Source organism: Pseudomonas sp. PAMC25584 (genome assembly GCF_058135675.1).
On sequence record NZ_CM176870.1, the window covers coordinates 1,139,954 to 1,594,816 of the forward strand.

The window sequence follows — 454,863 nt, forward strand, 5'->3', positions numbered from 1 at the left end:
AGGCGATCAATGTCGAGCTGGCCCCGCACAAGATCGATGACACCATGGCGTTCATGTTCGAGACCAGCCAAGTGCTGCGCCCGACCCGCTTCGCCCTGGACTGCCCGCAACTACAATCTGCTTATGACGCGTGCTGGGCCGCGCTGCCCGTCACCTTCAACCCGAACCGGAGATAACCCATGACTCAACCAACGCTTGCCCGCAGCTGGGTATCCTCCGCTAACGGTCACGGCGATTTCCCTCTGCAAAACCTGCCGCTGGGCGTGTTCAGTATCAACGGCTCGGCACCGCGCAGTGGCGTGGCAATTGGCGACTGCATTCTCGACTTGTTGGCCGCTCGCGATGCGTTTGACGGGGAAGCGCTGCGTGCCGTCGACGCCACCGCCGGCGGGCAGTTGAATGCGTTCTTCGAATTGGGCCGGGGCCCGCGCGTGGCCCTGCGCGAGCGCCTGCTGGAACTGCTCGGGGAGGGCAGCCCGCTGCAGGCGCGTGAGGCCGACGTGCTGCACCGCGCCGCCGATTGCCAGATGCACCTGCCCGCCAAGATCAATGACTACACCGACTTCTACGTCGGCATCGAACATGCGCAGAACGTCGGCAAACTGTTCCGCCCCGACAACCCGCTGCTGCCCAACTACAAGTACGTGCCGATCGGTTATCACGGCCGTGCGTCGACCATCCGCCCGTCCGGCACCGAGGTGCGCCGCCCCAAAGGCCAGACCCTGCCGGCCGGCCAGACCGAGCCGACATTCGGCCCCTGCGCACGCCTGGACTATGAGCTGGAGCTGGGCATCTGGATCGGCCAGGGCAACGCCATGGGCGACTCGATTGCGATTGGCGATGCGGCCGAGCACATCGCCGGTTTCTGCCTGCTCAACGATTGGTCGGCGCGCGATATCCAGGCCTGGGAATACCAACCGCTGGGGCCGTTCCTGTCGAAGAGTTTCATCACCAGCATCTCGCCGTGGGTGGTGACGGCCGAAGCACTCGCGCCGTTCCGCCAGGCCCAACCGGCGCGCCCCGAGGGCGACCCGCAACCGCTGCCGTACCTGCTGGATCAACGCGATCAGGCAGCGGGCGGTTTCGATATCGAACTGGAAGTGCTGTTGACCACGGCGTCGATGCGTGAACAGAACCTGCCGGCCCAGCGCCTGACCCTGAGCAACACCCGGCACATGTACTGGACCGTGGCGCAAATGGTTGCGCACCACAGCGTCAACGGTTGCCAGTTGCAGGCCGGTGATCTGTTCGGTTCGGGCACCTTGTCCGGGCCGCTGTCGGGGCAGTTCGGCAGCCTGCTGGAGATCACCGAAGGCGGCAAGAAGCCGATTGAACTGGCGTCGGGCGAGGTGCGTAAATTCCTCGAAGACGGTGATGAAATCATCCTGCGCGCCCGTTGCAGTCGCGACGGTTTTGCCGCCATCGGCTTCGGCGAATGCCGCGGCACCGTGGTCGCGGCGCGCTGAGAGGGGCGGGCGATGGAACTCTACACTTACTATCGGTCCACTTCGTCGTACCGGGTGCGGATTGCGCTGGCGCTCAAGGGCCTGGATTTCACTGCCGTGCCGGTCAACCTGCTGGTGCCGGCGGGCGGTGCCAATCGCCAGCCGGACTACCTGGCGATCAACCCGCAAGGTCGCGTCCCGACTTTACGCACCGATGATGGCGAACGGTTGATCCAGTCGTCGGCGATCATCGAATACCTGGAGGAACGTTATCCACAGCCGCCGCTGCTGTCCCCCGACCTGGCGACCCGCGCTCACGAGCGCGCGGTGGCGTCGATCATCGCCTGCGACATTCACCCGCTGCACAATTCCAGCACCCAGAACCTGCTGCGGCAGTGGGGCCATGATGAAACGCAAGTGCTGGCCTGGATTGGTCATTGGATCAGCCAGGGCTTGGGCGCGGTCGAGCAGTTGATTGGCGATCGCGGGTTTTGTTTTGGCGAGCGGCCGGGGCTCGCGGATGCGTTTCTGATCCCGCAGTTGTATGCGGCCGAGCGCTTCCATGTGTCGTTGGCGGCGTATCCGCGCATCGGGCGGGTGGCGGCGTTGGCGGCGCAGCAGCCGGCGTTTATCCACGCGCACCCCGCGAACCAGCCCGACACGCCTAAGGGGGCTTAGTGCACCACTGAATTGGGCGGCAGATGCCCCAGCCGTTCGGCCAGGCGCAGGCGCTGGATCGGGTCGTCGCTGAGCAGCAGCGCGTGCTCCAGGTCGAAACGCTCGGCGCTTGGGCAATCCAGGCGTTGATACAGGCTGGCCCGCGCCAGGTAATCGGCGGCGCTGGCATGGCCCAGATCCAGCACGCGCTCGGCGTCGATCAGGGCCGCCAGCGGGTCGTCATTGGAAAGGTACAACTGGCGCAGGTTGCGTGACAGCCGTTGCAGGATAGAGCGTGGGGTGGCGGTGTGCAGGTGGTCGGCCTGCAACTTGAGGTTGGGGCCGTATTGGCGTTGCAACAGGTCGCGGCAATCGTTGGGGTACAGGCGGCGACCGCCACAGGGGTCGAGCAGGTGATCGGCGCCGGGCACCCGCAGCAGGAAGTGGCCGGGGAAGTTGACGCCGACCATGGGGATATTCAGGCGTCGCGCCAATTCCATCGCGATCAGGCCCATGGCCAGGGGTTGTCCGCGCTTGCGCTGCAACACCTTGTCCAGCAGGGCTGCGGCGGGGCGCAGCGGGGTGAAGTCATCCTGGGCGAACCCCAGGTCATTCAGGCGCCGCAACAGCGGTTGGCCGAGTTCATCCGCCGGCAACAGGGGCATGCCCAGGCTGACTTGCTGTTCGAGCGCGTTGAGGTCCTGCAAGATCAGCAGCGGGTGCACCGCCGCATCATGCTCGGCGGCAATCCACAGCGCGGCTTCAAACAGCGCAGGGGGTGAACGTTCCAGGCAGGCGAAAAAGGCGTGGCGGGGGTTCATTGCATTCTCCGGCGGATGCTCCCGTTTTAGCCTTGCTGTGAATTTTCGTCTAGTAGCTTGATAGAAATCCTACTTGCTTATGTCGCATGGCCCACAAAACCGGGCGGCTTATTCCAGCGCACTTCGGCAGTTTTCTGCCGCCCGCCTATACTTGGCGACACCAGAAGTGATTCGGGAGCTTGACGATGTTTGCTCTCATGCACAGCACCCGCCTTGAATCGCTGCACCTGAGCATCGACCCGATGACCGGGTTGAAGGCGGTCATAGCCATCCACAACAGCCGCCTTGGGCCCGCTTTGGGCGGTTGTCGTTACCTCGCGTATCCCGATGACGAAAGCGCGGTGGCCGATGCTGCGCGCCTGGCCCAAGGCATGAGCTACAAGGCCGCCCTGGCCGGTTTGCCGGTGGGCGGCGGGTGCGCCGTGATCCTGCGCCCGGCCCATGTGGAAAGTCGCGCGGCCCTGTTTGAAGCCTTTGGGCGGTGTGTCGAGCAACTTGACGGCCGCTATATCACCGCCATCGACAGCGGCACCTCGGTGGCCGACATGGATTGCATTGCCCAGCACACCCGCTTCGTCACCAGCACCACCGCTGCCGGCGACCCCGCCCCCCATGCCGCCATGGGCGTATTCGCCGGCATCCGCACCACCGCCATGGCGCGCCTGGGCAGCGACAATCTCGAAGGTCTGCGCGTGGCGATCCAGGGCCTGGGCAACGTCGGTTACGCCCTCGCCGAACAACTGCACGCCGCCGGCGCCGAACTGCTGGTCAGCGACATCGACCATGGCAAGGTGCAACTGGCCATGGAACAACTTGGCGCGCACCCGATCGCCAACGAGGCCTTGCTCAGCACCCCCTGCGACATCCTCGCGCCCTGCGGCCTCGGCGCGGTGTTCAATCGCAACAGCGTCGGCCAACTGCGCTGCGCCGCCGTGGCCGGTTCCGCGAGTGCGCAACTGACCAACCTGCAAGTGGCCGACCAACTGGAAGGGCGTGGCATCCTCTACGCCCCGGACTACGTGATCAACTCCGGCGGCCTGATCTACGGCGCCCTCAAATACAGCGGCGCCGAACTGCCGACCATCACCGCGCACCTGTCGAACATCGGCACGCGCCTGACCGAAATCTTCGCCCACGCCCAGGCCGAAAAGCGTTCACCTGCACGGGTGGCCGATGAACTGGCTGAGCGTCTGCTTTACCGATAGGCCACGCATTAAAAACGATGGGCACTGGTAAATCGGGAGCGGAAGCCCCTCCGCTCCGCCTGCTTTGGGAAAATTCTTACGCCTCTCTCGGAAAGTCTCACCTGAGCAACACGTTAGTCGCGTGATTTGATTCCGGCCTTTTCAGGCAGGGATTGCAGACATGACTGACGCGTTTTGGGCCGCCCGCGAAGGCGACGCGCTGCTGCACACCTCAATGATGGCCGATGTTCTCGGCGGTGTGCTGGAAGTCGCGGCCTATGCCGCCATCACGTCCGTGGGCTGCCTGGCCGCCGGCGCGTTGATCGCTGCAGCGACCGGCGTGACCATCGCCACTGGCGGCGTTGGCTGCGTCGCCCTGGGGCTGGCGGTCGGCGCTGTGATGGGGATCACCGCCGGGCTCTCGGGGGCTGACGTGAAGATCTCCAGTTGGTGCGAAACCGCCGCCAACTGGGTTTTTCCGCCGGTGATCGAGGCCTTTATCAGCAGCGGCTCAGACGACGTTTTCATCAATGGCAAACCGGCGGCCAGGGCGGCCGGAAAGATGATGGCTGTGCCGGTCGCGGCCAGTGAGCCACCGGCCCCCAGTTTTCTGGACATGGCACAGGGATTTTTCTCACAACTGTGGCGCCCGACGGTCGCCACACCCGCTGCCGGTACCGTGCCGTGTCCGCTGGACACGGTCGCCTGCACCAAGCACCCGCCCATGCCCGAGCAATTCATTGCCGAGGGTTCCAGTTCGGTCTTCATCAACGGGCAACCGGCCGCACGCAGCGGTGACCGCAGCACGTGTGACGCCAAGATCGGCAGCGTCGAGGGGCTGATTTCTGCCGATGTGCGTATCGGTGGCGACCCCGTCGTGGTGCGCGAAATTCGCAGTGGAAAGACACCGGGCGTCGGCTTGGCGATTGCCGCGCTGCTTGCGCTACGCGGCAATGTGAAAGGCTTTAGGAGCACATTGCCGTGCCTGGTCGGCGGCGCGGCGGTGGGCGGAGCCGTGGCCTATGGAACCAGCAAAATCACCTCGGCACTCAACAGCGCGGTCAACGGCACGCCCAACCCGGTGCATAGCCCGACCGGGGCCAAAATCCTCGGCGCCGAAGAAGAACTGGACTTCGTCCTGCCAGGCCTGCTCCCCATCGACTGGCAGCGCTTCTACAGCAGCCTTGACCAACGCCACGACGGCCTTTTCGGCGCCGGCTGGAGCGTTGCCTATGAGGTCGCCGTCGAGATCGATAACGATGAACACCTCACCTACATCGATGAGCAGGCGCGCCGTATAGACATCGGCTACATCCCGTTGTCAGGCGGCGCCTTCAGCACCGGCGAAGGCCTTGCGGTCCGGCGCAGCGCCGACGGCGCCATCCTGATCGAAAGTATCGACGGCCTGTATCGGCTCTTCGAACCCGACCCTCTGAACCCCTCGCGGATGCGCCTGCATCTGCTGGGTGATCGTAATGAAGGGCGCATCTTTCTGGATTACGACGCGCAAGGGCGCCTGTGTCGCCTGCGCGACAGCCACGAGCTGATGCACGTCGACGTGAGCTACACCGTCGAGCATCCGCGGCGCGTGAGCCATATCGAGCGCCGTTACCTGCACCGGCAACATTTTGCTGGGCGCAGCGACGTGCTGGTCAGCTATCGCTACGACACCCACGGCGACCTGGCCGAAGTCCTCGACGCACAAGGCACGAGCCAACGACGTTTTGCTTACGACCGCGCGCGGCGCATGGTCGAACACCAACTGCCGAGTGGCTTGCGTTGCTTCTACCAATGGCGCGCAGTGCCCGGCCCGCACGGTGAAGAATGGCGCGTCAGCCGGCATTGGACCGATGCCGGCGATGCATTCACCTTCGACTACGACCTCGATGCCGGTATCACGCGCGTCACCGATGGCCTGAAACGGGTCAGCACCCGCTATTGGAACCCGCAGTACCAGATCACCCGCTACGTCGATAACCTGGGCCATACGTGGCAGTTCGAATGGAGCGAAGATCGCCAATTGCTCGGCGCGATTGATCCGCAAAACGGCGAGTGGCGCTTCAGTTACGACGAATCCGGCAACCTGAGCGCAGTGACCGATCCACTGGCCAGGATCAGCAACACCCAGTGGCTGGCGCATTGGGCATTGCCCGAAGTGGAAACCGACCCGGCGGGTAACCGTTGGCATTACCGCTACGACCGGCATGGCAACTGCATCGAAGAGATCGATCCGCTGGGCAACCGCACCCGCTATGTCTATGACGATTTCGGCCAGCCGGTGCAGATCATCGATGCCACCGACAAAACCCGGAAGCTGCACTGGGACGAGTGGAGCCAACTGATCGAGGAAGTGGATTGCTCGGGCTACGCCACCGGCTACCAGTACGATGCGTTCGGCAATGTGCTGGTGCACACCAATGCTGAAGGTGAGTCGGTGCGCTATCAGTACAGCCCGCAAGGGTTGTTGCTGGAATGCCGACTTCCGGACGGGCGCCTTGAGCATTTCCAGCGCAACGCCAGTGGTTATCTGACGGGCTATGTCGACCCCGCCGGCAACACGTCCCGCTATGCCTACGACCGGCGCGGCCAGGTCAAACAACGCTGGGACGCGCATAACCGCTGCGTCACCTTCGATCACGACGCCTACGGGCGACTGCTGAAACTGACCAATGAAAACGGCGAAAGCTATCGCTTTGAGTGGGACGCGGCCGATCGCCTGGTGCAGCAACAAGACCTCGACCACAGTCGGCGCTGCTATGCCTATGACCCGCTGGATAACGTCGTCGCCGTAGGTTACCTGCCGGGAAGCGAAGGCGAGGCGGTAGACGCGCTGACACACCAGCTCCAACGCGACCCGCTCGGGCGCCTGGTCAGCAAAGTCACCGCCGACGGCACCACCGTTTATAAGCACGACCTGAACGACCAACTGGTCGCGGTCACCTTCACCGCTCTCGACGGTCGCGAGCAAGCACTTGGCTTTAGCTATGACGCGCTGGGGCAACTGCTCGAAGAACACAGCTCGGCGGGGTGTCTGCAACGCCATTACGACGAATTGGGCAACCTGACTCAAACCCACTTGCCTGACGGACGCTGGCTCAATCGCCTGTACTACGGCAGCGGCCATCTGCATCAGCTGAATCTCGACGGCCACGTCATCAGCGACTTCGAACGCGACCGCCTGCACCGCGAACTGCAACGCACTCAGGGTCAACTCAGAACAAATACCGACTATGACCGCAGTGGCCGGGTCCGCTCACGCCGGCGTCGCAGCATCGACCAACCGTGGCAGTTGCCGCCATTGGTCGAAACCCACTACAGCTACGACCCCAGCGACAACCTGATCGGACGCCGCCGTACCGACCGCCAAGAGCACCTGGCCTACGACAGTAGCGGACGTATCCTCGTCAGCCAACAAATAGGCCGGATCGAAACCTATGCCTACGATGCGGCAGCCAACCTGCTCGACGGGCCACAACAAGGCGGCCTGGTACGGCATAACCGGCTGCTGACGTATCAAGACAAGCGCTATACCTACGACGCTTTGGGGCGAATGGTTGAAAAGCGCAGCGCTGTGCGTGGTTTGCAGCGCTTTGCCTACGACGCCGAAAGCCGGTTGATTGAAGTGCGCAATGAAAACGGCAGCGTGGTCAGGATGGCCTACGACCCGCTGGGTCGGCGCATTGAAAAAACTGAACATGACAGCGATGGCTATCCGCTGGGCGAAACCCGGTTCACCTGGGATGGCCTGCGGTTGTTGCAGGAGCATAAACACAGTCAGACCAGCCTTTATCTCTACGATGGCGACAGCTACGAGCCACTCGCCAGGGTCGACGGCGAAGGTGAACACCAACGCGTGCGGTATTACCACAACGACCTGAACGGCTTGCCGGAGCAACTCACCGAGGCCGACGGCCATGACGTCTGGCGAGCGACTTATCGGGTGTGGGGCAATACGCGGGAGGAGGTGCGGGAACCTTACTTCATTGAAGAGCAGAATTTGCGGTTTCAGGGGCAGTATCTGGATCGGGAGACTGGGCTGCATTTTAATACGTTTAGGTTTTATGATCCCGATATAGGTCGCTTCACGACCCCAGATCCCATTAGCCTGGTCGGAGGATTCAACCTTTATCAGTACGCGGTGAATCCAACAGGGTGGTTTGACCCGTGGGGGCTCTCAGCCTGCGCGCCGACGCACCACATCGCCACCAATAAACATGCGAAATGGACCCCTAAATACCGCGTGCTGTTTGAGAAAAATGGGTTGGGTAAATTCAAAAACGGCAAGTCTCGCAAAGACGTCCTCAATGACCCACTCAACAAAGTAGACGTGCCTGGGCACAAAGGCCCACACCCTAAGAACATGCATGCAGAAATTCATAAACGGTTGAAAAGCGCCAGCAGAAAAGGGCAGGATCAGTTTAAAGCGGAGCTCGCAGAGCTTAGAAAGGAAGCATTGGACCGGTAATCCCCCCATTCCTAAAACTCACCAGAAGTAGACCTCAGGCCACCAGGGCCAACTTCTGTTTTGGGGTAATGCCGCCGAGGGCCATATTCGGGCGCTCGTGATTGTATGTCCAGATCCAGTTCGTACCATAGTCCTGAACTTCGGCTATCGACTCAAACAAGTAATGTCCCAGCCAGTCATAGCGCACAGTCCGGTTATAACGTTCAACGTAGGCATTCTGCTGTGGATTACCCGGTTGAATAAAGTCCAAGCGGATGCCTCGTTTCTTCGCCCACTCAGCGAGCTTGGCACTGATGAATTCTGGGCCGTTATCGCTGCGGATCGCCTGCGGTTTACCACGCCATTCAATGACCTGATCCAGCGCACGCACCACGCGCTCAGCCGGTAGCGATAAATCAATCTCCATGCCCAGGGCTTCGCGGTTGAAGTCGTCAATCAGATTAAAAACCCGAAAGCTGCGTCCATCAGCTAACTGATCGTGCATGAAATCCATCGACCAACACTGGTTGGCTGCCTGCGGAACGGCCAGCGGTTCAGGCTTCTCGCGCACGATGCGCTTACGCGGTTTGATCCGCAGATTCAGTTCCAGCTCGCGGTAGATCCGATACACCCGTTTATGGTTCCAGCCATAGCCCTTCACGTTGCGCAGGTACAGAAAACACAAGCCAAACCCCCAATTGCGCTGGTTATGCGTGAGTCGGATCAGGTGATCGGCGATCTCGGCGTTTTCAGGCGATAGGCGCGATTGATAGCGATAGCACGTGATGCTGACCCCGAAGGCCAGGCACGCGAGCTTGATACTGCATCGACCTGAACGAACCGCTTCCTGCGCCATCTCTCGTCGCCGCGATGGCTTCACCACTTTTTTGCCATGGCCTCCTGGATGATTTCGGCTTTGAGCCGCTCTTCGGCGTACATTTTTTTTAGACGCCGGTTCTCATCCTCCAACTCGCGTAACCGAGCCATCAGCGATGCGTCCATGCCGCCGAACTTGGTGCGCCACTTATAGAAGGTGGCCGAGCTGATACCGTGCTCGCGACATAGCTCTGGCACCGGGCTTCCAGCCTCGGCTTGCTTGAGAATGGCCATGATTTGGCTGTCTGAAAAACGTGATCTCTTCACGCAAAATTTCCTTGATCCGATTAGGAGAAAATTCTACTTCTGGTGAGTATTTTTTTCAGGGGGGATTACCATTCTACTTCTGGTGAGTATTTTTTTCAGGGGGGATTACCATTCTACTTCTGGTGAGTATTTTTTTCAGGGGGGATTACCACCCCACCTCAACCCTTAACAAGATTTTGAGGAAAGTCGACTTATGAATTACTTCAAACTCAATCCGAATGTCGCCAGTAAAAAGTGGGAAGGTTATGTAAACCTCGGAGAGCTTATTTACAAGGGAGAGGAAGTAGATGATGTTGAACTGTCCAATAGCCGAAAGCCTTGCACGATGAGGCCTCTGCACTATGACATTCTTGCCGCCGGAAAAACCGCTCCGGTCAATACCATCGGAGCGGACTTTTTTGTATTCGATGAATCTCTTGAGGGGCTGGATAACCTCGCCGCAGAGAACGTGCAATATCTGCCTATCACTCACGAAAGCCAAAAAGTACGTTACCGACTCTTGCATGCCTACCATCATGTTGACTGCGTCGATTGGGCGTTATCCAAGTACGAAGCCTGGCCCGAAGAACATGTGGTCAAAGAATGGCAGAATCCAAGAGGTCGTTTCTTTTTTGAGCCAGTACTGATCGCAGAAGAAATCCCTGAAACTGCTGAGGTCTTTCGTTTGGAAGGCTGGGGGGGGGCGTTCAACATCATCATTGGCGAAGCGTACAAAGAGAAATTACTCGCCCTTGATTTCGATCACTCTTTTTTGGAGTTTCACCTCATCACGCTCGTGTGATGGAAACGTCTTCACACCTTCGCATCAACAGGTGTGTTCCCACATCGATAAGGTCAATTAGCGATGAAAGACATAATTTCAAGCATTGAGAAACTCTCAACAGATCCTAAAAAGGTCAATGAATCACACAGAGCCAAACGGGACAGATTTATTTAGTATTTTCGAACCGATGAAAATCCGTTTTAAAAAGGCCCTGAATCAACGATTCAGGGCCTGTTCAATTCGGGCTTTATTCCGCCGGCGGGTTCAGCAACTCGGACAGCGCGTCCGGTTGGCTCTTGAATGCCTTGGCAAAGACATCGCGGTTTTTCGCCATGTAGATCCCGGCCTCTTCAACCTGCTGCTCGCTCAACGACGGCACGGCTTTTTGCAACACTTCTGCGAGCAACTCAGCGAGTTCAAGCATCTTGTCATGACGGTCAGCTTCGGCTTTATCCATGAACAAACGCTCCAGATCTCGGCTGCTGCGGTATACCACTTCGACGGCCATTCACCACCTCACATGCCTTCACGATAGTTGTCTTTTGCGACTACTGTATTTATATACAGCTAAAAGGGTAAGCCAAACCGTGGGGTTTGGGTAGCAGTTTTTTAATGTAGCCCGGAAATACAGGTTTGGAGTGCCTCATGTCACCCCGCCATCATCTTATACCTGCCGCTGGCCTTTTTTCTGCATGCAGAACAACCGTCACGTCCAACCCGCATTATCCGGTCGAGCCGACCTAAGGAAGCATCATCGTGAAAATCAATTGGGCCGAAAAGCTGCGTCAGAATGTCCACGGGCTGGCCGAGTCTCTGGGCAATCTGTTTGTCGAGACGTTCCACTACCTGGCGTTGTTCGCTATCGGTGCGGTGACCGCCTGGGCGGCGGTGATGGAATTTCTGGGGATGCTGGAGAACGGGCACATCAAGATCGATGACATCTTGCTGTTGTTCATCTACCTGGAATTGGGCGCCATGGTCGGGATTTACTTCAAGACCAACCACATGCCGGTGCGCTTCCTGATCTACGTGGCGATCACCGCGCTGACGCGTCTGCTGATTTCCAACGTGTCCCACCACAACCCGCCCGACATCGGCATCATCTACCTGTGCGGCGGAATTCTGTTGTTGGCGTTCTCGATTCTGGTGGTGCGCTATGCGTCGTCGGCGTTTCCGTCGGTGAAGGTGCAAGGCCCGCACCGCAAGGGCGAGAGCCTTGAAACAGAGAAAGGTGAGCTTTAAAGCCTGACGCTGAAGGGTTGGGGACGGGTGGGCGGTCGCTGCAACAGTTTGTGACTGTCCCCGTCCGTCATCACCGTCAGGATTTCCATGGCGCTGTGGCCCTGTTCGATGGCAATCCCGAACTGGATGCTTTGCACCAGGCGCTTGAGCCGTTGCGGGTCGTTGCGTTGTTCGGCGCTGATCATGCGCTTGGCCACCACGCCCTGCTCATTCGAGAGGGTCAGCATGATGCTGCCATCCAGCCGCTGGATGCTCAGGTTGACTCGGTACTGTGGGGTGAAGGTGTCGGTGATGATCTGAAAAGGATTGTCCATGGTGCGTTACCGCCTGATAAGAACATGCAGTCATTGACGACCGGGGTCTGGATTAGTTCGCGTTGCCTGACCACCGGCCACTCCGTCGCTGAGGGTTCACAACGTCCGTTTGCCTCATGAGCTGTACAGCAAGGGGCGTGCCGTACAGCGACCTGTCTGACGCTGGAATGCACCTGTGGGAGGTGGCTTGCCCGCGATTGCGGTGGATCAGTTGATGAATTCGTGGCTGGGCGAGCGCAATCGCGGGCAAGCCCACTCCCACATGGGGTGGCGTCGTGCTTTGTTTCAGGGCAGTCACGAGAAAGCGGTGCACGATGGGCTGGCGGGGGAAGCAGGGATTTTTCGCGGGTTGCACCCGTGGGCACAGCGGTAATGACGAAGATGGGGGGCATCAGAAGATGTAACTAACTCCCCACCCTACCAGCGTTTTTGCTTGTAGTCAGGGTTAATTTGTAATGTAGGATTTATCTTTGCAAAGGGGTTGAATTGTTTCTCTGACTGCTCAATTGTGTCATCAAGAGGTCATGGTTTCACCACCCCGGTGTTGCAGTTTGTGACCTCTCGCGAGCTAGCTGAAATAAGGGAAGAACTATGCAAATCCAAGTCAATAGCGATAACCATATTGAAAGCAGCATCCGACTGGAGGAGTGGGTACGTAACACCATTGAAAGCACGCTCGAACGTTATGACGAAGACCTGACCCGCGTTGAGGTCTACCTGCGGGATGAGAACGGCGACAAGCCCGGTCCCCACGATTTAAGCTGCCGCCTGGAAGCACGGCCAAAGGGCCATCAACCGCTTTCGGTGCTGCATAAAGCCGATACCCTGGAACAGGCGATCGACGGTGCAGCGATCAAGCTGGACCATGCGTTGGAACATCTGTTCGGCAAACTGCAAGGCAAGCCACGCGCTGCTGCGAAAAATGTGCCGGCCAACAAAGTGAATGATGACGCGCTTGAAGAGGAATTCCTGGAAAACGAAAACGCTGCAATTAATAGCTGACAGTTTTTTCATTCCCAACTGAGAACGGGCCTGCTGATGCAGGCCCGTTTTTGTTTACCTGTCGCGTTGGAAGAAATACCTGCTTAACAGCGCCAGCCCGCCAGCCCCCGCGCCCGCAAACAGCATCGCCCAACCGGCGCCATGGCGTAGCGCCGCCTGGCCATCCGGACGCGCCAGGCCCATTGATGTCAGCCCCTCCAGCTTGCCCGCTGCAATGTTCTGACTGATGGCGGGCCAATCCAGTGCGGTGGTGGCCGGCAACACTTCGGCCAGTTGATGGCTGATCCCCAGCAAGAGCACCAGGCCCATCAGCGCGATATTGACCGCCAGGGTGATCAGTCGCGCACTGAGGTCGATTCCCGAGGCCATGCCCGCACGATCCGCCGACACCGAACCGGTGGTGGTGTTGGTGGTCGGGGAGTTGGTCAGCGCCAAGCCCACGCCGGCCATCGCGCAACTGAACAGCACCAGCCCGATGCTTGGATGCGCGGCGCCATTGGCGGCGGCCATGGCCATAAAACCCGTGCCCATCACCCCCAGACCCAACGGGATGATCCGTTCGGCGCCGTAGCGCAGGGCCAGGCGTTCGGCCAGCGGCGGCACCAGCAAGGTGGGCAGGGTATAGGCGAGCAGGGCGCCGCCGGTGGTCAGGGTGTCGTAGCCCAGGCCCGCCTGGAAGTACAACGGCAGGTAGATCATGAACGGCCAGAAGCTGAAGTTCATGCCGATCGAACCCATCAACGCGCCGTTGAAACGTTGGAGGCGAAACACCGAGAAGTCGAACATCGGATGGGCGCTGCGCCGCTCAATGAAGATGAACAGCAGCAGCGCGGCCAGCGACAAGCCTGCCCAGCCGAGCATGGCCGGTGCGCCAAAGCCGTTCTCGGTGCCTTGGGTGATGAAGTAAACCAGCGCAAACACCGACAGCGTCAAGGTGACCATGCCGGCGATATCGAGGCGATTGCCGGCCGGATCGCGCGACTCCTGCACGCTGACATGCAGCAGCACCAATGTCAGCAGCGTGAGCGGCACATGCACGAGAAACACCCAGCGCCAGTCCGCAACTGCCAGGATCAACGCCCCCACCATCGGCCCGAAGCCCAGGCCCAGGCCCGCAATCACACCCCACACCGCGAATGCCCGCGCCCGCGCCGCCGGCTCACGGAACTGGTGCGACAAAATCGCGAACTGGCAGATCATCATCGCCCCGGCACCCACGCCCTGGACGAAACGCGCCCCGATCAGCAGGGACGCGTCTTCGGCCAGCCCACAGGCCAGCGAGGCCAGGCCGAACAGCCACAGGCACAGCACCAGCATGCGTCGCCGGCCAAAGCGGTCGGCCAGCGTACCGGCAGCCATCAGCACGCTGGTGCAGGCCAGGGTGTAGGCGTTCATGATCCATTGGGCATCCTGGAAACCGGTGCCCAGTTGCTGTTCCAGCGTGCGCAGGATCATCGGCACGCTGGAGATTTCCAGGCCGAACATCAGCGCCACGAGGCACACGGCAGTGAGGGCGAGCGCGTTTCTGGCGGTGCTTGATGCGCTGACAGCCGATACAACGACGGCGGGAGGCATGGGGTCTTCCTTTCGAGAGGGGGAGCGTGCCATTCTCGCGGGAAGCAGATTCTTTATTCGTGACAAGTTTTCCTTCAATAAGGGAATCAAAGGCGACAATTACCGCATGGCTACCCCACGTTTTGATGGCGTTGAACTCTTTCTGCAGATCGTCGAGAGCGGCAACCTGACCGAAGCCGCCGAACGGCTGAACCTCACCCGTTCGGCCGTGGGCAAAGGCTTGGCACGACTCGAGGCACGCCTGGGCACGTGCCTGTTGCAGCGTTCCACCCGCCGCCAGCGGTTGACCGAGGACGGGCAGGCCTATTACGAGCATTGCCTGCGCGCACTGGCCGAGCTGGAAGCGGCCGAATCGGTGCTGGAAAGCGGTCGGCAGCAGCCTCGCGGGCGCTTGAGGGCGAGCTTGCCGCTGGCTTTCGGGCATCACTACGCGGCCCCGGCGCTGTGGGGCCTGCTGGATCGTTTTGCGCAGTTGGAGATTGATATTTCGTTTTCTGACCGGCTGATCGACGTGGCCCAGGAAGGTTTCGACCTGGCGGTGCGCATCGGCGCGTTACCCGACACCGACCGCCTGAGCGCGCGGCGCCTGGGCGAACAGGCCATCGGCCTGGCGGCTGCCCCGGCGTATTTGCAGCGTGTCGGGCGAATCGAGCGCCTTGAGGATTTGGCCGGACACCGCGGCATTGCCTACCGCTGCACTGCGCCGCGCCTGGAGTGGCAGCTCAACGACGCCCAAGGCCGCCCACACCGTGTGCAGGTCGCGTCGCCGCTGATGATGGACGACCTCCAGGCCGTGGCCGATGCCGCCATCGCCGGCGTGGGCCTGGCCTGGTTGCCGAGTTGGCTGATTGCGCACTATGTGCTGCGCGGGCAACTGGAAGCGGTACTGCCGAGCTACCGCGAGCAGCCCGCGCCGATCCATGTGATCTGGCCCACGGCGGCGCACATGCCGGCCAAGACCCGCTGCGCCATCGACGCCTTGGTCGCGGGCACCCCGAGTTGCCTGGCGGGCAGTTAGGTTTTGCCTTCAGGCAGGTGATTCATCCGTTCTCTTTTGCTTATGAGAATATTTATCATTAATATTGCGCTCTGATGAACCTGGCGCTTCCTGCATGAAAAGCAAAACCTCGCTTCCCGCCGCTTACCGCCTCGCTGTCACATCACGCGCATTGGCCGCTGTGCTCGGCGGCTATCTGATGGCGTCCCTGGCCGCCATCTGCCTGGCGCTGTGGCTGCCCACGTCCCGCGCCGATGCGGTGATCACCGGGATGATGAGTTCGTTTGTGTTCTACCTGTTGGCGGTGCTGTGGTGCTTTGCCTGCCGCACGGCTTGGCGTGCGTGGTGTGGCGTGATGTTGCCGAGCGCGTTGTTCGCGACCCTGGCGGGTGTGGGTGTATGGATGGCACGCACATGAAAGAAGGTTTTCGCCAGGCGATGGCCTGGTTGCACACCTGGGCCGGACTGATCTTTGGCTGGCTGCTGTTTGCGATTTTTCTGACGGGCACCTTGTCGTATTTCAAAGATGAAATCAGCCATTGGACCCAGCCCGAAGTGCAGGCCCACCCGCTGGACGATGGGCGCAGCCTCGCGGTGGCCCAAGCCTACTTGCAACAGCATGCGCCCAACGCCGCGCGCTGGTTTATCACCTTGCCGGACAGCCGCGACCCTGGCTTGTCGGTGATGTGGCAAGACAAGGTCGACCCCGGCAAGCGCGGCGACTTCATCCAGAAAGTCCTCGACCCGGTCAGCGGCCAAGCCGTGCAGGTCCGTGAAAGCAAGGGCGGCGAGTTCTTCTATCGCTTCCACTTCCAGTTGCAAATGCCGCATCCCTGGGGCCGCTGGTTATCCACCCTTGCCGCGATGGTGATGTTTGTCGCATTGATCACCGGCATCATCACCCACAAAAAAATCTTCAAGGACTTCTTCACCTTCCGCCCTCGCAAGGGTCAGCGCTCCTGGCTTGACGGGCATAACGCAGTGGGCGTACTGGTGCTGCCGTTTCATTTGATGATCACCTACAGCAGCCTGGTGATCTTCATGAGCTTGGTCATGCCGGCCCCCATCGTGGCCTCTTACGGCAACGACAGCCGGGCCTTCTTCAACGATGTGTTCCCCTCCACCGACAACGCACCGGCGCTCGGCCAGCCCGGCACCTTGTTGCCGTTGCTGCCGATGTACGAGCAGGCGCGGGCGCAGTGGGCGGGTGGGCATGTGGGGCGGCTGGCGGTGAATAACCCAAGTGACGTGAACGCCTCGGTCAATGTGTTCCGCGCCGGCGCCGACCGCGTGGTGCATGATTTCGGCAGCACCGTGTCGTTCAACGGCAGCACCGGCGAGCTGCTGCGGGTCAGCGCTGAGCAATCGCTGCCGGCGGCGATCGGCGGCAGTTTTTATGGCCTGCACATGGGCCATTTCGCCGGTCCGGTGTTGCGCTGGCTGTACTTTATCTGCGGGCTGGCGGGCACGGCGATGATCGGCACCGGGCTGGTGATCTGGCTCGGCAAGCGCCAGCTCAAGCACGCCAAAACCGGGGGCATGCCGTTTGAGCTGCGCCTGGTGCAAGTGCTGAATATCGCCAGCATGTCCGGGTTGTTGCTCGCCATCGCGGCGTTCTTCTGGGCCAACCGTTTGCTGCCGGTGAGCGTTGCCGAGCGTTCCGACTGGGAAGTACAGGTCTTCTTTATCGTCTGGGGCCTGAGCCTGTTGCACGCCGTGCTGCGTCGAGGGCGCCTGGCCTGGGTCGAGCAACTGAGCGTTGGTGCACTGTTGTTTAGCGCGATCCCTCTGCTCAACGCGCTGACCACCTCGAACCACCTGGGCGTGTCGCTGGCGACGGGCGACTGGGCCATGGCCGGCTTCGACCTGACGTGCCTGGGCAGCGGTGTGTTTCTCGCCTGGGCCGCCTGGAAAATGCACCGTCGCACGGCGCCCCAACCCAAGGTCGAAAGGGCACGCCCGCTCAATCTCAAATCGGAGGCGCACTGAATGTTGCTTGCATGGCTGATGTGCTACGTCGGGTTTACCGCACTGTGCCTGTCTACCGACCGTCACCATGGCGAACTGCTGCACAGCAAGCCGTCGCCGCGTCGCCGCTTGGGGTTGCGCGTGGCTGGCGGGTGGCTGCTGACGCTATCGATCTGGCCGGCGGTGGCCGCCACGGGCTGGGCCCAGGGCCTGGTGGAGTGGTGCGCGGTGTTGATGCTCAGCGCGCTGTTGCTGGTGCTGCTGTTGCCGTATCGGCCAAGGTTGGCCTTGTGCCTGGCGGGCGTTGGCCTGCTGGCCAGCCCCGTCGCGGCCTTCGCCACCCTGTGAGCCGCGCATGATGATCAGTACGCCACCGGAACCCCAGGACAGCCAGCCCGCTGACGCAGCGGGTGGGCGTGCGCATTTCCTGCAGGTATTTTTGTCCCAGCGCTCGCAAATGGAAGCGCTGGTCAGCCGGCGCGTGGGCTGTCGCGCCACGGCGGCCGACCTGGTGCAGGACTTGTTCCTGCGCTTCTGGCGCCGGCCGCTGGTGCAGGTCGAAGAACTCAGCACGTACCTGCTGCGCTGCGCCGGCAATATCGCCATCGACCACTTGCGCAGCGAAAGCGCGCGGGTGCGCAGCAACGAAGGCTGGTTGCCCGAGCAGCAGGACAATCAGGGCTCCGAACCCCAGGCTGCGTTGGAGGCCGGCAACGACCTGCGTCACGTCGAAGCCGCCTTGCGCAGTTTGCCCGAGCGCACCCGCCAGATCTTCCTGCTCAACCGCATCCACGGCCGCAAGTACGCGCAAATCGCCAAGGCCATGGGGCTGTCCCAAAGTGCCGTGGAAAAACATATGATGCGTGCCCTCGAAGCCTGCAAAGCCAGCCTTCGTGAGCCATCGCCTCCACGCTCGCCAGGGAAAGCACCGTGAACGTCACCCCGACGCCCGACCAGCAACAGGCCGCATTGGCTTGGCTGAGCCTGTTGCACGACCAGCCCAGCAGCGGCGACCAGGCCACCTTCAGCCGTTGGCTGCAGGCCGACCCGGCACACGTCGAGGCCTATTCACAGGCCCAAATGCTCTGGGAATTGAGCGAAGTACCGGCGCGCAAACTGGCGGATGAAGACGCGTTGGCCTTACAGGGCTACCTGAATGCGATGCACACCTCGAAACGCTCGCGGGTCGTGCGCGGGGCCGGCGCGCTGGCGATGGCCGCGTGCCTGCTGGTGATGCTGTCGATGGGCGCCGGCTGGCAACCGTCGCGTTGGGTCGAGGACTTCGGCGCGGATTACGTCACGGCGCCGGGCGAGGTGAAAACCGTGACCCTGGCCGATCAATCCCACGTCACCCTGGATGCCGACAGCGCCATCGCTGTGGATTTCAGCCAGGGTGAGCGGCATGTCCAACTGCGTCGCGGTGCGGGCTTTTTCAGCGTGACTCACACCGGCGCGGCATTTGTGGTGGAAGCGGGCAGTGGTGAAACGCGGGTGCTGGGCACGCAGTTCGAAGTGCGCCTGCAACCGGCGGGCGCGCAGGTGACGGTGTTGTCGGGGCGGGTCGGCGTCACACCGGCCAAGCAGGGGCAGCAGCAAATTCTTACGGCGGGTCAGCAAGTGGCCTATGCCGATGGCGTCGCCGAGCCCTGGCACGCGGTCAACAGCGAAGCACGCCTGGCCTGGCGCGACGGCTGGCTCAACTACTACAAGGCGCCGCTGGCCGAGGTGGTCGAGGATTTGCGCCGTTACTACCCTGGCCGCATCCTGCTGCTCAACGACGAACTGGGCGCCCGGCGTGTCAGTGGCAGCTTCCCGAGTAACGATCCGCACGCCGTACTGAATGCGTTGCAGGCGGTGCTGGGGTTCGAACAGCACACGGTGTTGGGACGGATGATTGTGGTGCGCTGATTACTTCAGCGCCGCCATGATCGCTTCGGGGCTGTAATCGCGAATCAACGTGCCATTCACGTCCACAAACGGAATCCCACCACCACCCAATGCCTCATAGGCCTTGCGCGCCGCGGCGTCTTTGTCGATATCGAACGCCTGGTACGGAATACCTTTCTGGTCGAGGAAGCGGCGGATCTGTTTGCAGTAGCCACACCACTCGGTCGAATAGAGCACCACGCGCGCCGAGGCCCGCGTCTGCTCGGAGACCACCTGGGACGGGTTGAACAGCCGTTCGACCTTGCCCCAGTTCTGGATCACCACCACCACCAGCAACACCAGCAGGACTTTTTTAAAGACCCCGCCGAGCATCAGTTACGGCGCTTGAGCTGGTCGGTCAGTTGGGTCGGCAGGCCCTTGATGATCAGGGTGCCGGCGGCTTCGTCGTACTCGATCTTGTCGCCCAGAAGGTGCGCTTCAAAACTGATCGACAGCCCCTCGGCGCGCCCGGTGAAGCGGCGGAACTGGTTGAGGGTGCGTTTGTCGGCCGGGATCTCCGGCGACAGGCCGTAGTCTTTGTTACGGATATGGTCGTAGAACGCCTTAGGCCGATCTTCATCGATCAAACCCGACAATTCTTCCAGGCCCATCGGCTCGCCGAGCTTGGCCTGGCTGCTGGCATAGTCCACCAGGGTCTTGGTTTTTTCGCGGGCAGTTTCGTCGGGCAGGTCCTCGCTTTCAACGAAGTCGCTGAACGCCTTGAGCAGGGTGCGTGTTTCGCCTGGGCCGTCGACGCCTTCCTGGCAGCCGATAAAGTCGCGGAAGTATTCCGAGACTTTCTTGCCGTTCTTGCCTTTGATAAACGAGATGTACTGCTTGGACTGCTTGTTGTTCTGCCACTCTGACACGTTGATCCGCGCCGCCAGGTGCAACTGGCCCAGGTCGAGGTGACGCGATGGGGTCACGTCCAGTTCGTCGGTGACCGCCACGCCTTCGCTGTGGTGCAGCAGGGCGATGGCCAGGTAGTCGGTCATGCCTTGCTGGTAGTGGGCAAACAGCACGTGGCCACCGGTGGACAGGTTGGACTCTTCCATCAGCTTCTGCAGGTGTTCGACGGCGGTGCGGCTGAACGTGGTGAAATCCTGGCCACCCTCGAAATATTCCTTCAACCAGCCGCTGAACGGGTGCGCGCCCGACTCGGCATGGAAGAAACCCCAGGCCTTGCCTTGTTTGGCGTTGTAGCTCTCGTTGAGGTCGGCAAGCATGTTCTCGATCGCGGCCGACTCGGCAAGCTCGGAGTCGCGGGCGTGGAGAACTGCGGGTGTGCCGTCGGGTTTTTTGTCGATCAGGTGGACGATGCAATGACGGATCGGCATAGGCTTCTCGGCTGGTTGATAGGGGAGCGGTTGGCCTCCCCGAAAAGTCGCCCAGTGTACCGCACCCATTGGCCAAGACGTGCTTGGAAGGTGTTTTGGAAGCCCTCCGACGGGCCATATGCCTTTTTTTCACGGTTTAGAGCGATAAAGCTGACCAAATGGGTAGGTAGAGGCGGATATTTCCCCGTCTCTGTGCTAGTTTTGCCCGGTCTTACGCCCAAGACTCGGCGTTAAGCGTGCATTCAGCACTTGTCAGGTCGAACCAATCCCCGATTCAAGCATCTATAACCCCGATCTCCGTGGTTATAGCCGGGGATGCCAGGCCTTGACGGTCGGGCTCGACGGCTGACACCGCACTCTGCAATCCATATGAATTTGATAGGGAAGGAACACCACAATGGCTATTACTAAAGACCAACTGATCGCCGACCTGGCTGAAGCAGTAGACGCACCGAAAACCACCGTGCGCGCTCTGCTGGATCAACTGAGCCAAATTGTTGCTGATCAGCTGGAAAACGGCGGCGAAATCACTCTGCCAGGCGTTGGCAAACTGAAAGTGACCGAGCGTCCTGCCCGTACTGGCCGTAACCCTTCGACTGGCGCTGCCATCGAAATCGCTGCCAAGAAAGTTATCAAGCTGGTTGTGGCCAAAGGCCTGACCGACGCTGTTAACAAGTAAGACGCAGCAAAAAAAACCGTGCGCCGGAGCGATCCGGGCACGTTTTTTTGTTGCCCGGGATTTGGGCTCAGTCTTTGCGTGCCCAGCGCTGACGCCACACCTGCTGCTCGGATGGGGTCTGGAAGGTCCAGGCGACAAACCGGCTCTGCTTCTGCCCTTGGGACATTTCCACCACCTGGCTCGCCAGTACACCGGCCTTTTTCAGCGCCGTCTGGATCGCGGGCAGGTTCGAGGCTTTCGACACCAGGGTGCTGAACCACAGCACCTTGTGGGCAAAGTGCGCGCTCTCGGCGATCAATTGCGTTACGAAGCGCGCTTCACCGCCTTCACACCACAGCTCGGCCGACTGGCCGCCGAAGTTCAGCACTGGCAACTTGCGTTTCGGATCGGCCTTGCCCAAGGCGCGCCATTTGCGTTCGCTGCCCTTGGTGGCTTCGTCCATGGACGCGTGGAACGGCGGGTTGCACATGGTCAGGTCAAAGCGCTCGCCGGGTTCCAGCAGGCCCAGCAGAATATGCTTGGGATTGCTCTGCTGACGCAGTTGGATCGCCTTGTTCAGGCCGTTGGACTGCACGATGGCCTTGGCGGCAGCGACGGCGGTGGGGTCGACTTCCGAACCGAGGAAGTGCCAGCGGTATTCGCTGTAGCCGATCAGCGGGTAGACGCAGTTGGCGCCCATGCCGATGTCCAGCACCTTGACCGGCGCGCCACGGGGGATTTCGCCGTCATTGACGCTGGCCAGCAGGTCGGCGAGGAAGTGTACATAGTCGGCACGCCCCGGCACTGGCGGGCACAGGTAATCCGCCGGGATGTCCCAATGCTGCACGCCATAGAAGGACTTCAACAGCGCCCGGTTGAACACGCGCACGGCGTCCGGGCTGGCGAAGTCGATGCTTTCCTTGCCGTAAGGGTTAATGATCACGAACTCCGCCAGTTCCGGCGTGGTCTTGATCAGCGCCGGGAAGTCGTAACGGCCCTGGTGGCGGTTGCGTGGGTGCAGGGTGGCCTCTTTGCGCGGCACGACGGGTTTGGCCGTGGTGGCGGTTTTAGGCTTCTTGCGCGAAGGTTTCGGTGTGCTGGGGGAAGTCATGGCTGCATCGATTCTGGGGTTGTTTCAAAAGTGACGGGTATTGTCACACATTCTTGAGGCGACCCCGTTCAAATGTGGGAGGGGGCTTGCTCCCGATAGTAAAGTATCAGTCACCAACTGTTTGGCTGAGCCACCGCTATCGGGAGCAAGCCCCCTCCCACATTGATCGGGTTTGCAAAGGAAAAAAAAGAGACCCGAAGGTCTCTTTTCTCGCACGGCTAGCCCTTACAGGCTGGAAATCCGCGCATGTTGCTCCGCCAGCTTGCCCAGGGCCTGTTCAGCCTCGGCCAGTTTGGCGCGTTCCTTGTCGATCACTTCAGCCGGTGCCTTGTCGACGAATGCCGCGTTGGACAGCTTGCCGCCGACCCGCTGCACTTCGCCTTGCAGGCGCAGGATTTCCTTGTCGAGACGGGCCAGTTCCGCGCCCTTGTCGATCAGGCCGGCCATCGGCACCAGCACTTCCATGTCGCCGACCAGTGCGGTCGCCGACAGTGGCGCTTCGGCGCCAGCCGCCAACACGGTGATCGACTCCAGCTTGGCCAGCTTCTTGAGCAGCGCATCGTTCTCGGTGAGGCGACGCTGGTCTTCGGCGCTGGCGTTCTTCACGAACACCGCCAGTGGCTTGCCCGGGCCGATGTTCATCTCGGCGCGGATGTTGCGCGTGCCGAGCATCAGGCTCTTGAGCCATTCGATATCGCTTTCGGCAGCCTCATCGATGCGGGCTTCGTTGGCCACCGGCCAAGGTTGCAGCATGATGGTCTTACCTTGGATACCGGCCAGCGGCGCGAGGCGCTGCCAGATTTCTTCGGTGATGAACGGCATGAACGGGTGCGCCAGGCGCAGCGCCACTTCGAGTACGCGCACCAGGGTGCGACGGGTGCCGCGCTGGCGTTCGACCGGCGCGTTTTCGTCCCACAGCACTGGCTTGGACAGTTCCAGGTACCAGTCGCAATACTGGTTCCAGATGAACTCGTACAAGGCTTGTGCGGCCAGGTCGAAACGGAACTGGTCGAGTTGGCGGGTCACTTCGGCTTCGGTGCGCTGCAACTGCGAGATGATCCAGCGGTCGGCCAGGGACAGTTCGACGGCTTCACCGTTCTGCCCGCAGTCTTCGCCTTTATCCAGCACGTAGCGCGCCGCGTTCCAGATCTTGTTGCAGAAGTTGCGATAGCCTTCGACGCGGCCCATGTCGAACTTGATGTCGCGACCGGTGGACGCCAGCGAGCAGAAGGTAAAGCGCAGGGCGTCGGTGCCGTAGCTGGCGATGCCGTCGGCGAACTCGTCGCGGGTCTGCTTCTCGATCTTTTTCGCGAGTTTCGGCTGCATCAAGCCCGAGGTGCGTTTCTGCACCAGGGATTCCAGGTCGATGCCGTCGATGATGTCCAGCGGATCAAGGACGTTGCCCTTGGACTTGGACATCTTCTGGCCCTGGCCATCGCGCACCAGGCCGTGGACGTACACGGTCTTGAACGGCACCTGCGGGGTACCGTCCTCGTTCTTCATCAGGTGCATGGTCATCATGATCATCCGGGCGACCCAGAAGAAAATGATGTCGAAGCCGGTGACCAGTACGTCGGTGGAGTGGAATTTCTTCAGGAATTCGGTCTGCTGCGGCCAGCCCAGGGTCGAGAAGGTCCACAGGCCCGAGCTGAACCAGGTGTCCAGTACGTCGTTGTCCTGTTGCAAGGCTACGTCCGGGCCGAGGTTGTGCTTGGCGCGCACTTCGGCTTCGTCGCGGCCGACGTAGACCTTGCCCGACTCGTCGTACCAGGCCGGAATGCGGTGGCCCCACCACAACTGACGGCTGATGCACCAGTCCTGGATGTCGCGCATCCACGAGAAGTACATGTTTTCGTATTGCTTGGGCACGAACTGGATACGGCCATCTTCCACGGCAGCAATCGCCGGCTCGGCCAGCGGTTTGGTGGACACGTACCACTGGTCGGTCAGCCAAGGCTCGATGATAGTGCCGGAGCGGTCGCCCTTCGGCACTTTCAGGTTGTGGTCGTCGACGCTGACCAGCAGGCCGGCGGCGTCGAAGGCGGCAACGATCTGCTTGCGCGCTTCGAAACGGTCGAGGCCGGCGTATTCAGCCGGGATCTTGCCGTCGATGCTCTCGTTCAGCGTGCCGTCGAGGTTGAACACCTGGCAGGCCGGCAGCACGGCGGCATTCTTGTCGAAGATGTTCATCAGCGGCAGGTTGTGGCGCTTGCCGACTTCGTAGTCGTTGAAGTCGTGGGCCGGGGTGATTTTCACGCAGCCGGTGCCGAATTCAGGGTCGCAATAGTCGTCGGCGATGATCGGGATACGCCGGCCAACCAGCGGCAGCTCGACGAACTTGCCGATCAGGGCCTGGTAGCGCTCATCGTTCGGGTTAACGGCCACGGCGGCATCGCCGAGCATGGTTTCCGGACGGGTAGTGGCGACGATCAGGTAGTCGTTGCCTTCAGCGGTCTTGGCGCCATCGGCCAGCGGGTACTTGAGGTTCCACAGGAAGCCTTTCTCGTCGTGGTTTTCCACTTCGAGGTCGGAAATTGCCGTGTGCAACTTGGTGTCCCAGTTGACCAGGCGCTTGCCGCGGTAGATCAGGCCGTCTTCATGCAGGCGCACGAAGGCTTCTTTCACGGCTTCCGACAGACCGTCGTCCATGGTGAAGCGCTCGCGGCTCCAATCGACGGACGAGCCCAGGCGACGGATCTGACGGCTGATGTTGCCGCCGGACTGATCCTTCCATTCCCAGACTTTTTCCAGGAATTTTTCGCGGCCCAGGTCGTGACGGCTCTGGCCGGTGGCTTCGAGTTGGCGTTCCACCAGCATCTGCGTGGCGATACCGGCGTGGTCGGTGCCCGGTTGCCACAGGGTGTTGCGGCCCTGCATGCGACGGAAACGGATCAACGCATCCATGATCGCATTGTTGAAGCCATGGCCCATGTGCAGGCTGCCAGTGACGTTCGGTGGCGGAATCATGATGGTGTAGGAATCGCCCGCGCCTTGCGGAGCGAAATAGTTCTCGGACTCCCAGGTCTGGTACCAGGAAGTTTCAATAGCGTGCGGCTGGTAGGTCTTATCCATGCGCGGCGGGACCCTAGTTGGCATTAATTCAGGAAAGCCGACAAGTATAACGGGGGAGAGGGGAGAGGGCGAGTTGAAGACGGCCTTAAGGCGCATGCGATCAAATGTGGGAGGGAGCAAGCTCCCTCCCACAGGGGGTATGTGTCTGGTTTAAGACTGGTATTGACTGAGCAACCGCTCCATCCGCGCATCCATCCGGCGCTTGATCTCGGTTTCGATATGCGGGGCGAAGTCGTCGATCACGTCCTGCATGATCAATTGCGCGGCGGCGCGCAGTTCGTTGTCCAGGTGCAGTAGCAAGGCATCCGGGGTCTTTTCGGCAGGCGCTGCAGCGGGCGCCGCTTCGACAACCGGGGTGGCTGGGGCAGGTTGCGGTTCGAGCGGCTCAACCGGCTTGGCGCCGACCATGTCGAACAGCAGGGGAATCTGCACGTCGCCATTGACGGTCTCCGTCAGCAGCGGCGGTTGGAGGTTGCCGTCACCCAGCAACTGACGGATCGACTCCAGGTCGTCCAACAGGTGGTCGTCTTTTTTTATCGTATTCGGGGTGTCCATCATGCACTCAAAGTCGTTGTAGCCGGTGATCCTGCAAAGGATAGCCCTGTTCTCGATAGAAACGGAAACTCTCCCGCGCGGCCTGACGAATAGCCGGATCTTCCACCACTACTTCCGCCACGCGGGCGAACGCCTTGGCAAAGGCCGGGACTTTCAGGTCGAGGTTGACCAGCAGGTCATGGTGATCGCCGCAGCTGTCGCCCACACCCAGGACCACCTGGCCTTCGGGTTCAGCTTCTGCGGGGCCGTGGGGCACGAAACTTTCGCCCTTGAAGCGCCACAGGCGGGCGTCGAGCTCGTCGCGCTGGGCGGCATCGCTGCAATGCAGGTAGATGCGGTGGCCCATGCGCCAGGCTTTTTCGGTGAGTTTGCAGGCAAAGTCCAGGCGCGCGAGCGGGTCGGCGCTGGGCAATATATAGAAGTCGACTTGGGTCATTGCGGTTCCTGGAGCCCGAGGCGGCTGTAGCGCCGCCCCGGGGTCACGGTTTTCAGGCCTTGGCGCGATCCAGCAGGTACTGGGTCAGCAGTGGCACCGGACGGCCGGTGGCACCCTTGTCCTTGCCGCCGCTGGTCCAGGCGGTGCCGGCGATGTCCAGGTGTGCCCAGTTGAAGTTCTTGGCGAAGCGCGACAGGAAGCAGGCCGCAGTGATGGTGCCGGCTTTCGGGCCGCCGATGTTGGCGATGTCGGCGAACGGGCTGTCCAGTTGTTCCTGGTACTCGTCGAACAGCGGCAGTTGCCAGGCGCGGTCGTCGGCGGCCTTGCCGGCGCTGAGCAGTTGCTCGATCAGTTCGTCGTTGTTGCCCAGCAGGCCCGAAGTGTGGGAACCGAGGGCGACGATGCAGGCGCCGGTCAGGGTGGCGATGTCGATCACTGCCTGTGGCTTGAAGCGTTCGGCGTAGGTCAGGGCATCGCACAGCACCAGGCGGCCTTCGGCGTCGGTGTTGAGGATCTCGACGGTCTGGCCACTGAGGGTGGTGACGATATCGCCCGGACGGGCCGCGCCGCCGCTCGGCATGTTCTCGGCGCAGGCCAGGATGCACACCAGGTTGATCGGCAGCTTGAGCTCCAGTACCGCACGCAGGGTGCCGAACACGCTGGCGGCGCCGCCCATGTCGTACTTCATTTCATCCATGCCGGCACCCGGCTTGAGGCTGATACCGCCGGTGTCGAAGGTGATGCCTTTGCCGACCAGGGCGTAAGGCTTCTCGGCCTTCTTGCCGCCGTTGTATTGCATCACGATCAGGCGTGGCGGCTGGTCGCTGCCCTGGCCGACCGCGTAGAACGAGCCCATGCCCAGTTCCTTGATCTTCTTCTCATCCAGGACTTCGACTTTCAGGCTCTTGAATTCCTTGCCCAGCGCCTTGGCCTGCTCGCCCAGGTAGGTCGGGTGGCAGATGTTCGGCGGCATGTTGCCGAGGTCACGGGTGAACGACATGCCGGCGGCGATGGCCTGGGCGTGGGTCACGGCGCGTTCGACTTCAGCCTGGGCGGCCTTGATGGTCAGCAGGGTGACTTTGTTCAGGGCGCGCGGTTCGGCTTTCTGGCTCTTGAACTCGTCGAAGACGTAGCCGCCGTCGAGCAGGCTTTCGGCCAGCAGGCGGGTCTTGCCATAGCTGTCGCGGCCTTTGACGACGATTTCATCGAGTGCCAGCGCTGCATCGCTGCCGCCCAGGCCCTTGAGGGTCGTGAGAATGCCGCTGACGATCTTGCGGAACGGGCGGTCGCCGAGTTCGGCGTCCTTGCCCACGCCTACCAGCAACACACGCTCGGCCTTGAGGTTGGGCAGGCTTTGCAGCAGCAGGCTCTGGCCGACTTTGCCGGCCAGGTCGCCGCGCTTGAGGATCGCGCTGATGGCGCCGCCGCTCAGTTCGTCGAGTTGTTTGGCGGCAACGCCGAGCTTGCGGCCTTCGCCGACAGCGACCACGAGGGTGGCGGTTTTCAACGTTTCGGGGCTAACGCTTTTTACAACCAATTCCATGTTCGGGTCCCTTATAAAGGTCTGTGAGCCTGGAGTCTGTGTGCTCCGGCTTTAAAGCCTGGCAGCCGTGTAAACCGCCAGCGACAAAGCCCGCAGTTTGAACCTCGCTGGCGGAGCCTGACAACCCTTGCCGCACGCTTTGTGTACGCGCATGAGTAAGCCCCGTGACAGGCGCGGTCAATCACAGGATAATGCGCCATCTTTTTAGCCGGCCTGTTTAAACGGGCCGACTCGTTATGCTTGCTTGTTTGGCCGCCTTAGCCTGACAACCCTGGAGTGTCTGGTTTGATCGTCTTCCGTTATCTGTCCCGCGAAGTCCTGTTGACCCTGAGTGCCGTGAGCGCAGTGTTGCTGGTCATCATCATGAGTGGTCGTTTCGTCAAGTTTCTTGCCCAGGCGGCTTCTGGCGCCCTGGATCCGGGCTCGTTGTTCTTGATCATGGGCTTTCGCCTGCCAGGTTTCCTGCAGCTGATCCTGCCGCTCGGCCTGTTTCTCGGCATTCTTCTGGCCTACGGCCGGTTGTACCTTGAAAGTGAAATGACCGTGCTTTCGGCCACCGGCATGAGTCAGCAGCGTCTGCTGGCCATGACCATGGTGCCGGCCGCCGGTGTTGCCCTGATGGTGGCCTGGTTGAGCATGAGCCTGGCGCCTCAAGGCGCCATGCAGTTCCAGTTGCTGTTGAACAAACAGGACGCGATGACCGAGTTCGACACCCTGGAGCCCGGGCGCTTTCAGGCACTCAACGACGGCACGCGGGTCACCTACACCGAAACCATGACCGATGACCGCGCCAACCTCGGCGGTGTGTTCATTTCCCAGAAAAACTTTGGGCAGAACCAGAAAGATCGTGGTATTTCGATTCTGGTGGCCGACAGCGGCCGCCAGGAAGTTCGCCCCGACGGCAGCCGTTACCTGATCCTGGAAAATGGCTATCGTTATGATGGCAGCCCGGGCCTGGCGGATTATCGGGCAATCAAATACGACACTTATGGCGTAATGCTGGCTCGTCCTGAGATCAGCGAAGAAGTCACCGACCGCGATGCGCTCCCGACGTCGTCGCTTTTCGGCAGCCCCGAACTGCGCTCCATCGCCGAGCTGCAATGGCGTATTTCCCTGCCGCTTCTGGTGTTTATCGTGACCCTGATGGCCGTGCCGCTGTCTCGTGTAAACCCGCGACAGGGCCGTTTCCTCAAACTGTTGCCGGCGATCTTGCTGTACATGGCCTACCTGACCATCCTGATTTCCGCCCGTGGCGCCCTGGAAAAAGGCAAGTTGTCGCCAGTCATCGGCCTTTGGTGGGTGCATGGCATCTTCCTGGTGATCGGCCTGGGGCTGCTCTATTGGGAACCTATACGTTTGAAAATGAAGAGCCGTCGTGGCCTGAAGGAGTTGGCGCGTGACTAAGCTCGATCGCTACATTGGTAGCAGCGTACTGATCGCCATCCTGGCGGTACTGGGCATCATCCTCGGGCTGGCGTCGTTGTTCGCCTTCATTGATGAAGTGGGCAACGTCACCGACACCTATACCGTGATGGATGTATTGAGCTTCGTGGCGCTGACCGCTCCGCGTCGTCTCTACGAGATGATGCCGATGGCCGGGTTGATCGGCTGCCTGATCGGCCTGGGCGGCCTGGCCAGCAACAGCGAGCTGACGATCATGCGTGCGGCGGGGGTTTCCATCGGCCGTATCGTCTGGGCAGTCATGAAACCGATGCTGTTGCTGATGGCGTGCAGCGTGCTGATAGGCGAGTACGTGGCGCCACCGTCCGAAGCCACTGCCCAGGCCAATCGTGCCCTGGCCCAGGGTTCGGGCGATGCGCAAAGCGCCAGGCACGGCCTGTGGCACCGTCAGGGTGATGAATTTATCCACATCAACGCCGTGCAGCCCGACGGGCTGCTGATTGGTGTGACGCGTTACACGTTCGACAAAGAGCGGCACATGCTGACCTCCAGTTTCGCCAAGCGCGCGCAGTACAGTGCTGAGAAATGGACGCTGAGTGATGTCACCACCACTTACTTCCGCAATGTGGGCCAGGGCATCAAGGCCAGCACCGAAGTGATCAATGTGCCCACCGAACAATGGGACATCGCCCTGAAGCCGGAACTGCTCAACACTGTGGTCATGGTCCCGGAAGCCCTGCCGATCTCCGGTTTGTGGAGTTATATCCACTACCTCAAGGATCAGGGCCTGAATAACGGCCGTTACTGGCTGGCGTTCTGGGTCAAGGTGCTGCAACCGGTCGTCACCGCCGCGCTGGTGCTGATGGCGATCTCGTTTATCTTCGGCCCGTTGCGCTCCGTAACCCTCGGTCAGCGGGTCTTTACTGGCGTGCTGGTGGGCTTTGCCTTCCGTATTGCCCAGGATTTGCTGGGCCCGTCGAGCCTCGTGTTCGGTTTCTCACCGTTGTTTGCGGTGCTGGTGCCGACCGCTATATGCGCCCTGGCCGGGTTCTGGCTGCTGCGCCGCGCCGGGTGATCGTGCGCTTATGAACAAAAAATGCCCCGTTCGAGAGATCGGGGCATTTTTGTTCTGGTCAGCAAAGATGACGCCTGGCCCGAGCATCAGGTACAATTCCCGGCTATTTTTCAGCGGGCAGTCTGCCTGCAGCCTTTTTGAGTGTTGATCCGTGAGTGATTTGAGTCATATCCGCAATTTCTCCATCATCGCCCACATTGACCATGGCAAGTCGACGCTGGCCGATCGATTCATTCAGATGTGCGGCGGCCTTGCCGAGCGTGAAATGGAAGCCCAGGTGCTGGACTCCATGGACCTCGAGCGCGAGCGCGGGATCACCATCAAGGCCCACAGCGTTACCCTGTACTACACCGCCAAAGACGGTATCAAGTACCAGCTGAACTTCATTGACACCCCCGGCCACGTCGACTTCACCTATGAGGTCAGTCGTTCCCTGGCGGCCTGTGAAGGCGCGCTGCTGGTGGTGGACGCGGGGCAGGGGGTTGAAGCCCAGTCCGTGGCCAACTGCTACACCGCCATCGAGCAAGGCCTGGAAGTCATGCCGGTGCTGAACAAGATCGACCTGCCGCAGGCCGATCCGGACCGCGTGAAGGAAGAAATCGAAAAAATCATCGGCATTGACGCCACCGACGCCGTCGAGTGCAGCGCCAAGACCGGCCAGGGCGTCGACGAAGTGCTCGAACGCCTGGTGAAAACCATTCCCGCCCCAACCGGCAACTACGAAGATCCGCTGCAAGCGTTGATCATCGACTCCTGGTTCGACAACTACCTGGGGGTTGTCTCCCTGGTACGCGTGCGCCATGGCCGTGTGAAGAAAGGCGACAAGATCCTGGTCAAATCCACCGGCAAGATCCACCTGGTGGACAGCGTCGGTGTGTTCAACCCCAAACACACCGCCACCGTTGATCTGAAAGCCGGTGAAGTCGGCTTCATCATCGCCGGCATCAAGGACATTCACGGTGCGCCGGTGGGTGACACCCTGACCTTGAGCTCCACCCCTGACGTCGACGTGCTGCCGGGCTTCAAACGCATCCAGCCGCAGGTGTACGCCGGCCTGTTCCCGGTCAGCTCCGACGACTTCGAAGACTTTCGCGAAGCCCTGCAAAAGCTGACCCTCAACGACTCGTCGTTGCAGTACACCCCGGAAAGCTCCGACGCCCTGGGCTTTGGTTTCCGTTGCGGGTTCCTCGGCATGCTGCACATGGAGATCATCCAGGAGCGCCTTGAGCGCGAATACGACCTGGACCTGATCACCACCGCGCCAACCGTTATTTTTGAGTTGTTGCTCAAAACCGGTGAAACGATTTACGTCGACAACCCCTCCAAGCTCCCAGACCTGTCTTCCATCGAAGACATGCGCGAACCGATCGTGCGCGCCAATATTCTTGTGCCGCAGGAGCACCTGGGCAACGTCATTACCCTGTGTATCGAGAAACGTGGCATACAGCACGACATGCTGTTCCTCGGGACCCAGGTGCAAGTGACCTACGATTTGCCGATGAACGAAGTGGTCCTGGACTTCTTCGACCGTCTCAAATCGACCAGTCGCGGCTATGCTTCGCTGGATTACCACTTCGATCGTTACCAGTCGGCTAATCTGGTGAAGCTGGACGTGCTGATCAACGGCGACAAGGTCGATGCCCTGGCACTGATCGTGCACAAGGACAACGCGCACTACAAAGGTCGACAGTTGACCGAGAAGATGAAAGAACTGATTCCGCGCCAGATGTTCGACGTCGCGATCCAGGCCGCCATTGGTGGGCAGATCATTGCGCGGACTTCCGTCAAGGCACTCAGAAAGAACGTACTGGCCAAATGCTACGGTGGCGACGTCAGCCGTAAGCGCAAGCTGCTTGAGAAGCAAAAGGCCGGTAAAAAACGCATGAAGCAAGTGGGCAACGTGGAAATTCCACAAGAAGCCTTCCTTGCGGTGCTCAGGTTGGATAGTTAGGTCCTATGTCGCTAAATTTCCCGCTGTTGCTGGTCATCGCCGTTGCCGTTTGCGGACTCCTGGCGTTGCTCGATCTTGTGTTCTTCGCCCCGCGTCGGCGGGCGGCTATCGCGTCCTATCAGGGCAGCGTCAGCCAGCCCGACGTCGTGGTGATCGAGAAGCTGAACAAAGAACCTTTGTTGGTTGAATACGGCAAATCGTTCTTCCCGGTGCTATTTATCGTGCTGGTGCTGCGTTCGTTCCTGGTGGAGCCGTTCCAGATTCCGTCGGGGTCGATGAAGCCGACCCTGGACGTGGGCGACTTCATCCTGGTGAACAAGTTTTCCTACGGGATTCGCTTGCCGGTGATCGACAAAAAAGTCATCGAGATCGGCGACCCGCAGCGCGGCGATGTGATGGTGTTCCGCTACCCGAGCGATCCGAACGTTAACTACATCAAGCGTGTGGTCGGTCTGCCGGGTGACGTGATTCGCTACACCAGCGACAAGCGCCTGTTCATCAACGGTGAGTCGGTGGCCGAGCAGCTACTGGGTGCCGAACCGAACACCCTGGGCAGCGCCGAGCTGTATCAGGAAAAACTCGGTGCGGTGGAGCACCAAATCCGCAAGGAAATGAGTCGCTACCGCGCAATGCCTGATGGCGAATGGAAAGTGCCGGCCGGGCACTATTTCATGATGGGCGACAACCGCGACAACTCCAACGACAGCCGCTATTGGGATGATCCCACCATTCCCAAGGATCTGTTGGGCATGGTTCCCGACCAGAATATCGTCGGCAAGGCCTTCGCGGTCTGGATGAGCTGGCCGGAACCCAAACTCAGCCACCTGCCGAACTTCTCGCGGGTCGGGCTGATCAAGTAATACAGACGGCGCTGTGATCACAGCGCCGAATGCTTTTTTGGGGCTTGGACAATCTCCAGCCTCATGCAGCGCCAACCAGGATTTGAATTTGAACACTGCGTCAATCGTCGATGGCCGCCGGTGCCACCAAACAGATATGGGTAAACCGTGAGCGTTTCTCTAAGTCGTCTCGAGCACCTGCTCGGCTACACCTTCAAAGACCAGGAACTGATGGTCCTTGCCCTCACACACCGCAGTTTTGCAGGGCGTAACAACGAACGCCTGGAATTCCTCGGTGATGCCATCCTCAATTTCGTCGCCGGTGAAGCCCTGTTCGAACGCTTCCCTCAAGCCCGTGAAGGCCAGCTGTCGCGCTTGCGTGCGCGGTTGGTGAAGGGCGAGACCCTGGCCGTTCTGGCCCGTGGCTTTGGCCTGGGCGAGTACCTGCGCCTGGGCTCCGGTGAGTTGAAGAGCGGCGGTTTCCGTCGCGAGTCAATCCTGGCCGACGCGCTTGAAGCGCTGATCGGCGCCATCTATCTGGATGCAGGCATGGAAGCGGCCAAGACGCGCGTCACCGCTTGGCTGACGTCCGAGATCGAAAGCCTGACCCTGGTCGACACCAACAAAGATCCCAAGACCCGCCTGCAGGAATTCCTGCAGTCCCGCGGGTGCGAACTGCCACGCTACGAAGTGGTGGATATCCAGGGTGAGCCGCATTGCCGCGTATTTTTCGTGGAATGTGAAATCACCTTATTGAATGAAAAAAGCCGAGGTCAGGGTGTGAGCCGTCGTATTGCCGAACAGGTAGCGGCCGCTGCAGCACTGATTGCCCTGGGCGTGGAGAATGGCCATGACTGATTCAACCGCAACACGCTGTGGCTATGTTGCCATCGTCGGCCGTCCCAACGTGGGCAAGTCCACGCTGCTGAACCACATCCTCGGCCAGAAGCTCGCGATCACCTCGCGCAAGCCGCAGACTACCCGTCACAACATGCTGGGCATCAAGACCGAAGGCACCGTGCAAGCGGTCTACGTCGACACCCCGGGCATGCACAAAGGCGGCGAGAAAGCCCTGAACCGCTACATGAACAAGACCGCCTCGGCTGCGTTGAAAGACGTCGACGTGGTGATCTTCGTGGTCGACCGCACCAAGTGGACCGACGAAGACCAGATGGTTCTCGAGCGCGTGCAGTACGTCACCGGCCCGTTGATCGTCGCGCTGAACAAGACCGACCGCATCGAAGACAAAGCCGAGCTGATGCCGCACCTGAGCTGGCTGCAGGAACAACTGCCGAATGCCCAGATCATGCCGATCTCGGCCCAGCACGGGCACAACCTCGAAGCCCTGGAGCGCGTGATTGCCGGCTACCTGCCGGAGAACGAGCACTTCTTCCCGGAAGACCAGATCACCGACCGCAGCAGCCGTTTCCTCGCCGCCGAATTGGTGCGTGAGAAAATCATGCGCCAGATGGGCGCCGAGCTGCCGTACCAGATCACCGTCGAAATCGAAGAGTTCAAGCAACAGGGCAAGACCCTGCATATCCATGCGCTGATTCTCGTCGAACGTGACGGCCAGAAAAAAATCATCATTGGCGACAAGGGCGAACGCATCAAGCGCATCGGCACTGAAGCGCGCAAGGACATGGAATTGCTGTTCGATTCCAAGATCATGCTGAACCTGTGGGTGAAGGTGAAGGGTGGCTGGTCCGATGATGAGCGCGCATTGCGCTCCCTGGGTTACGGCGACCTGTAAGGACTCGAATCCACCGCAGGGCTATAAATGTGGGAGGGGGCTTGCCCCCGATAGCAGAGTGTCAGTCACTAAATATTTTGACTGAGCCACCGCCATCGGGGGCAAGCCCCCTCCCACATTAGGTTGGTGTTGTTTTCACTAGTGCATTCCAGCAACGAGAACCCATGTCCTCAACCCCGCCTCCCAGCCAACCCGCCTATGTGCTGCACAGCCGCGCCTACCGCGAGACCAGCGCGTTGGTGGACTTCCTCACGCCCCAGGGGCGCCTGCGCGCGGTGTTGCGCAGTGCGCGGGGCAAGACAGGTACCTTGGCGCGGCCGTTCGTGGCGCTGGACGTGGAGTTTCGTGGCAAGGGCGAGCTGAAAAACGTCGGCCGCCTGGAAAGCGTCGGCAACTCCGCCTGGCTCAATGGCGAGGCACTGTTCAGTGGCCTCTATCTCAATGAATTGCTGATCCGCCTGCTGCCCGCCGAAGACCCGCACCCGGCGGTCTTCGATCACTACGCCGCCACGCTGCTGGCCCTGGCCGAAGGCCGCCCCTTGGAGCCGCTGCTGCGCGCGTTCGAATGGCGCCTGCTCGACGACCTGGGCTACGGCTTTGAACTGAGCAACGACCTGCACGGCGAGCCCATCGCCGCCGACGGCATGTATCGCCTGCAAGTCGACGCCGGCCTGGAGCGTGTGTACCTGCTGCAACCCGGCCTGTTTCAGGGCACCGAACTGCTGGCCATGAGCGAAGCTGACTGGACCGCGCCTGGCGCGTTGTCCGCCGCCAAGCGCCTGATGCGCCAGGCCCTGGCCGTGCATCTGGGCGGGCGGCCGCTGGTCAGTCGCGAGTTGTTTCGAAAGCCCTGACAACCCCGTGTATGCTGTGCAGCGTTTCTTTCCCTTTTCAGGAGCGCTTCCGTGACCACCAGCAATCGCATTCTTCTCGGCGTCAACATCGACCACGTCGCCACGCTGCGCCAGGCCCGGGGCACCCGTTACCCGGACCCGGTCAAAGCCGCGCTGGACGCCGAAGAAGCGGGCGCCGACGGCATCACCGTACACCTGCGCGAAGACCGCCGGCACATCCAGGAGCGCGACGTGCTGTTGCTCAAGGATGTGCTGCAAACCCGTATGAACTTCGAAATGGGCGTCACCGAAGAAATGATGGCGTTCGCCGAGCGCATCCGCCCGGCGCATATCTGCCTGGTGCCGGAGACCCGTCAGGAACTGACCACCGAAGGCGGCCTCGACGTGGCCGGCCAGGAGGCGCGGATCAAGGCCGCAGTGGAGCGCCTGTCGCGGATCGGCTGCGAAGTCTCGCTGTTCATCGACGCCGATGAGCGCCAGATCGAAGCCTCGCACCGCGTTGGCGCGCCGGCCATCGAGCTGCACACCGGGCGTTATGCCGATGCGACCACGCCGACCGAAGTGGCCGATGAGCTGCAACGCATCATTGAAGGCGTGAACTGCGGTCTCAACCTAGGCCTGATCGTCAACGCCGGCCACGGCCTGCACTACCACAACGTCGAAGCCGTGGCGGCGATCAAGGGCATCAACGAACTGAACATCGGCCATGCGCTGGTGGCGCACGCGCTGTTCGTTGGTTTCAAAGGCGCGGTCGCCGAGATGAAAGCCTTGATCCTGGCCGCTGCCAAAGCCTGAGCAAACACCCTCTAGAAAACACTGAAGCTCAAAATGTGGGAGGGGGCTTGCTCCCGATGGCGGTGGTGAAGTGCGCCCCAGAAGTTGGACACCCATCCAACTCCTGGGGCTTTTTCATGAGCAAGTACACAACGCAGTTCAAGCTTTCCGCCATTACCGCCTTCCTGGAACGAGGCCGAGGCTTTCGCCATATTGCTGCTCGATTTCAAATGGACCCCACTTTACTTCGCCGTTGGGTGGAAGCTTACCGGCTGCACGGTGAGGCCAGTCTGAGTAGTACCGGTGGACGTTACAGTGCTTTGTTCAAGTTCTCCGTTCTGCAACGCATGTGGCGTGACTCCCTTTCTTTTCGCCGCGCAGCGGCACTCTTCAATCTGGGTGACTCTACCCAAGTGGGCAGATGGCAGCAGCAGTATTACAGTGGCGGTATTGAAGCCCTGGCCTCAGGGGAAAAAGGATCGAATACCGCTATGTCCAAGCTACCTGCTAAACCTCGAAAAACGGCCATTCCACTCACCGACCAAGAACGTGCTCACAAGGCTTTACTTGATGAACTCCAGTATTTGCGCATGGAGAACGCCTACCTAAAAAAGCTTGGGGAGTTAGGCGAGGCAGTGATGAGGCGCGAGAAAGAAGCGAAGAAAAAGCCCAATTAGTCTCTGAGTTGAGGCACAGCTTCCCCTTGGACCATTTGCTCAAGCTGGCTGGGCTCGCCCGCAGCACGTACTACTACCAACTCAAGGCGATGGACGGAGCAGACCGGTTCGTTTCGCTAAAAGCCTCTATCCAGAGCCTTCAAGACGAGCATAAGGGGCGATTCGGCTATCGCCGTATGACTTTAGCTCTGCGGAGCGACGGACAGTTGATCAACAGTAAAACTGTGCGGCGACTGATGGGGGAGTTGAGTCTGAAATGTACGGTGCGACCGAAGAAATACAGATCGTATCGAGGACCAATGGGAGAAGTATCGCCTAACATCCTGGCTCGTCAGTTCGAGGCTGAGCAACCGAATCAGAAATGGGTAACGGATGTCACCGAGTTCAAAGTGGCAGGCGAAAAGCTATATCTGTCTCCAGTTTTAGACTTGTACAACGGAGAAATTGTGGCCTATCAAACCGCCACGCGCCCCCAATATGCCCTGGTGGGCGACATGCTGGAACAAGCTCTTGAGCGCTTGCCTGAGGGCGTCAAGCCCATGTTGCACTCGGATCAAGGTTGGCACTATCGATACCCGAAGTACCGGGATCGACTAGAAAAAGCAGGGTTGGAACAGAGCATGTCACGCAGAGGAAACTGCTATGACAACGCCACAATGGAGAGCTTCTTCGGCACGTTGAAGTCAGAGTTTTACTACCGGGAAAGCTTCGAGAGTGTGGCTCAGTTGCAGGCTGGACTGGCTGAATACATCCATTACTACAACCATAAGCGAATCAAAACGAAACTTGGCGGACTGAGCCCTGTAGCGTACAGAGCCAGGTCCGCTGTAGCCTAACAATCACTGTCCAACTTTTGGGGCGCACTTCAGTGGATCAGCTACACATAAGCTGACTGACCCACCGCCATCGGGAGCAAGCCCCCTCCCACATTGTCCTCGGTGTTTTCGGTATGCGGCAATGCGAAGCCTTACTGTTTAGCCGTCGCAGGTGTATCGTATCTGCCCTTTGCAGGCCCTGCGCCTGCGGCAGATACGTGAGGTTGTTGTGTCCCGATCCTTTTCCCGTCGACAAATCCTGGGTGGTCTTACCGGCCTGGCCGTAGTGGGCGTCGGTGCCGGTGGCGGCTACCGCTATTGGCTGGGCAAGGTCGCCGAGGCCGAGGCGGGACACGACTACGAACTGATCGCCGCGCCCCTCGATGTGGAGCTGGTGCCGGGGCACACAACCCAAGCCTGGGCGTTCGGCCCGTCGGCGCCCGGCACCGAGCTGCGCGTGCGCCAGGGCGAATGGCTGCGGGTGCGTTTCATCAATCACCTGCCGGTCGCCACCACCATCCACTGGCATGGCATCCGCCTGCCGCTGGAAATGGACGGCGTGCCCTATGTCTCGCAATTGCCGGTATTGCCCGGCGAATACTTCGACTACAAGTTCCGCGTGCCCGACGCCGGCAGCTATTGGTATCACCCTCACGTGAACAGCAGCGAAGAACTCGGCCGTGGCCTGGTCGGCCCGCTGATCGTCGAAGAGCGCGAGCCCACCGGTTTCAAGCACGAACGCACCCTCAGCCTGAAAAGCTGGCACGTCGACGAAGAGGGCGCCTTTGTCGCGTTCAGCGTGCCCCGTGAAGCGGCGCGTGGCGGCACAGCCGGGCGCTTATCGACGATCAATGGCGTGTCCCAGGCGGTGATCGATTTACCCGCTGGGCAGATCACCCGCGTGCGCTTGCTCAACCTCGACAACACGCTGACCTATCGCCTCAATATTCCCGACGTCGACGCGCAGATTTATGCGCTGGACGGCAACCCCATCGAGCCGCGCCCCCTCGGCAAGGAATACTGGCTCGGCCCGGGCATGCGTATCTGCCTGGCGATCAAGGCGCCGCCGGCGGGCGAAGAACTGTCGATCCGCAACGGCCCGGTGCGCCTGGGCACGTTCCGGTCGGTGGCCAACGCCGACGCGCCGACTGAATGGCCGCCTGCGCTGCCCGCCAACCCGATCAGCGAGCCGGACCTGGCCAACGCCGAGAAACTCAACTTCAATTTCGAATGGGTCGGCTCGGTGTCGGTCAACGTCGACAACGGCAAGCCGCCCAGCCTGTGGCAGATCAACGGCCAGGCCTGGGACATCACCGACAAGACCTGCGCCGACCGCCCGATTGCCAAGCTGGAGAAGGGCAAAAGCTACATTTTTGAACTGAAAAACATGACCCAGTACCAACACCCGATCCACCTGCACGGCATGAGCTTCAAGGTGATCGCCTCGAACCGCCACACGGTGATTCCGTACTTCACCGACACCTACCTGCTGGGCAAGAACGAACGCGCCCGCGTGGCGCTGGTGGCGGATAACCCGGGGGTGTGGATGTTCCACTGCCATGTGATCGACCATATGGAAACCGGCCTGATGGCCGCTATCGAGGTGGCATGATGCGCCAGTTTCGCCCCACGGCGATTATCGACCGCAGCCGCGACCAGGACTTCATGCGCGAAGCCCTGGCACTGGCGGCGCAGGGTGCGGCGTTGGGCGAAGTGCCGGTGGGCGCGGTGCTGGTGCAGGACGGTGTCATCATCGGCCGTGGCTTCAATTGCCCGATCAGCGGCAACGACCCCAGCGCCCATGCCGAAATGGTCGCCATCCGCGCCGCCGCCCAGGCGCTGAGCAACTATCGCCTGCCCGGCAGCACGCTGTATGTGACGCTGGAACCGTGCAGCATGTGCGCGGGCCTGATCGTGCATTCGCGCATCGCGCGGGTGGTGTACGGCGCGCTGGAGCCGAAGGCGGGGATTGTGCAAAGCCAGGGGCAGTTTTTTACCCAGGGGTTTCTCAACCATCGGGTGTTGTATGAAGGCGGGGTGCTGGCCGAGGAATGCGGGACGGTGTTGAGTGAGTTCTTCAAGGCCCGCCGGGCTAAGCCCCCACTCTAAAGAACACTGATGAGCAAATGTGGGAGGGGCGGTGCGACGATTCGACTTGCCCCCGATAGCAGTGTGTCAGTCAGCTTATCTATTGCTGACCCACCGCCATCGGGGGCAAGCCCCCTCCCACATTCTGATCTCCATTTTTTCATGGGGATCGCGGGTTACTTCTTAGCGATGATCACCGCCCGCATCGGCGCCGGTAGCCCTTCAATCGTCTTGCTGTGGTCTTCCGGGTCGAGGAAGTCACTCAGCGACTGAAACTTCATCCACTCCGTCCCCCGCTGTTCCTCCACCGTGGTCACACTCACATCCACGCACCTCACGTCGCTGAAGCCGGCCCGGCGCAGCCAGAGCATCAATGCCGGCACCGACGGCAGGAACCACACGTTGCGCATCTGCGCGTAACGGTCTTCCGGTACCAGCACCTGTTGCTGATCGCCTTCGACCACCAGCGTTTCCAGCACCAGTTCACCGCCTTTGACCAGGCAGTCCTTCAGCGCCAGCAAATGCTCGATCGGCGAGCGACGGTGGTAGAACACACCCATGGAAAACACGGTGTCGAAGCCTTCCAGGTTCGCCGGCAAGTCCTCGAACGGGAACGGCAGGTGCCAGGCGTTCGGTGCCGACAGGTAACGCTGTACCGCCTGGAACTGGCAGAAGAACAGCCAGTTCGGGTCCACGCCGATCACGCTGTCGGCACCGGCGCCGAGCATGCGCCACATGTAATAGCCGTTGCCGCAGCCGACATCGAGGATGCGTTTACCGTTCAGGTCCAGATGCGGCGCGACTCGCGACCACTTCCAGTCCGAACGCCATTCGGTATCCACATGCACGCCGAACAGGTGGAACGGGCCTTTGCGCCACGGGCTCAGGCCCATCAGCGCGGTATGCATTTGCGCGCGGGTGGCGTCGTCGCACGCGGTGTCGAGGGTCAGGCCATTGAGCAAATCGACTTCGCTGGGCTGGATCTTCGGCAGTGCATCCAGCGCACTCTGCCAGCGCTCCAGGTCGCCATGCCCCTTTTCCATCTTGCTATCGAGTTGCGCTTGCAGGCCCTGGGCCCATACGGCCAGGGGAGTGCCGACCAAGTGGCGGGCGAGGGGGGACAGATCAATCATGGCAAGGCAATCAACGAGGCAAAGTTAAGACACTGGAACCACGGCACGACGGTCGAGAACCCGGCCGCCAGCAGGCGTTCGCGGTGTTCTTCGAGGCTGTCGGGCTTCATGACGTTTTCGATGGCGCTGCGCTTCTGGGCGATTTCCAGCTCGCTGTAGCCGTTGGCGCGTTTGAACGCGACATGCAGATCGGTGAGCAGCGCGTGTTCTTGCGCATCATTGAAACGCAGCTTTTCCGAGAGGATCAACGCACCGCCCGGCAACAGCGCTTGGCGGATGCGCCCGAGCAACGCCAGGCGCTGATCGGGAGCGATGAATTGCAGGGTGAAGTTCAGCGCCACCACCGAGGCCGGCTGGAACTGCAGCGCGAGGATATCGCCCTCGATCACCTGAACCGGCAGCAACTCCTGGAACATCGAGTCCTGGCCATTGAGGTATTCGCGGCAGCGCTCGACCATCGCCGCCGAGTTATCCACCGCGATGACGTGGCAGCCGTCGGTGCGCACGTGGCGGCGCAACGCCTGGGTGACCGCGCCGAGGGACGAACCCAGGTCGTACAGCGCACTGTTGGGTTGGGCAAACTGCGCGGCGAGCACGCCGAGGTTTTCGACGATGGTCGGGTAACCGGGCACTGAGCGCTTGATCATGTCCGGGAACACCCGCACCACGTCCTCGTTAAAGGCGAAGTCCGGCACCTGGGGCAGGGGCTGGGCGAATAGGCGATCGGGTTCTTTGCTCACGGTTGTTCCAGCGACGAGGGGGAAAGGCCGGCATTTTAGCCAAGTTGCTCCGCAGATGCGCGGGTTGTCTGATGGAACGCCGAGGCGGTGATACCCCACTGGCCGAGCCAGTAAGTGCTGATCAGCAGGTACGGCGCGGCATCGAAGCTCAGCACAAACCGGTTGATGCCGATCAGCGTGTCGGAAACCACAAACGATATGGCACCCGCCGCTGCCAGTAACGCCGAGCGCTTGGGCACCGCGCTGCCCAGTCGCGCCAGCGCCCGCCAGAGCATCGCGCTGATCACCAGCGCGTAAACCACCACTGGAATCAGCAACTCGCCCAGCCCATGGGAAATCAGGATGCTCAGCAGCATCGCCCCGACGCCCAGCGCCAGCACCAACGGCAGCCACGCCAAGCGTCGGCAGTCGCTGAAATAGGCTTTGAGGTACGCCAGGTGCGCGCACAGAAACGCGCCCAGGCCAAAGATAAACAAGTCGCCCGGCCATGCCAGCAGCACATCGCCGACCAGGGAAAAAATCAGCCCCAGGCTGATCCAGCGTCGATAGTCGCTCGGCGGCGCATCATGCAGCCAGCCCAGCAGCGCCAGGACCGGCAACGGTTTGACCAGCAGGCACAGTAACGCCGCATGGACGGTCAGGCCGTAGATAAAGGTGCCGGCGCCCATCAACGCAAGAATCAGCCATGGCATATCAGTTCACCGTGATGGCGCAGTCGAACGTCTCGGTCGGTTCGGCTTCCGGTTCCCAGGGCTGCTGGGAGGTCAGGCGCAAACGGCCCTGGCCGGACGAGAAGGCCTGGAAGCGCCAGGTGGATTGGCCACCGCCGCCGATCACGCCGGATTCTGTGCTGCTGTAGACCTCGGGGCTCAGTGCGCGCAGCACGCCGCCGGCGGAATCCTGGATGGCCCAGCGGTAGCCAGTGGTGGGGTTGCTTGGCAGGGTCAGGATCAGGTTTTGTCCGGTTTTGAGTTGGAGCGGGCAGGTGCTCTGTTTTTCCACGCTGACGTTTTGCTGTGGGGCACTGGCGCACGCGGCCAGCAGGGCAAGGCTCAAGGGGAGAAGCAGGCGGGCAGCGGTCATGGGGGCTCCGTTGATGTGCGACGAAGAGCGAGCATAACCGAAGATGAGGCAGGGGGGCGGGCGGGCAGTGTATGAGGTGGCTGGGCTGGCGCCATCGCGGGCAAGCCCGCTCCCACATTCGAGCGCATTCCAAAGGATGTACTCGGTCAACTGTGGGAGTGGGCTTGCCCGCGATGACGCCCGCTCAGGCGCTAAAAAACTGTCAGAACAACACCTTCGCCACATCCGCAAAACGCTTGGCGAAGTGCACGGTCATCCCTTCCTTCAGATACTCCGGCAGCTCTTCAAAACTGCCGCGATTGGGCTCGGGCAAGATCAGCTCGTGAATCTTCTGGCGCCGCGCCGCGATCACCTTCTCACGCACCCCGCCAATTGGCAGTACATGCCCGGTCAGCGTCAGCTCGCCGGTCATGGCCACGCCTTTCTTCGGTGGCTGGTTGCGCGCCAGCGACAACAGCGCACTGGCCATGGTCACGCCAGCGCTCGGGCCGTCTTTCGGCGTGGCGCCTTCGGGTACGTGCAGGTGGACGAAGGCTTCATCGAAGAACTTCGGATCACCGCCAAACGACTTCAGATTGGCGCTGACGTAGCTGTAGGCGATTTCAGCGGATTCTTTCATCACATCACCCAGTTGCCCGGTGAGCTTGAAGCCGCGGTTGAGCGTGTGGATGCGGGTCGCCTCGATCGGCAAGGTCGCGCCGCCCATGCTGGTCCAGGCCAACCCGGTGATAACGCCGGTGCCGGACAGCACTTGTTCGTTGCGGAACACCGGTATACCGAGGGAGCTTTCCAGGTCCTTGGTGCCGATCTTGATCACCGCGTCCGGCTCATCCAGCAGCTTGACCACCGCCTTGCGCACCAGCTTGCCCAGTTGTTTCTCCAACTGGCGCACCCCGGCTTCGCGGGCATAGCCGTCGATCAAGGCGCGCAGGGCGCCGTCGCTGATGGTCAGGCTGTTTTTCGACACGCCGGCTTTTTCCAACTGCTTTGGCCACAGGTGGCGTTTGGCGATGGCGACTTTTTCTTCGGTGATATAGCCCGACAGGCGAATCACTTCCATGCGGTCCAGCAAGGGGCCGGGGATCGAGTCCAGGGTGTTGGCGGTGCACACGAACAGCACTTTCGACAGGTCCAGGCGCAGGTCCAGGTAGTGGTCGAGGAATTCGACGTTCTGTTCCGGGTCGAGGGTTTCCAGCAGCGCCGAAGCCGGGTCGCCCTGGAAGCTCTGACCCATCTTGTCGATCTCGTCGAGCATGATCACCGGGTTCATCACTTCCACATCTTTGAGCGCCTGCACCAGCTTGCCGGGCATGGCGCCGATGTAGGTGCGGCGATGGCCCTTGATCTCGGCCTCGTCGCGCATGCCGCCGACGCTGAAGCGATAGAACGGCCGCCCGAGGGATTCGGCAATCGATTTACCCACGCTGGTCTTGCCCACACCCGGCGGCCCGACCAGCAGCACGATGGAGCCGGCGACTTCGCCTTTATAAGCGCCCACCGCGAGGAATTCGAGGATGCGACTCTTGATGTCGTCCAGGCCGGCGTGGTGTTTGTCCAGGACCTTGCGCGCATGTTTCAGGTCGAGCTTGTCCTTGCCGTACACGCCCCACGGCACTGAAGTCGCCCAGTCCAGGTAGTTGCGCGTCACTGCGTATTCCGGCGAGCCGGTTTCGAGGATCGACAGTTTGTTCAGTTCTTCATCGATGCGTTTCTGCGCCTGCGCCGGCAGCACTTTGCCTTCCAGGCGCTGTTCGAACTGCTCGACGTCGGCGCTGCGGTCGTCCTTGGTCAAGCCCAGTTCCTGCTGGATGACCTTGAGCTGTTCCTTGAGGAAGAATTCGCGCTGGTGCTCGCCGATCTTGCGGTTCACCTCGGCGGAGAGTTCTTTTTGCAAACGCGCGACTTCGACTTCCTTGCGTAGCATCGGCAGCACTTTTTCCATGCGCTTGAGCATGGGCACGCAGTCCAGCACTTCCTGCAGCTCCGTACCGGTCGCCGACGTGAGGGCGGCGGCGAAGTCGGTCAGCGGCGACGGGTCGTTAGGGCTGAAGCGGTTGAGGTAGTTCTTCAGCTCTTCGCTGTACAGCGGGTTGAGCGGCAGCAGTTCCTTGATCGCATTGATCAGCGCCATGCCGTAGGCCTTGACCTCGTCGGTCGGCTCGGTCGGCTGGTGCGGGTATTCGACTTCCACCAGGTACGGTGGGCGGTGGTGCTTGAGCCAGGTGCGAATCCGCACGCGGGTCAGGCCCTGGGCGACGAATTGCAGTTTGCCGTTTTCGCGGCTGGCGTGGTGGACCTTCACCAGGGTGCCGTACAGCGGCAGCGCGGAGGTGTCGAAATGCCGTGGATCATCTGGCGGCGTGTCCATGAAGAACAGGGCCAGGGAGTGATGGTCGGATTTGCTCACCAGCTCCAGGGTTTCGGCCCACGGTTCTTCATTGACGATCACCGGCAACACTTGCGCCGGGAAGAACGGGCGATTGTGAATCGGGATGATGTAGACCTTGTCCGGCAGGTTTTGCCCAGGCAGGGCCAGGCCGGTATTGGACGAGTGACCCTCGGCGTTTTCAGGGTCGGCGTATTCGTTGGCGTCGAAATCAGGGATATCTTGCTGGTCGCTCATGGGGCACCTGCATAGGGAAGTATGCCAGTTAGATGGGGCGGTCCAGCGGTGGTTTCAATGGCGGGGGCTAGATAGCAACATATTGCATGAAATTACTGCAGAGCCCCGGTCAAGGTGGGAGGGGGCTTGCTCCCGATTGCGGCGTGACAGTCACCCCATACGTTGACTGATACACGGTTATCGGGAGCAAGCCCCCTCCCACAGGGTTAGCCGCATGCAGTCAGCTGATTTTGTGGAGGTAGGCGGGCAGGGGTTGTTCCGGCAATACCGACAACACCTTCAAGCGCTGCAACATCCGCTGCCGCGCCCGTTGCAGGTGCTCGCGCAGGTTCAACGCCGCCGCATCGAACGCGCCGTGCAGCAACAACTCCAGGATCAAGCGGTGTTCGGCGAGCATCGCCGGGTCGGCACCGATCCCCAGCAAGCGATAGAAAATCCGGCTGATGATCATCGGGCTCTGGCCCTGGCGGATCAGCGCGGCGATCTTGCGGTTTTGCAGGCCGGCCAGGCAGCGTTGGTGCAAATCCTCTTCGATCTGCTCGATGGCTTCCAGGCTGCACTGTGGGCTGTCCTGGGCGTCGAGCACGCGTTGCAACATGGCTTCGAGCAGCGCGCGGTCAAGGTTCGGCGCGCTCTGGCGCAGCGCTTCGGGCTCCAGGCAGGCGCGCAGTTCGTAGTCTTCGGTGACTTCCCGCGCCGTCAGCGGCCCTGCCAGCCATTGGGAGTAGGGCTCTTTTTCGACCAGGCCACGGTCGCGCAGGCGCATCAGTGCTTCACGCACCACCGCGCGGCTGACGCCGTAGTGGTCGGCGGCGGCTTGCTCATCCAGGCGGTAATGGCCGAAAGCGATGCAGGTGGACAGCGCCGCGCCGATCTCCTCGACGATCCGCTCGCCCAACGGCCGTGTATCCACCAGTTCGTCCTCGTCGTTCAGGCCCAGGTGCGCCGGGCTCAGGGGCAGGCGCAGCGGTTCCATGGCCACGCCCTCGGGGTTGATCAGGTAACCCCGCCCGTTGAAACGGCAGATCAACCCTTCGGCATGCAGCAGGTCCAGCGCCTTGCGTACCGGCACGCGGCTGGTGCCAAACAATTCGGCCAGCGGCGCTTCGAGCAGGACCAGCCCGTGGCGGGCGGTGCCGTTGACGATCGCGTCACGCAAAAGCTGGTGAATCATCGCGTAACGAGAGGCCGAGGCGGACACTGCTTTCATCGTGTTCTCTGGGGTAAAGAGGTCGGGTGTATGTAGGACGCAGCCAGGGATTCTCTCATAGATGTACCTGTCACTCCGCGCCACGTCGGCGGCACTTTTTTGGGGCCTTGAAGGTAGGGCTGTTACTTTTCTGCACCAAAATGTACTTATTAATAAAAGATACATTATTAGCTTGAAGGCCCGCTGCAGGGTCCGCGCCAGGTTTTTTTGCTTCCTACAAAAGCATCTATCCCGCCGCTCTGGTCGATAAAGCGCAATCACAGAAAAAGCCGTCGACACAGACTGGCACGAAAGCTGCCTTTATAAAATGTACATTTTATTAATATGTACGTTTTGTGAGGATCAGCCTGATGTCAGACGCCACTTCAATGGCCGAGGCTTTCGCCAGCGGTCGCAGCGACCCGGTGCACGCCCTCGACCACGCGAGTCGGTCGGCACCCCCGGCCGTCATCCACATCGCCCCAACGGGGGAAGACGCACGCCTGTTGCGGGCTGCGCTGTCCGTCGAATCCCAACTGACTCTCTAAGGAGACACCCCATGGCTAAAGACATCCTCTGTGCATTCGGCGTCGACGTTGACGCCGTCGCCGGCTGGCTCGGTTCCTACGGCGGCGAAGACTCGCCAGACGATATCTCCCGCGGCCTGTTCGCCGGTGAAATCGGCGCGCCGCGCCTGCTCAAACTGTTCGAGCGCTACGGCCTGCGCACCACTTGGTTTATCCCCGGCCACTCGATGGAAACCTTTCCCGCGCAGATGAAGGCGGTGGCCGACGCCGGTCACGAAATCGGCGTACACGGCTACAGCCACGAAAACCCGATTGCGATGACCGCCGAGCAGGAAGAAATCGTGCTCGACAAGTCCATCGAACTGATCACCCACGTGACCGGTAAACGTCCGACCGGCTACGTCGCACCGTGGTGGGAATTCAGCAAGGTCACCAACGAACTGCTGTTGAAAAAAGGCATCAAGTACGACCACAGCCTGATGCACAACGACTTCCACCCCTACTACGTGCGCAAGGGCGACAGCTGGACCAAAATCGACTACAGCCAGCACCCCGACACCTGGATGAAACCGCTGGTGCGCGGCGAAGAAACCGACCTGGTGGAGATCCCGGCCAACTGGTACCTCGACGACCTGCCGCCGATGATGTTCATCAAGAAAGCCCCCAACAGCCACGGCTTCGTCAACCCGCGTCACCTCGAAGAAATGTGGCGCGATCAGTTCGACTGGGTCTACCGCGAACACGAACACGCGGTGTTCACCATGACCATCCACCCCGACGTATCCGGCCGCCCGCAAGTGCTGCTGATGCTCGAACGCTTGATCGAACACATCCAGAGCCATGCCGGCGTGCGCTTCGTCACCTTCGACGAAATCGCCGATGACTTTATCCGCCGCCAACCGCGTACCTGACCCCATCCCACCCTCGAGGCGCGATCCATGTCCATCTACAACAAGCTTGACCTGACTGGCTGGAAACCCCGGCAACTGACGTCCCAGGAAGTGCGCTTCGCCACCTGGATCGCGTTTTTCGCCTGGGTGTTTGCGGTGTACGACTTCATCCTGTTCGGCACGTTGCTGCCGGAGATCGGCCGGCACTTCGGCTGGGGCGAGGTGGAACAAGCTGAAATCGCGACCTGGGTGGCGGTGGGTACGGCGGTGGTGGCATTTGCCATTGGCCCCGTCGTCGATAAGTTGGGGCGGCGCAAAGGCATTATCTTCACCGTGGCCGGCTCCGCGGTGTGCTCGGCGCTGACCGCGATCGGTGGTGCGTGGGGCAAGTCGCCGCTGATCCTGATCCGTTCGTTGGGCGGCCTGGGTTATGCCGAGGAAACCGTCAACGCCACGTATTTGAGCGAGCTGTATGGCGCCTCGCAAGATCCCCGACTGACCAAGCGCCGGGGGTTTATCTACAGCCTGGTGCAGGGCGGCTGGCCGGTCGGTGCGCTGATCGCGGCGGGGTTGACCGCGCTGTTGCTGCCGATCATCGGCTGGCAGGGCTGCTTCATTTTTGCCGCGATCCCGGCCGTGGTCATCGCGATTATGGCGCGCAAGCTCAAGGAGAGCCCGCAGTTCCAGATCCATCAGCGCATCAGCGCGCTGCGTAAAAGCGGCGCGGTGAGCGAAGCGCAAAACGTCGCCGCGACCTACGGCGTGGACTACGACGAGCACAGCAAAGCCGGCCTCAAAGCCGCCTTCCGTGGCCCGGCCCGCCGCGCCACCCTGGTGATCGGCGCCGCGCTGTTGCTCAACTGGGCAGCGATCCAGGTGTTCAGCGTGCTCGGCACGTCGGTGATCGTCAGCGTTCACCACATCTCGTTCGAGAACTCGCTGATCATCCTCGTGCTGTCGAACCTGGTGGGTTACTGCGGCTACCTCAGTCACGGCTGGATGGGCGACAAGATCGGCCGCCGCAACGTCATCGGCCTGGGCTGGATGCTCGGCGGGCTGTCGTTCGCCGGGATGCTGTTCGGCCCGAGCAACATGGCGATGGTGGTCGGGTTGTACAGCCTGGGCCTGTTCTTCCTGATCGGGCCGTACTCGGCGGCGTTGTTCTTTATCAGCGAAAGTTTCCCCACCAGCATCCGTGCCACCGGCGGCGCGATCATTCATGCCATGGGCCCGATTGGCGCGGTGGTCGCAGGTTTCGGCGCGACGCAAGTGTTGTCCGCCGGCAGCGACTGGCAGACCGCCGCGCTGTGGTTCGGCGCCTTGCCGTGCTTTTTGTCCGGTGTGCTGATGTTTGCCGCACGCCATGTGCGTCCGGAAACCGTGCAGTAAGGAGGGTTTGATGAAGCGTAAAGTTGCCTTGATTACCGGTGCCGCCAGCGGCATCGGCCAAGCCCTCGCGGTGGCCTATGCGCGCCACGGCGTGGCGGTGGTGGGCGGGTATTACCCGGCCGATCCTCATGACCCGCGCACCACCGTGTCCCTGGTGGAACAGGCGGCTGGCGAATGCCTGATGCTGCCGCTGGACGTGGGCGATACCGCCTCGGTGGACGCCTTGGCTGCCCAGGCCGTGCAGCATTTTGGCCGCCTCGATTATGCGGTGGCCAACGCCGGTCTGCTGCGCCGTGCGCCGCTGCTGGAAATGACCGATCAACGGTGGGACGAAATGCTCAACGTCGACCTGACGGGGGTAATGCGCACCTTCCGCGCGGCGACTCGGCATATGCCCGCGGGCGGCGCGCTGGTGGCGATTTCGTCGATTGCCGGCGGCGTATATGGCTGGCAGGAGCACAGCCATTACGCGGCGGCCAAGGCCGGTGTGCCGGGATTGTGCCGCTCACTGGCGGTGGAATTGGCGCCGTTGGGGATTCGCTGCAATGCGGTGATCCCGGGGTTGATCGAGACGCCGCAATCGCTGGACGCGCAGAACTCCCTCGGGCCGGAAGGTTTGGCCAAGGCCGCACGGGCGATTCCGTTGGGCCGGGTGGGGAGGGCGGATGAAGTGGCGTCGCTGGTGCAGTTTTTGACCAGTGATGCATCGAGCTACCTGACCGGGCAAAGCATCGTCATCGACGGTGGTTTAACCGTGCGCTGGCCCGACTGACGGATGTACTCGATCCTCAAATGTGGGAGGGGCTTGCTCCCGATAGCGGTGTGTCAGTCACCATTGTTTTATCTGAACCACCGCTATCGGGAGCAAGCCCCCTCCCACATGGGTACTGTGTTTTTTCAGGAGTTTTTGTATGCCCCAACTGACTAACCGCCGCGCCGTCATCACCGGCGCCGGCAGCGGCATCGGTGCCGCCATCGCCCGTGCCTACGCCGCTGAAGGCACGCGCCTGCTGCTGGCCGACCGTAATGCCGTCAGCCTCGCCGAAACCGCCATCACCTGCCGCAACCTTGGCGCCGAAGTGTTCGAGTGCCTGGCCGATGTCGGCACCGTTGAAGGCGCCCGGGCCAGTGTCGATCGTTGCGTCGAGCATTTCGGCGGCATCGATATTCTGGTCAACAACGCCGGCATGCTCACCCAGGCGCGCTGCGTCGACCTCTCCATCGAAATGTGGAACGACATGCTGCGCGTCGACCTCACCAGCGTCTTCGTCGCCAGCCAGCGTGCCTTGCCGCACATGCTGGCGCAGGGCTGGGGGCGGATCATCAACGTCGCCTCGCAACTGGGGATCAAGGGCGGCGCCGAGCTGACCCATTACGCAGCGGCCAAGGCCGGTGTGATCGGCTTCACCAAATCCCTGGCGCTGGAAGTCGCCAAGGACAACGTGCTGGTCAACGCCATCGCGCCGGGTCCCATCGAGACGCCGCTGGTGGGCGGCATCAGCGACAGCTGGAAGCGTGCCAAGGCCGCCGAGCTGCCCCTGGGGCGCTTCGGCCTGGCCGACGAAGTGGCGCCCACCGCCGTGCTGCTGGCCAGCGAGCCGGGCGGTAACCTGTTCGTCGGCCAGACCCTGGGCCCGAACTCCGGCGATGTCATGCCATGAGCGGGGTGTAGCGATGTGCGGACTCTGCGGGCTGCTCGGCGAAGACCTGCACTGGAGCGACCCGCTGGGCGATGAGTTGCCCAGGCGCCGCGAACGCCTGCGCCGGATCGCCGCGATCAACCAGGTGTTGGCGGTGTTCCGGCTCAAGGTCGAAGACTTCCAGGGCGCCTCGTACCTGCTGCTGGGCGCCACCGGCAAACAGGCGTTGGCCAGCGGCCTGGATCAACTCTGGCAAGCGGCCGAAACCCTGCTCGGGCGGCCACTGGACCCGCTTGATCCGCAACTGCTGAACCACTTGGAAAACACACCATGCTTTCCGTAGGCACGCCCCATTGTGGCGAGGGAGCTTGCTCCCGCTGGAGTGCAAAGCGCTCCCAGCGCGGTGTCCGAAGAGGATCTGGCACACCTCGGTCGCTTGGTTTTGGGCCCGCTTCGCAGCCCAGCGAGAGCAAGCGCTCTCGCCACAGTCAACGCGTTCCGGCCGACGGCGGTGGGTATGAGGTGGAACGATGAGCATCGCTCTGAATGTGATCACCGGCTTTCTCGGCGCTGGCAAAACCAGCTTGCTCACGCGCCTGCTGCAAGGCGAAAGCCTTGGCGATACGGCGCTGCTGATCAATGAATTCGGCGACATCGGCATCGACCATCTGCTGGTGGAAGAAGTGGCGCCGGACACCGTGCTGCTGCCCAGCGGCTGCGTCTGCTGCTCGATTCGCGGTGAACTCAAAGACGCACTGCTCGGCCTCTTGCAACGCCGCGAGCGCGGTGAAATCCCGGCCTTCAAGCGGGTGATCCTGGAAACCACCGGCCTGGCCGACCCGGCGCCGATCCTTGCGACCCTCAACAACGACGTGCAACTGCGCGGGCGTTTTCATATCGGCCTGGTCATCACCCTGGTCGACGCCAGCCACGCCGCCCTGCAGGAACGCCTGCACCCGGAATGGCTGGCCCAGGTGGCGGCGGCGGATCGCTTGCTGCTGAGCAAGACCGACCGGGTGGACGACTGCGAGCCGCTGCGTTTGCACCTACAGGCGCTGAACCCGGGCACGCCGATCCTGGATACCCACGACATCCACAGCGGCGATCAACTGTTGCTTGGCGAAGGCTTGCGCAGCGCCGAACCGGCGGTCGAAGTCAGCCGCTGGCAACTGCACCGGACCACCACGGCCAGCCATGGCGCCGCGCAAGTCTGCTGCCTGACCTTCGACCAGCCGCTCGATTGGGTCGGTTTCGGAGTGTGGTTATCGATGCTGTTAAGATGCCATGGCGAACGAATCCTTCGCGTCAAAGGACTGCTCAACGTGAACGCAAGCTCGGCCCCCATCGTCATTCATGGCGTGCAGCACTGCCTGCATGCGCCAGTCCACCTGCCGGCGTGGCCGGGCACCGACCGGCAATCGCGCCTGGTGTTTATCCTGCGCGGCCTCGATCCCACGCAGTTGCGCCGCTCGTTTGAAGCATTTTCACGGCGGTTCGCGGCATGATCACCTTAAGAGTCCTTGGCACTTCGGTGACCTTGCTCGAATGCTTGCGCGTGCGGGCCGAGCAGGAACTGGGCATTCGCCTGGTGTACCAGGTGCATGACGTCGAACAGGCCCAGCGCATCGCGGTGATGCAGCCCGACAGCTACGATCTGTACGACCAGTGGTTCCACAACGTCGACTTCGTGTGGCCCGCCCGCGCGATCCAGCCCATCGACACGCGGCGCATCGCCTTGTGGCACGAGATCAACGACCTGCCCAAACGTGGTCGCCTGTCGCCCAGCGACTGCCTGGGCAGTGGCAGCGTGCCCAGTGAACGGCTGTTTGTGCAGCACGATGGCAGCCTCGGCAGCACCGTCACCGAACGCATCAGCATGTTGCCGCTGACCCACAACGCCGACAGCTTCGCCTACCGCCCCGAGCGCTTGCCCGAGGCCTTCAGCCGCAGCAATGAAAGCTGGGGCTGGTTGCTCGACCCGCAGTTGCGTGCGCGCACCGCCCTGCAAAGTGACGCCGCCATCGGCGCCCTGGATGCCGCGCTGGCGGTGCAGGGCGCTGGGCTGGCGACGTTCAAGGACATCGGCAATATGAGCATTGAAGAGATCGATGTGCTCGCCGATATCCTGGTGCGCAAGCAGAAAGAAGGGCACTTCGCGGCCTTCTGGTCCGACGATGAAGAAGCCGCGCAATTGATGCTCAGCCCGAGCATCGATATCCAGAGCCTGTGGTCGCCGACCCTGATGCGCCTGCACCGTGCGGGGGGGAAGTACCGCCTGGCAGTGCCGCGCGAAGGTTATCGCGCCTGGTTCGGTGGCCTGTCATTGTCGCGCCATGCCCAGGGCCCGGTGCTCGACGCGGCCTATGCGTACCTCAATTGGTGGCTGTCCGGCTGGCCGGGGGCAGTGATGGCCCGCCAGGGTTACTACATCGGCAACCCGGCACGCAGCCGCGATCACTTGACCAGCGCCGAATGGGACTACTGGTACGCCGGTAAACCCGCGCGGGAAGAATTACCGGGCAGCGATGGCCTGCCGCTGATCGATATCGGCGAAGTGCGCGACGGCGGGTCCTATGAACAGCGCATGGGGCATATCGCGGTGTGGAATTCGGTGATGGATGAACACAACTACCTGGTGCGGCGCTGGGGGGATTTCATGCGCGCGCGAGGGTGATGCCGGCCAACCGCCTGTCGCCAATAATATGACGCGAAATATCCCGGTTTTATTGTGTGCGCTTGCCTGAACTCCCAGCTAATCTGCTCAAACCCAACATCTTCTAAAAATAGATGTTTTTTTGACGCAGAGCCGGTCGTCGCAAGGAAGGCACATGACAAAGGGACGCAATGGCATCGAGAGGCGCACGCTTGCGCGGGGCGCGGCCATGCCGTGGCGTCACACGTTTCAGACCCGTATTGCCGGGGTGCTGGCCCTGTTGTTGTTGCTGGTGGTTGCCGGCACCTACTTCGCGGTCAAGGCTACCACCAGCCGCGCCGTGGAGAACCAGGCGCGGGTCCAGTTGAAAACCGGCACCCAAGTGTTCGAGCGCCTGCTGGACTTGCGCGGGCGCCGCTTGCAATACGGGCTCGACTGGCTCACCGCTGACGGCCCGTTCAAACACGCTGTGCTCGCAGGCAAGGCCGCGCCGATCCTGGCCGCTCTGCGGCAACACGGGACCGGCATTCGTGCCAGCGAAGTGTTTGTTCTTGGGCTCGATGGCAAGGTGATGGTCAGTACCTTGCCTATGCTCTCCAGCGGTCAACCGTTTCCTTACGACGCAGCACTGCGCCAGGCACGCCGCAGTGGCCTGCAAATGCTGATCGTGGCGATGGACGGGCGCCCCTATTTGCTGGTGCAAGACGAAGTGCTCGACCCGCTGCCCGTCGCCCGCGTCGTCATGGGCTTTCCCATGGACACGCTGTTCGCCAATGAACTGCGCTCCATGAGCAACCTCGACGTGTCGTTCCTCAGTGTGCAAGGCACACGCCCCGGCGCACTGCTCAGCACTCAGCCCGATGGCTACCAGGCCACCCTGCTCAGCCTGCTGCGTGACCCACACCCCAACCCCGAGGCGCAGATCGATCTGTTCTACGGCGAACGCGTGCTCAGCCATGTGCTGTCACTGGCCAACACCGGCGATGGCGATGAAGTGCGGGTGCTGCTGCAAAGCCCGCTGGACCATGCCCTGGAAGCCTTTGCGCCGCTGGGCCGGCAATTTCTCGGGATTGCCTTGGCGGTGCTGCTGATGTCGCTGGCCGGCGCGTTGTTTCTGGCGCGGCGGGTGTCGCGCCCGCTCAATGCGTTGGTGGAGGCCGCCGAACGCATCGGCGCCGGTGACTACCGCACGCCGGTGCGGGTGCGCGGCAACGATGAATTCGGCCTGCTGGCCCGCGCCTTCAACGCCATGCAAAGCGGGATTGCCGTGCGCGAACGGCAACTGGCCCATAACGCCCTGCATGACCCGCTCACCGGTCTGCCCAATCGGGCCCTGGCCATGGAGCGCCTGGGCAGTGCGATCAGTGCGCAGCGCCCGGTGGTGTTGCTGTACCTGGGGATTGAAAACTACCGGTTGATCAATGAAGGCTTCGGCCCGCAAGGCGTCGAGCAAATGCTCCGCGAAGCCAGCCGCTGTTTGTCCATGAGCCTGCTGGCCAGCGACACGGCGGCGCGCATCACCGGCAGCGAGTTTCTGGTGCTGCTGGAAAACACCCAGATCGACCGCGCCGTGGCCCGTGCCGACCGTCTCTATGCGCTGATCACCGAACCCCAGCGCATCGGCAACGACGAACTGCGCCATGAAGTGAGCATCGGCATCGCCGCGTACCCCACCGACGGCCAGCAGGTCGACGAACTGATCACCCGCGCCGCCATTGCCCGCCATGATGCGGCGGCCTTGCCTGGCTATCTGCAGATCTACCGCCAGGACCGGGACCTGGCGCACCAGCGCCAGATCACCCTGATCCGCGACCTGCGCCGCGCCGCCCTCGAAGGTGAGTTGTTCCTGTGCTATCAGCCCAAGCTCGACCTCAAGCACGGCCATGTGTGCCAGGCCGAAGCCTTGCTGCGCTGGCAGCACCCGAGCCTGGGGCTGGTGTCGCCTGTCGAATTCATCCCCCTGGCCGAACGCACCGGCAGCATAGGCAGCCTGACGTTGTGGGTGATCGAAGAAGCCATCCGCCAGATCGCCGAGTGGGCGCGCAGTGGTCTGCATATCCAACTGTCGGTGAATATTTCGGTGGACGACTTGGCCGATGACGACCTGGCGATTCGCGTCACTGCCTTGCTGCTGCAATACGGCGTACTGGCCCAGCAATTGATTTTTGAGATCACCGAAAGCGCGATCATGCACAACCCGCAACAGGCGCTCCGCGTGCTGGAACAACTGCGCGGCTGCGGCATCAGCCTGTCGGTGGATGACTTCGGCACCGGCTATTCGTCGCTGGCGCAATTGCAGCGCCTGCCGGTGCAGGAACTGAAGATCGACCAGTCCTTTGTGCGCAACCTCGACAGCACCAGCGGCGACGGCGTGATCGTGCGCTCCACCATCGAAATGAGCCACAACCTGGGGCTCAAGGTGGTGGCCGAGGGGGTTGAGTTCGAGCCCAGCCTGGCGCTGCTCAAACAGTGGAATTGCGACACCGCCCAGGGTTACTTGATCAGCCGGCCGTTGACCGCGATGGCGTTCGAGCGGTGGATGCGGCGCGAACACGTTCTGCTGTGAAAAAAACGCAGTAAAAAAGGCGGCTACCCGCGAGGGAAGCCGCCTTTGTTGTGCTGCCGGTAACGCTTAATCCGGCAGTTTGAACGCCATCACATAGTCACCCTGCTTGGTGCCCAGGGAACCGTGACCGCCGGCCATGACCAGCACGTACTGCTTGCCGTCCTTGCCGGTGTAGGTCATCGGTGTGGTTTGCGCACCGGCTGGCAGGCGACCTTCCCACAGTTGCTTGCCGTTTTTCACGTCATAGGCACGCAGGTACTGGTCGAGGGTGCCGCTCAGGAAGGACACGCCACCGGCGGTGGTGAAGGTGCCGCCCAGGCTAGGCACGCCCATGGTCAGCGGGACCGGAACCGGCGAGCTGTCGCGCACGGTGCCGTTCTTGTGCATCCAGATGGTTTTGTGGGTGGTCAGGTCGACCGCCGCCACATAACCCCACGCTGGCGCCTGGCACGGCAGGCCCATCGGCGACAGCATCGCTTCGAGGATCACGCCGTAGGGCGCGCCTTTGTTTGGCTGCACGCCTTCGGTTTCGCTGACGCGTGGGCCCTGCTTGGCGATGTCGGCGGCCGGGATCAGTTTCGATTTGAACGCCATGTAGCTCGGGTTCACGAAGGCGATCTGGCGCACGGGGTCGACGGAAATGCCACCCCAGTCGAACACGCCGAAGTTACCCGGGTAGACGATCGAACCTTGCAGCGATGGTGGAGTGAAAGCCCCGTCGTAGCGCATGGATTTGAAATCGATGCGGCACAGCATCTGGTCGAACGGGGTCACGCCCCACATGTCACGCTCTTTGAGCGGCGGTGGCATGAAGTTCAGGTCAGACTTCGGTTGCGTCGGCGAGGTGTGATCGCCCGCGACGGCGCCTTGCGGTACGGCCACTTCGTGGATCGGCACCACTGGCTGGCCCGTGGCGCGGTCCAGCACGTAGATGCTGCCTTGTTTGGTCGACGCCATCACCGCTTGCTTCACGCCGGCGTCGGTCTTGATGTCGATCAGCGACGGCTGGCCGCCCACGTCCATGTCCCACAGGTCATGGTGGGTGAACTGGAAGGTCCACTTCACGTGGCCGCTGTCGATGTCCAGGGCGGTCAGGCCGGCGCTGTATTTTTCCGAGTCTTCGGTACGGTCGCCGCCGTATTGGTCGGGCATCTGGTTGCCCATCGGCAGGTAAAGCATGCCGAGTTTTTCATCCACGGCGAACATGGACCACATGTTCGGCGAGTTGCGGGTGTAGATCTTGCCCTCGGCCAACGGGGTGGTGTCGTCCGGGTTGCCGCTGTCCCAGTTCCACACCAGCTTGCCGGTGTGTACGTCGAACGCACGGATCACGCCGCTGGGCTCGTCGGTGGAGACGTTATCGGTGACGTGACCGCCGATCACTACCAGGTTTTTGGTCACGGCCGGTGGCGAGGTGGAGTAGTAACCGCCTGGGGCGAAGCTGCCGATATTGGCACGCAGGTCGACCTGGCCTTTGTCGCCGAAGTCTTCGCACATCTTGCCGGTGTCGGCGTTCAGGGCGATCAGGCGGGTGTCGGCGGTCGGTACGAAGATGCGTTTCGGGCAGGCGTTCGGCGCGGCAGCCGGGCTGGCGCTGCCGGTTGGGCTCTGCTCGGAGGCATAGGCGGCGTCATCGTGATAGGACACGCCACGGCAGGTCATGTGCGCCCAACCCTTGAAGCTCTCGGCGCCTTGGGTGGTGATCTTCGGATCGAAACGCCAGATTTCCTTGCCGGTATCCGGGTCGAGGGCAATCACCTGGCTGTGCGGCGTACACACGTAGAGCATGCCGTTGACTTTCAGCGGGGTGTTTTCCGCGGTGGTTTCACCGGGGTCGCCTGCGCCAGGAATGTCGCCGGTACGGAAGGTCCAGGCTGGCACCAGCTTGTGGGCGTTTTCCGGGGTGATCTGTGCCAGGGGCGAGTAGCGATCGCCGTAGGCCGAACGGCCGTAGGCGTTCCAGTCGCCATCGGCTTGGGTTGGCGCAGCGCTGGCCATGCCTGGCACCGCGTCGCGGTCCAGTTGGCCTTTGATTTCACCAGGGTGGGTGAATTGGCTGGCCACGGCAGCAGCGCCGGCCAGGACCACGGCCACGCTTAGCGCGCCGGTGCCCAGCGGTGCTGGTTGGCCACGCAGCAACGGGCGGCGAAACCATGGGAGCAGCATGATGATGCCCAGGGCGAACAGCAGCGCCAGGCGCGGCACCAACTGCCACCAGTCCAGGCCGACTTCCCACAGTGCCCACACGGTGCTGGCGAACAGCACCAGTGCGTACAGGCCCAGCGCGGCGCGGCGGGTGGCCAGCAGCAGAAGGCCGGTCAGGGTGATGCCGATACCGGCTAGCAGGTAGTACAGCGACCCGCCGAGTAGGCTCAGTTTGATACCACCGGCCAGCAGGGCGAGGCCCATGATCAGCAGCAAGACGCCTAGCAGCCTGGGCAGCAGGCGGCTTGGGCTTGAGGCACCATCAGTGCTCATAGTGTGTTTCTCCGTGACGTTGGAATTATGTATCCCCGTGTTGCTTCACTGTAGATGACGATTTGGCACGGGCTTGGTTCAGCGTTAATTGGTTTTTCTGGGGATAGCGGGGGTTATCCACAGGCGGGCGATTTATCCCCAGGCGCGCAAGGGTGTGAGACAGCGCTGTCTTTATGGCGAGGGTTAATCGGCAAGATGGGGTCGACCGAGGGTGAATCGTTTCAGGTTATTGCCGCCAAGGATAATGCGCTGGGGCGTTGAGAGAAAGCGAAAATCGTAAGATGCATTATTTCGGATTTGGTAACAGTGACGGATTGTCGCTGTTAAACGGGGGGAGTTTGCTGGTGTGGCGGCCTTGTAGTCAGCCCGGGGAGTGGGGTGTATATCCGTTTCTTTGGTAACGGCGGCTTATGGTTCCGCCCTTACGGCGGGTCACTTTTGAAAAGCGCAAAAGTAACCCAAACGCTCTTGCCCCACCACTCGGCACCTCGCTTAGGCTCGGTGTGGCCGAACGCAGGCTTGAATCCGTGGGCCGCCGTCATGGGCCATCCTTGGCCCAGGACGGCTAACCCGGCGTCCTGCCGGGTTACCCACGGATTCAAGCCTGCGTTCGGCCAGCGTGGTTTAACGGGGCGCCTAAGATCAAAAGCCAAAGCCAAAGCCAAAGGCAAAGCGAGGCGGCCTTATAGCCGACCTGATCCTGGAAGCCGAATCCGGTCAAAAATGTGGGAGGGGCGGTGCGACGATTCGACTTGCCCCCGATAGCGGTGGATCAGTCATGCATGTATTGGCTGACACACTGCTATCGGGGGCAAGCCCCCTCCCACATTTGGATCTCCATAGCGGCGTTTTTTTGGGTGGTTAGAAGGTGGTGCGTAGGCCAAATTGCACGCTTCTGCCTTCTGCCGGGGCGATGTCGCGCAGGATCGAGCTGGCGTAACGCACGGTCTGGTTGGTCAGGTTTTCGCCGTTGACGAAGGCCAGCCACTGGCTGCCGCCGACGTTGAAGCGATAGCCGGCGCTGGCGCCTAACGTGGTGTAGCCGTCGGTGCCGCTTTCGTTGGTCGGCACGCGGCCTTGTCCAGCGGCGTGTTCGATGTCGATGCGTGCTTGCCAGCGGTCCAGTTCCCACAGCAAGCCGCTGTTCAGGCGCAGGGGCGCAATGCGTGGCAGGGCTTCGCCGGTGTCGAGGTTGGTGGCGCGGGTGTAGTCGCCCGACAGTTCCAGCGCGAATTTGCCGTAGGCGCTTTCGCCGAGTTTCCAGTGATCCTGGGCTTCAAAGCCGGCGAAACGGGCGCGTACTCCCGAGTATTTGTATTCAGGGATGCCGGCTGCGTCTTCTTCACCTTCGTCGTTCAATGTGCGACCTGTGCCCAGTAGGCCGATGTAGTTGGAGAAGCGGCTGTAGAACACGCCGAAGCTGCCTTTGTGCGTGCCGTTGTCAAAGCGCAGGGCCAGGTCGCTGGACACGGCTTTTTCTTTTTTCAGGTTGGCGTCGCCCAATTCGTAGGTGCCGGTGGCGACGTGGGCGCCGTTGGCGTACAGCTCGTAGAAGGTCGGCGCGCGTTCGGTGTAGCCCAGGGTTGCGGCCAGGGACCAGATTGGCGTGAGGGTGTAGACCGCGCCGGACGATAGGCTGCCGGCGGTGAAGTCGTTGGTTTTGTTGGCATTGGCGAAACGTGCGTTGCCTTTGCCGTCCGGGTCGACGCTGGTGTGCTCCAGGCGCCCGCCGAGGCTGAGTTTCAGGCGCTCGGTGGCCTGCATTTCTTCGAGGATAAACAGCGCGCCGGCGTTGGTGTCGGTCTGGGGCACGAAGGCTTCTGCGCCGAGGGCCGAGAACTCGTTGCGGGTCACTTGTGCGCCGATCACGCCGTCGAACGGGCCGAGCGGCTGGTGGCGCGCTTCAACCCGTGCTTCGTAGCCCTTGTTTTTGAAGATCGTGCCGGTTTCGCCGCCTTCGATTTCGCGGTGTTCGTAGTCGGTGTAGCCAGCGTCGAGTTTCACCGAGGTGAACGGGCCTTGCAGGTTGCGGATCTCGGAGGCAAACGCGTAGTGGTCCTGCTTCATGCGGATGCGCACCGCCTGCTCGGCGGGTGAGCCGTAGTTGCTGTCGTAGGTGCTGTAGGACAGCCCGGCATAACCGTCGTCCCAGGTGTAGGAACCGCCCAGCGCTCCGCCGTCCTGGCGCCCGTCGCTGTTGCCCAGGCGGCCGTTTTTGCCGGGGCCGTCTTCGGCCTCCGGGGCGTGGCGGCTGCGGGCCTGGCCCGGGATTTTCAGGTCATTGAATTGCCGCGCATTGGCGTCCAGGTGCAGGGCGAAGGTGCCGTTGCCGGCTTCGAGCTTGCCGGCGCTGCTGCGCGTGGTGTCGGCGCCGCCGTAGCGTAATTCAGCAGCGCCGTGGATGCCTTCGATGGCTTCAGTGGGGATGCGGTTGTCGAAGGTGTTGACCACGCCGCCGATGGCGCTGCCGCCGTACAACAGGGCTGCCGGGCCACGCACGATTTCGATGCGGTCGACGTTGACCGGGTCCAGCGGCACGGCGTGGTCGTAGGACAGCGACGAGGCATCCAGCGCGCCCACGCCGTTGCGCAGGACGCGAATGCGGTCGCCATCCTGGCCGCGAATGATCGGTCGGCTGGCGCCCGGGCCGAAGTAGGACGACGACACGCCCGGCTGCTTGTTCAGGGTTTCGCCGAGGCTGCCTTTTTGTTGCAGGGTCAGGTCGTCGCCTTCCAGCACGGTGGTCGGTGAAGCCAGTTGCTCGCTGCCCAACGGGTTGGCGGTGATGACTTGGGGTGGCAGTTCCAGCGCGTGGGCTTCGGAGCAGATCAGCAGGGCGGCGGCGAGGGGGGACAAGCGCCAGGCAGAGGAGAGGGACATCGGACATTCCTTGGCAAAACGACAAAAAAGAGAAGGCGGCAGACGTGATCGAACGGGTTGTTTTTGCTTGTTGTCGTTATAATATAACATCTCTTTTTGCCCTGAAAAGAGCAACTTTTCCCCAGGGGCTATATTCAATGCGGTGCTTCCACCTGTTCGCCCCGTCGGCTAAGGTGCGCGGCTGTATTTCCTCTTTTTGCGATAGGCCTGGCATGACCGCGACAAGCAACGACCCGCTTCACGGCGTGACTCTGCAACACGTCCTCACCACCCTGGTGGAACACTACGAATGGAGCGGTCTGGCCGAGCGCATCGATGTGCGCTGCTTCAAGAGCGACCCGAGCATCAAGTCGAGCCTGACGTTCCTGCGCAAAACCCCGTGGGCGCGGGAGAAAGTCGAAGGGCTGTACGTGAAACTGATGCGCACCAAACGCCCGCTGGACTGAACCCATGAAGCGCTGTGTAGCGGCGGCCGCCCTGGCCGGTTGGGTGGGGTTGGCGGTTCAGCAATACCTGATTTTCTATTCGCGCTGGTCGACGGGCGCCAGTCTGTTGGGCGGGCTGATCAACTTCTTCAGCTTCTTCACGGTGCTGACCAACACCCTGGTGGTGGTGGTGCTGAGCTACGCCGTGGTTCATCGTGATTCAGCGGCGAAGCGGTTTTTCCTGGCGCCCAGGGTCAGCAGCGCGATTGCCGTCAGCATTGTGCTGGTGAGCCTGGCCTATAACCTGTTGCTGCGGCATTTGTGGCAGCCCGAGGGGTTCCAGTTCATCGCCGACGAATTGCTGCACGACGTGATGCCGCTGCTGTTTGTCGTCTACTGGTGGCGCTGCGTGCCCAAGGGCGCCTTGCGGTTCAAACATATTGGCCTGTGGGTGCTGTACCCGCTGGTGTACTTCGCCTATGTGCTGCTGCGCGGGGATATGCTCGGGCAGTACCAGTACCCGTTCATCGACGTCGGCACCCTCGGTTATCCACAGGTGTTTATGAATGCCGGGGGGATTTTGACCGGGTTTGTGCTGATTGCGCTGGCGGTGGTGGGTTTGGACAAATTGCTCAAGCGGGTACCGTAAAAAAGCGCGGGCTTGCCGGCGATGACCATGCGTATCTACACAATTTTATTGGTCGTTCGACGGACCTGTGGCGAGGGAGCTTGCTCCCGTGGCGGCCTGTGAGCCGACCCTTTGCTCGGGTTGGAATGAGTACATATCCATTATTCAGCTAACGGCCGCTATGGGTTCCGCCCTTACGGCGGCTCACTTTTGAAAAGCGCAAAAGTAAGCACGAAATCGATATCTAACTCGCCGAGGGACAGACGGCTTCCTCTCCGCGCTCATTACTTAATTAGTTAGTGGGTCTGACCCAGTAGATGCTGTTATTTTTTTGTGTCTGTAATCCAGTTCTTACATACCCGTTCGTAGTTAATAGATTCTCATTAACTTGCATGTAGTCTGTTTCTTACGGCTGTTTTTAAAGTTTTGGCAAATTGCCATAATTTTCCTATGTGTCTGGGTGTAACAAAGCTACGCAAATTTGCGAAGCGGACGGCTTACTTCTTCATGGCGGCAGGGGAAACTTGCCCGGCTTCGAACGTGATCCTGATTTGCAATACAAATAGTTGGAAAAGCCGTTTTGCGCACAACCGCGTGATCCAAACTTTTGCCGAGATGGAATCAGGAACTACACCCTGTTCGTTGCTTGCTTAATAAGTCCTGCTGCACTGCTGCGGCAGGCTTTCTTAATGAAGTTTATTAATGTGTGAGTATTGGCAAATGAAAAGCAAAATGAAAACTGCACTGTTGGCTGTCGGGCTGTTGATGGGTTCGGCGTCCGTTGTAAATGCGGCGGATGGAACGGTTACGTTTATCGGGTCGGTCCACTCGGGTGCTTGCTCTATTAAGCCTGACTCCGTCGATCAGACCGTTAACTTGGGGGCGATTGCAAAGCATCAGTTGCAAAGCGGAGGCAAGTCTGAAGCCCGGCGTGTACTTATCGAACTTGAAGGCTGCGATTTGACGGGCCTCACAGATAAAACCGTGACGACCACCTTCACCGCGGCGCCCTCAAGCGCTGTGCCTGGCGCGATCGGCACTGTCGGCGGCGCGGGTGGCGTTGGCATCATGATGACGCATGGCAGCAAACTCGTTGAGTTGGGTGTCCCTACGACCCCGCAGGCCATTGTCGTCGGTGATAACACCCTGGAGTTCGGTGCCTATGTACAAGGCGCCGCTACGGACCCGATCGTCCCGGGTAGTTTCAGCGCGGTAACCAATTTCACCTTGGCTTATCAGTAAGTTCTTCCCCCGCCACTTAGGGTGGCGGGGACGCTGGTGGGAGAAATCGGTGAAAACATTCATACGCGTTGCTATCACCTCGTCATTGGCGATGTTCATCAACCCTTGCGTTTTCGCGCAAACGCCGGCGCAAGGCGATGGGGTCGTCACGTTGGGAGGAGAGGTCATTGACTCCGCTTGCGGGCTGGAATTGGCCAGTGCCGATCAATCCATCGAGATGGCTCCCGAACCAATAGGTCGACTCTTGCGCAATACGAGGGGAGAACCACACCCCTTCCAGTTGCGTCTGGTCAATTGCTCATTGAGTCGCCCTGACCCGTTGCGCCCAGGCGTAAGTCTGCCTGATTGGCAGCATCTGCAAGTGACGTTTGACGGTCCTCGCGATAGAGAAGGTCGCTCCTTTGCTGCCTTCGGCAATTCAGAGGGGGTCGCTCTTCATATTTGGGATGCGGCCGGTCAAGAGAGTGTTCCGGGTGAGCCGATGGCGCTGCTTCCGTTGGCTGAAGGTGACATGACACTTCACTACACGCTTCGCCTGGTTGGCAACGGACTGCCGCTGGTACCTGGCGCTCACCTTGCCGCAGTGCGGTTCAAGTTGGAATACTTTTGAACAGTGATGGGTTGCTTTCATGTTGAATGCGTCGAAGATCAAAAATGCGCTCCGCCCAAGCCTGTTTGGCGGGTTGATGGCAGTGGTGGGAACTGCATTGAGTGCAGGGGATATCGAGTTTAATACGGATGTTCTTGATCTCGTTGACCGCACCAATATTGACTTGTCTCAGTTTGCACGCAGCGGGTTTATTCTGCCGGGCACCTACTCGATGGTTGTACAGATAAATAGCCAGCCCATTTCTGAGCAATCGGTGGCGTTCTATCCCCCGGATAATGATCCCAAAGGTAGTCAGGCCTGTATATCGCACGGTCTTGTGGAACAGTTGGGCCTGAAGGCGTCCGGCGCTGCCAAGCTCACCTGGTGGAAAGGCGGGGAGTGCCTGGATATACAAGGTTTACCGGGTATGGAAGTCAGTGGAGATTTGGCCACCTCCACGCTGAATATCAACCTCCCCCAAGCCTATCTTGAATACAGTGCCATCAACTGGGACCCGCCCTCCCGCTGGGACGAGGGCGTGTCGGGGTTGCTGATTGACTACAACGTGACGGCGCTCTCCAGCCACCAAAAGAATGACAGTGTCCGCAATAACTTCAGTGGTAACGGAACCGTCGGGGCCAATGCCGGGGCGTGGCGCTTGCGGGCAGACTGGCAGGGGCGTGTCGACAGAGATCGTGAAGAGGCGTCCCGGCATCCGAAGCTGGAATGGAGTCGCTACTATGCCTATCGCGCAATTCCTGCGCTGAAAGCGCGCCTGGTACTGGGTGAGGACTACCTGTATTCGGACCTGTTTGACAGCTTCCGCTTTACCGGCGCCGCACTCAATTCGGATGAAAGCCAACTGCCACCCAACTTGCGTGGTTACGCACCTGAAATTGTCGGGGTCGCCAAAACCAATGCAAGGGTCATCATCAGCCAGCAGGGGCGTGTGCTGTATGAAACGCTGGTGGCGGCAGGGCCTTTTCGTATTCAGGACCTTCATGACGCCGTGAGCGGCAGGCTCGATGTGCGGGTGGAAGAGCAGGATGGTTCGGTCCACACGTTTCAGATCGATACGGCAGGCGTTCCCTACCTGACGCGGCCGGGACAAGTTCGTTACAAACTGGCGACTGGGCGACCGTCCAATCTTCAGTACGGCGGTGATGGCAACTTTTTTGGTAGTGGCGAGTTCTCGTGGGGCATCAGTAACGGCTGGTCGCTGTATGGCGGCGGTATAACGGATAACAACTACCGAGCGATGTCTGTTGGGGCAGGTCGTGACCTGTTGGCGTTCGGCGCCGTGTCGCTGGATGCTACTCAGTCGCGCGCCAGTGTGTGGAATGAGACGCTCTCGGGGAAATCATACCGTCTTCAATATTCCAAGAAGTTTGAACAGTACGACAGCCAAGTCACCTTTGCCGGTTATCGCTTTTCCGAGAAGAACTATTTGAGCATGAGTGAATACCTCGATGCTCGACATTACGGAAGGAACGGCGAACTCGCCGGGCTCGACAAGGACAGTGAGTTCCACACAAGTTGGAGGCCCATTGGTGGCAGCAAGGCACTTTATACGGCCACGGTGAATAAGCAGTTTCGGGATCTGGGCGCGACCGTTTACCTAAGTTACAACAAACAGACTTATTGGGAACGCTCGGCCACTCAGCGTTGGAATGTGTCGGTGTCACGCTACTTTAATGTTGGAAGCGTCAAGAACATGAGCTTATCGCTGAATATGTACCGCACTCAGGAATATAACTATAAGGATAACGGCATGGCGCTGACGGTCAGCCTGCCGTTGGGGCGCAGCGGTACATTGTCGCTGGACGCCAATCGAGCGGCAGGCAATAACAGTCTTTCGACGCGCTACAGTGATCGCCTCGATGAGCGTAATAGCTACCAGCTCAGTGCCAGCGATAACGCTGCCAGTGGTTATCTGAGTCATGTGGGTGACCAGGTAGACATTGATCTCGCCGCCAGTAAACGCGAAGGCAGCTACACCAGCCTCAGTGTGTCCGCTCGCGGCGGCGGCACGCTCACGCCTTACGGTGCAGCACTCCATCGTACCAACAGTACGGGCGGAACCCGCCTGATGGTCGATACCGCCGGTGTCCCCGATGTGCCTGTGCGGGGTTATGGCACACCGACCCGCAGCAACGCCTTCGGCAAAGCGGTCATTTCCGATATCGGCAGCTATCAGCGCACGGCGGCCAGTGTCGATCTGGAGAGTTTGCCGAGCAATGTCGAAGCCACTCAATCCGTCACGCAACTGACGCTCACCGAGGGGGCGATCGGTTATCGGTTCCTGGACGTGATTTCCGGCGAAAAAGCCATGGCGGTTCTTCGCCTGCCGGATGGCAGTTCGCCGCCCTTCGGCGCGACGGTGAAGAACGTCAAACAGCAGGACACCGGGATTGTGAATGACGGCGGCAATGTCTACCTGAGTGGTATTCAGGCCGGCGAAGAGATGATCGTCAGTTGGGGAGGGGCCGAGCGATGCATCCTCACGCTCCCAGGCGTTTTGCCCGCGAATGGCTTGACCGATGCCCTGCAACTGGGCTGCCGGAGGGTAGCCACTGATCAATCCTTGTCCGAGCCAGCGACGCTGACCGGCAAGCCTATCGATACGGAGAACACATCCTCATGATGCTCAATACACGCCTCACACTCCAGGCCTTCACGCTGCTGGCCCTGGGCTTGAGTCAGAGTGCCAACGCGGCGGTTGGCCTGGATCGTACCCGAGTGATTTTTGATGGCGGCAAAGATGCCACCAGCGTGAACATCACCAATAACAATACCCAGTTACCGTATTTGGCCCAGGGCTGGATCGAGGATGAAGAGGGCAAAAAAATCACCTCGCCCTTGATCGTGCTACCGCCGGTTCAACGCTTGGAGCCAGGGAAGCAAAGCCAGGTGAAAGTCCAGGCGTTGCCGGCGGCCAAATCGTTACCGCAGGATCGAGAGACGGTCTACTACTTCAACTTGAGGGAAATTCCGCCGCGCAGCGATAAGGCCAACACCCTGCAAATTGCACTGCAGACCCGGATTAAATTGTTCTACCGACCGCAAGCCATTACGCCAAGCCAGCAGGATCTATCCAACCCTTGGCAGGAAAAGCTCACCCTAACTCGCGAAGGCGAGCGGTATCGGGTGAATAACCCTACGCCTTACTACGTAACCCTGGTGGATGCGCGCAGCACCAAGGACGGTAAAACCGTGCCCGGTTTCGAACCCCTGATGGTCCCGCCCAAAGGTACGCTGACCTTGGGGCCAACGGCCACGGCACTCGGCACCACGCCGTATTTGGCCTACGTGAATGATTACGGCGGACGTCCGCTACTGGCCTTCACCTGCGGTGGCAACACTTGCAACGTCAACTTGCAAGTATCAACGGCTAATGAGTAGCGCCTGCTGCTGGAGAACATCATGAAGTCGCACCATGTGAAGGTCTTGGGCGGCCTGTTACTGGCCTTTGCGGGGGGCGCGCATGCCGAGGATGTCGAGGGCATGAATGGGCTGCTGAACATTTCCGGAACCATGCATGAAACCCCCTGCAGCCTGGAGATGGCATCACTCCATCAAACGATTGAGCTGGGCGCCGTGTCGACCAGCCAGTTGCAACGTCCCGGCGATCAGGCAAAACCCGTGGCATTTCAGCTGCGGTTTACCGATTGCCACCGCACGGCAGGCAGCATCCGCAGTGAACGTACCGGGAACCTGACATGGAGTGCCTTTCAACCCGTACTGTCGGTAGCGTTTTCCGCGCCTGCCGATGCCGATGATCCGCGGCTGGTCAAAGTGCAAGGCGTCACCGGGATGGGCCTGCATTTGACCGATGCACTGGGGCGGGATGTGCAGTTGGGTTCAAGGGGCGAACCTTTGTTTTTGCCCCTGGGCGGCAATATCCAGACCTGGAATGTTCAACCCACGCGCACCTCTGCGGCGTTGACCAGTGGCGCATTTCGGGCCGTGGTGGATTTCAGGCTCAATTATGAGTAGGGGCAGAACGATGGCAACCTCAACCGGTCTGCGGGCCATTCTTATCGGTGGCGGCCTGCTGTGGGCTGTCGGCCAAGGCGTGCACGCTGAAACCAGCCTGACCATTCGCGCAGTCATCATTGCGCCGCCGCCGTGTGTGATTAACAGCGGCAGCACGCTCGATGTGCCTTTTGGCAATGACCTGCTGACGTCACGGGTTGACGGGGTCAATTATCGTCGAGACGTGCCTTACACCGTCACGTGTGATTCCCCGTTCAGCAACGCGTTGACCCTGGAACTCAAGGGCTCGGGGGCTGCGTTTGATAATGGCGTACTCGTGACCCGCAAACCGGATCTTGGGGTAAAGCTGTTCGTGAATGGGGCTGATTGGCCGCTGAATACGGCAGTGAATTTTACTTATCCGAACTTTCCGGTGGTGCAGGCGGTGCCGGTCAAACGGGCAGGTAGCAAGCTGACGGGAGGCGCATTTGATGCGACCGCCACCCTTGTGGTCGATTACCAATGAAGAGGAACGATCAATGACATTTTGGCAGCCGCGAGCGTTGCTCGTCTGCTGGTCCATCGGCCTTTGCAGTGGTGCTTCGGCCAACGTGACCTTTAGCGGAACACTGAATGAGCCTCCCCCTTGCACGATTGATGGCGGCAACACGATTGAAGTCGATTTTGGGGATGTCGGCGTAAAGCGCGTCGACGGTGTGAAATACCGCAAGGGGCTCGGTTACACCATCAGCTGTAGCCCCGCCACGCTCCCATGGGAACTGAAACTGAGCGTCAACGGCACCCCCACGACTTTTGACGGCTCAGCGGTGCAGACCAATGTGCCTGACCTGGGCATTCGGATTTTTCAGAATAACGTGCCGTTTCCACTCAATACGCCACTGGACATAAGCCTGTCGTCACCGCCGACATTGGAAGTGGTTCCGGTCAAACCGCTGGGTGCAGTGCTGACCCCGGCAAGGTTTACGGCGGTGGCCACGCTATTGGCCGAATACGAGTAGGAGTTGAGCCCATGCAACATGAAATGCTTCATAAAGGTTGGCCATGTGCCGGGCTGGCAGTGCTGTTCATCTTCGGCCTGATGCCCGAGGGGCATGCGGCGGACAACCTGAGTTTCAAGGGCAACCTGGTTGAAGAGGCCTGCACGATCCGCCCTGGCGACGAGGCAATCACGCTGGAACTCTGGGACGTTACCAGCAAGCACCTCTATATCAACACGCGCTCACAGGGGAAGGGTTTCAAACTGCACCTGGAGGACTGCGACACCACGATTGGCAACACGGTCACCGTCACGTTCGGCGGTAGGGAAAACATGGCACTCCCCGGATTGCTCGCGCTCGATGGTGGAAGCGGTGCCTCAGGTATCGCGGTCGGTTTGGAGACGCCGAGCAATAAGCCATTGCCGCTGAATACCGTCAGCGATGAACAGGTGTTGAGTAACGGCAGCAATGTCATTGAACTCAAGGCCTATGTGCAGGGTGAGCCGGACGCGATCAGGGATCAAACCATCGGGCACGGTCTGTTCACGGTGACCTCGACGTTCACGCTGGACTATCCGTAACCGCCTCAGACAAACCTCAACGCTCCCTAGGGCTGCTTTAAAGCGCGGGCTGAATGTTCGCTGGGCAATGCTTGGGTAGAGCAGCAAGAGAGATCAACATGAAACAACTATATGGTGCGATGGCGCTGTTCGTCCTGATTGGTTTCAGTACGACCGTGAGCGCAGCGACATGCCGTGTGAATGGCGGACCGTGGGAACCGATATTCGGGGACCTACCCCTACAGGTTCCCGTTACCGTTACCTTGGCCGCAGATCGTACACGGATCATGTTGGAAGGCGCGCGGCTTGAATGTGGGTTTTCCAGAGGGGCGCAGAGCCCGTCTTCCCGGCAGGACTACTGGTCAACGGGTAGCGCGGCGGGGACCCCCTGGGTGCCGGGTATCAAATTCAGCCAAGAAGGCGCTGGTTTACGAATGAATGGAGCGTACCGAAATATTCCTATCCCGAATGGAATACGGGTCGCCACGCTGCCTGACGACGAGAGAGGTTACCCGATCGATGTCACGCCCTATATTCTGGTGCGCAACAACCCGTCTAATCCGATCGATATTCGAATAGGCGATACGCTCGGGATCCTGCGTCTCGCCGCCACGAACAACTACAACGCAAGTACGGCGCGGATCTCAGTTACCTACACCGCCGCCAACAACTTCACCATCACCCCGTCAACCTGCACGATCAACAATAACAACCCGATCGAGATCAACTTCGGCAACGTCCACCAACGTGCAATCGGCGCCGATCCGCTGACAACGTCCATCCGCAGCGACCGCCGGCTCACCTACTCCTGTCCGGACGGCGGGATTACCACACCGATCACGATCTCTTACAAAGGCAATCCGTCGTCGTTTGATACACGCCTGCTCACGATGACCAACCCGGACGTAGGCACGGCCCTCATCCGTGCCGGGGCTGCGGTTCCGGTCAACGGTTCATTCCTGACCCGCATTACCAACAGCGTGGGGGGCGACGATGTGACGTTTTCTCTCGTTCGGCGAGCGGGGTCCCTACCTGCTGCTGGCGCCACCAGCGGCAGCGGGGTACTCGTGATGGGGGTGCCGTGACACTCGCGCCAGGCTCACGCTTCCTCACTTCCCTCGGCGCGCCAGTAACCGACGGCCTTGAGGAACGCTTCATCGACCTTGTGCGTGTCCAGCAGCACTCGGCGCACTTGGCGCGACAGCTTGGTTTCCATCGCCACGAAGGTGTACAGCGCACCGCTCGGCAACGTCAGTGTGCGCACGGTGTCGAGCAGGTCAGCCTGGCCGCGTAGCACCCAGATCACGTCAACCTCGGCCGCGCTTTGCAGCGCCTGTTGCTCGGCGGCATCGGCGATTTCAATCACCGCCAGCACCCTGCGCCCGGCCGGCAGTTCTTCGAGGCGGCGGGCGATGGCGGGCAGGGCGGTTTCGTCGCCGATCAGCAGGTAACTGTCGAAGATATCCGGCACGATCATCGAGCCCCGTGGGCCGCCGATGTACAGGTGCTGGCCGACTTGAGCCTGCTCGGCCCAGGTGGAGGCGGGGCCATCGCCGTGCAGCACGAAGTCGATATCCAACTCGCCAAGGCTCAGGTCGAAACGCCGTGGCGTGTAGTCGCGCATCGCCGGCTGCGGGCCATCGCCCTTGATGTTGAACGTCGGGCTTTGCAGGGCGGCCTGCTCGGCGGCGTTCTGCGCGAACATCAGCTTGATGTGATCGTCACTGCCCAGGCTGACAAACCCCGCCAGCTCAGGCCCGCCGAGGGTGATGCGGCGCATGCGCGGGGTGAGATCGACCACCCGCAGCACGTCGAGGCGACGGCGTTTGATCTCGTGGGTGACGCGATGGATGACGGGCGTATTCATTGGGTTTTCCCCTGGATAGGTTGAACGGCCGGGCCGTCGACGATGGCGTGGGCGGTGCTGTTGAGCAACGCGGCGACGCGCGCGATTTCTTCGGCGCTCCAGCGCCCGTGGTGCAGTTGCAGGGCATGGCGCAGGTTATGCACCGCCTCGTGGATTTCCGGCGGGCGATCATGGCCGCGCAGCGAGCGTTTGCTGACGTCGATGCGCGTGCGCACGCCTTCCAGTGCAATCGCCTGCTCACCTAAAGAAAGACGACCGGCGTCGGTGACGGTGTAGCGCTTTTTTCCACCTTCGGCGTCGCCGCTGATCAATTCGCTTTCTTCAAGAAAGGTCAGGGTGGGGTAGATCACGCCGGGGCTGGGGCTGTAGGCACCGTCGAACAGGCCTTCGATCTGGCGGATCAGGTCGTAGCCGTGGCACGGCTGTTCGGCGATCAGCGCCAGCAACAGCAACTTCAGGTCGCCGGGGGCAAATACACGTGGGCCGCGACCGCCGCGTTCGCGGCCGGGGCGTTTTTCGAAGCCGTCGCGGCCCTCGCCGTGGGGATGATGCTCGCTCATTTTGGGTCTCTCCGTTTTGGTTAAGATATAACTTAAGATATATCTTAAGACTGTTCAAGATCAGTCGACCAACGGTCGCAGCCCGCGCCTACTTAACTACCACCGGCCTGCGTCAGGCGCCCACCATGCTGATGGCTCTTCCCATGCGCATGGAGCCAGTGCGATGAGCACATTGATTTCTTCCCCGTATTCGCCGACATCTCTGGAAATACGGGGCTATCTGCATCAGATCGGTCACCAGTTACTTGAAGCCGATACACCGTTACTGTCCAAACGGCCGCTCCCCGTCGAGTTGCAGCAGCTTGAAAAACTCAACCAGACGCTCAAGGCGCACACGCACGCTCATTTCGATAGCAGTCGTGCGCTGTATGCCGGTGTGGCACAGGCCGACCTGCAGAGTGAAGAGGGCAAACAACTGCTGGCGACGCTCCAACGCGACCTCACGCCGCAGCTGCAGAAACTCGATGAAGTCAGTGTGCTGGGCAGCAAAAGCCTGCGCACCTTCATGGCCAATGACGCTGGCCTGGCCGCGTTGGAACTGGAAGCCAAGCTCAACGTTCAGGGCTATCTGCTGCAGCGTGAGGAGGCGCGACTGGTGCAGAACCTGGGTTTGGGGCCGACCTTTCGACCGGGTATCTATGCGTTGACCTTCAGCTATCAAGCGCAGACGATCGAATTCGCCGGGGCCTTTGTGCTGACCGAAAAGAACACGCCCGTGGTCACCCAACTGACCCCGGCTGACGATGTCGGCTACGTCGTGTTGTTTACCCCGGCCCGTGGCTTCGAGTCGTTCAGCTCGCTGGCCGACATGAACACCCGGCTGCGCGACGCCATGGCGGTCGGCACTTGGCGCAAGGAGTTCATCAGCCTGCTGCCCCAGCAATACCAGGCGCTTTCAGCCATGGGCATTTGGCCCCTGGCGCTGGCGCCGATCGATGGCGAACCGCTGTGCGAACACACTTACGACGCCAGGCTGGCCAAGCGCGCGCGGGATATCGACTGGGCCTTGAGCCTGGAAAACAACCCCGGCCACAGCACCCAACAATTGCTCACGGACCTGGACGACGCCATCCGCGCGGCCTTGCCCGATCTCGGCCTGCGCCTGGAATTGCGCGCCCAACGCCTGCTGGACCGCTGCCTTGAATACAGCGCCCCGGCCTGGTATCGCAACGCGCCCAGCCCCCAACGCGAAGCCCTGGCACGCCACCTCAGCGAGTACGACGAGGCTCGGCAAACCCTGCTGAACCTGTTCGGCCATGCCGCCTCGCCGCCGACCCTGGCGCGTTACCAGGTGCTCGAACAACTGGCCAGCGACCTGGAAATCACCGACTTGGACCCCGACCGCTTGCAAGTGCGCACGCGCCGCAGTGTGGCCAGGGTCGGGACCTACGAGCAAACACACAGCCTGACCGAGCTGGCGCTACGGGGCCTGCACAGCGGTGACGAACTGGCCGGGTCGGCGTTTTTGCTCAATACCACCTTCACCTATGCCGACGCGCCGCTGGCCGAGGACTATCAGGAGCTGACCCCCGTCTACCTGGTCGGCCTGCTCAACACCCTCAAACCACGCGTGGAGTTTGAGACCGTGCGGCGCGAGTACTACGCCAAATCCGAGATCCACGCCGCCCTCGAACAGATGCTCGACCGTCGCATCCATGCCCTGGCCTACACGGCCAAGCTGCAAAACCACATCACCGAGGCAGACTATCAACGGTTTACCCGTCTGCGTCAGGGCGCCAGTGCGCCACTCGGCGCGAGCACCGTTGCGCTCAATGGCTGCGTGCTCAAGGACCTCTGGCTGCTGCGCGAGACCGACGCACAGGGTCGCCTCCAACGCTTGCTGCTGTGTACCCCCGAAGCGCCCCAGGCCCAGCAGTTTCATGGGTTCGACACGGAAATCCTCTGCCAGGCGCATATCCTCGCCTGGTGCGCAGACGCCGCCATGCGCGCTTATCTGCTGGAGCAAGTCGCCCTCACATCCCGTGCGGGCCTGCAAACTTTCATGGCCAGCCTGGGCTTCATCCCGGCGCAACAGGAATATCGCCACGTCACCTTCAGCGAGGCGAGCAGCCACGCCGATTGCCTCAAAGCCTTGCGTGCCCGCTTGCTGGATATTCAGACCGACGATTACCACCGGGGCACCCCGACCTGGTACCGCGCGGCCACCGAGGCGCAACGTCGCCAATTGACCCAACTGGCGGAAAATGCCGAAGGCGCCGCGCACACCTATGCGCAGCACCCGTTATCCGACGCGCGCTTTGTCACCTTCGAACGCTTCGTGCATGCCCAGGCCAAAGCACAGCTCAACGCTCTGCTCGGCCGCCAGCGGCAAAACGACGTCGACCCCGATACCGTGTGGGTGCATTACCCCAAAGACTTCCCCGCCTTAACGCGCCCCGCGTCCGTCACCTATACCCGGCTGTATCGCGAGGGTTTTGAAGACGCCGTGGGCTTCCTCGACGCCAAGTTCGAAACCGTCGCCACCTTCATGGGCCCGGCCGGGGTCAATCTGAGCAAGCTCACGCCGAGCAACGTCGCGCTCTCGGTACGCGGCGTGTGGATCGGCCAGCGCTACGCCGATGAAGTCAAAGCCAAGCTGCAAAACCCCGGCAGCCAAGGCTACCCGCTGCGCCGCGATGCAACGCTGACCATCAGCCAGCTACAACTGCACAGCGCTGCGCTGGAGTCGCGCCTCAAAGGCCATATCGCCCAGGCCGATCTTGATTGGCTTGAGCGCGCCATCCACAGCCTGGATGACACGTCGGCCGAAACGCGCAACACCTACCGCGTGCATCGCCTGATGATCGACGGCGACTGGGTGATCGACACTCTGCTGTTCAGCCACGGCGTGAACCCGGTGCTGCTCTACACGCCGCAGGCGCCGGATGGCGTGTTCTTCCGTGAAGCCCGGGTGTTCAACTACCTGCTGAAAAAAGTCGACGGCATGCTCGATTACTTCAGCGTGCGCGTCGGTGTGCAGTCCCAGGTTCGGGTGCGAGGTTTTCTGCAAACCGCCAAGGCTGGCCTGCCCGCAGACCTCAACAGCACCGACCTGAGCCCGGCGCGCTACGACTCGACCGAACGCGTTGCGCCCGTGCTCGACCTGCGCCACCTGCTGCACGACATGAAGCTGCAACGCAAGATCGACGACGTGGCTGCCACCACGGTCAATCGCAGCGACATGATCATGGGCCTGATCTGGAGTTGCCTCGAACCGCTGATCGCGATTGCAACCGCGCCGTTTCCGGTGTTGAGCCTGAGCCTGGGCCTGTTGCTGGCGCTCAAGGACGGCATGCTTGCCCTGCACGCCTATAACCAGGGCGACACGCATGCCGCGCTGCAACACTTTATCGGCTACCTGAGCAACAGCCTCGGCGCCGTGTTCAGCGATTTGCGCCCGGCACTCAAGTCCATCGGCCCGTTGGCGCGGCCCATGCGCCACCTCATGCGCCCGGCGGTGCAGCACCAGTCCATGGCGCTGATCAAACAACTGGAGCCACCGACCCCCGCACCTGCCGGCATGCAGGCTGTGATGTTCGAAGGTCGGTCGTTGTGGGCTGCGAAAACCCCCGATGCGCTAGGCCGCTATCTGCTGTTTCACCAGGACCCGGTGAACGGAAAACTGCTCTCCACCGCACGCCTGGTCAACCAGAGTGCCGACGGGCACTGGGTGCGCTCGGGCCTCACCGGCGGTGCGCCGACACCACCCGCGCCGACACCGCACGCGTTGCAGCGCTATGAAGTGCCGACGGATCGGGCCAAGGACTATGAAACCGTGCTGACCCTGGAGTTTGGAACCCTCTCCAGCGTGGATGAGTTTTTCGGTGATGGAACCCGCAATGCCCTGCTGATCTATGAAATGGGCCCGCTAGAAGCCCCGTACTTGAAGGCATACCGGCAGTTGCGCAGCGATGCCGAGGCCTTCTTCACACAGCTGCAACCCATCGTCCCCAGGGCCGATGTACTGGCTTTTGAAACGAACGCGACCCATCGGCATATCCTTGAAAGCGCCTTCAAGGAAAACCAAGGCCTGGTCGTGGGCGCCGTGCCTGGCTCGCTCGCCGCCAAACAGCTGCTGATCGACAACATGCACACCCTCTACGCGCTTGGCGTGCGGCGCCTGTACATCGAATACCTGCCGGCGGACCTGTTCAGAGTCAAACTCAACAAGTTCAACGCCGGGGGCAGCTACAGGCACATCAGCGCCTATCTGAAAAAAGTCGAGAAAGCCCTGGGGATCGCCAAAGACTCGCCGCACGCCTATCGCGCCTTGATGCTTGCGGCGCGTCGCGAAAAAATCGCCGTCTGTGCGCTGGATGCGTCCACCGGCTACGAGCTGGACAGAGCCTTCTACCTGAGAAACGGCGCGCTGGTCAGTCCCCGGCCCAATGCCCAGCGAAACTTCTACTCCCATAAACTCATCGACGCCGACATCGCCGAAAACCCCACAGACGGCTGGGTCGCCCTGGTTGACAGTCGCCGCACCAACACGCACACACAAACCCCGGGCCTGGCCGACCTGCAAAAGACCTTGAGTGTGCGGGTCGAAGACGTCGCCGCCGGCCAGCCGGTGGGTGTCTGGAACGACACCGCCGGCGCGATCGCCGACGACCCGCTGGCCAAAGCCGATTTCAAGTTGACCCTGCAAACCCCGTACACCGCACCCCCGGCGTTCATCATCGCAACCCGCGACGCAAGCGCCTACAGCGACTTCGACATAGATGCACGGTTCACCCACGAGCTGCATGAAATGGGCAAAGGCGCCCATCCGTTCGACACCCGTTACGGATCGCTCGACCACAAAATAGCCGCCGCCGAAAGCGCCTTCAGGAAAACCCGCGAACGCCTGGATAAGCGCGCCGAGGAGTTTTTCAAAACCGCTGAACTCCCCGCCCGGCCGACCTTGCCGGACTTGCCGGCGCACGCCACGCAAGCCGACTTTATCCAGGAGAGCTACAAACACGCCCCAGGGCTGATTATCTGTGAGAGCCACGCCGAGCAATCGAGCAAGGCGTTGCTGATCGATCAGATGAGCACGCTCAAGGCACACGGGGTCAAAACCCTCTACATGGAGCACCTGTTCACCGACCTGCACCAGGCAGACCTGGATACGTTCCATCGCACAGGGGTCGTGTCAAAATCGCTCAAAGACCGACTGTGGACCCTGGACCGTGGGCAAATGCCCGAGTACCGCGGGCCGCACACTTACACCAGCGTGGTGGACGTGGCGGGCAAACACGGGATGCGCATACGCGCATTGGATTGCGTATCCAGCTACCACACCAAGGGCATGGCCGCAGCCGATACGTCGCGCCTTTCGATGTTCAATTTTTTTGCCGGCGAGGTCATCCGCAAGGACCAGGCGGCCCAAGGCGCGCATAAGTGGGTGGCGCATATGGGGAGTGCTCATGCGCACCCTGTCGCGGGCATTGCGGGCGTCGCTCAAACTCAAGGAGCCATCAGCCTGCGGACCTTCGACGTCCCAGCGGGCACCGCCACCGAGTTGCGTTCAGGACTGCAATGGACCGTCGCCTATGGATCGTCTTTGTACCCCAACCGGCTCACGGCGATCCGCAGCGACTTCACCTTGAGTGTCGTCGCCCCAGGCGCACGCCCCCTTCGCGCCTATGTTCCGGTCGATCGTTCACGGCTGACACACCCCGGACAGTTCATGGTCGAGCAGCGTTCACCCCACGCAGTGAACCTGGTGCATCACTCGCGCACGGGCGAGATTCTCACCACGCCGGTGCAGATTGACGATCAAGGCCGCTTCTTCATCGAGCGCTGGGCCGAACTGAAGGACGAGCGGTTTAGTGCGTTTGAACGGCTGCTCTCGGCGCTTGAACAGGTGATCAAGCTTAAGCATGTTGAGTAAGCCTGGTCATTGCCCCTGCCGTGGCGGGCAGGGGGTTGGAAAGGGGAGCCCACTGAATTCGGAAAATCGTAAGCTAAGGCTCTCCGATCTGGCTAGGGCTGCCAGGTTGGGTTTTGGGGAGCAATGAAACCAATAAGCTATGAATTGTTTAGGAAGCGCCTGAACAGAAAGTGCACTTAACCCCAGTGGCTGTCCGCCCTTCGTATTCGATAGGGCGCAGGCCGCTTAGCTCAACCTGATTCTGTAGCTCCCTACTTTGACAAGCGCTTAACTAAGACGCCTATTTATTGTGATCCCAGTCCAACTATTCAGTCGCAATGTGGTTAATTATTTGGTTTTTATGAAAAACCCAATAATGCCCGCCCTCAGCCTCTAGGTATCTGGCATCGCGTACACAAAACTGAAGTTCTATCATAGAAGATAAAACCTCTAGCCTAACGAAGTCCTCAAACTTCGCTTTACTCATATAACTATTTCGAGTGGATACGATAATAAACCCACCGCCAGCACAGTAATCGATCAAAGACAATAATGCCTTGGGCTCTACGTGTCCGTGTGTGAACATACCACAGCTGACAACAATCCCATACTGCCTGCCTCGGTGGTTTTTTGAACGAATATTAAGATCAATCCCCCCGCGAAGACTGCGGTACACTTGAGTTTTTAAGGCCTCCTCCACCATCTGCTCGGACAGATCAATTCCGTCGATTATATTAAAACCTCTTTCATTGAGGCCTACCCCCACAAGCCCAGTACCGCACCCCGCATCCAAAATACTTGTATTGTTGAGCCCGTAGCTTGTTGCAACCAACCGAACTAGATCACAGGTCACTTGAGGGGCGACCCAACTCTCGTTTTCAAGGTCCTTGTTGTAATGGGTGGCCCAAGCTTCATAGTACTGCTTGAGGCCCTCCACATTATCCTTAAATACATGAGAACGCTTGACCGCTTCATATGATTTACGCATATTTCGCCCATCCCATCTTGGTTTAATTAAAAGTCTCATAGCGTTGCAAGCTAAGCTTGGCGTTTGGTTAAAAGTTGGGGTTAAGCCGTCACACCTCTCGCAAACGCCCCTTCCTAAGTTCATAATACAGACACAACACTACCCCTAATATGATTAGAAAACTTCCAAAAGCCTCAAAACTTGTCGGAAGCCGCTGCTCCCAAATCAGACTAAGGATAGCCCCGAAAATCGCCTCAGTAGCTAATAGCGGCCCCGCGAGCGCTGCCGGTAGCCTTTGAGCTGCCCGCACCCAAATATAAGTTCCATACCAAGAGCCAATAAACCCAAGACCAAGAATCCATAATAATAAGTTTCCAAAAATAATTGGCGAGAACGTCGCCGCAGGAGTCGAAATTAATGCCATTGGCAGAAGTAGAAGAGATCCGGCTCCGGCTCCGACCGCAACTAATGCAGTCCAATATCTGGTCGTTGGCAAACCAACCCAGGTGCGCTGGGCATGAGCATTCAACACTACAAAATAAGTCCACGTCGCACTGGCGAGAAGCGCCAAGCTAATACCAAATATTGATAGGGCCGTGTAATGAGGCGACTCCCCAGCAGACTGCGTAAGACTAATACTATATATCCCAATAAAAATTAAAGTGACAGAGGACAATAGCACGCCCCAAGGGGTACGACGTTCCAAGATGTTTCCCACAGCGGCAATACCGATTGGCGCAGAACCCGCAATAATAGCGGTGACAAATCCGCCACTGAAGGTGACCGCATATGAAACAGCAATATAGAAGACTAAGTATCCAATTACACCCAGATGCAAAGCGAATAATATTCGCCGCAACGAAACTTTTTTCATCTCTTCACGATCGACATACAGCACAAAAATACCACAAAGCCCAAATACAATGTACCGTCCAGCAACCAATAGTAATTCCCCTGCTGGCTGTACAGCCGTTGGACCTATATATGCAAAGCTCCACAAAAACGAAGCTACCAGCGCAGCTATTATATCGCCCCGCGAGAAATCAAGCATTTTACCCCCTGGCCAGAATAACCGTAATCCGTCTTACAGATCCAAATGCAACAGGCTATATCCCCTGAATCACCTTGATGCCAGAAAAATGATACGCAACCAAAATTTATAAACGCTACTTATACTAAGATCAAATCTCGCTAACATCCTGAGTTGCGAAACCGTGATAAGCTAGCCATTCATCGTCGTATATTTTGGAGAGATACTTAGTGCCGCTATCAGGCAAGACAGTCACTATTACTGCTGGTTTCGGTATTGTTTTAGCGAGTTCAAGACAGCCCCAGACATTGGCCCCAGAACTTCCCCCACAAAACAATCCTTCTTTACGCGCCAGTTTTTGGCAGGTTTGAAATGCTGATTGGTCGTCAAATTGAATCACGTCGGTCAACACATTAAAGTTCATACATTTGGCTAGATGATCCTCGCCGACGCCCTCTACATAATAGGGTCGTATCAGGTCAGTATCTACCAACCCATGATGAAAATAATGATGATATATAGAACCGATCGGATCTAGCAAAACCACACTAATATCAGGAATTTTTTCTTTTAGAAAACGGCCTACCCCACAAATCGTCCCACCAGTACTTCCAGAAGCGACGAATGCTGAAATAGTTTTTCCAAAGACCTTAAATATCTCTGGGCCTGTCGTGAGATAGTGGGCTTCCGCATTTAAAGGGTTATCATATTGATTTAGCATGAACGAATCCGGAGTCTCAGCGTGGATTCGCCGAGCAACAGAAACGTAATGATTTTCCGATTCTGGAGGAACACTGGTTGGACAAACTATGATCTCGGCCCCCATCGCTTTTAGGGCATTCTGTTTTTCCTTGCTGACTTTATCGGGCATAGTCAGAATGGCGTGATAACCGAAAGTCGCAGCAAACATTGCAATAGCAGCACCGGTATTGCCGGATGTATTCTCAACTATAACTGAGCCTGGCTTAAGCTTGCCCCTTGACTCCGCATCACGGAGAATATGAAAGACCATGCGATCCTTAATACTTCCACCTGGATTCAAAAACTCTAGTTTCGCGAAAATCCGCACACCTTCTGGAATGCCCAATTTTGTGAGTTCAACGACAGGTGTGGAACCAATTAGCTGTAGTATGTGCTTTGGCATGAGATCGATCTGCAGATTGTTAACAGTTTACCAATCAGTTGATTCCAGCACCGCAACCGTATGGCCTATTTGAATTCCGTCCTGAAACCCTTGTAGCGCTTGAACAGCACTCAACTCATAACCCGCCAGAGCTTGCTCAAACTCAAGTGCATCGCTACTTTCGACTACGAACGTTGGCTTGTTAAAGATAACTTTCAGAATATCTACTGGATAAAATTTAAAGGGGCCAAAGCCAGCTTGTTCCCAATGAGCATACCCACCAATAACGTCCTCAGGCTCAGATTGCACCTTCCAAGTATAAGCGAGAATTCTGCCGCTGTAGTTAGTTGCCGATGCAAGTTTAAGTATGACTTCAAGAGGCACTCGTCCACCAATCGAGGATAGAATCCTACCGCCTGGTCGGAGTATAGAACGTGCATTTTTCAGCATAAGAAAGTGTAGAGAAAGTAGGTGTTGCGAAACAAATTTCGGGAGATTCTCCTTGCGCCTAGCGACAAAAGTCGAACTATTCTGTCCACTATGAAGATCGCTCTCAACCTCAATCGGAATGTTCGGCAAATTCTCGTAGAGAAGGTCCGCTCTAAAGTTAGCGTCTACCACTGGACTTATCATGTCGCCAGTGCCCGTGGCGACCAATATGTCACTCTCCCTTATATTTCCTACAATGTTTTTAGCTGCGAGTGATACGACATCCTCATGTAAATCCGTTATAAAAATATTTTTGGATTCAAGAATTTCTATCGCCGCCAGGGCATCAAGACCCGCACCGGTACCGATCGTGCAAAAGTCGCGAGCACGAAAACCTTCCTTAGCCAAAATGTGGAACGCCGGCGCAGTGACGCTAGCAACCCAATCACTCAGTAAATCGTCGTCCTTCGGACGGTAAGAGCGGTCGCTGAGGTGGATCTCAAGCACCTCCTTGAGGCGTTCGGCGTGGTGGAGCCCGAAGAAATTAGCTGTTTTTACGTCGATATGAAACGATTCAATTTTCCCGTTAGTTAGCGTATTCATATTGGGTGCTCCCTACTGTTTCATAAAAGTTATAACTTCTATATAGCCTCAGGTGACTGGGTTGAGCGCAAACTGATATCTCTCGAGAGAGAGCATTTTTCTGTCGATCGAGGGGTGATCCTAGCTCTCAAGCCGGTCGACAAGAGTCCAATACCTAAGCATCTGATACTTGTCCGTTAGGTAGAACGATGGCAGGCCGAGCGGTGTTTGGAAAATTAATAATCCTCTATTCATAATAAGAAATTTTGCTACCTCGTTACGCATCGGTCGGCGGCTGACCAGGCGTGGGCTATCGCTCTGCGGGATTGCGGCTTCAAAATTTTCATATTTGCGAAGGCATACTCGTCGAACTGAAACAAAATGCGACGGATTGGATCCAACACTCAATGACTCATCCTATAATTACTGATAGATTCAAAGAAGATGGCAAGATTGGTTCGAAGGGGATTTGGGGAAGGCTTGCAGGTCGCAGTGATTGCTGCCAAAGATCTTACAAGCGCCGTTGAATAATGCTGGAGCATGGGGCAATGGAGAAGGAAATTTGGTCACATCTGGGCGACCGCCGTGCAACGTTAGAGCACCTGAGGACGTTCGCTACAATCGCTTTGGATGGCGGCTTCATAAGTGCCAGCAAAAAACTGCACAGATCGCAGTCCGCCATTACGCAAAATCTTAAAAAGCTTGAACAGATAGTAGGCTGTAAGCTGCTCGAACGGCGTCAAGGGCGAGTTATTGGTCTAACTGACGAAGGAAAGCACTTTCTACCTCAGGTAAATGAGATACTTAATACAGTCTCAGTTGCAATTGGAACGCTCCAAAAATCGCCTGTGCGCGGCCTTGTTCGGCTAGGGGTACCTGACGACTTCAGTATCGCTTATATATACAGCGCTTTATCGAGTTATTTTGCTGTAAATCCTCAATTGAAAGTCGAGGTGCACGCTACGCTCTCGGATAAAATCTTGACTTTGGTTAGAGCTAACGAGCTTGATGTCGCTCTCTTTAAAAGAACGACAGACTTCGAAGAAAATGGATTTTCCCACTACCGTCCACTTAAAACAGAATCACTCCATTGGGTTGGAAGGGAAAATACTAACTTTAACAAAAGCCACGAATTACCTCTCATTCTATTTCCAGAAGGTTGTTCGTACCGTAGGGCTGCGCTCGAAGTACTTAGGAAGGAGAATAAACAGGTAAAAATCGCATATACTGGATCGTCATACGAAAACATAAAAAAAGCGGTTTCTGCCGGATTGGGTATAGCAATACTCCCTTACAATGCCATTAGCAAGGATGAAGTAATTTTAGGTGAGGAACATGACTTCCCTACTTTGCCAAACTCCAAACTTATTATAGCAGTCAACTCGAGCGGAGATATTTATAGGCAGTTTGCCGACCATCTTGTTCGGTCATATCAAGGCAACTTTCCGACAATCTTGCCAGAGACACCGGAGACACCACCGAAGATAAAATTCTCCATGTAGCTCCGAAGATAACCCCAAAATAAAATCACCATCATATATTCTTCGCCATTACTCAAAATACGATTTCGATATCTTATTGCTCACAGCCTTACGCTAAAACTTAAAAGCAACAGTCATTTCATTTCGTCGCATTACCGACCAAGACGCTGAGAATGCATAATTAGAATATTGTTTTTTATAACGGGCCTGTCTTACTTATGAAACAACCCTTCAACTCCCGGTAGGCCTTCGCAGCAGTCCGTGACAAAAAATGCTACCAGGGCCCTTGCACGTCCGGCGTCGATTCGGCAACGCTGCACCCTGCCTTGTCGCTCTTGAGTCATCAAGCCCGCAGCAACAAGCTGAGCAAGATGGTGGGCAAGAGTCGATTTGGGAATGCCAAGTTGTTGTTGAATCTCCCCCACGGCGAGCCCGGCATCCCCGACCCGGATTAAAAGTTGAAATATCTGTAGACGATGAGGGTGGCCGAGTTCAGCCATGCACCGCGCCGCGTCATCGAAGGCTATGTCATTCAAAGTATTTAGCATTCTATGATTTCAACCATGGGGAAGACATTTTCCAGCGCGATTCTCCTCAGACTGCTCCCGGCATCCAGGCTGCGGTGAGACAAAGCTCGCCACAAGCTCAATTCGCTCCACGCCAGTATCACGTAGGACCTCGTCGCTGAGGCTGTTGGTGAACCGTAAATTGGCACGACGCCGACGCGTTGTGGACAGAGTATCAAAAAATTGCACAATTCCGTTGAACATGATCGTTACTCAAAAGAACTATAGTTCCAGAATTGTAGTCCTAAAATCCATAATTACAAGGGGAGCGCGTAATGTCAGAGGTGGAGGTAAAACAGATCCGAGCGACCGGCGGATGTCTATGCGGTTCGGTGCGCTATATCGTTCGGGGCGAATTGCGCAATGTCGTTGCCTGTCACTGCGTATTCTGCCGCCGCTTGCATAGCCACTTTGCCGCCTACGCCGCCTGTGATAAGGCAGACCTTGAACTAATAAGCGTCGGCAAGCTGCGTTGGTACCGCTCATCGCCAACCACGCACCGTGGTTTTTGTTCTCGGTGTGGAGCACAGATATTTTCGGAAAATCGAGATGAGGGGTATATCTCGATTGCAGCTGGCACGTTCAACGAGCCAGCAGGGCTGACACTGATAGAGCACATCTGTGTGGCACAAAAGGGCAGCTACTATGAGATAACAGATGGCCTTCCGCAGAAAAGAGGTGGGACAGATTGCAACTGATGGAGCGTAGTTATACGAAGTGTGTTCTGAGGGGAATAGGGGGCTGACCCTGAGGGCTCCAAGCTGTCCCTGCAAACCCCGTACACCGCCGCCCCCGGCGTTCATTCGTTCGACATCCGATACGGATCGCTCGACTACAAAATAGCCGCCGCCGTGAATCCTGCCGGTCTATATCTCGCTCAATGTGCGTGGGTCGCCGGGCGTGGTCACAGATGTTGGTCAAGACGTGACGGGGATTTGGCTGGCTGGGGCAGGTGTTGGGCTGGGTTCCCCGGTCCCAACGCGGATTACCGACCAGCTCAGGGGGGCGCGATTTTTTTAGCGTTGATGCGTTCAGGAGGGCGTTTTGGAAGGCCGTCGCTGTGTCAATGCCACGGGCCATCGCTACCTGCAAATGACAGCGGCCGGTCCGGGCCCCAGTCCAGCCTGGCTATCGGTCTTCACGGGTGTGCCACAGGCGCAGCAGGTAGATAGTCGAATCCACTATCTCGTAACGCATCTCGTAATGGCCGATCTGAATTCGACGCACATCCCTTGGCTCGAACTCTTCCAGGCGTTCACCAATGCGTGGGTTGGTCAGCAGTGTGATAGGGGCCGCCGTGAGTTGCTGCACTGTTCGTGCGGCGGCAGGCTGATTCACCGACGCCAGAAACTCGTACAGCCGGGTAATGTCGGAAAACGCCTTGCTTGTCCACTTCAACTCCATCAGCGCGGCACCGTCAACGGAGTGTCGGTGCTGAGGCTATCAGCCCAGGCCTGGACAGCTTGGTGGTCAATAACGCGGCCAGCGTCAACATCGGCCAAGGCCTCACGGGTCAGGCGACTACGCTCTTCTTCCTGCTCTATCCAAGCGGACAGAGCCTGCTTGACGATCCAGTTTTTGGAACGCTCCAGACGCTCTGCCATCAAATCGATCTTTTGGGCCAGTTGCTCAGGGACGTGAGCCGTGACAGATCGGGTTTTCGCGGTGATTGCCATGCTGAGGGGGACTCCTGATTGAATTTGATATCGCCGCAGCCTGCCACTGACAGTTTGGCGGATGTAGCCACCCACTCACGGGTGTCCACATCGGTCGATCCTTGGTGATTGATTCTACACTAATATTCGTCGGTTCGATTTAAAGTCAATCATAGTGAATAGCTATGCGTCGTCAAGCGTGCCGCCAGGTTGGGCTTAACAAGGGAGAGGCGCGAAACGTCCATCTCCTACGTCAATAACACCGTGGTCAACCGGTGCCGCACAGTTTGAACGTATAGAATAATGCTCGCACGTAGTTTCAATACTACAGTCGCGGTCTTATCGGCTAAGTTGGTTTTTATATCTGTACTGCTTTTGTCGATATATCTGTGCGTCATTCAATTCTTACAGTCATTTTTTTAAAAGTCGTATTTATTGTATTTCTTCCTCCTGCGTAATGGCCTAGTGGCTTGCATGTTTCTCGGAGCGTGCCTGCATATCTTAAAGTTGATTTGATCGAATATGCCCTGGCGTTGAACGTTCACCAAAACACTGAACCTCAATGCCAGTGTGTTAGTTGGAAGTGAGTCCTGGCTTGCTTTTGAGTTAACCGCCTTCCTTTAAATGACTACAGGTATTCAAGCATGATCAAGAAGTTTACTGTTCTGCTCCCTCTGGCTGTTGCCGTACTGGGCTCTTCGGTTGCGATGGCCGCCAACGATGCAAGCACCACGATCAACATCAAGGCCGATATCCCTACCAAGCAGTTCCACGCTCAACCCCTGGACCCCAACTTCGGTCGTGACGAAATCATGTCCTACAACACCGTGACCGGTGAGTTGAGCACGCTGTCTTCCATGTTCACCCTGAAAAACACCGGTGGCTCGATCGACGCTTACCTGCAGGACGGCCCGGCATCGCTCACCAACGGTACAGACGCTATCGCGCTGACCATCAGCCTGGGCGACGTCGTCCTGACCGGCGCCCCTTTGGAAGTGGCTGCCGACGCAGAGTCCAACCCGGGTCTGCAAAAGCTGATGACCATCAAGGCCGCCAAGCCAGCGGACACTCAGAACGGTCAATACACCACCACGGCCACCGTGATCTTCGACAACGTGCCGCGCACCACGTTTTAAGCGCCCGGCAATCGATAAGGGTTTGCCTTATTGATCACACCCACCGACCGCAGGCGGTGTTCGCCTGGGGTCGGTGCTCCGATGGTTTGCTGTTCGCCCTAGAGTATTAAGTTCATGTTCCCGATGAAACCCATCGCGGCGGCGCTGGCCCTGCTTGCCTGTTCGGCTGCCTTGGCCGCGGCTGACAACAGTTACACGCCGCGCAGTTTGCTGGCTCAGGCGAAAGGTTTGCCGAGCGAATTCGAAGAGCATTTTTTTGATGTGCCGCTGGCCGTGCGCATAGAACGCGACGAAGTGTTCATGGGCGAGGCAATGGTGGTGCTTTCGCGCGATGATCGCCTCACGCTGCTGGACTTTACCGATACCAGCGACAGCCCGATCAAACCCGCTGAGCGCGATACCTGGAGCAGTTACTTGCAACAAGGCGTCGCGCTAGGCAGTTGCACGCAACACTGCCCGGAGAAGATGTTGGCGGTGCATTACAACCTGGAAAACTCGCTGGTCTCGATCCTCACGCAGAACGCCGAGCACGACACCGATCATCAGCGTTATTACCACCAACCCAAAGACGGCAGCACGGGCTTGATTGTCAGCAACCAGTTGAACCTCAACGGCGGGCAAGACCAGGCACTCGGCGGACGTTTCGGGGTTGAAGCCAGCAGCAGCCTGGGGAACTGGAGCCACGCGCTCAACCTGCAACTGGCACGCCTCGGCGGGCCGGACACGCAGCTGTATCACGCGTTGTATTCGCTGTATGCCCAGCGCGAATTCGAAGGCCAGTTCCTGCGCCTGGGCTATTTCACGCCCACTTCCGAAGGGCTTAATCGCCAGCCGCGCTCCTTTGGGGCGGCGCCGGATGTGGCCGTGGGTGTGATGCTCGGCAGTTCCGACAGCCTCGCGATCAGCAACCCCAAGCCCAGCGTGTACCCGATCTACGTCACCTCCAACCGCCAAGGCTCGGTAGAGATTTATCGCAACGGCCTGCTGATCAACACCCAGCCAGTGGCGGCCGGTTTGCAAAGCATCGACACGCGCGCGCTGCCCGGTGGCATTTATGAAGTGGAAGTGCGCCTGGTCGAAGACGGCCAGGTCACGGCCACCACCCAGGAGCTGGTGTACAAGCCCAATAACTGGCGCAACCACGACGAGCGCTGGCGCTACAACCTGTTCGCCGGCCGCGAAAGCACCCTGCTCAACAACTGGGATCAGCGCGACAAAGGCGACATGACCGCCGGCGCCTCGGTCAATTACCTGCTGCACCCGCGCGTGATCCTCGGCCTGTCCGCTCGCCAGGTGCAGGACCGCATGCAATACGGCAGCTCCATCGACTGGACGCTGGCGACCCAGGCGAGCGTCTACGCCAACGTCTACCAGACCCAGGACCACGGCACCGGCATGGACGTGCAAGGCCTCTACAGTTATGGCGCCGGCAGCGTGATTGCCAGCCACAACCGCAGTTGGCTGGACACGCGCAACACCTACGACACCCTGCCCGACGGTACACGGCTGCGCTCCCGACAAACCTTTGTCGGCCAGACCAGCACCTCGTCGCTGTCGATCAATCATCGTCTGCTCAACCAACATTCGCTCAATGCCCGCCTGTCCCACAGCCAAGGCAATGTCGAGGGGGTTGGCCTGGACCTGGGCTGGAGCAAACACGATGTGTTGTTTGGCAGCGATGCCAACTGGCGCCTGTCGCTGTTTGACCGCCCCGCCAGCCGCAGCACCGGCGACCAGCGCAACCGTGGCGTCGACCTGACCCTCAACCTGGCCCTCGGCGGGCCGGGCGAACAGTGGTCGGGCAGCATCGGCTCGCGCACTTCCCGCGACGGCAAGCGCGACAACAATGGCTCGTTGACGTACCGCAAAAGCATGCCCGATCACGTCTTACAGAACGTCTCGGCCACCGTGCTGACCGACACCTACGGCGTCGGCCTGTCCGGCATGACTAGCTTCCACGGTGACACCGTCGGCGGCGATGTTTTCGCCCAGCGTTCCTCCTACAACGGCAACCTCACCGGTGGCCTGAACCTGCACAGCACCTTCGCCGTCGGCGGCCAGAAGATGGCGCTGACCAGCCAGTACCACGGCAACGGCGCCGGCATGATCGTCGATGTGGAGACCGACCTGGACGACATCACCTTGCGCGCCGACGACCTCAGCGGTGGCAGCACCGCGCTGCGGCCGGGGCGTAACTTTGTACCGCTCACCGCTTACAGAACCGGCTCGGTGGCGTTCGACTTCGAAGGCAACCACCCGCCGTCGGCGAACATCCAGCCGCCGCGCAGCGCCTACCACATCAACAAGGGCGGGGTGGACTACCGCAAGATCAGCGTGATGAAAACCGTCACCGTGCTCGGTCGCCTGGTCGACCCACAAGGCCGGCCGCTCAAGGGCCATCACGTGATCAACCACGCCAGCCGTGGGGTCAGCGAGGTGGACGGGTTCTTCTCGATGGAAATGAACGCCGGCTCGCCGACCCTGCAAGTGCGCCAGGGCAACCAGTTGCTCTGCCAGTTCCGTCTCGACCCGAGCCTGGCCCGCACTGAAAACGATGTGCTGATGATCGGTGACCTGCGCTGCACGCCGGACACCTTGGCGGATGCCGCACTCACCCAGCAGAAGTCGGGCTGATTCTTACAGGACTGACGTCATGCACATCACGACGTATAGGGCAGGGGCACTTGCGCGGGCGCGGTCACGGCTATTTGGGATTCGCAAGTCTAGTGCGTTGGCGTCGGGCCAATCGTTAATGAGGGTGTAAAACAATGAAAGTATTAGCCGCAATCCTGGGCGTGTGGATGGTGTCCTTTGGGGTCCAGGCGGGCCCGAATATCAACGTCGGCGTGGTCTACGACTACCTGGACGGCAGCAAAAGCAGTTACCTGAAACGCATCTTCAACGGCGGCACCAGTACCGCCTTCGTCAAGGTCGAGATCCTCGAAATCGTCTACGACGCCAGCGGCGTGCCCCAGGAAGTGCCGCTGCACACCCAGGCTGACGCCACCGCACGGGATGGCCTGATGGCCAGCCCCGCACGGCTGATCGTGCCGGCCAACGGCATGCAGGGCACGCGCTTGTTGTACATGGGCGAGCGGGCCAGCGAGCGTTACTTCCGGGTGCGCTACATCCCGGTGGTGCCGGAAAAAGAGGACGCCTTCGCCGTGTCCGACGAAGAGCGCGAGGCCTATCAAAAAACCTTGCAGGCCGGCGTCAGCGTATTGGCCGGCTACGGCACGGTGTTTTTCGTGCGGCCCAAGGACACCCGCTACGACACGCGCATCGACGACGGTGCCGGCCGCTATGAGCTGCGCAACAACGGCAACAGCGTGATCGTGGTCGACGAGTTCAAGAACTGCGTGGCCGGTAAACCGACCGACTGCCATCCGACCACCAAAAACCACGTGCTGCCGGGGCGCGCCTTTACCTTCACTAAGGACGCCGGGCGCCAATACACCTTCAAGCTGCAGGAAGGCGACAACCAGAAAAATCTAGAGGTGAAAGGATGAGCCGTTGGCCAGTGTGCAGGGTTCTGACGGTACTGGGCCTATTGAGCCTGCTCAGCTTCAGCGCCCTGGCGGCTCGCGAAGAGGCGGTGTTCCAGGTGTCGGTCAAGGTGCCCACCAGTGACTTTTATGTGTTGCCGCTCAACCCCGGTTTTTTGGAGCGTGAGCAAACGCTGAACTGGAACCCGGTGACTGAAACCCTGACCGCGCTGCGGGAGTATTTCGACGTGAAAAACGTGCTGGGCGCGGTGGATGCCTACCTCGCCTATGAGCCGGTGTTGTTCAACGGCAGCGACAACATTGCCTTGAACGTCACCTTCAACCAGCAGGTGCTGGGGCTTGCCGCCGTGCGCGTGGTGCCGGAAGACGAGGCCCGCGTCGGCAAACGCGTGCTGCTGGAAATCGCCGCGCAGAAGCCTGACGACGGTTATCTCCCCGGCCAGTACTTCGGCAATGTGCAGATCATCTTTGACGCGTTGCGCCCATGAGCGGCGCAGCGTATTTGAATCGTTCGAGGACGAGTGAACCCATGCAAATCAAACACACGCTGTTGGGGCTTTGGCTGGTCGGCCTGCTCCTGGGGCTGCCCGCTGACGCAACGGCGGCCACCGTGGATATCCTGGCCTCGTTCCGGCCGGACCCCAGCCAGCCTTCGCGTAACGTGTTCAAAAACCACACGCCACCGGGTAACAGCTATTGCACCTGGGCGCCGCAGTATTGCAACGAGACGCGCTACAGCATCGGCTTTCCGATTGATTTTCGGATGAACTCGGCGATTACGCCGGGCGGGGACGATCGCAACCATATCCTGTTTCATGCGCCGACCGAGCGCCGCAATATAACGGTCTTGCACGAAAGCACCGGAGAGGCGGAAACCCTTCAATTCCGTATCAGTGGCATCGGCATGATGCTTAAGTGGATCGAGCCGAACCCCGGTCCCGGCGTGGGTTGGGAATCATCATGGGTTTACCCCCCGGCACCGTGCCAATACATCGGTACTGGGGTCGGCAGCCCCTCGTTCTATGCATTTACCTGGGGGTTGCCGGAAGGCAGCAGGGGATGTGCGCAAAGAGCGGCCACTGCCGTGCCTATGGGGACGTTTTGGATGGAGGGTTTGGGGTTCACCTACGAGTTGATCACGCCCAACCCATTGGGCATGAGGGCCGGTACGTATCGCGGGCAGATCACGTTCAGCGTGGGGCCTTACAAAGACTTCGACATGGGCGACGTGCTGTTGCCCGACGATGACCAGATCACCCTGAATTTCATTCTCACGGTCGACCACGTCCTCAAGGTCGAGATCCCACCCGGCGGTGATCGTGTCGAGCTGCTGCCCCAGGGTGGCTGGCAGGGTTGGGTGAGCCATGGGCGTAAACCGACGCGGCTGTTCAGGGATCAGACCTTCAACTTCTATTCCACCTCGCGCTTCAAGATGGGCCTGCAGTGCCAGTACGTCGAGGCGGGGGACAATACCTGCCGGATACGTGAGGCCGCGTCGGGGCGCTCGGTGCCGTTGCAGGTCGGCGTGACCATGCCCTACGGCATCGTCGACCCCGAGGGCCAGCCGATCCAGCGTCGCCCGCTGCGGCTGGATGGCACGGGCACGCAGTTGCTGCTCTCGACCATGTTCGTGAACCGCAAACCTGGCACCCTGCATTTCGAAGTGGCGCGTGATGACGTCGCGACGATGTTGCAGCCTGGTGAGGCCGCCGCCTATGAAGGGAGCGTCACGGTGATCTGGGATTCGGAGGTGTAACGGCGGCCGGCGCGAGCACCCTCGCGCCGGCCATTGCCTCATTGTTCGGGCAAGGGCTCGCGGTTATGGCGTTGGCGGGCCTTTTTCAGGGCCTCGCGGGTCAGGCCGCGCATCCATTCCTTCTCCTTGTACCCCAGGTCGTTGAGCAGGCGGTTGTTCAGCGCTTCACTGATCGGTGTGTCGGTCAGTACGACGCTTTCGGTGGTTTCCAGTTCGTCCGCGAGTGCCTTGAGCTTGTTTTTGAGCCGGTCTTTCTGCTGCGGTTCCTGTTCCTCGCGCCATTGCGCCTGCAGGGTTTGCAGGTCGTCCAGGCGGTAGAACTTCTCGGTGTACGCGCTGGCATTCTGTTGAGAGAGGGTGTCGTAGGTTTGCTGCAGGAAGGTCTCCCAGTACGGCTCCAGTAAGATCTGGTTGACCAGGCCGTCGCCCTGGCCCAGTGCCTGAACGGTGGTGTAAGCCTGTTGGATCTGGGGTGGGCTGACATTGGCGGTGTCGCGGTACAGCATGTGGTCCGACAGCCAGGGCAAGTCCAGCAGGTTGGCCAGCGCGGTCTGGTAGGCCAGGTGGATATCCACTTCGTCCACCTCGCCCGCTTCGCCATCCACCCGTTCTGAGCGCAGGTGCAGGCCTTCGCCACCGGCCGCTTTGGGCCGCAGGCGGCGGGCGACTTCTGCCTGGGCCACCTGGTTCAGGTGTTTGAGGCGCGCCGCGCCTTTGGCCAGGGTCACCAGTCGGCCTTCGAGTTCAGGCAGTGTCACCGAAAAGCGCCGTGCTTCGCTGGCCATCACCTCAATGCCCATCTCATTGAAAATCTGCGCGCCGCCATCGCCACACAAACCGGGGAAGCTCGACAGCTTGAACAACCGCTCGCGCAGTGCGCTGTCGGCGTGGGTGGCGTTGATCAAGCGCCACACCCGTTGCGTCAGCTGCGCTTGGTTGAGGGCATAGCGCTGCTGGTCCTGGGGGTTCTCAAAAAACTCGGGAGGCTCAAGCAGTTTGATCACTTCGAAAAAGCCCTGGGAGCCGTGTTCGTCTTCGACCGCGTCCCACAATTGCTCGCGGATACGCCGGGTGTTGGCGTCGACGCCAGCCAGCCAGGGGTCGCTGCTGCCTTGGGGTTCGTAGGTGCGATACGGGTCCAGCCCGGCCTCGCTGCGGTAGCGCTCGTACAGGGTGCGCTGATCGTCGTCCAGCGCGTTGCGGTCCAGGCGGGTACGCGCCACGGTGCGTGCGGCGGTGGGCTGCGGCGTGAGCGCGGGCAGGGCGGTGATCGGGTTGCCGCTCAGGTCGAGGTCGAACATGTCGTTCCTGGGGTGGGCAAACAGGCCGCGGGGCCATTGGCTGATTTGCGTATGGTTCAGGTCGAGGCGGCGCAGGTTGGGCATGCGCGTGATGTCCGGCGGGGCCGCGAGGGGGTTGTGGTCCAGAATCACGGTTTGCAGGCGCCGTAGATTGCGCAGGCGCGTCACGTCTTCAGGGAACAGCACCATGCGGTTGTTCGACAGGTTCAGGTTGCGCAGAACCCGCATCGCCGCCAGTTCGACCGGCAAGCTCGTCAGGTTGTTGTGGCTCAGGTCCAGGGAGCGCAGCGCCGGGAAGTGTTTGAGCAAGCCGCAATGGGTTTGCCCGACGCTGCTCTGGCTCAGGTTCAGGAACGTCACGTGCTCAAAGTTGACGGTCAGCGCAGGCAGCGACTCGGGTAACGGCATGCCGTCCAGATCGATCCGCGCGCCGGGCTGAGTTCTGCCCCAATCGTCGGTGTATTCGGCGTAGCGCTCGCCCCAGCACTGTTCAAGCAGGTGGGCCAGGCGTCGGCGGGCGGCCAGTTGTTGGCGTTCCTGCGCGCTGCCTTTGGGGTGATGGGTGGGCGATTGTTTCCAGGCCTGCAATTGGGTGCGCAGGGTGTGTTTTTGCAGGGTCAGCTCGTTCAGGGTGGTGCTCAGTTGGTCGGGGGGGATTTCGTCGATAAAACGGTTCAAGCGTTGCTCGCTCAGGCTCGGAAACAAGCGCTGCAGCACCTCGCGCGCAAACGTCGCGTGGGTATCGGCTGGGGCTGCGCGGCAGCGACTGAGCAGCGGGCCGCCGAGCAATTGCTGGGTGTGTCGCTCCATGACGCGGTGGGTTGCCGGCGCTGCCAGCAGCTTGCGGCGCTCGGCCAAGGGTTCCAGGGTGGTCATCAACCAGTTTTGGAAGCCGTCGCCGTCGCCGGGGTTGTAACCCAGCGTGCTACGTGACGCGTCGGGCAGCACCCGCAACACAGCCTCGTACAGACTGCTCGGGCTGTGCAACTGCCGGCCTGCAGCGTCGTAGACCGCGTAACCCAGGCTGTTGCGCACCAGTACTCGACGCGTGCTGGCGGTGTCCGGCCCGGCCTGGCTGCGTAGGGTGCCGGTGATGGAGGTTTGGCGGATTTGAATGTGCAGATCGGTGAGCGCATCGGTATGAAACAGCAGGGTCTTGAGCACCAGGCTTTCCGTCGCCGGGCTGGGCGACGCCGGTGGATAGAAGCCTTCGTAGGCGCGCACCGAATCGGCGGCCACGTGCAGCTCATGGGCCAGGTTGCGCAGGCGCAGCGGCCAGCGATGCTGGTCGGCCAAGGCCTGGCGTTCGCTCGGGCGGGCGGTCTCCAGCAGGCGGCGGGCCAGGCTCAGGTCGAGGTCGGGGTGGTCCTGGCGCAGGCCGATGATGCCGGGGTCGTCGCTCGCTTCACGGGCGCGGTAGACCGCCGGCGCGGTATCGCGGCTCTGGCTCAGTACGTAGCGGGCCAGTTGCTCGCGCAACGCTTGTACGCGCTGCGATTCGGGCACCTCGACGCCCAGCAGGGCGGTGATCGCCGCTTCATCCAGAAACCCCAGCACCCGTTCCGGCAAATGACCGGACAGCACCTCGCCGAGGCTGATGTGCAAGGTGTCGGCTGGGCTGGCGTGCGCGGCGCCATAGCGGTGCGACGTGCCGCTCAGGTCGGGCTTGAGGAACACCTGCAGGGCTTTGTCCTGGGGCCAGCCGTCGAGTTCGGTGACCATTTGCTCGAACCAGTCCGAGCTCGGGTCGGCGCTCAAGGCTTGCCCTGCGCGGATTTTTTCACTGGCGACCCTGATGGACTCGTCCGCTTCGAGCCGTTTGAGGCTGGCATCGAGCAGCGGCGGCAGGGGTTCGTTGTGCTCGTACATGCGGCGTAACGCGCCGTCTTCGGTGGCGCTGGCAACCCTTAGCTGCTCCAGTTGCGTGTCGCTGAACGGTTGCACCCGATGCCCAAGACGGCGCAGCAATTGCGCGCGCTCCCACGTGCGCGGGCGTTCGCCCTCATGGGTCACGGCGCCGTCGCCGTTCAATTGCAGGCGTGGCCGGTAGGCGTCCGGGCGTTCGGGGTGGACCACGCGGTGCGCTTCGCTGAGCGGGTCGTATTGCACCTCCAGGTGCTGGCCGCCGAGGGCCAGCAGGGTTTTGCCAGCATGCTGATGCAGGCCCGAGGGCGAGGGCACCGAGCCGTCGGGGATCGGGTTTTTCTGGGCGAACGCGCGGATGTCCGGGTTCCACAACCGCCGTGTGCCGTCGGCCCGCTCTACCGGGACCAGGCCTTCGATAAAGGGCGAGCGTTTGAGCCGCGCCAATTGACCAAGACTGCCGCCCGCCGCAAACAGGGCAAACTGCATCACGCTGTCGGCCACCCCCGTCACGTGTTCCCAGGCTTCGGTGCGCCGGCCCTCGGTCCAATCGACGAGGCCTTCGAACACCTCGTCCATGATCTGGTACGCGCTGTAGACCAGCATCAGTTCGCCGAGCACCGGCACGAACGGGGTCAGCACCAGCAACGCGGCATTGAGGATGTCGCCGAGCATCTGCTCCAGGTTGTCCCACCAGGCCCAGCGGGCGTGGCGCTCGACGTCGGCGGTGGACACGGCGAGGGTTCGCGCATCGTTGACGATTTTGTTCAGTTGCACGCGAAACAGGTAACTCCACAGGGTGTCCGCGTGAGGTGTCGGCGGGCGCTGGCGATAGTCGTCCTGCCAGCGTTGCACGCTGAAGTGCAGGTTGGGATCGCTGATCGGCGTGTCTTTCCAGCTCGGCCCGCTGTCGGTGCGGGCCTTCTGATGCCACTGGATGTGGCTGAGGCGCGCATTGAGCCCGGCAAAAAAAGCGCCGCGCTCGGCATGGGGCACGAACTGGCTGAAGAACACCTGATAGCGCGCCCGGTCGCGCAACTGACGGGTCAGTTCGGCCATGAACGCCTGCGGCGACGGGTATTCCTTGAGCGGGTGCTCGGGGTCTTCGGCGACGTAGGCGATCACTCGGGGGCTTGGCGCGGCGATAAACAGCACGATGCCCACCAGGGCGACATTCATCACGCTGAGGGTATAGGCCTGGAGCGCCGTCGGCTGCTCGTTCACCCGCTCAAGCAGCATGCCGTGGGCGTCGGGCTTGAGGTCACCCTGGAGCAGGGCCAGGTGCGCGGCGCTTTTCAGCGCGGCCTTGTGGCGTGCGACCACTTCGTCGTGAACCGTGCGGGCCAGCGGCGGGTGGTTGAAGCCAAGCGCCTGGCTGAGCCTGAGTTAATACTGCGCGCCGATGTCGAGCTGGCGGCAAATGGCTTTGAAGCGCTGCGCCGTGAGCCGGGCGCCGCTGGTGCGGTGGGTGATCGACACGACATCGCGCTGGCCGCGTGCGTCGCTCGGCCCGAGGAAGGCGAAATCGAGAAAGCGGTCGTCGGCGGCGAAGTTGCCCAGCGCCGCGTCGAGCAACGAGACGGTCTTGCTGGTCTGGGCGCCGGTCACGTTGAGCGTCCACCAGGCCTGGCTGGCGTCGACGTAGAGGCGCAGGTAAGTGTTGCGTACCTCCACGGCGCCGTAGTCGCGCAGGGCGTTTTTCAGCAAGGGTTCTGCGAAGGCGTACACATCGTTCAAGCCGGCGAGCCGTTGGTCCAGCAGGTTTTGCCGGTGCCAGTGCTCGGCAATCGCGGCCTTGAGCGGGGCTGGCGTGCTCACGACGTTGAGGCGGGTGGCTGTCAATGCGCCGAGGCGTTCAGGCGTGGCCTGGGTGAGCCAGCGCGGTAGGGCGTCGCGGATGTGCGCGTAGTGGGCGCCGTTGAAGGCGCTGTCGAGTGGCGGTAGAGCGGGCATGGATCAGGTCCTGATAAAAGGGTGATCCATCAGTGTGTTCAGCGCTGTTGCGCGGTGGTGGCAGATAGATAGTGCAGCCGCGCGTCAGTGTTTGCCCGCCAGGCACAGCGCCGGGTCGCCCGGTTGCAGGAGTGGGTTGAGCATCGGCGCCATGCCCTTGAGCACCTGCACCGGCAAGGCTGACGTGAAGGTAAAGTGCTGCGCCGACACCCCCGGCACAAACGCGGTGAGAGTGCCGAAGTGATGCGCGCCGATGTAGAACACGAACGTCGCCGTGCGGTTGATCGACTTCGAACTGAGCATGCGCCCGCCGGCCCCCATGGCTTCGATGCGGTTATCGCCGGTGCCGGTTTTGCCGCCCATCGCCAGCGGTGTGCCGTCGGCCAGTTTGAAGCTGCCGGCCACGCGCTTGGCGGTGCCGGCGTCGACCACTTGCGACAGCGCGCCGCGCAACGCCGTGGCGACTTCGCTGGGTAGTACCCGTTTGCCGCGATTCGGGTCGTTGGCGACGTGGGTTTCGTAGGGCGTGCCGCTGGCAAATTGCAGGCTGTCGATACGCAGCACGGGCAGGCGCACGCCGTCGTTGAGGATGATCCCCATCAGTTCCGCGAGGGCGGCGGGGCGGTCGCCGGAGCTGCCGATGGCGGTGGCCAGCGACGGCACCAGGTGGTCGAACGGATAGCCGACGGCCTGCCAGCGCTGGTGGATATCGAGGAACGCTTCGATCTCCAGCATGGTGCGAATCCGGCTGTCACGCGCACTCTGGTGGCGGCTCTTGAACAACCAGCTATAGACCTCCTGGCGCTCGAACTCACTGGCTTTGACGATCTCGTCGAAGGTCGCTTCGGGGTGGTTGAGCAGGTAGCCCAGTAACCACAGGTCCAGCGGATGCACCTTGGCGATATAGCCCTGGTCCGGCAGGTTGTAAGCGCCGGGGCCGTAGCTCTGGTAGAGCCGTTCGAGGCGCTCGTCGGTGAGCTTATCGGTGGTTTTGAGGTGCTTCAGGTGCGAGCGCACGAAGCCGTTGAAACTCTCCTGGCTGGCCTGGGGCAGCAGGTAGCGGTGGACGGCGGCCAGGCGGATCGCGGTGGGGTGCAGGCTGTCCATGAAGGTGTCGAGCCGGGCCTGGGTGTCTTTGTGGCGGTATTTTTTCCAGAACTTGAGCAGGAATGCGGTGCCTTCGTGGTCGGCGAATTTGGCCAGGTATTCCTGGCGGCGCGGGTCGTTGTCGTCCTTGAGCAGCCGTGCGCTGTTGTCTTCGCCCGAATAGGTGGTGTAGCGCACCAGATCACGCATCAAGCGAATGAACGGCAGGTTGATCGACTCGCGCAGGGCATCGCGCAAGGTCGGGTCGCGGCCGTTGTCTTCGTTGCGAAAGTTATGGAAACGGTGCAGGCCGCCACCGGTGAAAAACGCCTCGCCGGGGTTGGCCGAATAGGTGCGGTCGAGGGCGGCGTCGAGCATCTTCGACAGGTCGCGGTCGCTGTGCTGGGTCAGGTAATTCAGCGCCCAACGCGAGAGCACGTCCTGTTCGGGCAGTTCGACGTTTTTCAGCTCGGCGGGCGTGCGCGCCTGGTAGCGCTCATGCAGCTCGGTGATGATTTGCAGGTAGGTGGTCAGCACCCGCAGCTTGGCGGTGGAGCCCAGTTCCAGCTTGCTGCCTTCGTTGATGTCGAACGGCTGGTCGGTGTTGTCGGTCTGCACCCGCACGCGTGCGCCGTCGGGTGTCAGTTCGTAGAGGGTGAAGCTGTAGCGCACCTGCGGCGTGCTTTGCGGGGTTAGCAGGCGCGGGCCGAGCAGGCCCATTTGCGCGGCGAACGTCGGGTCGGCCAAGTGCTTGAGGTAGTCGGTGGCCTGGGTTTGCAGCGCGTAGTGCAAGGTGCTGGTGGCCGACAGATCGAGGCGGTCGAGGTCATACAGCGAGCGGTTGAGCAGGCTGGCGAGACGGCTGCGCGCAACGTTGATGGCCTTGTTGGTTTCCACCGGCTGCAGGGTCGGTTGCTGCTGCCAGTCGCGGTAGGTCACAGGGCTGGCGAGGGCGGCGGCGGACAAGGTGGCGGGGATCACCTGGTTCTGCGCGAGCAGGCGGATATGGCTGTCGGTCAATTGCGCCAGCTCTTCGCGGCCTTTTGTCAGGTAGTGCGAGGGGCGGCGCTGGGCAATCATCAGCGACAACACCTGGCGCAGGGCCAGGCCGCGTCTGGCCAGGCTAGGCGGGTCTTGCGCGCTGTCGCTCAAGGCCTGGTTGACCTGATTGAAGTCGGCGCCGTACCACACCCGCAGCCCTTCGGCCAGGCCATGCACTTCGCCGTGGCCAGGCACCGCAGACAGCGGCACGCTGTTGAGATAATCGCGCACGATATTTTGCCGACTGCCCAGGGTGTCGGGCCCGGCCTGGTAGGCCCGGACGCTGGCGGACAGCATCTGGCGGATTTTCTCGCCGCCGGACACGGTCAAGCCGTCGGGCGAATGGCGATATTTTTCGAGCTGCGTGGCCAGGGTGCTACCGCCGGCGGTCTGCCCTGGCAAATGCAGGAGTTTGGCCACTTGCGACCAGGCCGCCTTGGCAAAGCGCGGCCAGTCGACCGCCGGGTTGGCCAGCGGTTGCCTGGGGTCGAGCAGGTCGCGGTCTTCAATGAACAGCAGGCTCTGCACCACCAGCGGCGGGATCGCGGCAAAGCTCGTATAGAGCTGTTGCGGGTAGGTGAAGGTGTACAGCGGCGCGGCGCGGCAATCGGTGATGCTCAGGCCGGCCTGGACTTTTTCCGCGTAGGGCACGAACAGCCCGCGCTCGGCATAGCCCAGCAAGGCCGGGGAGAAACGCGCCTGGGCCTGGATCAGGTAATTGCGTTTGAGCAGGCGCGGTAGGAATTCATTCAGCGCGCTGTAGCCCAGGCGCCGGTCGAACGGGCCGTCGCCGGGATACACGATGGCATCGCTGGCGCCGGGCTCCAGGCGATAACTGAGCGATGCGGCCAACGGGCTCAGGTAGCGGGCCTGCAGGCGCGAGGTGCGCATCTCCACGCTGGCGGCCCAGCCCAGGGCGAATAGAGCGAGCAACAGCACCAGCCACACCAGGCGCCACCACCCTGTTCGCATGCGGGCGTTGTGTGGCAATGGCGGTTGATGCGGGCTGTCAGTTGGCAGCGCAGCCTGCTTCGAATCGGTTTGCCATAAAGCGCCCATAGTCGATTGATCCATTGACGTAGATTGATCGGACTTGGTTGAAGCGTAGTCGTTGGTGACGAAATGTGTCAGCTCACGGTTGCGGACGTTTCAGCGCGGTGCGCAGCAGGGTCAGCCAGTCGCGGTCATTGGCCTGGCCCCAGCGGTAGGTGCCACGGTCGTTGAAAAATACCGAAATGTCCTCCAGGTACCAGGTGTGCATTCTGACGTTGAGCTGGCGCATGTAGTCGCTTGCCGGGCAGACGATGGCCGCCCAGGGGTCGCATATCCACAGGCCCCTCCAGCCCGCCTCGCCGAAATCCAGGGTCGAACCCAGCGTCGCGGGCGCTATACCCACCACCACAAACGCGTGGGCGGGCGGGCTGGTGCCCCAGATGCGCGCGGCGCCGCCGTTGAATGTGATCAGCTCGCACGCCACGTGGGCCATCTGGTCGCAATTGCCCGCACCGGTCTTGAGGATCACTTCGGTGTAGTTGGGCTGGCCCGCCCGGCTGTACTGCCACATCACCAAGGGCTCGGCGATGGACAGCCGCTCCAGCTCGGCGATACCCGTACCCACGACGTTGGCCGGGCCGATGCCGGTGCTTTTGACCAGTGCCACGGTGCTGGCATGGGCCTTGGTGGCCAGGTACTGATTGACGGTTTGGCCTGGCTGGGCAGCGTAGGGCGGCCAGCTCTCGAGCTTCAAGGGGGCCACGGCCACACTCATGCCCAGGCGTTGCCCCTGATCGCTGGCGTTGAGCAACAACTCGCGCTGCTTGATGACCCGCAGGCCTCTGGACTGCTCGATCAGGCGCTGGAGTTTTGCGGCACCGAAGCCGCGCGCGGCCAATTGCTGGCTCAGCACCTCCAGGGTGGGCAGGGTGACCAACGGGCGGTTATGCACAAACCCAGCGGCGTTCAAATAGTCGAGCTTGCATTTGCTGAAGGCGCGGATCAGTTGTTCGGGCTCTGCGCCCTGGCTGAAGTCCAGGCGGTTGAACAGCAGCGCCGGCGCGGGGGCGGTGGGGATCGCTTCGTAAAAGGCCCCGGCGTCGGCCTCCACAACAATGCGCGTGCCCCCGCCGGGGCTCAGATCGATCACCATGGCGCGCAGGGTCCGGCGGTCATCCGTGCCCTCCGTCAGCCCCGTCAGTTCGACCACACGTGTGTCGCGGCTGAGTTGGTTGTCCAATTGATTATTGGGCAGGCCAAACTGCGGCTCGCTGTCAATGAGCCGCCCGGTGACCTGGGGCTTGTACGACAACGGTGTGGTGCTGGCCACCGGGGTCAATTCGAAGGTGCTGCCCTGGGGCGTTGCGGCGTACGGCCGGCGGTTGTGGACCAGCTTGCGGGTGTCTGCACCGACGGCGGGCGCGGGGATCAAACGAATGTGTTCGATAGCCTGGGCCCGGCGTTGCAGGATCGAGGCGTTGAACGCTGCGAGTTTTTTGGTGAAGCAAATCAGCGGGATCGGGCTGCGTTTGTTTCGCGCAGGGCCGCACAGGCTGTCGAAGCCTTCGGCGACCTTGAAGTAGGCGGCAGAGGTCAGGTCGTCCAGGTGGGTGGGCGCACGATGCTCCAGGCGCAACAGGTTGGCGTGGTCGAGCAGGTCGGTGGCGTCGGAACGTGGAATGAGCAGCGGTTGGGTGGCGAACAGCCGTTCGGCGACCAGCACCGGATGCCCGTGGGCGCTCTGCATCGGCGCCACGCCAAGGGCGCTGTCCAGGCGAAAGGTGTGGCTCGGCGGCCCGTAGGGTTTGCGCGTGAAGGGGTGGCAGGGGTACCAGTGGTTTTTGCGCAGCATCGCGTTGATGCGCAGCAGGTCGCTGTCGCGCAAGACCGTGCCGCTGCCGATATCGGCACCGGCCAGCAACCTGGGGTAGTCCAACAGGAGCAGGTCGGCCGCGTGGTGTTGGACCTGCGCGATGGCCGTGTCGAGGATCTTCCGCGCCCCGCTGCTCAGCCGGAGCATCCCGCTGCGAGCCAGCCTGAACAGGCCCGGAAGGCCATCCAGCGGGTTCAGCACGGTATTGAGGAAGCTGCTGCTCAACTGCCCCAATTGCAGGAGCTTGATGGGCAGCGGCACGGTTTTTTTCAGCACCGCCAGCGAGGCTTTGAGAAAGCGTTGGGTGGGAAACAGCAGCGTCAACAGGTCGATAAAGCAGGCATAACCGCCTTCGATGACCCGACGGGTGTTACCAGAGCCGATGTCTTCGGCGCAGGACCAGAACGGCACGAGGGCTTTGAGGCGTGCCCATAACCGATCCCAGCGTTGTTGAATCTGCTCGCGCTGCGTGGTCCCCCGGGCTTGCGCGTGCAAGGCATCCACTTCGAGGAAGAAGTGCTGCTGCACGATGGCTTGGGCAATGGCGCGATTGAGCGCCGAACCATAGGTCAGCGCCGCCGTCGGCGAGCTGGCGGGCGTCGGGCTGAATGAGCACAGCGTCTGCACAATCACCTTGGAACGCAGCCCCGGCCGTGGCGGGCGCCCGCTGGCGTAGGCGTCCCAGTCCAGCGGCAACTCATCGCCCATCAGCAGTTGGGTGACCGGGCGGGTGGAGTGGGGAGCGCCGGTGATCACCGACATCAAGGTGCCGCCCTCACGGAACGCCAACGGCGCGCCACTGCGCTTGTGTACGCGGTTCAACAGCGGGAACAACTCGTATTCATGCACCGCCGTGGCGGATGTGCCGCGCAGGATCACGCCCATTCGGGCGCTGCGCGCCAGCTCTTCCTCCGGGCTCAGCAGGGCAAGGTCTTTGCCGGGTTCTTGTTTGAGCACCAACAACTGCAGGTCGGCCTGTTGCAGGTAGATTCGATCGGCCAGCGGCAGTTGCGCCAGCAGGTCTTCAATCGTGGTGCTGTAGGCCTGCTTCATGCGTTCGATATAGGCGCTGAAGGCCGTGTCGAAGCGCTGCTGGATGTTGCCCAGGCGCGCGAACGATGGACGCAGTTGCGCCAGGTTCAGCTGGGGTTCGGTGGAGTGCCAGCGGCTGTCGCCCAGTTGGCCGTCCATGTGCAGTTCCACCAGGCTGTGCAGGCTGTAGTTCTGGCGCTCGTGATGGTGCATCGGAAAGCGCAGGCTGCCGCCGGCGAGGGGTGGGACCGGGCGCCACAGGCAGGCTTGTTCCAGCAGTGTCTGGCCTGGGAACAGCTGTTTGAGGTCGGCCAGGGCGATGCTGCGGCGGGTCGGCGGTGTGTCGGCAAAGGTGATCAGGGCTTGTTTCAGTGCGTGCAGACGTTGCGTGAGGCGCAGCTTCAGCGCGTCGATTTCGTGCGTCAGGTAGGGGGCATTTTCGCGTTCGGGCAGTTCGCCCACGGCGATGGCCCAGTCGAGCAAGGTGCGGGTGGCGATGTATTCGCGCCACTGTTGTTGCTGGCCGGTCGTGGTGGGGAGGGACGCCAGGGCGATCATGTCGTTGTAGGTCAGGTGACGCGGTGATCCGGGCGCCATGGCCTGCGCCATCAAGACCCCTTGTTTGAAGCTCATCCAGGCGATCGAGCTGCCAAAGCGCAAGGTCTCGGGCAGCCCGTGCACCAGAAACTCCGGTGCGGCGCCGGCCAGCAACACGTGGGCGGCGAGGGGGGCTGCGCGGGTGGAGACCTTGCAGGTGCGTACCAAGTGCAGTTCCAGCGCTTGGCGCACTTCGCCATGGGGCTTGCCCGCGTGGGCGCTCAGGTCGAAACCGGCGACGGGGGCGCCCTCTTCGCCGGCCGCAGGGTCGAGGTCGAGGATCACTGCGCTTAGCACCAGCAGGTCAAGGCTGGTCTGGCTGGCGGTTTCGTCCGGGTGCTGGCCGTACCAGCGCAGTGCCGTCACCAGGCGTTGGCCAAGTTGACGCGCCGGACCCAGGCGCAGCACTTGTTTGAGCAGATGATCGGCCTGACTGCGGATCGCGTCGGCGTGCAGGCCGCTCAGCCGTGTGCCGCACAAGCGGTCGAGCAGGCGTGGATGGCCGGCGGGCAGGCCGTTATTCGCCGTCTCGGTAATCGTTTGCCGCTGCTCGCTCAGCAGTCGCACCGGCGACTGGGCCGTGGCGCTCAACAGCCCATGGTAATCGTCGAATTCGGGGCGTCGGGGCCGGTTCATCTCCAGGGCTTGCAGGGTGTCTTGGGCTTCGCCGACGGTGCCCGGCGGGTCAAAGTCATGCGTTTGCAGCAGTTGTTTGAGGGTGAAGGGGCCGCAGGCGGGGCTCGGGGGGACGGCGGGATGGTGCAGCGCAGCGGAGTCCGGCGCGGGCGTCAGCGTCACGCTGGCGGTGTCGATCGTGCGGTCGCTGGGTTGGTCTTGGATCAGGGCTTTCAAGCACTCGGCCATGACGTCGCGGTCATGATCCCGGGCCAGCCACTGCTGGTGTTGCATCAGAGCGAGATCGGAGTCGGCCAGGTCGCTGACCGGCAACGGGCTCAACGGCGTCGACCGGCGCAGCGTGTCGATCAGCGCGCGGGCTTCGTCGGGCGTGTTGGGCACCGGCAGGTCGTGGCAGCGCAGCAGTTCGGCAAGGCTGAACTGGCCGCTCTGGTGGACAAAGCTGCCAAGCTGTTCGGCGACTTCGACCAGTTGTTCGAGCTGGCCGTCCAGGGGCAGCGCCAACAGCTGTTCGATGCCGATCTCCACCAGCGTGCCCCAGGCTTTCTTGCCGCTGAGCCGACGTGTGGCGGGATCGAACGCATACGCGCCGGGTTGCAGGCCGTCGACCGCGTCCAGCGCCAGGAACGGCGGGCTGCGGGTGATGGCGTCGAGTAACGCGGCGCCGATTTGCTGGGCGGTGGCCCAGAACGAACCGGAGTCGAGTTTGAAATAGGTTTTGTAGGAGGAAAACAGGCTGAAATCGTCATCGTCGAGCAGGGCTTGCAGTTGGTCGGCGATCTGCTGCTGGTCCTGATTCAACCGCTTCAACCGGTCATCCAGGCGCGCCTTGGGGTCGACGAAGCTGTTCGATTGATCGAGCGCCTGGCTGATCACCCTGCGCTGGCCGCGATGTTCGGGGTAGGGATACCCGTAGAAATTCAGCACCAGCTGCGCCGGCAGTTCCAGCGGCGCGGCATCGGGCTGCTCGTCCAGGCCGGCCAGGTCCACCGGCAGGCGCATGGCCCAGGCCCGCAAGTGCGGGCGGCTGAGTGCGCGGCGGTACAACTGCAACCAGCAGCCGAGGGAGGAGTGCTCGGGTACTTGCACCGTGGTGGAGTCGCCGGATTTCAAGTGATTGAACAACGCGCTGATCAATTGGCCATCGGCGGCCAGGCGTTGCGCCCGGCCTTGCTCCAGGACATCGAGGGTGGTCGGCATGGGGAGATCCTTTCGCTGGGATTGCCGTGCTGGCAATCGAAGCGGCCCATGGTGACGGGGCCTCCCGGGCGCTGGTATGGCGATGCTTCCCGTTCGACCGTGGCCGGCTTCCGCGTTGTCTGCCTGATGGGCTGAAAGTGTTGAGACAGAGCCTTCGGGTGGGTATATGCGGCCTAGGTAGGGGCATGACGCTGCACCAAAGCTGTGCAATACTCGGCGCGCGTCAAAACGAGAAAATCCCTACGCTATCCAGGTAATGCCTCTCCACAAAAAGGCGCTTTTACCGCGACTTCTCGCTGAATCTTGCTGTTTATTGAGTGAAAAACCCTGGGTTGAGCTTTTTATACTGCACCCCCGCTGAACTGGCCCCGGCCAGACGGGTTGGCCCATGAGGCGAGCTCGGTGAGAGGCGTCGTGGCGGACCTGCCGTGACGTCGAGTACTCGGTGGATTAATCCAATAACAAGACGAGGTTGTACCCCTATGCCAGTTGGCAACCACCTGCCTCATGGCGAGACCGCTCAGGGCGGCCCGCTGAAACGTGAACTGGGCGAACGGCATATTCGCCTGATGGCCCTCGGCGCCTGTATCGGTGTCGGCCTGTTCCTTGGCTCGGCCAAGGCCATTGAAATGGCCGGCCCGGCGATCATGCTCTCTTACATCATCGGCGGCCTGGCGATCCTGGTGATCATGCGCGCGCTGGGCGAAATGGCGGTCCACAACCCCGTCGCCGGCTCGTTCAGCCGCTATGCCCAGGATTACCTCGGCCCGTTGGCGGGCTTCCTGACCGGCTGGAACTATTGGTTCCTGTGGCTGGTGACCTGTGTGGCGGAGATCACCGCCGTGGCCGTGTACATGGGCGTCTGGTTCCCCGATGTGCCGCGCTGGATCTGGGCCCTGGCGGCCTTGCTCAGCATGGGCACGATCAACCTGATCGCGGTCAAGGCGTTCGGTGAGTTCGAGTTCTGGTTCGCCCTGATCAAGATCGTCACCATCATCGCCATGGTGATCGGCGGCGTCGGCGTCATCGCGTTCGGCTTCGGCAATGACGGCGTAGCGCTGGGGATTTCCAACCTGTGGGCCCACGGCGGCTTCATGCCCAATGGTGTGCAGGGCGTGTTGATGTCCCTGCAAATGGTGATGTTCGCCTACCTGGGTGTGGAAATGATCGGCCTTACCGCCGGTGAAGCGAAGAACCCGCAGAAGACCATCCCGAATGCCATCGGCTCGGTGTTCTGGCGCATCCTGCTGTTCTACGTCGGCGCCTTGTTCGTGATTCTGTCGATCTACCCATGGAATGAAATCGGCACCCAGGGCAGCCCGTTCGTGATGACCTTCGAGCGCCTGGGCATCAAGACCGCCGCCGGTATCATCAACTTCGTGGTGATTACCGCCGCATTGTCTTCCTGCAACGGCGGCATCTTCAGCACCGGGCGCATGCTCTACAGCCTCGCGCAGAACGGCCAGGCCCCGGCGACCTTCGGCTCCACCTCGCGCAACGGTGTGCCGCGCAATGCGCTGCTGCTGTCGATCGCGGCGTTGCTGCTGGGCGTGCTGCTCAACTACCTGGTGCCGGAGAAAGTCTTCGTGTGGGTCACCTCGATTGCCACCTTCGGCGCGATCTGGACCTGGGTGATGATCCTGCTGGCGCAGCTCAAGTTCCGTAAGAGCCTGAGCCCGGCGGAACAGGCGGGCCTCAAGTACCGCATGTGGCTGTACCCAGTCAGTTCCTACCTGGCCTTGGCCTTCCTGGTGCTGGTGGTGGGCTTGATGGCGTACTTCCCGGACACCCGCATCGCGCTGTATGTAGGCCCGGTGTTTCTGGTGCTGCTGACCGTGCTGTTCTACGTGTTCAAATTGCAACCGACCCAGGTTGCCCAAGGCGTCGCGCGCTCGGCGTAACGCTTGTTCAAGGCGGCCTGTCGCGCACAGGCCGCCTTGATGCCCTCAATCGCGGTGCAACGCGTGCAGGGCCGCGTCCGTCAACTGGCCGATGAGGCGGTTGCGCTCGGCGGTCTGCGTGTCGATCAGCGCTTGCAGCCGGTCGAGGTGTTCATCGGAGTGTTTGTCCGGCAGCTCCTTTTGCAAGCGCCCGACCTTGTTGCGGGTCACTTCCTTGATCGTTAAGAAGGGCGCTGGAAAGCGTCGTTCCAGGTAGTCGAGCCAGAAGTCGCGGGTTCGGTACGCGTTCGCCAGCCCAGGGGAATCCTTCAGCCCACGCAGCATTTGACGAGCCTGTTGGACATCATTGTCGACCACGCCGTACCCCTCCACTGAATACAACATTTGGTCCGCCTGGACCGGCAGGTTGAATTCCTCGCGTAACGTCACGCGATAGAACAGGGTGATTTCGGCGGGGTCCGGCGAACGCCCTTGTGCGGTCAAGCGGAGGGTGTGATCGTCGGCGAACTGATCGAGCTGCTCCAGGTAATACACCTGTTTGGCCAGGCCGAGCAGTTCGCGGTCGATCTGCTGCTTGTTGTACCGAGCGAGGGTCTGATGCACCCGGTGCAGGAGCTCCATGTTGCTGAACAGCAGCATCGCCCCGTCGCCGCAGGTGCCGGCGGCACTGGTGTTGAGGAAGACTTTTTCGCGCAGCTCGGTGGAGTCACCCAGGCCGTTGAGCAACCGCCAGACACGACGCGTCAGTGTTGTACGTGTTGCACCGCCCTGCCGGTAATCCAACGATTTGGCCAGGTCTGCCAACACTCTGAAGGCGTCATCTGGCCGGGCGCCTTCCTGGCTTGATAGCGCGTCCCACAGTTGTTTCGCCGGCGCGTGTTGAGCGCTGTCGAGGGCGCGCAGCCAGGGCGTGACGTGACGTTCTGTCGCGGGCGCGTGAGTGATGCCTGGCACGGCTCGGGCCATGACAATGCCGCTTTCGGTGCGGTATTGCTCCAGGCGCTCCAGGGCTTGCGCGGACAGCGGGTTGTCATGCAGATAGATACGGCGGTTGCGCAGGCGCGCCCTGATGTGAGTAAAGACTTGTTCGGGAATGCTGCTGATCTGGTTTTCTTGCAAATACAGCGTGTTCAGATTGCCGTGCTCTGCGGCGCCTATCGGCCATTCATGGAGATCGGTGCCCCTTAGCCTCACGCTTGTGAGTTGGACCATCCGGGTAAGGTCCGGGGTGATGCCCAGGGGGTTGCCATTCAGATTAAGACTGCGCAGATTGACCATGTTGGCGAGTCGCCCGGCCGACGCTTCGGTTAAGCGAAGCCTGTTGAATTGCAGGTTCAGGTCGGTCAGTTGCGTCATGTCGGTGATGGCGGCGGGCAGTTCGGTCAGCTCGCAGTCGATGTGCAAGGCGCGCACGTTGGGGAAGAGGGCGAGGAACGCGTGGCCTGCGGCGGGGAAGGTGTTCCCGGCGATGCTCAAGTGCTCGATGTGCTCGAACCCGGTGAACCCCGTACCAAAGGCGTCTGTGGGCAGGTCGTTGTCGTCCAGTCGCAACGTCAGTGAGTGGACGTCAAACAAGCCCGCCACATAATGCAACGTCGACTCATCCCGTCGCCACGCCCTGCGCAGTTGGTTAGCGATGTGGCGGCGTTGCCCCAGATGCATGCCTAACGGGTCGGTCTGGGGGGCGTCGATGGGGCGTGGGGTGTCGCTCCAGCGGGTCAGTTCAATGTCCATGAAGCGGAATTCGGCCTGGCGCCGGTCAAGCTCGAGCAGCGCGGCGGGCGCGTCCAGGTTGAGCTGTTGGATGAAGGCGCGGGCGTTGTCATTGTCAAACCTTGGATAAAGCGTCTGGACCCTGTTCATCAGGTCGGGCGTGCGGTTCCCCCCGAACGGCCACAGCCAGCTCCAAACGGGATACACCAGGAACGAGCGATCCAGCCCCATGGCGGGTTGTAGCCAGGGTTGCAAGTGAGGCAGGTCAAGCAGGCTTTTGATTTCGACCCGGCGGGACAGCGCCAGGTTGGCGATCTGCTCTTGCAGGGGTGAGAGGTCGAACTCATCGGTGATCCCCAGCGAGGTGCGTTCGGTAGGGCTCAAGGTCTGGACGATGGCCGCCAGCAATCGGCTGCCAGCGCCGACGGGTGCGGCGAGTGCCGTCCCCTGAGGGGTGTAGGCGTGGTAGATGCGGTGTTGCTTGACCAGCACGTTTCGGCGCGTTCCGGCCTGGTTGCCGGCGGCTTCGATGTGGGGGCCGTTGAAGTAACTGTCGCGTATCTCAACCCGAATGTCAGTGGGCCAGCCGGGCACGGCGTCGAGCAGGTGCAAGATGATCTTGTCACTGTCCGGGTTGATCATGCTGTCCAGATACAAGCCTTCGAAAGCACGATTGAGGCGGACTTCATTGGCGGTGAAGCGGGCCTTTTCGGTGAGGCGCAGACTGACTTGACCATGTTCGTGCAGTTGCTTGAGCTCGCGGGGGGTTGCATGGCTCAAGATGCCTTCGACCGTGCTGTTAGGTAAGTCGGCGTGTTTGGCCTTGAAGCGTTCGTGCACGGCGTTAGGGCTTCTGCGTTCGCTCCTTCTGTACTGTGAATCGAACAGTTTGTCGGTTTCTTGCTCGGCAAACTCGATGACTTTTTTCACCAGTTTGAACAAGCGTTCTTCAGTGGAGGTGGGCAACTCTCCCAGCAAGGCGCTGATCAGTGCGTCGTTGCGTGTGAGTTCGTTCAGCAGCCGGGCCTCCTTGTAGTGCAGTTCGCTCACGCGGATCGTTTCAACATTCGGTCCCTCGGTGGCGGGGTGTTGATAGCGCACTTCATTGTGCGGGCCGATGATTTGCAGCCTGTGGCTGTTCGGCCACTCCGGCAACCCGGAGATCACCAGCAATTGCAGGTCTGGATCGGCATTCTGGGTATTGGGGTCTACCCGCAGCGCTTCGATGAAGCGTCGGATCTGTTGTTCGATCTTGAAGCGTTTGCAGGTGTCGGCCAGCAACGGCGGTGCCGGATGGCCGGCGCGGTGTACCTGGCGCAGCACGTGGTCGGGGGTATCGGTCAGGGCGAGGATTTGCTGGGCCTGTTCGCGGGTAAATGCGTAGTCCTTATGGCCCAGGCGGTGGAACAGTTGGTGTGTGTCCCAGGTCATCGGGTCCTCGCTGGCCAGTCGCCAGGCACCCTGGCCGTTGTGTTCCAGGAGCGGGGTGTCGACGCCGATCTTTTTCGGGTGTTTGAGCCGCCACTTGAACATCTTTTTATCGTAGGCGACCCGGTACAGGCTGCCGGACAGTGGCAGGTACTCGTTGCCCTCAATCGTGTAGATACCGTCGGCCCTGGGGGTGAGGTGCGGTGACAGCATCAGGTTGTGTTCGTAGGGCGACAGCGAGCCATTGACCAGGCTGACGAAACCTTCGGGGCTGCGCCGGGCGCTCATGTTATCGCCCAGGGTTTTGCGCAGGCCCTTGGCGTCGGTCGCGCTGCGCATGCCCAACTGTTGATGTTCGTGGGGGTGGAGCACCGAGGCGATGGCCAGATAGAAGCTGTCATGAGCCGGCGACACGGGGATTTCGCCGTCGTTGCGGATGTCGTAGGCCTGGTAGCGGCCACCGGGGTGCAAACGCAGGTTCACGGTGAGGTCGTCCGGACCACTGGGCACGAAGGTTTCGCCGCGGGCGACATCCGTGACCACGAAGGGCCGCTTAAGGGTGTCGCGTATCAGCGCGCCGGCAAACTCCCTGGCCCAGAGATCGGTGTCGGCGTTGAAGTCGCGGGGGTTGTACAGGCTGTCGATCACCGCGTCGATGCGCAGCGCGGTGCGGTGGTGATCGAGCATTTCAACAAACGCCACCGGCAGGGTGCCTCCCGTCAGGAACGCCGCTTGCTGACGTTGCGTCAGCGGGTGTTCGGCAAGCAACCGCTCCAGGTTGGCGGCGGTCAGGGGCGGGTTCAGGTCGCGCAGTTTTTTCAGCAAGGGCGTGACGGTGATCAGTGCGGGTGACACCTTGACCGGCAGAAACCGCCTGGCCGCCGGTGCGGCGGCGAGTTCGCCTTTTTCATAGCCCCAGTAATCGAACAATGCTGAAAACAGCGCGTGTCGCTCGATGCTTGCCAATGCGCTCACCTGTTGGCGCACGCTGCTGATGCGCGCGTCCTCGGAGGCGTTGGGCTGGTGCTCTTTACCCAGGGTCGAGTCGCGCGGTTGTTGGCGAATGATCAGTTCAAGCAGGTGCTCGTCACCTTCGGGGCCGCTGCCTGGGTCGTTGAGGTTTAGGTAGCTGCCGTCCTCGCGACGCTTGAGGTTGATCGCATGGGGCCGCGGTGGTGGTTGCTCGGTTTTACCGTAGGTCTCGATCCGCGTGCCGTCTGGATTGTGGATATGCAACAGGGTGTCGGTCGGCCAGCCACTCAGTTGGGTCAGCAGGCAGAAGACCGTGCTGTCGGTATGCGCCGGCAGTTGGCCAGGCTGGGGGAACCGCTCGATGATTTGCTGGATGACTTGGTCGACCTGCAGGCGCCTGGCCCCTTCGATCAGGTTCAACGGTGCAGGCTGGGCGCGCCACACGCGGTCCAGCGTGTCGCGGGTGGTGGCGGTGCTGAGCAGCATGTGTTCAAGGGCGGCCGGCGCGATCGTCGAGGCACCGTTGGGCAGCATGCGTTGCAGCAGCGCGTGGTTGGACAGGAGATGGGCGTTGTGCAAATCGAAGGTCCAGGCCTGGAGCGCCGGGTCGAAGGTAATCGCCGGGGTGTAGCCGTCCTTGCCGTGCGTGAGTACGTAGCGTTTGTTCACGTCGTCGAATTTGACTTCGACCAGCACGTCCTTCTCGCCCTGGCGCAGTTTGGCGTAGAGCTGCTCCTGGTCTGTGTAAATGCCCACGGCGTTGGGCGTGACGCCGTTGACCAGGCGTTGGTTGGCGTGGGCATAGGGTTGGGCGTCGGCTTTCCAGAGCCCATGGCTGCCATCGGCGCGCGTGATCTTGTGCGGGTTGCCGAGTTTTTCCAGGTACGCATGCATGCGCCGGCGATGGGCTCTTCCGGCGGTTGAGATCAATTTGCCGCTGACCGCGAGGTCTGTGACATCGGCCAGGGCCGAGGCAAACCCGCTGGCCTCGCCCTTGACCAGCTCATTCACGCCCTGGGCGGCGCTGTAGGTCAGGCTGCCCATGACCGTCAGTTGCATGACCCGGTTCATGCCGGTGACGCCGCCGGGCAGCGGGGTGAGCAGCAGTTGCAGTACCTCGCCGGCAATCGCCGCCGCCGCGTCCTTGAGGGCTTGCCAGTCTTTTTCCGAACGGGTTTGCGCCAGGGTGTCCAGGTCGGCCTGGAAACGTTGGATCTGCCGATAGGCACAGGCCTGCACCAGGGTGGTTTCGCGAGCGGATTTGATGTCGGTGCGAAAGCGGATGTTGTTCAGGGTTGTTGGCGGAAAGGCCAGGTGAAAACCTTCGTACACCTGCCTGCCCAGCCAACTGGCGCCTTGGGGCGGTTGCTCTTTGTTGATGAGTGATTTGAACAGCGACAGCCCGATCAAGGGCAATTGCCGGGAGAACCAGCCCAAGTCGTTCTTGGCGTGGCTGTCCAGCAGTTGTGTGCGAAACGCGCGTTGCGCGGCCTGGGCGTCGTTGTGGTATTGCAACGCCCCGCCGGGACGAAAGGGGAAGTAGGACAACACGCCAAGGCTGGCCACGCGGATCAGCAGCAAGGGCACCGGGATGCCGCTATCCCAGGCAACGAAGGGCACCGAGATCAGCGGGGTGATGCCGGAGCTCAGGTTCAGGGTGTCGAACAGCAACTGCGGGCCGGTGCCGTCGATGGCGGCGTTCAACCGCGTGTAGAGGTCCAGGGTGACGCCGGTGGTGGCGCGGTTGCGGTAGGCTTCGATCGCGTCGAAGCTCAGGCTGGCCTTGGCCGACGCGTCGAATAACGGGCGCAACGGTCCGCCCGGCGCCATCGCGGTGCGGGCCTTGTTGCGCAACTGTGCGCCCAGGTCCAATGCGCGGGCGGCTTCGATGAAGGTGACTGCGCTCAGGCTGCGGTCGTTGTTCGGCCCCACGATATAGCTGGCTTCCACCAGGCTGAAACCCGAGTCGCCGGGGATGGCGTGGGTGAAGCCGTAGTTGAGGCACGCCGCCTCCCACAGCGACATGTGCTTGAGGTGGTGAATGTAGTGAAAGTCGTACTCGGCTCGTCGCGCACGACTGGCGCCCTTGGGAATAGGCACATAGCCGATCGGGGCATGCGGGTCCGGCGGGTCCCAGGGAAAGCCCCGCTCGCGTTTTTCCTTGAACCGGGTGAAAAGGGTGTACTGCTCGGGATCGCGCCCGCCGATTTTTTCCCGCAGTTGCGCAAGGCCTTGGGTCTTGAAGTCGCCGGTCAGCGCTTGCTGGGCGGCTTCCAGAGCCGCCAGGGCTTTCAGTGCCTCGCGTTGCAAGCTGACGTAGCGGGCGGTTTGCGCTGGGTTCAAGCTGCTCATGGCTTGAATGACGTTGTGCTGGATCTGCTCAAGGGCTTGTTGGCGTGACCAGGAACTGCTGGACTGCAGGTTCCCTGACAAACCGTTGAGCAGTTGATAAGTGGACATGTGCCATGACCTTTCACGATAAGTGGAAGGGCATGGAAGCATCGCCGCGAAAACTGCCGGGGCTAACTATTTAATGACGACGTGGGCACTGAGCGACGGTCTTGCAAGGAACTGTCCAGACGCTTGTTGAATTCCAGCCAGGTCGCCAGAAAGCCCATCAACGCCACGCCTGCCAACGCGCTGAACAACTGCATGGCCAACGCATCCCCGGCCAGGGCATTGAGCATGTCCGCCAGCGGCGCCAGCAGTACGCCGAGGCAGAACACCTCCAGGGAATAGCGGCCCATGCGGCAACTTTGTTGCGCCAGCCAATGGCGGGTCCAGCCGGCATGGGGCAAGAGTTTGGCGGTGACATAGGCCAACGCGAGGAAGTGCACCAGGCGCACCGGCGACAGGTCGGTTTTGCTGATGGGGTACAGCAGGTCGCTGAGCCACGCGGGCATCAGCGCGTCATGCACCTCGGGCCAGCGCCAGGCGAGCGTGATGATCGCCGCCAGCAGCGAGTAGGCCGCAGCCGCGACAAACAGCGGCTGACGCAGCAGTGCGCGGGTTTCTGCCGGGCGCGGGCGGCGGGCATGAATCGCCGCCGCGCCGCCGAGCACAAACAGCAACTGCCAGGTGACGGGGTTGAAGTACCACACGCCATCGGCGATCGCCCGCAGGTTCCAGCCCATCCACGGCGCCAGTAGGTACACGCCCAGCGACACGCCCACCACCGCCCAGGTCTGGCGCAGCAGCAACGGCAACACCAGCGGCAAACCGCCGAGCAACACGATGTACAGCGGCAGCGGGTCCATCAGGTTGGGCTTGAAGCGCAGCAGCAATTCATCGGTGAGCGCCTGCTGCGGCTGGGTGACGAAATGCGTCAGGCCCATCTCTTCGACCAGATCGCGGGTTTCCACATGGCTGTTGGCGAAGAACACGATGCCCATCAGCATCGCCAGCAAAAAGATATGCACCACGTACAGCACCCAGGCGCGCCGCAGGATTTTCAGCGCGGCAACCCAGTAGCCGTCGCGTTGCAGGATCTTGCCGTAGGCCAGCACGGCGGCGTAACCGGCGAGGAACACAAAGACCTCCGCCGCATCGCTGAAACCGACGTTGCGCAGGGTGATCTGGCCGAGGGGATTGTGGGGGACGTGATCCCAGAAAATGAAGATCAACGCCAGGCCCCGAAAAAAATCGATGCGTGGGTCGCGTCCGTTCAGCATGGCAGCGGGCTCTTGTACGAAGGGTTTAGTAATGACAGACGAGCGCGGCAGATGTCTTGCGCCGCACGTCGGGCGGGCGCAGGTTGGCGGTATTTATAAGCAATTGCAAAGGCTGGGTATTACTGAATGTCTCAATGGCGCGGCGGCGCTACCTGTTAATTCTGACAGTAGACGGAGCTCGGGCGCCGTGGCTTGCTGGAGCCAGTCGCAACGGGGCAACGGTATGACCAGACTGTGGAAGGGGTTCTCCAGCTACACGGTGATCGGCATCGCCAACACGGTGATCCATTGGCAGCTGTTTTTTGTGTTCCGTGCCGCGCTGGACCTCAGCCAGGCCGTGAGTAATGTCCTCGCGTTTTGCGTGGCGGCGTCCTTTTCGTTTTATGTCAACGCGATCTACACCTTTTCCACGCCCCCCTCGCTGCCGCGTTACGCGCTGTTCATGGCGTGCATGGGCAGTGTGAGCCTGGGCGTGGGGTGGCTGGCGGATCGTTGGCAGGCGCCGGGGATCATCACCGTGATGGTGTTTTCGCTGATTAGCCTGGTGTGCGGGTTTTTGCTGTCCCGGTGCGTGGTGTTTCGCGAGCGTGGGCAATGAGGGTCTCGCTGGTGGTGCCTGTGTATAACGAGGAGCAGGCGGTCGGCGTGTTTTACCGCAGAGTGCGGCAAGAGGCCTCATTGCACGAGCACACGGTCGAGATTGTGTTTATCAACGATGGCAGTTCCGACTGCACCGCCGAGTATGCCCAGGCGCTCGCCTTGGCCGATAGCCATGTGGTGCTGATCAACTTCTCGCGTAACTTCGGCAAAGAAGCGGCGCTGTTCGCCGGGCTTGAATATGCCACGGGAGATGCGGTGATCCCGATGGATGTCGACCTGCAAGACCCGGTCGAGGTCATCCCGCAACTGCTGGCCGAATGGCAAAAAGGCGCCGACGTGGTGCTGGCCAAACGCCGGGATCGCACCAGTGACGGCTACTTCAAACGCCGCAGTGCGTCGCTGTTCTATCACCTGCTCAATCGAATTTCCTACACCCACATCGAAGAAAACGTCGGCGACTTCCGGCTGATGGACCGCAAGGTAGTGGACGTGATCAAGGCCTTGCCCGAGCAGCAATTGTTCATGAAAGGCGTGTTGTCCTGGGCCGGTTTTAACGTAGCCATCGTCGAGTACGACCGCGCACCCCGTGCTGTCGGCCAGAGCAAGTTCAACGCCTGGAAACTGTGGAACCTGGCACTGGATGGCATCACCTCGTTCAGCACCTTGCCGCTGCGGTTGTGGAGCTATGTCGGCGGCGGTATTTCGCTGTTGGCGCTGGTGTATGCCGGGTATCTGGTGGTGGACAAGGTGTTGTTTGGCAATGCGGTGCCGGGGTATCCATCGTTGATGACGGCGATCTTGTTTTTGGGTGGGGTGCAACTGATCGGGATCGGGATATTGGGCGAGTATGTGGGGCGGATTTATATGGAGGCCAAGCATCGGCCGAGGTATGTGATCCGGAATATCGTTCTAAAAAAAGACAGGCATGCGTGGGGTTTGAATGAACGCAGTGAGGTAGACGATGACTGATTTCTGGCTGAGGCCGCTCTCAAGATGCCACCGGTTGATATTGTTTGGCGTAGCTGTCTTTTTGTTCGCCTGGCCACTGATCCTCGCTGACCACCTCTACCTTGATGACAACTTGCGAGCACTATCTGGCGGGATGACCTGGCAAGAGAGTGGTGTAACCTGGCAAGAGAGTGGTATGACCTGGCAAGAGAGTGGTCGGCTGTGGGTCGAGCTTTTCTATCAAGGGCTTTCTTTTAGCAGCGGCACGCCGGATGTTTTTCCATTGCCGTTAGTGTTGGCGATGGTGTTGTTTGTTTGTGCGCTTGACACGTTGGTTATGCACTTATTCCAACGATCTACAGCCGCAACTTGCCTGGTGGTATTACCACTGTGGTACAGCCCTTTTTTCCTGCAAAACCTTTCCTATCACTATGATGGCCCGACAACGGCTTTTGGGGTGGCGGCTGCTATTTATGCAATTACGTTTCGTCATCGCTCAATGATTTTGCGACAGGCCGTGGCGGGGCTGTTAATGGCGTTGGGGTTGGGTTTTTATCAAATGGTCATCAACGTATACATCGGATTGTGTTGTGTTGAATTGATTCGGGAAGTGGACAGGAACCTATCGTTACGTCGCAGTTTGCTGTTATTGCTCGATCAATGTTTGAAGTTGACCTTGGGGGTTCTGATTTATGTGCTGACGGCCTATCAGTTCACGGTTGCGGAACGAAAGGCTTTGCGCGTCCTTGACGGCGACTGGTTACGGCTTTTGAGCAATGACCTGCTGACGTGCGTGCAGCACATTGCATTGTTGGTTCACGACGGAAACCGTTGGTTAATAGCTCTGGTGCTCGCGCTCGCGGCGTGCGGCTTTTGCTTGAGCCTTTATCGCATTTTCAAAAGCGATAACACGTTTTTCCAAAGGCTTATGTTGAGCCTGATCTGCCTTATTGCCCTTGCAGTGGCGTTTCTTGCGATACCGGGCTTGGCACTGGTTTTCAGGTTTTTTGACAGCAATGCCAGGTTGATGATGGGGATGTCGACATTTCTGGTACTGGTGTTTTATTTGTCCCGAAACGTGCTGGTGCTGGGCGGGGAGAAATGGGGACTGCTATTGCTGCTGCCGTTACTGGCAATGCTGGCTTTTTCTTATGCCTATGGGCGTGTATTAACGTTACAGAAGGAACTGGAAAACAGTGTCGTTCACTACCTGTCTTATGAGTTGATAACCAACGAGCGACTATCGGGTATCGAGCACGTTCAGATGGTCAATAACTTCAGCAACGATTGGTATGGTGGCGCTGAGGGCGCAATGAAGATAATGCCTGCTTTGAGGTATGTGCTTAACGTTCATGTCCTGCTCCAGCCAGAGTTACTGAGCCGTTCGGGAGTAATAGTACCGTTCCCACCTACTCAGAGCTTTGATTGGTGGGGCCGACAGCAGCAGGGAGAACGTCTGATCGAGAACCGCTTTTACAGTGTGTATCTTCAGGACAAGACTGCAGTTGTCGTGATGAAAGATATATCTGCCGACGGGAGGGTTCGTTAAGGGGCGCCTGAGCTCCAGGCGCCGTTTGGACTACGCAGCCACCACCTCATGCGGCTCAAAACTATCCGCCCGCGCCATCTGCCACATGCGCGAATAAAACTCGCCGTTTACTCCCCCGGTCAGCAATTCCCCGGGCTTGAGGAACACATGCAGCTGCGAGAACAGCTTGATCTCGGTGGCTGACATACGTCGCACCAAGTGCTTGGCCGACAGTTGCGACGGGTGCTCCAGGCCCGCTGCCGCGAGCATCTCGGCCAGGGCCTTGAGGGTGTTGCGGTGGAAGTTGAACACGCGCTGGGCCTTGTCCGGCACGACCAGGGCGCGTTGGCGCAGGGGGTCCTGGGTGGCGACGCCGGTCGGGCATTTGTTGGTGTGGCAGCTTTGCGACTGGATGCAGCCGATGGCGAACATGAAGCCGCGCGCCGAGTTGGCCCAGTCGGCGCCGATGGCCAGGACGCTGGCGATGTCGAAGGCGCTGACGATCTTGCCGCTGGCGCCGAGTTTGATCTTGTCGCGCAGGTTCAAGCCCACCAGGGTGTTGTGGACGAACAGCAGGCCGTCGCGCAGCGGCACGCCGATGTGGTCGGTGAACTCCACGGGCGCGGCGCCGGTGCCGCCTTCCTTGCCGTCGACCACGATAAAGTCGGGGAGGATGCCGGTTTCGAGCATGGCCTTGGCGATGCCCATGAATTCCCATGGATGGCCCAGGCAGAACTTGAAGCCCACCGGTTTACCGCCGGACAGCTCGCGCAATTGGGCGATGAAGTGCATCAGCTCGATCGGCGTGGAAAACGCACTGTGGCGCGATGGCGAGACGCAATCTTCGCCCATCAGAATGCCGCGTGTATCGGCGATTTCCTGGGTGACCTTGTGCTTGGGCAGGATGCCGCCATGGCCAGGCTTGGCGCCTTGGCTCATTTTGATTTCGATCATGCGCACTTGCGGGTTCTGCGCCTGCTCGGCGAAGCGCTCCGGGTCGAAACGGCCATCGCGGGTGCGGCAGCCGAAGTAGCCGCTGCCCAGCTCCCAGGTCAGGTCACCGCCGTTTTCGCGGTGGTAAGGGCTGATGCTGCCTTCGCCGGTATCATGGGCGAAGTTGCCCAGCTTGGCGCCCTGGTTGAGCGCGCGGATCGCGTTGGCGCTCAGAGAGCCGAAGCTCATGGCCGAGATATTGAAGACCGAGGCCGAGTACGGCCGCTTGCATTGCGGGCCGCCGACCATCACGCGAAACGAGTTCGGGTCAGTCAGCGGAGCGGGGCGCATGGAGTGGCTGATGAATTCGAAGCCCGACTGGTACACGTCGATCAAAGTGCCGAAGGGTTTGTCGGCGGTTTCGTTCTTGGCGCGCGAGTAGACCAATGAGCGTTGCGCACGGGAGAAGGGCAGGGCGTCGCTGTCGGACTCGAGCAGGTACTGGCGGATCTCCGGGCGAATGCCTTCGACCAGGTAACGGATATTGCCCAGGATCGGGTAGTTGCGGCGTATCGCGTGGGGGCTTTGCAGCAAGTCGAAGAGGCCGAGCAGGCTGAGGAGGCCGGTGACCAGGGTAATGGGCCATAACCATTCATGTTCGATGAAAGGCAGGCTGGCGAGGGTGAAAATGACGCACACGGCAAACACCGCGTAACGGCTTAGCAAGGACAGGCTCATACGGTTACCTTGGGGTCGGACTCTTCTGGTCGGTGCGGCATTCTGCGCCAGTAAGGAAACCCTGAACAACCTGTAGGTGCATTCGCTTGGGTCGCATAGACACGGCGGACTGGCCCGATATAGACAGTTGGCGTGAGGCGTTCAGGCCTTACCTCTAAGGCCGTTCCAGTGTCTGGAGCGGCTTTTTTGACTGCGGCACTGACCGCTCGTCGCCATCCCTCAGGGCCTATTCAACTGTCGGTTGAATACATCGACAGCCCATGTAGAGCTGGTCCTTAATGAATAACGTTAAGCATTAAGCGAGGATAAGAAGCTTTAAATGCGCCGAAACCCAAAACCTGTTTGAAACCGGTCGAATCCTACGCTGGTCCGCTGTCGTTTCCGTGGTGGAACGAAAGCTGAGCATGCTGGATGCAGCGGTTGACCTCGCTGACTTGCGTTCACCGCCCGGGAATCGGCTGGAACCGTTATACGGTGACAGGGAGGGACAACACAGTATCCGAATCAATGGTCAATTCCGGGTCTGTTTCATTTGGGGGCCTCACGGCCCTGAAAATGTTGAAATTGTGGATTACCACTGAGGTGAATCATGTTTAAGAATGGTATGCGGCCTGTACACCCTGGGGAAATACTCAAGGAAGAGTACCTGGAACCGCTGGGCCTGACCGCAGCCGCTCTCGCAAGGGCGCTGCATGTTTGCGCCCCTACGGTGAATGACATTGTGTTGATGCGTCGGAGCATCAGTGCGGACGTTGCATTACGCCTGGCAGTCGCGTTGGAAACATCTGCACAGTTCTGGCTGAACCTGCAGACCGCCTATGATCTGCGCACGGCGGAAATTGCCAAAGGCGCCCAGATTTACAAAGAAGTCGAGAGAGTTGCGCATTGCGCATGAGGTCGTATCGGGTCCTATTCGAACTCGATGGAAAGTTCGGGAGTTGATCCGACCGTTGCGTGATGCTTTTTCGAACGGGCCTACACCGCTGTTTGGCGAATGGGCAGCACCACCCGAAACGTGGTGCCTTTGCCCAACTCGCTGCTGACGGAGATTTCACCATGGTGTTTCTTGACGATGCCGTAGGAGAGTGACAGCCCCAACCCCGTGCCTTCGCCCACTGGCTTGGTGGTGAAGAACGGGTCGAAGATATTCTGCAGGGCGTCCGGGGCAATTCCGCAGCCGTTGTCCGCGACTTCCAGCCAGATGCTCTCGCCTTCCACGCCGTTGCTGATGGTAATGGTGCCGCGCTCCGGCCCGATGGCTTGCGCTGCGTTGATCACCAAATTCATCACCACCTGGTTGAGCTGCGAGGCCAGGCATTCGATTTCCGGCAAGGGCGCATAGTGCTTGATCACGTCGGCTTTGTACTTGAGCTCGCTGGCGACGATGTTCAGGGTCGAATCGATGCCTTGTTGCAGGTTGGCCCACTGCCAGGTCTGGTCGGTGTCCACCCGCGAAAAGTCTTTCAAGTCCTTGACGATTTGCGCCACACGGCCGATGCCTTCCTTGGATTCGCGAATCAGCGTCGGAATATCTTCCCTGAGAAAGTCCAGGTCCAGGCGATGGCGCAGGGCTTGGAACTGATCATCGCCGATCGCGGTTTCAGCCTGGCGGTAGGCATCGAGCATCTGCTGCAACTGCGTGAAATAGCCCTCGAGGGTGCCGAGGTTGGAGGAAATGAACCCCACCGGGTTGTTGATCTCGTGCGCCACGCCCGCAGCCAGTTGCCCCAGGGACGCCAGTTTTTCCGATTGCACCAGTTGGCTTTCCAACTGCTTGCGCTCGTCGATCTCCAGTTGCAGGGCCTGGCTGGCGTGGGTCAGCGCTTGGGTACGTTGTTCCACCAACAGTTCCAGCTGGCTGGTTTGCAAGGACGCGCGCCGGGCCATGTCCCATTTGGCAGTCAGGGTGTTGGCCATTTGCTGGACTTCGATGTTGTCAAACGGCTTTTTCAGGATCAGCAGCCGGTCATGGGCGTGCAGGCGAAACAGCAGCTCTTCCCAGGAATAATCCGAGTACGCGGTACACACCACCACCTGCAGGTTCGGGTCGACCTTCCACAGTTCTTCGATGGTTTGCGCGCCGTCCCAACCCTGGGGCATGCGCATGTCGACAAAGGCCAGGGCGTAGGGCCGTTGCGCGGCCATGGCGGCCTCGAGCAGTTGTAAACCTTCCTGGCCACCGTAGGCAGAGTCCAGCTCGAACAGCGGGCCTTGCGGTTTGTCGCTGGCGCCGAACAGCGTGGCTTCCATAGCGTCCAGGGCCTGGTTCTGTTCCAGGGGCGGCTTGAGGATCTTGCGGAAATCTTCGTGAATCGAGGGCGTGTCATCGATCAGCAGAATCCGCCGGTTCGGTGGTTGGTTCATGCGGGGCCTGCTGCATCGTTGAGGGGGATTTGCAAAGTGAACAGCGCACCCTTGCCCGGGCCGTCGCTATGGGCGGTCAGCCTTCCATTCATTTCAATGGCTGCCAGGGCACAGCTGTGCAGGCCGAAGCCATGGCCTTCCTTGCGCGTGGTGAAGCCGTGGGTGAAGATCCGCGTCATGTTTTCGGCGGGGATGCCTTCACCTTCGTCTTTGACGCTGATTTGCAGGATGCTGTCCTCCACGGTCGTGATCGACAACGTAATCTGCCGAGGCCTGTCGCTCAGGTTGGACATGGCGTACTTGGCGTTGCTGATCAGGTTGACCATGATCAGCAGCAGCCGGTGTTTGTCGGCCATGATCTCAGGCACCTGGGCATATTCCTTGACCACCGTCACATGATGGCGATTCAGTGCGCCGGAATTCATGCGCAGCGCGTCGTCCATCAGGGCACTGACCTGCAAGGGCTCCAGCACGCTGGAAACCCCGGCGTAGGATTGCTGGGTGGAGACGATGTCCTTGATGTGGTCGACGCTTTTGCTCAATTGCGCCAACTCATCGCTCATGCCCTGTTGCTCGACGGCGATGGCTTCCACCAATTGGTTGAGGTAGCCGGGCAGCAGTTTGCCTTTTTCGTCTTCGCGCAGGTAAGTGCCCAGGTCATCAGGGTGTTCGTTGATCAACTGCATGGCCTTGCCCAGCCCCGATGCTTTGCTGGTGCGCAGCTTGCGCGCGACCAGTTCGGCGGAGATGTTCACGCTGTTGAGCACGTTGCCCACGTTGTGCAACACGTTGGTCGCGATCTCCGCCATGCCGGCCTGGCGTGCGCTGTCGAGCAGTTCGCTTTGCGCATCCTTGAGCTGGCGGGTGCGTTTTTCCACGCGCTGTTCCAGGCTCGCGTTGGCGGTGTGCAGGGCGCGATTGACCCGGTTGATCTCGGCGAAACTGCGCAGCAGCCGAATGGCCAGGTACAGCAGCAACGCCACCAGCAGGGTGGAGAACACCAGTAAGTAGTTGTGATACTTCTGCTCGATCAGGTCGGAGGCCTGCTGATCCTGATTGAGGTGGGTGGTCAGCTCGTCCAGGCGCTCGGCCACCGGAACTGCGGCGATCTGTTCCAGCAGGGTGTTGACCAGCGGCTGTTCGCGCAGGATCAGCGCAATGTGGTTGCTGAGAATGTCCACCGGCAGATGGAAGTCAGCCGGCAAGCGTTCTTTGTTCACGGCCAGCAGGTTCAGGCCCAGCAGGATCTCGGCCGCGCGGTCGTCACTGGCGACCTGGGCGAATTCCATGCTGCTGAGCAACAGGTCATAGGTGTCGGTGGCCACGTTTTGCAGGGGCAGCCGGCCCTCGTCGTCGAGCCGGGAGAACGCAGCCTGGATATCGTCTTCGGCGGTCGGCAGGAACGCCAGGGAGTTGCGCAGCACCGCGTTATGGGATTTGAACTGGTCGATCCGCCGCGCTTTGTCCTGGATCGCCGCCTCGCCGGCGTCCAGGCTGGCTTGCCAGCCGGGCAGGTCTTTAGGCGCGTGGTATGACTCGTGGTGGCGCAGTTCCTCCCAGAGTCGGGTGATCTGCGTCAGTGGCGTCACCAGGGGATCGTAGTTGTGGGTCAGGGCGATTCTGGCCTTGAGCACTTCACTGTCCCACTGCGCATTGAGCTGCTGCATCTGGCGGATCAGGTCACGGGACTCGGTATAGCGGCTGGTCTGGTCGGAGGTTGACTTGATGTACAGGAACACCAGTACCGATGCCAGCAGCACGGTCGCGGTGGCCAGCAGCAATTGGACGACGTTGTGGCGGGAGAGTCTCATGACCGTCTGCTCATAGAGGTTTGCCCGCCCATTGGCCGGTCAGGGTCTTGAGAAATTTGATGATCTGGTCCTTGTCTTCTGCTGAGGGAATGCGCCCCAACTGGAAGGTGAACATCACGTCCACGGCTTCTTCCAGGGTTTGGGCTGAGGCATTGTGAAAATACGGCGCGGTGACGGCGACGTTACGCAAGCTGGGCACCTTGAACACGTTACGATCTTCGTCGTCGTGGGTAACGAGGTAGCGGCCCAGGTCGGTCTCGGCGGGAGGGCGGTCCTTGAAATAATCCCCCATGACGCCGAATTTCTGGAACATGTTGCCGCCGATATTCATGCCTTGATGGCAGGCGATGCAGCCATATTCCTTGAAACGTTGGTAGCCGTATTTTTCTTCTCGGGTGAGGATCTCGGTATTGCCTTGCAGGTATTGGTCGAAGCGTGAGTTGGGCGTGAGCAATGTGCGCTCATAAGTCGCCAGGGCATTTTGCACATTGGCCGCCGTTACGCCGTCGGGGTACACCTGGGTGAACTGGGCCTTGTAATGCGGCATGGCCGCGAGGTTGTCGACCACGGTCTTCCAGTCGCTGCCCATTTCCCGCGGGCTGATGACCACCTGTTCGACCTGAGCCTCGAGGGTGTCGACCCGGCCATCCCAGAACTGCTTGAAGTTCAGGCTGGCGTTGAACACCGTGGGCGTGTTGATCTTGGCCGGTTGGCCATCAACGCCCAGGGAAAACGGCTTGTCGTCGGCCCCGCCCGTCTCCAGTCGATGGCAACTGGCACAGGACAGGCTGCCATTGACCGACAGGCGTTTCTCGTTGAATAACTGGCGCCCCAGCTCAACCGTTGCCGCATCCAGCAGCGGCACCGGCGGCAGCGGTTTGAGCGGTTCATCCAGCGGCGCGGCCAACACGGGCAGGGCGCCGCCATACCCCAGGACGACGGCAAAGCCGAGTGCCCGAGGGGACAGGCGAGGAGAGCGAGAGGGGAGACGGCTCAAGCGTTCGTTCCTTGATAGACAGTTATTGGTCAGGCATCAGGCTGGGGTGCCCGGCCTGCATCAATTGAGCGAAGTCATCGGCAGCCACGGCTTTGCTGAACAGGAAACCCTGACCCTCCTCACAGCGGTGGGCTTTGAGAAATGCCAACTGCTCCAGCGTCTCGACGCCTTCGGCAACGATGTTCAAGTCCAGACTCTTGCCCAGGCTGATGATGGCACTGATCAGTTGTGCGTCCTGGCTGTTTTCGCTCAAACCGCGCACGAAGGATTGATCGATCTTCAGCACATCGATGGGAAACCGTCGCAAGTAACTGAGGCTGGAATAGCCGGTGCCGAAATCGTCGATCGACAGCCGCACGCCCAGGGCCTTGATGCCTCGCAGGGTGACGAGCGTGTCCTCGACGTTCTGCATCAGCACGCTCTCGGTGATTTCCAGTTCAAGCAAACCGGGCGCCAGGCCCGTGCGCTCCAGAATAGCCGCCAGGTTCGCGACAAAATTGCGCTGGCGAAAATCAATCGCCGAAATATTCACCGAGATACACAGCGCAGGCAGGCCGGCGGCGCTCCAGGCCTGCGCTTGCTCGCAGGCTTGGCGCAACACCCATTGGCTCAAGGGGACGATCAGGCCGCTGTCTTCGGCCACGGGAATGAAGGCTGACGGGTAGATCCAGCCGTGGTCGGGCTGGTGCCAGCGAATCAGCGCTTCGGCGCCGACGATCTGGCCGCTGTTCAAATCCAGTTTCGGTTGGTAGTGCAAAATAAACTCATCGCGCTGCAAGCCCAGCCGGATCGCGGTTTCCAGACTCTGCTGGGCCTGGGCGCGCAGGTTCATCTCGTTGATGAAGAAACTGAAGTCGTTGGGGCCACGGGCTTTGATGGTGTGCATGGCGGTTTCGGCGTTCTTGATCAACTCCACCGCGTTGAAACTGTCGTTGGGGTAAATACTGATGCCCAGGCTCGCGGTGACGCTCAAGTCATGCCCGGCCACATAGCGTGTCGCGCTGATGGCACCGAGCAGTTTTTCGGCAATGTACTGGGTTTGCTGAGGGTGCTTGATGTCGTTGAGGATCAGCACAAACTGGTCGGCGCCATAGCGAAACACCGAATCGGACTCGCGCACCGTGGCCACCAGGCTTTGGCTGACCTGCTTGAGCATGTCATCGCCGACCGGGTAGCCCAGGGCATTGTTGATGCGCTTGAAGCGGTCCAGTCCGATAAATATCACGGCCAACTGAGTGTCATGGCGCCTGCAGACGGCGATCGCCTGCGTCAGCCGGTCGCCCAGCAGGGCGCTGTTGGGCAGTTCGGTCAGGGCGTCGTATTGCAGCAGGTGCGAGACCTTGAGCAGTTCCTGCACGCGTTCTTCAATTGTGCGCTCCAACCCCATCAGTTTGAGCGCCGCGTCCTGGGCCAACTGCCATTTCCAGGTCAGCGCACTGGCCATTTGGCGGATTTCCAGGTTGTCGAACGGCTTTTTCAGGATCAGCAACTGGTCGCTGTATTGGATGCGCGCTTCGATGGCTTCGAAGGAATAGTCCGAGTAGGCCGTGCACAGGGCGATCTGCAGGTTTGGGTCGACGTTCCACAGCTGTTCGATGGTCTCCAGGCCGTCCCAGCCCGGCGGCATGCGCATATCGATGAACACCAAGGCGTAGGGCGCCTTGTCAGCCACGGCCTGGTTGACCAGGGCCAGCGCTTCCTGGCCCTGGTAGGCGGAGTCCAGTTCAAAGGTCTGGCGCACGGTGGGGGCGGTGCCGAACAGGGTTTCTTCGATGCTGTCCAGGGACTGGCCGCCATTGGCATCGGCGCACAGGATCTTGCGGAAATCCTCGTGGATGGAGGCCGTGTCATCGACGATCAGGATTCGTCGGTTGGCCCGTCCCGAGCACGGGTTCATGACTGACACCGGGGCGCGGGCAACTGGAAATTCTTACGCATCGGGCTTCCTTACCTTGAATGCTTCGGTAAACCGGGACGAGTCATGGCTTCATGCTACTAGCATAGTCGGGTCCCTTGAATAAGTACGCCAGTTGGCGTCAAATCAACCCCAATTACCCCAGCGTGCATCTAGCGCTCATCGCTTGTGCAAGTACAGCGATGGATTACGCCGGGGCGCGATGAAGCAACTGTGTGCCATTGTCAGGAGGTGTCGCCATGGATGAACAAACTGCTACGACGTCCCCTTACAGGCCAACTGTTTTGCTGGTCGACGATGAAGAGTCGATCCTCAACAGCCTGCGCCGCCTGCTGCGGGGCCAGCCTTATGATGTATTGCTGGCCGGCAGCGGTGCCCAGGCTCTGGAAATCATGGCTGCCCAGCCCGTCGACCTGCTTATGACCGACGCGCGCATGCCTTCGATGGACGGGGCGATGCTGCTGGCCGAGACCCACCGCCTGTACCCGGCCACCACGCGCATCCTGCTGACCGGCTATGCCGACATGACCATGATGATCAAGGCGATCAACGAAGGTCAGATCCACCGCTATATCAGCAAGCCCTGGAACGACGAGGAAATGCTCCTGACCTTGCGCCAGTCCCTGGAACACCAGCATTCCGAACGCGAGCGCGTGCGCCTTGAGCGGTTGACCCGCGATCAGAACGAGCAGTTGAAGGCCCTCAACGCCACCCTGGAAAAACGCGTCGCAGCCCGCACCAGTGAGTTGCAGCAAACCGCCGACATGCTCGACCTGGCCTACGATGAGCTAAAGCGCAGCTATGTGACCGGCACCGAAGTGTTTTCGCTGCTGGCCAACCTGCGCCTGCCCAAGCATAAGCAGACCAACCGCCAGTTGATCGAGCTGATCCGCGTGTACTGCAAAGCCCAGGCGGTGGACGAAGCCAGCGCCCGTGACCTGGCCATGGCGGCGGCGCTCTACAACATTGGCAAGTTGAGCTGGAGCGACGGCATGATGGCCGCGCCGTCGGACCTGCTGCACAGCAACGACCGCGAACGCTATCGGGTCTACCCGACGCAAAGCGAATCGTTATTGATGACCCTGGAACCGATGAAGGACGCCGCCCGGCTGATCCGCCATCACCAGGAACGCTGGGACGGCACCGGGTTTCCCGATCACCTCAAGGGCGATGCGATTCCCGAAGGCGCGCGGTTGCTCAAACTGGCGGTGGACTTCATCGAACTGCAGAAAGGCCTGATCCTGGAGCGGCAGATGAACAGCGGTGAAGCACTGCTGTACATCCGCAAGTACGCGGGGCGGCTCTATGATCCGGATATGGTCGAAAACTTCGTCCTGGCCTGCGCCACGTTCCTCAGCGACGTGACCCTGGGCGACCCCAACGTCAAAGTGCTAAGCACCCGTGAACTGGCCGAAGGCATGGTCCTGGCGCGCAACCTCAACGCCGATAACGGCATGTTGCTGCTCAATGCCGGCAAGGTGCTCAACCTGCCGCTGGTGGACAAGCTGATCGCGTTTGAAGCGATGGAGGGCGCCAAGTACAGCGTGTTTATCAAGGAGCCGGAAGAGCCGCAGCTTTTAGGCTGAGGCGCTTCATGGGATTATTGTGCCTTTGCATTCAAGGTGATTTTGTCCATGCCAACCACTATCCGCATCGCCGCCGCGCTCCTGATCGGCGGCGACGGCCAGACTTTGCTGGTGCGCAAGCGCGGCACCCAGGCGTTCATGCAACCGGGCGGCAAGATCGATGCCGGTGAACAACCGGTCGAGGCGCTGGCCCGTGAGCTGCACGAAGAACTGAACGTGCGTATTGAGCCGAGCCAGGCGGTCTACCTCGGCCGCTTCTCGGCCCCGGCCGCCAACGAACCGGGCTTCACGGTGCAAGCTGAACTGTTCCAGGTGCAGATCGATGTGCCGGTGACGCCGGCGGCCGAGATCGAAGAAGTGCGCTGGATCGACCCGGCCGGTGACGGCGGCCTGCACTTGGCGCCCTTGACGCGTGAGCTGATCCTGCCGTTTTATCGCCAATCGCTGACCACCACCGCCTGATTGGCGCGCTCAAAGGACTGAGCCGTGCGCCCCTCAACGCACGGCGCTGACCCCATCCAATGTGGAAAACGACGTGTCCTTGGCCGTGAGCAGAAAGTCGCGCATGTAGGGCGCGTCCAGCATGTCTGCACGAATCCCCGCATACAGCGTCGCAAACAGGCCTTTTTCACCCAGGCGCTTGGCCTTGACGTAACCGCGCGAGCTGTATTCATGCAGGGCCCAATGTGGCATGCCGCACACGCCACGACCGCTGGCGACCAGTTGCATCATCATCACTGTCAGCTCCGAGGTGCGCACCTGGGCCGGTTCCACATCGGCGGGTTCGAGGAACCGCGTGAAAATGTCCAGGCGGTCGCGTTCCACCGGGTAGGTGATCAGGGTTTCGCTGAGCAGGTCTTGCGGCACGATGTACGACTTGTTCGCCAGCGGGTGCTGGTTGGCCACGGCCAGCATGGCTTCGTAGGTGAACAGCGGCACATACGTGATGCCCGGCAGCTCCAGCGGGTCGGAGGTGACCACCAGGTCCAGGTCGCCACGGGCCAGGGCCGGCAGCGGGGCGAAGGCGAAACCGGACGCCAGGTCCAGCTCGACTTCGGGCCAGGCGTCGCGGAACTGGTCGATGGTCGGCATCAGCCATTGGAAGCAACTGTGGCATTCGATGGCCATGTGCAGGCGTCCGGCGGTGCCGCCGGCCAGGCGCGCGATGTCACGCTCGGCGCCGCGCAGCAGGGGCAGGGTGGCGTCCGCCAGTTGCAACAGGCGTAAGCCGGCGCTGGTGAAACGCACGGGTTTGGTCTTGCGCACGAACAACTGCATGCCCAATCGCTCCTCCAGCTCTTTGAACTGGTGGGACAGGGCGGACTGGGTCAAGTGCAGGCGTTCGGCGGCTTCGACCAGGCTGTCGGCTTCGCGCAAGGCGTGCAGGGTTTTCAGGTGGCGGATTTCCAGCACCGTGGCCTCCATGAGCAATATTGATGAACAATTGGAATGGGGTGAGTTTGTCTCATGTTGCTCGGACTGTCGACAGACAGGCCAAGGGCGCGGTGTTCATATCCAGCCATACATTGCGAAAAGGCGCTGACCCGGAGCCCTGGCGGATGAGGCGTGGGCGGACATAGTCAATTACGCATTTCTTATTTCACCGTAGGGGGGAGTGGGTATTTTGGCGCGAGACTCGTCCCGAAGGGCACTTCATGCGTCGTTGGGACGACACCGTATTTCCACGCCAAGGATGTGCCCCATGACCGCTAGCAACGCTGCAAGTCCCTTCATCCCTCGCCTGTACCCTGCGGCAGCGCCAGCCAATCCGGCGCCTGCGCCAGCCGCATTTGCGACAACTTCGCTGGGCAGTACCGGCGCCGTATTGGCGCCTATCGGCGCCGAGCCCAGCGCCATTGCCGATGTGCAACCCCTTCCCACCGCCACCCACCTCGCCGCCCACGCTGTCAGCAGCCAGTTCGCGACACGGCCCGGCGTGCGCTCGGTCGTCAGGGAAATGCTCGGCGAGGCGATCAAAAGCCTGTATCCCACGCTGGAACTCGACGTAGCTCAGACCTCGGTGGCAGAGCCCATCGCGCAAAACCCGGTTCAATACCGATTGACCCCGCTGTTGGATGTCGCCCTCAACCACCTGGCCGCCGGGGCCGAAATCGATTTCACCGACAAGTACTCATGGCCGCAGAAACTGGTCAAACACGGCACAGGCACCACCCTCAGGGTTCCGCACCCATCAGGCGACCGGCGCGACGATATCGACATGTCGGCCATCGAACTGGTGATTCGCAGCCTTCGGCCCAGCCTCAGAGACGGTTTTGCACGGGCCTTGACGCGCTATTGGGGACAAAGTGCCGCCGGCGCCACCGGCCCTGTCGCAGGCAATCGCTGGTTGTGGCTCAGCGGCATGCTCAGCGACAGCCTGCGCAGTGCGTCGCTGAAACAGCCCGGCCTCACGGATGCGCAACGCGCTACGCTTGATCAGGTGGTTGCCTGGCCCGAGCGTGCGCAACGTGTGAGCGCCAAGGGCGACGACGCGGCCCGGGTTTTCGTGCTCGACGCCACCGTCCGTTACAGTGGTGGTTCGTCCACGCAGCTCAGCCCCGATCTGCTGATCACCCGTCAGATCGGCGGCAGCACCCAGGTCCTGCATGCCGCTGCCAACGGCCTGATTACCCCTTACGACTCGGTGGAAGCCTTCGGCAAGGCATGGGGCGAGACGCTGGAGAACGACTTCGTCTTCGACAATTTGACCTGGAAGCGTCAGGAGCCGGACGCGCATATCTTCGATACGCAAGCGGGCATCATTCTAAATAACCAGTTGCAGGCGATAGACGCCCTCGAGCTCCCGGAAGCCGGCGGCCTCAACGCTCTGGAGCAGCGCTTTTCCCTGGTCAGCGATCCGAGCCCGTGGTTTGTCGGCGCCTACGCCCCGGATTCCGCGCAACTGGCGCGGCTGCGGGAAAAACTGCCGCAGTGGATGCGCAATGCCGACCCGGCCGATCGCTTTGCCTACCACCGCTACGCCCTGGAACTGGCCAGCGATGTACAACGCAATCAGGGCCGAAACTTTTTTTCGGACATCCCCGATATTCGCGCCTATACCCAGCAACAGCTTCAAGCGCAGTTGGAGAACACCGGGTTTCTCGCGGACCACCTGGAAGTCACCTTCAAGGTGCCGGTCGGCACGCTGGGCGGCGGCTATATCGAACGCGTCACGATGAGCCTGACCGACATGGCCTTGCGCAATCTGGCCGGGTTGCCCAAGGGCGAAATGGAAGTGCGTCACTTCGGTCAACTGATCACCGACCCCGCAATGCCCCAGCGCTTGAAAGACATCGTCACGCGGGTGGACATCGGCAAAAACTACCCCGCGTTGCTGCACTCCCACCTGCTTGGCGACAGTGATGAAGCACGTCGACGCAGCGCCTTGTTTGCCCAACAAGTCCCGCTCCAGCTCACCATGCAAGCGCTGGAACTCAAGCTCAAGGGCGAATCGGGCATCACCGCGCGAGGCTATCAGTATGTGGCGGCGGTGCTGAGCCCTGGCGCCGGGGCAAAACAGGTCGACGGGCAAGACATCGTCATTCGCCCCCTGGCGTTTTTACGCAAGCCCGGCGCGACACCCGATGTCGTCCAGAACATGTTTGTCATCGAACCGGCCGATTCGGTTGTCGGCCCGCACATTCTCTACCGTCCGATGTTGTCCCCGGCGCTGCAGGCGTTTACGACCCGCCAAGCGCTGCTGGAGGCGGTGCAACAGCCCGGCCCTTTGCAGCAAAGCGTGCTGGCCTGGTTGCCCGACGACAGGACACGTGCGGTGTACGGCAATGGTGGGTTCAAGACACCGAATATTGCCCGCTACAGTGTCTTTAACGAGTTCGACGCGCCCGCCCAACCGGCACCGACGGCGCTGGCCGTGGACGGCTATGACGCCGCGCGCACATTACGCCAGGACCTGGAGCAAGGGCGCCTGATGCAGTACTTGTACCAGAGCAATACGCACAGCCTGGTGAGTCTGGCCGAGGGGCAATCGGTATCGGACGCGCAAAGCCGCTGGGCCTCTTTCAAGGAACTGGGCGGGTTGCTGTTCAACACGCTGTTACCCGTATTGCGCGGGCCTGGGGCGATGGCGGGGTGGTTGTTGCAGTTGGCCGGCAGCGAGGACGACATCCGCAAACTGTCCAACCCCACCGCTCAGGACGACAGCACGGCTACCGTGGTGGACCTGCTGCTCAATATGGGCATGGTGTTGACCCATTCTGCGCCCGCAGACGTCGCGCAGCCGCCGGTGACGCTCGACGCGCTCAAAGCCATCCCGCAAAACAATGGGCCGACGCGTCGCGTGCCGGGTCAGACACCGAGCGCTCATCGCGCGACCCTCCGCCAAAGCAGCGTGGAGCCAACTGCCGGTGTCGTCGGCGATAATGCGAGCGTGCTCGATTTTGCGTTCTCCAGCCCACGCCGGTTGACCCCCGGGCAGCTCGCACAGATCGGGTCATTCCGGGTGCCCGCGCCGGCCGATGTCGGTGCCGCGATTGCCGAGGGGCAAAAAAGGGGGTTGTACCTGAGCCAGGGCCGACTGTACGCCAACATCGACAATCAGTGGTTCCGGGTGGCCAACGACTTGGACGGGGTGTTCATCATCGACGAGCACAATCGGGCGCGTACCGGCCCGCCGATCAGGCGTGACGCACAGGGGCGCTGGAGTTTCGACAGCCGCCCAAGGTTGCGCGGTGGCATGCCGCGAAAAAGCGGGGTCGCCGAGCGGGTTAAACAAAATACGCAGGCGAAACAGGCGCGAGGGGAGCAGTTCAGTCAGGCTGTTGAGGCTGCGTTGCAGCTCGATGGGCCAAGGGTCGATGCGCATAACCAGCTTGTCGTGACCATTACCGATTACCACAATGCCCGCAAGAAACTGCGCACGCTGTGGGGGCTGTCCACCACCGGCGAGCATCAACAGCGCTTCCTCACACCTTATTTGACGCAGTTGGAACTCACGAAAAACCTCAGGCAGACAATCGACCAGCAGTTCGCGCAACTCAAGCAAAGCACTCAGGCGCACAGTGCGGCGGTTCAGACGGCCATTGACAGCCTGGCACCAAAAAAACTGGGCGCCGTGGACGATCTCTCCGAAGAAAAACAGGCGCGCTCCAATCTCTACGGCGCAGTACTCGACAACTACCGTCAAATCGAACAGTTCTACAGAACGCTGGCCGAAGACAGCAATCAACACGTCCCCAGCGGACGGTCGATGGCGGAGGTGGTGAGCGAGGCGAGGACAGGCTCCAAAAGCGCCTATATCGAGCTGATGGACAACTTCGGCAGGGTCTACCATGACTTGGAAAACGTGCGGGAAGCCGCCTTGGCCTCTGCCGCCGTGCTGGAAAAATGGACGAACGATTCGTCGTTCGGCAAAACCAAGGCCGCGCACTTCCTCAAGCTGCAAGACACACAGCCGCCTGCGATTATTGCCCTGCGCATGAAGCTGACCACCCTGTCCAACCTCAAAGAGCTGAGCCTCGATCGCTATGCCCGAACGACTGACCCGGTGGAGTCGTTTTACCTGCAGCGATTGAGCTCAACCAACCTGATTCCCGTCTACAGGGCTCACCTGGACCTGCGGCAGTACAGCGGTTACAGCTTGAGCGAACGCAAAGCGACGCTGGAAACCATCATCGGCACGTACCAGCGAGAGCTCAGCGACAGCCTGGCGATACAGGACGCGAATCCCAGCCTTCAGCGCGCCGAGTATCAGCAGCTGTTTGCCGAACGCCTACGCGATGTTATCAACGATGCCCAAACCGACCTGGCTGAAGTGATTCGCGAGGAACAAGCGCTGGTGCCGGTCGCCGTCGCGCGTATCGATCAGCAACAAAAGCCGGCGGGCCAGCGAACGTTCAAAACCCGCGACAAGGAAACCTTGATCGGCACCGCGCGTCCTCACGCAGCAGGCGCCAGCGCCATCATTGATGTACTGGACCCGCAATCCGGCCAGCCGGTCGCCAGTTACAGCGAACACCCCAGCGACGGCGAGTGGGTCAAGATCGTTCCCGCGCAACCTGCACGGCCCGCGCAGTCGCCCAAGTCGCTTTCAACGCTTAAATCCGACGCCAGAAAACTGCTCGAAGAAAGCGCCGGCATTGAACGAACGATCGAGATCCAGAAGCGCAAACTCAACGACCCGCAACGCCGCGAGGGCGTCAACCCGCTGGACTGGAACGACATGTTGCAAGCCCAGGCCGAGCGGCTTCAAGCGACCGCCCTGCAAGCCGAAACCAGCCAGAGTGGCAGGCCTGAAACCGCACAGTTGGTCAACCAGTGGCGCACAGCGGCGGACGAACTGCTCAACAAGGCTCGGCAACATTGCGCCGATGGCTACAAACGCCTGCCCCCCAAGCCGGAAAATATCGATTACCTGTGGAAGCACGGGTTCGTCGATATCAACCTGGTTCAGCGAGACACCGCGACCAAAAGCGGCGATGTCTTCACCGAATATGCCGTGCGTGAAAAAGGCAAAGTCGACGTCTTGTGGTATGCCCATTTCCACTACCCGGCCAAAGGTTCGCCGCGCAACCTCTACACGGCGGCGCATCTGAAGATCCCGTCGCAGCGCACCAAGACCCAGAAAGACCTGGTGGCCGAGGCGGGAAACAACCGCGTTGTGGAACAGATCGTCAGGGCACGGATAGGCTCGCCGCTGGATGAAAAACTGTTTTTGAAACTGTGACTGAACCGCTCTGATGAACAGCCGCAGCTCACGTTTTGTGGTTATTGGGCAACCCCTAGCGACCGGATATGCGGCAACGCGGCGGACTGCCTGCCAATGTCGGAAAACGGCAGCGACGGGTCGTCGGCATGGGTCAAATAGCGGTGCTCCGGCAGTTTCAGATGGGCCTTTTCGAACTCGTCGAAGGTTGCCGTGCGGCGGTTGTAATGAAAGTGCGCATACCACAGGGCGCGCGCTGGGGTGGCAGTCAGGTCCCAGACTTCATATTCCTGCATGAAGTCGCGATGCCCGTTCGCACGCCTCGCCAGTTCGGTCATCGACGCGGTTCGACGCACCTCGACCACGTGATGCCTGACCAGGTCATCGAGCATGCCGTCGGTGGGTTTGCGGCTGGCCAATGATTGTCGGGTGCGCAGGGCGCGGCCGGCGGCGGTCAGTTCGGTAGAGGTCTTGCGTAATTGCGAGAGGCTCGGTTCTTCGGGGTCAAGGCGCGCGATGCGGTTTGAGCGCAGGGTGAGTTCGGCGGCTTCGCTGACCAGCATGTGTTCAAGGTCCACCGGCAACATGCCCTGCCGGGCATAGGCTTCAACTTTGGCCTGGTACGCCGGCACGGCACGCAGGCGGTTCTGGGCTTCGCTCACCATCACCGACTTCACGTTTGCCTCAGGTGGGAACTCCACGGGCGGGGCCGGTTGGCGCTGGGCACGACCGTTTGGCCGTTGCTCCCAGGTCTCGGTGTGGCCGCTGAGGTTGTCGATGGTATAGCGCGTGGTGTTGGTGCGTGGGTCGGTGCTTTTTATGCCGATCAGCAGCCGGTTGTCGTCGCTTTCAAACACTGTTCCTTGTGGTTCGTCGGGCCGCGGGCGCCGCAGGCGAGGTGTTGTGCCGATACGGTTGCGGGCCAGTTGAATCATGCGTTCGAGGTTGTTCAGCAACGCGTCCAGGTTTTCCAGGTCAAAATGTTGCGGGTAGCCTGCGCTCAAGGTTTTAGCGCTGAGGCTGAAGCGCGTATAGGCAGCGATACATTCGTTGAGGATTCGCGTGCGCTGGCTGACGGTGGTGGGGGTCTTGGTCAGTGCGAAATGCGTGTTCAGGGCCAGGTGGGCGTCGAGATAGACGCGATTGACCTCACTTTGCAAGTACAGCCAGGAAGGATCGGTGACGTGATCGTAGCGGTTGAACGTATCGATGCTGTGGACGGTGCGCAGGTGCGTGCGAAACCCTTCATCGTAGAGCTCGTTCCAGCGCGCCGTGTCATCGCGAGCCTCGCCCACCATCGTGCGCGTGTTGTGCAGGTCCGCGTCGATCTGTTGCGCGGTCCTGCGTGTGCTTCTGCCCTGGAGGCGCAAATCGGCCTCCAGCGATACAAGGTTGATCTGGCTGCTCCATTCGTTCATGACTAGGAAGATGCGGTCGATCCGGTCGAGTGCCTGCACGATTTTCTGGCTGAGACCTTTGCGGGTTTGCAGAAACTGCAGAATGGCGGCGGGTCGTGCCGGCGGCACCTGGATGCCAGCGAATTGCTCGGTCAACGCCTGCAGAGCAGCCGCAGCAACTTTCAAGCGTTCCACGGTTCTGCTGGTGACAATCAAGGCGGCGCGGCTTTGCATGCCTTTGAGGACCAGATGCTCTCTGCTGGGGGTAAAGGCGATCACGTCCTGGATCGCGTTGGCCTGCTGAATCGCCAGCTCGATGTCCTTGGTGTAGGCCTGATCGAGGGTCGGTTGCAATGTCTTGCGGGTGGCGAAATCGCTTTGGTTGGACAGGTGTTGCAGGTGGTTGGTCGCGGCCAGTTGAGCGTCGAGCCGGTTGCTCAGCGTATTGATCGCATCGTCGAGCGCCAGTTGGCGGCGCACGACATGATCGGTCCACCAGATCGGCAACCGTTGTCGAATTGCCATCGGCCAGAGCGGGTCGAGGGTGTCTGCCAGGTGCCCGAGCGCGCCGCCGCCGCCGGCCAAACCACTTGGTTGCGCGGTGCCGTAGACCCCGAAGTGGGTGTCCCACTCGCCTGCTTCATCCAGGGCAATCGGCTGTTTGTATTTTTTCAGCGAGTTGCCGGCTAAGCGCCAATGCCCGTTCTGCAGTTCGACCTGGTAAACGTTGTCCTGACGCACAATAAAATGGCCGTCTGCATGCCGATAGACGTTGCGATACACGCCGTGGATCGCGGGGGACAGGTGGCCCAGGGCGATCTCCTTGTCGTACTCATACCCGCTGAAACGCTCGGCGATGCGGCGCGCCTTGCGGCTCATGGGCGGTTGCAGGTAGCGGCCGCCCTTGAAGGCGTTGCGCAACTGGCGCCCCCGGGTCCGCACGCGTGCCGCATTGGGCGTGATCAGCACCCCGCCGGCCACATCCACGCCGGCGTCGATCAATGATTGCAGGACTTGGGTGATGTCGTGCAGGCCCTGGACATGATCACCGCGTCTGAACGCATCCACCGCGTCATTGGCGCTGCCCCAGCCATCGTAAAGGCCGATCACCGTACCCACCACGGGGACCACGCCGAGCGCCATCTTGATATAGCTGAAGGCCTGCACGCCTTTCATGGCGTAGCGTTCCAGGTACAGGTCGCTGTTGGAGCGGGAACTGGCGCGGTGGGCTTCCTTGACGCGGCCCATGTGGGCGTTGAGCAAATGGCCGGCCAGCGACGTGGTGACGGGCCAGGGGCTGCCGACGCCGATCAGTGCGTCGAAATGCCGGAGCACCGCTTGATTGATCCGGCTGACGTGGTTGGCCACGTTGCCCAGCAAGGCGCGGCCGGCCAGGTAATTGACCATCGAGCTGTTCAGGCACAGGTGGAACAGTGCCAGTCGGGCGGCTTCAAGGTGGGTGTAGCTGCGTAGGGAGTGACCGTCGGGGATTTCAGGCAGATAGAGCAGGGTGAACCCGGAGTTTTTCTGACGGATGAAGGTGATGCCGGACAAGGTGCTTGAGCCGTCCTGGGTATCTGGCCCGCCGACACTGAGGTAGGCGGGGAGTAACTCGATATCGTTGCCATCGGCCCGCCAGGCCTGGGCGGTGGTGGCATTTATGGCGATGTTGAAGGTATTCAGTTCGCTGGCATTGATGTGCTTTTGCAGGAACGCCAGGCGCCCCTGGAGCGTGAGCATCTGGCGATGAGGTTCGAGCAGGCATTCGAGGCGATGATCACGGCTGAAGTACGCTTCGCGATCCGAACCTTGGTAGGTCTCGACGATCAGGTTTTCATACGCTTGGGCCAGGTCCAGCTCCGGCACCAGCGTGCGCAGGTAGTTGACGCTAAGCCCGGCCGTGAGTGCCTGGCCTTCCGTGGCGTCCTCGGTGTTGACCTCGACCTTCATGAACGACAACCGCTCGGAGATCGGTGTATCGATGTTGCTCAGCGCCAGCTCTTCCAGGGCCATTTTGACCCGAGTGGCGCTGGGGACCAGCACGGTCTTGGTCGGAGTGCCCGGTGCGCCGGCGGCTGCGACGAAATGCTGTTGGCGGGTGACGGATTCGGGCACGTCGAGCTGAACGCTGAACGGGTGTTTGAGCGAGAAGTCCCGGGACAGTCGTGCGTGCAGGCGTTTTTTGCAAAAGCTGCTGATCAGCGGCAGCTTCAGGTTCAAGGCCTCGTCGGCGCGCTGGAACGCCTGGATGTAGCGCTCCAGCAGGGTCTTGAGTTCGGCCCTGTCGGCTGGCGAAACCTGGCCGAGCCAGACCGGCAGTTGCGCGGCCAGTGCGCCGCTCTGGTTCTGCTCCAGAAGCTGCGCGTAGGCCAGTTCGCGCACGGCGTGGGTCGGTACGCCGAGTTCCTCGATCGCTTGCACGCGCAGGGGTTCCAGTTCCCTGGCTTGACGCTCGGTGTCGTCCGGGGCGCGCCGAAGCATCTCTTCAATCTGGGTGACCCAGCCATCGAGTTGCACGGTGAGGCTGTAGTCGAGCGGGGTCTGATTGAGCAGGGCCAGTTCTACGGACGAGGCGCCTGGCGGCGTCACGCCGAGCCACCGTTCAAGCGCCTGGAGCGAGTCGAAGTGCTGCAGCCCGCCCTGGCTGCCCGGCCAATACAGCAACAGGTCCTGGGGCGTTGACGCATCGCGCAGCGCCGCTTCCAGGGTGATGAGCAGCACGCCGTCCAGCTCTTTGCGCTGGGTGTTGGTTGCGCCGTTGCTGCGGTCGCTGATCGACAGCGTCAAGGTCGCCACCGACACGTTGAGTTCGGGATTTTGCGCGTTAAGCGGGTCGAAGGCGGCCAGGAGCATGTCGTGCCCGGCCTGGGTGATCTGGTTGAGTTGACGTTGCAGGCTGGCCTCGGCAAGCAGCCCATTCAGTCGCGCCTGGAGCAAGGTGTGGTAGTCGGGGTTGGCTTGCTGGGACAGCTCCAGCAGTTGCGGCCGGGGCTGATTCCACAGCGCTGTGGCCGCTGCATGGGCTTGCTGTTGCGCCTCGTGCAAGCGGCTGAGTTGGCTGCGCAGTGCGGCCAACTGCTCGTCGCTCATTGGCGTCAGTCGGGCGGGCGCCTGCACGGCCCCGAAGAGCGACTGCTGTTGCCGCAACAGTGCGTGGCGGCGCTGGGCCAATGGCAGGTCGGCGGTCAGTCCGGCGAAGACCGTGGGCGTGTTGTCGAAGGGCGCGTCGTCCTCGGCGGCAGTGAGTATGGAGGCCGGCGGCAAGGCGAAAAACCCCTGGTTGCGCTGTTGCCGGTCGACCTGATCGGCCGCTTCCAGCGCTTTGTGTCCATGCTCGGTGAGGTCTCTGCCGTGGGTGTATTTCAAGCTGGCCTGCTTTTCTTTGAGGCGATGTTCCAGCAGGTGCGTCACGCCGGCTTGCAAGGGCTCGTCGACTTCGCGGTAGTCGATCAGGTTGTCGCTTGTGATTGCGGCCACGCCGGGGAACAGCGTGGGGTGATCGAGCAACCACTGCTCCATGCTGACGCGACTGTTGAACAGGCTCAGCGCGGGTACTTCAGCGGGCAGGTATAACAGCTGGAGGACGATCTCTGCATCCAGGGTGATGACCAGCGCACCGGGTATCTCTGCATCGGCCAGCCCTGTGCGTTTGAGCAGCAGTTGCTCGGTATAGATCTTTTGACCGTCGAGCTGCAACGCGCCGCTCGGAGGGTCGAGGACCGTCAGCAACGGCTTCAATTGATCAGCCGTGATGGCCCCCGACGCGCAGGCCAGCTGAGCGGCGGCCTGCAGATGGCTGCTGTACTGCGCGACTGCGTGATCGCGGCGCGAGACCGGCGTGCCGGGTGCGCGCGTGAACCACCAGTAGCGGACCCAGGCCGTTCGCAGGGCCTGCTGCACATTGAGCTGGGTAAAGGGTTTAACCAGCTCGAGCGGTTGCGCCGCGTATTGGGTTTTCCCCTCCGGCAGGCCGACCACCCGGCAGTGCTGGTAGAGCGAGGCGGGGACGGTGATTTGATGAACAAAGGCGCAGGCCTGGGTGAGCGTGACGTAACGCGCCGGCTGGTCGGCGGTAGCCGCAAAATGCAACTGCACGCTGTCGCCGTCCAGGCCCAGTTGCTCGTGGATGAACGCTTTGAGTGAGGCGTGAACACTGGGGGCATCGGTGGTGAGCCGGAACAGGTGTTCACGGCTGGCGTTCCAGCGGGCCGTGGCTTCCAGCAACAGACTTTCATTCACGGGACGAACCTGCGCGTGGGAAAGCGGCAGGAAATCGCGCACAGCAAGGGGGGAGAGCGGGTTGGGTGTAGCGGTCATGGGACGGCACTCGAAAAAATAGGGGCAGAGCGGTGCTTTACCGGTCGGAGCCCTATTTAAAGGTGAGGAACCAGGCGCGCAGGGATAGATAGTTAGTGGCCGACCGTTGAGCGGCATTCATCAAACTGTCACGCAACTGTGGCAGCGCGATTGAACAAACTTCATCAGACTCGCGCTCTACTGGGGTTCTGCGTTTCGGTGTTTTTCATGCGCGTGTTGCTGTTATTGGCCGCTCTACTGTTCGGCCTGCCGTCTTTTGCGGCTTCTCGATGTGATGTCAATGTCCCGACCCAAACGGTCGACCTGGCTCAGGTGAGCATCGCTTACCAGAGTATCGGCCGTGCGTCCGATCCCGCCTTGCTGCTGGTGATGGGCCTGGGCGGGCAACTGATCCACTGGCCGGATGAGGTCGTTGTTGCGCTGTGCCAGCAAGGTTTTCGGGTGATCCGCTACGACAACCGCGACGTTGGTCTGTCCACCTGGCGCCAGGCCCCGGCCAGCGCCAACCTGACCTTTGAAGTGCTGCGCTACAAACTCGGCCTGCCGGTGGCGGCGCCGTACACGCTGACCGACATGGCCGATGACGCCCTGGGCTTGATGGATGCGTTGCAGGTCCAGCAATTCCACGTCCTTGGGGCGAGCATGGGCGGCATGATTGCTCAGCACCTGGCCGCGATGGCGCCGCAGCGGGTGGAAAGCCTGACGCTGATCATGACCAGCTCCGGCGCCGAAGGCCTGCCGGCGCCGAATGCGGCGCTGGTGCAATTATTGTCGCGGCGCAGCGCCCCCAATCGTGAAGTGGCCCTGGAGCAACAGGCTGATTTGCTGGCCGCGCTGGGCAGCCCGAACGTCAAGGATGATCGCCAGGTGTTGCTGCACCAGGCGGCGCTGTCCTACGACCGCGCGTTCAACCCCGACGGCGTGAAGCGCCAGATCATGGCGATCCTCGCCGAACCGAGCCGTGTGCCGTTGCTCAACCAATTGCGCGTGCCGACCCTGGTGGTGCATGGCACGGCTGACCCGTTGTTGCCGGTGATGCATGGCGTACACCTGGCCGCGCATATCCAGGGCAGCCAGTTGAAGCTGATTCCCGGCCTGGCCCATCGTTTCCAGGAAGCGTTCAAGGCGCCATTGCTGGCGGCGGTGTTGCCGTACTTGCAAGCCCATCGCGAAGACGCCGCCCATTGGGCGCAGATTGAGCCCCAGGTCTCGGCGAAGGTGTTGTGACATTGGTGTATCGTGCAACCTTTGCGGCGCATTAATGCCAGCGAGGTTGCCTACCATGAGTACTGCCCTGAAAATCGATTTCGTCAGCGACGTGTCCTGCCCCTGGTGCGTCATCGGCCTGCGCGGCCTGACCGAAGCCCTCGACCAGCTCGGCGCCGAGGTGCAGGCCGAGATCCATTTCCAGCCATTCGAACTGAACCCGAACATGCCCGCCGAAGGCCAGAACATCGTCGAGCACATCACCGAGAAATACGGCTCCACGGCCGAAGAGTCCCAGGCCAACCGTGCGCGTATCCGCGACATGGGCGCCGAGTTGGGCTTTGCGTTCCGCACCGACGGCCAGAGCCGCATCTACAACACCTTCGACGCCCATCGCCTGCTGCATTGGGCCGGGTTGGAAGGCTTGCAGTACAACCTCAAGGAAGCGCTGTTCAAGGCCTACTTCAGCGATGGCCAGGACCCGTCCGATCACGCGACCCTGGTGCGCATCGCCGAGAGCGTCGGCCTGGACCCACAGCGCGCCGCCGCGATTCTCGCCACCGATGAATACGCCGCCGACGTGCGCGAGCAGGAACAGCTGTGGGTGTCCCGTGGCGTGAGTTCGGTGCCGACCATCGTGTTCAACGGCCAGTACGCCGTCAGCGGTGGCCAGCCGGTCGACGCGTTTGTCGGGGCGATTCGCCAGATCATCCGCGAATCCCAATCCTGACGCTGTTCCCATGTGGGAGGGGGCTTGCTCCCGATAGCCGTGGCACATTCAGCATCTCTGTAGGCTGAGACTCTGCCATCGGGGGCAAGCCCCCTCCCACAGGGGGGCTCATTGTCCTCAAGAGAGTCCCTGGCCCGTCCCTTGCATTGACCCCCTAAAGCCCATCCGCGATCCGGCTGGGTGCTGCCATTAGGGGTGAAACACTACCTTGAATATTCTTGACCTCGACCACAGCCTTACGGGTCAGGCGCCGATTGCCCGGCGTTTGGCCAGTGGTCATGCCACCCGTCTGGACTTGTTGGACCTGGGCCCGAAACTGCGCCTGTGGTCCACCGAAAAAACCTGGAAGCGCTTCACCGAACGCCTGGCGGCACGGCCCCGGCCCACGGATGCGCGGCCGGAAATCCTGTTTGTCGGCTCCGGCGATTATCACCACCTGACGCCGGCATTTCTCGCCGACCTGAAAGAACCCATCAGCCTGATCCACTTCGACAACCACCCCGACTGGGTCCGCTTTGCGCCCAAGCGCCACTGCGGTTCGTGGGTCAACCGCGCGCTGAAGATGCCGGCGGTCAAGCGCATCGTCACCCTTGGCCCGTGCAGCGATGACCTGCATAACCCACAGCTGCGCGGCGGCAACCTCGGCGCCCTCAAGCGCGGGCAATTGCAGCTGTTCCCATGGCAGCACCCGCCTTCGAAAGTCTGGGGTCGGGTCGGCGATGGCGCCGGCCACCAGCAGCAGGAAAACTACCTGCACTGGCGCAATCTGGCGGAGCTGGACTGGGCCGCATTCCTTGAGCAAATGATTGCCAGCCTGCCCACCGAAGCCATCTGGATCACCCTCGACAAAGACGTGCTGGCCAGCGAAGACGCGGCCACCAACTGGGACCAGGGTGGCATGCGCCTGAGCCATCTGCTCCAGGCTCTGCGGGCCCTGGCGGCGCGCAAGCGGATCATTGGTATCGACGTGTGCGGCGAGTTCGCCAAGCCCGTGTTCAGTAACGCCTTCAAGCGTTGGGAGGCCAAGTCCGACCAGCCGCCGGCCGAGCGCTGGAGCGCCGAGGACTTGCAGCGCAATGCGGCGACCAACGAAGCCCTGATCAACCTGTTTGAGGAACTGTTTCCGTGACTTTGACCGTGGTGTTGCTGGTGGCCTTTTCCATCGTGCTCGATGTGGTCGGCCAGCTGTTTTTCAAGATGGGCCTGGACCGTTTGCCGGAGTTGGAGGGCGGCTTTCGCCTGAACGCCTTCTGGGGCCAGGTGTTCAACGCACCGTTGTTGTGGGCGGGGCTCGGGGCCTATGCCATTGAGTTTTTCGTCTGGCTTGAAGCCTTGTCCCGCGCGCCGCTGAGCCTGTTGTTTCCGTCGGCGGCGCTGGCTTATTGCGGGGTTGTGCTGGCGGGTAAGGTCGTGCTGGGGGAAACCGTCAGCCGCAGGCGTTGGATGGCCACGCTGGTGATTACCTTCGGCGTGATGTTAGTAGCGATTGGAGGGGGTCAGGCATGAGTACGCAAAATATCGACCGGGGCTGGTTGCACGAACGTCTTGGCACCGTGGTGTTGTGGGCCTTGCTGATCTGCACCGAGAGCGCCGGGCAGCTGTTTACCAAAGTCGCCGGTGACCAACTGGGGCAGATGAATTTCAACTGGCTGTGGTTGTCCGAAGTGGCGCGCAACCCTGGGATTCTGGCGGCGATTGCCAGTTACATCGGCGCGTTCTTCGTGTGGATGCTGATCCTGCGGCGCAGCAGCCTGTCCCTGGCGTTTCCGCTGAGTTCGCTGGTGTTTGTGGTGGTGTTGCTCGGTTCATGGCTGGGGCTGGGGGAGCACATCAGCCTGCTGCACTGGGTGGGCGTTGGGGTGATTATCGTCGGGATCGCGATGTTGGCCGAAGGCGAAGAAAACTGAAAGTATCGCGATGAAATACTGGCTCCATGTGGGAGGGGGCTTGCCCCCGATAGCGGTAGATCAGTCCCGTATGTATTGGCTGACCCTGCGCTATCGGGGGCAAGTCGAATCGTCGCACCGCCCCTCCCACATTTTTATCGATGTGCAATCAGTCGAATTTATAGCTGATCGCCGTCTGCACCTGGCCCTGGTTCACTTCGCCGGTCTGCTTGACGATGCTGCTGTCCGCTGCCGAACCCACCAGGTGTACCCAACTGGCACTGGTCAACAGCGACCATTTCGCCGCCAGGGGAAATTCGAAGCTCTGCGTGAACGTCAGGTTCTGGAAACCGCCGCTGGCGTTGTAGGGCCGAAAGCCCGAGGCGGCGGCTTCGCTATCGCTCACGCCGAAAAACGTGTTGGTCTGGCGTGCGTCGGCAAAATGCGCCATCAGGCCGCTGCTGCCAATGATCCCGCCACCCAACGGATAGCCTAGCTCGCCGCCGACCTTGCCAAGCACGCCGCCTTGGCCCTGGGCGCCACCCACGGCGCGACCCAGTTGGGCATAGACCCGCCAGAAGTCGGCCGGCGCGTACTGCACGAACCCGCCGACCTCGGCCATGCTCGACACTTCGCGCAACCCCGACAACGCGCCGTTGGCCGTGCGGCCCGAGAGGTAGTTGATGTACGGGCCGGCGCTGAAACCGTTGGTTTTCAGCGCGCTCCAGGTCAGGCCGTCATCGGTGCCGAGGCTGACGTTGCCCCAGTCAAGGTCGAGGTACGGAATGGCCGCGGTTTCATAGCGGGTGCCGGTGGGTTCTTTGGGCTGGTAGCTGATGCCCGCACCTGCTTCACCGGTGATGCCGTCGGCCTGCGCGGCTTGTGAAACGCTCCACAGCCCCAGTAATCCGGCGAATACAGCGGAGGTGATCCTGAACATGGTCACTGTTCCTTGATTGACTATGCGCGCATGAACGCGCAAAGCGCGGCGTTGGCGCAAGCACTCATCTTGTTTGTAGCAAGCTACAAAAATTGTAGCTCGCACGACACAAAACCGCCTGGCATCCGCGCAAACCCCCAGCGCCATTGGGCGTTGGCCAGTTGGCACAGTCCCTGCTCTAGCACCTTTTGCAAGCGCACAGAGCGCGCCCCTCCAAGGCCCTTCACCTAAAGGAAAGGCAGATGATCCACTGGCATATCGTGTGTGACTTCGACGGGACGATTACCCCCACCGATGTCATCGACAACGTCCTCCAACGCTTCGCCGGCCCCGAGTGGGAAACCATCGAGCAGGAATGGCTGGACGGGCATATCGGTTCACGCGAATGCCTGAGCCGCCAACTCGCGCTGATCAAGGCCACGCCCGCTGAACTGCTGGCCTATTTCGACAGCGTCGAGATCGACCCCGACTTCCCCGATTTCGTCGATCACGTCATCGGCCTGGGGGCGTCCATCGAAGTGGTCAGCGACGGTATCGAGCAAGGCATCGCGCGGATTCTGTCGCGCAATTACGTGAGCCTGCTGCCGATCCTCGCCAACCGCCTGCGCCAGGTCGACCAGAACAGCTGGCGCATTGATTTCCCGTATGCCAGCGATGCCTGCCGCGCCGCTTCCGGCAACTGCAAATGCAAATCCACCCCGCGCAACAAGCGCGTGCTGGTGATCGGCGACGGTAAGTCCGACATGTGCGTGGCCTCCACCGCCGACTTCGTCTTCGCCAAGGGCAGCCTTGCCCAGTACTGCGAGACCAACAACATTGCGTATGCGCGCTTCGACACCTTCGCCGAAGTGAGCGCATTGCTGGCCAAGCTGCCACAGGGCATCGCTGCCAACGCCACCACCTTTGCTGCTACTGACCTCTCTATTGAAAATCAGGAACTCTTCCACCATGTCTGATATCCGAATCGCGAGCGCCGAAGACCAGATTCTTCTGGATAAAGAAGCCAAATACTGCTCTTACGGCGACACCGTTCACTACATCGAACCGCCGCGTATTTTCAGCCGCTGCGAAGGTTCCTACGTGTGGGACACCGAAGACCAGGCCTACCTCGACCTGCAAATGTGGTACTCGGCGGTCAACTTCGGCTATGCCAACCCGCGCTTGAACAATGCGCTGAAACAGCAGATCGACACCCTGCCGCAAATCGCCAGCCAGTACCTGCACAAAGGCAAGATCGAGCTGTCGGAAATGATCGCGGTCGACGCCAAGAAGAAATTCGGCCTCGACGGTCGCGTTCACTTCAACGTCGGCGGTTCGCAGTCCATCGAAGACTCCCTGAAAGTGGTGCGTAACGCTACCAACGGCAAGAGCCTGATGTTCGCCTTCGAAGGCGGCTACCACGGGCGCACCCTCGGCGCCTCGTCGATCACCTCCAGCTACCGCTACCGTCGCCGCTACGGCCATTTCGGCGAGCGCGCGCAGTTCATCCCGTTCCCGTACCACTTCCGCGGCCCTAAAGGCATGACCAAGGAAGAATACGGCAGCCACTGCGTGCAGCAATTCGCGCGCCTGTTCGAGACTGAATACAACGGCGTGTGGGACCCGAAAGTCGGCCAGAGTGAATACGCCGCGTTCTACGTCGAGCCGATCCAGGGTACCGGCGGCTACGTGATCCCACCGCTGAACTTCTACCGCGAGCTCAAGCAGGTGCTGGATCAGCACGGCATCCTGATGGTGTCTGACGAAATCCAGATGGGCTTCTATCGCACCGGCAAGTTGTGGTCGATCGAGCACTTCGACGTACAACCCGACGTGATCGTGTTCGGCAAGGCGCTGACCAACGGCCTCAACCCGCTGGGCGGCATCTGGGCCCGTGAAGAACTGATCAACCCGAAGATCTTCCCACCAGGCTCGACCCACTCCACCTTCGCCTCCAACCCGTTGGGTACGGCGGTAGGCTTGGAAATGTTCAAAATGACCAGCGAAGTCGACTACGGCGCAATGGTCATGGCCAAGGGCAAGTTCTTCCTGGAAGGCCTGCAGGACCTGCAAAAACGCTTCCCGATCATCGGCGACGTCGATGGCCTGGGTCTGGCCCTGCGCTGCGAAATCTGTGGCCCGGATGGTTTCACGCCAGACAAGGCGACCCTGGACTACATGGTCGAAGAAGGCATGAAGGGCGACATGGTCGTGGACGGCCGCAAGCTCGGCCTGATCCTCGACGTGGGCGGCTACTACAAGAACGTGATCACCCTGGCACCGTCCCTGGAAATCAGCTACCCGGAAATTGAGCTGGGCCTGAAGCTGCTCGAGCAACTGCTGGTGCGAGCGACTAAACGGTGAGCAACGTCGGGATCGACCTCGGTGAGGGTGATGCCGGCTTCGTTCTCGGTGAAGGGCCGGTCGGCATCCTGTTGATCCACGGCCTGACAGGCACGCCGACGGAACTGCGCCAGGTCGCCAAGGGCCTGGCCAAGGTGGGTAATTGCACGGTGTACGTGCCCACCCTGGCCGGGCACTGCGGCGACAACAGCGACCTGCAGGCCACCGGCTGGCTGGACTGGTACGAAGGGGTGCGTAAAACCTTCGTCCAGGTCCGCCAGCGTCATGAACAGGTGTTTGTCGGCGGTTTGTCGATGGGCGCGGTGATGTCGATGTACCTGGCCTCGGAACATCCGGGCCAGGTCGCCGGGCTGCTGATGTATTCGACCACCTTGAAGTACGACGGCTGGAGCATTCACAAGCTGGCGTTTCTCACGCCGTTGTTGATGAAAATTCCGTTCGGCGTGCATATCTGTCGCTTCGAAGAGAAGCCGCCTTACGGCATCAAGAACGAACGCCTGCGGGCGATCGTCGAGCGGCAGATGAAGGAAGGGCAGAGCAGCGAGGCCGGTCTGTTGACCATGGAAGGCATCACCGTGCGCGAGTTGCACCGGATGAACGCCGTGGTCAAGAAACGCATGCCGCAGGTCAAGGCCCCGGCGCTGGTACTGCATTCGATCGAGGACGACATCACCAGCCGCTGGAACGCCGATTACGTGGAACGTCACCTCGGCGGGCCGGTGACCAAGGTCTTGCTGGACAACTGCTACCACATGATCACTGTCGACCTGCAATACCGTCGGGTGATCGAGTTGAGTGCTGAGTTTGTCGAGCTGCACGCCGGTCTTTGCAGATCCAAACAGGCTGATGGGGGAGCTGTAGCGCTTAAGCGAGACGGCGATGCAGCTATCGCGGTCTATCCGTTACACCGAGGTGATGCCATCACCGCCTCGCAGGGGCTCGAAAGCTCACACATTTGATCGGCGGCTTGCGACAAAAATAAGGGAAATATGTGATTACCACCCAAGCCTTCCCGACCATCCGGGCCATTCGGCGCAGTGCCTGGAATGACTGTTTTCCCGGTGCGCTGGAGGACTGGGACTACTACGTCGCCGTGGAAAATGCCGCCATCGACGATTTTCAATGGCGCTACCTGGCGGTATTTGAAGACGGAGCGCTGGTAGCCGTGGCCGCCGCGTTCATCACCCATTACCGCCTCGATACCACGGTGTCGGGCGCCGGCAAGCGCTTGACCTCGCGGTTGGAGCGACTGTGGCCGGGTGTTTTGCAAGTGGGGCTGTACGCCATCGGTTCGCCGGTGGCCGAGCGTTGCGACGTCGGGTTTGCCAGTAGCGTGCCTGAGGGGCACCGCCCGCTGGTGCTCAAACACCTGCTGCTGGCGGCGCGCCAGGACGCCGATGAGTTCGGCATCGGCCTGGTGGCGGTCAAGGATGCGCCGACGCAGGACCCGCACTGGGCCGACAGTTGCCGCGCGGCAGGCTTTCAAAGCATGCCGAGTTTGCCCACGGGCGTATTGCCGCTGCCTTACGGCTCGGTGGACGCCTACCTGGGCTCGCTGGGCAAATCCACACGCAAGGACTTGCGTCGCAAACTGCGTGCGCCGGGCCCACGGGTGGAGTGGCGGCGCAACATCGACGATGTGCTGCCCGAGGTCATGCGTCTGTATGAGTCCACGTTGACCCGTGCCGAGCTGCAGTTCGAACGCCTGCCCGCCAGCTACTTCACCGGCGTACTTGAACGCCTTGAACAGCGCGCGGTCTGTGCTCTTTACTGGGTGGGCGAGCACTTGGTGGCGTTCAACCTGATCCTGGTGGACGAGCATCGGCTGGTCGACAAGTTTTTCGGGCACGACGCGGAGTTTACCCGTGACTACAACCTCTACTTCCGCAGTTGGTTGACCAATGTCGACTACTGTATCCAACACAATATTGCGCTGTATGAGTGCGGACAGGCCGGGTATGCCAGTAAGCTGCGGCTGGGGTGTGAGTTTGAGGGCAATAGCCTGTTCTTCCGCCACCGTAACCGGCTGGTCAACGGCCTGCTCAGACTCGTGAAAATGTTTCTTCGACCGGATCGTTCCGACCCTGCCATGGCTGCTGCGATAAGCGAAACCCGATGATCACCAAGACCCGCCAAAAAGCCCGCCCCTTTGCCATTTCGCGCTGGAGCGTCCAGCGCAAGCTGGTGCTGGCGTTCTGGCTGGTCAGTGTGATTCCGACCATGATCGCGGCCGAACTGGCCGCCACCACGTTGTCGCAGATTTTCGACAGCAACGTGCGGATCTGGCTGCAGGAGTCGACCAAGATCGTCAAGGACGAGATCGGTGACATCCGGCATGACAACGCGCGCATGGCGAAATTGTTCCTGCGCTACACCAGCCCGCCCTCCAGCCGGCAGGCAGCCAAGCACGACCGGCTCACCGCCGATATCGCCCAAGCTACGGATATCGACGTGGTGGCCCTGATTCGCAGCAGTGATCACAAAGTGGTGTTCAGCACCGCCCCCGATGACATCGTCAAGCAGATCAACCTGACCAGCAACGCCGCATTGCAGACCGTCCAGCTGGAGGGGGTGAGTACCGGTATCGTGGTCTCGACCTTCGAGACCAGCCAGGAAGGCGTTGACTACGTGCTGCTGGTGGCCACCTACCTGGATAGCAGTTTCCTCACCAGCGTGGCCGATGTGCATTCCCTCGACCTGCGCCTGTACCTGGCCAACCCCAGCGGTTTCTCGGAAATTTTCGCGACCCAACGCTTCAAGGATCGCCCCTCGCACATCCCCAAAAGCGTCGAAGCCGAGTTGCGCAGCACCAAGCAGCCCAGCGAACAGTTCACCAACAAATACAGCGGTTTGTATTGGCCGATCTTCAACGATAGCGGCGAGCTGCAAGGCGTGATCTTCAGTGGCCTGCTGCGCCATACCAGCCTGGTGGGGCTGGTGAACCAGAGCAACTTGTTCGTGCTGATTTTCCTGGTTAGCTCGGCACTGTCCCTGGCGGCGGGACTGCTGGTGTCGCGGCGCTTGACCCAGCCGTTGCGCGATCTGTCCCAGGGCGTGAGCGCGGTGATCTCGGGCAATTATGCACACCGTGTGGCGGTCAGCGGCGGCGATGAACTGGCGCAATTGAGCAGCACCTTCAACCATATGACCGAGCGGCTGGGAGAGTTGCATCACCTCGAAGCCCAACTGCGCCGGCGCGACCGCTTGCACGCCCTGGGTGAAGTCGCCATGGGCCTGGCCCACGAAATCCGTAACCCGCTGGGCATCATCAAGACCGCCACCCAACTGCTGCACCGTCGCGCCGACTTACCGGAAGCCGACAAGCGCCACCTGGAATACGTGATCAGCGAAGTCAGCCGGATCAACGACCTGATCACCGAGTTTCTCGACTTCGCCAAACCCAACCCGCCGTTGCGCGTGTTGCTGCCGGCCCGCGCGCTGGTGGAAGACATTCTGGGTTTCTGCGGCCCCGAGCTGGCCAGCCACAACATCGATGCGCACATCGACGACCAGGCGCCCGGCGCGACCATCTACGCCGACGCCAAGCAACTCAAGCAGGCCTGCCTTAACCTGATTCTCAACGCCATCGATGCCATGCCTGAAGGCGGTCGCCTGACCCTGGGCATTCGTTCAGAGGGCGGCAATACGGTCATCAGCATCGCCGACACCGGCCAGGGTATTGCGGCGGATATGATCGAGCGCATCTTCACGCCGTTCGTCACCACCAAGGCCTCCGGCACTGGCCTGGGCCTGGCCAAAGTCTATTCGATCATGGAAAGTCACGACGGCAGCATCGAATGTGCCAGCGAGAATGATGCCGGCGCCACGTTCAGCCTGTACATTCCGGCGATTGGCGAAGACGATGAGGACACTCATGACGCATAACATATTGGTGGTCGACGACGAGCCCAAGCTCTGTGACCTGCTGTCGTCGGCACTCAGCCAGAACGGCATCCAGGTGTTCACTGCGGGGAACGGCCTGCATGCGCTCAAAGTGCTGGAGCAGGAAGACATCGACCTGGTGATCAGTGACTGGCGCATGCCGGGCATGGACGGGCCGGCGCTGCTGGCCGAGATCAAGGTGCGCTATCCCCAGGTGCCGGTGATCGTGATGACCGCCTACAGTACGGTGAAAAACGCCGTGCAGTCGATGCGTAACGGTGCGTATGACTACATCGCCAAGCCGTTCGATATCGACGAACTGGACATCACCGTGGCCAAGGCCCTGCAGTTTCGCGACATCATGCGCGACAACGCACGTATGCGCGCCGAGCTGGACGAGCAGGCGCAGTTCGACAGCCTGGTGGGCGACAGCCCGGCGTTTCGCAAGGTGTTGCAGGCGGTGGATTCGGTGCGCGACAGCAGTGCAACCATCCTGCTGACCGGCGAGAGCGGCACCGGCAAGGAAATGGTCGCCCGCGCCATCCACAAGCACGGCAGCCGGGCCGACAAGCCGTTCGTGGCGGTCAATTGCGCGGCGATCCCCGAAGGGCTGCTCGAAAGCGAAATGTTCGGCCATCGCAAGGGCGCCTTCACCGGCGCCGTGGCCGACCGGGTCGGGCGCTTTATGCAGGCCGACAAGGGCACGCTGTTTCTCGACGAAGTGGGTGACATGCCCCTGGCGCTGCAGGCCAAGATTCTGCGCGCCTTGCAGGAGCGGGTGATCGAGCCGGTGGGCGACCCCCGCGAGCGCAAGGTGGACGTGCGGGTGATCGCCGCCACCAACAAGAACCTGCTGGACGCGGTGGCCAATAAGGAATTTCGCGAGGACTTGTATTACCGCCTCAACGTGTTCCCGATCCCGCTGCCGCCCTTGCGCGAGCGCGTGGAAGACATTGCGCCCCTGGCCCGGCACTTCGCCCAGACCCTCAGCGCCACCGCCGGCAAACGCATCACCGGTTTCAGCCCCGAGGCCTTGCAGGCCATGACGGCGTATCACTGGCCGGGCAATATCCGTGAGCTGCAGAATTGCGTGGAGCGCGCGACCATCGTGGCGTCGTCGCCGGTGATCGAAGATATCGACCTGCCGGGTTATCTGTTCGCGTCCAAGCCCAGCGAGGGCGGCGTGATGGCGATTCTCAGCGACGGGCCGGGCATTCCCCAGGACCTGGATGCGGCGCTGGCGGAGGTGGAGAAAGCCTACATCCAGGCGGCGTTGCTCGAGAGCAATGGCGTACAGGCCGCCGCAGCGGCGAAGATCGGGATTTCCGAGCGCAGCTTCTGGTATCGCCTGAAAAAACTGGGGATTCAGATCGACAAAATAGTCCGCTGAGTTGCCTGGCACAGCACTGTTCTAAATGTGGGAGGGGGCTTGCCCCCGATAGCAGTGGGTCTGACAGCCTATTTGTATCTGATCCACCGCCATCGGGGGCAAGCCCCCTCCCACATTTGGATTGTGGTGTGTCAACTGTGGAGGCGTACCCAGACGCTGACCAGAACAGTCGCTGCCATCAACCACGCGACCGCTGCTACGGCTAGAGAGGCCTCAAGGCGCATGCGGTCGACCATCACGTAGAGCGTCGCCAGGTACACAAAGTACGGAATGATCGACCACATCCCGAACAGGATGGTGGTCTTCAAGTCGTCCACCGAGCGGCCCTTGCCGACGATGTAATGGGCGATCAGTGCAAAGGTCGGAAACAATGGCACCAGCCCGGCGATGTAGTAATTCCGGGTCTTAGCCAACGCGGCCAATATCAACACCACCGCCGCGCCCAGGGCGGCCTTCAATACCAGATCCACGCGCAGCTCCCTAGTGGCTTAAACCGTATTTCTTGACCTTGTCGAACAGGGTGGTCTTGGCCATTCCCAGTTCCTGGCTCGCCTGTGTCAGGTTGCCGCCGCTGCGTTGCAGGGCGTCGTTGAGCAGGTTGCGTTCGAAGGCTTCCACCGCCTCGGTGAAGGCCACGCCCTGGCTACCGCTGCTGGCGCCGCTTTTCTTGAAGGCCGGGAGGCCCAGGGCGAAGCGTTCGGCGACGTTGCGCAGTTCACGCACGTTGCCCGGCCAGTCGTGGCTCATCAGGTTGGACAAGGTCTGGTTGTCGAGGTCCGGCACGCTGCGGTCGAAGCGCAGGGATGACTGCTGCAGGAAGTGTTCGAACAGTTGCAGGATGTCTTCGCGGCGCTCGCGCAGGGGCGGCAGTTCCAGGGTCACGACGTTGAGGCGGTAGTACAGGTCGCTGCGGAACTGGCTGGCACGGCTTAATTCGTCGAGGTCGGACTTGGTGGCGGCGATCACCCGGCAATCCACCGCCACGCTCTGGTTCGAGCCCAGGCGTTCCAGGGTGCGCTCCTGCAACACGCGCAGCAGCTTGATCTGCAGGTTGATCGGCATGCTTTCCACTTCATCGAGAAACAGCGTGCCTTCGTGGGCGTGCTCGATCTTGCCGATCCGCCGTTTGCCGGCGCCGGTAAAGGCGTTGGCTTCGTGGCCGAAGATCTCGCTTTCGAACAGGTTTTCCGGCAAGCCGCCGCAGTTCAGTGCAACGAACGGGTGGTCGTGGCGTCGGCTGAAATCATGCAGGCAACGCGCGACCAGTTCCTTGCCGGTGCCCGTCTCGCCTTCGATTAGCACGTTGGCCGAAGTATCGGCGACGTTGACGATCAAATCGCGTAAGTTCTGCATCGCTGGCGAGCGGCCGATGATGCGCCCTTCCAGGGAATCGCGCTCGGCCAACTGGCGGCGCAGCGACCAGACTTCTCGCGCCAGCCCGCGTTGTTCCAGGGCGCGGCGCGCCACTTCGACCAGGCGTTCGGGGGAGAAGGGTTTCTCCATGAAGTCATAGGCGCCGTTGCGCATGGCGCCGACCGCCATGGAAATATCGCCGTGCCCGGTAATCAAAACCACCGGCAGGCTTTTATCCAGGGTCTTGAGGCGGGTGAGCAGTTCCAGGCCGTCGATACCCGGCAGGCGGATATCGCTGATGACGATACCGGCAAAGTTCTCGCCGATGCGTTTGAGCGCCTCTTCGGCGCTGCCCACGCCGACGCTGAGGATGTCTTCCAGTGCCAGGGCCTGCTGGCAGCCGAGCAGCACATGGGGGTCGTCTTCGACGATCAGGACGGTGAGGTCAGTGTTTTTTTCTACGTTCATGACGACTCAGCTTTTTGAGCGCCCACCAGTGGCAGGCTCAGGACAAAGGCAGTACCACCGCCGACGGGGTGCTCCACGGCGAGGTTGCCGCCGGTGGCTGCGGCCAGGCTGGCGGACAACGTGAGGCCAAGGCCCAGGCCTTGTTCGCCGGGTTTGGTGGTGAAGAACGGTTCGAATAGATGCTTGCGCGCCTCGGGGTCGATGCCATGGCCATTGTCGCGCACCTGTAGGCGGTATTTGCCGTCGGCTTCATGGCCTTCCAGCCACAGCTCGGGCGCCGGTTGTGCTTGCATGGCATCGAGGGCGTTGCCGATCAGGTTGACCAGGATCTGCTCCAGGCGCGTCTGGTCGATCTGCAGTTGGGCCGGGGCAAAGTCGCGGTGCAACGTCAGCGGCAGGCTGTCGAGGCGCGCACCGAGCACTTGGAACGCTGCATCCACGGCCTTGCCCAGGCTGGCTTCGCCCTGGTCGTCGCCGCGTCGCGCGAAGGAGCGCAGGCTGGCGGTGATGCGACCCATGCGGTCGATCAATTCGTTGATGGTCTTGAGGTTCGCGCTGGCGGTATCCAGTGCACCGCGCTCCAGGAAACGCACGGTATTGCCGGACAAGGTGCGCAGCGCGGCCAGGGGCTGGTTCAGTTCGTGGGCGATGCTGGTGGACATCTGGCCGATGGCCGCCAGCTTGCCCGCCTGCACCAGCTCATCCTGGGCGCGGCGCAGGGTTTCTTCGGCCTGGCGGCGCTCGCGAATCTGCCCCTTGAGGCGCTCGTTGCTGGCGCGCAGGTCGGCGGTGCGTTCGGCAATCCGGCGCTCCAACTGGCTGTTGGCTTCCTGCAAGGCTTCCCGGGCGGCGAGGCGGGTGGCGATGACTTTGCGTCGTTCGTTCCAGGCAATCAGCAGGAACGCCACCAGGCCAAAGGCGACGGCCACCAGGATGCCTTGGTTGATCGCCGCCCGGCGCAGGTCGTTGAGCGGGGTGAGCAGGGTGAAATTCCACGGCGTGTCGCTCAGGGGCCGGGTCTGCGCCAGGTAGCTGACTTCGTGCTCGTCGGCCACCACTTCGCTGTTCGCCGGAAAGGTCAGCTTTTCCGTACCCTCGTTGAGGCGCTCGCGGGCCAGGGGCTCCAGCTCGTTCAGCGTCGCCCAGTAATATTGCAGGCTGTGTGCCAGGCGGTCCTTGGTCTCATCGCTCAGGGGGCGCACGGCTTTGAGGCGGCGGGCCGGGTCGCTGGAGAGGATGATGATGCCGTTCTCGTCGCTGACAAACGCTTCGAGACGCGCGCGCTTCCAGCGTTCTTCCAGGGCTTCGAGGCGGACCTTGACCACGGCGACGCCGATGATCTTGCCGTGTTCTTCCAGGCCATGGGCCAGGTAGTAACCGGGTTCGCCGTTGGTGCTGCCGATGCCATAGAACCGCCCGGGCTGGCCGCGCACGGCGTTTTGGAAATAGGCGCGGAAGGACAGGTCTTCACCTTGGTAACTGTCGGCATCGCGCCAGTTACTGGTGGCCAGCACACGGCCGGTGGTATCCATCACATAGATGGCCCGACTGCGGCTGCGCCGGTTCAGGCCTTCGAGGTAGTCGTTGACGGTTTTGCGGGTGTCCTGATTTGGCTCGGCCAGCAGCGCGGACACGCTGGACTCCAGTTCCAGGAGGCTGGGCAGGTAGGTGTATTTGCTCAGCTCGCTTTCGACGGTGCGGGCATGCAGCTCCAACTGGCGTTCGCCGGTATCGCTGAGGGTGCGGATGCCATAGTACTCACTGATCCAGAAGCCGATGTAACCCAAGCCGATCATCAGGGCGATGGTCAACGGCGGCAGGAACAGTTGGCGAATCAGACGAGGCTTCACGGCAAGTGATGGCGGCGCGGCGCGATAGAGGTTGGGGTCGCATTTCATCACAGATGCCTTGGGTCAACCAGAGCTTGCCAACTTGCGCGGCCCAGTGTGGGAGGGAGCAAGCCCTCTCCCACATTGAACCGGTTTCTACAGTGCAAGCTAGGTAGTGCTTAGTGCTGCAGGATTTTCTCGAGGAAGTGCTGCGCGCGTTCGGAGCGGGCGCTGATGTCGCCGAAGAACTCTTCTTTCGGGCAGTCCTCGATGATCTTGCCGGCGTCCATGAAGATCACGCGGTCGGCCACTTTGCGGGCGAAGCCCATTTCGTGGGTCACGCACATCATGGTCATGCCTTCCTGGGCCAGTTGCACCATCACATCCAGCACTTCGTTGACCATTTCCGGGTCGAGGGCCGAGGTCGGTTCGTCGAACAACATGACGATCGGGTCCATGGCCAGGGCGCGGGCAATCGCCACCCGTTGCTGCTGACCACCGGAAAGCTGGCCAGGGTGCTTGTGGGCGTGCGCTGACAGGCCGACGCGTTCAAGCAGTTGCAGGCCCTTTTTGGCGGCTTCTTCCTTGCTGCGGCCGAGCACCTTGATCTGCGCGATGGTCAGGTTTTCGGTGATGGTCAGGTGCGGGAACAGCTCGAAGTGCTGGAACACCATGCCGACGCGCGAACGCAGTTTCGGCAGGTTGGTCTTCGGGTCGGCGATGGACGTCCCGTCGACGATCACGTCGCCTTTCTGGAACGGTTCCAGCGCGTTGACGCACTTGATCAGGGTGGATTTACCCGAACCAGACGGCCCGCACACCACGATCACTTCGCCTTTTTTAACCTCGGTGCTGCAATCGGTCAGCACCTGGAAGTCGCCATACCACTTGTTGATGTTCTTGATAGAGATCATACGGCAAACCTTTTTTGCAGACGCTTGACCAGCAGCGAGGCGGAAAAGCTGATGATGAAGTAGACGACACCGGCGAAGATCAGGAACTCATTGGAGCGGCCGATGATGTCGCCGTTGGAGCGGGCGGAGTTGAGGAAGTCCACCAGGCCCACGGTGTAGACCAGCGAGGTGTCCTGGAACAGGATGATGCTCTGTTGCAGCAGCAACGGGGTCATCTTGCGGAACGCCTGGGGCAGGATGATCAGACGCATGGTCTGGCCATACGTCATGCCCATCGCCTGTGCGGCCCCCATCTGGCCCTTGGGGATCGACTGCACGCCGGCCCGCACGATTTCACAGAAGTACGCGGCCTCGAACATCATGAAGGCCACGACGCAGGAAGTGAACGCACCGATTGGCGTGTCTTCGCCGGTGATCCAGCGCAGCACGAAGGGCACCGCCAGGTAGAACCAGGTGATGACCAGCAGCAACGGAATCGAGCGGAAGTAGTTCACGTAGGCGCCGGCCAGGCGCGATAGCAGCTTGCTGGACGACAGGCGCATCAACGCCAGGGCTGTGCCGAGAGCAATACCGCCGACCACGCCCATGACCATCAACTGCAAGGTCATGATCATGCCGTTCCACAGGCCAGGGATAGCGGGGATGATGCCGCTGAAATCGAGTTCCATTATTTACCCCCCACGGAGATCAGGCCGGGCACGGCGACTTTCTTCTCGACCAGGCGCATCAGCAACATCAGGCTCATGTTCAGGGTGAAGTAGATCAGCGTGGCCAGGGTGAAGGCTTCAAACAGGTTGGCCGAGAACTCGGCGGTCTGCTTGGTTTGCGCCAGCAATTCCATCAGGCCGATCAAGGACGCCACGGAGGAGTTCTTGAACACGTTGAGGAATTCCGAGGTAAGCGGCGGAATGATGATCCGGTAGGCCTGGGGTAGCAGCACGTTCCAGTAGACCTGCGGCAGCTTGAAACCCATGGCGCGAGCGGCGGCTTCCTGGCCACGCGGCAGCGCCTGGATGCCGGTGCGTACTTGCTCGCAGACACGTGCGGCCGTGAACAGGCCCAGGCACACCACAACGCTCAGGTAGGCCGAGGTGGTCGGGTTCAGGTCTTGCTTGTACCAGTCCTGCAGGTTTTGCGGCAGCAGGTCGGGTATCAGGAAGTACCAGATGAACAGTTGCACCAGCAGCGGTACGTTACGAAACAGTTCCACGTAGCAGGTCGCGATGCCCGATACGATACGGTTTGGCACGGTGCGCATGACCCCCAGAATGGAGCCCAGCAGCAAGGCGATAATCCATGCCACGACGGCGATGGCAATGGTCCAGCCCAAGCCGGCGATGTACCAGTCGAGATAAGTCTCGCTGCCAACGCCAGTGGACTTGAAGAACACGCCCCAGTCCCAGTTGTAATTCATTAGGGTCTCCCCTCGAGATCGATCGATGTACAAGCACCCGCTTGGGGAAAATCCGTCCCCGCCTGACGGTGAACGCCAGGCACACACGATCGGCTCGAAAACCGCCCGGTCGAGTGTTCCAAAATAAAGCTAGCAGGTAGTAACAGACGCCTGAGGGAGTGTTGGCTCCCTCAGGAGATAAGGTTAGCCAGGAATCAGATTTTTACGTCAGGCGCTGGCTTGTCGCTCGGATTGGCGATCAGTTCCTTAACCTTTTCACTCATCGGGAAGTTCAGGTTCAGGCCTTTTGGTGGGATCGGGCTTTCGAACCACTTGCTGTAGATCTTGTTGATTTCGCCGGACTTGTACAGGGCGACGATGGCGTCATCCACGGCTTTCTTGAACGCAGGGTCTTCTTTGCGAACCATGCAGGCGTAGGCTTCGAAGGACTGCGGAGTGCCGGTAATGACCCAGTCGTCGGGCTTCTTGGCCTTGGCTTCTTCACCGGCCAGCAGGGCGTCGTCCATCATGAACGCGACGGCACGGCCGCTTTCCAGCATCTGGAAGGATTCGCCGTGGTCTTTGGCGGAGATGACGTTCATGCCCATCTGCTTGTCGGCGTTCATCGCCTTGATGATGCGCTCGGACGTGGTACCGGCGGTGGTCACGACGTTCTTGCCTTTCAGGTCGGCGAAGTCGCTATAGGACGGCTTGCCATCCTTGTCTTTCTTGACCAGCAGGCGGGTGCCGATTTCGAAGATGTTGGTGGTGAACGCAACTTGCTGGGCGCGCTCGGCGTTGTTGGTGGTGGAACCGCACTCGATGTCCACGGTGCCGTTCTGCACCAGCGGGATACGGGTCTGCGAAGTGACCAGGTTGTACTTGGCCTGCAGTTGGGGTTTGTTCAGGTCTTTTTTCAGGGCTTCGACGATAGCCAACTGAATGTCGTGGGAGTAGCCCACCGGTTTGCCCGAACCATCCGCGATGTAGGAAAACGGGATGGAGCTGTCGCGGTGCCCGAGGGTGATGGTGCCGGAGTCGTTGATTTTCTTCAGCGTGCCGGTGAGTTCGGCGGCGAAAACGGGAGTGCTGATCAGAGCGGCAGCGATAGCTGCGCCCAAGATATGGGGAACGATGCGCATCAATACTTCCTCGACATTTGTTTTTTTTATGAAGCCGGTTAAGCGGCTCTCTTATACAGCGAATGCCCATGACGGCTCCTGAGACATCTCAGGCAATCGTCCTGAAGTGTAGAGCATGAGTCGTGCCAGACCATGAGTAAATGACTAACTATATGATTTATATGGCTATTAACTTTATGTGACGGAATATTTGTAATGGCCAGATCCGGCAAACCGAATCAGGCATGGGGGGCGCGTTCGGAAAGCCGAATGGACGCGCCGATATAACAAAGCCCCTGGACCTTACGGCGCAGGGGCTTTTGTGAGAGCGGTCTGTCAGGCCGCCTGGATCTTGCTGCGGCTCAATTCAACCTTGGACAGGTAACGCTGCACGTTGGCCTGTTCTTCCGGGGTGGTGGACAGGCCGAGCTTGGTGCGGCGCCACAGCACATCCTCGGCTTGGGTCGCCCATTCTTCGGTGCACAGGTAGTCGACTTCGCGGGTGTACAGACCGCCACCGAGGTGGTCGCCGAGGTCGGCCAGCGATTGCACGCCTTCCAGCAGGCGCCAGGTGCGGCTGCCGTAGGTGGTGGACCAGCGGCGTGCGATGTCGCTTGGCACCCAGTCGAACCGGGCGCGGATGGCCGCAGCCAGGGCTTCTGGCGTGCTCATGTCTTCGCCGCCCGGCAGGCTCGCGTTGGCGGTCCAGCTTGGGCGCATCTGCGTGAAATAAGGCGCCAGGTGGGCCATCGCCGACTCGGCGAGCTTGCGGTAGGTGGTCAGTTTGCCGCCGAACACCGACAGGATCGGCGCCTCGCCAGTGCCGCCGGAGAGCGACAGGGTGTAGTCGCGGGTGATGGCCGACGGGTTGTCCGACTCGTCGTTGCACAGTGGGCGCACGCCGGAGTAGGTGTGGACGATGTCATCGCGGCTCAGTTGCTTCTTGAAGTGAGCGTTGACCACCTTGAGCATGTAGTCGGTTTCACCTTCAGTAATCGCCACTTTCGCCGGATCGCCGGTGTATTCGCGGTCGGTGGTGCCGATGATGGTCAGGTGGTCCAGGTATGGAATCGTGAAAACGATGCGCTGGTCTTCGTTCTGCAGGATATGCGCGTGGGCGCCTTCGTACAGTCTTGGCACGATCAGGTGGCTGCCCTGGATCAGACGGATGCCGTAGGGCGAATCCAGCTTCAAGTCTTCCTTGATGAACTTGGCGACCCACGGCCCGGCGGCGTTCACCAGCGCCTTGGCGCGGATCGAGAACAGGCTGCCGTCGGCGCGTTCCATGTTCATTTCCCACAGGCCCTTGCTGCGGTGTGCGCTGACGCAACGGGTCTGGGTATGGATGTGTGCGCCTTTTTCGCGGGCAGCCATGGCATTGAGTACCACCAGGCGGGCGTCATCGACCCAGCAGTCGGAATATTCGAAGCCTTTGGTGATTTCGCTTTTCAGCGGGCTATCGGGGCCGAACTTGAGGCTTTTCGAACCCGCGAGTTTTTCGCGCTTGCCCAGGTGGTCATACAGGAACAGGCCTGCGCGGATCATCCACGCAGGCCGCAGGTGCGGGCGGTGCGGCAATACAAAGCGCATCTGCTTGACGATGTGCGGGGCCTTGGCCAGCAGCACTTCGCGTTCGGCCAGGGCTTCGCGCACCAGGCGGAATTCGTAATGTTCGAGGTAACGCAGCCCACCGTGGATCAGCTTGCTGCTGGCGGAGGAAGTGTGGCTGGCCAAGTCGTCCTTTTCGCAAAGGAATACCGACAAACCGCGACCGGCTGCGTCTGTTGCAATGCCGACGCCATTGATCCCGCCACCGATAACGGCAACGTCATAGACTTCGGCAAGCGGTGGAGCAGGCAAGGTAGAAGGGTTCATCGGCTGGCCTCGCGATCTTTTCGTATTGGAATTCGAACATTAATGTTCATTTCCGAAAATGGTAGCTGATAAACGCGCCCACAGCCACCCGAATTCGATTGAAAAAACTCATCGAAGGGCGAGAAAAGGAAAATTTGTGAACATGTGCCTGGGGAAGGCTCAAGGAAATGGGGGCAGGATCAATCGCTATCGGGGGCAAGCCCCCTCCCGCACTTTGATGTGCGAACCCATTCAAATGTGGGAGGGGGCTTGCCCCCGATAGCGTCAGTGCAGGCGCTAGACCACTTCCAGCCGAACCTTATGCTGGTTCAACAACTGCACCAACGCCGGCACCGGCTGCTGGTCAGTCACCAGGCAGTCCACCAGGCTGATCGGCCCCAGGCGAATCATGGCATTGCGCCCGAACTTGCTCGAGTCCGCCGCCAGAATCACCTTGCGCGCATTGGCGATGATCGCCTGGGAAACCCGTACTTCTTGGTAGTCGAAGTCGAGCAGGCTGCCGTCTTCATCGATGCCGCTGATGCCTACCAGGGCGAAATCGACCTTGAACTGGTTGATAAAGTCGACGCTGGCCTGGCCCACGACACCGCCATCACGCCGCACATTGCCGCCGGTCAGCAGCACGTCGAAGTCGTCCTTGGCGCTGAGCATGGTGGCGACGTTGAGGTTGTTGGTGATGATTTTCAGGTGATTGTGGTTGAGCAACGCACGGGCGATGGATTCGGTGGTGGTGCCGATGTTGATGAACAGCGAGGCGTGGTCGGGGATTTGTGCGGCGATCGCTTCGCCGATGCGCTGTTTCTCGTCGCGCATCTGGTCGGCACGCATGGCGTATGCGGTGTTTTCGACACTGGAATCATAGGCCGCGCCGCCGTGGTAGCGGCGCAACAGGTTGGCGTCCGCCAACTGGTTGATATCGCGGCGGATGGTTTGTGGGGTGACAACGAACAACTGCGCCATTTCCTCGATACTGACGTAGCCGCGTTCGCGGACCAGTTCGAGGATTTGTTGCTGGCGGGGAGGCAGATTCATGGGGCGTCCTTTGGGCTGCCATACAAAAGTGGCCCATGATGACGCAGGAATCTGCTCCCTGCCAGTTACAACCCTAAGTGGTTCCGGCGGATGGCTTATTCAGCGCCTTCGTGAGGTTCCCAATCACGGGTGCGGCTCACCGCTTTTTGCCAGCCGGCGTAGAGTTTCTCCTTGGCCGTTTCTTCGAGCTGGGGTTCGAAGAAACGCTCGATCACCGCCTTGCCACGCAATTCCTCCAGGCTGCCCCAGAAGCCACAGGCCAGGCCTGCCAGGTAGGCGGCACCGAGTGCCGTGGTTTCGCGCATTTGCGGGCGCTCGACCTGGGTGCCGAGGATGTCGGCCTGGAACTGCATCAGGAAGTTGTTGGCCACCGCGCCGCCGTCCACGCGCAGGGATTTAAGGCGTTCGCCGGAATCCTGCTGCATGGCGTCCAATACGTCGCGGGTCTGGTAGGCAATTGACTCCAGGGCTGCGCGAATAATGTGATCCACGCGCACGCCACGGGTCAGGCCGAACAGTGCGCCACGGGCATACGGGTCCCAATACGGCGCGCCCAGGCCGGTGAACGCGGGCACTAGGTACACGCCGTTGCTGTCCTTGACCTTGCCGGCGAAGTATTCGGTGTCATGGGCGTCGTTGATGATTTTCAGCTCGTCGCGCAGCCACTGTACGGTGGAGCCACCGTTGAACACTGCGCCTTCCAGGGCGTAGGCCACTTCACCACGCGGGCCGCAGGCGATGGTGGTGAGCATGCCGTGCTTGGATTTCACCGCTTTGTCGCCGGTGTTCATCAACAGGAAGCAACCGGTGCCGTAAGTGTTCTTGGCCTGGCCCGGTTCCACGCACATCTGGCCGAACAGCGCCGCTTGCTGGTCACCGGCGATGCCGCCGATGGCAATGCCGCTTTTGGTGCGGCCGTAGATTTCCGACGAGGATTTTACTTCTGGCAGCATTTCGCGCGGCACGTCGAGGATGTCCAGCATCTTCGCGTCCCACTCCAGGGTGTGGATGTTGAAGAGCATGGTGCGCGAGGCGTTGGTGTAGTCGGTGACGTGGGTCTTGCCGCCGGTAAATTTCCAGATCAGCCAACTGTCGATGGTGCCGAACAGCAACTCGCCGTTGCGCGCACGTTCGCGACTGCCTTCGACGTTATCGAGAATCCACTTGAGCTTGGTGCCGGAGAAGTACGGGTCGGTGACCAGGCCGGTGGTGTCGCTGATGTATTGCTCGTGGCCATCACGCTTGAGCTGCTGGCAGATTTCGGTGCTGCGTCGGCACTGCCAAACGATGGCGTTGTAGATCGGGCGGCCGGTGACTTTATCCCAGACCACGGTGGTTTCACGCTGGTTGGTGATGCCGATGGCGGCGACTTGGTCATGGTGCAGGCCGGCTTGGGCCAGGGCTTCGACCATCACCGCGCTCTGGGTGGCGAAGATCTCCATCGGGTCATGTTCGACCCAGCCTGCTTGTGGGTAATGCTGGACGAATTCACGCTGGGCGGTACAGACCACGTTTGCGTCGCGATCGAAGATGATTGCCCGGGAACTGGTGGTGCCCTGATCAAGGGCAATGATGTAGTTCTTATTCTGAATGTCGGTCATGTCGATTGCCTTGGACGAGAAATAAGGATTGGTAAGCCGCCTGGGCCACGAACGGGCAGGGTGGACCAGGCCGGCTATCAGGAAATACGGGTGTTGCCGTTGACGGCACGTTCTTCAGTTTCTGCAGCAGCGGGCGCGGCGCTTGGCAGATGACGGGCAATCAGCCCGCGATACGCTGCGGCACCCAGGCATGCACCGACAATCGGCGCGAAAATCGGCACCAGGAAGTAGGGGATATCACGCCCGCCAGTAAAGGCTATTTCACCCCAACCGGCGAAAAAGGTCATCAGCTTTGGCCCGAAATCCCGCGCAGGGTTCATTGCAAAGCCGGTCAGCGGGCCCATGGCGCTGCCAATCACCGCGATCAGCAAGCCGATCAGCAGCGGCGCCAGCGGGCCGCGTGGCAGGCCGTTGTTATCGTCGGTCAGGGCCATGATCACGCCCATCAGGATTGCGGTGATGACCATTTCCACCAGGAAGGCCTGAGCTGTGCTCAGCAGTGCATGGGGGTAGGTCGAGAAGACCGAGGCCAATTCCAGGCTGGCCTGGGTGCCGCGCACCAGATGGTGGGTTTGTTCGTAATCGAAAAACAGGTTGCTGTAGAGCGTGTACACCAAGGCCGCGGAGCAGAAGGCACCGGCGACCTGGGCGAGGATATAGAAGGGCAGTTTGCGTTTGTCGAAATCGGCAAAAATACACAGGGCGATGCTGACCGCCGGGTTGAGGTGAGCCCCGGAGATGCCTGCGGTCAGGTAGATCGCCATGCTGACGCCGATCCCCCAGATAATACTGATTTCCCACAGGCCAAAGCTGGCCCCCGCGACCTTGAGTGCAGCGACACAGCCTGTACCGAAGAAGATCAGAAGCGCAGTCCCCAGGAATTCGGCCATGCATTGGCTCGAAAGTGAAGGCTGTTGAAGAGCAGTTGTCATGGAAAACCTCAATTTGTTGTTCTTGTTTGGCGTCTGGCCTCAGCGGGCCTTGCGCGTTGTTCACCGTGCCAAGGATCCCCATCCCGGGCGCGGCTTACTGCTGGAATGCTGCAGGTGTATTCCTACAGTATTCGGAAACGAAAAAATATAGACAAGAATGACGCCTGTCAAAGGTCGAAAGTGAACCATTGGTCATTTTCGAACTATAGGTTTGATGAATGATCACGCTCGCCACGGTAAGTATTGCCGGGAGTGAGGGGCGTACTAGAGCGTTTTGTGTGGGCTTGGCCTAGAATTGGCCATCCGTTTGCCACGCCAGGAGTGTCCATGACCCCCGCATTGGATTTGTTGAAAAAAGTTCGCGCCGAACATCGCATCCACAGTTATGAACACGATCCCAAGGCGGCGTCGTATGGCCTGGAGGCCGCGGAAAAGTTGGGTCTCGACCCGGCGCAAGTGTTCAAGACCTTACTGGCGAGTAGCGAGAAGGGCGAATTATTGGTGGCGGTGGTGCCGGTCGTCGGAAGTCTGGACTTAAAAGCCTTGGCCCATGCCGCTGGCGTGAAAAAAGTCGAAATGGCCGACCCGGCGGCAGCGCAGCGTTCCACCGGCTATCTGTTGGGCGGGATTAGCCCGTTGGGGCAGAAAAAGCGTTTGCGGACCTTTATCGATAGTACGGCGCAGCCGTTCCCGACGATTTTTGTCAGCGCCGGTAGAAGGGGGTTGGAAGTGGAGTTGGCCGCTGCGGTCCTGGCCGAGCATACCCAGGCCAAATTCGCGTCGATCGGGCGGGCCTGAAACCCGTTGTAGAAGGGCCTGAGATCCACTGTGGGAGCGGGCTTGCCCGTGATTTCGGTGTGTCAGTCACGGATGTTGACTGATCTGCCGCCATCGCGGGCAAGCCCCGACATTGAGTACAGGTTTCTTCAGTTGGCAGGGCTGTAGCGCCGCACACCTGAATCGGCGTGAGGCACCTGCGCCGCAGTGCTGCCGGATGCCTGGAACAACACCAGGTGTTCGGCGGCGACACGAATCCCCACGTCTGCACCGACTTGATGGTCGGCATGGCTGGGGAAAATCGACTCCAGCTGTGCGCCCGTCGACAGCTGCAGGCGGTACAGGGTCGAGGCGCCGAGGAACGTCTTGCCGACGATCCGCGCTTTCAATGCACTGTCCGGCGCGTAGACGATGTCATCCGGGCGCAGCAATACATCCACGGCGCCGCCTGTCGGCCAGGTATACGCCCGGTTGCCACGCAGGTCGCCGAGCTCGGTGCTGACGGATTCCGGCGTGCTCAATTGGCCACGGATGAAATAGCCCTGGCCGACAAAGCTGGCGACGTAGGGTGTCAGCGGCTCGTGATAGAGGTTGTAGGGCGTATCCCACTGCTCCAGGCGGCCTTCCTTGAACACGCCGACGTGGTCACTCACGGCGAACGCTTCTTCCTGGTCATGGGTCACCAGGATCGCACTGGTGCCTCGTGCCTTGAGAATGTCGCGCACCTCATGGCTGAGCTTGCGCCGGAGTTCGCCATCGAGGTTGGAGAACGGTTCGTCGAGCAGCAACAGTTGCGGCTCCGGTGCCAAGGCGCGGGCGAGGGCGACGCGTTGTTGCTGACCACCGGAAAGCTCGTGGGGAAAACGCTTGCCCAGGTTCTTCAGGTTAACCAGCTCTAGCAGTTCGGCGACCACGCGGTCTTTCTGCGGGTGCTTGCGAATGCCGAAGGCGATGTTGTCGGCCACGCTGAGGTGGGGAAACAGCGCGTAGTCCTGGAACACCATGCCGATACGACGTTTCTCCGGCGCCAGGGTGAACCCTGCACTGGAGATGACTTCGCCGGCCAGGCTGATTTCGCCTTCGTGGACCGGCTCAAACCCTGCGATCGCGCGCAGGGTGGTGGTCTTGCCGCACCCCGAGGAACCGAGCAGGCAACCGATGTCGCCGGCGTTGAGGTGCAGGTTGAGGTTCTGCACCACCCGCTGATCTTGATAGCCACATGCCAGATTGCGCAGGTTCAGCAGTAATGGCTGGCTCATGCGTGGTGGTACGCCGGTTCGACCAGAAATTCGAGCAGGGCCTTTTGCGCATGCAGGCGGTTTTCCGCCTGGTCCCAGGCGACCGAACGCGGGTCGTCGAGCAGGTCGAGGCTGATTTCTTCGCCACGGTGGGCGGGCAGGCAATGCATGAACAGCACGTCCGGTGCCGCCAGGTCGAGCAGGGCGCGGGTGACCTGGAATGGCGCAAACAGCTTCAGGCGCTTGGCAGTTTCGTCTTCCTGGCCCATGGAGGTCCAGACGTCGGTGCTTACCAAGTGGGCGCCGATCACCGCATCTTTTGGATCACGCACGATTTGTACGCGGCCATCAGCGTTGGCCAGGAATTCGGCGGACGGTTCGAAACCTTCCGGGCAGGCGATGCGCAGGTGGAAGTCGAATTGGATCGCCGCTTCTATATAGCTGTTGCACATGTTGTTGCCGTCGCCGATCCAGGCCACGGTCTTGCCCTGGATCGAGCCACGGTGCTCGAGGAAGGTTTGCATGTCGGCCAGCAACTGGCACGGGTGCAGGTCATCGGACAGGCCGTTGATCACCGGTACTCGGGAGTTGGCGGAAAATTCGGTCAGGGTGCTGTGGGCGAAGGTACGGATCATCACCGCATCGAGCATGCGCGACATGACAATCGCGCAATCGCTGATCGGCTCGCCACGGCCCAGTTGGGTGTCACGTGGCGACAGAAAGATGGCCTGGCCGCCCAGCTGGATCATGCCGGCCTCGAAGGACAAGCGGGTGCGGGTCGACGACTTCTCGAAAATCATCCCGAGCACGCGGTTTTTCAAAGGCTCGAACAGTACGCCGCGGTTACGCAGGTCTTTAAGCTCAATGCCTCGACGGATCACGCTGACCAGCTCTTCGGGCGTGCAATCCATCAGGGAGAGAAAGTGCCTTGCGCTCATCATTAACTACCTTTTTGCAACAGACCGCAGATACTCAAAGCCTTGTTTATTGTGAAAACGGGCGAGACCTGCGGCGAAAGCCGCACGGGGCGACGAAATAGGGGAAGGCGCGATCTTATAATTAAATGTCGCGTCTTACCAATAGGGCTACGGTGTTTAGGGGTGTTCAGATAGGCGCGATAGCGCTTTTGAGGACGATTTCCTGACAGCAGCGGGCCATTTGTACACTGGCGTTGCGACCTTTTGCAATCCGCGAGGGCGGGCCCAGGCCAGGCTGTGTCGGTTTCAGGGGCTATCCGGCAGGTTTTGAAACACTTTTTTACGTTTGCTCATGGCCTGGCCTAATGCCCCTCAATTCACGCGACGAACGTTGCTGGTGCCCGCTGCGGTCGCGGCCCATAGTCAGGCCAAAGCCCTAATAAAGAGACTGGCCATGACCAAGACTCTCCACCACCGTGCCTGCCATCTGTGCGAAGCCATTTGTGGTCTGACCCTGGAAACCACCCAAGCCGAAGATGGCAGCCTGGCGATCACTTCGATCAAGGGTGACGCACTGGACACGTTCAGTCGTGGGCATATCTGCCCCAAGGCCGTGGCGCTGCAGGATATCCAGAATGACCCGGACCGCCTGCGCCAGCCCATGCTGCGAGTGGGTAGCGAATGGCAACCGATTGCGTGGGAAGAGGCCTTCGCGCTGGTGGCCGAAAAACTGTCGGACATCCAGGCGCGCTACGGACAGAATTCGGTGGCGGTGTATCAGGGCAATCCCAGCGTGCATAACTATGGGCTGATGACCCACAGCAACTACTTCCTTGGCCTGCTCAAGACGCGTAACCGGTTTTCCGCGACGTCGGTCGACCAGTTGCCCCATCACCTCACCAGCCACCTGATGTACGGTCATGGCCTGTTGTTGCCGATTCCGGATATCGACCATACCGACTTCATGCTGATCCTCGGCGGCAACCCGCTGGCGTCCAACGGCAGCATCATGACGGTGCCCGACGTGGAGAAGCGCCTCAAAGCCATCCAGGCCCGGGGCGGTAAAGTGGTGGTGGTCGACCCTCGGCGCAGCGAGACGGCGGCGATTGCCGATCAGCACCTGTTTGTGCGGCCCGGTGGCGACGCCGCGTTGCTGTTCGGACTGCTCAATACCCTGTTCGCCGAAAACCTGACCCGTAACAGTCACTTGCCGATTGACGGCCTGGAGGACGTGCGCCGCGCAATCGCCGGGTTTACCGCCGAGGCCATGAGCCACCAATGTGCGGTGCCTGCTGAACAGATCCGCCAACTGGCGCGGGATTTTGCCGCCGCAGATAAGGCGGTATGTTACGGGCGCATGGGCGTTTCGACGCAGGCGTTCGGCACGCTGTGCCATTGGCTGGTGCAATTGATCAACGTGGTTACCGGCAACCTGGATCGTCCGGGCGGTGCCTTGTGTACTACGCCGGCGGTGGACCTGGTGGCCTCGACTTCCGGCGGGCATTTCAATCGTTGGCAGAGCCGTGTGTCAGGGCGTCCGGAATACGCTGGCGAGTTGCCGGTGTCGGCGCTGGCGGAAGAAATGCTCACCGAAGGTGAAGGGCAGATCCGCGCCCTGGTCACCGTGGCCGGCAATCCGGTCCTATCAACCCCCAATGGCCGCCAGTTGGAGCAGGCCCTGGACGGGCTGGAGTTCATGGTCAGCGTCGATCTGTACATCAATGAGACGACGCGCTATGCCGACTTGATCCTGCCGTCCACCTCGGCCCTGGAAAACGATCACTACGACACCACGTTCAATATGTTCGCGGTGCGCAATGTCAGCCGTTTCAATCGTGCGATCCTGCCTAAGCCTGAAGGCGCGCTGCATGACTGGGAGATCTTCGTTGGCTTGGCCAAGGCGTTTGCGGCGCGCACCGGGGTTGCGCTCAAGCCGACCCTGCCACCGGCGCAAATGATCGACTTCGGCCTGCGCGCCGGCGTGTATGGTGATGCTTCCGGCCACAAATTGTCGGTGGCGATGCTCGCTGAGCATCCCCACGGCGTGGACTTGGGCCCACTCAAGCCCAATCTCGCTGCGCGCCTGAACACCGCGAATGGTCGGGTGCAGACGGCACCAGCGGTAATTCTGGCGGACCTGGCGCGTTTCGCGGCGCAACCGCTGCCACAGGCCAACGAATTGCTGTTGATCGGCCGCCGCCATGTGCGCAGCAACAATTCCTGGATGCACAACTATCACCGCTTGGTGAAGGGCAAGCCGCGGCACCAGTTGCACATGCATCCCGACGATCTGGCCAGCCGCCAATTGAGCGACGGGCAGCGGGTGAAGGTCAGCTCGCGCATCGGCATGATCGAGGTGGAGGTGGTCGCCAGCCTGGACATGATGCCAGGCGTGGTCAGCCTGCCGCACGGCTGGGGCCATGGTCGTCCGGGCGTGCAGATGATGATCGCGAGCAGTCAGCCAGGTGCCAGTGCGAACGACCTGACCGACGAACGGCAACTGGATGAGTTGTCGGGCAACGCCGCGCTGAACGGCGTGCCGGTACAGGTCGCTGCGGCATAATGTGCCCGAGCACCGCGCTGGGATTTTGCGTTACAATGCGCCACCGTGCCGACCTGTGAGTCGCAAAGTTCCAGCCGAGGTGTTCCATGGATATCATCGAAACGATCAAAGAGCAGATTGCCAGCAACACCATTCTGCTTTACATGAAGGGCTCTCCCAATGCCCCGCAGTGCGGTTTCTCCGCGAAGGCGTCCCAGGCCATCATGCAGTGTGGCGAGAAATTCGCTTACGTGGATATCCTGCAAAACCCGGAAATTCGCGCCAACCTGCCGAAGTACGCCAACTGGCCGACATTCCCACAACTGTGGGTAGCCGGTGAACTGGTCGGCGGCAGCGATATCATCACTGAAATGGCCGCTGATGGTTCGTTGCAAGCGCTGGTCAAAGACGCAGCAGTAAAAGCGGCAGCTCAGACTGAAGCTTGATGCTTGTGTAAAAAACCGCGCAATAAAAAGCCCCGCTTCTCCTAAGAGAGCGGGGCTTTTTTGTACCTGCCGGCTAAGGGTTATTCGCCCATCTGCGATTGCAGGTAGTTCTCCAGGCTGACCTTGTCGATCAGGCCCAGTTGTGTTTCCAGCCAGTCGATATGTTCTTCCTGGTCTTCCAGGATATCTTCCAGCAGTTCGCGGCTGCCGAAGTCCTGGGTCACTTCGCAGTGAGCGATGGCGGCCTTGAGGTCGCTGTGGCTCTTGCGTTCAAAGCCCAGGTCGCTGCTGATCATTTCCTGGGTGTGCTCGCCGATGTTCAGCTTGCCCAGGTCCTGCACGTTGGGCAGGCCTTCCAGGAACAGGATGCGCTTGATTAGGGCATCGGCGTCCTTCATGGCTTTGATCGATTCCTTGTACTCACGCTTGCCCAGCTTTTCCAGGCCCCAATCGTCATACATGCGCGCATGCAGAAAGTACTGATTGATCGCGACCAGTTCATTGGCAAGGATTTTGTTGAGTTGCTGGATGACTGAGATGTCGCCTTTCATGACTGGGGTCCTGCCCTGTATTCGCTGTATATAGGCCAGAGTTTGAGTGGCGAACCCCTTAGTGTCAAACCTAAGTAATTGAATAATAAATGAAAATTAATCTGAATAAGAATGTTTTAGTTCCGCGTCTTGGCCCTAACTAATTGAATTGCGGGCATAAAAAAGCCGGACACGAAGTCCGGCTCATTAAAATACGTTCATTCAAGCGTGCGTAAATTCTGCTGAATAGGGGCGCGCGGCCTGGGCTGTTTGCAGCTGCGTCAGGGTTTCCCGTACCACTTGTTTGGCGAGGCAAGCACATTTACCGCATTGGCTGGCAACGCCGGTCGTTTCACGCACTTCCTTGTAGCTGCAGCAACCTTCGTAGATTGCTTCGCGGATTTGTCCGTCGGTGACGCCAGTGCAGAGGCAGACATACATAAGGGAGAACCATCGCGGGTTTAAGGCTTAAGTGCGATGGATCTTAATGTTAACGAGAATGATTGTCAAAGTTGTTTTGCAGTGCTGGGCAGTGACTTGGCCTGCGCGCTGACGAACGGTTTTTTCAGTGTATGATGGTCGGTCTTCACGAAGCGTGACTGCGTCACAGGCTTGTCGCTTATGCGCGGCAGACTCAAGGCCGGTCCTTTTACTTCAATCGTCACCCCTACATCAGGAGATATCCAATGAGCGTACTCGTCGGCAAACAAGCCCCGGATTTCGACGTACCTGCCGTTCTCGGCACTGGCGAAATCGTTGACAGCTTCAAGCTGTCTGAAGCCATCAAAGGCAAATACGGCCTGGTGTTCTTCTACCCGCTGGACTTCACCTTCGTCTGCCCTTCGGAGCTGATCGCTCTGGACCACCGCATGGACGATTTCAAGGCGCGTAACGTCGAAGTGGTCGCGGTTTCCATCGACTCCCACTTCACCCATAACGCCTGGCGCAACACGGCCATCAACGATGGTGGCATCGGCAAAGTCAAATACACCATGGCTGCCGACATGAAGCACGACATCGCCAAGGCCTACGACGTTGAGTCCGAAGGCGGCGTGGCATTCCGCGGCGCGTTCCTGATCGACGACAAGGGCGTTGTGCGCTCCCAGATCATCAACGACCTGCCGCTGGGCCGTAACATGGAAGAGCTGATCCGTCTGATCGACGCCCTGCAATTCCACGAAGAGCACGGCGAAGTTTGCCCTGCCAACTGGAAAAAAGGCGACAAAGGCATGAACGCTTCGCCAGAAGGCGTTGCAGCGTACCTGACCGAGAACGCCGGCAAGCTGTAAGCCACGTTATCGGTACAAAAAAACCGGCCTGAGAAGGCCGGTTTTTTTATACGTGGGATTTCACTTCAGTCGCTGAAGTCTTCCCAGCCGCCCATCTGTTTCCAACGGTTGACGATGCCGCAGAACAGCTCGGCAGTCTTTTCAGTGTCGTAGCGGGCCGAGTGGGCTTCGCGACCGTCAAAGTCGATACCGGCGGCCTGGCAGGCTTTGGCCAATACGGTCTGGCCGTAAGCCAGGCCAGCGAGCGTAGCGGTGTCGAAGCTGGAGAACGGGTGGAACGGGTTACGTTTCATGTCCAACCGCGCCACGGCGGCATTCAGGAAACCCAGGTCGAAACTGCTGTTGTGCCCCACCAGGATCGCGCGTTTGCAGCCATTGGCCTTCAACGCCTTGCGCACGCCACGGAAGATATCGGTCAACGCCGCTTCTTCACTCACCGCCATGCGCAGTGGGTGATCGAGCTTGATCCCGGTAAATTCCAGGGCCGCTGCTTCGATATTGGCGCCTTCGAACGGCTCGACGCGGAAGAAGTGCGTGTGTTCTGCGAACACAAAGCCCTGTTCGTCCATGCCGATGGTCGTCGCGGCGATTTCCAGCAGTGCATCGGTGGCGCAGTTGAAACCACCGGTTTCTACGTCGATGACAACCGGCAGATAGCCGCGAAACCGCTCGGCCATCGGGTGACGGGAACCGCCACCGCTGTGCTCGTGTTCGTCATCGTAATGGTCTTCACTCACTTGCTTTCCTCCAGCAGGCGCCAGCGCAGTGTTTCACCGGCGCGCAGCGGGATAACAGTCAGCTCGCCAAATGGCAGGCTGGCGGGGGCGGTCCAGTCTTCACGAACCAGGGTGATGCGGTCGGTATTCGCCGGCAGCCCGTAGAAACGCGGGCCATTGAGGCTGGCGAAGCCTTCGAGTTTGTCCAGGGCGTTGCGCTGTTCGAACGCCTCGGCGTACAGCTCGATCGCCGCATAGGCGGTGTAGCAACCGGCACAACCACAGGCAGCTTCCTTGGCGTGCTGGGCGTGGGGCGCCGAGTCGGTGCCGAGGAAGAACTTCGGGTTGCCGCTGGTCGCGGCGTCCAGCAGGGCCACCTGATGGGTGTTGCGCTTGAGAATCGGCAGGCAATAGAAGTGCGGCCGAATCCCGCCCACCAGCATGTGGTTGCGGTTGTAGAGCAGGTGATGGGCGGTGATGGTCGCGCCGACGTTGGCCGAGGCCTCGGTGACGAATTGCACCGCGTCAGCCGTGGTGATGTGTTCGAACACCACCTTGAGGGTCGGAAACAGCTCGACCACACGGCGCATATGCTCGTCGATGAAGATTTTTTCGCGATCGAATACGTCGACATCACCACGGGTGACTTCACCGTGGATCAACAGCGGCATGCCGACTTCGGCCATCGCTTCGATCGCCGGCAGGATCTTGTCGATACTGGTCACGCCGGAGTCGGAGTTGGTGGTCGCGCCCGCCGGGTAGAGCTTGGCGGCGTGTACGAAACCGCTGGCCTTGGCCTGGCGGATTTCGTCGGGCTGGGTGCGGTCGGTCAGGTAGAGCACCATCAGCGGTTCGAAGCGGCTGCCGGCCGGCCGTACAGCGAGGATGCGCTGGCGATAGGCGTCGGCTTCAGCGGCATTACGCACCGGAGGTACCAGGTTAGGCATGATGATGGCGCGGCCAAACGTGCGCGCAACATCGGCCACGGTTTGGGTTAACGCAGCACCATCGCGAAGATGAATATGCCAGTCGTCGGGACGCAGCAGGGTCAGGCGGTCGGACATTGGGGATTCCAGGCGGGTCAATCTGGTGGGAATGCTACCGGAAAAGACTCTTGCAGGCACTCGCTATCAAGTTTTGCAGGATGCATCCGATAGCCTTTGGTATGCCTTAACGATGTATGACGCTTTGAAGTGTTGTAGAAACCAGTGGAGCCTCCCGTGCGCCAGCATTATTTAGCCCTGCTCAGTGTGTTTGCCAGCCTGCCTGCGATGGCCCTCACGTTTCAGACACGTCTGGAGAATATTGAGTGGAAGGTGGAGGGCGACAAATTCGAGTGCCGTTTGACCCAGCCGATCACGGATTTCGGCTCGGGCGAGTTCGTGCGCCGGGCCGGTGAGCAGGCGACATTCCGTCTGAAAGCCTATAACGGCTCGCTCGGCGCGGGATCGGCGACCTTGCTGGCGGCTGCTGCGCCTTGGCAACCGGGCCGGGGTGATATCAACCTCGGTGCCGTGCGTGTCGGCAGTGGCGACGTGTTGTTCAACAGTTCCCAGGCCCAGGCCGGGCGCCTGTTCAATGGCCTGCTTGAGGGGCGCAGTCCGACCGTGCGGCATTACGGGCGTGAAGGCGGCTATTCGGAAATTCGCCTGTTGCCGGTGAGATTCAACAAGGCCTACAACGACTATCAGCTGTGTACTACCAAGTTGCTGCCGATGAACTACGATCAGGTCAAGCAGACCGAAGTCGGCTTCCCCGGTGGCGGCATCGAGCTGGACGCATCGGCCAAGAGCAAGCTGGCGGTGATCGTTGAATTCATGAAAGCCGATCCGACGGTCAACCATATCGAATTGAATGGTCACTCCGACAATAGTGGCAATCGCCTGACCAATCGCGATGTCTCGCGCCGTCGCGCATTGGCGGTAATGGACTACTTCAAGGCCAACGGCGTGCAGGAATCGCAGATCACCATGCGATTCCACGGCGAAAGCTACCCCTTGGCGCCCAATACCAACGCCGCTAACCGAGCGCGCAATCGCCGCGTCAATATCCAGCTCGAACGCGTGGCAGCCCCCGAGAAGCCGGCGGCCCAGGCCGCGGGGCCGAGCAACCCCGCAGCCACGTCATAAGCTGCGACCATCGGTCGCCCGCTCGACATAATCTGTCGCTTTATCTTCATTTGCTGTCGCGCCCCTGTAATTTCGCGGTTTTGATCGGTAGAATCGTTGCCTTTCCGTAAAACCCCGTGGAGTGATGGCATGGCCGACGTAAACAAGGTCGTTCTCGCGTATTCCGGCGGCCTGGACACTTCGGTGATCCTCAAGTGGCTGCAGGATACTTATAACTGTGAAGTGGTGACCTTCACCGCTGACCTGGGTCAGGGCGAAGAGGTCGAACCTGCACGTGCCAAGGCGCAAGCCATGGGCGTCAAAGAGATCTACATTGACGACCTGCGCGAAGAGTTCGTCCGCGACTTCGTTTTCCCGATGTTTCGCGCCAACACCGTCTACGAAGGCGAGTACCTGCTGGGTACCTCCATCGCACGTCCGCTGATCGCCAAGCGCCTGATCGAAATCGCCAACGAAACCGGCGCTGACGCCATTTCCCATGGCGCCACCGGCAAAGGTAACGACCAGGTGCGTTTCGAACTGGGCGCCTATGCGCTCAAGCCGGGCGTGAAAGTGATTGCCCCTTGGCGTGAATGGGACCTGCTGTCCCGTGAAAAGCTGATGGATTACGCTGAAAAGCACGCAATCCCGATCGAGCGTCATGGTAAGAAAAAGTCCCCGTACTCGATGGATGCCAACCTGTTGCACATCTCCTATGAAGGCGGCGTGCTGGAAGACACCTGGACCGAGCACGAAGAAGACATGTGGAAGTGGACCGTCTCCCCGGAGAACGCTCCCGACAAGCCGCAGTATCTGGAGCTGACCTACCGCAACGGCGACATCGTCGCGCTGGACGGCGTCGAAATGACCCCGGCCACCGTACTGGCGACCCTGAACCGTATCGGCGGCGCACACGGTATTGGCCGTCTCGACATCGTCGAGAACCGTTACGTGGGCATGAAGTCCCGTGGCTGCTACGAAACCCCAGGCGGCACCATCATGCTGCGCGCCCACCGCGCCATCGAGTCGATCACTCTGGACCGCGAAGTGGCTCACCTCAAAGACGAGCTGATGCCCAAGTACGCCAGCCTGATCTACACCGGCTACTGGTGGAGCCCTGAGCGTCTGATGCTGCAACAGATGATCGACGCTTCCCAGGCTCACGTGAACGGTGTTGTGCGCCTGAAGCTGTACAAGGGCAATGTGATCGTCACCGGTCGCAAATCCGACGAGTCGCTGTTCGACGCCAACATCGCCACCTTCGAAGAAGATGGCGGCGCCTACAACCAGGCGGACGCAGCAGGCTTCATCAAGTTGAATGCACTGCGCATGCGCATTGCGGCCAACAAGGGTCGCAAGTTGTTCTGAGTGTTCCAGTCGAAATGAAAAGTGGCCCCTTGTTCAGGGGCCATTTTTTTGCCCGTAAAAAAGGCACAACGGCCCTGATGTTTAAAGTTGTTTACGGTTGTGTAAAGTCTGTCGAGGGTTCGGCGTTTCAAAAACTTTGATACTTGGCGCGCCGAGGAATGAATTATTTACACCTGAATAGGAACTATGTCTTACAGAAAATTCACTCAAGAAAGTGCGGCGTAGATGTAAGTCGCGGAAAGTTCTGTAGGAAATTTATGGTGTAAATAAATATGTTAAATGGAACTGAAATCATCAGATTTTTTTTACCCGTCCGTCCGTGTGGTAGCGGCATGCAAGGGGCATTTCCTGAAACTGGTGTGCGCTGCGTTTACGACTGGCCCCCTAACCACCGGATATTTCTCTCAAAATATGTACGAGCCCGGAAAGGTCTGAAGGGCTCCATAAAACTCGAAACATCTGAGTTGGTGATTTTTTGTAGGTTAATTCCTATCTCGTTGTGGGTTGGGTCTCTGCTTGCTGTTGCTCGGGGTGGAACGCTATGCCAACTAGGAAACGACTAGGCTATTGTGCTTGCTCTGAATAATTCGAACAGCGAAATTGGACTTTCTCATGAATAAAGTGCTGATCGTGGATGATCATCCCGTCATTCGTCTTGCTGTGCGCATGCTAATGGAGCGTCATGGTTATGAGGTCGTTGCCGAGACCGATAACGGTGTCGATGCGTTGCAACTTGCGCGGGAACATATGCCGGACATTGTCATACTGGATATTGGGATTCCCAAACTCGATGGCCTGGAAGTTATCTGCCGGCTGTCGTCGACCAAGCAGGCCACACCGTTCAAGGTGCTGGTCCTGACTTCCCAGGCCCCGGGTCATTTCTCCATGCGCTGCATGCAAGCGGGGGCGGCCGGGTACGTGTGCAAGCAGCAGGACCTGACGGAATTGCTGAGTGCCATCAAGGCGGTGCTGTCCGGCTACAGCTACTTTCCGAACCAGGCGCTGAATTCGGTGCGTTCCACCATGGGCAATGCCAGCGAGGCCGACATGGTCGAGCGCCTTTCGGGGCGCGAGATGATGGTGTTGCAGCAACTGGCGCGCGGCAAAACCAACAAGGAAATCGCCGACGGCATGTTCCTCAGCAACAAAACTGTCAGCACCTATAAGACGCGGTTGCTGCTCAAGCTCAATGCCCGCTCACTGGTCGATCTGATCGAGTTGGCTCAACGCAATGGACTGGTCTAGAGGAGGGCGCCACCACATGGCTTGATAGCCAGGCGAATCGGCAGAAAAAAGCCTCCGTCAGGGAGGCTTCCGGCCGTTCTCGGCCGATCAGAGGTCGAAGTCGTAATCGGCCAGCTGTTTTTGCAAGCGTCGCTCTTCCAGGAGGTTATCGATGGTGCGGCGTTTGCTTAGATTGGTCTTGGCTACCTCTACAGGTGTTTCCTCTCCACCGTCATCCGACTCAACAAGGTCATCTTCCACTTCCAGTTGTTCTTTGCCAGTGCTCATAAGGTTAACTCCGGGCTAAGACTGCCGTTGGCGCTCCTTATAACGATATTCCATGAGCGGGTAAAAAAGATTTTTTCAATCGATGGATCGAAAAACCAATGATCTCTCAATCGTCCGACGTCTTGTCCTTGTATTCGCACAGGTCTTCGATGCGACAGCTGCCACAGCGCGGCTTGCGGGCTTGGCAAACGTAGCGTCCGTGAAGGATCAGCCAGTGGTGCGAATCGAGCAGATACGGCTTGGGGACAAACTTCATCAGTTGTTTTTCCACTTCCACCACATTCTTGCCGCGGGCAATGCCGGTGCGGTTACTTACGCGGAAAATGTGGGTGTCCACGGCCATGGTCAGTTGCCGGAATGCCGTATTGAGCACAACGTTGGCCGTCTTGCGGCCCACTCCCGGCAGAGCCTCCAGCGCTTCACGAGTCTGCGGCACTTCACCGTTATGCCGTTCGACCAGCAGGCGGCAGGTCTCGATGACATTCTTCGCCTTGCTGTTGTATAGACCGATGGTCTTGATGTATTCAGACAAACCTTCCACGCCCAAAGCATGGATCGCTGCCGGGGTGTTCGCCACGGGATATAGCTTGGCCGTGGCCTTGTTGACGCCAACGTCTGTGGATTGGGCCGAGAGAATCACCGCAATCAGCAACTCAAACGGCGTTGAGTAAGCCAGTTCGGTTTTGGGTTCCGGATTGTCTTCGTGAAGCCTGCGGAAAATTTCCAGGCGTTTTGCGGCGTTCATGGGGCAGGCGATTCCTTGCTGGAGGTCAGCGTGATTGTGAAAAATGGGCCCAGGCCTGCAACCCAGCGAGCAATAACCCGAGCAGGATAAACCCGGCCGGCATCAATTGGGTGGCGGCAGTGGCGCGTAACACCCCCAGGATGATCATGAGTGCGGCGAACAGAGCGACTAACCGTAGCTGCGCCTTGCGCTGGTCCGCCTCAAAGAAAGCATTATGTTCCAGGACGACGCATTGCACGCTGATCAGCGCGAGGTAGATGCCCAACTGCTGATACATCGGTAGCGCAAATGCCTGTAACAGTAACTGCGCACAGCTGACCAGCGTAGCGGCGACCGTCAGGCTGGCACCCAACCGCAGGGGCGCGCTCAGGCGTGAGCGCAGCGCGCGCATGGCCAGGCCGTAGAGCGTCACGATCAGCGCCGACAACGCCAGGAAACTCAGGGCTTTGGGCAGGGTGTCAGTCACGCCGAGCAACGGTGCCAGCATCGATGCATTGGCCAGGCCAACGGCTCTAGTCATGGGCGTCGGGCTCCAGCAGGGATGAGCGGTGCTCGTCGAAATAGCGCAAAGCGTCGTGGACGGCACTGATCACCGCTCGGGAGGTGAGGGTGGCACCGGCTATTTGATCGAAGGTCGAGCCTTGCATGTCCGTGCGCGAACGCCCCTTGAATGAAGCCAGCCAAGGGTTGCCGGGCTCGCTGATATGCCCACCCAGGCTTGGGGTTTCCGATTGCGCCAGGGTTTTGATTCCCAGCAGCTTGCCGTCGCGGTCGATGGCGATCAGCAGTTCGATCGGCCCAGCGTAGCCGCTGGTCGTCAAACGAAGCAGTACCGCGCGGGGTTGGCCCGACAGGGTCACCCGATAGCCACCCTGCAGTTGGCTCTCGGCGAGGGGCTGTGGGGCGATGGTCAGCGGGTGATCCAGTGGCTGATTGTCATAGCGGTCGGCGGGTAGCAGGTCGCGCAGCGCCTGGCGCTGTAGCGCCTGAACCTGGCGCGCGGCGTGATCGGCGGTCAGGTGCTGAAGGGTGAGGACCAGCGTGCCGCCGCCGATGGCGATCAGCAACGCCAGCAACACACCTCTGCTCGATTTCATCGGCTGACCGCTGGCTGTTTCGCTGCCACCAGGCGTTCCAGTGCCGGCACGGCCAGGTTCATCAGCAGCACCGCAAAGGCCACACCGTCCGGGTAGCCGCCCCACGTGCGAATCAGATATGTCAGCACGCCCACGCCCGCCCCGAACAGCAGCCGGGCCGTGGGGCTTTTCGGGCCCGAGACCGGCTCGGTGACGATAAAAAATGCGCCGAGAACGGTGGCGCCGGTCAGCAGATGAAACAGCGGCGAGCCGTGGGAGTCAGAGCCCGAGCCATTCCAGCACAGCAAGCTGATCACAAAGAGGCTGCCCAGCATGCCCAGCGGCGCGTGCCAACTGAATACCCGCTGGCGTAACAGCCACAGACCGCCCACCAGAAACGCCAGGTTCACCCACTCGCTGCCCTTGCCGCCGAAATGCCCAAATGCCGGGCTGCGAGCGAACAGTTCATCGATGGTCAGGCTCTTGTTCAGTCGTAGCGCATCCAGTGCAGTCGCCTGGGCCCAGGCATCGGGCGCGTCGCGTTGCAGGCCGAATACCTGTTGTGCGCCGGCCAGCAGGTCCAGGCCGTGGGTGGCCGGCCAGTGCGTCATGAGTTGCGGAAAGGCCACCAGCATCAACGCATACCCGACCATGGCCGGGTTGAAAGGGTTGCGATGGCCACCGTACAGGTGCTTGCCCAGCAGCAGCCCAGTGGCGACGGCCGCCACGCACAGCCACCAGGGGCAATAGGGCGGCAGTGCCAGGGCGAGCAAGGTGGCGCTGACCAGGCTGCTCAGATCGCTGCCACGCTGCCCCCGCAGGCGTTGCACGCCCGCATCTACCAACAGTGCGCCGCCCGTCGCCAGCAACAGATTGATCAACACGCCCCAACCGTATAACCAGAACATCCCCACCGCACCCGGCAGCGTCGCCAGCAACACCCGTTGCAGGGCTTGCTGAGGCTCAAGCGTGGCCATGGGCATCCACCTGGCGCTGTGCTGCGTCGAGCTTGTCGTGCGCCTCGGACAGCTGCTGTGGATCGGCGTTCTGATCCTGGGCTTTTTTCAATTCGGCGCGACGCATTGCCAGTTGGATCTTGGCGCGCTTGAGATCGGCGGTGCTGTCGGGGGCCGGTGTTGCGGGCGCGAGGTTCACCTCCAGGGCGGTTAGTGCTTGCTCTGCGGCTTCGAACTGTCGTTGCAGGACGATCAATTGCGATTGCTGTTCAAGGGTGGGCGGATGCCCGAATGCCTTCAAGGATTTGTGCAACTGCGCACGGCTCATCGCCATGTTGATCTTGGCCTTCTTGATCGCGGCATCCTGGGCTGCCTGGGCGGTATCGATCGGCACGGCGGCCAGCGGCGCGGCACGCTTGGCTCGGGCCAGGCGTTCGGCCTGCTTGTGTTCTTCTTCTCGTTGCAGGCGCGCGTTTCGTTGCTCAAAGCGTCGTCGTGCGCGGTCACGCTTTAAGCCACGCGCGCGGCGCTCGTGGTCGTTGGTCGCCAGGCCGCCGACAATCGGCAGCACCGTCGCCAGCGGGTGCATTTCGATGCAGTCGACCGGGCAGGGCGCGACGCACAGGTCGCAACCGGTGCATTCGTCGATGATCACGGTGTGCATCAATTTGGCTGCGCCGACAATCGCGTCCACCGGGCACGCCTGGATGCATTTGGTACAACCGATGCATTCGGCTTCGCGGATGTAGGCAATCTGTGGCGGCGCTTCGCCGTGGCTGGCGTCCAGCGTCAGCACCGGCACGTTCAGCAATTGCGCGAGTGCGCCGATCGTTTCCGGCCCTCCCGGCGGGCACTTGTTGATGGCTTCGCCTTGGGCAATGCCTTCGGCGTAGGGCTTGCAGCCCGGGTGCCCGCATTTGCCGCATTGGGTTTGCGGGAGCAGCGCGTCGATACGTTGAATCAGGTTCATGCTTTGATCATTGCGTTGAAACCCAGAAAAGCCACCGCCATCAGCCCGGCGCTGATCAGTTCGACCGGCAGGCCGCGGAAGGGCAGCGGAATGTCGTTGTCGGCGATCCGCTGGCGCAAGTCGCTGAACAGGCTCAGCACCAGCCAGAAGCCGAGCCCGGCGCCCAGGCTCAGTGCCGCCATGTGTGCCAGACCCTTGTCGTCTTCAATGCCCAGCAACACCACGCCCAGTACCCCGGCGTTGCCCAGTAGGAGTGGCCATAACCCCTCCGTCGGCAGTGTGGGGCGCAAGCGCGTGAGCAAGCCGAGCACCGGGCGGATCAGCAGCGCGGTCAGCGGTAAAAACACAAACAGTCGCAGGGCGGTCATCGCCAGCGGCTGCAGCAGGTAGTGGTCCAGCAGATAGCCCAGCATGCTGCTGACTGCCATCAACACGGTGGTGGCAATCCCCAATGCATGCACCCGCGAGCGTGAGTGCGCAGCCAACATCGGGTCGACGGCCAACGGCATCTGCAACACGAAGTTGTTGATTAGGGCGGCGCTGACAAGGGTGAGGAGCATATCGGTCATGGGCATGCCGGTTAAGCAAACAGGGCCTGATTATCCGGTAAGCGAGAAGGGGGTACTAGCTGAAAAGCCCTGTCGCCGCGACGACAGGGCTGTTTGCAGGGCTTACTTGATGCGTTGACCCGGCTTGGCGCCGCTGTCAGGGCTCAGCAGGTAGATTTCTTCGCCGCCGGGGCCTGCCGCCATCACCATGCCTTCGGAAATACCGAACTTCATTTTCCGTGGCTTGAGGTTGGCGATCATCATGGTCAGGCGCCCATTGAGCTTGGACGGGTCCGGATAAGCGCTCTTGATCCCGGAGAACACGTTGCGTTGCTCGTCGCCGATGTCGAGGGTCAGGCGCAGCAGCTTGTCGGCACCTTCCACGGCTTCGGCCTTGAGGATCAGCGCAACCCGCAGGTCCACGGCGGCAAAGGCGTCGAACTCGATCTCCGGGGACAGCGGCTCCTTGACCAGTTCGCCGTTGCCGGCCGGCGTCGATTCGCCGGTGTCTGTCGGGCTGGCGACCAGGTCTTCTTTCGAAGCGTCGCTCATGGCCTGGACTTTTACCGGATCGATGCGGGTCATCAGCGGCTTGAACTCATTCAACTGATGGTTGCTGAGCAAGGTAGCGTGATCGTTCCAGGTCAGCGGCGCGACGTTGAGGAACGCCTCGGCATCCGCAGCCAGCAACGGCAGCACCGGCTTGAGGAAGATCACCAACTGGCGGAACAGGTTGACGCCTGTGGCGCAGATGGCCTGGACTTCCGCCTGCTTGCCTTCCTGCTTGTTCAGCGACCACGGCGCCTTGTCGGCGATCCACGCGTTGGCGCGGTCGGCCAGGCCCATGATCTCGCGCATGGCGCGGGCAAAGTCGCGGGCCTCATAGGCGTCGGCAATGCTTGGCGCGGCGGCCAGGAACGCGTCAGTCAGTTCCGGCGCGGCATTCTCGGCCACCAGTACACCGGCGTTGCCCTTGTGGATGAAGCCGGCGCAACGGCTGGCGATGTTGACGACTTTGCCGACGAGGTCCGAGTTGACCTTCTGTACGAAGTCTTCCAGGTTCAGGTCGAGGTCGTCGACGCCACGGCCCAGCTTGGACGCGTAGTAGTAGCGCAGGTATTCCGGCGACAGGTGATCCAGGTAGGTGCGCGCCTTGATAAAGGTGCCACGGGACTTGGACATCTTCTGGCCGTTGACGGTCAGGTAGCCGTGTACGTTGATGCCGGTCGGCTTGCGGTAGCCCGAACCTTCGAGCATTGCCGGCCAGAACAAGGCGTGGAAGTTGACGATGTCCTTGCCGATGAAATGGTACAGCTCGGCGGTGGAGTCTTTGCCCCAGAACGCGTCGAAGTCCAGTTCCGGCGTGCGGTTGCACAGGTTCTTGAAGCTGGCCATGTAGCCGATCGGGGCGTCCAGCCACACGTAGAAATACTTGCCCGGCTCGCCTGGAATCTCAAAGCCAAAATACGGCGCATCGCGGGAGATGTCCCACTGTTGCAGCCCGGCATCCAGCCATTCGGCGATCTTGTTGGCGACGGCATCCTGCAGGGTGCCGCTGCGCGTCCAGGTTTGCAGCATCTGCTGGAAATCCGGGAGTTTGAAGAAGAAGTGCTGGGAATCCTTGAGCACCGGGGTGGCGCCGGAGATCGCCGACTTCGGGTCCTTCAGGTCGGTGGGTGCGTAGGTGGCACCGCATTTTTCGCAGTTGTCGCCGTACTGGTCCTCGGTGCCGCATTTCGGGCAGGTGCCCTTGATGAAGCGGTCGGCCAGGAACATTTTCTTTTCCGGGTCGAAATACTGGGTGATCGAGCGCGTGGCAATGTGCCCGGCGTCCTTCAACCGCAGGTAGATCTGACTCGACAGCTCACGGTTTTCGTCGGCGTGGGTCGAGTGGAAGTTATCGAAGTCCACCAGGAACTCGGCAAAGTCGGCGCTGTGTTCAGCCTGCACATTGGCGATCAGTTGTTCCGGGGTGATGCCTTCCTTTTCGGCGCGCAACATGATGGCCGAACCGTGGGCGTCGTCCGCGCAGACATAGATGCATTGATTGCCGCGATGCTTCTGGAAGCGCACCCACATATCGGTCTGGATGTACTCAAGCATATGGCCAAGATGGATCGAACCATTGGCATAGGGCAGGGCGCTGGTGACGAGGATCTTGCGTGGCTCGGACATTGGGGCTCGGCTACTTGATGAAACGGAGGTCGGTCACTATAAAGCGCCGGGAAATATATTTCACCCCGTGACGCTGTTTCAGAATCTTCCCGGCCTGCGAAAGCATGCCGTTAAGCCGCTGGAACGGTTAGGATAGCCGCCTGTTTTAGTCAGTCTTTTTTCGGGAGTAGCCCATGAGCGCCGTCAATCGCGCAGCGGTGGAAGCCGTTCTTCGCCAATACACCGACCCCTATTTGAACCAAGACCCGGTCAGCGCCGGCTGTGTACGCGCCATCGAGGTCCAGGGCGACCAGGTGTCGGTCCGGATGGAACTGGGCTACGCCGCTGGCCTGTTCAAGAGCGGCTGGGCGCAGATGCTGCAAATGGCCATCGAAGGCCTGGACGGTGTGCGTTCGGCCAAGGTCGACATTCAATGTGTGATCGCCCCGCACAAGGCCCAGGCGCAGATCCCCGGCCTGGCTAACGTGAAAAATGTGGTGGCCGTGGCCTCCGGCAAGGGTGGCGTGGGTAAATCCACCACGGCGGCTAACTTGGCGCTGGCGCTGGCGCGCGAAGGCGCTCGCGTGGGGATTCTCGACGCGGATATCTACGGCCCAAGCCAGGGCGTGATGTTCGGCATTGCCGAGGGCACTCGCCCGAAAATCAAAGACCAGAAGTGGTTCGTGCCCATCGAGTCGCTGGGTGTGGAAGTGATGTCGATGGCGTTCCTGACCGACGACAACACACCGATGGTATGGCGTGGGCCGATGGTCTCCGGCGCCTTGCTGCAACTGGTCACCCAGACCGCCTGGGGCGATTTGGACTACCTGGTGATCGACATGCCGCCAGGCACTGGTGATATCCAACTGACCCTGGCACAAAAAGTCCCGGTGGCCGGTGCGGTGATCGTCACCACCCCCCAGGACCTGGCGTTGCTGGACGCGAAGAAGGGCGTGGAAATGTTCCGCAAGGTCAACATTCCAGTGCTGGGCGTCGTGGAAAACATGGCGGTACACATCTGCTCCAACTGCGGCCACGCCGAGCATCTGTTCGGCGAGGGGGGCGGCGAGAAACTGGCCACCCAGTATGGTGTCGAGTTGCTCGCCTCGCTGCCGCTGGCAATGGTGATTCGTGAACAGGCCGATGGCGGCAAACCGACAGTGGCTGCCGAGCCCGACGGCCAGATCGCCATGGTTTATCAGGAGCTGGCGCGTCACGTGGGCGCGCGGATTGTGCTGCAGGAAGCGGCTGCTCCGGCCATGCCGACAATTACAGTCAGCGACGACTGAGCCCGTCGTAGGAAACAAGCCTCGAATTTGTCGGGGCTTTTTCTTGTCCGCAGAACGGCCGGGCATTGCTTGCTGCGCTCTTACACCGTTGCTCGTGTAAGCATTTGCTTACTTTCACGTAAGTGTTTGGTTTTTTTAGCGTTGCCGGACGTCTCGAATTGTCTGGCTATATTTCTAATCAATTGAAATATAACAATTATTTATTGGCTTTCGAGCGCGATTGCTCTGCAGGCAGCGGTTTGGGTTGCGTTGTACTTCCGTGGGAACTGGATACTATCAGCCCTGTGTCCACGGATTGACACAGCCATCAAGGAACGATGGTTTGAAGGAACGTCGCAGGATGCGATTCATCAGGATGATGAAAAAGGAATACAGGGACTAGGGAAAAAATGTGGGCGGGTCATACCGCCCCTTTTTTTGCCTGCAGAAAAGTAAAACGCCTGCCCCAGACACAAAAAAGGCCCACAAGGTTATTTCCGTGAATGGGAAATGCATAGGTAGTGTCTTTTTTTGATTCGGGCCCATCTGACTCTGCACGGGCGTAAGGCCATTGAGTTACCTTATAAGTGCATGCTTATTTATGCCACCGTCTGGATTGAATCAAGTCGTTTCGACTTAATAGTCCCCCTTTGTGCGGCGGCAGTAAGCGTTTCGGGAACACACCTTCCGATGTGGATGGGCTGCGTGATTTCTGCTCACCAGAACAGCATCCTCAATGCCAGCGCGATCACGACGATATTAAAAACGCACTCCATCCACTGGTCACCCTTCTTTAGCGCAAACTTCGCGCCGGCATTTGCACCCAATAGCGTGCCAATAACCAGGCAAAGTCCGTATTGCCAGTTAATGATTCCGCTGACGCCGAAAATTATTAGCGAGCCCACGGAGAGGACGAGTCCGCCGACTTTGCGGGTACCCACCGATTCGCTGATGGTCTTTCTGAAAAAGATAATGAATAAATACGTCGAGAGTTTGGCTTGTCCACCGAATAACCCGCCGATCATTCCTACTGGGATGAAGAGGATATAGCCAAACAGACGCCTGATCGCAGAGGGCGGTGTTTCGCCGCTACGAGGTTTTTTTATAAGGGAGAGTGCCACCAGCAACAATGTCAGCCCGCCAATTATTTTATGCAACAGCGCGGGATCTATTTGAAGAAGAAGGCTCGCTCCTCCCAAAGCCCCGGCGAGCCCCAGTGCCGCAGCTGGCACGGCAAGCGCATAATCGACCTTTCCCTGATTATGGAAGTGCCGCAGTCCGGCAATCATGGTGCCTACCGAGGCCAGGCGTGCGGTGGCGATCGACGACTGAGGCGCAATTCCCAGCCAGATCATCACCGGGACGGTTAAAAACACACTCCCACCGGTGTTGGTCCCGACGAATCCAGTTATTAATCCGAGGAAAACCAGGCCGGCGCCAGTCAGCCACTCATGCCCCATCATGTTGAGATGCTCGCGTAGGATTAACGTGCACGGTTTATTCGCTTAAGTAAGCAGGGTCTACGCAGCGATAGCAATTTCTGTTTCGGGAATTGGCGGTCACATTCATCGCCTTAAATGGCGAAGGCCACCACGCCACGGGCTAGCGCGTCCGGTAAATGATCTGAACGCATAATTTTGGCGTTCGGAAGGCGTGTTTGCCGTTCGCGGACAAGTCGTCAACGGGCGTGGTCGGGCAGTGTTCGAGGTCGGCTTTGCCTGTGCAATTCGTAAGTTGCCGGGAGGCTGATCTCACATCCTCTCCAGGGAGTGGGCATGAGGACCGTGCTATGAATGGGGGCTACCGCGCAGCTTAGAGCTTATGCCACGAACGAATCGAATAATGAGAAAAGCGCCACCCGCGTCGCCGGCGTTTAGAAGCTACGATGCAATCCGATGTGTCTATATATCGCAAGGCTTTTAGACTCAAAAGCCTGCGCCCATTAGGCGTTATGGTCGCTCACGCACGAATTATGTACGCCAGGATATAACGCCTTAGCGGGCCTTTTTATTGGGCAGCGACGCTGTCAGCGCTCGAGATCTTTGATCTTGCCTTTCACACCGTCCCACTCTTCCGCATCCGGCAACGACTCTTTCTTCTCCGTGATGTTCGGCCAGATTTCCGCCAGTTCGACGTTCAACTGGATAAATTCCTGCATATCTTCCGGGACCTCGTCCTCGGAGAAAATAGCGACGGCCGGGCATTCAGGTTCACACAGGGCGCAGTCAATGCACTCGTCCGGGTGGATGACCAGGAAATTCGGGCCTTCGTAGAAGCAGTCCACCGGACAGACTTCTACGCAGTCGGTGTATTTGCACTTGATGCAGTTGTCGGTGACGACGAAGGTCATTTCTAATTTTCTCCTCAGGCGGCGGCAGCGAAACCCCTTATGGTGGGGCCCGCGAGGTTTGAGAGCGATAGTCTGCGGACCAGGCTAAAAAGCCCGCAGCATCCCAAACCGCGCGAGATAATATCAGCTTGCAAGCGTCTGCGTTAGATCCGTGTCTTCAGTGTGTAGAGCATTTCCAGCGCTTTTCGCGGTGTCAAGTCGTCCAGGTCAAGTTTTGCCAACTCATCCAGCACCGGATGGGGCAGGCTGGCGAACATATCACTCTGGTGTGGCGCGCTGGATTTGCTGCTGGCCTTCTTCGGGCTGGCGATCACGGTTTCGTGGGGCAGGGCGGTGGCCTCCAGGCGGCTGAGGTGCTCGCGGGCGCGGGTGATCACGTCGTTCGGCACACCGGCCAACTGCGCCACGGCCAGGCCGTAACTCTGGCTGGCCGGCCCTGGCAACACATGGTGCAGGAACACGATACGCTCGTTGTGCTCGGTGGCATTGAGATGCACGTTGGCCACCAGCGGCTCGCTTTCCGGCAGCACGGTCAGTTCGAAGTAATGGGTGGCGAACAGCGTATAGGCGCGCAGGTGCGCCAGGCGCTCGGCCGCCGCCCAGGCCAGGGACAGGCCGTCGAAGGTGCTGGTGCCGCGGCCCACTTCGTCCATCAGCACCAGGCTGCGCTCGGTGGCGTTGTGCAGGATGTTCGCGGTTTCGCTCATTTCCACCATAAAGGTCGACCGGCCACCGGCGAGGTCATCGCTGGAACCAATCCGCGTGAAGATGCGATCCACCAGGGACAGCTCGCAACTGGCCGCCGGTACAAAGCTGCCGATATGCGCCAGCAACACGATAAGTGCGGTCTGGCGCATGTAGGTGGATTTACCGCCCATATTCGGACCGGTGATCACCAGCATGCGGGTATCGTCATCCAGCGACAGGTCGTTGGCGACGAACGGCGTGGTCAATACCTGCTCCACCACCGGGTGGCGACCCTGAACGATGCGCATGCACGGCTCGCTGACAAACCGCGGGCAGTTCAAGTCAAGGTTCAGCGCACGTTCGGCCAGGTTGCTCAGCACATCCAGTTCCGCCAGTGCGGCGGCGGTGTCTTGCAACGGCGCCAAGCGGCCGATCAAATCTTCGAGCAGCGCTTCATACAGCATCTTTTCCCGCGCCAAGGCACGGCTCTTGGCCGACAGTGCCTTATCTTCGAACGCTTTCAGCTCCGGGGTGATGAAGCGCTCGGCACCTTTTAGGGTTTGACGACGTTGATAGTCGATGGGCGCCTGCTCGGCCTGCTTGCTCGGCAACTCGATGAAGTAGCCATGCACGCGGTTGTAACCGACCTTCAGGTTGGCCAGGCCGGTGCGCGCTTTTTCGCGGGCTTCCAGGTCAATCAGGAACTGCCCGGCGTTCTCGCTCAGGGACTGCAGTTCATCCAGTTCGCTGTCGTAGCCAGTCTTGAGCACGCCGCCGTCACGGATGATCGCCGGCGGGTTGTCGATGATGGCTTTTTCCAGCAGCGCCGCCAGGTCCGGGTAGGTGCCAGCAGTTACTGCGAGTTGTTGCAGGTGTGGCGTGTCCAGTTCGGCCATCGCCACTTGCAGTTGCGGCAGGGCGCTCAAGGCATCACGCAGACGCGCCAAGTCACGGGGCCGCGCGTTGCGCAGGCCGATCCGCGCCAGGATACGCTCGATATCGCCGATTTCTTTCAACTGCGGCTGCAGCTTTTCGAAGCGATAGCCGTCCAGCAGGCAGGTAATCGACGTCTGCCGCGCTTGCAATACCGTTAAATCCCGCAGCGGGCGGTTCAGCCAACGGGTCAGCAAGCGGCTGCCCATGGCGGTCTGGCAACGGTCCACCACCGATTGCAGAGTGTTGTCGCGGCCGCCGGCCAGGTTGGTGTCCAGTTCCAGGTTACGACGGCTGGCGCCATCGAGCACGACGGTGTCGTCCAGGCGCTCATGGCGCAGGCTGCGCAAGTGCGGCAGGGCGGTGCGCTGGGTTTCCTTGGCATAGCTGAGCAGGCAACCGGCGGCGCCGATGGCCAGGGTCAGGGTTTCGCAACCGAAGCCCTTGAGGTCCTGCACGGAGAACTGTTGGCAGAGGCTTTTCAGCGCTGAATCACGCTCGAAATCCCACGGCGCGCGACGCTTGGTCCCACGACGACGTTCCGCCGGCAGGTCCTTTGGCCAATCATCCGGGATCATCAGCTCCACCGGATTGATACGCTCCAGCTCCGCCAGCAGGTTCTCCCAGCCTTTGGTCTCCATCACGCTGAAGTTGCCGCTGGTGATATCCAGTACCGCCAGGCCGAACAAGCGCTCATCGCCGAGCACCGCAGCGATCAGGTTATCGCGCCGCTCATCCAGCAGCGCCTCATCACTCACCGTCCCCGGCGTAATAATGCGCACCACCTGACGCTCCACCGGCCCCTTGCTGGTGGCCGGGTCGCCGATCTGCTCGCAGATCACCACCGACTCGCCCAGCTTCACCAGCTTGACGAGGTAGCCTTCCAACGAATGGTAAGGAATCCCACACATCGGAATCGACTGCCCCGCCGACTGCCCACGCGCGGTCAGGGTGATGTCCAGCAACTTGGCGGCCTTCTTCGCGTCTTCATAGAAGATCTCGTAGAAATCGCCCATGCGATAGAACATCAACTGATCAGGGTGCTGGTTTTTCAGGCGCCAGTACTGCTGCATCATGGGGGTGTGGCTGGACAGATCGGAAGTGTTTTTACTCATCAGATAATTAGCGAATTCGTTAAAAGGAGTGGGGCAAAGGGGGCGCTTGGCCCAGCTGATTTTGCGATGGCGGCAAGGTTAACACGCGAGGTCGACCGTTCGCAGGCCCGCTCAAAAGTCACGGAAAATGCATAAAAATGCATAGTCAATGCAAATTAGCATTTGCCAAGCCTGAAATCTGTCGTCACTATCCGCTTTATGCAAAAACGCAACGTTTCTATCGTCTTAAGAGAGCTGCTGGACCGCGACCGGATCTCCCCCACGGAGCTTCACCGGCGTACCGGCGTGCCTCAATCCACGCTGTCCCGGATCCTCAGCGGCAAGATCGTTGACCCCTCGGACAAGCACATCTCCCGCATCGCCGAGTACTTCCGCGTCAGCACCGACCAACTGCGCGGGCGCGCGGCGGTGGGCGTTTCGCGGGATGACGGGCGCGACCCGATGCATTCGGAACTCAAGGACATAAGCCTGTGGGATGACGACACCCCCGTGAATGACGACGAGGTGTCGATCCCCTTTTTGCGTGAGGTTGAATTGGCTGCTGGATCAGGAAGATTCGTCATCGAGGAAAGCGAAAAGGCCAGTCTGCGGTTCGGCAAGCGCAGCCTGCGGCATAACGGCGTGCAGTTCGACCAGGCCAAGTGCGTGACGGTGCGCGGCAACAGCATGTTGCCGGTGCTGCGTGATGGCGCGACGGTGGGGGTGAATGCGGGCAAGAGCGCGATTGGCGACATCGTCGATGGCGACTTGTACGCCATCAATCACAATGGCCAGTTGCGGGTCAAACAGCTCTATCGCCTGCCTTCCGGGATTCGCCTGCGCAGTTTCAACCGCGATGAGCACCCGGACGAGGACTACAGCTTCCAGGACATCCAGGATGAACAGATCAGCATCCTCGGTCACGTCTTCTGGTGGGGCATGTACGCCCGTTAACCTTCTCGCGTAAGACAAAGCCCGCCAATGAGCGGGCTTTTTTTCGTCCGTTGAAAGGCATCAAACCCTTTGCTAGCAAGGCTCTAAATGCATCAGTGCATTTTCATGCTGAAAATAAATGCACTTGTGCATTGACTGTATATGCATACATGCATATTCTTTGTCTCAAGCCGGCCAACAAGGTCCGGTGGAGGCGGCAAGGATGCTGCCAAGGAAGACAAGGAAGGCACGCAACATCGGCACGGACGCCATCGAAGCGATGGCAGGGATGCCAAGCAACACCGGCAAGGATGCCGACGCTCTTTAGTTTCACCGTTTTACAAGAACAGGCAGCGATGAACCGGCCTCAACGGTTCAGAGGGTTGGCAACTGACCCGGGTGTGCAGCGTAAAGCACCAGAAGCAGTTATCCGGCAGACAGGGATCGTGGTCGGAAAAACATCGAGGAAAGATCCGTACCGCGCCAGTAGCGCCGAAAGATTGAGGACCGCATTACTGAAAAGCCCGGGCAACCGGGCTTTTTGGAATGCCTACCTATAAATGGATTTACCCAAACACCGGCATTCTGCCGGCATTGCTCTGCCAGGAGGCGTGACATGACAAACGAGCAGCAAGCGTTAGCGGAAATGCCTATCTGGCTGGTGATCGTACTGGCGCTGATCGGCGGAGTTTCCGGCGAAATGTGGCGCGCCGACAAGGAGGGCGCCCGTGGTTGGTCGCTGATCCGGCGCCTGGCGCTGCGGTCTGGGGCGTGCATGGTCTGCGGGGTCTCGGCGTTGATGCTGTTGTACGCCGCCGGGATGTCGATCTGGACCGCCGGCGCCCTCGGTTGCCTGACAGCCATGGCCGGTGCGGACGTCGCCATCGGCCTATATGAACGTTGGGCGGCCAAGCGCATTGGCGTAAACGAGGCCCCGCCCTCCCGCCCGGATCAGCAGTAACCGCTGCAAGGACGCGACTCATGACATTTATCGAAAAACCTTCCCAACTGCCCATCGCAATTGGTGAAGCGCTCAAGGGCGCCTTCCCACAATTGCGCGTGGGCAATCACTAGGACTTCCAGGGCGCCGGGGATAAAACCGGCGTGCTGATTACCGTGGAACGCAACGGCCCCGGCGTTCGATCCCTTGAAGGGCGTAAGGCCCATGCACTGTCGGTGTCACTCATGGCCAGGGTTGCCAGTGGTTCGGCGCCTTACGACGCCTGCGACCTGGCCAGCCAATTGATGGATTTGGCCCTCGATAATCGCTGGGGCCTGCCGGCGGATCAGTGCGACCTACCAACCGCCATCGTCGCGGCACCGACCCTACAGGGCAGTGCCGAAACTGATTACGACACCTGGACAGTGTCCTTCACCCAAAACATCTACCTCGGCCCGCCATTACTCGAAGATCCCACTGGAAAACCTCTGTTTGCCTGCACGTGGGAAGTTTCGAGTATCGACGATCCTGACCAATACCGACCCTTGCAGGAGTAGTCCATGTTCGATGCGCTGTTACGTATGCAACTGGGACCGATCGTCGAGCGCCTGGCGGAAATGGAGGCCCAGCTCGAAGATCTGTACCGCCGTGCTGAAAGCTACTGTCGGATCGGCATCTGCCAGCAGGTCGACGCCGCCAGCAATACCTGCACCGTCAGCCACGGTGATTTGCTCACTCCAGCGATTCGTTTTTTCAACCCCAGTGCGGGGGCGCAGACTGAAACGCGGATTCCGTCAGTGGGCGAACAATGCTTGCTGCTCAACTATGGCGGCGGGGAAGGCGCTGCGCAGTCGGTGGCGCTTTTCGGGCTCAACAGTAGTCTGTTTCCGCCGGTCTCCAGCGTTGCGTCGGTGACCCGGCGCCGCCATCAGGACGGCACACAAAGTGACTATGACGACGCCAGCCACACGTTCAACTGGACCAACGGACCAACCGTCTTCAGCGGCTCCCGCGAACAGATCGAAGCGAAGATCGGCGCCGCCACGCTGCGGCTGACCGCCAACCACATCACCTTGCAACTCGGCGCCGTCGGCCTGCTATTGGATGCTGGCGGCGTGCATTTGAGCGGCCCGCTGGTGGATCACCAGGGCCGCGTGATCAGCACCGCATAAGGATTTGCCATGATCGGAATCGATAGGAACACCGGGGCAGCCGTCGATGACTGGCTGCAATTCGTGCAGCGCGCCACCCGAGCGCTGACCACCCCCGTGGGCACTCGCCAGAAGCGTCCGTTGTACGGCTCGCTGATCCCCCAACTGCTCGGGCAGAACCTCGGCGACGACCTCTTGATCCTCGCCCAAAGCCACGCCGCCCAAGCGTTCTACAACGTCGAGAACGGCATCGCCGACTTTCAACCCCAAGTCATCGTCGCCACCCGCCAGGGCGCCGGCCTGTTGCTGCGGTTTGCCGGCACCTGGAAAAACCGCCAACAATCCTTCGAGGTCATGACATGAGCATGCTGATCCCTGGCCAGAACCAACTGGCGGAGCCGGCGATCATTACCGTCGACGCGTTCGAGCCGTTGCTGGCGGAGTTCAAGGCGTTTGTCATCGACTACGTCGCCACCCGTGCGCCGCAAAGCGCCGCCAAACTCAAGGTCAGCCTCGACAACGAAAGCGAACTGCTGACCCTGGCCCTGGAAGCGTTTTGCGTGCGCCTGCAAACCCACGAACGCAAGTACAACGCGCGCATCAAGCAGATGCTGGCGTGGTGGGCCACCGGCAGTAACCTCGACGCACGCCTGGCCGATATGGGGCTGGAGCGCCAGGTGCTGGACCCCGGTGACCCGGCGGCCTTCCCGCCGGTGCCGCCGACATTGGAAAGCGACGACGACGCACGGCTGCGCTATTACTTGGCGCCCCACGCGCCGGCGGCGGGTTCGCGCATGCAGTATCGCCGCGAGGTGTTCACCCTCGGCGAACGACCGGCGGTGAACGTGCAAAGCGCGACACCGGGTGTCGTCACGGTCACCTATACCTTCGACCCGGATGGCTATGCGGCGCAGGTCAAGGATGGCAACGGCCGACGCACCGCCCCCGGTGAGGTGAGGGTGACGGTGCTGTCCAGGGACGGTGATGGAACCCCTTCTGCCGATTTGCTTGACGGCGTGCGCAGACATTTCGCACGGCCCGATGTACGGCCGGAAACGGATCTCGTCACGGTCCAAAGTGCGCAGATCCAACGCTACAAGATTCGCGTCGTGGCCAAGATCAACGCCGGCCCGGATTCGGGCCTGACCCAAGTGGCCGCGCAGCAGTTGCTGCAAACCTACGCCGAGTCCTGCCACCGCCTGGAAGGGCGAGTGGACCCGAGCTGGATCGACTACGCCATCCACAGTGCCGGAGCGGCGCAACTGCAAATCCTTGAACCGCTGGCGCCGATTGTCTGCTCGGCGTTCCAGGCACCGTATTGCACGGGCGTCGAGGTGGAGGTGCGCACGCTATGAGTGAACCCAAATCGAGTTTGTTGCCCGCCAATAGCTCACCGTTGGAAAAGGCGTTGGACCTGGGGTTTGGCACGTTGCTCGAGCGGATCATGCCGCCGTTTCCGGCATTGATGAACCCGCTGCAAACACCCTCCGAATTCCTTCCCTACCTGGCCGCCGATCGGGGCGTCAGCGAATGGGACGCGGATGCCAGCGAGGCGGAAAAGCGTCTCACCGTGGGCTTGTCCTGGCAGATCCAGCGCCAGGCGGGCACGCCCAAGGCCTTGAGTTATGCGGTGGAGTCGCTGGGTTTCAGCCCCAACATTAGCGCCTGGTATCAACAGCGGCCGCTGGGCGTGCCTTACACCTTCGATGTGCAGGCGATCATCGGGCGCAGTTGGTCCAGCGGCGACCATAACCGCTTGATCCGCCGTATCAACGCCGCGAAGAGCGAGCGCGATCAGGCGACGATTACCGTGGTTCACCAGACGCAAGCACGCCTTGGCCTGACCGCGATTGTCCACGCCCCGTTTAACGACAGCGAGTTCAGCCTGCAGGGCGTATTACCCGAACTTGCCTTGGGCGCTCGACTTAACAGTGCCGGCGTTGCCCGGCACTACACCATTAACGACTACGACCTCAGGGCGCAGCCATGACAGATGACATTACGCGCCTGGTGCGCTTCACCTCCAAAGGTTTGGATGAAGTGCTGCAGGCAAAGAACCAGGGCTTGAAAGGCGAAATCACCCACATCGGCGCCGGCACCGGCCGCTACAACCCTGACGGCACGGAAGTGGCCTTGCGTGACGAGCGCCAGCGGGTCGCCATTGTGGATTACGAGGATTTGGGCGAGCGCCAACTCAGGATGGCCGCGCTGTTCGATGGCGAAGGCGAGTATGAGATTGGTGAGTTTGGTTTTTACCTCGCCAGTGGGACGCTGTTGGCGGTGTATTCCGTTGCAGGGAAGTTGCTGACGTATAAAGCGGCGGCGGCTCGGGTGCTGCAGAAGTTTACGTTGGATGTTTCGCCGTTGCCGGCGGAGAGCGTGACGGTGGTGGTGGGGGCTGAAAATTTGAATATCCTGTTGGTTGATGAGTTGGCTGCCATTTCCGCTGCAAATATCGACAATATGACAAGAGGTCTAAATGTTCTATTTCGGGTGATGGCCTTGGAGGCGAAAGCTGGTGCGAGGTGAGTGTGGGGGCGGGAGCTGAAAAGGTAATTCTGCAACTAATGGGTTTAGCATTCGTAGCCGTATTGGATGATAAGTTTGAAAATTAACAGTTAAATAAGGAAGTTAAATCTTGAGCGCAGAACAGCAAATTGCAGCACTTGTAAGTGCCGCGAATGGTTTGACCGCTGCGGTAAATAATAAGATCGCAGAAATTGATAGTTCAGTTTTGGCTGCGGTTCGCACGATTCCCAATATGTCGAAAGAGTTATTTGTCGATGCCATGGATGGCAGCGACTCTGCACTCGGTACGGCCTCGGCACCATTGAAGACAATCGGCGAAGCAATGTCTAGAACGGGAACAATACCCTATGTGATGATTAACTTGAAAGCTTCTCAGTCACATGAGTTTTCAGGCAAAAGTGAACAGTATTGCTATCGAGTAGTATCAAATAAGGTGGTCTTTGCACGTTGGGGGAGTGGTAGTAATCCTGTATTCACTCCGAGAGTTGGTGAATTCTCGCCAGGCACCTCAAATCTGCATTTTATCTCGCTTGAGGGTGGCTCTGTTTACTATCGAGCAGTAGACGTCGTTATGCCGGTGGTCTTGAAGTCGGGAACTTCGGGTTGGTACTATTTTGGTTCGTCGCTTTTCTATCGAGGTCACGGCCTAGAGTCGACAGTACAGGGATTGGTTTCATTCTCGGGTTCAACACTTCGGTTGGGCGTAGGCAACATTTTTTACTCTGGATATACGGCAAACTATCGTGTTGATATTAATATGACGACGATCGATACCGCTGTCTCAAGTTCTTTTGCGGATCTCACCGGCGGCACGATGGTGCTCTCGACTATAGCCTCTACGGTAACTGGGAGCAAAACGTGGGCGCATTTGGTAAAGGGCGTAGTGCGTGATTCGCGTGGAAGCTTGTCCAACTTCCTTAGTAATATTGGCAGTGTTGTGGCGGATGGAGGGCAGCAATGATCAAGGAATTTAAATTTGGCGGTCAGACAACTTACAATGTTACCGCTCAGCAATTGTTAGATATGGGTTTTTTGCAGCCGGACATTGATGCTGCCTTAAAGGCGCAAGACATTGCCGATGTAGACTTTAATCGGCGCCTAGCTTATCGGACTGACTCTGATCCGCTTTATATGGAGTGGCAGTATGATCAGACCGAAATCAAAGAAAAGGAATGGCGTGCAAAGATAGCTGAAATCAAGGCCCGCTTCCCGTTGCCGGAACACAAATAACCCCTCACCGCGAAAGCGGTTTTTTTTCGTCTCCCCAAAGCCCTCCCGCAGGGGCTTTGGTGTTTTCCACTCGGAGAATTCAACACATGCCTAACCGCCAAACCTACACCGTCCTAATCCCATTCCCCACCGGCGCCGGCCATTGGTCCCGCGTCGGCCAGGAACTGGAACTGCTGGACGTCGAAGCATCCGCCCTGCGCACCGCCGGCCGCTTGGAACTGACCAGCGTCCTCGATACCACCCCCAAGAAGGCTGAATAACCATGGCAGAAGTTCTGAACTTCGAGCACAACGGCATCACCGTCAATGCCACCGAATCCCCCGAGGCCATGGGTGGCCTGGGTGACAACGTCATCGGTCTGGTCGGCACCGCGCCGAATGCGCATGCATCGATCCCGAAAAACGCCCCGTTCCGCATCAACAGCTTCACCACCCAGGCGCTGCTGGACCCTAGCGGCAGTGAGTCGGGCACGCTGTTTCAGGCGGTGTACCAGATCCTCAAAGTGGTCAAGGTGCCGGTCTACGTGGTGATCGTGGAGGAGGGCGCGACCCCGGCTGACACGCTCAACAATGTGATCGGCGGTAACGAACCGATTACCGGGCGCAAACTCGGCCTGGCGGCCCTGAGCAGTGTCCCGGAAGACCTGACCATCATCGGCGCCCCAGGCTTCACTGGCACCAAGGCCGTGGCGGGCGAGTTCGCCGCCTTCGGCAAGCGCATCAAGGCCCGCGTGGTGCTGGATGGCAAGGACGCCTCAGTTGCCGATCAGGTGACCTACAGCGGCGAGCTGGGCGGTGCCGATCTTGGCTTCGACCGTTGCCTGCTGGTACACAACATGCCGTCGGTGTACTCCAAGGCGGCGAAGAAGAACGTGTTTCTTTCGCCGTCGTCCCTGGCCATCTCTGCCCTGGCCAAGGTCAAACAGTGGGAAAGCCCGGGCAATCAGGTGACTTTCGCCGAAGACGTTTCTCGCGTGGTTGAGTACAACATCCTCGACACATCCACCGAAGGCGACCTGCTCAACCGCTACGGCGTGAGCTACTACGCTCGCACCATCCTCGGCGGTTTTTCGCTGCTGGGTAACCGCTCGATCACCGGCAAGTTCATCAGCTACGTCGGCTTGGAAGACGCCATCAGCCGCAAGCTGGTCAAGGCCGGGCAGAAGGCCATGGCCAAGAACCTCACCAAGTCCTTTATGGACCAAGAGGTCAAGCGCATCAACGACTGGCTGCAAACCCTGGTCGCTGACGAAACTATCCCCGGTGGTAGCGTGTACCTGCACCCGGAGTTGAACAGTGTCGAGAAGTACAAGAACGGTACCTGGTTCATCGTTATCGACTACGGCCGCTACGCGCCGAACGAACACATGATTTATCAACTCAATGCCCGCGATGAAATCATCGAGCAGTTCCTGGAGGACGTTCTCTAATGTTTACCAACCGAGTCAGACAGGCCATTGCGGCCACCCTCCAAGGCCTGCCGCTGTCCGCGACCGTGGAAGAATTCACCCCGCCGAAGATCGAGTTCGACATGGAGCCCATGTCCGGTGGGCGCTTCATTGCCGAGGAAATGGCCAAGAGCGGCAAAGTGCTCAATGCCAAGCTGATCCTGCAAGGCGCCGGCCCGGAAATCATGTTGGCCCTGGGCGTGCGGATGGGGGACGACATTCTGCTGAACGTGCGTGAAGCCGGCCAGGACCAGGACGGCAAGACCTACTTCACCTACCACACCGTGGGCGGCAAGCTCAAATCCCTGGAGGAGGCAAAGCTGAAGATGGGCGAGAAGGCCACCACCACGCTGGAGCTGTCCTGCCGCACCTATAACCGCCTGGAAAACGGCATCTCGGTGATCGACATCGACGTGCGTACCCAGAAGTTCGTCCTCAACGGCGTCGACATTCTGGGCGACGCCCGCCGTGCGGTGTTGATGCCGTAAACCCTCGGGGGCGGGCGCGCTCGCCCCCCCACTCGACCAAGGAATTGCCCCATGGCCTGGATGCCGCCGCTGCACCTCCTGCTGTCCCCGATCACCGCCGATACCGGCGCGACGATCCAGCAGGTTCAACTCAAACCGTTGTTCTACGCCGCGCAAAAAGACGCGCTGGCCCGGGCCGGTGATGACGAGGACGACCAGTTTTTCGAACTGGCGAAACTCGCCACCGGCCTGTCGGAAAAAGAGCTCGACCAACTCAAGCGCCCGGACTACGTGAGCATCGCCCAGTACGTACACGAAATGTCGACTCGCCCAGCGTGGTTCTTCCTGGACCCGCTTGACGCGCCGACCTTCGACGAGCCCGTTCAATTGTTGCTGCCCCTGGAGGCCGCCGGCCGCACCTTCAGCGCATTGCCCCTGGAAATGCCCGCCCTGCGCGCGACCAAAGTGATGAAAAAACTCGCCACCAACAAAGAGCGCGCCGAGTTCATCACCGCCCACTGCACCGGCCTGATGATCCCCGACCTGGCTGGCCTGACCGTGCCTGACTGGACGGAGTTGCAGGAGCGCATCGATGATTTTTTAAACAAACCGGCGGACTTCTTTCGGCGCGCGACATCGAAGTGATTCTCGACGTGGTGCCGCTGATTTACTCGGTCAATGAAGCGGAAATCCTCGACTGGGACGCCGGAAAAGCACTGCGCCGCTACGACATCGCGATCAATCGCCTTGGCGTCAAACAGGAGTAGAGCGGGATGCAAGAGACTCAATACGAGATCAGGCTCGCCGAGGAAGACAAGCGCTGGATGACCTTTGCGGCCCTGTCCAACGATGCGACGCTCAACAGTGTGCTGACACCCCTTCCCGAAAGTTTTGTCGGGCCTTCCAGCCTGGATGCCGAACCGCAGCCATCGTCGGAACTCGGCCTGGCGCTGGTCACGGTGAGCCTGGATATCAACGCCTTGACCCTGGAGCAAGTGCGGCTGCGCGAGACACTGGAAACGCTCAACAGCACGTTATTCATTACCAGTGATTCACTGGCGCTCAGGACGGTCGATACCGCCTCGCAGGCGCAGAACAGTCAGCCCAAAGAACCGCCGCCGGCAGCCGACTCCTGGGTCGACAAAGGCCTACAGTTCGGGGCCGATGCGGCGAAGACCATTGCCAAGGATGTGGGCTCAAGTTTGTGGGATACGGTCAAGAGCAGGGTCTCGGGCAAGGCCATCGATGCACTGGCGCAAAAGTTTCCCAAAGCCGGCAAGTGGCTCAAAGACGACAAAGGCAAGGACTGCTGCTGCCGCGGCGAATCTCTTCGTGGCGCCACCACCCCGAGCATCATCTTGCCGCCTGGCTATGACCGTACTGGCGGGAAAAAGACTTCCGGTAAGAAAACCGGCCAGTCGACGCTGTGGCGGGCGTTGCCCGTTCCCCGTGGCCTTGGCCCGTTAAAGTATGCCGACACCGCCATCAATGTGATCCAGGGTCTACGCGATGGCGACGCGAAAACAGTCGCCACCGGCCTGTCTACGGCCGGTGGTGCCTGGGCCGGCGCCTCCGCCGGTGCGGCCATCGGCACCCTGGTTTTCCCGGGCATCGGCACGGCTGTAGGCGGCGCAATCGGCGGCTTGCTCGGCAGTGAGGCGGGCGCTTGGCTCGGGGACAAACTGTTCAGCCCAGGTGACCGCCTGCCTGCACCCAATGCCGTCAGCAAGGAGCTCAACAGCGCGCGCTCGGACAACGTGCAAGTCACCCTTGCCCCCAGCATCCAGATCACCGGCGTCAACCCTGCCGATGCCCAGCAGGTGGTCAACCAGGTGATCCAGGCCCTGCAATTCCAATGCATGCCGATGCTCTCCGACACCCTCGGGCTCCGGCGCAACGCGGCACTGGCCGATCCAGGAGGTGATTGATGCGACAACAGATGGTGCTGGGCGATTTCATTTTTGGGCTCGTCCGTGGGTTTGCCTATTCCTCGCTGACCCGTAACAGCGACGGCGGCTGGGCTGACCTGACGATTATCGCGAGCAAATCGCAGTCGCGGCAGAACGGCCAGAAACTGGAAAAACTCACCTTCGGCGGCACGGTGATGTACGGCGTGGGGATGCAACGCTTGGACGAGCTGCGCGCCCTGCAAAATCAATGCGTGCCGCTGCCGCTGGTGGATGGTATCGGCCGCAACTGGGGCTTGTGGCGGATCAATTCGGTGATGGAAACCCAAAGCAACGTGATCGATGACGGCACCGCCATGCTCATGACCTGGACCCTTGAACTGGAGGAATTCGTCAATGCGTAGAGTGCGAAGTATTGCCGGTGATTCAGTCAACCTGCTGCTCTACCGCGAACTGGGACGTTGCGATGATGCTGCGGAAGAAACCCTCTGGCGCTTGAACCCCACGCTTGCCGAATACGGCCCGGTGCTGCCGGCTGGCGTGCGGGTGATCGTGCCGGAAATGGCGTCGCGGCCGGCTGCGCTGCGCCTCGTTTCGGCCTGGGATTAAGAAGGAGGCTACATGGCTCAGGGATTTACGCCCATTGTGGAGTTCTATGGCGCCAACGCGGCGCTGCTCAATCAACGTCTGATGCACTGGAGCCACACCGACGCGGCGGGCATTCAGTCCGACCGCCTCGAACTGACGATCAACATCGAGGGCCTGGAGGGCCTGCCGAGCCTGAGTGGCAAGATCGGTTTGCGCGTCGGTTATAAGGAGTCTGGCTTGGTGGAAAAAGGCGAGTTTGTCATCACCCAGCGCACGCCGGTGCTATTTCCCATGCGCCTGATGCTCGTCGCCACCGCAGCGCCCTTCAGCGTGGGCGATGCCAGTGGTTACCGCCAGCGTCGCTCCGCCAGTTATGGACCGATCACCCTGGGCGCGTTGTTTCGCCAACTGGTCAGCCGCCACGGCTATTCACCGCGGGTGGCGCCGACGCTGGAAGGCATTGCGATTGCTCACATCGACCAATCCAATGAAAGCGACATGGCGTTCATCACCCGCCTGGCCAAACGCTATGGCGCCGTCACCAAACCGATCAACGAACTGTACGTGCTCGCCGAGGCCGGGCAGCTCATGTCGCTCTCCGGCCAGCAACTGCCGGACGTGAAACTGTCGGTCACTCAGGACAATCGCCCCGGCAATCAAGCATTCATCACCGCCAAGCTCGACGAAACGTCGCGTTCCAAATACCAGGGCAGCCGCGTCACCTGGTGGGATGCCGCCGCGTGCAGGCAGCGCGTGGTTCAGGTCGGGATTGCGCCGTTCAAAACGTTGCGCCAGCGCTGTCAGAACGAAGCCGAGGCGCGGGCGGTGGCTGAGGGGGAGTTGCGCCGCGTGGGGCGTGAAGACCTCAAGTTGCTGATCGATTGTCCGGGGAACCCGCTGTTGTCGGCCGAAGGGTTGTTGCTGCTGGATGACACCTGGCCTTCCTACATGCAGGGACGCTGGTCGATTACCAAGGTGACGCACGTAGGCGACCCGGTGACGGGCTATCGCAGTTCGGTCACAGCCGGCGGGTTGTCGGCGTAATGCCTTTTACGGAGTAGGACTCATGCTGATAACACTGCCCCAGTTGCTTTACGTCATGCCGGGTGCTCGCCTTAGCGCGGGCGTTTTTCTATCCTCGTTAAACACGGCATTCGCTCGGTACGCGATCACTACTCCCAAACGCCTCGCCGCTTGCCTCGCCCAGATCGGCCACGAATCCGGCGAGTTGCGCTATGTCCGCGAACTGGGCAGCGATCAATACCTGAGCAAATACGATACCGGCACCCTGGCTGCTCGCCTGGGCAACACCCCCGAAGCGGATGGCGACGGCCAGAAGTACCGGGGCAGGGGGCTGATTCAGATCACCGGGTGTCGCAACTATTTAATCTGTAGCCACGCGCTGTTTGGCGACGAGCGCCTGCTGCTGCAACCGCAATTGCTGGAACAACCGCAATGGGCCGCCGAATCCGCCGCCTGGTTCTGGCACAGCAACGGCCTGAACGAACTCGCGGACAACGACCAGTTCAGCACCATCACCCGGCGCATCAACGGTGGTCTCAACGGCCTGGAGGAGCGTTTGCGATTGTGGGCGCGCGCGAAGGCGGTGCTATGCGTTTCCTAGCGGCCTGGCGCCTGATCGGCGTATGCCTGCTGAGCGCGTTTGTGTGGCAGGTGCAAGCCTGGCGCTATGGCGCGCAGCTTGAGGCGCAATCGGCGGCCCAGGCGCAGGCGCTCAGCCAGCAAAACCAGCTAGCCTTGCGCCAGCAACAGGCGCAGCAGGACCAACGGCGGGCGCTTGAGCAACAACTCAGCGCCAGCGACCAGCAACATGCTCGGGAGTTGAGCGATGCACAACGTAATCAGGCCGCTCTGCGCGATCGCCTGGCCACTGCTGATGTGCGGTTGTCAGTCCTTCTCGACACCGGTGACTGCGCCAGTGGCTGCGCAATGCCAGCCCCCACCACCACCGGCGGCGTGGTTCATGCAGCCCCACGAGCCCGACTTGACCCGGCGCATGCTCAGCGAATTATCGCCATCACCGACGACGGTGATAACGCCGTGATCGCCTTGCGTGGCTGTCAGGCGTATGTGCGGGCCATCGTGCGTTAGTGTCTTGAGGCATGCTGCAACTTGCATGGCTGATGGGCTCCTGTAGGGTAGGCAAACGCCCGCCCACTCCAGGAGACGACCGTGAAAGAAATCACCCCACTTGCCGCTGAACTGGGTCGACGTTTACAGGTGCTCAATGCCCACGTCACCACTGCCGAGTCGTGTACCGGTGGCGGCATAGCCGAAGCCATCACGCGGATACCCGGGAGTTCGGCGTGGTTCGAGGCGGGATATGTCACCTATTCCAACCGGCAGAAGACTCGGCAGTTGGATGTGCCGGAGGCGCTGTTCGGCAAAGTGGGGGCCGTCAGTCGCGAGGTGGTCGAGGCCATGGTCAGGGGCGCCCAGGAAAAAAGCCTGGCGCGCTTTGCCGTGGCGGTCAGCGGCGTGGCCGGCCCCGATGGCGGCTCGCCGGACAAGCCGGTAGGCACGGTATGGCTGGCTTTCGGCGTGGGTGTCGAGGTCACGGCCGAGCTCCAGCACTTCCCCGGCAACCGCGACGAGGTCCGCCGACAAACGGTAAAGGCCGCGCTAGAGGGCTTGTTGCGACGAGCTGCAGCAGAAATAGAAAATCAGGGGTAGGCGATCTCCGATCTTTGTGGAACAATACTGTCTACTTATACAGGTGTTGGCCGTCAGGCCTTATTGATTACGTGAGGACTTTAATGGACGAGAACAAGAAGAAAGCCTTGGCTGCGGCCCTGGGTCAGATCGAACGTCAATTCGGCAAGGGTGCCGTAATGCGTATGGGCGATCACGACCGTCAGGCGATCCCGGCTATTTCTACTGGCTCTCTGGGTCTGGACATCGCGCTCGGCATTGGCGGTCTGCCAAAAGGCCGTATCGTTGAAATCTACGGTCCTGAATCTTCTGGTAAAACCACCCTGACGCTGTCGGTGATTGCCCAGGCGCAAAAGATGGGCGCCACCTGCGCGTTCGTCGACGCCGAGCACGCCCTGGACCCTGAATACGCTGGCAAGCTGGGCGTCAATGTCGACGACCTGCTGGTTTCCCAGCCGGACACCGGTGAGCAAGCCCTGGAAATCACCGACATGCTGGTGCGCTCCAACGCCATCGACGTGATCGTGGTCGACTCCGTGGCGGCCCTGGTGCCGAAAGCTGAAATCGAAGGCGAAATGGGTGACATGCACGTGGGCCTGCAAGCCCGTCTGATGTCCCAGGCGCTGCGTAAAATCACCGGTAACATCAAGAACGCCAACTGCCTGGTGATCTTCATCAACCAGATCCGGATGAAAATCGGCGTCATGTTCGGCAGCCCGGAAACCACCACGGGTGGTAACGCGCTGAAGTTCTATGCTTCGGTTCGTCTGGACATCCGCCGTACTGGCGCGGTGAAAGAAGGTGACGAGGTTGTTGGTAGCGAAACCCGCGTCAAGGTCGTGAAGAACAAAGTGGCCCCGCCATTCCGTCAGGCTGAGTTCCAGATTCTCTACGGCAAAGGCATCTACCTGAACGGCGAGATGATCGACCTGGGCGTGCTGCACGGTTTTGTCGAGAAATCCGGTGCCTGGTATGCCTACAACGGCAGCAAAATCGGTCAGGGCAAGGCCAACTCGGCCAAGTTCCTGGCGGACAACCCGGATATCGCCGCCACGCTTGAGAAGCAGATCCGCGACAAGCTGCTGACTCCTGCGCCGGACGTGAAAGCTGCTGCCAACCGTGCGCCGGTTGACGAAATGGAAGAAGTCGACACTGACGTCTGAACCAAACGATGACCGTTGTGCTGGATACACTCGTCGCCGTTCGGCGCACTGCGATGGACCTACTCGCGCGCCGCGAGCATGGTCGAGTCGAACTGACGCGTAAACTGCGTCAGCGCGGTGCGTCTGCCGAGATGATCGACAGTGCCCTCGACCGCTTGACGGAAGAAGGGTTGCTGTCGGAAGCCCGTTACCTCGAAAGTTTTGTGTCCTACCGAGCGCGCTCTGGTTATGGTCCTGCGCGCATTCGTGAAGAACTGAGCCAGCGCGGCCTGCAACGCGCCGACATCGACCTCGCCCTGCGCGAGTGCGGTATCAGTTGGCAGTCGCAACTGGAAGATACCTGGCGTCGCAAGTTCTCTGGGCATCTTCCGATTGATGCCAGAGAGCGCGCGAAACAGGGGCGCTTCCTGAGTTATCGCGGGTTTTCGATGGAAATGATCAGCCGCCTCTTCAGCGGTCGGGACATGGACGACTGAACAGAGCAAAAAGCAAAAGGCCCGCTATGAAAATAGCGGGCCTTTTTTTGGTTCTTCACGGAATCTCGGGAAACACAGAAACAAGAACGCCGATTTGGTTGATGATGTTCGTGCGAGCAAACACATCTAACAAACCGGCGTTCTTATGCGAGATATTAATACTTTCCTTCCCTTTTGGGAGGGCTTTTCTGTCGTCAACATCAAGCCTGACGGCGATGCCCTTCAGATCGACCTGATCCCCCATGCCACCCGGTTCCCATGTTGTGGCGGCTGTCAAAAGCTCTGCTCAACCACTCATGAGTATTGCGAGCGCATCATTCGTGACTTGCCTATTCTCGGCCATGCGGTGCGCTTGAGCGTTTTGCTCCGGCGCGTTGGTTGCCGCGATTGTGGCAAGCGCATGGAGGCGGTTAGTTGGCTGGATCGCTATGCCCGCATGACCCGGCGCCTGGCAGATGCCGTCATTCAAGCGTGCGAGCGCCTTCCAACGCTGCACGTGGCGCAGATGTTTGGCCTGCATTGGGAGACCGTTCGTTTACTGGAGCGTCGAGCCCTGCAAGCAGCATTAAGCGTTTTGCCAAAGGCGAAACCGCGACGCTTGGTCATGGACGAGTTCGCACTCTTCAAAGGTCATCGTTATGCCACCGTTGTCCTGGATGCGGATACGCGACGGGTGCTGTGGATCGGCGAAGGCCGTAGTCGGGCGGCGGTTAGACCCTTTTTTGAAGAGCTGGGGCCCGAGGGCTGCGCGCTAATCGAAGCGGTGGCGATGGACATGAACACCGCTTTTGATCTGGAGGTTCGTCACCACTGCCCCAAAGCGCGAGTGGTCTACGACCTCTTTCATGTGGTGGCCAAATATGGTCGAGAGGTAATTGACCGGGTTCGTGTCGACGAAGCCAATCGACTGCGCCATGACAGGCCTGCACGCAAAGTCATCAAGCAGGCGCGATGGTTACTGCTGCGCAATCCTGAGAACCTGAAAAACCCAGAGCAACAGGTTCATTTGCAGGATCTGCTGGCGGCCAACCAGTCGCTGATGACGGTCTATTTAATGAAGGCTGAACTCAAAACGCTCTGGACGCCGAGCACCGCCTGGGACTGGAGATCAGCTTGGAACCAATGGCTGCGTCACGCCCATGAAAGCGAGATACCTGCCCTGATGCAGTTTGCCAAAAGACTAAAGGGTTACTGGCGAGGCATCGTCAGTCGGGTTCGCTGGCCAATGCACACCGGTCAGTTGGAAGGAATAAACAATCGAATAAAGGTGATCAAGCGTATGGCGTATGGTTACCGGGATAGCGAATTCTTTTTCATGAAGATCAAGAGCGTCTTTCCCGGTAATCCGTGAAGAACCCTTTTTTTTGTTCAAAAATCACGCGGGCTCCGGCGCCGCCCGTTGTTGCGTCTTACCTTGAGCCTGCGCCCAGTTCTCCGGCAAGTTGATGTAATCCACCAACTCCCGCAACCGGCCCTGATCACGCCCGTTGAAGTTGAACACCAGTCGCGTCAGATGACTGAACTGCGGCTCATCGTGCTCTTCTCCGGTATAGGCGAGCTGCTGGAAGTCTCCGCTCAGCCGCAGGCTGGCGAACTCTTTTTGCACATGAGCCAGCGCCCGATCACTGAGCGGATGATGCATGCGCATCACAAACTCGCGCTTCAGCCAGCGGGTAGAGTGGAAGTTGGCGTAGAACTGGTTGATCTCGTCCACCGCTGCTTCGGCGCTGTACACCAGGCGCACCAGCTTCAGGTCAGTGGGCAGGATATAGCGATTGGCTTCCAGTTGGCTGCGGATAAAGTCCAGGGCGCCTTGCCAGAAACCGCCGCCTGGTGCATCGAGTAACACCACCGGCACCAGCGGGCTCTTGCCGGTCTGGATCAGCGTCAGCACTTCAAGCGCTTCATCCAGGGTGCCGAAACCACCCGGGCACAGCACCAGCGCATTGGCCTCTTTGACGAAGAACAGCTTGCGCGTAAAGAAGAAGTGGAAGGACAGCAGGTTCTCGGTGCCATCGATGGTCGGGTTGGCATGTTGCTCGAACGGCAAGGTAATGTTGAAGCCCAGGCTGTGCTCCAGGCCCGCACCTTCGTGGGCGGCAGCCATGATGCCGCCACCGCCGCCGGTGATCACCATCAGATCGGAGCGCGCCAGCGCCGCGCCTACTTCCCGGGCCAGGGCGTAGAGCGGGCTTTCCACCGGCGTGCGCGCCGAGCCGAACACGGTAACCTTGCGGCGCCCCTTGAACTGTTCCAGTACGCGGAAGGCGTGGTCCAGTTCGCGGATAGCTTGCAAGGTGATTTTGGCGTTCCAGCGGCTGCGGTCGTCCTGGGCCATGCGCAGCGCGGTGAGGATCATGTCGCGATAAAGAGGAATATTCGGGCTGTCGGGGGCGATCAACTGGAGTTGAGCTTCGACCTGCTGCGTGAGGTCGACCCCATTCGCTTCAAAATGCTGGAGCAGGCGCTCATTCGGTTCGTAAGGCATTCAACTTCTCCTTCTTCACAGAGCCTGGGCTGGCGGCGAGATTCGTCCGTGGCCACGACACGGCATGTGTCGCAGCGTGCCAAGGCATTGCACAGTGTTCGCCAAGCGGCAAAGCGCGGCTCTGTATGTTCCTTGTGATTTAAAAACCTTTGTACTGCACGTGGCAGAAGGACAACTCTGTTTTGCCCTGAAAGTGTTACAGAACAGCGTGGGAATTGGGGCTGGCGGGCTGTCAGGATGAGTCGATCATGGGCCGAAAAACCCTTGGCTGGCAACCGCTTATTGGTCTCACGTCACAACGTGCAGCGCTTGGTGGAAAACGCAAACGAGGGAAGCGCGCGCCACTGGACAGCAGCGCGCGAGGGGCATGTGCGACTTACTTTTTCTTCTTCGCCGCCGCCGGTGCCGGGCAGTCCGCTTCGACGAATTTTACCGATGCCACCGGGCGGTTGGTCTTGTTTTCGGTGATCTCGTAGCGCATCACCGCGCCCTTGGCCATCAGCTCACGGTAACCCTTGTTCAGGCACACGCTTTGCCCCAGTTGGAAATACACCGCCTTGGGGTTGGCCCGCATCTGTTCGGCACGATCAGGCTGCACGCTGAGGTGGTCGATCAACTGCAGGCCTTCAACGGTGTAGGCCATTTCCAGGGTTTTTTCATCGATTTCCCGGGGCAGGTCCTTGTTGCTTTCAGCCGCGACGCTTTGCAGCTTCTTGTTCATTTGGGCCTCCAGCAGCGAGGCCGCCTGGGCGCCAACAGGCAAGACCAGCGCAAGGGCGACGGATGGGGCGACAAGACGCAGCATGGAACGCAGCATGAAACTCTCCTGATTCGGTTACTGGTGCATAGACCAGCCACTGGGCTGTGCGTTCAGTGGCGCGCAATTATAGGTGAGCCCCGGCCAGTACAGCCAGGCGTATTGCTGGGAAGTGAGTGTGGCTCTGGTAAACTGCGGCCACTTAAGCCTTCCTCGAGTTCCCTCAGTGTCGATTTTCCCTTCCGTGCGGCGCATCCGATGAGCCACGCCGTCTCTCGTCTGCGTACCCAGCGCCTGGCGCGCGCCATCAGGCCTTTCGTCAATCGGGGTTCGCGTGCCGAGCGCTGCCCCGGCTGCCGGGTGATCCCCGCGTATTGCTTGTGTGCCTGGCGGCCCAAGGTCCAGGCCCAGTCTGCGATGTGCCTGTTGATGCACGACGTCGAACCGATGAAGCCCAGCAATACCGGCTGGCTGATCGCCGATGTGATCGATGACACCAGCGCGTTCGCCTGGTCGCGCACCGAGGTTGATCCCGAATTGCTCACCCTGCTGGCTGACCCGCAGTGGCAACCCTACATCGTGTTCCCCGGCGAATTCGTGACGCCGGAACGGGTGGTCAGTGAGGTCAGGGTAGGGGAGGGCAAGCGCCCGCTGTTTATCCTGTTGGACGGCACGTGGAGCGAGGCGCGCAAGATGTTCCGCAAAAGTCCCTATTTGGAGCATTTGCCGGTCCTCAGCCTGGCTCCGGAACAGCTGTCGCGCTACAAACTGCGTCGTTCCAAGCGTGATGATCATTTCTGCACCGCCGAAGTCGCCGCGCTGTGCCTGGAGCTGGCCGACGACTGCGCGGCCAGCGAAGTGCTGGACGCTTACCTCGACGTGTTCAGCACCCATTATCTGGCCGCCAAGTTCCAGTTACCGCTGGACTTGACGGATATCGTCCATACTCGTCTAGCGCCCTACATCCCGGCGGTATAACCAGACGACGTTTGCATGATGGCACTGTGAATCCAACCGCCGCTAAACTGCCCATTGGCGTAGTGCTTGACCACCCAGGCTACGCTGGGCATGCTGGGCGCCGATCAGGGCGCAAGCGTGAATTTCCAACGTCGTTTCAGGTGCTTTTGACGTTGAGCATGCCCTGTGGTGATGGCTGCCTGGCCGTTGCCTTGTGTATTGGCGAACCCTGAACCCATCAGGGCTGCCAAAAAAAACAGGATCATTTAATCAATGGCCACATACGAAATCCTGATAGCTGATGACCACCCGCTGTTTCGCAGTGCGCTGCATCAGGCAGTAACGCTGGGCCTGGGCCCGGATGTACGTCTGGTTGAAGTGGCCAGCATTGCCGAGCTGGAAACCCGCCTCACCGAAAAATCCGACTGGGACCTGGTGCTGCTCGACCTGAACATGCCTGGTGCCTATGGATTTTCAGGGCTGGTGCTGTTACGCGGGCAATACCCGCAGATCCCCGTGGTGATGGTCTCGGCCCAGGAAGAAGCCGATGTGGTGGTGCGCTCCAAGGAGTTTGGCGCCAGCGGTTTCATTCCCAAGTCGAGCTCCATGGAAGATATCCAGAAAGCCGTGCGCACGGTGCTGGATGGCGATGTGTCCTGGCCGCCGCAGGCGTTTGAAGAAATCAATGTGTCCGACGAAGCCAAGGCTGCCCGTGATGGCCTGGCCAGCCTGACGCCTCAGCAGTTTCGGGTACTCACCATGGTGTGCGAAGGTTTGTTGAACAAGCAGATCGCCTACGAGTTGAGCGTGTCGGAAGCGACCATCAAGGCCCACGTCACCGCGATCTTTCGCAAGCTGGGGGTGCGCACGCGAACCCAGGCGGCGTTGCTCTTGCAACAACTTGAGTCAATTTCGCAGCATTAAGCTGTTGCCGATTCACGCTTTTTTGACTTTGCGTGATCTAGTTTTCCCACTTCTTTGGTTCAGTTGCCTACATCTATGTCGCCTTTCAAGGGTCAAACCGGTATCAAACGTATCTTTAACGCAGGGGGCTATTCCCTGGACGGCCTGCGCGCCGCCTTCACCGGTGAGGCGGCATTCCGTCAGTTGGTGTTGCTGAACGTCATCCTGATCCCACTGAGTTTTTTCCTGCATGTCAGCCGCGTCGAACGGGCGCTGTTGATTGCGGTGTGCCTGCTGGCATTGATCGTCGAGTTGCTCAACTCAGCGGTGGAGGCGGCCATCGACCGCATTTCCCTGGACCGCCACCCGCTGTCGAAAAACGCCAAGGACATGGGCAGCGCCGCGCAATTCGTGGCACTGACCATGATCGCCCTGGTGTGGGCCGTGATCCTGATCTAAGCCTCAGGCAATGCTCGGCAGCACGATTTCGTCGCTGCGCTGAACCCCGGCGGTAAAGGCGCGGCACAGTTCCAAAAACTCGCGCATCGCCGAGGTCTGGTACTTCTGCTTGTGCCAGATGAAGTAGAACTGCCGGGCCAGGTCCAGGTCCGGGGTTTCTACCGGCACCAGGCTGCCACGGCGGAAGGCATCGCGCAGCGCCAGCCGGGAAATGCAGCCAATCCCCAGCCCCGACTCCACCGCACGTTTGATCGCTTCGGTGTGTTCCAGCTCCAGGCGAATATTCAGTGCGCTGCGATGATGACGCATGGCCTGATCAAAGGTCAGCCGCGTGCCCGAGCCTTGTTCGCGCAGAATCCACGCTTCATGGGTCAATTCTTCCATGGTGGCTACGCCGCGCTGGGCCAGGTGATGCTGAGGCGCGCAAAACACCACCAGTTCATCTTCCACCCAGGTTTGCACTTCGATATCCGGGTGGCTGCAGTCGCCTTCGATTAGACCCAGGTCAATTTCGTAATGCGCGACCTGGTGCACGATGTGCGCAGTGTTCTGCACATGCAGCTTCACCTGGCTCTCGGGGTGCTGCTGCATGAAGCTGCCAATCAGCAGCGTGGCCAGGTAATTGCCGATGGTCAGCGTGGCGCCGACGGCCAGCGAGCCGAAACCGGACTTGCCGTTGAGCAGGTCTTCGATCTCCTTGGACTGGTCCAGCAGGGCGACCGCCTGGGGCAACAACTGACGGCCGAGGGCGTTGAGGCTCAGGCGTTTACCCGCCCGATCGAACAATTGGCAGCTGGATTGACGCTCCAGCTCGGTGATTGAGGTGCTGGCGGCGGATTGAGATAAGGCCAGAAGGCCAGCAGCGCGTGAGACGCTTTCCTGCTGGGCGACGGCGACGAAGACTTGCAGTTGACGGAGAGTAAATCGCATATCGATATAACCGATAACCCTTATCTTAATAATCCAGTTAACAGATATTGTCGCCGCGATTAGAATGCTGTGCAATTGCGCACTTATCATTTGGCGCAGACCCATCTCCAGGAGTCCCCCGTACATGAGCAACATGAACCACGAGCGTGTCCTCAGTGTTCATCACTGGAACGACACTCTGTTCAGCTTCAAGTGCACCCGCGATCCGGGCTTGCGCTTCGAGAACGGTCAGTTCGTGATGATCGGCCTGCAACAGCCCAACGGCCGCCCGCTCATGCGCGCTTATTCGATCGCCAGCCCGAACTGGGAAGAGCATCTGGAGTTCTTCAGCATCAAGGTGCCCGATGGCCCGCTGACTTCCCAGTTGCAGCACTTGAAGGAAGGCGATGAGATCATCATCAGCAAAAAGCCGACAGGCACCCTGGTGCTTGACGATTTGAAGCCGGGCAAGCACTTGTACCTGCTCAGCACCGGTACGGGCCTCGCGCCGTTCATGAGCGTGATCCAGGACCCGGAAACCTATGAGCGTTTCGAAAAAGTGATCCTGTGCCACGGCGTGCGTTACGTCAACGAAGTCGCCTACCGCGAATTCATCACCGAGCACCTGCCGCAGAATGAATTCTTCGGCGAAGCCCTGCGTGAAAAGTTGATCTACTACCCCACCGTGACCCGCGAGCCGTTCGAAAACCAAGGTCGCCTGACCGACCTGATGCGCAGTGGCAAGCTGTTCCGCGATATCGGCCTGCCACCGATCAACCCCGAGGACGACCGCGCCATGCTGTGCGGCAGCCCAAGCATGTTGGACGAGACCAGCGAAGTGTTGAACAGCTTCGGCCTGAAAGTTTCGCCACGGATGCGTGAACCGGGTGACTATCTGATCGAACGCGCCTTCGTCGAGAAGTAAACGCGGTCAAAAAAATGAGGGAGGGGGCTTGCTCCCGATAGCGGTCTGAAGTGCGCCCCAAAAGTTGGACAGTGATTGTTAGGCTACAGCGGACCTGGCTCTGTACGCTACAGGGCTCAGTCCGCCAAGTTTCGTTTTGATTCGCTTATGGTTGTAGTAATGGATGTATTCAGCCAGTCCAGCCTGCAACTGAGCCACACTCTCGAAGCTTTCCCGGTAGTAAAACTCTGACTTCAACGTGCCGAAGAAGCTCTCCATTGTGGCGTTGTCATAGCAGTTTCCTCTGCGTGACATGCTCTGTTCCAACCCTGCTTTTTCTAGTCGATCCCGGTACTTCGGGTATCGATAGTGCCAACCTTGATCCGAGTGCAACATGGGCTTGACGCCCTCAGGCAAGCGCTCAAGAGCTTGTTCCAGCATGTCGCCCACCAGGGCATATTGGGGGCGCGTGGCGGTTTGATAGGCCACAATTTCTCCGTTGTACAAGTCTAAAACTGGAGACAGATATAGCTTTTCGCCTGCCACTTTGAACTCGGTGACATCCGTTACCCATTTCTGATTCGGTTGCTCAGCCTCGAACTGACGAGCCAGGATGTTAGGCGATACTTCTCCCATTGGTCCTCGATACGATCTGTATTTCTTCGGTCGCACCGTACATTTCAGACTCAACTCCCCCATCAGTCGCCGCACAGTTTTACTGTTGATCAACTGTCCGTCGCTCCGCAGAGCTAAAGTCATACGGCGATAGCCGAATCGCCCCTTATGCTCGTCTTGAAGGCTCTGGATAGAGGCTTTTAGCGAAACGAACCGGTCTGCTCCGTCCATCGCCTTGAGTTGGTAGTAGTACGTGCTGCGGGCGAGCCCAGCCAGCTTGAGCAAATGGTCCAAGGGGAAGCTGTGCCTCAACTCAGAGACTAATTGGGCTTTTTCTTCGCTTCTTTCTCGCGCCTCATCACTGCCTCGCCTAACTCCCCAAGCTTTTTTAGGTAGGCGTTCTCCATGCGCAAATACTGGAGTTCATCAAGTAAAGCCTTGTGAGCACGTTCTTGGTCGGTGAGTGGAATGGCCGTTTTTCGAGGTTTAGCAGGTAGCTTGGACATAGCGGTATTCGATCCTTTTTCCCCTGAGGCCAGGGCTTCAATACCGCCACTGTAATACTGCTGCTGCCATCTGCCCACTTGGGTAGAGTCACCCAGATTGAAGAGTGCCGCTGCGCGGCGAAAAGAAAGGGAGTCACGCCACATGCGTTGCAGAACGGAGAACTTGAACAAAGCACTGTAACGTCCACCGGTACTACTCAGACTGGCCTCACCGTGCAGCCGGTAAGCTTCCACCCAACGGCGAAGTAAAGTGGGGTCCATTTGAAATCGAGCAGCAATATGGCGAAAGCCTCGGCCTCGTTCCAGGAAGGCGGTAATGGCGGAAAGCTTGAACTGCGTTGTGTACTTGCTCATGAAAAAGCCCCAGGAGTTGGATGGGTGTCCAACTTCTGGGGCGCACTTCAGTCTGCCAGTTGATACGACTGGCCCTGAACCACCGCTATCGGGAGCAAGCCCCCTCCCACATTTGTTTCCGGCTTATTTAGCTGCAATCACTTCCAGCACGCAGATGACACCCGCCTCGGGATAGTGCCAACGCACATCCACGTCCCAGAACCGCGCCCCGTATTCACGCTCAGGCCCAGGCGTTTGATAGGCCGGCCGCGGGTCTTGTGCCAAGCACTGTTCGATCAACTCCACCAGCGGTTCAGCAAGGCGCTGAGCGTGGCCTTGTGCCTGGTGCAGAGCCGTCTTCAGCCACTGCACGGGAATCAGTTGCGGCGCGTTACTGGCGATGCCGTTGGTGGCGCTGTCGATGATGTCGGCATACGGCACATATGGCTTGATATCCAACACCGGCGTGCCGTCGAGCAGATCGATCCCGGAGATCCACAGCCGGCCCGGTTCGACCTTGTCCAGCTTCACCACCGACTGGCCAATCCCGTTGGGCCGGTGGGTCGCGCGGGTGGCAAACACGCCCATGGACGTGTTGCCGCCCAGGCGTGGCGGGCGCACTTTCAGGCGGGGCTTGTCTTCGAGGGCCTGGTGGAACAGAAACAGCAGCCACACGTGGCTGACCTGCTCCAGGCCCTGCACCGCCTCGCCGTGGTCGAACGGCGCGACCAGCTCCAGCACGCCGCGGGCGGCAGGCGCCAGTTGCGGTTGGCGCGGGATGGCGAACTTCTCCTTGAAGCAGGAGCGCACGAAGCCAACGGGCGAGACCTGGTAACTCATGGCTTACGCGCGAACCCGCAGGGTCAGGCCCTTGAGGAAGTTGCGCAGCAACTGGTCGCCGCAGGTGCGGTAATTGGTATGGCCGAACTTGCGGAACAGCGCGCTCAGCTCAGGCTTGGACACCGGGAACTCGGCGGCCTTGAGGATGGCGTGCATGTCGTCTTCCTTCAGTTCGAAGGCCACGCGCAGCTTCTTGAGGATGATGTTGTTGGTCACCGGGGTTTCGATCGGCTGCGGCGCACGGCTGTCGTCCTTGCCGCGCTTGAAAACCACCAGGCCGTCAAGGAAGTGCGCCATGACCTCATCCGGGCAGAATACAAAGCCTTCTTCCTCGTCTTTCTTGAGGTAAGTCAGCAGGTCTTCCTTCGTCACGTCCATGCCGCCGAGTTTGATGAGTTCGACCATCTTGTTGTCACTGATGTCGAGCATGTAGCGCACGCTGCGCAGTACGTCGTTGTGAATCATGGTGGGCAATCCTGGTTTTCAACGGTGGACACCGCCCACGTAGGCGGTGTCAAAAAAAGGGGAGTGGCTTAGAACTTCTCTTTGCCAGACAGGTAGCGCCATTGGCCCACCGGCACCTTGCCGATGGACACACCACCGATGCGGATGCGACGGATGGCGATGACTTTCAAGCCGACGGCTTCGCAGAACAAGGCAATCACCCCAGGTTGCGGGTTTTTCATCGCAAAGCGCAGGCGGTTTTCGTTCTGCCAACTGGCTTTCACCGCCGGCAGCTCTTTGCCTTTGTAGGTCAGGCCGTGGTTGAGGCGGTTCAGGCCGTGAGCAACCATGTCACCTTCGACCTCCACCACGTATTCCTGCTCGATCTTGGCGGCATCGGCGGTCAACTTGCGCAGAATCTTCCAATCCTGGGTAAACACCAACAGGCCGCTGGCCTTGGCTTGCAGGTCGGCGCTGGCGGTCAGGCGCAGGAAGTGGCCCTTGAGTGGGCGCTTGCTGAAGCGGTGTTCTTCCGACAGCGTTTCGGCGCTGATCGAAGCCATCGCCGTCTCGGCATTCATGCCGACAGGCGCGTGCAGCAGGATGGTCACCGGCTCTGGCGCGGTGGCCTTGGCCTCGGGGTCCAGTTCGACCTTCTGGGTGGTGACCTTGAACTGCGGTTCGTCAATCACTTCACCGTCCACCGAGACCCAGCCGCCTTCGATAAACAGCTCAGCCTCCCGACGGGAGCAACCGACCAGTTCGATAAGGCGTTTGGAGAGGCGTATGGGGTCAGTCATGACAAAGGCCGTAGCAAAAGGGGGCCGCTATTGTACCTGTGTGGACGCGGTTAATCCCGGCCCCATTTCATTTAGCCCCGACGCGCCTCTTGCTGCACCTGGCGCAAACGCATGTGTAGCAGCGGATAAGGTTGCCCAAGGCCATCGTGCTCCGTGCGGCCGATGACCTCGAAGCCTTGCTTGAAGTAAAAACCCAGCGCCTGCGGGTTCTGTTCGTTGACGTCCAGCTCATCGGCGTTCATGCGCTCGATTGCATAACGCAGCAATTGTCGGCCCAGGCCCTGGCCACGGTGCTGTGGGTCGATAAACAGCATCTCGACCTTGCCCGCGGCCACCCCGGCGAACCCGGTGATGCGTTGGTGTGTGTCCTTGGTGCAGATCAGCATGACCGCATCCAGGTAGCGGGTCAGCACCAGGTTTTTCAGCAACATGATGTAGCTGTCCGGCAGAAAATCATGGGTGGCACGCACCGAAGCCTCCCAAATACGCGCCAATTCCGTGAAGTCGCTGGTTTTTGGGGTGTGAATAACCGAATGCTGACGCATGCCCGCTGCCCTTTTGTAGATGATCGGTACCGATGGGCAAGACGATAGACCTAAAAAAGCCCCGCATCTTGTCCAGAGGCAGGGCTTTTCGAGTTTTTTTACCGGTGCCTGATGCTATCAGTCGCGCTTTTCAGCCCACAGGTCGTATTCGTCGGCATCGGTCACGGTGCACCAGACCTTGTCACCCGGTTTCAAACCGCTGGCATCGTCGATAAATACGTTACCGTCGATTTCCGGTGCGTCGAAGAAGCAGCGGCCCACGGCGCCTTGCTCGTCGACTTCGTCGATCAGTACTTCGATTTCCTTGCCGATGCGCAGTTGCAGGCGCGCCGAGCTGATTGCCTGCTGGTGCGCCATGAAGCGCTCCCAACGGTCCTGCTTGATGTCATCCGGCACCACGGCCAGGTCCAGTAGGTTGGCCGGAGCGCCTTCCACCGGCGAGTACTGGAAGCAACCGACGCGGTCCAACTGGGCTTCGGTCAGCCAGTCGAGCAGGTACTGGAAGTCTTCCTCGGTTTCGCCAGGGAAGCCGACGATGAAGGTCGAACGGATGATCAGATCCGGGCAGATCTCGCGCCAGTTCTTGATGCGCGCCAGGGTCTTGTCTTCGAAGGCCGGGCGTTTCATGGCCTTGAGCACTTTCGGGCTGGCGTGCTGGAACGGGATGTCCAGGTACGGCAGGATCTTGCCGGCGGCCATCAACGGGATCAGCTCGTCCACGTGCGGGTACGGGTACACGTAATGCAGGCGCACCCACACGCCCAGGCTGCTGAGGGCTTCGCACAGTTCGGTCATGCGGGTTTTCACCGGCGCGCCGTTCCAGAAACCGGTGCGGTATTTCACGTCGACGCCGTAGGCGCTGGTGTCCTGGGAGATCACCAACAGCTCTTTCACGCCGGATTTGACCAGGCGCTGGGCCTCGTCCAGCACGTCACCCACCGGGCGGCTGACCAGCTTGCCGCGCATCGACGGGATGATGCAGAAGCTGCAGCTATGGTTGCAGCCTTCGGAAATCTTCAGGTATGCGTAGTGGCGCGGGGTCAACTTGATGCCTTGCGGAGGCACCAGGTCGATCAGCGGGTTGTGGTCCTGGCGCGGCGGCACCACTTGATGCACGGCGTTGACCACCTGCTCGTACTGCTGCGGGCCGGTCACGGCCAACACGCTCGGGTGTACCTTGCGGATATTGCCTTCTTCGACACCCATGCAGCCGGTGACGATGACCTTGCCGTTTTCCTTGATGGCCTCGCCGATCACTTCCAGGGACTCTGCCTTGGCCGAGTCGATGAAGCCGCAGGTGTTGACCACCACCACGTCCGCGTCCTGGTAAGTGGACACGACGTCATAACCTTCCATGCGCAGTTGCGTCAGGATGCGTTCGGAGTCGACCAGAGCCTTTGGGCAGCCCAGGGAAACAAAGCCGACCTTGGGGTTGGCTTTTGCGATGGTGGTGGACATGTCTAACCTCGGTATTGAATGACGCCGCCAGTCGGGCACGACAAGGCGGTAGACGGGCACTTAGCGCTCTCGTGAGAGAGGGTGCTTTTGTGCCTCTGATCAAAAAGTGCGCAATTCTAGCGATGGGCAACGCACTTGACCAGCTTTATGCAGGGAAATACGACGAGTGCTGCGCTATGCTTCGCGCCGTTGCTCACGGGTGAAATCCCTGGGTCAATTAAACGTCTGTTACGAGAAGTAAAACAGCGCATGCTAAGGTCAGCTTAGATGCATTGTTTATAAGAGACCTCAGGTCATAGGGCAGGAGTGGTTGATGGGTCAGGCAAGTAGTCAGGCAGCGGGTGCCGAGCATTCCAACGCCAAGCCGATTGGCATGCTGGTGGCAGCGGTCGGGGTGGTTTACGGCGATATCGGGACCAGCCCGCTCTACACCCTTAAAGAAGTGTTCAGCGGTGGTTATGGGGTTCAGGTCAACCATGACGGAGTCTTCGGGATCCTGGCGCTGATCTTCTGGTCGCTGATCTGGGTCGTTTCGATCAAGTATGTGTTGTTCATCCTGCGCGCCGACAACCAGGGCGAGGGCGGCATCATGGCCCTTACCGCGTTGGCGCGGCGGGCGGCGTCGCCGTATCCGAAACTGCGCTCGGTGCTGGTGATTCTCGGTTTAATCGGTGCGGCGCTGTTTTACGGCGACAGCATGATCACCCCGGCAATCTCGGTGCTCTCGGCGGTAGAAGGCCTGGAACTGGCCTTTGATGGGCTGGAACGCTGGGTCGTGCCGTTGTCGCTGGTGGTGCTGGTGGGCCTGTTTCTGATCCAGAAACATGGCACCGACCGCATCGGCAAGCTGTTCGGGCCGGTCATGGTGTTGTGGTTCCTGGTGCTGGCGGGCTTGGGGGTGAATGGCATCAGCCAGCATCCGGAAGTGCTCAACGCGTTGAACCCGGTGTGGGGTGTGCGTTTCTTCATGGTCCACCCTGGCATGGGTGTGGCGATTCTCGGCGCCGTGGTGCTGGCGCTGACCGGTGCCGAAGCGCTGTACGCCGACATGGGCCACTTCGGGCGCAAGCCTATCGCCCGTGCGTGGTTCGCCCTGGTGCTGCCAGCGCTGGTGCTCAACTATTTCGGCCAAGGTGCGCTGCTGCTCGAAAACCCCGAAGCGGCGCGTAACCCGTTCTACCTGCTCGCACCGAGCTGGGCGCTGATTCCGTTGGTGGTGTTGTCCACCCTGGCCACGGTGATTGCGTCCCAGGCGGTGATTTCCGGCGCGTTCTCCCTGACCCGTCAGGCGATCCAGCTGGGTTACATCCCGCGCATGCACATTCAGCATACGTCCAGCGCCGAACAAGGCCAGATCTATATCGGCGCGGTGAATTGGTCGCTGATGGTCGGCGTGATCCTGCTGGTGCTGGGCTTCGAGTCGTCCACCGCACTGGCTTCAGCCTACGGCGTGGCGGTGACCGGCACTATGCTGATCACCAGCATCCTGGTGTCGGCAGTGATGCTGTTGCTGTGGAAATGGCCACCAGTGCTGGCGATTCCGGTGTTGATCGGTTTCCTTTTGGTCGACGGGCTGTTCTTCGCCGCCAACGTGCCGAAAATCGTCCAGGGTGGTGCGTTCCCGGTATTGGCGGGGATCGTGCTGTTTATCCTGATGACAACGTGGAAACGCGGCAAGGAATTGCTGATGGACCGCCTCGACGAAGGCGGCCTGCCGTTGCCGATCTTTATCAGCAGTATCCGCGTGCAGCCGCCCCATCGCGTGCAGGGCACCGCAGTGTTCCTCACCGCACGGCCCGACGCGGTGCCGCATGCGCTGTTGCACAACCTGCTGCATAACCAGGTGCTGCACGAGCAAGTGGTGTTGCTGACGGTGGTCTACGAAGATATTCCCCGCGTTCCCGCCGCACGGCGCTTCGAGGTGGATGCCTACGGCGAAGGGTTCTTCCGCGTGATCCTGCACTTTGGCTTTATCGATGAGCCGGACGTGCCCCAAGCGCTGAAGCTGTGCCACCTGGATGATCTGGATTTCAGCCCGATGCGCACCACGTACTTCCTCAGCCGCGAAACGGTGATCGCCTCGCGTATCAAAGGCATGGCCCGCTGGCGCGAAGGTTTGTTTGCGTTCATGTTGAAGAACGCCAACGGCAACCTGCGTTTCTTCAAACTCCCGGTCAACCGGGTGATCGAGCTGGGCACCCAGGTCGAAATGTAAGCAGAAGTTGAACGGGAGCCGGCAATCGGCTCCCGTTTTACCTTCTGAACCCTGTGCGATCCCTTGTTGTCGACTAGGCTCTAAGCACTGTTGTGTAGGAGCGGGCTTGCCCGCGAAAAACCTTAATAGTAACGCGTCGATCCTGGATAAACGCGGCGCCCATGAGGCTTTCGCGAGCAAGCTCGCTCCTACAGAAGTACCCAAAAAGCCCAGAAGAGGTGCGCCATGAGTCAGTTGCTCGAACCCTACACCCTGCGCCAATTGACCCTGCTCAATCGCATTGCCGTGTCGCCAATGTGCCAATACTCCAGCGTCGATGGCCTGGCCAACGACTGGCACCTGGTCCACCTCGGCAGTCGCGCCGTCGGCGGGGCCGGGCTGATTTTTACCGAAGCCACCGCCGTCACCGCCGATGGCCGTATCACCGCCGAAGACCTGGGCCTGTGGAACGACGCACAGATCGCCCCGCTGCAACGCATCACGCGCTTTATCGCGGCCCAGGGCGCGGTGGCCGGGATTCAACTGGCCCACGCCGGGCGTAAGGCCAGCACCCATCGGCCGTGGATCGGCAAGCACGGCAGCGTCAAGCCGGAAGACGGCGGCTGGGTGCCGGTGGGGCCGTCGCCGATTGCCTTTGACCCGAACCACACGCAGCCCCGTCCACTGGACGACGCGGGGATCGAGCAAGTGATCGCTGACTTTGTCGCCGCTGCCAAGCGCGCGTTGACCGCCGGTTTTGAAGTGGTGGAGATCCACGCCGCTCACGGTTACCTGTTGCATCAATTCCTCTCGCCCATCAGCAATCAGCGTCAGGACCAGTACGGCGGAACCTTTGAAAACCGTATCCGCCTGGTACTGCAAGTCACCGAAGCGGTGCGCGAAGTCTGGCCGCAAGACCTGCCGCTGTTTGTGCGGGTGTCGGCCACCGACTGGGTGGAAGACGGCTGGAACCCCGATGAAACCGTGGAGCTGGCGCGCCGCCTGAAAGACTTGGGCGTCGACTTGATCGACGTGTCCTCCGGCGGCACCGCCGCCAACGCCGAGATCCCCATCGGCCCCGGCTACCAGACGCGGTTTGCCGAGCGTGTGCGCAAAGAGTCGGGTATCGCCACCGGCACCGTGGGCATGATTACCGAGCCGGCCCAGGCCGAACATATCCTGCGCACCTGCCAGGCCGACATCATCTTCCTCGCCCGAGAACTGCTGCGTGACCCTTACTGGCCGTTGCATGCCGACGATGACCTGGGCGGACGCCTGGCGACCTGGCCGGCCCAGTACCAGCGGGCGACCCATCGGGATCAGCCGATTCATGAGTCTGATCTCAGGGATTGATCCTTCATCGGCTCCAACAAAACCCACCCTGACCCGGTGGGTTTTTTTGCCGGGAGCTGTGGGATATGGCTGTAGGTATTTATTCCTGAGCCAATTATTTAAGTGAATACTCTAAAAAAATCCCACACGGCACGAGATTGTTTCTACGCTTAGGGTAAGTCTGATTTCTGGCCCAGGGAGTCAGTCGGTTTGTCTACCGAGGCATTGTGCTTCACGGCAGGCGGGTAATGGGCACACGGAGTTTTTGATCGATATCAGGAGAAACAGTCCATGGCCAAGTCCTATGGTGTAGCGGGTGTGGTGGCGTCTTTTCTGAACTGCGGGGTGTCCTTGCGCGCCCGAAGGTTGAGTTCCGATGAAGCTGAATTGCTGGCGCAGTATCGCGCCCTGACCGAGAACGATCAGGTGGCTATGCGCTATCTGATTGGAGCGATGAAGAGTGTGTCGCGGTTCTGAAAGCGAGGGCCGCTACTTGAAACGGTTTGAATCATCAGGGAAGTCTCGATTGTCCGAAAAGTCTGGATCGTCGTAGAAATCGAATTCGCCAAAGGCTGAAAGCAGATCGTCTTCCATTGCGGCGCGTTCTGCTTTGAGCCAGTGCTTCAGGCCTTTCGGACTCTCGATTTCAACCATTAGTTGTTCCAAGTCGCCCAGTTGATGCTGGAGGTCTTTGAGCGCGCGATTGACGTGCGTGCGGCTGTTAGCCAGCGTCACCTCGGCAAAAGGTTGGACATCGAACTGGCGGACAAAATCAAAGGCAATGGCACTGATTTCCATGACCAGTTCGTCGTACTGCTCGCTCAGCACATGGTTGTAGTGGAGCAGTCGCTCATCCGACATATTCTGCAGGGTTGTCGCATCAAGATGCTCCGCCTCCAGTTGCAACTCCAGCAGTGCCAGCAGGTTACGTTCTGCATAGGCCTGATTGGCGCGCTGCATCAGGACGGTTTTGCGCTGGCGCTCAGCATCGTCGGTTTCCCGGTCGGGATGCAGTGCGCTGGCCAGTTTGCGGTACACCTCGCGCATTGACTGACTGGCTTGTCTGGCCTGCTCTTCAAAGCGCTTTTCACGAGCGGTAGAGGTTTTTGGTGAACGCTCATCCTGCTGTTTTTTCTCCTCCATCAGGTGCTCTTGCAGGTGTTGCGCAAGGGCTTCGGGAGAACTGAAGTCGAAATCTTCGCCCAGCTTTATGCCATAGGCTTGCTCCATGGCTTCTTTGATAATCAGGTTTTCCTGGCGTTCGTCGTCATCGAAGTCACCTTGACTGTGCTTGTTATACAGCGCCTTCATCTGCTCACGATGGGTGTCATCCATCAGCGAGGTGGCCAATTCACAGATAACCGCCTGTAAGGTCTTTCGGTCAGCCTTTGCCAGCTTGATACGATCACTGGCTCTATCGAGCGCACTCAATAGAGCAGCCTGGCGCTCAGCGTACTGGACTTTTAGCGGCATGAATTCTTCATGCCAGCGTTGATGGTATAGGGGCAGGGCTGCTTCCCAGGCTTGGAGCGTTAGACGTTGCTTGTCGATTTTTTTCAACAGAGCATTGAATTTACGCTGTGCAGCAGAGAGTTTGGGCGTGGTTTTTGCCGAAATAGTCAGCTGCGAGACGTTTGAATCAGTAGACATGGGCATCACTCGGCAGTCGGGCGCGTGTGGCAAAAATCCTAGCATGCGCCGTAGCTGTGTCTATACATCGACGGATGAGGCGGGTGTCTGGCGTGTCCGATCGTTCCATACCTTGGAAACAATCGGACGGCTTTGGAGCGGTTTATCGTCGAATCAGGTGTACTTACGCTGCTCTGGCGCCGGCGGGAAGTATTGATACAACCAGGTTTCACTCAAGGTGCGGTCCTGGGTGCGGATAAACAGGCGCAGCTCCACCGGCTCCACGCTGTCGCTGGTCGGGTACCAATCGAAGAGGATGCGATAGCCCTTGATGTTGTCCAGCACCAGCACGCTGAAGTCTTTCACTTCACCGTGGGAGCAGGTCACCACCGGCTCGATGCCGGTGCCAGGTGGCAGGCGATCCAGGCCGCCGCCCTTGAAGTCCACAGCAAACCGCCGCGCCCAGACTAGCGGGTAATGCTCGCCCGGTGCCCAGCCCTCGGTGAAACCGCCCATGCCTGAACGCGTGGCATCGACTTGCGCCAACGGTGTGCTCACCGGCGGCAGGGCGCTCCAGTACAATTTGTAGCCATAGTTGAGCGAGTCACCGGCGGCCACGGGTTTTTTCGGGGTCCAGAAGGCCACGATGTTGTCCAGGGTTTCGCCGGTGGTCGGGATCTCCAGCAGGTCGATCGAGCCTTCGCCCCACGCGGTGGTCGGTTCGACCCACAGGCTTGGGCGCTTGCTGTACCAGTCGACGGTGTCCTGGTAGCTGGCAAATTCATGGTCGGTCTGCACCAGGCCGAAGCCTTTCGGGTCGGTGTCGGCGAACGCATTGAATTGCAGCTTGGCCGGGTTGTTCAGCGGACGGCAGATCCACTCGCCGTTGCCGCGCCACATCGCCAGGCGGTCCGAGTCATGGATTTGCGGGTGGAGGGTGTCGCACATGCGTCGTTCGTGGGTACCACAGCTGAACATGCTGGTCATCGCGGCAATGCCCAGTTGTTCGATGGCGGTGCGCGCATTGATGTTCGCGTCGATGGCCATCACCACCTGGTTGGCCTGGCAGTCGATATCGAAACGGTAGGCGCCGGTGGCGCTCGGCGAATCGAGCAGGGCGTAGACCACAAAGCGCGTGGCGTTTTTGTCTGGGGTTTCGAACCAGAACTGCGTGAAGTCGGGGAATTCCTCGCGCTTTTTCGCGTAGGTGTCAATCGCCAGGCCCCGTGCGGAAAGTCCGTACTGCCCGGTGGAATCCACCGCGCGGAAGTAACTGGCGCCGAGAAACGACAACACGTCATGGCGATCCAGCTCCGGCGCCTTGAACAGCTTGAAGCCGGAGAAACCCAGGTCGCCGGTCAGTTGTTGGGTGTCGACCGTGGATTTTTCATAGTTGAACAGCGAAGGGCGGAAATGCACTTCGCGCGCTTCACGGGTCTTGGGGTCGACGCTGTGCATGCGCACGGGCGTCTTGAAGCCCATGCCGACGTGGAAAAACTGCACGTCCAACTGGCCGTTCAATTCTTTCCACAGCGAATGGTTGCCGTCGTAGCCGATGGCATTGAAATTTTGCGGGGTCATTGTCGCGAGGGTGGGCGGCAGCACCTGTTTGGTGTCTTTATACGCGGTCCCGGCGAGTTGCTTGGCCTGGGCCTTCAGCGTTTCGAAATCGAACGCCACGGCCTTGCCGTCGGCGGCGCGGTTCCCGGCCCAGGCCTGCGCGGCCAATAGGCCGCTGGCCGATAAACCGGTGTAAGCCGCAATGGCCATGGACGCTTTGAGCAAATTCCTGCGGTGCATAGAGACAACCTGTCGTGAGCAAATCCCGCGCCGGCCCTGGCACGTGCTGGATCAGAAATTTCGGTTCGGACATGCCTTCGGCCAAACGCAACGGACATTAAACAGACGCCGGATAGCTTAAGCGGTTCGATGACGTAGGAAAAATGATTGATAGCGGGATGATGGCTTGGCAAATGCGACAAGACATTTCCGGGCTGTGACTGAGCACATTACCCAGGAATTATGAAGATCCAATGTGGGAGGGGCTTGCTCCCTCCCACATCGAGACTGTATTCCAGCCCACTTCCCCTACTGCCCGATACGCCGCATCCGGGTTGGCGATGCTCACATGTCTTACAGTCAAGGCATCAGGGCGAGGTTCAGTGCTTGAACATCACATGGCGAACGGTGGTGTAGTCCTCCAGCCCATACATGGACATGTCTTTGCCATACCCCGACAGTTTCTGACCGCCGTGAGGCATTTCGCTGACGAGCATGAAGTGGGTGTTCACCCACGTGCAGCCGTATTGCAAGCGCGCGGCCAAGCGGTGGGCACGTCCGACATCAGCGGTCCACACAGACGATGCCAAGCCGTAGTCCGAATCGTTGGCCCAGCCGAGTACCTGTGCTTCATCACTGAACTTCGTCACCGACACTACAGGCCCGAACACCTCGCGGCGCACGATCTCGTCGTCCTGCTGCGCATCGGCCAAAACCGTCGGTTCAAAGAAGAAACCGTTGCCTTCCACCGCTTTGCCGCCGGTCACCAGGCGGATGTGCGGCTGCGCCACCGCACGTTCGACGAAACCGGCCACGCGGTCGCGGTGTTGCGCGGTGATCAGCGGGCCGAGCTCGGTGGTCGGGTCATCCTGCAAGCCGTACTTGATGCTGGCGACTGCGGCGCCGAGCTTCTCGACGAACGTGTCGTAGATCTCCGCTTGGGCATAGATGCGGCAGGCAGCGGTGCAATCCTGGCCGGCGTTGTAGAAACCGAAGGTGCGAATGCCTTCCACCGCCGCCTCGATGTCTGCGTCGTTGAAAATGATCACCGGCGCCTTGCCGCCCAGCTCCATGTGCATGCGCTTCACGCTGTCGGCGGTGCTGGAGATGATGTTGGCGCCCGTGGCGATGGAGCCGGTCAGCGACACCATGCGCACTTTCGGGTGGTTCACCAACGGGCTGCCCACGGTAGGCCCACGGCCGAAGACCAGGTTGAGTACGCCGGCCGGGAAAATCTCCGACGCCAGTTCAACCATGCGTAGCGCGGTCAGCGGAGTTTGTTCCGACGGCTTGAGCACCACGGTATTACCGGCGGCCAGGGCCGGAGCGATTTTCCAGGCGACCATCATCAATGGGTAGTTCCACGGGGCGATGGAGGCGATCACCCCCACCGGATCGCGGCGGATCATCGAGGTGTGGCCCGGCAGGTATTCACCGCCGGCCGAGCCGCTCATGCAGCGGCTGGCGCCGGCGAAGAAGCGGAACACATCGGCAATCGCCGGGATCTCGTCATTCAGCGCAGCGCTGTAGGGTTTGCCGCAGTTGTCCGACTCCAGCTTGGCCAGCTCTTCGCCGTGGGCTTCGATCACGTCCGCCAGTTTCAACAGCAGCAGCGAGCGATCCTTGGGCGCGGTTTGCGACCAGCTTTCAAACGCCGCATCGGCGGCACGCACGGCGGCGTCGACCTGGGCTTCGCTGGCTTCCTTGATTTCCACCAGCACACGGCCCAACGCCGGGTTGAATACGGCCTGCGCCGGGCCTTCGCCTTCGACCAGTTGGCCGTTGATCAAGAGTTTGGTTTGCATGGTTCACGCCTCCAAAAAACTATTGTTATTGCCCTGAAGCAACCGGGTCTGAATATGGGAGGGGGCTTGCTCCCGATAGCGGTGTGCCAGTCAATACAGGTGTGTCTGATGTACTGCTATCGGGAGCAAGCGCCCTCCCACAGTTGAACCCGGTTCCTTCAATGGAAAAGTTATTTACCGCCACTGCCTGCCACGCTTTCACCGCCGCGGGTCAGGTAATAGGCACCCAGAATCGGGAACATCGTCACGATCATCACCAGCATCGCCACCACGTTGGTCACCGGCACATCCCGCGGGCGACTCAACTGGTTGAGCAGCCACAGCGGCAAGGTGCGCTCATGCCCGGCGGTGAAGGTGGTGACGATGATTTCGTCGAACGACAGTGCAAACGCGAGCATGCCGCCGGCCAGCAGCGCCGAGCCCAGGTTGGGCATGATGATGTAGCGGAAGGTCTGCCAGCCGTCGGCGCCCAGGTCCATCGAGGCTTCGATCAGGCTGTGGGAGGTGCGGCGCAAGCGGGCGATCACGTTGTTGTAGACGATCACCACGCAGAAGGTCGCGTGGCCGACGATGATGGTGAACATCCCAGGCTCGATGCCCAGCGTCTTGAAGGTCGCCAGCAGGGCGATCCCGGTGATGATCCCCGGCAGCGCGATCGGCAGGATCAGCATCAGCGACACGCCTTGCTTGCCGAAGAACTCGCGGCGATACAGCGCGGCTGAAGCGAGGGTGCCGAGGACCATGGCGATCAGGGTAGCGATCGCCGCGATCTGCAGCGACAGCTTGATCGCTTCGAGTACGTCGGGGCGCGCGAAGGCTACGCTGAACCACCTCAGAGTGAAGCCCTGGGGTGGAAAGCTGAACGCGGCTTCCTCGGTGTTAAAGGCATAGAGAAAGATGATCAGGATCGGGAAGTGCAAAAACACCAAGCCGCCCCAGGCCGCCATCTTCAAGCCCAGTGATGATTTCTCAGAGTGCATCGAAGGCCCCCAGGCGTTTGACGATGGACAGGTACACCGCGATCAGCACGATCGGCACCAGGGTGAACGCCGCGGCCATGGGCATGTTGCCGATGGCGCCTTGCTGGGCGTACACCATGCCGCCGACGAAGTAACCCGGCGGGCCCACCAGTTGCGGCACGATGAAGTCGCCCAGGGTCAGCGAAAACGTGAAGATCGAACCGGCCGCAATCCCCGGCACCGACAGCGGCAGTATCACCTGCATAAAGGTCTGGCGCGGCTTGGCGCCCAGGTCTGCCGAGGCCTGCAGCAACGACGGCGGCAAACGCTCCAGCGATGCCTGGATCGGCAGGATCATGAACGGCAGCCAGATGTAGACGAACACCATGAACCGCCCCAAGTGCGAGGTGCTCAAGGTGCTGCCGCCCACGCCGGGAATCCCCAGCACGAACTGCAACACCGGCTCCAGGCCCAGGTGTTGCACAAACCATTGCGCCACGCCGCCCTTGGCCAGCAGTAAGGTCCAGGCATACGCCTTGACGATATAGCTGGCCCACATCGGCATCATCACCGCGATATAGAAAAACGCCTTGGTCTTGCCCGTGGTGTAGCGCGCCATGTAATAGGCGATCGGGAAGGCGACGACGGCACTGGCGATCGACACCACAATCGCCATGCTCAGGGTGCGCAGGATGATGTCGAAGTTCGACGGCTGGAACAGCGCGGCGAAGTTGGCCAGGGTCAGGTCCGGCGTGACGGCCATGGTGAAGTCGTCGAACGTGTAGAAGCCTTGCCACAGCAGGGTCAGCAACGAGCCCAGGTAGATCGCGCCGAACCAGATCAGCGGCGGTATCAGCAGCATCGCCAGGTAGAGGTTGGGCTTGCGGTACAGCAGGTTGGAAAACCTGCGCATCGGCGGTTGGGTCAGGGCCAGGCTCATGTCACACCTCGCCTGCGTGGTCGGCCAGGGTGGTCATGGCTGCCCGCGCCCAGCGCACGCTGATGGGCTGGCCGACCTGATAGCCGTTGCTGGTGTCCAGCCACTGGTTATTCGCCTGGCTGATGTTCAACGCCTGGCCGTTCGCCAGTTTCAGTTCATAGCGGGTGGCGCTGCCCTGGTACTGGATGTCATGCAGCAGGCCGCTGATTTCCACTTCGCTGGCCGCCAGCGGGCCTTCGGCGAAGCGCACGTGCTCGGGGCGGATCGAGAACGGCTGCGGGCTGCCGCTGAGGCGCTGGGCCAGCTCGCCGCGAATTACGTTGGAGGTGCCGACGAATTCGGCGACGAACGCGGTAGCCGGCTTCATATAGAGGTTGCGCGGGGTGTCGACCTGTTCGATGCGGCCCTTGTTGAACACGGCCACGCGGTCAGACATCGACAGCGCTTCGGTCTGGTCGTGAGTCACGAAGATAAACGTGATGCCGAGCTGGCGTTGCAGCTTTTTCAGCTCGCTTTGCATCTGTTCGCGCAGCTTGAGGTCGAGGGCGCCCAACGGTTCATCGAGCAGCAGGACGCGCGGGCGATTGACCAGCGCGCGGGCCAGGGCCACCCGTTGGCGCTGGCCGCCAGAAAGCTGCACCGGCTTGCGCTCGCCGTAGCCGCCGAGGGCGACCATGGCCAGGGCTTCTTCAGCGCGGTTGAGGCGCTCGGTCTTGCCCACGCCTTTGACTTTCAGGCCGTAGGCCACGTTGTCGCGCACATTCATGTGGGGGAACAGCGCGTAATCCTGGAACACAGTGTTGACGTCACGCTGATACGGCGGCAAGCCGGCGGCTTCCTCGCCATGAATCCGGATCGAGCCGGCGCTCGGCTGCTCGAACCCGGCGATCAGGCGCAGGCAGGTGGTCTTGCCCGAGCCGGAAGGGCCGAGCATGGAAAAGAACTCGCCGTCCTGGATATCGATGGAAACCCGGTCAACGGCTTTCACTTCGCCGAACTGACGGGAAACGTGGGTGAATTGGACTGCAAGCGTCATGGTGCGGTGCTCCCAAAAGGCGCGGGTCGTCGCAGCGGCCCGGCCTGGACTTCTGAAAAAACAGAACATCTGTGAATGCGGTCAACCCTGTGGGAGGGGGCTTGCTCCCGATAGCCGTACATCAGACACACATCTGTCGACTGACACACCGCTATCGGGGGCAAGCCCCCTCCCACAGGGGCCGGCGTCGACTGTAAGGGCCTTAGCGCCCGCCCATGATCGCGATGTAATCCTGGGTCCAGCGGCTGTACGGCACGAACTTGCCGCCTTCAGCCTGCGGGGTTTTCCAGAAGGCGATCTTGTCGAACTGGTCGAAACCGTTGGTCTTGCAGCCCTCGGCGCCGAGCAATTCGCTGCCGGTGCAGGCCGCCGGCACCGCCGGCAGGGAGCCAAACCAGGCGGCGACATCGCCCTGGACCTTCGGCTGCAGCGACCAGTCCATCCACTTGTAGGCGCAGTTCGGGTGCTTGGCCTCGCTGTGCAGCATGGTGGTGTCGGCCCAGCCGGTGGCGCCTTCCTTGGGAATGGTCGAGGCAATCGGCTGTTTCTCGTTGATCAGGCCGTTGACCTGATACGGCCAGGCGCTGGAGGCGACCACGCCTTCGTTCTTGAAGTCACTCATCTGCACGGTGGTGTCGTGCCAGTAGCGGTGGATCAACGGTTGCTGCGCGCGCAGCAGTTCGAGCACGGCTTTGTACTGGGTTTCGGTCAGTTCATAGGGGCTCTGGATGCCCAGTTCCGGCTTGGTCGACTTGAGGTACAGCGCCGCATCGGCGATGTAGATCGGGCCGTCATAGGCTTGCACGCGGCCTTTGTTCGGCTTGCCGTCCGGCAGGTTCTGCGCCTCGAACAGCACGTTCCAACTGGTGGGCGCGGTCTTGAACACGTTGGTGTTGTACATCAGCACGTTTGGCCCCCACTGGTACGGGGTGCCGTAGGTTTGTTGGCCGACCACGTACCACGGCGCATCTTTCAGGCGCGGGTCGATGTTCTTCCAGTTGGGGATCAACGCGGTGTTGATCGGCTGCACCCGCTTGCCGCCGATCAAGCGCAGCGAGGCATCGCCTGACGCGGTGACTAGGTCGTAACCGCCCTTGGCCATCAAACTGACCATTTCGTCAGAGGTGGCGGCTGTTTTCACATTGACCTTGCAGCCGGTTTCCTTCTCGAAACCTGTGACCCAGTCGTAGGCTTTGTCGCTTTCGCCACGTTCGATATAGCCGGGCCAGGCGACGATATCCAACTGGCCTTCGCCGGCACCTACCGCCTTGAGCGGTTCGGCGGCCTGCAGGCTGGCGCTGGCCAGCAGCGCGGTGGTCAGGGCACTGAGCAGTGCGGTCTTATGCGCGGACATGGGGAATCCCTCTTCTTTAATTATGGTCGGGGCAGTTTTTTGCAGCCGGTGACGCATGAGCTTAGTTGTTGTTTTAAAGGTGCTGGCCGTGGCGGGCCATGATGTGCCGCACCACGCTGTAGTCCTGTAGCGAATCGCTGGACAGATCTTTGCCATACCCGGAGCGCTTCAAGCCGCCGTGGGGCATTTCGCTGACCAGCATGAAATGGCTGTTGATCCAGGTGCAGCCGTATTGCAGGCGCGCCGCCACCTGCATCGCCTTGTCCAGGTTCTCGGTCCACACCGACGAGGCCAGGCCGTATTCGGAGTCGTTGGCCCAGTCCACCGCCTGTTCCAGTTCGTCGAAGCGGGTCACGGTGACCACCGGGCCGAACACTTCGCGCTGGACGATTTCATCACTTTGTTTGCAGCCAGCGAGCAAGGTCGGCTGATAAAAGAAACCCGCGCCGGAATGCACGGCGGCGCCGGTGACTCGCTCGATATGCGGCTGGCCGAGGGCGCGTTCGACAAAACTGGCGACGCGGTCGCGCTGGCGCGTGCTGATCAACGGGCCAAGCTCATTGTCGGCGTCGCGCTTGCCGGCAAAGCGCAGGCTGCTGACCGCCGCACCCAGGTCGGCGACCAATTTGTCGTGAATCCCCGCCTGGGCGTAGATGCGGCACGCGGCAGTGCAGTCCTGGCCGGCGTTGTAGTAACCGTAGGTGCGCACGCCTTCGACCACGGCTTGCAGGTCGGCGTCGTTACACACGATCACCGGCGCCTTGCCGCCCAGTTCCAGGTGCGTGCGTTTAAGGGTTTTCGACGCGGCTTGCAGGATTTTTTGCCCGGTGACGATATCGCCGGTCAACGACACCATGCGCACCTTCGGGTGGCTGACCAGATGGCTGCCGACGCCTTCGCCGCCGCCACACAGAATGTTGATCACCCCACGTGGCAACAATTGGCTGAGGGCCGGGGCCAGGGCGAGGATCGACAGTGGCGTGTGTTCCGACGGCTTGAACACCAGGGTATTACCGGCGGCCAGGGCCGGGGCGATCTTCCACGCGGCCATCATCAGCGGGTAATTCCACGGTGCAATCGAGGCCACCACGCCAATCGGATCACGCCGCACCATGCTGGTGTAGCCCGGCAGGTATTCGCCGCTGAGCTGGCCCGTCTGGCAGCGCACGGCGCCGGCAAAGAAGCGGAACACATCGACGGTGGCGCTCAAGTCATCCTGGCGCGCCAGGTGCAACGGCTTGCCGCAGTTCAGGGATTCGAGGCGGGCCAGGTAGTCGGCTTGGTGCTCGATGGCGTCGGCGATGCCCAGCAGAATGTTTGAACGTTGCTGCGGCGTGGTGCGTGACCAGCCGGCAAATGCGCGGTGGGCCGCGAGGATGGCGGTTTCAACCTGTTCGGTGCTGGCTTCGGCGATCTGGGTCAGCACTTCACCCGTGGCTGGGTTGAGAATCGGTTCGACAACGCCCTGGCCCTGGACCAGTTCGCCGTCGATCAGCAACGCAGTGAGCAGCGGTGTGGGCGCAGCGGACATTTTTCGCGATCTCTTTTCTTGTGTGGTCATGGGCGTTCTCTTACAGGGCGCCCGACCGTCTCTCATGGATGTACCGAGACTAGAGGTCAGACGCGAGGCCAACAAATACTAAATACTGAATGCAGCATTCGATTAAATAGATGGCTTGCGTGGATGGGGCTGTTCCCGTGCCACGGTCAGGAACGGGTCGACCAGCGCCGGCCGTGCGGTGCCACGGCGCCAGGCGAGGCCGACGTCGAGGGTCTGGCTGAGGTCGGCGAGGGGGCGCGCTTCAATAATGTCGCCTTCCAGGGACCACGGGCGGTAGGTCATGTCCGGCTGTATCGATACGCCCAGGCCCGCGGCCACCAGGCTGCGCACGGCTTCGGTGGAGGCGGTGCGCAAGGTGACGCGTGGTTGCAGGCCGGCTGCGGCCCACATGCGTTGGGCGTTGTCGCCCATTTCGTCGACGTTCAGTTGAATCAACGGCTCACGCGCCACATCGGCCAGGTTGATGCTGTCGTGCTCCAGCAGTGGATGTTGTGCCGGCAGCCACAGGCGGTGGGGCGAGTGGGTGAGTACTTCGGTCTGCAGCGCGTGTCGGTCTTCGAGGTTGGAGAGGATCAACACGCCCACATCGATCTCGCCGCTGACCAGCAAATGCTCGATGTACGGGCGCTCATCTTCCATCACGCGGATTTCCACATTGGGGTAGGCGCGCTGGAAACGGGTGAGCAGGTCGGCCAGGTAATAACCGGCCACCAGGCTGGTTACGCCGATGATCAACTGCCCGGCCACCTGATCGGTGCTCTGCTGCAGGCTGCGCTTGGCGTTGTCGACGGTGGCCAGGATCAAGTGCGCCTGGCGCAAAAACTGATGGCCCTGGTGGGTCAGGGTCATGCCCTTGGCGTGGCGGTTGAACAGGTTGACGCCGATTTCCTGCTCCAGTTGCTGGATCGCCAGGGTCAGGGTCGACTGCGAAATAAACGCGGTTTGCGCCGCCGCGGAGATCGAGCCGGTCTCGGCCACGGCGATGAAGTGCCGGATTTGACGCAAGGTCATCATGCTGGAATTACCAGTGGGGTGTTTTTATCGACTGACTCGAGTGTATATCGATTTAACCGAAGGATAGCCGCGTTACATCTGGAAGCACTCTAGATCGGGGTTTTTTGGCGCTTAGTTTTACGCTGGGAGCCTATTGGTCCTACGAACCCTGGTGTCTGGAGGCTACGCATGAATACCCGTGGATTACTCGATCAACTGCTCAAGTCTGGTCAGGACATGTTGCAGAACAAGGCCGGTGGCCAGCGCAAATCCGACGACCAAGGTGCCCTCGGCGGGTTGCTCGGCAGTGGCGGGCTCGGCAGCTTGCTCGGCGGCGCCGGTGGTGGAGCCCTGGCGGCCGGGGCCATGGGCCTGCTGCTGGGCAATAAAAAAGCGCGCAAATTTGGCGGCAAGGCCCTGACCTATGGCGGGTTGGCGGCATTGGGCGTGATCGCCTACAAAGCCTACGGTAACTGGCAGGCGCAACAGGCCGGCGCGCCCCAAGGCGAGCCGCAAACCATCGACCGCCTGCCGCCGGCCCAGGTCGAGCAACACAGCCAAGGCATCCTCAAGGCATTGGTGGCGGCGGCCAAGGCCGACGGGCATGTGGATGAGCGCGAGCGCGCGCTGATTGAAGGTGAATTCACCAAGCTGGATAACGACCGCCAATTGCAAAGCTGGCTGCATGGCGAGCTGAACAAACCCCTCGACCCGGCCGACGTGGCGCGGGCGGCAAGCACCCCGGAAATGGCCGCCGAGATGTACATCGCCAGTGTGATGCTGGTGGATGAGGAGAACTTTATGGAGAAGGCGTATCTGGATGAGCTGGCGCGGCAGCTTAAGTTGGAGCCCGGTTTGAAGGTTGAGCTGGAGAAACAGGTGCGCCAGGCGACGCTTTAGGGATCGTTCCCACGGATGGGCGCGATCAGGTAGTGATGGGTCTATCGGGTGCGGTTAAGGAGGACCCCATGGCGTGGCCAGTTGCAGCGTCATGAGGTAACGCTCCTCTGTGGGGCGTCTATCGTCCTTGAATCGTCCAACCACCAGCATCACTTGATACTGGTCACTTGCTCGCCAATAGGCTGTGCCGCCTCGGTTCACATTGCGTAGCCGGGCACGCCATTCCGGGGTGTCGGCGAATGGGGGGTTGGACGCGACACGGATGGGCGCCCAACCCGCCTTGCGCCATTGCTCCTGCAAATCCAGTACGACTTTGAGGGTGTCGTCGAGCAATAGTGGCTCGATTTGAGGTGACATACGAATACTGCTAACTCGCTCATCATCGAAGCCTATCGTGAAGAAGCGGGCCAAAGGGGTTACGAATCCGTATTTTGGATCTATGTAGCGAAGTCGAGCATCGGATTTCGGCATTCTGAACCAGTGGTGTCCGGGAATCGCCGGGCCAATGCTTGCGCTGGAGCGCTGACGCATGTCTTCCCAGGGCTCGCCAAGCATCAGTGCTATTTCCGGATCTTCCGCGCTCAGGCGTATCGCTACCCATATGAGTGATGCTGCAACGACCAGTCCCGTTCCGCCACGTCGCCAACCTAGCTTCGCGATCCGATTCATCGGCCCCCCCGGCTTTCAGCGATGTCTTCTAGCTCGAGTTCGATTCGATACCGCTCAGTGCTATTTAGTAGTGTGTGAAACCGCGCTGCAGCCTTGAGCACGAATGCCATACGCTGGTCGATATCGGCTAGATTGGCGAAGGGGTTGTTGCTGAAATCAATGGTCCGACCGTCATCAGCGGTGCTGCATTGGTTTGCCAGTGTCAGTTCAATGGCTTGAGCGATCCCGGACGGTATACCCGTGACGTATGAAAGATGGTTGCTACGTAGCAGAGCCACTAGTTTTGGATCACCGTACATGGTCGGTTGAAGAATGTTTCGTTGTTCGTGGTCAGCCAGATACTCAACACTTTTAGCAATGTCTCCATCGTCAATAGCCTTGAATGCATGCAATATTTCCGGGTAATCCCCCCCAAACCTCAACTTATCCTGCCCCACCGGCCACAACACCCGCTGTAGCCCATCCTCAAAAATGTTCTGGCGCGCGGACAGGCAGGTCTCAAGCAACCCCAACCCCTGCTCCTTATAAAACGCATGCAACGGAAACACATCCAAAAACAGCGTGGTATTTCCCATCGCCATCATCTCGTACACATGTTGATAAAGCTGCTGCACGCTCGATAACAGTTCACCCTCGCGCCGCCAATCAACATCAGGCATTGGGTTATTGCGGCTGGCTTGTTCATGGTCCCGCAGGCGCCGCTCATACTCCCGCAGCTTTGCCTGCCGTTCACGTTCCTCGGCGCTGAACAACCCCCAAACCCCTTTCCGGGCACTTCTTCGCAATTGCTCCGCAGCTTCATATTCCGCCTGAATCCTCTCGATGGATTGCGCCGCGTGCAGCAGGCCACAGCCCACTTGCTTGGACGCAAACGCCGCAAGACCGGCCCACTGGAAACGCTGATCCAGGCCCATAGCTGGGCGTAGGCAGCATTGATGGCACGGTTACGCGCTTTGGGATCGGTAATCATCACGCCACCCGGTGCCACGATGGCTTCGGCTCGGTTCTAATACTCACGCCAGATGTTCTCGCAGGTTGGTCCCCGTGCTTCGTTGAGACTTGGCGTGAACTGACGGGGCGTAGGTGTGAAGTGGGTAGAGGAGGGCGTACTGGATTCAGTGTATTGGGTGGTGGCTTGCGTGGCGGCTCTGGCTTGGGGTTGAGGCGTGTCTTCGATAATCTGCGAGCTGAGCGTCTGATTGGCAATCAGTCGCGGGCGGGGGGTGCACTTGCAGTAACAGAGGTCGCCTTCCAGCGCGAAGTTAAGTCCATTTTTTGTGTCTACCAGGCGGGGGCCGTCGCAGACGATCACCCCAATGGTCTCGCAGGTCGGGCAATAAACCTCATCGCCTTCGCGTGCCTGGTCCATTCCGTTAATGCTGCAATTCGTACAGCCGGTGCGCACTGTGCCGTTGGCGGTGGTTTTAGCACCTACGGTGATGTGGTAACGCTCCATCCTAGATGTATCCTTTTGTAATCTTTAGGAAGGAGCACGCTAGATTAGGGGAGAAAAGGCGAGAAGTCAGATGCTTCTTGGTCTGATGTAGGGTGGTTCTTTAATCCCTAGAGGCTGTTTTTGCATTCTATGTACGCCACATCGAAACCCATTGATAAATGAGGGCTTCTGCTCAGCTATACTCCCCCTCATTTGAATGGCCCCTCGAGGAAACACTGTGAAGAATTGGACCTTGCGCCAGCGGATTATGGCGAGCTTTGCGGTCATTATCGCGATCATGCTGCTGATGGTTGTGGTGTCCTACTCACGGTTGCTGAAGATCGAAGCCAGCCAGGAATCGGTCCGTGACGATGCGGTGCCGGGGGTTTACCTCAGTTCGATGATCCGCAGCGCATGGGTCGACAGCTATTTGCTGACCATCGATATCATTGGTCTGCGCGCAGATAAAACCCTTACCAGTGCCGATAAGACCGACTTCAAGTCCTTCGAAGCGCGTATTGAACAGCAGATGGCCAACTACGAAAAAACCGTCAACAGCCAGGCTGATCGCATGGAGTTCGATAACTTCAAGGCGGCGCATATCAACTACAACAATGCCCTCGTCGAGGTGCTGGCGCGCATCGAAGCCAATGACCTGCCGGGTGCGAACGTCTTGCTCGAAGAGCAATTGACGCCGATCTGGATCGAAGGGCGCATGAAGCTCAATGACATCATCACCGAAAACAAGGGAGTGTCTGACCTCGCCACGGCGGCCATCGACGAGTCGGTGCTGTCGGCCAAGATCAGCATGGCGGTGTCGCTGATCATCGCCATCTTCGCCGCCGGCCTGTGCGGCCTGCTGTTGATGCGCACAATCATCGCGCCGATGAAGCGCATCGTCGAGATCCTCGACACCATGCGTACCGGTGACCTGAGCAAGCGCTTGAACCTTGCGCGCAAGGACGAATTCGGCGCTGTCGAAACCGGCTTCAACGACATGATGACCGAACTGACGGCCCTGGTGTCCCAGGCCCAGCGTTCGTCTGTGCAGGTCACGACCTCGGTCACCGAGATTGCCGCCACTTCTAAGCAACAACAGGCCACGGCCACGGAAACCGCCGCAACTACCACCGAGATCGGCGCCACTTCGCGGGAGATCGCTGCCACTTCCAAAGATTTGGTCCGTACCATGACCGAAGTCTCCACCGCCGCTGACCAGGCCTCGGTCGCCGCCGGTTCCGGCCAGCAAGGCTTGGCACGCATGGAAGAAACCATGCACTCGGTGATGGGCGCTGCCGAATTGGTCAACGCCAAGCTGGCGATCCTTAACGAGAAGGCCGGCAACATCAACCAGGTGGTGGTCACCATCGTCAAGGTCGCCGACCAGACCAACCTGTTGTCCCTCAACGCCGCCATCGAGGCCGAGAAAGCCGGTGAGTACGGCCGCGGCTTTGCCGTGGTGGCCACCGAAGTGCGCCGCCTGGCCGACCAGACCGCCGTCGCCACCTACGACATCGAGCAGATGGTGCGCGAGATCCAGTCGGCGGTGTCTGCCGGGGTGATGGGCATGGACAAGTTCTCCGAAGAAGTGCGCCGGGGCATGTTCGAAGTGCAGCAAGTGGGCGAGCAACTGTCGCAGATCATCCATCAGGTCCAGGCCCTGGCGCCGCGGGTGTTGATGGTCAACGAAGGCATGCAGGCCCAGGCCACCGGTGCCGAGCAGATCAACCACGCGCTGGTGCAATTGGGCGATGCCAGCAGTCAGACGGTCGAGTCCTTGCGCCAGGCCAGCTTTGCCATTGATGAACTGAGCCAGGTTGCGGTCGGTCTGCGCGGCGGCGTGTCGCGCTTCAAAGTCTGATGAGCGACCTCGCGGCTAAACACGGCGCCGTCCCGGCAGCGAAAAAGGCGTTGTTCCTGGTGTTCCACATCGGCGACCAACGTTATGCCCTCAAGGCCACGGAAGTGGCCGAGGTACTGCCGCGCCTGCCGCTCAAACCCCTCGCCCATGCACCGCTGTGGGTGGCGGGCATCTTTGCCCATCGCGGCGCGATGGTGCCGGTTATCGACCTCAGTGCCTTGACCTTCGGCAAGCCGGCCCAGGCGCGGACCAGTACGCGGCTGGTGTTGGTCAACTACAAACCTGAGCCCTGGCTCGAGGCGCGTTGGCTGGGGCTGATTCTGGAGCAGGCCACCGAAACCCTGCGTTGCGACCCGGCGCAATTCAAGCCATACGGTCTGGACAATCCCCAGACGCCCTACCTGGGGCCGGTGCGCGAAGATGCCTTGGGTTTGATGCAATGGATCGGCGTCGCGGATCTGCTCACCAACGAAGTGCGCGCCTTGCTGTTTTCTGCCGAGCCGAGCCTATGAGCAACGACCCGCGCTTCTTTGCCTTCTTGAAAGAACGCATCGGCCTGGATGTGGCCTCGGTGGGCGAAGCCATCATCGAACGCGCCGTGCGCCAGCGCAGTCACGCCGTAGAGGCCCAGACGGCGGATGAGTACTGGCACCATCTGCAGCGCTCCCACGACGAACAGCAAGCGCTGATCGAAGCGGTGATCGTGCCCGAGACCTGGTTTTTTCGTTACCCCGAATCCTTCGCGACCCTGGCCCGCCTGGCCAAGGCGCGTCTGGCCGAGATCAACCAGTTGCGCGCGCTGCGCATTCTCAGCCTGCCCTGTTCCACCGGCGAAGAACCCTATTCGATCGCCATGGCCTTGCTCGATGCTGGCCTGGCGCCGCACCAGTTCAAGGTGCAGGGCATGGACGTCAGCCCGTTGTCGGTGGAGCGTGCCCTGTGTGGCGTGTATGGCCGCAACTCGTTTCGCGGCGGCGACCTTGAGTTTCGCGACCGCCACTTCACCGAGCAGGTCGATGGCTATCGCATCGACGACCGCGTGCGCGAACAGGTGCGCCTGCAAGTCGGCAACCTGCTCGACCCAGGGTTGCTCGCCAATGAGCCGAGCTACGATTTTGTGTTTTGCCGCAACCTGCTGATCTATTTCGACCAGCCGACACAAAAACAAGTGTTCGAAGTGCTCAAGAACCTGACTCACGTGGACGGCGTGCTATTTATCGGCCCGGCCGAAGGCAGCCTGTTGGGGCGGCATGGCATGCGCTCGATCGGCGTGCCGCAGTCGTTTGCATTCAGCCGACACACCGAGCCGGTCAAGCCTGAGCCGGTCTTTGTGCCGATGCCCGTGCCCCCGCCTCGGCACAGCGTCGCACCGATCCCGCCCAAGCCGCGCCCGTTCAGTACGCTCAGCGCGCAGGTGGTGCCGATCAGCGCGCCGCCGTCGGATGCTAGCGACCTGCTCAGCCAGATCGCGATCCTGGCCAACGAAGGCAAAAGCGCCGAAGCCCGTGCCGCCTGCGAACGCTATTTAAGCCAACATCCGCCGGCCGCCCAGGTGTTTTACTGGTTGGGGCTGCTCAGCGATGTGGCCGGCAGCGCCCTGGACGCCCAGGGGTTTTACCGAAAAGCCTTGTACCTGGAACCGCAGCACCCGCAGGCCCTGATGCAACTGGCCGGGCTGCTCGAAGCCCAGGGCGACACTGCGGGGGCGCGCCGTTTGCAGGCGCGAGCCGCGCGTAGCGAGCTGACAGTGAGCAAAAACCATGAGTAGCCCCAACGCGCTCGACACTGCAGGCCTGGACCTGACGATAGCCGACGCCCAGGCCATCGACGATTGCTGGAACCGTATCGGTATTCACGGTGATAAGTCCTGCCCGTTGCTGGCGGACCATATCCACTGCCGCAACTGCTCGGTGTACTCTGCCGCCGCCACCCGCTTGCTGGATCGCTATGCGTTGCAGCACGACGATCGGCGCCCGGTCGCCGCTGCCGAAGCGGGCGAAGACATCCTTACCCGTTCCCTGCTGATATTCCGCCTCGGCGAAGAATGGCTGGGGATCGCCACCCGCTGCCTGGTGGAAGTGGCGCCGCTGCAACCGATTCATTCCCTGCCACACCAACGTTCCCGCGCATTGCTTGGCGTGGCGAACGTGCGCGGTGCGCTGGTGGCGTGCCTGTCGCTGGTGGAGCTGTTGGGCCTGGACACCACCGGCCACGGGCCCCCCGGCGGGCGTATCATGCCGCGCATGTTGATCATCGCCGCGCAGGACGGCCCGGTGGTGGTGCCGGTGGACGAAGTCGAAGGTATTCATGCCATCGACGAGCGGACGTTGACGGCGGCGTCAGCCTCCGGCACCCAGGCCAGCGGCCGCTTCACCCAGGGTGTGTTGCAGTGGAAGGGCCGCAGCCTGCGTTGGCTGGACGAGGCTCAGTTGCTGTCTGCCGTGACCCGGAGCCTCACATGACCCCCGACCAGATGCGCGATGCCTCGCTGCTGGAGTTGTTCAGCCTGGAAGCCGATGCCCAGACCCAGGTACTGAGCGCGGGCCTGCTAGCCCTGGAGCGTAACCCGACTCAGGCTGACCAGCTCGAAGCCTGCATGCGCGCTGCGCACTCGCTCAAAGGCGCGGCGCGGATTGTCGGGGTGGACGCCGGGGTTAGCGTGTCGCATGTCATGGAAGATTGCCTGGTCAGCGCCCAGGAAGGTCGCCTGTATCTGCAACCGGAGCATATCGACGCGTTGCTCCAAGGCACCGACCTGTTGATGCGCATCGCCACGCCTGGCAATACCGTGGGGCCGGCGGATGTCGAAGCGTATGTGGCATTGATGGAGCGCCTGCTCGACCCGTCGCAGCCAACCGCCAAGGTTGCGCCGCAGTCCGCGCCTGCCCCTACGCCTGCGCCCGCCCCGGTGATCGAAGCGCTGCCCGCCGAACCCGAGCCTGCGCCGCCCCTCGGTAGCGAGCCGCCGCGCCAGAACAAACGCATGACCGAAGGTGGCGAGCGCGTCCTGCGTGTGACCGCCGAGCGCTTGAACAGCCTGCTGGACCTGTCGAGCAAATCCCTGGTGGAAACCCAGCGGCTCAAGCCTTACCTGGCCAGCCTGCAACGCCTTAAACGTATCCAGGGCAACGGTGTGCGTGCGCTTGACCACCTCGACGGCCACCTCAAGACCGTCGGCTTGAGCCTGGAGGCCCAGGAGGCCTTGGCCGATGCCCGCCGCCTGCTGAGCGAAGCCCAGGCCCTGCTGGCGGAAAAAACCGTCGAGCTCGATGAGTTCGCCTGGCAGGCAGGTCAGCGCGCCCAGGTGCTTTACGACACCGCGCTGGCCTGCCGCATGCGCCCGTTTGCCGATGTGCTCGCCGGCCAGGCGCGCATGGTGCGCGACCTCGGCCGCAGCCTGGGCAAGCAGGTACGCCTGGAGATCGAGGGCGAAAAGACCCAGGTCGACCGCGACGTGCTGGAGAAACTCGAAGCGCCGCTCACCCACTTATTGCGCAATGCCGTCGACCACGGCATTGAAGCGCCCGAGCAGCGCCTGCTGGCGGGCAAACCGGCCGAAGGCTTGATCCGCCTGAGAGCCTCCCACCAGGCGGGTTTGCTGGTGCTGGAGCTGAGCGATGACGGTCACGGCGTCGACCTCGAACGCCTGCGTGGCACGATCGTTGATCGGCACCTGTCGACCCAGGAAACCGCTTTGCACCTCAGCGAGGAGGAGTTGCTGACGTTCCTGTTCCTGCCGGGCTTCAGCCTGCGCGACAAGGTCACCGAAGTGTCCGGGCGCGGCGTCGGCCTGGATGCGGTGCAGCATATGGTCCGCCAACTGCGCGGCGCGGTGGTGCTGGAGCAAGCGCCGGGGCAGGGCAGTCGCTTCCATTTGGAAGTGCCGTTGACCCTGTCGGTGGTGCGCAGCCTGGTGGTGGAAGTCGGCGAAGAAGCCTATGCCTTCCCGCTGGCGCATATCGAGCGGATGTGCGACCTGGCGCCCGACGACATTGTGCAGCTCGAAGGCCGCCAGCATTTCTGGCATGAAGGCCGGCATGTCGGCCTGGTCGCCGCCAGCCAGTTGTTGCAGCGCCCGCCGGGGCAAGGAAATGAAGAGATGTTGAAGGTGGTGGTGATCCGCGAACGCGATGCGGTGTATGGCATTGCCGTGGAGCGTTTTATCGGCGAGCGCACGCTGGTGGTGCTGCCGCTGGATGATCGGTTGGGCAAGGTCCAGGATATTTCCGCCGGCGCGCTGCTGGACGATGGCTCGGTGGTGTTGATCGTCGACGTCGAGGACATGCTGCGTTCGGTGGACAAACTGCTCAACACCGGTCGGCTGGAGCGTATCACCCGGCGCAGCCAACAGGCCGTCGAAGCCCCGCGTAAACGGGTGCTGGTGGTGGATGACTCGCTCACCGTGCGTGAGTTGCAACGTAAATTGCTGCTTAATCGGGGTTATGAAGTGGCCGTCGCCGTCGATGGCATGGACGGCTGGAACGCCTTGCGCTCCGAAGACTTCGACCTGCTCATCACTGACATTGATATGCCTCGTATGGACGGGATCGAATTGGTCACACTCTTGCGCCGTGATACTCGCCTGCAATCGTTGCCGGTGATGGTGGTGTCCTACAAGGATCGCGAAGAAGACCGACGCCGTGGACTCGACGCCGGCGCCGACTACTATTTAGCCAAAGCCAGTTTTCACGATGACGCCCTGCTTGACGCCGTGGTGGAACTGATCGGAGACGCGCGGGCATGAGGATTGCGATCGTCAATGACATGCCCATGGCGGTGGAGGCGTTACGCCGCGCCGTGAGCTTTGAACCCGCGCACCAGGTGGTGTGGGTGGCCAGTAATGGCCTGGAAGCGGTGCAGCGCTGCGCCGAATTGACCCCGGACCTGATCCTGATGGACCTGATTATGCCGGTGATGGACGGCGTGGAAGCCACTCGGCAGATCATGGCCCAGACCCCGTGCGCGATTGTGATCGTCACCGTCGACCGCCAGGCCAATGTCAGCCGAGTGTTCGAAGCCATGGGGCACGGCGCTCTGGATGTGGTGGATACGCCGGCCCTGGGCGTCGGTAATCCCAAGGACGCCGCCGCGCCGTTGTTGCGCAAGATCCTCAATATTGGCTGGCTGATCGGCCAGCGCGGCAGCCGTGTGCGCGCCGAAACCGCGCCGCCGCGCAACACCGGCAAACGCCAGAGCCTGGTGGCGATCGGTTCTTCGGCCGGCGGTCCGGCGGCCCTGGAAATCCTGCTCAAGGGCTTGCCCCGGGACTTTCCCGCCGCCATTGTGCTGGTCCAACATGTGGACCAGGTGTTCGCCGCCGGCATGGCCGAGTGGCTGAGCAGCGCTTCCGGCCTGCCGGTGCGCCTGGCCCGCGAAGGTGAGCCACCACAAAGCGGGGTGGTGCTGCTGGCCGGTACCAATCATCACATCCGCCTGTTGAAAAATGGCACGCTAGCCTATACCGCCGAGCCGGTTAACGAGATTTACCGGCCGTCCATCGACGTATTTTTCGAAAGTGTGGCCAGCCACTGGAATGGTGATGCCGTCGGCGTACTGCTGACCGGCATGGGCCGCGACGGAGCCCAGGGGCTCAAATTAATGCGAGAACAAGGATATCTGACCATCGCCCAGGACCAGCAGAGTTCGGCGGTGTATGGCATGCCCAAAGCAGCGGCGGCGATTGATGCTGCTGTTGAAATTCGCCCACTGGACAGAATTGCGCCCCGGTTGCTGGAGGTATTTTCAAAATGATCGATACCCTCGGCGATGCTGGCTTGCAGGTGGTAATTCAGGTGACTGCACATGAGTGATTTACAGATCGACGGCATCAAGACCGACGAAAATGCCGCCATGGTGTTATTGGTGGACGACCAGGCCATGATCGGCGAAGCCGTGCGGCGCGGCCTGGCCCATGAAGAAAACATCGACTTCCACTTTTGCGCCGACCCGCACCAGGCCATCGCGCAGGCGATCCGCATTAAACCTACAGTGATCCTGCAGGACCTGGTGATGCCCGGCCTGGACGGCCTGACGCTGGTGCGCGAATACCGCAATCACCCGGCCACGCAGAACATCCCGATCATCGTGCTCTCCACCAAGGAGGACCCGCTGATCAAAAGCGCGGCGTTCTCGGCGGGGGCCAACGACTATCTGGTCAAGCTGCCGGACAACATCGAGCTGGTGGCGCGTATCCGCTATCACTCACGCTCCTACATGACCCTGTTGCAGCGTGATGCGGCCTATCGCGCGCTGCGCGTCAGCCAGCAGCAACTGTTGGACACCAATCTGGTGTTGCAACGCCTGATGAACTCCGACGGCCTCACCGGGCTGTCCAACCGCCGTCACTTCGACGAATACCTGGAGCTGGAATGGCGCCGGGCCATGCGTGACCAGGCCCAACTGTCGTTGCTGATGATCGACGTGGACTTCTTCAAGACCTACAACGATAGCTTCGGCCACGTCGAAGGCGATGAAGCCCTGCGCAAAGTCGCGGCCGCCATCCGCGAAGCCAGCAGCCGCCCTTCGGACCTGCCGGCGCGCTACGGCGGCGAAGAATTCGCCTTGGTACTGCCAAACACCTCGCCGGGCGGCGCGCGCCTGGTCGCCGAAAAACTGCGCATGGCCGTCGAAGCCCTGAAAATCCCGCACATCGCCCCGGCTGAGGGGGCGAGCCTGACCATCAGCATCGGCCTGTCGACCATGACGCCGGTGCAGGGCACCGATTGCCGGCAACTGATCATGGCGGCGGACAAGGGGTTGTATACGGCCAAGAACAATGGGCGCAATCAAGTGGGTATCGAGTAATTTGAGGCCCGTGCAGATCCAAATGTGGGAGGGGCGGTGCGACGACTCGACTTGCCCCCCGATGGCGGTGTGACAGTCACCTGGTGTAGGTGTGACACACCGCCATCGGGGGCACGCCCCCTCTCACAGTGGATATTCACTGTTCTTGAACCTGCCTTTTCGCCAAGCGGACTGCCGTTTGCGCCGGTTTGTCGTTATACTCGTCGGCTTTCAAAAGTTCGCCAACGAGTGCTGCCCGCCATGGAAATCAACCCGATCCTTAACACCATCAAGGACCTGTCCGAGCGCTCCGAAACTATTCGGGGGTATCTTTGACTACGATCAAAAGCATGAGCGCCTGACCGAAGTCAATCGCGAGCTTGAAGATCCGAGTGTCTGGAACAACCCTGAATACGCCCAGGAACTGGGCCGTGAGCGCGCTGCGCTGGCGCAAATCGTCGACACCCTGGACGAGTTGAACACCGGTCTGGCCGATTGCCGCGACCTGCTGGACATGGCTGTCGAAGAAAACGACGAAGGCGCAGTAGGCGATGTCGTCGCCGAGCTGGCCCGTCTCGAGGAAAACCTCGCCAAACTTGAATTCCGCCGCATGTTCAGCCACGAAATGGACCCGAACAACGCCTACCTGGACATCCAGGCCGGTTCCGGCGGCACCGAAGCACAGGACTGGGCCAACATCCTGCTGCGCATGTACCTGCGCTGGGCCGACAAACGCGGTTTCGACGCAACCATCATGGAACTGTCGGCCGGTGAAGTCGCCGGCATCAAAGGCGCGACCGTGCACATCAAGGGTGAATACGCCTTCGGCTGGCTGCGTACCGAGATCGGCGTGCATCGTCTGGTGCGCAAGAGCCCGTTCGACTCCGGCAACCGTCGCCACACCTCGTTCAGCGCGGTGTTCGTCTCGCCAGAGATCGACGACAAGGTCGAAATCGAGATCAACCCGTCCGACCTGCGGATCGACACCTATCGCTCCTCCGGTGCCGGTGGTCAGCACGTAAACACCACCGACTCGGCTGTACGTATTACCCACGTGCCGACCAACACCGTGGTCTGTTGCCAGAACGAGCGTTCCCAGCACGCGAACAAGGACACCGCCATGAAAATGCTGCGGGCCAGGTTGTACGAGCAGGAAATGCAGAAACGTAACGCCGCTTCCCAGGCGTTGGAAGACACCAAGTCGGATATCGGCTGGGGTCACCAGATCCGTTCTTATGTTCTGGATGCGTCGCGGATCAAGGATCTGCGTACTAACATCGAGCGCAGCGACTGCGACAAGGTGCTCGACGGCGATATCGACGAATACCTGGAAGCCAGCCTCAAATCGGGGCTGTAAACCGCCAGCCCGACCTCAAGTCCCCCGTCAGTGGCGGGGGCAACGAACCTGTGATGGAAAATTTAAAGACATGAGCGACCAACAACTCGACCCGCAAGCCCTGCAACAGGAAGAAAACTCCCTGATCGCCCTGCGCAAGGAAAAGCTTGCTGCCGAGCGCGCCAAGGGCAATGCCTTCCCCAACGACTTCCGCCGCGATGCCTACTGCGAAGACTTGCAGAAGCAGTACGCGGACAAGACCAAGGAAGAGCTGGCAGAGGCTGCGATCCCGGTCAAGGTGGCAGGTCGCATCATGCTCAACCGTGGCTCGTTCATGGTGATCCAGGACATGTCCGGGCGCATCCAGGTCTACGTCAACCGCAAGACCCTGTCGGAAGAAACCCTGGCCGCCGTGAAAACCTGGGACCTGGGCGACATCATCGCCGCCGAAGGCACCCTGGCCCGTTCCGGTAAAGGTGACCTGTACGTTGAAATGACCAGCGTGCGCCTGCTGACCAAATCCCTGCGCCCGCTGCCGGACAAGCACCACGGCCTGTCCGACACCGAGCAGCGCTATCGCCAGCGCTACGTTGACCTGATCGTCAACGAAGACGTGCGCCACACCTTCCGCGTGCGTTCGCAAGTGATTGCCCACACCCGCGCCTTCCTGATGAAGCGTGACTTCCTGGAAGTGGAAACGCCGATGCTGCAGACCATCCCCGGTGGTGCCGCAGCCAAGCCGTTCGAAACCCACCACAACGCGCTGGACATGGGCATGTACCTGCGTATCGCGCCTGAGCTGTACCTCAAGCGCCTTGTTGTCGGCGGCTTTGAGAAAGTGTTCGAGATCAACCGCAACTTCCGTAACGAAGGCGTCTCGACCCGGCACAACCCAGAGTTCACCATGTTGGAGTTCTACCAGGCCTACGCCGACTACGAAGACAACATGGACCTCACCGAAGAACTGTTCCGCGAACTCGCGCAGCTTGTTCTGGGGACTACCGACGTGCCGTATGGCGACAAGGTGTTCCACTTCGGCGAGCCGTTCGTGCGGCTGTCGGTCTTCGACTCGATCCTCAAGTACAACCCTGAGCTGACCGCCGACGACCTGACCGACATCGACAAGGCCCGCGCCATCGCCAAGAAAGCCGGCGCCAAGGTGCTGGGCTTCGAAGGCCTGGGCAAGCTGCAGGTGATGATTTTCGAAGAGCTGGTGGAGCACAAGCTGGAACAGCCGCACTTCATTACCCAGTACCCGTTCGAAGTGTCGCCGCTGGCCCGTCGCAACGATGACAACCCGAACGTCACCGACCGTTTCGAACTGTTCATCGGCGGCCGCGAAATCGCCAACGCCTACTCCGAGCTGAACGACGCGGAAGACCAGGCCGAGCGCTTCATGGCCCAGGTGGCCGACAAAGACGCCGGCGACGACGAAGCCATGCACTACGACGCTGACTTCGTGCGCGCCCTGGAATACGGCATGCCGCCGACCGCAGGTGAAGGTATCGGCATCGACCGCCTGGTGATGTTGTTGACCAACTCGCCGTCGATTCGCGATGTGATCTTGTTCCCGCATATGCGGCCACAAGCGTAAGCGAAGCGAAATCCGAAGCCGCCTTTTATAAGGCGGCTTTTTTATGCGGCGTAAATAAGCGTCAAGCAAACAGCGCCAGGTTTTGATCTTTTCAAGGATGTGTGTCGTGAACCGCGTAATTGCTCAAGAAGGCGCCGCCGGCATTGCCGCTGCCGTGGTTGAAAGCGTCCAGTACCAGGGCCGTAAGGCCAGTCGTCGGGGCAGCGAGCAACGCAGGCAGGACATTCTCGATGCCGCCATGCGCATCGTGGTGCGTGACGGCGTGCGGGCCGTGCGCCACCGCGCAGTGGCGGCGGAGGCTGGGGTGCCCTTGTCGGCGACCACCTATTACTTCAAGGACATCGATGACCTGCTCACCGATACCTTCGCCCAATACGTCGAGCGCAGCGCCGCGTTCATGGGCAAGCTGTGGGTGCGTAACGAAGGCTTGCTGCGCGAGATGGTCGCGTATGGCGACGGCAGCCCGCAGTCGCGTTCGCAACTGGCCGATGACATTGCGCGGCTGACCGCCGATTACGTGCAGCGCCAATTGAGCAATCGTCGCGAGTACCTGATGGCCGAACAGGCCTTTCGCCAGGAAGCCTTGCTCAACCCGCGCCTGGCCGAGCTGGTGCGTTCCCACCAGCAGATCCTGCTGCAGGGCACCGGGCAGTTTTTCCAGGTATTGGGCTCGCGCGAGCCGCAACAGGATGCCAAAGTGTTGACGGCGATTATCGGTCGGATGGAATATCAGGGCCTGCTGGACGGCGCGGAGCCGCTGAGCGCTGACGAAATGCTTGAGATCCTCAAGCGTTACATGCATTTGGTGTTGGCCTCGGTCTGACACCGGGAGTGTCCAATGAAAGCCTGGCGTGTCGCGGTCATCGCCTTGTCGTTCCTTTTACTCAGCGGTTGCCTGGTGACCTTCAAGGAGCCGCTGCCGGCCAGTGAGGCGGCGCCTGCTGCGCTGTTGGGCCAATGGACGAGCAAGAATGCCTGGGGCGAGCCGCTCAACCTGCGGATCAGCCGCGTCGGCGAACACCGCTACAAAGCCGTGAGCTACCCTCAGGCCAAGCCTGGCCAGCGTGATGAGTACGTGTTCAGCGTCTCGCGCCATGGCAATCGCTGGTATCTGTCGGCGCCGTTGCCGGGCAAGTTCGGCGGGCATTACGTCCTGGCGGGGTTCGAGCTCGACGAAACGCACGAATTGGTGGTCTATAACCTCGACCTTGAGCAAATCCACCAGGCCATCGGGCAGCAGGCGTTGCACGGCAGCACCGTAGACACCGTGGAAGGTGCCGGCGTACTGGTCGACAGCCCCATGAACCAGGTGTTTGCCTACCTGGATGACCCGGCCAATGCCGATGTGTTCGTTGAAGCCGTGCGCTACCGGCGTGCGGACAAATAACGTTTAAAGAGGAAGTACCGGGTGGACGATTACCAGCAGACGATACGCAGCTTGTCCGATCGCATTGTGCTGGCGCAAACACCGATCCGCGTCCTCGATGCGGTGAAATGGGACGAGAACATTCGCCAGGGTTTCCTCAAGGGCAAGGGCAAGGTAATGCCGGCGGTGGACCGCGATTACTACCTGAACCGGCCACTGTCGTTCGATTCGAGCGCGGTAAAGCTGGAGTTTCAGAACATCGAGCGCGACATCACCCGCCGCCTCGGCCAGTTCAGTCCCGTGGGCCAGATCATGCGCCGCATGTGCCGGGAGTACCGCATGGTGGTGCGCATGCTCGAAGCACGTGGTACCGAGGATTTCGGCCTGATTTCCCAGGAGCTGTACGGCGCCGCCTCCGATGCCTTCCACGCTGGCGATCCGACCCTGGCGGACCTCGGCCTGATGCTGTCCGACTACTTGAACAATATCGACGGCCGTGGCGACCTGAAGGACGAGGCCAAGACCCTCACCGCCAAGGACGCGGTCAGCCTGCTGCAAACCCGCCTGAACAAGGTGTTTGGCGAGGCCGAAGAAACCATCCGCGTGTTCGAGTCCGACGGGATCGTCGCCGACGCTGCGGCGGGTGCCGACTACATCAAGATCCGCGCCGATGCGATGTTCAACGACCGCGACGTGCGCGCCCTCGAAGTGCATGAAGGCCTGGTGCATGTGGGCACCACCCTCAACGGCCAGAACCAGCCGATCTGCACCTTCCTGTCCAAGGGCCCGCCATCGTCCACCGTGACCCAGGAAGGCCTGGCGATCCTGATGGAAATCATCACCTTTGCCTCCTACCCGAGTCGCTTGCGCAAGCTGACCAACCGCACCCGCGCGATCCACATGGTGGAAGAGGGCGCCGACTTCCTGCAGGTGTTCGACTTCTTCCGTGAACAAGGCTTTGAAATGGCCGAAAGCTACGGTAACGCCAGCCGGGTGTTTCGCGGCTCGGTGCCGAATGGTCTGCCGTTTACCAAGGATTTGTCCTACCTCAAGGGCTTTATCATGGTCTACAACTACATCCAGCTGGCCGTGCGCAAAGGCAAGCTGGAACAAGTGCCGTTGCTGTTCTGCGGCAAGACCACCCTGGAAGACATGCGCACCCTGCGTCAGTTGGTCGACGAAGGCCTGGTGGTGCCGCCCAAGTACCTTCCGGAGCAGTTCCGGGACATGAACGCACTGGCGGCGTGGATGTGCTTCTCCAACTTCCTCAACCATTTGAGCCTGGATCGGATCGAGGCGGATTACTCCAACATCCTGTAAAGGCTGAACTGACCCAACCGGTTCAACAAGGTAGGAGGGGGCTTGCTCCCGATAACGGTGTCAGTAAATGCAACTGTGACTGACCCACCGCCATCGGGGCCAAGCCCCCTTCCACAGTTGGACCTGCACGCGCCTGAACATTTCGACGATCAGCGAGGCTTCAACGGATGAGAATCCTCGGCATTCTTTGCCTGCTACTCACACTGAACGGTTGCAGTTCCCTGCTGTTCTACCCGGAGCCCGGCTTGCCGTTCACGCCGCAAAAGGCGCACCTGGAATATCGCGACGTCACGCTCACCACTGCCGACGGCGTCAAGCTGCATGCCTGGTGGTTGCCGGCCAAACCCGGGGTGCCGCTCAAGGGCACGGTGCTGCACCTGCACGGTAACGGTGGCAACCTGGCCTGGCACCTGGGCGGCAGTTGGTGGTTGCCGGAGCAAGGCTATCAAGTCCTGTTGCTGGATTATCGCGGCTATGGGCTGTCGCAAGGCAAGCCATCGTTACCGGCGATCTATCAGGACGTCGACGCGGCTTTCAGTTGGCTCGACCAGGCGCCTGAAACCCAGGGCCAGGCGTTGATCGTCCTCGGCCAAAGCCTGGGCGGCGCGCTGGCCGTGCATTACCTGGCAGCCCACCCGGAGCGGCAGACCCAACTCAAGGCCCTGGTGCTGGACGGCGTGCCCGCCAGTTATCGTGACGTAGGACAATTCGCCCTGAGCACCTCCTGGTTAACATGGCCGTTTCAAGTGCCCTTGTCTTGGCTGGTGCCCGACGCCGACAGTGCGATCAATGCCATGCCCCAGTTGACCGGGGTGCCGAAACTGCTGTTCCACAGCCTGGATGACCCCATCGTGCCGCTGTCAAATGGCATTCGTTTGTATCAGGCCGCGCCTGCACCCAGGGTGTTGCAACTGACCCGCGGCGGCCATGTGCAGACCTTTGCCGACAAGACCTGGCAAACTGTGATGCTGCGTTATCTGGATGACCCGCTGCATTTCAACGGCCTGCGCCGCCTGGGCGAAATTCCGAATTACCCTATTCCTAAAGTTGACTCATCAGAGAGCCCGCAATGAGCGAAGAACGCAACATGATCCCGCTGATCCTCACCGGCATCGGCACCATCATCGGCACCGTCGGTTGCCTGTGGTTTTATGGCTACCTGCATTTCGCCAAACCGGACGATGCGTTGCTGCTCAGCGACTTCACCATGCTCAAGACCGTGCCTGGCGAGGACTACAAGATCTCCCTGACCCCGGCGGCGCAAGTGGCGCAATGCGTCGATGGCGTGCTGGTGATGTTCGATACCGAGCAAAAAGGCCTCAGCGGTGTGCTGGTGAACAACAAAAAGCAGGCCGTGCGTTGCGTGGGCCAGGAAACCCCGCAGTTGCAGCAGTAGCCAGTTGCGGGCAGTACCGTCCGGCTTGAAATTCCTGGAACCGTTTTGCGTAAGACGCCACTGATTGGCTTGTCAGCGTTGCTGATAACAATCCTTACGAAAAAATCCGGGAGAGCGCAATGGCTATCAGTGCAATCGATAGAGCGATGGGCATGGTCAATGGGCAGAACCGCCTTGATCAGGGTGGCTCGCAAGAGGCTGGTCAGCAGCAGGGGAAGATGGAACCTGAGCTGATCAAGAAGCTTCTGGACATGTTGGCAGGTGCTGGTGCCGGCGGTTCTCAGGGCGCTGGCGGTTCCGGCGGACAGCCGGATATGGAGCAACTGAACAAGATGATGGGCGGTCGCCAAGGCATGCAAGCGATGATGCCGGACAGTGATAACGGTCGTAAGATCGGCGGTTGATAGGCAAAAAAACCCCACCGTTCAGGTGGGGCTCTTGTTTCCAGCATCCATCAATCAGTAAGCGACGGACGAACGTGGCTTGACTGGCTGGTTGTCGTTGGAAATGGTCACTTCTACGCGGCGGTTCATGGCGCGGCCCGACACGCTGCCGTTATCGGCAACCGGGTATTCCTTGCCATAGCCCTGGGTCACGATGCGTGAAATGTCCACGCCTTGCTGGGCCAGTGCGCGCTGTACGGAGGCCGCACGGCGCTCGGACAGGCTCTGGTTGTACGAATCGGAACCGGTGCTGTCGGTGTAGCCTTCGACGATCACTTTACGGTCCGGATTATCGCGCAGGAACTGCGCCAGCTTGGCGATATTGACCATGCCGTTGGGGTTCAGGTCGGACTTGTTGGTGGCAAACAGCACGTCACCAAAGGTCACCAGGGTGCCGCGCTCGGTCTGCTTGGCGTTCAGGCTGTCTTGCAGTTGCTTGATCTGCGCATCACGGGCATCGAGCAGGGCGCGGGCGCGCTCGTCACCGGCGTTTTTCAACTTGGCTTCGGATTCGCGCAGCGCGATGGTGTCTTTGGCCAGTTCAACGCGCTGGTTGGTCAGGTACGCCAACTGGTCGACTTTCTTCTGGTCTTCCTTGTCGCGGTAAGCCTTGTCCGCCTTGTCCAGCCATTCGCTGGCGTCCTTGGTTTCCAGGGCCGCTATCTTGGTGGCTTGCGGGTTGGCTTGCAGGGCCGAGAAGTTGGTCCGTGCATTTTCCAGGTTCGCGTTCGGCGGGGTGGAGCAAGCCGCCAGAGCAACGCTCATCGCCAGCAGGGCAGGGATCATCAATTGTTTGCGCATAGTCGTGTCGTCCTTTCAATTCGATATCAGGTGCGATGCAGCCAAGGGGCGGCGCCTTATTTCTGCTGGATAGCGGCCGGGCGCATGCCTTCCTTGCGCAGCTCGTCAACCGCTTTCTGGGAGTCCTTCACCGCCAGTTCGGCCTTGGCGGCCTGGGCCTTACGCTCAGCGACGCGGGCGTCCCACTCGGCTTGCTCGGCCAGGCGACGGGCTTCGTCATAGTTCTTGTCGTGCATGGCGATTTCGGCTTGCTTGAGCTTGTCCTGGGCCGACTTCATTTCCACGGCGGCAAACTCGGTGCCGCCGGCGCTGACGGCGCTGTTGACCGCAGACTGGGTCACGGCGTATTGCTCGGTCGGTGGGTTCCCGGCGCAGCCCGCGAGGACGAAGCTGGTGCCGATTGCCAGCGCGGCCAGTTTGAGCCCGCGCAGGTGGTTAAACGTGGATTTGGCAGTGCTGGTCTTCATCGTTTTCAACTCCATTGGATAACGCCTCAAAAACATCAAAGTCCATCTCACTGGTCAGCGGCTGCGGGCCCGGCGGTAAAGCGCGAAACGCCTATTCAAACGGCCGTTCCAAGTGATGGCTTACTGGCTGTGACCTGGGGATTTTTTCAAAAGTTCAGTGAAGATGGCGATTTGCCAAAAAAAATACCTGACTAAATGGTCAGTACTTTTTGGCTTGAACTTTCGCCGCGCGCAGAGGTACTCCGGGCCCTTGTGAGGCCCGGAAATACGTGGGATGAAGAGTGTTTAAGGACGGTTTGTCAGTGCTTCGGTTCGTCGGCACTGGCCGACATGTCGTGCAGATAGCGGCGCGACAACGTCAGAAAGCGCGGCGTAGGGCCAACGTCTTCATACAGCGGATCGCCCTCTTCGTCGGTGGCAATCACATGCTGGCCCTTGATGTACGGAAAGCTGGCTTCCAGCTCTTCAAGGGCGGCGCCGATCAGCTCGCCGAGCAACTCTTGTGGATGGCGCTTGGGGTACATATCTGCAATGGCCGCCAGCCTGGCGGCGGATTCCACGTCCAGATGGATCGCGTACTCCGTCTTGGTCAGGTGACCCTTGGCGTTTTCTTCCCAATGCTGGGCCAGTTCTCGAATTTTCATGGCAACCTCAATAAAACCCACGGTAACGGGCGGTGATGAGTGACCAGCCGCCTACGTGGATAAACACGGCGGCTCAATATTCAGACTAGCTGTAAGCCACAAGGTTTAACGTCGTTTGTGGTTGGCCTTGTCAGACAGTGACGCGAGCGGCACTCTGAAGGACTGCGCGTCCCGGATTTCTGCCTGGAGATTGGCTGATGAGTGATATCGATGCACGTTTGCGTGAGGATGTTCACCTGCTGGGTGAACTGTTGGGCAACACGATTCGAGAGCAGTACGGCGATGATTTTCTCGACAAGATCGAGCAAATTCGCAAAGGCGCCAAGGCTGACCGCCGTGGCGCGGCGGCCGAGCAGGCGGCGGGCGAGGAACTCAGCGCCAGTCTGAACCAGTTGCAGGAAAACGAACTGCTCCCCGTCGCCCGGGCCTTCAACCAGTTCCTCAATCTGGCCAACATCGCCGAGCAGTATCAGTTGATTCATCGGCGCGATGAGTCGCAACCGGCGCCCTTCGAATCGCGGGTGTTGCCGGAGTTGTTGGCCCGCCTGCAACGCGAAGGCCACAGCAATGAATCCCTGGCCCGTCAGTTGGGGCGCCTGGAGATCGAGCTGGTCCTCACTGCCCACCCCACTGAAGTGGCCCGTCGCACCCTGATCCAGAAATACGATGCGATTGCTGCGCAGTTGGCACTGAAGGATCACCGTGACCTCACCACGGCCGAGCGCGAGCAGATCCGCGAGCGCCTGCAACGGCTGATCGCCGAAGCCTGGCACACCGAAGAAATCCGCCGTACCCGGCCTACGCCTGTGGACGAAGCCAAATGGGGCTTCGCAGTGATCGAGCACTCGTTATGGCAGGCGATCCCGAATTACTTGCGCAAGGCCGACCATGCGCTGTACGCCGCGACCGGCCTGCACCTGCCTTTGGAGGCGGCGCCGATTCGCTTCGCCTCGTGGATGGGCGGCGACCGTGACGGCAACCCGAATGTCACCGCGCCGGTCACCCGCGAAGTCTTGCTGCTGGCGCGCTGGATGGCGGCCGATCTGTACCTGCGCGATATCGATCACCTGGCCTCGGAGCTGTCGATGCAGCAGGCCAGCCCGGCGTTGCAAGCCAAGGTTGGCGACAGCGTCGAGCCATATCGCGCGCTGCTCAAGCAACTGCGTGATCGCCTGCGTGCGACTCGCCAATGGGCCCACGCGTCGTTGAGCGCGGGCATCCCGGCGCCGGCGGATGTGTTGCAAAGCAACCGCGACCTGCTGGACCCGCTGGAGCTGTGCTACCAGTCGCTGCATGAGTGCGGCATGGGCGTGATCGCCGATGGCCCGTTGCTCGATTGCCTGCGCCGTGCGGTCACCTTTGGCCTGTTCCTGGTGCGGCTGGATGTGCGCCAGGACGCCAGCCGCCACACGGCGGCGATGACCGAAATCACCGATTATCTCGGTCTGGGTCGTTACGAAGACTGGAACGAAGAGATGCGCATCAGCTTCCTGATGAAGGAACTGGCCAATCGTCGACCGCTGCTGCCGGGCTATTTCAAACCGTCGGCCGATACCGCTGAAGTATTGAACACCTGTAGGGAAATCGCCGCCGCACCGGCCGCGTCCCTGGGTTCGTATGTCATCTCGATGGCCGGTGCCGCGTCGGATGTGCTCGCGGTGCAACTGCTGCTCAAAGAGTCGGGCGTGCAACGGCCGATGCGTGTGGTGCCGCTGTTCGAAACCCTGGCCGACCTCGACAACGCCGGCCCAGTGATCGAAAAACTGTTGCTGCTGCCGGGTTACCGCGCACGGCTGCAAGGCCCGCAGGAAGTGATGATCGGCTACTCGGACTCGGCCAAGGACGCTGGCACCACCGCCGCAGCCTGGGCGCAGTACCGAGCGCAGGAACGCCTGGTGGATATCTGCCGCGAGCAACAGGTGGAACTGCTGTTGTTCCATGGCCGCGGCGGCACCGTTGGGCGAGGCGGCGGCCCGGCCCACGCGGCGATTCTGTCGCAGCCGCCGGGCTCGGTGGCAGGGCGTTTCCGCACCACCGAACAAGGCGAAATGATCCGGTTCAAATTCGGCCTGCCGGACATCGCCGAGCAGAACCTCAATCTGTACCTGGCGGCGGTGTTGGAAGCGACGCTGTTGCCACCGCCGCCACCGGAGCCGGCCTGGCGCCATTTGATGGATGAATTGGCAGCAGACGGTGTCAGCGCCTACCGCGCCGTGGTGCGGGAAAATCCGCAATTCGTCGAGTATTTCCGCCAGTCCACCCCGGAGCAGGAATTGGGGCGCCTACCTTTGGGCAGTCGCCCGGCCAAACGCCGTGCCGGCGGTATTGAAAGCCTGCGGGCGATCCCGTGGATCTTCGGCTGGACCCAGACCCGCCTGATGCTGCCCGCCTGGCTCGGCTGGGAAGCGGCGCTGAGCAAGGCCCTGGAGCGCGGGGAGGGTGAGTTGCTGGGGCAGATGCGCGAGCAATGGCCGTTCTTTCGCACCCGCATCGATATGCTCGAGATGGTGCTGGCCAAGGCCGATGCCGATATCGCGCGGCTCTATGACGAGCGTTTGGTGCAGCCGGAGCTGTTGCCGTTGGGTGCGCATTTACGCGACCTATTGTCGCAGGCTTGCCAGGTGGTGCTTGGCCTGACCGGCCAGTCGCAACTGCTTGCCCATAGCCCGGATACCCTGGAGTTCATCCGTCTGCGTAACACCTACCTCGACCCCTTGCACTTGTTGCAGGCCGAATTACTGGCGCGCTCGCGTCGCCAGGAAGCGGCGCAAGACAGCCCTCTGGAACAGGCGCTGCTGGTGTCCGTGGCCGGTATCGCGGCCGGCTTGCGCAACACCGGCTGAGGTTTTTTGCATGTTCTCAACGGCTTGCGGATAACCCACGACGGCCGCCCTGAAAAAGGCGGTCGGCGTTTAGAGGGTCGGGTTGCACCCAGGCACACCCCACCTATGACGCACGTGTGGTGCGGGTTTTTCCTACTTTTGGCGGCTTGTGTGGTTAGGGCCTGCTGTGTATCTTGATCAGCCTTTGGCCGTTTGTGCGGCCTGGGCCCACATTTTTACGAGATTGGCCCCACGCGGCGAATCCGAGCGTCATCTCTATAAAAAATTGAGGAGCACATCGATGCGCGTCATTCTGCTGGGAGCTCCCGGGGCCGGTAAAGGTACTCAGGCAAAGTTCATCACTGAAAAGTTTGGCATTCCACAAATCTCCACCGGTGACATGCTGCGCGCTGCGGTAAAAGCAGGCACCGAGCTGGGTATTCAAGCCAAGAGCATCATGGATGCCGGCGGCCTGGTTTCCGATGACCTGATCATCGCACTGGTCCAGGACCGTATCGCACAACCTGATTGCGCCAATGGCTTCTTGTTCGACGGCTTCCCACGCACCATTCCCCAGGCGGAAGCCCTGGTGACGGCGGGTGTCGAGTTGGACGCAGTGGTCGAAATCGCGGTTGAAGATGAAGAGATCGTCCAGCGTATCGCCGGTCGTCGCGTTCACGAGGCCTCGGGTCGCGTGTACCACACCGTCTACAACCCGCCGAAAGTGGAAGGCAAGGACGATGTCACCGGCGAAGACCTGGTGCAGCGTAAAGACGACACTGAAGAAACCGTGCGTCATCGCCTGTCGGTCTACCATTCCCAGACCAAACCGCTGGTGGACTTCTACCAGAAGCTGTCGGCTGCCCACGGCAAGCCGAAGTACAGCCACATCCCTGGCGTCGGCTCGGTGGAAGCGATCACCGGCAAGGTGCTAAAAGCGCTGAGCTGATCGAATGATCGGCTTTACGCACAACGGCCCGCTTGCGGGCCGTTGTTGTTTATACTGGCGCACTTTTTTCGACTTGGACACCGACACCGATGAGCACCCTGCTGGCCCTGGACACTGCGACTGAAGCTTGCTCGGTTGCCTTGCTGCACGATGGCAAGGTAACGAGCCACTACGAGGTGATCCCGCGCCTGCACGCGCAGAAGCTGTTGCCGATGATCAAGCAACTGCTGGAGGACGCCGGCACGAGCCTGTCCGCCGTGGACGCCATCGCCTTCGGCCGTGGCCCGGGCGCCTTTACCGGTGTGCGCATCGCCATCGGCGTGGTCCAGGGCCTGGCCTTTGCGTTGGAGCGCCCGGTGTTGCCGGTGTCCAACCTCGCCGTGCTGGCACAGCGGGCGTTGCGCGAACACGGTACACGGCAAGTGGCGGCGGCGATCGATGCACGGATGGATGAAGTCTATTGGGGCTGCTACCGCGAAACCGACGGCGAGATGCGGCTGGCAGGCGCTGAGGCCGTGCTGCCGCCCGAAGCGGCGGTGTTGCCGAGCGATGCCAGCGGTGACTGGTTCGGTGCCGGCACGGGCTGGGGCTATGGCGAACGCATCGGCGTGTCGCTGGTTGGCCAGGACGCTGCAATGTTGCCGCATGCCGAAGACTTGCTGACCCTGGCGCGCTTTGCGTTCGAGCGTGGCGAGGCGATTGCTGCCGACCTCGCAGCGCCGGTGTACCTGCGCGATAAAGTCGCGCAGACCAAGGCCGAGCGCGGCCTTTGACCTGTGGCGAGGGAGCTTGCTCCCGCTGGGGCGCGAAGCGGCCCCTAAAATCTGGGACCGCTGCGCAGCCCAATGGGAGCAAGCGCCCTCGCCACACCAAGGGCGCCATACCAAAAAACGCGCCAATCGTCAGAATTTGCTCCAGTGTTTAAACCTTTTTCAATTTATGTGTTCTAGTTATCACCAGAGCATTTGCGCGTTATGGATTGCGCCACTAAAATGCCATCACCGATACCGAGTTCGCATCGATGCGTATAGACGGATTTTCCTCACAGTCCTACCCCCTCAAGCGTAAGCCGCGTAAGGCAAACGTCACGGTAGACGAATCCGTCGAGGATTCGCCGGACTTCATCGAGGTCCAGTCCGAAGCGTCGTCCAGCCCCCAAGGCGCCGCAAACGCACGTATCGGCGGTCTTCCCGCCCGTCAGCAAGACATGCTCTTCCCGCGCTCCATGAGCAAAAGCGTCGCCACCGCCCTGGCCAGCTACCTGACCACCGCCGGCTTTGTCGAATGGGATATGGAAGTGCTGGGTCTCGACATCCACATCTGATGCGCCTGCCTTATTTTATCGGTTGCCCGTCCTGGAGTGAAAACGCCTGGCGCGAGTACCTGTACCCCGTCGATGCCCGCTCCAGCGACTACCTCGCGTTGTACTCGCAGGTCTTCAATGCGGTTGAAGGCAATACCACTTTTTATGCGCGCCCGTCGGCTGCCACCGTGCAGCGCTGGGCCGAGATCATGCCCGAGGATTTTCGCTTCACCGCCAAATTCCCCCGTGACATCAGCCACGGCGGCGACCTGCGTGAGCAGTTGCCGGCGGCGCACAGTTTCGTCGGGTTGCTGAGCCCGCTGGGTGAGCGCGTCTCACCGCTGTGGCTGCAACTGTCGGCGAGTTTTTCGCCGCAGCGCCTCGGCGAACTGGCCGGGTTTATCGACGGGCTGGAACGCCCCTTGGCTGTGGAAGTGCGTCACCCGGAGTTCTTCGCCAAGGGTGATGCCGAGCGGATGCTCAACCGTCTGCTGCGCGACCGTGGCGTCGAGCGGATCTGCCTCGACCCTCGCGCCCTGTTCAGTTGCACGTCGACCTCGGCGGCCGTGCTGCATGCCCAAGCAAAAAAGCCCAAAGTGCCACCGCGCCCGGCGGCGTTGACCCTGTTTCCCCAAGTGCGGTTTATCGGCCATCCCGAGCTTGAGGCCAACGACCCGTTCCTGATCCCATGGGTGGAAAAGATCGCCGGTTGGATCGAAGAAGGGCGCACGCCCTATGTGTTCCTGCACACCTCGGATAACCGCCTCGCCGCGCAACTGGCGCTGCGTTTCCATGCCAAGTTGATGGCACGTTTGCCCGGCCTACCCGCGTTGCCGACCTTGCACCGCGAACCCGCAGCCGAGCAACTGGGGTTACTCTAAGGCTTCTTTTCCCGCCAGGAGTCAGTCATGGATGCCCAAACCCTTCGCGCCGAAACCTTCAAGGCCCTGCATGAGCGCGATCGTGCGTTCGTAATGCCCAACCCGTGGGACGCCGGCTCAGCGATCATGCTCGCCAGTCTCGGCTTTGAAGCCCTGGCCACCACCAGCGCCGGCTACGCGTTCAGCCTGGGGCGCCCGGATGCCGAAGGGGCGTTGTCCCTGGAAGACACCTTGGTCAATGCCGCAATGATCGCCAAGGCCACGGCGTTGCCGGTGGCCGCCGACCTGGAGAACGGTTTCAGCGACACGCCCGACGGTTGCGCCCAGACCATTTTGCGCGCCGCTGCCTGCGGTATCGTCGGCGGCTCCATCGAAGATGCCACGGGTATCGCCGTCGACCCGATCTATCCCTTTGACCGCTCCGTCGAGCGTGTGGAAGCCGCCGTCGCTGCGGCGCGCAGCCTGCCATTCCGGTTCATGCTGACGGCCCGCGCAGAAAACCTCCTGCATGGTCGCCTGGATTTGCCTGACACTATTCGCCGGCTGCAGGCCTACGCCGAAGCCGGTGCGGACGTGCTCTATGCGCCAGGGCTGCGCAGTGCCGAGGAGGTGCTGGCGGTGGTCAAGGCCGTGGCGCCAAAGCCGGTGAATGTGCTGATGTCCGGCGGTCTGAAGCTCAGCGTGGCGCAGTTGAGCGCGATGGGCGTCAAGCGTATCAGTGTGGGCTCGGCCATGGCGCTGGCGGCGTATGGCGAGTTCTACCGGGCGGCGCAGGAGGTGTACGAGTCTGGCACCTTCACCTTCACCGAACGCTCGATGCCCTACAGTCAGGCCAGTCAATTCTTCAAGGATTAAGCGGCGCGTGTTCTTAAGGCGACGGGTCGCGGCGTTGAGGCTTAGGCAGCCAGGCGCAAGTTGTTGACGATCAGCGGGCGGGCCCAGTGGTAGTCGAAGTCCAGGGCCTTTTGTTGGGCGGCCAGTTCTTCTTGCGGGAACGGCGTGGCGGCCGGTGGCAGCAGGTCCAGTTCGAATTCGGCGATCGGCAAGTGCAGTGGGCGCGGTTGCGGCGCTGGGCCGGGTTCCGGCAGCGGTTGGCCGGCGCTCAGTACGATCGGGCGCACCCAGCCGCTTTCAAAACTCTGCTGGCGCTGCTGGGCAACGATTTCTTCTTGCGGGAACGGCGTGGCGGCCGGTGGCAACAACTCGGTTTCGAATTCGGCGATCGGCAGGAACAGCGGCTCAGGCGGGGCGATCTCGGTGTCTTTCACGTCGCATTCACGTTGGGTGAGAATTTGCGACAGCAGGTCGGCGCCCGCGCTGGGCTCCACTGCTGGGTCCAGCGGCGCCGATGCCTTGGCGGCGAGCGCATCCGGCGTTTCACCGAGCTGCTCGGCCAACGCGCGGGCGAAGAAGTCCTGCCACACATGACTGACTCCGGCCAGCGCTTGAGTATTGCGCAGGCCGTAGTTGTTGTGGGTCGGCAGTACACCGATGGTTAGCGGAAGAATGTCTGACATTTTTCTCGGTCGACGCTCAGCTCTGGCAAAATACCTGATCCTTGTTTCTATCGGCCGTTATTGGTCGATCCTTAATATTTTTGAGCGTAGCGATTCATGAGCGAACAACCAGCGGCCAGCCGCATCCAGGTCGAGGCCTTGGCCGACGGCTACCAGGCCCGTGCCGAACAGTGGGCTGCGCTGCTTGGCTTGCCGTTACAGCTGGCGGATGCGGAATTTTCCCTGCAAGTCGGGGAACAAGGCCTGCAGTTGCAACAGCTCGGGCCTGACGCGCCAGGGCCGGTGCGCGTGGATTTTGTCGAAGGCGGCGCGGCGCACCGGCGTTTGTACGGCGGCGGCAGCGGGCAGATGATCGCCAAAGCCGTCGGTATCGCCCAAGGCGTGCGCCCACGGGTGCTGGACGCCACGGCCGGGCTGGGCAAGGACGCGTTCGTGCTGGCCAGCCTGGGGTGTGAGATGAGCCTGATCGAACGTCAGCCGCTGATCGGCGCGTTGCTCGAGGACGGCCTGGCGCGCGCTGCCGATGATTTTGAGGTGGCACCGATCGTGGCGCGGATGACGCTGCTCAAGGGCAATTCCATCGAGGTGATGCTCAACTGGCAAGGCGAGCCGCCCCAGGTGATCTACCTTGATCCGATGTTCCCGCACCGTGAGAAAACCGCCTTGGTGAAGAAGGAAATGCGCCTGTTCCGGCCATTGGTGGGCGACGACGCGGACGCACCGGCCCTGCTGGCGGCGGCGCTGGCCCTGGCCAGCCATCGCGTGGTGGTCAAGCGCCCGCGCAAGGCGCCGTGTATCGAAGGGCCCAAGCCGAGCCATGCGCTGGATGGTAAGTCCAGCCGCTACGACATCTATCCGAAAAAAGCACTCAAGCCCTAAGCCATACGCTACAAGCGGTCACCCGTTGCCGCTTGCAGCGGGTTCTCTGCGATAGGCCCGCATAAACAATCCCACCACATCCTGCACATGGGCTTCGGCCGCGTCCTCGCTCAACTGCCCGCCACAGCCATACAACAAGCAGAAGTTCGCGGTGCCCTTGAGCAGGCAGAAGAAGTGTTCGGCTGCGGTAAAGGGCTTGTCGATGCTCAGCGCGCCGCTCTGGTCGATGCGCCCAAGTAGACGCTCCATGCCTTGCAACATGCGCATCGGCCCGGCTTCGAAGAAGACCTGTGAGAGTTTTACGTCCTGATTGCCGGTGGTCATCATCAGGCGGTGCAGGCTCAACGATTCCTTGCTGTTGATCAGCCGATGGAAGCGTCGCCCGATATTCAGCAGCACCGTCTCCACAGGCACGCCTTCGGGCAGCTCGAAGTACATCACCGGCAACTGTTCTTCGCACTTGGCCACCACGGCTGCGGTGAACAAGGTCTCTTTGTCGGTGAAGTGGCTGTAGACGGTCAGTTTCGATACGCCGGCCTCAAGGGCCACGGCATCCATGCTGGTATTTGCGTAACCGTTGCTCAAAAACAGGATTTTCGCTGCTTCGAGGATTGCCTGGCGTTTTGCCATGTCCTTGGGGCGCCCAGGGCTGTTGGTGTTGACGGGATTGTAGGACATTTCCACCTTTAATACTGGACTGGTGAGTTTGGTATTAATAACATACTGCCCAGTATAATTATTCCAAGCTCCATTTGCGAAAGGTCCTTCAGCATGCGCAGCATTCTCTTGCCCCTTGCGTTGCCTGCCAGTCTGCTGGTTTTACTCGCCGCCTGCGGCCATGAAGAATCGGCCCAGACCACCCTCCGCCCGGCCATGGTGGTGCAACCACAGCCTTCGGCGCAGGCGATGGACAGCTATCCGGGCGAGGTGCGCGCGCGGTATGAGCCGGACCTGGCCTTTCGCATCGGCGGCAAGGTCAGCCAGCGGCTGGTGGAAGAGGGCGCGCGGGTCAAGGCCAATCAACCGTTGGCGGAACTCGACCCGCAGGATGTGCGCCTGCAACTGGAAGCCACTCGCGCCCAGGTGACCGCCGCCGAGGCCAACCTGAGGCTGGTGCGTGCCGAGCGTGACCGCTACAAGACCCTGATGGACCGTCAGATGGTCAGCCGTTCCCAGTACGACAATGCGGAAAATCTCTACCGATCGGGTGAAGCACGCCTCAAGCAGATCAAGGCCGAGTTCGATGTGTCCAGCAACCAGGCCGGTTATGCCGTACTCCGCGCCCCGCAGGATGGCGTCGTCGCCAAACGCGCGGTGGAAGTCGGCCAGGTGGTCGCCGCGGGCCAGACCGTGTTCACCCTGGCCACCGATGGCGAGCGTGAAGTGCTGATCAGCCTGCCCGAGCAAGGCTTCGGCCGGTTCAAGATCGGTCAGCCGGTGTCGGTCGAATTGTGGAGCCAGCCGGACCAGCGGTTTGCCGGACGTATTCGTGAACTGTCGCCCGCCGCCGATCCGAAATCGCGCACGTTCGCCGCTCGCATCGCGTTCAGCGGTGGCAAGGTTCCGGCAGAACTGGGCCAGAGCGCCCGCGTTTTCATACAGGCCGACGGCGTTATTCCGCTGTCGGTGCCGCTGTCCGCCCTGAGCGCGGAGAACGGCGCGTCCTACGTCTGGCGCGTGCAGCCGGATAACACCCTTGTGCGTACCCCGGTGCGTATCGGTGCCTTTGGCGAAAAAACCGTACCCGTGCTCGAAGGCTTGAGCCCCACCGACTGGGTGATTGCCGCCGGTGTCCATGTGCTCCATGAGGGCCAACAAGTGCGCCCGGTGGATCGCTCCAACCGGGTGGTGAATCTGGCGGTCAAGGAGTAGTCCCCGATGGGTTTCAATCTTTCCGAATGGGCGTTGCGTAATCGCCAGATCGTACTGTTCCTGATGATCCTGCTGGCGGTGGTTGGGACTCTGTCCTACACCAAGCTGGGGCAAAGCGAAGACCCGCCGTTCACCTTCAAGGCCATGGTGATTAAGACCAACTGGCCCGGAGCCACGGCCCAGGAGGTGTCGCGCCAGGTCACCGAACGCATCGAGAAAAAGCTGATGGAGACCGGCGAGTACGAGCGCATTGTCTCTTTCTCGCGCCCCGGCGAGTCCCAGGTCACTTTCGTCGCCCGCGATGCCATGCGCTCGGCGCAGATTCCCGAGCTGTGGTATCAGGTGCGCAAGAAGATCAGCGATATTCGCCAGACCTTGCCGCCGGATATCCAGGGGCCGTTTTTCAACGATGAATTCGGCACCACCTTTGGCAACATCTACGCCCTGACCGGCGACGGTTTTGACTATGCGGTGCTCAAGGACTACGCCGACCGCATCCAGATTCAACTGCAACGCGTGCCGGATGTGGGCAAGGTCGAACTGCTCGGCCTGCAGGATGAGAAGATCTGGATCGAGTTGTCCAACCTCAAACTCGCCACCCTCGGCTTACCGCTGGCCGCCGTACAACAAGCGTTGCAGGAACAGAACGCCGTCTCCACGGCTGGCTTCTTTGAAACCCCGACTGAGCGCGTGCAACTGCGGGTGTCGGGCAATTTCAAGAGTGTGGAAGAGATCCGTAGCTTCCCGATTCGCGTAGGCGACCGCACCTTTCGTATTGGCGATGTGGCCGATATTCACCGTGGTTTCAATGATCCACCGGCACCGCGCATGCGCTATATGGGCGAAGACGCGATCGGTCTGGCCGTCGCCATGCACGAGGGCGGCGACATTCTGGTGTTGGGCAAAGCCCTCGAAGATGAGTTCGCACGCCTGCAGAAGAACCTTCCGGCGGGCATGCAACTGCGCAAGGTGTCGGACCAACCGGCTGCGGTGAAAACCGGTGTCGGAGAATTCGTCCAAGTGTTGGCCGAGGCGCTGGCCATTGTCTTGCTGGTGAGCTTTTTCTCCCTCGGCGTGCGCACTGGCATGGTGGTGGCTTTGGCGATCCCGCTGGTGCTGGCAATGACCTTTGCCAGCATGTATTACCTCGGCATCGGCCTGCACAAGATTTCCCTCGGCGCCCTGGTGCTGGCCCTGGGCTTGCTGGTGGATGACGCGATCATCGCCGTGGAAATGATGGCGATCAAAATGGAACAGGGTTACGACCGGCTTAAAGCGGCCAGTTTCGCCTGGACCAGTACCGCGTTCCCGATGCTGACCGGTACGCTGATCACGGCGGCCGGCTTCCTGCCGATTGCCACCGCGCAATCGAGTACTGGTGAATACACTCGCTCGATCTTCCAGGTGGTGACCATCGCGTTGCTCGCCTCGTGGATCGCTGCCGTGGTGTTCGTGCCGTATCTGGGTGAAAAACTCCTGCCGGACCTGGCGAAAATTCATGCGGCCAAACACGGTGCCGACGGTCCCGATCCTTACGGCACGCCGTTCTACCAGCGCGTCAGACGTTTGGTGGGGTGGTGCGTCACTCGACGCAAGACCGTGATCGTCCTGACCCTGCTGCTGTTTATCGGCTCGGTCGCACTGTTTCGTTTTGTGCCGCAACAGTTCTTCCCGGCTTCCGGCCGCCTGGAGTTGATGGTCGACCTGAAACTCGCCGAGGGCGCGTCCCTGAGCAACACCGCTGGCCAGGTCAAGCGCCTGGAAGCCCTACTCAAGGAGCACGCCGGTATCGACAACTACGTGGCCTATGTCGGCACCGGCTCGCCGCGCTTCTATCTGCCTCTCGACCAGCAACTGCCGGCCGCCAGCTTTGCGCAATTTGTGGTGTTGGCCACGTCCATCGAGGAGCGCGAAAGCCTGCGTATCTGGTTGATCCAAACCCTCAACGAGCATTTTCCCGAGTTGCGTTCACGCGTCACACGCCTGGAAAACGGCCCACCCGTGGGTTACCCGGTACAGTTTCGCGTGACCGGCGAGCACATCGACGAAGTCCGTGCGCTGGCGCGGAAAGTGGCGGCCAAGGTGCGCGAAAATACCCACGTGGTGAACGTGCATTTGGACTGGGAGGAGCCGAGCAAAGTCGTCTACCTCAATATTGACCAGGACCGCGCGCGCGCCCTCGGTGTGAGCACCGCCAACCTGTCGAAATTTCTGCAGAGTTCTCTGACCGGTGCCAGCGTCAGCCAGTACCGGGAGGACAACGAGTTGATCGAAATCCTCCTGCGCGGCACCGTTTACGAGCGCACCGAACTGTCGCTGCTTCCCAGCCTGGCCGTACCGACGGACAACGGTAAAAGCGTTGCGCTGTCGCAGATAGCGACCCTCGAATACGGCTTCGAAGAAGGCATCATCTGGCACCGCAACCGCCTGCCCACGGTGACCGTGCGCGCCGACATCTACGGCAAGGAACAGCCGGCGACCCTGGTTCAGCAGATCCTGCCGACCCTCGAAGGCGTGCGCGCCGAACTGCCGGACGGCTACCTACTGGACGTCGGCGGTACCGTCGAGGATTCCGCCCGTGGGCAGAATTCGGTCAAGGCCGGCGTGCCGCTGTTTATCGTGGTGGTGCTGACGTTGCTGATGCTGCAACTACGCAGCTTCTCACGCACGGTGATGGTATTTCTTACGGCGCCCTTGGGCCTGATCGGGGTCACGCTGTTCCTGCTGGTGTTCCGCCAACCCTTCGGCTTCGTGGCCATGCTCGGCACCATCGCCCTGTCAGGGATGATCATGCGCAACTCGGTGATCCTGGTGGACCAGATCGAACAGGACATCAAGGCTGGACTGGCGCCGTGGCAGGCGATTATCGAAGCTACCGTCCGACGCTTCCGGCCGATTGTTCTCACTGCCCTTGCGGCGGTACTGGCGATGATCCCGCTGTCCCGCAGTGTGTTCTTCGGACCGATGGCGGTGGCGATCATGGGCGGGTTGATTGTGGCGACGGCGTTGACCCTATTGTTCCTGCCAGCCCTGTATGCTGCGTGGTTCCGAGTGAGGAAGGACGTCGCATAATCATGCTGGCCACTGTTTCAGCCTTAGTGTTGTTGTTGCTCGCCCCCGGCCCGACCAACACCCTGCTTTTCCGCGCAGGGGTGTTGTTCGGGTTTCGGGCTTCGTGGAAGCTGGCCTTCATCGAGTGCCTGGCGTACCTGTTACAAGTGTCGCTGTGGGGCTCGGCGTTGCTCTACCTTTCGGCATATGCCCCGTGGGCCTTGAAATTGACGCAGTTGGCCGCCGGCGCTTACTTGCTTTTAGTGTCGTATCAGTTGTGGTTACGCAAAAAAGCTCAGGACGTTCCAACCCAGGATCGATTCACCGGGTTGTCCTTTTTCTGGTTGACGGTGATGAATCCCAAGGGGTTGTTGATTGCCTCATTGATCGCGCCGATCAATACCTTTACCACTTGGGCCGGTTACCTGGTTTTCATGAGCGCCCTTGCGCTGGTCGTAGTGCCGGTAGGGGCGGCCTGGATAGCGTTCGGTGCAGGGGTCGTCGGGCGTCAACAGGGTTGGTTGAGTCCGCTTGCGATCAATCGGGTCGCTGCCATCGCCATTGGCTGTTTTGCCACGCTTCTACTGGGTCGCCTGGCTGACTCGATTTTCAACTGAAGCGACGCAGTATTTCACACGCAGGAAGGAACCGTTTTTACCCTTGCGTCCACACAGGATTAGCCGACCGAGCGGTTCCCGCGTATGAGATGCGGGGCGGGGAGTTGGCTTTAATCTGAATAGGACGGGGTGTGTATGCTGTTACCTTTGCTGGCGTTACCGATGCAATTCGCGGGCTCGATGCTTGGGCTTGGAAATATGTTTGGACAGAATCAGCCAAACGCCAATCGCGATATCAATATTAATATCAACAACGATAACCATAACGTCAATGCGGCTTCGTCCAGCGCTCATAGCGCGCACATGTCTCACGGGGCCGCCCGACGCGCTTCGCACATCCACTATTGAGCCTATTCGTCAACGCCGCCGGGCGTGAGCGTGCGGCGCTTGGTTCGGGGGCTTGATGGACGGTTCGGCGAAAAAAAACAAGGCCCTGACGATGTCAGGGCCTTTTTTCAGCTCACGTCGTGTGGCGTTAAAGCGCGCCAAACACCTTCTTCGCCAAACTGGTCGCTGCCGCCGCCGGGTTTTTGCGAATCGTCTCTTCCTGCTGCGCAATCATCTTGAACAAACCATCCAGCGCTTGTTCCGTCACGTAGTTTTCGACGGTGGCACTGTTGGCATCGACGGCGCCAAACGCTGCGGCCTTGCCTGCCAGGGCGTTGTACTGCTGGGCCACGCCGACCTTGTCGGTGGCGGCCTTGACGATCGGCAGGAACTTGGCGCGGATGGCTTCGCGGCTGCTTTTGTTCAGGTACTGGGTGGCCGAGTCCTGGCCGCCGGTGAGGATGCCCTTGGCGTCGGTCACACTCATGTTTTTCACTGCGTTGACCAGGATTGGCTGGGCCTGGGTCACGGCGGTTTCAGCGGCTTTGTTCATGCTGGTTTCGAGCTGCTCGACCTGTTCACCCATGCCGAACATCTTCAGCTTGTCGGCGACTTTGCCCAGTTTTCCCGGCAGGCCGATCTTGACTTCGGGGTTGTTGCTGAAACCACCCGGTACACCCAGTTGTTTCACGGCGATCTGCGCGCCTTGGGTCAAAGCATCCTTGAGGCCGCCGGTGGCGTCGCCCTGGGACAGGCTGCCAAGGGACAGCGCCATGGCGTTGGCACCAAGCAGCAGGCCAGCGCACAGGGCAGTGAGGCGAAGGGAATTACGGAGCATGGACGCTTCCTTATGATCTGCAAATAATCAGTGTGCGACCGCATCAACCCGCAGGCGCAGCGGTTGGGAGTCTTGACCATTGAGTTGCACGGCGTGCCGCTCGGTGGTGATAAACAGTAGCTTGCCATCCACTTCGATGCGAGCGCTGACCGAGTAACTGTGGCCCGGCTTGACCTGGGCCGGGTCGTAGCTCAAGTGGAACGGCAGCGGCACCTGGCCTTTGACCGGGCCTTTCTGCTCGGCCAGGGTCACGGCCGGAGCGTCCATCAGCGATACGTCCTGCAGGCTGACGCTCAAGATGGCTGTCGGCGGCAGCGCGATGCGTTGCAGGTAGAACACTTCGCCATCAAGGCTGGCCTTGGGCGCGGGGTTCATCGAATGACAGGCTCCGAGCAGGGCGGTCAGGCCCAGGAGGATGATCTTTTTCATGGTGTAGCTCCTTTTCAACGGCGCCGTAATCCTGCGACGCCTTATTCGATCTAGCGGCTTTATTCCGGTTTGAGGGCTTCAGCTTCGACCGGCGCTTCGGCCGCGCCGTCGACGCGATGCAGCGCGACCTGACGGATCGACAAGCGAATCTCGGCCGGCAGCACCCGTTTCGCCGCGCCTTCAGCCAGTTCACCGAGCTGGTCGTGATAGCTCAACTTGCCGGCTTCGTCGCGGCGAAGCACATCTTGCTCCAGCAACGTCTGAATAAAATGTCGGAAAAGGCTCTTGTCGAAGAACTCCGGGGCGTTGAGTCCATGCAGGATCGATAGACGCTGGGCCATGATCGTACACAGGTCTTCCAGCTCTTCGGCGCTGATGCTGCTCTGGCCGCTGTTGAGCAACAGCGAGATCGCCATGTAGAAGCGTTGCAGGGTCTGGGCGATACTTTTGGACAGCAGTGTCAGCAGCACAAAGTGCCGCGAACTTGGCGCCGGGCGCAGGTACACGTTGTTCTCGAAGCGCAGCAGGCCTTGTTCGACAAACGCCTCCAGCCATTGGTCGACCACCGGGTCCAGTTCCTCCAGCGACCAGCGGATAAACAGCTCCGATTGCAGGTACGGGTACAGCGCATGGGTGTAGCGCAGAATCTGCTCGCGGCTCATGCGCGAGCTGCTCTGGAAGAAGCTCGCCAGCAGCGCCGGCAAGGCAAAGATGTGCAGCACGTTATTGCGGTAGTAGGTCATCAGGACGGCGTTTTGCTCGTCCAGGTACAGAATCTTGCCGAGGGCATCGCTCTGTTCCGACAGCAGGTTCATGTCCTTGACGTGCTTGATCAGCGCCATACCATCACCCTCGGGCAGGGTGGTATGGGGCGAGTAGGGCACACGGCGCAGCAGCGCCAGGTACAGGTCCAACTGGCGGGCCATGGCCTGTTCATCCAGGGCCAGGCGCGTGGTCGACAGCAACGCCAGGGCCACCAGGTTCACCGGGTTGATCGCGGCCGCTTCGTTCAAATGGCGCGCCACCTGTTCGCTGAGGCGGTTGGTGGTTTGGTTGAGCCACGCCGGTTTGTAGTGCGGCCCCAGTTCCTGTGCGCGCCAGCCCGGTTGCTCGGCATCGAGGAATTGCGCCAGTTTGATCGGTTCACCGAAGTTGACGGCGACCTGACCAAAACGCTGCTTGAGCGCACCGATGACCTTGAAAATATCGAAGATCGACTCTTTCTTCTTGCTCGCGCCGCGCAACTCACCGAGGTAGGTGCGGCCTTCGAGCACTCGCTCATAGCCGATATACACCGGCACGAACACGATCGGCATACGCGAGGAGCGCAGGAAACTGCGCAACGTGATCGCCAGCATGCCGGTTTTCGGTTGCAGCATGCGCCCGGTGCGCGAGCGTCCGCCTTCGACGAAGTACTCCACCGGGAAACCTTTGGTGAACAGGGTGTGCAGGTACTCGTTGAACACCGAGGTGTACAGCGGGTTGCCCTTGAAGGTGCGCCGCATGAAAAACGCACCGCCGCGGCGCAGCAGGCTGCCGATCACCGGCATGTTCAGGTTGATGCCGGCGGCAACGTGCGGCGGTGTCAGGCCGTTCTTGAACAGCAGGTAGGACAGTAGCAGGTAGTCGATGTGGCTACGGTGACAGGGGACGTAGATCACTTCGTAACCCTGGGCAACCTTTTGCACGCCCTCGATGTTGTTGACCTTGATGCCGTCGTAGATTTTGTTCCAGAACCAGCTCAGCACCACTTCCAGGAAGCGGATCGCGGTGTAGGTGTAGTCCGAGGCAATTTCATTGCCGTAGCGCAGCGCCTGGGCCTTGGCTTTTTCCGGGCTGATCTTCTCGCGTTCAGCTTCATCAAGGATGGCCTGGCGCACCAGCGGCATATTCACCAGGCCCTTCACCAGGTTACGGCGGTGGGACAGGTCGGGGCCGATCACTGCGGTTTTCAGGTTACGAAAGTGTACGCGCAGGATGCGTTGGGCCATGCGCACGGTGCGTTCGTGGCCTTTATTGTGCTCGATCAATTCACGCAGGTTGATTGGCGCGGAGAATTGCACGCGGGTCTTGCGCCCTAGAATCAGGATGCTCAGCAGCCGGCGCAGGCGCCCGGTGACGGCCCAGCTGTCGGCGAACAGCAGTTTCCAGGGGCTGGACTCGCTGTCGGGCGACTGCCCCCAGAACACGCTGACCGGAATGATTTGTGCATTCTCTTGTGCGTGTGCGCTGAGGGTGTTGACCAGGCGGGTCAGGGTGGGCGGCGCGCCGCGCTTGTCCTGGCGGCCGAGCCAGTCGGGCTCCGGCGTGAGGTAGAAGAATGCCGCAGGTTCCAGCAACGGGCCGACCGCTACCGGCAGCACCGGGCGCGGCAGGCCGGCCTTGGTGCACTCGGTATCGACCACGGCCAATTCGGTGAGCGAGGGTGATTGCAGGACGTAGAACACCGGCCGGCTGCGGTCGAGGTTAAGGGTAAGGGCCGACTGGTTGATCGTCTCTGAGCGAACCCAGAGGTACAACAGTCGGCGCAAGGTGCCAAACACCAGACGGCGGAACGGGGAGCGGGTCATAGGCGAGCTGCTTCAAGTGGAAAAAACCGAGCAAGTGCTCGGGCGGGTAGTGTGCCGTATTCGCCGAAAATCGGCAAAAAAGCAGCGATGTAAAGTTGAGTTGATCGTTTTTGAGCCTGTCATATACTCGGCAGTTCAACGCGAGCGACTCAACAATAACAATCATGTGGGAGTGAACAGATGACAACGCGCGAAACCGGTAATGTGAAGTGGTTCAACGATGCCAAGGGGTATGGTTTTATTCAGCGTGAAGACGGCAAGGATGTGTTTGTACACTACCGCGCCATTCGCGGTGAAGGTCACCGTTCCCTGGCCGAAGGCCAGCAGGTGGAATACGCCGTGGTGAGCGGCGAGAAGGGCTTGCAGGCGGAGGATGTAGTCGGTTTGTAATGCGGATTTTTGTTACAGCCTAGAAGCCATGTGGGAGGGGGCAAGCCCCCTCCCACATTTTGATTGGGTTCACACATTCAGATCAGGTGGTTTTCCAGGTGATTTGCTCTTCACCGTCTGTGCTGATCCGAATCCAGGTGTCGGCGCTTTCCTCACCTTCTTCCTCTACCCAACTGCCCGGCGCGCAACGCACTTCAACGTTCAGCGCGGCAAAGGCGGCGCGGGCGCAGGCGATGTCGTCTTCCCACGGGGTTTTGTCGCTTTCCAGGAACAGGCTGTTCCATTTGCCTACCGCCTTGGGCAGCCAGGTCACCGGCACGTCGCCGGCTTTGCACTTGTAGGTCTGGCCGCGTTGGACCCAGTCGGAGCAAGGACCCAGGGCGGCGCCCAGCCAGGCGGCGATGGCCTTGTAGTCGACGTCGGCGTCCTTCAGGTAAATCTCGATATCAGGTTGGCGCATGGATGTTCCTCGTTGCGGGATTCGAAAATCCATTCGCGGATTCAGGGTGGGCGTAGTGCCCGAAAAGTCGGTTATTGAAGCACGAAATAGTCGTAGCGCATCGATACGGTGACCAGCAGCGGTTCGACGGCCTCGATCACCTCGGTGCGGCGCTCGGCGCTGGCGCGCCAGCCGTGAGGCGTCATGGCCAGCAGGTTGGCACGGTCCTTCGGCTCCGCCAGGCTCAGCGTGAACTCGAGGGTTTCGCTGTGCTGCAGGCTCATACCGTCCGGCACCAGGGCCAGGTGTTTGTCGTCGGTGTACTCGCGCACTTCGTCGTACAACCGCTCGCGCAGCTCCATCAGGTGGCCGCGGGTCGGGCCGACTTTCATCAAGCCGCCGCCGGGGCTGAGCAGGCGTTTGGCCTCTTGCCAGTCCAACGGGCTGAACACGCTGGCGAGAAACTGGCAACTGGCATCGGCCAACGGCACGCGGGCCATGCTGGCGATCAACCAGGTCAGCGCCGGGTTGCGCTTGCACGCACGCTTGACCGCTTCCTTGGAAATATCCAGGGCATAGCCGTCGGCGTGGGGCAGGGCGTCGGCGATTTGGGCGGTGTAGTAACCCTCGCCACAGCCGATGTCCACCCAGCGCTGCGGTGCTTGTTCCGCGGCCAGTTGTGCCAGGCGCGTGGCCACCGGGGCATAGTGCCCGGCGTTGAGGAAGTCGCGGCGCGCCTCGACCATGGCGAGGTTATCGCCCGGGTCGCGGCTGTTTTTATGCTGCACCGGCAACAGGTTCAGGTAACCCTGGCGCGCGCGGTCGAAACGGTGCCCGGCCGGGCACGCCACGCCATTGTCCACCGCGTTGAGCGGTGCGCTGCAAATGGGGCAGGCTAGCATCAGGCGAGCAACTTGATCAGGGTCTGGTAGTAGATCTCGGTCAGCACGTCGAGGTCGCTGGCCAGAATGCGTTCGTTGACCTGATGGATCGTCGCGTTGACCGGGCCCAACTCGACCACCTGGGTGCCCAGGGTCGCAATGAAGCGCCCGTCGGACGTGCCACCGCTGGTGGACGCCTGGGTCTCGCGGCCAGTGATCGCCTTGATGCTGGCAGACACCGCATCGAGCAAGGCGCCCGGCTCGGTGAGGAACGGCAGGCCGGACAGCGCCCACTCCACGTGCCAGTCCAGGCCGTGCTTGTCGAGGATCGCGGCAACCCGCTGTTGCAGGCCGTCCACGGTGGATTCGGTGGAGAAGCGGAAGTTGAACACCGCCGTCAGCTCGCCGGGGATCACGTTGGTGGCGCCGGTGCCGGCGTTGAGGTTGGAGATCTGAAAGCTGGTCGGCGGGAAGAAGGTGTTGCCGTCGTCCCAATGCTCGGCGGCCAGTTCAGCCAGTGCCGGGGTGGCCAGGTGGATCGGGTTCTTCGCCAGGTGCGGGTAGGCCACGTGACCTTGCACGCCGCGCACGGTCAGGGTGGCGCCGAGCGAGCCACGACGGCCGTTCTTGACCACATCGCCGACCAGGCTGGTGCTTGACGGTTCGCCGACGATGCACCAGTCCAGACGCTCTTTGCGCGCGGCCAGGCGTTCGATCACGGCCTTGGTGCCGTGGTGCGCCGGGCCTTCTTCATCGCTGGTGATCAGGAAGGCCACCGAACCCGTGTGGTCCGGGTAGTCCTGCACAAAGCGCTCCGATGCCACCAGCATCGCCGCCAGGCTGCCTTTCATGTCCGCCGCGCCACGGCCGCAGAGCATGCCGTGGTCGTCGATCAGCGCGTCGAACGGGTCGTTCTGCCAGGCCTGCACCGGGCCGGTCGGGACCACGTCGGTGTGGCCGGCAAAGCACAGCACCGGGCCGTCGTGCTTGCCGTGGGTGGCCCAGAAGTTGTCCACGTTTTCGATGCGCATCGGCTCAAGCTGGAAACCGGCGTCGCCCAGGCGCTGCATCATCAGCTTTTGGCAATCGGCGTCGATCGGCGTCACCGAGGGGCGGCGGATCAGGTCGATGGCAAGTTGAAGGGTCGGCGAAAGGTCGGCATGGGCCGTCATGGGGGGAACTCCGGAGCTTTTATAGGTGAGCAGGCAAGGCACACAAAACGGCCGTTATCTTATAGCAAAACGGCGGCCAGAGGCCGCCGTTTAGTGCATTGCGCAAGTTTTTACAGCGCGGTGGCCGGCTCTGCCTTCGGCGCCGGTTTGGGCAGCGACGACAGGAACGCCATGATCAACGCCGCCACATACGGCAGTGATTGCACCAGCAGCATCACCACCCAGAAGCGCATGTCGGCGCTCGGCAGGCCCTGCACCAGGTAGATGCCCAGCGCAGCGCCCCACAACAGCAGCATGATGAACATCTCTTCGCGGGCTTCGGAAATCGCTACCCAGAAGCCGTGGTTATCCGCGTTTTTCGGTGTACGAAAGAACGGAATGCTGGTGGTGAAGAAGCCATACAGCACCGCTTTGGCGATGGTGTGCGACAACGCCAACCCGGCCAGGGCCGCACAGAACGCGTCCTTGAGGTTTACCCCCACGGCGCGGCGGTACAGGAAGATGATCTTGCCCACCTTGAACACGAACAACGCCAACGGCGGGATCGCGAAAATCAGCAGCGGCGGGTCGACCCGGGTCGGCACGATGATCATCGCCGCCGACCACAACAGCGCGCCGACGGTGAAGAAGATGTTCATGCCATCTGCCACCCACGGCAACCAGCCCGCGAGGAAGTGGTAGCGCTGGCCACGGGTCAGCTCGGTGTCCTTGCCGCGCAACAGGCTGGCGGTGTGACGCTTGATGATCTGGATCGCGCCATAGGCCCAGCGGAAACGCTGTTTCTTGAAGTCGATGAAGGTGTCGGGCATCAGGCCTTTGCCGTAGCTGTCGGGGTAATACGCGGCCGACAGGCCTTTCTCGAACACACGCAGGCCAAGTTCGGCGTCTTCGCAGATGCACCAGTCGGCCCAGCCCAGCTCTTCGAGCACCGAGCGACGGGTCATGGTCATGGTGCCGTGCTGGATGATCGCGTCGCGGTCGTTGCGGGTGACCATGCCGATATGGAAGAAGCCTTTGTATTCGGCGTAGCAGAGCTTCTTGAAGGTGCTTTCGTTCTGGTCGCGGTAATCCTGTGGCGACTGCACCACGGCGATTTTCGGGTCGGCGAAGTGCGGCACCATGTGCTTGAGCCAGTTCGGCGACACGCAGTAGTCCGAGTCGATCACCGCGATCACTTCGGCATCCTTGGCGGTGTGCGGGATCAGGTAGTTCAGCGCGCCGCCCTTGAACCCGGCCAGGGGCGAAACGTGGAAGAACTTGAAGCGTGGGCCCAGGGTTGCGCAGTAGTCGCGCACCGGTTCCCACACCGCCGGGTCCTTGGTGTTGTTGTCGATGATCAGGACTTCGTAGTCCGGATAGTCGAGGGCGGCCAGGGCATCGAGGGTCTGTTTGACCATCTCTGGCGGCTCGTTGTAGCACGGCACATGGATCGACACTTTCGGACGGTAGTCCGAGTCCCCCACGACCGGCAGGAATTGACGCCGACGCTTGTGGGTCCAGACCGCTTCCGCCAGTTCATGGGCTTCGGCCAGCAGCACGATAAACACGCCCAGGGCGCCGAGTGCCAGGAGGAAACCCACCGTCAGGCTGAACCAGGTGCTGTATTGCTGGCTGTAGTCGTAGCCGATCCACACCAGCACCGAGCCGCACAGGAACGCGGTAAAAGTCAGGAAGGTCCGGCCGCGTTGACGCAGGGCCGAGCCGTCGATCATCAGCAGGGTCAACGACAGCAGTGCAAGCACCACCGAGCCGATGGCCAGCACGCGCCATTGCGGGATCGCGACCACCGGCCCTTCGAAGTTGAATTTTTGCTGGCGTGCGGCGTTGTACACGCCCCAGTAAGCGCCGACCGAGCCTTCGTCGCTGGCTTTCCACGGCTGGTCGAAGGCCTCGATCACGAAGTAGTTGAAGCCCTGGCGGTTCAGCTTGTTGACCAGCGTGCGCAGGTAAATTGCCTGGTCGGCGGGGGACGCATCAGCACCGCCACGCATGCGGCCGTTGCTCGGCCAGCCGACTTCCGACAGCAGCAGCGGCTTTTTCGGGAAGGCCTTCTTCAGATCCCGTGCACGGTCGAGTACGAATTGGCCCGCCTGGGCCACCGGAATATGTTCCCAGTACGGCAGGATGTGCGCGGCGATCAGGTCGACGTGCTTGGCCAACTGCGGGTTGTGCTCCCAGATGTGCCACTGCTCGGAGGTGGTCACCGGCACCTTGACGGCGGCGCGCACGCGATCCAGCAGCACGATCAGTGCTTCAGGGGTGATTTCTTCACGGAACAGCGCTTCGTTGCCGACCACCACGCGCACGACACTGCGCGAGCTGTTGGCGATCTCGATGGCGCGCTGGATCTCGCGTTCGTTGCGTTCCAGGTCCGGGCTGATCCAGATCCCCAGGGTGACGCGCAGGCCGAACTCTTCCGCCAGCTTGGGGATATCCCCCAGGGTGCCGTCGACCGAGTAGGTACGGATGTTGTCCGTCAGCTTGCTCATGATCGCAAGATCCTGACGCATCTGGTCGTCGGTCGGGTACTGGTCTTTCTGTGGGTACTGGCCTTGCTGAAACGGCGAGTAGGAAAAACCGGAGATCTGTTCAGGCCAGTTGGGGGTGGTGACCGGGCGGTTGATCAGCGCCCAGAAGCCGGTGAACAGTGCGGCAATTGCCAGCACCACCACCAGGTTGAGTCCAAATTTACGCGATGACATGGTGATTTCGGGTTCCAAAAGGTGTGGAACGAAAAGAGGTGTCGGCCTACACCGAACGGCGCGCATCCTACACCGGCCCTTCCCTGAGCGTACAGCAGACTGAGAAAAGCCGGACGTTAGTCCGCGAATGACCAGCTAAGTTCTTTACTTGTATCGCGAAGTTTCGAACTTGTCGTGGCAAAGCCCTATAATGCGCGCCGGTTTTTGGGGTAATGGTCATGAGTACAGAAGATCCGCGGTTTGCAGGCGTCGCCCGGTTGTATGGCATTGAAGGCCTGGAGCGCTTGAAAGCGGCCCATGTGGCGATCGTTGGCGTCGGCGGCGTAGGCTCATGGGCGGCGGAAGCCATCGCCCGTTGTGGGGTGGGCGAGATCTCGCTGTTTGATTTGGATGATGTTTGCGTCAGCAACAGCAACCGCCAGTTGCATGCCCTGGACAGCACCGTGGGCAAACCCAAGGTCGACGTGATGGCTGAGCGCCTGCGCGGCATCAACCCGGATTGCACGGTGCATGCGGTGGCGGACTTCGTCACCCGCGACACCATGGCCGAGTACATCACCCCCAACATCGACTGCGTGATCGACTGCATCGACGCCGTCAACGCCAAGGCGGCACTGATCGCCTGGTGCAAGCGCCGCAAGATCCAGATCATCACCACTGGCGGTGCTGGCGGGCAGATCGACCCGACGTTGATCCAGGTCTGCGACTTGAACCGCACCTTCAACGACCCGCTCGCCTCGAAAGTGCGCTCCACCCTGCGCCGTGACTATGGTTTCTCGCGCACGGTGACCCGTCATTACAGCGTGCCGTGTGTGTTCTCCACCGAGCAACTGCGCTACCCGAAGCCGGACGGCAGCATCTGTTTGCAGAAGAGTTTTGTTGGCGACGGGGTAAAGCTGGACTGCGCCGGCGGGTTTGGCGCGGTGATGATGGTGACGGCCACCTTCGGCATGGTGGCGGCGACCAAGGCGGTGGACAAGATTGTGGCCGGGGTGCGCCGGCCTTCCGAGCGAGTCAAACCTTCTTAAATCTCAAGGCCTTGCTCCATTCAAATGTGGGAGGGGGCTTGCTCCCGATGGCAGAGTGCCAGTCACTGAATACATTGACTGAACCACCGCTATCGGGGGCAAGCTCCCTCCCACATTTGGTTTTATGTACGGCTTAGTTCGCGCATGCGCTGCAGCACGGCATTCAGGCCATTGCTGCGCGACGGCGACAACTGGCGCGACAGCCCCAGTTGATTGAACCAATCCGGCAAGTCGACCGCCTGCAACTCGGCAGCCGAGAGCCCGTTGACCCGCGCCAGCAGCAACGCCACCAGCCCGCGAATCATGCGCGCATCGCTGCTGGCGGCGAACTGCCAATGGCCGTCGGATAAACGCCCCACCAACCACACCAGGCTCTCGCAGCCCTGCACTAGGTGGGTGTCGACTTTGTCTGCATCCGCCAATGCCGGCAGCCGCTCGCCCCATTGCATCAGCAGGCGCGCGCGTTGCTCCCAACTGCCCACCGCCTGAAACGACTCAAGCGCGCTGACTGCCTCGACCGGCAGGCTCATCGCAGCATATCCAGCGCCTGGTCCAGCGCTTCAAAGAAGCGCTCCAGATCATCGGAATCGTTGTACAGCGCCAGGGATACGCGAATCGCCCCCGACAAGTGCATCGCCTTGAGCAGCGGCATTGCGCAATGATGGCCGGCGCGCACGGCAATGCCCTGCTCGGTCAGCAAGTGAGCAAGATCGGCGTTATGCACGCCTTCCACCACGAAACTGACCAACGCCACCTGCGGCGCGCCGAGCACGCGCACGCCATTGCGCGCTTTCAGCCCGCGCAACAGGTAGTCGTGCAGCGCAGCTTCGTGGGCGATGACCGCCGGTTGACCCAGTGAATTCAGGTAATCCAGGCTGGCACCCAGGCCGATCACGCTGGCAATCGGTGGGGTGCCGGCCTCGAACCCCAGCGGCGCAGGGCGGAAGCTGGCGTTGTGGTAATCGGCCTGTTGCACCATTTCGCCGCCGAACTGCCAGTGGCGCAACTGATGCAGGGCTTGGGTGCGGCCATACAGCACGCCGACGCCGTCCGGGCCGTAGAGTTTGTGGCTGGAAAATACGTAGAAGTCGCAGCCCAGGGCTTGCACGTCGTGGCGGCCATGGACGATGCCCTGGGCGCCATCGACCACGCTCAGCGCGCCCTCGGCCTTGGCCATTGCCAGCAGGTGTTCCAGCGGTTGCCAGGTGCCCAGCACGTTGGACAGTTGGCTCACCGCCAGCAGGCGTGTGCGCGGGCCGATCCGCGCGGCGGCAGCCTCAAGGTCGATCATGCCGTCGTCGCCAACGGGCAGGATCACCAGTTCCAGCGCGCGACGTTTGGCCAGTTGCTGCCAGGGCAGCAGGTTGGCGTGGTGTTCCAGGGCGCTGATGACAATTTCATCGCCCGCATTGAATAAGTGCTCGAGGCCATAGGCCAAGAGGTTCAGCGCCGACGTCGCGCCATGAGTGAAGACGATGTGCCCGCTGTCTCCTGCATTCAACCACTGCGCGACCTTGCTGCGACTGTTCTCGAAGGCCTGGGTCGCATGGGCGCCCGGCAAATGTTGGGCACGGTGAACGTTGGCGGCGCCATTGGTGTAGTAATGGCTGATCGCGTCCAGCAGGGCTTGGGGTTTTTGCGCGGTGGCGGCGCTGTCCAGATAGGTCTGGTCTTGCCGTTGCAGGGTGGCGATGGCCGGAAAGTCGACGCGCCAGGGGGAGGGCACAAGCATGGTGTTCAAGACTCGTATAAGCGAGCCCCGGTGCGGGGCTCGCTAGTGGCATCGAGTCGCTGCTTAGTTGTGAGCGTGCAGCGCTTCGTTCAGTTCGATGGCCGATTTGTGGGTTTTGCACTCCACGGCACCGGTCTCGGAGTTACGGCGGAACAGCAGGTCCGGCTGGCCGGCCAGCTCACGCGCCTTGACCACTTTAACCAGTTGGTTGCGCTCGTCGAGCAGCGCAACCTTGGTCCCGGCGGTGACGTACAGGCCCGATTCCACGGTGTTGCGGTCGCCCAGCGGGATACCGATACCGGCGTTGGCGCCGATCAGGCAGCCTTCGCCGACCTTGATCACGATGTTGCCGCCACCCGACAAGGTGCCCATGGTGGAGCAGCCGCCGCCGAGGTCCGAGCCTTTGCCGACAAATACGCCTGCCGAGACACGGCCTTCGATCATGCCCGGGCCTTCGGTGCCGCCGTTGAAGTTGACGAAACCTTCGTGCATCACGGTGGTGCCTTCGCCCACGTAGGCGCCCAGGCGGATACGCGCCGCGTCAGCGATACGCACGCCGCTTGGTACGACGTAATCGGTCATTTTCGGGAACTTGTCCACCGAGAACACTTCCAGCAGCTCGCCACGCAGGCGCGCTTCCAGTTGGCGTTCGGCCAGCTCATTGATGTCGATCGCGCCCTGGCTGGTCCAGGCCACGTTCGGCAACTGCGGGAATACACCGGCCAGGCTCAGGCCGTGGGGCTTGACCAGGCGATGGGACAGCAGGTGCAGCTTGAGGTAGGCCTCAGGCGTGGAGGTCAGTGCGGCGTCTTCGGCCAGCAGGGTGGCGACCAGCGGGGTATGGCTTTCAGCCAGGCGGTTCAGCAGGGCCGCTTGGGTCGCGTCGACGCCTTTGAGTGCGTCCGCCAGTTGCAGGGCTTGGGCGACGGTGAACGTGATCGCCTGGTTGCCTTCGCTGTAACCTAGGATCGGCGCGATGGCTGCGACGATTTCTGCCGACGGGTGGAGCAAGGGTTGTGCGTAAAACACTTCCAGCCAAGCACCTTGGCGGTTCTGAGTGCCGACGCCGAAGCCCAGGCTGAACAGGGAATTGGACATGCTGTTACCTCTACAAAAATGGAATGGCTGGCCTACTTGAGGGCCGCCGAATAAGTGTCTGGCTTGAAGCCAATCAGGGTTCTGTCACCGAGATCAAGCACTGGGCGCTTGATCATCGACGGTTGTGCGAGCATCAATTCAATGGCTTTCGACTGATCGAGATCGGCTTTGCGTTCGTCTTCGAGTTTGCGAAAGGTGGTGCCCGCACGGTTCAAAACCACCTGCCAACCGTGCTCGTTGCACCATTGGGTCAAGTGTTCGCGGTCGATACCGGCCGTTTTGTAGTCGTGGAACGCATAGCTCACGCCGTGCTCGTCGAGCCAGGTGCGCGCTTTTTTCATGGTGTCGCAGGCTTTGATGCCGTAAAGCTGCAAGTGCTTGATTTTATTGGGCATAAATCATTCCCCAAAACCTCCCCAATACATCCCTAAAACTCAGCCGTCGATTATGCCACGTCGATCCACTCTGCGCCTCGGCTGTCGCGGTACAGGTCGGTCATGCTCGCTGAGCGGTGACCCAGCAGTTTCTGGGCATCACGGCCTTCGAGTTCGTGAAGGCGTGCAGCCAGGGACCGCTGTTCGTGAAAAGACGGCGGCTGACGGCCAAAAGTTATTCCCAGTTTGGCACCAGCCTTATCCCTCGCCTCAGCAAATGCGGAGCTCAAGGTATCCAGCACCAGCGGCTGGCCAGCTTTCGCACGGCCAGACGCCTGGGCATGGTGCACCAGGTGTTGTGACAAAACGCGGTCGCGGCATTGCTTAATCACGGCAGCCAGGTCAAGCCCGACCGAATCGAGGCGCAGCGACGTGCTGATGCGTATCCTGGCGCCGGTCTTCGACTGCACGACATGCAGGAACCCGTCGTGTACGTCCTTGAACAGCATCGAGGCGATATCGTCCCGGCGCTGGCCCGTCAGCACGGCCAACTCCATTGCCCTGCGAAGCCACGGTTTCGTGGCCTCCTCATAGATTGCCTTCCACAGCTCCAGCGTCAGCCGTTCGCGCTTGATGTTCACCCGCGCCGCCTTGGTCACTTCGACCGGGTTGGCGTCTGCCCACCCCCGCGCCTGAGCCTCGGCGAATACGTCTCGCAACAGCGAACGCATTGCCCTGGCCATCTGCGCCTTTCCCTCTTTGGCCATGCCCGTCAGGTAATCGGCCACATCCATAGTTGTGATGTCTTTAATTCCCTTCGATCCGAATACCGCCGCCAGTCGGTTTATCCGCATGCCCACGTTTTTGTTGCTGCTGGCTGACAACTTCCGCTCGGCGAACAGCTCGCGGTATTCGTCCAGCCATTCCGAGAACAATTTGCCAGGCGCTGGCGCCGGCGTGCTGATGCGCTCTGCAAGCGTTGGCTTGATGGCGTCTGCGTGGTTGGCGGCGACGGCCTCACGGATCGCCGCCTCCTTGTCCTTGCCAAGGCCGAACACGCGACCACTGATTGGGTCGCGGTAGGTGTAATAAGTGACGCCGTTGCGGGCGTCGGTCTTGCGGTAGAGATTGGGCGGAAGATCCTTTGACCCTGTGTTACGCGGCCTGGGCGCCATTGCGTGCTCTCTCTATTCTGCTGATCAGGCTGCCGCCGACAATCCTTACGGGCTGCTGATCAGGTTCTTGGTAGTGGGCGTCAGACTCTACATAGTAGTTGCGCCCGTGCTTGACCGGAATCGGCGCTATCCGGCCTTCCCGCGCCCATTTTCGTAGGGTGTTGGGGCTGGGCGGGGTTTTGAATTCGGCCGCCGCCCATTCGTCCAGGGTCACTTTGCTCATTTTTCCCTCCCGCCGCCCGCTGTGGGCCGCGCTGTCTTGATGATGTGGATGACCAGGCCGAAGGTGATCAGCATCCAGGCACAGGTGCCGGCGAATGCGCTGAGTACCGCCTCGGTAGTGCCGGTGCTGAGCAGGTCAGGGCCGAGCCAGATAAACCAGTAGCCGGTGCCGGCCAGGTACAGCAAAGCGCCCAGCAGGATCAGGGTGAGTTTCATAGCGAACATGGGGTGTCCTTGCCGCGCTGGGCGGCAGAAGGTGGTTTATCGAGTGGCCTTGGCGATTACTGCTTCGGCATGAGCAAGGGCTGCATGGTACTTGTCGAGCCTGGCGGCGCCGAGTCTCGCCAGGCCGACCAAGTTGGATAGGCTTTCGAGCAGCTCTTCCTGCATCGCACGCTCCTCCCGGCCGATATCCCAGAAGCGCTGCCCCCAGTGATCCGCCGGCGGCGCGTTGGTGTTCTGGGCGCCCATGGCCAGGGCCCCGATAATCGTGTCGCACAGGTCGCGCTTGTAGGCGTTGTCGCCGTCGATGCTGGCGCCCATCCTGCGAAGGTTGTTCAACGTTGCATCGAAGTCCTCGCGGGTCATATTGATCACGTTCTTGCTCAGTGCGGTGATTTCAGCTTTCGCAGCGTTGAGCCGGTTCAGGTCGGCTTGCCAGCCGCTGCGCAGGTACTTTGCGTCTTCCGCATTCTGCTCGGCGAGGGTTTTCCAGTGCTCGACCGGAGCCCACGGACTGACGATCACAATGCAATTCGCCATCGGCACCAGTTCGTTCTGCTTGGCAGCCAGTGTGTCGGCTTCCTCTTTGCTGGCGGCCGCGTACAGATCGTCGGGGCCCTGGGCGTGGACGACATACAGCACTTCAGTTTCTTCGGACATGGGAATACCTCGCCCGCCGCTCACCGGCAGGCATGTAGGGGGATTGGGGTTAGGGCTTTGCTTTCGAAGCCAGCTCGCAGTCGGCGGCGAGCTTCAGCAGGTTGCGGGTGGTCGGCCTGAAGCCTTCAGTGTTTGGGTAGCGCGCAAGGTCGTGACCATGCGGGTACTCGGCGAAAGAGCCATGCCACATCCAGTTCGATTTCCAGTCAGCCCATACGGTGTAAGCTTCCTGGCCGTCGCCCCAATAGTCCGTGCCTCCACCCACAGACAGCACATTGCTTACCCGTGTGCTTTGTTCGTAGGCCAGTTCGGATGGCTCATCCTTGTCGATCCATGAGTTCCGGTAGTAAAGGGATGGGTGCAGGTGAACAAGGCTTTTGCTCAGCTTCTTCTCGATGCGGGCTTTCATGGCCTCGGCCCCTTGTAGATGAAGGCGTAGGCGAACCAGAGCGTGGCGATCATGGTGTCACCTTGATATCGACATCGTCGTGAATCCATTCGATATCTAGCAGGTCATCGTCGTCAATCTGCATTTCCCGATGGTCATTGCTTGTCAGCAGCTCCTGCACTTCATCGTCATCGACGCTCTCAATGACCTTTCGGAAGTTCACGACTGCTTTGCCGGTGAGCACGACTGTTCTTTTCATGGGCGAGTTCGTCCTTGCCGCTATAGCGGCTGACTTTGAAGGGGGAGGGGTTACTGCTGTTTGGCGAAGAGGTTTGTTTCGGTCAGGGCCTTGCGTAGCTCGGCGCGCCACCAAACTTTACTTCCGTGAGGCCCTGGCTCGCCAAACCAGTAGCCATCCAGGTTCTCGGCGCCTTCAAGGAACTTGAGGATCTGCGCAAGGCGTTCAGGCATCACCACCGCTACCGGCGCGGGCTGCTCGGCCATGGCCGACATTTCACCGATAGCCAGGGTCGCAATCTCAAAGGGCTTTTCGTACATAGCTGAGGCCTTGACCACCTCATTGAGGGCGTCCAAGGCGCAGGCAAGCTGCGCCTCCAGCTCACGAACCCGCTTCGTGCGCCGGGAAACAGCAGCACTGAGATCATCAATGGTTTGATCTGCCGTGTTCAGGCTCAACTGCAGGCCATCACGCTCCCGGACCGCGATCTCGTGCTTGCCGCGCCAGTGCAGCACTGCGTCCAGTTCTTCGGCGGCGGTCACCTTCAGCGCCGGAGTGGTAGCTGGCACTGGAGTCCGCGCCTTGCCCGCGCCGGATCGCCCGGGACAATCAGGTGCGTGGCGCTCAGGCTCGGCGGAGAAACCTGCAGGGCAGTTACAAAAACAGAATCGGCTCATACAGCCTCCCTCGTTACCAGATCATGGGTATTCACAGACGTCATGCCGGCCTGCCGTTCCTGGCGCAGCGCCTGCTGGACCGCGTGAATAATTCGCTCTAGATAGGCGTAGTCTGGGTTTGGCTCGGTGGCATCGTTGGTCAGGTGCCACCACTCATCACCGAACAGCTTCGTCATCAGCTCGCTGTGAGCGCCGTGGAGATGATCAATTGATGGTGAGTCGCGCAGATCCTCCGCCTCATCGAACCGTTCACGCGCCTCGCCCGGGCCGTAACAAAATTGGCGTCGCTCTTTCAGGACAAGGCGCTGCGCTTCACTTGCAAGCGCATCACCACTGAACTGGCGCGGGTTCATTGCCTGATCGAAGTAGCCGATGATGTAGCCGGTATTCAGCTCGCAGAAGAACTGCCCGATGCTCAGGCCATCCCACATGCCGCCCCAGTAGGCCGTCCAGCTCTTGCCCCAGCAGCTCACGGTGATCTTGCCCTTGCATGGCGCCAGGTCCTCGAGGAAGACGGTGATCGGGTCCAGCCGTGGCGCGCCGGTGATGAACAGCTTTGTGACTGTCGAGCGCTCCACCTGCAGTGGCGCGGCGATTTGGTTTTCTGTAGGCATGGGGAGTCCTTGCCGGGCCATGCCCGGGGTGTGGTGCTACGATGGCCCCTTCCTATAAATTGGCTGGACCATGACCAAGCACGATATTTACGATGAGATCGAAGGCTTTCAGGTTTGGAACTACATGGAATGCGACAAGGACGATGAGGGTCGGGAGACCTGGCGTATCAACGTCGAGATAAAGCGTGGTGGTGAGGTGGTGGTGCCTGTTGTTGCGGGTGACCGAACCTATGTCGACCGTGGCCTGGCGCAGGTCTCTGGGCGTGAGGTTGGGACCAGGCTGATTGCTGGGGCAGACCTATAGGTTTTCTGTGGGCATAGGGAGTTCAGGCGAGTACGGAAAGCGCGAGGGTATCCTCGCCACCGCGCGCGATGCCGGCGTGCAGTTCAACCTTGCTTCCAGCGAGCATCCCGGCGATTTGGGCGTTCAGATCTAACTCCACACCCTTACTTTTCCGTGACTCTCTAATGTCTTGGGTGGCGAGATATTCGCTGATCAATGCCTTGTCCTGTGCCTGAATCGCGACGACGTCTTGGCCGGTGCCGGGGCGGGCGAGCGGATCATCGTCGCCTTGAGGCACAAGGGCTTTCAGCTTCGACTGGACCTCCCAAACCCACGCCAATGCGAAGTGATCGCCTGCGGTTTCTGCTGAATACTGACTGCGATGCACCCCAGATCTGACGGAGGAGCAATACGCCTTACGCGCCTGGGCGAGCTTGGTGTGCAGCGCCTCATACGCGTATAGGGCGATGTTCTGGGCGGGAGAGACGCCGACGAATGTCGCGCATTCAATGATTTGGCCTTTCGAGCAACTCCACTTCTGGCGCCGCAGGGTCGTGCAGTTGAATGCGTCTGCTACAGCGATGCTCAGTTGCTGATCCCACGCTGGTCGACGCTTGGCGCGGAACAGGGCTGACTCAACTTCACCTACGTCGCTCAACTTCACATCCATTTCGGTCAGCCGGTACTCGCGCATCAATGCCTGTGCCTGCCGAAGTGCCGTTGCAGCTTCGTTCTCGTTGGCGCTCTGCGCCAGTGCCAGGCAGTGCTTGATCTTGCGGATCGCACGTTCGAGCTTCTTTTCGTCAATCTGTTGTGCGGACATAGGGGATCCTGTGCCGGGATGCTCCCGGTCGGTGGTGGATATTCTGGGATCAGCTAAAGTGGAGCGATATGCCAATTAAGTCGCCGAGGGAAATATGGGGTTTGAAGCAACGCAGAAGGGAAACCCGCATAAGTTGACGATCAATCAACATGTCTTTCCAAAGAAAAGTATTGATAGATTTTCAGATGAAAATGGCCTGGTTCAGCTGTGTCGGAAGGATGGTGCGAAAGTCATCCGGGTAAGCTCCACAAACAGTCTGTTTTGCGCCAAGCGCGTATGGGATCAAGGTACTGAAGCTGGCATAGGTAAAGGCATTGAGGATCGGTTCCAGGCTTTGGCTGAATCCATCTTGTCTGGCGCTTCTAAGGTTATTGGATGTTTTGAGAAAATCGTCGTTGAAGACTTCTTTTCGCTATGGAGAACCAGGCGAAAACTCAGAGCAGAAGGGCTTGATGACGTTGAAATACAGGGGCGTCATGGTGATTTTCTAACTAAGGATGAGCAGGAGATCCTTGAGGAAAAACACGTGATGTTTTTTAGAGATGGAGTTATGCCTGGGCGCTTCGCAGCGCGCATACATGTATTCGGCTACATGAACACTTTCCGCCACGATAACCGGGATATGCAGTGGGGGATTGTGCGTGCAGGAGAAGGAGAGTTCATCGTTCCTGATTGTTTCCAAGACATGATGATTGTTCCCGTTTCCCCCAATTTGATGATTATTGCTGACCAACCGAACTCAACTCTCACTCGCAACGAAGTCGCTGTTATCAATCAGGCCGCTATTGCACGCTCGACCGATTACTACTTTGCGAGAAGCCTACCTTCTTGCCCTGTGCTACTGGATAGCCCGCCAAGGATACAACGGTTGTTTTCGAAATAGTGCTAATGGTTTCTGTAGGCCCAGAAGTGCTTCTGGGCTTTCCTCGGGATAAAAAGAGAGGCGCCCCTGGCGCCCTCAGTCCAATGGTTTATGTTATTTCGGATCGAACGCGCCCAGCGACAATACTGCAGCCTCGCCAATATTGCGTTGAAGTACTGCCTTGAACTCCTGGGCGATGTCTTCGCGTTGGACCTCTTCGCCAACCCAACGCAGTTTCAGTACCGGCTGGGAGCCGCTGGTGATGACCGAGAGGCGCAGGGTGATCTGTTGTTCGGTCAGGCCTTCGAACGGGACCGTCCGAAATTGCAGGGATACCGGCAGGGTCTCCTTGCTGCGCGCTTCGATCTGATCCATTGCGCTGCGGCTGGCGCTGGTTTCACCTACCGTGGTTTCTGATTCGCTCGACGCCTTGATGGTGATGGTGCGCACTGCAGCAATGGCTTTGGCCACAGGGATGGGGTTACCGGCTTCGTCGACCGGGGTGAGGTACTGGTGCCAGTCTTCGATCCAATCGCTCAAATCCTTCTGACTGATACCGCGCCCACCGATTGCCTGGGCGGCGGTGTAGCCGGCTGTTGCCTTCAGGCGAAGGATGGCGCGGTCGTCGGCGTGGCCAGGTACTGCGGCAGTGCCGAGGTTGAACAGCAGGCCGCAGCTCATTTCGTCCTGATTGATGAAGCCGCGGGCGCCAGGCGCTGCGCGTTCAACGACGTAAGCGCCGAAATCAGCCAGTGAGTGGGTGCTGTATGTGCCACGGAAGCGGCTGCGGCCAGCCTGGAAGCGCTCAAGATCGATGACCTTTGCGCTTTCCGGCAACACCACGGTAGGGATCAGCGTTTCCAGCTTTTTGCCGGTGGCTTCCAGCGCGGTATCGGTGATGAGCTGAATTGCATCTTTGGTAAGTGACATCGGTTATTTCCTTGGGTTGCGGAAGGGAGGGTGAGGTGGGGTTGATCAGGTACGGGGCTTGATTGGCGCTTCTTCGCGGGTGAAGAGCTGATCGTGCTTTTCAGCGAAGAGGGTGATCCTTCCGCCGGAGCCAACGTGCATCGGCGTGTCCAGGCTGGTGTTCTCGCTGCGGGTACCGCGCTTGGTCGGCACCTTGTAGTCGAGCTTGTGCTTGATCTTCACCTGGCTGGATTCGCCGATCTGACTGAAGTCCAGGGTAATGACCAGCTTGCCGGCCTTACCGTGGTCAACAACACCGGCGGCTACTTCGGAAAGGGCGTGGCCGATCTGGCTGGCGAAGGCGCCGCCGTTGAGCTCCTCGAGGAACTCGGCGGTATCTGTTGCTGTGGACATGGCTGTTTCTCCGGGATGGCCTGCAGGCCGCTGGGTGGTAGGTTTAATTGCGACTGGCGAAGGCGCTGGCGCACCTGGTTGTTGATGCGCTTCATGGGGTGTCGGCGAACTTGAAGCCGTTCTCCTGGGCGATCAGCGTTATGCGCTTGATGTGCATGCCCAGGCTCTTTGCTGCCTCGCTGGCTACTACGCCCTTGGCCGCTTCGGCGCGCACCGACGGTGCCAGCTTGTCGCGCTGGGCACGCAGGCGTTCGTGGTGGGCGGTGGTGCCATTGAAAGGGCCGCCAGCGCTGGCGCCGCTCGGGATGGCCTGTACCGTCTTGCCCGCGCCGTAGAACGCATCAATCTGGCGGTTGAGGTCGGCGATCACCGCGTCTTTCGGGTTGGCCATCGGCACGCCAATCATTACTGCGCACCGTAGTAGGCGAACACCACCAGCATTGCGGAGAAGCCAAGCGTCCAGCGCAGCATGCGGAATCCGAAACGCTTCGACGTTGCCTTCGCCGCTTCGAAGAAGTCGGCGTTGCGCTCGAGCTGATCAGCGTACTGGCACGCGCCGTCGTGGCCGGTGCGTTCGCCGCGGGAAACGCCGGTGGAGCGCTCGACAACATCGAACAGGTTCTTGCCGAGCGGCACCACGTTGAAACGGGGCGTCTTCACTGGTTCTTCGCGACCGATCATCTGGTACATCTCCGAAGTGGAAAGCGAAACACGTTCCCGCAGGGCCTGCAGAACGGCTTGGCTTTGTTGGATGGCTGGGTTCATGCCGACTCCTTGGTTGTGGTTGCGTTTATTCGTCAGCAGCCTGACCGCCTGCTTCGTGCCGGTGGGCCCAGGGGAGGGTGCTGACGAATAAAGGCGAGCCGTAAAAAAGCCCGGTAGGGACCGGGCTTTTCGTTGCGTTACATAGACCTCCCTATGTCACGCAGGGGTGGCGGTCGAGCGCCTGGGTTTGAAGTTCACATGGCTGCCAATCCTCCGTTCTGGGTGGGTTGAAATGCAGGTGGCCGGCGCGCGCCGGGTGTTCGTCCGCATCCCGCTGCCCACTCAGTGAATGGGCAGAAGGTTGAGTCAGGGCTTTTTGATCAGTGGCCAGATCAGCAGCAGGATGAGCACTGCGAGAAAGCCGTCGGCGCACATGCTGATGATCCGAGAGACCGAATCGATCAACACCACGCCAAAGAGCAAGGCCACGATGAGGAATGCCCGCAGGTTGTTCACCATCTCCTTGAACAGCGGCATTTACAGGTAATCTTTCAGGTTGAGGTTCATGATCTTGGCGGCCTTCTCCAGCACGACCATCTCGGCTGGCTCGATCTCGCCGTCCGCCTCGGCCACGGTCAGCATAAAGTTCAGGACGGTGGCCGCGTCGTCGACGCTATGGGCCAGGTCCTTCAGTTCCTTTTCGGCGTTCTGACGGATGATGCGAGGGCCGCCATCATTGAAGTCAGCCTTGGCCCGGTCGATGGTGTTGCTCAGCTCGGCGCCGAACCCTTTCAGGGCCGCCGAGTTGTTGATCAGCTTCTCGATCTTTTCGAGTTCTTCCTTTTCGATATCGCCATCGGCAGAAGCGACGTAGAACACGCCATAAACCGAAGCCTGCATCAGATCGCGATTAGTCATCACGGCCAGGGCCTGACGCGCTTCGCCGGATTTCTTGCCGAACAATTTGCCTAACATGGTTATTCCTCTGGGTTGGGTGACATCCCGCTGCACCCTGTCGCCAAGGTGCAGCAGCGATGCGTTTCCAATAGGGTGGCCGGCGGCCAGCTCACCACTGCCCAGGTGACGGGCTTTGCGCTAGGCTGAGCGCTCTCACACAACACAGCCTGCAAAGGAGGGCGCTGCACAATGCACAGCTATAAATTGAAGTTCGAAGCAAATGAGGGAGACATGGCTCCGAAGAGTTACGAGTCCGTGAATCTGGTGGAGCAGGGGGATGTGATTGAGCTGGACAACGGCAACTGGCACTTCGTTATGGACATTCGAAATCTGAAGACAGGTATTCAGCTAGTTCTTGCTGGATCTGGGCAGAACGCTCAGCAGGCAGAAGATCTAGGAAGGCAACTACTAGACGACTGAGGACTATCGTTGCGTACTTGGCGCAGCTGTCCCTGTCCAAGTCAGTGCTCGGGTGCATTAGTGCAAGTCTTGTACTGAGGCCGATTTGACCTTGAAATGCTACTGATACAAACGCCGCTTCGATACGGCTCTTGAATTCTGGTTGGCTTATAGCGGGGTAGGCGTGTGTGCTTGGCTCACTGTTGAGCTTGAAGATGTCAGGGTGGATTTCGTGCAGCGCCTTCACGGCGCTGGCCCGCTCGGCCGGCACCAGAATCAGACCCATATCGAAAAGCTCTTTCAGGTATTCCGCGTCGCCCCTTCCAATGAGCACGCATCGTTTGGACGCAGGGTCGATTGCTGCAACTGAATCTTGGGTCATGTGCCTTTCCTCTTGATCATCCCAAAGCACCCTCGCAAGAAGGTGCTTCAGTGATGCTGTCCGTCCTATTGCCGCCGGAAGGGGCGGGGCGCATTGCTTGCCGGGTCATTCGTGCCTACTGGGCATACACGGTTCTGGCGTTTCGCCATCGAGCAGCCGTCCAGGTTGTTCCTGTCGTTGGCAGGCTTTCGGGCCTGTCTGCTCGCCGGTCGCCGGTAGAGGCAATGCGGTCTGTTGTTTGTTGCGCTGACTGTTAAAGAGCGGTTCAGGCCGTGAGGCCCTGGCGAGTCCCTGCTGGATGACTCGATGGGGTGAACATTAGGCATTCCTTCTTTTACAGTCAATAGGTATACCTAATTATTTTTCGTTGGGCATGAAAAACCCGCTCAGTGGCGGGTCGCGGATTCAGGTCGGGAAGGGCAGATACAAGAAGCCCGGCGCTGGACCGGGCTTTTTGGTTCGGGGTGAAAATCAGCTCAGCGAGCGAGCCAGACCAAATGCGATTGCACCGATACCGCCAGATAGAACGATAGCGGTACCGATGAACCACTTGATCATCGAGCCTTCGACCCGGGTAATTTCGGTGCGGAAGTTAGCAACGGCAAGATTAGTGCTGCTGGTTTCTTCGATAATGTTGGCTTTGGTAGCCAGGTTCGGGAACACATGCTTATCGAATGAACCTAGGGTCGTTTCAATGCGTGCAAGCGCCTCCCGTATTTCGGGGATAGATTTTTCAAGGGTCGCTACACGCGCTTCCATTTGATGCCCTCCTGGAGGTTCTTCCCCGCCAGTATTGCCGGTGTCTGAGCTTCTGTCACCTTTCCTTACCGGAACGATGTGTCCCTTGGAGTCCAAAACCGCATTCAATCTACTCATTCTCCGATTTCCGTGAATCGAATTGCTCGACCATTTTAGATAGGGTCTTCGCTAGTGATCGAGCTGTCTCGATAGGCATTGTCACAGCGCCAACATCCAGACGGAACAATTCAGCCTCTCCTGTTTCGATCTCGGCGGGCCTTTCTGCATAGTTCACAATTTTGGATGTTTTAACGAGAAGGGAGGTTCTACCAAACGTTACATGTACCGCATCCTGCTCGTTCCAGCTGATAGCGAAAGCATCGAACTGATCAACCTGCTCATCCATATAGCTTCCCGCTTGAACGTGCGGGATTATCGTCGTGTTTGTGGGCTGACTCACATCCATCTCCATGCGCTGTGCGCTCAATCGAAATTCTAAAATGCTTCCAACATGACTACTCAGGCTTGGCTCGCGCAATCCTCCCCGCCTTCACCTCATCCGCATAACCCACTAACCTATCGGCTTCCTCATAGAGCGTGCCCACCAAACCCATCAGGGCTATGGCATCGGCATCACTGAGCTTTTCCGCCAGCTTTCCCAGGTCGATACAGGACTGCTCAAGGTTGAAGGCGATGGCCTTGAGGTCGCGGCGTAGCTGCTGGTTTGGCTTGGTGAGGGGCATGGGGGGGGCTCCTATAGCTTTCGAGCGTTCCAAACCAAAAGAACGCGAGCCTGGATGTGAACTCTAGGAAGCATGTCACTCTCAATCATTATTGCCGGATACACGGGATTGTCTGAAATCATGCGCAAAGAGCCGCCAGTCAGGCGCTGTAGCCTTTTAATGAAAAGCTCTCCATCCAACGTGAAGACATAGATCGCATCGGTGCGAATCTCGGTGATGCCGCGATCTACCAGCAAGGCGTCGCCGTCGCGGAACGTGCCCTCCATGCTGTCACCGTCGCCATCGATGATGGCCAAGTTCTCTAGCTTGGAATATGACAAGCCCTGCGTCTTCAGCCAGTCGAGATGAACCGTGATATCTCTGATGACCTCAATGTGGTCTGGCGGCACCCTTCCCGGGCCCATTGACCCGGCCACGTCCAACTGAGGGATCGTGATGAAGCTGGAATCTTGCGATTTTCGGCGAGACTCAATCGGCACGACATTGCTCTCCTTGCTTGCAGGCTGCGCTCCACCATCCGTCCTCTTATGCATCGGGCCCTTTCCAGTAGCCAGCCACATCGGCATCACCTTCAGATAGTCGGCGGCGATCAAAAGATTCTGCCCCTCAATCGTCTTGGTTTTCCCTGAAATCCAGTCGTTCACGGACGGCGCGCGAATGCCGCAAGCGCGCGCCAGAGCGGCCTGCGTAACCTTTGGCGGGCCAGCCATAGCCAGTTTTAACCGTTCTTGAAGTGTCCTCATTAGGTGAGCCTAACACTGGGCATCTAAGGTATTCCTATTGACCTAAATAAAAGGCATGCCTAATATCCGTGCCTATGCGAATAGCCGGAGAAATCAGGCATGAACCCAAATGAAATTATCGACGCTCTCGGTGGCACTTTCCGTGTCGCTGAGCTGTGTGAAGTTCGGCCTCCATCGGTAAGCGATTGGAGGAAATACGGAATCCCGAGGGCTCGGATGATGTTTCTGCGCATTGCCAGGCCGGATGTTTTCAAGGAGCTGGACGCCAAAGGCGCGAAGAAAACAGCCGCCTAACATCCCTGTCCGCCATCGCATTGACTAAATGATCGCCCCTGAACCGTCGGGGCACCACTGAAACAGATTTGAGGTTTTACGAATGGAAGATTTCTTGAGGGCTTGCCACACCACCATCAAGGAAAGCGGGGCAGAGGAGCTGGCAGGAAAAATGTGCATGGCTCACGTGAGCCTTCTGCAGCGCTCAAACCCGGACAACGCGGCGCACCACCTAACGATCGAGCATCTGTTTGGCGTGCTGCTCCACACACAAGACATGCGCCCGCTGGTGGCGCTCGCTGACCAATTCGGTTTTGACCTCGTGGCTCGTGAAAAGCCTAAAGCCAAACCGCTGATGACCGCGCTGGGCCTATTGTCCGCGGAATGCGGTGATGTTGGTCGATTGATTTTCGATGCCACGGCGGACAACCACATCAGCCAGCACGAAAAAGCCCAGGGCGATAAAGCAATCCTTGAGGCGATAGACGCTCTGCAAGTTTTGCGCGAATCGCTAAAGGCAGCCTGATCTTCAGGCCAATTCATACAGTGCATAGGAAGGGAATAGAGATGATTTCCGCCATCGTTCGATTTTTTAAGCCGAAAGGGTCCAGGTTTTCGTTCCTGGACCCGTCGGTAGAGAGAGTGCTTCCAGTGGTTAAAGATTGGAACTCGAAGCCGCAAGCTCAGCGTAGCAATCCTGGTGCATCGCCCAGTTGTGCACCGGATCAAATTCCTCCTTTGTCAGCTTCATCTCGATCAGCTCTTCATGAAGTAGGAGAAGTAGATCAACAAGGTTCAGGTCTTTTACCTGCGAAGGGTGCCAGTGATGCTTGTTGAGCAAGTACAGGCGCCCGGCCTCGACCGGCTTAAGTTCCAGCCACGGGCTGGCGTACTTCGCCACCAAACGCTCGCAGAAGCATTGCAGTTTGTAGATGCCAAACGCCGCACGCGAGAGCTTCGAGTCATGACTCTCGATGGTTCGAGGAAGCTTTCGGATCGCCTCGTCCTGATCGTCGACGCACTTGTGCCACAAAATTTCGTAGTTGATTTCCTTCGCTTTCATTTGTCCGGCCTCCGAGGCCTTTTCGTGTGGAAGCAAAAAGCTACCACGGATGCGCCGGACACCCATAACGCCTGAATCGCAGGCATAAAAAAACCGCCTGGCAGGGCGGTTCAGTACAACTTTTTTGCGAGGTCGATAATGATCAAAAACACCCCAGCAGTCAATAGTTCAGGCGATGTCGCGACACTTTCCAGCGAGTCCGAAAAGGTGTCGCGACACGCAGTCTCAGATCAATCTGCTGCGATGAATGCCGCCCTCGTGATTGGCGGTCAGTACTCGCTCGCGTCAAAAACCAAATACCGCCGGGAATGCCTCAATCACTTGAAGGCGTCCCTGGCCCCTGCCCAGGAAGTTTCCGCATGAGCACCATCATCATGAGCCTGTGCTGGCCGTTGCAAGGCATGAGCGGCCCGCAGAAGGCTGTTCTGATATCGCTGGCTGACAACGCAAACGACGAGGGTGTTTGCTGGCCTTCTATTGCTCGTATCGCTGAGCGCACTTGCTTGGGTGAGCGCACTGTTCAGTCGGCAATCAAGTGGCTGGGAACATCGGGGATTCTGTCGTTTCGCGAACGCATGGGGCGCTCGACTATGTACACCCTGACCCCCGCAGCATACGCACCCCCGCAGGAGGTGCGCCCCGCATCTGATGCACCACCACCCCCGCAGGAGAAGCACACCCCCCCCGCAGCAGCCGCACCCAGAACCGTAATAGAACCATCAAGTGAACCATCACCTTCTCGTGCTGCTCAGGATTCGTCGAAAGCCTCGAAGCCGAAATGCCCGACTCAGGCCATCGTCGACTTGTTCAACGAAACGCTTCCTGGACTTCCTCAGGTCGTGATGATCACCAAGGACCGTGTAGCCAAGATCAATGCCCGGTGGAACGAGAGTGTGGTTCACCAGGATCTCGATTTCTGGGCTGACTTCTTCAAGTTGGTCGCGGCGAGCCCATTCCTGATGGGCCAGACAGAAGGGCGAAACGGTAAACCTTTCCGCGCCGTGTTCGATTGGCTCATCTCGCCGGGCAACTTTGTGAAGGTCATCGAGGGTAATTTCAATGCGTGATCCATACAGCCTTGAGGCCGAACACGGCGTGCTTGGAGCAATGTTCCTGCGCCCGGAACTGATCGACTTGCTCAGTGCCGACCTCGCGGTCGAGGATTTTTACTACGAGGACAACGCCGCAATCTATCGCGGAATTTTGGACTTGCACGGTGCCGGCCAGCCGGTCGATATCGTGACTATCGGCGCTCGAATCGGTGACCTGCCTTGCGGCTCCCCCGCCTTCGCTTACGCCGCCGAGATCGCGCGCAACACCCCCAGCGTTGCGAATGCTGCCTCCTACGCAGGCACCGTCCGCGAGCGAAGCCTGGATAGATCGCTGATTGAATTGAGTGTTCGGATCAACGATATCGCTTACGGCGACCAGCCCACGGCGGACAAGGTCGCAGCGGTGCAGGCCGAAGCTCAGGCCGTCGACAGCCAGTCGGCTACGTCCGAGGTGATCAAGGCCGAGGACATCCTCGACGATTACATCGAGGTGCTGCAGGCCAGAGCTGATCGGGGGGAGGGTATCGACGGCTTGTCCACCGGCATTGCCGACTTGGACGAGAAGCTCCAAGGGTTGAAGCCCGGCCAGTTGATCATCATCGCGGGCCGTCCAGCCATGGGGAAAACTACGTTGGCCATGAACATCGCCTCCAATGCCGCTATTCGCGAGGGCAAGAGCGTGATGGCGTTCAGTCTTGAAATGGATAACACCGGCCTGATGGATCGCTTCATGGCATCCGAAGGGCGAGTACCGCTCCAGTTGATCAAGAACGGTAAAGCCCCGCACGAATACGGTGCCGAGTTGATGAGCGCTGCCGCGAAACTCAAACATTCCAACCTGTACCTGTCGGACCGCGCATCGATGTCGATGAACCGGATGCGCGCTGCTGCGCGTCGTCACAAGCGCCGATACGGCCTGGATCTGATGGTTATCGACTATCTGCAGTTGGTCGACTCCGACTCACGCACGTTCAGTCGAGAGCAGGAAGTGAGTCACATGACCCGAACCGCGAAGCTCATGGCTCGTGAACTGGGCATCCCGGTGATCCTGCTCAGTCAGCTTTCCCGTAAATGCGAAGAGCGCCCTAACAAGCGCCCGCTGTGTTCTGACCTGCGCGAATCCGGCGCCATTGAGCAGGACGCGGACATCATCCTTTTCGTGTATCGCGACGAGGTTTATCACGAGCACTCGGAAGCGAAGGGTATTGCCGAAATCATCATTGGCAAGGGCAGAGACATCGCCGGCGGCACCGTTCGCGCTGCCTTCCTCGGGCAGTACAGCCGATTCGAACAACTGGCTTCGGGATGGGTTGAACCGTCCAAACCAGCAAAAGTCACCAGCATGGCTGACCGCTACAAAACAAAGGAAAATTTCTGATGGCTGAGCCTCGCCTTGCCGTTCCTGCACCCACCGAGTACCGCTATGCGGTGTTTTGCTGTTCTTCCAAGCTGGACCTTGGAAGTGCACCAGATCATGCCTTAGCGCTGTTTTTTGATAAGGCCATGGCGATTCGATACGGCGGATGGATGTGGCCGTCGACGTTTGAGGTGATCGACCTTCTTGACCCGGAGGAGGGCGCGTTTTGAGTACCCAAATCAAAACCCTGACGGTGAAGCTGTCGGATGCCGAGATCGCCCGCAATGCCAAACTTGAGCATGTGCGTGATCTGCGCGATGCCAGTCACCCGGCGCTGCACTTTCGTTTCGCGAAGAACCGTGCGCGCGGTTCCTGGTACTTGCTCAACAAGCGCCAGTGGCACCGTATTGGCGCCTTTCCTGACCTGAACACCAAGCAGGTGGTCGCGGCGTTGCCGGCGGTGCGCTTGCGCGTGGCGGCGGACGGCGCGGCCAGCGTGTCGGGCTGGTTGACCGTGGGCGAGCTACTTGATTGGTTCGGTGACCGCATGGCTAAGTCCCGCGCGCTTTCCGACAAGCGCCGCTCAGCCATCAAGTCCGCCGTCGGCTGCCAACTCAAACCGCGCCTGGACGATCTGCTGCTTCGGGATGTGAGTGCACAGAGCCTGGACAAGCTGCTTATGTGGCCCGCCCAGGCTGAGCTGTCGCTGTCGTATGTGCAGCAGTTGTACCGGCTGCTCGCCATGGCCTTTCGTCAGGCGCGCAAGCTCGATCTGATACCCATCAACCCCATGGCCGAGCTGAAGTTCAGCAACTTCACATCGGCGCGAATCCAGCCCAAGCCCGCCCGACTGCGCGATGTGCAGGTGCCCGAGTTGGTGGCGCTGCTGGCCGAGCGTTTCGAGCGTGCGCCGGGGGACGCGATGCTGGCCTTGATGATGCTGTGCCACGGCACTCGCATCGGTGAAACCCGCCAGTCGCGCTGGGCGGATATCACGCTGCCGGAGCGCGAGTGGTTCCTGCCGGCCGAACACACCAAGACCAAGACCGAGCTGCGGGTGCCGCTGACCGACCAAGTCGTCGCACTGCTGCGCCGCTACCGTGACCGCCAGACCGCCCAAGGCTATGCAGGTGGCTTCCTGTTCCCGTCAGGCCGTGGCAAGCCGCTGAGCGACAACCAGGCGAGCGCAGTCTTCACGCGGTTGGGGCAGGGCGCCTGGACCAGTCACGACCTACGCAAGGTGGCGCGTACCGCCTGGACTGACCTCGGTGTCGACGGCCACATCGGCGAGATGTTGCTGAACCACTCCCTGGGCAAGATCGCTTCCACGTACATCAACACCCAGGCCAAAGAGCAGCGCCGCCTGGCCTTGGTGAAGTGGCACAACTGGTTAGATACGCGCGGCTTCAAGGCGATTCACGCGCAGACAGGCGTTAGATATGAAGATTCGCAAAACCTCGTAGACGCCTTGAACGGCGGGGTCTGCGAGCCAGAACCACAATTTGTTAAGGGCGAGGTTTAAAAATGATGAAAAAGAGCAGTGGCCCCGCCTTTGTGCGTTGCCTGATACCGATGACCGAGTGCCCTTCCTGCTGTGGTGCCGGCTTGGTCCAGGGTGTGTTCCATCAGCTCGAATGCATCGGCTGCCACTCTTCTGGTTTCGTCCATGCCGAAACGCTTGAGCCTCTTCTGATGCACGACCTGGTTATCCAGTTGGGCATGCTGGCTCGCCGTAGCCGCAACCAGAAGAGTCGCGCTCCAGCAATAGGCGGCGCCCAGGACCAATACAACCAGAACAACCGCCGTGGCCCAGGTGCCACCAACTTCACAGGGGATTGAGCCATGGCCTTCACACCGAGCTTTAAAGAACGCACCGCCGAGGATCTGTTGGAGCATTGGGGCCGCTGGGTTGTCCTGGGCTCCGGTGTGTCGTGCTGCGCCTCCCGCGAGAACACCATCCTGTCGCCGATGATCACTGACGACGACGCGCTTATGATCGATGGCTTGATGGGCCGCCTGCTTAAGCGGTACCCCGAATGCGGCCAGGTGCTGATGAAGTACTACACCACCCGCGACAGCTCGTTGATGGAAGTCGGAAAGAAGATGGGCTTCGGCGAAGAGAAGACGCGCGGGCTGTGGAAGGCCGGCATTGCCTGGATTGATGGGGCTTTAGATATTCGTCGTCAGGCTGCTTGACAGGCCCGGGGACGATATATAGATTTAAGTTACTTTGCGGTTTTTCCGCGAGCAAAGCCCGACCCTAGAGTTGGGCTTTTTGCTTTCTACACTTCCTTGAGCCTCGGCATTTGCCGGGGCTTTTTCGTTTTCGGCTCCACCACACCCATCGCTCCGAGCTGGGAGTGCTGCTGGAGCCGGATCTATTCGCTCCCCGAAAGGGAGGAACCTGAGATGCCGAACATGCCAGACAAGCCAGACACCTGGGCGATTGTGCTTGCGTGGTTGAGCCAGCATGCGCCGATCCTGTACCCGGCCGGCCTGTCCTTCGCCATGGCCGTGTTGCGCATCACCTATGGTGGTGGCTCGCGCCGCCAGATGCTGGTCGAGGGCGTGCTGTGTGGTGGGCTGACCCTGACCATCATCAGCGGCCTGGAGTTCTTCGGGCTGCCCCAGAGCATGGCTACCTTCGTCGGTGGCTGGGTCGGCTTCCTCGGTGTTGAGAAGATCCGGTCGATAGCTGACCGGGTGACTGACTTCAAGCTGCCAAACAGGACGCCTTGATCATGCCACTCAGGCCAAAGAAACCTTGTAACGCTCAGGGCTGCAACGTGCTTACCCGAAACCCGCGCTACTGCGATGCCCACAAGGACATCGGAAAGAGCGCCGAGGCCAAGCGCCGTGAGCAACAGCGTGAGACCAGCGCTCAGCGTGGGTACAGCTACAAGTGGCAGCAGGCTCGCAAGGCGTACCTGACCAAGCATCCTCTCTGTGCTGAGTGCGAGCGTCAGGGCTTGGTGGTCGCGGCCACTGACCTTGACCACGTCGTTCCTCACAAGGGTGACAAGGCCGTGTTCTGGGACAGTTCGAACTGGCAAGCCCTGTGCCATCCCTGCCACAGCAGGAAGACGGCGTCCGAGGACGGCGGTTGGGGCAATCCATCGATAAATCGTGCGAATTGACCGATTCGAGTGCCGTAATGAGGTTGAATCTCAATACGGGAGGGGGAGGGTGAAAAGTTCGGGCTTTTCGTGAGCTAGACCGTCCCCTTGGCCTTTCTCTTACACCCGCGAAATTAAAAATTCAGGAGTTGCGCGATGGGAGGCACCGCCACGGTCGCCGGCCGTGGTCGCAAACCCAAGCCGACGGCCCAGAAAAAACTTGCTGGGAACCCCGGAAAGCGGGCACTCAATAATGATGAGCCCCAGTTCACCGCCGTCACAAACATCGACCCGCCGGACTGGTTGAGCGAGCGCGCGGCCACCATGTGGAAGATGCTTATTCCTGAATTACTCCGGGAAAAAGTTGTCGCGCTTACCGATTTGCACAACGTTGAGGCGTTCTGTTCCGCCTATGACAAGTGGCGCATGTCCGAAGAGGCTGTCCAGAAATTCGGGATCGTCGTGGCGTCTGCCCAGGGCAGCCCCATGAAGAATCCCGCACTTACTGCGGCGAACGAATCGATGCGCCAATTGGTCACCTTCGGCTCACTGCTCGGCCTCGATCCGGCGAGCCGGACGCGGATCATCGGCGGCAACAAGCAAACCTCAACCAATGAGTTCGCTCAACTACTGAGTTCCTAATGACCAAAGCCCTGCACGCCAATGTCGACAAGGCAATGGCTTGGGGGCGCTCCGTTCTTCGTGGGAAGGTGCCGGCCTGCCGTTACATTCACCAGGCCGTGCAGCGCCACTTCGACGATGTGGCGGCCAGTCGCAAGCGTGGGTTTCGCTTCAAGTTTGACCCGGCCAAGGCCGAGAAGAAGCTGAAACTAATCCAACTGCTGCCCCATACAAAGGGCGAGTGGGCATTCAAGCGACAGCTCATTACCCTTGAGGGTTGGCAGTTGTTCGGCCTGGCAGTCACGTTCGGCTGGGTCAAGAAGAAGGGTGGACACCGCCGGTTCCGCGAAAGCTACTGGGAAGTGCCGCGCAAGAACGGCAAGTCCGTTGTCGCTGGCGGCGTAGGCATCAGCATGTTTGTGGCTGATGGTGAGTTCGGCGCCGAGGTGTACTCGGGCGCGACCACCGAGAAGCAAGCCTGGGAAGTATTCCGCCCGGCGAAGCTGATGGTCACCAAATCGCCAATGCTGGTGCAGGCCGCCGGCATCGAGGTGAACGCCTCGAACATGAACATCCCGTCCGACTTCAGCCGGTTCGAACCATTGATCGGCAACCCCGGCGACGGCGCTTCACCAAGCTGCGCCATCGTCGACGAATACCACGAACACCCAACGTCGGCGCAGTACGACACCATGCTCACAGGGATGGGCGCCCGGCGGCAGCCGCTGATGTTCATCATCACGACCGCAGGTTCAGACATCGAGGGGCCGTGTTACGACAAGCGCCGCCAGGTCATCGAGATGCTGGCCGGCACCGTCCCAGACGAAGAGTTGTTCGGCTGGATCTGGACGCTGGACGAGGGCGATGACTGGACCGATCCGAAGATGCTAGCCAAGGCCAACCCGAACCATGGCGTCTCCGTATTCCAGGAATATCTGGAAAGCCAGCAGGCTAGGGCTATCCGCTCGGCGCGCTTCGCCAACACCTTCAAAACGAAGCACCTAAACCTTTGGGTGAGCGCCAAGTCCGGCTTCTACAACATGGAAAGCTGGAAAGCGTGCGAGGACACCACGCTGACCTTGGAGCAGTTCGAGGGCCAAGAGTGGAACGCGGGCTTCGACCTCGCTCGCAAGCTCGACATGAACTCTAGGGCTCGACTGTTCTGGCGAATGATCGACGGAAAGATCCACTACTACAGCGTTGTACCGAAGTTCTGGGTTCCTTACGACACGGTATTCAATTCCGACAACAAGCGGATGTCCGAGCGGTTCCAGGCCTGGATTCACTCCGGGCACTTGGATGTAACTGATGGGGCAGAGGTCGATTACCGAGAGATCCTTGAGGATACGAAAGAGGCAAATCATCAGGCTCCTTTGCGGGAGTCGCCAATCGACCCATTTGGTGCCACTGGGTTGAGTCACGATCTGGATGATGAGGGTTTCAACCCAATTACCACCACCCAGAACTACACCAACATGTCGGACCCAATGAAAGAGCTGGAAGCCGCTATTGAGTCTGGTCGGTTCCATCACGACGGCAACCCGATCATGACCTGGTGCATCGGTAACGTCATTGGGAAAAACCTTCCAGGTAACGATGACGTGGTGCGCCCGATTAAGCAGGGCGACGACAACAAAATTGACGGGGCTGTGGCGTTGATCATGGCGATCGGTCGCGTTCTCGCGAACCTGCACCCAGACGACACCCTTTCTGACCATATCTCCAAGCACGGAATTCGAACCCTATGACCGACGAAATCAAGCCGCCAAAGCTGGAGGCTCTGAAAGAGGCTGCCCCCGATCTCGTCGGCATCCTTGGTTTGGCTTTGCTGACGCGCGGTCTTTGGGCGTGGATGGGTGAGCCGCTCGCGTTAACCGTCTGCGGAGCGCTGTTGATCACCTTGTCCGTGGTCTCGGTTGTGCGAGGTGGCCGCTGATGCTTCGCGCAATGCTTGGAAGGAAGGGCGGAAGCCCGGTCATTGATACGCCAGAGAAACTGGCCCAGGCATTGGGCGCAGGCTATGAAAGTAATGCCGGTCAGCGCGTAACGACCGCCAGCGCAATGCAGCAACTGGTTGTATTCAACTGCGTGCGGGTGCTGGCCGAGTCGATGGGGATGCTTCCTTGCCGGCTTCTGAAACAGGCTGGCAGGGTCCGATTGCCCGCCACGGCGCATCGGCTTTACCCGCTGATCACGATGGCGCCAAACAGCTACATGACCGCCCAGGAGTTCTGGGAGATGTTGGTCGCGTGCCTGTGTCTTCGTGGAAACTTCTACGCCTACAAGGTGAAGGCCCTGGGAAATGTGGTTGAGCTCCTACCGCTCAGCCCGGACATCGTCACCCCCAAGCTAAAGGACGATTGGACGGTTGAGTACACCGTCAATTTCAAATCGGGCACGCGAACGCTGACCCAAGATGAGATATGGCATGTGCGGTTGTTCACGCTGGATGGGCTCAACGGGCTAAACCCCATTGCCTACGCCCGTCAGGCGCTGGGCCTGGGCCAGGCGATGGATGCTCACGCCGCAAAACTGTTCACCAATGGCGCCGTAACCAGTGGTGTTCTGCGGACTGAACAGAAGCTTACCGACGAGGCATTCGGTCGGCTCAAGACTGAGTTCCAGGGCGAGCATATGGGGGTGGCCAACGCCTATAAGCCCATGATTTTGGAAATGGGGCTGGACTGGAAACCAATCAGCCTCAACGCCCAAGACACCCAGTTCATCGAATCCAAAAAACTGACCGAGTCCCAGATCTGCGGTTTGTTCCGAGTGCCTCCACATCTGGTGGCCAGCATGGAAAAGATGACACTCAACAACATCGAGCACATGGGCATGAGCTTCGTGAACTACTCACTGGTTCCGATCATGACCCGCATTGAACACCGTATCCAGGTAGGCCTGCTCAACGAGAAAGACCGCCTGACCCATTACGCCAAATTCAACGCCGGTGCCCTCATGCGGGGCGACCTGAAAGGGCGTTACGAGTCCTACGGAAAGGGCATCCAGTGGGGGATTTTGAGCCCCAATGACTGCCGCGAACTGGAAGACGAGAACCCGCGCGATGGCGGTGATATCTACCTCACCCCAATGAATATGACCACCAACCCAGAGGCTGCCGACGATGCAGACAAAACAGCGTCTTGACGTGCCGCTGACCATTAAGCAGGTCAGTGACAACGGCGAGTTCGAAGGCTACGGGTCCGTGTTCGGCGTCGTGGACAGTTACAGCGATGTTGTTGTGCGCGGCGCATTCACCTCAAGCCTGGCCAGATGGAAAGAGAAAGGCCGCCTGCCGGCGATGCTCTGGCAGCACCAAATGAGCGAGCCGATCGGTATCTACACCGAGATGCGCGAGGACGACGTGGGCCTCTACGTCAAAGGCCGGCTTCTGATTGAAGCTGATCCGCTGGCCAAGCGCGCGCACGGGCATATGAAGGCGGGAAGCCTTACCGGGCTATCCATCGGCTACATGCTCGAAGACGGCGGTTACGAATACGACAAGGAAAAGGGCATCTGGCTGCTGAAGGCTATCGACCTCTGGGAGGTCTCCCCGGTCACCTTCCCGGCCAACGACGAGGCCCGGATCACTGATGTGAAATCTCTGCTGGCCCGCGGCGAATCACCGCCGCCCAGCAAAGTGGAGCGAGCCCTTCGAGAGGTTGGGTTTTCTGGCTCCCAGGCCAAGGCCTTTATGGCCAAGGGCTACGGCGCAGTTTCACCGCGAGAGGCGGATGCCGGCGAAACGCTGCAACCATTTAAAAAACTTATTGACCGAATGTAAGGAGCCTCTCATGGCTGTTGAATTGAAAGACGTGGAACAAGTCGCTGAAGCCCTGGGCAAGAAGTTCGACGAGTTCAAGGAAAAGAACGACAAGCGCATCGACGGCCTGGAAGCCGAAAAGGGCAAGTTGTCCGGCCAGGTTGACACTCTCAACGAGAAGTTGAGTGAGCTGGATGAGCTGAAAAGCAATCTGGAAAAAGAACTATTGGCCCTCAAGCGCCCAGACGGCACTGGCACCAAGGCTGCCAGCGAACACAAAACCGCGTTCATGCAATTCGTGCGCAAGGGTATCGAGACCGGTCTGGGCGAACTGCAGGCCAAGGCATTGCAGGTAGGCGTTGAAGCCGACGGCGGGTTTGCGGTTCCTGAAGAACTGGACCGCAGCATTATCGAACTGTTGCGCGATACCTCGCCGATGCGCCAGGTGTGCAACCAAATCACGGTTGGCAGCCCGGACTACAAGCGTTTGGTGAACCTTGGTGGTAACGGCGCTGGCTGGGTTGGCGAAACCGATCCTCGCCCGGCAACCAACACCCCGAAGCTGGGTAACATCTCTGCCTTTATGGGCGAGCTGTACGCCAACCCGCAGGCCACTCAGACCAGCCTTGACGACATCTTCTTCGATGCCGAGGGCTGGTTGAACGGCGAGGTTGCCCGCGACTTCTCTGAGAAGGAAGGCAATGCTTTCCTGAAGGGTGACGGCGTCAACAAGCCAAAAGGGCTGCTGGCTTACGGCCTGGATGTGAAGGGCGACGACGATCGTGCTTTCGGTGTTCTGCAAAAGCTCGTCTCTGGCGCCGCCGGTGCGATCACTGGCGATAGCTTGATCAACCTCATTCACGCCCTCAAGGCGGGCTACCGTGCAAACGGCACCTGGATGATGGGCAACCTGACTGTTGCCTATGTCCGCAAGCTGAAGGACAGCGAGGGCAACTACCTGTGGCGCCCGGGCCTGGAAGCTGGTGCGCCGTCGGTCCTTCTGGGCTACGGGATCACCGAAAACGAAGATATGCCCGACGTTGCCGCCGATGCCAATGCAATTGCATTCGGTGACTTCAAGCGCGCCTACACCGTTGTCGACCGTATCGGCACCCGCGTGCTGCGCGACCCCTACACCAACAAGCCTTTTGTTGGCTTCTACACCACCAAGCGCGTCGGCGGCATGCTGGTCGACTCTCAGGCCGTGAAGATTCTCACCCTGAGCGCCGCTGCCTGAATGGGCGGGCGCCTACGGGCGCCCAGACTGCCGGAGGATTTATGCCGATCATTATTGTGAAAAAACCGTTCCCATTCTCTGCGGATGGCAACCATGTAGTTGAGGTTCCTGCCGGCGAGCAGGATGTCTCGGAGCGTTGCGCGCTGGTGGCGGTCGAGCACCTGGGCGTGGCGTCCTATCCCAATCAACTGGACTCCAATGGTCTGAAGCTGGATGGGCCGACCATTGCTGAGTTTTTAGCAGCCGGCTACCCGGCGGCGAATTACCCGCCCGAGGGTTACGCATCGCGCAGCTCGCAGGAAGAAATCGACGCGGCGATCGATGCGCAGAAGGAAACCGATCCGCTCAAGATGAAGGTTCCCGATCTGAAGGCCTGGCTCACTGGCAAAGGGATCGAGTTCGATCCGTCCGCCAACAAGGAAGCCCTTCAGGCGCTGGTGCCAAAGGGTGATTGATCTCACCATCGTCAAGGCTCACTTACGGGTCGACCATGACGATGAGGACGCGCTGATTCAGGGCTACACGGATGCAGCCTTCAGTGCGTTTGAGACCTGGACCAATCGGACGCTTGTCGATCCGGAGGCGGCTTTGCCAGATCCAGTCGGCAATGCGCTGTTGATGACCAAGGCGATCGAGCAGGGTGCGCTGCTACTGATCGGTCACTGGTACAGCAGCCGCGAGACTGTAGTGATCGGGACGATCACTGCGGAACTGCCGATGGCAACCAACGCACTTTGGATGCCTCACCGCTGGGCGAATGTATGAGAGCCGGCCGAATGCGTCACCGCTGCACGATGTACAAGCCGGTTCTGACCAAGAACAAATCAGGTGGCTTCGATACAACCTGGCTCGATATCGGCAAGCTTTGGGCTGAGATCGTTCTGCCAACTGGGCGGGTTTCGCCAGTGGCTGAGCAATTGAAGGCCGTGGTAACCGCCGAAATCCGAGTCCGTCCGCGCAAGGATGTTGTCGCGGGAAATCGACTCGTTGAAATGGTTGGGGGTCGCGCCATCACAACCTACCTGATCGAGGCTCCACTGCCGAACAACGAGCGCGACATGCTTCGGCTTCTGTGTTCGAACGTACCCAATCCATAGAGGTGAATCATGAAAGTTATTGCCCTGGGCACCCTGTCCGGCGCTACCGGCGACCGGGAGAAGGGTGAAGAGTTTACGGTGGATGCCAAGCTCGGCGCCGACCTTGTGTTGCGTGAACTGGTACGGCCAGTGCCCGATACAGCGCCTGCGTCTGAAAAGGCAGCCAAGGCCAAGGAGTAGGCCATGGCCGCCCGCCGCTCGCGCATGTCCGGAGACTTCAAGCTGCGCCGGACGCTTCGCACCATCCACCAATCCATGGATAACGAACTGGCCCCGGTAATGCGCGACAGCGCTGAGCGGATTCTTTCGACGATGAAGGATTTGATCCCGAAAGACACTGGTGCCGCCGCAGCTGCGCTTACGATTTTCGTTTCGCAAAGCGGCCTCGACGCACAGATCGGTATCCGCGGGAAGAAGAACAAGCAACGGTTCTTCTACCTGCGCTTCATCGAATACGGCACCAAGGGCTACACCGGAAACAAGCGCGCCGGGGGCCGCACGCGCCGCCCCACGAACAAGGCTGACGGCACCAACTTCTTCGGCAAGTATCCAGACATTCCGGCCCGCCCGGCGCACCCCTGGCTTCGTCCTTCGAAGGACGTGAACCGGGAGTATGTCGTGGCCAACATTCGGGCCGCGATCGGTCGAACGCTGAGCAAGGCGAGTAAGGGGCTATCCAATGGCTGATCCGTCTGTTGCGTTGCAGGAGGCGCTATTCGCCAGGCTGGAGGCCGAGGTCTCGTGCCCCATCTACGATGGTGCGCCGCTGGACACGGCGATGCCATACGTGTCCATTGACCGAGAACTGTCCACGAACATCTCGCCCATCGCCGGCCGGAAGCGCGAGCAGCGCCTGATTTACCTGTCGGTATGGTCGGATGCCCACGGCCAGGCCGAGGTGAAACGGATAACCGGTGAAGTTGTGGCCGCCCTGGATGAGCGCCGCCTGCCGTTGACCGTCGGGCGCGCTGTATCTGTCCGTGTTGAGCAAGCCGACGCCCAGCGCGATGCTGACGGCGTCACGTATCAGGGATCGATCACGGTCCGCATTATCACCACCCACTAAACCCAACACCGGCCGCCCCGCGGCTTTATCCAATGTGCCTTTGGAGGAACCCCCATGGCCGACGACAACCTCAATACAGCCGCCGGCTGCCGGATCAGTATCGGTAGCAAGAACGGCGCGGATACCGAAGCGCTCTACAAGGCAGACACCTACGTCGAGATCGGCGAAGTGGAAGACCTGGGCGAGTTCGGCGACACCTTCAGTTCGGTGACCTTCACCTCGCTGCGCGATGGCCGCGTGCGCAAGTACAAGGGCACTGCTGATGCCGGCGACCTGACCCTGGCCGTCGGCCTGGACAACGGCGACCTGGGCCAGGCCAAGCTGAAGATCGCTCACAAGGATCGCAGCAAGGGCGACTACAACATCAAGATCACGCTGAACGATGGCGACCCTGATGCCACCCCGGCGATTCTTCCGACCACCTTCTACCTGCGTGGCAAGGTGATGAACAACACCGTCGCCGCCGGCGCTGCTGACAACGTGGTTCGCCGCAACGTCACCATCGGAATCAACTCTGACATCCTGGAAATCCTCCCGGCTGCCGCGGCTTAACCCGAGGGGCTTCGGCCCCAAACTCCAAGGATTCGACACATGAGCAAGACTCTTCACGGTACCGTCGACATCAAGCTCGATGACGAGACCTACACCCTTAAGCCCACGCTTGGCGCGGTGCGGGCCATTGAGGCCCACTTCGGCGGGTTGCGCGGCGCATCCCAGGCGATCAACGCCTTGAGCGTCGAAGGTTGCGCTGTGATCATCGCCGGTGGTGCCGGTTTGAGCGGCAAGGATGCTGAGGCCGTTGCTGAGCAGGTTTGGCAGGCTGGTATCGTCGATGTGTCCGTGCAGCTCAATGCCTACCTGTTGGCGCTGTACAACCCAAAGGGCCCTGACGCGGGAAAGGCAAGGCCGGCGGCGGCGTAAGTGCTGTCGAAAACGGCAGCTACGTCGACCGGCTCTACGCGGTAGCCACCGGCTGGCTGGGCTGGCCGCCTGACCTGGCCTGGTCCACGCCGATGCCCGAACTGTTTCTGGCAATGGACGCCAAGATCGAATGGGCGCAGATGACCAACCCCTTTGGTGGTGGAAAGGCGAAAGCCAAGGCCGATAAGCCGTCCGCGTCGACTGTGGCCGATAAGCTGCGGCAGGCGCTGACTGGGCGGCAGGCTGGGCAGCTAGCAAGGTCTGGCGGGTGAGTTAGGCATATGCGCTTTCGAGCTCGATGATGATAAAGTCCTGTCATTTCTCTGCGAGGGACCGACATGAAATTTATTGCATTGGCGTTGGCTTTGTTAGTGGTTGCAGGCTGTTCAACGTCTCCCATTTCATCTGGCGAGGCGTCGAAGGTTCCCTCTAGTCGATTGCACGCTTTTACCAGCAAGCAAGAGTCAACTCTTGTTGTCACTCGGGATACAGGGGTGCTGGGAGCTGCTTGTAATTATAAGTTTTATATAGATGGCACTTTTGCTGCGGAGTTCGGCTCGGGCGAAACGGCGACATTCGGCATTAAGGCTGGATCGCACGTCCTTGGTATAGCCGCAGCAGTGCCTTGCGGTGGAGCAGGCTTGCTGGAGTCAGAAGTTGTTGTCGCTGCTGGCCAGGTCGCGAAAAGGCGCATCTACACAAACCATTCGGGGTTCCAACTAACCCCGACGAGTTACTAAAAAAAGAGACCCGCTTGGCGGGTTTTTTTTCGCCTGGAGAAAACAAATGGCTGACACCGACGTACAAGGGATGCTCGTCCGCATCGAGGCGACTACTGCCCAGCTGCGTCAGGAAATGGCGCGAGCGGATTCAACCGTCGGGCAAGCGTCTGGGAAAATAGACAAGAGCCTCGGTCGCGTTGATGCCGCATTTGATCGCGCTGGGTCTAGTGCTCAGGAGGCTGGCGGGCTCATCAAGAGCGCCATGGCTTTGGCTGTCGGTGCGGTGTCGGTAGGCACCATCATAAAAACCGCCGACTCCTACTCGCAAATGTCGGATCGCCTTGGAATGGCGACCAGCAGTGTCAGCGAGTACAACCAGGTTCAAGACCGCCTCCTCGATACGGCGAAGCGCACCTATCGCCCCCTTGCTGAAGCACAAGAACTGTACATCCGCACATCGGATAGCCTTAAGTCGATGGGCTACAACACCAGCCAGGCGCTGGATGTTATGGACAGTTTCAGCTTCCTTTTGGTGACCAACTCGGCATCAGCAGATAAGGCTAGCTCGGCCATCGATGCTTATTCGAAGGCACTCCAGACTGGCAAGGTAGAGGCCGATGGATGGCAGGCAATTCTTGCGGCCATGCCTACTGTCGTGGACACCATTGCCAAGTCTACCGGGAAGACTTCTGAAGAGATCCGCAGCCTTGGCGCTCAGGGAAAACTGAGTCTCGACATACTGACGGAGGGACTTCAGAAGTCTGCCGGTGCTAACGGCCTGTTGGCCGATAGCATGGGTGTTGCGGTGCGCGATGCGCTCCAGAATCTGGAAAACTCATTCACGGTATACATCGGCAAACTGAACGAAACCACGGATGGCACAGGTTTGCTGGCGAAGGGTATCAGCGTACTTGGTGACAATTTCGAAACCCTCGCGGATATCGCAGGCATTGTTGCTGTCGGTGCTCTTGCTGGATACGGTCGCCAGCTTGCCGGCTCTGCTGCGGCGTCGCTGGTGGCGACCAAGAATGCCATATCCGAAGCAATCGCAAGAAAGGCTCAGGCATCGGCCGTTTTACTTGCCGCCCAGGCGGAGCAGCAAAAAGCCCAAACGACAGTATTTTTGGCTGAAAAAGAAGCTGTCGCCGCCCGAGGCACAGCAGTTCAAACACAAATGTCGTTGCAGCTCGCGGAAGCCAGAATGGTTGAGTCCCGCGCTACGGCTGCCGCCGCTACTGCGCAAGCCGCCGCTGGACGTGCGTCGTTTAGCCTGGCGGGCGTCCTAGGTGGTCCACTTGGCATTGCGGTTCTGGCCATTGGTGTTGCTACTGCTTTCCTGACGCTTCGCGATAACACCAGTACGCTGGAGAAAAAGCTAGGAGATCTCGCAGACCCAATTGACAAGATCGCTGAGCGATTTTTGAAATTGAATCGCGCTACTCAGTCCGTAACTTTGCGCGAGCTTGAGTCGAAAATAGAGGATATGCAGTCCAAGCTCGGGCAAATGTCTGGCGCAATCGCTGATAAGTTCGAAAGCGATCTCCGAGGGATGGGTGCCGCTGGCGCGGATGGCCTCATGGCTGGCTTAACGCCGTTGCCGGCTCAAGCGCAGCAGGCCCTGGACCTTGTTCGCCAAGCATCCAAAGATCAGGCGGCCGGTATCACGGTTGACTGGAAACTAGTTGCTGATCAGTTGCGCACTATACCTGGCGTTACTGAATCGATGGCTGTTGCCATTGAGAAGAGCCAGATCCCTGTCACCGATCTAAGTGCGGCTCTCGACGACCAGCGTGCCAAGCTTAATCAGCTAACCGGCGCAACCGATGCCAACACTCGATCGGAGTTGGAGAATGCCGCGGCAAAGGCTGCTGCTGCACAGGTTGGGCAGAAGTATCTGGAGCAGTTGCAGAAGCAACTCGGTGCTGCTCAGGACAAAACCAGTCTTGAAGCCGCCAACCGCTTTATTGCGGAAAACACCGATCTGACCGAAGACATGGTTGTGGCGATCCGCTCAGCGGCCGCCGCAAAGGATGCGCAGAAAGCCAAGGATGACGCGGCTGCAAAGGCGCTGAGGAAGAATACGACCGAGTCAGAGTCTGCCGCGAAGCAGCAGCTCAAATCCTTCGATACTGCCGAGGAAGGCTACAAGCGCCAGATCGATCTGATCAACACCACCGGCAACAAGCAGAACGAAGCCACGGAGGTGATGAAGCTGTCCTTCGAACTCCAGGAGGGCAAGCTCGGCAAACTGAGCGAGGCGCAAAAGAAAAAACTCCAGGGCATGGCCGCTGAGCTGGATGCGCTGAACAAGCTGAAGAAGGCCAACGAAGATGACCTGAAGCTGACGGCATTCAAGAATGCTCAGGCGCTGACTACCCAAACTTCCAAGGATGGGTTTGACCAGGAACTGGCCGGAATCGGTATGGGCGATAAAGCCCGGGACCGCATGCGGGCTGACCTGGCGCTACGGCAGAAGTACGCCGCCGACGTTAAAGAGTTGGTGAAGCAGAACAACAGCGGTGAGATATCGCCAGAGCTATACAAGAGCGAGACGGCAACACTCAAAAGTGAGTACGACAAGCGCTTGCAACACCAGCAGGACTTCTACGCGGCCACAGATGAGCAGCAAACTAACTGGATGAACGGTGTCCATGAGGCGTGGGCGAACTACGCCGACGCGGCTCGGGACTACTCGACGCAGGCTGCTGACCTTACCAATACAGCGTTGCAAGAAGGTACCAGCGGCCTCGGCACGTTCTTCTCTGACGTGGCCAGCGGTGCCCAGGACGCGGACGACGCACTGGGCGATATGGTCGGCAACTTCGCCAAGTCGATGCTGAACGCGCTGAGTGATATGGCCGCCCAATGGCTGATCTACCAGGGTGTACAGCTGTTGGTGGGTAAGACCACCCAGGCAAGCGCCGCCGGCACCCTCGGCGCCAATGCGCAAGCCATGTCCCTGACGGCGGGACTCAACGCCTACGCCGCTACCGCCGGCATCCCGATCATTGGCCCAGCAGCAGCTCCGGCGGCAATGGCAACTGCAATGGCTGTCACCGGTCCCCTGGCATCAGCGGTGGGCATGACCGCGCTGGCGGGTATGGCGCACGACGGTATCGATTCGGTTCCCGAAGACGGCAGTTGGTTCCTGCAAAAGGGCGAGCGGGTTACCACGGCTCAAACCAGTGCGAAGCTGGATGCAATGCTGTCGAGGATCGACAATAGCCTGAGCGGTTCTCAGCCCCAGGCCCAGATAGGCGTGGGCAGCTTGGAGTCTGCCGGCGACGGGCGCGCGGCAATGGTTGGTTCTGGCAGGGAGGCGGGAGGATCAACTGGTGGACCAACCCAAATTGTCTATAGCCCCCAGGTAACAGTTCAGGCTCAGCCAGGTATGACGGATCAGGAAGCAGCACGCCAAGGTCAGGCGATGTCGTCCGGGCTGGAGACGCAGTTCGGTAAATTTCTTGATCGTGAAATGGGCCAGGGTGGCCGGCTGTGGAGGCGTTGATGGCTGAGACATTTACTTTTGATGTTGAGGTCGGCGCCGATGGTGATGTCAGCCAGCGCACTTGGGAAAACGAGTTTGGCGACGGGCTGGTCCAGGCTGGGGGAATTGGCATCAATACCAAAAGCCAAGTCTGGAACTTGGTGCATACCGGTGAGGATCTGCCGGGAGAGGAGCTTCCCGAGCTGATCGCCTTCTTGGATCGGCATGAAGGCTACAAGGCTTTCCGCTTTGCCCCGCCAGGCGAACCGGAAGGCTGGTATAGCGTCAATGGATACAAGAAGAAAACCCTCGGCGCTGAGATTTATACGGTCACCTTTACCGCAAAGCAGGTATTCAAACCCCGACCATAACCCTTACCTGACCCCGCCAAGTGCGGGGTTTCTTGTTTCTGGGGCTCTATGAACTACAACACCGATCTTCAAAAGCTCGAGCCTGGCAACCAGATCAGGCTGTACGAGCTGGACGCTACGCGCATGGGCGGCTCGCTCTGGCGGTTCCACGGCCATGCCCACGAGGGCGATATCATCTGGCAGGGGCAGCTGTATTCGCCGCTCCAGATCGAGGCCAAGGGTTTCGACATCCGCGGGGATGGTCGCCCGGCTTCACCGACGCTGCAGGTGGACGACGAGCTCGGCGGCGTGCGCGGGGCGATCACTGCCCTGTGCTTCCAGTTCCGCGACCTGGCCGGCGCCCGGGTCAAGGTGATCGAGACGTTCCGCCACTTCCTGGACGCCGCGAATTTCCCTGACGGTAACCCGGAAGCCAGCGACCAGTCGAAAACGAACCTCTGGTTTATCGAGCAGAAGACTGAGGCGCTGCCCAGCATCTCGGTCACGTTCTCGCTGTCCAGTCCCACGGACATGGAAGGGCAGATGCTGCCCTCCCAGCAGATCACCAAGCTCTGCCGCTGGGCCTGCCGGGGCGGCTACCGGCAAGAGGCCTGCGCCTACACCGGCACCGCGATGTTCGACAAAAAGAACCAGCCCACGGATAACCCCGCCCTCGATCGCTGTGGCGGTTGGTGGAGCAGCTGCAAACTTCGCGGCAACACGCGGCGCTTCGGTGGATCAATGGGCGCAAGCCTTATCGCAAGTTCGAGGTAGCCATGCGAATCAATCAAAAACTGCAGGATGAGATCCGCGCACACGCCGAGCTGGACTATCCGGCCGAGGCTTGCGGGGTGGTCATCAAGTCCGCCGCCGGCCGTGAGTACGTGCCTTGCGTAAACTTGGCCACCACGCCGCGCGAACATTTCCAAATCGACCATAAGGACATGGCCCGAGCGGAAGATCGGGGCGAGGTGCTGGCGATCATCCATAGCCACCCCGACAAGGCGCCGGCGCCGAGCATGGCCGACCGCGTCAGTTGCGAGCTGCATGAATTGCCATGGGGCATTGTCGGCTGGCCCGGCGGTGACTTCGAGTGGTTCAAGCCTTCGGGCTTCCAGGCGCCGCTGCTGGGCCGAGACTTCTCCCATGGACTGCTTGACTGCTGGGCCGCGTGCCGCGACTGGTACGCGCGCGAGGCGGGCCTGCAGTTGCCAAACTTCGAGCGCTCCGACCTGTGGTGGGAGCAGAAGGACGGCCCGAGCCTCTACGAGGACAACTTCGCGGCGACTGGTTTCTACCAGGTAAACGAGGCGAAGCGCGGCGACATGCTGGTGTTGCAGATCCCCACGCCAGGCCGGGAGTGCTATTTCCCGAATCACGCAGTGATTTACCTGGGCGATGAGCCGTCGCTGATCAGCGAGTCGGCGCCGAAACTTGGTGGCTCCGGGCCGTTCATTTACCACCACATGCCTGGCCGCCTGGCTGCCCGTCAAATCTACGGTTGGTCGATGGCGAACCGCGTCAAATTGATCCTCCGGCACAAGGACTACCGCCCATGACCATGCGCACCATCAAGCTCGGCGGCGTGCTGGGTAAGAAGTTTGGCAAGCAGTACACCCTGGATGTTCACAGCTTCCGTGATGCCATGGCGGCGCTGTGCATGATGAAGCCGGGCTTCGAGAAGTACCTGCGCACCGCAGAAGAGCGCGGCCTTGTGTTCGCCGTGTTCGTCGATGAGCGCAATCTGGGCGAGCAGGAGCTTGACCTGGTGGGCCGGGGTGAGGGCGACATCCGCATTCAGCCGATTATCCAGGGCAGCAAACAGGCGGGTATGTTTCAGACGCTGCTTGGCGTGGTGCTGATCGTGGCCGGCCTGTTTACTGGTGGCACCACCTCAACTCTGGGGATGGGCCTTCTCGCCGCCGGCGCCGCTGTTGGCCTGGGCGGCGTTGTGCAAATGCTGTCGCCGACCACTAAGGCCACCGCCGATGGCCAGAACGATGACGGCAACAACCCGAGCTACGGCTTCGGCGGGGCGGTGACGACTATTGCCCAGGGCAACCCGTACCCACTGCTTTACGGCGAGCGCGAGATCGGCGGCGCGGTCGAGTCTGGCGGGATCTACACCCAAGACAACATCTGATTCAGTTACCACAACCAACCCGCTTCGGCGGGTTTTTGCATTCTGGAGGGCGCATGAGCGCAGTAGCAAAGAAGGCGCGCCGGGCAGCACCTCGTAAGCGCCGGGCCGTGATTGGCGGAAAGGGCGGCCAGGCCAAACAGAAGCAGCCAAGCATCGCCTCCAATAGCGTGCCGTCGATCTCCACCGTGCGAATCACCTACCTGTGGAGTTGGGGCCCTATTGTTGGCCTGGTCGACGACTTGCGCTCAGTCAAGCTAAACGGCACCCCAGTGAAGGCTGCGGACGGCACGATCAACTATCCCAGCGTGAAGTGGCAATTCCGTTCTGGTGAGCTGAATCAGGAGCGCCTGGAGGGAATACAGGAATCCAGTAACGAGATCGACGTCAAGAAGGAGTTGATCTACGGAACGCCGTGGCTGCACACCATCACCAACTCGATGAGCGATGCCGCCCGCATCCGCCTGAGTTGGCCAACACTTCGCCGTCAGGACGCCGCCGGCAACATCAATGGCGTACATATCGATTACGCCGTGGACATATCCACCGACAACGGCCCCTACGTTGAAGTGCTGGTATCGGCCGTAGATCGCAAGAACATCACGGAGTACGAGCGGGCGCACCGCCTGGAGTTGCCCGCCGGCAACCGCTGGACTATTCGCGTCCGCCGCCTGACCCCAAATGCAAACTCCGACCTGGTCGTCGATCAGATGATCGTCAAGGCAATTGCCGAGGTGGTCGACAGCGATCAGGAATACCCGCTCACCGCCGTCAGTTGCCTTGAGTACGACGCCCAGACTTTCGGCGGAGATATCGCCAAGATCGCCGTCCTCATGCGTGGCCGCATTATTCGTGTGCCGAGCAACTACGACGCGACAACCCGCACCTACGCAACGTCGGGCACCGGCACAAGCAACGGCATTTGGGACGGCACCTTCAAGGAGGCCTACACCAACAACCCGGCGTGGATCTTCTACGACCTGGTGCTGCACCCGTACTACGGGCTCGGCGACCGGATCGACGCGACAATGGTTGATCGCTGGTCGCTCTATCGCATCGCGCAGTACTGCGACCAGATGGTTCCGGATGGGAAGGGGGGCATGGAGCCGCGCTTCACCTGCAACCTCTACTTCCAGAAGCAGACCGAAGCCTACGCGGTGCTTCAGGACCTGGCGTCGATCTTCCATGGCTTGGCCTACTGGGACGGCAGCCAGATCGTGGTCAATGCCGATATGCCCGGCGACCCGGTGTACACGTACAACCAGACTCAGATCCTGAGCAATGGCGCTATCAAGTACGAAGGCACCCGCGCGCGCGATCGGCACACGCTCTACATGGTGTCCTGGGACAATCCGGACCAGGGTTTTGAAACCGACAAGGAGCCGGTGTTTGATGATGAGGCCATGGTCGAGCTTGGCGGAATCGTGCGCGACACCACCATCGACGCCATCGGCTGCACATCCCTGGGTCAGGCGCAGCGCGCCGGGCAGTGGGCGGCGCTGACCGAAAAGCTGCAGACCCAGGGCGGTGTGTTTCGGGTCGGGCTCGACGGTGATATTCCAAAGCCTGGCCAGGTCATCGCCGTGGCTGACCCGATGCTGGTTGGCCGGAACAACGGCGGCCGGATAGCTGCGGCCGCTGGACGGGTGGTTACGCTCGATCGCGATACCGTGGTGCCGGTCGGCGCGCGCCTGATGGTCAACCTGCCCAGCGGCAAGTCCGAAGGGCGGGTGGTGAAGTCGGTTGCTGGGCGCGACGTCACAGTGATGGCCGAATTCAGCGAGCAGCCCCAGGCTGAGTGTGGCTGGATATTGGATTACGAAGACCTGAAGCTGATGCAGTTCTACGTCCGCAACGTCACGCGGCCTGAGTGGCACCAGTTCCAGTTTGAAGTTATCCAGCACGACCCGAGCAAGTTTGAAGCAATCGACAACGGGGCCGTGGTGGACCCTCGGCCAATCACCGGCATTCCCGCGGGCAGTCAGGACGCTCCGGCCCGGGTGATGCTCAGCCAGCACGTTGTCATCGAGCAGGGGATTGCGGTCACCGTCATGTCCATCGCGTGGGACGCAGCGCCGAACGCTGTGGCTTATGACGTTGAATGGAAGTGGGGCGCGCGCGAATGGGTCACTGTGCCGCGCACCGCCGAGCAGATGGTCGACGTGCGCGGCATTTACTCCGGCCAATACATGGCCAGGGTGCGGGCGGTGAGCGCGCTCAATGTGTCCTCGATCCCGACCACGTCGGCACTGACCAACCTGGAAGGGAAGGTCGGCCTGCCGCCGGCGGTGGCGTTCCTGACCACCAGCAGCCTGGTCTATGGCATTGGCATCCAGTGGGGCTTCCCGCCGGGCGCCGAGGACACCCAGCGGACGGAGCTTTGGTACAGCCAGTCACCGGACCTAACCACTGCGGTGAAGCTGAGCGACTTCAGCTACCCGCAGGCCAAGCATGAGATGCAGAACATCCTGGCCGGTGCGAGCTTCTACTTCTGGGCACGCCTGGTGGACCGTACCGGCAACGTCGGGCCGTTCTGGCCGATCCCGGGGGCCGTGAATGGCCGGGCCAGTTCTGATCGGACGGAGTACGACAAGCACTTCGCCGAGAAGATCGGCAAGGGCGCGCTGTACCAGAGCCTGCGGGAAGAAATCGACTTGATTACGGGTGATGGGCCGGGCTCGGTCAACGATCGTTTGGAGAAGGCCAAGCAGGAGCTGGAGGATCTGATCTCGGAAGTGGTCGACGCTCTGGAGTACGTCTCCACAAAGACCTACGCCAAGGGCGACATGGTCCGTGTAGGCCAGCAACTGTTCCAGGCCACCAAGGCGGTACCGGTCAACACCACGCCGCCGAACGCCAACTACTGGTTCAACCTGGGCACCATCGCAGAAACGAATGCGGCGATGGCACTGGAAATCAGCCAGAACAAGGCGGCCATCGAAGAGGTGGACGGGAAGGTCACGGCCACCGCCGAACGCTTGGAAGGCGTCTATGCGCTGGTGAAATCCGACTCTGCAGGCTCGGAGCAGGGCAGTGCGGGTGATGACACCGCCTCGGCCGGGGCCTGGTCGCTGATGTCCGCAATTGCTGAGCGGGATTTCGCGCAGTCGCAGCGTACAGATATTGTCGAAGCGAATGTGGCGGCGAACGCGGCAAGCATCACGACCGTGCAGACAGCCATGGCAACTGACAAAGCTGCCACCGCCGAAGAGATCAAAACCCTTAAGGCGGTCGCCGGTGATAACTCGGCAGCTATTCAAATCGTCAGCAAGGCCCAGGCCACCACCGACGGGAAGGTTTCGGGGATGGTTACGTTCAAGGCCCAAACCATTTCAGGAGGAAAGACGGTCGCCTCCGGCTTCGCGTTTGGCTCAGATGGCGAGCAGTCGGAGTTTCTGATTTTTGCGCAGCGTTTTGCAGTAGTCGACGAGGTTAGCGGACAGCTCATTCCCATGTTTGTTGTTCAGGGGAACCAGGTAGTCCTCAATCAGGCAATTATCAGCAAGGCCTTTATCCAGGAGATCATTCTGGGGATGACGCTGAGATCAGAGACGGTCGACTCCAAAGGGCGGCCGTTGCTGGAAATCAACGTCAAGGCCGGCACGTTCACGCTTCGCAGCGCCGGCACCGGTGGCTCGACACTGCTCAATAACGATGGCCTTTCGGTTTACGACATCAACGAGCTTCTGCGTGTGTTGGTGGGGAGGCTTTCGCCATGACCTATGGGGTGAGGACGTGGAGCGCGAATGGCGTGCTCGAAATGGATACCGACAGCTACACCTATCAGGTGCTGCACAATGCAGTCTATACGCTCGCCATGGGCGCCGTAGTTACAGCAAACATTGCCGGGTTCAACCCGGCAACATGCACAGCCGTCATACTTCCTACCCAGGCCGCAGCTAACAACTACTGCTACAGCGCTATGCCGTTTATGTCGGTAGGCGTCGGTTCGGTTGTTGTACGCTCAAAACACCCAAATGAGCCGGGCGCTATAGGATCAACAATACAGTTCAGGTTGCTTGTAATGAGGTTCAAAAATTGAATTTCGGTCTATCTGTTGTAAACGATGGAAGCTATGTACAGATAGACTCAGAGCAACCTAGGCTTTGTGCGCTGTACAGTGGAACGTATCAGGCATCCGGCAGTTCATCGGTGTCAGTGTCGTTCCCATCCGCCATAACCACGCCGGAGCCGCCGTGCGTATTCATTCAGAACAGCTCGGCTAGACCGAATGAGCTATACACGAGCATGACCATTAGCGGCGGTCCTGGTGCTTGGACTGGGTTTTCAATAACGTCCCTGAACATCGACTTCAGGCCAACAGGCAAGTGGTTTGCAGCGGTGTTCGCGTCAATCACTAAGGCCGATTATGGGCTCAGGATGTGGGGCGAAAATGGCGTGCTGATTTTCGACTCAGGGGCCGCTCCGGTGATCTTCACGAGAGCCAATAACTCATGGTCATATCAGGGTCAGGTAGTTCTAAATGCCACAGCACAGGCGTACTACTGGGCGAATGGATCTGTTGCGCCACTGCAATCTGATGAGTACTTTATGATCAATCCGTTTTCGCGAGGAATACTACAGAACCACACAAACTGGCTAACATCAGCTGTAAGGTTCAACTATTCAGAGAACAGGCTCCAGGTGTTTGGGGTTAGCGCTCTCTCACCATGGACAAATATCGGCGCACCCGGCGCGGTATTCGCCAGACTTCCCGGCACCTGATCGGGCACTCACCAATTGATCTACACCACCCGCTATGCGGGTATTTTTTCGCCTGGAGAAAGCCATGGCAAGACAAGAAATTATTCTCGGTACGCCGCCTACAGGTCTCGGTGGCGACACGCCCCGCGTGGCGAGCTCAAAGATAAATGCGATGACCTTGGAGATCTACCAGGGGATTGGCACGCCCGTTGCGCCGCTGCCATTGGAGCGTGGTGGAACAGGCGCAACGACGCAAGTTGGGGCGCAGAGTGCTTTGGGGCTACCGAAGGCATTTCGCGACAGCGTGAAAGCTGGCGAGGTACTAACAGTCGGTCATGCTGGGTGGAATGGCGGTATTGCTCAGGTTATGGGTAACGGGTCAGACTGTAATGCCCTTGTAACTGCAATGATATATGCCCTTAACGGTACATATACAAACGGGCCTCCAAATTTTTCGGGTAATGCTCTTTTCTTGAGGAATACAGTTCACGGTGCAGGGTATTTACACCAAGAAGCATACGGGATAACGCAATCTATTCGCGCCGAACGCATACAGGTTAACGGGGTTTGGGGTGCGTGGCGGGTAATGTATAACGACTTTAATGCGTTAAGTGATCCTGCCGCAATTGGCGGCGGGCTAATGTCGTCAACGGTTATCAATGGGTACTCTATTTTCAAGTATTCAAATGGCCTATTGTTTCTTTGCGGCCAAGCCGGGGAAAGCCTGCAACTACCGGCTAACAGTCAGAACGCAGTTTCAATAACCCTTCCAAACGCTGGATTCATCAACGTTAACTTTATGCAGCCCACTGCTATGGTTACGCCATATGTAGCATACGACCTTGTCGGGGCTCCACAGTGTATAATGGTAAGTCTTACGACCCTGCGGCTAACCATTGCCACCGGGACGACCTCACAAGCTTGTGCGCGAGCAATTAGCATATGGGGGCGATGGAAATGAAAATTAAACTTTGGGCCGATTTTATTGACGGGCCGCTAGAAGCATCGGTTAATGGTGATGTGCTCACTATTAACGGGGAGGAAATCGACTTGTCGGGCATCCCCGCAGGATACCGCTTGCCCGGTAGCGCAGTTGGGAATAAGTTTTTTGTAGAGACGGATTACATTGAACGTATTGACGGTGTTCTTAACTTTACTTTGCGTCTTCCTGTTCACTGGGATAGCCCTGAAGAGTTCCGCAACCCCGCCGAGCCAATCATTATCGATATTCAAAACGGAGTAGTTCCATTCCCCGACACTTCACCGCCAACGCCTGAAGTATTTGAACCAACCCCTTTGCCAGAGGAACCCGAAAATGGTGGATTTGAGCCAGCTTGAACCGATCAAGACGGCGCAGGATCTGGCGGACGAGGTCAGCCTCGACCAGGCCCTCGCATACCTGAAGGAGACCAACTGGCATGCCTTCGCCCTGCTTGAGGATGGCGCGCCCATCCCGGACGACATCAAAGAGGCACGCACAGCCGCCCGCGCAACCATCAATCGGTTGAGCCCTCCACCGGCGTCTTGAATTTCCGCCGAACACCACCACCCGCCACGTGCGGGTATTTTTTTGCCTGGAGAAAAGCAATGGCACGACTTTCCGAATCACTCGCCGGCGGCCGTAACGCGCTGGCGTTCCTCGACATGCTTGCCTGGTCCGAGGGCACCAGCACATCTCCGGCCACTGCCATGGATGGTTACGACGTGATCGTCACCGGCGCCGATCGTAAACCTGAGGTCTTCAAAGACTTCACAGATCACCCGTTCGCCAAGGGGCGCGCGTCGAAGGTCATCAACAGCAAGGGCCTGACGTCCAATGCTTCCGGCCGATACCAGCAGATGCTGAAGGACTGGCCGCACTACAAGGCGCTGCTCAAGCTGCCGGACTTCAGTCCGATCAGCCAAGACCTTCTGGCGCTGCAGCACATCCGCGAGTGCAGGACTTTGCCCGACGTGGTGGCCGGGCGGATCGAAACGGCTATCGCGAAGTGCCGGAACATCTGGGCCAGTCTGCCCGGCGCGGGATACGGGCAGCGCGAACACCGCCTGGAGGATCTGCTGGAGCAGTACCGGCTGGCGGGCGGGGTGATGTCGTGACGCCCGGGCAGATCCTGTCCGCGATCCTGCTGGCGATGGTCATCAGCTTTGGCGGTGCCTGGCAGGTGCAGGACTGGCGGATGGGCGAGAAGCTCGCCGAGCAGGCAGGCCTGCACAAGGATGACCTTGCGGCGATCAGCAATGCCGCCGCCGCTCAAACCCGCGCCGAGCAGGACAAGCACCTGGCCCTGGAGCAGCAGCTCGCCGGCCAGGACCAACAACACACCAGGGAATTATCCGATGCCCAACGCAACCAGGCTGTTCTGCGCGATCGCCTTGCCACTTCTGATGTTCGGCTGTCAGTCCTTCTCGACGCCGCGGATTCAGCCAGTGGCTGCAACGTGCCTGCCGCCCCCGGCGCCGTCGGCGTGGTTCATGGAGCCGCGCGAGCCCAACTTGACCCAGCGCATGCTCAACGAATTCTCGCCATCACCGGTGACGGCGATCAAGGACTGATCGCGCTGCGGGCGTGCCAGGCGTATGTCAGGGCGATCGCGCCTGATTCCGCTCCATCAGCAACCGCTGATTCTCCCTAAACAGGTGGTCGCGCTGTTCGACAACGGCCATCAGACCATTTATGCGACGGCCCATTTCTGAGGTTTCCTGATTGAGCCTGCCTGCGTCAGCAAGAGCCTTTTTAAGCTCGGTCTCGGCAATGGCTTTACCGGTGGCAAGCTCGTCGTTCATTTGCACCAGGCCCCGGACGTTGTCCCTGGCCTGGCGCAGTTGTAGATGAAGCGCGGCGATCTCGTCTTCGAGCAACGCCGCGTGATGCTTGTACATTTCCAGGGGCGATGGGAGGTCAAGCCACTCACAGGTTTCTTCATCGATGTGCATGGTGGGTAAATCCAAATACTGTATGTGCGTACAGTAATCGAGGTTTGATCGTTGCGCGATGTGAGGCGACGAGCTGTAGCTGGTTATGGTTTGGTGTTCGGTCGGCAGGACGCCGAAGGTGGGATTTGATGTGGGGAATTCTTCCCCAAAACGCAACCGTTTGGACCAATGTTTATTGGGGTTTAAAGAGTCGCAAAAGCTATCTATTTTCGTGGCTATTTTGTATCTCAAGGCCTTGATTATAAAGGCCTTGATCTATTTCTATGCGGCGTCCCAGGCTTTGATGCCGAAAAGGTGCAACGTTTTGCTTGATACGGTCAAGGAATTGCCCCCCTTTGGACCAATGAAAATGAAAGGTCTCGGATTATGCCACGACCAGCGGGTTTGGGTGCCGCTCGTCTCTAGCGTGTATTGCCCAGTGCGACTATTGTGCGAAAGCCATCGCACAGCATAGGCGGCTAATATGGCACTTCAAGGGTGAGTTGTTGCCTGATGTGCGTCGTTGCAAGTCGATTGTCCGGGAAACCCGCGTTATGCAAACCGCCTACACCGTTCTTATCCTGCTGATGTTGGTCAGCGTTTCGCGGCTGGTCTGGCGAGTCATTCCGCTGCCGTTACCCCTCGTGCAGATTGCCGCCGGGGCCTTGCTGGCCTGGCCCACGCTGGGGCTGCATGTCGCGCTGGACCCGGAGTTGTTCCTGTTTCTGTTCCTGCCGCCGCTGCTGTTCTCCGATGGCTGGCGCATGCCCAAGCGCGAATTGTGGCGCCTGCGCGGGCCGATTCTGACGCTGGCGGTAGGGCTGGTGCTGTTTACCGTGGTCGGCGCCGGCTACTTCATTCATTGGCTATTGCCTTCGATTCCGTTGCCGGTGGCCTTTGCCCTGGCGGCGGTGTTGTCGCCGACGGACGCCGTGGCGGTGTCGGCCATTTCCCAGAACCGTTTACCCACGCCCTTGATGCATATGCTCCAGGGCGAGGCCTTGATGAACGATGCCACGGGCCTGGTGACGTTCAAGTTCGCCCTGGTGGCAGCCTTGACCGGGGTGTTTTCCCTGGCGGATGCCAGCCTGACCTTTGTACTGGTGGCCATGGGCGGTCTGGCGGTTGGGATTGCGTTGAGCTGGCTGGTGGGGCGCCTGCGTGTCTGGATGATTGCGCGAGGGTGGGACGACCCGGCCACCCACGTTGTGTTCATGTTGCTGCTGCCGTTTGCCGCCTATGTTCTGGCCGAACGCCTGGGCGCATCGGGCATTCTCTCGGCGGTGGCGGCGGGCATGATGCAAAGCTGGCTGGACCTGCTGCCCCGCCAGACCAGCACGCGCTTGCTCAATCGCAGTGTGTGGTCGCTGCTGGAGTTTGCCTTCAATGGCTTGATTTTCCTGCTATTGGGTCTGCAACTGCCGGACATTATCAAGGCGGTGGTGAGTCATGAAACCACGCTGTGGCCGACCCTGCTGTATCGCTGCCTGGACGTGATCGCGATCTTCCTGGTGCTGTTGGTATTGCGGTTCATCTGGGTGCAAAGCATCTGGCGTCTGTCGGGTGTGCTCCGGCGCCTGCGTGGGAAAAGCGAGCTTACCCTGGTGCCGACGGCGCGCTCCTGCTGGCTGTTGACCGTTGGCGGCGTGCGCGGGGCGGTGACGTTGGCCGGTGTGATGTCGGTACCCTTGCTGCTGGCGCCGGGCGAGGCATTCCCGCAGCGCGATCTGTTGATCTTTATCGCGGCCGGGGTAATCCTGCTGTCGCTCGTTGCGGCGTGTATTGCGTTGCCGCTGCTGCTGCGCGGCATTGAAAAAAGCCCCGATGAAAAACATCACAATGAAGTGCGCGAGGCTTGGAAAAAGACCGCCGTGGCCGCGATCCATGCGCTTGAGGTCGAAGATCCTACCGAGAGCGCTCCCGCGGACGCCGCTCAGGCCGCACTGGCTACCGAGCTGAAGGCGCGACTGATGTCGGAATATCGGCATCAGTTGGATGTCTTTAACGACTCCGCCGAAGCCCAGGCGCTCGCGTTGCAGATGGACCAACTGGAGCGAAAACTGCGGCTCAAGGCCCTGCGCGCGCAGCGCTTGGAGTTGTATAGCCTGAGCCGTCATCACCGGATTGGGGATGACGTGTTGAGGGAAGTGTTGAGCGAGCTGGATATGAGTGAAGCGAACCTGGGATCGCCGAAGTAGGCAATTGGCTGTCGCTGCGCCCCATGCCCCCGACGCTGAGTGCGCAACGCCTTAAACGGTGCAGTCGAAGTCGGCATCACGAAAGCGTGGATGATGGATCACGGGTGGCATGGGCGCTGCTTGAGGGTAGGCTTTTTTGGCCCAGGTAATGTCTCCGTCACTCAGTGACCTGTTCTCGATGTGCTCCCGCTTTCCATCGGTCAGGTCCGGGCTGACGGCATAGTGCATGACCGATTCAGGGTCATAAGGCAGCAAGTCATAAGCGCTGCTCCGCGTCAGCGGCAGGATGTTGTCCTGTACCGCATACGGGTTGGTGGTGCCTCGGTAGGCCGCGTGGATATTTTCACGGTTCCAGGGGATGTTGGCATCGGGATGCTGGTGGGCGTGATGGGCGCCCAGCATGTGCCCGAATTCATGTATGACGATGTATTCGAAGCGGGGGTCGTTGTGATTCATGGGCAGGCTCATGGTCGGCATCCAAAACGGTATGTTTCGCGCATCGGTGCCTATGGATGAAGCGCCACCGTCACCGTCACCGCCGTCGCCCGGCGGGTTCTGTGCGATACGGATATCGCCTCGCTCGCCCGAGACAAAATCAAACTTCAAATTGATGTGGGGCAGCCAATGGCTGGCGGCTTTTTTGACGGCCAGCACGTATTTATCGTCCATTTCATACTCATACATGGCGATCGTGAGGGTCGTGTTTTGGGGCCAGTATTTGCCGGGTTCACCGACATTGCGCCGGCTTCTCGAAAGACTGTGCGTTGGCGTGGCGCTACCGGCGCTTTCGACAGGCGGCCGGAGCGTGCTAGGCGGATAAGAGGATTCAGGCGAGGGATTTATCATTGAACGTTTCCTGCGGCAGGTCGGGACGAGACAGTGGTTAATTCGTCCCAATTGCAGGAAAGTTCCCGGTGGTATTGAGTGAATACGTGAGCCTATGTTTATCCGCTGCGCGCGCTACGTCGGGTTGACCGGGGGGTACAGCCTTCTGATTGCTTGCTGGTCGCCCGCAGAAAGGGTGGTGTTTTTAGGGATGGCCTGCCCGTTGCGCCTCAATTCAGCCGGAATTTCATAATGCATCACGGACTGCGGATCGTATGGGCTGATCTGCAAGCCGGGTCGGTTGTCTGGCTCAAGGATGTGCTCGCGTACCATGGCTTCGCTGAAAGCGTCGCTGGTGTAGTAGTCATACACCTGGGGCCTGTCCCAATCCAGGGTGTTCTGCGGGTGCTGGTGCTCGTGCAATAACCCGAGGGCGTGGCCGAATTCGTGCAGGGCCGTACTGCGGAACTTCTTCGAGTCGTCCGTGCGGTCGAGGTGCATCGTGGGCTGATCTTCATCGATGTGCCTGGCCTGCGTGCCAATGGCGGACCAATTGCCCTTGAGCCCTTCATCGTCAGAAATACGAATATCGCCGGTCTTGCCATCGACGATATTGAAGCGCAGTGCCGGCGTGTGGTGGGCCCATTCGCGGATAGCGTCCACCACCAGCGCTTTGCTTTTTTCGTCCCTCAGGTCGAGCGCAACGGTGATCACGCCGTCCGGCCAGCGCTTGTCGCTGTCGGCGATGCCTCTTTTTGTTCGCCCGGCAGGTTCGGGAGGGGTGATGTCATTATTCGGGGACGGCTGATAAGCGGGGGCAAGGGCGAGGGACTGGCTGATTAGGCTCATAGGCGCTACTCGTCGGAGGTTTGCCTATAGGTGGTGAGCGAATGAGGAAGGTTCCCGCACTGTGTTGCACAGTGCGGAAGTTGAAGAGGTTACTTCCTGCGCTGAATGAAATCGCGAATCCGCTCAGCCGCTTCCACGCACTCCGCCAGCGGCGCAACCAATGCCATGCGCACGCGGCCGGCACCTGGATTGACACCGTCTACATCCCGCGACAGGTACGAACCTGGCACTACGGTCACGTGTTCTTGCACAAACAGATCGCGGCAGAAGGCGGCATCGTCACCGTCTACATTCGGCCACAGGTAGAAACCACCGTCGGGGGCTTGCACGTCGAGTACTGGCTTGAGGATCGCCAGCACGGCGTCGAATTTCTCGCGGTACAGGTCACGGTTGGCCAGGACGTGGGCTTCGTCCTGCCAGGCCGCAACGCTGGCCAGTTGGGTTTGCACCGGCATCGCGCAGCCGTGGTAGGTGCGGTACAGCAGGAAGGCCTTTAGGATGTCGGCGTCGCCGGCCACGAAACCGGAACGCAGGCCCGGCAGGTTGGAGCGCTTGGACAGGCTGTGGAACACGACGCAGCGCTTGAAGTCCTGGCGGCCCAGTTCGACGCAGGCGCTCAACAGACCCGGCGGTGGGCTTTGCTCGTCGAAGTACAGTTCGCTGTAGCACTCGTCGGCGGCAATCACGAAGTCATATTCGTCGGCCAGGGCGATGAGTTTCTTCAAGGTGTCGACCGGGATCAAGGCGCCGGTCGGGTTACCTGGGGAGCACAGGAACAGGATCTGGCAGCGTTTCCAGATGTCCGGCGTCACAGCGTCGAAGTCCGGGTTGAAACCGTTGGCGTCTAGGCACGGTAGGTAGTGCGGCTTGGCCCCGGCCAGGAACGCGGCACCTTCGTAGATCTGGTAGAACGGATTCGGGCTCACCACCAGTGCATCGTCACCGCGATTGACCACGGCTTGGGTGAAGGCGAACAGCGCCTCGCGGGTGCCGTTGACCGGCAGGATGTTGCGCGCCGGGTCCAGCCAGCCCTTGGGCACATTGAAGCGGCGTTCGCACCAGGCCGCGATGGCTTCGCGCAGCGCAGGAATGCCCAGGGTGGTCGGGTACACCGCCATCTGGTCGAGGTTATTGCTCAACGCCTCGGCGACGAATGTCGGTGATTTATGCTTGGGCTCGCCGATGGACAGCGCGATTGGGCGTTTGTCCGGGTTCGGCGTGACGCTGCCGAGCAGCGCGCGCAATTTTTCGAACGGGTAAGGCTGCAACTGGTTCAGGGCGTTGTTCATCGGTGGATCTCATGCAAGGCGTTAAAAACTGGGCGAGTATCAAATCGTCAGGCGCGTCAGTTCGACGCCGGGTTCCTGGGTCACGCTCAGTTGCTGGACGATTGCATCCTGCAGGCGGCGGCACAGCTCGGGGTCGGACAGCGGTTGGTTATCGGCATCGGTAATGAAGAACACGTCTTCCACGCGCTCGCCGAGGGTCGCAATCTTGGCGTTCTGCAGTGACAGGTCGAACTCCAGGAAAATCCCGCCGATCCGCGCCAGCAGGCCCGGGCGATCCGGTGCGCTGAGTTCCAGCACCGTCACCGGGCGCTGGGCGTCATTGGAAATGGTCACCTGCGGCGCAAACGCAAAATGCTTGAGCTGGCGCGGCACGCGGCGTTGGATGATGGTCGGGTAGTCATCCGGGTTGCGCAACGCTTCGGTCAGGCCTTCGCGGATCTTTTTCACCCGCGCCGGGTTATCGCCGATGGACTCGCCTTCGGTGTCGAGCACGATGTAGGTGTCGAGGGTGAACTGGCTGCTGGAGGTGATGACCCGGGCGTCGTGGATGTTCAGGTTGAGCTGGTCCATGGCCGCCACGGTCACGGCGAAGAAGTCATGCTGGTCGGGGGCGTAGATGAAAATCTGCGTGCCGCCTTCGAACTCGCGTTGGGTCGTCTCTTTGATCAGCACCAGCGGGCCGCCATCGGCCGGTTGCTGCAAGATCGCGTCGCTGTGCCAGGCCACATCGCCGGCGGTGTGGCGCAGGAAGTAATCGTCGCCCAGTTGCGACCACAATTGCTCGACGTCGTCTGGGTCGTTGCCGCCGCGCACCAGGATATCCAGGGCCGCGCTTTGGGTGCGGCGGATCTGTTCTTCGCGGTCCACCGGGTTTTCCAGGCCTCGGCGCAGGGCGCGCTTGGTCTCGGTGTACAACTGGCGCAGCAGGCTCGCGCGCCACGAGTTCCACAGTGTCGGGTTGGTGGCGTTGATATCGGAAACCGTCAGCACATACAGGTAGTCGAGGCGGGTCTCATCGCCGACGATCCCGGCGAAGTCGTGGATCACCTGTGGGTCGGACAAGTCCTTGCGTTGGGCGGTGGTCGACATCACCAGGTGGTTCTGCACCAGCCAGACAATCAGGCGGCTGTCCCACAACGGCAACTGGTGGCGCTGGCAGAACGCCTCGGCGTCGACCGCACCGACTTCCGAATGGTCACCGTGGCGGCCTTTGCCGATGTCATGGTACAGGCCGGCCAGGTAGATCAGTTCGGGCTTGGGCAGCTTGGCCATTAGCTTACTGGCCAGCGGGAACTTCTCTGAAACCTGGGAGTACTGCAGCTTACGCAGGTGCTTGATCAGGTTCAGGGTGTGGGCGTCCACGGTGTAGATGTGGAACAGGTCGTGCTGCATCTGCCCGACGATAAAGCCGAATTCCGGCAGGTAACGCCCGAGGATGCCGTAGCGGTTCATCCGCCGCAGGTTGCGGTGGATGCCGATCTTGCACTTGAACAGCTCGATAAACAGGCTGGTGTTACGGATGTCGTTGCGAAAGTCATCGTCGATCAGGTGACGGTTTTCGCGCAGCAGGCGAATCGTGTCGGCGCGCACGCCTTTGATTTCCGGCTGTTGGGCCATCAGCACGAAAACTTCCAGCATGGCGAACGGCGTGCGGCGGAACACGTTGTCGTTGCGCGCCTCGATATAGCCGTCATGCAGTTGGAAGCGCGCGTTGATCGGCTGCGGTGGCGCTTCGTCTTCCGGGGCCAGGATCACTTCTTCGAAGTGCTGCATGATCAGGTCGCTGAGCTGGGCAATGCTCATGACCACCCGGTAGTACTGCTGCATGAAACTTTCGATGCTGGTCTTCGCGTCTTCACCTTCGAAACCCAGCAGGGTGGCGATGGACCGCTGATGGTCGAACAGCAGGCGGTCTTCGGAACGCCCGGCGAGCATGTGCAGGGCGTAGCGCACTTTCCAGAGGAATTCCTGGGACGAGGCGAGCAGGGTGTTTTCGCTCTCCACCAGAAAGCCTTCACCGGCCAGGGCGCGCAGGTTCAGGGTGCCGTACTGGCGACGGGCGACCCACAAAATTGTCTGGATATCGCGCAGGCCACCGGGGGAGCCTTTGACGTTGGGTTCCAGGTTGTATTCGGTGTCGTTGTACTTGTGGTGCCGGGCTTTCTGCTCGGCGCGCTTGGCCAGGAAGAAGTGCTTGCTCGGCCACATTTGCGTGGTGCTGGTGACTTCGAGCATGCGCTGACGCAGACGCTCGGGGCCGGCGATGGTGCGGCTTTCCATCAGGTTGGTGATGACGGTGAGGTCGGCGCGGGCTTCTTCGGCGCATTCGGCCACCGAACGCACGCTCTGGCCGACTTCCAGGCCGATGTCCCACAGCAGGGTCAGAAAGCGCTCGATGGAATCGCGAAAGATCTCATGGTCGGCGCTGTCCAGCAGGATCAGCAGATCAATGTCGGAGTAGGGGTGCAGCTCACCCCGGCCGTAGCCGCCGACCGCCACCAGGGCGATATCGGCGTCTTCGCTCCAACTGAACTGTTCCCAGGCCTTTTGCAGGATGTTATCGACGAACCAGGCACGGTCCTCGATCAGCCGACGGATGTCCCGGCCACTGCGAAAGCGCTCGTCGAGCACCTCGCGGGCCTGGCGGATAGCCTTCTTGAAGGCGGCGATAGGGCTGGCCTTCAGCGCCAGTTCGGCCTGGAACTGGCCACGGTCGAAGAGTTCGGGGTCCACCTGGGGCATCGTTCGGCTTTCCTTTCTAGCTATCAGTCAGTCACAACACAGTTTGGGAAAACCAGGGCAGCCGTTACGCCGAAATGCGTGGGATTGTGTCGTCCGCGCGCAGGGTGAAGATTTCGTAGCCGGTGTCGGTGACCAGCAGGGTGTGTTCCCACTGGGCGGAGAGCTTGCGGTCCTTGGTGATGGCGGTCCAGCCGTCGCCCAGTACCTTGGTGTCAGCCTTGCCCTGGTTGATCATCGGCTCAATGGTGAAGGTCATGCCGGCTTTCAGTTCCATGCCCGTACCGGCACGGCCGTAATGCAGGATCTGCGGCTCTTCGTGGAACACCTTGCCGATGCCGTGGCCGCAGAACTCGCGAACCACCGAGAAGCCGTTCTTTTCAGCGTGCTTCTGGATCACTTCACCGATATCGCCCAGGCGGCAGCCGGGTTTGACGATTTCAATGGCCTTGTACATGCATTCCTGGGTCACCTGGGATAGGCGCTCGGCCCAGACCGGCACTGTGCCGACGTGGAACATGCGGCTGGTATCACCGTGGTAGCCGTCTTTGATGACCGTGACGTCGATGTTCAGGGTGTCGCCATCTTTCAGCGGCTTGTCGCCTGGAATCCCGTGGCAGACCACGTGATTGATCGAGGTGCAGATCGACTTGGGGAAGCCCTTGTAGTTCAGCGGGGCAGGGATAGCCTTTTGCACGTCGACTATATAGTCGTGGCAGATGCGGTCCAGTGTTTCGGTGGTGACGCCGGGCTTGACGTGTTCGGCAATCATTTCCAGCACGTCGGCCGCCAGTTTGCCGGCAACGCGCATGCCAGCGATGTCTTCGGCGGTTTTCAAGGTAACAGTCATACAGGCTCTCTCTAGCGCGAGGCGCTGAAATCAATACGGTTTACGGGTGTGCGGCAAAAGGTTACAGAATTCGCACAAGCCCCAAAAAACCTGATTCTACCAGACGCGGGCGGCAAATCATGAGCGTCTGGCCGTCGGTTGTCTCTATAAAGTGGGGTGATAGTGGCGCTATTCAAAGGGTTGCGCAAAAGTCGTTGGCGGCAAATGTGATTGCGGGTTTCGTTTTTGCCCTTCGTGTGGTATAAAATGCGCCGCTTTCCGGGGATACCCCGCAGAGCTTAAATCCACACACGTGTCGACACGATGACCTGGGTGCCGGAGGCCTTGATGCCGCTGGTTGGTCATTGGGATACGTGGAGGCCAAACCCGACTTATTAAGGAACTATCATGTCCCAAGTCAACATGCGCGATATGCTGAAGGCCGGTGTGCACTTCGGTCACCAAACCCGTTACTGGAACCCGAAAATGGGTAAATACATTTTCGGCGCACGTAACAAGATCCACATCATCAACCTTGAAAAAACCCTGCCAATGTTCAACGAAGCTCTGACTTTCGTAGAGCGCCTGGCCCAGGGCAAAAACAAGATTCTGTTCGTCGGCACCAAGCGTTCCGCTGGCAAGATCGTTGCTGAAGAAGCAGCACGTTGCGGTTCGCCGTACGTCGATCACCGCTGGTTGGGCGGCATGCTGACCAACTTCAAAACCATCCGTGCTTCCATCAAGCGTCTGCGTGACCTTGAAGTGCAAGCCGAAGACGGTACTTTCGCCAAGCTGACCAAGAAAGAGGCGCTGATGCGCACTCGCGACCTGGAAAAGCTCGATCGTTCCCTGGGTGGTATCAAGGACATGGGCGGCCTGCCTGACGCACTGTTCGTTATCGACGTTGATCACGAGCGCATCGCGATCACCGAAGCCAACAAACTGGGCATTCCTGTTATCGGCGTAGTCGATACCAACAGCAGCCCTGATGGCGTTGACTACATCATCCCAGGCAACGATGACGCCATCCGCGCTATCCAGTTGTACATGGGTTCGATGGCTGATGCTGTCATCCGTGGTCGCAACCACGTTGCTGGTGGTACCGAGCAGTTCGTTGAAGAAGCTCCGGTAGCCGCAGCTGAGTAATTGACGCCCTGGCGTTGACTCAGTAAGCAAAAAGGGGGCTTGGCCCCCTTTTTGCCCCCTCGAAAACCATTTGTCGGCAGCGCAGCTACATCATCTGTAACGTGCAGCGGCCTACAAGGGAGATTCGGGAAGAATTGATCGCCCGTTTGATCGGGTGGAATGGTTGAAAACCTATCCAAGAGGATTTTGAAATGGCAGAGATTACTGCAGCGTTGGTTAAAGAACTGCGTGAGCGTACCGGCGAAGGCATGATGGATTGCAAAAAGGCCTTGACCAAGGCCGGCGGCGACATCGAAAAAGCCATTGATGACATGCGTGCTTCGGGCGCCATCAAGGCTGCCAAGAAAGCAGGCAACGTAGCTGCTGAAGGTGCTATCGCTCTGGTTGAAGACGGTAAAGTCGCTGTTCTGCTGGAAGTGAACTCGCAGACCGACTTCCTGGCTCTGCAGGATGACTTCAAGGCATTCGTTGCTGCCAGCGTCAAGAAAGCATTCGACGACAAGCTGACCACTGTTGAGCCGCTGATCGCTGCTCAAGAAGCTGATCGCCTGGTTCTGGTCGGCAAGGTTGGCGAAAACGTCAACATCCGTCGCCTGGCTCGCATTGAAGGTGATGTTGTCGGCGGTTACCTGCACGGCAACAAAATCGGCGTTGTGGTTGCCCTTAAAGGCGGCAACGTTGAACTGGCCAAAGACATCGCTATGCACGTAGCGGCCAGCAACCCTGAATTCCTGCTGCCATCGGAAGTGTCTGCTGACGCAATCGAGCGCGAAAAAGCCGTGTTCCTGAGCCTCAACGCTGACAAGATCGCGGGCAAGCCAGAGAACATCGTTGAAAACATGATCAAAGGCCGTATCAGCAAGTTCCTGGCTGAAGCGAGCCTGGTTGAGCAGGCGTTCGTCAAGAACCCTGAAATCAAGGTTGGCGAACTGGCTAAGAAAGCCGGTGCTGAAATCGTTTCCTTCACCTACTACAAGGTAGGCGACGGTATCGAGAAGCCGGTCGACAACTTCGCTGAAGAAGTTGCTGCCCAGCTGGCTGCCGCCAAGCAATAAGACAGTTTTCAACTGTCGCCCGAAAGAGGCTGCCCGCTCACGCGCGCAGCCTCTTTTCAAATGGGAAGGTCGATTTTATTTGGCTTCCCCTCGGAACTGGCTTACAAAGCCGTGTTCCGATGGCGCTGTAGCAGCGTCCAGCTAGAGTGAACGCAAGCCGTAAACGGCTCGCCAAGAATTTTTAAAAATACGCCGCAGGAGAGATTCGCAATGGCTCAGCAGGGCAGTGGTTATCAGGCTCGCTATAAACGCATTCTACTCAAGCTTAGCGGCGAGGCCCTGATGGGCTCGGAAGAGTTCGGGATCGATCCCAAGGTGCTCGACCGCATGGCGCTGGAAGTCGGCCAATTGGTCGGCATCGGCGTACAGGTCGGCCTGGTGATTGGTGGTGGCAACCTGTTCCGCGGTGCAGCACTGAGTGCTGCGGGTATGGATCGGGTCACCGGCGACCACATGGGCATGCTGGCCACTGTGATGAATGCCCTGGCCATGCGCGATGCCCTGGAGCGTGCCAACATCTCGGCGATCGTGATGTCGGCTATTTCCATGGTGGGCGTGACCGATCACTATGATCGCCGCAAAGCCATGCGCCACCTGAACTCCAAAGACGTGGTCATCTTCGCTGCTGGTACGGGCAACCCGTTCTTCACTACCGATTCGGCCGCATGCCTGCGTGCGATTGAAATCGATGCGGACGTCGTGTTGAAAGCCACCAAAGTGGACGGCGTTTACACTGCAGATCCATTCAAAGACCCGCATGCCGAGAAGTTCGATCATCTGACCTACGATGAAGTGCTGGATCGCAAGCTGGGCGTGATGGACCTGACGGCAATTTGCCTGTGCCGCGACCACAAGATGCCGCTGCGCGTATTTAATATGAACAAGCCCGGTGCCCTGCTGAACATCGTACACGGCGGCGCGGAAGGGACTCTGATCGAGGAAGGCCAACAATGATCAACGAAATCAAGAAAGACGCTCAAGAGCGTATGCAGAAATCCCTGGACTCTCTGAACCATGCATTTGGTCAGATTCGTACCGGCAAGGCTCACCCAAGCATTCTGGGTAGCGTGATGGTGCCGTACTACGGCACGGACACCTCCATCACCCAAGTGGCCAATATCACCGTAAAAGACTCGCGCACCCTGCAAGTCGTAGCCTTTGAGCGCAACATGCTCGCGGCGGTCGACAAGGCGATTCAGAGCGCCGGCCTGAACCTCAACCCGACCAACCTGGGCGAGTTGCTGCTGATCTCCATGCCTGCCCTGACTGAAGAAACCCGCAAGGGCTTCACCAAGCAGGCGCGCAGCGCAGCGGAAGATGCACGTGTTGCCGTGCGCAACATCCGTCGCGATGCCCTGGGCGAGCTGAAGAAGCTGGTCAAGGACAAGGAAATCAGCGAAGACGAAGAGCGCCGTGCGGCGGCCGACATCCAGAAGCTGACCGACAAGGCCGAAGCTGATATCGATGCGGCCACCAAGCAAAAAGAAGCGGACTTGATGGCCGTATAAGGGTCAGGGCGCTTTCATGGAAAAGACCAAGCAGACTGTGCCCTCCGCGGTGCCGCGCCATGTCGCGATCATCATGGATGGGAATAATCGCTGGGCGAAAAAACGCTTTTTGCCCGGTGTCGCCGGGCACAAAGCGGGTGTCGATGCAGTGCGGGCAGTGATTGAGGTGTGCGCCGAGGCCAAGGTCGAAGTGTTGACCTTGTTCGCGTTCTCCAGTGAGAACTGGCAGCGTCCGGCCGAAGAAGTCAGTGCCTTGATGGATCTGTTCTTCAGGGCCTTGCGTCGTGAGGCCAAGCGCCTCAACGATAACAACATCACTTTGCGCATCATTGGTGATCGCTCGCGGTTCCATCCGGAGCTGCAAGCGGCCATGCGTGAGGCCGAGGCCATTACTGCTGGCAGTAACCGTTTTGTGCTGCAGATCGCCGCCAACTATGGTGGCCAGTGGGACATCGCCCAGGCTGCGCAACGGCTTGCCCGCGAAGTGCAGGCTGGCCATCTGCGGCCGGACGAAATCACGCCCGAACTGTTGCAAACCTGCCTGGTCACCGGTGATCTGCCGCTGCCGGACTTGTGCATCCGTACCGGTGGCGAGCACCGCATCAGTAATTTTCTGTTGTGGCAGTTGGCCTATACCGAGCTGTATTTCTCCGACCTGTTCTGGCCGGACTTCAAACACGATGCCATGCGTAACGCGCTGGCCGATTTCGCTTCCCGTCAGCGTCGCTTCGGTAAAACGAGCGAGCAGATCGAAGCTGGAGCCCGGGTTTAAATGCTTAAACAACGAATCATCACTGCACTGATTCTGCTGCCGATTGCCTTGTGTGGCTTTTTCCTGCTCGACGGTTCCGGCTTTGCGCTGTTCATCGGCCTGGTCGTAACACTCGGCGCCTGGGAATGGGCGCGCCTGGCGGGCTTCAGCGCCCAGTTGCCGCGCGTGGCGTATGCCGCCATCGTGGCCCTGTTGCTGTTTCTGATGTACATCCTCCCGGATCTCGCTCCTTGGGTGTTGGGCGCAGCGGTGTTGTGGTGGGCGTTGGCGACCTTCCTGGTGCTGACCTATCCGCGTACCAGTAGCCAGTGGTCCAGCGTTGCCTGCAAGCTGGTGATCGGTTTGTTGATTCTGCTGCCGGCCTGGCAAGGGCTGGTGGAAATCAAGCGCTTCCCGATCGGTAATGAGTTGATCCTGGCGGTGATGGTGTTGGTCTGGGGCGCCGATATTGGTGCCTACTTCTCCGGTCGTGCTTTGGGCAAGCGCAAGCTGGCGCCTGCGGTCAGTCCGGGAAAGAGCTGGGAGGGCGTATACGGCGGCCTGGCCTTGACCTTGGTGATCACGCTCGTGGTCGGGGTTGTGCGTGACTGGTCGGTGAAAGAGCTGTGCCTGGCCTTGCTGGGGACGGCCATCGTCGTGTTTATCTCGGTCGTGGGCGACCTCACCGAGAGCATGTTCAAGCGCCAGGCCGGAATCAAGGACAGCAGTAATCTGTTGCCGGGCCATGGCGGCGTGCTGGACCGTATCGACAGTCTGACCGCTGCGATCCCGATTTTTGCCGTGCTGTTGTGGATGGCTGCGTCGTGAGCCGCCTGCAGCAGGTCACCGTGCTGGGTGCGACCGGCTCGGTAGGGTTAAGCGCCCTGGATGTAATCGCTCGCCATCCGGAACGCTATCAAGTCTTCGCATTGACCGGTTTCTCTCGCCTGACTGAGCTGCTGGCGCTGTGCGTGCGCCATGCGCCGCGTTTTGCTGTAGTGCCTGGGGCCGTTGCTGCTCGGGGCTTGCAGGATGACCTGCGCGCCGCTGGCCTTGCCACTCAGGTGCTGGTAGGCGAGCAGGGCTTGTGCCAGGTGTCGGCCGATGCCGAGGTGGACGCTGTGGTGGCGGCCATTGTCGGGGCCGCTGGCTTGCGCCCGACCCTGGCCGCTGTCGATGCAGGCAAGAAAATCCTGCTGGCCAATAAAGAAGCGCTGGTCATGTCCGGCACGCTCTTTATGCAGGCTGTGCGCAAGAGTGGCGCGGTATTGCTGCCGCTCGACAGCGAGCACAACGCGATTTTCCAGTGTATGCCCGGTGATTTTGCCCGTGGCTTGAGCCAGGTCGGCGTGCGCCGGATTTTGCTGACAGCGTCCGGTGGGCCTTTCCGTAAAACTCCGTTGGCGGACTTGGAGCATGTGTCTCCGGATCAGGCGTGCGCTCATCCGAACTGGTCCATGGGGCGCAAGATCTCTGTGGATTCGGCCAGCATGATGAACAAGGGCCTGGAGTTGATCGAAGCCTGCTGGTTGTTCGATGCGCGGCCTGATCAGGTCGAGGTGGTGATTCACCCGCAAAGTGTGATTCATTCCCTGGTCGACTATGTGGATGGCTCGGTACTGGCGCAGTTGGGTAACCCCGATATGCGCACGCCGATCGCCAATGCCCTGGCCTGGCCTGAGCGGATTGACTCCGGTGTTGCACCGCTGGACCTGTTCGCTATTGCTCGCCTGGACTTCGAGGCGCCGGACGAGCAACGCTTTCCGTGCCTGCGTTTGGCGCGACAGGCCGCGGAGGCGGGTAACAGTGCGCCGGCGATGCTCAATGCGGCTAACGAAGTGGCTGTGGCAGCGTTTCTCGCACAGCGCATCCGCTTTCCGCAGATCGCGAGTATCATCGAGGATGTTCTGAGTCTTGAGCCCGTAGTGGCTGTGAATGATCTGGGGGCAGTGTTCGAGGCGGATGCCAAGGCCCGCGTCCTGGCCGAGCAATGGTTGGGCCGCAACGCGCGTTAGTCTGTGGGCGCGTTTGCGTCTTCAGGCACTGGATTGGAATGCGGAGAAATTAGATGAGTGCGCTTTACATGATTGTCGGCACCCTGGTTGCTCTGGGTGTGCTGGTTACCTTCCACGAATTCGGCCACTTCTGGGTGGCGCGTCGTTGCGGCGTCAAGGTACTGCGCTTTTCCGTCGGTTTCGGCATGCCGTTGCTGCGTTGGCACGACCGCCGCGGCACCGAGTTCGTGATCGCTGCCATTCCCTTGGGCGGCTACGTCAAGATGCTCGATGAGCGCGAAGGCGAAGTGCCGGCGGATCAACTGGACCAGTCCTTCAATCGTAAGACCGTTCGTCAGCGCATCGCTATTGTCGCCGCCGGCCCGATCGCCAATTTCCTGTTGGCCATGGTGTTCTTCTGGTTCCTGGCCATGCTCGGCAGCGAACAGATACGCCCGGTTATCGGTGCGGTTGAGGCGGACAGCATGGCGGCGAAGGCCGGATTGGTCGCCGGGCAGGAAATTGTTTCCATTGATGGCGAGCCAACCACGGGTTGGGGGGCGGTCAATTTGCAGTTGGTGCGTCGCCTGGGCGAAAGCGGCACTGTCAATGTCGTGGTGCGCGAGCAGGACTCCTCGTCCGAGACCCCGCGTGAACTGGCTCTCGACCATTGGCTCAAGGGTTCCGATGAGCCGGACCCGATCAAGTCCTTGGGGATTCGCCCATGGCGCCCGGCCTTGCCGCCGGTGCTCGCCGAGCTCGATCCGAAAGGCCCGGCCCAGGCCGCAGGCCTGAAAACTGGTGACCGCCTGCTGGCCCTCGATGGCCAGGCGCTGGGCGACTGGCAGCAAGTGGTCGACCTGGTGCGTGTACGGCCTGATACCAAGATTGTGCTGAAAGTTGAGCGTGATGGTGCTCAAATCGACGTTCCCGTGACCCTGGCTGTTCGCGGGGAGGCCAAGGCGGCCGGGGGTTACCTCGGTGCTGGCGTGAAAAGTCCGGAGTGGCCACCATCGATGGTGCGTGAGATCAGTTTCGGGCCGCTGGCAGCAATTGGCGAGGGTGCAAAGCGCACTTGGACCATGAGCGTGCTGACTCTCGAGTCGCTCAAGAAAATGTTGTTCGGCGAGCTCTCGGTAAAAAACTTGAGTGGGCCGATAACCATTGCTAAAGTGGCGGGCGCTTCTGCCCAGTCGGGTGTCGCGGATTTCCTGAATTTCCTGGCTTATCTGAGTATTAGCCTTGGGGTTCTGAATTTGTTGCCCATTCCAGTATTGGATGGGGGGCATCTGTTGTTTTATCTGGTCGAGTGGGTGCGTGGTCGCCCCTTGTCGGATCGGGTGCAGGGTTGGGGGATACAGATCGGTATCAGTTTGGTGGTCGGGGTGATGTTGTTAGCCCTGGTCAACGATCTGGGACGACTGTAACGCTTCGCTGAATTGCGAATCTGCCGCATTTTGCGGCAGTTTGTTTATTGCCAGTTGGAATAAGAAAGGACTTCATGAAACGTCTGCTGCTAACTGCGGTTCTCACCGTATTGATGATCGCCGAAGTTCACGCCGAGTCCTTCACTATCTCCGATATTCGCGTCAACGGCCTCCAGCGGGTTTCCGCGGGTAGCGTCTTTGGTGCCTTGCCGTTGAACGTCGGGGAACAGGCTGATGACCGTCGCCTGGTGGAATCCACTCGTGCGCTGTTCAAAACCGGGTTCTTTCAAGATATCCAACTGGGTCGCGAAGGCAACGTCCTGGTCATCACCGTCGTCGAGCGACCTTCCGTCGCCAGTATCGAGATCGAGGGTAACAAGGCGATCTCCACTGAAGACCTGATGAAGGGCCTCAAGCAATCCGGCCTGGCCGAGGGCGAGATCTTCCAGCGCGCCACCCTTGAGGGTGTGCGTAACGAACTGCAACGCCAGTACGTTGCCCAGGGCCGCTACTCCGCGACCGTGGAAACGGAAGTGGTTCCGCAGCCTCGTAACCGTGTCGGCCTCAAGGTCAACATCAACGAAGGCACCGTGGCGGCCATTCAGCACATCAACGTGGTGGGCAACACCAAGTTCGCTGATGAAGACCTGATTGGCCTGTTCGAGCTCAAGACCACCAACTGGTTGTCGTTCTTCAAGAACGACGACAAGTACGCCCGTGAAAAACTTTCCGGTGACCTGGAGCGTCTGCGTTCCTACTACCTGGACCGTGGCTATATCAACATGGATATCGCTTCGACCCAGGTGTCCATCACCCCTGACAAGAAGCACGTGTACATCACCGTCAACGTCAACGAGGGTGAGAAGTACAAGGTCCGCGACGTCAAACTCAGCGGCGACTTGAAAGTGCCTGAAGACCAGGTCAAGTCCCTGCTGCTGGTGCAGAAAGACCAGGTGTTCTCGCGCAAGCTGATGACCACTACGTCCGAACTGATCACCCGTCGCCTGGGTAACGAAGGCTATACCTTCGCCAACGTCAACGGCGTGCCGACCCCGCATGATGATGACCACACCGTGGACATCACCTTTGTGGTCGACCCAGGCAAGCGTGCCTATGTGAACCGCATCAACTTCCGTGGCAACACCAAGTCTGCGGACGAAGTGCTGCGTCGTGAAATGCGTCAGATGGAAGGTGGCTGGGCGTCTACTTACCTGATCGACCAGTCCAAGACCCGTCTTGAGCGCTTGGGCTTCTTCAAGGAAGTCAACGTCGAAACCCCGGCCGTACCGGGCGTGGACGACCAGGTTGACGTGAACTACGCCGTCGAAGAGCAAGCCTCTGGCTCGATCACCGCCAGCGTCGGTTTCGCACAGAGTGCCGGCCTGATCCTCGGTGGTTCGATCACCCAGAACAACTTCCTCGGTACCGGTAACAAGGTTTCCATCGGCCTGACCCGCAGCCAATACCAGAGCCGCTATAACTTCGGTTATGTCGACCCCTACTGGACCGCTGACGGTGTGAGCCTGGGCTACAACGCCTTCTATCGCACTACCGACTACAAAGACCTCGACGTTAACGTTGCGAGCTATGCGATCGACAGCCTGGGTGCGGGCGTCAACATCGGTTACCCGATCAGTGAGACCTCGCGTCTGACCTTCGGCCTGACCGCGCAACAGGATAAGATCAAGACCGGTGTGTACACCGTGGATGAGATCTTCGACTTCACCCGACGTGAAGGCGACCAGTTCCTGAACTTCAAGGCGTCTGCCGGCTGGTCCGAGTCGACCCTGAACAAAGGCGTACTGGCCACCCGTGGTCACTCCCAGAGCCTGACCCTGGAAGCCACCACGCCGGGCAGCGACCTGTCGTTCTTCAAGCTCGACTACCGTGGCCAGTTGTTCCAACCGCTGAGCGACAACTACACCATGCGCCTGCACACTGAGCTGGGCTATGGTGACGGTTATGGTTCGACCAGCGGCTTGCCGTTCTACGAGAACTACTATGCGGGTGGTTTCAACTCCGTCCGCGGCTTCAAGGACAGCACCTTGGGACCTCGTGGTACCCCTAGCCGTGGCGCTGGCGTGACGGGTAACACCGGAACCGTGGCGGACACGGACACTAGCGCGCTGCCATTCGGTGGTAACGTGCTGATCCAGGGCGGTGCGGAGATCCTTTTCCCACTGCCGTTCGTGAAAGATCAGCGGTCCCTGCGTACTTCGGTTTTCTGGGATGTGGGTAACGTATTCGACTCCAAGTGCGATCAGGTCACTAACCCGACTGGCGTGAAGTCCAATACTCAGTGTAACGAAGTAAGCCTCAGCAACCTGGCGAGCTCCGTAGGTGTTGGCGTGACGTGGGTGACTGCGCTCGGTCCGTTGAGCTTTGCTCTGGCCATGCCGATCAAGAAACCGGATAACGCTGAAACCCAGATTTTCCAATTCTCCCTCGGCCAGACGTTCTAAGCGTCTGACCCAAGATAACGACAACGGATTCTGTAGGAGTACATCGTGCGTAAGTTGACTCAATTGGTTCTGCTGGCAACTGTGCTGGTAACCACCCCGGCCTTCGCCGAGATGAAAATCGCCGTCCTGAACTATCAGATGGCCCTGCTGGAGTCCGATGCGGCCAAGAAGTACGCGGTGGATGCCGAGAAGAAATTTGGTCCGCAACTGACCAAGCTCAAAACGTTGGAAAGCAGTGCCAAGGGCATCCAGGATCGTCTGGTAGCCGGCGGCGACAAGATGCAGCAAGGCGAGCGCGAGCGCCTGGAGCTTGAATTCAAGCAAAAGGCCCGTGACTACCAGTTCCAGTCCAAGGAGCTGAACGAAGCCAAGGCTGTTGCTGACCGCGAAATGCTCAAGCAGCTCAAGCCGAAACTCGACAGCGCTGTGGAAGAAGTCATCAAGAAAGGTGCCTTTGACCTGGTGTTCGAGCGCGGCGCCGTGATTGACGTCAAGCCTCAATACGACATCACCCGCCAGGTGATCGAGCGCATGAACCAGCTGAAGTAAGCCATGACCGCGATTATCAAGCTCGGCGAGTTGGCCGAGTTCCTGGGAGCCACCTTGCGTGGTTCCCCGGAGAAAGAAATCACTGGGCTAGCCACCTTGCAGGAGGCTGGCCCATCTCAGTTGAGCTTCCTCGCAAATCCCCAATACCGTAAATACCTGGCCGACAGCCAAGCCGCAGCCCTGCTGCTGAAGGCTGCCGACGCCGAGGGTTACGCCGGGGATGCGCTGGTGGTGCCTGATCCGTACCTCGCCTACGCGCGGGTATCCCACCTGTTCGATCCGAAACCCAAGGCAGCTGGAGGAATCCATCCGTCGGCGGTCATCGCCGATGATGCCCAGGTTGACCCTGCGGCGAGCATTGGCGCTTTTGCCGTGATCGAAAGTGGCGCGCGCATTGCCGCCGGCGTCACCCTAGGCGCTCACTGCTTTGTTGGTGCGCGCTGTGAAATCGGTGCCGATGGCTGGCTGGCGCCTCGTGTGACCCTGTACCACGACGTGCGTATCGGGCAGCGCGTGGTCATTCAGTCGGGCGCGGTGATTGGTGGGGAAGGCTTCGGTTTTGCCAATTCGAAAGGTGTCTGGCACAAGATTGCCCAGGTCGGCGGCGTATTGATCGGCGACGATGTGGAAATCGGCGTCAATACCGCTGTTGATCGCGGGGCTTTGGCCGATACCGTGATCGGTAATGGCGTGAAGCTCGATAACCAGATCCAGATTGCCCACAACGTACAGATTGGCGATCACACCGCCATGGCGGCCTGCGTAGGCATATCCGGCAGCACCAAGATCGGCAAGCATTGCATGCTCGCCGGTGGCGTAGGGCTGGTGGGCCATATCGATATTTGCGACAACGTCTTCATCACTGGCATGACCATGGTCACCCACTCGATTACCGAGCCTGGTGCCTATTCTTCCGGTACCGCCATGCAGCCTGCGGCTGAATGGCGCAAGAGTGCGGCGCGTTTGAGACACATCGACGACATGGCTCGACGTCTCAAGCAGCTGGAAAAGCGTGTTGGGGACGTGACCCCTGGCGGTAATGCTTCATCAGAAGGCTGATACCATTTCCATATCAAGTGTGCACAGCCGCTAGACTGCCTCCTTGATTTGCTAGCGGGGCGTGCGTTTAGTCGCCCGCCCCCAATCTTTATTACAGGCTTCCCCCCGAAATGATGGACATCAACGAGATTCGCGAATACCTGCCTCACCGTTACCCGTTCCTGCTGGTGGATCGTGTAGTGGACCTGAATGTTGAGGAAAAGCGCATTCGTGCCTACAAGAATGTCAGCATCAACGAACCGTTCTTCAATGGCCACTTTCCCGCGCATCCCATCATGCCGGGCGTGTTGATCATCGAAGCAATGGCCCAGGCTGCCGGTATCCTTGGTTTCAAAATGCTCGACCTCAAGCCTGCCGACGGCACGCTTTACTATTTCGTGGGCTCCGACAAGTTGCGTTTCCGCAACCCGGTCACCCCGGGTGACCAGTTGATCCTGGAAGCCAAGTTCATCAGTTGTAAGCGCCAGATCTGGAAGTTCGAATGCCAGGCCTCGGTGGATGGCAAGCCAGTGTGCTCCGCCGAAATCATCTGCGCGGAACGCAAACTATGAGTTTGATTGACCCTCGCGCAATCATCGATCCGTCGGCCGTACTGGCCGCCGACGTTGAGGTCGGCCCTTGGTCGATCGTCGGCGCAGGTGTGGAAATCGGCGAGGGGACTGTCATCGGGCCGCACGTGATCCTCAAGGGACCGACCCGCATTGGCAAACACAATCGCATCTACCAGTTTTCCTCGGTAGGTGAAGACACCCCCGACATGAAGTACAAGGGTGAAGAAACGCGCTTGGTAATCGGTGATCACAACATCATTCGTGAAGGCGTGACCATTCACCGTGGCACCGTGCAGGACCGTGCCGAGACCACGCTGGGTGATCACAACCTGGTCATGGCCTACGCGCACATCGGCCATGACAGCGTGATCGGCAACCACTGTATCCTGGTCAACAACACCGCGTTGGCAGGCCATGTACACGTTGACGATTGGGCGATCCTGTCCGGTTTCACCCTGGTGCATCAGTACTGCCACATCGGCGCCCATAGTTTTTCCGGCATGGGCACTGCCATCGGTAAGGATGTCCCGGCGTTCGTCACGGTTTTCGGTAACCCTGCCGAAGCCCGCAGCATGAACTTCGAAGGCATGCGCCGTCGTGGTTTCAGCGAAGACGCGATCCACGCCCTGCGCCGCGCCTACAAGGTGGTTTACCGCCAGGGCCTGACGGTTGAGCAAGCGTTGACTGAACTGACCGAGCCGGCAGCATTGTTCCCGGAAGTCGCGGTGTTCCGTGACTCGGTCCAGGCGTCGACTCGCGGCATCACTCGCTGATCATGGCCAATCTGCGTATCGCATTGGTCGCCGGGGAAGCTTCCGGCGATATCCTGGGCGCGGGCCTGATGCGGGCGCTTAAGGCCCAGCATTCGGCGGTCGAGTTTATCGGTGTGGGTGGCCCGTTGATGCAGGCTGAAGGCCTCACGTCTTACTTCCCCATGGAACGCTTGTCGGTCATGGGGTTGGTGGAAGTGCTGGGTCGTCTGCGTGAGCTGCTGGCGCGGCGCAAGTTGCTGATTCAGACCCTGATCGAAGAAAAGCCCGACGTTTTCATCGGCATCGACGCGCCGGATTTCACCCTCAATATCGAACTCAGGTTGCGTCAGGCTGGGATCAAGACCGTGCATTACGTCAGCCCGTCGGTCTGGGCGTGGCGGCAGAAGCGCGTGCTGAAGATCCGCGAAGGTTGCGACCTGATGCTGACCTTGCTGCCGTTCGAAGCCCGATTCTACGAAGAGAAGGGCGTGCCGGTGCGGTTTGTCGGGCACACGCTGGCCGACACTATCCCGCTGCACGCCGACCGCGCTGCGGCGCGTGCCGACCTGGGCTTGCCCGACGGCCCGCTTGTCGCGCTGATGCCAGGCAGTCGCGGTGGCGAAGTGGGTCGCCTTGGCACATTGTTTTTTGACGCCGCCGAACGCCTGCAGGCCTTGAAGCCTGGCGTGCGCTTCGTACTGCCGTGTGCCAGCCCGCAACGTCGCGCACAAATCGAAACATTGCTGCAAGGGCGCAACCTGCCGTTGACCCTGCTCGATGGTCAGTCGCACCTAGCCCTGGCGGCTTGCGATGCGGTGCTGATCGCCTCGGGCACTGCGACCCTGGAGGCGTTGCTGTACAAGCGCCCGATGGTCGTGGCTTACCGCCTGGCGCCGCTGACCTTCTGGATTCTCAAGCGCATGGTTAAAAGCCCCTACATCTCCTTGCCCAACCTGCTGGCCGAGCGCCTGTTGGTGCCGGAATTGTTGCAGGACGATGCTACGCCCGAAGCCCTGGCGCAGACGCTACTCCCCTTGATCGACGGCGGCGAAGAGCAGACTCGCGGTTTTGACGCCATCCACCGCACCTTGCGCCGTGATGCGTCAAACCAGGCCGCCGATGCCGTGCTGACGTTGATCGGCCACAAACAGGAAGCCCTATGACGACGCAAATGGGGCTGGATTTCAGCCTGGTCGCGCAAGCCCACGAACTGGTGGCCGGCGTGGATGAAGTCGGGCGCGGCCCGCTCTGTGGCGCGGTGGTCACGGCGGCGGTGATTCTTGACCCGAACCGTCCGATCCTCGGTCTCAACGACTCGAAAAAACTCACCGAAGCGCGTCGGGAAAAACTCTTCGACGAGATCTGTGAAAAAGCCCTGAGCTGGCATATCGCCCGGGCCGAAGTCGAAGAGATCGACGAACTGAATATCCTCCACGCCACCATGCTCGCCATGCAGCGCGCCGTCGAGGGCCTGCATATCACGCCGAAACTGGCGATGATCGACGGCAACCGCTGCCCGAAACTGGCGATGCCGGCTGAAGCGGTGGTCAAGGGCGATAGCAAGGTGCCTGCCATCGCGGCAGCCTCGATTCTGGCCAAGGTCAGCCGTGACCGTGAAATGGCCGCGTTCGAATTGATCTATCCGGGCTACGGCATCGCGGGCCATAAAGGCTACCCGACGCCCGTTCATCTGGAAGCGCTGGCCCGTCTTGGCCCGACGCCAATCCACCGTCGCTCGTTCGCCCCGGTGCGCCTGGCTTACGAACAGCGCGAGAGCCTCAGCGAGGTTTAGTCGCGAGGCTGATGTTTTTGCCCAGGCCCGGTACAATCCCGGGCCTTGTTGTTTCTACGTTTAAGACAGGATCACTATGCCGGCTTCATTCGTTCATCTACGCCTGCACACTGAGTACTCCCTGGTCGACGGCCTGGTACGGATCAAACCGCTGGTCAAAACCCTGGTGGGCATGAGCATGCCTGCGGTGGCGGTCACCGATCAGAACAACATGTGTTCCCTGGTCAAGTTCTACAAGAACGCCATGGGCGCTGGCATCAAGCCGATCTGCGGCGCCGACCTGTGGCTGTCGAACAAAGACCCGGATAACTCCCTGAGCCGCATCAGCCTGTTGGCGATGAACGGCGTCGGTTATCGCAACCTCACCGAACTGATTTCCCGTGGCTTCATTGATGGCCAGCGCAACGGCTCGGTGATCATCGAGCGCGAGTGGGTGGCCGAGGCCAGCGAGGGCGTGATCATGCTCTCTGCGGCTAAAGAGGGCGAGATCGGCGTCGCACTGCTGGGCGGCAACCCGCAGGAAGCCGAAGTGCTGGCCCGCGAGTGGATGGCGGTGTTCCCCGACCGCTTCTACCTGGAAGTCCAGCGCACCAACCGCCCCAACGATGAAGAACATCTGCACGCCGCCGTGGCCCTGGCCGACAAGCTGGGCGCGCCGCTGGTGGCGACCAACGATGTGCGCTTTATCAAGAAGGAAGATTTCGAAGCCCACGAAACCCGCGTGTGCATCGGTGAAGGCCGGGCCCTGGATGACCCGCGTCGCTCGAAAAACTACAGTGAAGAGCAGTACCTCAAAAGCGCCGAGGAAATGGCCGAGCTGTTCAGCGACCTACCCGAGGCCCTGGAAAACTCCGTCGAAATCGCCAAGCGCTGCAATATCGAAGTGAAGCTGGGCAAGCACTTCCTGCCCAACTTCCCGATTCCCGATGGCATGACCATCGATGAGTATTTCCGCAAGGTGTCGTTCGATGGCCTGGAGGATCGCCTCTCGGTCCTTATGCCCAAGGACACCACCGACGATTACGAAGCCAAGCGCCAGGTCTATATCGATCGGCTGAATTTCGAGCTGGATATCATCATCCAGATGGGGTTCCCCGGTTACTTCCTGATCGTGATGGACTTTATCCAATGGGCCAAGAGCAACGGCGTACCGGTCGGTCCTGGCCGGGGGTCGGGTGCCGGCTCGTTGGTCGCGTATGTGCAGAAGATTACCGACCTCGACCCGTTGGAATATGACCTGCTGTTCGAACGGTTCCTTAACCCGGAACGGGTTTCCATGCCCGACTTCGACGTCGACTTCTGCATGGACGGTCGCGACCGCGTGATCGAGTACGTGGCCGATAAGTACGGTCGCAACGCCGTGAGCCAGATCATCACGTTCGGCTCCATGGCGGCCAAGGCGGTTATCCGCGACGTCGCCCGGGTGCAGGGCAAGTCCTACGGCCTGGCGGATCGCCTGTCGAAGATGATCCCGTTCGAAGTCGGCATGACCCTGGAAAAAGCCTACGAGCAGGAAGAAATCCTGCGCGACTTCATCAAGGTCGATGAAGAAGCCGCCGAAATCTGGGAAATGGCGCGCAAGCTCGAAGGCGTGGTGCGTAACGTCGGTAAACACGCCGGTGGCGTTGTGATCGCGCCGACCAAGCTCACCGACTTTTCGCCGATCTATTGCGACGAAGAAGGCGGCGGCCTGGTGACCCAGTTCGACAAGGACGACGTGGAGGCGGCCGGCCTGGTGAAGTTCGACTTCCTCGGCCTGCGGACGCTGACGATCATCGACTGGGCGCTCAAGACGATTAACCGCGAACGCGCCAAGGTCAATGAAGAACCTCTGGATATCGCGTTTATCCCGCTGGACGACAAACCGACCTACAGCCTGCTGCAAAAAGCCGAAACCACCGCCGTGTTCCAGCTTGAGTCGCGCGGCATGAAAGAGCTGATCAAAAAGCTCAAGCCCGACTGTCTGGAAGACTTGATCGCACTGGTGGCCCTGTTCCGTCCGGGCCCGCTGCAATCGGGCATGGTGGATGACTTTATCAACCGTAAGCACGGTCGCGCCGAACTGGCCTACCCGCACTCGGACTACCAGTACGAAGGCCTCAAACCGGTACTGGCACCGACTTACGGCATCATCTTGTATCAGGAACAGGTGATGCAGATTGCCCAGGTCATGGCCGGATACACCCTCGGTGGTGCGGACATGCTGCGTCGCGCCATGGGTAAGAAAAAGCCCGAGGAAATGGCCAAGCAGCGCGGCGGTTTCATCGAGGGTTGTGCCACCAACAATATCGACGCCGACCTCGCCGGTAACATTTTCGACCTGGTGGAAAAATTCGCCGGTTACGGCTTCAACAAATCCCACTCCGCCGCCTACGGCCTGGTTTCATACCAGACCGCTTGGCTGAAGGCCCACTACCCGGCGCCGTTCATGGCTGCGGTACTCTCGGCGGATATGCACAACACCGACAAGGTCGTGACCTTGATCGAGGAAGTGCGCACCATGAAGCTGCGCCTCGACGCGCCGGACGTGAACGCCTCGGAGTTCAAGTTCACCGTGAACGACGAAGGCCGCATCATTTATGGCCTGGGCGCGATCAAGGGCGTGGGCGAGGGGCCGGTGGAAGCAATCACCGAAGCGCGCCAAAACGGCCCATTCAAAGACCTGTTCGACTTCTGTGCACGGGTCGACCTCAAACGCATCAACAAACGTACCCTCGATGGCCTGATCCGCAGCGGTGCCCTGGACCGTCTCGGCCCGTATTTCCATGATGAACCGAAGGCCTACCAGGCGAATATCGATCGCAATCGGGCGGTGCTGCTGACCGCCATGGAAGAAGCGATCAAGGCCGCTGAACAGACCGCCCGCACCCACGACAGCGGCCACGCCGACCTGTTTGGCGGGTTGTTCGTCGAGGAAGACGCGGATGTGTACGCCAACCATCGCAAGGCCAAGGAGCTGACCCTCAAGGAACGCCTCAAAGGTGAGAAAGACACCCTGGGCCTGTACCTGACCGGTCACCCGATTGACGAATACGAAGGCGAAATCCGTCGCTTCGCCCGTCAGCGCATCATCGACCTGAAACCGGCACGCGACACCCAGACCGTCGCCGGCATGATCATCGCCCTGCGGGTGATGAAAAATAAGAAGGGCGACAAAATGGGCTTTATCACCCTTGATGACCGCTCTGGCCGGATCGAGGCGTCGCTGTTTGCCGACGCGTTCCATTCCGCCCAGTCGCTGTTGCAGACCGACGCCATGGTCGTGGTGGAAGGCGAGGTCAGTAACGACGACTTCTCCGGTGGCCTGCGCCTACGGATCAAGCGGGTGATGAGCATGGAAGATGCGCGCACCAACCTCGCCGAAAGCCTGCGTTTGAAGGTCAAGACCGAGGCGCTCAAGGGCGATCAGCTACGCTGGCTGGGCGACTTGCTCAAACGCCACCGTGGTGCTTGCCCGGTGACCATGGAATACACCGGTAACGACGCCAAGGCCATGCTGCAGTTCGGCGAGACCTGGCGAATTGATCCCGCTGATGGCTTGATTCAAGCATTGCGTGACCAGTTCGGTCGTGACAACGTCTTCCTCCAATACCGTTGACGATCAGGTGGTTGCAAATCGCCTGATCTCGACCAAACATTTAATCTCGACCTAGACGCGCCTCTCCCTTAAGGTAGGGCGCGAACAGACAACCGGCTGGCCAGGCACTCCTTGGCCGTCGACCCAAGACGGACGCTTATGAACCCGAATTTTCTTGATTTCGAACAGCCGATCGCTGACCTGCAAGCCAAGATCGAAGAACTGCGCCTGGTCGGCAATGACAATTCGCTGAATATCGGCGATGAGATCGCTCGCCTGCAAGACAAGAGCAGCAAGCTCACCGAAGACATCTTCGGCAAGCTGACCAGTTGGCAGATCGCGCGCCTGGCCCGCCACCCGCGCCGTCCGTACACCCTGGACTACATTCAGCACATCTTCACCGAGTTCGACGAGTTGCACGGCGACCGTCACTTCTCCGACGACGCGGCCATCGTGGGCGGTATCGCTCGCCTGGACGACCAGCCGGTGATGGTGATCGGTCACCAGAAAGGCCGTGAAGTACGCGAAAAAGTTCGCCGTAACTTCGGCATGCCGCGTCCGGAAGGCTACCGCAAGGCCTGCCGCCTGATGGAAATGGCCGAGCGCTTCAAGATGCCGATCCTGACGTTCATCGACACCCCGGGGGCCTACCCAGGTATCGACGCCGAAGAGCGTAACCAGAGCGAAGCGATCGCCTGGAACCTGCGCGTTATGTCCCGCCTGAAAACCCCGATCATCGCCACCGTGATTGGTGAGGGTGGTTCCGGCGGTGCGTTGGCCATTGGTGTCTGCGACCAACTGAACATGCTGCAATATTCGACCTATGCGGTGATCTCGCCGGAAGGTTGCGCCTCGATCCTGTGGAAAACCGCCGAGAAAGCGCCGGACGCTGCCGAAGCGATGGGTATCACGGCCGATCGCCTCAAGGGCCTGGGTATCGTTGATAAAGTCATCGCCGAGCCATTGGGCGGCGCCCACCGCGACCCGGCAGCCGCTGCTGCGAGCATCCGTGCCGAACTGGGTTCGCAACTGGCGATGCTCAAGAAGCTGGATAACGAAGCGCTGTTGGCCCGTCGTTACGAACGCCTGATGAGCTACGGTCTCTAAGTCGCAGCAGTAAAAAATGTGGGAGGGGGCTTGCTCCCGATTGCTGAGTGTCAGTCAATGCATCGGGTGACTGGCCCGCCGCTATCGGGAGCAAGCCCCTCCCACATTTGCTTTGTGTATGCTTGGCCAACGTATTCCAGGTTTGCGGCGGTAACATCTGATGAAACCATTACTGCCCGCCAAAATCCTGCAATCCCTGGCCCCCTGGCGCGACGCCTCGGCCTGGCATATCGCTTTTTCCGGCGGGCTTGATTCCACTGTCCTGCTGCACCTTCTGGCGACGCTGGCCAAAACTGAAAAAATTCCTACGCTTGGCGCGGTTCATGTCCACCATGGCCTGCAGGCGGCGGCTGATAGCTGGCCGAGTCATTGCCAGTCGGTTTGTGACGCCCTTGGGGTCCCCTTGCGAGTCATGCGCGTGCAGGTGCGGGCCGGTGCAAGCCTGGAACGCGCGGCTCGCGACGCGCGCTATCAGGCGTTCAGTGAAGTGGTCGGGGCAGGGGCGGCGTTGCTCACCGGCCAGCACCGCGACGATCAGGCCGAAACCCTGCTGTTTCGTCTGCTGCGCGGCGCGGGGGTGCAAGGGTTGGCGGCGATGCCGATGCAGCGGCCGCTGGCGGGCGGTCATCTGCTGCGGCCGTTGCTGGGCAGTTCACGTGCCGAGCTGCAGGTCTACGCCCAGGCGCACGAGTTGACGTGGATCGAAGACCCTTCCAACGCCGACCCACGCTTCTCCCGCAATTACCTGCGTCATCGTGTATTCCCGCGGCTGACCGAGCGCTGGCCGCAGGCCATTGCGAGCCTCGCCCGTGCCGCTGAGCATTTGAGCGAAGCCCAAGGCCTGTTGGACGAGTTGGCGGGTATCGACCTGCAAGCCGCCGACCAGCCTTCGCCTTTTCCGTGGCTGCCCTTGCCGTCATTGGCCCTGGCGCCGTTGTGTGAGCTTTCCGACGCGCGGCAACGCAACGCCCTGCGCCATTGGCTGAACCCGCTGACGCGCTTACCCGACAGTGACCACTGGGCCGGCTGGCATTCCCTGCGCGACGCCAAGCTCGATGCGCAACCCCTGTGGCGCCTTGCCGACGGCGATCTGCATCGTTGCGGCGAGCGTATCTGGTGGCTGCCCTCCAGTTGGTCGGAGTTTTCCGACGCATCGGTGAGCTGGGCGCAGCCGCAAAACCCACTAGAGTTGCCGGGTAATGGCCAACTCCGATTGATCGGCCAGGTGCCCGAGGGCGTTCTGCAGGTTCGCTATCGCCAAGGCGGCGAAATCATCGACATCCCGGGTCGCGGTCGGCGTGATTTGAAGCGCCTGCTCAACGAAAGTAGGCTGCCGGGCTTTATCCGTGGCAGATTGCCGCTGCTGTATCGGGGCGGGCAATTGCTGGCTGCGCCCAGCCTTGCAGGGCTTTGGAATGCGCCGAATGACGGCTGGGAATTACATTGGATGCCACAGACCTGCGATCAAGGTTTGAGCTGATAGCGCCTTTCCGGTAGACTACGCTCCCTTCTTGATACAACTTCTGTGGATTCGCCTGAATCGCAGCAGTTGCCGATTACCAAGCAGTCTTTGCTGGGCGATTCCAAAAAATGTGTAGCGATCAACGTACCGGTGTTTCATTGCTGGTCTGTCACCACGCGGCGGTTTTTTTGAAAGGTGCACTGTGATTAATGCAGGTGATCGGGGGCTTCGGCCTTCCTTCGCTTTCCCCGGCGGCTCGGACCGCTTTAACGCAGACTTCTAGGGTTTTTCATGACGCGCTACATATTCGTCACGGGCGGTGTTGTTTCTTCATTGGGGAAAGGCATTGCCTCCGCTTCATTGGCGGCCATCCTGGAGGCGCGGGGACTTAAGGTCACCATGCTCAAGCTGGACCCGTACATCAACGTTGACCCGGGCACCATGAGCCCGTTCCAGCACGGTGAAGTGTTCGTCACACACGACGGCGCAGAGACCGACCTGGACCTGGGCCACTACGAGCGGTTCATCCGCACGACCATGACCCAGAACAACAACTTCACTACCGGCCGTGTCTACGAACACGTGCTGCGCAAGGAGCGCCGTGGTGACTACTTGGGTGCAACCATCCAGGTGATTCCGCACATCACCGACGAAATCAAGCGCCGCATCATCAAGGGTGCAGGCGATGCCGACGTGGCGATGGTCGAGATCGGTGGCACCGTGGGTGACATCGAATCCCAACCGTTCCTCGAAGCCATCCGCCAGTTGCGTTTCGAAGTCGGCGCCAAGCGCGCGATGCTGATGCACCTGACACTGGTGCCGTACATCGCCACTGCCGGCGAAACCAAAACCAAGCCAACCCAGCACTCGGTCAAGGAACTGCGCTCCATCGGCCTGCAGCCGGACGTGCTGGTGTGCCGTTCCGATCACCCGATCGATATTTCCTCGCGTCGCAAGATCGCGCAGTTCACCAACGTTGAAGAACGTGCGGTGATTGCCCTGGAAGACGCCGACACCATCTACAAGATCCCGGGCATCCTGCATTCCCAGGGCCTGGATGATTTTGTGGTCGAGCGTTTCGGCCTGCAATGCGGCGGCGCGGATCTGTCCGAGTGGGAAGCCGTGGTCGACGCCAAGCTCAACCCTGAGCACGAAGTCACCATCGCCATGGTCGGCAAGTACATGGAGCTGCTGGATGCGTACAAGTCGCTGATCGAAGCGATGAGCCACGCCGGTATCAGCAACCGTACCAAGGTCAACCTGCGCTATATCGATTCCGAAGACATCGAGAACCAAGGCACCGCCCTGCTCGAGGGCGTTGACGCGATCCTCGTTCCAGGCGGTTTCGGCCTGCGTGGCGTGGAAGGCAAGATCACCGCCGTCCAGTACGCTCGTGAACACAAGGTGCCATACCTGGGGATCTGCCTGGGCATGCAAGTGGCCGTTATCGAGTTCGCCCGTAACGTGCTGGGCTGGAAAGACGCCAACTCCACCGAGTTCGATCATTCCAGCGGCCATCCGGTCGTAGGCCTGATCACCGAGTGGGAAGACGCCACCGGCGCCGTTGAAACCCGTACCGAATCGTCCGACATGGGTGGCACCATGCGCCTCGGCGCGCAAGACTGCCTGCTGGAGACGGGTTCGCTGGTTCACGACTGCTACGGCAAGGACGTGATCGTTGAGCGTCACCGTCACCGCTACGAAGTGAACAACAACCTGCTGCCGCAGATCAAAGCAGCCGGCCTTAAAGTCTCCGGCCGCTCGGGCGATGGCAAGTTGGTCGAAGTGGTCGAGGCGCCGGATCATCCGTGGTTCGTGGCGTGCCAGTTCCACCCTGAATTCACCTCGACGCCGCGCGACGGTCACCCGTTGTTCAGCGGTTTCGTTAAAGCAGCACTGACGCAACATCAGAAGAAGGCGTGAACCTGATGGCCCAGAAGATCATTCGCGTAGGCGACATCGAGATTGCCAACGACAAGCCAATGGTGCTGTTCGGCGGCATGAACGTGCTGGAAAGCCGCGACATGGCGATGCAGGTCTGTGAAGAGTACGTGAAGGTTACCCAGAAACTGGGTATCCCTTATGTGTTCAAGGCCAGCTTCGACAAGGCCAACCGTTCGTCTGTGACGTCCTATCGCGGCCCGGGCCTTGAAGAAGGCATGCGGATCTTCCAGGACATCAAGCAAGCCTTCGGCGTGCCGATCATCACCGACGTCCATGAGCCTGAACAGGCTGCCGTGGTCGCCGAGGTATGCGACATCATCCAGTTGCCGGCCTTCCTGTCGCGCCAGACCGACCTCGTGGTCGCCATGGCCAAGACCGGCGCGGTGATCAATATCAAGAAAGCCCAGTTCCTCGCGCCCCAGGAAATGAAACACATCCTGAACAAGTGCGTGGAAGCGGGTAACGACCAGTTGATCCTCTGCGAGCGCGGTTCGAGCTTCGGCTACAACAACCTCGTGGTGGACATGCTCGGTTTCGGCATCATGAAACAGTTCGAATACCCGGTGTTCTTCGACGTGACCCACGCGCTGCAAATGCCGGGTGGTCGCGCCGATTCCGCTGGCGGGCGTCGTGCCCAGGTCTTGGACCTGGCCAAGGCGGGCGTCAGCCAGTCCCTGGCCGGCCTGTTCCTGGAAGCCCACCCGGACCCGGACAACGCCAAATGCGACGGTCCTTGCGCCCTGCGCCTGGACAAACTGGAGCCATTCCTGGCCCAGCTCAAGCAATTGGACGAACTGGTCAAGAGTTTTCCGACGGTAGAGACCGCGTAAGCGCCATTTCTCCGGTAAAGTATCCCACGCTAAATGCTCAGGCCCTGCGGCCTGAGCCTTGTCGTCTGCAAGTCTGCCCCGTTGTTCCCCCCCTTGCGGTCGATCAAAAGTTTTCCTTCAGCTGCGTCGTTTTCGTCAACTTTGGAGTGTTTACAACAATGGCAAAAATCGTCGACATCAAAGGTCGTGAAGTTCTCGACTCCCGTGGCAACCCCACCGTCGAAGCCGACGTGCTTCTCGATAACGGCATCATCGGCAGTGCCTGCGCGCCGTCCGGTGCTTCCACAGGTTCGCGCGAAGCGCTGGAACTGCGTGATGGCGACAAGAGCCGTTACCTGGGCAAGGGTGTCCTCAAGGCGGTAGCCAACATCAACGGTCCGATTCGTGACCTGTTGCTGGGCAAAGACCCGCTGGACCAGAAAGCCCTGGACCACGCGATGATCAAGCTCGACGGCACTGAAAACAAAGGCAGCCTGGGCGCCAACGCCATCCTCGCCGTGTCCCTGGCTGCCGCCAAGGCCGCCGCCCAGGACCAGGACCTGCCGCTGTACGCCCACATCGCCAACCTCAACGGCACGCCGGGTGTGTACTCGATGCCGGTACCGATGATGAACATCATCAACGGTGGCGAACACGCCGATAACAACGTCGACATCCAGGAATTCATGGTGCAGCCGGTTGGCGCCAAGACCTTCTCCGAAGGCCTGCGCATGGGCACCGAGATTTTCCATCACCTCAAGGCTGTCCTGAAGGCCCGTGGCCTGAGCACTGCCGTGGGTGACGAAGGTGGCTTCGCGCCGAACCTGGCGTCCAACGAAGATGCACTGAAAGTGATCTCCGAAGCCGTGGCCAACGCCGGCTACACCCTGGGCACCGACGTGACCCTGGCCCTGGACTGCGCTGCCAGCGAATTCTACGAAGACGGTAAGTACAACCTGTCCGGCGAAGGCCAGGTGTTCAACTCCGAAGGGTTTGCCGAGTACCTCAAAGGTCTGACCCAGCGCTACCCGATCATCTCGATCGAAGACGGCCTGGACGAGTCCGACTGGGACGGCTGGAAAATCCTTACCGATAAGCTCGGCGAAAAAGTCCAACTGGTTGGCGACGACCTGTTCGTGACCAACACCAAGATCCTGAAAGAAGGCATCGACAAGAAGATCGCCAACTCTATCCTGATCAAGTTCAACCAGATCGGCACCCTGACCGAAACCCTGGAAGCCATCCAGATGGCCAAGGCTGCGGGCTACACCGCCGTGATCTCGCACCGCTCCGGTGAAACCGAAGACTCGACCATTGCCGACCTGGCCGTGGGCACGTCGGCGGGCCAGATCAAGACCGGCTCGCTGTGCCGTTCCGATCGCGTATCCAAGTACAACCAATTGCTGCGTATCGAAGAGCAACTGGGGGGTAAAGCCAAGTACAACGGTCGCGGCGAGTTTCGCGGCTGATCAGTAAATGGTAAAAAGTCGGCGGGTTGTGTCGGAAAAATCACGAGAATGTGAAATTCGACGCTAATCTGATGGCGATCAAGCACAAGCCTGGGTCTTCCAGGCTTCGTGCTATCAGTTACTTTAAAAGTTCTGCATGGCTGTCTTTTTTCACTGGATACCCGATATTCGATGCGCAGTCCCAACTGGTTGTTCCTCGTCTTGCTCTTGTTGCTGGCTGGCCTGCAGTACCGCCTATGGGTGGGTAATGGCAGCTTTGCGCAGGTAGAAGACCTGACCCAGCAAATTGCTGACCAGCACGCCGAAAACGAACGCCTGCTGGAGCGCAATCGTGTCCTCGATGCCGAGGTGCTTGAGCTGAAAAAAGGTACGGAGACCGTCGAAGAGCGGGCTCGTCATGAATTGGGCATGGTCAAGGAGGGCGAAACCCTCTACCAGTTGGCCCAATGAATCACTGTTTGCCGGCCTTCTGGGCCGTGATTCCTGCCGCGGGCGTCGGTGCCCGTATGGCTGCAGACCGTCCCAAGCAATACTTGCAACTGGGCGGGCGCACTGTTCTCGAACACAGCCTTGGCTGTTTTCTCGACCACCCCTCGCTCAAGGGCCTGGTGGTCAGTCTTGCCGTTGATGACCCTTACTGGCCCAGCCTGGCGTGTGCCGCTGACTCGCGTATTCAGCGGGCGGACGGTGGTTTGGAGCGTTCGGGCTCGGTGCTCAATGCGCTGCTGCACCTCAATGCACTGGGCGCCAGCGATGATGACTGGGTGTTGGTACACGATGCCGCGCGGCCTAACCTGAGTCGTGATGACCTCGACAAGTTGCTCGCCGAACTCGCGGATGACCCCGTGGGTGGCTTGCTGGCCGTGCCGGCCCGCGACACCCTCAAGCGCGTCGACAAGCACGGGCGTGTGGTCGAAACCGTCGACCGCAGCCTGATCTGGCAAGCCTACACGCCGCAGATGTTCCGCCTGGGCGCGTTGCATCGCGCGTTGGCCGACAGCCTGGTGGCCGATGCGGTGATCACCGACGAAGCCTCGGCCATGGAATGGTCCGGCCAGGCGCCGCGTTTGATTGAGGGGCGCTCGGACAATATCAAGGTGACCCGGCCTGAGGATTTGGAGTGGCTGCGGTTGCGGTGGGCTAACCGGCGGTAGTCAGTTGCACCGAGTTGATGCTTTCGCGAGCAAGCCCGCTCCCACATTCGATCGCGTTTATCCTGTAGGAACACGGTCGAGTGTGGGAGGTGGCTTGCTCCCGATCGAGGTGGGTCTAAACACTGATTAATCAACGGCTGTACTCCGGCCGCTCGGCCAATCCCTCCTTCAAGAAATCCACCAGCTTCCTGACCTTCGGCGACAAATGCCGCTGCTGCGGATACAACGCCCACACCGCCGTATTCGGCGGCTGATGCGCCTCCAGCAACGACACCAACGCGCCACTGTGCAAATGCTCCAGCACGTAATAGTCCGGCAACTGGCACAAGCCCACCCCTTGTAACGCCGCGTCCAATACCGCTTGCCCACTGTTGCAGCGCCAGTTGCCTTGCACCCGTTGGGAAAATTCGCGCCCATCCTGGGCCAGTTGCCAGATGTCCGAGCTGCCGACCAGGCAGTTATGCCGACTCAATTCCGACAAGCTATGTGGCCGCCCATACCGCGCCAGGTAGGACGGCGACGCGCACAAGTACATGCGTCGCGGCGCCAGGCGGCTGGCGACCATGCGCGAGTCTTGCAGGCGCCCCAGGCGAATTGCCAGGTCGAGGCCTTCGTGGACCAAATCCAACTGGCGATTGCTCAGCTCGATATCCACCCGCAGTTGCGGGTAAAGCCCCATGAACCGCGTCACCAGTGGCACGATAAACCGCTCGCCATACGCCACGGCGCAGGTCATGCGCAGCATACCCTTGGGCTCGCTGGCGAGGTCGCCGACGGCGCGCAGGGCTTCTTCGCGGCCATCCTGCAGGCGCTGGCAGTGCTGTAGAAAGGTCTGGCCGGCTTCGGTCAGGGTCACTTTGCGCGTACTGCGATACAGCAAGCGTGTTTGCAGTCGCTCTTCCAGGCGTGCCACCTGTCGGCTGATGTGGGACGAAGACACCCCAAGGCGTTCCGCCGCCGCCGTGAATTGGCTGCATTCAGCGACGGCGACGAACTCATCGATGCCTTCCCAGCGGTTTTCCAGCATGGCGATTATCCCCGTACAGCAATAAAGTTTTGCTTTTGCCTGGATTATTAATCAGTCAGCCATGTTTTACACTCACCGCCTCAGTTTTTAACTCCCTGGAGAAACCCGGATGATCAAGTCCCGCGCGGCTGTAGCCTTCGAAGCCAAGAAGCCCCTTGAGATCGTAGAAGTGGATGTCGCCATGCCCAAGGCCGGCGAAGTGCTGTTGCGCGTGGTAGCGTCCGGCGTGTGCCATACCGACGCCTACACCTTGTCGGGCGCCGACCCGGAAGGCATCTTCCCGTCGATTCTCGGCCATGAAGGCGGTGCCGTGGTTGAAGCGATCGGCGAGGGCGTGACCTCGGTTGCCGTCGGCGACCATGTGATCCCGCTGTACACCCCGGAATGCGGCAAGTGCAAATTCTGTCTGTCGGGCAAGACCAACCTGTGCCAGGCCATTCGTGCCACCCAGGGGAAAGGCTTGATGCCGGACGGCACCACGCGTTTCTCCTACAAGGGTCAGCCGATTTTCCACTACATGGGCACCTCGACCTTTTCCGAGTACACCGTGCTGCCGGAAATTTCCGTGGCGAAGATTCCTAAAGACGCGCCGCTGGAAAAAGTCTGCCTGCTGGGATGTGGCGTCACCACCGGTATCGGTGCGGTGATCAACACCGCCAAGGTCAAGCCCGGCGACACCGTCGCCATCTTCGGCCTCGGCGGTATCGGCCTGTCGGCGGTGATCGGTGCGGTAAAAGCCAAGGCCGGTCGCATCATCGCCATCGACATCAACCCGGCCAAGTTCGAAATCGCCAAGCAACTGGGCGCCACCGACTGCATCAACCCGAAAGACTACGACCGCCCGATCCAGGACGTGATTGTCGATTTGACTGACGGCGGCGTGGACTTTTCCTTCGAGTGCATCGGCAACGTGCAACTGATGCGCGCCGCCCTTGAATGCTGTCACAAAGGCTGGGGCGAATCGGTGATCATCGGCGTTGCCGGTGCCGGCCAGGAAATTTCCACCCGTCCATTCCAACTGGTGACCGGCCGCGTCTGGCGCGGTTCGGCCTTCGGCGGCGTGCGTGGTCGGACTGAATTGCCCAGCTACGTGGAAATGGCCCAGAGCGGCGAGATCCCGTTGGACACCTTCATCACCCACACCATGGGCCTGGAAGACATCAACAAAGCGTTTGAGCTGATGCATGAAGGCAAGAGCATTCGTACCGTCATCCACTTCTGAGGTCGGCCATGAGTCTGGAAAACCTGTCGTGCCAGAAGAGCTTCGGCGGCTGGCATAAACGCTACAAGCATCATTCTGACGTGCTCGGTTGCGACATGACCTTCGCCGTCTACCTGCCGCCGCAGGCGGAGCAGGGCGGCAAGCTGCCGGTGGTGTACTGGCTGTCCGGGTTGACCTGCACCGATGAAAACTTCATGCAGAAAGCCGGCGCCCAGCGCATGGCGGCCGAACTGGGGCTGATCATTGTCGCGCCGGACACCAGCCCCCGTGGCCCCGGTGTGCCGGGCGATCCGGACAACGCCTGGGATTTCGGTATTGGGGCCGGTTTCTATCTGAATGCCACCCAGGAACCCTGGGCCAAGCATTATCGGATGCATGACTACGTGGTGCAGGAATTGCCGGCGTTGGTTGAAGCGCATTTCCCAGCTTCGGATAAACGCGGTATCAGCGGCCACTCCATGGGGGGTCACGGTGCGCTGGTGTGCGCGTTGCGCAACCCCGGGCGTTACCTATCGGTGTCGGCGTTTTCGCCGATCAACAACCCGATGGATTGCCCATGGGGCCAGAAAGCCTTCTCCCGTTACCTGGGCGAAGAACGCTCGAAGTGGCGCGAGTGGGACGCATGCGTGCTGATCAGCGAAGCCTCGGAAAAACTGCCATTGCTGGTGGATCAGGGCGACCGCGACGACTTCCTCGCGGTGCAGCTCAAGCCCGAAGCCTTGCAGCAAGCGGCGAAAGCGGCCAATCACCCGCTCGAACTGCGCCTGCAACCCGGCTACGACCACAGCTACTTCTTTATCGCCAGCTTCATCGAAGACCATTTGCGACATCATGGTCGTGCTTTGCTCGGTTAATATGCGACAAAAGTAGGTAGAATCACGCCCTGAATTAAATCGGGGCGTTTTTTTATGCGTATTGGCCACGGCTACGATGTGCACCGTTTCGCTGAAGGCGATTTCATCACTTTGGGCGGTGTGCGCATTGCGCACCACCATGGGTTGCTGGCTCATTCCGACGGCGATGTCGTGTTGCACGCCTTGAGCGACGCCTTGCTCGGCGCAGCGGCGCTCGGCGATATCGGCAAGCACTTTCCGGACACCGACCCGACCTTCAAGGGCGCGGACAGCCGCGTATTGCTACGCCATGTGGTCGGACTGATCCACGCCAAAGGCTGGAAAGTCGGCAACGTCGATAACACCATCGTGGCCCAGGCGCCGAAAATGGCCCCCCACATCGAGTCGATGCGCGCGCTCATCGCTGCGGATCTGCACATTGAATTGGATCAAGTGAACGTGAAAGCCACCACCACCGAAAAGCTCGGGTTTACCGGTCGTGAAGAGGGCATCGCGGTGCACTCCGTCGCCTTGTTGCTGCGCGCATGAACGACCAGCAACTGTTGGGCCCGCGGGCCTATGGCGAGGCTTTGGGCAGCGCTGTATTGAAGGCTACCGCTGAAGATTTCCAGGTCGACGAAGTGCTCGATATCCCGCTGACCGGCGAGGGTGAGCACCTGTGGCTGTGGGTGGAAAAGCGTGGCCTCAACACTGAAGAGGCCGCCCGCCGGATCGCCAAGGCCGCCGGCGTGCCGTTGCGCACCGTCAGTTATGCCGGGCTCAAGGATCGCCAGGCGTTGACCCGCCAGTGGTTCAGTGTGCAACTGCCGGGCAAGGCTGATCCGGACCTGAGCGGCGCGGAAAACGACACCCTCAAGATCCTCAAGACCGGCCGTCACAAGCGCAAGCTGCAACGGGGTGCCCATTCGGCCAACGGCTTTACCTTGCGCTTGACGCAACTGGCGGGGGATCACGCGGCCATTGATGCGCGCCTGCAACTGATCGCCCAGCACGGCATTCCCAATTATTTCGGCACCCAGCGTTTTGGCCACAACGGCGGCAATGTGGTGGATGCGCGTGAGTGGGCGGCCCGCAAGGCCTTGCCGGAGCAGCGCAATGTGCGTTCGCGGTTGCTGTCGACGGCGCGCAGTTTCCTCTTCAACAAAGTGTTGGCAGCGCGTGTCGCGGACGGTTCCTGGCAGCGTGCCCAGGTCGGCGATCTTCTGGCCTTCACCGACAGTCGCAGTTTTTTTCCGGCGGGGGAGGCTGAATGCAGCGACCCGCGCCTGGCGATCCTGGACCTGCACCCCACCGGACCGCAGTGGGGCGAAGGCGATTCGCCGGCTACCGGTGCAACCCATGCACTGGAGCAGGCGGTTGTCGCCGGTGAAGCCGACCTGCGCGATTGGCTGGTGAATGCCGGCATGAGCCAGGAACGTCGCATTCTGCGACTGCCCATTGGCGGGTTGACGTGGCATTATCCCGGGCCTGACATTCTGCAATTGGAATTCGTCCTACCGGCCGGATGCTTCGCCACTGTCTTGGTGCGCGAGCTTGTTGATCTGGTGCCGGTGGGGCAGACGGACAGCCCATGCGTATTCTGATATCAAATGACGACGGTGCCACCGCACCTGGCCTCGCCGCGCTTCATGCTGCGCTGGCGGATTACGCCGAGTGCGTGGTGGTTGCCCCCGACCAGGACAAGAGCGGCGCCAGCAGTTCGCTGACGCTCGACCGTCCGCTGCACGTGCACGTTCTGGCCAATGGCTTTATCAGCGTGAACGGCACCCCCACCGACTGCGTACACCTGGCGATCAACAGTTTGTTGGATCAGGAGCCGGATCTGGTGGTGTCGGGCATCAACCTTGGCGCCAATCTGGGAGATGACGTGCTGTATTCTGGCACCGTGGCGGCCGCCCTTGAGGGGCGCTTCCTGGGTCGGACGTCGTTCGCCTTCTCGTTCGCCTCGCGCCAATTGGATAACCTGCCGACTGCCGCCTATTTTGCGCGCAAGCTGGTGGAAGCCCATGGTTCCCTCGATCTGCCGCCCCGGACGGTGCTTAACGTCAATATCCCCAATTTGCCCATCGAGCATATTCGCGGCATCCAGCTCACGCGCCTGGGCCATCGCGCCCGTGCGGCGGCACCGTTGAAGGTGGTAGACCCACGTGGCAAGGAAGGTTATTGGATCGCCGCCGCAGGCGATGCCGAAGACGGCGGCCCGGGCACCGATTTTCATGCGGTTATGCAAGGCTATGTCTCGATTACCCCGTTGCAACTCGATCGCACCTTCAGTGATGCCTTCAGTAGTCTCGATGGCTGGCTGGAGGGCTTGCGCTGATGGCTCGTGAACAAGACGACCTGCTGCGTCGCGGTATAGGGATGACTTCGCAACGTACCCGCGAGCGTCTGATCCAGCGCCTCTACGAAGAGGGTCTGTCCAATGCCCAGGTGTTGGAAGTGATCCGGCGCACGCCTCGGCACCTGTTTGTCGATGAGGCCCTGGCCCATCGCGCCTATGAAGACACGGCGTTGCCGATCGGGCATAACCAGACCATTTCCCAGCCGTATATGGTCGCGCGCATGAGCGAACTGCTGCTGGAGGCTGGCCCGTTGGACAAGGTGCTGGAGATCGGCACCGGTTCGGGTTACCAGACTGCGGTGCTGTCACAGTTGGTGGAGCGTGTGTTCTCGGTGGAGCGCATCAAGGTGCTGCAGGATCGCGCCAAAGAACGACTGGTGGAACTGAACCTGCGCAACGTGGTGTTCCGCTGGGGCGATGGCTGGGAAGGCTGGCCGGCGCTGGCGCCATACAACGGCATCATCGTCACCGCGGTTGCCACCGATGTGCCGCAGGCGTTGCTCGATCAGCTGGCTCCTGGCGGTCGGCTGGTGATCCCGGTGGGTTCCGGTGAAGTGCAACAATTGATGCTCATTATCCGTGAAGAGGAAGGCTTTTCGCGGCATGTGCTCGGTGCTGTGCGTTTCGTGCCGTTGCTCAATGGCCCGCTCGCCTGATCATTTATTCGCGCGCAGTGAATTCTGTTGGCGGGGATGTGTCTTACGGCGGGGTCTATAGAGTCAACATGATCGGTCGTTGGTTTAAACGCGATGAATTTTTCGTTTCAGTCGTGTGCCAGTAAAAAGCCAATGCCCAGTTATACTTACGACATATTTCAAGCCTGATACAGGCATTCATGTTCAGCCACCACAAAGGGAGCGGCGGGTGAGTCTCACAGGTCTTGCGCAGCGTATGAGTAAAACAAGCTTTCAGCGACTGGTGCTTGGCCTTGTCTTGAGTTCCTTATTGGCGGCTTGTTCGAGCACGCCTTCCGGGGGCGCGAGGGTGGTTGACCGCACCAACGCAGCACCGCAAAAGCCGACCGTGACCACGGGGCAATATGTGGTGCGTAAGGGCGATACGATGTTTTCGATCGCCTTCCGTTATGGCTGGGACTACAAGGCACTCGCCGCGCGTAACAGTATTCCTGCGCCATACACGATACATCCAGGTCAGACCATTCGCTTCGATGGACGCACCGGTTCAACGCCGACGGCAGTTGTGACAAACACCGGATCTTCGCCCTCGTCTTCGAGCAAAACCACGATCATCACCCGGCCTGCAGGCACCGCCGCGCCTGCGGTTGCGAGCAAGCCGGCAGCCGCGCCGCTGCCGCCTGCGGGGCCTGCACCGAGCGGTTGGGGATGGCCTTCAAACGGTGTATTAATTGGAAAATTCTCTTCAAACGGCAGTTTGAATAAAGGCATTGATATCGCCGGGGATTTGGGACAGCCTGTTTTAGCTGCGTCTGATGGGACAGTGGTGTACGCCGGGAGTGGTTTGCGGGGCTACGGCGAGCTGGTCATCATCAAACACAGCGATACCTACGTCAGTGCTTACGGTCACAACCGTAGGCTGTTGGTTCGGGAGGGGCAGCAGGTCAAAGTCGGACAGACAATTGCCGAAATGGGGTCAACTGGTACAGACCGGGTGAAACTGCACTTTGAGATTCGCCGCCAAGGGAAGCCTGTAGATCCGCTGCAATTTCTACCCCGTCGTTGATGTGTTGCCAGCCTGTTCCCTCGCGTAGAAGGAACAGGCTCCAGCGTTGCCAAGGATAAAGGCGTCGCTTGAGCTTGAGGTCGAACTCACCAAAGGACTATAACAATGGCTCTCAGTAAAGAAGCGCCGGAGTTTGACATCGACGATGAGGTTCTCCTTATGGAGACCGGTGTCGCTATGGACTCGATGTCGAATGAGGGATCTGCGGTACCTTCAGTTCGCACCAAATCCAAGAACTCCACTGCGTTAAAACAGCACAAGTACATTGACTACACGCGGGCGCTCGATGCGACCCAGCTGTACCTCAATGAGATCGGTTTTTCCCCTCTGCTGACTCCCGAAGAAGAAGTCCATTTTGCGCGCTTGTCGCAAAAGGGTGATCCGGCTGGGCGCAAGCGCATGATTGAAAGCAACCTGCGTCTGGTGGTGAAAATCGCCCGACGCTACGTCAATCGTGGGCTGTCCCTGTTGGACCTGATCGAGGAGGGCAACCTCGGCTTGATCCGGGCGGTGGAGAAATTCGACCCTGAGCGGGGGTTTCGCTTCTCGACCTACGCCACCTGGTGGATTCGCCAGACCATCGAACGGGCGATCATGAATCAGACCCGCACGATCCGCTTGCCGATCCATGTGGTCAAGGAACTCAACGTCTACCTGCGGGCTGCGCGTGAGCTGACCCAAAAACTCGATCATGAACCCTCGCCCGAAGAAATCGCCAACCTGCTGGAAAAGCCGGTAGGCGAGGTCAAGCGCATGCTCGGTCTTAACGAACGCGTGTCCTCGGTCGACGTCTCGCTGGGCCCGGATTCGGATAAAACCCTGCTGGACACCCTGACGGATGATCGCCCGACGGACCCTTGCGAGCTGTTGCAGGACGATGATCTCTCCCAAAGCATTGACCAGTGGCTGTCGGAACTTACAGACAAGCAGCGCGAGGTGGTGATTCGCCGCTTCGGCCTGCGCGGCCATGAGAGCAGTACCCTGGAGGATGTAGGCCAGGAGATTGGCCTGACCCGTGAGCGGGTGCGGCAGATCCAGGTAGAAGGGCTCAAGCGCTTGCGTGAGATCCTGGAGAAGAATGGCTTGTCGAGTGAGTCGTTGTTCCAATAGCGACGCAGTTTGAATGTGGGAGGGGGCTTGCCCCCGATGGCAGTGGTTCAGTCACTGGATGTATCGACTGACCCACCGCTATCGGGGGCAAGCCCCCTCCCACATTTTTGAGCATGGTATTTTATTTATGTATGCCCAAATCCCAGGCATAAAAAAACCCCGCTTTTAAGGGCGGGGTTCTTTCGACTAAGTCAGTACAAGTTAGATAACTTGAACTTCTTCAGCTTGCATGCCTTTCTGACCGCGGGTAGCGATGAAAGAAACCTGTTGGCCTTCTTTCAGGCTTTTGAAGCCGTCGGATTGGATAGCTTTGAAGTGAACGAACAGGTCGTCACCGGATTGTGGAGTGATGAAGCCGAAGCCTTTTTCATCGTTGAACCACTTAACGGTACCAGTTTGGCGATTAGACATGGTGTATCTCCTTGGACAAAGTTAACTGCGACTCAGGAAAAGCCCTGGCCGAGACTGAGTGCAAAGAGCAGGAAAAATTCTTGGAGATGGTTGGATCGAAATTCAACATATCGTGTAGAGATTCTCAGTGACACAAGCAGCACAGTGGCGCCACCTTAACCCTTTTTCCGGAACGTGCCAATGGTATTTCCGAAGGTTTCTCTATTTTCGTGATTGGCGGTGGTATTTACGTTCACTGCGCACGCCGATTTGGGGCCCGGCCCCGCTGGCTGCGGCGTATATAAGGCGGGCATAGATCAAGACATTCATTAACAAAAGCCCCACGCCCTTTGAACCCCAACGCCCACCCCGGTAAGATGCCCAACAGAATTTTTCCACCTCGCTATTCAGGACACCCGCCATGAGCATCAAATCGGACAAGTGGATTCGCCGCATGGCGCAAGAGCACGGCATGATCGAACCGTTCGTTGAGCGCCAGATCCGTGGTGAAGGCGCTGATCGTGTGATTTCGTATGGTGTTTCCAGCTACGGCTACGACGTGCGTTGTGCCGATGAATTCAAGGTGTTCACCAACATCAACTCGGCCACCGTCGATCCGAAAAACTTCGACGAAAAGAGCTTCGTCGACGTCAAGAGCGACGTGTGCATCATCCCGCCCAACTCCTTCGCCCTGGCGCGCACCGTGGAATTTTTCCGTATTCCCCGCGACGTGCTGACCATCTGCCTGGGTAAAAGCACTTACGCGCGCTGCGGCATTATCGTCAACGTAACGCCGCTTGAGCCTGAGTGGGAAGGCCACGTCACCCTGGAATTCTCCAACACCACCACCCTGCCGGCGAAGATCTACGCCAACGAAGGCGTGGCGCAGATGCTGTTCCTGCAGTCCGATGAGGCCTGTGAAGTGTCCTACAAGGACCGTGGCGGCAAGTACCAAGGCCAGCGCGGCGTCACCTTGCCACGCGCCTGATAGAAACGTCCTACGCTTAAAGGGAATTAGTCTGGGGAAAGTGACTCTATTGGGTGTACTGCCTCGGTGCGTGCAAAACGCGCCGAGCCACGCTTGAGGAGTACCTTATGAAGATCGACCCGCGAATCAGCGCCGAACTCGCCCGGCTTGAACCCAACCAGATTGGTGTTCTGGCCTGGTCCCTGATGGCCGACCCTGCCTATGCGGGCGGTATCCCCGGTCAACCTGACCCCGATTCCCCGGACCCTATCCAACCTGACGAGCCTGGCGAACCGACCCTTCCGGATGAGCCGCCACCCGCGCCGATCGCTTGATGCCCGCAGGTTGGGAAATGGTCAGTTCTCCAACAGACTAGCCAGGTCGCCTGGCGGTCGATCACAGAAGTCCGCCGCTGGTGGTCCTGCTCCACTGAATATCCTCAGCAAAGGCCCCAAACGCCGTCAGCAGGCCGCCTGCGGGGTTTGCCGCGATCAAGCTCATGCGCCGGCTCGGCAGGCCCTCAGAGCGCTCAGGCGGGGCTGGGGGCGAGCAGGGTGTTTGCGGTAACGCTTAGCAAAAAAATTACTTCAAATTGCCACTCAGGAATTGTTGCAGGCGCTCACTCTTCGGGTTGCCCAGCACATCTTCTGGCGTGCCTTGCTCTTCCACCAAGCCCTTGTGCAGGAACAGCACCTGGCTCGACACCTTGCGCGCAAAGCTCATCTCGTGGGTCACCATGATCATGGTGCGGCCTTCCTCTGCCAGGCCCTGGATCACCTTCAGCACTTCGCCCACCAGCTCCGGGTCGAGGGCCGAGGTGGGTTCGTCGAACAGCATCACCTCCGGCTCCATCGCCAAGGCGCGGGCGATGGCCACGCGTTGCTGCTGGCCACCAGAGAGAAATGCCGGGTATTGATCGGCCACGCGGGCCGGCAGGCCGACTTTGTCCAGGTAGCGACGGGCACGGTCCTCGGCGTCTTTCTTACTGCAGCCCAGCACCCGGCGCGGGGCCATGGTGATGTTTTCCAGCACGCTCATGTGGCTCCACAGGTTGAAGTGTTGGAACACCATCGCCAGGCGCGTGCGCAGGCGCTGCAGCTCGGCGTCGTCGGCCACGCGCATGCCGTGGCGGTCGCTGACCATACGGATCGGCTTGTCATCGAGGGTCATCGCACCGTCGTTGGGCGTTTCCAGAAAGTTAATGCAGCGCAGGAAGGTGCTCTTGCCCGAACCGCTGGCGCCGATCAGGCTGATCACGTCACCGGTCTTGGCCTTGAGCGAGACGCCTTTGAGCACTTCATTGTCGCCATAGCTTTTATGCAGGCCTTCAACGGTCAGTTTGTACATGGGGCGTGCATCCTCAAGGCGAAAGTAGGTAGCCGCTGCGGTAGGCCTCTGAGCCTGCAACGTGGCCGATGACCATCCCTGCAGTGGCCATGCGCCGCAGCGAACGGGCGTAAAGCAGGCCGGCGCTTTTGCAATGCACAGGCGTTACGCGGTCAGTAATGGGGTCGATGATTTCGGCGATCAGTTGCCCGGCTTCGAGGTATTCACCGGGCAAGGCGCTGAACACCAGCAAGCCGCCGACCGGCGTCGCTACCGGTTCGACGCCCGCCAGCGGGGTGGCCGGGTAGGGCAGGTCGGGCAGCGGTGCCACGTCGCCGGCAATCGCGCCGAAGTGAATCAGGTAGTCGATGATCGCCTGGCAGTCGAGGCCGGCTAGGCCATGGTTGACGTCGCCCTGGCCGCGCAGTTCGACGGTCACCGAAAAACAGCCCATGGGGATCGGGAAGCGTTCGCCGAAGCGTTGCTGCAACTGCCACCACACCAGGGTGAAGCACTCATCGAAGGATTGCCCGCCGGAATCGGTGGCCAGCAAGTTGGCCTCCGAGCCGATGTACCGCGCCAGCGGCTCCACCTGCGGCCAGGCCTCGGGCGTGGTGTACAGGTGCGCCACGGCTTCGAAGTCGCAATGCAGGTCCAGCACCATGTCGGCATCACAGGCCAGGCGTTGCAGCACCAGGCGCTGGGATTGCAACTGGGTCGTGACGGTTTGCTCCGCCAGGGCGCTGGACAGCGCCTCGCGGATCAGTTCGACGTTGCGCTGGGGATCCTCCCCGAGCAAATCCTTGACCTGATCACCCACCTCTTCACTGAGGTCGACAAACAGGCGATTGAAGTTCTGCCCGCTTTCCAACTCATAGCGGCCCAGTGGGATGTCCATCAACACTTGTTCGAGGCCCGCCGGGTTGGCGATGGGTACCAGCACGACTTCGCTGCGCAAGCGCCCGGCGGCGGCCAGTTGCGCCAGGCGTGCCTTGAGGTGCCAGGCCACCAGCATGCCCGGCAGTTCATCGGCATGCAGCGACGACTGGATGTAGATCTTGTGTTCGGCCTGCTCCGGGCCGAAGTGGAAGCTGTGAATCTGCCGCGCCGTGCCTGGCACCGGCGCGATCAGTTCATGGATCTGATGACGCATGAAGGCTCCTTAATGGCTCGGCCCGAGGAAAGCCAGCCAGCGGCGCTCCGCCAGACGAAACAGACCGACCAGGGCAAAGGTCACAGTCAGGTAGATCAGCGCAGCGATGCCGAATGATTGAAAGGTGAGGAAGGTGGCCGAGTTGGCGTCCCGGGCCACTTTGAGAATGTCCGGGATCGTCGCGGTAAACGCCACCGTCGTCGAGTGCAGCATCAAAATCACTTCATTGCTGTAGTACGGCAATGAACGGCGCAGGGCCGACGGCATGATCACATAGGCGTACAGCTTCCAGCCGCTGAGGCCGTAGGCTTTGGCCGCTTCGACCTCGCCGTGGGCCATGCTGCGGATCGCCCCGGCGAAAATCTCGGTGGTGTAGGCGCAGGTGTTGAGCGCGAAGGCCAGGACCGTGCAGTTCATCGCGTCGCGAAAGAACGCATCCAGCACCGGCTGGGCGCGCACGGCGGCAATGCTGTAGATGCCGGTGTAACAGATCAGCAATTGGATATAGAGCGGCGTACCACGAAACAAGTAGGTGTAGAACTGCACCGGCCAGCGCACCAGAGGGTTACGCGACACCCTGGCGATGGACAGCGGGATCGACACCAAAAAGCCGATCACCAATGAGGCGCTGAGCAGCCACATGGTCATGGCCAGGCCGGTGATGTGCTGGCCGTCGCTGTAAAGGAATGGGCGCCAGTATTCCTGCAAGAGTTCGATCATCGCACGGCCTCCCGGGAGCCTGCCGAATAGCGACGTTCAAGACGGCGCAGGACAAAGTTGGACGCACTGGTGATCAGCAGGTAGATCAAGGCGGCAACCACCAGGAAGTAAAACAGTTGATAGGTGCTCTTGCCGGCATCCTGCGCGGCCTTGACCAGGTCTGCCAGGCCGATGATCGACACCAGCGCGGTGGCCTTGAGCATCACCATCCAGTTGTTGCCGATGCCCGGGAGGGCAAAGCGCATCATTTGCGGGAAGGTCACGTAGCGAAACCGCTGCCCGCGTTTGAGGCCATACGCCGTGGCGGCTTCCAGTTGGCCACGGGGCACCGCGAGGATCGCGCCGCGAAAGGTTTCGGTGAAGTACGCACCGTAAATAAAGCCCAGGGTGATCACCCCGGCGCTGAATGGGTCGATTTCGATGTATTCCCATTCCATGAAGTCAGTAAGACCGGTCAGCCAGGTTTGCAGGCTGTAGAAAATCAGCAGCATCAGCACCAGGTCGGGCACGCCACGAATCAGCGTGGTGTAGAGCTGGGCGGGAATGCGCAGGAAGGGCAGGCTGGACAGTTTGGCGCTGGCGCCGAGCAGGCCCAGCAACACGCTGACGGCCAGGGACAGCACCGACAACTTGATGGTCATCCAGGTGCCTTGCAGCAACAGCGGGCCGAAACCCTTCAAACTGAGCGCGCTCAGCCCGAGGGTTTGCAACAATTCTTCGAACATAAATCAGGACCTATGGCGATAAAAAAGCGCCCCTTGCGGGAAGGGGCGCCCCAGGCATTATTTGCCGCTGTACAGGTTCAGATCGCCAAAGTGTTTCTTCTGGATGCTGGCGTAGGTGCCATCATCATGTAACGCTTTGATACCTTTATCCAAAAAGGCCTTCAGCTCAGTGTTACCTTTTTTGATACCGACCGCCGTTTTCGACGGCAGCAATGGGTCGTCGATGGCCGCGCTGACTTCATAACCGGCACCGGCCGGCGACTTCAGGAAGCCCAGTTCGGCTTGCAGCATGTCCTGCACGGAGGCGTCGAGACGACCGGAGGTCAGGTCAGCGTACACCTGGTCCTGGTTGGCGTAGGCCTTGGTGGTCACACCGGCTTTATCCAATACGGCCTTGGCATAGGCTTCCTGGATGGTGCCTTGCTCGTAGCCCACGGTTTTGCCCTTGAGGGACTCAGGCGTCGAGTAACCGGCGCCCTTCTTGAATACCAGCGAAGTCGGGCCGGAGAACAGCTCGTTGGAGAAGTCGATGGCCTTCATACGGGCTTCGGTGACGGTCATGGACGAAATCACGCCGTCGAATTTGTTGGCTTTGAGGCCTGGAATCATGCCGTCGAAGTCGCTTTCGACCCACTTGCACTTGACCTTCAGCTCGGCGCAGATCGCATTGCCCAGGTCGATGTCGAAGCCCACCAGGCTGCCGTCAGCCGCTTTGGACTCGAACGGTGCGTAGGACGGATCGACACCAAAACGCAATTCCTTGTATTCCTTGGCCAAGGCGGAACCTGCGGCCATGCACAGAGCCAGTGCAGAAAGGGTCAGCAATGCTTTTTTCATTATGTAATCCCTGGAAACCAAGATAAGCGCTTGTGGCGCGTTTAGGACTGTTACTGAACGGTGTCAGACGGATCACAAGTAGCAATTTCTGCACCATAGTTCCGAATGTCGCTCCGAATGATCGTTTTAAAAGGTGGGAAGAGGGAGCTATTAGTATAGGAGATGCCCGAAAGTGGGCATTGAAAATCGGCTGCACCATTTTGGATCGAGCGCAGATTAAAAAATGTGGGAGCAGGCTTGCCTGCGATGAAGCCGTGTCAGTCACTCTTTCAGTGACTGATCCACCGCTATCGCAGGCAAGCCAGCTCCCACCTGTTGGTACGGTTACTTGCCGGGAGTGAGGGTCAACCTGGCTTTCCCATACACCTTGTCAAAGTTCTGCGGCTGCATCGGGAAGCTCAGGTATTGCGCCTTGAGCGACGGATCGATGCCATTGGCATAGTTCGGGCTGGCCGGGTTGCCGGACTGGCCGATGCCGCCCTGGCCCATCATCGGTTCCGCCTGGCCGAAGTCGACAATCATGCGCAGTGCCGGCACTTGGGTGGTGTCGAAACTTTGCCCCCAATTGTACGGGGCCGGGTTCAGGGTGTTGTGGTCGCCGCCGCTAGCCAGCGGGCCGCGAATCACCTGGCCATTACTGTTCTTCCAGGTGGTGCTGTGCAGTTTGCCCCACTGCCAGGCCTTGTGATCGGCACCCAACTGGCTGTCGCCGGCAGTGATCGCGGCGGCCAGGCTGCGGGCGAGGATTGCCGGTTTGTCTTCTTTCTGCGGGGTGCGTACATCGTCCCAGAATGGGCTGTCTTCACGGCCCAGCAGGTGGTCGGCCTGAGCGGCGTAGGACAGGTTGGCGTTGCTGATAAAGGCTTTCCAAGTGGGGCTGTTTTCCGGGCCGAGTTCGTCGAGGAAGATCTGTTTGCTGCTTTCCTGCAGGAACAGCTCATAAATCGCCGCGTCGGCTGACGTCGGCGCCAGGCGGCCGTCAAACGCCATCAGGCGATTCAGCGCTTCACGGGCCTTGGTCTGTTCGGCTGCGTTCAGCGCAGCGATCGCCTGTTTCAGCGGCTGCGCCATGCCAGGCGCCTGGAACATGTTCTTGAGCTTGGCGGCGAACGTGGTGGTCTGGTCGTATTGCATGGCGATCATGCTGCGGCTGTCATGCTTGCCGGCATTGGCCAACTGCGCCAGGCGCTCACTGCGCTCCGGAGCATCCCACGAGTTGGACAGTTGCATGCCATAGCCGCGCGGCGCGGTACGTTGGTTGGCGGTGCCGATCCAGCCTTGGGCCGGGTCCTGGTCATAGGGGTGCAGCATCGCGTCGGCGTAACCGTCCCAGTCAAAGCGCGCATCCCAGCCCGGTGAAGGCAGCAGGCCTTCGCCTTCGCGGCGGTTGGGGAAGCGCCCGGTAACCTGCCAGCCGATGTTGCTGGCGTCGGCGAACACCATGTTCAAGGCGATGGCGCGGATTTCCCGGGTCGCGTCCGAGGCTTTGCCGGCGTTTTGCGCACGGGACAGGTCGAAGAACGCATCCAGGCTCTTGTCGTCCTTGAAGTCCGCCGTTTGCAGGGCCAGACCCAGTCCCGTTGTTAGCGCCTGGCTACTGTTGAGCAGGGCGCCGTGGCGGGTTTCGTACACCACTTCGCGAATCGAGCGTTGGCCTTTGATGAAAAAGGTCTCGTTACGCACACCGGCCGGCAGCCATTTGCCGTTGCTCTCGTAGTACAACGCACTGCCCTGGCGTTTGACCTTTTCCAAGAACAGGTCCTGCGTGTCGCCCTTGACCGTGCTCATGCTCCACGCCACTTTGCCGTTGAAGCCGGACAGCAGGGTTGGCAGGCCGGCAATCGAGGCGCCGACGGCCTGGTATTTCGGGGCGCGGATCTGTACGTAATTCCATGGCGACGGTGCTTGCGGCTGGGCGGCGAGGTCGTTGGCCAGCAGGCTTTTGCCGCTGCGGCTGCGTTGCGGGCCAATCGCCCAGTTGCTCGAGGTGGTGACCGCCAGTGAGTTGAGGCTGCTCAGTTGCTGGCTGACCGTCTCCAGCCCGGCCAGGCCGGTGATCTGGCCCAGGTTCACGCCCTTGAGTTTGTCGGCTTCGGCCAGGGGGATCGGTTCATCCGGCGCACTTGGGGTGAGCCAGGCGAGTTTGTCGACGCCGACCTTTTGCCCCAGTACCAGGGACGACAATTCTTCCTGCAGGTTGGCCGACTCGCTGAAATTCAGCAGGCAGAACAACAGCGCCGAATCTTCCGGCTTCCAGTACTCGGGTTTGTAGCCGGTCTGGGCGAGGTCCGGCGGCAGCTTGTCGCGGTAGCGGAACAAGTAGGCGTTGACGCCACGGGCATACACTTCAAAGAAGCGCTTGAGACGTGGCGACGAGGCGTTGTACAGCTCGCCGGCGCTTTTCTTGAGATTGACCGCGCGCATGAATCGGTCGACATCCAGCACCTCGGGGCCGGACATTTCCGCCAGGCGGCCTTGGGCCAGCAAACGCAACGTGACCATCTGCGTAATGCGGTCGCTGGCATGCACATAGCCGAGGCTGAACAGTGCGTCGTGGAAGGTGTTGCTTTCAATCAGCGGCATGCCCTGGGCATTGCGGCGTATCGAAACATTCTGCGCGAGGCCCTTGATCGGCTGTACGCCGGTAACGGGTGGCAGGGTGTCCTGGGTGCTCTGGAGTTGGCAACCAGCCAGACTTAATGCGCTGGCCACTGCCGCGGCAACGCCGAACCGGGGAAGAAAATGTGAGAGGGCTGGCGAGGCCATGGCAAAGCTCCTGCGGGGGTAGCGTCAGTAAAGGCGCTACGTTAGTGAGCGCGGTGAAACGACGCAAGCAGGAGCTAAGGCTTATTTTCAGGAGCGTGGTATCAAGCGCCGTGGCACTTCTTGAATTTCTTCTCGCTGCCGCATGGGCATGGATCGTTACGGCCAACGTCCTTCAGGGCATTGCGCACCGGCTCCTGGTGAGCATGGCCGCAGTTCGGGCCGTGGACATGGCCGTGGTCGTGATCATGGTGATCGTGATCGTGATCGTGGTTGCAGTCAGGACCATGGACATGGGGTTGCTGAGTCATCGATGTCGCTCCGGAATAAAATCGCCGGGGATTATCTCGCCATTGTGGTCCACGCGCACGTCATTACCGATGAATAATCCGGTTTTCAGCTCGCCTTCCAGCCGATACGGCACGGGCCGCTCGGGTTTTTTCAGCATCTGCACCACATCACGGATTTGCGGCCAGAGGTTGGTGCGCACCGAGATCTTGAAAAAGGCATGGCCACGCGGCGGCACGGTGAGCCATTCGTTGGATTCGCCTTCGGTCAGCAGCAGGTTGCCCAGGGTGACCTTGTAGATCAGGCCCCGCACCGTCAGATCGGCGTCGTCGCGGTTGTCCACGCGAAAATACAGCTTGAACTTCTGCTCCAGTAACTTGGCCCGTATCACTTCGACTTTCACCAGCGAGACGTGGGGCGGGGGCGTGTCGTCCTCGAACCACGAGGCGCAGCCGCTCAAGCCAAGGGTCAACGCCAGCAACAAGCTGTAAATCCGGAGCATGGCGTGATCCCTGTCAGGTGATTAGAGGTAGCTGGAGCAGCACTTCTTGAACTTCTGCCCGCTCCCGCAGAGGCACGCGTCATTGCGTCCGGCCTTCATCTGCACTGTCGGGTCGATGAAGTACCAGCGCGCCTCATTCTGTACGAAAGAAGACTGTTCGCGGTGGCTATGTTCGCCGGTGCTGTCATGCCAGCGTGCAGTAAAGGTCACGAACGCATGTTCCGGCTGGCCGCCGAACACCTCGGAGCTTTCCACCTCCAGGCCGAGCCAGGTGCTCTGGGCACTCCAGGCGGCAATGGCGTCACGGTCCAAGGCGGCCTGTTGCGCGGGCAGGGTGGTGGCCACCAGGTAGTCCACCAGGCCCAGCACGTAGGCGCTGTAGCGCGAACGCATCAGTGCGCTGGCACACGGCGCCGGGTGGCCGGCGTGATAATGGCCGCAGCAGGCATCCAGCAGGTTGCCGCTGCCGCAGGGGCAAATGGCTGTAGTCATTGGGTTACCACCAATACTTTCCGAAGTTTTCCGGGTTGGCCCAGAAGCGGGCGTTGAGCCAGTCCGGCACCTGTTTATAGTCAAGCAGATCATAGGTAAACAGCGTCAGCACCTGCTCATCGCGCTCGAAGCGCTCACCGGCCTGCAGGGCCAGGGAGAAGAAGTCAGTGTCCTTCCAGTCGCAGGCTCCCAGGTCCACCAGCACCGCAATACGGCTGGCATTGAGGTTGCGAATGCCACCCAACAGGGTCAGGCCTTGTGATTTTGACAGGTGCTCCAGGCAATCGACCACCAGCGCCAGGTCAAAACGCTGCGCCGCCAGTTCCGCCGGCAACGCGCCAGGCGCCGCGACGGACACCTGGGTCTCAGGGTGCGCCTTTTGAAAGGCTTGCAGTGCCGGGAACTGGCTGGCACCCAACAGCAACAGGCGTTTGGGCTGCTGCAAATCGAGCAAGGCAGCCAGGGCTTGCTGGGGTGTACGAGAAGAAATACCAGCGGTCATCAGAGATCCTCACATCAGGACCCTAGAGACTAGCGCGGCTGAGCGTGCGGGCCTAGAGCGGGTGGCTGAGAAAAGTCCCTCAAGTGCGGCCGGCCTCAATGAATACGGGGGTGTGGCGTACTGGCGCAGTTGAAAGGAGCGGTCTTTACTCCACCCATCGGCCCCCGCCGATCCCCCCAGGAGAAATCAGATGAGCATCATGCGGACAGCTCTACCCTTGGTTCTGCTAACCGGAGTATTGACAGGTTGCGCAGGTTTGCAAAAAACCGATTGGCCCACCTGCGCCGCCGTTGGCGGTGTGACCGGTGCGGCGATCGGTGCGACGGAAAGCTCAGCCTACGCCGGCTACGGCGCGTTGTTGGTCGGCGGCATGGCCGGTGCCTATTGCTGGGTACACGGCGATGGTGACGAAGACGGCGATGGCGTGCCGGACAGCCGTGACAAGTGCCCCGGCACGCCGAAAGGCGTGCAGGTCGATGCCAATGGTTGCCCACCTGCGCCACTCGCCGTTGTGGTTGAAGAGGTGGTTGTGGTCAAGGAAGAAACCATCGTGATTCGCGATGTACACTTCCAGTTCGACTCGGCCAAGCTGACGGCGGCGGACAAAACCAAGCTCGACACCATTGCCACCCGCCTGAAACGGGAGGCCCCGAGCGCCCAGTTGCGGGTCAGCGGGCATACCGACAGCGTCGGCAAGGACGTCTACAACCAGAAACTCTCGGAAAAACGCGCCCACTCGGTGACGGAATACCTGATCGGCTCCGGCGTGCCTCGCAGTAACTTTGTATCGGTGACCGGCGCGGGCGAAAGCCATCCGGTGGCTGACAACAAAACCGCTGAAGGACGTGCCCTGAACCGCCGCGTAGAAATCCAGATCAACCGCTGACAGCCCTTGCCCCTGTGGGATTCCACAGGGGCATCGTTGGCGATCCTCGCTGAAACCGACGCCTTCTCAAGTTTTTTGATCCTTCACTGGCAAATCGCCTGTAGAAGTCGTTACTGTGCGCCCAAAGAAAAATTTGAAATAACAAATTCCCCATCACTCAGGAGCCCCATGATGCGTAAGGTTTTTCTGTTGGCCCTGTTGGTCAGCCCCGTTGCCCTGGCCCAGAACGTCAGTGTTGAAACCAATTCGTTGATGCGCTTGCCCAGCAGTACCAGCGTACTGCAGTTGGAACGCCTGGACGTGGCGGACTACGGCACTTTGCTCATCCCGGCCACGATCAGCCAGGTCTCGGTGGAGGTGTTGCACCTGGGCCGCGAAGCACGCATCGCCATCGCTCCCGGTAACACCGTGCTGCAATTGCAGGTGCGTCAGGCGCAACTGGAGCACGGCAGCCAGATCACCTCGCGTGGTGCTCCGGGTACTCATGAAAAACCAGCCAAGGCCGGGCGTGACCTGACCTTGCGCATCAATGCCCTGACGGCGCAAGAGCTGTCGGTGGATGCCCGTGGTGGTACCGGCGCCCAAGGTTATGCCGGGCTGGATGGCGCCAACGGCGAAGACCCGGGTTGCACTTGGGGTTCCGCCGGGCGCGGTGCCAACGGCGATAACGGTGGCGACGGGTTGGCTGGCGCGGCGGGCGCGCAGGTGCGGGTCGAGCTGCCGCAGGACTTTCCGAGCGACAAGATCAAGGTCTGGGTCGATGGCGGCGCGGGCGGCTTGGCAGGGACGGCGGGCAAGCCCGGAAGGGGTGGGCAATCCAAGGGTTGCCTGGTGTACCGCGCCGATGGTGGTGACAAAGGCCGGCCTGGGCTGGAAGGGCAACCGGGGCCGGCTGGTCCTGCTGGCTCTGTAACCGTCCAGCGACTTTGAGTCGTTCGTTCTGACGCCATCGGGAGCAAGCTCCCTCCCACATTTTGAATGCATTTCAAGTGTGGGAGAGGGCTTGCTCCGGATGGCGGTTTAAGGCGCGTCTCAGAACATCGGCCGAGCCGAAGCAATCGCGACCACCACCAACCCCACGATCAGGTTAATGCCCACCAACTTGCGAATCTGCCCCAGTGCAGCCGCACCCGCCGGCCAATCCTCAGCCGCCACCGCTGTGCGCAATTCAGGGAGCTTCAACGCCTGGATGCGGATAAACAGCGCGGTCATCACCACATACAACCCCATCATCACCTGCACGTAACGCGGTGCGGTTTCAAACCCGCTGAAGCGCAGTTGCAACAGGCCGACACCGCTGATCGGCAAAACCAGCACCGCCACCCAGACCCACACGAAAAAACGTTGAAACACATTTACCCACAGCTTGAGCCGGGCAGGGCCCTCAAGCGCCGCCACAGCGGCGGGGCGCAGGATCATCCAGGCGAAAAACATGCCGCCGACCCAGATCAGGGCGGCCAATACATGCAGGGTGTAAACGAGGCTGAACACGGTCATTGCGGTACTCCGTTCTGCGCGGGATTAATTAGCGAGGTATGATAGCTGCCGATCCGAACCACTGAAAATTTATCCAGCGTTTTTGCGCCCGACTATCCATGATCAGCACTGAACTCAAAACCACGATCCAGGGCGCCTATTCGCGTTTTCTCGAAGCCAAGAGCTTGAAACCGCGCTACGGCCAACGCCTGATGATCGCCGAAGTGGCGAAGGTCCTCGGGGATATCGACACCGACGACGAAGGCCGGCGCAGCGGCGACCCTGCGATCGTGGCCGTCGAGGCCGGCACCGGCACCGGCAAGACCGTGGCCTACAGCATTGCGGCGATTCCCACCGCCAAGGCCGCCGGCAAGCGCTTGGTGATTGCTACCGCCACCGTCGCCCTGCAGGAGCAGATCGTCTACAAAGACCTGCCCGACCTGATGCGCAACAGCGGCCTGAACTTCACCTTCGCCCTGGCCAAGGGCCGCGGCCGCTATATGTGCCTGTCCAAGCTCGACGTGCTGCTGCAGGAAGGCCACGCGCAAACCGCCACGGCGTCGCTGTTTGAAGAAGAAGGCTTCAAGATCGAAGTCGATGAAGTCAGCCAAAAACTGTTTACCAGCATGATCGAGAAACTGGCCGGCAATAAATGGGACGGCGACCGCGACAGCTGGCCCACCGCCCTGGAAGACGCCGATTGGGCGCGCCTGACCACCGACCACAGCCAATGCACCAACCGTCATTGCCCCAATTTCGGCCAGTGCGCCTTCTATAAGGCGCGCGAAGGCATGGGTAAGGTCGACGTGATCGTCACCAACCACGACATGGTCCTGGCCGACCTGGCACTGGGCGGCGGCGCCGTGCTGCCGGACCCGCGCGACACCCTTTACGTATTCGACGAAGGCCACCACCTGCCCGACAAGGCCATCGGCCACTTCGCCCACTACACGCGCTTGCGCTCCACCGCCGACTGGTTGGAGACCACCGCCAAGAACCTCACCAAACTGCTGGCCCAGCATCCGCTGCCCGGCGACCTGGGCAAGCTGATCGAGCAGGTACCGGAGCTGGCGCGGGAGATCAAGACCCAGCAGCAGTTCATGTTCAGCGCCTGCGAGCAGGTCGCCGACTTCAAGCCCGGCGAAGACGTCGAAGGCCGCGAGCGCCCGCGCCATCGCTTTGTCGGTGGACTGATTCCCGAGCACATGCGCGAAATGGGCGTCGAGCTGAAGAAGGGCTTTTCGCGCCTAACCGATCTGTTCACTCGCTTGACCGACCTGCTCAAGGAAGGCATGGACGGCGAGGTCAATATCGGCATCGCCAGTAACCAGGCCGAGGAGTGGTACCCACTGTTCGGCAGCCTGTTGTCCCGTGCCCAGGGCAACTGGGAGTTGTGGACCGCCTTCACCGTCGAAGACCCGGAAGACAACCCGCCCATGGCGCGTTGGCTGACCCTGTCGGAAAGCGGTGCGCTGTTTGACATCGAGGTCAACGCCAGCCCGATCCTCGCGGCGGAAATGTTGCGGCGCAACTTGTGGAACGTGGCCTATGGCTGCCTGGTTACCTCGGCCACACTGACCGCCCTGGGCACCTTCGACCGCTTCCGCATGCGTGCGGGTCTGCCGAAAAAAGCCGTCACCGCCGTGGTGCCGAGCCCGTTCCATCACGCCGATGCCGGCGTGCTGCGCGTCCCCGACCTCAAGGCCGACCCCCGGGATGCGCCGGCCCACACGGCGGCGATCATCCGTGACTTGCCGGAGCTGGTGGAAGGTTCGCGCGGCACACTGGTGCTGTTCTCGTCGCGCAAACAGATGCAGGACGTGTTCGACGGCCTTGACCGCGACTGGCGCAAGCAGGTGTTTATCCAAGGCAACCTGTCCAAGCAGGAAACCCTGAACAAGCACAAGGCGCGGGTCGATGGCGGGGATTCCAGCGTGCTGTTCGGCCTGGCGAGCTTTGCCGAAGGCGTGGACTTACCCGGTGCCTACTGCGAACACGTGGTGATCGCCAAGATCCCGTTCTCGGTGCCGGATGATCCTGTCGAGGCCGCCCTGGCCGAGTGGATCGAAGCGCGCGGTGGCAACCCGTTCATGGAAATCTCGGTGCCGGATGCGTCCCTGAAGCTGGTGCAGGCCTGCGGGCGCTTGCTGCGTACCGAAGAAGACCGGGGCACCATCACCTTGCTCGATCGCCGCCTGGTCACCCAGCGCTATGGCAAGGCTATCTTGAATGCCTTGCCGCCGTTCCGGCGCGAAATTTCTTAAGCCTCAGTGGGCGAATTCGCCCACTTCGTGGTCTATCTCACTGCCTCGCTCTATGTCATCAGGCCATTTATCGGCCGTTTGGGAGAACCTTGCTCGTATGATTCGCACGCTGCCCGCCCTTTTTGCCCTGCTGTTCGCCGCGCCCCTGCTGGCCGCACCCGCCGGGCAACAAACGCTGTTCAACTTCGTCCGGCCTGCCGATGTGGTCAAGGTGGCGACCCAGGACGCCAGCCTGCCGCAATACAACGCCGAACAAACCCCTGAAGGCGAAGTGCTGCGCCGCATCACCTTCAACCCGGCCGCCGAACCGAGCCTGGTGCTCAGCCCGCAGACCGGCGCCTGGGACTGGTCGCAATCCAGCGCCATGAGCCTGCGTATCCAGAGCGCCATGGACTGGGCGCTGACCCTGTACGTCAAGGTGCAGAGCAATGACGGCAAGACCCTGGTCAGCCGCATCGACCTGCCAGCCGGTCCGGCCCAGACCCTGTTGATCCCCCTGCAAGCCAACTCGCCGTTGAGCCAGGGCATGAAGGCCGGCCCGCCGATGCCGATCAGCGTCGACGGCCAGCGCGTGTTGCTGGCCAGCAGCGCCGGGGAAATCGACCGCAGCCAGGTGGTGTCGGTGACCCTGTCGATGATCAAGCCGAATGTCGCCCAAAGCATTCTGCTGGAGCGCTTTGGCGTGCAGGACAGCGAGCCGGTGCTCATGGCAGCCTACGGCGAACTGGTGGACGCCTATGGCCAGTCCACCCGCGCGCGCTGGCCGGAAAAGGTCAGCAGCGACGAGCAACTCAAGGCCGCCGCTGCCAAGGAGCAGCAACAACTCAAGGCTTGGCTGGCCGAGCGGGATAAATCCTCCCTGGACCAGTACGGCGGTTGGAGCAAGGGCCCTGCGTTCGACGCCAGTGGCTTTTTCCGCACCGAAAAGCGCGACGGTCGCTGGTATTTGGTGACGCCGGAGGGGCATCCGTTCTATTCCCTGGGCGTCAACACCGTGGCGTCGGATAACAACCAGACTTATGTGGCGGGCCGTGAATGGATGTTCGCGGCGCTGCCCAAGGCCGGTGAACCCCTCGACAAATACTACGGCAGCGCTGACAACCGCACTGGCAACGGCGCGGGCGAAGGGCGCAGCTTTGGCGCGGGGCGTTGGTACGATTTCTACCGCGCCAACCTGCAGCGCACTTATGACACTGAAGGTTTCGACCAGAAGCGCTGGGTCAGCCACACCCTCGACCGCTTGCAGGCCTGGGGTTTCAACACCGTCGGCAACTGGAGCGCTGCGCAACTGGCCAGCGCGGACCGCGTGCCGTACACCTTGCCGCTGTCGATCGTCGGCGATTACGCCAGCATCAGTACCGGCACCGACTGGTGGGGCGGCATGCCCGACCCGTTCGACCCGCGTTTCGCCATGGCCACCGAGCGCGCCGTGGCCATCGCTGCCCGTGATCACCGTGACGATCCGTGGTTGATCGGCTTCTTTGCCGACAACGAACTGGCATGGGCCGGTCCCGGTGAGGATGCAAAATCCCGCTTCGCCTTGGCCTACGGCACCCTGCGCATGACCACCGACGTACCCGCCAAGCGTGCGTTCCTCAAGCAATTGCGCGACAAATACCGCAACGAAGAAGGCCTGTCGAAAGCCTGGGGCATCCACCTGGCGGGCTGGGAGTTGATGGAAGATCCGGGCTTCGAGCCACCGATGCCCAACCCCGAGCATCCGGAAATCGAAGCCGACTTCAAATACTTCCAGAAGACCTTCGCCGATACCTACTTCAAGACCATCTCCGATGCGCTCAAATGGCACGCGCCCAACCAGTTGCTGCTGGGCGGGCGTTACGCAGTGAGTACTCCGGAAGCGGTGGCGTCCTGTGCGCAGTATTGCGACGTGTTGAGCTTCAACATGTACACCCTCAAACCTCAGGACGGCTATGACTTCGCCGCCTTGCGCGCACTGGACAAGCCGGTGTTGATCACCGAGTTCAACTTCGGCTCGGCTGACCGCGGCCCGTTTTGGGGCGGTGTAACGCAATTGGCCAGGGAAGAGGATCGCGGCGCCGCGTATGCCAACTTCCTCAAGCAGGCTATGGCCGAGCCGTCGATTGTCGGTGTGCACTGGTTCCAGTATCTGGACCAGCCGGTGACCGGTCGCTTGCTGGACGGCGAAAACGGCCATTTCGGTCTGGTCGGTATGACCGATGTGCCGTTCCAGGGTTTTGTCGACAGTGTGCGTAGAAGCAACCTGGCGGCGGTCGACCAACTGGGCAAGGAGGCCGAAAAGGCCAAGGCGGCCCGTGCGGTTCGCGAGCATGGAGGCAGCACGCCGGGGCGTGACGGCAAAGGTGCGGGGCAGGGCGCCGGACATGCCGGTGGGCATTCCGGAAATGGTCATTGATTCAGCGTTGACGGGTTCACAAATCCTACAAGGGCTGGAACAATGTCGGCCACTTTTTACAGCGTTTTCCGAGGGGGCTTAGGTGCAGGTTCAGGGTCATTACGAGCTCCAGTTCGAAGCGGTACGTGAAGCGTTCGCCGCGTTGTTCGATGACCCGCAAGAGCGTGGTGCGGCGCTGTGCATCCAGATCGGCGGGGAAACCGTGGTCGACCTGTGGGCCGGCACCGCCGACAAGGATGGGGCACAAGCGTGGCACAGCGACACCATTGTCAACCTGTTCTCCTGCACCAAAACCTTCACCGCCGTCGCCGCCCTGCAATTGGTGGCCGAAGGCAAGCTGCAACTGGATGCGCCAGTGGCCAACTACTGGCCGGCGTTTGCTGCGGCCGGTAAAGAAGCCATCACCTTGCGCCAGTTGCTCTGCCACCAGGCCGGGTTGCCGGCGATCCGCGAAATGCTGCCCGCCGAAGCGCTGTACGACTGGCCATTGATGGTCGACACCTTGGCGGCCGAAGCCCCGTGGTGGACGCCGGGCCAGGGCCACGGCTACGAGGCGATCACCTATGGCTGGCTGGTCGGGGAATTGCTGCGCCGTGCCGACGGGCGCGGGCCGGGCGAGTCCATCGTGGCGCGGGTTGCACGCCCGTTGGGGCTGGACTTTCATGTGGGCCTGGCGGATGAAGAGTTTTATCGCGTTGCCCATATAGCACGCAGCAAAGGCAACATGGGCGATGAAGCCGCGCAACGCTTATTGCAAGTAATGATGCGAGAACCTGCGGCCATGACGACACGGGCATTTGCCAATCCGCCGTCTATTCTGACCAGCACTAATAAACCGGAGTGGCGGCGTATGCAGCAGCCAGCGGCAAATGGTCACGGTAATGCGCGCAGCCTGGCGGGTTTTTATAGTGGTTTATTGGACGGTAGTTTGCTGGAAAGCGACATGCTCGAACAGTTGACCCGTGAACACAGTATCGGGCCCGATAAAACCTTATTGACCCAAACCCGTTTCGGCCTGGGCTGCATGTTGGATCAACCGCAACTGCCGAATGCGACCTTCGGCCTTGGCCCGCGTGCATTTGGACATCCTGGTGCGGGTGGTTCGGTGGGGTTTGCCGACCCTGAACATGATGTAGCGTTCGGTTTTGCGACTAATACATTGGGGCCCTATGTACTTATGGACCCGCGGGCGCAGAAGTTGGTCAGAATATTGGCCGGTTGTCTGTAAACCCCTTGCTGTTTCACGTTTTTTTGTTACAAAGGCAAGTATAAGAAGGCGCGAAGCGAAATATTGTAACTTTAATGTTCTGGACGCGTCTGTTTAACGGGTCATTCAGACCCCCGGTTTTTTCTCATTTTGTGGATATCTCATGTTATCGAACAAGTCCTTGGCACTGGCGCTGTGCCTCACTATTACTGGCTGCGCACAAACACCACAAAATGATGCCGAGGGCGGGCATTGGTGGTCATTTGGATCTGACAAGGCTGCTACCAAGGACGCAGTGACCCAAACCGACGCCAAACCGGACGCCAAACCCGCCGCCGGGGCCAAGCCTGCCGCGCCGGTAACTGCCGCCGCTAGCGCCAAGCCTGCCGCACCGGTAGCCGCCGCTCCTGCTCCAGCCCCGGTGGTCAAAGCGGATACCGGCTCTAGCTGGTGGCCGTTCTCCTCCAAGAGCACCGACGAAAAGGCCGCCGATGCCAAGGCTGACCTGAAGGCCGACCTTAAGGCTGCAACCCCGGCGCCAGCCGATGCTCCTGCTGCCCCCGTCATCGCCAAGACCGACTCCGAGACTCACTGGTGGTGGCCGTTCGAAAGCACGTCCAAGCCTAAGCCATTGGCCAAGGTCGACGTGACCAACGTGCCGATGCCCGACCCGAAAATCACCCAAGCCTGGCTGGACGACTATGAGCCGCGCCTGCGCGCCGCCATCAAGGACAGCAACCTGCAACTGGAACGTCGCGACAACGTACTGGTGGTGATTGCCCCGGTAGACGGTTCCTACAACCCGAAACGCCCGACGATGTTGCTGCCGGTTACCTTGGGCCCGTTCACTCGCGTCGCCAAGGCTGTTGAGGCTGACCCGAAGACCGCCGTACTGGTCCTAGGTCACGTTGACTCCACCGGCAGCGCTCCGGCGAGCCAGGCGTTGACCAAAGAGCGCGCGGTGTCAATCGCGTCGATTTTCAGTCTCAGCGGCCTCAAGCAAGACCGTCTGATGTTGCGCGGTATGGGCGACATGATGCCACGTGCCGCCAACGACAGTACCCAGGGCCGTGCGCTGAACCGTCGCATGGAAATTATGTTTACTCAGCGTACAACTATGTTGGCCTTGCTGAGCAAATACAGCTCGGGCAAGACGCCGCCTGTGGCTGAAATGGTTGCAGTGCAGGACGTTCCCGCTCCGGCCGCAGTCGCAAAGGCCCCAGCGAAAAAGGCGGTTGCGAAGAAATCCGCAGCTAAGCCAGCCGCGAAAAAGGCCCCTGCCAAGCCAGCTGCCAAGAAGCCAGCACCGGCCAAAGCCAAGGCCGCTGCACCAGCTGCGAACGACCAGGCAAAAAACTGATCTGTTGAACCAGAAGGATAAAGCCGCATGACCCAGGCATTGGCGGATATGCGCCGTGACTACACACGGGATGGTTTGAGCGAGGCCCAAGCCCCGAGCGAGCCGTTTGCCTTGTTCCATCAATGGTTTGGCGAGGCGGTGAAGACCGAGCAACCGCCGGTGGAGGCCAATGCCATGACCCTGGCCACGGTCGATGAGGACGGTCGCCCGCACTGTCGCATCCTCCTGCTCAAGGGCCTGGATGCACAGGGCTTTACCTTCTTCACCAACTATCAGAGCGCCAAGGGCGATCAGCTCGCGACGCAGCCTTTCGCGGCTATGACCTTTTTCTGGCCGACCCTGGAGCGCCAGGTGCGCATCGAGGGCCGGGTGGTCAAGGTCACGCTCGAAGAGTCGGACGCCTATTTCCAGGTGCGCCCCTTGGGTAGCCGCCTGGGCGCGTGGGCGTCTCCGCAGAGCAAGGTCATCCGTGACCGTGAAGAATTGCACGACTTGCTCAAGGTCACCGAACAGCGTTTTAGCGACACTCAGCCGCACTGTCCCGAGCACTGGGGCGGCTATCGCTTGTTGCCCGAGCGCATCGAGTTCTGGCAAGGCCGCGCTAGCCGCCTGCATGACCGCCTGAACTACCGCTTGCAAGGGGCCGACTGGACCCGTGAGCGTCTGGCACCCTGATCGTCGTCTTTCGTCACCCCACCTGACTGTTGTCCGTCACCCCGAAGCCTCTCTTCAAGAGGCCTCGGGCGTGTACTGCTGCGCCGCGTTTTTCAACCAGGCCGGCAACTCGCGGCGGTTGATCTTCAGGGTGCGGGCTTTTTCCAGTTGTTGCAGCATAAAGGCCCGCTTGTGCAGGTCGCTGCCCGCCAGGGAGAGCGCCAAGTCGCGGTCGATCCAGCGTCGGATGCGCAGGTACAACCAGCCATGGAAATACAAGCCGGCTACGGTAGTGACTACAATGATGAAATAATCCATGAACGTCCTGTTTACAAGATGAGTGCTACCGTTTGTCGGGTCTTCTGGTGCTGGCACTCTGTACTAGGGCTGAATGAAAGCAATTTTCTGCGGGGCTTGCCGTGACAGGCGTCAAGCCTCAGCGTCTAATGAACACCTGTCCTTTGGAGTTGATGCTATGCGTAAGTCCGTTTTACTAGTTGCCTGCTTTACTACCCTGTCGTTGTTGTTGGGTGGCTGCGCCTCGAGTCTGACCGGCGACTCGTACTCCCGTGACGAAGCGCGTCGTGTGCAGACCGTTCGCATGGGGACCATTGAATCCCTGCGTCCGGTGAAAATCGAAGGCACCAAGACCCCAATCGGCGGCGCAGCCGGCGCCGTCATTGGCGGCGTGGGCGGCAGCGCCATCGGTGGCGGCCGTGGCAGTATCGTGACTGCCGTCATCGGCGCCGTCGCCGGCGGCCTGGTGGGTTCGGCCGCCGAAGAAGGCCTGACCCGTACCCAGGGCGTGGAAATCACCGTCCGTGAAGACGACGGCAGCATGCGCGCCTACGTGCAGGCCGTGCAGGAAAATGAAATCTTCCGCATCGGTGATCGCGTGCGCATCATGACCGTTGATGGTACCAGCCGCGTGACTCGCTAAGCGTTAAGCCGCGAGCAAAGAAAAACCCCAGCCGGGTGACCGGCTGGGGTTTTTTGTGTGCGGTGTTTGTGTGAGTCAGGCTTTCTTGCGACTTGCCATCGCCGTCACCGCATAACCGATACACGCCGCGAGTATCGACCCGGTCAGAATCCCCATTCGATCCTCCCCGGCAAACTCACTGGCGCCCGGCACGAACGCCAGGGAACCGACAAACAGGCTCATGGTAAAGCCGATGCCGCACAGGATTGCGACGCCGAACACCTGGCCCCAGTTGGCGCCGCTGGGCAGCGCGGCGAGGCCGGTCTTGATGGCCAGCCAGGTGAGGCCGAATACGCCGATAGTCTTGCCGATCAACAGGCCGGCAGCGATACCCAGGGGCACGTGGTGGGTGAAGCTCTCGAGGCTGACCCCGGTCAGGGATACACCAGCGTTGGCAAACGCGAACAGCGGCAGGATGCAGTAGGCCACCCACGGATGGAGGGCATGTTCGAGCGTCAACAGCGGAGAGGTTTCGGCGTTTTTGGTGCGCAGCGGTATGCAGAACGCCAGGGTCACGCCGGCCAAGGTGGCATGCACGCCACTTTTCAGCACGCAGACCCAGAGGATCAAGCCGATGATCAGGTAAGGCCCGAGCTTGATCACGCCCAGCCGGTTCATCGCAATCAAGGCAATCAAACAGGCGCCCGCGCCCGCCAGGGCTGCGCCGGACAGGTCGCTGGAATAGAACACGGCGATCACGATAATTGCGCCCAGGTCATCGATAATGGCCAGGGTCATCAGGAACAGTTTCAGCGACACTGGCACGCGCTTGCCCAGCAGCGCCAGGACGCCCAACGCGAAGGCGATATCGGTGGCCATGGGGATTGCCCAGCCGGAAAGCGCCGCAGGGTAATCCTTGTTGATTGCCCAGTAGATCAATGCCGGCACCACCATGCCGCCGATCGCCGCAGCGCCTGGCAGGACGACTTGCGAGGGCTTGGACAGGTGGCCGTCGAGCAACTCGCGCTTGACCTCAAGGCCGATCAGCAGGAAGAACAGCGCCATCAGGCCGTCATTGATCCACAACAACGCGGGTTTGGCGATCTTCAACGCGCCAATCTGCGCCACTACGGGCACGTCGAGAAACGCGCTGTAGAGGTGCGACAACGGTGAGTTGTTGACGATCAGCGCCAAGGCGGCTGCGGCGATCAACAACAGACCGCTGGCGGCTTCCAGCTGGAAAAAACGGGTGAACGTGCTACGCAGAGCCAAGGTATGCTCTCCAATCCGGATTCAATAGGTGCGTACCCTAACCCGTACCGTTAGTTGTTAAAACAAAAGTTATATTCTTATTTGTTATAAGAATAGGGCGCGGTCATGGTTGCGCCAGAACCTAGCAATTGTGTGTCTAATTGAGTCGTTACTGTATCTGTGTGTGGCATAGGAAACATCCTAAGATTGCGACTGAAATCCTTAGAGATTCCCTCATGAGCGACCACCGTCCCTGGGCCCGCGAAGCCATTCGTATTATTGAAGCAGACTTCCAGCGCAGCGCCGACACCCACCTGATCCCTTTAGCGCTGCCGGGCTTGCCGGGTATCGAGTTGTACTTCAAGGATGAGTCCAGCCATCCCACTGGCAGCCTGAAACACCGGCTGGCGCGCTCGCTGTTCCTGTATGCGCTGTGCAATGGCTGGCTGAAGCCGGGGGCGCCGGTGATCGAAGCCTCCAGCGGTTCGACGGCGATCTCCGAAGCCTACTTCGCACGCCTGCTCGGCCTGCCGTTTATCGCGGTGATGCCAGCCACCACTTCCAAGGAAAAGATCGCCCAGATCGCCTTCTATGGTGGCAAGAGTCATCTGGTACAAGATCCGACGCAGATCTACGCCGAGTCCGAACGCCTGGCGCAGGAAAGCGGTGGTCACTTCATGGACCAGTTCACCTACGCCGAACGCGCCACCGACTGGCGGGCGAATAACAACATCGCCGAGTCGATCTTCCAGCAGATGCGCTTCGAGCGTCATCCCGAGCCGAGCTGGCTGATTTCCAGCCCCGGCACTGGCGGCACGACCGCGACCCTGGGGCGCTATGTGCGTTATCGCCAGCATTGCACCCGCGTGTTGTGTGCCGATGCCGAGCGCTCGGTGTTCTTTGACTACTACCTGAGCGGCGATGCCGGCTTGCGCCTGGAGTGCGGTTCGCGGATCGAAGGCATTGGCCGACCCCGGGTCGAAGCGTCGTTTTTGCCCAAGGTCATTGATGCGATGGTCAAGGTGCCGGATGCGCTGTCGCTGGCGGCCATGCATTACCTGGCCGAGCGGCTGGGGCGGCGGGTCGGCGGGTCCAGCGGGACCAACTTGATCGGTGCCTTGATGGCGGCGCAGCAGATGAAAGCCGCGGGGGAGTCGGGGTCGATCGTGGCGATCTTGTGTGATGGGGGCGAGCGGTATGCCACCACCTATTACGATCAGGCGTGGCTGGCGGGGCAGGGGTATGAACTGCCGGGGTTGATAGCTGCGGTGGCGGCCAGCGTCGAGCGCGGTGAGCCACTGCCCGATAACGTCTTGCGCGCGAATATCTGACACGCCATAAAAACCAATGTGGGAGCGTGCTTGCTCCCACATCCGCACGGCGGTTTTTTCAGGCCTCGATACCCAACATATCCCGCGCCAACGCCTCGGCAATCCGAATGCCGTCGACACCCGCCGACAGAATCCCACCGGCATAACCGGCGCCTTCACCGGCTGGGAACAGGCCTTTGACGTTCAAGCTCTGCATCGATTCGTTGCGGGTAATCCGCAGTGGCGATGAGGTGCGCGTCTCGATACCGGTCAAGACTGCATCGTGCAGCGAGTAGCCCTTGATCTGCTTCTCGAACGCCGGCAAGGCTTCACGGATCGCTTCGATGGCGAAGTCCGGCAGCGCCAGGGCCAGGTCGCCCATGGACACCCCAGGTTTGTAGGACGGCTCCACGCTGCCGATGGCCGTGGACGGTTTGCCGGCGATGAAATCGCCCACCAGTTGCGCCGGGGCCTCGTAATTGCTGCCACCGAGGATGTAGGCGTGGGATTCCAGGCGCTCCTGCAACTCGATGCCGGCGAGCGGGCCGCCCGGGTAATCGACCTCAGGCGTGATGCCGACCACGATGCCGGAGTTGGCGTTGCGTTCGTTGCGCGAGTACTGGCTCATGCCGTTGGTCACCACGCGATGCAACTCGGAAGTCGCAGCCACCACGGTGCCGCCGGGGCACATGCAGAAGCTGTAGACCGAGCGGCCATTCTTGGCGTGGTAGACCAGTTTGTAGTCGGCGGCGCCAAGTTTCGGGTGCCCGGCGTATTTGCCCAGGCGCGCGGCATCGATCAGCGACTGCGGGTGTTCGATACGGAAACCCACGGAAAACGGCTTGGCTTCCATGTACACGCCACGGCCGTGGAGCATGCGGAAGGTATCGCGGGCGCTGTGGCCGAGGGCGAGGATCACGTGCTTGGAGAGGATCTGCTCGCCGCCATCGATGACCACGCCGTTCAGTTGACCGTCTTCGATCAACACGTCGGTCACCCGTTGCTCGAAGCGCACTTCACCGCCCAGGGCGATGATTTGCTCGCGCATGTTTTCCACCACGCCGGTCAGACGGAACGTACCGATGTGCGGCTTGCTGACGTAGAGGATTTCTTCCGGTGCGCCGGCCTTGACGAACTCGTGCAGCACTTTGCGCCCGTGGAATTTCGGGTCTTTGATCTGGCTGTAGAGCTTGCCATCGGAAAAGGTCCCGGCGCCGCCCTCACCGAATTGCACGTTGGACTCCGGGTTGAGCACACTTTTGCGCCACAGGCCCCAGGTGTCCTTGGTGCGCGCGCGCACTTCCTTGCCGCGCTCGAGAATGATCGGCTTGAAGCCCATCTGCGCCAGCAGCAGCCCGGCGAAAATCCCGCACGGTCCAAAACCGACCACGACCGGACGTTCAGCCAGGTCCGCAGGCGCCTGACCCACCACCTTGTAGCTGACGTCCGGCGCCGGGTTGATGTTGCGGTCATCGGCAAACTTGAGCAGCAGGGCGGTTTCACCCTTTACGTTCAAGTCGACGGTGTAGATGAAGCACAGCTCCGACGATTTTTTGCGGGCGTCATAGCTGCGCTTGAACAGGGTGAAATCGAGCAGGTCATCACTGGCGATGCCCAGGCGCTGCACAATGGCGGGCCGCAGGTCTTCTTCGGGATGGTCGATGGGCAGCTTGAGTTCGGTGATTCGTAACATGACAGGGTCCGGTGTGCGGCGTTTGGTGGGGCCGGCGGTTTTGCAAACCGGTGATTATAAGCCCCAACGGCGGGTTTCCGTCATGTTAAAACAACGCAGACACGAATCAATCGTCCCGCGAACCACCGAAGGCCGCGCAGCCACGCTGGACTTGACCGTTGACCCGCAACTCGGCGGTCATGTGTTGCAGGCTGCCGCTGACGCTGTCGACGCACCGCTGCGGGGCTGCCCACAGTTCGATGTGCTGGTTATTGGCTTCGGTCATCAGGTTGAAACGCCCGTCACCCAGTTGTTCCTCGACATAGGGAACCGGCAGCGGTGGCTGGCCTTCGCGCTCCAGCACCATGCCCTTGGCGGTGACGTTCAGCGCCCAGGCCGGCTTGTGGCCGCTGGCGCGCAGGATCGTGCGCTTGAAGTCGGGATCATCGCAAGCCGAGACCGAGCGCTCGACGCGGTACAGCTGTTGCAGTTCCACTTCGCCCTGGGTGCCGGCGGCGACGCCGGAGAACTTGCCGCGCAGGTCGGCAAACAGTGCGCCTTGCTGGCCGGCCAGGGAGGCGGCTTCCTGCAGGATGCTGGTACCGCCGGTATCCTTGACCACGTAGTTGCGCTGGTCGTGGCACGGTTGGAACAACAGCTTGCCTGCGACTGCCGTGAGCTCGCCCTGCATGCGGGTCAACCCGACGGTGGACGGTTTGGCCGGCTCGCTTTCGAACAACTGGCAGGCGGTGAACAGCGGGAGCAAGGCAAACAGCATGAGGGTACGGGCGGCACGCATTATCGGGTCTCCTGACAAGTGCCGCCACGTTACGCAGGCTGGCGGTGCATCACAAGCCCACGCGCGAGCTTCAGGCATTTCTTACGGCCTTGAAGTTCAACCTACGCTAAAGGTTTGACCGGTCTGCAAGCCCTCGACGCTTTTCGCGTAGGCCAACGCCACATCAGCGCCCGGGGCCGGCTTGTACCCGCGAAAGTACGGTGCGTAGCTGCCCATGGCTTCCAACAGCACCGTCGGGCTCACGGAGTTGACGCGCAGGCCCCGTGGCAATTCGATTGCCGCGGCTTTCACAAAGGCATCCAGTGCGCCATTGACCAGTGCCGCCGAGGCACCGGTACGAATCGGGTCGCGGTTGAGAATGCCGCTGGTGAAGGTGAACGAGGCCCCATCGTTGGCGTACTCGCGGCCGATCAGCAGCAGGTTGACCTGGCCCATCAGTTTGTCACGCAGGCCCAGTTCAAAATCGGTTTCGCTCATCTCACCCAGCGCGACGAAATTCACATTGCCTGCCGCGCAGACGAGGGCATCGAACCGACCGGTCTGCTCGAACAGCCGGCGGATCGAGGCGCTGTCGCTGATATCCACCTGGAAGTCGCCGCTGCTGCGACCAATACTGATTACCTCGTGACGCTGCGCCAGTTCCGCCTTGACCGCCGAGCCCACGGTGCCGCTGGCACCAATCAATAGGATTTTCATCGTGCTGTTTCTCCAGTGGGGTAAGTGAGGGGTCAGTCTAGTGTGGCTTTTCAGATGGATAAACGTGTTAATAGGCAACCTTTGGTTTTCAAATGGAAACAATCCATGAGCGAGATGGATGACCTGGCGGCGTTTGCCGTATTGATCGAAGCCGGCAGTTTTACCGTAGCGGCTGAGCAGTTGGGTTGCAGCAAAGGGCAATTGTCCAAGCGCATCAGCCAGTTGGAGGCGGGGTACGCGGTGGTGTTGCTGCACCGCACCACGCGCAAGCTCAGCCTGACGGCTGCCGGCGCGGCGTTGTTGCCCCAGGCGCAGGCGTTGGTGGTGCAGGTCGAACGGGCGCGTCAGGCACTGGCCCGGCTCAAGGACGATTTGGCCGGGCCGGTGCGTATGACGGTTCCGGTGTCATTGGGCGAAACCTTCTTCGATGGCTTGTTGCTGGAGTTTTCCGAGCACTATCCGCAGGTACAGATCGAACTGGAGCTGAACAACAGCTACCGCGACTTGGCGCGGGATGGCTTTGACTTGGGGGTACGCTCGGGTGCCATCGAAAATCAGCGCCTGGTGGCCAAGCCGCTGCTGGCCTGGCACGAGATGACCTGTGCCAGCCCGGCCTATCTGGAGCAGCACGGCGAACCGCTGACCCCGGCTGATCTGGCGTCCCACACCTGCCTGCTCAACAGCCACTACAGCGGCCGCGAGGAGTGGCTGTACCACCAGCAGCACGAACTGCTGCGCGTGCGGGTGAGCGGGACCTTCGCCTCCAACCACTACAACCTGTTGAAAAAGGCCGCCCTGGTGGGCGCCGGTATTGCGCGCCTGCCTTCCTACGTTTTACCGGCGGAACTGGCTGACGGTCGATTGCGTTTGCTCCTGCGGGACTATCAGACGCGGAGCCTGCCGATGTACCTGGTGCATCCCTATCAGGGCGGCTTGCCGCGACGCACCCAGGTGTTGGCCGACTACCTGGTGGACTGGTTCAAGCGCAGCGGCGAAGCCCTCGACCGTCTCTAGCGATAACGGCGGGCAATCCAGTGGTCGATGGACAGGCCGCCCGGGCCCTTGGCTACCAACAGCAGCAGTATGGCCAGCCAGGTGCCGTGGGTGGGGTAGGCGTCGGGGTACACGAGCAGTTGAATGGTCAGGGTCATGCCAATCAGCGCCAGGGCCGAGAAGCGCGTGGCGAAGCCCAGCAGGATCAGCACCGGGAAGAAGTGTTCGGCAAATGTCGCCATGTGCGCGGCCACTTCCGGTGACAGCCAGGGCAGCCGGTATTCGCTGCGAAACAGCGGCAGCGTCGAGGCGGCGAGTCGCGGTTCGCCCAGTTGGAAGGTGCCGCTGATCAAGTCGATGGCAAAACCTTCGACTTTGGTTTGCCCGGACTTCCAGAACACTGCCGCTATGGAAAAGCGTGCGAGAAAGGCGATCAAGCTGTAGGGGATTTGTTCGAAAAGCTGGATGGCCCGTTTAATCAGGCCCGGTGATTGAGCGTTCATGGCGATACCTTGTGTTCCAGATGCAGGTGAGTGATTGCGGCTTGGTTGATCAGTAGCGCCAGGCATTGGTGCAGGTCGAACTCGGCCGACGTCTCCAGTGCGTGTGTGAGCGCCTCCTCCAGCACCGCGCCATGGTTCAGGCTGTCGATGAACACCACCGAGCCGCTGTCGATGGCGAACACCTTGACCTCCAGGCCCTGGCGCAACATCAGGGCGCCCTGGGCATGCCAGGGATTTAACGTGGCAATCGCGCCCTCGGTGTGGTGCGCCGCCCACACTGCGACGACGGCGTAGCGGGAGTTCAACGTAGCCAGGGATGGGTGCAATTGCAGGCGCAATGTGCCCAGCTCGGTGTGTGCTTGCAGTTGCTGCAGAACAGCCTGCGGTTCCAGCGCCGGGGCATCCGCCGCGTGATAGGCACGGACCCGCAAGCGTTCCAATCGCGCTACATCCGCCAGGTAAGGCACGCTCGCGGCCGGTTCAAAGCCTTGGATAAAGCTGGAAAATGTAGCGCCGTACGCGCTGATCACCGGGCTGCTGGGCGGGTTCGCCTGTACGTAGCCGCGGGCCATGGCGCGGAAAAACTCATCGCCTACCAGTTGCAACGTCACCGGGTAAGCGCTCGCCAGCGCATTGATCAACGAGCCGTGGACATTGTTGCGATACACGGCAAAGCGGCTGGCCGGGTCGGCGCCGTTACTGCTGAACAGGCCGTCGGGGCAGGCCTGGTCCGGCGCCAGCAGGGCGGCGGCAAAGTCTTCGAGGAGGCTCATGGGCGCACCTGCAACAAATGCCGTTCGGCCTGTTGCGCCTCGGCCAGCAGCACGCTGAAGGCCGGCACCTGGTTATCCCTTTCGATCAACGTCGCCACCGGGCCGGTACGCGCGAGTACCTGCTCGTACAACTGCCAGACGGCGTTATCGATGGGCGCACCGTGATCATCGATCAGCAGGCGCTCGCCCAGGCTGTCGGTGTCTTCGGCAAAGCCTGCCAGATGAATCTCAGCCACGGCGTGCAATGGCAGGGCGTCGATGTAGGCCAACGGGTCACGCTGATGATTGATGCACGACACGTAGACGTTATTGACGTCCAGCAGCAGGCCACAGCCGGTGCGGCGGATGGTTTCGCTGATGAAGTCCGTCTCGTCCAGGGTCGAGCGCTGGAACTGCAGGTAGGTCGATGGATTCTCCAGCAGCATTGGGCGTTTGAGGAAGCTCTGAACCTGATCAACGTGTTCGCACACCCGGTTCAGGCTGTCGACATCGTAGGCCAGCGGCAGCAAGTCGTTGAGAAACACCGGGCCGTGGGTCGACCAGGCCAGGTGTTCGGAAAAGGTGTGGGGTTGATAGCGCTCGATCAGCCTCGCCAGCCGTGCCAGGTGCGCACGGTCCAGCGGGCCTTCGCCGCCGATGGACAGGCCCACGCCGTGCAGCGACAGCGGGTACTGCGCGCGAATCAAACCCAGGTAGTGATGAAACGGGCCGCCGGCCACCATGTAGTTTTCGGCATGCACTTCAAAAAAACCGATATCGGGGCGGGTGTCGAGCACTTCGGCGAAGTGCTCGTGCTTCAGCCCCAGCCCGGCCCGCAGGGGGAGTCCGGGCGCCTGAGCCGCTGAGGGCGTTTGCAGGAACGAAAGCGTCATCATCAGTACTCAGGGTGGGGGCTGTTTCAGGACTTGGCGGTAAAGGCCGCTTCCTGGCCGAAACCGCTCGGCGAGGTGCTGCTTGGGGTTTGGGTGCAGGTGCCAGCCGGGACCAGTTTCCAGGCATTGGCCTGATCCTTGGTTTTGGACGTGCCGGCGCAGGAAGTGCCAGCGCCGGCGGCGCAATCGTTCTTGCCAGCTTCAGCGACGCCGAAGCATTTCTGCATGTCGTCGGCAGCGTGGGCGCTGGTGGTCAGGGCGGACAGGCTCAGCGCGGAACCCAGGGCCAGGACGAGGGAAGCGGCGGACAGCGAACGGGTTTTTACGGTCATGGTGTATCTCCAGCAGTGGGTTGAGTCGGCGGGCATGATTGCCTGCTTGTACCACTAGAGGCTGGACGTTGGAATTCGTTACAAGTCGTTTGAGAAAAATTCTTCAGGGATCACCCGAAACAAATGTGGGAGGGGGCTTGCCCCCGATGACGGTATATCAGTCACATGTTCTGTGCCTGACATGGCGCCATCGGGGGTAAGCCCCCTCCCACATTTGGATCCGGTTCGTCCAGCAACCGCGTGTTAACCGCCGAGGTACGCCTCACGCACCTTAGGATCGGTCAGCAACTGCTCACCCGTGCCCTGCATCACCACCCGGCCGTTTTCCAGCACATAGGCACGGTCAGCGATTTTCAGCGCCTGGTTGGCGTTTTGTTCCACCAGGAACACCGTCACACCGTCCTTGCGCAGTTGTTCGATGATGTCGAAGATCTGCTGGATGATGATCGGTGCCAGGCCCAGGGAGGGTTCGTCGAGCAGCAACAGCTTGGGCTTGCTCATCAGCGCCCGGCCGATGGCGAGCATTTGCTGCTCGCCGCCGGACATGGTGCCGCCGCGCTGGCTGAAGCGTTCCTTGAGCCTGGGGAACAGGTGCAGCACCTTGTCCATCTGCTCCTGGTAGTCGCCCTTGTCGGTGAAGAACCCGCCCATGGCCAGGTTCTCTTCGACGGTCAGGCGCGAAAACACCCGTCGGCCTTCCGGCACCACGGCGATGCTTTTGCGCATGATGTGCGACGACTGCTGGCCCACCAACTCTTCGCCCATGTAGCGGATGCTGCCGCTGTGGGCCTGCGGCGAACCGCAGAGGGTCATCAACAAGGTCGACTTGCCGGCACCGTTGGCGCCGATCAGCGTGACGATCTCACCCTGGCGCACTTCGACGTTGACGCTGTGCAGGGCCTGGATCTTGCCGTAGAAAGTGGAAACGTTTTCGAATTGCAGCATTTTACGCTTCCCCCAGATAGGCTTTGATCACTTCAGGATTGTCGCGGATCTGCTCCGGCGTACCGTCGGCCAGGGGCGTGCCCTGGTTGATCACCACGATGTGGTCGGAAATGCTCATGACCAGTTTCATGTCGTGTTCGATTAACAGCACCGTCGCGTTGTTTTCTTCACGCAACACGCCGATCAGCGCCTTGAGGTCTTCGGTTTCCTTGGGGTTCAAACCGGCGGCCGGTTCGTCGAGCATCAGGATCCGCGGGCGGGTCATCATGCAGCGGGCGATTTCCAGGCGACGTTGCTGCCCATAGGCCAGGGTGCCGGCGGGGCGGTTGGCGAACTCGGTGAGGTTGACCTTGTCCAGCCAGTACTCCGCATATTCCATGGCCTCGCGCTCGCTCTTGCGGAACGCCGGGGTCTTGAACAAGCCTGCGAAGAAGTTGGTGTTCAAGTGACGGTGCTGAGCGATCAGCAGGTTTTCGACCGCCGTCATGTCTTTGAACAACCGCACGTTCTGGAAGGTCCGCACCACGCCCTTGCGGGCGATCTCGTGACCGGCCAGGCCCTGGATCGGCAGGCCGTCGAGCAGGATGCTGCCACCGCTCGGCTTGTAGAAACCGGTGAGGCAGTTGAACACGGTGGTCTTGCCGGCGCCGTTGGGGCCGATCAGCGCAACCACTTGTTTTTCTTTGACGGTCAGGGCCACGCCATTGACCGCCAGCAGGCCGCCGAAGCGCATGCTCAAGTTTTCGACTTTCAGGATCTCGCGGCTCATTTGCGCAGCTCCATGTGTGGACGTTGCATGGGCAGCAGGCCTTGAGGACGCCAGATCATCATCAGCACCATCATGGCGCCGAACATCAACATGCGGTATTCGCTGAACTCACGCATCATTTCCGGCAGCAGGATCATCACGATTGCCGCGAGGATCACGCCCAACTGCGAGCCCATGCCACCCAGTACCACGATGGCGAGGATGATCGCCGACTCGATAAAGGTGAACGACTCCGGCGTCACCAGGCCTTGGCGAGCGGCGAAGAAGCTGCCGGCAAAACCGGCGAACGCAGCGCCCAGGGTGAACGCGGACAGCTTGATGATGGTCGGGTTCAGGCCCAGGGCCCGGCAGGCGATTTCATCTTCGCGCAGCGCTTCCCACGCACGGCCGATCGGCATGCGCAGCAGGCGGTTGATCACGAACAATGCGGCCAGGGCCAGCAACAGCGCCACCAGGTACAGGAACACCACTTTGCTCACCGGGTTGTAGGCAATCCCGAAGTACTCGTGGAAGGTCTGCATGCCTTCGGCCGCGTTTCGCTCGAACGACAGCCCGAAGAACGTCGGCTTGGGAATGCTGCTGATGCCGTTAGGGCCACCGGTGATGTCGGTCAGGTTACGCAGGAACAGTCGGATGATTTCCCCGAAGCCCAGGGTCACGATGGCCAGGTAGTCACCGCGCAGGCGCAGCACCGGGAAGCCCAGCAGGAAGCCGAACGTCGCCGCCATCAGGCCGGCGAGTGGTAGACAGACCCAGAAGCTCCAGCCCAGGTAGTGCGAGAGCAGCGCGTAGGTGTAGGCACCCACGGCATAGAAGCCCACATAACCCAGGTCGAGCAGGCCGGCCAGACCGACCACGATGTTCAGGCCCAGGCCCAGCAACACGTAGATCAGGATCAGGGTGGCGATGTCGACCGCACCGCGTGAGCCGAAGAACGGCCAGATCAGCGCGGCCACGATCAGGCCGATGATGATGTAGCGCTGGGTGCGCGGCAGGGTCAGGAATTGGCTGACCTTGGGCGATACCAGCGGGCCACGGTTGGAGCGCAATAACGCGCCGACCTGCTGGGTGAACAGCACGCGCAGGAACATCAGCACCGAGCACAGGGCAATGATGGTCAGGGTCACGGGACCGGTGCCATGCACTTCCAGGTTGATGCCGACAATGCTCAGCTTGAGGCCAAGTACCGGAAAGGCCACGGCCCAAACCAGCAGGGCGCTGAAAAACGCCGATTTAAGATATCTGCTCATACTTTCTCAACCTCCGGACGGCCCAGGATGCCGGTCGGACGGAACAACAGCACCAGAACCAAAAGGCCAAACGCTACGACGTCCTTGTACTGGTCGCCGAAGATATCGGCACCAAACGCTTCGGCCACACCCAGCACCAGCCCGCCGAGCATGGCGCCCGGGATACTGCCGATGCCGCCCAATACCGCTGCGGTAAAGGCCTTGAGGCCGACCAGGAAACCGGCGTTGGGGTTGATCACGCCGTACTGCATGCTCAGCAACACGGCAGCGACGGCCGCCAGCGCGGCACCGATGACGAAGGTCAGGGCGATGATGTTGTTGGTGTTGATGCCCAGCAGGTTGGCCATCTTGATGTCTTCGGCGCAGGCCCGGCAGGCGCGCCCCAGACGGGAGCGGGAAATGAACAGGGTCAGGCCTAGCATGGCCACCAGGGTGACGACGAAGACCAGGATCTGCATGTACGAAATCAGCACTTCTTGTGCGCCGCCTGGGCCGAAGGAGAAGCTCCCCGGGATCAGGTTGGGAATGGACTTATCCTTGGAGTCCTGGGACAGCAATACGGTGTTCTGCAGGAAAATCGACATGCCGATGGCGGAAATCAGCGGGATCAAACGGTTGCTGCCACGCAAGGGACGATAGGCAACCCGTTCGATACTGTAGCCATAGGCACTGGTTACGACGATCGACGCAAGGAACGCGGCGGTCATCAACAGCGGCAGGGAGTGGATACCCATCATGGCCAGCCCGGCAAGGGCGATAAAGGCCACGTAGGAACCAATCATGTACACCTCGCCATGGGCGAAGTTGATCATTCCAATAATGCCGTAAACCATTGTGTAGCCAATGGCTATCAGGGCATAGGTGCTGCCAATGGTCAGGCCATTAACCAGCTGTTGGAAAAAATGATAGATCTCAGGCATTACAACGCTCCTAAAAACCCGATACGCATTTCACTGGTGGAGTCATGTTCCGGCCCTGCGCTGTGTTCTGTGAGCACATTTGCGCAAAGCGTTTGCCAGCGAACCGCTGGTGACGGTTTTAAGATTTTCAGGTGAGCCAGCGCCCGGATCGCGGGTGACAGGCCCATAAACCTCGTAAAACAAAGCCCACTGCTCTCGCAGTGGGCTTGTTGACCAGTAACGCCTGGCTTACTGAGGGGAAACTTCGGTTTTTGGTTTGCCGAAGTGCCATTCGTAGACCACGAACTTGAAGTCCTTCAGGTCGCCCTTGGCGTCGAAGCTCAGCTCGCCGGTAGGGGTCTTGAAGGTGCCCGCGTGGATGGCTGCGGCCACTTTGGCGGTGTCTTCGCTCTTCGCGGCAGTGATACCGCCGGCGATGACTTCAATGGCCGAGTAGGCCGGGAACACGAACGGACCGGTTGGGTCCTGCTTGTTCTTGGCGAACTCTTCAACGATGGCTTTGTTGGCCGGGTCGGTGTCGAAGGATTTCGGCAGGGTCACCAGCAGGCCTTCGGAAGCGCCCTGGGCGATTTGCGAGATGGAGTCGTTGCCGACGCCTTCTGGGCCCATGAACTTGGCGTTCAGGCCTTTTTCCTTGGACTGACGCAGGATCAGGCCCAGCTCTGGGTGGTAGCCGCCGTAGTAGACGAAGTCGACGTTGGCTTGCTTGAGCTTCTGGATGATCGAGGAGAAGTCTTTATCACCGGCGTTCAGGCCTTCGAAGACAGCGACTTTCACGCCTTTCTTCTCGAGGGTCTGTTTAACGGCGGTGGCGATGCCTTCACCGTATTGCTGCTTGTCGTGCAGCACGGCAACGATCTTCGGCTTCACGTGGTCGGCGATGTAGTTGCCGGCCGCTGGGCCTTGGGCGCTGTCCAGGCCGATGGTACGGAAGATCAGCTTGTAGCCACGGGCGGTGATTTCCGGGCTGGTGGCGGCCGGGGTAATCATGATCACGCCTTCGTCTTCATAAATGTCGGACGCTGGCTGAGTGGAGCTGGAGCACAGGTGACCGACCACGAACTTGACGCCGTCGTTGACCACTTTGTTGGCGACCGCAACGGCTTGCTTGGGATCGCAGGCGTCGTCGTATTCCTTGGCTTCGAGCATTTTGCCATCGACGCCGCCTTTGGCGTTGATGTCGGCGATCGCCTGCTTGGCACCCATGAACTGCATGTCGCCATATTGCGTGACAGGACCGGTTTTAGGGCCGGCGATGCCGATCTTGATGGTGTCGGCTGCGAACGAATGGCTGGCAACCCCGGCCAGGACCATAGCGGCAAACAGTTTGGAAATCTGCTTAGTAGCCTTATTCATAGTGCTCCACTCTTACTGTTGTATTTTTTATAGTTCTAGCGGCCTTGTGAGCTGCAGAACCGGATCAGATATCTCGAATATCCCCCCGGCAGTGCCCTGGCAACTGTACCGGTACAGTGTAGAGCGCCGGTTGATCGCTTGAAAAGCTGGCTGCTGGGGGCAATACCCGGGTGTGTCGCTTAAATGAAAGAAAAAGACAGAATTGCGGCGGGGGGCTGCCGCAGTGGCGGGCAATCCGTGGCTTTCCTGACGCTTTCAATCGCTCACTCATTTGCAACTGGGTTTTTCTACGAGAGACACGACGTTATGATTGCGCCGATTTTTTCCCAAGGTGAATTCCCATGACGCAAGAACCTAGCACCCTCTATGCCAAGCTGCTCGGTGAAACCGCCGAAATCTCCTGGAAGGAGCTCGAACCGTTCTTTGCCAAGGGTGCCCTATTGTGGGTCGGCGCCGGCCTGGATTTGATCGAGGCGGCCGAGGGCATGGCCGAGGACCAGCGCGATAAAGTCTCTGCCTGGCTGGCCTCGGGCAGCCTTGGCGAAGTGTCTGCGACGCGGGCATTGGACCTGCTGGAGCGCGATCCGAGCTTGTGGGCGGTGGTGGTTTCGCCGTGGATTCTGATCCAGGAAAGGGCAGGGTAAGAAACGTCTGCGCGAAAATGGTGCGCTGTTTGCGCCGCTGTAAGTGTGTAGCGGAGTAACCGCAGATGCGGTGATGGCATCTTGCCGTGGAGAAAGGTCACAGGTGAGGGTGACGTGCGCGTCACGGGAACAGTTTTGCTGACCGCGAAATGCTCGGGAAATTGTTTCTGGGTGTGAGCCGATCGCCGTGGCGAGGGAGCAAGCTCCCTCGCCACATAAGCCTAGGCTGTCTTGCCGGTATGGTTATTCAACGAAATAATCTTGGTCTTGCCGATCCGATGACGGTAAATCTCGCGCAGGTACTTGATCGCCTTTTTCACGCAATCCCGTGACAGGCGAATGTCATTGATCGAGACAAACTTCTCTTTGTCATTGATCAGCTCGCGGTACTTCTTCTCATACATCGGCTTGATCGCGTACCAGTTGGTATCGAGGATCTTCGCCGGGTTTTCAAACTCGTTGAGCAGTTCGTCGATACGGTCTTCGTCGAAGTCCTCGTGGATGATGAAGTCCAGGATCGAGTTGTCCAGCGTGTCATCGAAACGATACGGGTTGCGCGCAAAGCAGCGTTTGATAAACGCCACGATCAGCGTCAGGAAATCGTCCGACAGGCACGGGCTCTTGGCGATCAGGGTGGTCAGCGACAGGTTAGCCGACGCACCGATCACCAGGGCGTAGCGCTTGAGCGTGGTGTTGGGGAACAGGCTGTTGAGGTGGGTCTTGAGGCGGTTCAGGTCCATGTAGGACAGTTTGTAGTCCTTGGGCAGCGACACGATCGACACCACCGACGAGCAGTTTTTGAAGAAGTGCAGGTCGTGCAGCGCAGCCGCGTCGTAGCCGGAGTTCTTGTACTGCTCCAGGGAGGCCTTGTAGCGCTTGGACTCGATCGGCAGCAGGCTGATGCCTTCGATGGCCTGGGTGACCTTGTTGAAGTGCGGCAGGTCGATGGAGCGGAAGAACAGGTCGTCGATGTTCAGGCGCTGGGGTTCTTTGTCGAACACCTTGAACTTGTCATTCGACGGCGCCGGGGTTTCCGGGACCACCGATTCGGCGTAGGCAATCGCCACCGGGCCGGCCAGGCTCATGAACAGGTCGTTGGCATCCAGGCGGATGGTTTCGCCGATATCGATCCCGGCGCGACGGAAGTAGTTCTGGTCGTAGTCGGTGGTTACCGCCTGGGCGGTAAGAATGTTGAAGATCTGTTGCGAGATGTACTGGTTGGCGTGCTTTTCCATGGCATTGACATCAATGTTCTGGATGTTGCCGTCATCGCTCTCTTCGGCGTAACGCATGATGTCGTTGGAGATCAGCATCATCGCGTTCCATGGGCGGATACGGCCTTTGACGCTGGCTTCGCTGCTGTCTTCATTGGCGAAGTTGTATGAGAAATCCCATTCTTCCGACAGGTACTTGCACAGCAGCCGCCCGGCGTTGATGTGCAGCGCCTCGGACATTTCGCTGCGGTGATCGGAGATGTTCGGCAGCACGCAGATGCCACTGGTGAAGATCGGTTCGAAGACGAAGGCGTGGCCGCTTTTGCTGTCGTGCTCGTCGGCCGGCTTGGTGTCGAACGTCTTGTTCATGTACGAGTGCTGCTGGGCCAGGCCGAACTCCGAAGCCATGCCCGAGCCGGTGCCGCCGCCCGCGCTGAAGATCGAGAAGTACAGGCGCGACTGGTTGGCCTTGATGCCGCAGGAGTCGATCAGGTACGAATGGATCATCTTCCAGTCAGGGCTGGAAAAACGCTGGGTGTCTTTATTGAGGATGATCTTGGCCAGGTACTGGCCAAGGATCGGCGCGTTACCGGCGCCGCCGGCATGGACTTCCGAAAGGTCCATGATTTTCATCTTGCTGTAGTCGCGCAGGAAGCCGCTTTTTTCACCCTTGCGCGAGAAGCGGATGCGCCCGGCGATGTCCTTGTCCAGGTCGCCCAGCATCACCAAGGGTTCCACCAGGAACACCGGTTTGCTGGCTTTGCCGCTGCCCAGGCGCAGGTTGTTGCGAATCCACTGGGCCGGGCTGTAGCCCTTGTCTGTCGACTTGTCTTCGGTACTGAACTCGTTCAAGTAGAACTTGCGTGCGTTGTAGACCAACTCGGCCACGTCCAGCGCAATGTTCGAACCGCAGCGGCCCAGCCCGATCAGGCACACCGAGGGAAATTCCTGCTCGCTGCGCGGCTCGCTGTCGCCTTCCTGGTGGGGCAGGCGCGGGAACACCATGTCGCGCAGGCCGTCGAGGTTGTCGAGGATGCGGTCGGTATTGGTCTCGGTGAAGTATAGGTATTGCTGGGTTGCCGCCGGACGGGGGCTGCTCAATGACTTTGAAGCTGAAGGTTTTTCCGCAGGAGCTGTCGGCAACACATCGGAGACCACGGTGGCAGGGTTATTTTTAGAAGTCATTGTGCGCCATGTACCTGGGCGGATGGCTGTGAAATATTAAAAAGCCATCACTGAGTGGGAGTTCGCGACTTTACAGTGCGTCCGGTCCGGGACGATAGGTTTAACCCTAACGTTTCAAGGGGAAATTTCGGCCCGACTCTGATGAATCGGCCGTTTATCGGCGTTCTTTAGATAAATGATGGCGAAATGCCAAAGATTAGACGTCAGTGACTCGCCTGATGATGCCGGTGGGGCCGCAGTGGCCACGGCCACGCGAAGGGCTTTCGACGATAGCGCCTCCTTGGATCACGCTCATGCTCTCGCCGGCAGGCACTGCAAGGCTCAACCGGTCACCCTGGACGAAATCACCCCCCAGTTTGAGCGCCAGCTTGATGCTAAGCGCTGATGGGCAGGTCCAGCTCGAAGGGCGGTGGCTCCAGCGGCGCCAGGCCGAAGGCTGCGCGCGCGGCATCGCAATCGGTGCTTTGCACGCCTTGGCTCCAGGAGGCGTCGAACTCTCGGCACACACTGGAGCGCTGCTCATAGATGGAGCAACGAGTGCCTTTGCCCACTTCGCCCTCAAGGCTGCAGCAGCGCGCGGGTTTCTGGTCGGTGCCGATCATTGCCACGCGGGTGTGGTTGATCTGCACCACCAGGTCATCGGGCACCGTGCCCCCCGACGAGGCGCACTCACCCCAGAAGAAAGACACACGGAAGTGTGAACAGCAGGCACCGCAATTCAGACACGGACTGGCTTCGGACATGGGCGTCATCGATAAGGAAAGTAAGAGGGGGTTGCTACAGGAAGGCTCGCCATTCTAATCGCGTCGTGGCCGTTGGGAAGAGGGGCGCGCACTTATATCTTTCGTAGGAAAGGCCTCGTGGTTTCGGGTGAAATCATGCCCTATCAGCTTTACGAATCATTACAGACAACCGCTGCCGGCCTGACTATGTTGCAGGGACCTGAGCAGGATGCATCGGGCATCGCAGCGCTCATAACAATAAAAGAGACGGACCCATGCAGAACTCGACCCAAGCGACGAATGCCTGGCGCATTCTGTTCCTGCTGTTCCTCGCCAACCTGTTCAACTTCTTCGACCGCACCATTCCGGCGATCATCATCGAGCCGATCCGCATGGAGTGGCACCTGAGCGACTTCCAGCTCGGCATCATCGGCACCGCCTTCACCATCGTCTACGCCATTGCCGGCCTGCCGCTCGGGCGCCTGGCCGACACCGGTTCGCGCAGCAAACTCATGGGGTGGGGCCTGTTCGCCTGGAGCGGGCTGACGGCGATCAACGGCATGGTCGGCAGCTTCTGGACCTTTCTGCTAGTGCGCATGGGCATCGGCATCGGCGAAGCCAGCTACGCGCCAGCGGCCAACTCGCTGATTGGCGATCTGTTCCCGGCCCACCGTCGTGCGCGGGCCATGGGCATTTTCATGCTGGGCCTGCCGTTGGGCCTGTTGCTGGCGTTCTTTACCATTGGCGCGATGGTCAAGGCGTTCGACAGCTGGCGCGCGCCGTTCTTCATTGCGGCCGTGCCGGGACTGATCCTTGCGGTCTTCATGTTCTTTATCAAGGAACCCAAGCGCGGCGCGGCAGAAACCGTGCAAGTCTCCCAGGAACCCGTCGACCGCCCGATCCGCCGCGTGCTGGCGGTGCCGACCTTCCTCTGGTTGGTGCTGGCCGGGCTGTGCTTCAACTTCGCGACCTACGCCTGTAACTCGTTCCTAGTGCCGATGCTGCAGCGCTATTTCCTGATGCCGTTGCAGGAAGCGGCTGTGGCCACCGGGGTAATCGTCGGGTTGACCGGCCTGGTCGGTCTGACGTTGGGTGGCTGGGTTGCCGACAAGATCCATCAACGGGTTGCCAATGGCCGGCTGCTGTTTGCCGCGTGCAGCCTGATCATTTCCACCGTCACCACCGCCTGGGCCTTACATGCCGGGCGTATCGAGATTGGGGTGTTTGTCGCGTTGTTCAGCGTGGGTTGGTTGTTTGCCTACAACTTCTACACCTGCGTATACACGGCGATCCAGGACGTGGTCGAACCGCGCCTGCGGGCCACGGCGATGGCGCTGTTCTTTGCCGGCTTGTACTTGCTGGGCGGCGGCATGGGGCCGGTGGTGGTGGGGGGATTGTCCGATCACTTTGCCCATTCGGCGATGCATGCCGCCGGGGCGGAGCAGATGACCGAGGCTTATAAAGCGGTGGGGTTGCATGACGCCATGTACCTGATTCCGGTGGCACTGTTCTTGACCATGCTGTTTCTGTTCCAAGCCTCGCGCACCTTCGTGCGCGATGCCACGCGGATGAAGGAGGGGTTGGTGGCTGTGGAGGTGCCTGCGGCGGCTGCGACGGCTTGAAACCGTGTTGACTGCATCGGGAGCAAGCCCCCTCCCACACATTGAAATGCATTCCAATGGTGGGAGGGGGCTTGCTCCCGATGAGGCTCTCGAAGGCAAAGGTATTTTCAAGTGAATAAAAAAGGCCCGCAGTGCGCGGGCCTTCTTTTTAACCGAGCAGCGCAGCAATCAACCAGCGACCAACACCCGAATCGCTTCCAGTCGCAGCGCGGCCTTGTCGAGCATGGCCAGGCCTTGCTCGCGTTGTTGGCGCAGGGCAACCAGTTCGCTGTCGCGCACGGTTGGGTTGACGGCTTGCAACGCGGTCAGGCGCGCCAGTTCTTCGTCGGTGTCCGCTGCCAGGCGACGCTTGGCCTCGGCCACACGCTCGGCATGGCGCGGCGTGATCTTCTCTTCACCGGCGTTGATGCGCGGCGTCAGTTGGTCGCGCTGGGCCTGGACGAACTTGTTGGCGCTGGCCCGTGGCACGCTTTCCAACTGGTCGTTCAAGGTTTCGAACGACACACGGCCGGACAAGTCATTGCCATTGGCGTCCAGCAGGCAGCGCAGGGCGGCCGGCGGCAAGTAGCGGCCCAGTTGCAGCGAACGCGGGGCGACCACTTCGCTGACGTAGAGCAGCTCGAGCAGCACGGTGCCGGCCTTGAGCGCCTTGTTCTTGATCAGCGCCACGGCGGTGTTGCCCATGGAACCGGACAGCACCAGGTCCATGCCGCCCTGTACCATCGGGTGTTCCCAGGTGATGAACTGCATGTCTTCGCGCGACAGCGCCTGGTTGCGGTCGTAGGTGATGGTCACACCTTCGTCGTCGCCCAGGGGGAAGCTGGCATCGAGCATTTTTTCGCTGGGCTTGAGGATCAGCGCATTTTCCGAATGGTCTTCGCTGTCGATGCCGAACGCATCGAACAGGGTTTCCATGTAGATCGGCAGGGCAAACTGGTCGTCTTGTTCCAGGATGTCTTCCACCAGCGCATCGCCTTCACCCGCGCCGCCTGAGTTGAGCTCCAGCAAGCGGTCGCGGCCGGTGTGCAGTTCCTGTTCCAGGCGTTCGCGCTCGGCACGGGCGTCGTCGATCAGGGCTTGCCACTCGTCGTCGTCGGCGTTTTCCAGCAGCGGCAGCAGGCGCGGGCCGAACTGATGCTGCAAGGCGTTGCCGGTCGGGCAGGTGTTGAGGAACGCGTTCAGTGCTTCGTGGTACCACTGGAACAGGCGCTCTTGCGGGCTGGTTTCCAGGTACGGCACGTGCAGTTCGATCACATGTTTCTGGCCGATCCGGTCCAGACGGCCGATCCGCTGTTCGAGCAGGTCGGGGTGGGACGGCAGGTCGAACAGCACCAGGTGGTGGGAGAACTGGAAGTTACGGCCTTCACTGCCGATTTCCGAACAGATCAGCACCTGGGCGCCAAATTCTTCATCGGCGAAGTAAGCGGCGGCGCGGTCACGTTCGAGGATGTTCATGCCTTCGTGGAACACTGTGGCCGGGATGCCGGAGCGCACGCGCAGGGCGTCTTCCAGGTCCATCGCGGTTTCGGCGTGGGCGCAGATCACCAGGACCTTGGTGCGCTTGAGCATTTTCAGCTGGTCGATCAGCCATTCGACCCGTGGGTCGAAGCGCCACCAGCGATTGTCTTCCTCGATATCCGGCTGCGACTGGAAGCTGACTTCCGGGTACAGCTCGGCGTGTTCGCCCAGCGGCAATTCAAGGTATTCGTCCGGGTTCGGCAGCGGGTAGGCGTGCAGCTTGCGCTCCGGGAAGCCTTGCACTGCGGCGCGGGTGTTGCGGAACAGCACACGGCCAGTGCCGTGGCGGTCGAGCAGCTCACGCACCAGGCGTGCGCTGGCTTCGGTGTCGCCATCATTGACGGCGGTGAGCAGCGCTTCACCTTCGTTGCCGAGGAAACCCTGGATGGTCGTGTGCGCGGCCGGGGAGAGGCGGCCCTTGTCCAGCAGTTCCTGCACCGCTTCGGCCACCGGGCGATAGTTTTCGCTTTCGGCGCGGAAGGCTTGCAGGTCGTGGAAGCGGTTCGGGTCCAGCAGGCGCAGGCGCGCAAAGTGGCTGTCCTGGCCCAGTTGTTCCGGGGTGGCGGTGAGCAGCAGCACGCCAGGGATGACTTCGGCAAGCTGTTCGACCAGCGAGTACTCGGCGCTGGCTTTCTCTTCATGCCACACCAGATGGTGCGCTTCGTCGACCACCAACAGGTCCCAGCCGGCGGCGAACAGCGCATCCTGGGCCTTCTCGTCGTCCACCAGCCACTCCAGGGCCACCAGGGCCAACTGGGTGTCTTCGAACGGGTTGGCGGCATCGCTTTCGATAAAACGTTCTTCGTCGAACAGCGCTACTTGCAGGTTGAAGCGGCGGCGCATTTCTACCAGCCACTGGTGCTGCAGGTTTTCCGGGACCAGGATCAGCACGCGGTTGGCGCGGCCGGACAGCAACTGGCGATGGATCACCAGGCCGGCTTCGATGGTCTTGCCCAGGCCCACTTCGTCGGCCAGCAATACCCGTGGCGCGATACGGTCGGCGACTTCGCGGGCGATGTGCAATTGGTGAGCAATGGGTTGTGCACGCACGCCGCCCAGGCCCCACAGCGAAGACTGCAATTGGCGGCTGGTGTGTTCCAGGGTGTGGTAGCGCAGCGAGAACCAGGCCAGCGGGTCGATCTGCCCGGCGAACAGGCGGTCACTGGCCAGGCGGAACTGGATGAAGTTCGACAGTTGGGTTTCCGGCAGGGTGACCTGCTCGTTCTGCCCATTGAGGCCGTGGTAGACCAGCAGGCCGTCGACATCGTCGACTTCTTGCACGGTCATTTTCCAGCCTTCGAAATGGGTGATGCTGTCGCCCGGCGAGAACCTCACGCGGGTGAGGGGCGCATTCCGTAGCGCATACTGGCGCGTGTCGCCAGTGGCCGGATAGAGCACGGTCAACAAGCGGCCGTCCTGTGCCAGAACGGTGCCTAACCCCAGCTCTGCTTCGCTGTCACTAATCCAGCGTTGCCCCGGTTGATACTGCTGCGCCATGCTGCCTGACTCCCGCCGTGAAAAAGCCGACTATCTTAACGGAACAAGGCCCTCATCCAAAGGACTCTGACAAAAACTACGCGGTTTGCGCAGTGCATCGAGTGCTGAATCGACGGGCGGCCGGCACTTACGAGTGTCGATTGGGTCACACGTTGGCAAGCCTGCGCTCAAGTCGCCGCCCCGCCAGCCGACAGCCTGCTGACAGGAGAACAACTATTATGCTGCCACCCATGCTGCCCGTCAGCGTCGTACCGGTCACGTCGCAACTCGACCCGGTGCGTCAAAAACCCGATATACCGCCCGTGGTGCCCGTACAAGCGAGTTCCAGCGAGAGCACGATCGACCTGAAAAATGGCGATGGCGAGCAGTCGAATCTTTTGCTGCGCGAGGAGCAACGCCGCCAGCAGGAACAGCAGAAACGCCGGCGTGAAGCCGATGACGACCCGGAGCAGCACTTGGCGATCCCGGGCGATGAGCTCAACGCCGACAACACCGTACCCGTGGCGCCGCTGATCGAAGACGCACCGCGCCAGGGGTTGTGGGTGGACGTCGAGGTTTAAGACCCCCGCCAACAAGGCGAAGGGCACCTCGCTGGCCTCGTGGGCAAGGGCGGCGTGCGGCTTTTTGGTGATGACCTGCATTTTTTTGCCCGCTGATTTGCTGTCGGGCAAGTGAGGCCGCATTATTAAGCGATCCCCGCCACGACATAAGCCAAGCCATGAGTGATGACGACAAACTGATCGACCTGAACGCCGAACGCGCTAAACGGGTGCATGACCTCAACGACAAACGCCTGAATGAAGTTCGCCAGGCGTTCGAACAAGCGATGCCGCTTGGAAAAGGTAAGAAAAAGCCGAAAAACAAACCGAAAAAACGTTGAAGTAGCCTGTATCTATTGATGCAGGTCAGTTATTTCCCTTCTTTACGCCCCGTCGCGGGCGACATTGATCCTCGTCAATTTCCCATCCCGCCTTCTCCTTTAACTTAGCCCTATCGCAACAAGGCAAGAGCAGGAGGCCAGTCATGTTTTTCGATAATGTGGTGTTTGCCGGAGTGCTGACGGTTGGCCTCATGGTGCTGTTCTTCGTAGGGTTTGGATTTTTTATCTGGAAAGACGCAAACAAGCGTAAAAAGCCATAGGTTTTTCCAGGTTACATGAGCACGCAAGGCATTTTGGGCGACTTCGGTCGCCCTTTTTTTTGCCTGCGATTTAATCAACACCACGGGATTTATGTGGGCGCGGGGCATCGGCATAAAAAAAGGTGCGACCCTCGCGGATCGCACCTTTTTTATGGCCGATGGGCTATCAACTGCCCAGCGCCTTGGATGCCAACCAGAATAACCCGGCCGACAGGCCTACGGTCGCCGGTAGGGTCAACACCCAGGCCATCAGGATGGTCTTCACTGTGCCGCTTTGCAGGCCGCTCTTGTTGGCAACCATGGTGCCGGCAACGCCGGACGACAGCACGTGCGTTGTCGACACCGGCAGGCTGAAGATGTTGGCCAGGGCGATCATGCTGGCGGTGGTGATTTGTGCCGACATGCCTTGGGCATAGGTCATGCCCTGCTTGCCGATCTTCTCGCCGATGGTCAGTACCACGCGCTTCCAGCCGACCATGGTGCCCAGGCCCAGCGCGAGTGCGACCGCGATAATCACCCAGAACGGTGCGTATTCGGTGGTGGCGGTCAGGTCTTTGCGCAGCTTGTCGAGGTCGGATTTCTCACGGGCTTCCAGGCCTGGCAGCTTGCCGACTTTCTTCGCGGTGTCGTCCAGGCACAGCAGGTAACGGCGTACCTCGATGCGCTGGTCGGACGTTAACGAATGGTAGTCGGAAACACCTTTCAAGGTGTCGAGCAGCGCGTTGATGGTCGGTTCAGTCTGCTGCGGGTTGCAGCGGAACTTGCCCGGCAGGTCGTCCTTCACGCTTTTGCCCAGGGCCAGGAATTCGCCCAGGGTTTCCTGGTTGCGCTGGTAGAACTGGTTCAGGTGCAGGGTGGCGTCGCGGGTACGCTCGATCTGGTAAGTGGTGCTGCCCAGGTCGAGAACGAACTGCGCCGGCACGATACCGATCAGCACCAGCATGATCAGGCCGATACCTTTTTGCCCATCGTTGGAGCCGTGGACGAAACTCACGGCCATGGCGGAAATCACCAGAACCAAGCGGTTCCAGAACGGCGGGCGCTTCTTCTCGTCGACCTTGCGGCGCTCGTCCGGAGTTTTATGCATCTTGGACAGCGGACGCCACCACTTCAGGCCGATCAGCAACAGGGCTGCGACCAGAAAGCCGGCCATGGGCGAGAACACCAGGGACGCCCCGATATCGATCGCCTTCTGCCAGTTCACCCCGTCAGCCAGGGGAATGTCGTTGATCAGCGCATTCGCGAGGCCGACACCCAGGATCGAGCCGATCAAAGTGTGGGAACTGGAGGCGGGAATACCGAAGTACCAGGTGCCCAGGTTCCAGGTGATCGCCGCCGCCAATAACGAGAAGACCATCGCCAGACCATGGCCGGTGTTCACATTGATCAGCAACTCCACCGGCAGTAAATGCACGATGGCGTAGGCGACACCGACACCACCGAGCAACACGCCAAGGAAGTTGAACACCCCGGAGAAGAACACGGCCAGATGCGGCGGCATGGCTTTGGTATAGATGACTGTGGCTACCGCGTTAGCGGTGTCATGAAAGCCATTGATGAACTCGAAGGCGAGGACAAAGGCCAGGGCGAGCAGCAGGCTCACGAGAACCCAAGCATCCAGTCCGCTGAATAAATCGATCATGAAGGTTTTCTGACCCGGTCGTAAGGGGGCGCGATTATGCCAGAAAACCTCGGTAATCGATGCACTAGCTGCTCATCGGTAACAATCTTCACTGAAAAAAAACCGGGCAAAGGCGCGCATCCCAGGGTTTTCGGGGGCTAGGCAAGTCTTTGATTTACAAAGCGCGGTGCCGTAAAGGTGCGGTTTTGTCACCTAAACGTCATGGCTGAAACATTTGTACGAAATTTCGTTGGTCGCAGCTGGACGCTGACTAATGGGTCTACAGGCGAATGCCCTCCGCCGGCGGTGAGCCGGCGGAGACAGCAGAACCCTGAGGCCTCAAACCTGGGTGCTTATGGCTCTTCGGCTTTGAGTTCCTGCTCAATCTTTTGGATTTCCTGGGCAAAGGCCTGATCGAGCAAACTCGCTCGTTTGCGCCATGGCTTGCGTTCTGGCTCAGGCTGGGCGGCGTAGGTGGTGACTTCCCCGCCGTATACGTCCTTGTAACGTTGCTCCTGGCGCTCAAGTTCCGCGCGCAGTTCATCTTTCGTCACAGTGTTACCTAATTTGAGTTGAGTTTAATTAGCGTGCAGCGCCACACCCGAATATCGCCCTCGGCATGTTTTAAGTTGAACAGGTGAACCGCTCAACTTTGAACGAACTGCCAACGATGACTTCCTTGAACCGGTGTTTATAACCGGCAGCATAATCAACATACGCCGCCTGGCGAGCTCCGATCCCGATATTGATACCGGGCTGACCTCCGCACAGATTGCATTATAGCGGCGCATTTTAATAACACTATCATCATAAAGTTAAAAAGCGTCCACTTTGTGTGAGGCTTTTGTTACATGCGCACGTCAGTATTGGCTGTGAAGTGGCCGCCATAAATGCCGCCGTCTGCCTGATCACGTCGTGCGATCCGTTTTTTATGATCGCACTTGCCGAATTGCGATAATCGCATGATCGTCCGATAATCGCCCAACGTTGCTGCTCTAACCTTGTGTATCGCGGTTGGCGTGGCTCTCAATAGCGACCAACTTTCCCGGTTGTCGATAAGCGCCAGCGGTTGAAAATAATAAAGAGGATCTTGAAATGAACGATCAATTGCGCAACTCCTTCGCGTCAGTGGCGCCGCCGATCGTGGCTTCACCGGCCAAACGCATCCAGGCATTTACCGGTGATCCGGACTTCATGACCTCCCTGGCCCGGGGCCTGGCCGTGGTGCAGGCATTCCAGGAGCGCAAGCGTCACCTGACCATCGCCCAAATCAGTCATCGCACCGAAATTCCCCGCGCCGCCGTGCGCCGTTGCCTGCATACCTTGATCAAACTCGGCTACGCCACCACGGACGGGCGCACCTATTCGCTGCTGCCCAAGGTCTTGACCCTGGGCCATGCCTATTTATCCTCGACACCGTTGGCGGTCTCCGCCCAACCGTACCTGGACCGTATGAGCGAGCAGCTTCACGAAGCCTGCAACATGGCCACCCTGGAAGGCGATGACATCCTCTATATCGCCCGCTCGGCCACCACGCAGCGCCTGATTTCCGTGGACCTTTCGGTAGGCGGGCGGTTGCCGGCGTACTGCACCTCCATGGGCCGCATCCTGCTGGCGGCGCTGGACGATGCCTCGCTGCAGGACTACCTCGACCACGTCGACCTGCAAATCAAGACCAGTCGTACCCTCACCACGCCCGAAGCCTTGTTCGAGTGCCTGCAACAAGTGCGTCAGCAGGGCTGGTGCATCGTCGATCAGGAATTGGAGCAAGGCCTGCGTTCCATCGCGGTGCCGGTGTATGACGCGTCCGGCCAGGTGCTGGCTGCGCTCAACGTCAGTACCCATGCCGGTCGTGTCAGCCGCAGCGAACTGGAACAGCGCTTTCTGCCGAGCATGCTCAGTGCCAGCCGTGAGTTGAGTGCGCAACTGTTTGCCTAAGCTGTTCGGTGACCGCACAGATCCTGGCTCGATCAATTGACGTTGTTTCCCTTGGGTTATTACTGTGCGGCAGCGCTCTGAGCGCTGCCCAATAATAATGACGACCCCAGGTCGTTGGCCCGCCATCGGTGTGGAATAACAATAATGAATCAGCCTTCTGTTGTCGGTACCACCCTGGACGTGCAGTCCTTCATCAATGCCCAGCCACTGTCACGCTATCAGTGGCGCGTGGTGATCCTGTGTTTCCTGATTGTCTTCCTCGATGGCCTCGACACCGCCGCCATGGGGTTCATCGCGCCCGCACTGTCCCAGGACTGGGGCATTGACCGCGCCAGCCTCGGCCCGGTGATGAGCGCCGCGCTGATCGGCATGGTGTTCGGCGCCCTGGGTTCAGGCCCGTTGGCGGACCGTTTCGGGCGCAAGGTGGTGTTGGTGGGCGCGGTGCTGGTGTTTGGTGCCTTCAGCCTGGCCTCGGCCTACAGCAGCAATGTCGACCAGTTGCTGGTGTTGCGCTTTCTCACCGGGCTGGGGCTGGGTGCCGGTATGCCGAATGCCACCACGCTGCTGTCCGAATACACCCCCGAACGCCACAAGTCGTTGCTGGTGACCAGCATGTTCTGCGGCTTCAACCTGGGCATGGCCGGTGGCGGGTTTATCTCGGCCAAATTGATCCCGGCGTTCGGCTGGCACAGCCTGTTATTGATCGGCGGCATCCTGCCGTTGATCCTCACGGTGGTGCTGTGGGGGTGGTTGCCGGAATCGGCGCGCTATCTGGTGGTGCGCAATCGCGGCACCGACAAGGTACGCAAAGCCCTGTCACCCATTGAGCCCGGCATCGTCGCCCAAGCCAGCAGCTTCAGCGTGCCCGAGCAAACAACCGTGAAGGCGCGCAACGTATTCGCGGTGATCTTCTCCGGCACCTACAGCGCCGGTACCTTGTTGCTGTGGCTCACCTACTTCATGGGCCTGGTGATTGTGTACCTGCTGACCAGTTGGCTGCCTACGCTGATGCGCGACAGTGGCGCGAGCATGGAACAAGCGGCGTTTATCGGTGCGTTGTTCCAGTTTGGTGGCGTATTGAGTGCTGTCGGTGTGGGCTGGGCGATGGACCGGTTCAACCCGCACAAGGTCATCGGCACGTTTTACCTGCTGGCCGGGGTATTTGCCTACGCGGTAGGACAGAGCCTGGGCAATATCACCCTGTTGGCGACCTTGGTGCTGATCGCCGGGATGTGTGTCAACGGTGCGCAATCGGCGATGCCGTCCCTGGCCGCACGCTTCTACCCGACCCAAGGCCGCGCCACCGGCGTGTCATGGATGCTCGGCATCGGCCGCTTCGGCGCGATCCTCGGCGCATGGATGGGCGCCACCTTGCTGGGCCTGGGCTGGAACTTCGAGCAGGTGCTCAGCGCACTGGTGATTCCGGCCGCCCTGGCTGCGACCGCCGTGGTGATCAAAGGTATGGTCAGCCATGCCGACGCAACCTGAAGACGAGCGCAATTCCTGCGTAAGCAGGAAAGAATAGCCAGGCAACAATTGGTTCGATAATCGAACACTGTGTCGATTATCGGATTGTTTGCCCCGTTGCCCCGGCTTAACCTTCAAGCACTTCGGCGCCACCCTCGCGCCTTTTTCGATCCATACCGGGAGCCCGAACCCATGGCTGAAATTCTTGCGCTGCGTGACGCGGTGAAGCGATTCGTGAACGACGGCGATACCGTCGCACTGGAAGGCTTTACCCATCTGATCCCTACAGCAGCGGGTCATGAAATCATTCGTCAGGGCAAGAAAGACCTGACGCTGGTGCGTATGACGCCTGACCTGATCTACGACCAGTTGATCGGCGCCGGCTGCGCCCGCAAGTTGATTTTTTCCTGGGGTGGCAATCCCGGCGTGGGCTCCCTGCATCGCCTGCGTGATGCGGTCGAAAAACAATGGCCGCAGCCCCTGGAGATTGAAGAACACAGCCACGCCGACCTGGCCAATGCCTACGTCGCCGGTGCCTCCGGCCTGCCGTTCGCGGTGCTGCGCGCTTACGCCGGCTCCGATTTGCCCAAGGTCAACCCGCTGATCAAAACCGTCACCTGCCCGTTCACCGGCGAAGTGTTGGCGGCGGTGCCATCGGTACGTCCGGACATCAGCGTGATCCACGCGCAAAAGGCCGACCGCAAGGGCAACGTGCTGCTCTGGGGCATTCTTGGCGTGCAGAAGGAAGCGGCCCTGGCGGCCAAGCGTTGCATCGTCACCGTCGAAGAAATTGTCGACGACCTTAACGCGCCGATGAACAGCTGCGTCCTGCCGACCTGGGCCCTGACCGCCGTGTGCCACGTACCAGGCGGCGCGCATCCGTCCTACGCCCATGGCTATAACCAACGCGACAACCGTTTCTACCAGGCGTGGGACGCGATCGCTCGTGACCGTGGGACGTTTACTGCCTGGATCGATGAATACATCCACGGCACTGCCGATTTCAGTGAATTCCAGGCCAAGCTGGCCGCCGCGCAGGAGGCCAAATAATGGCTTACTCGACCAATGAAATGATGACCGTTGCCGCCGCGCGCCGCCTGAAGAATGGCTCGGTGTGTTTTGTCGGTATCGGCCTGCCGTCCAAGGCGGCCAACCTGGCGCGCCTGACCTCGTCGCCGGACGTGGTACTGATCTACGAGTCCGGCCCGATTGGCTCCAAGCCCAGCGTACTGCCGCTGTCCATTGGTGACGGCGAGTTGGCGGAAACGGCCGACACGGTCGTCCCCACTGGTGAGATCTTTCGCTACTGGCTGCAGGGCGGGCGCATCGACGTCGGCTTTCTCGGTGCGGCCCAGGTCGACCGTTTTGGCAATATCAACACCACCGTGGTCGGTGATTATCACCAGCCCAAAGTGCGCCTGCCGGGTGCCGGTGGCGCGCCGGAAATCGCCGGTTCGGCCAAGAGCGTACTGATCATCCTCAAGCAGTCGGCGCGTTCGTTTGTCGACAAGCTGGACTTCATCACCTCCGTCGGCCACGGTGAAGGCGGCGATTCACGCAAGCGCCTGGGCCTGCACGGTGCCGGCCCTGTCGGGATTATTACCGACCTGTGCATCATGGAGCCGGAAGAGGGCACCCATGAATTCGTCGTCACCGCGCTGCACCCCGGCGTAACCCGCGAGCAAGTGGTCGCGGCCACCGGTTGGGCGGTTCGCTTTGCCGACCAGGTCAGTACCAGCGAGGAACCGACGGTGGTCGAGCTGACCGCGCTGCGTGATCTCGAAGCCCGCACCGCGGCCGCCCACGGCCAAGCACCCGGAGAAGCCTGATGCGTGACGTATTTATCTGTGATGCGATTCGTACCCCCATCGGCCGTTTCGGCGGTGGCCTTTCCACCGTGCGCGCCGACGACCTGGCGGCGCTGCCGATCAAGGCACTGATCGAGCGCAACCCGTCGGTGGATTGGCACGCGGTCGATGAAGTGTTCCTCGGCTGCGCCAATCAGGCCGGTGAAGACAACCGCAACGTCGCGCGCATGGCGCTGTTGCTGGCGGGCCTGCCGTCGAGCATTCCCGGCGTGACCCTCAACCGTTTATGCGCCTCGGGTATGGATGCGATCGGCACCGCTTTCCGTGCGATTGCCAGCGGTGAAATGGAATTGGCGATTGCCGGCGGCGTCGAGTCGATGTCCCGCGCGCCGTTCGTGATGGGCAAGGCTGACGCGGCGTTTTCGCGCAACATGAAGCTGGAAGACACCACCATCGGCTGGCGCTTTATCAACCCGTTGATGCAGGCCCAGTACGGCGTCGACGCCATGCCGCAGACCGCCGATAACGTCGCCGACGACTACCACGTGTCCCGCGCCGATCAGGACGCGTTTGCCCTGCGCAGTCAGCAACGCACCGCCGCCGCCCAGGCCGCCGGCTTCTTCGCCGAAGAAATCGTGCCGGTGCGGGTCGCCCATAAAAAAGGCGAAACCGTGGTCGAGCACGATGAGCATCCCCGGGCCGATACCACCCTGGAAACCCTGGCCCGGCTCAAGCCGGTCAATGGCCCGGACAAGACCGTCACGGCCGGCAATGCGTCGGGCGTGAATGACGGTGCGGCGGCGCTGATCCTGGCGTCTGCCGAAGCCGTGAAAAAACACGGCCTGACCGCCCGCGCGCGCGTGCTGGGCATGGCCAGTGCCGGTGTCGCGCCACGGGTGATGGGCATCGGCCCGGTGCCAGCGGTGCGCAAGCTGGTGGAACGCCTGGGCCTGGCCGTCAGTGATTTTGACGTGATCGAACTCAACGAAGCCTTCGCCAGCCAGGGTCTGGCGGTGCTGCGTGAATTGGGCATTGCCGACGACGCGCCCCAGGTCAACCCGAATGGCGGCGCCATCGCCCTCGGCCATCCCCTGGGCATGAGCGGTGCGCGGCTGGTGCTGACGGCTCTGCATCAACTTGAAAAAACCGGTGGCCGCAAAGGTCTGGCGACCATGTGCGTCGGTGTTGGCCAAGGCTTGGCCCTGGCGATTGAACGCATCTAATAAGAGAGGTCCGCTCCATGAGTGACAAGCCCGGTTACCGGCGCCCGCAAGCGGGCACTCAACCTGATTACCTGCACCCGGCCTACCAGTCGACGAACCTGCGTTCGCCGTCCCAGCCGTTGGTGTTCCTGCCCCATTCCCTGTCGGAAATCACCGGCCCGACCATCGGCGCCGAGCGCATCAACGAGAAGGACAACGACCTGACTGCACAGCACGACGGCGAGCCGCAAGGCGAACGCATCATCGTTCATGGCCGCGTGCTGGATGAAAACGGCCTGCCGGTGCCGGGCATCCTCGTGGAAATCTGGCAGGCCAACGCGGCCGGTCGCTACAACCACGCGCGCGACCTGCACGACGCGCCGCTGGACCCGAACTTCACCGGCACCGGGCGTACCGTCACCGATGCCGAGGGCTGGTACCAGTTCCAGACCATCAAGCCCGGCGCCTACCCGTGGGGTAACCACCACAATGCGTGGCGCCCGGCGCATATCCATTTTTCGCTGTTCGGGCCAAGCGTGCTGACGCGCCTGGTCACGCAGATGTATTTCCCTGGCGACCCGCTGCTCGAATACGACCCGATCTACAACTGCGTGCCGGACACGTCGGCCAAGCAACGCCTGATCGCCTCGTTCGACCTGGAAAAAACCATTCCTTCCTATGCCCTCGGCTACCGCTGGGACATCGTCCTGCGCGGCCGCGACGCCACGCCGATGGAGAAATGAGATGACACTCAATGCGACCACGTCCCACACCGTCGGGCCGTATTACCACATCGGCCTGACCTGGCTGAACCGCGAAGCCTTGGATAACGCCGCCACCCTCGGTGAGCGCGTGGCGATCAGCGGGCAAGTAGTGGACGGTAACGGTGATGTCGTCAACGACGCCATGCTGGAAGTCTGGCAGGCCAATGCCGCCGGCAAGTACGACCACCCGGAGGACGAGCAGGATAAAGCGTTGGACCCGAACTTCGAAGGCTTCGGCCGGGTGCCGGTGGATGGCGAAGGGCGCTTCCGCTTTACCACCATCAAGCCGGGCAGCGTGCCGGGGCTGGCGGGCACGACCCAGGCGCCGCACCTGGTGGTGCTGGTGTTTGCCCGTGGCCTGGTGAAGCACTTGCTCACGCGGATCTATTTTGACGGTGAGGCGCTGAATGCCGATGACCCGTTGCTCGTGTGTGTGCCCACCGCGCGGCGCAGTACCTTGATTGCCAAGCCGGATGCGGACGGTGTGCATCAGTGGAATGTGGTGTTGCAGGGGACAGATAAGGAAACGGTGTTCTTCGATTACTGAGTTGGCTTGAAACCTATCGGGAGCAAGCCCCCTCCCACACTTGAATGTATTCACACATCAAAGGTGGGAGGGGGCTTGCCCCCGATGAGGCCGCTTCAGGCAACACCTGTGTAAATCTCTGCATGCGGAACGTGGCTGTTGCAAAGTATGTCTAGGCTATAACCGTTCCCACTGAGTGAAAAAACATGACAACAACAACGAGTCATTACACCGGAGAAGAACGCAGTAAACGGATTTTTGCGATTGTCGGTGCTTCCTCCGGCAACCTCGTCGAATGGTTCGACTTCTACGTCTACGCCTTCTGCGCCATTTACTTCGCCCCGGCGTTTTTCCCGTCGGACGACCCCACGGTCCAACTGCTCAATACCGCCGGCGTGTTCGCCGCCGGGTTCCTGATGCGGCCCATTGGCGGCTGGCTGTTTGGCCGGGTGGCCGATAAGCATGGGCGCAAAAACTCGATGATGATCTCGGTGCTGATGATGTGCGCCGGTTCCCTGGTCATCGCCTTCCTGCCCACCTACAAAGACATCGGCGCCTGGGCCCCGGCGTTGCTGCTGGTGGCGCGGCTGTTCCAGGGCTTGTCGGTGGGCGGCGAATACGGCACCACCGCGACCTACATGAGTGAAGTGGCGCTCAAGGGCCAGCGTGGGTTCTTCGCTTCCTTCCAGTACGTGACTCTGATCGGCGGGCAATTGCTGGCGGTGTTGGTGGTGGTGATCCTGCAACAGATCCTTACCGAAGACGAACTGCGCGCCTGGGGCTGGCGGATTCCGTTCGTGATCGGCGCCATCGCGGCGGTGATCTCCCTGCTGCTGCGTCGCACCCTGAAAGAAACCACCAGCAAGGAAATGCGCGAAGACAAGGACGCCGGCAGCGTCAAAGCGCTGTTCCGTGACCATAAAGCGGCATTTATCACCGTGCTCGGCTACACCGCCGGCGGCTCGCTGATTTTCTACACGTTTACCACCTACATGCAGAAGTACCTGGTGAACACCGCCGGGATGCACGCCAAGACCGCCAGCTACATCATGACCGGCGCGCTGTTCCTCTACATGTGCATGCAGCCGCTGTTCGGCATGCTGGCCGACAAGATCGGTCGGCGTAATTCGATGCTGTGGTTCGGCGCGCTGGGCACCGTGTGTACGGTGCCGATCCTGCTCAGCCTGAAAACCGTCAGCAGTCCGTTCCTGGCGTTTGTGCTGATCACGCTGGCGTTGGCCATCGTCAGTTTCTACACCTCCATCAGCGGCCTGGTGAAGGCGGAAATGTTCCCGCCCCAAGTGCGCGCCCTCGGGGTGGGCCTGGCGTATGCGGTGGCCAACGCGATCTTCGGTGGCTCGGCGGAATACGTGGCCTTGGGCTTGAAGTCCTTGGGCATGGAAAACACTTTTTACTGGTACGTCACCGGCATGATGGCGGTGGCCTTCCTGTTCAGCCTGCGCCTGCCGAAACAGGCGGCGTACCTGCACCACGATCTATAAGGGAGGCGTTATGACTCTGCGCACGAGCAACCAATTGTTCGACGCTTACTTCAGTGCTGACAGCATGGCCGAGGTGTTCTGCGACCAAGGGCGCTTGCAGGGCATGCTGGATTTCGAAGCCGCGCTGGCGCGGGCCGAGGCCCAGGTCGGGTTGATCCCGCAGGCCGCCGTCGCACCGATTGCTCAGGCGTGCCTGGCGTCTCTGTACGACGTGGATGCCCTCGGCGTGGCGATTGCCACGGCGGGCAATTCGGCGATTCCGCTGGTGAAGGCGCTGGGCAAGCTGATTGCCGACGAAGACGCCAGCGCCGAGCGCTATGTGCATTTGGGCGCGACCAGCCAGGATGTGATGGACACCGGCCTGGTGCTACAGCTACGGCGCGCGATGGTGTTGATCGAAGCCGACCTGGCGCGCCTTGGCGATATTCTGGCGGCCCAGGCCCAGCGCTATTCGGCTGTACCGATGGCCGGACGGACCTGGTTGCAGCACGCCACGCCGGTCACCCTCGGCATGAAAATCGCCGGTTGGTTGGGCGCGGTAACCCGCAGTCGCCAGCGTTTGATCGAGCTGAAACCGCGCTTGCTGGTGCTGCAATTCGGCGGCGCCTCCGGCACGCTGGCCGCGCTTGGCGAACAGGCAATGCCGGTTGCCCAAGCGTTGGCGGCGCAGCTGCAACTAACCTTGCCCGAGCAACCCTGGCATACCCAACGTGATCGCTTGGTGGAGTTCGCCAGCGTCCTTGGGTTGATCGCCGGCAGCCTCGGCAAGCTGGGCCGCGATATCAGCCTGCTGATGCAGACCGAGGCGGCGGAAGTGTTCGAGCCGGCGGCGCCCGGCAAAGGCGGCTCGTCGACCATGCCGCACAAGCGCAACCCGGTGGGCGCCGCCGTGCTGATCAGCGCCGCTACTCGCGTGCCTGGCCTGGTGGCGACGCTGTTCAGTGCCATGCCCCAGGAACACGAACGCAGCCTGGGCCTGTGGCATGCCGAATGGGAAACCCTGCCGGAGATTTGCCGGTTGGTCTCTGGCGCATTGCAACAGGCGCTGCTGGTGAGCGCGGGGCTGGAAGTCGACCCTGAGCGCATGGCGCACAACCTCGACCTGACCCAAGGCCTGGTGCTGGCCGAAGCCGTCAGCATTGTGCTCGCTCAACGCCTGGGCCGTGACACCGCGCACCACCTGCTGGAACAGTGCTGCAAACGTGCGGTGGCCGAACAGCGCCATTTGCGCGCAGTCCTCGCCGACGAACCGCAGATCACCGCCGAGTTGTCGGCGGCAGACCTGGACCGCCTGCTCGACCCGGCCCACTACCTGGGCCAGGCCCAAACTTGGGTCACCCGCGCTGTAACCGAACACTTTGCACTGACTGCCTGAGGAGATTGCTGTGGCTTTTGTACAACTCGCCGAGGGCGAACTGCATTACCAACTGGATGGCCCCATCGATGCACCGGTGCTGGTGCTGTCCAATTCGCTGGGCACCGACCTGCATATGTGGGACACCCAGATCGCGGCCTTTGCCGAGCATTTTCGCGTGTTGCGCTTCGATACCCGTGGCCACGGCCAATCCCTGGTGACCGAAGGCCCCTACAGCATCGAGCAACTCGGTCACGACGTGATTGCGCTGCTGGACGCGCTGGACATTCCACGCGCGCATTTCTGCGGGCTGTCCATGGGCGGGTTGATTGGTCAATGGCTGGGGATTAACGCGGGGGATCGTTTGCAGCGCCTGGTGGTGTGCAACACCGCGGCCAAGATCGGCACCTCAGACGTGTGGAACCCGCGTATCGAGATGGTCCTGCGCGACGGCGCGGCCGCGATGGTGGCGCTGCGCGATGCGTCGATTGCGCGCTGGTTCACCGCCGATTTCGCGGCGACCGACCCGGATCAGGCCAAGCGCATTACCGACATGCTCGCGGCCACATCGCCCAAGGGTTACGCGGCCAATTGCGCAGTGGTGCGCGATGCGGACTTCCGTGAGCAACTGTCGGCGATCCAGGTGCCGACCCTGGTGATCGCCGGCACTGAAGACGCCGTCACACCGCCCGCCGACTGCCACTTTATCCAGAGCCATGTGCAGGGGGCCGAGTACGCTGAGTTCTACGCCGCTCACCTGTCCAACGTGCAAGCCGGTGCCGCGTTCAGCGACCGGGTCATTCAATTTCTGCTGGCCCACTGAGGAGTCTTTTGTGGACGAGAAACAACGTTACGTCGATGGCCTGCAAGTGCGCCGCGAAGTGCTGGGCGACGCGCATGTCGACCGCAGCCTGAATGCCTTGACCGAGTTCAACAGCGAGTTCCAGGAAATGATCACCCGCCACGCCTGGGGTGATATCTGGACCCGCCCCGGCCTGCCCAGGCATACCCGCAGCTTGATCACCATCGCCATGCTGATCGGCATGAACCGCAACGAAGAACTCAAATTGCACCTGCGCGCCGCCGCCAGCAATGGCGTGACCCGCGCCGAGATCAAGGAAGTGCTGATGCAAAGCGCGATCTACTGCGGGATACCGGCGGCGAATGCGACCTTTCACCTGGCCGAGTCGGTGTGGGATGAGCTGGGGGTCGAGTCGCGCCAACAGGGCTGACTAACAGGGGGCGGCTCTGCACCGGGTGTTAATGGGAATCAGCGTCCCACACCCAATTCCATACCCCCGGCAGATGCACTTCTTCATTTGCGTCCTTCACCGTGCGGGCCAATGCCGCACGTTCCAGCGCGGTGCGGTCGGTGTAGAACGGCTCGGCAGCGGTCTTCAGGCCGTTGTCCCGGGCACTGTCCATCAGGATCTGCAGGTATTCCTGCAGATGCCGGGCGGTGTAGCGGTTGATGTCGTGGAAGGTCACCACCACCGGTATCACGCCGTCCACCGTCGGCAATTGCCCCAAGGCAACGCGTTCGCGCACGACCGACAGCTGTCGGATCAGGTTTGCGCGGCGCCGTGGGCTGGCGTTGAAGCCCCAGATTTTGCCGTCGTTGGCGCTCAGGTCGGTCAACAAGACCTGCATGCCGTGGCGCTGGTAGGCGGCGAAGGTGCGGCGGTCGTAGTTCCAGAAGGGCGGGCGTACCAGCGTCGGCGGCGTGCCGGTGATCGAGGCGATATCCGTCGCGCCCTGGCTGAGGGTACGTTCAAGCTCGGCATCATTCAGCCAGCGATGGTTGGTATGAAACGCCGTGGCCGTATGAAACGCCAGCACATGCCCGCCCGCGAACTCACGCTCCATGGTCTTGCGGCCCCGCGCGCTGCCACCAGAGCGGCTTGCTTCGGTCTGTAAAAAGAACACCGCCTTGATGCCCGGCAATACCGGGTTGTTCGCCAGATCGGCAATCACCGAGCGGCTCGGGTTGTTGTACCCCGACGCACTGGGACCGTCATCGAAGGTCAGCAGAAAGCGGATCGGCGCCTGGTTTTGCAGGCGTTGCTCGGTCTGTGGGGTCAGTGCAATGGGCGCGCTGATGCAGCCGCTGAGGCTCAAGGCGAGTGCAAGCAAGGCGGATGCAATGGGGAAGGATTTCATGATGGGTGCCGGACTCGTCTGGAGGCCGCCGCTGAGTCAGCTCAGCAGCGGCAGGCGCGCACCATACCGCAACTGCGGTGACGGATTACAGCAGACTGATCGGGTAGCTGACGATCAACCGGTTTTCATCGAACTCATTGTTGCTGTAGTCGCGCCTCATGCTGGAATTGCGCAAGCGCAGCGAGAGGTTTTTCAGCGCGCCGCTTTGCAGCGTGTAGCTCAATTCGCTTTCGCGGCCCCACTCCTTGCCGTCGGTGATGGTGCCGGTATGCACGTTGCTACCGCTGATATAGCGGTTCATCAAGGTCAGGCCCGGGACGCCGAGGGCGGCGAAGTTATAGTCGTGACGTACTTGCCAGGATTTCTCCTCGGCGTTGTCGTAGCTGGAGTTGTAACTATCGTTGGCCAGGGTGCCGCCGCTGGTGCCGTTGACGCGCATCCAGGCGCTGTTGCCGGTGAGTTTTTGCAGGCCGACGTAGAAGGTGTTGCCGCCGTACTTGGCCGAGAACAGGCCGGACCAGGTTTTGTTGTCCAGCTCGCCTGCGCGGGCGCTGCCGTCGTCCTTGCCATAGAAGAACCCGAGGTTGGCGCCCAGGGTCCAGTCGCCCACGGGCTGGCTGTGGATCAGGTTGACGAACTGCTGGCTGTAGATGTCCTTGAGCTGGGCATTCCACAGGCCGATCTGGGTGCGTTTGTCATTGAACGCGTATTCAGCGCCCTGGAAGTTGAAGCGGTCAGAGGTGAAGGCTGCTTTGCCGAACATCGACATGTCCGACATGCTGCTGTCGTCCCGCGGGCTGTTGGCGCGGAACTGGCCGCCGTACAGCGTCAGGCCGTCGATTTCCTTCGAGGTGATCTGCCCGCCGCGCAGGGTTTGCGGCAGGGAACGGCCGTCGTCGGCACGCAGGATCGGCAACGCAGGCATCCATTCGCCGACCTTCAGTTCTGTCTTCGAAATCCGCGTCTTGAACGCCACACCCAGGCGCCCGAAATTGTCGGCGGGGCGGCCATCGTGGTCCAGCGGCAATAACTGTGTACCGCCGGTGCCGCGCCCGCCATCAAGCTTGAGCGAGTACATCCCCAGGACATCCACGCCAAACCCCACGGTGCCTTGGGTGAAGCCGGACTTGGCATCGAGGATGAAGCTTTGCGTCCACTCCTGCGCGCCGCCCTGGGCTTTGGTCGGGTTGGTGAAGTTACGGTTGATGAAAAAATTGCGCAGGTTGAGGTTGGCGCTGGCGTCTTCCAGGAAGCCGTGTTCTTCGGCTACGACGGGAAGTGCAAGGCTGGCGACTGCGGTGGCCAGCAATAGCTGGCGAGGGTGAAAAGTGCTCATGGCGTTGGACCTGTTGTTATTGGGGTTATGCAGGTGGCGGCCATGGTGCGGGGCAGTGTGGGGGGGTTCAATCGGGGGAGGGCGGGTTTTGGGCGATGATCGAACGCAAGTTGTCTTGGTTCGATGGGTACAGGTCAGGCATAAAAAAACCGCTTCCGGTGAGGGAAGCGGTTTGGTTTACAGCGCTGCTGTCAGAACAATTTCAGTTCAGGCGCTTTTTCTTTCAACGGTTCGTTCTTCGCCGTCTGTTCATTCCAGCCACCACCGAGGGCCTTGTACAGGGTGACCTCGCTGGTCAACTGCGCCAGGCGGTCGGTGATCAGCGATTGCTGGGCACTGAACAGTTGGCGCTGGGCGTCGAGGAACGTCAGGTTGCTGTCGACGCCAATGCGGTAGCGACGCTCGGCCAGGCGGTAGTAATCCTGGTTGGCTGCGACGAAACCGCGTTGGGCCTCCAACTGCTCCTTGTAGGTCTCACGTGCGGCGAGGCCGTCGGAAACTTCCTGGAAGCCGGTCTGGATGGCCTTCTCATAGTTGGCCACGTTGATCTCTTTCTGGATCTTCGAGTAGTCCAGGCTGGCGCGCAGGCTACCGGCGTTGAAGATCGGGATGTTGATCTGCGGGGCGAACGACCAGGTGCCCGAGCCGCCTTTGAACAGGCCGCCCAGGTCCGGGCTCATGGTGCCGGCGTTGGCCGTCAGGCTGATGCTCGGGAAGAACGCTGCACGGGCTGCGCCGATGTTGGCGTTGGCCGCCTTGAGGTTGTACTCGGCCTGCAAGATGTCGGGACGACGTTGCAACAGGTCCGATGGCAACCCGGCCGGCACTTCGCTGAGCAGGTCATCCGACAGCGGTTTGCTGGCGATATTCGCCGGCAGGCCCGTGCCGAGCAGCAGGGTCAGGCTGTTTTCGTCCTGGGCCACCTGGCGCTTATAACGCGCCAGGGACACCCGGGCGTTTTCCACCGAGGTGCGCGCCTGGCTCAGGTCGAGGGCCGAGGCCACGCCGACTTCGTTGCTGCGCGAGGTGAGCTTGTAGCTCTGCTCGTATGCGCCCAGGGTTTCCTGGGTCAGCTTGAGCAGTTCCTTGTCGGACTGCCAGGTCAGATAGGCGGTAGCCACACTGGCCACCAGGCTGATCTGGGTACTGCGCCGCGCTTCTTCGGTCGCGAAGTATTTCTGCAGCGCTTCCTCGCTCAGGCTGCGTACACGGCCAAACAGGTCCAGCTCATAGGAGCTGATACCCAGGGTGGCCGAGTACGAACTGCTGATGCCCTCTTTACCGGTCTGCGACGAGCGTGCCGGTACGCGCTGGCGGCTGCCGCTGCCAGTGGCCGACACGGCCGGGAACAGGTCGGCGCGCTGGATGTTGTACTGCGCCGCGTAGGCGTCAATGTTCAAGGCTGCGACGCGCAGGTCGCGGTTGTTCTCCAGCGCGGTCTGGATCAGCTGTTGCAGGGCCGGGTCATGGAAAAACTGCTTCCAGCCCTGTTCTGCGGCGGCCTGGCTCGGTGCCTGGGTCGGCGAATACGCCGGGCCCTGCGGGAACTGCGCGGCCACCGGCGCTTCGGGACGCTGATAGTCAGGTATCAGCGAGCAGCCACTGAGCACGAATGCCGTGACGGCTAAGGAAAGTAGCGACTTGCTCATTGGCCAGCCTCTTTAGGAGTTTGCTTGGGTTCAGTCTTTTTACGTTCGCCCATGGCGGACACCGTTGCGAAGAACAGTGGCACCCAGAAAATCGCCAGGACCGTGGCCGTGATCATACCGCCAATAACGCCGGTACCGATCGCATGCTGGCTGCCTGAGCCGGCGCCGGAAGAGATCGCCAGCGGCAATACGCCGAGGATGAACGCCATGGACGTCATGATGATCGGTCGCAGACGCATGCGCGACGCTTCGATCGCCGACTCGACAATGCCTTTGCCTTGTTCGTGAAGCTCTTTGGCGAACTCCACGATCAGGATGGCGTTCTTCGCCGCCAGGCCCACCGTCACCAGCAAGCCCACTTGGAAGAACACGTCGTTGGACAAGCCGCGCAGGCTGGTGGCAATCAACGCACCCACCACACCCAACGGTACGACGAGTACCACCGCGATCGGAATCGACCAGCTTTCGTACAGCGCCGCGAGACAGAGGAACACCACCAGCAGCGACAAGGCGTATAGCGCAGGTGCCTGGGAGCCGGACAGACGTTCTTCATACGACAGGCCCGTCCAGGCGTAGCCGACACCCGCCGGCAATTGCTTGGCGATGCGTTCGACTTCGTTCATGGCTTCACCGGTACTGTAGCCCGGTGCCGGGGTACCGAGGATTTCCATCGCGGCCACACCGTTATAGCGCGAGAGTTTCGGCGAACCGAAGATCCACTTGCCCGAAGCGATGGCCGACAACGGCACCATCTTCCCGGAGTCGCTGCGCACGAACCATTTGTTCAGGTCTTCAGGGGACATCCGGCTGGCGGCGTCACCCTGCACGTACACCTTCTTCACTCGACCACGGTCGATGAAGTCGTTGACGTAGCTGCCACCCAGGGCGATGGCCAGGGTCTGGTTGATGTTCGACAGCGTGATGCCTTGGGCGCTGGCTTTTTCGTCGTCGACGGTGAGCTCGTACTGCGGCTCATCGTTCACGCCATTGGGGCGCACACCGGCGAGGATCTTGCTCTGGGCGGCCATGCCTAGGAACTGGTTGCGCGCAGCCATCAACTTCTCATGGCCGACGCCGCCTTGGTCCTGCAGGAACACGTCGAAACCGGTCGCGTTACCCAACTCCAATACAGACGGTGGCACGATGGCAAACACCATGGCGTCCTGGAACGTCTGCATGAAGTAACCTTGGGCGCGCTTGGCGATCTCGAACACCGAGGTGGAAGCATCACGCTCATCCCACGGTTTGAGCATCACGAATGCCAGGCCCGAGCTTTGACCACGACCCGCGAAGTTGAAGCCGTTTACGGTAAAGACCGATTTCACGCCCTTGCCTTCGCCGGGTTCGCCTTCCTTGTCTTTGAGCAGGAAGATACGCATGTCGTCGATGACTTTCTGCGTGCGCTCGGCCGTTGAGCCGACCGGCGTCTGCACCTGGGCAAAGATCACGCCCTGGTCTTCATCGGGCAAGAACGCTGCCGGGATCCGCATGAACAACCAGATCATGCCGGCAAAGATCAGCACGTAAACGAGGAACGCCGGGATCTTGTGCCTGATCATGTTCCCCACCCCGCGCTCGTAGCTCAGTACGCTACGGTCGAAGGTGCGGTTGAACCAGCCAAAGAAACCACGCTTAGGTTGGCCGTGCTTCTCGGGGTCGATCGGCTTGAGCATGGTGGCGCACAAGGCCGGGGTGAAGATCAGTGCAACCAGTACCGACAACGCCATGGCTGAAACGATGGTGATGGAGAACTGTTTGTAGATCACACCGGTGGAGCCGCCGAAAAACGCCATCGGCAACAGTACGGCCGACAGCACCAGGGCAATACCCACCAGGGCGCCCTGGATCTGGCCCATGGACTTGACCGTCGCCTCTTTCGGCGACAGGTGCTCCTCGGCCATTACCCGCTCGACGTTTTCCACCACCACGATGGCGTCGTCCACCAGCAAGCCGATGGCCAGGATCATGCCGAACATGGTCAGGGTGTTGATGGTGAAGCCGAACGCGGCCAGGATCCCGAAGGTACCCAGCAATACCACCGGTACGGTCATGGTGGTGATGATGGTGGCGCGAAAGTTCTGCAGGAACAGGAACATCACCAGGAACACCAGCACGATCGCCTCGACCAGGGTGTGTACCACACCGGAAATCGATTCGGTCACCACTGGGGTGGTGTCATACGGCACCACCGCCTTCATGCCTGGCGGGAAGAACGGTTCCAGGGACGCGACCGTGGCACGGATGGCCTTGGCGGTGTCCAGGGCGTTGGCGCCGGCAGCCAGCTTGATCGCCATACCGGACGCCGGGTTGCCGTTGAACTGCGCCGCGATGCTGTAGGTCTGGCCGCCCAGTTCGATACGCGCGACGTCCTTCAAGCGAACCTGTGAACCGTCGGTGTTGACCTTCATCAGGATATTGCCGAACTGCTCAGTGGTCTGCAGGCGGGTCTTACCGATGATGGTCGCGTTCAATTGGGTGCCGGGCAGGGCAGGCAGGCCGCCCAACTGGCCGGTGGCCACCTGTACGTTCTGTGCCGAGATCGCGGTGCTGACGTCTACTGGGGTCAACTGGTAGTTGTTCAGCTTGGCCGGGTCGAGCCAGATACGCATGGCGTACTGCGAACCAAATACCTGGAAGTCACCTACACCCGCAGTACGGGAAATCGGGTCCTGGATGTTGGACACGATGTAGTTGGACAGGTCGTCCTTGGTCATGCTGCCGTCTTCCGACACCAGACCAATCACCATCAGGAAGTTCTTCACCGACTTGGTCACGCGGATACCCTGCTGCTGCACTTCTTGCGGCAGCAGTGGGGTCGCCAGGTTCAGCTTGTTCTGTACCTGGACCTGGGCGATGTCCGGGTTGGTACCCTGGTTAAATGTCACGGTGATGGTCATGCTGCCGTCGGAGTTACTGTCCGATGACACATAACGCAAGTTGTCGATACCGTTGAGCTGTTGTTCGATCACCTGCACCACGGTGTCCTGCACGGTCTGTGCGGATGCGCCTGGGTAGGTCACCTGAATATCGATGGCGGTTGGCGCAATGGCCGGGTACTGGTTGATGGGCAATTTCAGGATCGAGAGTGCCCCGACCAGCATGATCACCAGGGCAATTACCCAGGCGAAAATGGGACGGTCGATAAAAAATTTCGACATGGATTACTCCCCTTTGCCAGCAGCGGCAGCAGGAGCAGCAGTACCGGCGGGCTTGGCGTTGTCAGCCTCCTTAACCTTGACCTGAGCGCCCGGCTTGACGTACTGCAAGCCTTCGGTAATCACACGGTCGCCGGGGTTCAAACCCTTTTCCACCAGCCAGTAGGCGCCGGCGGTACGGTTGGCCACCAATTCACGTTGCTCGACCTTGTTGTCGGCGTTGACGATCAGCGCCGTCGGGGTGCCCTTGAGGTCACGGGTCACGCCTTGCTGTGGCGCCAGGATAGCCTTGCTGTTCACGCCGGCTTGCAACTGGGCGTGTACGAACATGCCGGGCAGCAGGGTGTGATCAGGGTTGGGGAACACGGCGCGCAGGGTGACCGAACCGGTGGTCTGGTCAACCGACACTTCGGAGAACTCCAGCTTGCCTTCCAGGCCATAGTTGCTGCCGTCTTCCAGGGTCAGCTTGACCTTGGCGGCGTTGGCGCCGGCTTTCTCCAGTTGGCCGCTTTCCAGGTCGCGGCGCAGTTTCAGCATTTCAGCCGAAGACTGTGTGACGTCGACGTAGATCGGGTCCAATTGCTGGATCACCGCCATGGCATCGGTCTGGCCATTGCTGACCAGCGCGCCTTCGGTGACCGAGGAACGCCCGATACGCCCGGAGATCGGCGCGAACACTTTGGTGTAGCGCACGTTGATCTGGGCGGTTTGCACATTGGCTTCGGCGGTCATGCGGTTGGCTACGGCAGTGTCGTATTCCTGACGGCTGACGGCTTGCTCATCGACCAACTGCTTGTAGCGGTCGGAGATCGACTTGGTCTGGGACAGGCTGGCCTGCGCGCTCTTCAGGGTGGCCTCATAGACCGACGGATCGATCTGATAGAGCTGCTGGCCTTCCTTCACATCCCCGCCTTCCTTGAACAGGCGCTTGAGGATGATGCCATTGACCTGCGGACGGACTTCCGCGATGCGGTAGGCGGTGGTGCGGCCTGGCAGCTCGGACGTCAGGGTAAAGGCTTGCGGTTGAAGGGTGACCACGCCGACCAGAGGAGTTTGAGCGGGCGGAGCCGCTTCTTCCTTTTTACATCCGCTGAGCAGCGATGCCAGGGCGACGGCAGTGACCAGAGCGGTAACAGCTGGCTTAAGTTGCATGAAGATCCTCGGGTCAGGCGCGCAGGGTGCGCACAAGAAGTGTGGAAGGGTAAAAAACAAGCTGTGAGTAGATAAGTAGCTTGCTACGCAATATACTTACGTTCATGGTTGTTTGTAAACTCTTGACAGGCTTCGCGGATTGGCGACAAAGCACCGCGCCAAGTCGCGATTTTAGTACGTTCGGCGCCCATGACGGTGTCGTCCCACAATTATTCAGATGGTCGTTACCGCCTATTAAAGCAGCGTTACCGATAGTCCCACATGTTTTGATTGAGGTTTTATTGCCATGGTCCGTCGCACCAAAGAGGAAGCTCAGGAAACGCGCAGCCAAATTCTCGACGCCGCTGAGCAGGCCTTTTATGAGCGCGGTGTCGCGCGGACCACGCTGGCGGACATTGCCGGGCGGGCGGGCGTAACGCGTGGCGCCATCTACTGGCACTTCAGCAATAAGTCCGACCTGTTGCAGGCATTGCTCGACACCCTGCACGAACCCCTGGACGAGCTGGCCAGGGCCAGTGAAAGCGAGGATGAAGTCGACCCGCTGGGGTGCATGCGCAAGCTGTTGATTCATCTTTTTCATCAAGTGGTCCTGGACCCGAAAACCCGGCGCATCAACGAGATCCTGTTTCATAAGTGCGAGTTCACCGATGAAATGTGTGACATGCGTCGCCAGCGCCAGACCCACAGCCTGGAGTGCAACCTGCGTATCAGCCTGACCTTGCGTAATGCGGTTAATCGCGGGCAACTTCCGGAAAACCTCGACACCACGCGCGCAGCGGCGTGCATTCATGCCTACATCAATGGCTTGCTGAGCCAGTGGCTGCTGGTACCGGACAGTTTTGAGCTGCACCAGGATGCCGAGCGTTGGGTCGATGCAGGGCTGGATATGCTGCGCTTGAGCCCTAGCCTGCGCAATTAAGTCAAAATGTGTAATTGCATCAAATTGTGTCAACAGTAAAGCCTAAAGGCGGGCAATCGTCCTGCTGATTTATTTGTGGGAGGACTTTATATACGCGCTGGCGGGTGGTTGAAAGATAGCCGCCTAAGTATTTTGTAGCGATTTTGTTGCAAGGCTGTGAAGAAGTGTTTACTGGCCTCTATGAAAAAGCCCCGGTTCTTGCGAGTCGGGGCTTTTTCGTTTCAGCACGTTACATCACAGCGCCAGGCTCGGGTAGTCGATGTAACCGACCGGGCCTTTGGCGTAGAAGGTTTCCGGGTGCGCGTGGTTCAGCGGCGCATCGGCTTTCAAACGCGCCGGCAGGTCCGGGTTGGCAATGAACGGTACGCCAAAGGCCACCGCATCCGCCTTGCCCGAGGCCAGCCAGGCGTTGGCGCTGTCCTTGGTAAAGCGTTCGTTGGCGATGTACACGCCGCCGAAGGCTTCTTTCAATTGCGGGCCGAGGCTGTCAGCGCCTTCCTTTTCACGCGAGCAGATAAAGGCGATGCCACGTTTGCCCAGTTCGCGGGCGACGTAGGTGAAGGTGTGCGCCAGGTTGTCGTCACCCATGTCGTGGGAGTCGGCACGCGGTGCCAGGTGTACGCCCACGCGGCCGGCGCCCCAGACGTCGATGGCGGCGTCGGTCACTTCCAGCAGCAGGCGCGCGCGGTTTTCCAGGGAGCCACCGTAGTTGTCGGTGCGATGGTTGGTGCTGCTTTGCAGGAACTGGTCGAGCAGGTAGCCATTGGCACCGTGGATTTCCACGCCGTCGAAGCCGGCGGCCTTGGCGTTCTCGGCGCCGGTGCGGTAGGCGTCGACGATGTCGGCGATTTCAGCGGTTTCCAGGGCGCGTGGCGTCGGGTAGTCGGCCAGCGGGCGCACCAGGCTGACGTGGCCTTTAGGTTGGATCGCGCTCGGCGCCACCGGGGTTTCGCCGTTCAGGTACGACGGATGGGAAATCCGGCCGACGTGCCACAGTTGCAGGAAGATCTTGCCGCCCGCCCCGTGAACCGCCTTGGTCACATTGGCCCAGCCGCGTACCTGATCGTTGGACCAGATGCCCGGGGTGTCCGGGTAGCCCACGCCCAGCGGTGTCACGGACGTGGCTTCGCTGAGGATCAGCCCGGCGGAGGCGCGTTGTACGTAGTACTCGGCCATCATCGCATTGGGCACGCGACCGGCGTCGGCACGGCAGCGGGTCAGCGGCGCCATGATGATGCGGTTCGACAGTTGCAGGTCGCCCAGTTTGATCGGATCGAAAATAGTCGTCATGGGATAACACCCTTCTCTTTAAGTTGATCAGTGGGTCACAGGGGCCAGGTCGGCATCGCCGCCCTGACGGAAAGTAATCAGGGTCACCAGCAGCGCGAGGATCGCCAGGGCCGCTGCGGCCAGGGGCACGCTGGTCAGGCCGAAACCGTGGGCGATCACGCTGCCGCCGACCCAGGCACCGAGGGCGTTGCCGATGTTGAAGGCGCCGATGTTCAAGGTGGACACCAGGTTCGGTGCTGCCTTGCCGAAGGTCACCACGTTGATCTGCAGCGCGGGCACGGCGGCAAACGAGGCGGTGGCCCACAGGAACAGGGTGATCTCGGTTGGGATCAGCGCGATGCTGGTCCAGGTCAGCGCGGTGGAGACCACCGCCATGCTGATGAACACGCCGATCAGGGTGGCGGCCAGGCGTTTATCCGCCAACTTGCCGCCGATGATATTGCCCACGGTGAGGCCCAGGCCGATCAGCAGCAGGGTCCAGGTCACGCCTTTGGGCGACACGCCAGTGACGTCACCCAGCAGCGGCGCCACATACGTGAAGAGGGTGAACATGGACGCGGCGAACAGCGCGGTCATGCTCAGCGACAACCAGATGCCGGCGCCCTTGAGGGCGGCCAGTTCGGCGCGCATGTCGAGTTTTTCTTCATCGCGCTTGGCCGGCAGGAAGCGGATCAGGCCGATCAAAGCGATCACGCCGATCACGGTCACCGCCCAGAAGGTCGAGCGCCAGCCGGCTTCCTGGCCCAGCGCGGTACCCAAGGGCACGCCCAGTACGTTGGCCAGGGTCAGACCGGTGAACATCAAGGCCACGGCGGACGCACGCTTGTTGGCGGGCACCAGGTTGGCGGCGACCACCGAACCGATGCCGAAGAACGCCCCGTGGCACAGCGCCGTGACCACGCGGGCAACCATCAGCACGTTGTAGTCGCTGGCCAGGGCGCAGAGCAGGTTGCCGATAATGAAGATGCCCATCAACGCGACCAGCGCGGCCTTGCGTGGCAGCCTGGCGGTGGCCAGTGCCATGAACGGCGCGCCGATGGCCACGCCGAGGGCGTAGCCGGTCACCAGCCAGCCGGCGCCGGGAATCGACACGCCCAAGTCCGCCGCCACATCGGGCAGCAAGCCCATGATGACGAACTCGGTGGTGCCGATGGCGAAGGCGCTCAGGGCCAGGATGAGGAGCGAGAGGGGCATGTGCGTGTCCTTGTTACAGTGGGGCGCGGATTTCAGGACTGAGCTCAGTGATGAGCGCAGTGAGGAAGGCCTGGATCGTTTCCTCGTTGCGTTTGAAAAAGTGCCACTGCCCGGCCTTCTGGCTGCTGATCAATCCCGCCCGTTGCAAGGTGGCCAGGTGGGCCGATACGGTCGACTGGGACAAGCCGCAGCGCTGGTCGATCTGCCCGGCGCAGATGCCGTATTCGTGGTTGTGCAGTTGCTCGGGGAACTGCACTTTCGGGTCTTTCAGCCAAGTGAGAATGTCTCGCCGTACTGGGTGCGCCAGGGCTTTTATTATTTCGTCGAGGTCGATGGACATGGCAGTTGCTCGGTGTCGTAAAGCGTTATATCGCGATGAGGCGAACTTTAAATCGGCGTATCCCGATATACCAATATGATTTTGATCTGATGTCAGGCCAAATCGGTATATCGGGTTATAACGATATGTTGGCGGCAGTGATAGACTGCACACCATGAATTATCTCGCACATCTGCACCTGGGCGGCCAACTTCCTGCGCAACTGCTGGGTAGCCTGTATGGCGACTTCGTCAAAGGCCGCCTGCAGGGCCAGTTCAGCCCGCCCATCGAAGCGGCCATCCAGGTGCACCGCTCAATCGACCGCTTCACCGACAGCCATCCGCTGGTCGGTGAAGCGCTGTCGCGCTTCAGCCTGACCCGCCGGCGCTATGCCGGGATCGTCCTCGATGTGTTTTTCGATCACTGCCTGGCGCGGGATTGGCAGCGCTATGCCGACCAGCCTCTGGAGCATTTCACTTCACAGGTGTACCGCGTGCTCGCGGCTGAGCCGCAACTGCCGGGGCGCCTGGCGCAGATTGCACCGTATATGGCGGCAGATGATTGGCTGGGCTCATACCGCGAGTTTGGGGTGATGGAGCCGGTGTTGCGGGGGATCTCGCGGCGGTTGACGCAGCCTGACGCGCTGGGCCATGCGATGCAGGAATTGCGCACGTTATACGAGCCGCTGAGTGAAGACTTCCGGCTGTTCTATCCAGAGTTGCAAAAATTTGCACACGCTCAACTGACCACTGAGATCTAACGGAGATCTAAATGTGGGAGGGGGCTTGCTCCCGATGGCGGCCTGTCAGCAAAAGATATGCTGACTGATTCACCGCCATCGGGAGCAAGCCCCCTCCCACATTGGAACTGTGTTTACCTCATTCAGGCGGCGAATGCAGGACGCGCAGCCACTTGCTCAGTCTCCGGCAGCGGCCCGAATAACGCCTTCTGCACCGCCTGCTGCGCCTGGAACGCCAGCGCCGCGCGTTCCTGCCCGGCACAGGCAATCGGCTGGAGCACATGGATTTCCACATCGCCCTGGTCGTTGGCAAACAGGCGCATCAGGTGCGAGAGCAAATCATCATCGCCAATAAACGGCGCCAGCGAGTCTACTTGCCCGTCGCGCAGATAACGAATCGCCACCGGTTGCAGCGACACCTGCGCGTCGATCGCACTGGCCAGCAAGCGCCCGTGGAAGGTACGCAGGCTGCGCCCGTCGGTGGTGGTGCCTTCGGGGAACATCAGCAGCGGGTGCTGTTGCTCCAGGTGACGGGTCATCTGTTTGCGGATCAGTTGGCTGTCGCCTGCACCCCGGCGAATAAACAGGCTGCCGGCCTTGGCCGCCAACCAGCCGGCCACCGGCCAGGTGCGTACTTCAGCCTTGGACAAAAACGACATTGGCGCGACCATGCCCAGCAGCGGAATGTCGGTCCAGGACACGTGATTGCTCACCCACAGCATCGGCGTTTGTGGCAATTCACCCAGCACCGTCACGCGAAAGGGCAGGGCGTTGGTCAGCCGCGTCATAAAGAACCGCGACCAACGCTGACGGCGCACCATCGAGTTGGCCACCCCCAAGCGCTCGAACAGACCGAACACACTGGCCATGCTCAAGCCCAGCGCCACCACCAGCAGCACGCGGGCGATTCGCGCGTACACGCGCAGGCGGCCCATCACATGGCCGCCTTGAAGTGGCGGGCGTAACGCGGGCACAACTCATCGCGTTTGAGCAGGATGAACACGTCGGCCACCTGGAAATCTTCATCCCAGCACGGCTCGCCGCAGATCTTCGCGCCCAGGCGCATATAGGCCTTGAGCAGCGGCGGCATTTCCGCGATGACGTTGGACGGCAGGTCCAGCGCCGGCAGCGGTTTTTTCGGCTCCGCGCGAAGGTGTTCGTTGCACAGGTAGCGTTCGCGCAGGCGCTGCATGATCGCGTGGGCCTGGATGCCGCCATCGTGCATCGGGATACTCGCGCAACCCATCAGGTAGCTGTAGCAGCCCTCGTTGAGCACTTCGGCCAACTCGCCCCAGAGCACCGCGATGGTGCCGCCGTTGCGGTAGGCCGGGTCGACACAGGTGCGGCCGATTTCCAGGATCGGGCCCTGCAAGTGCAGCAGGCCATGCAGGCTGAATTCTTCTTCGCTGTAGAACCGGCCCAGGGTGCTGGCGGCCTGGTGATCGAGCAAACGGGTGGTGGCTACCAGTCGACCGCTGTTTAAATCCCGCACGCCGATGTGGCTGCAGTGAACATCATAGTCATCCATGTCCAGGCCCAGTTCCGCGCCTTTCAGCTTGGCGTTGAACTCGCCGCTGAACACGTTGAACCGCAGGGCCTGTGCTTCTTGCAAAGCCTGGGCGCCGATCAGGCGTTCGGCTTGCAGACGGCGTTCATTGCCGGTGTCGCTGATGCGGGCGATCTGAGTCATGGCGAATCTCCGAGTGCCAGCCACGTTCCGGCCGGTCGACTTGTTTGTCCAAACTCAGGCTATGTAGGCTCGGTGTCATCTCCATGAAGTTACGGTGACGCTTAGATGACACGCCCCTGTGTCGCCAATCTGTCATCGGCCTCGGCTAGGCTCGCGGGCTTGAATGCCCCCTTGAGTTCGTGTCCATGGTCAGAGGCTTGCTGTGCGTTGCCCTGTTGTTCGCCACCGTCACCACCCGCGCCGAAACCTGGCCTGACAAAGACTGGGCCAAAGGCACGCCGATCGAAGGCCCCGCTGTCGATGCCCTGAACGCCTACGCTTTCCCTGCGCGTGACGACGCCACCCGCCAAGGCATCCGCACTGACGCGTTGCTGGTGATCCGCGATGGCGAACTCATCTACGAGCGCTACGCCGCGCCCACCACCGCCCGCACGCCACACCTGACGTGGTCCGTGAGCAAAAGCCTGATGGCGACGTTGCTGGGCGTGGCCTACGGCGAAAACCGCTTCAAGTTGAGCGACCCCGCCGCACGTTTCTACCCGCCGATGAAACAGCATCCAACCGTGACGATGGCCGACTTGCTGCACTGGGCGTCGGGCCTCGATTGGCAGGAGGATTACGAATATGCCCCGCTGAAATCCTCGGTCGTCGCGATGCTTTACACCCGTGGCCGTGACGACATGGCGCAATTCACCGCAGGCATGGACACCTTCAGCGCGCCGGGCGAGGCCTTCCGTTATTCCAGCGGCGACAGCAATCTACTCTCCGCTGCGCTCAAGGGCATGCTCGGCCACAAGGCTTACATGAGTTACCCGTGGGACGCGCTGTTCAAGCCGCTGGGCATTCGCAACGCCACTTGGGAAACCGATGCCGATGAAACCTTCGTCGCCTCGTCCTACGCCTACCTCACCGCCCGCGATCTGGCACGCGTCGGCCTGCTGATGGCGCGCGACGGTCGCTGGGGGGCGCAACAACTGGTGCCCAAAGCCTGGGTCGACTTCAATCGCCAACCCTTCGATAAATACAAACCTGGCCAGGACGAAGCCGTGCCCGGCGGCCAGTGGTGGCTCAACCGCGCAGTGCAGGGCGCCCCCAAACCCTGGCCCGACGCCCCCGCCGACACCTTCGCCGCCCTCGGCCACTGGGGCCAGGCGCTGTACGTGATGCCCGATGAACACCTGGTAATCGTGCGTTACGGCGATGATCGCGACGGCAGCTACCGTCATAACGAACTGCTCAAACGCGTGCTCGCGGCGGTGCAACCATGATCCGTCGTCGGCCGTTTACCAGCCTTTGCCTGCTGCTATTGCTCGCCCTGCTGGGATGGGTGTGGCACGAACGCGTCAACCTGCAAGCCTTCCCCGACATCATCGCGGCCTATACGGCCAAGGAGTACTGCTCGTGTCGGTATGTGGAGAATAATCCGGCCGAGTATTGCCGGGGCTATGTGAAGCAGTACGTGTCGATCAACGCGTTCACCGATGACCCGGAGCGCAGTGAAGTCACGGCCAGTGGATTGGGACGTACCCATAGCGCCAGATGGTTGGGCGAGCGGCAGGGCTGCCGTCTCAACCCTTGAAACGCCATTTTCAATGCAGGGCGGCGTTGTCAGTTAGATTGCACAGGGCAAGCGGCACAGTTAAGGTTCGTTCAGGTTTTCCGCCCCACGAGTCTTTAATGTTCAACGCGTCTGTCATCAAACCCCTGGCCTTCGCCCTGCTGGCCGCCGCCGCCGTGCCCGCCCACGCCGACTGGTACCTGGACAACGAGTCCTCGCGGCTGTCGTTCGTTACCACCAAAAACACCGAGATTGCCGAAGTCCACCGTTTCCTGGTGTTGCACGGCAAGGTCGACAGCAAAGGCGCTGCGCAGTTGGAAGTGGAGTTGGAGTCGGTCAACAGCGGCATCCCGCTGCGCGACGAGCGCATGCGCAATCAGCTGTTCGACATCAAGACCTTCCCCGAGGCGCTGATCAATACGCAAATCAACCTGCAACCGATCAACGACCTGGCCCCCGGCGCGCAGTTGGAGTTGCGCCTGCCGCTGTCGGTGACGCTGCACGGCAAGACCCAGACCTACAGCGCCGAGCTGTTGGCTACGCGTCTGGATGATCGGCGTTTCCAGGTGGTGACCCTAGAGCCGGTGGTGTTGCATGCCGAGGATTTCGAGTTGGTGCCGGGTGTGACCGCGTTGCGCAAGGCGGCTGGGCTTGCGTCGATCAGTTTGTCGGTGCCGGTGGGTGCGGTACTGATTTTTACGGCGCGCTGACGTGAGTGGCGCAGTGTTCCCTTGGCGCAGCGCCAACCGGTTCGAGTTGTTGATCGACGGGCCGGACTTTTTCCCGCAGATGCTGGCGTGCATTGCCCGGGCGCAGCGGCAGGTGGATCTGGAGTTGTACCTGGTGGAGGCCGGGGCCTGCGCCGACGCCATGGTGCAGGCGCTGGTGCTGGCGGCTGAGCGGGGCGTGCAGGTGCGCTGCCTGTTCGATGATTACGGCAGCCTGGCGTTTACCCTCGGGCTGCGTAAGCGCCTGACCGACGCCGGTGTGCAATTGTGCTTTTACAATCGCCTGAACTGGCGGCGCTGGATGCGCAACCTGTACCGCGACCACCGCAAGCTGCTGCTGGTCGATCAAGACATCGCCGTGGTCGGCGGCACCGGCGTTACCGATGAGTTCTGGACACCGGGGCAGGACAGCGCCGACTGGCACGAAGTGATGGTACAGATCAGCGGCCCGCTGGTGCTGGATTGGCAGGCGCTGTTCGACCGGCAATGGTTGGCCAACGACGACCGCCGCGCCTGGAAACCGGCCACCCATTTCGGCTTGCCGCGCTTGCCCAAAGTGCCGGCGACCGGGCCCGGTCTTGGCCGCGTCGCTTATGCCGACGCGCGCCAACATCGCGATATCTTGCACTCGCTGATCCGCGCGCTGAGCAGCGGCCAGCGGCGCATCTGGTTGGCGACTCCGTATTTTCTGCCCACCTGGGGCGTGCGTCGGGCCTTGCGCCGAGCGGCGGGGCGCGGGGTGGATGTGCGCTTGCTGCTGACCGGCCCGCGCACCGATCACCCGTCGGTGCGCTATGCCGGGCACCGTTATTACCCGCGCCTGTTGCGCTCGGGCGTGCAAATTTTTGAGTACCAGCCGTGCTTTTTGCACCTGAAAATGGTGCTGGTGGACGATTGGGTCAGTATCGGTTCATGCAATTTCGACCACTGGAACCTGCGCTTCAACCTCGAAGCCAACCTCGAAGCGCTGGACCCGGCGTTGACGCAAGCTGTGGCGGGCAGTTTCGAGCGGGATTTTGCCCAGAGCCAGGCGGTGAGCCTGGAGGCATGGAAGTCGCGGCCGTTGTGGCGGCGGGTGAAGCAGCGGGTGTGGGGGTGGATTGATCGGTTGGTGGTCAATCTTCTGGATCGACGCGGTTAGACATGGGGGAGGGGGCTTGCCCCCGATTGCGGAGTGTCAGTCAATTGATTCATTGGCTGACCCACTGCTATCGGGAGCAAGCCCCCTCCCACATTTTTAGACCTTGTCTCAGGCGTTAGAGCAGTTCGAAAGTCTGCTGCTGCACATCCTGGGAGTCCAAGCCGATCTGCACATTGAACTCACCCGGTTCCGCCGCGAACTTGAGCTGGGTGTTGTAGAACTTCAAGTCCTCTTCGGTAATGGTGAAGTGCAACGTGCGCTCTTCGCCGGCCTTGAGCATGACTTTCTGGAAGTTTTTCAGCTCCTTGATCGGGCGGATCATCGAGCCGGCCACGTCCTGGATATACAGTTGCACCACGGTTTCGCCGTCGACCTTGCCGGTGTTTTTCACGGTGACGCTGGCGTCGAGCTTGCCGGTCTTGTTCAGGGTGGTGGACGACAGCGCCATGTCCGACAGGCTGAAGCTGGTGTAGCTCAGGCCATAGCCGAAGGGGAACAGCGGCCCGGTGATGTCATCGAAGTACTGCGAGGTGTAGTTGCCCGGCTTGCCTGGGGTAAACGGCCGGCCGATGGTCAGGTGGTTGTAGTAGGTCGGAATCTGCCCCACGGAGCGTGGGAAAGTAATCGGCAGCTTGCCCGACGGGTTGTAGTCACCAAACAGCACGTCGGCGATGGCGTTGCCGCCTTCGGTGCCGGCGAACCAGGTTTCCAGGATCGCGTCGGCTTGCTGGTTTTCCTCGAGAATCGACAGCGGACGGCCGTTCATCAGCACCAGCACCAGCGGCTTGCCGGTGGCTTTCAGCGCCTTGATCAGGTCGCGCTGGCTTTGCGGCAGGTTCAGGTCGGTGCGGCTGGAGGACTCGTGGGACATGCCACGGGACTCGCCCACCGCAGCGACCACCACGTCGGCATCCTTGGCGGCCTTGACCGCTTCGTCGATCATCACCTGGGCTGGGCGGGTGTCATCCACCACTTCCGGGGCATCGAAGTTGAGGAAGTTAAGGTAGTCGACCACGGCCTTGTCATGGGTGATGTTGGCGCCACGTGCATAGATCACTTTGCCTTTTTCGCCGATCACCGCGTTGAGGCCGTCGAGCAGGGTCACCGATTGTGCAGGCTTACCGGCGGCGGCCCAGCTACCCATCATGTCGATGGGGGCCTTGGCCAGTGGGCCCACGAGCGCGATGGTTGCGGATTTTTTCAGCGGCAGGGTGTCGTTCTGGTTCTTCAGCAAGACCATGCTGCGGCGCGCCACGTCACGCGCGTCGGCGCGATGCAGGCGGCTTTCGGCGTAGGTGTCGGCCGGGTCATCCTCGGCCTTGCCGATGCGCAGGTACGGGTCTTTGAACAGGCCCATGTCGTACTTGGCGCCGAGCACTTCGCGCACGGCGTTGTCGATGTCGCTCTGCTCGATCTCGCCGGACTTGAGCAGCCCCGGCAACTCCTTGCCATACAGTGAGTCGTTCATGCTCATGTCGATGCCGGCCTTGATCGCCAGCTTGGCGGCTTCACGCCCGTCCTTGGCCACGCCGTGCTTGATCAGCTCGAAGATCGCACCGTGGTCGCTGACGGCCAGGCCCTTGAAGCCCCAGTCCTTGCGCAGCAGGTCGTTCATCAGCCAGGTGTTGGCGGTGGCGGGCACGCCGTTGATCGAGTTGAGCGCGACCATCACGCCGCCGGAACCGGCCTTGATCGCCGCGTGGTACGGCGGCAGGTAGTCCTGGTACATCTTGACCGGGCTCATGTCGACCACGTTGTAGTCGCGACCGCCTTCCACCGCGCCGTACAGGGCGAAGTGCTTGACGCTGGCCATGATGCTGTCGGCATTCGCTGCGCTGGTGCCCTGGAAGGCCTTGACCATCACTTCAGCGATGCGCGACACCAGGTACGTGTCTTCGCCGAAGCCTTCGGAGGTCCGGCCCCAGCGCGGGTCGCGGGAGATGTCGACCATCGGCGCAAAGGTGATGTCGAGGCTGTCGGCAGCGGCTTCCTGCGCGGCAATGCGCCCGGAGCGGCCGATGGCGTCCATGTCCCAACTGGAAGCCAGGGCCAGGCTGATCGGGAAAATCGTGCGGTGGCCGTGGATCACGTCATAGGCGAAGAACATCGGGATCTTCAACCGGCTGCGCATGGCCGCGTCCTGCATCGGACGGTTTTCCGGGCGGGTGATGGAGTTGAAGGTGCCACCGATACGGCCGGCGGCGATTTCCTTGCGGATCAGCTCACGGGGCATTTCCGGGCCGATGCTGATCAGGCGCAATTGGCCGATCTTTTCATCGAGGGTCATCTGCTTGAGCAGGTCGCTGACGAAGGCGTCCTTGCCTTTAAGCGCAGCAGGCTTTGTTTCTGCCCAGGCGGGGTGGGTGGCCAGCGTGGCAACAAGGCCGAGCAAACACAGCTTTTTCATGAATATCCTTTTTCGGCGCACTGCACAGCGGTTAGGCTGATCGGCCAAAATGTGGGGAGCGTCTATTGTTGTTCGGGTGTCGTTCAGATAAATGCAGCACACTCTGAACTCTTTATCGCGCTGGGCATCTTTTAGCTGATTGGCTCGATGCATTCCAGTGGTGGCGGCGGATTATGCCCCATGCGCGCGGTTTATAGGGCGAGTCGTCACATTCCATCAAAGTTGGGCAGGAGAAACACCATGCAAGCAGCACACGGTTACCGCTGGGGCTTGAAGGCCGCGGCTTTGCTATTGATCAGCACAGTGCTGAGCGGTTGCGGCATCAACACCATTCCGACCCTCGATGAACAGGCCAAGGCGGCCTGGGGCCAGGTGCAGAACCAGTATCAACGGCGTGCCGACCTGATCCCCAACCTGGTGGAAGTGGTCAAGGGCTACGCCGCCCATGAACAAGACACCCTCACCGCTGTGATTGAAGCGCGGGCCAAGGCGACATCGATCCAGGTCGACGCCAGCACCCTCGACAACCCGGAAAAACTCAAGCAGTTCCAGCAAGCCCAGGACGGTTTGAGTGGTGCCCTCAGCCGCTTGATGGTGGTGTCCGAGCGCTACCCGGACCTGAAGGCCAACCAGAACTTCCTGGCCCTGCAATCTCAGCTGGAAGGCACGGAAAACCGGATTGCCGTGGCCCGTCGCGACTTTATCCAGGCCGTGCAGGCCTACAACACCGAGATCCGCACGTTCCCGGGGCGCCTGTGGCACAGCGTGATGTACAGCGATTTGCCGATCCGCGCCACGTTTGAAGCCACCAGTGCCGATGCCGATAAAGCGCCGCAAGTGAAGTTCAAATAAGGCAGCACTGAGGTGTCGATGCGTTTATTACGGATAGGCTTGGCGCTGTGGCTGTTGGCCTGCGCGGGCGTGGCCCAGGCGGCGTTGACCTTCCCGGCGTTGACCGGGCGGGTGGTGGACACCGCGCAGATGATCGACCCGGCGGTGCGCACGCAGTTGACCCAGCAATTGCAGGCGCTGGAGCAAAGCCGTGGCGCCCAGATCGTGGTGGTCACCGTGCCTGACCTGCAGGGCGTGCCGATTGAAGACTACGGTTATCAATTGGGGCGCCAGTGGGGCATCGGCCAGAAAGGCAAGGACAACGGCGCGCTGCTGATCGTTGCCCGCGATGAGCGCAAATTGCGCATCGAAGTCGGCTATGGCCTGGAAGGCACGCTGACCGATGCGCAGTCGTGGGTGATCATCAATCAGGTGATTGCGCCCAAGTTCAAGGCCGGCAACTTCAGCCAGGGCATCAGCGACGGCGTCGCCGCGATGATCCAGGTGGTGGGCGGCGAGCCGCTGGCGGTGCCGGCCCACGTGGCGGATGCCAACTTCGCCAAGGATAATCCGGGGTTTTCCATCGGCTTGTTCATCCTGCTGATCGGCGTGTTGTGGCTGTGCAATCGCCTGGGCCTGCCGGTGTGGGCGATCCTGCTGGCGATTCTCAGCAGCAGCGGTCGTGGCGGTGGGGGCGGCGGCGGTGGCGGTGGTTTTCGCGGCGGCGGTGGCGGTTTCGGCGGTGGCGGGGCTTCGGGTGGCTGGTGATGACAACAACTAAAAACGAGCGTTTACAACCATGGCACTACTGACTGAACACGAACAACGCCAGGTCGCCGAAGCGATTGCCCGGGTCGAGCAACAGACCGACGCCGAACTGGTGACCGTGCTGGCCGCGCGTGCCGATGATTACGCCTATATCCCGTTGCTCTGGGCCAGCCTGATTGCGTTGGTGGTGCCGGGAGTGGTGCATTACTTGTCGGGTTACCTGAGCATGTACACCTTGTTGTTGGCGCAGTGGGCGACGTTCATCGTGCTGTGCCTGGTGTTTCGCCTGCCTAAAGTCACCACCCGCTTGATCCCTCGCTCAGTGCGCCACTGGCGCGCCTCGAACCTGGCGCGCCGGCAGTTCCTCGAGCAGAACCTGCACCACACGCTGGGCGGCACCGGGGTGTTGATTTTTGTCAGCGAGGCCGAGCGCTATGTGGAGATCCTGGTGGATGACGGGATTTCCAAGCGCCTGGATGACAACAGTTGGGATGGCATCGTCAAGGCGTTTACCCAACAGGTGAAACAGGGGCAAACGTTGGCCGGGTTCATTGCCTGCATCGAAGCCTGCGGTGAGTTGCTCAAGGTGCATGTGCCGGTGACGCAGGCGCGTAATGAATTGCCCAATCGCCTGATCGTGCTCGAATAACCCATGTGGGAGGGGCGGTGCGACGATTCGACTTGCCCCCTCCCACATTTGGATCTGCGGTGGGGCCTCCCAATCTTACCGTTGATCAAATAACCCCGTGCCCTCAGTCCCTATCCCCCCTAAAATGCCCGGCATTCCCAGCCCGAGGCGTTTTGTTCATGTCTGTCACCGCTCAACCTGCCCGCCCTGCGCCGGATCATCACGCCCAGTTCATCGAACTGCTGAGCGCAAGCCTTATGCACAACGCCTTTATCAAACTGGTGCTGGCCAAGTACGTCGGTGAGGACGCCGAGCTGCAACGGCTGATCATCAAGGCGGTGACGGTCAAGGAGCAGCCCTGCCTGTCCTTTGTGTACCGCTACAAAACCCGCGACATCACCAAGAACTTCGCGGTGGCCGACGGCGTGGCGGCGATTGCCGAGTTGTTGCCGGCCTCGTTCAAGAACGCACACTTGCTGTCGCTGACCGACGAAGCCCAGTTGGAATACAGCAAGAAGAACAAAAGCTCGCTGTTCAAAAGCAAGCCGCAGCAATTGCGTGAAGCGCCGTCGGCCGAGCACAACCGCGAGAAGAATCGCTTCCTCGACCTGAGCCGGCCGTTCCTCGCCGACCTGGGCGTGACCGACGCCAAGCACGCGCTGATCCCGTCGATGTCGCGCAAGTGGAAGCAGATCAACAAGTTCATCGAAGTGTTCAGCCATGCGCTGATCGCATCACCGCTGAGGCTGGACCAACCGGTGCGCGTCGCCGATTTCGGCTCGGGCAAGGGCTACCTGACCTTCGCCATCCACGACTACCTGCGCAATACCCTCAATGTCGAGGCCGAGGTCACCGGCGTTGAATTGCGCGAAGACATGGTTGCCTTGTGCAACACCGCCGCCGCCCATCTCGAACACCCTGGGCTGGTGTTCACCTGCGGCGACGTGCGCAGCGTCGCACCGATCGAGCTGGACGTGATGATCGCCCTGCATGCCTGCGACATCGCCACCGACTATGCGATCCACACCGGCATCCGTTCCGGTGCGTCGATCATCATGTGCTCGCCGTGCTGCCACAAACAGATCCGCCTGCAAATCCAGAGCCCGGTGCTGTTGAAGCCGATGCTGCAATACGGTTTGCACCTGGGCCAGCAGGCCGAAATGCTCACCGATAGCCTGCGCGCCTTGTTCCTGGAGGCCTGTGGTTATGAGACCAAGGTGTTCGAGTTCATCTCCCTGGAACACACCAACAAGAACAAGATGATCCTCGCGGTCAAACGCGCGGAACCGGTGGACAACGCGCAGTTACTGGACAAGATTCAGGCACTCAAGGACTTCTATCACATCACCGAGCACTGCCTGGAAACCCTGCTGCGTACCGACGATTACCTAGGCTGAACACGCAGCCAATGTG

430 protein-coding genes and 3 pseudogenes (1 of these 433 running past the window's edge) are annotated in these 454,863 nt (G+C 60.5%); 255 read left to right on the top strand and 178 right to left on the bottom strand.

Annotated features, from left to right (window positions below; genetic code table 11):
* The 3 genes in view from hmgA to maiA are tightly spaced (at most 12 nt apart) and all read left to right on the top strand, a layout consistent with a single transcriptional unit that may run on beyond the window.
* Positions 1–176, top strand: the end of a protein-coding gene (gene hmgA, locus ACS5Q8_RS05180; protein ID WP_465159892.1) for a homogentisate 1,2-dioxygenase. Its footprint begins 1,108 nt before the window's first position; only the last 176 of its 1,284 coding nucleotides appear in the window; its start codon lies off the left edge, out of view; the stop codon is at positions 174–176.
* Positions 177–179: 3 nt separating this feature from the next.
* On the top strand, positions 180–1,466 hold the full coding sequence (gene fahA / locus ACS5Q8_RS05185) for a fumarylacetoacetase (RefSeq protein WP_426099680.1): 1,287 nt from the start codon (positions 180–182) through the stop codon (positions 1,464–1,466).
* Between the two features lie 12 nt (positions 1,467–1,478).
* Positions 1,479–2,123 carry a maleylacetoacetate isomerase gene (gene maiA / locus ACS5Q8_RS05190; RefSeq protein ID WP_465159893.1) on the top strand — a complete coding sequence of 215 codons (645 nt, stop codon included), beginning with the start codon at positions 1,479–1,481 and terminating at the stop codon, positions 2,121–2,123.
* Here the strand turns inward: maiA and ACS5Q8_RS05195 are convergent.
* Entirely contained in the window at positions 2,120–2,923 is an 804-nt protein-coding gene (locus tag ACS5Q8_RS05195; protein ID WP_276196623.1) for a SirB1 family protein, read from the bottom strand. The two genes, maiA and ACS5Q8_RS05195, sit on opposite strands and share 4 nt — an antisense overlap.
* A 185-nt stretch (positions 2,924–3,108) precedes the next feature.
* Here ACS5Q8_RS05195 and ACS5Q8_RS05200 point away from each other — a divergent pair, with 185 nt between their 5' ends.
* Positions 3,109–4,128 (top strand): Leu/Phe/Val dehydrogenase, encoded by a 1,020-nt coding sequence (locus ACS5Q8_RS05200; protein ID WP_465159894.1) that lies wholly within the window; start codon positions 3,109–3,111, stop codon positions 4,126–4,128.
* A gap of 160 nt (positions 4,129–4,288) precedes the next feature.
* Positions 4,289–8,572: an RHS repeat-associated core domain-containing protein gene (locus tag ACS5Q8_RS05205; RefSeq protein ID WP_465159895.1), complete on the top strand. Its 4,284-nt coding sequence runs from the start codon at positions 4,289–4,291 to the stop codon at positions 8,570–8,572.
* Positions 8,573–8,606: 34 nt separating this feature from the next.
* Here ACS5Q8_RS05205 and ACS5Q8_RS05210 read toward each other — a convergent pair.
* Positions 8,607–9,694, bottom strand: a protein-coding gene (locus tag ACS5Q8_RS05210; RefSeq protein ID WP_465159118.1) for an IS3 family transposase whose coding sequence is annotated in 2 segments (ribosomal slippage) — positions 8,607–9,442 and positions 9,442–9,694 — 1,089 coding nt in all. Because the reading frame shifts where the segments join, the coding sequence is not laid out codon by codon here.
* Positions 9,695–9,887: 193 nt separating this feature from the next.
* Between ACS5Q8_RS05210 and ACS5Q8_RS05215 the strand changes: the two genes are divergently transcribed.
* Positions 9,888–10,475, top strand: a complete 588-nt coding sequence (locus tag ACS5Q8_RS05215; RefSeq protein WP_276196626.1) for a hypothetical protein — start codon at positions 9,888–9,890, stop codon at positions 10,473–10,475.
* Positions 10,476–10,704: 229 nt separating this feature from the next.
* Here ACS5Q8_RS05215 and ACS5Q8_RS05220 read toward each other — a convergent pair whose 3' ends face one another.
* Positions 10,705–10,965, bottom strand: a complete 261-nt coding sequence (locus ACS5Q8_RS05220; protein WP_010564043.1) for a YebG family protein — start codon at positions 10,963–10,965, stop codon at positions 10,705–10,707.
* Between the two features lie 248 nt (positions 10,966–11,213).
* On the opposite strand from ACS5Q8_RS05220, the gene ACS5Q8_RS05225 reads away from it, so the two are divergent.
* Complete coding sequence (locus ACS5Q8_RS05225) at positions 11,214–11,699, top strand: phosphate-starvation-inducible protein PsiE (protein ID WP_247405845.1); 486 nt, start codon at positions 11,214–11,216, stop codon at positions 11,697–11,699.
* Here the strand turns inward: ACS5Q8_RS05225 and ACS5Q8_RS05230 are convergent.
* Positions 11,696–12,013, bottom strand: a complete 318-nt coding sequence (locus tag ACS5Q8_RS05230; RefSeq protein WP_276196627.1) for a DUF3509 domain-containing protein — start codon at positions 12,011–12,013, stop codon at positions 11,696–11,698. The two genes, ACS5Q8_RS05225 and ACS5Q8_RS05230, sit on opposite strands and share 4 nt — an antisense overlap.
* A gap of 591 nt (positions 12,014–12,604) precedes the next feature.
* Between ACS5Q8_RS05230 and ACS5Q8_RS05235 the strand changes: the two genes are divergently transcribed.
* Positions 12,605–13,015 (top strand): HPF/RaiA family ribosome-associated protein, encoded by a 411-nt coding sequence (locus ACS5Q8_RS05235; RefSeq protein ID WP_247405840.1) that lies wholly within the window; start codon positions 12,605–12,607, stop codon positions 13,013–13,015.
* Between the two features lie 54 nt (positions 13,016–13,069).
* Here ACS5Q8_RS05235 and ACS5Q8_RS05240 read toward each other — a convergent pair whose 3' ends face one another.
* Complete coding sequence (locus ACS5Q8_RS05240; protein WP_465159896.1) at positions 13,070–14,590, bottom strand: MFS transporter; 1,521 nt, start codon at positions 14,588–14,590, stop codon at positions 13,070–13,072.
* 106 nt (positions 14,591–14,696) lie between these two features.
* On the opposite strand from ACS5Q8_RS05240, the gene ACS5Q8_RS05245 reads away from it, so the two are divergent.
* The 6 genes from ACS5Q8_RS05245 (at position 14,697) to ACS5Q8_RS05270 (ending at position 19,463) form a co-directional block, all read left to right on the top strand.
* Positions 14,697–15,608, top strand: a complete 912-nt coding sequence (locus ACS5Q8_RS05245; RefSeq protein ID WP_253393513.1) for a LysR family transcriptional regulator — start codon at positions 14,697–14,699, stop codon at positions 15,606–15,608.
* Positions 15,609–15,702: 94 nt separating this feature from the next.
* On the top strand, positions 15,703–16,005 hold the full coding sequence (locus ACS5Q8_RS05250; RefSeq protein ID WP_247408408.1) for a DUF3649 domain-containing protein: 303 nt from the start codon (positions 15,703–15,705) through the stop codon (positions 16,003–16,005).
* Positions 16,002–17,576 (top strand): PepSY domain-containing protein, encoded by a 1,575-nt coding sequence (locus ACS5Q8_RS05255; RefSeq protein WP_247408407.1) that lies wholly within the window; start codon positions 16,002–16,004, stop codon positions 17,574–17,576. The genes ACS5Q8_RS05250 and ACS5Q8_RS05255 overlap by 4 nt, the downstream gene beginning before the upstream one ends.
* A complete protein-coding gene (locus ACS5Q8_RS05260) occupies positions 17,577–17,903 on the top strand; it encodes a DUF3325 domain-containing protein (RefSeq protein WP_465159897.1) in 327 nt (108 codons plus the stop codon). It abuts the gene before it with no gap.
* 7 nt (positions 17,904–17,910) lie between these two features.
* The gene (locus ACS5Q8_RS05265; RefSeq protein WP_253393517.1) at positions 17,911–18,489 is read left to right on the top strand and encodes an RNA polymerase sigma factor; all 579 of its coding nucleotides are present in this window, start codon (positions 17,911–17,913) and stop codon (positions 18,487–18,489) included.
* Positions 18,486–19,463, top strand: a complete 978-nt coding sequence (locus ACS5Q8_RS05270) for a FecR family protein (RefSeq protein WP_465159898.1) — start codon at positions 18,486–18,488, stop codon at positions 19,461–19,463. Before ACS5Q8_RS05265 ends, ACS5Q8_RS05270 begins: the two co-directional genes overlap by 4 nt.
* On the opposite strand, the gene ACS5Q8_RS05275 is transcribed toward ACS5Q8_RS05270, so the two are convergent.
* A complete protein-coding gene (locus tag ACS5Q8_RS05275) occupies positions 19,464–19,814 on the bottom strand; it encodes a glutaredoxin family protein (protein WP_247405236.1) in 351 nt (116 codons plus the stop codon).
* On the bottom strand, positions 19,814–20,818 hold the full coding sequence (gene yejK, locus ACS5Q8_RS05280; RefSeq protein ID WP_247405233.1) for a nucleoid-associated protein YejK: 1,005 nt from the start codon (positions 20,816–20,818) through the stop codon (positions 19,814–19,816). The genes ACS5Q8_RS05275 and yejK overlap by 1 nt, the downstream gene beginning before the upstream one ends.
* A gap of 397 nt (positions 20,819–21,215) precedes the next feature.
* On the opposite strand from yejK, the gene ACS5Q8_RS05285 reads away from it, so the two are divergent.
* Positions 21,216–21,497, top strand: a complete 282-nt coding sequence (locus ACS5Q8_RS05285; protein ID WP_003212743.1) for an HU family DNA-binding protein — start codon at positions 21,216–21,218, stop codon at positions 21,495–21,497.
* 67 nt (positions 21,498–21,564) lie between these two features.
* Here ACS5Q8_RS05285 and rlmF read toward each other — a convergent pair whose 3' ends face one another.
* The 5 genes from rlmF to ACS5Q8_RS05310 form a co-directional block, all read right to left on the bottom strand.
* Entirely contained in the window at positions 21,565–22,587 is a 1,023-nt protein-coding gene (gene rlmF, locus ACS5Q8_RS05290) for a 23S rRNA (adenine(1618)-N(6))-methyltransferase RlmF (protein WP_276196634.1), read from the bottom strand.
* A gap of 225 nt (positions 22,588–22,812) precedes the next feature.
* Positions 22,813–25,659: a valine--tRNA ligase gene (locus tag ACS5Q8_RS05295; protein ID WP_465159899.1), complete on the bottom strand. Its 2,847-nt coding sequence runs from the start codon at positions 25,657–25,659 to the stop codon at positions 22,813–22,815.
* Between the two features lie 150 nt (positions 25,660–25,809).
* Positions 25,810–26,214 (bottom strand): DNA polymerase III subunit chi, encoded by a 405-nt coding sequence (locus ACS5Q8_RS05300; protein WP_276197901.1) that lies wholly within the window; start codon positions 26,212–26,214, stop codon positions 25,810–25,812.
* Between the two features lie 7 nt (positions 26,215–26,221).
* A complete protein-coding gene (locus tag ACS5Q8_RS05305; RefSeq protein ID WP_247403241.1) occupies positions 26,222–26,650 on the bottom strand; it encodes a DNA polymerase III subunit chi in 429 nt (142 codons plus the stop codon).
* Positions 26,651–26,702: 52 nt separating this feature from the next.
* Positions 26,703–28,193, bottom strand: a complete 1,491-nt coding sequence (locus ACS5Q8_RS05310; RefSeq protein ID WP_426099653.1) for a leucyl aminopeptidase — start codon at positions 28,191–28,193, stop codon at positions 26,703–26,705.
* 285 nt (positions 28,194–28,478) lie between these two features.
* Here ACS5Q8_RS05310 and lptF (ACS5Q8_RS05315) point away from each other — a divergent pair, with 285 nt between their 5' ends.
* The 11 genes from lptF (ACS5Q8_RS05315) (at position 28,479) to tadA (ending at position 40,441) form a co-directional block, all read left to right on the top strand.
* The gene (gene lptF / locus ACS5Q8_RS05315) at positions 28,479–29,597 is read left to right on the top strand and encodes an LPS export ABC transporter permease LptF (protein WP_276196637.1); all 1,119 of its coding nucleotides are present in this window, start codon (positions 28,479–28,481) and stop codon (positions 29,595–29,597) included.
* Positions 29,590–30,669, top strand: a complete 1,080-nt coding sequence (gene lptG, locus ACS5Q8_RS05320; protein ID WP_276196638.1) for an LPS export ABC transporter permease LptG — start codon at positions 29,590–29,592, stop codon at positions 30,667–30,669. The genes lptF (ACS5Q8_RS05315) and lptG overlap by 8 nt, the downstream gene beginning before the upstream one ends.
* Positions 30,670–30,820: 151 nt before the next feature.
* Positions 30,821–32,620 carry a translation elongation factor 4 gene (lepA, locus tag ACS5Q8_RS05325; protein ID WP_247403232.1) on the top strand — a complete coding sequence of 600 codons (1,800 nt, stop codon included), beginning with the start codon at positions 30,821–30,823 and terminating at the stop codon, positions 32,618–32,620.
* A 5-nt stretch (positions 32,621–32,625) separates the two neighbouring features.
* Positions 32,626–33,480 (top strand): signal peptidase I, encoded by an 855-nt coding sequence (gene lepB / locus ACS5Q8_RS05330; RefSeq protein WP_276196639.1) that lies wholly within the window; start codon positions 32,626–32,628, stop codon positions 33,478–33,480.
* A gap of 147 nt (positions 33,481–33,627) precedes the next feature.
* Positions 33,628–34,317, top strand: a complete 690-nt coding sequence (gene rnc / locus ACS5Q8_RS05335; protein WP_276196640.1) for a ribonuclease III — start codon at positions 33,628–33,630, stop codon at positions 34,315–34,317.
* Complete coding sequence (gene era / locus ACS5Q8_RS05340; RefSeq protein ID WP_247403227.1) at positions 34,310–35,212, top strand: GTPase Era; 903 nt, start codon at positions 34,310–34,312, stop codon at positions 35,210–35,212. Before rnc ends, era begins: the two co-directional genes overlap by 8 nt.
* 164 nt (positions 35,213–35,376) lie before the next feature.
* On the top strand, positions 35,377–36,066 hold the full coding sequence (gene recO / locus ACS5Q8_RS05345; protein WP_443696182.1) for a DNA repair protein RecO: 690 nt from the start codon (positions 35,377–35,379) through the stop codon (positions 36,064–36,066).
* Positions 36,067–36,117: 51 nt separating this feature from the next.
* Positions 36,118–36,861, top strand: coding sequence for a pyridoxine 5'-phosphate synthase (gene pdxJ, locus ACS5Q8_RS05350; RefSeq protein ID WP_426099651.1), 744 nt, complete (start codon positions 36,118–36,120; stop codon positions 36,859–36,861).
* A 116-nt stretch (positions 36,862–36,977) separates the two neighbouring features.
* Positions 36,978–38,353, top strand: a protein-coding gene (locus ACS5Q8_RS05355) for an IS3 family transposase (RefSeq protein WP_465159113.1) whose coding sequence is annotated in 2 segments (ribosomal slippage) — positions 36,978–37,478 and positions 37,481–38,353 — 1,374 coding nt in all. Because the reading frame shifts where the segments join, the coding sequence is not laid out codon by codon here.
* A gap of 208 nt (positions 38,354–38,561) precedes the next feature.
* A complete protein-coding gene (locus tag ACS5Q8_RS05360; RefSeq protein ID WP_465159900.1) occupies positions 38,562–39,944 on the top strand; it encodes a multicopper oxidase family protein in 1,383 nt (460 codons plus the stop codon).
* A complete protein-coding gene (gene tadA / locus ACS5Q8_RS05365) occupies positions 39,944–40,441 on the top strand; it encodes a tRNA adenosine(34) deaminase TadA (protein WP_247402165.1) in 498 nt (165 codons plus the stop codon). The genes ACS5Q8_RS05360 and tadA overlap by 1 nt, the downstream gene beginning before the upstream one ends.
* Positions 40,442–40,596: 155 nt before the next feature.
* Here tadA and cmoB read toward each other — a convergent pair whose 3' ends face one another.
* From cmoB to ACS5Q8_RS05395, 6 genes are all read right to left on the bottom strand, one after another.
* Positions 40,597–41,553, bottom strand: coding sequence for a tRNA 5-methoxyuridine(34)/uridine 5-oxyacetic acid(34) synthase CmoB (cmoB, locus tag ACS5Q8_RS05370; protein ID WP_443700540.1), 957 nt, complete (start codon positions 41,551–41,553; stop codon positions 40,597–40,599).
* Positions 41,550–42,293 (bottom strand): carboxy-S-adenosyl-L-methionine synthase CmoA, encoded by a 744-nt coding sequence (cmoA, locus tag ACS5Q8_RS05375; protein ID WP_247402160.1) that lies wholly within the window; start codon positions 42,291–42,293, stop codon positions 41,550–41,552. Before cmoA ends, cmoB begins: the two co-directional genes overlap by 4 nt.
* Positions 42,294–42,328: 35 nt before the next feature.
* A complete protein-coding gene (locus ACS5Q8_RS05380) occupies positions 42,329–42,985 on the bottom strand; it encodes a lysoplasmalogenase (RefSeq protein ID WP_276196645.1) in 657 nt (218 codons plus the stop codon).
* Between the two features lies 1 nt (position 42,986).
* Positions 42,987–43,376, bottom strand: a complete 390-nt coding sequence (locus ACS5Q8_RS05385) for a protease inhibitor I42 family protein (RefSeq protein ID WP_465159901.1) — start codon at positions 43,374–43,376, stop codon at positions 42,987–42,989.
* Between the two features lie 202 nt (positions 43,377–43,578).
* Positions 43,579–45,999, bottom strand: coding sequence for an endopeptidase La (gene lon, locus ACS5Q8_RS05390; protein ID WP_276196646.1), 2,421 nt, complete (start codon positions 45,997–45,999; stop codon positions 43,579–43,581).
* Positions 46,000–46,219: 220 nt separating this feature from the next.
* A complete protein-coding gene (locus ACS5Q8_RS05395) occupies positions 46,220–47,209 on the bottom strand; it encodes a GntR family transcriptional regulator (RefSeq protein WP_247402153.1) in 990 nt (329 codons plus the stop codon).
* Positions 47,210–47,559: 350 nt separating this feature from the next.
* Between ACS5Q8_RS05395 and ACS5Q8_RS05400 the strand changes: the two genes are divergently transcribed.
* The 9 genes from ACS5Q8_RS05400 to ACS5Q8_RS05440 all read left to right on the top strand — a co-directional run bounded on the left by ACS5Q8_RS05400 (position 47,560) and on the right by ACS5Q8_RS05440 (position 56,853).
* A complete protein-coding gene (locus ACS5Q8_RS05400; protein ID WP_247402149.1) occupies positions 47,560–47,736 on the top strand; it encodes a hypothetical protein in 177 nt (58 codons plus the stop codon).
* An 11-nt stretch (positions 47,737–47,747) separates the two neighbouring features.
* The gene (locus tag ACS5Q8_RS05405) at positions 47,748–48,626 is read left to right on the top strand and encodes a polysaccharide deacetylase family protein (protein WP_276196647.1); all 879 of its coding nucleotides are present in this window, start codon (positions 47,748–47,750) and stop codon (positions 48,624–48,626) included.
* 27 nt (positions 48,627–48,653) lie between these two features.
* Complete coding sequence (locus tag ACS5Q8_RS05410) at positions 48,654–49,994, top strand: MFS transporter (protein ID WP_276196648.1); 1,341 nt, start codon at positions 48,654–48,656, stop codon at positions 49,992–49,994.
* A 10-nt stretch (positions 49,995–50,004) separates the two neighbouring features.
* Entirely contained in the window at positions 50,005–50,766 is a 762-nt protein-coding gene (locus tag ACS5Q8_RS05415; RefSeq protein ID WP_276196649.1) for an SDR family NAD(P)-dependent oxidoreductase, read from the top strand.
* A 139-nt stretch (positions 50,767–50,905) separates the two neighbouring features.
* A complete protein-coding gene (locus ACS5Q8_RS05420) occupies positions 50,906–51,655 on the top strand; it encodes an SDR family NAD(P)-dependent oxidoreductase (protein WP_426099648.1) in 750 nt (249 codons plus the stop codon).
* A 13-nt stretch (positions 51,656–51,668) separates the two neighbouring features.
* Positions 51,669–51,977 carry a hypothetical protein gene (locus ACS5Q8_RS05425; RefSeq protein ID WP_247408807.1) on the top strand — a complete coding sequence of 103 codons (309 nt, stop codon included), beginning with the start codon at positions 51,669–51,671 and terminating at the stop codon, positions 51,975–51,977.
* A gap of 187 nt (positions 51,978–52,164) precedes the next feature.
* Positions 52,165–53,139 (top strand): CobW family GTP-binding protein, encoded by a 975-nt coding sequence (locus ACS5Q8_RS05430; protein WP_426099647.1) that lies wholly within the window; start codon positions 52,165–52,167, stop codon positions 53,137–53,139.
* The gene (locus ACS5Q8_RS05435) at positions 53,136–54,308 is read left to right on the top strand and encodes an ABC transporter substrate-binding protein (RefSeq protein WP_276196652.1); all 1,173 of its coding nucleotides are present in this window, start codon (positions 53,136–53,138) and stop codon (positions 54,306–54,308) included. Before ACS5Q8_RS05430 ends, ACS5Q8_RS05435 begins: the two co-directional genes overlap by 4 nt.
* Before the next feature lie 208 nt (positions 54,309–54,516).
* A complete protein-coding gene (locus ACS5Q8_RS05440; protein WP_465160352.1) occupies positions 54,517–56,853 on the top strand; it encodes a putative bifunctional diguanylate cyclase/phosphodiesterase in 2,337 nt (778 codons plus the stop codon).
* A 66-nt stretch (positions 56,854–56,919) separates the two neighbouring features.
* Here ACS5Q8_RS05440 and ACS5Q8_RS05445 read toward each other — a convergent pair whose 3' ends face one another.
* Both ACS5Q8_RS05445 and ACS5Q8_RS05450 read right to left on the bottom strand, forming a co-directional pair.
* On the bottom strand, positions 56,920–59,331 hold the full coding sequence (locus ACS5Q8_RS05445; RefSeq protein WP_426099646.1) for a glucose/quinate/shikimate family membrane-bound PQQ-dependent dehydrogenase: 2,412 nt from the start codon (positions 59,329–59,331) through the stop codon (positions 56,920–56,922).
* Positions 59,332–60,192: 861 nt separating this feature from the next.
* The gene (locus ACS5Q8_RS05450; RefSeq protein ID WP_276196654.1) at positions 60,193–62,211 is read right to left on the bottom strand and encodes a TonB-dependent receptor; all 2,019 of its coding nucleotides are present in this window, start codon (positions 62,209–62,211) and stop codon (positions 60,193–60,195) included.
* Between the two features lie 212 nt (positions 62,212–62,423).
* On the opposite strand from ACS5Q8_RS05450, the gene ACS5Q8_RS05455 reads away from it, so the two are divergent.
* From ACS5Q8_RS05455 to ACS5Q8_RS05505, 11 genes are all read left to right on the top strand, one after another.
* The gene (locus tag ACS5Q8_RS05455; RefSeq protein WP_010212838.1) at positions 62,424–62,657 is read left to right on the top strand and encodes a VF530 family protein; all 234 of its coding nucleotides are present in this window, start codon (positions 62,424–62,426) and stop codon (positions 62,655–62,657) included.
* A gap of 4 nt (positions 62,658–62,661) precedes the next feature.
* Positions 62,662–63,285 carry a Pr6Pr family membrane protein gene (locus tag ACS5Q8_RS05460; protein ID WP_465159902.1) on the top strand — a complete coding sequence of 208 codons (624 nt, stop codon included), beginning with the start codon at positions 62,662–62,664 and terminating at the stop codon, positions 63,283–63,285.
* A 711-nt stretch (positions 63,286–63,996) separates the two neighbouring features.
* Entirely contained in the window at positions 63,997–64,506 is a 510-nt protein-coding gene (locus tag ACS5Q8_RS05465) for a fimbrial protein (RefSeq protein ID WP_276196656.1), read from the top strand.
* A gap of 49 nt (positions 64,507–64,555) precedes the next feature.
* Positions 64,556–65,116, top strand: coding sequence for a fimbrial protein (locus ACS5Q8_RS05470; RefSeq protein ID WP_276196657.1), 561 nt, complete (start codon positions 64,556–64,558; stop codon positions 65,114–65,116).
* A gap of 19 nt (positions 65,117–65,135) precedes the next feature.
* Entirely contained in the window at positions 65,136–67,739 is a 2,604-nt protein-coding gene (locus ACS5Q8_RS05475) for an outer membrane usher protein (RefSeq protein ID WP_465159903.1), read from the top strand.
* Positions 67,736–68,497 carry a fimbria/pilus periplasmic chaperone gene (locus ACS5Q8_RS05480; protein ID WP_465159904.1) on the top strand — a complete coding sequence of 254 codons (762 nt, stop codon included), beginning with the start codon at positions 67,736–67,738 and terminating at the stop codon, positions 68,495–68,497. The genes ACS5Q8_RS05475 and ACS5Q8_RS05480 overlap by 4 nt, the downstream gene beginning before the upstream one ends.
* Before the next feature lie 21 nt (positions 68,498–68,518).
* Positions 68,519–69,091: a fimbrial protein gene (locus ACS5Q8_RS05485; RefSeq protein ID WP_276196660.1), complete on the top strand. Its 573-nt coding sequence runs from the start codon at positions 68,519–68,521 to the stop codon at positions 69,089–69,091.
* Positions 69,092–69,101: 10 nt separating this feature from the next.
* Positions 69,102–69,596 carry a fimbrial protein gene (locus tag ACS5Q8_RS05490; RefSeq protein ID WP_276196661.1) on the top strand — a complete coding sequence of 165 codons (495 nt, stop codon included), beginning with the start codon at positions 69,102–69,104 and terminating at the stop codon, positions 69,594–69,596.
* Between the two features lie 13 nt (positions 69,597–69,609).
* Entirely contained in the window at positions 69,610–70,089 is a 480-nt protein-coding gene (locus ACS5Q8_RS05495) for a fimbrial protein (RefSeq protein ID WP_276196662.1), read from the top strand.
* Positions 70,090–70,100: 11 nt separating this feature from the next.
* Positions 70,101–70,649, top strand: coding sequence for a fimbrial protein (locus ACS5Q8_RS05500; RefSeq protein WP_276196663.1), 549 nt, complete (start codon positions 70,101–70,103; stop codon positions 70,647–70,649).
* Positions 70,650–70,747: 98 nt separating this feature from the next.
* Positions 70,748–71,713: a fimbrial protein gene (locus tag ACS5Q8_RS05505; RefSeq protein ID WP_276196664.1), complete on the top strand. Its 966-nt coding sequence runs from the start codon at positions 70,748–70,750 to the stop codon at positions 71,711–71,713.
* A gap of 14 nt (positions 71,714–71,727) precedes the next feature.
* Here the strand turns inward: ACS5Q8_RS05505 and ACS5Q8_RS05510 are convergent, their stop codons facing one another.
* Both ACS5Q8_RS05510 and ACS5Q8_RS05515 read right to left on the bottom strand, forming a co-directional pair.
* Entirely contained in the window at positions 71,728–72,495 is a 768-nt protein-coding gene (locus tag ACS5Q8_RS05510) for a siderophore-interacting protein (protein ID WP_276196665.1), read from the bottom strand.
* Positions 72,492–73,055 carry a PadR family transcriptional regulator gene (locus tag ACS5Q8_RS05515; protein WP_426099643.1) on the bottom strand — a complete coding sequence of 188 codons (564 nt, stop codon included), beginning with the start codon at positions 73,053–73,055 and terminating at the stop codon, positions 72,492–72,494. The genes ACS5Q8_RS05510 and ACS5Q8_RS05515 overlap by 4 nt, the downstream gene beginning before the upstream one ends.
* Positions 73,056–73,218: 163 nt before the next feature.
* Between ACS5Q8_RS05515 and ACS5Q8_RS05520 the strand changes: the two genes are divergently transcribed.
* Complete coding sequence (locus ACS5Q8_RS05520) at positions 73,219–78,930, top strand: membrane-targeted effector domain-containing toxin (RefSeq protein WP_465159905.1); 5,712 nt, start codon at positions 73,219–73,221, stop codon at positions 78,928–78,930.
* Between the two features lie 304 nt (positions 78,931–79,234).
* On the opposite strand, the gene ACS5Q8_RS05525 is transcribed toward ACS5Q8_RS05520, so the two are convergent.
* The 4 genes from ACS5Q8_RS05525 to ACS5Q8_RS05540 all read right to left on the bottom strand — a co-directional run bounded on the left by ACS5Q8_RS05525 (position 79,235) and on the right by ACS5Q8_RS05540 (position 83,061).
* Complete coding sequence (locus ACS5Q8_RS05525) at positions 79,235–79,897, bottom strand: class I SAM-dependent DNA methyltransferase (RefSeq protein ID WP_426099640.1); 663 nt, start codon at positions 79,895–79,897, stop codon at positions 79,235–79,237.
* 88 nt (positions 79,898–79,985) lie between these two features.
* Positions 79,986–80,927 carry a DMT family transporter gene (locus ACS5Q8_RS05530; RefSeq protein WP_426099639.1) on the bottom strand — a complete coding sequence of 314 codons (942 nt, stop codon included), beginning with the start codon at positions 80,925–80,927 and terminating at the stop codon, positions 79,986–79,988.
* Between the two features lie 130 nt (positions 80,928–81,057).
* Positions 81,058–82,050, bottom strand: a complete 993-nt coding sequence (locus tag ACS5Q8_RS05535) for a PLP-dependent cysteine synthase family protein (RefSeq protein WP_426099638.1) — start codon at positions 82,048–82,050, stop codon at positions 81,058–81,060.
* Positions 82,051–82,077: 27 nt separating this feature from the next.
* Positions 82,078–83,061: a hypothetical protein gene (locus tag ACS5Q8_RS05540; RefSeq protein WP_443699718.1), complete on the bottom strand. Its 984-nt coding sequence runs from the start codon at positions 83,059–83,061 to the stop codon at positions 82,078–82,080.
* A gap of 527 nt (positions 83,062–83,588) precedes the next feature.
* On the opposite strand from ACS5Q8_RS05540, the gene ACS5Q8_RS05545 reads away from it, so the two are divergent.
* Positions 83,589–84,542 carry a LysR family transcriptional regulator gene (locus tag ACS5Q8_RS05545; RefSeq protein ID WP_426099636.1) on the top strand — a complete coding sequence of 318 codons (954 nt, stop codon included), beginning with the start codon at positions 83,589–83,591 and terminating at the stop codon, positions 84,540–84,542.
* 191 nt (positions 84,543–84,733) lie between these two features.
* Here ACS5Q8_RS05545 and ACS5Q8_RS05550 read toward each other — a convergent pair whose 3' ends face one another.
* Complete coding sequence (locus ACS5Q8_RS05550; RefSeq protein ID WP_426120540.1) at positions 84,734–85,069, bottom strand: ArsR/SmtB family transcription factor; 336 nt, start codon at positions 85,067–85,069, stop codon at positions 84,734–84,736.
* A 293-nt stretch (positions 85,070–85,362) separates the two neighbouring features.
* Here ACS5Q8_RS05550 and ACS5Q8_RS05555 point away from each other — a divergent pair, with 293 nt between their 5' ends.
* Entirely contained in the window at positions 85,363–85,785 is a 423-nt protein-coding gene (locus ACS5Q8_RS05555) for a GFA family protein (protein WP_426099634.1), read from the top strand.
* Between the two features lie 226 nt (positions 85,786–86,011).
* Positions 86,012–86,107: a hypothetical protein gene (locus tag ACS5Q8_RS05560; RefSeq protein WP_426120541.1), complete on the top strand. Its 96-nt coding sequence runs from the start codon at positions 86,012–86,014 to the stop codon at positions 86,105–86,107.
* Positions 86,108–86,215: 108 nt separating this feature from the next.
* Here the strand turns inward: ACS5Q8_RS05560 and ACS5Q8_RS05565 are convergent, their stop codons facing one another.
* On the bottom strand, positions 86,216–86,491 hold the full coding sequence (locus ACS5Q8_RS05565) for a type II toxin-antitoxin system RelE/ParE family toxin (protein WP_426099632.1): 276 nt from the start codon (positions 86,489–86,491) through the stop codon (positions 86,216–86,218).
* A complete protein-coding gene (locus ACS5Q8_RS05570; RefSeq protein WP_247397627.1) occupies positions 86,491–86,763 on the bottom strand; it encodes a CopG family ribbon-helix-helix protein in 273 nt (90 codons plus the stop codon). The genes ACS5Q8_RS05565 and ACS5Q8_RS05570 overlap by 1 nt, the downstream gene beginning before the upstream one ends.
* Before the next feature lie 623 nt (positions 86,764–87,386).
* Here ACS5Q8_RS05570 and ACS5Q8_RS05575 point away from each other — a divergent pair.
* The 5 genes from ACS5Q8_RS05575 to ACS5Q8_RS05595 all read left to right on the top strand — a co-directional run bounded on the left by ACS5Q8_RS05575 (position 87,387) and on the right by ACS5Q8_RS05595 (position 93,140).
* Complete coding sequence (locus tag ACS5Q8_RS05575) at positions 87,387–87,878, top strand: CS1 type fimbrial major subunit (protein WP_276196670.1); 492 nt, start codon at positions 87,387–87,389, stop codon at positions 87,876–87,878.
* Between the two features lie 114 nt (positions 87,879–87,992).
* Positions 87,993–90,512, top strand: coding sequence for a TcfC E-set like domain-containing protein (locus ACS5Q8_RS05580; protein WP_426099631.1), 2,520 nt, complete (start codon positions 87,993–87,995; stop codon positions 90,510–90,512).
* A 134-nt stretch (positions 90,513–90,646) separates the two neighbouring features.
* Positions 90,647–91,387 carry a molecular chaperone gene (locus ACS5Q8_RS05585; protein ID WP_443698533.1) on the top strand — a complete coding sequence of 247 codons (741 nt, stop codon included), beginning with the start codon at positions 90,647–90,649 and terminating at the stop codon, positions 91,385–91,387.
* Positions 91,384–91,872, top strand: a complete 489-nt coding sequence (locus ACS5Q8_RS05590) for a CS1 type fimbrial major subunit (protein ID WP_443694298.1) — start codon at positions 91,384–91,386, stop codon at positions 91,870–91,872. Before ACS5Q8_RS05585 ends, ACS5Q8_RS05590 begins: the two co-directional genes overlap by 4 nt.
* 41 nt (positions 91,873–91,913) lie before the next feature.
* The gene (locus tag ACS5Q8_RS05595; RefSeq protein ID WP_465159906.1) at positions 91,914–93,140 is read left to right on the top strand and encodes a hypothetical protein; all 1,227 of its coding nucleotides are present in this window, start codon (positions 91,914–91,916) and stop codon (positions 93,138–93,140) included.
* Between the two features lie 38 nt (positions 93,141–93,178).
* Here the strand turns inward: ACS5Q8_RS05595 and ACS5Q8_RS05600 are convergent, their stop codons facing one another.
* From ACS5Q8_RS05600 to ACS5Q8_RS05615, 4 genes and pseudogenes are all read right to left on the bottom strand, one after another.
* Complete coding sequence (locus ACS5Q8_RS05600) at positions 93,179–96,979, bottom strand: NEL-type E3 ubiquitin ligase domain-containing protein (protein WP_465160353.1); 3,801 nt, start codon at positions 96,977–96,979, stop codon at positions 93,179–93,181.
* A 324-nt stretch (positions 96,980–97,303) separates the two neighbouring features.
* Positions 97,304–98,257, bottom strand: a pseudogene (locus ACS5Q8_RS05605) (dermonecrotic toxin domain-containing protein); the annotation flags it as partial.
* 84 nt (positions 98,258–98,341) lie between these two features.
* Positions 98,342–101,443 (bottom strand): transglycosylase domain-containing protein, encoded by a 3,102-nt coding sequence (locus ACS5Q8_RS05610; protein WP_465159907.1) that lies wholly within the window; start codon positions 101,441–101,443, stop codon positions 98,342–98,344.
* Between the two features lie 73 nt (positions 101,444–101,516).
* The gene (locus tag ACS5Q8_RS05615; RefSeq protein WP_465159908.1) at positions 101,517–106,715 is read right to left on the bottom strand and encodes a hypothetical protein; all 5,199 of its coding nucleotides are present in this window, start codon (positions 106,713–106,715) and stop codon (positions 101,517–101,519) included.
* Positions 106,716–107,197: 482 nt separating this feature from the next.
* On the opposite strand from ACS5Q8_RS05615, the gene ACS5Q8_RS05620 reads away from it, so the two are divergent.
* On the top strand, positions 107,198–108,616 hold the full coding sequence (locus ACS5Q8_RS05620) for an amino acid permease (protein ID WP_276196677.1): 1,419 nt from the start codon (positions 107,198–107,200) through the stop codon (positions 108,614–108,616).
* Positions 108,617–108,661: 45 nt separating this feature from the next.
* On the opposite strand, the gene ACS5Q8_RS05625 is transcribed toward ACS5Q8_RS05620, so the two are convergent.
* Together ACS5Q8_RS05625 and ACS5Q8_RS05630 are read right to left on the bottom strand one after the other, a co-directional pair.
* On the bottom strand, positions 108,662–115,189 hold the full coding sequence (locus ACS5Q8_RS05625) for an NEL-type E3 ubiquitin ligase domain-containing protein (RefSeq protein WP_465159909.1): 6,528 nt from the start codon (positions 115,187–115,189) through the stop codon (positions 108,662–108,664).
* A gap of 62 nt (positions 115,190–115,251) precedes the next feature.
* The gene (locus tag ACS5Q8_RS05630) at positions 115,252–116,400 is read right to left on the bottom strand and encodes an OpgC family protein (RefSeq protein WP_465159910.1); all 1,149 of its coding nucleotides are present in this window, start codon (positions 116,398–116,400) and stop codon (positions 115,252–115,254) included.
* 223 nt (positions 116,401–116,623) lie between these two features.
* On the opposite strand from ACS5Q8_RS05630, the gene ACS5Q8_RS05635 reads away from it, so the two are divergent.
* The 3 genes from ACS5Q8_RS05635 to ACS5Q8_RS05645 are packed head-to-tail and all read left to right on the top strand — an operon-like array spanning position 116,624 to position 119,497.
* Positions 116,624–116,998, top strand: a complete 375-nt coding sequence (locus ACS5Q8_RS05635) for a GtrA family protein (RefSeq protein WP_247407576.1) — start codon at positions 116,624–116,626, stop codon at positions 116,996–116,998.
* Positions 116,995–117,969, top strand: coding sequence for a glycosyltransferase family 2 protein (locus ACS5Q8_RS05640; RefSeq protein ID WP_465159911.1), 975 nt, complete (start codon positions 116,995–116,997; stop codon positions 117,967–117,969). Before ACS5Q8_RS05635 ends, ACS5Q8_RS05640 begins: the two co-directional genes overlap by 4 nt.
* Positions 117,962–119,497 carry a glucosyltransferase domain-containing protein gene (locus ACS5Q8_RS05645; protein WP_465159912.1) on the top strand — a complete coding sequence of 512 codons (1,536 nt, stop codon included), beginning with the start codon at positions 117,962–117,964 and terminating at the stop codon, positions 119,495–119,497. Before ACS5Q8_RS05640 ends, ACS5Q8_RS05645 begins: the two co-directional genes overlap by 8 nt.
* 30 nt (positions 119,498–119,527) lie before the next feature.
* On the opposite strand, the gene ACS5Q8_RS05650 is transcribed toward ACS5Q8_RS05645, so the two are convergent.
* The gene (locus ACS5Q8_RS05650) at positions 119,528–121,147 is read right to left on the bottom strand and encodes an FMN-binding glutamate synthase family protein (RefSeq protein ID WP_463855554.1); all 1,620 of its coding nucleotides are present in this window, start codon (positions 121,145–121,147) and stop codon (positions 119,528–119,530) included.
* A gap of 305 nt (positions 121,148–121,452) precedes the next feature.
* On the opposite strand from ACS5Q8_RS05650, the gene ACS5Q8_RS05655 reads away from it, so the two are divergent.
* Positions 121,453–121,728 (top strand): type II toxin-antitoxin system RelE/ParE family toxin, encoded by a 276-nt coding sequence (locus ACS5Q8_RS05655; RefSeq protein ID WP_465160354.1) that lies wholly within the window; start codon positions 121,453–121,455, stop codon positions 121,726–121,728.
* 8 nt (positions 121,729–121,736) lie between these two features.
* Positions 121,737–122,042 carry a HigA family addiction module antitoxin gene (locus ACS5Q8_RS05660; protein WP_426099622.1) on the top strand — a complete coding sequence of 102 codons (306 nt, stop codon included), beginning with the start codon at positions 121,737–121,739 and terminating at the stop codon, positions 122,040–122,042.
* Between the two features lie 80 nt (positions 122,043–122,122).
* Here the strand turns inward: ACS5Q8_RS05660 and ACS5Q8_RS05665 are convergent, their stop codons facing one another.
* The 4 genes from ACS5Q8_RS05665 to ACS5Q8_RS05680 are packed head-to-tail and all read right to left on the bottom strand — an operon-like array spanning position 122,123 to position 128,216.
* Positions 122,123–123,511 carry an ATP-binding protein gene (locus ACS5Q8_RS05665; RefSeq protein ID WP_276196685.1) on the bottom strand — a complete coding sequence of 463 codons (1,389 nt, stop codon included), beginning with the start codon at positions 123,509–123,511 and terminating at the stop codon, positions 122,123–122,125.
* Entirely contained in the window at positions 123,508–125,322 is a 1,815-nt protein-coding gene (locus ACS5Q8_RS05670; protein WP_247403209.1) for a DAHL domain-containing protein, read from the bottom strand. Before ACS5Q8_RS05670 ends, ACS5Q8_RS05665 begins: the two co-directional genes overlap by 4 nt.
* Before the next feature lie 10 nt (positions 125,323–125,332).
* Complete coding sequence (locus ACS5Q8_RS05675) at positions 125,333–126,289, bottom strand: cytochrome-c peroxidase (protein ID WP_465160355.1); 957 nt, start codon at positions 126,287–126,289, stop codon at positions 125,333–125,335.
* Positions 126,290–126,341: 52 nt separating this feature from the next.
* Positions 126,342–128,216 carry a putative bifunctional diguanylate cyclase/phosphodiesterase gene (locus ACS5Q8_RS05680; RefSeq protein ID WP_276196686.1) on the bottom strand — a complete coding sequence of 625 codons (1,875 nt, stop codon included), beginning with the start codon at positions 128,214–128,216 and terminating at the stop codon, positions 126,342–126,344.
* 257 nt (positions 128,217–128,473) lie between these two features.
* Between ACS5Q8_RS05680 and nosR the strand changes: the two genes are divergently transcribed.
* The gene (gene nosR / locus ACS5Q8_RS05685) at positions 128,474–129,820 is read left to right on the top strand and encodes a response regulator c-di-GMP phosphodiesterase, NosR family (protein WP_276196687.1); all 1,347 of its coding nucleotides are present in this window, start codon (positions 128,474–128,476) and stop codon (positions 129,818–129,820) included.
* A 48-nt stretch (positions 129,821–129,868) separates the two neighbouring features.
* The gene (locus ACS5Q8_RS05690; protein ID WP_276196688.1) at positions 129,869–130,282 is read left to right on the top strand and encodes an NUDIX hydrolase; all 414 of its coding nucleotides are present in this window, start codon (positions 129,869–129,871) and stop codon (positions 130,280–130,282) included.
* Between the two features lie 33 nt (positions 130,283–130,315).
* On the opposite strand, the gene metR is transcribed toward ACS5Q8_RS05690, so the two are convergent.
* Entirely contained in the window at positions 130,316–131,233 is a 918-nt protein-coding gene (metR, locus tag ACS5Q8_RS05695) for a transcriptional regulator MetR (protein ID WP_276196689.1), read from the bottom strand.
* A 289-nt stretch (positions 131,234–131,522) separates the two neighbouring features.
* Here metR and ACS5Q8_RS05700 point away from each other — a divergent pair, with 289 nt between their 5' ends.
* Positions 131,523–136,505, top strand: a complete 4,983-nt coding sequence (locus tag ACS5Q8_RS05700) for a dermonecrotic toxin domain-containing protein (protein WP_465159913.1) — start codon at positions 131,523–131,525, stop codon at positions 136,503–136,505.
* A 41-nt stretch (positions 136,506–136,546) separates the two neighbouring features.
* On the opposite strand, the gene ACS5Q8_RS05705 is transcribed toward ACS5Q8_RS05700, so the two are convergent.
* Positions 136,547–142,198 carry a dermonecrotic toxin domain-containing protein gene (locus ACS5Q8_RS05705; protein WP_465159914.1) on the bottom strand — a complete coding sequence of 1,884 codons (5,652 nt, stop codon included), beginning with the start codon at positions 142,196–142,198 and terminating at the stop codon, positions 136,547–136,549.
* 207 nt (positions 142,199–142,405) lie between these two features.
* On the opposite strand from ACS5Q8_RS05705, the gene ACS5Q8_RS05710 reads away from it, so the two are divergent.
* The 5 genes from ACS5Q8_RS05710 (at position 142,406) to ACS5Q8_RS05730 (ending at position 146,041) form a co-directional block, all read left to right on the top strand.
* Entirely contained in the window at positions 142,406–143,425 is a 1,020-nt protein-coding gene (locus ACS5Q8_RS05710) for an alpha/beta fold hydrolase (protein WP_247401135.1), read from the top strand.
* 55 nt (positions 143,426–143,480) lie between these two features.
* Entirely contained in the window at positions 143,481–144,134 is a 654-nt protein-coding gene (locus tag ACS5Q8_RS05715) for a DsbA family oxidoreductase (protein WP_276196692.1), read from the top strand.
* Positions 144,135–144,342: 208 nt separating this feature from the next.
* On the top strand, positions 144,343–145,263 hold the full coding sequence (locus ACS5Q8_RS05720) for an arginase family protein (RefSeq protein WP_247401051.1): 921 nt from the start codon (positions 144,343–144,345) through the stop codon (positions 145,261–145,263).
* Positions 145,260–145,640, top strand: a complete 381-nt coding sequence (locus ACS5Q8_RS05725; protein WP_247401054.1) for a DMT family transporter — start codon at positions 145,260–145,262, stop codon at positions 145,638–145,640. Before ACS5Q8_RS05720 ends, ACS5Q8_RS05725 begins: the two co-directional genes overlap by 4 nt.
* A complete protein-coding gene (locus ACS5Q8_RS05730; protein ID WP_276196693.1) occupies positions 145,637–146,041 on the top strand; it encodes an EamA family transporter in 405 nt (134 codons plus the stop codon). The genes ACS5Q8_RS05725 and ACS5Q8_RS05730 overlap by 4 nt, the downstream gene beginning before the upstream one ends.
* 148 nt (positions 146,042–146,189) lie before the next feature.
* Here ACS5Q8_RS05730 and ACS5Q8_RS05735 read toward each other — a convergent pair whose 3' ends face one another.
* Positions 146,190–146,960, bottom strand: a complete 771-nt coding sequence (locus ACS5Q8_RS05735; RefSeq protein ID WP_276196694.1) for a MipA/OmpV family protein — start codon at positions 146,958–146,960, stop codon at positions 146,190–146,192.
* 242 nt (positions 146,961–147,202) lie between these two features.
* Here ACS5Q8_RS05735 and ACS5Q8_RS05740 point away from each other — a divergent pair, with 242 nt between their 5' ends.
* Genes ACS5Q8_RS05740 through ACS5Q8_RS05765 form a run of 6 tightly spaced genes read left to right on the top strand, consistent with a single transcriptional unit; the run spans position 147,203 to position 154,575 of the window.
* The gene (locus ACS5Q8_RS05740; RefSeq protein ID WP_247401092.1) at positions 147,203–147,916 is read left to right on the top strand and encodes an MtnX-like HAD-IB family phosphatase; all 714 of its coding nucleotides are present in this window, start codon (positions 147,203–147,205) and stop codon (positions 147,914–147,916) included.
* Positions 147,909–149,303, top strand: coding sequence for an aspartate aminotransferase family protein (locus tag ACS5Q8_RS05745; RefSeq protein WP_247401096.1), 1,395 nt, complete (start codon positions 147,909–147,911; stop codon positions 149,301–149,303). Before ACS5Q8_RS05740 ends, ACS5Q8_RS05745 begins: the two co-directional genes overlap by 8 nt.
* Complete coding sequence (locus ACS5Q8_RS05750) at positions 149,300–150,262, top strand: alpha/beta hydrolase (RefSeq protein ID WP_276196695.1); 963 nt, start codon at positions 149,300–149,302, stop codon at positions 150,260–150,262. Before ACS5Q8_RS05745 ends, ACS5Q8_RS05750 begins: the two co-directional genes overlap by 4 nt.
* A gap of 32 nt (positions 150,263–150,294) precedes the next feature.
* Positions 150,295–151,422 (top strand): GNAT family N-acetyltransferase, encoded by a 1,128-nt coding sequence (locus ACS5Q8_RS05755; protein ID WP_276196696.1) that lies wholly within the window; start codon positions 150,295–150,297, stop codon positions 151,420–151,422.
* On the top strand, positions 151,419–153,188 hold the full coding sequence (locus tag ACS5Q8_RS05760; protein WP_276196697.1) for a sensor histidine kinase: 1,770 nt from the start codon (positions 151,419–151,421) through the stop codon (positions 153,186–153,188). Before ACS5Q8_RS05755 ends, ACS5Q8_RS05760 begins: the two co-directional genes overlap by 4 nt.
* Positions 153,178–154,575 carry a sigma-54-dependent transcriptional regulator gene (locus tag ACS5Q8_RS05765; RefSeq protein ID WP_276196698.1) on the top strand — a complete coding sequence of 466 codons (1,398 nt, stop codon included), beginning with the start codon at positions 153,178–153,180 and terminating at the stop codon, positions 154,573–154,575. The genes ACS5Q8_RS05760 and ACS5Q8_RS05765 overlap by 11 nt, the downstream gene beginning before the upstream one ends.
* A 131-nt stretch (positions 154,576–154,706) precedes the next feature.
* Here ACS5Q8_RS05765 and ACS5Q8_RS05770 read toward each other — a convergent pair whose 3' ends face one another.
* From ACS5Q8_RS05770 to ACS5Q8_RS05820, 11 genes are all read right to left on the bottom strand, one after another.
* Positions 154,707–155,045, bottom strand: coding sequence for a GlpM family protein (locus ACS5Q8_RS05770; RefSeq protein WP_465159915.1), 339 nt, complete (start codon positions 155,043–155,045; stop codon positions 154,707–154,709).
* A 10-nt stretch (positions 155,046–155,055) separates the two neighbouring features.
* Positions 155,056–156,396 (bottom strand): two-component response regulator AauR, encoded by a 1,341-nt coding sequence (gene aauR, locus ACS5Q8_RS05775; RefSeq protein ID WP_276196700.1) that lies wholly within the window; start codon positions 156,394–156,396, stop codon positions 155,056–155,058.
* Positions 156,393–158,294: a two-component sensor histidine kinase AauS gene (aauS, locus tag ACS5Q8_RS05780; protein ID WP_276196701.1), complete on the bottom strand. Its 1,902-nt coding sequence runs from the start codon at positions 158,292–158,294 to the stop codon at positions 156,393–156,395. Before aauS ends, aauR begins: the two co-directional genes overlap by 4 nt.
* Positions 158,295–158,404: 110 nt before the next feature.
* Positions 158,405–159,139: an amino acid ABC transporter ATP-binding protein gene (locus ACS5Q8_RS05785; protein WP_443696695.1), complete on the bottom strand. Its 735-nt coding sequence runs from the start codon at positions 159,137–159,139 to the stop codon at positions 158,405–158,407.
* Positions 159,136–159,807 (bottom strand): amino acid ABC transporter permease, encoded by a 672-nt coding sequence (locus ACS5Q8_RS05790; protein WP_426099615.1) that lies wholly within the window; start codon positions 159,805–159,807, stop codon positions 159,136–159,138. Before ACS5Q8_RS05790 ends, ACS5Q8_RS05785 begins: the two co-directional genes overlap by 4 nt.
* Positions 159,807–160,553 carry an amino acid ABC transporter permease gene (locus ACS5Q8_RS05795; protein WP_465159916.1) on the bottom strand — a complete coding sequence of 249 codons (747 nt, stop codon included), beginning with the start codon at positions 160,551–160,553 and terminating at the stop codon, positions 159,807–159,809. Before ACS5Q8_RS05795 ends, ACS5Q8_RS05790 begins: the two co-directional genes overlap by 1 nt.
* A gap of 194 nt (positions 160,554–160,747) precedes the next feature.
* Positions 160,748–161,674 carry a glutamate/aspartate ABC transporter substrate-binding protein gene (locus tag ACS5Q8_RS05800; RefSeq protein WP_276196703.1) on the bottom strand — a complete coding sequence of 309 codons (927 nt, stop codon included), beginning with the start codon at positions 161,672–161,674 and terminating at the stop codon, positions 160,748–160,750.
* A 315-nt stretch (positions 161,675–161,989) separates the two neighbouring features.
* Entirely contained in the window at positions 161,990–163,528 is a 1,539-nt protein-coding gene (gene glpD, locus ACS5Q8_RS05805) for a glycerol-3-phosphate dehydrogenase (RefSeq protein ID WP_465159917.1), read from the bottom strand.
* Between the two features lie 276 nt (positions 163,529–163,804).
* Positions 163,805–164,560, bottom strand: coding sequence for a DeoR/GlpR family transcriptional regulator (locus ACS5Q8_RS05810; RefSeq protein WP_247396312.1), 756 nt, complete (start codon positions 164,558–164,560; stop codon positions 163,805–163,807).
* A gap of 95 nt (positions 164,561–164,655) precedes the next feature.
* The gene (glpK, locus tag ACS5Q8_RS05815; RefSeq protein ID WP_247396310.1) at positions 164,656–166,161 is read right to left on the bottom strand and encodes a glycerol kinase GlpK; all 1,506 of its coding nucleotides are present in this window, start codon (positions 166,159–166,161) and stop codon (positions 164,656–164,658) included.
* A gap of 77 nt (positions 166,162–166,238) precedes the next feature.
* Positions 166,239–167,093, bottom strand: coding sequence for an MIP/aquaporin family protein (locus tag ACS5Q8_RS05820; protein WP_443694323.1), 855 nt, complete (start codon positions 167,091–167,093; stop codon positions 166,239–166,241).
* 327 nt (positions 167,094–167,420) lie between these two features.
* Between ACS5Q8_RS05820 and ybaK the strand changes: the two genes are divergently transcribed.
* Complete coding sequence (gene ybaK / locus ACS5Q8_RS05825; RefSeq protein ID WP_276196706.1) at positions 167,421–167,891, top strand: Cys-tRNA(Pro) deacylase; 471 nt, start codon at positions 167,421–167,423, stop codon at positions 167,889–167,891.
* A gap of 128 nt (positions 167,892–168,019) precedes the next feature.
* Here ybaK and ACS5Q8_RS05830 read toward each other — a convergent pair whose 3' ends face one another.
* Entirely contained in the window at positions 168,020–169,129 is a 1,110-nt protein-coding gene (locus ACS5Q8_RS05830) for an ABC transporter ATP-binding protein (protein WP_276196707.1), read from the bottom strand.
* Positions 169,126–170,046, bottom strand: a complete 921-nt coding sequence (gene argF, locus ACS5Q8_RS05835; RefSeq protein ID WP_465159918.1) for an ornithine carbamoyltransferase — start codon at positions 170,044–170,046, stop codon at positions 169,126–169,128. The genes ACS5Q8_RS05830 and argF overlap by 4 nt, the downstream gene beginning before the upstream one ends.
* A gap of 433 nt (positions 170,047–170,479) precedes the next feature.
* Between argF and ACS5Q8_RS05840 the strand changes: the two genes are divergently transcribed.
* Together ACS5Q8_RS05840 and grxD are read left to right on the top strand one after the other, a co-directional pair.
* Positions 170,480–172,588, top strand: a complete 2,109-nt coding sequence (locus ACS5Q8_RS05840) for a molybdopterin oxidoreductase family protein (protein ID WP_465159919.1) — start codon at positions 170,480–170,482, stop codon at positions 172,586–172,588.
* Positions 172,589–172,674: 86 nt separating this feature from the next.
* Positions 172,675–173,013, top strand: a complete 339-nt coding sequence (grxD, locus tag ACS5Q8_RS05845; protein WP_247396293.1) for a Grx4 family monothiol glutaredoxin — start codon at positions 172,675–172,677, stop codon at positions 173,011–173,013.
* Positions 173,014–173,093: 80 nt separating this feature from the next.
* On the opposite strand, the gene bfr is transcribed toward grxD, so the two are convergent.
* Together bfr and ACS5Q8_RS05855 are read right to left on the bottom strand one after the other, a co-directional pair.
* Positions 173,094–173,564, bottom strand: a complete 471-nt coding sequence (gene bfr / locus ACS5Q8_RS05850; protein WP_276196709.1) for a bacterioferritin — start codon at positions 173,562–173,564, stop codon at positions 173,094–173,096.
* Between the two features lie 201 nt (positions 173,565–173,765).
* On the bottom strand, positions 173,766–173,984 hold the full coding sequence (locus tag ACS5Q8_RS05855; RefSeq protein ID WP_128587021.1) for a bacterioferritin-associated ferredoxin: 219 nt from the start codon (positions 173,982–173,984) through the stop codon (positions 173,766–173,768).
* A 245-nt stretch (positions 173,985–174,229) separates the two neighbouring features.
* On the opposite strand from ACS5Q8_RS05855, the gene ACS5Q8_RS05860 reads away from it, so the two are divergent.
* Positions 174,230–174,832 (top strand): peroxiredoxin, encoded by a 603-nt coding sequence (locus tag ACS5Q8_RS05860; protein ID WP_247396286.1) that lies wholly within the window; start codon positions 174,230–174,232, stop codon positions 174,830–174,832.
* 65 nt (positions 174,833–174,897) lie between these two features.
* On the opposite strand, the gene rnt is transcribed toward ACS5Q8_RS05860, so the two are convergent.
* Positions 174,898–175,569, bottom strand: coding sequence for a ribonuclease T (gene rnt / locus ACS5Q8_RS05865; RefSeq protein ID WP_247396283.1), 672 nt, complete (start codon positions 175,567–175,569; stop codon positions 174,898–174,900).
* A complete protein-coding gene (pyrC, locus tag ACS5Q8_RS05870) occupies positions 175,566–176,612 on the bottom strand; it encodes a dihydroorotase (protein ID WP_247396280.1) in 1,047 nt (348 codons plus the stop codon). Before pyrC ends, rnt begins: the two co-directional genes overlap by 4 nt.
* Positions 176,613–176,768: 156 nt before the next feature.
* On the opposite strand from pyrC, the gene ACS5Q8_RS05875 reads away from it, so the two are divergent.
* The 3 genes from ACS5Q8_RS05875 (at position 176,769) to ACS5Q8_RS05885 (ending at position 180,269) form a co-directional block, all read left to right on the top strand.
* Positions 176,769–177,677, top strand: coding sequence for a flagellar protein MotY (locus ACS5Q8_RS05875; RefSeq protein WP_247396276.1), 909 nt, complete (start codon positions 176,769–176,771; stop codon positions 177,675–177,677).
* A 129-nt stretch (positions 177,678–177,806) separates the two neighbouring features.
* Positions 177,807–179,024 (top strand): argininosuccinate synthase, encoded by a 1,218-nt coding sequence (locus ACS5Q8_RS05880; protein ID WP_276196712.1) that lies wholly within the window; start codon positions 177,807–177,809, stop codon positions 179,022–179,024.
* 612 nt (positions 179,025–179,636) lie between these two features.
* Complete coding sequence (locus ACS5Q8_RS05885; protein WP_017844627.1) at positions 179,637–180,269, top strand: response regulator transcription factor; 633 nt, start codon at positions 179,637–179,639, stop codon at positions 180,267–180,269.
* An 87-nt stretch (positions 180,270–180,356) separates the two neighbouring features.
* Here ACS5Q8_RS05885 and ACS5Q8_RS05890 read toward each other — a convergent pair whose 3' ends face one another.
* From ACS5Q8_RS05890 to metG, 8 genes and pseudogenes are all read right to left on the bottom strand, one after another.
* Positions 180,357–180,536 carry a PA3496 family putative envelope integrity protein gene (locus ACS5Q8_RS05890; RefSeq protein ID WP_247396274.1) on the bottom strand — a complete coding sequence of 60 codons (180 nt, stop codon included), beginning with the start codon at positions 180,534–180,536 and terminating at the stop codon, positions 180,357–180,359.
* 106 nt (positions 180,537–180,642) lie between these two features.
* Positions 180,643–181,281: an endonuclease III gene (nth, locus tag ACS5Q8_RS05895; protein ID WP_247396271.1), complete on the bottom strand. Its 639-nt coding sequence runs from the start codon at positions 181,279–181,281 to the stop codon at positions 180,643–180,645.
* 25 nt (positions 181,282–181,306) lie between these two features.
* Positions 181,307–181,801, bottom strand: a complete 495-nt coding sequence (locus ACS5Q8_RS05900; protein WP_276196713.1) for an Rnf-Nqr domain containing protein — start codon at positions 181,799–181,801, stop codon at positions 181,307–181,309.
* A complete protein-coding gene (locus ACS5Q8_RS05905) occupies positions 181,794–182,378 on the bottom strand; it encodes an RnfABCDGE type electron transport complex subunit G (protein WP_426099610.1) in 585 nt (194 codons plus the stop codon). The genes ACS5Q8_RS05900 and ACS5Q8_RS05905 overlap by 8 nt, the downstream gene beginning before the upstream one ends.
* Positions 182,375–183,334 (bottom strand): RnfABCDGE type electron transport complex subunit D, encoded by a 960-nt coding sequence (locus ACS5Q8_RS05910; protein WP_465159921.1) that lies wholly within the window; start codon positions 183,332–183,334, stop codon positions 182,375–182,377. The genes ACS5Q8_RS05905 and ACS5Q8_RS05910 overlap by 4 nt, the downstream gene beginning before the upstream one ends.
* 556 nt (positions 183,335–183,890) lie before the next feature.
* Positions 183,891–184,262, bottom strand: a pseudogene (rsxB, locus tag ACS5Q8_RS05915) (electron transport complex subunit RsxB); the annotation flags it as partial.
* A gap of 17 nt (positions 184,263–184,279) precedes the next feature.
* Positions 184,280–184,852, bottom strand: a complete 573-nt coding sequence (locus ACS5Q8_RS05920; RefSeq protein ID WP_247396257.1) for an Rnf-Nqr domain containing protein — start codon at positions 184,850–184,852, stop codon at positions 184,280–184,282.
* Between the two features lie 102 nt (positions 184,853–184,954).
* Positions 184,955–187,006: a methionine--tRNA ligase gene (gene metG / locus ACS5Q8_RS05925; protein WP_276196717.1), complete on the bottom strand. Its 2,052-nt coding sequence runs from the start codon at positions 187,004–187,006 to the stop codon at positions 184,955–184,957.
* A gap of 173 nt (positions 187,007–187,179) precedes the next feature.
* On the opposite strand from metG, the gene apbC reads away from it, so the two are divergent.
* Positions 187,180–188,274, top strand: a complete 1,095-nt coding sequence (apbC, locus tag ACS5Q8_RS05930; RefSeq protein ID WP_276196718.1) for an iron-sulfur cluster carrier protein ApbC — start codon at positions 187,180–187,182, stop codon at positions 188,272–188,274.
* A 695-nt stretch (positions 188,275–188,969) separates the two neighbouring features.
* On the opposite strand, the gene ACS5Q8_RS05935 is transcribed toward apbC, so the two are convergent.
* The 3 genes from ACS5Q8_RS05935 to mutS all read right to left on the bottom strand — a co-directional run bounded on the left by ACS5Q8_RS05935 (position 188,970) and on the right by mutS (position 193,338).
* The gene (locus ACS5Q8_RS05935) at positions 188,970–189,716 is read right to left on the bottom strand and encodes a sulfite exporter TauE/SafE family protein (RefSeq protein WP_276196719.1); all 747 of its coding nucleotides are present in this window, start codon (positions 189,714–189,716) and stop codon (positions 188,970–188,972) included.
* 563 nt (positions 189,717–190,279) lie between these two features.
* On the bottom strand, positions 190,280–190,603 hold the full coding sequence (fdxA, locus tag ACS5Q8_RS05940; protein ID WP_003222178.1) for a ferredoxin FdxA: 324 nt from the start codon (positions 190,601–190,603) through the stop codon (positions 190,280–190,282).
* Between the two features lie 143 nt (positions 190,604–190,746).
* Positions 190,747–193,338, bottom strand: coding sequence for a DNA mismatch repair protein MutS (mutS, locus tag ACS5Q8_RS05945; RefSeq protein WP_426099607.1), 2,592 nt, complete (start codon positions 193,336–193,338; stop codon positions 190,747–190,749).
* Positions 193,339–193,536: 198 nt separating this feature from the next.
* On the opposite strand from mutS, the gene ACS5Q8_RS05950 reads away from it, so the two are divergent.
* The 25 genes and pseudogenes from ACS5Q8_RS05950 (at position 193,537) to ACS5Q8_RS06070 (ending at position 210,172) form a co-directional block, all read left to right on the top strand.
* Positions 193,537–194,271, top strand: coding sequence for a LexA family transcriptional regulator (locus tag ACS5Q8_RS05950; RefSeq protein WP_078833449.1), 735 nt, complete (start codon positions 193,537–193,539; stop codon positions 194,269–194,271).
* A gap of 595 nt (positions 194,272–194,866) precedes the next feature.
* On the top strand, positions 194,867–195,211 hold the full coding sequence (locus ACS5Q8_RS05955) for a phage holin family protein (RefSeq protein WP_247396242.1): 345 nt from the start codon (positions 194,867–194,869) through the stop codon (positions 195,209–195,211).
* 20 nt (positions 195,212–195,231) lie between these two features.
* Positions 195,232–195,747 (top strand): annotated as a pseudogene (locus ACS5Q8_RS05960) (hypothetical protein).
* Between the two features lie 3 nt (positions 195,748–195,750).
* A complete protein-coding gene (locus tag ACS5Q8_RS05965; RefSeq protein ID WP_426099604.1) occupies positions 195,751–196,362 on the top strand; it encodes a phage baseplate assembly protein V in 612 nt (203 codons plus the stop codon).
* A gap of 9 nt (positions 196,363–196,371) precedes the next feature.
* A complete protein-coding gene (locus tag ACS5Q8_RS05970) occupies positions 196,372–196,704 on the top strand; it encodes a phage baseplate protein (RefSeq protein WP_276196776.1) in 333 nt (110 codons plus the stop codon).
* Positions 196,701–197,696 carry a baseplate J/gp47 family protein gene (locus ACS5Q8_RS05975; protein WP_276196777.1) on the top strand — a complete coding sequence of 332 codons (996 nt, stop codon included), beginning with the start codon at positions 196,701–196,703 and terminating at the stop codon, positions 197,694–197,696. Before ACS5Q8_RS05970 ends, ACS5Q8_RS05975 begins: the two co-directional genes overlap by 4 nt.
* Positions 197,693–198,331 (top strand): phage tail protein I, encoded by a 639-nt coding sequence (locus tag ACS5Q8_RS05980; protein ID WP_426099603.1) that lies wholly within the window; start codon positions 197,693–197,695, stop codon positions 198,329–198,331. The genes ACS5Q8_RS05975 and ACS5Q8_RS05980 overlap by 4 nt, the downstream gene beginning before the upstream one ends.
* Positions 198,328–198,870 (top strand): hypothetical protein, encoded by a 543-nt coding sequence (locus tag ACS5Q8_RS05985; protein WP_465159922.1) that lies wholly within the window; start codon positions 198,328–198,330, stop codon positions 198,868–198,870. Before ACS5Q8_RS05980 ends, ACS5Q8_RS05985 begins: the two co-directional genes overlap by 4 nt.
* A 109-nt stretch (positions 198,871–198,979) precedes the next feature.
* Positions 198,980–199,831, top strand: a complete 852-nt coding sequence (locus ACS5Q8_RS05990; RefSeq protein ID WP_465159923.1) for a hypothetical protein — start codon at positions 198,980–198,982, stop codon at positions 199,829–199,831.
* A complete protein-coding gene (locus ACS5Q8_RS05995) occupies positions 199,828–200,100 on the top strand; it encodes a hypothetical protein (RefSeq protein WP_465159924.1) in 273 nt (90 codons plus the stop codon). Before ACS5Q8_RS05990 ends, ACS5Q8_RS05995 begins: the two co-directional genes overlap by 4 nt.
* Positions 200,101–200,186: 86 nt before the next feature.
* On the top strand, positions 200,187–200,360 hold the full coding sequence (locus tag ACS5Q8_RS06000) for a hypothetical protein (protein ID WP_465159925.1): 174 nt from the start codon (positions 200,187–200,189) through the stop codon (positions 200,358–200,360).
* 2 nt (positions 200,361–200,362) lie between these two features.
* Entirely contained in the window at positions 200,363–201,529 is a 1,167-nt protein-coding gene (locus ACS5Q8_RS06005; RefSeq protein ID WP_465159926.1) for a phage tail sheath protein, read from the top strand.
* Positions 201,529–202,035 (top strand): phage major tail tube protein, encoded by a 507-nt coding sequence (locus tag ACS5Q8_RS06010; protein ID WP_253393649.1) that lies wholly within the window; start codon positions 201,529–201,531, stop codon positions 202,033–202,035. The genes ACS5Q8_RS06005 and ACS5Q8_RS06010 overlap by 1 nt, the downstream gene beginning before the upstream one ends.
* Before the next feature lie 51 nt (positions 202,036–202,086).
* Entirely contained in the window at positions 202,087–202,659 is a 573-nt protein-coding gene (locus ACS5Q8_RS06015) for a phage tail assembly protein (protein WP_465159927.1), read from the top strand.
* On the top strand, positions 202,656–202,781 hold the full coding sequence (locus tag ACS5Q8_RS06020) for a hypothetical protein (RefSeq protein WP_260473885.1): 126 nt from the start codon (positions 202,656–202,658) through the stop codon (positions 202,779–202,781). The genes ACS5Q8_RS06015 and ACS5Q8_RS06020 overlap by 4 nt, the downstream gene beginning before the upstream one ends.
* Positions 202,782–202,787: 6 nt before the next feature.
* Positions 202,788–203,942: a hypothetical protein gene (locus ACS5Q8_RS06025; protein ID WP_465159928.1), complete on the top strand. Its 1,155-nt coding sequence runs from the start codon at positions 202,788–202,790 to the stop codon at positions 203,940–203,942.
* Positions 203,942–204,325, top strand: coding sequence for a phage tail protein (locus ACS5Q8_RS06030; RefSeq protein ID WP_465159929.1), 384 nt, complete (start codon positions 203,942–203,944; stop codon positions 204,323–204,325). The genes ACS5Q8_RS06025 and ACS5Q8_RS06030 overlap by 1 nt, the downstream gene beginning before the upstream one ends.
* Positions 204,318–204,530 carry a tail protein X gene (locus tag ACS5Q8_RS06035; protein ID WP_465159930.1) on the top strand — a complete coding sequence of 71 codons (213 nt, stop codon included), beginning with the start codon at positions 204,318–204,320 and terminating at the stop codon, positions 204,528–204,530. Before ACS5Q8_RS06030 ends, ACS5Q8_RS06035 begins: the two co-directional genes overlap by 8 nt.
* A 12-nt stretch (positions 204,531–204,542) precedes the next feature.
* Positions 204,543–205,553: a phage late control D family protein gene (locus ACS5Q8_RS06040; protein WP_465159931.1), complete on the top strand. Its 1,011-nt coding sequence runs from the start codon at positions 204,543–204,545 to the stop codon at positions 205,551–205,553.
* A gap of 22 nt (positions 205,554–205,575) precedes the next feature.
* Positions 205,576–206,133: a glycoside hydrolase family 19 protein gene (locus tag ACS5Q8_RS06045; protein WP_465159932.1), complete on the top strand. Its 558-nt coding sequence runs from the start codon at positions 205,576–205,578 to the stop codon at positions 206,131–206,133.
* Positions 206,121–206,621, top strand: a complete 501-nt coding sequence (locus ACS5Q8_RS06050) for a lysis system i-spanin subunit Rz (protein WP_426099594.1) — start codon at positions 206,121–206,123, stop codon at positions 206,619–206,621. Before ACS5Q8_RS06045 ends, ACS5Q8_RS06050 begins: the two co-directional genes overlap by 13 nt.
* 81 nt (positions 206,622–206,702) lie before the next feature.
* The gene (locus ACS5Q8_RS06055; RefSeq protein ID WP_465159933.1) at positions 206,703–207,203 is read left to right on the top strand and encodes a CinA family protein; all 501 of its coding nucleotides are present in this window, start codon (positions 206,703–206,705) and stop codon (positions 207,201–207,203) included.
* 83 nt (positions 207,204–207,286) lie between these two features.
* Entirely contained in the window at positions 207,287–208,345 is a 1,059-nt protein-coding gene (recA, locus tag ACS5Q8_RS06060) for a recombinase RecA (protein WP_247408227.1), read from the top strand.
* Positions 208,346–208,353: 8 nt separating this feature from the next.
* Positions 208,354–208,821 carry a recombination regulator RecX gene (gene recX / locus ACS5Q8_RS06065; protein ID WP_276196791.1) on the top strand — a complete coding sequence of 156 codons (468 nt, stop codon included), beginning with the start codon at positions 208,354–208,356 and terminating at the stop codon, positions 208,819–208,821.
* Positions 208,822–208,966: 145 nt separating this feature from the next.
* Positions 208,967–210,172, top strand: a complete 1,206-nt coding sequence (locus ACS5Q8_RS06070; protein ID WP_465159091.1) for an ISL3 family transposase — start codon at positions 208,967–208,969, stop codon at positions 210,170–210,172.
* A 24-nt stretch (positions 210,173–210,196) separates the two neighbouring features.
* On the opposite strand, the gene ACS5Q8_RS06075 is transcribed toward ACS5Q8_RS06070, so the two are convergent.
* Positions 210,197–211,309 carry an LOG family protein gene (locus ACS5Q8_RS06075; protein ID WP_276196792.1) on the bottom strand — a complete coding sequence of 371 codons (1,113 nt, stop codon included), beginning with the start codon at positions 211,307–211,309 and terminating at the stop codon, positions 210,197–210,199.
* A 376-nt stretch (positions 211,310–211,685) separates the two neighbouring features.
* Positions 211,686–212,126 carry a PA3611 family quorum-sensing-regulated virulence factor gene (locus tag ACS5Q8_RS06080; RefSeq protein ID WP_276197905.1) on the bottom strand — a complete coding sequence of 147 codons (441 nt, stop codon included), beginning with the start codon at positions 212,124–212,126 and terminating at the stop codon, positions 211,686–211,688.
* Between the two features lie 198 nt (positions 212,127–212,324).
* Between ACS5Q8_RS06080 and ACS5Q8_RS06085 the strand changes: the two genes are divergently transcribed.
* From ACS5Q8_RS06085 to ACS5Q8_RS06095, 3 genes are all read left to right on the top strand, one after another.
* Positions 212,325–213,044, top strand: coding sequence for a tRNA-uridine aminocarboxypropyltransferase (locus ACS5Q8_RS06085; protein WP_276196793.1), 720 nt, complete (start codon positions 212,325–212,327; stop codon positions 213,042–213,044).
* 252 nt (positions 213,045–213,296) lie between these two features.
* Positions 213,297–213,947 carry a response regulator transcription factor ErdR gene (gene erdR, locus ACS5Q8_RS06090; RefSeq protein WP_247402905.1) on the top strand — a complete coding sequence of 217 codons (651 nt, stop codon included), beginning with the start codon at positions 213,297–213,299 and terminating at the stop codon, positions 213,945–213,947.
* A gap of 75 nt (positions 213,948–214,022) precedes the next feature.
* Positions 214,023–214,385: a diacylglycerol kinase gene (locus tag ACS5Q8_RS06095; RefSeq protein WP_247402908.1), complete on the top strand. Its 363-nt coding sequence runs from the start codon at positions 214,023–214,025 to the stop codon at positions 214,383–214,385.
* A gap of 3 nt (positions 214,386–214,388) precedes the next feature.
* Here ACS5Q8_RS06095 and ACS5Q8_RS06100 read toward each other — a convergent pair whose 3' ends face one another.
* The gene (locus tag ACS5Q8_RS06100) at positions 214,389–215,315 is read right to left on the bottom strand and encodes a LysR family transcriptional regulator (RefSeq protein ID WP_247402911.1); all 927 of its coding nucleotides are present in this window, start codon (positions 215,313–215,315) and stop codon (positions 214,389–214,391) included.
* 124 nt (positions 215,316–215,439) lie between these two features.
* On the opposite strand from ACS5Q8_RS06100, the gene fpr reads away from it, so the two are divergent.
* Complete coding sequence (gene fpr, locus ACS5Q8_RS06105) at positions 215,440–216,219, top strand: ferredoxin-NADP reductase (protein WP_010563456.1); 780 nt, start codon at positions 215,440–215,442, stop codon at positions 216,217–216,219.
* A gap of 78 nt (positions 216,220–216,297) precedes the next feature.
* On the opposite strand, the gene ACS5Q8_RS06110 is transcribed toward fpr, so the two are convergent.
* The 6 genes from ACS5Q8_RS06110 to rimO all read right to left on the bottom strand — a co-directional run bounded on the left by ACS5Q8_RS06110 (position 216,298) and on the right by rimO (position 221,739).
* A protein-coding gene (locus ACS5Q8_RS06110) for an IS3 family transposase (protein ID WP_465159113.1) occupies positions 216,298–217,673 on the bottom strand; the annotation gives its coding sequence in 2 pieces (ribosomal slippage) (positions 216,298–217,170 and positions 217,173–217,673; 1,374 coding nt in all).
* 123 nt (positions 217,674–217,796) lie between these two features.
* Positions 217,797–218,492 carry a tRNA (N6-threonylcarbamoyladenosine(37)-N6)-methyltransferase TrmO gene (gene tsaA, locus ACS5Q8_RS06115; protein ID WP_426099592.1) on the bottom strand — a complete coding sequence of 232 codons (696 nt, stop codon included), beginning with the start codon at positions 218,490–218,492 and terminating at the stop codon, positions 217,797–217,799.
* A 3-nt stretch (positions 218,493–218,495) separates the two neighbouring features.
* On the bottom strand, positions 218,496–218,957 hold the full coding sequence (locus ACS5Q8_RS06120) for a YehS family protein (RefSeq protein WP_247402920.1): 462 nt from the start codon (positions 218,955–218,957) through the stop codon (positions 218,496–218,498).
* Positions 218,958–219,025: 68 nt separating this feature from the next.
* A complete protein-coding gene (locus tag ACS5Q8_RS06125; RefSeq protein WP_276196795.1) occupies positions 219,026–219,736 on the bottom strand; it encodes an rRNA pseudouridine synthase in 711 nt (236 codons plus the stop codon).
* 71 nt (positions 219,737–219,807) lie between these two features.
* Positions 219,808–220,281: a GNAT family N-acetyltransferase gene (locus ACS5Q8_RS06130; RefSeq protein WP_276196796.1), complete on the bottom strand. Its 474-nt coding sequence runs from the start codon at positions 220,279–220,281 to the stop codon at positions 219,808–219,810.
* Between the two features lie 117 nt (positions 220,282–220,398).
* Entirely contained in the window at positions 220,399–221,739 is a 1,341-nt protein-coding gene (rimO, locus tag ACS5Q8_RS06135) for a 30S ribosomal protein S12 methylthiotransferase RimO (RefSeq protein ID WP_426099590.1), read from the bottom strand.
* Positions 221,740–222,052: 313 nt separating this feature from the next.
* Between rimO and ACS5Q8_RS06140 the strand changes: the two genes are divergently transcribed.
* The 3 genes from ACS5Q8_RS06140 (at position 222,053) to ACS5Q8_RS06150 (ending at position 225,742) form a co-directional block, all read left to right on the top strand.
* Complete coding sequence (locus ACS5Q8_RS06140; RefSeq protein ID WP_426099589.1) at positions 222,053–223,954, top strand: potassium transporter Kup; 1,902 nt, start codon at positions 222,053–222,055, stop codon at positions 223,952–223,954.
* 225 nt (positions 223,955–224,179) lie between these two features.
* Complete coding sequence (locus ACS5Q8_RS06145) at positions 224,180–225,286, top strand: NADH:flavin oxidoreductase/NADH oxidase (RefSeq protein ID WP_276196798.1); 1,107 nt, start codon at positions 224,180–224,182, stop codon at positions 225,284–225,286.
* A gap of 270 nt (positions 225,287–225,556) precedes the next feature.
* Positions 225,557–225,742 carry a hypothetical protein gene (locus ACS5Q8_RS06150; protein WP_276196799.1) on the top strand — a complete coding sequence of 62 codons (186 nt, stop codon included), beginning with the start codon at positions 225,557–225,559 and terminating at the stop codon, positions 225,740–225,742.
* A gap of 12 nt (positions 225,743–225,754) precedes the next feature.
* On the opposite strand, the gene ACS5Q8_RS06155 is transcribed toward ACS5Q8_RS06150, so the two are convergent.
* From ACS5Q8_RS06155 to ACS5Q8_RS06195, 9 genes are all read right to left on the bottom strand, one after another.
* The gene (locus tag ACS5Q8_RS06155) at positions 225,755–226,915 is read right to left on the bottom strand and encodes a J domain-containing protein (protein ID WP_426099588.1); all 1,161 of its coding nucleotides are present in this window, start codon (positions 226,913–226,915) and stop codon (positions 225,755–225,757) included.
* Positions 226,916–227,068: 153 nt separating this feature from the next.
* The gene (locus ACS5Q8_RS06160; RefSeq protein ID WP_276196801.1) at positions 227,069–228,694 is read right to left on the bottom strand and encodes a glucan biosynthesis protein D; all 1,626 of its coding nucleotides are present in this window, start codon (positions 228,692–228,694) and stop codon (positions 227,069–227,071) included.
* Between the two features lie 359 nt (positions 228,695–229,053).
* Positions 229,054–230,478: a gamma-aminobutyraldehyde dehydrogenase gene (locus ACS5Q8_RS06165; protein ID WP_276196802.1), complete on the bottom strand. Its 1,425-nt coding sequence runs from the start codon at positions 230,476–230,478 to the stop codon at positions 229,054–229,056.
* Between the two features lie 170 nt (positions 230,479–230,648).
* A complete protein-coding gene (locus tag ACS5Q8_RS06170) occupies positions 230,649–231,458 on the bottom strand; it encodes an ABC transporter permease (RefSeq protein WP_276196803.1) in 810 nt (269 codons plus the stop codon).
* Positions 231,448–232,377 (bottom strand): ABC transporter permease, encoded by a 930-nt coding sequence (locus tag ACS5Q8_RS06175; protein ID WP_247404959.1) that lies wholly within the window; start codon positions 232,375–232,377, stop codon positions 231,448–231,450. Before ACS5Q8_RS06175 ends, ACS5Q8_RS06170 begins: the two co-directional genes overlap by 11 nt.
* A 1-nt stretch (position 232,378) precedes the next feature.
* Positions 232,379–233,413, bottom strand: a complete 1,035-nt coding sequence (locus ACS5Q8_RS06180) for an ABC transporter ATP-binding protein (RefSeq protein WP_426099585.1) — start codon at positions 233,411–233,413, stop codon at positions 232,379–232,381.
* Positions 233,414–233,615: 202 nt separating this feature from the next.
* A complete protein-coding gene (gene ydcS, locus ACS5Q8_RS06185; RefSeq protein WP_443693783.1) occupies positions 233,616–234,767 on the bottom strand; it encodes a putative ABC transporter substrate-binding protein YdcS in 1,152 nt (383 codons plus the stop codon).
* A gap of 73 nt (positions 234,768–234,840) precedes the next feature.
* Positions 234,841–236,298: a gamma-aminobutyraldehyde dehydrogenase gene (locus tag ACS5Q8_RS06190; RefSeq protein ID WP_276196806.1), complete on the bottom strand. Its 1,458-nt coding sequence runs from the start codon at positions 236,296–236,298 to the stop codon at positions 234,841–234,843.
* Between the two features lie 132 nt (positions 236,299–236,430).
* On the bottom strand, positions 236,431–237,342 hold the full coding sequence (locus tag ACS5Q8_RS06195; protein ID WP_276196807.1) for a LysR family transcriptional regulator: 912 nt from the start codon (positions 237,340–237,342) through the stop codon (positions 236,431–236,433).
* A gap of 168 nt (positions 237,343–237,510) precedes the next feature.
* Between ACS5Q8_RS06195 and ACS5Q8_RS06200 the strand changes: the two genes are divergently transcribed.
* A complete protein-coding gene (locus tag ACS5Q8_RS06200) occupies positions 237,511–238,221 on the top strand; it encodes a tellurite resistance TerB family protein (protein ID WP_276196808.1) in 711 nt (236 codons plus the stop codon).
* 54 nt (positions 238,222–238,275) lie between these two features.
* Here the strand turns inward: ACS5Q8_RS06200 and ACS5Q8_RS06205 are convergent, their stop codons facing one another.
* The 3 genes from ACS5Q8_RS06205 to ACS5Q8_RS06215 all read right to left on the bottom strand — a co-directional run bounded on the left by ACS5Q8_RS06205 (position 238,276) and on the right by ACS5Q8_RS06215 (position 240,346).
* Entirely contained in the window at positions 238,276–238,890 is a 615-nt protein-coding gene (locus tag ACS5Q8_RS06205) for a hypothetical protein (RefSeq protein ID WP_465159934.1), read from the bottom strand.
* Complete coding sequence (locus ACS5Q8_RS06210; RefSeq protein ID WP_346429969.1) at positions 238,887–239,804, bottom strand: DUF2515 family protein; 918 nt, start codon at positions 239,802–239,804, stop codon at positions 238,887–238,889. The genes ACS5Q8_RS06205 and ACS5Q8_RS06210 overlap by 4 nt, the downstream gene beginning before the upstream one ends.
* A 92-nt stretch (positions 239,805–239,896) precedes the next feature.
* Positions 239,897–240,346: a PAAR domain-containing protein gene (locus tag ACS5Q8_RS06215; protein ID WP_465159935.1), complete on the bottom strand. Its 450-nt coding sequence runs from the start codon at positions 240,344–240,346 to the stop codon at positions 239,897–239,899.
* A 217-nt stretch (positions 240,347–240,563) separates the two neighbouring features.
* Between ACS5Q8_RS06215 and ACS5Q8_RS06220 the strand changes: the two genes are divergently transcribed.
* The 15 genes from ACS5Q8_RS06220 to ACS5Q8_RS06290 all read left to right on the top strand — a co-directional run bounded on the left by ACS5Q8_RS06220 (position 240,564) and on the right by ACS5Q8_RS06290 (position 256,385).
* Entirely contained in the window at positions 240,564–242,186 is a 1,623-nt protein-coding gene (locus ACS5Q8_RS06220; protein WP_465159936.1) for a methyl-accepting chemotaxis protein, read from the top strand.
* The gene (locus ACS5Q8_RS06225) at positions 242,186–242,698 is read left to right on the top strand and encodes a chemotaxis protein CheW (protein WP_276196811.1); all 513 of its coding nucleotides are present in this window, start codon (positions 242,186–242,188) and stop codon (positions 242,696–242,698) included. Before ACS5Q8_RS06220 ends, ACS5Q8_RS06225 begins: the two co-directional genes overlap by 1 nt.
* The gene (locus ACS5Q8_RS06230) at positions 242,695–243,954 is read left to right on the top strand and encodes a CheR family methyltransferase (protein ID WP_465159937.1); all 1,260 of its coding nucleotides are present in this window, start codon (positions 242,695–242,697) and stop codon (positions 243,952–243,954) included. The genes ACS5Q8_RS06225 and ACS5Q8_RS06230 overlap by 4 nt, the downstream gene beginning before the upstream one ends.
* Positions 243,947–244,648 carry a chemotaxis protein CheW gene (locus tag ACS5Q8_RS06235; protein WP_276196813.1) on the top strand — a complete coding sequence of 234 codons (702 nt, stop codon included), beginning with the start codon at positions 243,947–243,949 and terminating at the stop codon, positions 244,646–244,648. The genes ACS5Q8_RS06230 and ACS5Q8_RS06235 overlap by 8 nt, the downstream gene beginning before the upstream one ends.
* Complete coding sequence (locus tag ACS5Q8_RS06240) at positions 244,645–246,930, top strand: hybrid sensor histidine kinase/response regulator (protein ID WP_465159938.1); 2,286 nt, start codon at positions 244,645–244,647, stop codon at positions 246,928–246,930. Before ACS5Q8_RS06235 ends, ACS5Q8_RS06240 begins: the two co-directional genes overlap by 4 nt.
* Positions 246,927–247,937, top strand: coding sequence for a chemotaxis response regulator protein-glutamate methylesterase (locus ACS5Q8_RS06245; protein ID WP_426099581.1), 1,011 nt, complete (start codon positions 246,927–246,929; stop codon positions 247,935–247,937). Before ACS5Q8_RS06240 ends, ACS5Q8_RS06245 begins: the two co-directional genes overlap by 4 nt.
* Positions 247,938–247,988: 51 nt before the next feature.
* Positions 247,989–248,990 carry a response regulator gene (locus ACS5Q8_RS06250; protein ID WP_247402806.1) on the top strand — a complete coding sequence of 334 codons (1,002 nt, stop codon included), beginning with the start codon at positions 247,989–247,991 and terminating at the stop codon, positions 248,988–248,990.
* A 240-nt stretch (positions 248,991–249,230) separates the two neighbouring features.
* Positions 249,231–250,326 (top strand): peptide chain release factor 2 gene (gene prfB, locus ACS5Q8_RS06255; protein WP_247402803.1). Its coding sequence is split into 2 segments (ribosomal slippage): positions 249,231–249,302 and positions 249,304–250,326, totalling 1,095 coding nucleotides; the frame shifts between segments, so codons are not numbered across the junction.
* 70 nt (positions 250,327–250,396) lie between these two features.
* The gene (gene lysS, locus ACS5Q8_RS06260; protein ID WP_247402801.1) at positions 250,397–251,899 is read left to right on the top strand and encodes a lysine--tRNA ligase; all 1,503 of its coding nucleotides are present in this window, start codon (positions 250,397–250,399) and stop codon (positions 251,897–251,899) included.
* Positions 251,900–252,005: 106 nt separating this feature from the next.
* Positions 252,006–252,722: a TetR/AcrR family transcriptional regulator gene (locus ACS5Q8_RS06265; protein ID WP_443693796.1), complete on the top strand. Its 717-nt coding sequence runs from the start codon at positions 252,006–252,008 to the stop codon at positions 252,720–252,722.
* 15 nt (positions 252,723–252,737) lie between these two features.
* Positions 252,738–253,286 (top strand): hypothetical protein, encoded by a 549-nt coding sequence (locus ACS5Q8_RS06270; RefSeq protein WP_276196817.1) that lies wholly within the window; start codon positions 252,738–252,740, stop codon positions 253,284–253,286.
* A 21-nt stretch (positions 253,287–253,307) separates the two neighbouring features.
* Positions 253,308–254,585 carry a flavohemoglobin expression-modulating QEGLA motif protein gene (locus ACS5Q8_RS06275; RefSeq protein ID WP_276196818.1) on the top strand — a complete coding sequence of 426 codons (1,278 nt, stop codon included), beginning with the start codon at positions 253,308–253,310 and terminating at the stop codon, positions 254,583–254,585.
* A gap of 167 nt (positions 254,586–254,752) precedes the next feature.
* Positions 254,753–255,658: an alpha/beta hydrolase gene (locus ACS5Q8_RS06280; protein ID WP_465159939.1), complete on the top strand. Its 906-nt coding sequence runs from the start codon at positions 254,753–254,755 to the stop codon at positions 255,656–255,658.
* A complete protein-coding gene (locus tag ACS5Q8_RS06285; protein ID WP_247402792.1) occupies positions 255,655–255,981 on the top strand; it encodes a PA3694 family proteiin in 327 nt (108 codons plus the stop codon). Before ACS5Q8_RS06280 ends, ACS5Q8_RS06285 begins: the two co-directional genes overlap by 4 nt.
* Before the next feature lie 119 nt (positions 255,982–256,100).
* Positions 256,101–256,385: a hypothetical protein gene (locus ACS5Q8_RS06290; RefSeq protein ID WP_247402790.1), complete on the top strand. Its 285-nt coding sequence runs from the start codon at positions 256,101–256,103 to the stop codon at positions 256,383–256,385.
* A gap of 54 nt (positions 256,386–256,439) precedes the next feature.
* Here ACS5Q8_RS06290 and lptF (ACS5Q8_RS06295) read toward each other — a convergent pair whose 3' ends face one another.
* The 3 genes from lptF (ACS5Q8_RS06295) to ACS5Q8_RS06305 all read right to left on the bottom strand — a co-directional run bounded on the left by lptF (ACS5Q8_RS06295) (position 256,440) and on the right by ACS5Q8_RS06305 (position 258,336).
* Positions 256,440–257,225 carry a lipotoxin F family OmpA-related lipoprotein LptF gene (gene lptF / locus ACS5Q8_RS06295; protein WP_276196819.1) on the bottom strand — a complete coding sequence of 262 codons (786 nt, stop codon included), beginning with the start codon at positions 257,223–257,225 and terminating at the stop codon, positions 256,440–256,442.
* Positions 257,226–257,281: 56 nt separating this feature from the next.
* Positions 257,282–257,707 (bottom strand): DUF4398 domain-containing protein, encoded by a 426-nt coding sequence (locus ACS5Q8_RS06300; protein WP_247402785.1) that lies wholly within the window; start codon positions 257,705–257,707, stop codon positions 257,282–257,284.
* Positions 257,708–257,991: 284 nt separating this feature from the next.
* Positions 257,992–258,336, bottom strand: coding sequence for a pilin assembly protein (locus ACS5Q8_RS06305; protein WP_276196820.1), 345 nt, complete (start codon positions 258,334–258,336; stop codon positions 257,992–257,994).
* 197 nt (positions 258,337–258,533) lie between these two features.
* Between ACS5Q8_RS06305 and ppc the strand changes: the two genes are divergently transcribed.
* The 6 genes from ppc to ACS5Q8_RS06335 all read left to right on the top strand — a co-directional run bounded on the left by ppc (position 258,534) and on the right by ACS5Q8_RS06335 (position 265,146).
* Positions 258,534–261,179: a phosphoenolpyruvate carboxylase gene (gene ppc, locus ACS5Q8_RS06310; RefSeq protein WP_276196821.1), complete on the top strand. Its 2,646-nt coding sequence runs from the start codon at positions 258,534–258,536 to the stop codon at positions 261,177–261,179.
* A 280-nt stretch (positions 261,180–261,459) separates the two neighbouring features.
* Positions 261,460–262,107, top strand: coding sequence for an adenylate kinase (gene adk / locus ACS5Q8_RS06315; protein WP_276196822.1), 648 nt, complete (start codon positions 261,460–261,462; stop codon positions 262,105–262,107).
* Between the two features lie 89 nt (positions 262,108–262,196).
* Entirely contained in the window at positions 262,197–262,880 is a 684-nt protein-coding gene (gene tsaB, locus ACS5Q8_RS06320) for a tRNA (adenosine(37)-N6)-threonylcarbamoyltransferase complex dimerization subunit type 1 TsaB (RefSeq protein WP_276196823.1), read from the top strand.
* Between the two features lie 248 nt (positions 262,881–263,128).
* Complete coding sequence (locus ACS5Q8_RS06325; RefSeq protein WP_247407821.1) at positions 263,129–263,431, top strand: hypothetical protein; 303 nt, start codon at positions 263,129–263,131, stop codon at positions 263,429–263,431.
* A complete protein-coding gene (locus ACS5Q8_RS06330) occupies positions 263,431–264,291 on the top strand; it encodes a DUF72 domain-containing protein (protein ID WP_276196824.1) in 861 nt (286 codons plus the stop codon). The genes ACS5Q8_RS06325 and ACS5Q8_RS06330 overlap by 1 nt, the downstream gene beginning before the upstream one ends.
* A gap of 27 nt (positions 264,292–264,318) precedes the next feature.
* Entirely contained in the window at positions 264,319–265,146 is an 828-nt protein-coding gene (locus ACS5Q8_RS06335; protein ID WP_443693800.1) for an isocitrate lyase/PEP mutase family protein, read from the top strand.
* A gap of 41 nt (positions 265,147–265,187) precedes the next feature.
* Here ACS5Q8_RS06335 and ACS5Q8_RS06340 read toward each other — a convergent pair whose 3' ends face one another.
* On the bottom strand, positions 265,188–265,808 hold the full coding sequence (locus ACS5Q8_RS06340) for an energy transducer TonB (protein WP_465159940.1): 621 nt from the start codon (positions 265,806–265,808) through the stop codon (positions 265,188–265,190).
* A gap of 96 nt (positions 265,809–265,904) precedes the next feature.
* Between ACS5Q8_RS06340 and ACS5Q8_RS06345 the strand changes: the two genes are divergently transcribed.
* A complete protein-coding gene (locus ACS5Q8_RS06345; RefSeq protein ID WP_276196827.1) occupies positions 265,905–266,687 on the top strand; it encodes a class I SAM-dependent methyltransferase in 783 nt (260 codons plus the stop codon).
* Positions 266,688–266,705: 18 nt separating this feature from the next.
* On the opposite strand, the gene ACS5Q8_RS06350 is transcribed toward ACS5Q8_RS06345, so the two are convergent.
* On the bottom strand, positions 266,706–267,365 hold the full coding sequence (locus tag ACS5Q8_RS06350) for a TetR/AcrR family transcriptional regulator (RefSeq protein ID WP_276196828.1): 660 nt from the start codon (positions 267,363–267,365) through the stop codon (positions 266,706–266,708).
* Between the two features lie 93 nt (positions 267,366–267,458).
* Between ACS5Q8_RS06350 and ACS5Q8_RS06355 the strand changes: the two genes are divergently transcribed.
* The 4 genes from ACS5Q8_RS06355 to ACS5Q8_RS06370 all read left to right on the top strand — a co-directional run bounded on the left by ACS5Q8_RS06355 (position 267,459) and on the right by ACS5Q8_RS06370 (position 272,575).
* A complete protein-coding gene (locus tag ACS5Q8_RS06355) occupies positions 267,459–268,559 on the top strand; it encodes an efflux RND transporter periplasmic adaptor subunit (RefSeq protein WP_276196829.1) in 1,101 nt (366 codons plus the stop codon).
* Between the two features lie 6 nt (positions 268,560–268,565).
* On the top strand, positions 268,566–271,631 hold the full coding sequence (locus ACS5Q8_RS06360; protein ID WP_276196830.1) for an efflux RND transporter permease subunit: 3,066 nt from the start codon (positions 268,566–268,568) through the stop codon (positions 271,629–271,631).
* A 2-nt stretch (positions 271,632–271,633) separates the two neighbouring features.
* Positions 271,634–272,227 (top strand): LysE family translocator, encoded by a 594-nt coding sequence (locus ACS5Q8_RS06365; RefSeq protein ID WP_276196831.1) that lies wholly within the window; start codon positions 271,634–271,636, stop codon positions 272,225–272,227.
* 135 nt (positions 272,228–272,362) lie between these two features.
* Positions 272,363–272,575 carry a hypothetical protein gene (locus ACS5Q8_RS06370; protein ID WP_276196832.1) on the top strand — a complete coding sequence of 71 codons (213 nt, stop codon included), beginning with the start codon at positions 272,363–272,365 and terminating at the stop codon, positions 272,573–272,575.
* Positions 272,576–272,702: 127 nt separating this feature from the next.
* Here the strand turns inward: ACS5Q8_RS06370 and ACS5Q8_RS06375 are convergent, their stop codons facing one another.
* The 3 genes from ACS5Q8_RS06375 to plsB are packed head-to-tail and all read right to left on the bottom strand — an operon-like array spanning position 272,703 to position 276,391.
* Entirely contained in the window at positions 272,703–273,392 is a 690-nt protein-coding gene (locus tag ACS5Q8_RS06375) for a DUF4197 domain-containing protein (RefSeq protein WP_247397911.1), read from the bottom strand.
* 27 nt (positions 273,393–273,419) lie between these two features.
* On the bottom strand, positions 273,420–273,821 hold the full coding sequence (locus ACS5Q8_RS06380; protein WP_247397912.1) for a YbaY family lipoprotein: 402 nt from the start codon (positions 273,819–273,821) through the stop codon (positions 273,420–273,422).
* A 59-nt stretch (positions 273,822–273,880) separates the two neighbouring features.
* On the bottom strand, positions 273,881–276,391 hold the full coding sequence (gene plsB, locus ACS5Q8_RS06385; RefSeq protein WP_426099575.1) for a glycerol-3-phosphate 1-O-acyltransferase PlsB: 2,511 nt from the start codon (positions 276,389–276,391) through the stop codon (positions 273,881–273,883).
* A 180-nt stretch (positions 276,392–276,571) separates the two neighbouring features.
* Between plsB and ACS5Q8_RS06390 the strand changes: the two genes are divergently transcribed.
* The gene (locus tag ACS5Q8_RS06390) at positions 276,572–276,781 is read left to right on the top strand and encodes a cold-shock protein (protein ID WP_017844724.1); all 210 of its coding nucleotides are present in this window, start codon (positions 276,572–276,574) and stop codon (positions 276,779–276,781) included.
* An 82-nt stretch (positions 276,782–276,863) separates the two neighbouring features.
* On the opposite strand, the gene ACS5Q8_RS06395 is transcribed toward ACS5Q8_RS06390, so the two are convergent.
* From ACS5Q8_RS06395 to ACS5Q8_RS06410, 4 genes are all read right to left on the bottom strand, one after another.
* Positions 276,864–277,241, bottom strand: a complete 378-nt coding sequence (locus ACS5Q8_RS06395) for a hypothetical protein (RefSeq protein ID WP_276196836.1) — start codon at positions 277,239–277,241, stop codon at positions 276,864–276,866.
* A gap of 71 nt (positions 277,242–277,312) precedes the next feature.
* Complete coding sequence (locus ACS5Q8_RS06400; protein ID WP_276196837.1) at positions 277,313–278,122, bottom strand: putative RNA methyltransferase; 810 nt, start codon at positions 278,120–278,122, stop codon at positions 277,313–277,315.
* On the bottom strand, positions 278,122–279,273 hold the full coding sequence (gene dapE / locus ACS5Q8_RS06405; RefSeq protein ID WP_443693805.1) for a succinyl-diaminopimelate desuccinylase: 1,152 nt from the start codon (positions 279,271–279,273) through the stop codon (positions 278,122–278,124). Before dapE ends, ACS5Q8_RS06400 begins: the two co-directional genes overlap by 1 nt.
* A 110-nt stretch (positions 279,274–279,383) precedes the next feature.
* Positions 279,384–281,975, bottom strand: coding sequence for a glycosyltransferase (locus tag ACS5Q8_RS06410; RefSeq protein ID WP_276196839.1), 2,592 nt, complete (start codon positions 281,973–281,975; stop codon positions 279,384–279,386).
* Positions 281,976–282,193: 218 nt separating this feature from the next.
* Here ACS5Q8_RS06410 and tcdA point away from each other — a divergent pair, with 218 nt between their 5' ends.
* Complete coding sequence (gene tcdA / locus ACS5Q8_RS06415) at positions 282,194–283,003, top strand: tRNA cyclic N6-threonylcarbamoyladenosine(37) synthase TcdA (protein WP_426099572.1); 810 nt, start codon at positions 282,194–282,196, stop codon at positions 283,001–283,003.
* A gap of 122 nt (positions 283,004–283,125) precedes the next feature.
* Here the strand turns inward: tcdA and ACS5Q8_RS06420 are convergent, their stop codons facing one another.
* The 12 genes from ACS5Q8_RS06420 to ACS5Q8_RS06475 form a co-directional block, all read right to left on the bottom strand.
* Positions 283,126–283,533 carry a SufE family protein gene (locus ACS5Q8_RS06420; protein WP_247399533.1) on the bottom strand — a complete coding sequence of 136 codons (408 nt, stop codon included), beginning with the start codon at positions 283,531–283,533 and terminating at the stop codon, positions 283,126–283,128.
* The gene (locus ACS5Q8_RS06425; protein ID WP_276196840.1) at positions 283,530–284,735 is read right to left on the bottom strand and encodes an aminotransferase class V-fold PLP-dependent enzyme; all 1,206 of its coding nucleotides are present in this window, start codon (positions 284,733–284,735) and stop codon (positions 283,530–283,532) included. Before ACS5Q8_RS06425 ends, ACS5Q8_RS06420 begins: the two co-directional genes overlap by 4 nt.
* 63 nt (positions 284,736–284,798) lie before the next feature.
* A complete protein-coding gene (gene dapD, locus ACS5Q8_RS06430; protein WP_247399528.1) occupies positions 284,799–285,833 on the bottom strand; it encodes a 2,3,4,5-tetrahydropyridine-2,6-dicarboxylate N-succinyltransferase in 1,035 nt (344 codons plus the stop codon).
* Positions 285,834–285,865: 32 nt separating this feature from the next.
* Positions 285,866–286,228, bottom strand: coding sequence for an ArsC family reductase (locus ACS5Q8_RS06435; protein WP_465159941.1), 363 nt, complete (start codon positions 286,226–286,228; stop codon positions 285,866–285,868).
* A gap of 50 nt (positions 286,229–286,278) precedes the next feature.
* Positions 286,279–287,382, bottom strand: a complete 1,104-nt coding sequence (locus ACS5Q8_RS06440; RefSeq protein WP_465159942.1) for a phage integrase Arm DNA-binding domain-containing protein — start codon at positions 287,380–287,382, stop codon at positions 286,279–286,281.
* On the bottom strand, positions 287,363–287,605 hold the full coding sequence (locus ACS5Q8_RS06445) for an excisionase (RefSeq protein WP_465159943.1): 243 nt from the start codon (positions 287,603–287,605) through the stop codon (positions 287,363–287,365). Before ACS5Q8_RS06445 ends, ACS5Q8_RS06440 begins: the two co-directional genes overlap by 20 nt.
* Positions 287,602–287,829, bottom strand: a complete 228-nt coding sequence (locus ACS5Q8_RS06450) for a hypothetical protein (RefSeq protein WP_465159944.1) — start codon at positions 287,827–287,829, stop codon at positions 287,602–287,604. Before ACS5Q8_RS06450 ends, ACS5Q8_RS06445 begins: the two co-directional genes overlap by 4 nt.
* A gap of 36 nt (positions 287,830–287,865) precedes the next feature.
* Positions 287,866–288,486 (bottom strand): hypothetical protein, encoded by a 621-nt coding sequence (locus ACS5Q8_RS06455; protein ID WP_465159945.1) that lies wholly within the window; start codon positions 288,484–288,486, stop codon positions 287,866–287,868.
* Positions 288,487–288,535: 49 nt separating this feature from the next.
* Positions 288,536–288,895, bottom strand: a complete 360-nt coding sequence (locus ACS5Q8_RS06460; RefSeq protein ID WP_465159946.1) for a hypothetical protein — start codon at positions 288,893–288,895, stop codon at positions 288,536–288,538.
* Positions 288,896–288,944: 49 nt separating this feature from the next.
* Positions 288,945–289,133, bottom strand: coding sequence for a hypothetical protein (locus tag ACS5Q8_RS06465; protein ID WP_247404917.1), 189 nt, complete (start codon positions 289,131–289,133; stop codon positions 288,945–288,947).
* 50 nt (positions 289,134–289,183) lie between these two features.
* Positions 289,184–289,654, bottom strand: coding sequence for a hypothetical protein (locus ACS5Q8_RS06470; protein ID WP_465159947.1), 471 nt, complete (start codon positions 289,652–289,654; stop codon positions 289,184–289,186).
* A gap of 131 nt (positions 289,655–289,785) precedes the next feature.
* Positions 289,786–290,403, bottom strand: coding sequence for a phiTE_072 family protein (locus ACS5Q8_RS06475; protein ID WP_465159948.1), 618 nt, complete (start codon positions 290,401–290,403; stop codon positions 289,786–289,788).
* A 70-nt stretch (positions 290,404–290,473) separates the two neighbouring features.
* On the opposite strand from ACS5Q8_RS06475, the gene ACS5Q8_RS06480 reads away from it, so the two are divergent.
* Complete coding sequence (locus ACS5Q8_RS06480) at positions 290,474–290,707, top strand: hypothetical protein (RefSeq protein ID WP_465159949.1); 234 nt, start codon at positions 290,474–290,476, stop codon at positions 290,705–290,707.
* A gap of 22 nt (positions 290,708–290,729) precedes the next feature.
* Here the strand turns inward: ACS5Q8_RS06480 and ACS5Q8_RS06485 are convergent, their stop codons facing one another.
* Positions 290,730–291,509, bottom strand: a complete 780-nt coding sequence (locus ACS5Q8_RS06485; protein WP_465159950.1) for a DUF2786 domain-containing protein — start codon at positions 291,507–291,509, stop codon at positions 290,730–290,732.
* Between the two features lie 94 nt (positions 291,510–291,603).
* Between ACS5Q8_RS06485 and ACS5Q8_RS06490 the strand changes: the two genes are divergently transcribed.
* A complete protein-coding gene (locus ACS5Q8_RS06490; RefSeq protein WP_465159951.1) occupies positions 291,604–292,392 on the top strand; it encodes a hypothetical protein in 789 nt (262 codons plus the stop codon).
* 93 nt (positions 292,393–292,485) lie between these two features.
* Here ACS5Q8_RS06490 and ACS5Q8_RS06495 read toward each other — a convergent pair whose 3' ends face one another.
* The 11 genes from ACS5Q8_RS06495 to ACS5Q8_RS06545 all read right to left on the bottom strand — a co-directional run bounded on the left by ACS5Q8_RS06495 (position 292,486) and on the right by ACS5Q8_RS06545 (position 298,361).
* Positions 292,486–293,301 (bottom strand): DUF2303 family protein, encoded by an 816-nt coding sequence (locus ACS5Q8_RS06495; RefSeq protein WP_465159952.1) that lies wholly within the window; start codon positions 293,299–293,301, stop codon positions 292,486–292,488.
* 45 nt (positions 293,302–293,346) lie between these two features.
* A complete protein-coding gene (locus ACS5Q8_RS06500; RefSeq protein WP_465159953.1) occupies positions 293,347–293,694 on the bottom strand; it encodes a YfdP family phage-associated protein in 348 nt (115 codons plus the stop codon).
* A 91-nt stretch (positions 293,695–293,785) separates the two neighbouring features.
* Complete coding sequence (locus tag ACS5Q8_RS06505; protein WP_465159954.1) at positions 293,786–294,100, bottom strand: hypothetical protein; 315 nt, start codon at positions 294,098–294,100, stop codon at positions 293,786–293,788.
* Positions 294,100–294,459: a hypothetical protein gene (locus tag ACS5Q8_RS06510; protein WP_465159955.1), complete on the bottom strand. Its 360-nt coding sequence runs from the start codon at positions 294,457–294,459 to the stop codon at positions 294,100–294,102. Before ACS5Q8_RS06510 ends, ACS5Q8_RS06505 begins: the two co-directional genes overlap by 1 nt.
* Before the next feature lie 306 nt (positions 294,460–294,765).
* A complete protein-coding gene (locus tag ACS5Q8_RS06515; protein WP_465159956.1) occupies positions 294,766–294,936 on the bottom strand; it encodes a DUF3927 family protein in 171 nt (56 codons plus the stop codon).
* The gene (locus tag ACS5Q8_RS06520; protein ID WP_102623449.1) at positions 294,937–295,374 is read right to left on the bottom strand and encodes a tellurite resistance TerB family protein; all 438 of its coding nucleotides are present in this window, start codon (positions 295,372–295,374) and stop codon (positions 294,937–294,939) included. It abuts the gene before it with no gap.
* 295 nt (positions 295,375–295,669) lie between these two features.
* Positions 295,670–296,137 carry a hypothetical protein gene (locus ACS5Q8_RS06525; RefSeq protein ID WP_465159957.1) on the bottom strand — a complete coding sequence of 156 codons (468 nt, stop codon included), beginning with the start codon at positions 296,135–296,137 and terminating at the stop codon, positions 295,670–295,672.
* 471 nt (positions 296,138–296,608) lie between these two features.
* The gene (locus ACS5Q8_RS06530; protein WP_465159958.1) at positions 296,609–296,896 is read right to left on the bottom strand and encodes a hypothetical protein; all 288 of its coding nucleotides are present in this window, start codon (positions 296,894–296,896) and stop codon (positions 296,609–296,611) included.
* 109 nt (positions 296,897–297,005) lie between these two features.
* Entirely contained in the window at positions 297,006–297,281 is a 276-nt protein-coding gene (locus ACS5Q8_RS06535; protein WP_465159959.1) for a hypothetical protein, read from the bottom strand.
* Positions 297,282–297,390: 109 nt separating this feature from the next.
* Entirely contained in the window at positions 297,391–297,618 is a 228-nt protein-coding gene (locus ACS5Q8_RS06540; RefSeq protein WP_465159960.1) for a BAR domain-containing protein, read from the bottom strand.
* A gap of 11 nt (positions 297,619–297,629) precedes the next feature.
* Positions 297,630–298,361, bottom strand: coding sequence for a S24 family peptidase (locus ACS5Q8_RS06545; RefSeq protein ID WP_465159961.1), 732 nt, complete (start codon positions 298,359–298,361; stop codon positions 297,630–297,632).
* A 99-nt stretch (positions 298,362–298,460) separates the two neighbouring features.
* Between ACS5Q8_RS06545 and ACS5Q8_RS06550 the strand changes: the two genes are divergently transcribed.
* Together ACS5Q8_RS06550 and ACS5Q8_RS06555 are read left to right on the top strand one after the other, a co-directional pair.
* Positions 298,461–298,655, top strand: a complete 195-nt coding sequence (locus tag ACS5Q8_RS06550; protein ID WP_465159962.1) for a helix-turn-helix domain-containing protein — start codon at positions 298,461–298,463, stop codon at positions 298,653–298,655.
* An 82-nt stretch (positions 298,656–298,737) separates the two neighbouring features.
* Positions 298,738–299,160, top strand: coding sequence for a phage regulatory CII family protein (locus ACS5Q8_RS06555; protein WP_102617999.1), 423 nt, complete (start codon positions 298,738–298,740; stop codon positions 299,158–299,160).
* Positions 299,161–299,289: 129 nt separating this feature from the next.
* Here the strand turns inward: ACS5Q8_RS06555 and ACS5Q8_RS06560 are convergent, their stop codons facing one another.
* Complete coding sequence (locus ACS5Q8_RS06560) at positions 299,290–299,697, bottom strand: hypothetical protein (RefSeq protein ID WP_465159963.1); 408 nt, start codon at positions 299,695–299,697, stop codon at positions 299,290–299,292.
* 138 nt (positions 299,698–299,835) lie between these two features.
* On the opposite strand from ACS5Q8_RS06560, the gene ACS5Q8_RS06565 reads away from it, so the two are divergent.
* The 37 genes from ACS5Q8_RS06565 (at position 299,836) to ACS5Q8_RS06745 (ending at position 327,963) form a co-directional block, all read left to right on the top strand.
* Positions 299,836–300,060 carry a hypothetical protein gene (locus tag ACS5Q8_RS06565; RefSeq protein ID WP_465159964.1) on the top strand — a complete coding sequence of 75 codons (225 nt, stop codon included), beginning with the start codon at positions 299,836–299,838 and terminating at the stop codon, positions 300,058–300,060.
* Complete coding sequence (locus ACS5Q8_RS06570; RefSeq protein ID WP_465159965.1) at positions 300,057–300,764, top strand: helix-turn-helix domain-containing protein; 708 nt, start codon at positions 300,057–300,059, stop codon at positions 300,762–300,764. Before ACS5Q8_RS06565 ends, ACS5Q8_RS06570 begins: the two co-directional genes overlap by 4 nt.
* Positions 300,757–302,127 carry a replicative DNA helicase gene (dnaB, locus tag ACS5Q8_RS06575; protein ID WP_465159966.1) on the top strand — a complete coding sequence of 457 codons (1,371 nt, stop codon included), beginning with the start codon at positions 300,757–300,759 and terminating at the stop codon, positions 302,125–302,127. The genes ACS5Q8_RS06570 and dnaB overlap by 8 nt, the downstream gene beginning before the upstream one ends.
* Positions 302,127–302,336: a hypothetical protein gene (locus ACS5Q8_RS06580; RefSeq protein WP_465159967.1), complete on the top strand. Its 210-nt coding sequence runs from the start codon at positions 302,127–302,129 to the stop codon at positions 302,334–302,336. Before dnaB ends, ACS5Q8_RS06580 begins: the two co-directional genes overlap by 1 nt.
* Entirely contained in the window at positions 302,333–303,628 is a 1,296-nt protein-coding gene (locus tag ACS5Q8_RS06585) for a tyrosine-type recombinase/integrase (protein WP_465159968.1), read from the top strand. Before ACS5Q8_RS06580 ends, ACS5Q8_RS06585 begins: the two co-directional genes overlap by 4 nt.
* A gap of 5 nt (positions 303,629–303,633) precedes the next feature.
* The gene (locus ACS5Q8_RS06590; protein ID WP_465159969.1) at positions 303,634–303,945 is read left to right on the top strand and encodes a hypothetical protein; all 312 of its coding nucleotides are present in this window, start codon (positions 303,634–303,636) and stop codon (positions 303,943–303,945) included.
* Positions 303,946–303,948: 3 nt separating this feature from the next.
* Positions 303,949–304,302: an antiterminator Q family protein gene (locus ACS5Q8_RS06595; RefSeq protein ID WP_065870011.1), complete on the top strand. Its 354-nt coding sequence runs from the start codon at positions 303,949–303,951 to the stop codon at positions 304,300–304,302.
* Positions 304,303–304,515: 213 nt separating this feature from the next.
* Complete coding sequence (locus ACS5Q8_RS06600) at positions 304,516–304,845, top strand: phage holin, lambda family (RefSeq protein WP_046485542.1); 330 nt, start codon at positions 304,516–304,518, stop codon at positions 304,843–304,845.
* A gap of 2 nt (positions 304,846–304,847) precedes the next feature.
* On the top strand, positions 304,848–305,243 hold the full coding sequence (locus ACS5Q8_RS06605) for an HNH endonuclease (RefSeq protein ID WP_489990329.1): 396 nt from the start codon (positions 304,848–304,850) through the stop codon (positions 305,241–305,243).
* Positions 305,244–305,378: 135 nt separating this feature from the next.
* On the top strand, positions 305,379–305,864 hold the full coding sequence (locus ACS5Q8_RS06610) for a phage terminase small subunit P27 family (protein WP_465159971.1): 486 nt from the start codon (positions 305,379–305,381) through the stop codon (positions 305,862–305,864).
* The gene (locus ACS5Q8_RS06615) at positions 305,864–307,591 is read left to right on the top strand and encodes a terminase large subunit (RefSeq protein ID WP_465159972.1); all 1,728 of its coding nucleotides are present in this window, start codon (positions 305,864–305,866) and stop codon (positions 307,589–307,591) included. Before ACS5Q8_RS06610 ends, ACS5Q8_RS06615 begins: the two co-directional genes overlap by 1 nt.
* Complete coding sequence (locus ACS5Q8_RS06620; protein ID WP_465159973.1) at positions 307,588–307,779, top strand: hypothetical protein; 192 nt, start codon at positions 307,588–307,590, stop codon at positions 307,777–307,779. Before ACS5Q8_RS06615 ends, ACS5Q8_RS06620 begins: the two co-directional genes overlap by 4 nt.
* The gene (locus ACS5Q8_RS06625; protein WP_465159974.1) at positions 307,779–308,990 is read left to right on the top strand and encodes a phage portal protein; all 1,212 of its coding nucleotides are present in this window, start codon (positions 307,779–307,781) and stop codon (positions 308,988–308,990) included. Before ACS5Q8_RS06620 ends, ACS5Q8_RS06625 begins: the two co-directional genes overlap by 1 nt.
* Positions 308,968–309,627: an HK97 family phage prohead protease gene (locus ACS5Q8_RS06630; RefSeq protein WP_465159975.1), complete on the top strand. Its 660-nt coding sequence runs from the start codon at positions 308,968–308,970 to the stop codon at positions 309,625–309,627. The genes ACS5Q8_RS06625 and ACS5Q8_RS06630 overlap by 23 nt, the downstream gene beginning before the upstream one ends.
* A 10-nt stretch (positions 309,628–309,637) precedes the next feature.
* Entirely contained in the window at positions 309,638–310,843 is a 1,206-nt protein-coding gene (locus ACS5Q8_RS06635) for a phage major capsid protein (RefSeq protein ID WP_465159976.1), read from the top strand.
* Between the two features lie 41 nt (positions 310,844–310,884).
* Entirely contained in the window at positions 310,885–311,298 is a 414-nt protein-coding gene (locus ACS5Q8_RS06640; RefSeq protein WP_465159977.1) for a HeH/LEM domain-containing protein, read from the top strand.
* The gene (locus ACS5Q8_RS06645) at positions 311,291–311,608 is read left to right on the top strand and encodes a head-tail connector protein (RefSeq protein WP_465159978.1); all 318 of its coding nucleotides are present in this window, start codon (positions 311,291–311,293) and stop codon (positions 311,606–311,608) included. Before ACS5Q8_RS06640 ends, ACS5Q8_RS06645 begins: the two co-directional genes overlap by 8 nt.
* Entirely contained in the window at positions 311,605–311,940 is a 336-nt protein-coding gene (locus ACS5Q8_RS06650) for a head-tail adaptor protein (RefSeq protein ID WP_465159979.1), read from the top strand. Before ACS5Q8_RS06645 ends, ACS5Q8_RS06650 begins: the two co-directional genes overlap by 4 nt.
* Positions 311,941–311,949: 9 nt before the next feature.
* Positions 311,950–312,120 (top strand): hypothetical protein, encoded by a 171-nt coding sequence (locus ACS5Q8_RS06655; RefSeq protein ID WP_465159980.1) that lies wholly within the window; start codon positions 311,950–311,952, stop codon positions 312,118–312,120.
* A gap of 3 nt (positions 312,121–312,123) precedes the next feature.
* On the top strand, positions 312,124–312,627 hold the full coding sequence (locus tag ACS5Q8_RS06660; RefSeq protein WP_322247084.1) for an HK97 gp10 family phage protein: 504 nt from the start codon (positions 312,124–312,126) through the stop codon (positions 312,625–312,627).
* Positions 312,620–313,006 (top strand): DUF3168 domain-containing protein, encoded by a 387-nt coding sequence (locus ACS5Q8_RS06665; protein WP_177029711.1) that lies wholly within the window; start codon positions 312,620–312,622, stop codon positions 313,004–313,006. Before ACS5Q8_RS06660 ends, ACS5Q8_RS06665 begins: the two co-directional genes overlap by 8 nt.
* A gap of 54 nt (positions 313,007–313,060) precedes the next feature.
* On the top strand, positions 313,061–313,558 hold the full coding sequence (locus ACS5Q8_RS06670) for a hypothetical protein (RefSeq protein ID WP_126589525.1): 498 nt from the start codon (positions 313,061–313,063) through the stop codon (positions 313,556–313,558).
* A gap of 39 nt (positions 313,559–313,597) precedes the next feature.
* Entirely contained in the window at positions 313,598–313,927 is a 330-nt protein-coding gene (locus ACS5Q8_RS06675) for a hypothetical protein (protein WP_126589524.1), read from the top strand.
* Between the two features lie 56 nt (positions 313,928–313,983).
* On the top strand, positions 313,984–314,199 hold the full coding sequence (locus tag ACS5Q8_RS06680; RefSeq protein WP_465160356.1) for a hypothetical protein: 216 nt from the start codon (positions 313,984–313,986) through the stop codon (positions 314,197–314,199).
* A gap of 66 nt (positions 314,200–314,265) precedes the next feature.
* Complete coding sequence (locus ACS5Q8_RS06685) at positions 314,266–314,667, top strand: hypothetical protein (protein ID WP_465159981.1); 402 nt, start codon at positions 314,266–314,268, stop codon at positions 314,665–314,667.
* Between the two features lie 46 nt (positions 314,668–314,713).
* Positions 314,714–318,157 carry a phage tail tape measure protein gene (locus ACS5Q8_RS06690; RefSeq protein ID WP_465159982.1) on the top strand — a complete coding sequence of 1,148 codons (3,444 nt, stop codon included), beginning with the start codon at positions 314,714–314,716 and terminating at the stop codon, positions 318,155–318,157.
* Positions 318,157–318,507 carry a phage tail protein gene (locus ACS5Q8_RS06695; protein WP_322247077.1) on the top strand — a complete coding sequence of 117 codons (351 nt, stop codon included), beginning with the start codon at positions 318,157–318,159 and terminating at the stop codon, positions 318,505–318,507. The genes ACS5Q8_RS06690 and ACS5Q8_RS06695 overlap by 1 nt, the downstream gene beginning before the upstream one ends.
* Before the next feature lie 48 nt (positions 318,508–318,555).
* The gene (locus tag ACS5Q8_RS06700; protein WP_465159983.1) at positions 318,556–319,260 is read left to right on the top strand and encodes a phage minor tail protein L; all 705 of its coding nucleotides are present in this window, start codon (positions 318,556–318,558) and stop codon (positions 319,258–319,260) included.
* A 2-nt stretch (positions 319,261–319,262) separates the two neighbouring features.
* The gene (locus tag ACS5Q8_RS06705; RefSeq protein ID WP_465159984.1) at positions 319,263–320,045 is read left to right on the top strand and encodes a C40 family peptidase; all 783 of its coding nucleotides are present in this window, start codon (positions 319,263–319,265) and stop codon (positions 320,043–320,045) included.
* Positions 320,042–320,629: a tail assembly protein gene (locus ACS5Q8_RS06710; protein WP_057024690.1), complete on the top strand. Its 588-nt coding sequence runs from the start codon at positions 320,042–320,044 to the stop codon at positions 320,627–320,629. The genes ACS5Q8_RS06705 and ACS5Q8_RS06710 overlap by 4 nt, the downstream gene beginning before the upstream one ends.
* A gap of 53 nt (positions 320,630–320,682) precedes the next feature.
* Entirely contained in the window at positions 320,683–324,345 is a 3,663-nt protein-coding gene (locus tag ACS5Q8_RS06715; protein WP_465159985.1) for a TipJ family phage tail tip protein, read from the top strand.
* 41 nt (positions 324,346–324,386) lie between these two features.
* A complete protein-coding gene (locus ACS5Q8_RS06720; RefSeq protein ID WP_046382996.1) occupies positions 324,387–324,668 on the top strand; it encodes a hypothetical protein in 282 nt (93 codons plus the stop codon).
* Between the two features lie 747 nt (positions 324,669–325,415).
* A complete protein-coding gene (locus ACS5Q8_RS06725) occupies positions 325,416–326,291 on the top strand; it encodes a pyocin knob domain-containing protein (RefSeq protein ID WP_465159986.1) in 876 nt (291 codons plus the stop codon).
* A complete protein-coding gene (locus ACS5Q8_RS06730; protein WP_465159987.1) occupies positions 326,288–326,668 on the top strand; it encodes a hypothetical protein in 381 nt (126 codons plus the stop codon). The genes ACS5Q8_RS06725 and ACS5Q8_RS06730 overlap by 4 nt, the downstream gene beginning before the upstream one ends.
* On the top strand, positions 326,646–326,858 hold the full coding sequence (locus tag ACS5Q8_RS06735) for a hypothetical protein (RefSeq protein ID WP_465159988.1): 213 nt from the start codon (positions 326,646–326,648) through the stop codon (positions 326,856–326,858). The genes ACS5Q8_RS06730 and ACS5Q8_RS06735 overlap by 23 nt, the downstream gene beginning before the upstream one ends.
* A 59-nt stretch (positions 326,859–326,917) precedes the next feature.
* Entirely contained in the window at positions 326,918–327,427 is a 510-nt protein-coding gene (locus tag ACS5Q8_RS06740; RefSeq protein WP_465159989.1) for a glycoside hydrolase family 24 protein, read from the top strand.
* Entirely contained in the window at positions 327,424–327,963 is a 540-nt protein-coding gene (locus ACS5Q8_RS06745; RefSeq protein WP_465159990.1) for a lysis system i-spanin subunit Rz, read from the top strand. Before ACS5Q8_RS06740 ends, ACS5Q8_RS06745 begins: the two co-directional genes overlap by 4 nt.
* Here the strand turns inward: ACS5Q8_RS06745 and ACS5Q8_RS06750 are convergent.
* Positions 327,911–328,264 (bottom strand): hypothetical protein, encoded by a 354-nt coding sequence (locus tag ACS5Q8_RS06750; RefSeq protein WP_465159991.1) that lies wholly within the window; start codon positions 328,262–328,264, stop codon positions 327,911–327,913. The two genes, ACS5Q8_RS06745 and ACS5Q8_RS06750, sit on opposite strands and share 53 nt — an antisense overlap.
* A gap of 533 nt (positions 328,265–328,797) precedes the next feature.
* On the opposite strand from ACS5Q8_RS06750, the gene ACS5Q8_RS06755 reads away from it, so the two are divergent.
* Positions 328,798–330,441 (top strand): Na+/H+ antiporter, encoded by a 1,644-nt coding sequence (locus ACS5Q8_RS06755; protein ID WP_276196842.1) that lies wholly within the window; start codon positions 328,798–328,800, stop codon positions 330,439–330,441.
* A gap of 51 nt (positions 330,442–330,492) precedes the next feature.
* Here the strand turns inward: ACS5Q8_RS06755 and ACS5Q8_RS06760 are convergent, their stop codons facing one another.
* From ACS5Q8_RS06760 to map, 5 genes are all read right to left on the bottom strand, one after another.
* The gene (locus tag ACS5Q8_RS06760) at positions 330,493–331,287 is read right to left on the bottom strand and encodes a M12 family metallopeptidase (protein WP_489990330.1); all 795 of its coding nucleotides are present in this window, start codon (positions 331,285–331,287) and stop codon (positions 330,493–330,495) included.
* Between the two features lie 114 nt (positions 331,288–331,401).
* Positions 331,402–332,115 (bottom strand): M12 family metallopeptidase, encoded by a 714-nt coding sequence (locus ACS5Q8_RS06765; protein ID WP_443700201.1) that lies wholly within the window; start codon positions 332,113–332,115, stop codon positions 331,402–331,404.
* Positions 332,116–332,204: 89 nt separating this feature from the next.
* The gene (gene dapC, locus ACS5Q8_RS06770; RefSeq protein ID WP_465159993.1) at positions 332,205–333,404 is read right to left on the bottom strand and encodes a succinyldiaminopimelate transaminase; all 1,200 of its coding nucleotides are present in this window, start codon (positions 333,402–333,404) and stop codon (positions 332,205–332,207) included.
* Between the two features lie 39 nt (positions 333,405–333,443).
* On the bottom strand, positions 333,444–336,146 hold the full coding sequence (locus ACS5Q8_RS06775; RefSeq protein WP_426099568.1) for a [protein-PII] uridylyltransferase: 2,703 nt from the start codon (positions 336,144–336,146) through the stop codon (positions 333,444–333,446).
* A gap of 64 nt (positions 336,147–336,210) precedes the next feature.
* Positions 336,211–336,993: a type I methionyl aminopeptidase gene (map, locus tag ACS5Q8_RS06780; RefSeq protein ID WP_017844739.1), complete on the bottom strand. Its 783-nt coding sequence runs from the start codon at positions 336,991–336,993 to the stop codon at positions 336,211–336,213.
* Positions 336,994–337,380: 387 nt separating this feature from the next.
* On the opposite strand from map, the gene rpsB reads away from it, so the two are divergent.
* From rpsB to ispD, 23 genes are all read left to right on the top strand, one after another.
* Positions 337,381–338,118: a 30S ribosomal protein S2 gene (gene rpsB / locus ACS5Q8_RS06785; RefSeq protein ID WP_048719953.1), complete on the top strand. Its 738-nt coding sequence runs from the start codon at positions 337,381–337,383 to the stop codon at positions 338,116–338,118.
* A gap of 191 nt (positions 338,119–338,309) precedes the next feature.
* On the top strand, positions 338,310–339,173 hold the full coding sequence (tsf, locus tag ACS5Q8_RS06790; protein WP_247399514.1) for a translation elongation factor Ts: 864 nt from the start codon (positions 338,310–338,312) through the stop codon (positions 339,171–339,173).
* A 210-nt stretch (positions 339,174–339,383) separates the two neighbouring features.
* The gene (pyrH, locus tag ACS5Q8_RS06795) at positions 339,384–340,127 is read left to right on the top strand and encodes a UMP kinase (protein ID WP_095077480.1); all 744 of its coding nucleotides are present in this window, start codon (positions 339,384–339,386) and stop codon (positions 340,125–340,127) included.
* The gene (gene frr, locus ACS5Q8_RS06800; protein ID WP_276196847.1) at positions 340,124–340,681 is read left to right on the top strand and encodes a ribosome recycling factor; all 558 of its coding nucleotides are present in this window, start codon (positions 340,124–340,126) and stop codon (positions 340,679–340,681) included. The genes pyrH and frr overlap by 4 nt, the downstream gene beginning before the upstream one ends.
* Before the next feature lie 16 nt (positions 340,682–340,697).
* Positions 340,698–341,453: a polyprenyl diphosphate synthase gene (gene uppS / locus ACS5Q8_RS06805; protein WP_276196848.1), complete on the top strand. Its 756-nt coding sequence runs from the start codon at positions 340,698–340,700 to the stop codon at positions 341,451–341,453.
* Positions 341,454–342,260: a phosphatidate cytidylyltransferase gene (locus ACS5Q8_RS06810; RefSeq protein ID WP_276196849.1), complete on the top strand. Its 807-nt coding sequence runs from the start codon at positions 341,454–341,456 to the stop codon at positions 342,258–342,260. It abuts the gene before it with no gap.
* Complete coding sequence (gene ispC, locus ACS5Q8_RS06815; RefSeq protein WP_276196850.1) at positions 342,257–343,447, top strand: 1-deoxy-D-xylulose-5-phosphate reductoisomerase; 1,191 nt, start codon at positions 342,257–342,259, stop codon at positions 343,445–343,447. Before ACS5Q8_RS06810 ends, ispC begins: the two co-directional genes overlap by 4 nt.
* A 53-nt stretch (positions 343,448–343,500) precedes the next feature.
* The gene (gene rseP / locus ACS5Q8_RS06820; RefSeq protein ID WP_276196851.1) at positions 343,501–344,853 is read left to right on the top strand and encodes a sigma E protease regulator RseP; all 1,353 of its coding nucleotides are present in this window, start codon (positions 343,501–343,503) and stop codon (positions 344,851–344,853) included.
* A gap of 74 nt (positions 344,854–344,927) precedes the next feature.
* Positions 344,928–347,315, top strand: coding sequence for an outer membrane protein assembly factor BamA (gene bamA, locus ACS5Q8_RS06825; RefSeq protein ID WP_276196852.1), 2,388 nt, complete (start codon positions 344,928–344,930; stop codon positions 347,313–347,315).
* Between the two features lie 45 nt (positions 347,316–347,360).
* Positions 347,361–347,864 carry an OmpH/Skp family outer membrane protein gene (locus tag ACS5Q8_RS06830; protein ID WP_003172279.1) on the top strand — a complete coding sequence of 168 codons (504 nt, stop codon included), beginning with the start codon at positions 347,361–347,363 and terminating at the stop codon, positions 347,862–347,864.
* A gap of 3 nt (positions 347,865–347,867) precedes the next feature.
* Complete coding sequence (gene lpxD, locus ACS5Q8_RS06835) at positions 347,868–348,923, top strand: UDP-3-O-(3-hydroxymyristoyl)glucosamine N-acyltransferase (RefSeq protein WP_276196853.1); 1,056 nt, start codon at positions 347,868–347,870, stop codon at positions 348,921–348,923.
* A gap of 110 nt (positions 348,924–349,033) precedes the next feature.
* Positions 349,034–349,474 carry a 3-hydroxyacyl-ACP dehydratase FabZ gene (fabZ, locus tag ACS5Q8_RS06840; RefSeq protein WP_003172281.1) on the top strand — a complete coding sequence of 147 codons (441 nt, stop codon included), beginning with the start codon at positions 349,034–349,036 and terminating at the stop codon, positions 349,472–349,474.
* Positions 349,471–350,247: an acyl-ACP--UDP-N-acetylglucosamine O-acyltransferase gene (lpxA, locus tag ACS5Q8_RS06845; protein WP_247403883.1), complete on the top strand. Its 777-nt coding sequence runs from the start codon at positions 349,471–349,473 to the stop codon at positions 350,245–350,247. Before fabZ ends, lpxA begins: the two co-directional genes overlap by 4 nt.
* 2 nt (positions 350,248–350,249) lie before the next feature.
* Positions 350,250–351,389 carry a lipid-A-disaccharide synthase gene (lpxB, locus tag ACS5Q8_RS06850; RefSeq protein ID WP_465159994.1) on the top strand — a complete coding sequence of 380 codons (1,140 nt, stop codon included), beginning with the start codon at positions 350,250–350,252 and terminating at the stop codon, positions 351,387–351,389.
* A complete protein-coding gene (gene rnhB, locus ACS5Q8_RS06855; protein ID WP_017844751.1) occupies positions 351,386–352,018 on the top strand; it encodes a ribonuclease HII in 633 nt (210 codons plus the stop codon). The genes lpxB and rnhB overlap by 4 nt, the downstream gene beginning before the upstream one ends.
* A 76-nt stretch (positions 352,019–352,094) precedes the next feature.
* Positions 352,095–355,616: a DNA polymerase III subunit alpha gene (gene dnaE / locus ACS5Q8_RS06860; RefSeq protein ID WP_426099565.1), complete on the top strand. Its 3,522-nt coding sequence runs from the start codon at positions 352,095–352,097 to the stop codon at positions 355,614–355,616.
* A 138-nt stretch (positions 355,617–355,754) separates the two neighbouring features.
* Positions 355,755–356,702, top strand: coding sequence for an acetyl-CoA carboxylase carboxyltransferase subunit alpha (locus ACS5Q8_RS06865; RefSeq protein ID WP_465159995.1), 948 nt, complete (start codon positions 355,755–355,757; stop codon positions 356,700–356,702).
* A gap of 160 nt (positions 356,703–356,862) precedes the next feature.
* A complete protein-coding gene (gene tilS, locus ACS5Q8_RS06870) occupies positions 356,863–358,182 on the top strand; it encodes a tRNA lysidine(34) synthetase TilS (RefSeq protein ID WP_443695943.1) in 1,320 nt (439 codons plus the stop codon).
* A 273-nt stretch (positions 358,183–358,455) separates the two neighbouring features.
* Positions 358,456–360,087 carry a CTP synthase gene (gene pyrG, locus ACS5Q8_RS06875; RefSeq protein ID WP_276196858.1) on the top strand — a complete coding sequence of 544 codons (1,632 nt, stop codon included), beginning with the start codon at positions 358,456–358,458 and terminating at the stop codon, positions 360,085–360,087.
* Positions 360,088–360,092: 5 nt separating this feature from the next.
* The gene (kdsA, locus tag ACS5Q8_RS06880) at positions 360,093–360,938 is read left to right on the top strand and encodes a 3-deoxy-8-phosphooctulonate synthase (protein ID WP_276196859.1); all 846 of its coding nucleotides are present in this window, start codon (positions 360,093–360,095) and stop codon (positions 360,936–360,938) included.
* Between the two features lie 158 nt (positions 360,939–361,096).
* Positions 361,097–362,386: a phosphopyruvate hydratase gene (gene eno / locus ACS5Q8_RS06885; protein WP_276196860.1), complete on the top strand. Its 1,290-nt coding sequence runs from the start codon at positions 361,097–361,099 to the stop codon at positions 362,384–362,386.
* 171 nt (positions 362,387–362,557) lie between these two features.
* Positions 362,558–362,836 (top strand): cell division protein FtsB, encoded by a 279-nt coding sequence (gene ftsB / locus ACS5Q8_RS06890; protein WP_276196861.1) that lies wholly within the window; start codon positions 362,558–362,560, stop codon positions 362,834–362,836.
* On the top strand, positions 362,833–363,540 hold the full coding sequence (ispD, locus tag ACS5Q8_RS06895; protein WP_276196862.1) for a 2-C-methyl-D-erythritol 4-phosphate cytidylyltransferase: 708 nt from the start codon (positions 362,833–362,835) through the stop codon (positions 363,538–363,540). Before ftsB ends, ispD begins: the two co-directional genes overlap by 4 nt.
* A 130-nt stretch (positions 363,541–363,670) precedes the next feature.
* Here ispD and ACS5Q8_RS06900 read toward each other — a convergent pair whose 3' ends face one another.
* Positions 363,671–364,567 carry a LysR substrate-binding domain-containing protein gene (locus ACS5Q8_RS06900; protein WP_247402482.1) on the bottom strand — a complete coding sequence of 299 codons (897 nt, stop codon included), beginning with the start codon at positions 364,565–364,567 and terminating at the stop codon, positions 363,671–363,673.
* A gap of 109 nt (positions 364,568–364,676) precedes the next feature.
* Here ACS5Q8_RS06900 and ACS5Q8_RS06905 point away from each other — a divergent pair, with 109 nt between their 5' ends.
* The 8 genes from ACS5Q8_RS06905 (at position 364,677) to rpoS (ending at position 371,795) form a co-directional block, all read left to right on the top strand.
* Entirely contained in the window at positions 364,677–365,789 is a 1,113-nt protein-coding gene (locus ACS5Q8_RS06905; protein WP_247402481.1) for an S-(hydroxymethyl)glutathione dehydrogenase/class III alcohol dehydrogenase, read from the top strand.
* A gap of 8 nt (positions 365,790–365,797) precedes the next feature.
* A complete protein-coding gene (fghA, locus tag ACS5Q8_RS06910; protein ID WP_276196863.1) occupies positions 365,798–366,643 on the top strand; it encodes an S-formylglutathione hydrolase in 846 nt (281 codons plus the stop codon).
* A gap of 54 nt (positions 366,644–366,697) precedes the next feature.
* Complete coding sequence (ispF, locus tag ACS5Q8_RS06915; protein WP_025855145.1) at positions 366,698–367,171, top strand: 2-C-methyl-D-erythritol 2,4-cyclodiphosphate synthase; 474 nt, start codon at positions 366,698–366,700, stop codon at positions 367,169–367,171.
* Positions 367,168–368,226, top strand: coding sequence for a tRNA pseudouridine(13) synthase TruD (gene truD, locus ACS5Q8_RS06920; RefSeq protein ID WP_443696963.1), 1,059 nt, complete (start codon positions 367,168–367,170; stop codon positions 368,224–368,226). Before ispF ends, truD begins: the two co-directional genes overlap by 4 nt.
* A complete protein-coding gene (surE, locus tag ACS5Q8_RS06925) occupies positions 368,214–368,963 on the top strand; it encodes a 5'/3'-nucleotidase SurE (protein ID WP_276196865.1) in 750 nt (249 codons plus the stop codon). The genes truD and surE overlap by 13 nt, the downstream gene beginning before the upstream one ends.
* A 41-nt stretch (positions 368,964–369,004) precedes the next feature.
* Positions 369,005–369,640, top strand: a complete 636-nt coding sequence (locus ACS5Q8_RS06930) for a protein-L-isoaspartate(D-aspartate) O-methyltransferase (RefSeq protein WP_247402496.1) — start codon at positions 369,005–369,007, stop codon at positions 369,638–369,640.
* A gap of 208 nt (positions 369,641–369,848) precedes the next feature.
* Entirely contained in the window at positions 369,849–370,685 is an 837-nt protein-coding gene (locus tag ACS5Q8_RS06935; protein WP_426099563.1) for a peptidoglycan DD-metalloendopeptidase family protein, read from the top strand.
* Positions 370,686–370,790: 105 nt separating this feature from the next.
* Positions 370,791–371,795, top strand: a complete 1,005-nt coding sequence (gene rpoS, locus ACS5Q8_RS06940) for an RNA polymerase sigma factor RpoS (RefSeq protein WP_276196867.1) — start codon at positions 370,791–370,793, stop codon at positions 371,793–371,795.
* A gap of 201 nt (positions 371,796–371,996) precedes the next feature.
* Here rpoS and ACS5Q8_RS06945 read toward each other — a convergent pair whose 3' ends face one another.
* Positions 371,997–372,206: a cold-shock protein gene (locus ACS5Q8_RS06945; protein WP_002554837.1), complete on the bottom strand. Its 210-nt coding sequence runs from the start codon at positions 372,204–372,206 to the stop codon at positions 371,997–371,999.
* Positions 372,207–372,606: 400 nt separating this feature from the next.
* On the opposite strand from ACS5Q8_RS06945, the gene dcd reads away from it, so the two are divergent.
* Positions 372,607–373,173, top strand: a complete 567-nt coding sequence (gene dcd / locus ACS5Q8_RS06950; protein WP_058412395.1) for a dCTP deaminase — start codon at positions 372,607–372,609, stop codon at positions 373,171–373,173.
* A gap of 107 nt (positions 373,174–373,280) precedes the next feature.
* Positions 373,281–373,487, top strand: coding sequence for a hypothetical protein (locus ACS5Q8_RS06955; RefSeq protein ID WP_443697447.1), 207 nt, complete (start codon positions 373,281–373,283; stop codon positions 373,485–373,487).
* Between the two features lie 247 nt (positions 373,488–373,734).
* Here the strand turns inward: ACS5Q8_RS06955 and ACS5Q8_RS06960 are convergent, their stop codons facing one another.
* From ACS5Q8_RS06960 to ACS5Q8_RS07005, 10 genes are all read right to left on the bottom strand, one after another.
* Entirely contained in the window at positions 373,735–374,499 is a 765-nt protein-coding gene (locus ACS5Q8_RS06960) for an ABC transporter ATP-binding protein (protein ID WP_010563548.1), read from the bottom strand.
* A gap of 13 nt (positions 374,500–374,512) precedes the next feature.
* Positions 374,513–375,631 carry a succinylglutamate desuccinylase/aspartoacylase family protein gene (locus ACS5Q8_RS06965; RefSeq protein ID WP_276196869.1) on the bottom strand — a complete coding sequence of 373 codons (1,119 nt, stop codon included), beginning with the start codon at positions 375,629–375,631 and terminating at the stop codon, positions 374,513–374,515.
* 9 nt (positions 375,632–375,640) lie between these two features.
* Positions 375,641–376,351 (bottom strand): ABC transporter permease, encoded by a 711-nt coding sequence (locus ACS5Q8_RS06970; RefSeq protein WP_017844772.1) that lies wholly within the window; start codon positions 376,349–376,351, stop codon positions 375,641–375,643.
* Positions 376,348–377,076, bottom strand: coding sequence for an ABC transporter permease (locus tag ACS5Q8_RS06975; protein ID WP_247407180.1), 729 nt, complete (start codon positions 377,074–377,076; stop codon positions 376,348–376,350). Before ACS5Q8_RS06975 ends, ACS5Q8_RS06970 begins: the two co-directional genes overlap by 4 nt.
* Positions 377,077–377,133: 57 nt before the next feature.
* Positions 377,134–377,913: a transporter substrate-binding domain-containing protein gene (locus ACS5Q8_RS06980; RefSeq protein WP_276196870.1), complete on the bottom strand. Its 780-nt coding sequence runs from the start codon at positions 377,911–377,913 to the stop codon at positions 377,134–377,136.
* A 324-nt stretch (positions 377,914–378,237) separates the two neighbouring features.
* Complete coding sequence (locus tag ACS5Q8_RS06985; RefSeq protein WP_465159996.1) at positions 378,238–380,679, bottom strand: penicillin acylase family protein; 2,442 nt, start codon at positions 380,677–380,679, stop codon at positions 378,238–378,240.
* Between the two features lie 101 nt (positions 380,680–380,780).
* On the bottom strand, positions 380,781–380,987 hold the full coding sequence (locus ACS5Q8_RS06990) for an SEC-C metal-binding domain-containing protein (RefSeq protein WP_034137262.1): 207 nt from the start codon (positions 380,985–380,987) through the stop codon (positions 380,781–380,783).
* Positions 380,984–381,466, bottom strand: a complete 483-nt coding sequence (locus ACS5Q8_RS06995; protein WP_426099562.1) for an LEA/WHy family protein — start codon at positions 381,464–381,466, stop codon at positions 380,984–380,986. The genes ACS5Q8_RS06990 and ACS5Q8_RS06995 overlap by 4 nt, the downstream gene beginning before the upstream one ends.
* 21 nt (positions 381,467–381,487) lie before the next feature.
* A complete protein-coding gene (locus ACS5Q8_RS07000; protein WP_276196873.1) occupies positions 381,488–381,958 on the bottom strand; it encodes a YchJ family protein in 471 nt (156 codons plus the stop codon).
* A gap of 4 nt (positions 381,959–381,962) precedes the next feature.
* Positions 381,963–382,460 (bottom strand): DUF6231 family protein, encoded by a 498-nt coding sequence (locus ACS5Q8_RS07005; RefSeq protein ID WP_426099561.1) that lies wholly within the window; start codon positions 382,458–382,460, stop codon positions 381,963–381,965.
* Between the two features lie 190 nt (positions 382,461–382,650).
* On the opposite strand from ACS5Q8_RS07005, the gene ACS5Q8_RS07010 reads away from it, so the two are divergent.
* Both ACS5Q8_RS07010 and ACS5Q8_RS07015 read left to right on the top strand, forming a co-directional pair.
* Positions 382,651–383,346 carry a PA1041 family peptidoglycan-binding anchor lipoprotein gene (locus ACS5Q8_RS07010; RefSeq protein WP_276196875.1) on the top strand — a complete coding sequence of 232 codons (696 nt, stop codon included), beginning with the start codon at positions 382,651–382,653 and terminating at the stop codon, positions 383,344–383,346.
* Between the two features lie 171 nt (positions 383,347–383,517).
* Entirely contained in the window at positions 383,518–384,276 is a 759-nt protein-coding gene (locus tag ACS5Q8_RS07015) for a collagen-like protein (RefSeq protein ID WP_276196876.1), read from the top strand.
* 102 nt (positions 384,277–384,378) lie between these two features.
* On the opposite strand, the gene ACS5Q8_RS07020 is transcribed toward ACS5Q8_RS07015, so the two are convergent.
* Positions 384,379–384,843, bottom strand: coding sequence for a CopD family protein (locus ACS5Q8_RS07020; protein WP_276196877.1), 465 nt, complete (start codon positions 384,841–384,843; stop codon positions 384,379–384,381).
* Between the two features lie 98 nt (positions 384,844–384,941).
* Between ACS5Q8_RS07020 and dinG the strand changes: the two genes are divergently transcribed.
* The 5 genes from dinG to pdxH all read left to right on the top strand — a co-directional run bounded on the left by dinG (position 384,942) and on the right by pdxH (position 392,723).
* Positions 384,942–387,086 carry an ATP-dependent DNA helicase DinG gene (gene dinG, locus ACS5Q8_RS07025; RefSeq protein ID WP_247403958.1) on the top strand — a complete coding sequence of 715 codons (2,145 nt, stop codon included), beginning with the start codon at positions 384,942–384,944 and terminating at the stop codon, positions 387,084–387,086.
* 97 nt (positions 387,087–387,183) lie between these two features.
* A complete protein-coding gene (locus tag ACS5Q8_RS07030) occupies positions 387,184–389,481 on the top strand; it encodes a beta-galactosidase (protein ID WP_276196878.1) in 2,298 nt (765 codons plus the stop codon).
* Positions 389,482–389,563: 82 nt separating this feature from the next.
* A complete protein-coding gene (locus tag ACS5Q8_RS07035) occupies positions 389,564–390,709 on the top strand; it encodes a serine hydrolase domain-containing protein (protein WP_276196879.1) in 1,146 nt (381 codons plus the stop codon).
* Between the two features lie 142 nt (positions 390,710–390,851).
* The gene (locus ACS5Q8_RS07040) at positions 390,852–392,048 is read left to right on the top strand and encodes an OmpA family protein (RefSeq protein WP_465159997.1); all 1,197 of its coding nucleotides are present in this window, start codon (positions 390,852–390,854) and stop codon (positions 392,046–392,048) included.
* A 27-nt stretch (positions 392,049–392,075) separates the two neighbouring features.
* Entirely contained in the window at positions 392,076–392,723 is a 648-nt protein-coding gene (gene pdxH / locus ACS5Q8_RS07045; RefSeq protein ID WP_276196881.1) for a pyridoxamine 5'-phosphate oxidase, read from the top strand.
* Between the two features lie 54 nt (positions 392,724–392,777).
* Here pdxH and ACS5Q8_RS07050 read toward each other — a convergent pair whose 3' ends face one another.
* Positions 392,778–393,020, bottom strand: a complete 243-nt coding sequence (locus ACS5Q8_RS07050) for a hypothetical protein (RefSeq protein ID WP_276196882.1) — start codon at positions 393,018–393,020, stop codon at positions 392,778–392,780.
* Between the two features lie 157 nt (positions 393,021–393,177).
* Here ACS5Q8_RS07050 and ACS5Q8_RS07055 point away from each other — a divergent pair, with 157 nt between their 5' ends.
* Positions 393,178–393,642, top strand: a complete 465-nt coding sequence (locus ACS5Q8_RS07055) for an outer membrane lipoprotein (protein ID WP_276196883.1) — start codon at positions 393,178–393,180, stop codon at positions 393,640–393,642.
* 75 nt (positions 393,643–393,717) lie between these two features.
* On the opposite strand, the gene nhaA is transcribed toward ACS5Q8_RS07055, so the two are convergent.
* Complete coding sequence (nhaA, locus tag ACS5Q8_RS07060) at positions 393,718–394,893, bottom strand: Na+/H+ antiporter NhaA (RefSeq protein WP_276196884.1); 1,176 nt, start codon at positions 394,891–394,893, stop codon at positions 393,718–393,720.
* 215 nt (positions 394,894–395,108) lie between these two features.
* Here nhaA and ACS5Q8_RS07065 point away from each other — a divergent pair, with 215 nt between their 5' ends.
* The gene (locus ACS5Q8_RS07065; RefSeq protein ID WP_276196885.1) at positions 395,109–396,203 is read left to right on the top strand and encodes a PLP-dependent cysteine synthase family protein; all 1,095 of its coding nucleotides are present in this window, start codon (positions 395,109–395,111) and stop codon (positions 396,201–396,203) included.
* A 58-nt stretch (positions 396,204–396,261) separates the two neighbouring features.
* Here ACS5Q8_RS07065 and ACS5Q8_RS07070 read toward each other — a convergent pair whose 3' ends face one another.
* The 3 genes from ACS5Q8_RS07070 to ACS5Q8_RS07080 all read right to left on the bottom strand — a co-directional run bounded on the left by ACS5Q8_RS07070 (position 396,262) and on the right by ACS5Q8_RS07080 (position 399,349).
* Entirely contained in the window at positions 396,262–397,875 is a 1,614-nt protein-coding gene (locus ACS5Q8_RS07070) for an NAD(P)/FAD-dependent oxidoreductase (protein WP_276196886.1), read from the bottom strand.
* Positions 397,876–397,981: 106 nt separating this feature from the next.
* Positions 397,982–398,653: a COG3650 family protein gene (locus tag ACS5Q8_RS07075; RefSeq protein WP_276196887.1), complete on the bottom strand. Its 672-nt coding sequence runs from the start codon at positions 398,651–398,653 to the stop codon at positions 397,982–397,984.
* Positions 398,654–398,749: 96 nt separating this feature from the next.
* A complete protein-coding gene (locus ACS5Q8_RS07080) occupies positions 398,750–399,349 on the bottom strand; it encodes a short chain dehydrogenase (protein WP_276196888.1) in 600 nt (199 codons plus the stop codon).
* Between the two features lie 105 nt (positions 399,350–399,454).
* Here ACS5Q8_RS07080 and ACS5Q8_RS07085 point away from each other — a divergent pair, with 105 nt between their 5' ends.
* Positions 399,455–400,363: a LysR family transcriptional regulator gene (locus ACS5Q8_RS07085; RefSeq protein WP_276196889.1), complete on the top strand. Its 909-nt coding sequence runs from the start codon at positions 399,455–399,457 to the stop codon at positions 400,361–400,363.
* On the opposite strand, the gene ACS5Q8_RS07090 is transcribed toward ACS5Q8_RS07085, so the two are convergent.
* From ACS5Q8_RS07090 to ACS5Q8_RS07130, 9 genes are all read right to left on the bottom strand, one after another.
* Positions 400,360–400,845, bottom strand: a complete 486-nt coding sequence (locus ACS5Q8_RS07090) for a DoxX family protein (RefSeq protein ID WP_465159998.1) — start codon at positions 400,843–400,845, stop codon at positions 400,360–400,362. The genes ACS5Q8_RS07085 and ACS5Q8_RS07090 overlap by 4 nt on opposite strands.
* Positions 400,842–401,618 (bottom strand): HvfC/BufC N-terminal domain-containing protein, encoded by a 777-nt coding sequence (locus ACS5Q8_RS07095; RefSeq protein WP_443694246.1) that lies wholly within the window; start codon positions 401,616–401,618, stop codon positions 400,842–400,844. Before ACS5Q8_RS07095 ends, ACS5Q8_RS07090 begins: the two co-directional genes overlap by 4 nt.
* Positions 401,615–402,493 (bottom strand): MNIO family bufferin maturase, encoded by an 879-nt coding sequence (gene bufB, locus ACS5Q8_RS07100; RefSeq protein WP_276196892.1) that lies wholly within the window; start codon positions 402,491–402,493, stop codon positions 401,615–401,617. Before bufB ends, ACS5Q8_RS07095 begins: the two co-directional genes overlap by 4 nt.
* A gap of 23 nt (positions 402,494–402,516) precedes the next feature.
* A complete protein-coding gene (locus tag ACS5Q8_RS07105) occupies positions 402,517–402,822 on the bottom strand; it encodes a BufA1 family periplasmic bufferin-type metallophore (RefSeq protein WP_276196893.1) in 306 nt (101 codons plus the stop codon).
* Positions 402,823–403,065: 243 nt separating this feature from the next.
* Positions 403,066–403,767 (bottom strand): ABC transporter ATP-binding protein, encoded by a 702-nt coding sequence (locus ACS5Q8_RS07110; RefSeq protein WP_017844798.1) that lies wholly within the window; start codon positions 403,765–403,767, stop codon positions 403,066–403,068.
* A 1-nt stretch (position 403,768) separates the two neighbouring features.
* Positions 403,769–404,536 (bottom strand): high-affinity branched-chain amino acid ABC transporter ATP-binding protein LivG, encoded by a 768-nt coding sequence (gene livG / locus ACS5Q8_RS07115; RefSeq protein ID WP_276196894.1) that lies wholly within the window; start codon positions 404,534–404,536, stop codon positions 403,769–403,771.
* A complete protein-coding gene (locus ACS5Q8_RS07120) occupies positions 404,533–405,786 on the bottom strand; it encodes a high-affinity branched-chain amino acid ABC transporter permease LivM (RefSeq protein ID WP_276196895.1) in 1,254 nt (417 codons plus the stop codon). The genes livG and ACS5Q8_RS07120 overlap by 4 nt, the downstream gene beginning before the upstream one ends.
* On the bottom strand, positions 405,783–406,706 hold the full coding sequence (livH, locus tag ACS5Q8_RS07125) for a high-affinity branched-chain amino acid ABC transporter permease LivH (RefSeq protein WP_003231100.1): 924 nt from the start codon (positions 406,704–406,706) through the stop codon (positions 405,783–405,785). Before livH ends, ACS5Q8_RS07120 begins: the two co-directional genes overlap by 4 nt.
* A gap of 228 nt (positions 406,707–406,934) precedes the next feature.
* Positions 406,935–408,062: a branched-chain amino acid ABC transporter substrate-binding protein gene (locus ACS5Q8_RS07130; protein WP_276196896.1), complete on the bottom strand. Its 1,128-nt coding sequence runs from the start codon at positions 408,060–408,062 to the stop codon at positions 406,935–406,937.
* A gap of 341 nt (positions 408,063–408,403) precedes the next feature.
* On the opposite strand from ACS5Q8_RS07130, the gene ACS5Q8_RS07135 reads away from it, so the two are divergent.
* A complete protein-coding gene (locus ACS5Q8_RS07135) occupies positions 408,404–408,706 on the top strand; it encodes a DUF2288 domain-containing protein (RefSeq protein ID WP_465159999.1) in 303 nt (100 codons plus the stop codon).
* A gap of 221 nt (positions 408,707–408,927) precedes the next feature.
* Here the strand turns inward: ACS5Q8_RS07135 and ACS5Q8_RS07140 are convergent, their stop codons facing one another.
* The gene (locus ACS5Q8_RS07140) at positions 408,928–411,105 is read right to left on the bottom strand and encodes a hypothetical protein (protein WP_276196898.1); all 2,178 of its coding nucleotides are present in this window, start codon (positions 411,103–411,105) and stop codon (positions 408,928–408,930) included.
* Between the two features lie 374 nt (positions 411,106–411,479).
* On the bottom strand, positions 411,480–411,848 hold the full coding sequence (locus ACS5Q8_RS07145) for a YkgJ family cysteine cluster protein (RefSeq protein ID WP_276196899.1): 369 nt from the start codon (positions 411,846–411,848) through the stop codon (positions 411,480–411,482).
* Between the two features lie 254 nt (positions 411,849–412,102).
* Between ACS5Q8_RS07145 and ACS5Q8_RS07150 the strand changes: the two genes are divergently transcribed.
* Positions 412,103–413,449 carry a spinster family MFS transporter gene (locus ACS5Q8_RS07150; RefSeq protein WP_276196900.1) on the top strand — a complete coding sequence of 449 codons (1,347 nt, stop codon included), beginning with the start codon at positions 412,103–412,105 and terminating at the stop codon, positions 413,447–413,449.
* A 168-nt stretch (positions 413,450–413,617) separates the two neighbouring features.
* On the opposite strand, the gene rapA is transcribed toward ACS5Q8_RS07150, so the two are convergent.
* Positions 413,618–416,464, bottom strand: coding sequence for an RNA polymerase-associated protein RapA (rapA, locus tag ACS5Q8_RS07155; protein ID WP_276196901.1), 2,847 nt, complete (start codon positions 416,462–416,464; stop codon positions 413,618–413,620).
* Positions 416,465–416,682: 218 nt separating this feature from the next.
* Between rapA and ACS5Q8_RS07160 the strand changes: the two genes are divergently transcribed.
* The 3 genes from ACS5Q8_RS07160 (at position 416,683) to ccoM (ending at position 417,604) form a co-directional block, all read left to right on the top strand.
* Complete coding sequence (locus ACS5Q8_RS07160; protein WP_426099557.1) at positions 416,683–417,024, top strand: aspartate-semialdehyde dehydrogenase; 342 nt, start codon at positions 416,683–416,685, stop codon at positions 417,022–417,024.
* Between the two features lie 158 nt (positions 417,025–417,182).
* Positions 417,183–417,344 carry a hypothetical protein gene (locus tag ACS5Q8_RS07165; protein ID WP_177091307.1) on the top strand — a complete coding sequence of 54 codons (162 nt, stop codon included), beginning with the start codon at positions 417,183–417,185 and terminating at the stop codon, positions 417,342–417,344.
* A gap of 143 nt (positions 417,345–417,487) precedes the next feature.
* Entirely contained in the window at positions 417,488–417,604 is a 117-nt protein-coding gene (gene ccoM / locus ACS5Q8_RS07170; protein WP_029297086.1) for a cytochrome c oxidase subunit CcoM, read from the top strand.
* A gap of 166 nt (positions 417,605–417,770) precedes the next feature.
* On the opposite strand, the gene ACS5Q8_RS07175 is transcribed toward ccoM, so the two are convergent.
* Together ACS5Q8_RS07175 and ACS5Q8_RS07180 are read right to left on the bottom strand one after the other, a co-directional pair.
* On the bottom strand, positions 417,771–419,246 hold the full coding sequence (locus ACS5Q8_RS07175) for an inorganic phosphate transporter (RefSeq protein ID WP_247397969.1): 1,476 nt from the start codon (positions 419,244–419,246) through the stop codon (positions 417,771–417,773).
* Between the two features lie 332 nt (positions 419,247–419,578).
* A complete protein-coding gene (locus tag ACS5Q8_RS07180; RefSeq protein WP_003172389.1) occupies positions 419,579–419,779 on the bottom strand; it encodes a hypothetical protein in 201 nt (66 codons plus the stop codon).
* 541 nt (positions 419,780–420,320) lie between these two features.
* Here ACS5Q8_RS07180 and pcaR point away from each other — a divergent pair.
* The 11 genes from pcaR (at position 420,321) to pcaC (ending at position 431,018) form a co-directional block, all read left to right on the top strand.
* Positions 420,321–421,163, top strand: coding sequence for a pca regulon transcriptional regulator PcaR (gene pcaR, locus ACS5Q8_RS07185; protein WP_247397971.1), 843 nt, complete (start codon positions 420,321–420,323; stop codon positions 421,161–421,163).
* 144 nt (positions 421,164–421,307) lie between these two features.
* Entirely contained in the window at positions 421,308–422,651 is a 1,344-nt protein-coding gene (gene pcaK / locus ACS5Q8_RS07190; RefSeq protein WP_276196903.1) for a 4-hydroxybenzoate transporter PcaK, read from the top strand.
* 171 nt (positions 422,652–422,822) lie between these two features.
* On the top strand, positions 422,823–423,680 hold the full coding sequence (locus tag ACS5Q8_RS07195; protein WP_276196904.1) for a CoA transferase subunit A: 858 nt from the start codon (positions 422,823–422,825) through the stop codon (positions 423,678–423,680).
* Positions 423,677–424,459 (top strand): CoA-transferase subunit beta, encoded by a 783-nt coding sequence (locus ACS5Q8_RS07200; RefSeq protein WP_276197907.1) that lies wholly within the window; start codon positions 423,677–423,679, stop codon positions 424,457–424,459. The genes ACS5Q8_RS07195 and ACS5Q8_RS07200 overlap by 4 nt, the downstream gene beginning before the upstream one ends.
* Positions 424,456–425,661 carry a 3-oxoadipyl-CoA thiolase gene (gene pcaF, locus ACS5Q8_RS07205; protein WP_276197908.1) on the top strand — a complete coding sequence of 402 codons (1,206 nt, stop codon included), beginning with the start codon at positions 424,456–424,458 and terminating at the stop codon, positions 425,659–425,661. The genes ACS5Q8_RS07200 and pcaF overlap by 4 nt, the downstream gene beginning before the upstream one ends.
* A gap of 17 nt (positions 425,662–425,678) precedes the next feature.
* The gene (gene pcaH, locus ACS5Q8_RS07210; RefSeq protein WP_276196905.1) at positions 425,679–426,383 is read left to right on the top strand and encodes a protocatechuate 3,4-dioxygenase subunit beta; all 705 of its coding nucleotides are present in this window, start codon (positions 425,679–425,681) and stop codon (positions 426,381–426,383) included.
* Position 426,384: 1 nt separating this feature from the next.
* Positions 426,385–426,951, top strand: coding sequence for a protocatechuate 3,4-dioxygenase subunit alpha (gene pcaG / locus ACS5Q8_RS07215; protein WP_276196906.1), 567 nt, complete (start codon positions 426,385–426,387; stop codon positions 426,949–426,951).
* A 185-nt stretch (positions 426,952–427,136) separates the two neighbouring features.
* The gene (locus ACS5Q8_RS07220; RefSeq protein WP_247399555.1) at positions 427,137–428,432 is read left to right on the top strand and encodes an MFS family transporter; all 1,296 of its coding nucleotides are present in this window, start codon (positions 427,137–427,139) and stop codon (positions 428,430–428,432) included.
* Positions 428,433–428,442: 10 nt separating this feature from the next.
* The gene (locus ACS5Q8_RS07225) at positions 428,443–429,807 is read left to right on the top strand and encodes a 3-carboxy-cis,cis-muconate cycloisomerase (protein WP_247399558.1); all 1,365 of its coding nucleotides are present in this window, start codon (positions 428,443–428,445) and stop codon (positions 429,805–429,807) included.
* A gap of 10 nt (positions 429,808–429,817) precedes the next feature.
* Positions 429,818–430,609, top strand: coding sequence for a 3-oxoadipate enol-lactonase (gene pcaD / locus ACS5Q8_RS07230; RefSeq protein WP_465160000.1), 792 nt, complete (start codon positions 429,818–429,820; stop codon positions 430,607–430,609).
* 10 nt (positions 430,610–430,619) lie between these two features.
* The gene (gene pcaC / locus ACS5Q8_RS07235) at positions 430,620–431,018 is read left to right on the top strand and encodes a 4-carboxymuconolactone decarboxylase (RefSeq protein ID WP_276196908.1); all 399 of its coding nucleotides are present in this window, start codon (positions 430,620–430,622) and stop codon (positions 431,016–431,018) included.
* A 28-nt stretch (positions 431,019–431,046) separates the two neighbouring features.
* On the opposite strand, the gene ACS5Q8_RS07240 is transcribed toward pcaC, so the two are convergent.
* The 5 genes from ACS5Q8_RS07240 to ACS5Q8_RS07260 form a co-directional block, all read right to left on the bottom strand.
* Positions 431,047–431,946, bottom strand: a complete 900-nt coding sequence (locus ACS5Q8_RS07240; protein ID WP_465160002.1) for a polysaccharide deacetylase family protein — start codon at positions 431,944–431,946, stop codon at positions 431,047–431,049.
* An 85-nt stretch (positions 431,947–432,031) separates the two neighbouring features.
* On the bottom strand, positions 432,032–433,282 hold the full coding sequence (locus ACS5Q8_RS07245) for an OprD family porin (RefSeq protein ID WP_276196910.1): 1,251 nt from the start codon (positions 433,280–433,282) through the stop codon (positions 432,032–432,034).
* Positions 433,283–433,473: 191 nt separating this feature from the next.
* Positions 433,474–434,931, bottom strand: a complete 1,458-nt coding sequence (gene adeC / locus ACS5Q8_RS07250) for an AdeC/AdeK/OprM family multidrug efflux complex outer membrane factor (protein ID WP_426099555.1) — start codon at positions 434,929–434,931, stop codon at positions 433,474–433,476.
* Positions 434,928–438,089, bottom strand: a complete 3,162-nt coding sequence (locus ACS5Q8_RS07255; protein ID WP_426099554.1) for an efflux RND transporter permease subunit — start codon at positions 438,087–438,089, stop codon at positions 434,928–434,930. The genes adeC and ACS5Q8_RS07255 overlap by 4 nt, the downstream gene beginning before the upstream one ends.
* A gap of 3 nt (positions 438,090–438,092) precedes the next feature.
* A complete protein-coding gene (locus tag ACS5Q8_RS07260; RefSeq protein ID WP_426099553.1) occupies positions 438,093–439,238 on the bottom strand; it encodes an efflux RND transporter periplasmic adaptor subunit in 1,146 nt (381 codons plus the stop codon).
* Between the two features lie 286 nt (positions 439,239–439,524).
* Here ACS5Q8_RS07260 and ACS5Q8_RS07265 point away from each other — a divergent pair, with 286 nt between their 5' ends.
* Positions 439,525–440,157, top strand: a complete 633-nt coding sequence (locus tag ACS5Q8_RS07265) for a TetR family transcriptional regulator (RefSeq protein ID WP_276196914.1) — start codon at positions 439,525–439,527, stop codon at positions 440,155–440,157.
* A gap of 234 nt (positions 440,158–440,391) precedes the next feature.
* On the opposite strand, the gene ACS5Q8_RS07270 is transcribed toward ACS5Q8_RS07265, so the two are convergent.
* Genes ACS5Q8_RS07270 through ACS5Q8_RS07280 form a run of 3 tightly spaced genes read right to left on the bottom strand, consistent with a single transcriptional unit; the run spans position 440,392 to position 442,981 of the window.
* Entirely contained in the window at positions 440,392–441,447 is a 1,056-nt protein-coding gene (locus tag ACS5Q8_RS07270) for an alkene reductase (protein WP_276196915.1), read from the bottom strand.
* Between the two features lie 27 nt (positions 441,448–441,474).
* Positions 441,475–442,641: an MFS transporter gene (locus tag ACS5Q8_RS07275; protein ID WP_426099551.1), complete on the bottom strand. Its 1,167-nt coding sequence runs from the start codon at positions 442,639–442,641 to the stop codon at positions 441,475–441,477.
* A 13-nt stretch (positions 442,642–442,654) separates the two neighbouring features.
* Positions 442,655–442,981, bottom strand: a complete 327-nt coding sequence (locus ACS5Q8_RS07280; protein WP_276196917.1) for an ArsR/SmtB family transcription factor — start codon at positions 442,979–442,981, stop codon at positions 442,655–442,657.
* A 154-nt stretch (positions 442,982–443,135) separates the two neighbouring features.
* Between ACS5Q8_RS07280 and ACS5Q8_RS07285 the strand changes: the two genes are divergently transcribed.
* Complete coding sequence (locus ACS5Q8_RS07285) at positions 443,136–443,720, top strand: acyl carrier protein phosphodiesterase (RefSeq protein ID WP_276196918.1); 585 nt, start codon at positions 443,136–443,138, stop codon at positions 443,718–443,720.
* Between the two features lie 122 nt (positions 443,721–443,842).
* Here the strand turns inward: ACS5Q8_RS07285 and ACS5Q8_RS07290 are convergent, their stop codons facing one another.
* Complete coding sequence (locus tag ACS5Q8_RS07290) at positions 443,843–444,634, bottom strand: lysophospholipid acyltransferase family protein (protein ID WP_465160004.1); 792 nt, start codon at positions 444,632–444,634, stop codon at positions 443,843–443,845.
* Positions 444,634–445,389 carry an L-ornithine N(alpha)-acyltransferase gene (olsB, locus tag ACS5Q8_RS07295; RefSeq protein WP_017844841.1) on the bottom strand — a complete coding sequence of 252 codons (756 nt, stop codon included), beginning with the start codon at positions 445,387–445,389 and terminating at the stop codon, positions 444,634–444,636. The genes ACS5Q8_RS07290 and olsB overlap by 1 nt, the downstream gene beginning before the upstream one ends.
* 185 nt (positions 445,390–445,574) lie before the next feature.
* On the opposite strand from olsB, the gene ACS5Q8_RS07300 reads away from it, so the two are divergent.
* From ACS5Q8_RS07300 to ACS5Q8_RS07315, 4 genes are all read left to right on the top strand, one after another.
* Positions 445,575–446,657 (top strand): serine hydrolase domain-containing protein, encoded by a 1,083-nt coding sequence (locus ACS5Q8_RS07300; RefSeq protein ID WP_443697992.1) that lies wholly within the window; start codon positions 445,575–445,577, stop codon positions 446,655–446,657.
* Positions 446,654–446,968, top strand: coding sequence for an amidase (locus tag ACS5Q8_RS07305; RefSeq protein ID WP_465160005.1), 315 nt, complete (start codon positions 446,654–446,656; stop codon positions 446,966–446,968). Before ACS5Q8_RS07300 ends, ACS5Q8_RS07305 begins: the two co-directional genes overlap by 4 nt.
* Before the next feature lie 98 nt (positions 446,969–447,066).
* The gene (locus tag ACS5Q8_RS07310) at positions 447,067–447,657 is read left to right on the top strand and encodes a YceI family protein (RefSeq protein ID WP_276196922.1); all 591 of its coding nucleotides are present in this window, start codon (positions 447,067–447,069) and stop codon (positions 447,655–447,657) included.
* A 1-nt stretch (position 447,658) separates the two neighbouring features.
* Complete coding sequence (locus ACS5Q8_RS07315; RefSeq protein WP_276196923.1) at positions 447,659–448,816, top strand: phospholipase D-like domain-containing protein; 1,158 nt, start codon at positions 447,659–447,661, stop codon at positions 448,814–448,816.
* Positions 448,817–448,931: 115 nt separating this feature from the next.
* Here ACS5Q8_RS07315 and bglX read toward each other — a convergent pair whose 3' ends face one another.
* The gene (bglX, locus tag ACS5Q8_RS07320; protein WP_465160006.1) at positions 448,932–451,223 is read right to left on the bottom strand and encodes a beta-glucosidase BglX; all 2,292 of its coding nucleotides are present in this window, start codon (positions 451,221–451,223) and stop codon (positions 448,932–448,934) included.
* A 240-nt stretch (positions 451,224–451,463) separates the two neighbouring features.
* On the opposite strand from bglX, the gene ACS5Q8_RS07325 reads away from it, so the two are divergent.
* From ACS5Q8_RS07325 to ACS5Q8_RS07340, 4 genes are all read left to right on the top strand, one after another.
* Positions 451,464–452,075, top strand: a complete 612-nt coding sequence (locus ACS5Q8_RS07325; protein WP_276196925.1) for a LemA family protein — start codon at positions 451,464–451,466, stop codon at positions 452,073–452,075.
* Positions 452,076–452,093: 18 nt separating this feature from the next.
* Entirely contained in the window at positions 452,094–452,822 is a 729-nt protein-coding gene (locus tag ACS5Q8_RS07330) for a TPM domain-containing protein (protein ID WP_465160007.1), read from the top strand.
* A gap of 31 nt (positions 452,823–452,853) precedes the next feature.
* The gene (locus ACS5Q8_RS07335) at positions 452,854–453,471 is read left to right on the top strand and encodes a TPM domain-containing protein (protein WP_247408166.1); all 618 of its coding nucleotides are present in this window, start codon (positions 452,854–452,856) and stop codon (positions 453,469–453,471) included.
* Positions 453,472–453,629: 158 nt separating this feature from the next.
* Positions 453,630–454,847 carry a class I SAM-dependent methyltransferase gene (locus ACS5Q8_RS07340; RefSeq protein ID WP_465160008.1) on the top strand — a complete coding sequence of 406 codons (1,218 nt, stop codon included), beginning with the start codon at positions 453,630–453,632 and terminating at the stop codon, positions 454,845–454,847.
* Positions 454,848–454,863 lie beyond the last annotated feature (16 nt).

Coding starts and splice junctions, on each gene's coding strand:
- ACS5Q8_RS05570 (WP_247397627.1), bottom strand. CDS start 86,763: ATGGCAATCACCGCGAAAACCCGATCTGTCACGGCTCACGTCCCTGAG.
- ACS5Q8_RS05830 (WP_276196707.1), bottom strand. CDS start 169,129: ATGAGCCAGCCATTACTGCTGAACCTGCGCAATCTGGCATGTGGCTAT.
- ACS5Q8_RS07135 (WP_465159999.1), top strand. CDS start 408,404: ATGACGCAAGAACCTAGCACCCTCTATGCCAAGCTGCTCGGTGAAACC.
- ACS5Q8_RS05670 (WP_247403209.1), bottom strand. CDS start 125,322: ATGAGACTCTCCCGCCACAACGTCGTCCAATTGCTGCTGGCCACCGCG.
- ACS5Q8_RS07160 (WP_426099557.1), top strand. CDS start 416,683: ATGCTGCCACCCATGCTGCCCGTCAGCGTCGTACCGGTCACGTCGCAA.
- ACS5Q8_RS06095 (WP_247402908.1), top strand. CDS start 214,023: ATGTCGCCTTTCAAGGGTCAAACCGGTATCAAACGTATCTTTAACGCA.
- dcd (WP_058412395.1), top strand. CDS start 372,607: ATGAGCATCAAATCGGACAAGTGGATTCGCCGCATGGCGCAAGAGCAC.
- ACS5Q8_RS05195 (WP_276196623.1), bottom strand. CDS start 2,923: ATGAACCCCCGCCACGCCTTTTTCGCCTGCCTGGAACGTTCACCCCCT.
- ACS5Q8_RS05630 (WP_465159910.1), bottom strand. CDS start 116,400: ATGCTGAACGGACGCGACCCACGCATCGATTTTTTTCGGGGCCTGGCG.
- aauS (WP_276196701.1), bottom strand. CDS start 158,294: ATGAAATGCGACCCCAACCTCTATCGCGCCGCGCCGCCATCACTTGCC.
- ACS5Q8_RS05505 (WP_276196664.1), top strand. CDS start 70,748: ATGAAACAACTATATGGTGCGATGGCGCTGTTCGTCCTGATTGGTTTC.
- ACS5Q8_RS07055 (WP_276196883.1), top strand. CDS start 393,178: ATGCGTAAGTCCGTTTTACTAGTTGCCTGCTTTACTACCCTGTCGTTG.
- ACS5Q8_RS06290 (WP_247402790.1), top strand. CDS start 256,101: ATGGCTATCAGTGCAATCGATAGAGCGATGGGCATGGTCAATGGGCAG.
- rimO (WP_426099590.1), bottom strand. CDS start 221,739: ATGTCCACCACCATCGCAAAAGCCAACCCCAAGGTCGGCTTTGTTTCC.
- ydcS (WP_443693783.1), bottom strand. CDS start 234,767: ATGTCCGCGCATAAGACCGCACTGCTCAGTGCCCTGACCACCGCGCTG.
- ACS5Q8_RS06865 (WP_465159995.1), top strand. CDS start 355,755: ATGAACCCGAATTTTCTTGATTTCGAACAGCCGATCGCTGACCTGCAA.
- livH (WP_003231100.1), bottom strand. CDS start 406,706: ATGCCTGAGATCTATCATTTTTTCCAACAGCTGGTTAATGGCCTGACC.
- ACS5Q8_RS05680 (WP_276196686.1), bottom strand. CDS start 128,216: ATGAACCCGTGCTCGGGACGGGCCAACCGACGAATCCTGATCGTCGAT.
- ACS5Q8_RS05415 (WP_276196649.1), top strand. CDS start 50,005: ATGAAGCGTAAAGTTGCCTTGATTACCGGTGCCGCCAGCGGCATCGGC.
- ACS5Q8_RS06690 (WP_465159982.1), top strand. CDS start 314,714: ATGGCTGACACCGACGTACAAGGGATGCTCGTCCGCATCGAGGCGACT.
- ACS5Q8_RS05400 (WP_247402149.1), top strand. CDS start 47,560: ATGTCAGACGCCACTTCAATGGCCGAGGCTTTCGCCAGCGGTCGCAGC.
- ACS5Q8_RS05565 (WP_426099632.1), bottom strand. CDS start 86,491: ATGGAGTTGAAGTGGACAAGCAAGGCGTTTTCCGACATTACCCGGCTG.
- ACS5Q8_RS05260 (WP_465159897.1), top strand. CDS start 17,577: ATGTTGCTTGCATGGCTGATGTGCTACGTCGGGTTTACCGCACTGTGC.
- ACS5Q8_RS05455 (WP_010212838.1), top strand. CDS start 62,424: ATGACCGCGACAAGCAACGACCCGCTTCACGGCGTGACTCTGCAACAC.
- ACS5Q8_RS06165 (WP_276196802.1), bottom strand. CDS start 230,478: ATGCAAACCAAACTCTTGATCAACGGCCAACTGGTCGAAGGCGAAGGC.
- ACS5Q8_RS05520 (WP_465159905.1), top strand. CDS start 73,219: ATGAGCACATTGATTTCTTCCCCGTATTCGCCGACATCTCTGGAAATA.
- ACS5Q8_RS07085 (WP_276196889.1), top strand. CDS start 399,455: ATGAGCGAGATGGATGACCTGGCGGCGTTTGCCGTATTGATCGAAGCC.
- fpr (WP_010563456.1), top strand. CDS start 215,440: ATGAGCAACATGAACCACGAGCGTGTCCTCAGTGTTCATCACTGGAAC.
- ACS5Q8_RS06210 (WP_346429969.1), bottom strand. CDS start 239,804: ATGGGCCTGGATCAGCGTTTCCAGTGGGCCGGTCTTGCGGCGTTTGCG.
- ACS5Q8_RS06990 (WP_034137262.1), bottom strand. CDS start 380,987: ATGACTCAGCAACCCCATGTCCATGGTCCTGACTGCAACCACGATCAC.
- ACS5Q8_RS06230 (WP_465159937.1), top strand. CDS start 242,695: ATGAGCAACGACCCGCGCTTCTTTGCCTTCTTGAAAGAACGCATCGGC.
- recO (WP_443696182.1), top strand. CDS start 35,377: ATGTCCTCAACCCCGCCTCCCAGCCAACCCGCCTATGTGCTGCACAGC.
- ACS5Q8_RS06455 (WP_465159945.1), bottom strand. CDS start 288,486: ATGTCCGAAGAAACTGAAGTGCTGTATGTCGTCCACGCCCAGGGCCCC.
- dapE (WP_443693805.1), bottom strand. CDS start 279,273: ATGACGGCCCATGCCGACCTTTCGCCGACCCTTCAACTTGCCATCGAC.
- ACS5Q8_RS06000 (WP_465159925.1), top strand. CDS start 200,187: ATGCCTAACCGCCAAACCTACACCGTCCTAATCCCATTCCCCACCGGC.
- ACS5Q8_RS05465 (WP_276196656.1), top strand. CDS start 63,997: ATGAAAACTGCACTGTTGGCTGTCGGGCTGTTGATGGGTTCGGCGTCC.
- ACS5Q8_RS05890 (WP_247396274.1), bottom strand. CDS start 180,536: ATGAGCACTGGCAAAGAACAACTGGAAGTGGAAGATGACCTTGTTGAG.
- grxD (WP_247396293.1), top strand. CDS start 172,675: ATGGATATCATCGAAACGATCAAAGAGCAGATTGCCAGCAACACCATT.
- ACS5Q8_RS06300 (WP_247402785.1), bottom strand. CDS start 257,707: ATGGAGTTGAAAACGATGAAGACCAGCACTGCCAAATCCACGTTTAAC.
- ACS5Q8_RS05535 (WP_426099638.1), bottom strand. CDS start 82,050: ATGCCAAAGCACATACTACAGCTAATTGGTTCCACACCTGTCGTTGAA.
- ACS5Q8_RS06175 (WP_247404959.1), bottom strand. CDS start 232,377: ATGAGCCTGGCCCTGACCCAACCGCCGATGCGCAGGTTTTCCAACCTG.
- kdsA (WP_276196859.1), top strand. CDS start 360,093: ATGGCCCAGAAGATCATTCGCGTAGGCGACATCGAGATTGCCAACGAC.
- ACS5Q8_RS06675 (WP_126589524.1), top strand. CDS start 313,598: ATGAGCAAGACTCTTCACGGTACCGTCGACATCAAGCTCGATGACGAG.
- ACS5Q8_RS06125 (WP_276196795.1), bottom strand. CDS start 219,736: ATGACTGACCCCATACGCCTCTCCAAACGCCTTATCGAACTGGTCGGT.
- aauR (WP_276196700.1), bottom strand. CDS start 156,396: ATGAACGTAGAAAAAAACACTGACCTCACCGTCCTGATCGTCGAAGAC.
- ACS5Q8_RS07010 (WP_276196875.1), top strand. CDS start 382,651: ATGAGCATCATGCGGACAGCTCTACCCTTGGTTCTGCTAACCGGAGTA.
- ACS5Q8_RS06660 (WP_322247084.1), top strand. CDS start 312,124: ATGGCCGCCCGCCGCTCGCGCATGTCCGGAGACTTCAAGCTGCGCCGG.
- erdR (WP_247402905.1), top strand. CDS start 213,297: ATGGCCACATACGAAATCCTGATAGCTGATGACCACCCGCTGTTTCGC.
- lysS (WP_247402801.1), top strand. CDS start 250,397: ATGAGCGACCAACAACTCGACCCGCAAGCCCTGCAACAGGAAGAAAAC.
- ACS5Q8_RS07335 (WP_247408166.1), top strand. CDS start 452,854: ATGGCACTACTGACTGAACACGAACAACGCCAGGTCGCCGAAGCGATT.
- frr (WP_276196847.1), top strand. CDS start 340,124: ATGATCAACGAAATCAAGAAAGACGCTCAAGAGCGTATGCAGAAATCC.
- ACS5Q8_RS07120 (WP_276196895.1), bottom strand. CDS start 405,786: ATGAGCAGATATCTTAAATCGGCGTTTTTCAGCGCCCTGCTGGTTTGG.
- ACS5Q8_RS06670 (WP_126589525.1), top strand. CDS start 313,061: ATGGCCGACGACAACCTCAATACAGCCGCCGGCTGCCGGATCAGTATC.
- ACS5Q8_RS05485 (WP_276196660.1), top strand. CDS start 68,519: ATGAAGTCGCACCATGTGAAGGTCTTGGGCGGCCTGTTACTGGCCTTT.
- lpxA (WP_247403883.1), top strand. CDS start 349,471: ATGAGTTTGATTGACCCTCGCGCAATCATCGATCCGTCGGCCGTACTG.
- ACS5Q8_RS06075 (WP_276196792.1), bottom strand. CDS start 211,309: ATGCCTTACGAACCGAATGAGCGCCTGCTCCAGCATTTTGAAGCGAAT.
- ACS5Q8_RS05590 (WP_443694298.1), top strand. CDS start 91,384: ATGAGCCGTTGGCCAGTGTGCAGGGTTCTGACGGTACTGGGCCTATTG.
- ACS5Q8_RS07070 (WP_276196886.1), bottom strand. CDS start 397,875: ATGTTACGAATCACCGAACTCAAGCTGCCCATCGACCATCCCGAAGAA.
- ACS5Q8_RS06640 (WP_465159977.1), top strand. CDS start 310,885: ATGCCGATCATTATTGTGAAAAAACCGTTCCCATTCTCTGCGGATGGC.
- ACS5Q8_RS06980 (WP_276196870.1), bottom strand. CDS start 377,913: ATGAAAAAAGCATTGCTGACCCTTTCTGCACTGGCTCTGTGCATGGCC.
- ACS5Q8_RS07105 (WP_276196893.1), bottom strand. CDS start 402,822: ATGACCGTAAAAACCCGTTCGCTGTCCGCCGCTTCCCTCGTCCTGGCC.
- ACS5Q8_RS05840 (WP_465159919.1), top strand. CDS start 170,480: ATGACCAAGACTCTCCACCACCGTGCCTGCCATCTGTGCGAAGCCATT.
- ACS5Q8_RS06605 (WP_489990329.1), top strand. CDS start 304,848: ATGCCACTCAGGCCAAAGAAACCTTGTAACGCTCAGGGCTGCAACGTG.
- ACS5Q8_RS05475 (WP_465159903.1), top strand. CDS start 65,136: ATGTTGAATGCGTCGAAGATCAAAAATGCGCTCCGCCCAAGCCTGTTT.
- pyrH (WP_095077480.1), top strand. CDS start 339,384: ATGGCTCAGCAGGGCAGTGGTTATCAGGCTCGCTATAAACGCATTCTA.
- ACS5Q8_RS07080 (WP_276196888.1), bottom strand. CDS start 399,349: ATGAAAATCCTATTGATTGGTGCCAGCGGCACCGTGGGCTCGGCGGTC.
- ACS5Q8_RS07285 (WP_276196918.1), top strand. CDS start 443,136: ATGAATTATCTCGCACATCTGCACCTGGGCGGCCAACTTCCTGCGCAA.
- ACS5Q8_RS05460 (WP_465159902.1), top strand. CDS start 62,662: ATGAAGCGCTGTGTAGCGGCGGCCGCCCTGGCCGGTTGGGTGGGGTTG.
- ACS5Q8_RS05445 (WP_426099646.1), bottom strand. CDS start 59,331: ATGAGCACTGATGGTGCCTCAAGCCCAAGCCGCCTGCTGCCCAGGCTG.
- ACS5Q8_RS07140 (WP_276196898.1), bottom strand. CDS start 411,105: ATGACTTCTAAAAATAACCCTGCCACCGTGGTCTCCGATGTGTTGCCG.
- ACS5Q8_RS06425 (WP_276196840.1), bottom strand. CDS start 284,735: ATGCTTGTGCCCTCCCCCTGGCGCGTCGACTTTCCGGCCATCGCCACC.
- ACS5Q8_RS05965 (WP_426099604.1), top strand. CDS start 195,751: ATGTTCGATGCGCTGTTACGTATGCAACTGGGACCGATCGTCGAGCGC.
- ACS5Q8_RS05265 (WP_253393517.1), top strand. CDS start 17,911: ATGATGATCAGTACGCCACCGGAACCCCAGGACAGCCAGCCCGCTGAC.
- ACS5Q8_RS07300 (WP_443697992.1), top strand. CDS start 445,575: ATGGTCAGAGGCTTGCTGTGCGTTGCCCTGTTGTTCGCCACCGTCACC.
- ACS5Q8_RS06930 (WP_247402496.1), top strand. CDS start 369,005: ATGACTTCGCAACGTACCCGCGAGCGTCTGATCCAGCGCCTCTACGAA.
- ACS5Q8_RS07030 (WP_276196878.1), top strand. CDS start 387,184: ATGATTCGCACGCTGCCCGCCCTTTTTGCCCTGCTGTTCGCCGCGCCC.
- ACS5Q8_RS06145 (WP_276196798.1), top strand. CDS start 224,180: ATGAGTCAGTTGCTCGAACCCTACACCCTGCGCCAATTGACCCTGCTC.
- ACS5Q8_RS05660 (WP_426099622.1), top strand. CDS start 121,737: ATGTTTAAGAATGGTATGCGGCCTGTACACCCTGGGGAAATACTCAAG.
- ACS5Q8_RS06035 (WP_465159930.1), top strand. CDS start 204,318: ATGCGTAGAGTGCGAAGTATTGCCGGTGATTCAGTCAACCTGCTGCTC.
- ACS5Q8_RS06150 (WP_276196799.1), top strand. CDS start 225,557: ATGGCCAAGTCCTATGGTGTAGCGGGTGTGGTGGCGTCTTTTCTGAAC.
- ACS5Q8_RS06540 (WP_465159960.1), bottom strand. CDS start 297,618: ATGCCCCTCACCAAGCCAAACCAGCAGCTACGCCGCGACCTCAAGGCC.
- ACS5Q8_RS07325 (WP_276196925.1), top strand. CDS start 451,464: ATGCAAGCAGCACACGGTTACCGCTGGGGCTTGAAGGCCGCGGCTTTG.
- tsaA (WP_426099592.1), bottom strand. CDS start 218,492: ATGAGTTACCAGGTCTCGCCCGTTGGCTTCGTGCGCTCCTGCTTCAAG.
- ACS5Q8_RS05745 (WP_247401096.1), top strand. CDS start 147,909: ATGTCTGATATCCGAATCGCGAGCGCCGAAGACCAGATTCTTCTGGAT.
- ACS5Q8_RS06205 (WP_465159934.1), bottom strand. CDS start 238,890: ATGAATCGGATCGCGAAGCTAGGTTGGCGACGTGGCGGAACGGGACTG.
- ACS5Q8_RS06305 (WP_276196820.1), bottom strand. CDS start 258,336: ATGAAAATTCGAGAACTGGCCCAGCATTGGGAAGAAAACGCCAAGGGT.
- ACS5Q8_RS06560 (WP_465159963.1), bottom strand. CDS start 299,697: ATGAAAGCGAAGGAAATCAACTACGAAATTTTGTGGCACAAGTGCGTC.
- ACS5Q8_RS05955 (WP_247396242.1), top strand. CDS start 194,867: ATGACAAACGAGCAGCAAGCGTTAGCGGAAATGCCTATCTGGCTGGTG.
- eno (WP_276196860.1), top strand. CDS start 361,097: ATGGCAAAAATCGTCGACATCAAAGGTCGTGAAGTTCTCGACTCCCGT.
- ACS5Q8_RS06460 (WP_465159946.1), bottom strand. CDS start 288,895: ATGAAAGCCCGCATCGAGAAGAAGCTGAGCAAAAGCCTTGTTCACCTG.
- ACS5Q8_RS07290 (WP_465160004.1), bottom strand. CDS start 444,634: ATGGGCCGCCTGCGCGTGTACGCGCGAATCGCCCGCGTGCTGCTGGTG.
- livG (WP_276196894.1), bottom strand. CDS start 404,536: ATGAGCCGCGAGATCCTGAAAGTCGAAAACTTGAGCATGCGCTTCGGC.
- ispF (WP_025855145.1), top strand. CDS start 366,698: ATGCGTATTGGCCACGGCTACGATGTGCACCGTTTCGCTGAAGGCGAT.
- ACS5Q8_RS06530 (WP_465159958.1), bottom strand. CDS start 296,896: ATGGAAGCGCGTGTAGCGACCCTTGAAAAATCTATCCCCGAAATACGG.
- recX (WP_276196791.1), top strand. CDS start 208,354: ATGACCGTTGTGCTGGATACACTCGTCGCCGTTCGGCGCACTGCGATG.
- ACS5Q8_RS05430 (WP_426099647.1), top strand. CDS start 52,165: ATGAGCATCGCTCTGAATGTGATCACCGGCTTTCTCGGCGCTGGCAAA.
- olsB (WP_017844841.1), bottom strand. CDS start 445,389: ATGACTCAGATCGCCCGCATCAGCGACACCGGCAATGAACGCCGTCTG.
- ACS5Q8_RS05800 (WP_276196703.1), bottom strand. CDS start 161,674: ATGCGCATCGTTCCCCATATCTTGGGCGCAGCTATCGCTGCCGCTCTG.
- ACS5Q8_RS05575 (WP_276196670.1), top strand. CDS start 87,387: ATGATCAAGAAGTTTACTGTTCTGCTCCCTCTGGCTGTTGCCGTACTG.
- ACS5Q8_RS05995 (WP_465159924.1), top strand. CDS start 199,828: ATGATCAAGGAATTTAAATTTGGCGGTCAGACAACTTACAATGTTACC.
- ACS5Q8_RS06525 (WP_465159957.1), bottom strand. CDS start 296,137: ATGACCCAAGATTCAGTTGCAGCAATCGACCCTGCGTCCAAACGATGC.
- ACS5Q8_RS06245 (WP_426099581.1), top strand. CDS start 246,927: ATGAGGATTGCGATCGTCAATGACATGCCCATGGCGGTGGAGGCGTTA.
- rpoS (WP_276196867.1), top strand. CDS start 370,791: ATGGCTCTCAGTAAAGAAGCGCCGGAGTTTGACATCGACGATGAGGTT.
- ACS5Q8_RS06965 (WP_276196869.1), bottom strand. CDS start 375,631: ATGCGTCATCAGATCCATGAACTGATCGCGCCGGTGCCAGGCACGGCG.
- ACS5Q8_RS05705 (WP_465159914.1), bottom strand. CDS start 142,198: ATGACCGCTACACCCAACCCGCTCTCCCCCCTTGCTGTGCGCGATTTC.
- pcaK (WP_276196903.1), top strand. CDS start 421,308: ATGAATCAGCCTTCTGTTGTCGGTACCACCCTGGACGTGCAGTCCTTC.
- ACS5Q8_RS06695 (WP_322247077.1), top strand. CDS start 318,157: ATGGCTGAGACATTTACTTTTGATGTTGAGGTCGGCGCCGATGGTGAT.
- ACS5Q8_RS07255 (WP_426099554.1), bottom strand. CDS start 438,089: ATGTCGAAATTTTTTATCGACCGTCCCATTTTCGCCTGGGTAATTGCC.
- ACS5Q8_RS05905 (WP_426099610.1), bottom strand. CDS start 182,378: ATGAAATCGAGCAGAGGTGTGTTGCTGGCGTTGCTGATCGCCATCGGC.
- ACS5Q8_RS05245 (WP_253393513.1), top strand. CDS start 14,697: ATGGCTACCCCACGTTTTGATGGCGTTGAACTCTTTCTGCAGATCGTC.
- ACS5Q8_RS06030 (WP_465159929.1), top strand. CDS start 203,942: ATGCGACAACAGATGGTGCTGGGCGATTTCATTTTTGGGCTCGTCCGT.
- ACS5Q8_RS06420 (WP_247399533.1), bottom strand. CDS start 283,533: ATGAGCCTGCCGGTCGAGGCAGTCAGCGCGCTTGAGTCGTTTCAGGCG.
- ppc (WP_276196821.1), top strand. CDS start 258,534: ATGAGTGATATCGATGCACGTTTGCGTGAGGATGTTCACCTGCTGGGT.
- dapC (WP_465159993.1), bottom strand. CDS start 333,404: ATGAACAACGCCCTGAACCAGTTGCAGCCTTACCCGTTCGAAAAATTG.
- ACS5Q8_RS06535 (WP_465159959.1), bottom strand. CDS start 297,281: ATGGATGAGCAGGTTGATCAGTTCGATGCTTTCGCTATCAGCTGGAAC.
- ACS5Q8_RS07340 (WP_465160008.1), top strand. CDS start 453,630: ATGTCTGTCACCGCTCAACCTGCCCGCCCTGCGCCGGATCATCACGCC.
- era (WP_247403227.1), top strand. CDS start 34,310: ATGACTGATTCAACCGCAACACGCTGTGGCTATGTTGCCATCGTCGGC.
- bamA (WP_276196852.1), top strand. CDS start 344,928: ATGAAACGTCTGCTGCTAACTGCGGTTCTCACCGTATTGATGATCGCC.
- pyrC (WP_247396280.1), bottom strand. CDS start 176,612: ATGTCCGACCGCCTGACCCTGCTGCGTCCCGACGACTGGCATATTCAT.
- ACS5Q8_RS06565 (WP_465159964.1), top strand. CDS start 299,836: ATGATCAAAAACACCCCAGCAGTCAATAGTTCAGGCGATGTCGCGACA.
- ACS5Q8_RS06580 (WP_465159967.1), top strand. CDS start 302,127: ATGGCTGAGCCTCGCCTTGCCGTTCCTGCACCCACCGAGTACCGCTAT.
- ACS5Q8_RS06485 (WP_465159950.1), bottom strand. CDS start 291,509: ATGTCCGCACAACAGATTGACGAAAAGAAGCTCGAACGTGCGATCCGC.
- ACS5Q8_RS06005 (WP_465159926.1), top strand. CDS start 200,363: ATGGCAGAAGTTCTGAACTTCGAGCACAACGGCATCACCGTCAATGCC.
- ACS5Q8_RS06170 (WP_276196803.1), bottom strand. CDS start 231,458: ATGCACTCTGAGAAATCATCACTGGGCTTGAAGATGGCGGCCTGGGGC.
- ACS5Q8_RS05250 (WP_247408408.1), top strand. CDS start 15,703: ATGAAAAGCAAAACCTCGCTTCCCGCCGCTTACCGCCTCGCTGTCACA.
- yejK (WP_247405233.1), bottom strand. CDS start 20,818: ATGCCGATCCGTCATTGCATCGTCCACCTGATCGACAAAAAACCCGAC.
- pcaH (WP_276196905.1), top strand. CDS start 425,679: ATGAGTGACAAGCCCGGTTACCGGCGCCCGCAAGCGGGCACTCAACCT.
- dinG (WP_247403958.1), top strand. CDS start 384,942: ATGATCAGCACTGAACTCAAAACCACGATCCAGGGCGCCTATTCGCGT.
- ACS5Q8_RS05295 (WP_465159899.1), bottom strand. CDS start 25,659: ATGGATAAGACCTACCAGCCGCACGCTATTGAAACTTCCTGGTACCAG.
- ACS5Q8_RS06700 (WP_465159983.1), top strand. CDS start 318,556: ATGAACTACAACACCGATCTTCAAAAGCTCGAGCCTGGCAACCAGATC.
- ACS5Q8_RS05640 (WP_465159911.1), top strand. CDS start 116,995: ATGAGGGTCTCGCTGGTGGTGCCTGTGTATAACGAGGAGCAGGCGGTC.
- ACS5Q8_RS07225 (WP_247399558.1), top strand. CDS start 428,443: ATGACTCTGCGCACGAGCAACCAATTGTTCGACGCTTACTTCAGTGCT.
- ACS5Q8_RS06655 (WP_465159980.1), top strand. CDS start 311,950: ATGAAAGTTATTGCCCTGGGCACCCTGTCCGGCGCTACCGGCGACCGG.
- ACS5Q8_RS06570 (WP_465159965.1), top strand. CDS start 300,057: ATGAGCACCATCATCATGAGCCTGTGCTGGCCGTTGCAAGGCATGAGC.
- glpK (WP_247396310.1), bottom strand. CDS start 166,161: ATGACCGACATTCAGAATAAGAACTACATCATTGCCCTTGATCAGGGC.
- ACS5Q8_RS06365 (WP_276196831.1), top strand. CDS start 271,634: ATGCTGGCCACTGTTTCAGCCTTAGTGTTGTTGTTGCTCGCCCCCGGC.
- ACS5Q8_RS07240 (WP_465160002.1), bottom strand. CDS start 431,946: ATGAAATCCTTCCCCATTGCATCCGCCTTGCTTGCACTCGCCTTGAGC.
- ACS5Q8_RS05515 (WP_426099643.1), bottom strand. CDS start 73,055: ATGAGCGAGCATCATCCCCACGGCGAGGGCCGCGACGGCTTCGAAAAA.
- ACS5Q8_RS05855 (WP_128587021.1), bottom strand. CDS start 173,984: ATGTATGTCTGCCTCTGCACTGGCGTCACCGACGGACAAATCCGCGAA.
- ybaK (WP_276196706.1), top strand. CDS start 167,421: ATGACCCCCGCATTGGATTTGTTGAAAAAAGTTCGCGCCGAACATCGC.
- ACS5Q8_RS05215 (WP_276196626.1), top strand. CDS start 9,888: ATGAATTACTTCAAACTCAATCCGAATGTCGCCAGTAAAAAGTGGGAA.
- ACS5Q8_RS07310 (WP_276196922.1), top strand. CDS start 447,067: ATGTTCAACGCGTCTGTCATCAAACCCCTGGCCTTCGCCCTGCTGGCC.
- ACS5Q8_RS06370 (WP_276196832.1), top strand. CDS start 272,363: ATGCTGTTACCTTTGCTGGCGTTACCGATGCAATTCGCGGGCTCGATG.
- ACS5Q8_RS06100 (WP_247402911.1), bottom strand. CDS start 215,315: ATGCGATTTACTCTCCGTCAACTGCAAGTCTTCGTCGCCGTCGCCCAG.
- ACS5Q8_RS06665 (WP_177029711.1), top strand. CDS start 312,620: ATGGCTGATCCGTCTGTTGCGTTGCAGGAGGCGCTATTCGCCAGGCTG.
- ACS5Q8_RS05580 (WP_426099631.1), top strand. CDS start 87,993: ATGTTCCCGATGAAACCCATCGCGGCGGCGCTGGCCCTGCTTGCCTGT.
- ACS5Q8_RS05635 (WP_247407576.1), top strand. CDS start 116,624: ATGACCAGACTGTGGAAGGGGTTCTCCAGCTACACGGTGATCGGCATC.
- ACS5Q8_RS06140 (WP_426099589.1), top strand. CDS start 222,053: ATGGGTCAGGCAAGTAGTCAGGCAGCGGGTGCCGAGCATTCCAACGCC.
- ACS5Q8_RS05935 (WP_276196719.1), bottom strand. CDS start 189,716: ATGATGGGGCATGAGTGGCTGACTGGCGCCGGCCTGGTTTTCCTCGGA.
- ACS5Q8_RS05530 (WP_426099639.1), bottom strand. CDS start 80,927: ATGCTTGATTTCTCGCGGGGCGATATAATAGCTGCGCTGGTAGCTTCG.
- ACS5Q8_RS06750 (WP_465159991.1), bottom strand. CDS start 328,264: ATGCACATCGATGAAGAAACCTGTGAGTGGCTTGACCTCCCATCGCCC.
- tsf (WP_247399514.1), top strand. CDS start 338,310: ATGGCAGAGATTACTGCAGCGTTGGTTAAAGAACTGCGTGAGCGTACC.
- ACS5Q8_RS05985 (WP_465159922.1), top strand. CDS start 198,328: ATGACAGATGACATTACGCGCCTGGTGCGCTTCACCTCCAAAGGTTTG.
- ACS5Q8_RS06400 (WP_276196837.1), bottom strand. CDS start 278,122: ATGCTAGCCTGCCCCATTTGCAGCGCACCGCTCAACGCGGTGGACAAT.
- ACS5Q8_RS05425 (WP_247408807.1), top strand. CDS start 51,669: ATGTGCGGACTCTGCGGGCTGCTCGGCGAAGACCTGCACTGGAGCGAC.
- nosR (WP_276196687.1), top strand. CDS start 128,474: ATGGATGAACAAACTGCTACGACGTCCCCTTACAGGCCAACTGTTTTG.
- ACS5Q8_RS05820 (WP_443694323.1), bottom strand. CDS start 167,093: ATGACAACTGCTCTTCAACAGCCTTCACTTTCGAGCCAATGCATGGCC.
- ACS5Q8_RS06730 (WP_465159987.1), top strand. CDS start 326,288: ATGAAAATTAAACTTTGGGCCGATTTTATTGACGGGCCGCTAGAAGCA.
- ACS5Q8_RS05900 (WP_276196713.1), bottom strand. CDS start 181,801: ATGACTAGAGCCGTTGGCCTGGCCAATGCATCGATGCTGGCACCGTTG.
- ACS5Q8_RS06900 (WP_247402482.1), bottom strand. CDS start 364,567: ATGCTGGAAAACCGCTGGGAAGGCATCGATGAGTTCGTCGCCGTCGCT.
- ACS5Q8_RS07220 (WP_247399555.1), top strand. CDS start 427,137: ATGACAACAACAACGAGTCATTACACCGGAGAAGAACGCAGTAAACGG.
- ACS5Q8_RS06510 (WP_465159955.1), bottom strand. CDS start 294,459: ATGAACCCAGCCATCCAACAAAGCCAAGCCGTTCTGCAGGCCCTGCGG.
- ACS5Q8_RS06685 (WP_465159981.1), top strand. CDS start 314,266: ATGAAATTTATTGCATTGGCGTTGGCTTTGTTAGTGGTTGCAGGCTGT.
- ACS5Q8_RS07130 (WP_276196896.1), bottom strand. CDS start 408,062: ATGAATAAGGCTACTAAGCAGATTTCCAAACTGTTTGCCGCTATGGTC.
- ACS5Q8_RS06070 (WP_465159091.1), top strand. CDS start 208,967: ATGCGAGATATTAATACTTTCCTTCCCTTTTGGGAGGGCTTTTCTGTC.
- ACS5Q8_RS06610 (WP_465159971.1), top strand. CDS start 305,379: ATGGGAGGCACCGCCACGGTCGCCGGCCGTGGTCGCAAACCCAAGCCG.
- ACS5Q8_RS06215 (WP_465159935.1), bottom strand. CDS start 240,346: ATGGAGCGTTACCACATCACCGTAGGTGCTAAAACCACCGCCAACGGC.
- ACS5Q8_RS05205 (WP_465159895.1), top strand. CDS start 4,289: ATGACTGACGCGTTTTGGGCCGCCCGCGAAGGCGACGCGCTGCTGCAC.
- ACS5Q8_RS07075 (WP_276196887.1), bottom strand. CDS start 398,653: ATGCGTGCCGCCCGTACCCTCATGCTGTTTGCCTTGCTCCCGCTGTTC.
- ACS5Q8_RS06180 (WP_426099585.1), bottom strand. CDS start 233,413: ATGACGCTTGCAGTCCAATTCACCCACGTTTCCCGTCAGTTCGGCGAA.
- map (WP_017844739.1), bottom strand. CDS start 336,993: ATGACTGTTACCTTGAAAACCGCCGAAGACATCGCTGGCATGCGCGTT.
- ACS5Q8_RS07095 (WP_443694246.1), bottom strand. CDS start 401,618: ATGAGCCTCCTCGAAGACTTTGCCGCCGCCCTGCTGGCGCCGGACCAG.
- ACS5Q8_RS05405 (WP_276196647.1), top strand. CDS start 47,748: ATGGCTAAAGACATCCTCTGTGCATTCGGCGTCGACGTTGACGCCGTC.
- ACS5Q8_RS06040 (WP_465159931.1), top strand. CDS start 204,543: ATGGCTCAGGGATTTACGCCCATTGTGGAGTTCTATGGCGCCAACGCG.
- ACS5Q8_RS06970 (WP_017844772.1), bottom strand. CDS start 376,351: ATGATCGAACTCTTGCAGGAATACTGGCGCCCATTCCTTTACAGCGAC.
- ACS5Q8_RS05480 (WP_465159904.1), top strand. CDS start 67,736: ATGATGCTCAATACACGCCTCACACTCCAGGCCTTCACGCTGCTGGCC.
- ACS5Q8_RS06975 (WP_247407180.1), bottom strand. CDS start 377,076: ATGTTCGAAGAATTGTTGCAAACCCTCGGGCTGAGCGCGCTCAGTTTG.
- ACS5Q8_RS05975 (WP_276196777.1), top strand. CDS start 196,701: ATGAGCATGCTGATCCCTGGCCAGAACCAACTGGCGGAGCCGGCGATC.
- lepB (WP_276196639.1), top strand. CDS start 32,626: ATGTCGCTAAATTTCCCGCTGTTGCTGGTCATCGCCGTTGCCGTTTGC.
- ACS5Q8_RS06130 (WP_276196796.1), bottom strand. CDS start 220,281: ATGCGTCAGCATTCGGTTATTCACACCCCAAAAACCAGCGACTTCACG.
- lon (WP_276196646.1), bottom strand. CDS start 45,999: ATGAGCGACCAGCAAGATATCCCTGATTTCGACGCCAACGAATACGCC.
- ACS5Q8_RS06270 (WP_276196817.1), top strand. CDS start 252,738: ATGAAAGCCTGGCGTGTCGCGGTCATCGCCTTGTCGTTCCTTTTACTC.
- rnhB (WP_017844751.1), top strand. CDS start 351,386: ATGACGACGCAAATGGGGCTGGATTTCAGCCTGGTCGCGCAAGCCCAC.
- fghA (WP_276196863.1), top strand. CDS start 365,798: ATGAGTCTGGAAAACCTGTCGTGCCAGAAGAGCTTCGGCGGCTGGCAT.
- ACS5Q8_RS06340 (WP_465159940.1), bottom strand. CDS start 265,808: ATGTCAGACATTCTTCCGCTAACCATCGGTGTACTGCCGACCCACAAC.
- ACS5Q8_RS06335 (WP_443693800.1), top strand. CDS start 264,319: ATGGATGCCCAAACCCTTCGCGCCGAAACCTTCAAGGCCCTGCATGAG.
- rseP (WP_276196851.1), top strand. CDS start 343,501: ATGAGTGCGCTTTACATGATTGTCGGCACCCTGGTTGCTCTGGGTGTG.
- mutS (WP_426099607.1), bottom strand. CDS start 193,338: ATGAGTAAAAACACTTCCGATCTGTCCAGCCACACCCCCATGATGCAG.
- ACS5Q8_RS06945 (WP_002554837.1), bottom strand. CDS start 372,206: ATGTCTAATCGCCAAACTGGTACCGTTAAGTGGTTCAACGATGAAAAA.
- ACS5Q8_RS06280 (WP_465159939.1), top strand. CDS start 254,753: ATGAGAATCCTCGGCATTCTTTGCCTGCTACTCACACTGAACGGTTGC.
- ACS5Q8_RS05690 (WP_276196688.1), top strand. CDS start 129,869: ATGCCAACCACTATCCGCATCGCCGCCGCGCTCCTGATCGGCGGCGAC.
- ACS5Q8_RS05615 (WP_465159908.1), bottom strand. CDS start 106,715: ATGCCGACCACCCTCGATGTCCTGGAGCAAGGCCGGGCGCAACGCCTG.
- ACS5Q8_RS06520 (WP_102623449.1), bottom strand. CDS start 295,374: ATGTTAGGCAAATTGTTCGGCAAGAAATCCGGCGAAGCGCGTCAGGCC.
- ACS5Q8_RS06015 (WP_465159927.1), top strand. CDS start 202,087: ATGGCCTGGATGCCGCCGCTGCACCTCCTGCTGTCCCCGATCACCGCC.
- ACS5Q8_RS06235 (WP_276196813.1), top strand. CDS start 243,947: ATGAGTAGCCCCAACGCGCTCGACACTGCAGGCCTGGACCTGACGATA.
- ACS5Q8_RS06440 (WP_465159942.1), bottom strand. CDS start 287,382: ATGGCGCCCAGGCCGCGTAACACAGGGTCAAAGGATCTTCCGCCCAAT.
- rpsB (WP_048719953.1), top strand. CDS start 337,381: ATGTCCCAAGTCAACATGCGCGATATGCTGAAGGCCGGTGTGCACTTC.
- lptF (WP_276196819.1), bottom strand. CDS start 257,225: ATGCGCAAACAATTGATGATCCCTGCCCTGCTGGCGATGAGCGTTGCT.
- ACS5Q8_RS06085 (WP_276196793.1), top strand. CDS start 212,325: ATGAGCCACGCCGTCTCTCGTCTGCGTACCCAGCGCCTGGCGCGCGCC.
- ACS5Q8_RS05715 (WP_276196692.1), top strand. CDS start 143,481: ATGAGTACTGCCCTGAAAATCGATTTCGTCAGCGACGTGTCCTGCCCC.
- ACS5Q8_RS07040 (WP_465159997.1), top strand. CDS start 390,852: ATGTTATCGAACAAGTCCTTGGCACTGGCGCTGTGCCTCACTATTACT.
- pdxH (WP_276196881.1), top strand. CDS start 392,076: ATGACCCAGGCATTGGCGGATATGCGCCGTGACTACACACGGGATGGT.
- ACS5Q8_RS07195 (WP_276196904.1), top strand. CDS start 422,823: ATGGCTGAAATTCTTGCGCTGCGTGACGCGGTGAAGCGATTCGTGAAC.
- ACS5Q8_RS05765 (WP_276196698.1), top strand. CDS start 153,178: ATGACGCATAACATATTGGTGGTCGACGACGAGCCCAAGCTCTGTGAC.
- ACS5Q8_RS06395 (WP_276196836.1), bottom strand. CDS start 277,241: ATGCGCCAACCTGATATCGAGATTTACCTGAAGGACGCCGACGTCGAC.
- tcdA (WP_426099572.1), top strand. CDS start 282,194: ATGAGTACAGAAGATCCGCGGTTTGCAGGCGTCGCCCGGTTGTATGGC.
- ACS5Q8_RS07330 (WP_465160007.1), top strand. CDS start 452,094: ATGCGTTTATTACGGATAGGCTTGGCGCTGTGGCTGTTGGCCTGCGCG.
- ACS5Q8_RS06475 (WP_465159948.1), bottom strand. CDS start 290,403: ATGCCTACAGAAAACCAAATCGCCGCGCCACTGCAGGTGGAGCGCTCG.
- ACS5Q8_RS06615 (WP_465159972.1), top strand. CDS start 305,864: ATGACCAAAGCCCTGCACGCCAATGTCGACAAGGCAATGGCTTGGGGG.
- cmoB (WP_443700540.1), bottom strand. CDS start 41,553: ATGATTGATCTGTCCCCCCTCGCCCGCCACTTGGTCGGCACTCCCCTG.
- ACS5Q8_RS05710 (WP_247401135.1), top strand. CDS start 142,406: ATGCGCGTGTTGCTGTTATTGGCCGCTCTACTGTTCGGCCTGCCGTCT.
- ACS5Q8_RS06765 (WP_443700201.1), bottom strand. CDS start 332,115: ATGAGCCTAATCAGCCAGTCCCTCGCCCTTGCCCCCGCTTATCAGCCG.
- ACS5Q8_RS05510 (WP_276196665.1), bottom strand. CDS start 72,495: ATGAATACGCCCGTCATCCATCGCGTCACCCACGAGATCAAACGCCGT.
- ACS5Q8_RS06390 (WP_017844724.1), top strand. CDS start 276,572: ATGACAACGCGCGAAACCGGTAATGTGAAGTGGTTCAACGATGCCAAG.
- ACS5Q8_RS05910 (WP_465159921.1), bottom strand. CDS start 183,334: ATGGCCACGCTTGAGCCTCAGCAAGCCCTGCAACGGGTGTTGCTGGCG.
- ccoM (WP_029297086.1), top strand. CDS start 417,488: ATGTTTTTCGATAATGTGGTGTTTGCCGGAGTGCTGACGGTTGGCCTC.
- ACS5Q8_RS06380 (WP_247397912.1), bottom strand. CDS start 273,821: ATGAAAAAGATCATCCTCCTGGGCCTGACCGCCCTGCTCGGAGCCTGT.
- lpxB (WP_465159994.1), top strand. CDS start 350,250: ATGGCCAATCTGCGTATCGCATTGGTCGCCGGGGAAGCTTCCGGCGAT.
- ACS5Q8_RS06285 (WP_247402792.1), top strand. CDS start 255,655: ATGAGCGAAGAACGCAACATGATCCCGCTGATCCTCACCGGCATCGGC.
- ACS5Q8_RS06190 (WP_276196806.1), bottom strand. CDS start 236,298: ATGTCCGCTGCGCCCACACCGCTGCTCACTGCGTTGCTGATCGACGGC.
- ACS5Q8_RS06450 (WP_465159944.1), bottom strand. CDS start 287,829: ATGTTCGCTATGAAACTCACCCTGATCCTGCTGGGCGCTTTGCTGTAC.
- ACS5Q8_RS05585 (WP_443698533.1), top strand. CDS start 90,647: ATGAAAGTATTAGCCGCAATCCTGGGCGTGTGGATGGTGTCCTTTGGG.
- dnaE (WP_426099565.1), top strand. CDS start 352,095: ATGCCGGCTTCATTCGTTCATCTACGCCTGCACACTGAGTACTCCCTG.
- argF (WP_465159918.1), bottom strand. CDS start 170,046: ATGAGCGCAAGGCACTTTCTCTCCCTGATGGATTGCACGCCCGAAGAG.
- ACS5Q8_RS06630 (WP_465159975.1), top strand. CDS start 308,968: ATGCAGACAAAACAGCGTCTTGACGTGCCGCTGACCATTAAGCAGGTC.
- ACS5Q8_RS06465 (WP_247404917.1), bottom strand. CDS start 289,133: ATGAAAAGAACAGTCGTGCTCACCGGCAAAGCAGTCGTGAACTTCCGA.
- ACS5Q8_RS06375 (WP_247397911.1), bottom strand. CDS start 273,392: ATGCTCCGTAATTCCCTTCGCCTCACTGCCCTGTGCGCTGGCCTGCTG.
- ACS5Q8_RS05785 (WP_443696695.1), bottom strand. CDS start 159,139: ATGATCTCTATCAAGAACATCAACAAGTGGTATGGCGACTTCCAGGTG.
- ACS5Q8_RS05220 (WP_010564043.1), bottom strand. CDS start 10,965: ATGGCCGTCGAAGTGGTATACCGCAGCAGCCGAGATCTGGAGCGTTTG.
- ACS5Q8_RS05860 (WP_247396286.1), top strand. CDS start 174,230: ATGAGCGTACTCGTCGGCAAACAAGCCCCGGATTTCGACGTACCTGCC.
- ACS5Q8_RS07245 (WP_276196910.1), bottom strand. CDS start 433,282: ATGAGCACTTTTCACCCTCGCCAGCTATTGCTGGCCACCGCAGTCGCC.
- ACS5Q8_RS05760 (WP_276196697.1), top strand. CDS start 151,419: ATGATCACCAAGACCCGCCAAAAAGCCCGCCCCTTTGCCATTTCGCGC.
- ACS5Q8_RS06445 (WP_465159943.1), bottom strand. CDS start 287,605: ATGAGCAAAGTGACCCTGGACGAATGGGCGGCGGCCGAATTCAAAACC.
- ACS5Q8_RS07270 (WP_276196915.1), bottom strand. CDS start 441,447: ATGACGACTATTTTCGATCCGATCAAACTGGGCGACCTGCAACTGTCG.
- ACS5Q8_RS06620 (WP_465159973.1), top strand. CDS start 307,588: ATGACCGACGAAATCAAGCCGCCAAAGCTGGAGGCTCTGAAAGAGGCT.
- ACS5Q8_RS06355 (WP_276196829.1), top strand. CDS start 267,459: ATGCGCAGCATTCTCTTGCCCCTTGCGTTGCCTGCCAGTCTGCTGGTT.
- ACS5Q8_RS05435 (WP_276196652.1), top strand. CDS start 53,136: ATGATCACCTTAAGAGTCCTTGGCACTTCGGTGACCTTGCTCGAATGC.
- ACS5Q8_RS05795 (WP_465159916.1), bottom strand. CDS start 160,553: ATGAATTACAACTGGGACTGGGGCGTGTTCTTCAAGTCCACTGGCGTT.
- ACS5Q8_RS06500 (WP_465159953.1), bottom strand. CDS start 293,694: ATGTCCACAGCAACAGATACCGCCGAGTTCCTCGAGGAGCTCAACGGC.
- ACS5Q8_RS07150 (WP_276196900.1), top strand. CDS start 412,103: ATGCAGAACTCGACCCAAGCGACGAATGCCTGGCGCATTCTGTTCCTG.
- ACS5Q8_RS05735 (WP_276196694.1), bottom strand. CDS start 146,960: ATGTTCAGGATCACCTCCGCTGTATTCGCCGGATTACTGGGGCTGTGG.
- ACS5Q8_RS06755 (WP_276196842.1), top strand. CDS start 328,798: ATGCAAACCGCCTACACCGTTCTTATCCTGCTGATGTTGGTCAGCGTT.
- ACS5Q8_RS07000 (WP_276196873.1), bottom strand. CDS start 381,958: ATGACTACAGCCATTTGCCCCTGCGGCAGCGGCAACCTGCTGGATGCC.
- ACS5Q8_RS05730 (WP_276196693.1), top strand. CDS start 145,637: ATGAGTACGCAAAATATCGACCGGGGCTGGTTGCACGAACGTCTTGGC.
- ACS5Q8_RS07175 (WP_247397969.1), bottom strand. CDS start 419,246: ATGATCGATTTATTCAGCGGACTGGATGCTTGGGTTCTCGTGAGCCTG.
- ACS5Q8_RS06350 (WP_276196828.1), bottom strand. CDS start 267,365: ATGTCCTACAATCCCGTCAACACCAACAGCCCTGGGCGCCCCAAGGAC.
- dnaB (WP_465159966.1), top strand. CDS start 300,757: ATGCGTGATCCATACAGCCTTGAGGCCGAACACGGCGTGCTTGGAGCA.
- ACS5Q8_RS06810 (WP_276196849.1), top strand. CDS start 341,454: ATGCTTAAACAACGAATCATCACTGCACTGATTCTGCTGCCGATTGCC.
- metG (WP_276196717.1), bottom strand. CDS start 187,006: ATGTCCGAGCCACGCAAGATCCTCGTCACCAGCGCCCTGCCCTATGCC.
- ACS5Q8_RS05665 (WP_276196685.1), bottom strand. CDS start 123,511: ATGAACCAACCACCGAACCGGCGGATTCTGCTGATCGATGACACGCCC.
- ACS5Q8_RS05200 (WP_465159894.1), top strand. CDS start 3,109: ATGTTTGCTCTCATGCACAGCACCCGCCTTGAATCGCTGCACCTGAGC.
- ACS5Q8_RS07280 (WP_276196917.1), bottom strand. CDS start 442,981: ATGTCCATCGACCTCGACGAAATAATAAAAGCCCTGGCGCACCCAGTA.
- ACS5Q8_RS06905 (WP_247402481.1), top strand. CDS start 364,677: ATGATCAAGTCCCGCGCGGCTGTAGCCTTCGAAGCCAAGAAGCCCCTT.
- ACS5Q8_RS05620 (WP_276196677.1), top strand. CDS start 107,198: ATGCCAGTTGGCAACCACCTGCCTCATGGCGAGACCGCTCAGGGCGGC.
- ACS5Q8_RS06760 (WP_489990330.1), bottom strand. CDS start 331,287: ATGATAAATCCCTCGCCTGAATCCTCTTATCCGCCTAGCACGCTCCGG.
- ACS5Q8_RS06635 (WP_465159976.1), top strand. CDS start 309,638: ATGGCTGTTGAATTGAAAGACGTGGAACAAGTCGCTGAAGCCCTGGGC.
- ACS5Q8_RS06995 (WP_426099562.1), bottom strand. CDS start 381,466: ATGCTCCGGATTTACAGCTTGTTGCTGGCGTTGACCCTTGGCTTGAGC.
- lpxD (WP_276196853.1), top strand. CDS start 347,868: ATGACCGCGATTATCAAGCTCGGCGAGTTGGCCGAGTTCCTGGGAGCC.
- ACS5Q8_RS05300 (WP_276197901.1), bottom strand. CDS start 26,214: ATGGACACCCCGAATACGATAAAAAAAGACGACCACCTGTTGGACGAC.
- ACS5Q8_RS05880 (WP_276196712.1), top strand. CDS start 177,807: ATGGCCGACGTAAACAAGGTCGTTCTCGCGTATTCCGGCGGCCTGGAC.
- ACS5Q8_RS05240 (WP_465159896.1), bottom strand. CDS start 14,590: ATGCCTCCCGCCGTCGTTGTATCGGCTGTCAGCGCATCAAGCACCGCC.
- fabZ (WP_003172281.1), top strand. CDS start 349,034: ATGATGGACATCAACGAGATTCGCGAATACCTGCCTCACCGTTACCCG.
- ACS5Q8_RS07065 (WP_276196885.1), top strand. CDS start 395,109: ATGAGCGACCACCGTCCCTGGGCCCGCGAAGCCATTCGTATTATTGAA.
- ACS5Q8_RS05810 (WP_247396312.1), bottom strand. CDS start 164,560: ATGAATCTGCCTCCCCGCCAGCAACAAATCCTCGAACTGGTCCGCGAA.
- ACS5Q8_RS07260 (WP_426099553.1), bottom strand. CDS start 439,238: ATGCAACTTAAGCCAGCTGTTACCGCTCTGGTCACTGCCGTCGCCCTG.
- bfr (WP_276196709.1), bottom strand. CDS start 173,564: ATGAAAGGCGACATCTCAGTCATCCAGCAACTCAACAAAATCCTTGCC.
- glpD (WP_465159917.1), bottom strand. CDS start 163,528: ATGAACCCTTCTACCTTGCCTGCTCCACCGCTTGCCGAAGTCTATGAC.
- ACS5Q8_RS06725 (WP_465159986.1), top strand. CDS start 325,416: ATGGCAAGACAAGAAATTATTCTCGGTACGCCGCCTACAGGTCTCGGT.
- ACS5Q8_RS05275 (WP_247405236.1), bottom strand. CDS start 19,814: ATGCTCGGCGGGGTCTTTAAAAAAGTCCTGCTGGTGTTGCTGGTGGTG.
- ACS5Q8_RS06545 (WP_465159961.1), bottom strand. CDS start 298,361: ATGAGGACACTTCAAGAACGGTTAAAACTGGCTATGGCTGGCCCGCCA.
- ACS5Q8_RS06960 (WP_010563548.1), bottom strand. CDS start 374,499: ATGTACAAACTGACCGTTGAAGGCCTGCATAAAAGCTATGGCGACAAT.
- ACS5Q8_RS06595 (WP_065870011.1), top strand. CDS start 303,949: ATGGCCTTCACACCGAGCTTTAAAGAACGCACCGCCGAGGATCTGTTG.
- ACS5Q8_RS06050 (WP_426099594.1), top strand. CDS start 206,121: ATGCGTTTCCTAGCGGCCTGGCGCCTGATCGGCGTATGCCTGCTGAGC.
- fahA (WP_426099680.1), top strand. CDS start 180: ATGACTCAACCAACGCTTGCCCGCAGCTGGGTATCCTCCGCTAACGGT.
- ACS5Q8_RS06625 (WP_465159974.1), top strand. CDS start 307,779: ATGCTTCGCGCAATGCTTGGAAGGAAGGGCGGAAGCCCGGTCATTGAT.
- ACS5Q8_RS05555 (WP_426099634.1), top strand. CDS start 85,363: ATGTCAGAGGTGGAGGTAAAACAGATCCGAGCGACCGGCGGATGTCTA.
- ACS5Q8_RS05450 (WP_276196654.1), bottom strand. CDS start 62,211: ATGTCCCTCTCCTCTGCCTGGCGCTTGTCCCCCCTCGCCGCCGCCCTG.
- ACS5Q8_RS06955 (WP_443697447.1), top strand. CDS start 373,281: ATGAAGATCGACCCGCGAATCAGCGCCGAACTCGCCCGGCTTGAACCC.
- ACS5Q8_RS06740 (WP_465159989.1), top strand. CDS start 326,918: ATGGCACGACTTTCCGAATCACTCGCCGGCGGCCGTAACGCGCTGGCG.
- ACS5Q8_RS05970 (WP_276196776.1), top strand. CDS start 196,372: ATGATCGGAATCGATAGGAACACCGGGGCAGCCGTCGATGACTGGCTG.
- ACS5Q8_RS06240 (WP_465159938.1), top strand. CDS start 244,645: ATGACCCCCGACCAGATGCGCGATGCCTCGCTGCTGGAGTTGTTCAGC.
- ispD (WP_276196862.1), top strand. CDS start 362,833: ATGAATCACTGTTTGCCGGCCTTCTGGGCCGTGATTCCTGCCGCGGGC.
- ACS5Q8_RS06155 (WP_426099588.1), bottom strand. CDS start 226,915: ATGTCTACTGATTCAAACGTCTCGCAGCTGACTATTTCGGCAAAAACC.
- ACS5Q8_RS05950 (WP_078833449.1), top strand. CDS start 193,537: ATGCAAAAACGCAACGTTTCTATCGTCTTAAGAGAGCTGCTGGACCGC.
- apbC (WP_276196718.1), top strand. CDS start 187,180: ATGAGCGCCGTCAATCGCGCAGCGGTGGAAGCCGTTCTTCGCCAATAC.
- pcaG (WP_276196906.1), top strand. CDS start 426,385: ATGACACTCAATGCGACCACGTCCCACACCGTCGGGCCGTATTACCAC.
- ACS5Q8_RS05410 (WP_276196648.1), top strand. CDS start 48,654: ATGTCCATCTACAACAAGCTTGACCTGACTGGCTGGAAACCCCGGCAA.
- ACS5Q8_RS05625 (WP_465159909.1), bottom strand. CDS start 115,189: ATGTCCACTTATCAACTGCTCAACGGTTTGTCAGGGAACCTGCAGTCC.
- ACS5Q8_RS07050 (WP_276196882.1), bottom strand. CDS start 393,020: ATGGATTATTTCATCATTGTAGTCACTACCGTAGCCGGCTTGTATTTC.
- ACS5Q8_RS05495 (WP_276196662.1), top strand. CDS start 69,610: ATGACATTTTGGCAGCCGCGAGCGTTGCTCGTCTGCTGGTCCATCGGC.
- rlmF (WP_276196634.1), bottom strand. CDS start 22,587: ATGACTTCCCCCAGCACACCGAAACCTTCGCGCAAGAAGCCTAAAACC.
- ACS5Q8_RS05525 (WP_426099640.1), bottom strand. CDS start 79,897: ATGCGTAAATCATATGAAGCGGTCAAGCGTTCTCATGTATTTAAGGAT.
- ACS5Q8_RS05310 (WP_426099653.1), bottom strand. CDS start 28,193: ATGGAATTGGTTGTAAAAAGCGTTAGCCCCGAAACGTTGAAAACCGCC.
- bufB (WP_276196892.1), bottom strand. CDS start 402,493: ATGATGACGCTTTCGTTCCTGCAAACGCCCTCAGCGGCTCAGGCGCCC.
- ACS5Q8_RS07110 (WP_017844798.1), bottom strand. CDS start 403,767: ATGCTGCAATTCGAAAACGTTTCCACTTTCTACGGCAAGATCCAGGCC.
- ACS5Q8_RS06025 (WP_465159928.1), top strand. CDS start 202,788: ATGCAAGAGACTCAATACGAGATCAGGCTCGCCGAGGAAGACAAGCGC.
- ACS5Q8_RS06985 (WP_465159996.1), bottom strand. CDS start 380,679: ATGGCCTCGCCAGCCCTCTCACATTTTCTTCCCCGGTTCGGCGTTGCC.
- ACS5Q8_RS05285 (WP_003212743.1), top strand. CDS start 21,216: ATGGCTATTACTAAAGACCAACTGATCGCCGACCTGGCTGAAGCAGTA.
- ACS5Q8_RS07090 (WP_465159998.1), bottom strand. CDS start 400,845: ATGAACGCTCAATCACCGGGCCTGATTAAACGGGCCATCCAGCTTTTC.
- ACS5Q8_RS06480 (WP_465159949.1), top strand. CDS start 290,474: ATGACCAAGCACGATATTTACGATGAGATCGAAGGCTTTCAGGTTTGG.
- ACS5Q8_RS06010 (WP_253393649.1), top strand. CDS start 201,529: ATGTTTACCAACCGAGTCAGACAGGCCATTGCGGCCACCCTCCAAGGC.
- pcaR (WP_247397971.1), top strand. CDS start 420,321: ATGAACGATCAATTGCGCAACTCCTTCGCGTCAGTGGCGCCGCCGATC.
- adk (WP_276196822.1), top strand. CDS start 261,460: ATGCGCGTCATTCTGCTGGGAGCTCCCGGGGCCGGTAAAGGTACTCAG.
- ACS5Q8_RS05305 (WP_247403241.1), bottom strand. CDS start 26,650: ATGACCCAAGTCGACTTCTATATATTGCCCAGCGCCGACCCGCTCGCG.
- ftsB (WP_276196861.1), top strand. CDS start 362,558: ATGCGCAGTCCCAACTGGTTGTTCCTCGTCTTGCTCTTGTTGCTGGCT.
- ACS5Q8_RS05545 (WP_426099636.1), top strand. CDS start 83,589: ATGGAGAAGGAAATTTGGTCACATCTGGGCGACCGCCGTGCAACGTTA.
- uppS (WP_276196848.1), top strand. CDS start 340,698: ATGGAAAAGACCAAGCAGACTGTGCCCTCCGCGGTGCCGCGCCATGTC.
- ACS5Q8_RS07165 (WP_177091307.1), top strand. CDS start 417,183: ATGAGTGATGACGACAAACTGATCGACCTGAACGCCGAACGCGCTAAA.
- ACS5Q8_RS05645 (WP_465159912.1), top strand. CDS start 117,962: ATGACTGATTTCTGGCTGAGGCCGCTCTCAAGATGCCACCGGTTGATA.
- ACS5Q8_RS06720 (WP_046382996.1), top strand. CDS start 324,387: ATGGATACCGACAGCTACACCTATCAGGTGCTGCACAATGCAGTCTAT.
- ACS5Q8_RS05500 (WP_276196663.1), top strand. CDS start 70,101: ATGCAACATGAAATGCTTCATAAAGGTTGGCCATGTGCCGGGCTGGCA.
- ACS5Q8_RS06775 (WP_426099568.1), bottom strand. CDS start 336,146: ATGCCCCAGGTGGACCCCGAACTCTTCGACCGTGGCCAGTTCCAGGCC.
- recA (WP_247408227.1), top strand. CDS start 207,287: ATGGACGAGAACAAGAAGAAAGCCTTGGCTGCGGCCCTGGGTCAGATC.
- bglX (WP_465160006.1), bottom strand. CDS start 451,223: ATGAAAAAGCTGTGTTTGCTCGGCCTTGTTGCCACGCTGGCCACCCAC.
- ACS5Q8_RS06705 (WP_465159984.1), top strand. CDS start 319,263: ATGCGAATCAATCAAAAACTGCAGGATGAGATCCGCGCACACGCCGAG.
- ACS5Q8_RS05490 (WP_276196661.1), top strand. CDS start 69,102: ATGGCAACCTCAACCGGTCTGCGGGCCATTCTTATCGGTGGCGGCCTG.
- ACS5Q8_RS07305 (WP_465160005.1), top strand. CDS start 446,654: ATGATCCGTCGTCGGCCGTTTACCAGCCTTTGCCTGCTGCTATTGCTC.
- ACS5Q8_RS07265 (WP_276196914.1), top strand. CDS start 439,525: ATGGTCCGTCGCACCAAAGAGGAAGCTCAGGAAACGCGCAGCCAAATT.
- adeC (WP_426099555.1), bottom strand. CDS start 434,931: ATGAGCAAGTCGCTACTTTCCTTAGCCGTCACGGCATTCGTGCTCAGT.
- ACS5Q8_RS06045 (WP_465159932.1), top strand. CDS start 205,576: ATGCTGATAACACTGCCCCAGTTGCTTTACGTCATGCCGGGTGCTCGC.
- ACS5Q8_RS05420 (WP_426099648.1), top strand. CDS start 50,906: ATGCCCCAACTGACTAACCGCCGCGCCGTCATCACCGGCGCCGGCAGC.
- ACS5Q8_RS06710 (WP_057024690.1), top strand. CDS start 320,042: ATGACCATGCGCACCATCAAGCTCGGCGGCGTGCTGGGTAAGAAGTTT.
- ACS5Q8_RS06330 (WP_276196824.1), top strand. CDS start 263,431: ATGCGCCTGCCTTATTTTATCGGTTGCCCGTCCTGGAGTGAAAACGCC.
- ACS5Q8_RS06360 (WP_276196830.1), top strand. CDS start 268,566: ATGGGTTTCAATCTTTCCGAATGGGCGTTGCGTAATCGCCAGATCGTA.
- ACS5Q8_RS06550 (WP_465159962.1), top strand. CDS start 298,461: ATGAACCCAAATGAAATTATCGACGCTCTCGGTGGCACTTTCCGTGTC.
- ACS5Q8_RS05610 (WP_465159907.1), bottom strand. CDS start 101,443: ATGGGCGCTTTATGGCAAACCGATTCGAAGCAGGCTGCGCTGCCAACT.
- ACS5Q8_RS06160 (WP_276196801.1), bottom strand. CDS start 228,694: ATGCACCGCAGGAATTTGCTCAAAGCGTCCATGGCCATTGCGGCTTAC.
- tilS (WP_443695943.1), top strand. CDS start 356,863: ATGAAACCATTACTGCCCGCCAAAATCCTGCAATCCCTGGCCCCCTGG.
- ACS5Q8_RS06250 (WP_247402806.1), top strand. CDS start 247,989: ATGAGTGATTTACAGATCGACGGCATCAAGACCGACGAAAATGCCGCC.
- ACS5Q8_RS06225 (WP_276196811.1), top strand. CDS start 242,186: ATGAGCGACCTCGCGGCTAAACACGGCGCCGTCCCGGCAGCGAAAAAG.
- ACS5Q8_RS07015 (WP_276196876.1), top strand. CDS start 383,518: ATGCGTAAGGTTTTTCTGTTGGCCCTGTTGGTCAGCCCCGTTGCCCTG.
- surE (WP_276196865.1), top strand. CDS start 368,214: ATGCGTATTCTGATATCAAATGACGACGGTGCCACCGCACCTGGCCTC.
- ACS5Q8_RS06555 (WP_102617999.1), top strand. CDS start 298,738: ATGGAAGATTTCTTGAGGGCTTGCCACACCACCATCAAGGAAAGCGGG.
- ACS5Q8_RS07275 (WP_426099551.1), bottom strand. CDS start 442,641: ATGCCCCTCTCGCTCCTCATCCTGGCCCTGAGCGCCTTCGCCATCGGC.
- ACS5Q8_RS06435 (WP_465159941.1), bottom strand. CDS start 286,228: ATGCCCAATAAAATCAAGCACTTGCAGCTTTACGGCATCAAAGCCTGC.
- ACS5Q8_RS06715 (WP_465159985.1), top strand. CDS start 320,683: ATGAGCGCAGTAGCAAAGAAGGCGCGCCGGGCAGCACCTCGTAAGCGC.
- ACS5Q8_RS05235 (WP_247405840.1), top strand. CDS start 12,605: ATGCAAATCCAAGTCAATAGCGATAACCATATTGAAAGCAGCATCCGA.
- ACS5Q8_RS06325 (WP_247407821.1), top strand. CDS start 263,129: ATGCGTATAGACGGATTTTCCTCACAGTCCTACCCCCTCAAGCGTAAG.
- ACS5Q8_RS05740 (WP_247401092.1), top strand. CDS start 147,203: ATGATCCACTGGCATATCGTGTGTGACTTCGACGGGACGATTACCCCC.
- ACS5Q8_RS05700 (WP_465159913.1), top strand. CDS start 131,523: ATGACCGCTAGCAACGCTGCAAGTCCCTTCATCCCTCGCCTGTACCCT.
- ACS5Q8_RS06195 (WP_276196807.1), bottom strand. CDS start 237,342: ATGATGACCTTGCGTCAAATCCGGCACTTCATCGCCGTGGCCGAGACC.
- ACS5Q8_RS05885 (WP_017844627.1), top strand. CDS start 179,637: ATGAATAAAGTGCTGATCGTGGATGATCATCCCGTCATTCGTCTTGCT.
- ACS5Q8_RS06490 (WP_465159951.1), top strand. CDS start 291,604: ATGGGGTTTGAAGCAACGCAGAAGGGAAACCCGCATAAGTTGACGATC.
- plsB (WP_426099575.1), bottom strand. CDS start 276,391: ATGACCCGCTCCCCGTTCCGCCGTCTGGTGTTTGGCACCTTGCGCCGA.
- ACS5Q8_RS05920 (WP_247396257.1), bottom strand. CDS start 184,852: ATGACCGATATGCTCCTCACCCTTGTCAGCGCCGCCCTAATCAACAAC.
- ACS5Q8_RS05650 (WP_463855554.1), bottom strand. CDS start 121,147: ATGAGCCTGTCCTTGCTAAGCCGTTACGCGGTGTTTGCCGTGTGCGTC.
- ACS5Q8_RS05380 (WP_276196645.1), bottom strand. CDS start 42,985: ATGCCATGGCTGATTCTTGCGTTGATGGGCGCCGGCACCTTTATCTAC.
- dapD (WP_247399528.1), bottom strand. CDS start 285,833: ATGTCCAATTCCCTGTTCAGCCTGGGCTTCGGCGTCGGCACTCAGAAC.
- ACS5Q8_RS06345 (WP_276196827.1), top strand. CDS start 265,905: ATGAGCGAACAACCAGCGGCCAGCCGCATCCAGGTCGAGGCCTTGGCC.
- maiA (WP_465159893.1), top strand. CDS start 1,479: ATGGAACTCTACACTTACTATCGGTCCACTTCGTCGTACCGGGTGCGG.
- ACS5Q8_RS06200 (WP_276196808.1), top strand. CDS start 237,511: ATGAATACCCGTGGATTACTCGATCAACTGCTCAAGTCTGGTCAGGAC.
- ACS5Q8_RS05790 (WP_426099615.1), bottom strand. CDS start 159,807: ATGGAACTCGATTTCAGCGGCATCATCCCCGCTATCCCTGGCCTGTGG.
- ACS5Q8_RS06590 (WP_465159969.1), top strand. CDS start 303,634: ATGAAAAAGAGCAGTGGCCCCGCCTTTGTGCGTTGCCTGATACCGATG.
- ACS5Q8_RS07020 (WP_276196877.1), bottom strand. CDS start 384,843: ATGACCGTGTTCAGCCTCGTTTACACCCTGCATGTATTGGCCGCCCTG.
- ACS5Q8_RS07145 (WP_276196899.1), bottom strand. CDS start 411,848: ATGTCCGAAGCCAGTCCGTGTCTGAATTGCGGTGCCTGCTGTTCACAC.
- ACS5Q8_RS06495 (WP_465159952.1), bottom strand. CDS start 293,301: ATGTCACTTACCAAAGATGCAATTCAGCTCATCACCGATACCGCGCTG.
- ACS5Q8_RS05540 (WP_443699718.1), bottom strand. CDS start 83,061: ATGAATACGCTAACTAACGGGAAAATTGAATCGTTTCATATCGACGTA.
- ACS5Q8_RS06505 (WP_465159954.1), bottom strand. CDS start 294,100: ATGATTGGCGTGCCGATGGCCAACCCGAAAGACGCGGTGATCGCCGAC.
- ACS5Q8_RS05255 (WP_247408407.1), top strand. CDS start 16,002: ATGAAAGAAGGTTTTCGCCAGGCGATGGCCTGGTTGCACACCTGGGCC.
- ACS5Q8_RS05440 (WP_465160352.1), top strand. CDS start 54,517: ATGCCGTGGCGTCACACGTTTCAGACCCGTATTGCCGGGGTGCTGGCC.
- pyrG (WP_276196858.1), top strand. CDS start 358,456: ATGACGCGCTACATATTCGTCACGGGCGGTGTTGTTTCTTCATTGGGG.
- ACS5Q8_RS06600 (WP_046485542.1), top strand. CDS start 304,516: ATGCCGAACATGCCAGACAAGCCAGACACCTGGGCGATTGTGCTTGCG.
- ACS5Q8_RS06410 (WP_276196839.1), bottom strand. CDS start 281,975: ATGTCATCGCGTAAATTTGGACTCAACCTGGTGGTGGTGCTGGCAATT.
- ACS5Q8_RS05395 (WP_247402153.1), bottom strand. CDS start 47,209: ATGAAAGCAGTGTCCGCCTCGGCCTCTCGTTACGCGATGATTCACCAG.
- tadA (WP_247402165.1), top strand. CDS start 39,944: ATGCGCCAGTTTCGCCCCACGGCGATTATCGACCGCAGCCGCGACCAG.
- ACS5Q8_RS05595 (WP_465159906.1), top strand. CDS start 91,914: ATGCAAATCAAACACACGCTGTTGGGGCTTTGGCTGGTCGGCCTGCTC.
- ACS5Q8_RS07005 (WP_426099561.1), bottom strand. CDS start 382,460: ATGACCGCTGGTATTTCTTCTCGTACACCCCAGCAAGCCCTGGCTGCC.
- ACS5Q8_RS05550 (WP_426120540.1), bottom strand. CDS start 85,069: ATGCTAAATACTTTGAATGACATAGCCTTCGATGACGCGGCGCGGTGC.
- ACS5Q8_RS05600 (WP_465160353.1), bottom strand. CDS start 96,979: ATGCTCGGCGACATCCTCAATGCCGCGTTGCTGGTGCTGACCCCGTTC.
- ACS5Q8_RS06120 (WP_247402920.1), bottom strand. CDS start 218,957: ATGATTCACAACGACGTACTGCGCAGCGTGCGCTACATGCTCGACATC.
- nth (WP_247396271.1), bottom strand. CDS start 181,281: ATGAACGCCGCAAAACGCCTGGAAATTTTCCGCAGGCTTCACGAAGAC.
- ACS5Q8_RS05385 (WP_465159901.1), bottom strand. CDS start 43,376: ATGACCGCTGCCCGCCTGCTTCTCCCCTTGAGCCTTGCCCTGCTGGCC.
- tsaB (WP_276196823.1), top strand. CDS start 262,197: ATGAGCACCCTGCTGGCCCTGGACACTGCGACTGAAGCTTGCTCGGTT.
- ACS5Q8_RS06735 (WP_465159988.1), top strand. CDS start 326,646: ATGGTGGATTTGAGCCAGCTTGAACCGATCAAGACGGCGCAGGATCTG.
- rapA (WP_276196901.1), bottom strand. CDS start 416,464: ATGGCGCAGCAGTATCAACCGGGGCAACGCTGGATTAGTGACAGCGAA.
- ACS5Q8_RS05230 (WP_276196627.1), bottom strand. CDS start 12,013: ATGGACAATCCTTTTCAGATCATCACCGACACCTTCACCCCACAGTAC.
- ACS5Q8_RS05980 (WP_426099603.1), top strand. CDS start 197,693: ATGAGTGAACCCAAATCGAGTTTGTTGCCCGCCAATAGCTCACCGTTG.
- ACS5Q8_RS06515 (WP_465159956.1), bottom strand. CDS start 294,936: ATGCCGCTGTTCAAGGAGATGGTGAACAACCTGCGGGCATTCCTCATC.
- ACS5Q8_RS06080 (WP_276197905.1), bottom strand. CDS start 212,126: ATGCTGCGTTCCATGCTGCGTCTTGTCGCCCCATCCGTCGCCCTTGCG.
- ACS5Q8_RS06650 (WP_465159979.1), top strand. CDS start 311,605: ATGAGAGCCGGCCGAATGCGTCACCGCTGCACGATGTACAAGCCGGTT.
- fdxA (WP_003222178.1), bottom strand. CDS start 190,603: ATGACCTTCGTCGTCACCGACAACTGCATCAAGTGCAAATACACCGAC.
- truD (WP_443696963.1), top strand. CDS start 367,168: ATGAACGACCAGCAACTGTTGGGCCCGCGGGCCTATGGCGAGGCTTTG.